Raw genomic sequence first — 358,990 nt, forward strand, 5'->3', positions numbered from 1 at the left:
CTCGGCACGGGGAAGGTCGTGACGCTGACCGTGAACCTGAGCGAGGCGGTGACGGTGGCGGGCGGCACGCCGACGCTGACGCTGAACAACGGTGGCACGGCGACCTATGCCGGCGGCTCGGGCAGCAATACACTGACGTTCAGCTACACGGTTGCGGCCGGCCAGAACACGTCCGACCTCGCGGTGACGGCCTTCAACCTGAACGCCGCGACGGTCAAGGATAGCGCAGGCAACGCTGCCAACCTGGGCGGCGCCGTGTCCAATCCGTCGGGCACGCTGCAGATCGAGACGACCGCGCCGACGGTGTCCTCCGTGGTGACGTCGGGCACCGGGATCACCTCGGGCAGCGGCACGCTCGGCTCCGGCAAGGTCGTGACGCTGACCGTGAACCTGAGCGAGGCGGTGACGGTGGCGGGCGGCACGCCGACGCTGACGCTGAACAACGGTGGCACGGCGACCTATGCCGGCGGCTCGGGCAGCAATGCACTGACCTTCAGCTACACGGTTGCGGCCGGCCAGAACACGTCCGACCTCGCGGTGACGGCCTTCAACCTGAACGCCGCGACGGTCAAGGATAGCGCAGGCAACGCTGCCAACCTGGGCGGCGCCGTGTCCAATCCGTCGGGCACGCTGCAGATCGAGACGAGGCCCGATCTGACCGAATACGTGGCGGTCAACAAGACGACGGTTACCGCTGGTAGCAGTCTGACGGTCGACGCCTACAACATGAACCTCGGCAACACCGTGGCGTCGACGCCAACCACGGCTGGAATCTATATCTCGACTGATGCGACCATCACCACGTTGGACACGCTGCTGACGACGATTTCGACGACGGGGACGCTGGCAACGGTGAGCCAGCCCGGCTACTACGACCGCCAGAAGGTCACGGTAACGCTGCCCGGCAATCTGGCGCCGGGCACCTATTACATCGGTGGCATTGCCGACTACAACAATCAACTCAGCGAGAGCAACGAGACCAACAACACCTACAACGTCGTGCAGGTCACGGTGGCTGCGCCGCCGCAGCCCGATCTGACCGAATACGTGGCGGTCAACAAGACGACGGTTGCCGCTGGTAGCAGCCTGACGGTCGACGCTTACAACATGAATCTCGGCAAGGGCGGCGCAGCGACGCCAACCACAGCCGGAATCTACATCTCGACGGATGCGACCATCACCACGTCGGACACGCTGCTGACGACGATCTCGACGACGGGGACGCTGGCAACGGTGAGCCAGCCCGGCTACTACGACCGCCAGACGGTCACGGTAACGCTGCCCGGCAATCTGGCGCCGGGCACCTATTACATCGGCGGCATTGCCGACTACAACAATCAGCTCGGCGAGAGCAACGAGACCAACAACACCTACAACGTCGTGCAGGTCACGGTGGCTGCGCCGCCGCAGCCCGATCTGACCGAATACGTGGCGGTGGACAAGACGACGGCTGCCGCTGGAAGCAGTTTGACGGTCGACGCCTACAACATGAATATCGGCAAGGGGGGCGCGGCGACGCCGACCACAGCCGGAATCTACATCTCGACGGATGCGACCATCACCACGTCGGACACGCTGCTGGCGACGATTTCGACGACAGGGACGCTGGCAACGGTGAGCCAGCCCGGCTACTACGACCGCCAGACGGTCACGGTAACGCTGCCCGGCAATCTGGCGCCGGGCGCCTATTACATCGGTGGCATTGCCGACTACAACAATCAGCTCGGCGAGAGCAACGAGACCAACAACACCTACAACGTCGTGCAGGTCACGGTGGCTGCGCCGACGCCTTCCAACTCCCTTGCGTCAAGCGACGGAGCATCCATTACTGTTGACCAGACTTTGTCGAGCCAGGCGGCCGATAGTGCTGCCATCGCGGCAGAGGAGCAATCAAGCACTTGGATGGCTGCGATAGATCAGCGGCTCGCACTGTGGGCGCAGCACGTGGCATCGGCATTCCCGACGTCGGCGACTGGTATTAGCGCGAACTCTACGCAGGAGTTCGGCGGGCAGTTGGCGAATTTGACTGCGTCACATCAGACGGCTCAATCCAGCCAACAATTGGGATAGAGTCCCGGTTCGTGTTCGGCCCAATATCTATGGGGGACAGTTATTAGGATAGCTTACGCCCTTCTTGCGCTTTTCATTTGCAACTTTCCGGCAAATGCTTCTTCGACCGAGAAGCGTTTAGCCCTCGTTGTCGGCAATGCATCGTACAGGGTTCAGCGGCTCGGAACCACAGCGGGCGATGCCGGGTACATCGCCGAAAAGTTGCACTCGGCAGGATTTGCAGTCACCCAGACCAGTGACCTGAATAGTGAAAACCTGAAAAGTTCATTCTCCGGCTTTGTAGAAAAGGTGACGGAGGCGAGTCCTGATGCGATCGCCGCCGTCTACTTTAGCGGCTATGCGCTGCAATTCGGCGGAGAGAACTATCTGCTGCCGACCGACCTCGCTGATGACGTTGTTGACGCTTCAGATCTTTCCCGACGCTCTCTGCGTCTCTCGGAAATGACGCGGACATTGTCGTCGCTTCATCCAAAGGCTGCATTCATTATCGTGGATGCGGCTCGCGAAACCCCATTCTTGATCTCCGGACAGCCGCCTGCCAGCGGGTTGGCGTGGCTGGAGACGTCTCCCGACATTCTGGTCGCATTCAATGCAGCGCCAGGCATGATTGCACAAAATTCCGAACAAGCTGACCGCTACGGGCCCTACGTCAGGGCGATTGCCGAAATGATGCCCACCGAGAGCTCCACGTTCGCTGACACATTTGTGCGTGTTCGCGTACGCGTCAATGAAATGACGAAAGGAGCACAAGTGCCGTGGCACAGTTCGGGCATTAGATCGCAGTTCGCTCTGCTCGCACCGGAGGCCGGTGCGATGGACCGATCGGCGTCACAGGAGATTGGCCGGCTGCGCTCGAGCCCGATGTCTGCCCTCTCCAAGGAAGATGCCTACTTCGCAGCAGTCTTGCGGGATACGCTAGACTCCTACTCGGATTATCTGGCGGGTCATTGGCGCGATCCGTTAGCGGAGCGCTTAAGTGTACTTCGCGCAATTCGGCGCGAAACGCTCATATGGCGGCGGACCTGCCGCGCTGATTTGCCGGAGGCGCTGTGGTCATATCTGGAGAGGTATCCAGAGGGGCCGCACGCTGCAGAAGCCCGTAGTCTACTACAGAAGCGCGACGCTCCCATCGATCCTCCGGCCGCTTTCAAGAGGATCGAGTACGATGTGCCCTACCCACTTCCTGGCGAGGCGGACTATCTAGCTGTTCCGTTGCGGCAAGGTGAAACCTCTCCGCCGGAACCATCGTTCCTGCCACGGCTCTTAGCAAAATCAACACAGACATTCCCTGCCTCGAAGGATGACTCAACACCTCGGTCCGAGACGCTGGCTAATTCCTCCAGAAACTCTGCTTCGATAGGGCGTGAAATGACGTCCGCCAGCCAGGTTGAACTGCGTGGGTCGACGGAATCGAAAATTCAGGAAAATGAGGCACTGAATTCGATGGGAAATGGCGGAAGAGAGCCATTTGACCGCCCGCCTATGGCTGCGATGCCCTATTGGGTTTATCCGGATATGGCGTCAGCTCCAGCCAATCTCGATTTGGTGAAGCTCGGTTCTTCTCGATTTCCGGAGTGGGCAACGTTGGATCCATCGTCATGCGCCGGGCATGTTCTGCCATCAGGCGGTCCCACGATTACCGGAGCATTGGTCGGTGCCGACTTGAGTCATACCAACATATCGGCGGGCTCGAAGCCGAATTTGCCACTTGCTTCCGAACGTTCAGGTTCTTCCATGCGCGAAACGCGTGTTGCGGCCCCGCCGCTTGTTCGCACGACGCAGCGGGGCGCGGCTTCAACGAGGCTTCTCTCGCCTCAAGCTGGAAGCAAGCGATCGTTGCTCTCGCCTCAAGCGGGCCCGAAGCAGAGCGTTCGAGCCGTTATCTCGCCGGTCAGATGACCGTATCAGCGTTCGCGCAGGCTCTCTTGCTTGTATTTCATCAGGGGCGACAGCAGGTAACTTATAAGCCTTCGGGACCCTGTCTTGATCTCGGCGGTGACGGCCATTCCCGGTGACAAGCTGACGAACTTGTCATCGATCTGAAGACGAGGGTCTGCGACCGAAATGCGAGCTACATAGGTCATTTCCTGGCCCTTAGGCTCGCTTGTCGTGCTAGTGGATCCTGGCGCCTGCTTATCTGCTGTCTTTTCGCCGGGAACCTCGCGCGTGACAGAATCTGACGAGATGCTCAAGACCTTTCCGTGAAGAAGGCCGTATCTCGTGAAATCGAAGGTGTCGACCTTGATCGCGACCTCGTCGCCCGTATGGATAAAGCCAATGTCTCGATTGTTTACGGAGGCCTCAATTTCCAGGTTGCTATCCAGAGGAACGATGACCATCAGCGCTTGCGCTGGAGTTACCACGCCGCCGACCGTATGAACGGCGAGTTGCTGAACCGTGCCGGATACGGGCGCAGTCAACGATTGCAGCTTGGCCCGCTGTTCAGCCTTCGAAAGATCGGCGGTGAAACCCGCAGCTTTTCTTTCAGCTTCCGCAAGCTCTGCCAGTAAAGTTCGACGGTACTCGGCCTTAGTCTGAGAGCGCGTTTCCAATATTGTTGTGATCGCGGCTTGCATTTCAGCGACGTGACTCTTTTGAACCAATCGTTCCTGCTGGCTCTCAGTCAATTGCTGAAGGACCTCGAAATACTGCAGTTTGGATCCGAACTCATTGAGGGTCTTGCGGATGTTTACGCGTTCCTCGATGGTAGGAATAACTGCATCGAGTTTGCTGATGGTCGCAGTAATGCTTGCCAGCGCAGCTTCCTTCTGCGCTTTCTGACCGTCCAGCGAAGCAATCTTGGCTCGGTGCTCTGAGACTTGCGCGATCAGAAACTGACGCTGCATTGCCACCCGATCCGGGTTGGCTGTCGCCGGAGGAAAGAAAGCATCCAGAGGCTCATCCGTATCTGCCAGCGCCGCCCTCAATCTCGCAGTATCGAGTTGCGCAGATTGGAGGTCGCTCTGAAGATGATTGATCTCGCCGTCGTTTATTGTCGGATCGAGTTCAATCAACGTTTGACCCGACTTGACGAATTCGCCCTCGGAGACGCGAATGGAGCGCACGACACCCGTTTCAAAGGGCTGGATGACCTTGCTGCGACCGGTCGGAATGACTTTTCCGGTCGCGGTTGCGACGATGTCAACGCGACCGAAAGCTGACCAGGCAAGGCCTAGGACGAGCATCGCGAGTATCGTTCCCCCTATCGCGCGTCCGAGCGGCGAGGGTGGAGTTTCAACAATCTCGAGGGCTGCCGGCAGAAATTCGAGTTCTTCGTTCTCCCGCGGCTTGGGAGCGATCGGAAATTGCAGCAATTTCGAAGTTGACTTCATTTTCATATCCCATGAATTTATTGCATATTTCCGAATAATCTGCAATGAATCCGTTCTCCTGCCTGACCGTGCTTTGAGAATAATGCCTAAACTTCCATTGTTCTCTCCCGAATGAGGATATTTTTGGAAAATCGCGTGCCAAATCGCCGCCCGATTATGGCTATAAGTTTACCAATAAGAAATATCATCTAAGGTTGGCGTCGGATGGTGACGTGGGCTGCCAACAGGGCAAATAATGACCGTACATCCGGATATGCCGGGCCAAAATGATTCTGGTCTCATAGCACTCGCGATGCTGTTACGCTTTCATGGCGTCAGTGCGGACCCTGTGCAAATACGACATCATTGCGGCATGGCGGACGTTGGTACCGCAGAGATGGTACGTTGTGCCAGAGTATTTGGTCTCAAGGCACGTGAACTGAAGACGGATTGGGGGCGGCTGCTTAAAACTCCTCTGCCTGCTATCGCCGCTCTCAAGGACGGTGGATTTCTCCTCCTTGGCAAGGTCGGCGACGACAAGGTCGTCGCTCAGTCGACCAGGACGCCCCGGCCTGAATTGCTGACGAGGGCCGATCTGGAAGCCGTATGGGACGGGCGTCTCGTTCTCATGACGAAGCGTGCGAGCCTTACAGAGCTGACGCGTCGTTTCGATTTGTCTTGGTTCCTCGGGGCAATTCATAAATACCGCGCTCAACTTTATGAGGTGCTGGTCGGATCCTTCTTCCTCCAACTCCTCGGTCTCGCGTCGCCGCTGTTTTTTCAAGCGGTTATCGACAAGGTGCTGGTGCAACGAAGTCTCAGCACGCTGGATGTGCTTGCGATCGGTCTCATTGGGATCGGTCTGTTCGAGACCATTCTTAGCATCCTGCGCACTTACCTCTTTTCTCATGCGACCAATCGCATCGACGTCGAACTCGGAGCAAGGCTGTTTCAGCATCTGCTTGCCCTGCCGACTGCATATTTCCAAGTCAGGCGGGTGGGCGATTCCGTTGCCCGTGTGCGTGAGCTCGAGAACATTCGAAATTTCCTTACGAGTTCGGCCCTGACGCTGGTCATCGATCTCTTCTTCACCTTTGTTTTTCTAGGCGTCATGCTTTGTTATTCGCCGCTGCTCACGGGAATCGTTGTCGCCGGATTCCCGCTCTACATATTGATCTCTGTCGGGGCAACGCCGCGATTTCGATACTTGCTCGACGAAAAATTCAAGCGTGGTGCTGAGAACCAGGCTTTTCTTGTCGAATGCGTCAATGGTGTCGATACGTTGAAGGCAATGGCGATCGAACCGCAGATGCAAAGACGCTGGGAGGAGCAGCTGGCGGGATACGTAGCCGCGAGTTTCAGGGTTCTCCGGCTCGGTAACTACGCAAGTAACAGCGTTCAATTCGTCAACAAGCTCGTGACAGCCGGCATCCTGTATTTTGGAGCTCGCCTTGTGATCGCGGGCGACCTGACGGTCGGCGAACTCGTTGCGTTCAACATACTTGCGGGCCGCGTGAGTCAGCCGATCTTGCGTCTCGTGCAAATCTGGCAGGACTTCCACCAGGCACAGATATCGGTGGACCGTCTCGGCGACATTCTCAATACTCCGCCCGAACCCAGATTCAATCCTGCTCGCTCGGCATTGCCCGCCATCAAGGGAGACGTCACTTTCGACCGCGTCGTTTTTCGTTATCGTCCCGACGGACCTGAGGTGCTGCACAAGGTTAGTTTCGACATTTCCGCGGGGCAGGTGATAGGCATCGTTGGGCCTTCCGGCTCAGGGAAGAGCACCGTCGCCAAGCTGGTTCAACGCTTGTTCATTCCAGAGAGCGGCCGAATACTGATCGACGGCGTCGACATATCCATGGTCGACACGTCTTGGTTGCGTCGGCAGATCGGTGCTGTGTTGCAGGAGAGCGTTCTTTTCAACCAGTCCATTCGCGACAATATCGCAATGTCAGATCCCAGCATGCCGATCGAAAGGGTCGTGGAGGCCGCAAAACTAGCAGGCGCTCACGAATTCATTCTCGAACTCCAGGAGGGGTACGATACGGTCGTGGGAGAACGTGGGACTAGTCTATCGGGTGGACAGCGACAGCGAATCGCCATCGCGCGCGCTCTTGTGACAAATCCGCGCATTCTCATTTTCGACGAAGCGACAAGTGCGCTCGACTATGAAAGCGAGCGCATCATCCAGGACAACATGCGCCGGATCGCGCAAGGGCGGACGGTATTCATTATCGCTCATCGCCTCTCAACTGTTCGGCGGGCAAATCGAATATTTACCATCGACCGGGGTCGCTTGGTCGAAGACGGAACTCACGACGAGCTGATCACGAGTGGGGGGCGCTATGCCGCGCTTCATCGAATGCAGTCAGACATTCAGGAAGTTCGGTAGCAATCGTTCGCGATCGTTAGCAATTGTTGCTGAAGATCGAAGCTTGGTTTTGTCGCACTATCTGAGAAGTCCTTGCAGCGTTGCTTGAAATGCGTCATGAGATCAATGCAATGTCTGCGCGTTGCTGCGATTCTAGACCGAGACGATCTTGATGGCCCAAAAGTTGAACTTCGATAGCATGTCAGTCGATGAGTTGTGGCATTTGCACGAAGAGATCGGGCGAATCTTATCTACGCGTCTTACAACCGAAAAGCGGGAGTTGGAGAAGCGTCTTGCGCAACTGCGCCGGGAGGATGACGCTCGGCATGCGAGTGCGCAGTCCTCCTCCGACTTGGAGCGAACCCGCCGTAAGTATCCGCAAGTACTGCCAAAATACCGTAATCCGAACTCCCCGACAGAAACCTGGTCCGGCCGGGGAAAGCAGCCGCGTTGGTTGGTGGCAGCTTTGAAGACAGGTCGCCAAATTGAAGAGTTCGCGATCTCTCAGTCTGGAGCCGCCAAGCGGAAGTCCGGCGACCGTCGGCCAAAGGGACATGCGTCCCGCGTTTGATATCGCTCGGCATCGGGTTACTAGGTCACTACCTCTGGTAGTGCGTTGTCGGGCCTAGTATCTGTATTTGCTTTAAGCAGTCCGTTCGGCACAGTGCTCCGGATTGCGGAAAACGATGGGCCGCGATAGCAGCCCGTATTATCCCCTGCCTCGGCATGATAGGTAAGCGCACGTCAATGCGTGAGAACTCGTCGCTGTACGGTGCCTTTGCCGCTCGTACAGGAATGCTTGAGCAGGAAGCACGGCTGACGCTCGTCGCGCCAAGGTGAGGCGCTATGCTAAGTGCAGCTCTGAGCCGAACAGCTCCAGATTAGATACGGCATCTCTCAGATCTCTCCAGTCCGACAATCGCTCCGGCGGAACGCCGGCAATTCCACCGAGGTCGACGATTGATCTCGATTGAAAACGGCTCACATAGACGTTGCCAAAGTCGCTGCTGAGGAATTCTTCAACCTGCGCTGTCCACGCTCGTGTGTGAGATCGGCAGGCGTCGGCATCCTTGTCTGCATCACGAAGTCTCGCCAGGAGCACTTGCCCTTCATCAATGAGATAGACAAGTCTTTCGCGTGTCCGTGCGACTTCCAAAGCGATTGTCCGGGCCTTCTGACGGCGCGCATATCGCGCTGCGGGCGCAACGCCAAAGTTCAGCAGGCTTCGCGTGATCTCCAGCGGGAAGTGGATCGCCGCCGATACCAAAGTCGCCGCCAAGAATTGGCCCACGTTGATGAGCGCGTCCATACGTTGTCCAGATGAGGGGGGCTTGGCACCGCACGTTTCGCGGTGCGCTTCTGCAGCTTGCGCAGGAGCATTACCTATCCTGCGAAATCCGAAAAATCCGAAGGTGTTTTCGCGGTTACAGGCTCCATCCCAATTTAATCTTTTATCATTTAACTAATTCTCTGGTTAATATATATTATTATATTTATTTTCTTTCGTGTCGGCGGCGCGAAAGGTCCCTCTGGGCAATGACCGAAGGCGCAGTCGGGCCTTTCGATATCAATAGGGGCGGTATTTAAGTAAGGCAAATGGGGTTGTTTTCATTAAACGAAATCTCGTCAGGAATGTCCTTGGTCGCTTTGACGCACATCGTTGTTTCGAAAATTCCAACAGAAGGTTAAAGATGCCGGAAATTGACCTGGTCGATTGGAACGTCGAAGAATTTCGACGCTTGCTCAACGAACCGCTCAGATTGACAAGTGACTTCGTAACGTATGACGCGACATCGTCGGACGTGGGTGAGTCAGCCACTACGGAGATCGAGTCCGTAAAAGAAGAGTCTGCTGAAGCGAGACATCCGAATTCAAACGATCACAGGCTTTACTCATTGCCGGAAGGCGATGCCCTTCTCCAGACGAAGGCTGGTGGCGACGAGCTACTTTCGCCCGTTGCTACGGGAGACGAAGCCGGTGGTGATTCGTCTACGATAATTCCTCATTCGCAAATAGAGCCAAGCGTCGAGCCTGAACTAGCTTCACCGCAAGCGAACGAAGGCCAGCCTATCGAGAATGCAAGACCCGTTCTCGTGGTCAACATCGAGATGGCGCTGGCGGCCAGAGTCGATGCCGTGAACGCATGGGTGCCGGCGGATCGCCCCGAGGAAATAACTGCTCAACCTTCGCTAATTGACATAGAATCGATAACGGTAGTTGAAGCGCCGCTTGAGGCCAACTCGCAGGAAGTGCACGCTCCGCTCGGGAATGATGGGCCAGATGTCTATCCTGACAACCAGCTCATGTTGGGCGATGTTCCTGGCGCTTGCTTGTCGGCGAGCGAGACAACTTATTTGCCTCCATCGGCGTCGGTTGCGTCGAGCACTGCTCCCGCTCGAAATGTAGTTGCTGACCAGTCATCCATGCCCTCAGACACGTTGTTGCAGAAAAGTTCTGAGGCTTACCAAGCCGATCTTGGAGGCCACATTGCTGGGGCAGGTGACGCTGAAGCAAATCTAGTTTTGCCGGAAGCGCGTGAGGCATTCCAGGTTCCGATGTCGGTGCTCAATTCGGAGACGAAACCGGCAATTGGGGTTATTCCGGCGTCTAATCATTTTGATCCACCAGAAATCTATCCGGCTGAATCGATTCTCGCCATATCTGCGCCGACCTATGCCGTTTCGTCGATATCGGCTCGGGAGGTCGGCGCGGACTCAATTGCCGGCGGTGATTTCCCATCGTCGCCAGAAGCGGGCGACGACGCTAGCGAATTGGTCTCTCCGGGCCCAGATGGCCTGGACTCGCGCGATCACCCTTTCGCGCGGTGGACTAATTGTTTAACGGGTGAGGAACTCACAGAGGTATTGACCGCGCCGCTCTCAACCGCTGCTGTTCTGCCATTAATTGAAACTAACATACCTGACAGATTGCGGGTGCTCTTCGATCAAGAGGTGGCCAAAGCAGTTGTTCAAGATCCGCCGATTATGGAAGCGATTGGTTCGCCAACCTCCAGGTCCAACCAAACTTCGGCGGCAATGGAATCCGTTGACGCTAAGCTGGCCCTAGCCCAGCCTGAACCCGTCGATACGATGAGCGGTGGTGGTATCAAGCACCCGCTTAAGGCCGATGAATCAAGCGAGCCTAAGGACCTCACGTGGCTCTCTCAGTCATCCCTGCACAAGGCAGTATTTAAAGAAGACGTTTGGGCGGCGCCGGCAGATCGAGAGCGTGCCATTGTCCTGCGCTGGGCGTTGAGGGATATACGAGCCAAGCGCGTAGGGTTATTCCCCCTTGACCAGCACGTTTTCCAGATGCTGCTCGACATGGGCTTGGTCGAACTCTCGGATGGACAGCTCATCCTAACGCAGGCAGGTTCTGCCGCCATCGCCTCGCCCCGATCTCGAGAGATTGTCGTTTCGCCCAACGACTTTTCGTGAGCTGGCAACGGTGCTTCCCAAAAGATTGACGGCAGCTCACAAATGCACGGTTGCGTTGACCCGATGCGTGGACATCAAGATTCATTTTCAATTTTATTTGTTTTGGACGATACTCGAGCACGAGAGCCACGATCCGAGTAGGAACCTGTGGTGCGGAAAGTTCGTACTCTTCTTCCCATAATGGTCGCTCGACAATTCGTCTGAAGCATCGTAAGCACTCGCATTGGGGATCTACACGCTGCAAAGGCCTTGAGATCTCGCGCAGCGGCCGAAGCCGATATGGAAGTAGCATATTTAGACGAGGCCCAAATCGTGTTTGCTGTTGGAGCAGGCTCACCAAGAGTCGATCTAAGTCGTTTCTCCTAGGACAGTTTGCGGGGTGGGCGAATTCTTATCTGATGTGAAGTTACGCGCACGCGGCTCAACATCGCCTCGCGATATAGATCCGTATAGCTATCGGCCACAATGCTGGCTGTAAATCGCGAGCGTGCCCTGGCGAACGCAGCTTCACTGGCTCGCGTGAGAAAGCCGATGTCGGTGATGAAGCGTTCGATTGCTTGTTCGAGTCCGCCTTCATCCCTTGGTTCAACTATGATGCCCGTTACACCGTCGTCGATAATGTCCGGAATACCAGACCATCGTGTACCAATGGCGGGCAAGCCAAGCGCCATCCCTTCGAGAAGACAAAGTGGGTACATCTCTCCAGGCTCATACGTGGGAAGCACTATAAGTTGAGAGCTGCGCATCAGCGCGGGCACCGCGCGGTGATCGACCTTGCCCTTGCATTCAACAATTTGCCGTAAACCGAGGTGGTCGATTGTCTCTTCAATCTGGCCTCGTGTCGGTCCATCGCCGATAAACATGACCCGGAGTTTGGGATAACGTGGTGCAAGGTTGGAGAGCGCACTCAACAGTTCGATATGACCCTTGCCGCTGACCATGCGGGCGACGAGGGCAAGTGTAAAATTGTCGTTGGTCGATGGTGCCGGAGCTCTAGCGAACAGCTGTTCGTCAACGCAGAACGGAATGACGCTGGATCGGGCGGCAGACACTCCCTCGGAGTTCAGCTCGGCAAGCGCGGCTTTATAAGGCATTACGATTGTTGATGCGATTTTCTTCTCGATCCAGAAGGTAACGTCTGCGAGCCGATCGCGCTGCGCGGCGAACCAGCTCAACGTGCCGTGATGAGTGACGATGACCGGTTTGCCCGCGAGGGCCGCTGCGACAAAACCGTCTAAGCAGGAAAGCCCAACTGCTTGGACATGCAATACGTCATTGTCTTTGAGCAGATTGTAAAGAAATCGAATTCGCCGTGTGCGCAACAGTGCAGTCACGGCTTTCCGCGGTAGAAAGCGAGCAAAGGCCCTGCCGGGCAGGTCGTAGACGGCTATGCCGCGCTCGCTGGCGATCTTCAAAACGTCCTGTCTATTGCTGAGTTCCATTGCAATGGCCGGAACAAGTCCGCGGCGCTTCTGAGCCGTCGTCAATTGCAGAATAAATGTCTCGACGCCGGTCATGCCGAAATTCGTGCCCATATAGTGCAGCACTCGGATTGCTGGGCGACGATCACTTCGCGCCGCACCTCTCAGGTGCAATGCAGGTAACACGACTGAGGCGAGCGGAGACGCGACATCGATTTCGACCAAACCAAGCACGTTCATTAAGGTCGCAAAGAGCTCTCCGCATGCGGCCAGGGGGAGCGGAAGCCATGCTGTGAACTCTGTTAATCGTACAATATTCAAATAAAAATCCTTTGAGATGTCGATAGCCGAGATTTAAATATTAAACCATTCTCCGCGCACACCGCTGCGGCCTTATGGCGCAAGGCAGCCATTGATCGCAAGGCTGCCACTCTCCGGGGCAACCAGCGTATTGGGGCGCGATCCTTGTGATCGCAATTGTGGATCTTGCCTTGGCGAAGTCATCCGGTTTGAGCTGCTGCCGGTTTGATGGACACCGAGATTGGGTGTTTCATGAAGTCGGAGGTAGGTGATGCAGAGACGGAAGTTCAGTCGAGAGTTCAAGGTCGAGGCGGTCAAGCTTGTCAAGGAACGCGGGGTCTCGGTGACGCAGGCGGGCCGCGACCTGGGCGTCCATGAGAACGTGCTGCGCAAATGGGTGAAGGAGTTCGGCTCCGCTCCGGTGCAGGCCTTCCCCGGCCACGGGCAGATGAAGCCTGAGCAGCAAGAGATCAAGCGGTTGCGGCGCGAGGTCAACACGCTGAAGGCAGAGCGGGACATCCTAAAAAAGGCCGCTGCCTACTTCGCGAAGGAAGCGGCATGAAGTTCGGCTTCATCGCCTATGCGAAGCAATGGGCGTATCGCGTCGGGCTTCCATGCCTGGCTGGACCCGATCGCCCAGGCGCCACATCCCGCAGCGACGAAGCGGTCGGCCTAAAGGTGAAGGCAAGCTTTCTTGCCAGCGACCGGACCTACGGGGCACGGCGTGTCTGGAGAGACCTTTTGGCAGATGGCGTCGAATGCGGTCTGCATCGGATCGAGCGGCTGATGCGCCTGCAGGCCTTGCGTGCGAGGCCACGGCGCCAGCGTCTGCCGAAGGATGAAGGCGATCGCCAGGTAGCGAACGTGCCGGCGAACCTTCTGGACCGGCAGTTTGCAGCCGAGCGGCCGAACCAGAAGTGGATTGCCGACTTCACCTATATCTGGACGGCCGAGGGCTGGCTCTACGTGTCGGCCGGGATCGACCTGTTCTCGCGACGAGTGGTCGGCTGGTCGATGAGCGCCAGCATGACGGCGCAGTTGGTCGCCGACGCCCTTCTGATGGCCATCTGGCGACGCGGCAAGCCGGATGCCCTGATGCATCACTCCGATCGTGGCAGCCAATACGCCAGCGAACAGTTCCAGCGCCTGATGGTTGACAACGGCGTTGTGTGCAGCATGAGCTGGTCCGGCAAGTCTGGGACAACGCAGCGATGGAGAGCTTCTTCTCTTCGCTGAAGACCTAGCGCACCGAGCGCAAACTCTATCGCACCAGGAACGAGGCCAGGGCAGATGTGTTCGACTACATCGAGAGGTTCTACAATCCAACCCGACGTCATTCCACGATCGGATGCATCAGCCCCGTTGAGTTCGAACGCAAGGTGGGATTAGCTTAACTCGGTGTCCATCAAACCGGCAGCAGCTCACCAAGCGCCTGCTTCTTCCATGACCGCGGGTGCACTTCGCAGGATGGCCGGTTATCGTCGAACCCTGCAGCATATAGCGAAGCTATTAATGGTCTCTCGCTGGTGGCCCAGGTCGACCTAGCTCTCCTAGGCTTATCCGTTCTCAAACCCGTCATCGAGGATTGGTACATGCTGCTTGCCGTATCACGCGTGTTCATTGCTCGGTCGTTCCTGCTCTGTTCTTGAAGCTCCCTGATACTTTTCGTGCGTGAGGATCGTGACAGCCAAGTTTTGCTGAACTTTTCAGGTCTTTTAGCTTGGTGACCGTCCCAACTGTCTGCCATGCTTTCACGTTCATTTTCCGTTTGCAGGGGAGCTGGACTGAGCGATGCGACACTTGGTGAAGGTTGAGCTTGATCGACCGCGATAGGACCATGACCATGAGGCTATGGGATGAGTGAGGATTTTCCCCCATCCGCAGCGGTGGGCTTGCTGCGATATGTCGCTGGCGGGTGATGCCGGCGTACCCGGGCCACTGAATCCTTGCCTCTACCGGTTCAGTCGGGCAATGCGGTATATGAGGACGAACAACGGAGTTTATTTTGGCCCCCGTGGTGGTTACCGGCGCTGCCGGCTTCATCGGCATGCATGTCTGTGAGCGCTTGCGCGCGCGCGGGGAACGAGTTGTCGGCATCGACGCAGTAACCCCTTACTATGATCCGGCGCTCAAGCGCGCTCGCCTCGAGACGCTCAAGCATGATGCCTTCACATTCCACGAGATCGATCTTGCCGACTTCGCTGCGGTGACGCGTGTGTTCGATGAGGTCTCGCCCGATCGCGTGGTGCACCTCGCGGCGCAGCCCGGCGTGCGCGCGTCGATCGACGATCCCATCACCAGCATCCGCGCCAATTGTGATGGCTTCGTCACCGTGCTCGAAGCCGGCCGGCGCCACGGCCTGGCGCATCTCGTCTACGCCTCGTCGAGTTCCGTGTATGGCGCCAATCGCACCTTGCCGTATTCGACCGAGCATTCGGTCAATCATCCGGTCAGCCTCTATGCCGCGAGCAAGAAGGCCAACGAGCTGATGGCGCACACGTTCGCACATGTTCACAAGCTGCCGGTGACCGGTCTTCGCTTCTTCACCGTCTATGGTCCATGGGGCCGGCCCGACATGGCCGCCTGGCTCTTCACGCGCGCGATCTTCGCGGGTGACCCGATCAAGCTTTTCAATCATGGAAATATGTGGCGCGATTTCACCTATGTCGACGACATCGTCGAGGGCGTGATCCGCACCCTCGATCGCCCCGCGACGCCGAATCCCGCGTGGAACGCCGAGCAGCCGGAAAACTCGTCGAGCTATGCGCCGTATCGCGTCTACAACATCGGCAACAATTGCTCGGTCAATTTGATCGAGTTCGTCGAGACACTGGAGAAGATCATCGGCAAGCCTGCGATCCGCACGCTTTTGCCGATGCAGGCTGGCGACGTCCTCGAGACGCGTGCCGACATTTCGGCCCTGCAACGCGACGTCGGCTTCACGCCCTCGACGCCGCTGGCGGATGGCTTGGGTCGCTTTGTCGAATGGTATCAAAATTATCACCGCGTATAACCCCCTCTCTTGAGTAGCTCACACGTGTCCCAAAGAATTATCCCCCTGATCATGTGCGGCGGTGCCGGAACGCGGCTGTGGCCGGCTTCGCGCGAGGTGCGCCCCAAGCAATTCCTGCCGCTGTTCGGCACCCGCTCGACCTTCCAGGACACGCTGTTGCGCGTCTCGGAGGCCTCGCTGTTCGATCGCCCGATCGTCATCACCAACGCCTCCTACCGCTTCATGGTGCTGGAGCAGCTCGCGGAAATCGGCATCGAGGCCGACGTGATCCTCGAGCCGATGCGGCGGGATTCCGGCCCGGCGATTGCAGCCGGCGCGGTGTTCGCGCAGAACCGCGCGAGTGAGGCGATCGTGCTCGCGCTCGCCGCCGACCACGTGGTGCAGGACAATGCGGCCTTCGTCGCGGCGTGTCGCCAGGGCCTCACCGCCGCGAGTACCGGGCGCATCGTCACCTTCGGCGTCAAGCCGGAGCGGCCGGCGACCGAATACGGCTATATCAGCCCGGGCGAGGTCATCTCCGGCGAGGTACACGCGGTCGCGCGCTTCGTCGAGAAGCCGGATGCGGTGAAGGCAGCCGACTACGTCAATTCCGGCTATCTCTGGAACAGCGGCAACTTCATGTTCCCGGCCGGCGTCCTGCTCGACGAATACCGCAAGATCGATGCGGCGAGTGTGGAGGCGATTTCCAATGCTGTTAGCAATGCCGGCCGCGATCTCGGCTTCGTGACGCTGGAGCCCGAGGCGTTCGGCGCGGCCAAGGCGATCTCCATCGACTATGCGGTGATGGAGAAGACCGCGCGCGCCGCTGTGGTGCCGGTGTCGTGCGGCTGGTCCGACGTCGGCTCCTGGCACGCGGTGTGGGAATTGTCGGACAAGGACGCGCAAGGCAATGCTTCGCATGGCGCCGCCGTGTTCGAGGATTCCCGCAACTGCAACGTCACCACAGACTCTGCGCTGGTCGCACTCGAAGGCGTCGACGATCTCATCGTGGTTGCGACTGCGGACGCGGTGCTGGTCTCGCGCCAGAAGGATGCCAACGGGCTCAAGCGGCTGGTTACAAAACTCAAGGCGGTCGCGCCGAAAGTCACCGAGGAGCATCTCAAGGTGCATCGGCCCTGGGGCAGCTACCAGTCGGTCGACAATGGCGAGCGCCACCAGGTCAAGCGCATCGTGGTCAAGCCCGGCGGGCGTCTGTCGCTGCAGAAGCACCATCATCGTGCCGAGCACTGGATCGTGGTCCGCGGCACCGCCCGCGTCACCGTCAACGAGACCGTCAAAAGCGTGCACGAGAACGAGTCGATCTACATTCCGATGGGCGCGGTGCACCGGATGGAGAACCCCGGTAAAATCATGCTGGAGCTGATCGAGGTCCAGACTGGAAGCTATCTCGGTGAAGACGACATCATCCGGATTGAAGACGATTATCAGCGCTCTTGAGCAGAGTGTCGCTCCAACATTCCTTGAACATTTGGAAACTGTCCTGTGAACTGCGATGACCGGAACAGGCTGTCATGACCGACGACACGCACACGATCCGCAGCGGCGGACTCACCGGGACCATCAAGGCGCAAGGCGCGGAGATGTGTTCGCTGGCGAGCGATGCCGGCATCGAGTTCGTCTGGCAGGCGGAGCCGGCCTGGCCGCGACATGCGCCGCTGCTGTTTCCGATCGTCGGGCGCCTCGCCAATGACGAATTGCGGCACCGGGGCAGGACCTACCGGATGACCCAGCACGGCTTCGCGCGTGACAGCCGCTTTGCGTGGGTGGAACGAGGCGAAAGACGCTGTGTCCTGGTGCTCGAAGACAGCGAGACGACGCGCGCGCTCTACCCCTTCGCGTTCCGCCTGACGGCAACCTATGCGCTCGACGAATCCGGTCTCGATCTTTCACTCGTGATCGCGAACACCGGCAAGGAGATATTGCCGGCCTCGCTCGGCGGCCATCCCGCTTTCAACTGGCCGCTCCAACCGGGGCTGGCGAAGGAGAGCTACGCGCTGAGCTTCGCAAACGCAGAGCCATCGCCCGTCCGCCGTCTCGATGGCGGCTTGCTGCGCCCGGCAACCGAGCCGAGCCCGGTCGAAGGCTCCGTGTTGCCTCTGTCCGAATCTCTGTTCGTCGACGACGCAATCATCTTCGGTCGGATCGCGAGCAATTCGGTCCGCTATGCCGTGGAGCAGGGCGCCTCCACCGGGCCGTGGTTGAAAATGTCATGGCGCGGCTTTCGCGAGCTTGGCGTCTGGTCGAAACCATCGGGCGCGCCGTTCCTCTGCATCGAGCCCTGGCGCGGCTATGCCAGTCCGGCCGGCTTCGACGGCGAATTCACTGACAAGCCGGGCCTGATGCACATCGCGCCCGGGACGGAAGAGCAATTGTCATTTCGGGTTGAGGTTGGATCGTCCTGAGGTGGGACGGTCTGCGCGCATCTGAAGTTCTCAGACCTCGATCCGCGTGAGGTCCTCGCCGAGCACGACAGGACCCGAATAGTCCCGCCTGACATCCGCAAGCAGCGCATTGAGCATGGAATCGTCGGTGCGAGGCCGGTGATGGGTCAGCGCGAGCTTCTTGACGCCGGCCTTGGCCGCGACCTTGCCGACTGTATCGCCGCAGGCGATCGTGAATTTCGCAAGCCGGCGCAGGTGCTCGTTGTCGATCTCCGGCGTGGCGAGGAAGCAGCACTGGACCAGCAGGTCGGCCCCCTCAGCCAGTCGCTCGAGACCGGGGCAGGGCACCGTGTCGCCCGAGATTGCGATGACCTTGCCTTCGGCCTCGAAGCGGTAGCCGAGACACATCCAGCGTGCGAGGAAGGCCGGCGACATGTCGAGGCCGTCGCCATGCGAGACGAGTTCGGCGCTGATCTTCCAGCGGCCAGTGTCGAGAACGGGGCCGGGTATAATGTCGGTCGCGACGACTGGTTTCCAGCCGCCGAAGCTCGGCTCACCCTGATCGCGCCAGGCGATGTCCTTGTCGTAGACCTGCGTGACCAGCGTATTGGCGAGCCGTTCGGTATCCGGCGGTCCATAGATGCGCAGATCGTCCTTGCGCCCATGCAACCATGAATTGAGCATCACGTCGTAGAGGTCGCCGATGTGGTCGAAATGGTGATGGGTGAGAAAGACCGTGTTGATGGAGCCGAGCGGCACGCCAGCCTTGCTGAGCTGCACCATGACGCCGCGGCCTGCGTCGATCAGGATGTTTTCCTCGCCGAGCCTGATCAGCGTGGTCGTCGCCACGCGGCGCGGGTCCGGGCGCGGGCCGCCGGTGCCGAGCAGGATGACTTCCATGGCGCCACCTCCTGGGGCAGACTTTTCGGGGCGCCACAGTAGATTTGAAGCTCCTGGCGTGGCAAGCGGCCGCGGGATGGACTTCAGCCCGCACAACAGGCGCTCGTACGGGGCTCCCGAACATGCTGCGCGAGATGAGAAGTGTGGGCCAATTCATACTTAATCCAGCTGGATCGTGACCAATGTTGTTTGGGCGCGCTGACGCGCCTAGTATTGCAGCAGGCAATTCGAGGGGGCTCGAATAAGTCGTGAATGTACGTTCACAGGGCGGCGCGCTCGGCGACCTGAGCTTCCAGGTCGGCTCACAAGCACACAGGACATCCAACATCGTGGCTGATTCCTCAGGTCAGGAATTGCGTGTCGCTGGCCGGGAGCGACTGATCGTCGTCGAGGACGATCCGGTGACGCGGACGATGCTGGTCGGTTATTTCAGCGAGAACAATTTCGACGTGGTCGGTGCCGGCTCCTGCGCGGAATGCCGCCAGGCGCTGCGGACGCGGACCGATCTCGTCTTCCTCGACCTGCAGCTGCCCGACGGCGATGGCTTCGATCTCGCCAAGGAGATCCAGGCGACCAGCAATGCGGGTATCATCTTCGTGACCCGCCGCGACACCGACGTCGATCACATCCTCGGCCTCGAGATCGCGGGCGACCACTACGTCACCAAGCCGATCAATTTGCGCGATCTGCTCGCGCGCGCGCGAAGCGTGCTGCGGCGGCGCTCGATCGACCGCAAGGCGGCGCGCACCCACAATTCGATCGCCTTTGGCGACTGGATCATCGACCTGACGCGGCGCGAGCTGCTCGGCAGCGACGGCAAGCCGGTGGCGCTGACGCGCGCCGAGTTCGACCTGCTTGCGGCGCTCGTCGGAGCCGACGGCAGGCCGCTCAGCCGCGACTATCTGATCGAGGTCGTCAGCAACCGCCAGGCCGAGGTCGATATACGGACTGTCGATGCCCTGGTGGCGAGGCTGCGGCGCAAGCTGGTCGGTAGCGGTACGCCCGTCATCACCACCGTCACCGGCGTCGGCTACAAGCTCGCGCTGAGCGAGCGGCTCTAGACCCGGGCGCAGCACGACATGGTGCCGGCGGCGCCATCGGGTTCAGCCACTGAAACCGACAAGGAACCGAATCGCGAGAAAGGCCGACAAGGCCACGGCGCCGGTCGCGACGATTGCAAATAAAACTCTCAAACTATTGTGCATGATCTCAATTCAGGTTCGGTTTCAAAGTTCGGTTCGAAAATGCCATTCATCCAACCGCTGCTCGTCTCAAGGCAGCAACTCTAATTCTATTGGCGTGATGCCACCCGTTTCCACTTGGCTTCGACGCGAGCCTTGATGAGGCGGACCCGGGCTTCCTGTGCTGCCCAATATGCCCTGCTCGCGACCGCCGTGCCTTGACGGTACCGCGCGTAAACGTCCTTCGGCTGTGCCGGTGTCTTTTGACTGTGTGCCGATTTCTGATTGTGCGCTGACTTCGAGACGGTGGGTGCAGGAGTTGGCGCCGGTGCTACATCTGGGACGGCCGCGGCTTGGCTTCCCACATTCGTCGAGTTCATGGAGACAAGACGATTGCGGGCACGATGACAATAGACCTGGGAGCGCGGAGTCATGGACTCCTCGTCATGACCTGCTCGATATTTCATCAGGGCGCGGCAAAGGTCCCCGCCTGCGAGGCGCCATGCGCGGCTCAGATAGAGAACGCCGTAGTGGATGTTGATGTCGGGCTCTGCGAGCTCTGCGTTATTTCCCCGAAATCCGAGCATCGCTGCCGTTTCGGGCCGAACCTGCATGAGGCCGATCTCGCCGACGGTGCCAATGGTGCCCGGATTGTAACCGCTTTCAACGAAGACGACGGCCTCCGCAATGTCCGCGGGCAGATTGGTCTTGGCCGTTTCTCTTTCGATAATTTTTCGAATCGCTGCCCGCGATGCCGGCGTCTCTCCGGCGCCGAGATCTGCATTGTGACCGCCGGCCGCCAACGCCGGTCCCACGTCGTTTAGAGCGCCGTCCTGAGCGCGCACGGAGGTGGATGCCAACCAAAGCACGGCTATCGCAACGTGTGTCCACGTCGCGCGGGCATTGATGTGTGTTCGATCCCGCAGCATCGACCACGTATTATATCTTTCGAGTTAACAACCGATTTTCTGGCGGCCCGGGGCGCGGTCCGGCTCGGGCGGCCAGCGGCGCATTGAAGCTATCGCGACCGCGAGCTCTGGTCGGTTGATGTGCTTGGCGCAGCCCCGGCCAATTTGTCATCGACCGCATAGAGCGTGCAGGTGGGCGACCATTTTGTGCAGGCGCCAAGTGAATCGCGCTGGGCGTCGTCGGCGGTCGCGCGCCCCGAACGCCAGCCGTAACCGCCGTTCGGCGACACCGCAAAAGCCTTGTGCGGCATCGTGCTGGCGAGATACCGCGCGAACTCGGCCCGCGCGGCCTCGCTGAGCTGGCCCGGCGGCGGCAGCGGATCGGGCAGACTCAGGACGTCGTGGCCGAGACCTCGCTCGCGCAGGAAGGCGTCGAGATATGGCGTCCATTGCGGACGGCTCACCACCGAATAGAGATAGTGGCCATCGTCGCCGTAAGGCGGCGCTGCGACGAATTTCGCGTTGCCGCCGCTGGCGCGAAATCCGTCATGGAGGCGCCGCGCGAGTTCGGGACCGAAGTAGGAATCGTTGCTGGCATAGACCCACAGCATCGGCGCGCGCGAGGTTTTGCCGAACGTGGCGAAGGCCTGCACCAGCCCGTTGGGATTGCAGACGTCGTCATCGTCGCGCGAGCCGCGCCCGCCGGCAAAGCTGATCGCGGCGACGAGACCCGCTGGCGCCTGCGCGGTCAACGCGACAGTGGCGAACCCGCCGGCGGAATGGCCGGCCGCGATCATGCCCGAGGTGGTGACGTCGGCCCTGCGCACCATCGCCTCGATCGCCGCGCGCAAATCCGCCACCGCGACCGCCGCGGCCGGCAGATAAGCGGCAGTCGCGCAGCCGCCGACGCTGTCGACGCGCCCGCCGGGGGAGGTGCCGTAGCCGCGCCGCATCACGATCAGCGCGGCGAAGCCGCGCCGGGCATATTCGAGAGCGATGCCGTAATATTTGTGCGCGGACATCGTCGCGCGATCGTCGAAACTGCGCGGTGAGCCGTGGCTGAGCAGCGCCAGCGGATAGCGCCTGGTCCCGGCCGGCCGGACCAGGAACGCCTCCAGCCCCTGCGGTCCGGCCTCGGCCATCGGGATACGCAAATCCTCGGTGTAGAACTCCGCGGCCGTCGCATCGGGCACGATGCCGGCCGTCGCAAGCCAGGCCATCAGAACAACCAGAAGCCTCTGAAACAGCGTCATGCCCCGACTCGAAAAGCCCCGATCGAAAGACCATAGCATGATCTCAGGAACGGCCGCCCCATTGCGGGTGTTGTGCTCTTGGCGGGGGCTTGGCCGATGCTATGGTATCGCGCAATTCTACGACAGGACGAGGTATATTCAGTGGCTGATGTTCATCCCGCGGCGGGCAAGCAGGCCTCGCCGGACGCGCTCACCAACGTTCCGCGGCTGGTGACGGCCTATTTCGCCGGCAAGCCCGATGTCGCCGATCCCGCGCAGCGGGTGGCGTTCGGCACCTCCGGCCATCGCGGCACCTCGTTCAAGATCAGCTTCAACGAGGGCCACATCCTCGCGACGACGCAGGCAATCTGTGATTACCGACGTGAAAAGGGGCTGACCGGTCCGCTCTTTATCGGCATCGACACTCATGCGCTGGCCGAGCCCGCGCTCGTCAGCGCCGTCGAGGTGTTCGCGGCCAACGGCGTCGACATCATGATCGACAAGGATGGCGGCTACACGCCGACGCCGGTGATCTCGCACGCGATCCTGACCTACAACAAGGGCCGCACCTCGGGCCTTGCCGACGGCGTCGTCGTCACGCCGTCGCACAATCCGCCCGAGGACGGCGGCTACAAATACAATCCGCCGCATGGCGGACCGGCCGACACCGATGCGACCTCCGTGATCGAGAAGCGCGCCAATGCCTATCTCGCCGACGGCCTCAAGGGCGTGAAGCGCATCGATTACGCCAGGGCACGCAAAGCCGCGAACGTCCACGCCTATGACTTTGTCACACCCTATGTCGCCGATCTCGGCAACGTGGTCGATCTCGACCTGGTCAAATCCGCCGGCGTCAATATCGGCATCGATCCGCTCGGCGGCGCCGCCGTGGACTACTGGCATCCGATCATCGAGCGCTACGGCCTGAAGGCGACCGTGGTGAACGAGGCGATCGACCCGACGTTCCGCTTCATGACGGTGGACTGGGACGGCAAGATCCGCATGGACTGTTCCTCGCCTTATGCGATGGCGAGCCTGATCGCGATGCGCGACCGCTTCGACGTCGCTTTTGCCAACGACACCGACGCGGACCGCCACGGCATCGTGACGCGCACCGGCGGCCTCATGAATCCGAACCATTATCTCGCGACCGCGATCTTCTATCTGTTCGCGCACCGCCCGAACTGGGGCAAGGACGCCGCGATCGGCAAGACCGTGGTGTCGAGCTCGATCATCGACCGCGTCGCGAAAAAACTCGGCCGCAAGCTGGTCGAGACCCCGGTCGGCTTCAAATGGTTTGTCGACGGTCTCCTCACGGGCGGCTTCGGTTTCGGCGGCGAGGAGAGTGCAGGCGCCTCGTTCCTGCGCCGCGACGGCACGGTATGGACGACCGACAAGGACGGCATCATCCTCGGCCTGCTCGCGGCCGAGATCATGGCGAAGACCGGCCGCGATCCGAGCCAGCTCTTCAACGACCTCACTGCCGAGTTCGGCATGCCCCATTACGCACGCATCGACGTCGCCGCCACCACGCCGCAGAAGAACATCCTGAAGTCCGTCACGCCGGAGCAGCTCGGCCTGAAGGATCTCGCCGGCGATCCCGTCCGCGCCACGCTGAGCAAGGCGCCGGGCAATGGCCAGCCGTTCGGCGGCATCAAGGTCGAAACCGATTTCGGCTGGTTCGCCGCCAGGCCGTCAGGCACCGAGGACGTCTACAAGATCTATGCAGAAAGCTTCCGCAGCCCCGAGCACCTGAAGGCGATTCAGCAGGAGGCTCAGGCAGGGTTGGCGAAGGTGTTCGGGGCGTAGTCGTCGAGCCAAAGCGCCGCTGCCACTGCTCCTCCTGGAGGGAGACTCGCCGCATCAACAGGTGTCATCACCCGCGAAAGCGGGTGATCCAGTACGCCGTGGCGCCAGTTGAGTGAACCAACGACCGCCGCGGAGTACTGGATTCCCCGCTTTCGCGGGGGATGACAACGGTTTGTATACACGATCCGAGAGAACGGTATTATAATACGACATATCGGCCCTTGAACGATTTCGCTCCTCCGCTATTGTATACATAACGTATCCACAAGCGTTGGGAGTGAGACCGGTGACAAAACCCTTCCCGATGAACGCCTGGTATGCCGCTGCCTGGGACGCCGACGTCAAGCCGGCACTGCTGCCGCGGACGATCTGCGGCAAGCACGTGGTGATGTACCGCAAGGCCGATGGCTCGGTGGCTGCGCTGGAGGACGCCTGCTGGCACCGCCTGGTGCCGCTGTCCAAGGGCCGGCTCGAAGGCGACACCGTCGTCTGCGGCTATCACGGCCTGAAGTACAATGCGCAGGGGCGCTGCACCTTCATGCCGTCGCAGGAGACCATCAACCCGTCGGCCTGCGTGCGCGCCTATCCCGTGGTCGAGCGTCACCGCTACATCTGGCTCTGGATGGGCGATCCCGCGCTGGCCGATCCCGCGCTGGTGCCCGACCTGCACTGGAATCACGACCCGGCCTGGGCCGGCGACGGCAAGACCATCCACGTCAATTGCGACTATCGCCTCGTGCTCGACAATCTCATGGACCTCACACACGAGACGTTCGTGCACGGCTCGTCCATCGGCAACGAGGCGGTCGCAGAGGCGCCGTTCGACGTCACCCATGGCGAGAAGACTGTCACGGTGACGCGCTGGATGCGCGGCATCGAGGCGCCGCCGTTCTGGGCCAAGCAGCTCGGCAAATCCGGTCTCGTCGACCGCTGGCAGATCATCCGCTTCGAGGCGCCGTGCACCATTGCCATCGACGTCGGCGTGGCGCCGACCGGCACCGGCGCGCCCGAAGGCGACCGCTCGCAGGGCGTCAACGGCTTCGTGCTCAACACCATCACGCCGGAGACCGAGAAGACCTGCCACTATTTCTGGGCCTTCGTGCGCAATTATCAGCTCGGCGAGCAGCGCATCACCTCCGAGATCCGCGAGGGCGTCTCCGGCATTTTCCACGAGGACGAGCTGATCCTCGAGGCGCAGCAGCGCGCGATGGACGAGAACCCCGATCGCATCTTCTACAATCTCAACATCGACGCCGGCGCGATGTGGACGCGCAAGCTGATCGACAAGATGATGGCGAAGGAAAACCCGCCGCAGCATCTTCAGGCCGCGGAGTAAGCCGACATGGCCGAGCGTGAGGTCGACCGCTCCGTCTCGCAGACCGTGAAGGCGCAGCTCGCGCTGCGCGACCAGCTCCTCTCGGGCTCGTTGCGCCCCGGCGAGCGCATCTCCGAGCTCCAGGCGGTCGAGACCACCGGCGCCTCGCGCACCCCGGTGCGCATGGCGCTGGTGCGGCTGGAGGAGGAGGGCCTGCTCGAGGCGATTCCCTCCGGCGGCTTCATGGTGAAGGCGTTCTCCGAGCGCGACATCTCCGATTCCATCGAGCTGCGCGGCACGCTGGAAGGCCTCGCCGCGCGTTTTGCAGCCGAGCGCGGTGTCTCCGCGCGCGAGCTCGAGCCGCTGAAGGAATGCCTTGCCGCGATCGACGACTTGTTGCGCCAGGTCCCGATCTCGGTCGACGCGTTCTCGTCCTATGTCACGCTGAACGCGCGCTTCCACGCACTGCTCACGGAATTGTCGCGCAGCCCGCCGCTGATCCGGCAGATCGACCGCGCCTCGGCGCTGCCGTTTGCATCCCCGAGCGGTTTCGTGATGGCGCAATCGGCGCTGCCCGAGGCGCAGCAGATCCTGATCATCGGGCAGGAGCACCACCGCGTCGTGATCGACGCGATCGAGAACCGCGAAGGCGCTCGCGCCGAAGCGGTCATGCGCGAGCATGCGCGGCTCGCGGTGCGCAATCTGCGGCTTGCACTGCGCAACCGGACCCATCTCGACCTGCTGCCGGCGCTCGCGCTGATCAAGTCCGCAACCGATTGAGAGGGGAGTGCCATGCGCTTCATCGAAACCTGGAGTCCGGCGACGCTTGTGTCGACGCGCGATCTCGCGCCGGGCATCCGCGAATTCCTGATCCGGCCGGACCAGTTCGACGGCGCCGCCTATCCGGTCGGCAGCCACATCAATATCAGCGTCACCATCGACGGGCAGCCGGAGACGCGGTCCTATTCGCTGGTCGGGGAAGCTTCGTCGCGGGGTTTAAGGATCGCGGTGCGCCGTGCCGAGGATTCGCGTGGCGGCTCGCGCTATATGTGGTCGTTGCAGCCGGGCGCGCGGCTCGACATCACGACGCCGGCGTCGCTGCTCGCGGTTGACTGGGCACGCCAGAACTACTGCCTGATCGCCGGCGGCATCGGCATCACCCCGATCCTCGGTGCCGCACAGGCGCTGTCGCGGCGCGGCGCCGATGTCACGCTGCATTACGCGGTGCGCTCGCGCACCGAGGCCGCCTATCTCGACGATCTCGCCGCAACGCTCGGTGATCGCCTGGTCGTTCACGCCAGCGATGAGGGCAAGCGGCTCGATCTCGACGCCCTGTTCGCATCGGTGCCCAAGGATGCGCTGGCGCTGTTCTGCGGCCCGATGCGGATGCTGGATGCTGCGCGCCATGCCTGGATCGGCGCCGGCCATCCACTCCCCGATCTCCGCTACGAGACGTTCGGTTCGAGCGGCACGTTGCCGACCGAGACTTTTCGCGTGCGCCTGAAAGGCTCCGATGTCGAGCTGGAGATCCCACGCGAGCGCTCGATGCTTGATGTCCTCAACGCCAGCGGCCACGACGTCATGTACGATTGCAAGCGCGGCGAATGCGGCCTGTGCGCCATCGACGTGGTCGCCGTCGACGGCGAGATCGACCATCGCGATGTCTTCTTCAGCGACCATCAGAAGCAAAGCAACCAGAAGATCTGCGCCTGCGTTTCGCGCGCCCGCGGCACCATCACCGTAGACACACTGCTCCGGGCGGATGCGATCTGACCGGTTCACTATCCGACAGGGACTGCAGGAACCCGTCTGCCTCATGAGTGTTGATCCGCCGCGGCTCTGTGCCGCGAGTGAAGCCAATGACCAGCCACGGGCAGCCAACTGTTTGCCGCGTTCTCATCGTCGAGGATGAGTACTTCCTCGGGGATGATCTGGCGCGGTCGCTACGGTCGCTCGGGTTCCAGGTAATCGGTCCCGTCTCCGAGCTGCCGGACGCGATGGCAATTCAGCATCCTGCTTTCGACGTCGCGGTGATTGACATCAATCTGCGAGGAGATTCGGCTTATCCGATGGCTGACAAGCTCACGCGCGCCGGCAAGCCTTTTGTTTTCGCGACGGGCTATGGGGCCGACGCCATTCCGCACCGCTTCGAGCACGTGCCCCGATGGGAGAAACCCTACGACGTCGCAAAACTTTCGGATCACGTCCGCGAGCTCTGCGCCGAACAATCGCCAAACGCTGCGGCCGAATAGGGTCGATGCGCGCTCATTCACACCGCTCGCTGTGCGCCTCGGCCCGGCACGGGTCGATTTCGGTTGGCGAGCAGCCAGCGAATTCTTCTCAGCAGCAGCTGCGGGTCAACGGCTCCACGTCCTGAGCTCTCTCTGCAAAGTCCGGCGGCTACATCGACGGATCGCTCGGGTGTGCCAGTAAGTAACACCGTCAGCTCCGGCCTGTGCTCTCGGACCCACTTCGCGATACCGAAGCCGTCGCCCGCCAATGCTAAATTGGTGATCACGGCATTGATCGCGAAATCCGCGTGATCGAGAACGTCGATCGCCTCATGGGCCGTCACGGCTTCAATCACCCGATACCCACATTCGCGCAAATGCTTCGCGATCGGCATTCGGATGAAAACTTCATCCTCAGCCAGCAGGATCGTACGGGTCGCCGGAGTGCTGCTTAAATCGGTCATGGAGCGGTAACGGGCTGGCACCCGACCCGTTCCTGGCGACGACAGATCGGATCGCCTCGACTATGGTGCGAGGATCGTAGGGCTTCGCAAAGAAGCCATCATGCAGCGTGCTGTCGTCCCGCGGCAGATCGCTGGATGCCAACAGGATCGGCAGGTCGGGAAATTCTTGCCTCACCGTTTTTGCCAAGCCAAGGCCGTTGATTGAGCCGGGAAGCCTGATATCGCTGAAAACAGTCGAAACCCGTGTTCCACCGCGCAACAGGTCAATGGCTTCGTCGGCACTGCCGCATTCGATCACCTCGAAACCTGCACCGCGCAGCTCGTCGGAGATCATCAGGCGTATCCAGATGTCGTCTTCGACAACCATCACGACGTGACGGGGGGTGTCGTTCGGGGCCACTCTCCCGTCCGGCGCTCTGTTCACTTTGGACCTCAATGGGTTAGGGGTGTCCCGTCAACTTCAAGGATGCCGCATCGTTCCTGATTCCGCATTGCGCGGATTATGTCGAGTGCTTCGTGCGGCGCTCTTTCACATAGGTTAAGGGCAGATCGCGCGCATTCGGTGTGCCGCACGGTGCAGCTCACGCGCTGCGAGAGCACCTGAGGCATCAAGCACACATGATGGTCTAGGCTATGCCGCGTAAGTCGCCCGAAGCTTCTTCGGATCCAGCAGCGGCAGAACCTGATCCGCCGACACCGGCCGGCTGATGAGATAACCCTGAACTTCGTCGCAACCGATCTGGCGCAGATATTCGAGCTGGTCGGCGGTCTCGACGCCTTCCGCGACCACGCCGATGCGCAGGTCGCGCGCGAGCCCGATCACCGATTTCACGATCGCGGCGCAGTCCGGCTGCACCAGCATGTCGCGGATGAAGGACTGGTCGATCTTGATGCGGCTGAACGGGAGCTTGCGCAGATAGGTCAGCGAGGAGAAGCCGGTGCCGAAATCGTCGAGCGCCACGGTGACGCCGAGCTCCAGCAGCGCGTTGAGGACCGACGCGGCGGAGGCGTATTTCGACAGCAGCATCGATTCCGTGATCTCGATCTCGAGCCGGTGCGGGGCGATCTTCGCGTCCGCAAGTGCCTGCACGATGATCTGGAGGAGGCCGTTGTTGTGAAACTGCGCGGCCGAGAAATTCACGGCGACCCTGATCTCTTCGGGCCACTCGGCAACCGTCGCGCAGGCGCGGCGGACGACCCATTCGCCGATCTCGTGGATCAGCCCGGTTTCCTCGGCGATCGGAATGAACTCGCTCGGCGGCACCAGTCCGCGCTGGGGATGCTGCCAACGCAGCAGCGCCTCGAACCCGGTGATGCGGTTGCCGTTGAGGTCGAGAAAGGGCTGGAACACCAGGAACAGCTCGTCCCTGGCGATGGCGCCTTCCAGATCCGATTGCAGCGCCTTGCGGTCGCGTGACGAGCGGTCGTCGGCTTCCTCGAAGAAACACACCGTGCCGGGTCCGGCGTTCTTGGCGCGGTAGAGTGCGGTGTCGGCGTTCTTCATGATGTCGAGTTGCGTGCTGCCGTCACGCGGCGCCAGCACGATGCCGACGCTGGTCGCGCCGACGATCTGGCGGCCCTCGGTCTGGAACGGTTCGTTGAAGGCCGCGACGAAGCGGTCGGCGATCTCGAGCGCATCCTCCGGCCGCGCCAGATTGGCCATCACCAGCGCGAACTCGTCGCCGCCGATGCGTGCGACATGCTCGGCCGCGCGGGTGCAGCGTTGCAGGCGGCTCGCGATCTGGACCAGAAACTCGTCGCCGGCGGGATGGCCGAACTTATCGTTGACCTCCTTGAAACGATCGAGATCGAGCAGAAGGACTGCGAATTCCTCGCCGGACAGAGCGAACCGCTTCAAGGCTGCATCGAGCGTTTCGTTGAAGGCGACGCGATTGGGCAGATGGGTCAGCGGATCCTGCCGCACCGTACGCTCAGCCTCGATCTGCCGCATCACGCGCCGTGCGAACGAGATCGAATTGACGAACACGCTGCGCAGCAGCACCGATCCGTAGACCACCACCAGGAAGGCGATCAGCAGAAACGCCGGATCGCCATTCCTGCCGAGGCAGATCGCGATGCCAGCGAAGATCGGGGCCGTGAATGCGATCGCCGCGATCGGGATTGTGGCGAAGGCCAGCGCGCCCCCTGCCAGCATCCCCGAACAAAGGCAGGTGATGACGAGCTGCCCGCCCGTTGAGGCATTGGCGAAGAATGCGACCGGAACGGCGCCCCAGGCGGCACCGAGGATGAAAGCATTGCGCACCAGCCGATGCATGGCCCGGCGCGAGACGAATTGCGGTTTGGTGATGCGGCGCGCGGCATGGGATTGCAGGCCGAACGCGATCGCGGCGCCCGCCACGATGGCGGCCCAGATCAAGGCCAGCTTCAAGTCCGGCGAATGCCACAGCGCGACGACGAGTACCCCGGCGTTGCAGGCATTGGCCAGCATGATGCCAACCGAATAGCCGAGCACCTGCGACATCTGTTCGGCGCGGATATGGCCGGCGACGGCTTCGTCGGTTACGGGACCGCCAAAGGCCGACAGATCGCCGGCGAACAGCCGCGCGAAATAGCTGGTCGTTTGAGTCCGCATTCCAGAGCCTAGCAGCATGGGCCGCTTGTCCGGCCCGGTCCGGAGACTTCGCTGCAAACCTTTGACGAACTATGAATTATCGCAAGCTTGCGATGATTGCTGTGACCACTTCTGCGTGTTCGTGGCGTCGTTCGATAACAAATCGATACAAATGCGGCGCCCCGCATTACGGTTGTGACGGCGGCTCGGTGTTCGCCACCAATTCACTGTCATGCCCCGCCACCGGGGGTTCGCCTTCGGCGAGCCCGATGACAGGGTCCGGCGGGGCACCCAGTACGCTGCGGTCTATCAGATCAATCACACCTGTCTCGGAATACTGGATCGCCCGGTCGAGCCGGGCGATGACAGCTTTGCTCTAGGCATCACCGCCCCATCTGCTTGGGGTCGTAATAAAAGCGTTCCTCGACGAGCTCATCGCCCCGCCACGTCTGCCATGCGATCTCATCCAACGTTCGGATGATGCCTTCGGCATTGGTGAAGCTGAATCTCCAGCGCGTAGCGACATGGTCGCCTTCGATCAGGCTTGGCCCGATGCGCACGGCCCTGACCTCCTTGAAGGCTGCCAGCACGCCGCGCTCCTTGGCCGCGAGCTTGTCGCGTCCGACCACGGGGTCGCCCTGGTTTTCATGGGTAGCGGCGTCTGGCGTGTAGTAGTCGAGGATCGCTCCGACGAAATCCCCGTCCTCCAATCGTTTGGCGAAAGCTTCGACGACATCACGGCTCGGCATGGCGCACCTCACGAGCAAACCGACTATTGGTCGGTAAATACCGACCGGCAGTCGAAAAGTCAACTGGCTGTCCTGGTCCATTTCGACTACAGCAGACCCATGGCAAAACAGGCGGAGCGGCGGGCTGCGACATCGGAGGCGATCCTGACGGCGGCGCGCCGCCTGTTCGGGACGCAAGGCTTTGCCGCGACGACGATGGACGAGATCGCCGAAGCCGCCCACGTCGCCAAGGGCGCGGTCTATCATCACTTCAAGACCAAGGAGGCGGTGTTCGAGGCGGTGTTCGACGAGGTCTCGCGCGACCTCGTCGTGGAGATCGACAGCACGGCCCGTGCCGAGAAGGACGTGCTTGCCGCGATGGTCGCAGGCACCCAGCATTATTTCGCCGCGACCGCCAAAGGCCCGACCGGTCAGATCATCCTGCGCGATGGCCCGGCCGTGCTCGGCTGGGAGCGCTGGCGCGAGATCGACGCCAAACATTTCGGGGGCAAGCTGCCGCGTGCGATCGCGGCGGCGATGGAGGCCGGCCTGATCGCGCGGCAGCCGGTCGAGCCGCTGGCCCGGCTGCTGCTCGGCGCGGTGACGGAGGCCGCCGTCGCCTGCGCCGGACGCGCCGATATCGCAAGGGCGGGTGCGGAATATGCCCGTGCGTTCAGGTCGCTGGTCGAGGCGCTGCGCGTCGCCGCATGATCGTGCTAAGTGATGATTGGAAACGCCCCCACCAACAAAAAAGAAAAGTAGCGCATGAACGCAACTTCCTCCCTGACGCCCTCCGATCCTGAATTCGACTACATCATCGTCGGTGCCGGCTCTGCGGGCTGCGTGCTCGCCAACCGGCTGTCGGCGAACGGCAAGCACAGCGTGCTGCTGCTCGAGGCAGGCCCGAAGGATTCCAACATCTGGATCCACGTGCCGCTCGGCTACGGCAAGCTGTTCAAGGAAAAGACCGTCAACTGGATGTACCAGACCGAGCCGGAGCCCGAGCTGAAGGGCCGCCAGGTGTTCCAGCCGCGCGGCAAGACGCTGGGCGGATCGAGCTCGATCAACGGTCTGCTCTATGTCCGCGGTCAGCACGAGGATTACGACAGATGGCGTCAGCGCGGCAACGCCGGCTGGGGCTATGACGACGTGCTGCCCTATTTCAAGAAAGCCGAGAACCAGTCGCGCGGCGCCGATCAATATCACGGCAGCGGCGGCCCGCTGCCGGTGTCCAACATGGTCGTGACCGATCCGCTGTCGAAGGCCTTCATCGACGCCGCGGTCGAGACCGGCCTGCCCTACAATCCTGATTTCAACGGCGCCACGCAGGAAGGTGTCGGCCTGTTCCAGACCACGACCCGCAATGGCCGCCGCGCCTCGACGGCTGTGGCCTATCTCGGCCCCGCCAAGGCCCGCGGCAATCTCAAGATCGAAACTGGCGCGCTCGGCCAGCGCGTGCTGTTCGAGGGCCGCCGCGCGGTCGGCGTTGAATACCGTCAGGGCGCCAATTTGCGCCGCGCCCGCGCGCGCAAGGAGGTCGTGCTGTCGAGCGGCGCCTACAACTCGCCGCAGCTGCTCCAGCTCTCCGGCGTCGGCCCCGGCGACCTCCTGCGCAGGCACGGCATCGATGTCGTGCTGGACGCGCCGGGCGTCGGGCACGATCTCCAGGACCACATGCAGGTGCGCATCGTGATGCGCTGCTCGCAGAAGATCACGCTGAACGACACCGTCAATCATCCGCTCCGCCGCACGATGGCCGGTGCGCGCTATGCGCTGTTCCGCAAAGGCTGGCTGACGATCGCGGCCGGCACGGCGGGCGCGTTCTTCAAGACCAGTCCGCGGCTGGCCTCGCCGGACATCCAGGTCCATTTCCTGCCGTTCTCGACCGACAAGATGGGTGAGAAGCTTCATGGTTTCTCCGGCTTCACGGCGTCGGTGTGCCAGCTCCGTCCCGAAAGCCGCGGGTCCTTGCGCATCAAAAGCGCCGACCCGACAGTGCCGCCGGAGATCCGCATCAACTATATGTCGACCGAGACCGACCGCACCACCAACGTGGAAGGCCTGAAGATCCTGCGCAACATATTGCATGCACCGGCGCTGAAGCCGTTCGTGGTCGACGAATACGATCCCGGAGCGAAGGTGTCCACGGATGCCGAGCTGCTGGATTATTGCCGTGAGCGGGGCAGCACCATCTACCATCCGACCTCGACCTGTCGTATGGGCAATGATGCGCTCGCGGTGGTCGATCAGCGGCTGAAGGTGAGGGGCCTCGAAGGCCTCCGAATCGTCGACGGCTCGATCATGCCCGATCTCGTGTCGGGGAACACCAACGCGCCGATCATCATGATCGCCGAAAAGGCCTCCGACATGATATTGGAGGATGCGCGGTAAACTCGCGTCTTGAGAGGATTTGGGCTTGGCTACGCGATTCAAGATCGGCACACGCAAGAGCGCGATGGCGCTGGCACAGACGGAAGAGATCGCGCGCCGCCTGACCGCTGCCATGCCCGATCTCGACGTCGAGATCGTCAAGTTCGACACCACGGGCGATCTCGACCAGACCAGCAAGCTGCTGCCCCATGGCGGCAAGGGCGGTGCCTTCGTGGCGCAGATCCGCGCCGCCGTGCTGTCGGGCGAGCTCCATGCGGCGATGCATTCGCTGAAGGACATGCCCGGCAACGAAGACACGCCCGGCCTCGTGATCGGCGCCACGCTCTCGCGCGATCCTCCCAATGACGCACTAGTCCTGCGCAACGGCGTGACGCTGGAGGCATTGCGCCAGTCGCGTGGCAAGGGTTTCAAGATCGGCACCAACGCGGTCCGCCGCGCCGCCTACGCGCGGCGATTGTTTCCCGACGTCGAGATCATCCACTTCCGCGGCGCCGCCGACACGCGCGTGCGGAAACTCGACAATGGCGAGAAGCAGCGCCTGCCGGATGGCGACGCGGTGGGGCCTGCGGACGCGCTGATCATGGCGCGGTCCGGCCTCGACCGCGTCGGCCTTTCCCATCGCGTCGGCTACGAATTCTCCGCGGCGGAAATGCTGCCGGCAGCGGGGCAGGGCATCGTCGCGGTCGAATGCGCGGCACAGGACTGGCAGACGCGTCGCATTCTCGCATCGATCGACGATCCCGCTGCTCACGCCTGCGCCGATGCCGAGCGCGAGGTGCTGTGGGTGCTGAACGGCCATTGCAATTCGCCGGTGGCGGGCTTTTCGACCATTGCGGGCGATCAGATGTCGCTCACCGCGTCCGTGCTCGATCTCTCCGGCAACTCCATCATCGAAGCCTTGCGTTCGGGTCCCGCCAATCGTCCCCGCGAACTAGGCCGTGCGGTGGGACTGGATCTGCTGGCCAGGGGCGCCGCCGAGATCATCGAGCGCAGCCGGCCGCGGTAAGTTTTCCCGCAGGTTCGCAATGACGAGGGGGACAGCGCTGCGATGATGGCATCATGCGCCTGTTTTGCCCGACGGGTCAAATGTTGGCGCGACCTGATGCGATGACGAAGCATCTGATTTCGGTCCGCCCTAAGTCATTGATCGGGCGTGATCTCTCTACTGTGCATGGGGTTGTTTTCGCACTTTTTTGTTTTCCCGCTCCCCAGGCGCAAAATAAATCAGCCCCGCACGCGCTTTAGCATCTGCTCGACATGGGCGATCGGTGTTTCCGGCTGGATGCCGTGGCCGAGATTGAAGATGAACCGCCCTTGCGCAAAATTCGCCAGCGTGTTGTCGACCGCGCGGTCGAGCGCCGCGCCGCCTGTGATCAGCACCAGCGGATCGAGATTGCCCTGAACCGCAACCTTGCTCTGCACGCGCTCGCGGATGAAGGCCGGCTCCGCGGTCCAGTCGATGCTGACCGCGTTGACGCCGGTCGCCTCGACGAACCCGGGCAGTTGCGCGCCGGCGCCGCGCGGAAAGCCGATGATCTTCGCGTCCGGCATCTTGGCGCGCACGCCTTCGACGATGCGCCGGGTCGGCTCGATCGACCAGCGCGCGAATTCGGCGGGTGGCAGCACGCCGGCCCAGGTGTCGAAGATCTGCAAGGCGTTGGCGCCGGCCGCAAGCTGCGCCAGCAGATATTCGATCGAGTTCTCGACCAGCACGTCGATGATAGCTGCGAACGCCTCCGGATGCCGGTAGGCCATCATCCGCGCCGGCGCCTGGTCGGGCGTGCCCTGGCCGGCGACCATGTAGGTCGCCACCGTCCACGGGGCGCCGCAGAAGCCGATCAGCGCGATCCTGGGATCGAGCGCCCCGCGCACGATCTTGAGGGCCTCGAACACCGGCGCGAGCTTGCCGAAATCGGCTTGCGTCGCCAGTGTCGCGACCTTGGCGGGATCATCCAGCGGTTCGAGCCGCGGACCCTCGCCGACCTCGAAGCGCACGGAACGACCGAGCGCATAGGGGATCACCAGGATGTCGGAGAAGATGATCGCCGCATCGAAGCCGAACCTCCGGATCGGTTGCAGCGTCACCTCCGCGGCAAGCTCCGGGTTGAAGCAGAGGTCGAGGAAGCCGCCGGCCCTGGCGCGCACCTCGCGATATTCCGGCAAGTAACGGCCGGCCTGCCGCATCATCCAGGCCGGCGGAACGACCTGCCGCTGGCCGGAGAGGACGTCGATGAAGGGTTTTGTCGCAGACTGGGGCACGAACGGTCCTGAAGATGGTTACGGCTCCTGATACACCGCCACGGCCCGAAGCGGAACAGGGGAACCAAGCGCAATTGGACCGCGTTGACCAGCCAACGGAGGACGAGACCATGGCTGAGACATTCAATCCCGCGCCGCATGACAAGCACGCCGACGATCTGCACGAAGCCCTCGCCGCCGACCGCCACGCCAAGCTCGACGCGGGGCTGAAGGATACCTTCCCGGCATCCGATCCCGTGAGCGCCGCCCAGCCGACGCCCTCGAAGGCCGATGCGGAGGCCGACAATCCCTCGCTCTGGGACAAGGTTAAGGCCATCTTCAGCTAGCGGCGGGTGCGCCGGATTCCGATAGGTTTGCTAATGCCTTGTTAGCGATGCGCTGAGTCCGGCGTCCGTACGACTACGGAAAACCGGGGACATCACTGCATATTTATCCCGACGTTTCAGAGTTCAATAACAGAAGCGGCAGAAGTTCCGGCGATCGGAGATTTCTGCTGCATGAGCGCTGTGACCCAAAGAGCCGGATGGAGCCGCCTGCCGCTGCGGGCGGCTGCGTTCGTGGCGCTGACCTGCGTGGCCATTCTCGGCGTCAGCGGCTGGCGGGAATGGGCGGCGCGCGACGCGGTGCTCAAGGGTGCCGAGACCGAGATGGCGAATGTTGCTCGCTCGCTGACGCAGCATGCCGAGGACAGCCTCGATCTGCTGGATTCAGGCGTCGTCGGTGTCGTCAGCCGGCTGGAGATGGACGGCGCCGAGCCGGCCACGATCGCCAAGCTCAGAACCCTGCTGGAGGCGCGCAAGAAGGCGATAGAGCGCATCCACAGCCTCGCCATCATCGACGACCGCGGCAACTGGTTGACCTCGCCCGGCACGATCGGCTCGACCCTCAACGACGACGCGTTCTTCCGGTATCACCAGCTCTCGCCGAAACGGGAGCCCCATGTCGGCCGGCCCGTGAAGAGCCTGCTCGACGGCGAATGGGTCGTCACCTTGTCGCGCCGTTTCAACAAGCCCGACGGCAGGTTCGGCGGCGTGGTGCTCGCGACCATCAGCTCGGGATATCTCTCGCATTTCTACGAACAGTTCGAGATCGGCCGCAACAGCTCGGTGGCGTTGACGCACGGCGACGGCCTGATCATCGCGCGCAACCCGAGCAACGACAGGTTCGTCGGTCGCAGCGTTGCCGATACGCCGCTGTTCCGCGACGCCAGCCTGCAGCGGCCGGGCGGCGCCTATCATTTCAAGTCGCCGCTCGACGGCGCCGACCGGGTCAGCTTCTTCAAGCGCTCTGGCCGCTATCCGCTGGTCCTGCTCGCCACCGTCGATAAGGCCGAACTGCTGGCGCCCTGGCGCTCTGCGGCGACCTCTCGCATGCTCTACGTGCTCGCGCTGGTCATGCTGATCGCGATCATCGGTGCGGTGCTGGTGCGGCAATTGCAACGGGGCCAGAGCATGGCGGCCGCGCTGGTTGAGAAGGAGGCGCATTTCCGACTTCTTGCCGAAGGCTCCAGCGACATGGTGACGCGTATCGGGCTCGACGAGCGGCTGCGCTATGTCTCGCCATCGTCGATTGGCGTCGTCGGCTGGCGCGCGAATCAGCTGATCGGGACCCTGGCGCTCGCCGGCATTCACGCGGACGACCGGCCGCAGGTGCAGGCTCTCGTCGACGCCATGAAACGCGGCGAGAAGGAGGAGGTGCGCGTCACCTACCGCAACGCGCACCGGCAGAACGCCGAAGTCTGGCTCGAATCGACCATGCGGGTGACCCGCAAGGAGAATGGCCGCGTGGACGGCGTGGTCGCGATCTCGCGCGACATCACCGAGCAGAAGAAGCTCGAGACCCGGCTGGAAACGCTCGCGATCGAGGACAGCCTCACCGGGCTTGCCAATCGCCGCCGCTTCGATGAACGATTGAAGGAGGAGTGGGCGCGTGCCTATCGCGAGCGCTCCAGCCTCTCTTTGCTGATGATCGACGTCGACCACTTCAAGTCTTACAACGACGAATACGGCCATCCCGCGGGCGATGCCTGCCTCCGGCAGGTAGCCCAGATCATCGCCGCCGAGATGCATCGTTCCGGCGATCTGGCGGCGCGCTACGGCGGCGAGGAGTTTGCCATGCTGCTGCCGAACACCGACGCTGCGGGCTGCGCCCTGATCGGCGACCGGATTCGACGGGCGATCCGTGATGCGGGCCTGGTCCACACCAGCAACCATGTGGCTGGCTGCGTCACCGCTTCGCTCGGCGGTGCTGCTTGCCGGCCGGCGCTGGAGCGCACGGCCGGCGTAGTCTCGCTGATCGAGGCCGCCGACCAGGCGCTCTATGCCTCCAAGGAGGCCGGGCGCAACCGGCTGATGATGTCGGGCGAGGTGAGCAACCTCCTGCTCAAGGCGTCCGGTCAGTAACCCGCTCAATAATGCGGCGGACGCTCATTGGCGGCTCCCGGCGCATTCGCCTCGGCCTCCTGCAGCCGCTCGCCGAGCTCTGCGATTCTCCGCGTCAGCGCGTCGATCTGCTTCCACTGCGCGGTGATGGTCTGGTTCAGCGTCTCGATCGCGTCGTCCTGATAGGCGAGGCGCGTCTCCAGCGTGTCGATGCGCTCGCCGAGCGTCTTGATCTCATTCGTCACGTGCCGCGTCCTTGTCCCGTTCGCGTAATCCACATTCCTGCAAATCAGGTTGTTGCAAACCAAGTTGCTGCAAACCATGGCCGAGCGCGACGCGCTCGTCGAACACGAAGCATTCGCCGCGCCAGCGGCTCTCGGCCTCCGGCACCTCTTCCAGATATTTGAGAATGCCGCCCTTGAGATGATAGACCTCGGCAAAGCCGCGCGCGAGCAGATGCGCGCTCGCCTTCTCGCAGCGGATGCCGCCGGTGCAGAACATCGCGATTTTGCGGTGTTTGGTGGGATCGAGCTGCTCAGCCGCAAAATCCTTGAACTGGCCAAAACTCCTGATGCCCGGGTCGAGCGCGCCGTCGAACGTCCCCATCGCCACCTCGAAGGCGTTCCTGGTGTCGAGCACCAGCGTGTCGGGCGCCTCGATGAGCGCGTTCCATTCGGCCGCATCGACATAGGTGCCGACCTGCCGCGTCGGATCGGCGGTTTCGTCCCCCAGCGTGACGATCTCCTTTTTCAGCCGCACCTTGAGCCGGCCGAACGGCATTGTCTCGGCGGTCGAGAACTTCAGTTCGAGATTGTTCAACCTGCCGCCGAACATGTCGCCGTGCGCGAGCTCATGGGTGAGCGCTTCGATCGCCTCGCCCGGGCCCGCGACGGTGCCGTTGATACCCTCCTGCGCGAGTAGCACGCTGCCCTTCAGCGCCAGGCCTGCGCAGAACGCGCGCAGCGGCTCCCGCAGCTCGCGGTAATCGGGCAGGGCAGCGAATTGGTAGAAGGCGGCGACCTTGCAAATCATGGCGCCCGTTTAGCAGGCGGAGCCAGCCCGGAAAACCCGCAACGAGCAGCTCTATTCCCAGCGGATGGCAGCCATTTCCCTGGCATGCCAGCATTGCCCCGGCCGGCCGGAATGTGTCATGTAGGCCCGGTTTTCCGAGCCGGCGCGCCATCCGCGCCATCCGCCCAATGAGAGCAAAGAATTCGATGAGAAACTTCCATTTCCCCGGCAGGTCCACGGTCCACGCCACCAACGCGATGGTGGCGACCTCGCATCCGCAGGCGTCGCTCGCCGCGATCGAGGTGCTGCGCGAGGGCGGCACGGCGGTGGACGCGGCCGTCGCGGGTTCGGCCATTCTCGGCGTGATCGAGCCGCAATCGACCGGCATCGGCGGCGACTGCTTTGCGCTGATCCAGCCGCGCGGCGAGGGCAAGATCATCGCCTATAACGGCTCGGGGCGCGCGCCGAAGGCGGCGAACGCCGACTGGTATCTCGAGCGCAAGATCAACTCCGTGCCGCTGACCTCGGCGCATGCGGTCTCGATCCCCGGCGTGATAGACGCCTTTGCGACCGTTTTGCGCGATCACGGCAAGTTCGGCTTCGACCGGCTGCTGCAGCCCGCGATCAAGGCGGCCGAGGAAGGCTACGTCGTCGCCCCTCGCATCGCCTTCGACTGGAAGAACCAGTTCGAGAAGTTGAAGGGTGGTACCAACACCGAGCGCTATCTGCTGCCGCACGGCAAGCCGCCGGTGGCCGGCGACGTCATCCGCCAGGCCGAGCTCGGCAAGACGCTGCGGGCGATCGCCAAGGACGGCCGCGACGCCTTCTACAAGGGCCCGATCGCGGAAGACATGGTGGAGACCCTGCGCGGAATCGGCGGCCTGCACACGCTCGACGATTTCGCCGCGCACACCACCGAGACGACGACGCCGATCGGCACCATGTACAAGGGCTACGACGTCTGGCAGTGCCCGCCGAACGGACCCGGCCTCACCATGCTGCTGATGTTGAACATCCTGTCGCGGTTCGACCTGACGAAATACGCGCCGCTCAGCATCGAGCGCTTCCACCTCGAAGCCGAGGCCGCGCGCATCGCCTACATGCACCGCGAGCTGCATGTCGCCGATCCCGAGCATATGCAGGTCGAGGTCGCCAAGATCCTCGCCAAGGAATACTGCAACGAGCACATCGACAAGATCCGCATGGACGGCATGCTCGACCTGCCGAACGTCGCGCCGCCGATGAATCCCTCGACCATCTACATCACCGTCGTGGACAAGGACCGCAACGTCTGCTCGTTCATCAACTCGGTCGCGCATTCCTTCGGCTCGGCGATCGTCTCGAACAAGACCGGGGTTCTGCTCCAGAACCGCGCGGGCGGCTTCCGCATCCAGCCCGGCCATCCGAATTGCATCGCCGGCGGCAAGCGCCCGCTGCACACGATCATGCCGAGCCTACTCACCAAGGGCGGCCGTTCCGTGATGCCGTTCGCGGTGATGGGCGGACAGTATCAGCCGGTTGGCCAGACCCATGTGGTGACCAACATCCTCGATTATGGCTGCGACGTGCAGGAGGCGATCGATATGCCGCGCGGCCTGCACTACGAAGGCCAATACCAGCTCGAGGACAGCGTGCCGGCCAATATCGGCGAAGGCCTGAAGAAGCTCGGCCACAAGACCACCAGCGTCGTCAGTCCGCTCGGCGGCGCGCAGGCGATCTGGATCGACTGGGACAAGGGCACGCTCACCGGCGGTTCCGATCCGCGCAAGGATGGTTGCGCGCTCGGATATTGACCCCGCGGGACGGAGTTCCCCGCGCAAGATCAGGAAAAGTTGACGCAGGGGCGACGCGGCATTTGCTGCGTCGCCCTTTCTCGTTCGGAACGGAGTTCATTGCTTCAGGTTAAGGGCCGATGAGCGGTGCAGGCGTGCGCTGCTTTTGCTCCAAGCGGCGGAGGCCCTCCCATGTCGGAAAAACCAGGTTCCGGACCGTCCGGATTCGATCGGCGCGCGTTCATGGCCGGCGCCGCCGGCACTGCGCTGGTCCCCATGACGGCGCGCGCGGCCGCGCAGGATGCGAGCGCGTCGACCGCCCAGGATTCGGTGCTTCCTGTCGATGTCACGCTGCGGGTCAATGGCAAGGACAAGCGCCTGCACATCGACGCGCGCACGACGGTGCTCGACGCGCTGCGGGAGCATCTCAAGCTCACCGGCAGCAAAAAGGGCTGCGACCACGGCCAGTGTGGTGCCTGCACGGTCCTGATCGACGATCGACGCGTGGTGTCGTGCCTGACGCTCGCCCTCGCCGCCGAGGGGCAGGAGATCACCACGATCGAAGGCCTTGCCACCGACGATCATCTGCATCCGATGCAGCAGGCCTTCGTCGACAACGACGCGTTTCAGTGCGGCTATTGTACGCCGGGCCAGATCATGTCCGCCGTGGCCTGCGTCAAGGAGGGGCATGCGGGCAGCGAGGCCGACATCCGCGAATACATGAGCGGCAACATCTGCCGCTGCGCCGCCTACCCCAATATCGTCGCCGCCGTGAAGCAGGCCGCGCCCGAGATCATGAAAGGCTAGGCGCATGCGACCGTTTTCGTATCAAAGGGCAACAGACCCCGACATGGCCGTGCAGGTGCTCAGCGCCGCCGCGGCCGCGAACAATCCGCTGACCAAGGCTACGGCGCAGCCGCTCGCGGGCGGGACCACGCTGATCGACCTGATGAAGCTGGACGTGATGCGGCCCGCGGCGATTGTCGATATCAGTCCGCTGGCGCGGGGCTGGTCGGCGATCGAGCCCGGCAGTGACGGCTTACGGCTGGGCGCGCTCGCCAAGATGTCCGACGTGGCCGCGCATGCCGAGATCCAGCGCCACTATCCGGTGATCGCGAATTCCCTGCAGCTCGCCGCCAGCGCCCAGCTGCGCAACATGGCGACCCTCGGCGGCAATGTGATGCAGCGAACGCGTTGCAGCTATTTCCGTGATGTCTCCTATGAGAATTGCAACAAGCGCAATCCTGGCTCGGGCTGTGCCGCCATGGATGGCGTTAATCGCATGCATGCGGTGCTGGGTACGTCCGATCAGTGCATCGCGACCTATCCCGGCGATTTCGCCCAGGCGTTGATCGCGCTCGATGCGATGGTCGAGATCACCGGCAGGTCCGGTGCGCGCAGCCTGCCGTTCGCAGATTTGCACAAGGCGCCCGGCAACACGCCCGACATCGAGACCACGCTTCGGCCCGGTGAGCTGATCTCTGCGTTCTCCATTCACGGCCGCTGGCCGCGCTCGGTATATCTCAAGGCGCGCGACCGGCAGTCCTACGAGTTCGCGCTGTCGTCGGCTGCGGTCGCGCTCGACGTGCAGGACGGCACGATCAGGGACGCGCGCGTCGCGCTCGGCGGCGTCGCCACCGTGCCGTGGCGGACCCGCGAGGCGGAGGCGCTGCTGAAGGGACAGAAATTCGACGACGGTCTGACGAAGCGTGTGGCCGATGCCGCGTTTGCGGACGCCAGGGGCCGCCGGCACAACAGCTTCAAGATCGCGCTCGGCAAGCGCGTGGTGGCGCGCGCGCTCCAGCAGGCCGTAACGATGGAGATCTGATCATGACCGCTGCAGCTCCCGAGCCGAAAGCAAACATGGGCCGGCCCGTGCCGCGCTATGATGCGGCCGCAAAGGTCACGGGCCGGGCGACATATGCGTCCGACATGCCGCTCGACAATCCTGCCTACGCATTCCTGGTCACCAGCGCCATCGCCAAGGGCCGCATCGACAGTTTCGATCTCAACGATGCCAGGCGGGTCCGCGGCGTGATCGACATCGTCACGCACGAGAACGCTCCGAAGCTGAAGGAATCGAAACTGTTCAGCAATGGCGGCTATGCCGGCACCACGATCCAGCCGCTGAAATCGGCCGACATCGCCCATGACGGCCAGATCATCGCCGTCGTCATCGCCGAGAGTTACGAGACGGCGCGCGAGGCCGCCAATCGCGTTAAGGTCAGCTACACGGCCGTGGCGCCGAGTGCGAGCTTCGACTCGCCGGGGACCACCACGGCAGCGGCAAAGGGACAGAATGCACAGTTCAAGGAAGACCCGGAGGTCGGCGATTTCGCCAAGGCGTTCGACGCGGCCGAGGTCAAGCTCACCGCCTCCTATGAAACGCCGACCCAGCACCACAATCCGATGGAGCTGTTTACGACGAGCTGCGCCTGGATGGGCGACGAGCTCGTCATCTACGAGGGCAGCCAGTATGTCTACGGCCTGAAGAACGGTGTCGCCGAGCAGCTCGGCATCGATGCCGACAAGGTCCGTGTCGTCAATCCCTATGTCGGCGGCGGCTTTGGTTCGCGCGGCTCGATGACGCCGCGGACCGCCATCATCGCCGGAATTGCCAAACGCCTGAACCGGCCGATCAAGCTGGTGCCGACCCGCGACCAGGGTTTCACCATCGCCACCCATCGCGCCGAGACGCGCCATGCGATCAAGCTTGGTGCGGGACGGGACGGCAAGATGGTGGCCTTGAGGCACGACGGCGCGGAGGTTTCGTCGCGTCCGGATGCCTATTGCGTCGGCGGCACCAAGACCACGACGCGGCTCTATGCCTGCCCGAACGTCGCCAGTCTGGTGTCGATCGTACGCGCCGACCGCAACACGCCGGGCTTCATGCGTTCACCGCCGGAGGTGCCGTATCTCTTCGCGCTGGAGAGCGCGATGGACGAGCTCGCGGTGAAGCTGAACATGGACCCCGTCGAGCTCCGCCGCATCAACGATACCACCGTCGAGCCGATCGGCGGCAAGCCCTATACGTCGCGGTCATTTATGGCGTGCTTCGACGAGGCCGCCAGGGCGTTCGGCTGGTCGCAGCGCTCGCCGCAGCCGAAATCGATGTCGGACGGCGACTGGCTGGTCGGCTATGGCTGTGCCGCCACCTGCTATCCGACGCAGATGGCGCCCTCTGCCGCGCGCGTTCGCCTCCAGCGTGACGGCCGTACCCGGGTCGAGATCGCCGGCCACGAGATCGGCACGGGTGCGTATACCGTCATCGCCCAGACCGCGGCCGAGCGGCTCGGCGTGCCCCTGGAGAAGGTCGCGGTCTTCCTGGGTGACAGCGATCTGCCGCCGGCGCCTGTTGCCGGCGGTTCGAACTCGACTGCCAGCACCTGCTCGGCGGTGATGATGGTGTGCGACCGGATTCGCCAAAGGCTGTTCAAGGCCGTGATGCCGAGCGACAGTCTCGCCGACAAGGCCAAGGAGACTGTCGGCATCAGCCAGGCGCCGAGCACGCAGGCGGCGCAGAGCGATCGTCCACTCGATCTCGAGAAGGCCTTCGACGCGCTCGGCGTCGGTATCGTCGAGGAATATGGCGAGTGGAAGCCCGAAGGCGCGCCGCTGGATTCCTTCACGGCCATGCACAGCGGGCACGCGCGGCTCGTCGGTGGCCATCAGATGAAGGACAAGATCGCCTATGCCTTCGGTGCCGAGTTCGTCGAAGTCCGCATCAACCGCTTTACCCATGAAATCCGCTGCCCCCGGCTGGTCGGAGCGTTCGCGGCGGGCCGCATCATGAATCCGCGCACGGCGCGCAGCCAGCTCATGGGCGGCCTGATCTGGGGCATGTCCTCGGCACTGCTGGAGGCCACCGAGATCGACGAGCGCAATGCACGCTACGTCAACGACAATCTTGCCGACTATCTGGTGCCCGTGAATGCCGACGTGCCCGGTGTCGAGGTGATTCTGCTCTCCGAGCAGGACGATCACATCAACCCGGCAGGCGTGAAGGGCCTCGGCGAGCTCGCCAATGTCGGCACCAATGCGGCGATCTGCAATGCGATCTATCACGCCACGGGCCAGCGCATTCGCAAGCTGCCCGTGCGGCTCGAAAATATCGAGGTGTGAGGGGTGGAAACGGCGTCGGCGTTGCGCTAGACACCTTGCGCCTCAAACGGAAGGTCTCTTATGCAGCGTTTACAGCGCGTGCTCCTCGCCATCATGTCGGCACTCGCGATCACCGTGATCGCCGGCGTGTCCGATTTCGTTTCCACCACGGCCTCGGCCCAGACCGCAGGGAAGACCATGACCACAGCTTCAGGTTTGCAGATCACCGACAGCGTCGCCGGCACCGGCGCTTCGCCCAAGCCCGGCCAGATCTGCGTGATGCACTACACCGGCTGGCTCTACGAGAACGGCCAGAAGGGCAAGAAATTCGACTCGTCAGTCGACCGCAACGAGCCGTTCGAATTTCCGATCGGCAAGGGGCGCGTCATCGCCGGCTGGGACGAGGGCGTTGCCTCCATGAAGGTCGGCGGCAAGCGCACGCTGATCATTCCGCCGCAGCTCGGCTATGGCGCCCGCGGCGCAGGCGGCGTGATCCCGCCGAACGCGACGCTGATGTTCGACGTGGAATTGCTCGGGGTGAAGTAAGCCCGCAAACAAAAAGACCGGCCTCTCGGCCGGTCTTTTCGCTTTCGTGTGACGCGTGTTATTCCGTCGCGCGCTTGGCCGCAGCGGCTGCGCGATCCACGGCGTCCTTCGCGGCGTCCTTGGCGTCGCCCATGGCCTGCTGGCCCTTGCCCTTCACTTCCTGGACCGCACCTTCACCTTTCAGGCGCTCGGACCCGGTGGCTTCACCGACGCCCTGCTTGGCCTTGCCCATTGCCTCGTTTGCGGTGCCCTTGATCTTGTCGGTCGTGCTACCCATGAAACTCTCCTCGCGTTTTGCTCGTTAGGACAACGTCCGACGGCTATGAGGGTTCCGATTTTGTTATGGCTCGATGTCGCGGCTTTGGGTTAGTTTGCCGCACACGGAACCAACAGAAAGCAAGTCTCATGACCGGCCATGACCATTCGCATTCCCACCATGACCACGATCACGACGATCGCTGGAAACATGACGGCGTGCGCGTCATTCCCGGCAACCAGCTCGATACCAATGTGCCGTCGACGGCGGGCATGGACCGCGCGGCCGCGATCAATTTCGCGCGCGTCGGTGCGCAGAAATTGTGGGCGGGCACGGTCAGCATCAAGCCCGACGCCAAGACCGGCGCGCATCACCATGGCCATCTCGAAAGCGTCATCTACGTGGTGAAGGGCAAGGCGCGGATGCGCTGGGGCGAGAGCCTGCAATTCACCGCGGAAGCCGGCCCCGGCGACTTCATTTTCGTCCCGCCCTATGTGCCGCATCAGGAGATCAACGCCAGCGCGGACGAGGTGCTGGAATGCGTCCTGGTGCGCAGCGATGGCGAGGCAGTCGCGGTCAACCTCGACATCGAGCCGGTCGAGAAGCCCGAGACCGTGCTGTGGGTCGATCCCATTCACCGCGACCCGAACGAGAAGAAGTGAGGAGCGCCTGAATGCCAGCGGGTTCTGTGCGACAGAACCTCGCAGGTAAGGGTCCAAAAAAAGATCCGGAAGCCGTGTCGGATCGCCGCTTGGCCGTCCGTCCTTGGGCAGAACCCCGCCCAAGGAGCTCCGATGCCCAGGATGATTTTCCTCAATCTGCCCGTGACCGACCTCAAGCGCGCCACTGCCTTTTACGAGGCGGTCGGTGCGACCAGGAACCCGCAATTCAGCGACGAAACAGCGAGCTGCATGGTCTTTTCCGAGACCATCTACGCGATGCTGACGACCCACGAGAAATTCCGTCAGTTCACGCCGAAGCCGATCTCGGATGCAAAGACCTCAAACCAGGCGCTGTTCTGCCTGTCCGCGGACAGCCGGACCGAGGTCGACGATATCGTCAGCAGGGCCGGGGCTGCAGGCGGGGTCGCCGATCCCAGCCCGAAGGACGAATACAGTTTCATGTACGGCCGCAGCTTCGAGGATCCGGACGGCCACATGTGGGGCGTGAACTGGATGGACATGGCAGCCTTCGCGGCACAGTCCGACATGGCGAACGCCTGATCTGAGCCCACGACAGCAAGAAACCGAAGAGGAGCATTCACGATGTCCAAGCTCGTGCCCTGCATGTGGTTCAACGGCGATGCCGAGGAAGCCGCGAAGTTCTACGTCTCGCTCGTGCCGAATTCGGCGATCACGCATGTTCAGCGCAACGTTTCAGATGGCCCGTCCGGCAAGGAAGGCTCCGTGCTCGTCGTCGAGTTCTCAGTGGCGGGACAGTCCCTGGTCGCGCTCAACGGCGGCATGAAAATGGAATACACCCACGCGATCTCGCTGATGATCCATTGCGACGATCAGGCCCAGGTCGACAGCGTCTGGAATGCGTTCCTGGCCCATGGCGGCAAGGAAGAGCAGTGCGGCTGGCTCAGGGATCGCTGGGGCGTGGCTTGGCAGGTCGTGCCGAAGGTGATGTTTGAATTCCTCTCCAGCCCCGACAAGGCGGCTGCCGCACGCGCGATGCAGGCCATGATGAAGATGGTCAAGCTGGACGTGGAAACCTTGCGCCGCGCGTTCGAGGGCAAGTCGGCGGCGTGAAGGGCGTGCCCTTGCCACATACTCACTGTCGTCGCCCGGCTTGACCGGGCGATCCAGTACGCCGAGACGGCCGTTGGTCAATCGATAGGTCGCGGCGTACTGGATGCCCCGGTCGAGCCGGGGCATGACAGCGGAATTTGAGGCGAAAGCCCGCCGCTAATAATTGATCCGCAGCCCCACGCCGCCATGGATGGTGTTGCCGACCGGCTGCGGGCCGAGCGTGCCGTTGGCGAACAGGTCGACGATCCAGCCCTTCTGCACGCGGAAGCCGAGCCGGCCGCCATATTCGAACCAGCCCTGGTTGCCCATGGTCGGCACCACCACACCGTCGCCGGTCACGGTGGCGACGATGCCGCTATGGGCAGCAAATGACTGCACCCAACCGCCATTGATGTTGGCCTCGATATTGCTGCCGTAGAGATGCGTCCACTGGCCCCCGATCTTGACCAGGCTGGTGCGGTCGGTGCCGGTCGCGATGCTGGCGTCGAACGGATTGAACGCCACTGCGCTGTCGGTGTAGCCCGAGACGCGCTGCCAGAGCTGCCAGACCTCGATCGAGGCGGCGACCTCGTCGCGGGGCGACACACGGCTTATCCAGCCGGCGCGGCCGTAGACGGCGTAGTTCGCGGCGTTGGTCGAACTCGTGACGCTCACCGGGCCGAGGCTGGTGTTGTAGCTGCGGGTGTAGCGCGCCTTCTCCCACGGCGTCAGGATCGTGCCGATGTCGAAGAACGGGCGCGACGAGCCCCAGTCGGTGAAATCATAGCGCAGCGCGAAGGCGCCGATCGGCGCGCTGGTGATGTTGTAGCCGCCCTCGCTGTATTGCGTGTAGGCGATGCCGGCGAGCAGCGACAGATTGTTGGTCAGCTCCTTGCGGCCGTGGATGCCCGCCGAGAACGAGCCGGCGGAGCCGAACGCGCTGACGCAGTTGCTGCAATTGACCTGTTCGTTGACGCCGAGCAGCACCGTGCCGAGCACCCGGTTGGTGATCATCTGGTTGAAGCGCTGGTTGGCGAGGCCGCCGATCGAGCCGCCGCTGGAATCCGCGCCGGTCGGCGTCGGCGTCGGGCTCGGCGAGGAGGACGGATAAGGGCTCGGCGACGATGACGGGTAGGGGCTGGGCGAGGGCGAGGGGCTGTAGGTCGGCGTCGGCGAGGGGGAATAGCTCGGCGCTGGTGTGGGCGTCGCTCCTCCGCACTCGGACTCGCAAGCCGTGGCGGCTGCCGCCGGACGGGCATCGACCGCGATCAACGCAACCGCGGCCACGGCGGTCAGCACGCTCGCGAGGACGACGCGCCTGACGGTGGTGGATTTCGCCATCGTCAGCGTCCGCACAGCATGCCGTCGTCATGGACGGCGGGCGTGATGGTCGGCGACGCGTCCGCATATTGGTTGACCGCGCACAGTCCCGCGCTCGCGGCGCAAGTCGCGGCAAAAGTCCAGGGCGGCGTATTGGTCTTACTGATAGAGACCTTGCCGCCGGTCGAGGTGATGATTGCGGTGTCGCCGGGCTGGGTGAGCTGCACACACTGTTGGCTCGTCGCGCAGACACTGGCGGCGCCGTCCTGCAGCACGACGACCGAGCGGCCGCGCTGGGACAGGATATCCAGCGTGGTGCCGCGCACGCCGATGGTCGCGAGCGGGGTCGTGATCTTGTAGGCGGTCTTCTCGGAATGCCCGGTGACGAAACGGAATGCGCCGGTCGTCATGCGGATCGCGACGTCACGATAGCTGTGCTCGTCGTTGAAGACCGTGCGGTCGAGCTTGAGCGTGGCGCTCGGACCGAGCGACAGATTGGTGCTGTCGGCCATCACGAAGCGCGCCGCGCTGCCGGCGCCGGTGCGCACGGTCTCGTCCCGCAGCATGCTGTCGCCGACGCTGATCGGCGTCGTGGTCGCGGCCACGCGAACGACTTCATTCTGGATCACGACGGCTTCACCGACGCGGGTCTGCGCCTGGGCGCAAGGGGCCACGCACAAGGCGGTCGACAACAGCGTGGAGAAAAGCCAGAAACGCAAATTCATTTCGCAACCGATCGATGTGTCCCTGATCGTACCGGATCACGCGCGCTTGCGATGTGGCGGAATTATCACAAGCAGCGCGAGACCTGCGCTATGCTTAGTGACAGTTGCGGCAGAATGCGTTCAATGAAAACCGCGATCTCGATTATTCTCCGCGGTGACGCAAATTTGCCACGCAAAACATCCCCACACACGTCGTTCGACTCGCCCGCGGTTCCGAAGGTGTCGCGGAGCGCAGTGATTGCTGTCGCGATTTTCCTGGTCGCGCACCTCGCACTGCTGATCGGCCTGACGACGCCGGAGAAGTTCGTCTTCGACGAGGTGCACTACGTGCCGGCGGCGCGGCAGATGCTGACGCCAGCGATGTCGCAACCGATGCTCAATCCGATGCATCCGCCATTGGCGAAGGAGCTGATTGCGCTATCGATCGCGGCCTTCGGCGACACCGCGCTGGGCTGGCGCTATCCCGCGACGTTGTTCGGCGCACTTGCGATCGTCGCGATCTATCTGTGCGGCCTCGCGCTGTTCGCCGCGCAAGGGCCTGCGATCGCCGCCGCCCTGATCGCCGGCTGCAACCAGATGCTGTACGTGCAGGCGCGCATCGCGATGCTCGACATTTCTGCATTCGGCTTCGGCCTGCTCGCGATTGCCGCCTTCATGCACGGTTTTCGAAAGGACCGACCCCATGCGTTGTTCGCGGCTGCAGGCAGCCTGTTCGGCTGCGCTGCAGCCTGCAAATGGAGCGGCCTGTTTCCGCTCGGAATCTGCATCGTCATCGTCGCGGTGATCCGCCTGATGCAGGGCTGGCACACCCTGTTTGCCGACGCGAAGCCGGGGGATTGGTACCGGCCCGATCTCTGGCCCGACTTCAGATTACATCACGTCGTGCTCTGCTTCACCGTCCTGCCCGCGGTGACATATCTTGCGGCCTTTGTCCCACTCTACGGCGTGTCGCTGCCGGATCTGGTCGAGGCGCAACGCCGGATCTTTGCCGACAACACCACCACTGCCATCGCCGGCCACACTTACATGAGCGCGTGGCCGTCATGGCCGCTGCTCGCGCGCCCGGTGTGGTTCCTGTTCGACAAGGGCGCGGACGACAATGTCTCCGCGATCGTCTTCCTCGGTAATCCCCTGGTGCTGTGGCCGGCGCTGCTTGCGCTCGCCGTCGTGCTGCGCGACTTCGTCGTCGCGCGTCGCCGGGATGCGTTCCTGATCGCGGTCTTCTATTTCGGATCCTGGCTCGCCTGGGCGTTGCTGCCGCGCACGCTCGCCTTCATCTATTACTATCTGCCGGCCGCGACCGTGGCGTCGCTCGCGCTGGTCTACGTGCTGCGCCGGGACGGTCTCCCACGCTGGCTGTTGTGGGCCTATGTCGCGGTCGCGGCAGCAGGCTTTGCCGCCATGCTGCCGATCTCGGCGGCCTTCGTCGGCACGTCGATGCAGACCTTCAACCGGCTGATGCTTTTCCAAAGCTGGATATGACATCGCCGCCTGCCGGGGGGAACGGCAGGCGGCGTTTTTATGGGCGATGACCTGGGAATTACTTCGACGCGGTCTTGGTGTCCATGTTCACGACCTGGACGCGGCGGTTGATCGGGTCGGCGCCGTTGGCGGTGTCCTTCAGCTTGGTCTTGCCGTAGCCGACGGTGACGAGATCGGTGCCGGTGAGGCCGTAGTTCTGCACCAAATATTTCTTGATGGTGTCGGCTCGCCGCTCGGAGAGCCCCTGATTGTATCCCTCCGTGCCGACCGCATCGGTGTGGCCGGCGACCACGAAGGTCGAGCCCTTCAGCGAGGGATCGGACAGCGCCTTGCCGAGCGCCTGCACCGACGGCACCGACGTCTTGGCGATGTCGGCCGAGTTGTAGTCGAACTGGATCTCCAGATCGATCTTCGGCTTGGTCGCGGCGAGCTCGGCAATCTGCTCGCGCTCGCCCGTCGACAACGACCGCGTCGAGCGGTTGCGCACGGTGTTCAGGAACGTCGATTCCTTGGCCTGCACCGCCGGATCGACCTGCGGACCTGCGGACAGGCCGCGGGTCGTCGACTTCGGCTTCAATGCATCCAGGATCTGGTTGGTCGAGACATTGCCGTCGCCGGCCATGGCCAAGCCGGCCGTCATCGACAGAAGTGCCGAGAGGGTAATCGCCTTCAGTGCAAAAGACTTATTGAAACGGGTCATGGTCGTATCCTCGTTGTGACGCCTGATGGCTATTTGATGCTGCAAGCATAGGGCAGGTTCAAAACCCCCGGTGTGATCTTGGTCACTGTGGAAACGGGGCCCTCCGGGGCCATGGTAGCGAATTTCGAGCGGTTTCGGGTTCGTGGAGGGCCGACCCGCGGTCCACTCCGAGGACGGACGCTAACGCGTGAAGAGAGTGGTCGCACGCTGCCCGGCGAGCGTTCGAGCCGTCGCAGTCCTGTCGTGATCCGCATCACTGAGGACGGCCGCGCCCCGGTGCCGCTCGGGGGCCGGGGCCCGGTTCACTCGGGGAAACCCGTGCTGACCGATTGTCGCAAAGCCGTCGCGCGATGGCCTGTCCGCGGACAATTTTTCGGCCAGATGGACGCCTAGGGTGGAGCCCCCCATAAGCGCAACGAAGGGAGCCGAGTTCCATCCAGTGCCGAGGCCGAGTGATTACCAGTTCTATCGCAGTGGCCCGCCGGATCGGACCGTGTCCCTGAGCTCCATGCCCATCTACGTCGGCGCGGCGATGATCGCGGTGGCGATCCTGCTGTCGACCCTGATCACGGGGCTGACCTCCCGCTATGTCGGGCTTCAAGCGCCGACCGACGAGAACATGTGGCTGCTCGATCGTCTCACCGGCAGTGTCTATCGCTGCCAGGCGGAGGAGCGCGGCAAGGCCTCGTGCGAACCCGATGTCGCAACAGGCAGCGTTGGCGACCGGTCCAAAGCCCCGAAAGCTGGCCGTTGAGCCCTCCGTCTTCGCACCGCAGCAAGAAAATTGTCTTCTCTACGAAACGTCTTCGCCGGAGAATACGTATTGCGAAGGCCGGCATGACGCCGGTTTCGTTTTACGGAGGAGACTTTTCGATGAAGATCTTGCTCACAGCCGCCGCTTTTGTCGCGCTTACCCTTTCCCTTTCGCCGGCATCCGCCGCCATGATGGCGTGCACCGGCGATAACATGATGAAATCGACAGCCATGATGATGGGCACGGCCGATACCCCGGCCAAGGTCGCGGCCAACAAGGAAATGGCTATGGCCAACACCGATATGAGCAATGGCAAGATGAAGGGCGGCTGCATGCATTACATGAAGGCGCAGAAGGCCATGATGATGAAATAGGGCCTCAGCCACGCCAAGCGGCCGCGCTGTCAGCAGATGACAGCGCGGCTTTTCTTTTGCTGCGTCCAGTCCGCTTCTTTCTCCCGGCGCGAATCCCGCTACATTCCCTCCTGCAATGTCCCGCGCGCCCAAACCGATTCCACTCACCACGACACAGGCCCGGCAAATCTGGCTTCATGCCCAGCGGCTGGACGAGCGCGCGCCGTTCGGTGACGGCGCGCAAGCCGTCTCGGACGCGGTCGCCCATCTCGGCTATGTGCAGATCGACACCATCAACGTGATCGAGCGCTGCCATCACCACATCCTGTTCAGCCGGATCCCGTCCTACCGCCGCGCCGACCTGCGCCACGCCCAGAGCGTCGACAAGAGCGTGTTTGAATATTGGACGCATGCGCTGTCCTATGTGCCGGCCGGCGATTTCCGCTGCTTCCTGCCGGCGATGCGCGAGCACCGCCGCGAGGGGCACAAATGGTTCGCCTCGGTGAAGCCTGCCGACATGCGCAAGGTGATGCGGCTGGTGCGCGCCGGTCCGCTGACGATCCGCGACATCGAGGACGACGTGCTCACCGAGAAGGAACATCTCTGGCAAAGCCGAAAACCCTCGAAGCGGGCGTTGCAGCTCGCCTTCTATACCGGTGTCGTGACCGTCAGCGAGCGCCAGGGCATGCTCAAGACCTATGAGCTGATGACGCGCCATTTCGGCTGGGACAAGCTGCCGAAGCCGGCGTCGGCAAAGGACATTACGGCCTATCTGCTCGATCGCGCGCTGCGATCGCAAGGTGTCGTGAGCCTCGATTCGGTCTGCCATCTCGACGCGCCGCGCAAGCCGGCGGTGGCTGCCCTGATCGCCTCGCGCGTCCGCCGTGGCGAGCTCGTGCCTGTCGCCATCGACGGTGCCGGCAAGCAGGAGTACTGGGCACTGCCGGCCGCGCTCGAGCCGGGCGAGCGCGCGCCGCCGGATCTCGTCCATATCCTCTCGCCGTTCGATCCGCTGATCATCCAGCGCAAGCGCACCAATCTCATTTTCGGCTACAACCATTTGTTCGAGGCCTATGTGCCGAAGGCCAAACGCAAGCTCGGCTATTTCGCGCTCCCCGTGCTGGTCGGCGACGAGATCGTCGCCGCGCTCGATCTGAAGACCGACCGGCAGGCAAAGAAGCTGCTGATGCAGAAATGGACCTGGGTCGGCGAGGGGAAGAAGACCGCGGGACGCAAGGAGCTGAAACGGAAGATCGAGGAGGAGCTCGATCGTTTTGAGCGGTTTCAACTGGCCGACTGATCGTAGGATGGATTACGCTTCGCTAATCCACCCTACGCATCCCCGCCAATCGATCGATTCAAACGCCGAACGCAATCCCGATCGCATAAGCCGCCAGATTCCACAGCGAGAAGATGCGCCCGAGCAGCAGCGCCCCGGCCGTGGTCAGCCGGAACGCGTCGAGCCAAGGCATATGCACCAGCCGGGAGAACTCGACCACGACCGCGATCGCCATCGCAATGGCCGCGATCCGCGCCCGTGACAGCCTTGGCAGCAAAACGCCGACCAGCAGAAACACCATCGTTGCCCATAGCAGCGAGCCGCCGTACTTCACCACGAAGGCGGGCAGGCCGAGCGGAAAGCCGTACCAGCGCAGTGAGAGTCCGCAGGCAATAACCGCCAGCGCCAGACCGGCGCGGATCAGCGATGTCCGTAACGGCGCAATGGGTTTGACCGGTTGCGCCTGATGCATTGCTTGCTCCATTGACTCTTTTGCGGCGATGCTCAAAACCCCGGATCAGCCCATAAAAGCAACAACCTCGGGGGAAGCCATGAGCCAGACCACGACCTATGCCGGTTCGACCGGCGCAGCCAAGTCGGAAATCGAGACCTCGACGATCCGCGCCATCTCATGGCGGTTGATCCCGTTCCTGGTGCTGGCCTACTTCTTCTCTTATCTCGACCGCGTCAATCTCGGTTTCGCTGCGCTGACCATGAATGCCGAGCTGAAATTCACCCCGCTGATCTTCTCCTGGGGCGCCGGCATCTTCTTCATCGGCTATTTCATCTTCGAGGTGCCGAGCAATCTGGCGCTGGAGAAGTTCGGCGCCAGCCGCTGGATCGCCCGCATCATGGTGACCTGGGGCATTATCTCGGCGCTGATGGCGCTCACGAGCGGCGTCATGAGCTTCTACGTGCTGCGGTTCCTGCTCGGCGTCGCCGAAGCCGGCTTCTTCCCCGGCATCATCCTCTATCTCACTTATTGGTATCCGGCCGAATATCGCGCCCGCTTCCTTGCGGCGTTCGCCATCGCCGTGCCGGTCTCCACCGTGATCGGCGCCCCGGTCTCGGGCCTGCTGCTCGGGCTCGACGGCGCGATGGGCCTGAAGGGTTGGCAGTGGCTGTTCATCATCGAGGGCATCCCCTCGGTGCTGCTCGGCATCGTCACCTGGTTCTATCTCACCGACAGGCCGGAGAAGGCGGATTGGCTCTCGGCCGAGCAGAAGGCCTGGCTCAAGACCAAGCTCGATGCCGAGATCGCGGCCAAGCAGGCGGTGAAGCATTTGTCGCTCGGCGAGGCGCTGACCTCACCGAAGGTGATCATGCTGAGCCTGGTCTATTTCGGCTTCGTCGGCGCGCTGTATGGCATGCAGTTCTGGCTGCCGCAGATCGTCAAGGCGTTCGGCCTCACCAACGCCCAGACCGGCTTCGTCACCGCGATCCCCTATTTGTTCGGCACCATCGCGATGATCCTGTGGGCACGGCATTCCGATGCCACGCGCGAGCGCGTGATGCATGTCGGCGCGCCGTTGCTGCTCACCGCCATCGCGCTCGGCGTCTCCAGCTATCTCACCGACCCCACCCTGACGATAATCGTGCTGACGGTCGCCGCGATCGGCGTGTTCTGCTGCTTCGGCGTGTTCTGGACCCTGCCGACCGCCTGGCTCTCCGGCACGGCGGCGGCCGGCGCCATCGCCCTGATCAACTCGATCGGCAATCTCGCCGGCTTCGGTGGTCCGTATCTGATCGGCTGGGTCAAGGAAGCCACCGGCCAGACCTCGAGCGGACTGCTCGTGCTCGCGGTGCTGCCGCTGATCGCCGGCATCCTGGTCTTCATCGGCGGCCACGACAGCAAGCACGAGTTCGTCGAACAGGCGCGGTAGCCTCGAAATATCGCCCTGGCGAAAGCCAGGGCCCATTTCCGCGCGGTCCCTCCGGAGGGCCCGCGGCGCGGCGCTTTCTTCTAACAGCCCAGACTTCCGCCAAGGGCAACCGCGGAGGTTACCACCTCTTAACGATCACGCTTTCCTGATGACTGACGAATATTGACTTTCATCAGTGATTAGTCGACATTCCTCTCATTGCAGCCGAGGGAGTGTCCTCCGATGTTCGTCCGATCCGTTTTGTCCAGCTATTCGAGGCTCTTGGCTGGTGTTTCGCTGGCGCTGATGGCTGCCACCCTCGCTGGGTGCAATGACACCGTCGCTGAAAAGGCCGAACCGCCGCGGCCGGTTCTCGTCGCCACCGCGCACTACGATGCCGAAAAGCCCGAGCGCAGCTTCGTCGGCACGATCAGGCCGCGGATCGAGAGCGATCTGGGCTTTCGGGTCGCCGGCAAGGTCGCCAAGCGTCTGGTCGAAGTCGGCCAGACCGTCGAAATCGGCCAGCCGCTCGCGGTCCTCGATGAGGTCGATCTGAAGCTCCAGGCCGAGCAAGCCGTCGCCGAACAGACCGCTGCGACCGGCGTCCTGGCCCAGGCCGCCGCGGCCGAGCAGCGCGCCAAGGATTTGAAGGCCAAGGGCTGGACCACCGATGCGCAGCTGGATTCGAGCCGCGCCGCCGCCGACGAGGCGCGTGCCCGCCTGAACCGGGCCGAGCGCTCGGTCGAGCTGACCAACAATTCCCTTTCCTACGCGACGCTCAACGCCGACGCCCGTGGCGTCGTCACCGCAACGCTGATCGAGCCTGGCCAGGTGGTTGCCGCAGGCCAGACCTCGATCCGTGTCGCCCGCTTTGCCGAAAAGGAAGCGGTCGTCGCGATCCCTGAGACGCTGGTCGGACGTGCCAAATCGGGCGCCGCCAGCGTCACTCTTTGGTCGGAGCCGGGCAAAAAATATACGGCCAGGCTGCGCGAGATCGCGCCCACCGCGGATCCCGCTACTCGCACCTATCTCGCCAAATTTTCGCTGCCCGAGGCCGACGACAAGGTTTCGCTCGGCATGACCGCGACGCTGACGCTGTCGGACGCCGCCACCGAGCGCGTCGCGCGGCTGCCGCTGTCGGCGCTGTTCAACGAAGGCGGCAAGCCGTCCTTCTACGTCGTCGACGACAACGGCGCGGTCACGCTGAAGCCGGTCGCGGTGAAGTCCTACGAGAGCAACGACGTCGTCATCATCGGCGGTGTCGAAGAGGGCGCCAAGATCGTCGCGCTCGGCGTTCAGAAGCTCGATCCGGGCCAGAGGGTGCGGATCGTCTCGTCACTGTCCTTTTAAGTCTCGCTTACGAGTTACGTCGTGTGAGGTGAGTTTCGGCCCGAGCGCAAATGCTTTGGCTGAAGCGGCGAAGCGATCCAGAACCTGCCCAGCCCCCTGGATTGCTTCGCTGCCTCGCGACGACGCGTTGAACAGGGTGGCTGTCATTTTTTTGCAACCGGATCATCTTTGGAGAGTGCGATGAAGCGCTTCAATCTTTCGGCCTGGGCCGTCAGCCATCCGACGCTGATCCTGTTCCTGATGCTCATTCTCGGCGTCGCTGGGTTCTTCTCCTATCAGAAGCTCGGCCGTGCCGAGGATCCGTTCTTCACGGTCAAGGTGGTCAACGTCTCCGTGCTCTGGCCGGGCGCGACCGCGCAGGAAATGCAGGCGCAGGTCGCCGATCCCATCGAGAAGAAGATCCAGGAGCTGCCTTACTTCGAGAAGGTGCAGACCTATTCCAAGCCCGGCTTTACCGCGCTCCAGGTCACCTTCCGCGACTCCACGCCGCCGAAGGACGTGCCGTATCTCTTTTATCTGCTGCGCAAGAAGCTGGCCGACGTACAGGGCCAGCTGCCCTCGGGGATTTTAGGACCCGTCGTCAACGACGAATTCTCCGACGTCGATTCCATCCTCTACATGATGACCGGCGACGGCGCCGACTACGCCCAGCTCAAGAAGGTCTCGGAGGGCTTCCGTCAGCGCCTCCTGAAGGTGCCGGGCGTGACCAAGGTCGACGTCTACGGCAACCAGGATGAGCGCATCTTCGTCGAGTTCAGCCATGCCAAGCTCGCCACTCTCGGCATCACGCCGCAGGCGCTGTTCGATTCGCTCGCCAAGCAGAACAACGTGACGCCGGCCGGCACGGTCGAGACCTCTTCTCAACGCGTGCCGCTGCGCGTCACCGGTGCGCTCGACGGCGCCAAGGCCGTCGCCGAAACCCCGGTCGAGAGCAACGGCCGCGTGTTCCGCCTCGGCGACATCGCCACCGTCACCCATGGTTACGTCGACCCGCCGAGCTTCATCGTGCGCCAGGAAGGCAAGGCCGCGATCGGCATCGGCGTCGTCACCGCCAAGGGCGCCAACATCCTCGATCTCGGCAAGGAGGTCGAGAAGGCGACGGCTGAATTCATGAAGGCGGTGCCGCAGGGCGTCGACATCAAGCTGATCGCCGACCAGCCCAAGGTGGTCGAGCACGCCGTCAGCGAATTCGTGCACTCCTTCATGGAAGCCCTCGTCATCGTGCTGTTCGTGTCGTTCCTGGCGCTCGGCTGGCGCACCGGCATCGTGGTCGCGCTGTCGGTGCCGCTGGTGCTCGGCATCGTCTTCGTCGTCATGAACACGATGTCGCTCGATCTGCACCGCATCACGCTGGGTGCGCTGATCATCGCGCTCGGCCTGCTGGTGGATGACGCCATCATCGCTGTCGAGATGATGGTGGTGAAGATGGAGCAGGGCTGGGACCGCATGCGTGCGGCGTCCTTTGCCTGGGAATCCACTGCGTTTCCGATGCTCACGGGAACGCTGGTCACGGCCGCTGGCTTCCTCCCCATCGGCTTTGCCAATTCCGCGGTCGGCGAATATGCCGGCAGCATCTTCTGGATCGTGGCGATCGCGCTGGTCGCGTCCTGGTTCGTGGCGGTGATCTTCACGCCCTATATCGGCGTCATGCTTCTGCCCAACATCAAGGTGCACCACAATCACGATCCGCACGCGGTCTACGAGACCCGCATGTATCGGGGCCTGCGCGCCATCGTGCAGTGGTGCGTCAATCACCGCATCACCGTGGTGGCCGCGACCGTCGGCGTCTTCATCGCCTCGATCGTCGGATTCGGCCACGTCCAGCAGCAGTTCTTCCCGCTGTCCGAGCGGCCCGAGCTGTTCCTCCAGCTTCGCCTGCCCGAGGGCACCGCCTTCAACGTCACGGAAAAGGCGGTGAAGAAGGCCGAGACCATGCTCAAGGACGACAAGGACATCGAGACCTACACGGCCTATGTCGGGCAGGGCTCGCCTCGCTTCTGGCTCGGCCTCAATCCGCAGCTTCCGAACGAGGCTTTTGCCGAAATCGTCATCGTCGCAAAGGGCGTCGAGGCACGCGAGCGCATCAAGGCCAAGCTTGAAAACGCCGTTGCCGACGGCGCGCTCAACGAGGCCCGCGTGCGCGTCGATCGTTTCAATTTCGGTCCCCCCGTTGGTTTTCCCGTGCAGTTTCGCGTCATCGGCCCCGACGCCAACAAGGTGCGCGAGATCGCCTACCAGGTCCGCGACGTCATGCGGCAGAACAAGAGCGTCAAGGACGTCCAGCTCGACTGGAACGAGCAGTCGCCTTACCTCAAGCTCGTCGTCGACCAGGATCGCGCCCGCGCCATGGGCCTGACCCCGCAGGACGTGTCGCAGGCGCTGTCGATGCTGATCTCGGGCTCACAGGTGACCACCGTGCGCGACGGCATCGAAAAGGTCGGCGTGGTCGCGCGTGCCGTCTCGTCCGAACGGCTCGACCTCGGCGCAGTCGGCGATCTCACCATTACCTCGCGCAACGGCGTGGCCGTGCCGCTGCAGCAGATCGCCAAGATCGAGTATGCCCACGAGGAGCCGATCATGTGGCGGCGTAACCGCGACATGGCGATTACCGTGCGTTCCGACGTCGTCGACGGCGTGCAGGCGCCCGACGTCACCGGCCAGATCGCGCCGAAGCTGAAGGCGATCAAGGACAATCTCGAGCCGGCCTACCGCATCGAGGCGGGCGGCGCGTTCGAGGAATCCGCCAAGGGCAACGCCTCGATCTTCATTCTCTTCCCGCTGATGGTCATGGTGATGCTGACGCTGCTGATGTTTCAGCTGCAGAGCTTCTCGCGCCTGATCCTGGTGTTCCTGACCGCGCCGCTCGGCATTGTCGGCGCCTCCTTCGGGCTCAACATCGCCAACGCCCCGTTCGGCTTCGTGGCCCTGCTCGGCCTGATCGCGCTCGCCGGCATGATCATGCGCAACGCGGTCATCCTGGTGGACCAGATCGAGACCGACGTCTCGCATGGCCTGACCCGCCGCGAGGCGATCGTGGAGGCCACCGTCCGCCGCGCCCGTCCGGTGGTGCTGACGGCGCTCGCCGCCATCCTTGCTATGATCCCGCTGTCGCGCTCGGCGTTCTGGGGGCCGATGGCGATCACCATCATGGGCGGATTGTTCGTCGCGACCTTCCTGACGCTGCTGTACCTGCCGGGCCTCTACGCCCTCTGGTTCCGCAATAGCCTGGATGAGGCGGGTACGCCCGAGCAGCCTGCCGCGCCGCAGCATGGGAGCGATGACCAGAACGCAATTCCGCTTGCTGAGGCGGCTGAATAAGTGAAGATGAACTGCTGATTGACGAGTCCTGACAGATGACACTGGTTTCGGAACATATCGAAGGGGACACCCGGGATCGTATTCTTGAGGTGGCCGAGCGGCTGTTCCGCCAGATCGGTTATCTCAAGACCACGGTCGGGGACATCGCCAAGGAGCTCAAGATGAGCCCCGCCAACGTCTATCGCTTCTTCGAATCGAAGAAGGCGATTCATCAGGCGGTGGCCCGCTCGCTGATGGGCGAGGTCGAGCTGGAAGCGCAGCGGATCGTGGCGAGGCCCGGTCCGGTACTGCCGCGCTTCCGCGAACTGCTCACCACCATCAATCGCATGAACACCGAGCGCTATGTCGGCGACAATAAGCTGCACGAGATGGTCGAGATCGCGATGCAGGAGGACTGGGACGTCTGCGTCAACCACATGGAGTGCATTGCCGGGGTCATCGGCCAGATGATCGCGCAAGGCGTGGCCTCCGGCGAGTTCGAGGCGCCGGACCTGCAACTGGCCGCGCTCTGCGCCTGCACCGCGATGATGCGCTTTTTCCACCCCCAGATGATCGCCCAGTGTGCCACCAAGCCGGGCCCGACCATCGACCAGATGATCGATTTCGTCATCGCGGGATTGTCCCCGCGGCACTGACAGGGCGGCGAATTTCCTCCTATAAGCAGGCCGACCGCCCCGGAATGACGGCTGGTGGCTGGCAAGGACGGATCAACAAACTCCGTCATTGCGAACGTAGCGAAGCAATCCAGACTGTCTCTGCGGAGGGATTCTGGATTGCTTCGCTGCGCTCGCAAAGACGAGAAGGAAAAAGCGCGTGACCGACAATGACCTGCACTTCTACGAGCCCGTCAAGGGCCACGGCCTCAAGCACGATCCCTTCAACGCCATCGTCGCGCCGCGGCCGATCGGCTGGATCTCGTCGCGCGACACCAAAGGCCATGTCAACCTCGCGCCGTATAGCTTCTTCAATGCGTTCTGCTATGTCCCCCCGATCATCGGTTTCTCCTCCACCAATTGGAAGGACACGGTGGAGAACATCCAGCAGACCGGCGAGTTTGTCTGGAATCTCGCCACCATGGACCTGGCCAGGCACATGAACGCGACCGCGGCCCACGTCGGCCCTGAGGTCGACGAGTTCGAGGTCGCCGGCCTCACCGCCGTGCCCGGCAGGCTCGTCAACGTGCCGCGCGTCGGCGAAAGTCCGGTCGCCTTCGAATGCAAGGTGTCCGACATCGTCCGGCTCAAGGGCGCCGACGGCAAGGAAGCCAATGCCTGGCTGACGCTCGGCGAGGTCGTCGCTGTCCACATCGACAAGGCCATGATCAAGGATGGCGTCTACCAGACCGCCGCCGCCCGCCCGATCGTCCGGGCCGGCCGCAGCGGGGATTATTTCGAGATCAAGCCGGAAAACATGTTCGAGATGGTCCGGCCGGACTGATCTGGTCGCTCTCATGGCCCGGATTGCGCTTCGCTCCATCCGGGTGACCGCTTTTCACAGCGCTCGCCTCCCGGAACTGCCACCACGCCTCGGCCGTTATGGCTCTGGGCGGCTGCCCGGCCGCGTCAATTCGCGTCTTTTCGCAGGCGAAGTGTTCACCGCCGCCGGCCACTTTCCGCTAAAATGCCCGATCACCGCGCCGATGCATGAGGTCCGCCATGAGCTTCCGCCGCGACACTTTGACAAAGCCGATTTTCTCCTGGGCGCGTGGCGTGCTGCCGGCGATGTCGGACACCGAGCGCGAGGCGCTGGAGGCCGGCGACGTCTGGTGGGACGCCGATCTCTTCACCGGCAACCCCGATTGGTCGAAGCTGCTCAAGGTCCCGCAGGCAACGCTGACCGACGAGGAGCGGGCCTTCCTCAACGGCCCCGTCGACGAGCTCTGCGCCATGCTCGACGAGTGGAAGATCTTTTGGGAATGGCGCGACCTGCCGCCCGATGTCTGGCACTTCATCAAGCGCGAAAAATTCTTCGGCATGATCATTCCTAAGGAGTTCGGCGGCCTCGGCTTCTCGCCCTATGCGCATTCGGAAGTGGTGCGCAAGATCTCGACCCGCTCGATCGCTGCCGCGGTGACGGTGATGGTGCCGAACTCGTTGGGCCCCGGCGAGCTCCTGATGCACTTCGGCACCAAGGAGCAGCAGCAGCGCTGGCTGCCGCGTCTTGCCGACGGCCGCGACATTCCCTGCTTCGGCCTCACCAGCCCTGAGGCCGGCTCCGACGCCGCCTCGATGGTCGACACCGGCGTCATCTGCAAAGGCGGCTTCGAGGGTCAGGAGGTGCTGGGTCTGAAGCTCAACTGGCACAAGCGTTACATCACGCTCGGTCCCGTCGCCACGCTGCTTGGCCTCGCCTTCAAGGCCTATGACCCGGATCATCTCGTGGGGAGCCAGGAGGAGCTCGGCATCAGCGTGGCGCTGATCCCGACCAACCTTCCCGGCGTCGAAATCGGCAAACGCCATTTGCCGTCGATGCAGGTGTTCCAGAACGGCCCGAATTGGGGCCGCGACGTTTTCATTCCGCTCGACTACGTCATCGGCGGCCAGGCGCGGCTGGGGCAGGGCTGGAAGATGCTGATGACGGCGCTCGCCGCCGGCCGCGGCATCTCGTTGCCCTCGCTCTCCGCCGCCGGCGCCGCTTATGCCGCCCGCACCACCGGCGCCTATGCCCGGATCCGCGAGCAGTTCGGCATCTCCATCTCCAAATTCGAGGGCGTCGAGGAGCCGCTCGCGCGCATCGTCGCGACCGCCTATCAGCTCGACGCGGCGCGACGGCTGACCTGCGCCGCGCTGAATGCCGGCATCCATCCCGCCGTCATCTCCGGCATCATGAAGCTGCACGCGACCGAGCGGATGCGCACCGCGGTCGACGACGCCATGGACATCCATGGTGGCAAGGCCGTGATTGACGGTCCGCAAAACTATCTCGGCAATCTCCACCGTGCCGTCCCCGTCGGCATCACCGTCGAGGGCGCCAATATCCTCACCCGCAATCTCATCGTGTTCGGGCAAGGCGCCATCCGCGCCCATCCCTATCTGCTCGACGAGATGAATGCGCTCGCGGACGCCGATCGCGAGCGCGGGCTCACCGCCTTCGACAAGGCGTTCTGGAAGCATGTCGGCCACAGCTTCGAGACACTGTTGCGCGCGTTCGGCCGGAGCTGGAGCTTTGGTGTCTTCGCGCTTGCACCCGACGCCGGTGACGCCAGGCCATTCTATCGTCAGCTCTCGCGCTACTCCGCGGCGTTTGCCCTCTGTGCCGATATGGCGTTGCTGACGCTCGGCGGCGCGCTCAAGCGCAAGGAGATGCTGTCGGCACGCTTCGGCGACATCCTGTCCGAGCTGTATCTGCTCTCTGCCGCGCTGAAACGCTGGCAGGACGAGGGCCGGCAGAAGGAGGACTTTGCCGCGCTCGAATGGTGCATGGCGACGGGCTTTCGGACCATCGAGAACCGGCTTGCCGAGATTCTCGCCAATCTGCCGAACCGTTTCGTCGCAAGCATTCTCAAATTCGTGGTCCAGCCGTTCGGCGCCCGCGTGCTGGGTCCCTCCGACCGAGTGGTGCATCAATGCGCAAGCCTCGTGCTGGAGCCGTCGGCCGCGCGCGACCGCCTCACGCCTGATCTGGCTTATGTCGATGACGATGGCGGCTTCGCTCGGCTGGAGCGCGCTTTCAACCTGGTCGCAGGCACGGACGCCATCGCCAGGCGCATGCGCGCGGCGCATATGAGCGACTGGAAGGATGCGGTGGCCAAGGGCGTGATCACGCAGGCCGAGGGCGAGCAGCTGGCTGCGGCCCGCGAAGCGGTCGCAAAGGTGATAGAGGTCGACGATTTTGCGCCGGAGGCGCTGTCGCCGATTTACAAGAAAACCGGCGACGTGCATCAGTTCTTCCAGGAACTCGGTGAACAGAGGGCGGCGAGCTGATGGCACGACCGGTTTTCATCGTCGACGGCAGCCGGACGCCGTTTCTCAAAGCGCGTTCGGGGCCCGGTCCGTTCACGCCGGTCGATCTCGCCGTGCAATGCGGCCGGCCGCTGCTGGCGCGCCAGCCGTTTTCGCCCGATACATTCGACCAGGTCATCCTCGGCTGCGTCAACGTGATCGCGGACGAAATGAACCCGGCCCGCGTCGCCGCGCTCCGACTCGGCATGGGTGAGGACATGGTCGCGTTCACTGTGCAGATCAATTGCGGATCCGGCATGCAGTCGATCGACACCGCTTACCGCTACATCCGCGAGGGCCATGCCGACATGATCCTCGCCGGCGGCACCGAGGCTTTGAGCCACGCGCCGCTGGTCTGGCCCAATTCCGGCGTGCGCTGGTTCGCCGGCCTCGCCACCGCCAAGGGCGTTGCCGCGAAGCTTGCCGCAGCCTTCAAGCTGCGGCCGCGCTATCTCAAGCCGATCATCGGCCTGGAACGCGGGCTGACCGATCCCATTACCGATTTGAACATGGGCCAGACGGCCGAAGTCGTCGGCCATCTCTTCGGCATCACCCGCGCGCAGTCCGATGCCTATGCCGCCGAGAGCCATCGCCGGCTCGCGCATGCGCAGGCGGAAGGTTTTCTCAAGGGCGAAGTCGAAACCGCGTTCTCCCGCGACGGAAAATTCCTCGACCATGATGATGGCGTGCGTCCGGACTCGACGGCCGAGAAGCTTGCCAAGCTGAGGCCGGTGTTCGAGCGTCCCTGGGGCCAGGTCACGGCCGGCAATTCCTCGCAGATCACCGACGGCGCGTCCTGGGTGATCCTGGCGTCCGACGAAGCAGTCGCCAAGCACAGGCTGACGCCGAAGGCGGTCATCGTCGACAGCAACTGGGCCGCACTTGATCCAAGCATCATGGGTCTCGGTCCCGTGATGTCGGCGACGCCGCTGCTGAAGCGCAACGATCTCACCATTCAGGACGTCCAGACCTGGGAGCTCAATGAGGCGTTTGCCACCCAAGTGCTCGGCTGCCTCGCCGCCTGGAATGACGACAAATTCTGCCGCGAGATTTTGGGACTCGATGGCGCTGCCGGCGAGATCGACCGCGAAAAAGTCAATGTCGATGGCGGCGCTATCTCGCTCGGGCATCCCGTCGGCACCTCCGGAAACCGCATCGTGCTGCATCTCGTCAACACCATGAAGCGGCTCGGCACGCGGCGCGGCGTTGCCACCGAATGCATCGGCGGCGGGCTCGGCGGCGCCATGCTGATCGAGGCGGTGTGATATGGATTCCAAGATCATGACCGCGCTCGGCGACCGCGTGATGGAGCTCGGGCCCAAGCCCGCTGCCGATAGTCCCTACAAGCACTTCAAGCTGACGCGCGACGCCGACGGCGTCGCCTGGCTGCTGTTCGATCGCACTGACTCTAGCACCAATACGCTGTCCCCGGACGTGATGGAGGAGTTCGACGCCGTGTTGGCGGCGATTGAGACCGAGCGTCCGGCCGGCCTCGTGATCCGCTCCGCAAAACCGTCCGGCTTCATCGCGGGCGCCGACGTCAACGAATTTCGCGGTGCCGATGATGCCGGGATGGTGGAGACGCGGATCCGCGCCGCCCACGCGGTGGTCGACCACCTGGAAGCGCTGAAGCTGCCGACAGTCGCGGTGATCCACGGCTTCTGCCTCGGCGGCGGGCTCGAAGTTGCGCTCGCTTGCCAATCGCGCATCGCGATCGATGGCGCGCGCTTCGGCTTCCCTGAGGTGATGCTGGGCCTGCATCCCGGCCTCGGCGGCACCGCGCGTTTCCCCGCGCTGGTCAATCCGACCCAGTCGATGGCCTTGATGCTGACCGGCCGCACCATCGATGCCCGCCGCGCCAAATCGCTCGGCCTCGTCGACACCGTGACGCAGGAGCGCCACGTTCGCAATGCCGTCAAGGATGCGCTGTTCGGCCGCCTCAAGCGGGTGCGGCCGGGCTTTCTGACGCGTGCGGCGAATTTCGGCCCGGTGCGCGGGCTGCTGGCCAGACGGATGCGATCGGAGGCGGCGAAGGCCGCGTCCCGCGAACATTATCCTGCGCCTTATGCACTAATCGATCTCTGGGAGACCCATGGCGGCAGCAAGGCCGCGATGCTCAGGGCAGAGCAGGCCTCGTTCGCCAAGCTGATGGTGACGCCGACCGCGCAGAATTTGATCCGCGTGTTCTTCCTGCGCGAGCAGATGAAGAAGGCGGCGGGCTCCGGCAACACGATCAAGCATGTCCACGTCATCGGCGCCGGAGCCATGGGCGGCGACATCGCGGCCTGGTGCGCGGGGCAGGGGCTGCGCGTCTCGCTCGCCGACATGAAGGCGGAGCCGATTGCGGGCGCCGTCAAGCGCGCCGCGGAGCTCTACGGCAAGATCATCCGCAAGCCGACCGATGTGCGCGACGCGCTCGATCGCCTGATCCCGGACATCGACGGGGAGGGCGTCCGCAACGCCGATCTCATCATCGAGGCGGTCCCGGAGAAGCTCGAGCTGAAGCAGAAGGTCTATGCCGGTATCGAGCCGCGGATGAAGCCGGGCGCAATTCTCGCGACCAACACGTCGAGCATTCCGCTCCAGGATTTGCGCACGACGCTGGCGCGTCCGGAGCGGCTGGTCGGCCTCCACTTCTTCAACCCGGTGTCGCGGTTGCAGCTGGTCGAAGTCGTCAGCCATGACGGTAACGACACGCAGGTGCTGAAGGAGGCACGCGCCTTCGTCGGCGCGATCGATCGGCTGCCATTGTCGGTGAAGAGCTCGCCGGGCTTCCTCGTCAACCGCGCGCTGACGCCCTACATGCTGGAAGCGATGGTGATGCTGGACGAGAAGATCGACCAGCGCCTGATCGACGCCGCCGCGGAGCAGTTCGGCATGCCGATGGGGCCGATCGAACTGGCAGACCAGGTCGGGCTCGACATTTGTCTCGACGTCGGCGACATGCTGCGCGGCAAGTTCGGCGATCTGCTGCCGCCGACGCCGGCGTGGCTGCGCGAGAAGGTCGCCAAGGGCGAGCTCGGCCGCAAGACCGGCAAGGGCTTTTACGTCTGGCGCGACGGCAAGGCCGAGAAGGCGCCGTTGCCCGAGACTAGTCCGCGCGTCACCGACCAGATGATCGACCGTCTGGTGCTGCCGATGTCCAACGTCTGCGTTGCGGCGCTTCGCGAGGGGATCGTCGATGATGCCGACCTGGTCGATGGCGCCATGATCTTCGGCACCGGTTATGCACCGTTCCGTGGCGGTCCGTTGAACTATGCGCGCACGCGTGGCGTGGATCATGTCGTATCCACCTTGCGCGCACTGGCCGGGAGATTCGGCGAGCGCTTTGCGCCGGATCCGGGCTGGGACAATTTCACGTGAGCAGTTTCAAGTGAGCAATCCTCAAGTGAGGAATCTTCAAGTGAGAGCGGCATGAACGAGCAAGCCAATGCCGGGCCGGGCGGCGATCTCTGCATCCGCACGCTGGCAATGCCTGCCGACACCAACGCAAACGGCGACATCTTCGGCGGCTGGCTGCTCAGCCAGATGGACGTCGGCGGCGGCGTGTTTGCGTCAAAGGTCGCAAAGTCGCGCACGGTGACCGTCGCCATCGAGGCGATGAATTTTCGCAAGGCCGTCTATGTCGGCGATCTCGTTTCGGTCCACGCCCACCTCGTTCGCGTCGGGCGCACGTCCATCACCGTGCATCTGGAAGCGTGGGCGCTACGCCGCGGCGAGCAGCAACCGTTCCTCGTCACCGACGGCAACTTCACCTACGTGTCGATCGACGAGCACGGCCGCCCGCAGCCGGTTCGCCCGGCCGACACCACCATCGCGACGTAATCGCACGCGGCGTTGCGCCTCATCTCAGTGCGGCGCCGCCAAACGCGGCGCGACTGAGTCCCGCCGCCGCGGCTTTGCCAAGAACCAGTCATAAAACGGATGAGGTCCCGGCTTACTCAATCGCGTGTCGATCCGGGGCGGAAACGGCGTCAAAATGCCCAGGAACCTTTGGGCGGAACTGCCGTTATTTGCCCGCACTGAGGAATCCACGGACCATGCCGGACAGCTACATCATCGAAGTCGATTCGCAGACCGCAGGTATCGTCGTTCGTTCCCAGGGAGGCTACTGCTTTTTCGCCTCATCCAACCGCTTCAATCGTCTCGAAGGCCAGCTCTTCCGCAACGCCCGCGAAGCCGAGCGCGCCGCGCGCAAGCTGGTTAACGGTGATGTGAAGGAAGCGGCATAATTCCCGCCTGTCATTTCGGGGCGCGCTAAGCGTGGTCGGAATCTTTTGCCGACAACTGTCCTTCCTTCTCCCCTTGTGGGAGGAGGTGGCGCGAAGCGCCGGATGAGGGGTTGTTTCGCCGAATTCAATTGTGAGAGGTGCGCTCGCGGAAGCATACCCCTCACCCGTCTCGCCGCTCTGCGGCGAGCCACCCTCTCCCACAAGGGGAGAGGGATAAGCCGCAATCACAACTTCGTTGCTTCCCGCGACAACAGCTTCCAGTCCTCGCCCTGCTTCTGCCAGTTCATCAGGATGTAAAGGCTGTTTGTTACTTTTTGTCCGCCGGTCATCATCTCGGCCAGCCAGTGGAAGCGAACGATCGCGGCGGGGCCGACGATCTTGATGGTCGGATCCTTGTACGTAATCGACAGGAATTCCGTTTTGCCGTCGGTGGCGTTGGCGACGAAGGCCGCCTTGTCCTCAAGGAAGCCGCTGGAATGGCTGTAGCTCAGATCGTCCGAGCACAGCGCGCTGAGCGCCTTCGGATCGGCCGCGATCTGGGCGAGGCGAAATGCCTCGACGTTCTTTGCCACCGCCTCGTGGTCTGTCGTGGCAGCATGATCGCGATTCAATGTCGTCATATCCTTCGTCCTTGATCTTGCGTCCACTGTTGCAGCCGCACTTGATTTTGTCGAGCATCAGGTCGCAATACGCTGCATTGCGCCAGGCGGAGCGATTTCTGACGCGCAAAGCGTGGTCGGAATTTTTTGCAGTCCCTGGTGCTCCTGCACTTTCCTTCCCTTGTTGGAGAAGGTGGCGTAGGCCGCCTCCAGCGGTCGTTCTTAAGAAGACGCCGAAGCGAGGCTTCGGCTCTGGCGCCGGATGAGGGGTTGTTTCGCCGAATTCAATTGTGAGAGGTGCGCTCGCGGAAGCATACCCCTCACCCGTCTCGCCGCTCTGCGGCGAGCCACCCTCTCCCACAAGGGGAGAGGGATAAGCCGCAATCACAACTTCGTCGCCGCCCGCGAGAGCAGCTTCCAGTCGTCGCCCTGCTTCTGCCAGTTCATCAGGATGTGAAGGTTGGTCGGCACTTTTTTCCCATCGGCCGCCATCTCCTGTTCCGCCACCCAGTGGAAACGCACGATCGCAGCGGGGCCGACGACCTTGATGGTCGGGTCCTTGTATTCGATCGACAGGAATTTGGATTTGCCGTCGGTGGCGTTGGCGACGAAGGTCGCCTTGTCCTCGACCTTGCCGCTGGAATGGCTGTAGCTCACCTCGTCGGCGCAGAGTGCGCCGAGCGCCTTGGGATCGGCCGCGATCTGGGCGAGACGGAACGCCTCGACCTTCTTCGCTACGGCTTCCTCGTCCGCCGAGGCCGCCAGCACCGGTGTCGTGAGCGCTGAAACTGCAAGCGTGGAGACGGCAAGAGCTGGGACGGCAAGAGTCGAGAGAGCCAGATCGCGTCGGTTGATCGTCATTGTTTCCTCCTTTTTGATCTTGCACGGAGTGTTGCAGCCGCGCGCGACTTTGTCGAGTGTCGCGTAGTGGTCATGCACGTGCGTCATTGCGCGATTGGCGCTGTATTGATACGGCTTTCGTATTGATGCGTCATCTATTCGGGAAAGTACGGACATGATCGAGGCTATCGGCAGGGCGTTGCTGTTCGACATCGACGGTACGCTCGCCAACACCGATCCGCTGCACCTGAAGGCCTTCAACCAGGTGCTCGGCCCTCGCGGCCATGTCTTCGATCACGCGCGCTTCTCCAGGGAGCTGCAAGGCTTCGCGAATATAGCGATCGGCGAGCGCTTTCTGCCCGACGAGGCGCCGGAACGGCGTGCCTTGATCCTCGATGAGAAGGAGGAAGTCTTCCGCGAACTCGTCGCCGGGCAGATCGAGCCGCTGCCGGGCCTGATGGCGCTGCTCGACAGGGCGGATGCGGCCGGTATTCCCATGGTTGCGGTAACCAACGCCCCGCGGCTGAATGCGGAGCTGCTGCTGTCCGGCCTCGGCATCACGGACCGCTTCAAGGCGCTCGTGATCGGCGCCGAGCTGTTGCACGGCAAGCCGCATCCGCTGCCTTATCAGGAAGGGTTGCGCTTTGCCGGCGCCAGCGCGATGGCCTCGATCGCGTTCGAGGACTCCCGCACCGGCGTGCAGTCGGCTGCGGCGGCCGGCATTCCGACCATCGGCATCCGGACCAGCCTCAGCCATGCTGATCTCGTCGCCGCCGGGGCTATCGCCTCCGCCAGCGCCTTCGACGATCCGGACCTGCTGACGCGTCTCGCCGCTGCGATGGCGTGGTGAAGACCTCGTCCGTTAACCGTGATCGGCGCGCGCATTGACCGAACGCGCGAACCGCCGCACCATGCAGCTTCCTGACTTGAGGCCATCGCCGTGACCGGACTGACCCATCGCCAAGCCGAAATCCTCAACATCGCGCGGGCCTCGGGCCGCGTCATGGTCGATGAGCTGGCGCGCCGGTTCGAGGTTTCGGCGCAGACCATCCGCAAGGATCTCAACGATCTGTGCGAGCGCCGCTCACTGACCCGTATCCATGGCGGCGCCATCATCGCCTCCGGCGTCGAAAACCTCGCCTATGAGGCGCGGCGCTTCGTCGCCGCGGACGAGAAGAAGGCGATCGGAGCTGCGGCCGCCTCCCTGATCCCGAACGGCTGCTCGCTCTTCATCAACATCGGCACCACGACCGAGGAGGTCGCGAGCGCGCTGACCTCGCACGAGGACCTCCTCGTCATCACCAACAATCTGAACGTCGCCATGCTGCTCTACCGCCATCCCCGCATCGAGGTGGTGGTCGCCGGCGGCACGGTACGACGCGCCGACGGTGCGGTGGTCGGCTCGACCGCAACGCAGCTGATCGGCCAGTTCAAGGTCGACTACGCCATCATCGGGGCGTCCGCGATCGACGAGGAGGGCGCGCTGCTCGACTTCGACTATCGCGAGGTGCAGGTTGCGCAGGCCATCATCGCCAACGCCCGCAGCGTCATGCTGGTCGCGGACTCGACCAAGCTCCGCCGCAGCGCGCCGGTGCGCATCGCACATATCAGCCAGATCCAGACCTTCGTCACCGACCAGGAATTGCCCGAGCGCCTCGCCACCATCTGCCACGGCAAGGGCATCGAGGTGATGGCGGCGATGCCGAAGGGGGCCGATGTCGATGAGGCCCAAGGCGAGATACAAGAAGCGCCCGAGGCCGCGCCGGTGGTGCGGCTGAGGTAGGACTATGGGTCGTCCCACGGGTTCAGCAGCGGCACGCCGAACACCGCGAAATCCTTCACATTGTGCGTGACGAGCATGAGGTTGTTCGCGAGAGCGGTCGCGGCAAAGAAGCCGTCCATGACAGACAATGCGACGCCGCTTCTGCGGCTCTGAGCCATCAGGTCACCCCAGCGTTCGGCCGCCGCGTGGTCGATCGACAGGGTACGCCCGGCAAAACGCTCCGGCAGATCGTGGGCAAGCCAGGCGGCCAGTGCTGCGCGCCGACGGCCGTCCTCCAGCAATGCGATGCCGCGGCGAAGCTCGGCGATCGATGCCACGCTGATGAACGCACGATCCTCGTCGATCGTATCAAGCCAGGACAGGACTTTCGGCGAAGGGGCCGGCCTCTGGACCTCCGACAACACGTTGGTGTCGAGCAATAGATTCACGGCAGCTCGTCGTGCGGCGCGTCGTGCACGCGTTCAAGCTCGAGGTCGGCGCTGCGCAGCGGCGAAGCCAGCAGGAATTCGGCCAAGGTACCTTTACGTGCCGTCTTGCGCGCCCATTCCTCGGCAGAAACGATCACCGCATTGGGCTTGCCGTGTCGGGTGATGATTTGCGGGCCGGCTTGAGCACGGTCGATCACCTCGGATAGCCGGGCCTTGGCGTTGGCAAGCGTCCACGAGTCAGTCGCGGGTGAGTCTGGTGCAGTGCTGTTTTCTGTCATGCCGATGATGACCAATATGACTATCGTAACTAATAATGACCATCGACGACTATTCAAGAGCAATAAAGCTGTTCGAATGCTCTCTTGAACTGCCCATTTCCACGCCCCTGTGCCCGCTTAGAAGTTCCGCTTTCATTTCCTTCCTCCTCTCTTTCATCTTGCTTTCGTTTTCCGGTGTGATCTAATCAAAAGCGAAAGTAGCCGCTCGATTGAACGGGCGGTCGCCGGGGGATGCGTCTGTTGGAGCGTATTTTCGACCTCGCCATTATCGGAGGCGGTGTTAACGGCTGCGGCATCGCGCGCGACGCGGTGGGCCGTGGCAACACGGTTTTCCTGTGCGAAATGAACGATCTGGCAAGCGGGACGTCGTCCTGGTCGACCAAGCTGGTGCATGGCGGCCTGCGCTATCTCGAATATTACGAGTTCCGGCTGGTCCGCGAGGCGCTGATCGAGCGCGAGATTCTCTGGGGCATCGCGCCCCATATCATTCGCCCCCTGCGTTTCGTTTTGCCGCACCATGCGGGCCTGCGGCCGGCCTGGCTGCTGCGCCTCGGCCTCTTCCTCTATGACCACATCGGCGGCCGTCATTTGTTGCCGGCGACGCGCTCGGTCGACCTTGGGCGTGACGAGGTCGGCCGCCCGCTGATCCCGAACCGCTACGGTCGCGCGTTCGAATATTCCGACTGCTTCGTCGACGACGCCCGCCTCGTCGTGCTCAACGCGCGCGATGCCGCCGATAAGGGCGCCGAGATCCGCACCCGTACGCGCGCAACGGATATCAAACAGTCCGACGGCACATGGACCGTCAGCATGGTCGACACGCTGACCGGCGCGCGTTCGTCGATCCAGGCCCGTGCGCTGGTCAATGCCGGCGGTCCCTGGGTCGAGGATGTGCTCGGCCGCGGCGCCGGCGTCAACGCCAAAGCCAAGGTGCGCCTGGTGCAAGGCTCGCACATCGTGGTCAAGAAGCTCTACGACCACGACCGCGCCTACATGTTCCAGAATGCCGACGGTCGCATCATCTTCGTCATTCCCTATCAGGACGATTTTACGCTGATCGGCACCACCGACCGCGACTATGACGGCGATCCCGCCAAGGTGAAGGCGACGGCCGAGGAGATCCAGTATCTCTGCACGGCGGCAAGCGAGTATCTGGCCAAGCCTGTCACGCCTGACGACGTGGTCTGGACCTATTCCGGTGTGCGTCCGCTCTACGACGACGGCGCCAGCGAAGCCAAGGCCGCGACGCGCGATTATGTGTTCGAGCTCGACACGCCCGGGGGCGTGCCGCTGCTGTCGATCTATGGCGGCAAGATCACGACCTACCGCCGTCTCGCCGAGGAGGCGCTGGAACGGCTCGCGCCCTATCTTCGCAGTGCGAAAGCGCGCGAAGGTTGGACCGGCAAATGGCCGCTGCCCGGCGGCGACATGGGCGTCTCCGATGTCGACGGCCTGATCGCCGAGCTTCAGCGCGGCTATCCTTTCCTCAGCCACGAGCACGCGCGGCGCCTTGCGCGCGCCTATGGCACGAGGGCGATCAAGTTGCTTGGGGATGCGAAATCGGCGGCCGATCTCGGCCAGGCCTTCGGCGCGACGCTGACCGAGCGCGAAGTCCGCTATCTCATGGCCAACGAATGGGCCGTTACCGCCGACGACGTCGTCTGGCGCCGTTCCAAGCTCGGCCTGCGACTAAGTGCCGACGAGATCGCGGCGCTGGACGACTGGATCAGGACCCACGCCGTACAGCAAAGTCCCCTGCTGGAAGCCGGAGGACGCTCATGACCGTCACACTCGATCACGTGACCCGGACTGTCGACGGTATCCCACATATCCGCGACGTCTCGCTGACGCTCGAGAGCGGCACGCTCAACGTGCTGCTCGGGCCGACGCTGTCGGGCAAGACCTCGATCATGCGGCTGCTCGCTGGCCTGGACAAGCCGACATCGGGCAAGCTGCTGGTCAATGGCAAGGACGTCACCGGTGTCGACGTGCGCCAGCGCTCGGTCGCGATGGTCTATCAGCAGTTCATCAATTATCCTTCGCTCACGGTCTACGAGAACATCGCCTCGCCTTTGCGCGTGCAGGGCAAGCCGCGCGCCGAGATCGAGGCGCGTGTCGCGGAAGCCGCCCGGCTGCTCAGGCTCGAGCCGTTCCTGAAGCGCACGCCGCTCCAGCTTTCCGGCGGCCAGCAGCAGCGAACTGCGATGGCGCGCGCGCTGGTGAAGGGCGCCGACCTCGTGCTGCTCGACGAGCCGCTCGCCAATCTCGACTACAAGCTGCGCGAGGAGCTGCGCACCGAGCTGCCGCGCATCTTCGAGGCATCCGGCGCGATCTTCGTCTATGCCACCACCGAGCCGACCGAGGCGCTGCTGCTCGGCGGCAACACTGTGTGCATGTGGCAGGGAGAGGCGCTCCAGATCGGCGAGACGCCGAAGGTCTACCGCCGCCCGCAGACCTTGCGCGTCGCGCAGGTGTTCTCCGATCCGCCGCTCAACCTCGTCGGCATCGAGAAGAAGAACGGTTCCGTGCAATATGCGGGCGGCATTGCCGCGCCGGCGTCCGGTCTCTATTCCTCGCTCGCGGACGGCGCCTATCGCGTCGGATTTCGCGCCCATCAGCTCGCGCTTGCCAATGGCGAGACTGACCGCCACGCCTTCCATGCCACGGTAACGGTGACCGAGATCACCGGTTCGGAGAGTTTCGTGCATCTGACCCGCGACGGATCGAATTGGGTGGCGGTGCTGCACGGCGTGCACGAGTTCGAGCCCGGCCAGACCATTGATGCCGTGCTCGATCCCAACGACGTTTTCGTGTTCGACGCTGGCGACCGCCTGGTCGCAGCGCCCGGTCCCATAGCGTTTTTAAGCGAAGTGCCGAGCGGTTCGCGTGAAGAAAACGCGTCAAAGAAAAAAGCCTGAGGGGGATGCGACATGGCCCGCATTGACCTCGTCGATCTCGCGCACTCCTACGGCGGCAATGATGCGCCGCAGGACAGTTTTGCGCTGAAGCCCGTCACCATGACTTGGCGGCAGGGCGGCGCCTATGCGCTGCTCGGGCCGTCCGGCTGCGGCAAGACCACGCTGCTCAACGTCATCTCCGGCATCATCACCCCGTCGCGGGGGAAAATCCTGTTCGACGGCGAGGACATCACACCGCTGTCAACCCAGAAGCGCAACATCGCCCAGGTGTTCCAGTTTCCGGTGATCTACGACACCATGACGGTGGGGCAGAATTTGGCGTTCCCTCTGAAGAACCGTGGCGTGCCGAAGGCCGAGATCGACAAGCGCGTCGCCGAGATCGGCCGCCTGCTCGACCTCGAGCCCTATCTGAACCGCAAGGCGACGCGGCTCACGGCCGATGCCAAGCAGAAGATCTCGCTCGGCCGTGGCCTCGTTCGCTCCGACGTCGCCGCCGTGCTGTTCGACGAGCCGCTCACCGTGATCGACCCCGAGCTGAAATGGCAGCTCCGCTCCAAGCTGAAGGCGCTGCATCGCGAGCTCGACCTGACGATGATCTACGTCACCCACGACCAGACCGAGGCGCTGACCTTCGCCGACACCGTGGTGGTCATGCATGACGGCCGCGTGGTGCAGAGCGGCACGCCGGCCGAGCTGTTCGACAAGCCGGCGCACACCTTCGTCGGCTATTTCATCGGCTCGCCCGGCATGAACATCCTGCCGGCCGAGGTGAGGGGCCGTGAGGCCAGGATCGGCGGTCATGTGATCGCGCTCAACCGCAGCTACGACAAGCTGCCTGATGGCGCGAAGATCGAGATCGGTGTCCGTCCGGAATTCGTTGAGGCCGTCGCGCCTGCGCCCGGCCTGCTCAGTGCGAAGATCGAACGCGTCGACGACCTCGGCCGCATTCGCTTCGCGCGTGCGCGGCTCGGTGACGCAAAACTCGCGGCCCGCGCACCGGCCGGCTTCACCAGCCCGGACGGCACGGCCGGCCTGAAATTCGATCCGTCGCACGTCCACGTCTATGCCGACAGCCTTCTGGTGGAGGGAGCCGCCTGATGGACAAGACCGTCAACCAAAAAGCCTGGTTCCTGGTGCTGCCGGTGTTCCTGGTCGTCGCCTTCTCGGCAGTGCTGCCGCTGATGACGGTGGTGAACTATTCGATGCAGGATACCTTCGGCAACAACCAGTTCTTCTGGAACGGTGTCGGCTGGTTCAAGGAGCTGCTCGATCCTTCGACCGACCTCGGCGGCCGCTTCCTCGCTTCGCTTGGCCGCAATCTGTTCTTCTCGCTGGTGATCCTCGCGATCGAGGTGCCGCTCGGCATCGTCGTCGCGCTGTCGATGCCGCGCCAGGGCTGGACGGTTGCAGCCTGCCTCGTCATCCTCGCGCTGCCGTTGCTGATCCCGTGGAACGTGGTCGGCACGATCTGGCAGATCTTCGGCCGGCCCGACATCGGCCTGCTCGGTTATGTCCTCAATGCCATCGGCATCGATTACAATTACGTCTCCAACGACATCGACGCCTGGGTCACCGTCATCGTGATGGACGTCTGGCACTGGACCAGCCTGGTCGCGCTGCTCTGCTACGCCGGCCTGAAGTCGATTCCGGAAGCGTATTACCAGGCGGCGCAGATCGACGGCGCCTCGCGCTGGGCGGTGTTCAAGGCGATCCAGCTGCCCAAGATGAACCGCGTGCTGCTGATCGCGGTGCTGCTGCGCTTCATGGACAGTTTCATGATCTACACCGAGCCGTTCGTGGTGACGGGCGGCGGGCCCGGCAACTCGACGACCTTCGTGTCGATCGAGCTGGTCAAGATCGCGCTCGGCCAGTTCGACCTCGGCAAGGCCGCCGCGCTGTCGCTGGTCTACAACCTCATCATCCTGATCGTCTGCTGGATCTTCTACACCGTCATGACCAATGCCGGCGCCGACCGGAAATCGCATGAAGGAGCCGTGTGATGCATTCGATCCCCGGCCGTCGTCTCATCATGGCGCTGTTTTTGATCTTCCTGCTGTTGCCGATCTACTGGCTCGTCAACATGAGCTTCAAGACCAACGCCGAGATCGTCTCGACGATGACGCTGTGGCCGCACGCCCCGACGCTCCAGCACTACAAGCGCATCTTCACCGACGAGAGCTGGTATTCCGGCTATATCAACTCGCTGGAATATGTCGTCCTCAACACCATCATCTCGATCTCGGTGGCGCTGCCGGCGGCCTACGCGTTCTCGCGCTACCGCTTCCTCGGCGACAAGCATCTGTTCTTCTGGCTGCTGTCGAACCGCATGGCGCCGGCCGCGGTTTATGCACTGCCGTTCTTCAACCTCTATTCGGCGATCGGGCTGTTCGATACGCCCTGGGCGGTCGCGCTCGCGCACTGCATCTTCAACGTCCCGCTGGCGGTGTGGATCCTGGAAGGCTTCGTCTCCGGCGTGCCGCGCGAGATCGACGAGACCGCTTTCCTCGACGGCTATTCCTTCCCGCGCTTCTTCATCAAGATCCTGGTGCCCTTGATTGCGAGCGGCATCGGCGTCGCCGCCTTCTTCTGCTTCATGTTCTCCTGGGTCGAGCTGCTGCTCGCGCGCACGCTGACCTCGGTCTCGGCCAAGCCGATCGCGGCGATCATGACGCGCACGGTGTCGGCCGCGGGCATGGACTGGGGCCTGCTGGCTGCGGCCGGCGTGCTGACGATCATCCCGGGCGCACTCGTGATCTGGTTCGTCCGCAATTACATCGCGAGCGGTTTCGCGCTCGGTCGGGTCTAGGAGATGCGCATGATCCCGAAAAGTGGAAACCGGTTTTCGGACCAGATCATGCGCAAGGAGTAAGAGCATGGAAGCTATTGCATGGATGGCCTGGACGCCGCCGACGGCAATCTTCTTTGTCGCGCTCGCCTGCACGCTCGCCGTGATGACCTGGCTCGGGGTGGCCTATCCCGAGGCCGAGCGCGTCGGCGTGCTGCGCATCCCGACCACGCGCGGCGACCGCCTGTTCATCTCCCTGATCACCGCTGCGGTCATCCATTTGCTCTGGATCGCCTTCGCCGGCACCGACGCCCTCGCCACGCTGCCGATCGGCGAGGACGGACTTGAAATTTCGCGCCTTTGGATCGCATCAGGAATTTCGCTGGCCACGGCCGTACTCATTTTCCGCACGGTCTAGCCCGCGAAGGAACGGCCAGATCCGGGACCAACCCGGGCCTGTAAAAAGTTTGTCGCTGCAACGGAGGACTAACATGCGGCAGTTTAGGAGAAGGGAACGTCCATTGACCAAGAATAGCTTTCTGACGATGTCCAGCGTCGCCGCCATCGTCGCGGTGTCGCTGGCCGTCTCGGCGCCGGTGCGCGCCGCCGACGACGCCGCCATCCAGAAGTGGATCGCGGAATTCCAGCCCTCGACGCTGTCGAAGGAAGACCAGAAGAAGGAGCTGGAGTGGTTCGCCAAGGCCGCCGAGCCCTTCAAGGGCATGGAGATCAACGTGGTCTCCGAAACCATCACGACCCACGAATACGAGTCGCAGACGCTGGCCAAGGCGTTCTCCGAGCTCACCGGCATCAAGCTCAAGCACGACATCATCCAGGAAGGTGACGTCGTCGAGAAGCTGCAGACCCAGATGCAGTCCGGCAAGAACGTGTACGACGGCTGGATCAACGATTCCGACCTGATCGGCACGCATTTCCGCTACGGCCAGACCATCGCGCTGTCGGACTACATGACCGGCGAGGGCAAGGACGTCACCGACCCCATGCTCGACGTCAACGACTTCATCGGCAAGTCATTCGGCACGGCGCCGGACGGCAAGCTCTATCAGCTGCCCGACCAGCAGTTCGCGAACCTCTACTGGTTCCGCTACGACTGGTTCACCAACGCCGACTACAAGGCCAAGTTCAAGGCCAAGTATGGCTACGAGCTCGGCGTTCCTGTGAACTGGTCAGCCTATGAAGACATCGCCGAGTTCTTCACCAACGACATCAAGGAGATCAACGGCGTCAAGGTCTACGGCCACATGGACTATGGCAAGAAGGACCCGTCGCTCGGCTGGCGTTTCACCGACGCCTGGCTGTCGATGGCCGGTAACGGCGACAAGGGCATCCCGAACGGTCTGCCGGTCGACGAATGGGGCATCCGCATGGAAGGCTGCCGTCCGGTCGGCTCATCGGTCGAGCGTGGCGGCGACACCAACGGTCCGGCCGCGGTCTACTCGATCACCAAGTACCTCGAGTGGATGAAGAAGTATGCTCCGCCGCAGGCGCAGGGCATGACCTTCTCCGAGTCGGGTCCGGTGCCGGCGCAGGGCAACATCGCTCAGCAGATGTTCTGGTACACCGCCTTCACCGCAGACATGGTGAAGCCGGGCATCGCCGTGATGAACGCGGACGGTACGCCGAAGTGGCGTATGGCTCCGTCGCCGCACGGTTCGTACTGGAAGGAAGGCATGAAGCTCGGCTACCAGGACGCCGGCTCCGTGACGCTGCTGAAGTCGACCCCGGCGGATCGCCGCAAGGCGGCATGGCTCTACCTCCAGTTCATCGTCTCCAAGACGGTTTCGCTGAAGAAGAGCCATGTCGGTCTCACGTTCATCCGTGAATCCGACATCTGGGACAAGTCGTTCACGGAGCGTGCGCCAAAGCTCGGCGGCCTGATCGAGTTCTACCGCTCGCCCGCGCGCGTGCAGTGGACCCCGACCGGCAACAACGTGCCCGACTATCCGAAGCTGGCGCAGCTGTGGTGGCAGAACATCGGCGATGCGTCGTCCGGTGCGAAGACGCCGCAAGCTGCGATGGACTCGCTCGCCGCTGCTCAGGACTCCGTGATGGAGCGTCTGGAGAAGTCCGGCGTGCAGGGCGCCTGCGGTCCGAAGCTGCACAAGAAGGAGACGGCCGAGTACTGGTTCGCCAAGGCCCAGAAGGACGGCACGATTGCTCCCCAGCGCAAGCTCGCCAACGAGAAGCCGAAGGGCGAGACGGTCGACTACGACACCCTGATCAAGTCGTGGCCGGCCCAGCCCCCGAAGCGCGCTTCGCTGCAGTAAGGCACATCAACATAACGACGAAAGGCCGGGAGCAATCCCGGCCTTTTTTCTTTTTATTGTCGTGGATTTTGCTTCCACCGTCATTGCGAGCGAAGCGAAGCAATCCAGAGTCTTTCCACGGACGTAGTCTGGATTGCTTCGTCGCTTCGCTCCTCGCAATGACGGAGGATGGAGCGACGACGACGCCTTACTCCGCCGGTTCGGCCGCCAGCGCGGGGTAGTCCGTGTATCCCTTCGCGCCGCCGCCGTAGAAGGTATTCTTGTCCCAATCGTTCAGCGTCGCGCCCGTCTTCAGCCGCTCGACGAGATCGGGGTTGGAGATGAACGGCTTGCCGAAGGCGATGAGATCGGCCGCGTTCGCGTCCAGCACCTTGCTGGCGAGATCGAAATCATAGCCGTTGTTGGCGATGTAGGCGCCGGGGAAGCGCTTGCGCAGGCCCGCATAGTCGAATGGCGCGATGTCGCGCGGACCGCCGGTGGCGCCTTCGACGACATGGAGATAGACGAGCTTCAGCGCGGCGAGACCGTCGACGATATGGTCGTAGAGGGCTTGCGGGTTCGATTCCGAGATATCGTTGGCCGGTGTCACCGGGGAGATGCGGATGCCGGTACGCTCGGCGCCGGCCTCGGCGACGACAGCCTTGGAGACTTCCAGCATCAGACGCGCGCGGTTCTCGAGCGAGCCGCCATAGGCGTCGGTCCGCTTGTTGGTGCCGTCCTTGGCGAACTGCTCGAGCAGATAGCCGTTGGCGCCGTGGATCTCGACGCCGTCGAAGCCGGCCTCGAGCGCGTTCTTCGTGGCGCGCTTGAAATCGTCGATGATCCCTGGAATTTCGGAGAGTTCGAGCGCACGGGGCTCGGAGACGTCGGCGAAGCCGCCGTTGACGAAAGTCTTGCCCTTGGCGCGGATTGCGCTCGGCGCCACCGGGGCTGCGCCATCGGCCTGAAGGTCGACATGCGAGATGCGGCCGACATGCCAGAGCTGGATGAAGATCTTGCCGCCGCGCTGGTGCACCTGATCGGTGACCTTGCGCCAGCCGGCAACCTGCTCCTTGGAGTAGATGCCGGGCGTGTCCTGGTAGCCCTGGCCCTGCTGCGAGACCTGGCTCGCTTCGGTGATCAGAAGGCCCGCGGAAGCGCGCTGGCCGTAATAATCCGCCGCAAGCGGGCTCGGTACGAACGTGCCGGGCGCGGCGCGGTTGCGCGTCAGCGGCGCCATCACCAAGCGGTTGGCCAGTGTGATCGGGCCGAGCTTGTAGGTCTCAAACAATTTGGTCGAACGGCTCATGAGAATGCTTCCAGGCGGTGAGAGATCCGGAACACTTGTGCATCGCGGCAATCAGCGCAAGGGAGGAGCCATACGGAAACTGCAGGCGAGATGCGCAGCGGAGCCTCGCAGCATAAAGCATGTGCAATTTCAGCCGCGGCAGCAGATTCGATCTCCCGCCGCGGCCGCCTGAATAATCGGGTACTAGTTCGCGCCGAGGAAATCGCGCTTGCCGACCTCGACGCCGGCGTGGCGCAGAAGGCCGTGGGCGGTCGCGGCGTGGAAATAGAAGTTCGGCAGCGAGAACGCGCTCAGGAATTGCTGGCCCTTCATGGTGATGGACTTGTCGGGGCCGGCCGGGAAGGTGACGTCCTTGGTGTCGGCGCCCTCGAACTGCTCGGGCTTGAACGATTTCACGTAGTCGATGGTCTTGGCGAGCCGCTGCTTCAGCTCCGCAAAGCTGGTCTCGGTGTCTGCTGTGGACGGCACGTCGCTATGGGTCAGCCGGGCGCAACCTTTGGCTGCGAAATCGGTGACCAGCTGGATCTGCTTCGAAAGCGGCAGCATGTCCGGAAATAGCCGGGAGCCGAGCAGGACGCTCGGATCGACCTTCTTGGCCGCACAATGCGCCTCGGCTTTCGTGAGCAGGCCGGTGAGGCTGTTCAGCATTTGCAAATAGGCGGGAACGACGGCGTCGTGGAAGGACATGTGATGCTCGCTCTGTGGTGGGAAATCTCAGGAGAAACCTGAGCCACTCACATGGGAACCTCATGGAAAAATACAATTGCAAAAGCGGCTTGTGCAGTGCGAAAATTCTACCGAGCGGGCTTGTGGTGCTGTCGGCGCCATACCTCGCTGTCATCGTCCGGCTTGACCGGACGATCCAGTACTCCGGGGCAGCTGTGATTGAATGGATAGGCCGCGGCGTACTGGATGCCCCGCTTTCGCGGGGCATGACAGCGATTCGAGTGCTTAGCGGATCGTCGCCGCAGGCTGCGCTTGCGCCGTGCCACCGCGCATCCGGGCCAAAAGCTCCGCGGTCGGCCAGGAATCGGCCGGCAGACCGTATTTGATCTGCATCGCCTTCACTGCGGCGCGGCTCTGCTGGCCCAGCACGCCGTCGACCTTGCCGACATTGAAGCCGGCCTGGACCAGAAGCTGCTGCAATTGCTTGAGCTCGTTGAACGGCAGCTGCGCGACGGGTGTGGACGGCTTTCGCATCGGAGCCGCGCCCGCGATGCGGGTGGCGAGATAACCTGCGGTGGTCGAATAGATCAGCGAGTTATTCCACTCGGTGTATGCCGCGAAATTCGGGTACGCCATGAAGGCCGGCCCGTTCCGACCCATCGGCAGCAGCACCGACGCGGCAAGATTGTCGGTCGGCAGCGGCCTCCCGTCGGGATAGGTCACCCCGAGCTGCGCCCATTTCGAGCGCGGCAGCTGCACCGTGAGGTCGGTCTGATCCCAGGGCAGGTTTTGCGGCACCTTGATCTCCTCCAGCCACGGCTCACCGCGCCGCCACTTCAATCCGTTGGCGATGTAGTTCGCGGTCGAGCCGATCACGTCGTCCTCGCTGCGGAGGAGATCGCGACGTCCGTCGCCGTCGTAGTCGACGGCATAGTTGACGTAATGCACGGGCAGGAACTGGGTCTGTCCGAGCTCGCCGGCCCAGGAGCCGACCATCTCGTCGGGATGCAAATCGCCGCGGTCGATGATCTTCAGCGCGGCAATGGTCTCGTTCACGAACATCTCCGAGCGGCGGCAATCATAGGCCAGCGACACCAGCGACTTCAGCGTCGGCAAATTTCCCATGTTGACGCCGAAATCGCTCTCCAGTCCCCAGAACGCTGCGATCACCGCCGGCGGCACGCCGTATTCTTTCTCCGCGCGCGCGAACGCGGCCGCATGTTGCTTGATGTGCTGCTGGCCGTTCTGCATGCGATAGGGCGCCGCCATGCGGCCGGCAAATTCGGTGAAGAGCTGGCCGAACACGCGCTGGCCGCGGTCGCGATTGACGATGCCCTGGTCGTAGACGAGGTAAGGCGAGGCCGCCGCGATCGTCCGCTGCGACACGCCGGCGGCGACGGCCTGCTGTTTCACGTCGGCCAGGAAGCGATCGAAGTTCGCCCCGTTGTGGCACGACGCCGCGCGCGGCGACGGCGCGGTGGCCCTGGGAGCCGCGGGCTTTGCGGGTGGCGGAGCGAACTGGGCAGAGGCGGGAAGGGCGAGCGTGAGCAGGGCGGCGGCCGCGATCGCAAATCGGGTCTGGAACATGAGGTTTCCGCAAGGGGAGGAGACGCTTGGATTCTTGGCCAAGCTTAATGGAACGATTGCCTTCAAACCAGTGCCGCGGCTCCGCGACGCACCCGGAAACCTTGCGAGCGGGCCGGGGTCATCCCTACCTCATGCTTGCCGGCCCGCAATCCCTCCAGCGGCCACGGCCGGCCTCGGGAGACGGCCATGAACTATCTTCGTACCGCAATGCTGCTCGCAGGCCTCACCGCTCTGTTCATGGGTGTTGGCTATCTGATCGGCGGTGCCGGCGGCGCCATGATTGCGCTCGTCGTTGCCGCGGCGACCAATCTCTTTACCTACTGGAACTCCGACCGGATGGTGCTGTCCATGTATGGCGCCCATGAGGTCGACCGCAGCAGCGCGCCGGAGCTGGTCGGGCTCGTGGCCGAGCTTGCGGGCCGCGCCCGCTTGCCGATGCCGCGCGTGTTCCTGATGGACGAGCCGCAGCCCAACGCATTTGCCACCGGGCGCAATCCGGAGAATGCCGCGGTTGCGGTCACCACCGGGTTGATGCGCCAGCTCAGCCGCGAGGAGCTCGCCGGCGTGATCGCGCACGAGCTTGCCCATATCAAACACCACGACACGCTGCTGATGACCGTGACCGCGACCATTGCGGGTGCGATCTCGATGCTGGCGCAGTTCGGCATGTTCTTCGGAGGCAACCGCGACAACAACGGCCCCGGCATCGTCGGTTCGATCCTGATGATGATCCTCGCCCCGATCGGCGCCATGCTGGTGCAGATGGCGATCAGTCGCACTCGCGAATACGCCGCGGACAATCTCGGCGCACGCATCGCCGGTCAGCCGATGTGGCTGGCATCGGCGCTGGTGAAGATCGAAGGCGCGGCGCATCAGGTCCCGAACGCCGAGGCGGAACGAAATCCCGCCACCGCGCACATGTTCATCATCAACCCGCTGTCGGGCCACGGCGTCGACAATTTGTTCGCCACCCATCCCTCGACGCAGAATCGCATCGCGGCGCTTCAGCAGCTCGCAGCCGAGCTTGGCGCGCAGGCGTCGCCGTCGGTCGGCGCCAATGAGAACTATCCGCCGCGGAGCCCGTGGGGTCGCTCGTCCTCGCGCGGGCCTTGGGGCTGACGCAGCAGCTGCTCTAATTTGCGCGCTTTGTGACCTGTCGCACACAGGACGGTCCCGGCCGGTGTTAACACCCTGCCGTGACAGTTCCTGCGAAAGGGGATGCGTGGCCGGTCCTCCGCCTGCCACCGTCGAAGATGACCAAAGCTGCAGTACCATTGTTGATTGTCGTGGGTGTGCTGATTGGCCTCTCCACGCACACCGTCGTCAATTGCGGAGACGAGGACGAGCCCGACATCTGTTCGGCGGTAATCGGCTTCTCGCCGCTGCGCGGCTCGCTGATCGCTTTCGCCTATGAGGGGCGCGGACGGATCGCGCTGCGCCACGGCGACTGGCGGCGGGCGATCGCGGATTTCGACGAGGCCATCCACCTCAATCCTAACCGCGCCTCGCTCTATCGCGATCGGGCACTGGCGCGCCGGCAGAATGGCGATCTCGAACTTGCCATCGAGGATTACGACGAGGCGATCGCGCATGATCCCAGGCACGCCGCGCCCTATCACCAGCGCGGTCTCGCGCTCGCGGCCGCCGGCGATCTCGATCGCGCGATTCTGAGCTACAACACCGCGGTCCGCCTCGACCCCTCGGATGCGCAGCCTCGGCTCGACCGCGGCCTCGCCTTCCTCGCCCGCGGCCAGGCAAATGAGGCGCGCGCCGATTTCGAGGCCGCGCTGGCGCTGCCCGCCGGCAAGGATGCCCGTACCCGCGATGCAGCGCGCGCAAAACTCGCCGAACTGGCGAGCGCCGAGCCGACCCGGCTCGCCGCGCCAGGGCGGTAGAGATATCTAGAGCTGCGTGCGCCGCTGCAACCCTCTCTCCTTGTGGGAGAGGGTGGCTCGCCGCGAAGCGGCGAGACGGGTGGGGGGTATCTCTCCGCGCGTGAGCCTGCTGCAGTTGAATTCGCGGAAACAACCCCTCATCCGGCGCTTCGCGCCACCTTCTCCCACAAGGGGAGAAGGAAGAAAGTGCGGGCCTACTTCTTGGCTTTGGCCTTCTTCGCCTTCTTCACCGGCTTCTCCTTGGCGGGCTTCTTCTCCACCTTCACCGCGACCGGTGTGCTGGCGGCAATCCGCATCGACCGCGCGTAGCTGTCGGCGACGTTGTCGGCGGACATCTGCAGGCGCTTGGCGGCGGCGATGGCCTGCTCCATGGTGGCCTTGGCCATCATCTTGAAGCGGTCGCCGGTCTCCTTGCTCTTGGCCTTGGCCGCAAGGCCGTTGAATCGATCCCGCCGCTCCTTGGCGCGGGACATCAGGCCCGTATGCAGCTGTCTGGCCAGTTGCCGGATCACGACATCCAGGTCGGCGTCCGCCATGTTGTTCTATCCTCTTCGAAAACAATATCGATGCGGGCGGACTATGCAGATCGGGCCCCGCCTTGGCAATTCCCGGCCGCGCGTCATCCGCAGCTTCCGGTGACCAAAACAAAAAAGCCGCGCTACGCGCGCGGCTCTCTGGCTTGGTTTGGCGTTTTTTGCCTTACTTCAGCGAGGCGACCGGGCCGCTTGTCGCTGCCGGATCGGGGTCGAAGCCGAACACGCCCACCAGATATTTGTAATAGTCCGGCAGCTTCTCCTTGAGCGCCTCGCGCGACTTGGGGTCGTGGAATTCGCTCTTCCCGGCCAGGAAGATGCTGGCGGTCACGGCAAAGAATTCCATGTGATTCTTCAGCGCGTAGGATTCCTTGGGCAGGAGATCCTTGGACTTGGCGTAGGCGTAATAGCCGATCACGCCCTTGTTGGCGTAGCCGTCCGGCAACAGCCGCGCGTGGTAGGCGTGCAGGAGCTCGTGCAGCAGCACGGCTTCCTTTTCGTACCGCATCATGTCCGGCCGCAGCATGATCACGCCGAGGCCGGAATCGACCGCGAGGTCGACGGCGTTCGGATTGCTCCAACGCTGCTTGTTGGGGTCCCAGACCGTCAGCGTGCGGGGAGCGGTGCGCTGGATGTCGGGCGTGACCCGGCCGTAGCATGCGGTCGCGGCGCCCTCGTCGAGGCAGGCGAGCTCGCTGGCGATGATCGGGACGGTGCGGAAGAAGCGCAGCACGCGCGGCGAGAGGCCGGCAGCCTCGACCACGTCGATCTGGCTCTTCACATTGTCGGTGAGCTTGTCGACATCCTTGCGGTCGGAATTCTCCGACAAGTCGAACATGTAGCCGCGGTAGCTCTGGAAGCCCGGCGGTAACGCCTGCGCTGCGCCGGCGGACGCATCCAGCGGTCCGGCATGGGACGGATTGGCAAAGAGCGCGCCGACAATGGTCGCGGTCAGCAGCAACGCAATGCGCATGATGAACCCCCTGATGTCACTTCACGCGGCAGGATAAGCCGCCGTTGTTTGCGAAAAGTGAGTGGGGCGAGACTAAGGCAGCGATGTTGAGGCGTGCTTAATCGATCGTTGCGGATCGCCGAACTGAATTAGCGCCGGGTTAACCAAGCGTGGATTGCTCGCGCGCTTCGGCGTAGCATGCGGTCCGGGCACCAAGCCCTCAAACCAGATAGCCGGAAGGGAGGATGCCATGTATGCCGCCATCCGTCAGGCCAAGGCGAAAAGCGGGAGCGCCGAAGAGCTGGCGCGCCGTATCAAGGAAGGCGCCGTTCCGATCATCAGCGACGTCGACGGCTTCCGCGCCTATTACGTCGTCTATGCCGGCGACGACACGGTCACGGCGATTTCGATCTTCGACAAGTTCGAGCAGGCGGAGGAGGCGAACAGGCGTGCGATCGCCTGGATCGAGAAGGATCTCGGCGCGTTGCTTGCAGGCGACGCCCGCGCCGCCGCCGGGCCGGTGATCGTGCATACGCTGGCGTAGGGATTGGGTGCAGCCGCGCATTCAACTGTCATCGCCCGGCTTGACCGGGCGATCCAGTACTCCGAGACGGCAGGGATTGAACCGATAAGCCGCGGCGTACTGGATGCCCCGCCTTCGCGGGGCATGACAGCGGTGTGCTTTACAACTCCCTTGCATTCGAAAACGCAAACGAGCTCACCCGCCGCGTCGTCTCGTCCAGGATCAGCGTGCGCGTGATCGGCGGCTCGGCGCGCTGAGCGCAGTTTTCGCGCTCGCAGAGACGGCAGTTGACGCCGATCGGCGTGCCCTCCGTTTTCTCCAGATCGATGCCGGCAGCGTAGACGAGGCGCGCGGCGTGACGGATCTCGCAGCCGAGGCCGATGGCGAAGCGCGGCTGCGGCAGCGGGTGCGGCGCGACGGGGCGGCGCACCATCTGCGCGATCGAGAAATAGCGCGTGCCGTCGGAGAGCTCGATCACCTGCTTCAGCAGGCGGTCAGGCGTGTCGAAGGTCGAGTGCACGTTCCACAACGGACAAGTGCCGCCGAATTTCGAGAACGGGAACGTGCCCGATGAAAATCGCTTCGAGACGTTGCCGGCATTGTCGACACGAAGCAGGAAGAACGGGATGCCGCGCGCGTTCGGCCGCTGCAGGGTGGTGAGCCGATGGCAGACCTGCTCGAAACCGGAATTGAAGCGCTGCGCGAGCAGATGGATGTCGTAATTCAACGCTTCCGCCGCAGCCAGGAAAGCCGGGTAGGGCATCATCACGGCGGCCGCGAAATAGTTGCCGAGCGTGATGCGGAACAGGCGGCGCGGTGTGTCGTCGAGCGGGCCGGCGCGGCCGATGATGGTCTCCAGATGCTGCGCGCATTCAATGAGGCCGAGCTGGAAGGCGAGCTGGAACGCGCGACCGGGCGGGTCGACCAGCTCGGAAATCAGGAGCTGGCGCCGGTGGCGGTCGAAGCGCCTCAGCGTCTCGCGCATCACATCCACCGGCATGATGCGGGTCTGGATCGAATGCTTTTCGCGCAGCCGTGTCGCCAGCGCCGCATAAAGCTCTTCGGCCGGCACATTCAGCTCGTCGCGCAAAGTCTCCGCGGCCTGCTCGAGTTCCGGAAAGTAGTTGCGGTTGGCCTCGATCAGCTCGCGGACGCGCTCGACCGGATTGGCCTCATAGCGGGTGCCGACGTCGCGGTCGGCCATTTGTGCCGCGGCCAGCGTCTCGCCCTGGCGGGCCTCGGTATAGGCGGCATAGAGCCGTTGCAGCGCATGGGTGACGCCGGGGCAAAGCTCGGCGAGATCGCGCAATTCCTGCTTGGGAACGTCGATCTGGCGGAACAGCGGATCGGAGAAGATCTCGTTGAGTTCGGCGAAAAAGCGGTCCTCGTCGGCGCTCGCGAGGTCGCGCAGGTCGAGGTCGTAGGTTTCGGCCAGCCGCAGCAGGATCTGGGCGGTCACCGGACGCTGGTTACGCTCGATCAGATTGACATAGCTCGGCGAGATCCCGAGCCCCTCGGCGATCTGGGTCTGCGACAGCCCCAGTTGCTGCCGGATCCGCCGGAAGCGCGGGCCGACGAAGAGCTTCTTGCTGGAACCGGCGGGCATTCTCGGGTCTCCGGAGAGGGCATCAATGGCAGGCTTACTGACCTAATTAATTTACAAGATTTACAAAGTGACATATAGTACAAGTACCGATGTTACATGACATCACCATTCAAATGCAAGCCTACTGTACGAGCTGAGCTTTCTCGCGTTTAGCTTCTGACACGCATCTCGCAATGCATTGTCAAGAATGTCGATGGCTGGTGGCCATCGTCAGCGAAAGGATCAGGCACATGAATTACCAGCCCCGTGGCATCAGCACCCTCCAGGCCCCCGCCTCGTACCAGAGTGAGGTCGAGGCGGCCCGGTCGCTCCTGGAGACCCAGCCGACCTGGAACGGGGTGTCGGCCGAGGCCGTCGCCCGCATGCGCCTGCAGAATCGCTTCAAGACCGGCTTGGATATTGCCCGCTACACCGCGGCGCTGATGCGAGCCGACATGGCCGCCTATGACGGCGATCCCACCAAGTACACGCAGTCGCTGGGCTGCTGGCACGGCTTCATCGCCCAGCAGAAGCTGATCTCGGTCAAGAAGCACTTTGGCAAGACCGATCGCACCTATTTGTACCTGTCTGGCTGGATGATCGCGGCGCTGCGCTCCGAGTTCGGCCCGCTGCCGGACCAGTCGATGCACGAGAAGACCTCGGTGCCGGCGCTGATCGAAGAGCTCTACACCTTCCTGCGTCAGGCCGACTCGCGCGAGCTGAACGATATCTTCCGCAACCTCGATAAGGCCCGCAAGGAAGGCGACAAGACCCGAGAGAAGGAGTTGATCGAGAAGATCGACAACTTCCAGACCCATGTCGTGCCTGTCATCGCCGACATCGACGCCGGCTTCGGCAATGCGGAGGCGACCTATCTACTCGCCAAGAAGATGATCGAGGCGGGTGCCTGCGCGCTCCAGATCGAGAACCAGGTTTCGGACGAGAAGCAGTGCGGCCACCAGGACGGCAAGGTCACTGTGCCGCACGAGGTGTTCCTGGCCAAGATCCGGGCCTGCCGCCACGCCTTCCTCGAACTCGGCGTCGAAGACGGCGTCGTCGTGACCCGCACCGACTCGCTCGGTGCCGGCCTGACCCAGCAGATCGCGGTCAGCCACAAGCCCGGCGACCTCGGCGACCAGTACAACAGCTTCCTGGATTGCGAGGAAGTGACGGCGGAGAACGCCCGCAACGGCGACGTCATCATCAACCGCAACGGCAAGATGATGCGTCCGAAGCGGCTGCCCTCCAATCTCTATCAGTTCCGCCCGGGCACCGGCGAAGACCGCTGCGTCCTCGACAGCATCACCTCGCTGCAGAACGGCGCCGACCTGCTCTGGATCGAAACCGAGAAGCCGCATATCGAGCAGATCGCCAAGATGGTCGACCGGATCCGCAAGGTGGTTCCGAACGCGAAGCTGGCCTATAACAACTCGCCCTCGTTCAACTGGACCCTCAACTTCCGTTGGCAGGTCTACGACGCGATGAAGGAAGCGGGCCAGGACGTCAGCAAGTATAATCGCGCCGAGCTGATGAAGGTGGAATACGACGATACGCCGCTGGCGAAGGAAGCCGACGAGCGCATCCGTACCTTCCAGGCGGATTCGGCCAAGCGTGCCGGCATCTTCCACCACCTGATCACGTTGCCGACCTATCACACGGCGGCGCTCTCGACCGACAATCTGGCGAAGGAATATTTCGGCGACCAGGGCATGCTCGGCTATGTCAAGAACGTCCAGCGCGCCGAGATCCGTCAGGGTATCGCCTGCGCCAAGCACCAGAACATGGCCGGCTCCGACATCGGCGACGACCACAAGGAATACTTCGCCGGCGAGGCTGCCCTGAAGGCGGGCGGTGCCCACAACACGATGAACCAGTTCGGCTAACGCATCACGCTAATCGACAGGAGACTGACAATGACCAACAGCAATTTCTGGGTGATCGGCGGCGAGTTCGGTTCGATGAACTTCCACAAGCTCGTGGAAGGCTCGGCCCAGGTGCAGGGTCCGTTCAAGACCCGCAAGGAGGCCGAGGACGCCTGGCGCTCGGTCTCGGAAGAGAACCGCCACAAGGCCGGCGTCCGCTTCTCGATCGTGGAAGAGCCGTCGCGGGTCTCGGCCTGACAATGTGAACTAACATGACAATCTGAATAAGAAGACGTCCAAGGACGGAGGGTCCCATCCGGCGCAAGCCGGGTGGGATCGTCTGTTTTTGGCACAGGTAGACGACCTGTGGGCACCGTAAGTAACTGGAATTGTAGGGCCTTTGCGGACACTTTGGTTGCTGATAGGTTAATCCGGCCAAGTGAGGACGAGGCCGCCAATGTCAGAGCCCGAGACCAGCGGGATCCATCCCAGCCAGCCGCGCCCGGTGCGGCTGCGCGATGCGCTGTTGCGCGCGCGGATCGAGGCCGCCGACCGGACCGGCGTCGTGGTCGATTTGCGCGATGCCGAGGTGGCGAGGCTCGAGATCCTCAACGATTCGCTCGATCCCCTGTTCGCGCAGGTGCCTGACAAGATCGACCTGTTCGACCGCGGCATCAGCCAGGGCGATACGCCCAGGCTCTGGATCGACGTCGTCGCGCACATCTCGATGGGGCGCGACAAGCGGATGTACCGCTTCGTGCAGGACACTCGCTTCGGCCGCATCGTGCTCGCCGAATCGCACGACACCGCTGTGATCGTCGAGGCCGTCACGGACTATGTCGCCCGCCGCATGATCGAGCGCGAGCATGCGATGGTGGTCCCGCCCGAACCGAAGCCCGAGGCCGCGCCGCCGCTGCGCCGCTCGCGCCTCTGGCCGTTCGTGCTGGGGTTCGTGCTCGGCGCCGCCGCGCTGTTCGGGGTTGCCGTGCTCGCGGCCCTGCGGAACTGGTGAGGCGTCGTCATTGCGAGGAGCCCGCGACGAAATTGCGAAGCAATTTTGCGCTGGCGACGAAGCAATCCACGCTGCCTCCGCGGAGGGACTCTGGATTGCTTCGCTTCGCTCGCAACGACGGCGAACTAGATTAATCTGACATGCTTGATCTGCCCGATCTGAAATCCAGTCCCCAGGCTCCGCACCGTCTGCTCGCAACGCCAGCCGGTGTTGTCCTTCTCGATCGCGAACAGATTGTAGGCCGCAGCCGGGGTGCGCCCGTGCGCGAGCGCGGAGGCCGAAGGCACGCCGATTGCGGGAATGTTGCCGTTGGGTCCCTCGAACCACATCGTCGAATGAATGTGGTCGTGCCCGTGCAGGATCAGCTCGACGCCGTGACGTTTCAAAAGCGTCAGCAGCCCGGCGGAGTCGGTCATCCGCTTGTGGCGCGCGCCGGACTTCAGTGGATGATGCACCAGCAGCACGCGAAAGACGTCATCAGCCGCAAGCCGTTCGAGCACCTCTTCGAGCGACGCGAGCTGATCGCGTCCGAGCGTGCCTGTCGCCATCAACGGCAAGGTGGGCACCGCCGTGGACAGGCTGATCAGCGCGAGCGGCCCGCGCCGGCGCAGGCTCGGAAAGCCGATACGGCCATCGTCGCCCGCGAGATAGGGCCCGAAGGTTTCGCCGAAGCGATGAGAGGTGGCGCGGACATAGGCGTCGTGATTGCCGGGAATCGTGGTGACGCGGTCGGGCGGACCGAGGCCGTCGAGCCAGGCGCGCGCCGGCGCGAACTCCGCCTCCAGCGCCAGATTGACGAGATCGCCGGTGACCGCGATGTGATCGGGACCTTGCGCCTTCAAATCGGCGATAAGTGCGTCGAGCACCTCGCGGCGCTGGTACTTGTGACGGTTGCGCGTCCAGTTGACATAGCCGAGCGCGCGCTTGCCGGCGAGCTCGATCAACCGCGGCTTCGGCAGCGGCGGCAGATGCGGGTCGGACAGATGGGCGAGCGTGAAGGGGGCCATGGGGGGCGATTGCCTCGCTATTCGCCCGCTGTAATGGCAAGGTCGCAGGCTACGTGCAAGCGGGGCATCAAGGGAGCCCGATGGGAGAACGTCTGAACGGCGTCCGACGGAGATTCGAGCCGCTGCTGCGGCGAATCTTCCACGCCTATTTTCTGCTGATCCGCGGCATGACGCTCGGTGTCCGCGCCGTGGTGCTGGATGCCGACACCAGGGTGTTCCTGGTCAGGCACAGCTACGTCACCGGCTGGTATCTGCCCGGCGGCGGCGTCGATCTCGGCGAGACCATGGAGCAGGCGATGCGGCGCGAGCTCAAGGAGGAGGGGGATATCGATCTCACCGGCGATGCTGTGCTGCACGGGATCTTCCTCAACAGCCACGTCTCCCGCCGCGACCACGTCGCGGTCTACGTCGTCAGGCAGTTCAAGCAGGATCGCCTGCCCGCGCCCAACCGCGAGATCGCCGAGTGCGGATTCTTCGCGGTCACCGCGCTGCCCGAGGGGACCACGCCCGGCACGCGGCTGCGGATCGCGGAAGTCCTACACGACAGGCCGCGGATTGCGACGTGGCGATGATGGCTCTGGCGTCGAACCCTCAACCTCTGGACTGACTGCTTTCCTTGCCCTTCAGCTCCAGCGCCAGCAGACTCTGCTCCTGGATCAACGCGCAGTTCTGCCGTTCCAGCCGGTGCAGCCGCGCCGTCATGTTGTGCATGAACGCGAACACCACCAGGAACAGGGCGCCGAACATCACGACGAACGGAAACACGACGCCAGTCAAATGGCTGACGAGATAGGCTAGCGTTGGAAACAGCGCGAAGCCCGCGGGTATGATCGCCACAGTGGAGAGCATCAGGAAATCGTACAAATCGAATTTCCCCTGCAGCGTCTTGCGCAGCAGCACCAGCATGTAGATCAGCGCAAACGCGGAGATGACGAGGACTGTCTCTGGGCTTGGAAGGGATTTTGTCACGGCTGCCTCCTCAAAATATTCGATTGATGATGCGACCGTAACTCGGCGTGTGGAGTCGGACTCATCGCGATCTCACGAGACGCGCGAGCAGGATGTAGCCGAGGACGCGGATCATATAGCTCGCCGATTTCAATCCGTCGATCGAGCTGACGCCAGTCTCTCGCGCCCGCATCTCGACCGGGGCCTCCCTGACCGTCAGGCCCGCGCGCATCGCCCAGGCCAGCGAGATCGGCTCCGGAAAATCCGTCGGATAGGCCTTAGCGAAGAAGGCAATGGCGGAGCGGTCCATCAGTCGCATGCCGCTAGTCGGATCGGTGATGCGGCCGCTGCCGCTGAAGAGGCCGTTGAGCGCAAGCACGATCAGCCTGATGCCGGCGCGCCGCATCCGCGTGGAGCAGAAGCCGGCATGGGCGATGAAGCGGCTTCCGATGGTGATGTTGGACGGTTGCTTCCGATAGGCGTTAAGCAACGTCTCGACGGCGCGCGGATCGTGCTGTCCGTCGCCGTCGATCTGGATGCAAAAATCGAAATCCTGTCGCGCCGCGTATTTGATGCCGGTCTGCACGGCACCGCCGATACCGAGATTCTGCGCGAGGCGGGCGACGGGCGAGCGGCAGCTTGCCACGGCGGCTGTCGCATCAGACGAGCCGTCGTCGATGACCAGGGTGTGATAGCCGCGGCCGGTTGCCGCGATCTCGCTCAACAGACCCCCGATCGATGCCTCCTCGTTGAAGCAGGGAATGATGAGCAGGATTCGCGACGCGCCGTCCTGCGGTGCGGCGGCGCCAGTACAGCGCATGTCGGTTGAACGTCTGCTCGCGTCGGTCACGTCTGCTCACCCCCAAAATCCCAACCATGCTATACTTGCCGGTGCTTTTCCTGTACAGGCGTCGGGCCATTTCAAGCTGCGCGGGGGCATCCGGCGAACGCCGATGAGAGCTGTTAAAGTCTTTTTTTCAATTGTGTTTCTGGCAATTCTGGCCAGCAACGTTCGGCTGATCTCGCAGTGGAGCGAGAGCCGCGGCGTCTATGACGACATCTGCTATCTTAGGCAGGCACATCTGTTCCAGCGTTTCGGCTGGCACGGGCTCGACACCAGCCTTGCCCGCGAAACCGACGGTTATCTCGCAGCCAAGCTGCGCAGTATCGATTATCCGGACTGGAACGATCGGACGCGGGCGCCCTGCCACACCCAAACTGCCGACGGCAGCAAGCAGGTCATGACGCCGCCGCCTGGCACGGGCTTCGTGCTGGCGCTGTTCCCGGAAGGGTTCCAGGTGGTCGCCCTCTATGTGGTGGCGAATGCAATCATCGCCGGCTTTGCACTGTACGGGCTCTGGCGGGCGCGGGAGAAGTTCGCGTTGACACTCGCCGGGTCGTTCGGCGCGCTCGCGATCTACTTCATGATCAATCCGACAAAGGCGAGCTACTCGATGGCGCCGACCATGGTGGTCTGTGCGCTGGTGGGGCTGCTCACCGCGAGACTGTTCGTAGATGAAGGTCGGCGTCGTTTGCTTATGGTCGCGGCTGTCGGCGTTCTGCTCGGTCTGTCCGCGAGCTTCAGAATCGCGAACGTCGTTCTCTCCGCCGGCTATTTCCTGTTCTTCGGATTGACTTTTTTGATCTGGCGGACACGTGAGACCTTCGCGGCTGGCCTCACGCTGGGCCTCGCATTTCTAGTCGGTCTGCTGCCGGTGTTCGCGGCGAACCTGGTTAATTCGGGCCATCCGCTGGTCTCCGCCTATGGCGGCCAGGATACCGCTGCGCCAAGTTTGGATCCTGCCGTCCTGCGCGCCTATCTTCGCGACACCCAGTTCCCGCTGGTTGTGATCGCCTGCGTCGGGACCGCGCTGCTGTGGCGTTTCGCGGACCATTCCGGCCCCAGGAGGCTTTCGCTGCTGGTTGCCGGCAATCTCGCGCTGAACCTTGCGTTCTTTGCCACGCATCCGGTTTTCACGCAGTATTACGTCATCCCGATCCTCATGCTGTCGCTCTGGACGCTGCTGTTCGCAGCGGCCTTGACCTGCGGCCCGGCAAAGCACTTGAGAGCCCACGAGGCCGATGGACCGCGGGCACCCGAGATGTTATCTCGCATCTCACATTGACGCGTTTTCCTGACGCGAACCGGGCCCATTCGCTGGAAGACGCATGCTGATATGACCGAACTCTCGCTCACCATCCTCCCCGAAGCGGCCGGCGATGCCCAGGCGATCGAGCGGCTGCACGAGCGCACCTTCGGCCCTGGCCGCTTCGTGCTCAGCGCCTACCGCATCCGCGAGCACGTCAGCCATCTGCTCGAACTCTCCTTCACCGCGCGTATCGGCACGCTGCTGGTCGGCTCTGTCAGGCAATTGCCGGTGCTGATCGGAGTGACGCCGGCGCTCTTGCTCGGGCCGCTCACCGTCGAGCCACCGTTCCGCGGCCGTGGTGTCGGTCGACTCTTGATAGATCGCGCCCTGAAGGACGCTAGGGACAAAGGCCATCGGCTGGTGCTGCTGGTCGGGGACGAGCCCTATTACAGCCGCGTCGGCTTCAAGCAGGTTCCCAAGGGCCGCGTCACCATGCCTGGCCCAGTCGATGCCGCGCGCATCCTAGTGTTCGAACTCGTCGACTGCGCCTTCGAAGGCGTGTCGGGGCAAGTCGGCCCGGACTGGAGCAAGGCTCGCGGTTAGTCGTAGCGCGCTTAGCCCGAGTCCCTGTTACGCTTGTCACGCATCCGGGGCTACGCGCTGTTAAGTGCCGCTGCCACGTCTCATGCCCCGCTATTGCGGGCGGCTTGTCCGCCGAAGCTCGAGAGCGAAGGCGGAAGCGAGCAATCCAGAATCTTGCCGCACAGGCAGTCTGGGTTGCTTCGTCGCAAGGGCTCCTCGCAATGACGGTGAGGAGGCAGCCTTTTCAGAACTTGAAGTTCGCGAACGCCCGCACCCCGATGCCGGGCATCAACACCTCGTCCTTGGTGTAGGACACCGAGTTGCGGATGTTTTCGTTCAACAGATTGTTGCCGACGAGGCCGAGCAGCATCTCGCGCGCGCCGAATGCATTTGGGTGGAGCTTGGTCTTGTAGCTGACCTCGGCCTTCAAGAGGTTGTAACCCGATGTCGGCGTTTCCGCGATCACGGCGACGTTGTTCTGAGCGAAGGCGTGCAACAGATTGACGCGCATCAGCCAATTGTCGTCGCGCCAGAACACGCCGCCGCCCAGTCTCAGCGGCGGAATGCGCGGCACGTTGGTGCCGTCGATGAAGGTGGCGCGGACCACGTCGAACTGGTTCTCGATGCCCCAAATGCCGCCCTGGAATGCACCTACGTCGAGCTGCGATTGGAATTCGCCGCCGCGGAAGTTCGCGTCCCGCTGCGAATAGACCGCCTGGTTCACCTCGGCGCCGGGTGCGCCGCACGAGGCAAAATCTTCGCCGCACATCACGCCGGTGAGACGGCGATAGATGAAGTTATTGAAGTGCGTGTAGTAGACGGTCGCCTCGAACCGGAACGGCCCCGTCGCCCTGCGCAGGCCGACCTCGACGGACTTCGCGGTCTCGATGCCGAGGTTGGGGTTGCCGATGTCGAAGGTCGCGGTCGCATCATGCGCACCGCGCGAGAACAGCTCCGCCGCCTTCGGCGCGCGCTCGACATATTGCGCGGTGATGCTGCCGACCAGGCCGCCCGGCAGGTCCTGCAACAGGCCGACGCTGCCGCTCTTCGGCGTGAACGCCGGATTGCGCGAAATCGCCGCCTGCGGTGTGCCGTCGGGCAGGAAGTCCGCGGGAAAATCCGGCGTCGTGCCGTGCAGCTCGACATGCTCGATGCGCCCGGCGATCTGCGCCCGCGTCGCGTCCGTGAACTTGAACTCGTTGAAGGCGTAACCGGCGACGCGCGTGCTGTTGTTCGGGTCCCACAGGCCGTTGAACAGCGTGCCCGGATTGTCCGGGCTCGGTGCGCTCAATTCCTGATGGCCGACCTGGAAGCCCAACGCCGTCGTCACCTCGACGAAGCGCGCGTTGAACGGCATCAGCTGCACCTCGGTGCGGATCTCCTGCTCCTTGTTGGTGAAGGTCTGCCGCACGCCGTCGCTATTGGGATTGGCAGGATCGGCAAGCCCGATCTCGTTGTGCCGGTAGTCGGTCGCGCCGGCCCAGAAGCGAACGACATCGATCGCCGCAGCGTCGGGATGGTACTCGCCCTTGACGTTGATCTTGGTCTGATGGCCGTCGATCCGCGTGTTGTGGTCGGCGCCGTCGATCCCGGGGATGTGGTAGAGCGCGTCGTTCTGCGTGATCGCCGCGCCGATATAGCCGCCCTGGAAAAAGTAGGAGCCGCCGATCGAGGCCCCGTCCGAGCGCGTCGCCGAGTTGGGCTGGCGTCCGTTGGCGACGGGCCGGGTCTGGTCGGTGAGGTACGGGTAGCTCGGGATGCTGTAGTCGGTGGTGTTGCGGCCGTAGACGTCGGCATGGAAGGCAAAATTGCCGCCGCCGGTGTCGAGCAGCACGCCGCTTTCGACGCCGCGGTCGACCGAACTGAACGCGCTGCGCGTCTCGGCGGTGATGCAAGGCGAAGTCGCGGCGCTCGCGAGCGGCGCCTTGACCGGCAGGCCGAAACTCTGGAACGGCTGGGCACCGCAGTTCGGCAGCGCATCCGGAATCCGGTTGTTGGTGGCGCTGACGACGCCGCCGATCGAGGTCGAGCCGTAGCGCAGCGCGGCCGGTCCGCGCACCACCTCGACCTGGTTGGTCGCGAGCGGATCGATCGGGACGAAGTGGTCCTCGCCGAGATCGGAGGCGCCGCCGGCATTGGTGCCGTTCTCGACGATGCCGACGCGGTTGACGTCGAGCCCCCGGATGATCGGCCGGCTGGAGGCACCGGGCGCGAAGCTCGAGCCGGTGATGCCGGGCTTGGAGAACAGGAGATCGCCGAGCTGGCCGCCGCCCTCGCGGCGGATCTCTTCGTTCGGCACCACCGTGACGGTCGCGAACTGGTTGGTCACGATGGGCAGCACGCCCTGCTGAGGTGCGGCCGGCGCCGCGGCTGCCGGCGTGGCGTCCGCCGCGCGTTCGTGGCTGCGTGCCCGCGCGGTTCGCGTAGGTCGGCCCGGGTTGCGGGTCGGCACCACCGCCCTGCGCACGATGGGACTCGGGGCCGTCACGGTGACGGCGGGGATCTCGGTCGATGATTTATCCTCGGCCAGCGCCGAGGTGGCGGCGCCGAGCAGGAGCAGGCTTGCTCCACCAAGACGCTGCGCGCGCCGCAATTTGAATGACATGGTCCTGATTCCAGTCAGGCGCCGTCCGCAATGTTCGTCTGCTGATCGGAGGCGGCCTGCCGTCGCTGGGCGACGGAATTCGACTTCAACTGCTCCCGGGCACGCGCCGATTTGCGGCGAGTCCAGGCGTGATCAAGCGTTGTTGGAAGTCAGGACGCGGGAGGGGCGCGGGGCTGGAATGCCGTGCCGGCCGATTTCAGGTGGACGAATTCGGCGTCGGTGGTGCGGTAGAGCAGGTCGATCGCCTGCGGCAGCAACAACACAGGCGGCGACGCGAACATGACGGTGCCGGCCATCGCGACCAATGCGCAGATCGCGCAATTGTCCTCGCCCGGCTGCTCCCGGTCGGGAGCCAACGGCGATTGCCTCTCGACCGCCGCGCGGTCGATCGAGGCCACGCCGTTGCTGCTGTCGGTCTGCTGAAGCGAGGCCTGGGCGAGGGGAGCCGCCTGGGCGAACCAATGGCTGTGGCCGAACGTCAGCGCGAACTGCACCAGCATCGCGAAAATCGCGAGCCGGGCGCCGTGCCTGATATTCGACCGGAACCACTTCATCTGGAAACGTCACCCCACATCGCCAGGTGCCAATCCCCTCGGCATCCTGCGATGTTATAATGTAACATCGCCTGATCGGTCAGCGGATGTCAACCGCTGTCGAGCCGACCCGAGCGGGCCGACTCCTCGCCGTGTCGTGCGGGCAACTGAAAGATCTGGGCTGAGGACCTTTCGAATGGCTACGGGGACGGCGATTGATTGACTCAGTGCCGGCGCGAGGAGGCGGCATCAGAGCTTTTTGCTCTGGAGCCAGGTGCGGATGGCCTCGATGTGTTCTGCCTTGCGCTCCAGCGGCAGCCAGTGCCCTGCGGGCATGCTCGTCACGGTCAGGTCCGGGCAGGCGACGCGCATCGGGTCACCTTGGCGATTTCCGATGATGCTGCAGATCTGATCAAAGTCGCCGTTGACGAACAGCACCGGCTGCGACAGGCGGCCGCCATTGGGTGCTTTGCGCGCATAGGCGATGTTGGCGTCGTCGTTCAGGTACCACGCGCAGGACGGGCGGAATCCATGAGCCTTGAACGACTGCACCAGCACGTCGAAGTCCGCGGGCGGCCAGAGAGCCGGATCGGGCTCAGTCGCCGGTGCGCGGTGCGCGGCGCCAAAGCGCCCTCCATTGCGCGTGACCATCGCATTCGGCGAAACCTTGCCGATGCCGGCGGGGTCGCCTGGCCGAAAGATCGACGCCAGCGATGCGGCCAAGTCTGCATCGAGGTCGGCGACTGCCGCCTCGAAGTGCGTGGTGTAGTAACGGTAGTAATCCCATTGGCCATCCGGATATTGGCCAACCGGATAAATCGTCCGGTCGACCAGCGGGACGACTGTGCGCAGGGCGTGCCCGTCGGGTTGATATGCCAGCGAGGTCAGCACGACTCCGCGGCTGCGCTTTGGCTGATGCGCGACCAACTCACCGACCACAACACAGCCCCAGTCGTGGCCAACCCAGATCGCAGGCTTGCCGCCCAGGTGATCATGGAGTTCGGCCATGTCGGTCACGATTTCCTCGATGGTATAGGCGTCGTTGGCTGCGGGCGTGGAAGAGCCGCCGTAGCCGCGCAGATCGGGAGCGACGCAGTGCCAACCATCGATGGCAAACGCGTCCATCTGCGCGCGCCACATCAAACTGATGCTCGGCCAGCCATGGACGAAGATCATCAACGGTCCGTCGGCCGGCCCGCACTCGATATAGCGCGTTGTCTGACGAGGCGAGCTGAACGTGCGCTGGTGAAGTGGGTCTGTCATGGTCGAGTAACTCCGCTTCTCATCGAACGCTCGCGCTGTTTGGGTGCTGCGAAGGCTGCGTTCAGAACTGCTCTTGTCCGCGGCGGGCGATGCCTGGACAGGGACACGCCTGCCCACGGTCGAGGAAGAACCGCTTCCAGATTTCCTAACGCGCTACATTCGACCGGGTTCGGGGGCGAAGGCGCTCTGGAGCTTCCGGCGAAGAAGGGACGATGGGGTTTATCCAACTAACGGAAGCGAAGGGAGGCGGGTAAGCTCGGCCATGCTGGCCCGTAAGCCGCCTACCGCCCTTCACGGACCCACGTCGCAGCAAACGCGCCGAGCAGCAGCAACAGGCCGATCAGGCCGGCAAAGATCGGCAGCACGCCGACGCCCTTCACGACGCTGGCGTCGCGCATCCGCACGCCCATCCAGCCGTCACCATGGAAGACGCTCGCCGAGCGGACCGGCAGGATGCGCGGCAGCTCGACGCTGGCGCCGTCGACCACGCGCACGGCGTCACCGCCGGTCGCCTGGGTCAGCGGCTTCAACGTCTCGGTGGTGGAGGTGACTTCCGAAAACTCCTTCGGATTGGTCGGGCCGACATTGATCAGCGCCTTCAGCGTGCCGTCGGTGGCCTGCCACAGGCCGAGCTCGCTCGCCGGCAGGCTGGCGCGCCATTCGCCGGGATCGCCGGCTGCAAGCGTCAGGTCACGGGACACGCCGGACGGCGAGGTCACGCTCACCGGCTGAACGCTGTCCGCCATGGTCTGGCGCACCACCACGAGATTCTTGCCCTGCACCTGCAGGCGCAACGCTTCCTCGTCCAGATCCGGCTGCTTCATCAGCCAGTGCGACATCCGCCGCAACAGATCGAGATGCGGGCCGCCGCCTTCATAGCCGCGCGCCCACAGCCAGATGTGGTCGGAGAGCAGCAGCGCGACGCGGCCCTCGCCGAAACGCGACAGGAACAGCAGCGGCTTGCCGTCGACGCCCGTCATGACGGGCGGGTTGACCGCATTGCGGGTATCGACGGTGCGGAAGAACCGGCTCCAGCGCGGCGGCTCGGAGGCCGAGCCCTCGAGGCCACGCGTGACGGGATGGCGTTTGCCGACGTCGGACAGATGCGCGTAGAACGGCTTTTCCGTCACCCCGACCGGTTCGGCCGGCAGCACCGAATCCAGCGGCGTGCGCCAGATGCTGGTGTTGGACGCGTAGTCGGGGCCGGCCGAGACCAGCACCGCGCCGCCGGAACGAACGTAGCGTGCGATGTTGTCGAAATAAGCGATCGGCAGCACGCCCTGGCGGGCATAGCGGTCGAAGATGATCAGCTGGAATTCGTTGATCTTCTGCTGGAACAGCTCGCGGGTCGGAAACGCGATCAGCGACAATTCGTTGATCGGCGTGCCGTCCTGCTTCTCCGGCGGCCGCAGAATGGTGAAGTGGACGAGGTCGACGCTGGCATCGGACTTGAGCAGGTTGCGCCAGGTGCGCTCGCCGGAATGCGGCTCGCCCGAGACCAGCAGCACGCGCAGCTTGTCGCGCACACCGTCGATGGCGACGACGGCGCGGTTGTTCACCGGAGTCAATTCCCGCTCGAGCGGCGAGGCCTCGATCTCGACGATGTTCGGCCCGGAATGCTTGATGTCGACGTCGACGCTTGCGGCCTGGCCGCTCGAAAGCGTGCGCTCGTTGATGACCTCGCCGTCTCTGCGGACGGTGACCTTGGCGCGCTCGCCGCTGACGCCCTGGTCGTCGAGGCGGTAGGTGATGGTCTGGGGCTGCCCGACGATGCCGAAGCGCGGCGCGGCGATGACCGCGACACGGCGGTCGCGCTCGTCCTTCTGTCCGGTGATCAGCGCGTGCACCGGCGCCTGGAAGCCGAGCCCGGCGGCGTTGGCCGGAATGTCGTGGACGCGGCCGTCGGTGATCAGGAACGCACCGGCGACGCGGTCGACCGGCACGTCCGACAAGGCCGAGGCCAGCGCCCCGAACAGCTTGGTGCCGTCGGTCTCGCCGTCGGCCTGTCCGGCATCGACGACGCGGACCTCGAGCCCCTTGATCTTCTTCAGGCTGTCGACCAGCGCTTCCTGCGCCTGAGCGGCCTCGCGATTGCGATTGCCGAAATTCTGGCTCGGGCTCTTGTCGACGACGATTGCGGCGACAGAGGTGAGGGGATCGCGGTCCTCGCGGGTGAAGGAGGGATTGGCGAGCGCCAGCAGGAACAGCGCCAGCGCGGCCACGCGCACGGCGGCGCCGCGCGCACGCGCCAGCAGCAGCACCAGCGCGATGACGACGATCGCGGCCAGCGCGAGCCACAGCACGATCGTGGGAACCAGCGGCGTGAATGCAATGCCGTAATTCATATCGATCCTATTGCCCCAGCCGTTCGATCAGGGCCGGTGCGTGCACCTGGTCGGCCTTGTAGTTGCCGGTCAGCGTGTACATCACGATGTTGGCGCCGGCGCGGTAGGCGAATTCGCGCTGGCGGGGGTCGCCGCCGGTCACCGGCAACATGGCCTGGCCGTCGGGCCGCACGGCCCAGGCGCCGGCAAGGTCGTTCGAGGTGATGATGATCGGCGAGACGCCGTCGCCGCCGCGCGCCGGCCGCTGCGCGCTGTCCTCGTCGTCTTCGCGCGGCAAGGTCTCGACCCAAGTCTGGCCGGTTGTGAAGCGGCCGGGGAAGTCGCGCAAGAGAAAGAATGTCTTGGTCAACACGTGCTCGCGCGGCACCGGCTCCAGCTCGGGGACATCGAGCGAGGACAGGATCTCGCGGAGCGTCTGCATGGCGGGGGTCTGTGCGGCGCCGTTCGCGCCGGGCGGGGCTTCGACCGCGTCGCGGGTGTCGAACAGCACGGTGCCGCCCTGCTTCATATAGGCGTCGATCTTGTTGATCGCGTCCCGCGACGGCTTGGGCGCGCCCGGCACGATCGGCCAGTAGATCAGCGGGAAGAAGGCGAGTTCGTCGCGCGCCGGATCGATACCGACGGGATCGCCGGCCTCGAGCGCGGTGCGCTGCGCCAGGAACAGCGTCAGTCCCGATAGCCCGGCTCGGACGATGGAATCAACGTCGGCATTGCCGGTCACGACATAGGCGAGGCGGGTCTGCGACACCGCCTTCATCGCGAACTCGTCGGACGCGCTGTCCGCGTGCGACGGCGTCGGCACGAACGCGGCGAGGCCTGCGAGCAACAGTCCGAAGACCATCATCGCGGGCGCGGCGCGGCGGCGCAGCAGCGCGGCAAGACCGCCGCCGAGCACCGCGACGATAACGGCGTCGATCAGGAACAGCGCGAGCGCCGTCGACAGCAGCCAGCCGCGCAAGTCCTGCGGCTCGGCATTGGTGTAGGTGGCGTGCCGGGCGCGCAGGCTCGCGGTGTTCAGGGCTGCGATACGGTCGGCGCTGGCAAGCGTGTTCACGGCGAGCGGTCCTTCTGCCGGACCATAGAAGCCCGGCGGATGATCGGGTGTGGCGCGGTCGCGATAATCCGCTGGCAGCGGCTTTGCGGCGGCCGGCGGCGGACCGAAAGCGCCGAAGCCGTCGAGGATGTGCAACGGCGCCACCGTCTCGGCGGTCCCTTCAGTGGCAACGCCTGCGCCCGGCTTGGCGGTATAGCCGGACATGTCGACGACGCGCCGCAGGATTTCGACGAAGGTGCCCGACATGGGCAGATCCGACCAGCGCATGTCGGCGCTGACGTGGAACAGGCTGACGACGCCCTTGCCGCGATGCTCGCCCGTCACCAGCGGCGTGCCGTCTTCCAGCGAGGCCCAGCTCTTGGTGGCGAGCACGGCGTCGGGCTCGGCCAGCACCTGGCGGCTGATGGTGACGTCCTTGGGGACCACGACGCCGGCAAACGGACCGTCAGCGGCAAAGGAGGCCAGATGTTGCGGCTTTTCCCAGGTCAGGCTGCCGCCGAGCGTCCGGCCGCCCTTGCGCAGCTTGACGGGAACGAGATCGTCCTCGGCCTGCGCCAGCCGCGGACCAGCGAACCGCACCAGCACGCCGCCCTGGTCGATCCAGGCGTTGAGACGCTCGCGGATTTCAGGGGCGATGGTGCCGACATCGGCAAGGATGATCATTGGCAGCTTCTGGTCGAGGAACTGCGTGATGCCCTGCTGCGGCGAGCCCTTATCGGCGAGCCGCACGTCGGCGAACGGCGCCAGCGCGCGGGTCAGATAGAAGGTCGGCGCCAGCAGCGGCTGCGCGGTCTCGCTGGTCGAGCCCGAGACGATGCCGATGGCGCGGCGGCGCCAGCGCTTGTCGAGCAGCTGCACTGCGCCTGCGGAGCGCTCACCGGCAATTTCAAGGCGCGTGATGTCGTTGCGCAGCTCGACCGGCAGGTCGAACGAAGCTTCGGTTTCCTTGTCCTGCGGGCCGAACGAGTAACGCGCTTCGCCGATCGGCGATGCCTTCTGGTCCAGCGCGCGCACGGTGCCGATGGCGATGCCGCTGTCGGTGCGCAGCACCTTCACCGTCATCCTGGCTGCGGCATTCTCTGCCGCGACCAGCGCCAGGGCTGAGGAGGTGCCGCCTTCGAACACGGTCAGGCTGCGATCGCCGACGGTCTTGCCGAGGCCAGCCACGAATTCCTCGCCGCGACCGGTGTCGACGCTGTCGGAGAGCCAGGCGATCTCGCAGTCGCCGGTCGCCTTCAGGAAGCGATCGATTGCGGTCAGGGTCTCGACGCGCTCGATCGAATACGGCTTGGGCGTGAGCTGCCGCAGCGCGACGCGCGCAGCGCCCGCCGGCATCAATGTGATATCGCGGTTCGGCTCGGACAGCGGCACCAGCGCAATCGCACGGCGGTCGTTCTCGGCACTGGCGATCAATTCGTCGGCGGCCCTGATCCGGATGTCCCAGTTCGAGGCCGCGCTCCAGCCGTCGTCGAACATGATCATCAGCGGCGCCTTGCTGGCGGCCGCGCCTGTTTGCGGATTCCAGATCGGACCGGCGGCGGCGAAAATGACCAGCGCGGCAGCCAGCAGCCGCAATGCGGTCAGCCACCACGGCGTCCGCGACGACGTCTCTTCGCGCGGTGCGATGTCGAACAACAGGCGCGTCGGCGGAAACTCGACGCGGCGCGGCCGCGGCGGCATCACGCGCAACAGCCACCACAGCACCGGCAGGCTGACGAGGCCGATCAGGAGCAGCGGTTCGGTGAACGCGAGCGGCAGTCCCATCATGCTGCCGGCCCCGCCTTGATGGTCGTGGTGCGGGCGCCCGACTTGCTCACCTGCATGCCGGCATGCAGGAACAGCAAGAGCTCAGCGGCCGAGCGGTCGGTGGCGTGCGTCGTGAACAGCCAGTCCAGCTTGTTGGTCTCGGCGCGGATCTGGTCGCGGTGCAGCGCGAGCCGCGCGGTGTAATCCTGCGCCCAGCTCTCGGCGCGGCCGGCGGTGATCACGCCGAACCCTTCCGGCTCGACGAACTCGACGCGGCCGGAATACGGGAATGATTCCTCGGCGGGATCGACGACCTGGACCAGCGTGCCATGCGCACCGGAGCCGGACAGGCCGGCGAGCGTGGTCCTGATCTCGGAGATCGGCGACCAGAAGTCCGACAGCACGATCGTCTCGGCTAGCGCCGCGGGCACGAAGGACGGCGGCAGGCTCAAGCGGTCGGCATCGTCATGCAGCATCGCCTGCGCCATCTTGTCGATGACGCTGCGGCTCGCGGTCGGTGCCATCAGCCCGGGAATGCCGACGCGTTCGCCGCCGGAGACAAGCAGCTCGGCCAGCGCGAAGGCGACGATCAGCGTCCGCTCGAGCTTGGATTCACGCGCCTGCTTTGAAGCGAACGCCATCGAGGGCGAGCGGTCGGGCCAGATCCAGACCGTGTGCGAGGCTTCCCATTCGAGCTCGCGGACGTAGAGGAGATCGTCGCGCGCCGAGCGCCGCCAGTCGACGTTCTGCGACGGCTCGCCGGAGACGAAGCGGCGGTATTGCCAGAAATTTTCGCCGGAGCCGGCGCGGCGGCGGCCGTGCAGGCCGTGGATGACGTTGGCGGCGATGCGGCGGGCCTCGAGCACCAGGCGCGGCAAGGAAGCTGCGAGCGTGCGGCTTTCGCCATCGGCACGTCGGATCGCGATGATCTCCTTCGCTGCGTGCCCGTTCTCCGCCGCCATCAACCGATCCGTGTTTTCAATTGCCGGATCACGTCCGGAATCGTGCGGCCTTCGGCGCGCGCCTGGAATGTCAGCGCCATGCGGTGCTTCAGCACGGGCTCGGCGAGGTCGAGCACGTCGTCGATCGAGGGCGCAAGGCGTCCGTCGATCAGCGCGCGTGCGCGCACCGCGAGCATCAGCGATTGGCTGGCGCGCGGGCCCGGTCCCCAGGCGATGAACTTGCTGGTGTCGCCGCCGTCCGGACCCGGACGGGCCGAGCGCACCAGCGACAGGATCGCCTCGACCACGGAATCGCCGACCGGCAGCCGCCGGATCAGTCGCTGCGCGGTGATGAGTGCATCAGGGGTCATCGCGCCCTTTGCCAGCGTCTCGTCGGCGCCGGTGGTCTCGAACAGGATGCGGCGCTCGGCGTCACGATCGGGATAGTCGACGTCGATCTCCATCAGGAAACGGTCGAGCTGGGCTTCAGGGAGCGGATAGGTGCCTTCCTGCTCCAGCGGGTTTTGCGTGGCGAGCACGTGGAACGGCTTCGGCAGATCGTGACGCGCGCCTGCAACGGTGATGTGCTGCTCCTGCATCGCCTGGAGCAGCGCCGATTGCGTGCGCGGGCTGGCGCGGTTGATCTCGTCGGCCATCAGCAGTTGCGCGAACACGGGGCCGGAGATGAAGCGGAAGGCACGCTTGCCGGAGGTGCTCTCGTCGAGCACTTCGGCGCCGAGAATGTCCGACGGCATCAGGTCGGGCGTGAACTGGATGCGCTTGGCATCGAGGCCGAGCGTGATGCCGAGCGTCTCGACCAGCTTGGTCTTGGCGAGACCGGGGACGCCGATCAACAACGCATGGCCGCCGGAGAGGATGGTGACCAGCGTGTTCTCGATCACGCGATCCTGACCGAAGATGACGGACGCGATCGCATCCTTTGCCGCACGAATCTGGCTCGACACCTGCTCGGCTGAACGGACTACTCCGTCTTCGAGCTTCTCGACACTCTCAGCCATCCGTTAGCTCCTTCAGCCTGCCATGCGGCTCGCTTGCGTCGTCATGTCATCACGTCCTCAACTCAAGACGTGGGCCCTATGCTAGACTTGCAGGAAGGCCATGTATTCGTTGAATTAACCTATCCCCACCTTATCGGCTTAGGGATATGTAGGGCATCACGAAGTGGCGACCTCCACACCGGACGAATGCGGGGTGGAACCGAGCACCCGGATACAACGTAAACCTGCACCAATCGTGCCAAATGACCGATCGTGCCAAATGACAAAGTCAGGGCAAACCATGGCGAACCAAGGGCAGAGCGCCGATCGCGGTCTTGAGGGGCTGACTGCCGCTGCCAAAACTGCTGCCGATGCCGAAGGCGCCAAAAAGGGCCTGCCTCCGGTGCATTTGTGGAATCCGCCGTTCTGCGGCGATCTCGACATGCGAATCGCGTCCGATGGTACTTGGTTCTATTTGGGGACGCCAATCGGCCGTCATGCTTTGGTCCGCCTGTTCTCGACCATCCTCAAGCGTGAAGGCGACAAGCATTTCCTCGTCACGCCGGTGGAGAAGGTCGGCATTCGCGTCGACGACGCGCCATTCATGGCGGTCGAGATGCAGATAGACGACGAGGACAACCACCGCGTGCTCCGCTTCCGCACCAATGTCGACGACTGGGTCACCTGCGATGCGGCGCACCGGCTGCGCTTCGAGCAGGCCAAGGACGGCGGGTTGACGCCCTATCTGCATGTCCGCGCCGAGCTCTGGGCCAAGGTCACCCGCGCGCTCTATTACGATCTGGTTGACATGGGTGAGGAGCGGATGGTCGATGGCCAGCCGATGTTCGGTGTCGAATCGGCCGGAGAATTCTTCGCCATGGCCGATGCGGAGCAGGTGAGGGCCGCGCTTTGAACAAGCCTATCTCCAGGAACGATCCCGCCGTAATCGGTGCGGCCGATTTCTTCGCCCGCTCCGCCGCGCGGCTCGGCTTCGACGTTCCGCCCGGTCTCTACGATCCCAACATCATTCCGGCCTCGGGCGATCCCGGCACCGACAAGATGCTCGAGATCATCGCGCGCGAGCAGCCGGTGCGGCCGGCGGCGGTCTTGATCGCGGTGGTCGATCATCCCGAGCCGACCATCCTGCTGACGCAGCGCTCGGCGCATCTGAACGACCATGCCGGCCAGATCGCCTTTCCCGGCGGCAAGATCGACGCGACCGACCGCTCGCCGCTCGATGCGGCGCTGCGCGAGGCCGAGGAGGAGGTCGGGCTGTCCAGAGACTTCGTCGAGCCGATCGGCTATCTCGATCTCTATGGCACCGGCTTCGGCTTCCGCATCCTGCCCACGGTTGCCAGGGTGCGCCCGGGTTTTGAGCTGACGATCAACCATTCCGAGGTTGATGACGCGTTCGAAGTGCCGCTATCCTTCCTGATGAACCCGGCCAACCACCAGGTGCACAGCAAGGAATTCCGCGGCATGGAGCGGTCCTACTACGCGATGCCGTTTGCCGAACGCTACATCTGGGGCGCGACGGCTGGCATGCTGCGCGTGCTCTACGAGCGGATCTATTCATCATGATCCGGCCGATCCTGACCGAGATCGGAATCTTCCTCGTTCCCTTTGCCGTCTATGCGCTGTTCCTGGCCGCCACGCGCTCCGGCCTGTTCGTGCAGTCGTCCTGGCCGATCACCATCGTCGCGCGCCTCATGCTGGCGGCGCTCGTGCTGGTGATCGCGGGGCTGATCGGCTTTGCGCATTTCTCCGGCGCTGCGCCGGATTCGACCTATGTCCCCGCCCATGTCGAGAACGGCAAGCTCGTGCCGGGCGTGGAAAGATAGGGCCGGCCGATGAGCGCGGTGCCCATGCTCGCCGATGCGCCCTGGCTGATTTCGGGCGGGACCGCACGCGTCCTGCAATTGCTCAACGCGGATGGCGAGGAGGCTCGGGTCGTCGGCGGCGCCGTGCGCAACGCGTTGCTCGGCCTCGTCCCCGGTGACATCGACATCGCGACCACGGCGCTCCCGCACGAGGTGATCCGGCGGGCCAAGAGCGCCGGCATCAAGGCCGTGCCGACCGGCATCGACCACGGCACCGTCACGCTCGTCATCGACAGCCAGCCGTACGAAGTCACGACGCTGCGCGAGGATACCGAGACCTTCGGCCGCAAGGCCAAGGTCGCGTTCGGCCGCGACTGGGTGAAGGACGCCGAGCGCCGCGACTTCACGATGAACGGGCTGTCGGTCGATGCCGACGGCGTCGTCCACGATTACGTCGGAGGCATCGCGGATGCGGCGGCGCGGCGCGTGCGCTTCATCGGTGATCCCGACCAGCGCATCGCCGAGGATTTCCTGCGCATCCTGCGCTTCTTCCGCATCCACGCCGCCTTTGGCGCCGGCGATCCCGATCGCGACGGCTATCTCGCCTGCATCCGGGGACGCGCCGGCCTTGCGAGCCTGTCGGCCGAGCGGCTGCGCATGGAGATGCTGAAGCTGCTGGCGGCTGGCGGCGCCTCTGCCGCCGCGCTCGCCATGGCGGATGGCGGATTGCTGCAGGCGCTGACCGGCGGCGTGGTCTACACCGGGCCGCTCTCGGCGATGATCGCGATCGAGCGCGAGCTTGGCCTCGCCGCGAGCAGCACGCGGCGGCTCGCCGCGCTGACGGTCGCGGTGACCGAAGACGCCAAGCGCGTCGCCACGCGTTTGAGGCTCTCCAATGCGGAAACCAAGGCGCTGGATTCGATGGGGCACCGCTGGTGGCGTTTGGCCACCAAGGGCGAAGCCGATGCGCGGCGATTGCTCTACCGTCTCGGTGCAGAGCGCTATCACGATCGCGTGTTGCTGGGGTGGGCGCGAGCCGGCGGCGACGTCGGCTCATCGCGATGGCGTGCGCTCGCCGAGCTGCCGCAGCGCTGGATTGCGCCGAAATTTCCGCTCCGCGCCGCCGACTTCATTGCGCGCGGCATGGCGGAAGGACCCGCGCTCGGACATGTCTTGACGCTCGCCGAGGACGCTTGGCTTGCGGCGGATTTTCCCCTAGAGGAAGCCGCACTCGCTTCCATCGCCGATCAAGCTGCGGCACGAATCAGCCGCGACGAGAGAACGTGACCATCGTCTCAGGCTTCGCCGACATCTCGATCTTTCAGCTCCTGCTGGTCGCGTTGATGGCGTTGTTTGCTTCGATCATCGGTGGTCTCGCCGGCTACGGCACCGGCGCCCTGATGCCGCTGGTGCTGGTGCCTCTCGTTGGCGCCGAGCCCGTGGTGCCGATCATCGCGATCTCCGCGATCTTCACCAATTCCAGCCGCGCGGTCGCCTTTCTCCGCTATGCCGATCGCCGCCGCGCGCTGATCGTGCTGGCCTGTGCGGCACTGACGACCGCGCTCGGCGCCTACGGCTATACGCGCCTCACCAATGCGGGGGCGGCGCTGGTGATCGGCTCCATGCTGATCCTGAGCGTGCCGCTGCGCCGTGTGCTCCGCCGCCGCCAGGTCAAGATCGGCGACACCGGTCTCGCGGCAGGCTCGGTCGGCTATGGCGTGCTGGTCGGCGGCACCTCCGGCTCCGGCGTGATCCTGCTGTCGCTGCTGATGGCCGCCGGCCTCGAAGGCGCCGCCGTCATCGCGACCGATGCAATGATCTCGCTCGGCACCGGCCTGATCAAGATCTCGGTGTTTGGACTGGCCGGTGCCGTCACCGCGCAGGTGCTCGCCTTTGCGCTTCTGATCGGCGCGATTGCCATTCCCGGCGCGTTCCTGGCCAAAGCCTTTGTCGAGCGGATGCCGGTACACATCCACACCGCGATCCTCGACGTCGCCGTCATCACGGGCGGTCTCGTGATGATCTCGGCTGCGGCGAGGCAGCTCATCTAATTAAGTCGGATGTGGCACGCGTCCCGCTGCGGGGTTTGGATCAGGCCGCAGGTCTAGTGTGAGGGACTACAATCCAGTTCCTTGATCCTGCCGGCGGCATCAAACGCCAAAAGTGCACTCATGACGCCAGCACTGGTGATGTACGAGATGATGGTGCCGTCGTTGCGCCAGGGATTGAGATCGTCCAACGTGCCCGCCGGATATTTTCGGAGGCGATCGACCCAATAGGCACGAAGTGCCTCGCGGCCGGTGATGGTTTGGCCGCCGGCGCAGCCGCAATGGACCACGGCGTCCTCGGCATAGAGTTCCAAAATCGCGTCGATGTCGCCCGCGCGATAGGCATCAAGCCAGTCGACTGCAACGGCCATGGGATCAAAGGACATATTTTTCACTCACATGCGTCCAAATCTGGTTCAGGCCGGGGAACCACCGAGCCTCCTATGATTTTAATATCCCACCCGGCCACGGCCATATGCCGAAGGACATAGAGGACCGGGCCGAGGGCAAGATCGATGTTGGACGCGTCTGCCAGGCAGGGGATACTCAAGCCCATTCGGCTTTTGCTCGTCGATCCACAGCCGATCGTTTTGCAGGGACTGAGGTCGGTCCTCGGGACGCAGCCGGATTTCGACGTTGTCGCAGCGTCCAGCGATCGGACAAGCTGCCTCCAAGCAATTCGGAAGCTGACGCCTGACGTCGCGCTTCTTGCCGACAAGGTGCCGGATCTCACGGTCTCCGAGATCCTCGCGATCGTGAAGGCTGAGAAGCTCTCCACCCGCCTGGTGTTCTTCACCGAGTCCGACACCGACCACGATCTGGCTTCCGCCATCGCAGCCGGCGCCTGCAGCGCAATTTCGAAATATGCCTCTCCCGCCACGATGCTGCGATCACTGCGTCTGATGACGAAGAGCGGCGTGGCACTGGAGAAGTCCGATCTCTCGGCAACCGGCAAGGAAGCGGACGGCGACGGCAAAGTCGAAAAGATGCTGGAGCTGTTGACGCAACGGGAACGTCAAATTGCACGACTCGTGGCGGAAGGACTATCGAATAAGGAGATCGCGCGCCAGCTCAACGTTTCCGACGGGACGGTCAAAGTCCACCTGTACAATATTTTCCAGAAGCTTGAGATCACCAACAGAACTGTGCTCGCGACCATCGCATTGCTGCAACGCCCCTCAGGCCTGGCCGCGCTCTCGCTGGCCTTTCTGGCGTTCGCTATTGCGGACGAACTCAAGGCGTCGGAAGCGAACGATATCTTGCCGGATGAGAACGGCGTCGGCCACGCGGACGAGCACGCGGGATACGAGCACGCGGCCTACGAGCCATGGAAAAAAGGGATTCTCCGGCACCTCGTCGTTTGGGAATCCGGCGAGACGCCCACGCAAGCCCAGAGAGACTTGTTCGCCAAGGCCGCCCAAATCACCAACCCGGCAGCGGCGATGGAAGCGCAGCGCACGGCCGAGCAATCCGGAGGCGCGAAACCGTGGACGCACCACGCTCCTGCTGGATCGAGCGCGCCCGATCTTCCTGCGCGCTTGCTGCGAGAAGCAATCGACATACAGACCGGTGACGACCCGGCCCCGGAACATCAATTCCCGCGGCTTCTTTCCAATGCGACCTCGATGCACGGAGGGTATGGCAACTTTGCTATTCTCACCGGTGCGTTGATCTACGCACTGCAGGACCCTCATCTCGCCGCGCACGCGCATGACCTCCGTGACGCCTCGATCGACAGCATCCTGGCCGCCACCGAAGAGAGTGCGACCACAAAGCTGGCCGCGATCACCCATGCTGCCGCCAATCCTGACGACCATTCAGCCCCAAGTTTTCTTTCGCAGGATGTCCGCCTGTCTTCCGCCGTTGTGACCGCTGGACACGACAATGCCGCTCAAGAAGGCGCTCTGGTTCAAAAAGGCGCAGGCGATGCGGGTAACAATATCCATACACCTGTTGGTGCGGACCCTGGTCACGGTGCCGGTAGCGGTGTAGGCGGCAACGTTGAAAAAGTTGTTTATCGCTCCCCGATCGACTCCGAGTCTGACCATTTCAACTCGACCTCACCCGACACTGTGTTCGATTTCGCGTCGGGGCCGGGCAGGATCAATCTTGCGGCTTTCGGAGCGCTTGCCTGGCTGCATATGACGGCGGCAACCAAGTCTATACCGCCACATACACTCGCCTGGGTCTACGACTCCGCAAGCAATGAAACGATCGTCTATGTGAATGCGACCGATCGTGTCCTTGATGTCGGCGATCGCGGCCTGCTGGAAATCCATCTCGAGGGGATTGTGGCCGTTGCGGAGGCGGATGTCGGCTCCGAGCCAGATGGTGCGGCTGTTGCGACCACCTTGGAGCAGCTCGAAGCAGTGCTGATATCGGCGACCGAAACCGATGCGACTGTTTCGAGCAAGGATCATGTCCAAACCACTATCGAGGGGAGCGAGAGCTCGCTCGGGACGTCTGGAGGCTGGGCGATTCTGGCCAACGGCGGCTCGGGGTTCCAGTTTGGGCAGGCTCGCTTGGGAACGTCGACGAGGCTCGGAAGCTCCACCGGCGCATCGGCGGATCCAACGGAAGAGAGCGATGGTGCGTCTGCCGCGTCGGCTCACGGATCATCCATGGAGCTTGCGCATAGCGGGACGGCCCCGGTAGCCGCAAATGTCGCATCGAACAGTGGTCCGGCCAATACGGGCAACGGCGTTTCGTCGACTGCACCCAACGAGATCGGCCAACCCAATATCGTAACCGCCGACAACGCGGAGCACGGCAACTCGCAGCACGCTTCAGACCCATCGACTGAAGCTGGCTCCAAACCGGGCAACGGCGTCGGCAATGGCGCCGAGCATCACGATAAGGGCCCGGAGGCACCGGGAGGATCAGCGAAGAAGGCAGAACCAGACGGCGCGGAACACGGCAAAGCCGGGCACTCAAACGCTGCAAAAGCACCGGACGCAGCTAAGACCGATCCGGACGTCGCAACGGACGCCAACGCGGGTCACGGCAACTCAAAGCACGCTTCGGAGCCGGGGTCTGCAAAAGCGGCAGCCGACGAATCGACTGAAGCTGGCTCCAAACCGGGCCATGGCGTCGGCAATGGCGCCGAGCATCACGATAAGGCCTCTGAGGCTCCGGGAGGGTTAACGAAGAAGGCAGAACCAGCGGGCGAGGATCATGGTAAATCCGGGCACTCAACCGCACCGGACGCAGCCGAGATCGATCCAGGCGCCGCAACGGCTGCCGGCGCAGTCCACGGCAACTCGCAGCACGCTTCGAAACCAGAGTCTGCAAAGGCGGCAGCCGGCGAACCGACTGAAGCCGGCTCCAAACCGGGCAACGGCGGCGAGCACCACGCTTCGGCTTCTGATGCGGCGCACGGACCAGCGAAGACGGCAGAACCAGGGGCTGCGGAACACGGCAAATCCGGGCACTCATCCGCTGCAAACGCATCGGACGCGGCCGATATCGATCCGGGCGCCGCAGCGGCCGCCAACGCTGGCCACGGCAACTCGCAACACGCTTCGAAGCCAGACTCTACGAAGGCGGCAGCCAGCGAAGCAAGTGAAGCTGGCTCCAAACCGGGCAATGATGGCGGCCATGGCGCCGATGATCATCACGCTTCGGCTTCTGAAGCCGCGCAAGCATCAGCAACGACGGCAGAAACAGGCGGCGCGGAACACGGCAAATCCGGGCACTCATCCGCTGCAAACGCATCGGACGCAGCTGAGACCGATCCGGGCGTCGCAACGGCCGCCAGCGCAGGCCACGGCAACTCGCAGCACGTTTCGGAGCCGGGATCTGCAAAGGGAGCAGCCGCGGAATCGACTGAAGCTGGCTCCAAGCCGGGCAACAGCGTCGGCCATGGCGCCGAGCATCAGGCTTCGGCTTTTGATGCGGGGCAGGGACCAGCGAAGACGGCAGAACCAGCCACCGTGGACCACGGCAACCCGGACAACGAGTTACACTCGGCCTCTGCGAACGCGTCGCAAGCAGCCGACATCACAGAGCCGAGCGTCGCAGCAGGCGGTAACGCCGGACGCGGTAACTCGCAGCACGCTCTGCAATCTGCTGCAATCGCATCAGAAGAGGCACACCCGACCAAAGCTGCGTTCGAAACCGGCGGCCTGGACCAAGGACCGGTGTTCCGCTTCGATAAAGGCGCAACCCCTGCTACTCCTGTCGCGGTGGGTGAGCTTAAAAAACTCGATGATCCGCTGGGTTCGCACGTTCCGTCCAGTCAGGAAGAAGGCCTCGGGTTTAACGTCAACATCGTCCCTCATGCACTGAACGGACACGCGGACGATCACGGCAATAGCGGTGCGCATCAAGCCATTGTGCCTGTGCATCATGATTTGCTGATTTGAACTGTGATCGCGACGGGGCGATGACTGGCGGGCTCCGACTTTGGTGAGAGACTTCCCGCGACCGAACGTATCGGCGAGCGCATCTGCCTGGTCTCGCGTCTCAGAAACGTAACGCTTCGGCGGATCAGCCTCTTTGCTGAATTGTTCAGGGTTGCAGCCGTGAGAGCAGACGTTGCCGATCCTGATCGCGACGTCGCTGCTCCATGCGCATCCGTTCGAGTTCGCCTTCGGCTTTGGCTGTGTCCTCGTTCTGGCGCTTCATTTCAATGATCAGCGCCTCTTGCTCGGCGAGCCGCCGTTCTCCTTCGACGACCTCGCGTTCGATCTGGCTCAGCTCATCGTATATCGCCGTCGTGTACATCGCGATCCTCGCGCGGCCGTGCTGCAGAAGGCACGCCGGAGAGCAGTTTTCGCCTCTTCCAGGAGCTTGATCGGGCCGCTTGGTGCGGCCTTGACCGAAGCGCAAGGCGCATGACTTTCAACTCAATCAGCTTCTCGAACGTTCCGGCTGTTTCCATTTTTTCCCGAGCTTGGATCGGTCGATCGAGCGGCCGTGTTGTAATCATTTTGGCGGAAGCGGCTCACCTAACACGCGACTGCCTGGAACGGACCTCCTCGCGGCGACAATGCACTCGGCTCAGGGCTGCGCCTCAGTCAAGTTGCAAACAAGCGGTCGGCACAATATCGTCGATCGTCCGCCCGCATGTCTGACGTCCGATCTTTCAGGAGCCAACACTATGAATGTGGTCTCAGTGCCCGGCGGGATCCATCGCCCTCCAGGGAAGGTCGATATCCCGTCTGCCTGGCGGGGCGCTGAGATGAAAGCCAATCCCAATCGATGGTTGATATCGCTTGCAGCCGGCGAGATCGCGGAACTTGAGGGCGCGGCTGAAACGTATCTGGGCAAAAACAAAAGAATTGCCGAGATCACGAAGGAAAGCTTTCCGCTTCCCCGCTTCGGCGCGCATCTGGAAGAGCTTAAGACAACGCTCCTGGCTGGCCTTGGCTTCGAAGTGATCCGCGGCCTGCCGGTGGCAAAATATAACCAGGAGCTCGCCGCGACGATATTTTGTGGGGTGGGCGCGCATCTTGGATCGGCGCGGTCTCAGAATGCAGCGGGTCACATTCTCGGTCACGTCCGTGACACCGGCGCCGATGCGAAGGATCCGAATACCCGCATTTATCAAACCTCGGAACGGCAGACATTCCACACGGATTCGTCCGACGTGGTTGGATTGTTATGCATTCGCGAGGCGATGGAGGGAGGGGATTCTCTCCTTGTCAGTACGACGACAATCTACAACGAGATGTTTGACAGGCGTCCCGACCTTGCCACCCTCTTGTTTGATCCGATCGCGACAGACCGGCGAGGCGAGGTGCCGGAGAACGAAAAGCCATATCTTGAAATCCCGGTGCTGAATTGGCATGCGGGGTTCCTGACCGGGTTCTATCAGCGCCAGTATATCGATAGTGCGCAGCGCTTCCCCGATGCGCCGAGACTGACTCCGGCTCACGTCGAGGCGCTCGATCTCTTCGACACGCTCGCAAATGATCCCGGGCTGCATTTCGGCATGCGGCTTCAGCCGGGTGACATGCAGTTCGTTTACAATCATGCCTTGTTGCATGACCGGACCGGATTCCGCGATTGGCCCGATGCAGGCCAGAAGCGTCATCTGTTGCGCCTTTGGCTCAGCATGGAAGGCGACCGGCCGCTGCCCGATTGTTTCAAACAGCGCTATGGCTCGATTGAGATTGGCAACCGCGGCGGCATCATCACCAAAGGTACCAGTTTGAACGTCCCGTTGGATTGACGTTCCGGATGGTTTGAACCGGAAGCCCAGACCCAACTTGGCCTCGCAAGCTCTAGCCGCAGGAGCAGGCCGGACAATCCCTTCGACAGCGCCAAGCTGAAACTCTCAACGTGGCTCGACGCGACCAGGGCGAGTATCCATAAATGCCGCTTCTCGGCGTAAAGCGGACTTACGCATCACCCGAGCTACTTGAATGCCGCGGTCTCCGCCGGGGCGGGTGTACTTGGCCGCACGAATACAATGGTGGAGTTCACTGGAATTTCCGCGTTCTCGCGGGTGCCCTGACCGATGAGAATGAGGCCTGCTCCACCATTGGCCACCGTCAGGATGACCGGTTCACCCGCCCATGTCCTGATCGGCTCCATCCCGATGATGAGAAACTCACCGATTGGCTGGTCCAAGTACTGAAGTCTCAGCTGCGGAGCGATTTCTGCGGGCGCAAGTCCGAAACCCAGCCGTTGCGCGCGCGCATAGATTTCGGTCAACGACGCTGTCTCGCCCTTGAAGCCGAGCTCCGCGGCCGAGACAGGGACGAGCTGCACGTCCGTTTTCTTGCCACTCAGAGTAAAAGCCGGCCGCGCAAGGACTTCAGCAGCGGCGCTTCCGACGTCGCAGCCCATTGCACTCATCGCCTTGCGAAGGGCGCGCATGTCCCTGAATGTCCCTATCGCAATCGTCTTCCACAGCCGAACATCGGCGGCCGAACTGACGGGAGTCTGCGATCGCTGCACCGGAGGAGCAGTCTTGAGGTCCAGGTGATTGCGCAGAACGTCCTGCGCGGTGCATTGAGCTTTGGCCTCGCTAGCGAAAGCGAGGATAAGCGCGCCACAGAGCAGCAGGGCAATAACGCCGACGTCGCGTTCTGTCGAACGATTCGGCCTCGCGATGTCTCGGTGCGAGGCGATGTAATCGATCTCGCCGCGCGTCGTGCCGATGTCCATGAGCTCCCTGTCGCTGAGGCCGCGCAGGGTCGCTTGTGCACGCCGGCGTCTACGGCGCTCCCGCCATGTGCTCAAGAATTGCTGGACGAGGCTGACAACGCGCTGCGTTGATCCGAAGGGCCGTCGCATCCATGCGGCGCCATAGATCGCGCTCATCGCAATCTCCTTTGGCTTGCTTCTCACCGAGGGCTAAGGTGCCAATGCTCGGTCCGGCACGCTTGACGAGGGGCTTACATTTTTCTTACCGGCGGCTTATTCTTTGTGTCCAGCCGGTGCGGGGGCGTTTCCGTGAGGCTGACGTCGGCCGATCCCGCGACGCTGGGCAAGGCACACTCGATATTCGGCTTACATTTTTCCGTTCGAAGGCCTATCCTCGCCGGACAATCGCTGCGGCGCTCTCGGAAGTAGAGGGCAAGCCTGGGGAATGGTGCCATGCGCTATTTCTTCGAGGACTGTGTGCTGGATACCGACCGGCGCGAGTTGCGGCGCGGGGCCGATGCCGTGCCTACGACGCCACAGGTACTTGATCTGCTCGGCTATTTGATCCGCAGCAGGGATCGGGTCGTCAGCAAGGATGATCTCATAAACGCGATTTGGAATGGTCGGATCGTGTCCGACGCGGCGCTGACGACCCGATTGAACGCGGTCCGACGCGCGATCGGCGACTCAGGCGTGCAACAACGTCTTATCAAGACATTTCCACGAAAGGGCTTTCGTTTCGTGGGCGCTGTCCACGATGACGAGCGATGTCCCGAAACTGCGGTGACATCAGGCGCCCTCGCAGAACCGGCGAATCTTGCGCGCGCAGCCGCGGAGGCAGCGGTTTTGGTCCCGGAGTTCTCCGAAAAAGTAGCTTTCAAATGGCGGTCCAAGAACTGGGTGCGTCGCATCAGAGGCCCTCTGAAGTTCGTCGGCGGTACGCTGGCGTCGGTTGCTGCCATCGGTGCAATTGCCGGCGGCCTTGTCGGTTATTGGAATGTCTGGAAGACGCTCCGTACCGACGCGGTTCAGGAAGCTCGAGAGCTTCACGGACAGCCGATAGTCAGGCCCGAGATCGCGCATCGTCTCTCTCTCATCGTGTTGCCCTTCGCCAACCTCAACAACGATCCAGAGCAGGATCACCTTGCCGATGCCATCACGACAGATTTGACGACCGATCTTGCGCGAGCGCCCGCCACTTTCGTCATCGGACGCGAGGCCGCCCGCACCTACAAGAATAAGTCGATCGATCTGAAGCAGCTTGGAACGGATATCGGCACCCGCTGGGCGGTGCGCGGCGCGGTGAAGCGCAGCGGAGATCTGGTGCGGATCAGCGTATCGCTGACTGATCTTCAGACTGCGCACGACGTATGGTCCGACCGGTTCGACGGCGATCGGACAAATCTAGCCATCTTGCAGAAGAATATCACGGTGCGGCTCCTCTGTGTTGCGCACCTGCAGCTCCGCCAATACGAAGAAGCCATCGAACCGTGTAGCCGATCGTTGAATATTGGCGCGGGCCTTCACGCTTACACAAGCTGATCTCGGCCTACGGCCGACGGGACAAATGGGAGTTGCCGTGACAGTGCTGGCTGCACCACTTAAGCGAGATACGATAATTACAGGCAGGGCGTTCCGAGGATGGCCTTCTGCTTCCAGGAATTCAGATGCTGAAAGTATCCCCGAGGGACTCGGCCAGCAAAGTGTAACGGCCGTCAGTCCCTTGGTGACCGACAGGCGGCTGTCCCATGATTGAATTCCCTGCCAGACGCCTGCGAGCCGTCGGTTGCGAGCGCGCTGCGTCTTTCGGAATGTCCTGCTCCATTGTCGCCTCCGCCTTTTCGGTTCTGACAAGAAGATGAATCCGGACAGCGCCTCGTCGGCCGTTCTGCGCCATGCAGCGATGTCCGCTATCGCGCCTTTTTGGCGGAGAAGCGGACATCACGCGCGCCGGAGCTGTGCGCTCCGATCAAACTAGGACGCGGCCTCAGCCGCGCTTACTCCTCGTCTTCGTCATCATCCTCGTCTTCGTCGTCGAGCTCTTCCAGTCGATCGAGCACCGCGAGCGGCAGCGTCTCGCGAAACAGATCGCCTTCTGCGCCCATCCAGAGACAGATCACGTCGTCGCCCTTCACGTCAGCGACGGTGAGCGGCTGCCCGCCTGATTTCAGCATGACGATATCGCCGGCTTTTAGTTCCATGGATGGTCCTTTCGGTTGATTGACGGAGAAGCTAGCAAACCGGCATGACATGCCGATCACGGGCTACTTGGTCAGTGGATGTGTTGCGGTAGCGCGCATGCGCCGGCCGGGCTGCTGAAATCGATCAGAGAGCTTTAGGCCGGAGCGATCCCATCACGAGAGGCAATGGCGCCTGTTCGATGGGTGGCGCAAGGGCTCTTCCGTCCCGTGCGTCGCGACCATGACACCATGCGCCTGTTTTGCCCGACGGAGCAAATGATTTTGTCAGATCCGCAGTTTGCGTTTACCGCAAGTCCTTGATTCTGCTGCGGCCGTCTACTGTGCATGGGGTTGTTTTCAATGTTTTTGTTTGCGCACCCTGATTGCAGTCAGCCCGGCACCAGTTCTGTCAGCGAGCGGATGATGCGGTCGGGCTTGACGATCGAGCGTTCGGGCAGGCCGTCGCCATGCACGTCGATCCAGATCGCGTAGATGCCGAGACGCTGCGGCGTCACGACTTCCCATTCCAGATTGTCGCCGATCATCCATGTGTCTCTTGCGGTGACGCCGAGCGCGTCCATCGCGTGCAGATAGGCGCGCTCCTCGGGCTTGCCGAAGCCGTGCTCGCCCTCGATCTGGATGTGGTGAAAGCGATGCGCCAGCTCGAAGCGCTCGACCTTGGCGCGCTGGGTGTCGGCGGCGCCGTTGGTCACCAGCGCGAGCTTGATGCCGAGCGCCTTGAGCCTGTCGATGGCGTCATGCGCGCCGGGGAAGACGAACATCTCCTCCTCGCGATAGCTGGTGAAGCGGTCGGCGAGGCGAATGGCGAGGTCGTCGGGCAGCGCGCGGTGACCGGCGGCCGCGAGCGCGGCGAAGCCGCCCTTGACGGTGAGATGCCGGGCCTCGGCGAGCTTCATCCGCCAGGAGGCGTCCGCATTGGCCCAGAAGTTTTTCGCGAACGCCAGGACGGTGCTTGCGACCAGTTGCGGCGGCAGCGGCGCGAGCTCCTCCGCGAACTCCGCTGTGATCGCGTTCCAGGCGATCTCGGGCCGCGCATAGGCCGACAGGATGGTGTCGTCCATGTCGATCAGCATGGCGCGCGGCAGCGGCCTCATTGCGGGATTCATCGTCGTCATGGCCATTTCACCTCCGGCGGCAGCGACGACAGGATCGAATCCACATTGCCGCCGGTCTTGAGACCGAAGATGGTGCCGCGGTCGTAGAGCAGGTTGAACTCGACATAGCGGCCGCGCCGGATCAATTGCTCCTCGCGATCCTCCGCGGTCCAGCTTGTCGCGAAATTGCGCCGCACGATGTCGGGATAGATCTTCAGGAAGGCGCGGCCGACATCTTGCGTGAAGGCGAGGTCGGCGTCCCAGTCGCCGCTGTCATGCCAGTCGTAGAAGATGCCGCCGATGCCGCGCGCCTCTTTGCGATGCGGCAGGTGGAAATACTCGTCGCACCACTTCTTGTACTTGTCGTAATCGGCGATGCCGTTCGGCTGCGTGCAGGCCTGTTTCATTGCGGCGTGGAAGGCGATGCTGTCGGCATCGTCCTGCATGCGCCGGCGGTCGAGCACCGGCGTCAGATCGGCGCCGCCGCCGAACCAGGCTTTGGTGGTGACGACGAAGCGCGTGTTCATGTGCACCGCCGGCACGTGCGGATTGCGCAGATGCGCGATCAGCGAGATGCCGGAGGCCCAGAATTTCGGGTCGTCCGCCGCACCGGGAATCTGCGCGCGAAACTCGGGCGCGAATTCGCCGTGCACGGTGGAGCAGTGCACGCCGACCTTCTCGAACAGGCGGCCTGACATCATCGACATCACGCCGCCGCCGCCGGCCGCGCCGGTATGATCGGTGCGCTGCCACGGCGTGCGTTTGAAGCGGCCGGGCTCGCCCGGATAGAGGCTTTGCGGGGCATCGTCGTCCAGCCGCTCGAAGCTCGCGCAGATGTCATCGCGCAGGGCTTCGAACCAGGCGCGTGCGCGCCTCTTGCGGTCTTCGATCAAGCTCGGGTCCATTGTGAATGTCATTCTCTCAACCCTGCGGACCGTAATAGGTGCAGCTCTCGTTGCAACTGTCGCGGTGGATGCTGACGCGGGTGAGCTTGCCGATAGGGGCGAGCCGCTCCCACACGAAGCGCGAGAGGTTTTCCAGCGTCGGCGTGCCCAGCGCTTCGATCTTGTTGAGGTACTTGTGGTCCAGCGTCATGCGCACGTCCTCGATGGCGCGCTGGACCAGGCCGAGATCGACCACCATGCCGGTTTTGGGATCGGGCGTGCCGCGCAGCGTCACCTCGGCGCGAAAGGAGTGGCCGTGGATCTCTTCGCTATCCGCGCCGAACGTCGTTCCCGACAATGAGTGCGCCGCCTCGAAGCGAAACGATTTCGTCAATTCCCACATCTGTTCGAAAACCAATCCTATCTGATACCAAGCGACTTATGCGTCTGCACGCTGAGCCGCCATTGCGGATGATTGAGGCAATAGTCGATTGCGCCCGCGGTGTTTTGGGCGACCTCGGGCCCGTCCATCGGCTGCAGCGAGAGCCGCTCGAAGGCGAGTTCCGCGAAGGCCTCCGGCATGGCGAGCGGCTGCGGATAGACCAGCTTCAGCTCGTGGCCGCGCCGGATCACAAGATCGCTGCCGCCCTTCGGGCTGACGCAGATCCAGTCGAGCCCCTCGGGCGGGGCGATCGTGCCGTTGGTCTCGACCCCGATCTCGAAGCCGCGGGCATGAAGCGCGTCGACCAGCGCGGCATCGACTTGGAGCAGCGGCTCGCCACCGGTGAGCACCACGTAACGGTTGTCGGTGGAGGCCGTCCATTGGGCCGCGATGGTGCCGGCGAGTTCCGCAGCCGAAGCATAGCGCCCGCCGAGCGTGCCGTCGGTGCCGACGAAATCGGTGTCGCAGAATTTGCAGGTGGCCTCGCTGCGGTCCGCCTCGCGCCCGCTCCAGAGATTGCAGCCGGCAAAACGGCAAAACACGGACGCGCGCCCGGCGTGGGCGCCTTCGCCTTGCAGTGTCAGGAAGATTTCCTTGACCGCGTAACTCAACCGTCTCTCCTCAACATCTCAAACTTGCGGGTTCCGAAGCTGGCGCAGTGCTTCGCCTGCGGCCATCGCCGCGGTCATGGCGACATTGAGCGACCGCAGCCCCGGAGCGATCGGGATCACCAGCCGCGCGTCCGCCGCCTCGACCACCGCCTCGGTGACGCCGGCGCTCTCGCGCCCGAATAGCAGGATGTCCGCCGTCTGGTAACGGAAATCGCGGTAGTCGGTCGCCCCCTTGGTGGTGAACAGCAGCAGGCGGGCGCCCTGCGCCGCGCGCCATTGCTCGAATTTCGACCAGGAGGCGTGCCTGACGATGCTGACCTGATCGAGGTAGTCCATTCCCGCCCGGCGGAAATGCCGGTCGGAGACCGGGAAGCCCGCCGGTTCAATGATATGGGCGGCCACGCCCAGACAGGCGCAGAGCCTGAGAATCGTGCCGGTGTTCTGGGGGATGTCGGGTTGGAAAAGCGCTATCTGCATGGGCTGTGCCGGGTTCGGTGCGGGCCGGAAATGTCTCAATAAAACATCGCTGGCCGCGGAATTCGTGCATTGCACGCTCCCGCGCCGATAGCGGGCTTGCGCTCGCCCGGCAAGGGTGCCAATAGAACGATTCTGGACTGCTGTTTTCGCCTTGTTTTGGTGGAGGCACGTGAAGTTCTGCCGCCGCGGGGGGCCGCGGGCGCCGGCAGGCTGTTCTGGGGACCTTGGGGGCTCCTGGAGCGGTTCCGCCGGCTGCATAAGAAGAAAGGGTTGGAATCGTGACGACAGCGTCTTCGGCGGACCATCCGACACGCCGTGATTTCTTATTCGTTGCAACGGGGGCAGCTGCAGCAGTAGGGGGCGCAGCCGCGCTCTGGCCCTTCATTTCCCAAATGAATCCTGATGCGTCGACCATCGCCGCCGGTGCGCCGATCGAGGTCGATCTCAGCCCGGTCGCCGAGGGGCAGGACATCAAGGTGTTCTGGCGCGGCAAGCCGATCTATATCAGCCACCGCACCAAGAAGCAGATCGACGAGGCGCGCGCCGTCAACGTCGCGAGCCTGCCCGATCCGCAGTCCGACGAGGCCCGGGTCAAGTCCGGCCACGAGCAGTGGCTGGTTGTGATCGGCATCTGCACCCATCTCGGCTGCATCCCGATCGCCCATGAAGGCAATTACGACGGGTTCTTCTGCCCCTGCCATGGTTCGCAGTACGATTCGTCCGGCCGCATCCGCCAGGGGCCCGCGCCCGCGAACCTGCCGGTGCCGCCGTACCAGTTCGTTTCCGACACCAAAATCCAGATCGGCTGAGCCTCGGGCCCTCGTCCGAAGCTTCGCGCCGTCTCGTCGTACTATTTCCTCAGGATCGCATCATGAGCGGACCATCCGACTACCAGCCGAGCAATCCGGCCCTGCAATGGATCGAGCGACGTCTGCCGATCCTCGGCCTCATGCACTCCTCTTTCGTGGTCTATCCCACCCCGCGCAACCTGAACTATTGGTGGACCTTCGGCGCCATCCTCTCGTTCATGCTGGGGATCCAGATCCTGACCGGCGTGATCCTGGCGATGCACTACACGCCGCATGCCGACCTCGCCTTCAAATCGGTCGAGCTGCTGGTCCGTGACGTCAATTACGGCTGGCTGCTGCGCAACATGCATGCCGTCGGCGCCTCGATGTTCTTCGTCGCCGTCTATGTCCACATGCTGCGCGGCCTCTATTACGGCTCCTACAAGGAGCCGCGCGAGGTGCTATGGATCCTCGGCGTCATCATCTACCTGCTGATGATGGCGACGGGCTTCATGGGCTACGTGCTCCCCTGGGGCCAGATGAGCTTCTGGGGCGCCACCGTCATCACCAATCTGTTCTCCGCCATTCCCTATGTCGGCGAGAGCATCGTGACGCTCTTGTGGGGCGGCTATTCGGTCGGCAACCCGACGCTGAACCGCTTCTTCTCGCTGCACTATCTGCTGCCGTTCCTGATCGCGGGCGTCGTCGTGCTCCACGTCTGGGCGCTGCATGTCTCCGGCCAGAACAACCCTGATGGCGTCGAGCCCAAGACGGAGAAGGACACGGTTCCGTTCACGCCGCATGCGACCATCAAGGACATGTTTGGCGTGTCCTGCTTCATGCTGCTCTACGCCTGGTTCATCTTCTACATGCCGAATTACCTCGGTGACGCCGACAATTACATTCCGGCGAATCCGGGCGTGACGCCGCCGCACATCGTGCCGGAATGGTATTACCTGCCGTTCTACGCAATCCTGCGTTCGATCCCGAACAAGCTCGCGGGCGTGATCGGGATGTTCTCGGCGATCATCATCCTGTGCTTCCTGCCCTGGCTCGATGCTGCCAAGACCAAATCGTCGAAGTACCGTCCGCTGGCCAAGCAGTTCTTCTGGATCTTCGTCGCGGTCTGCATCCTGCTCGGCTATCTCGGCGCGCAGCCGCCGGAAGGCATCTACGTGATCGCCGGCCGGGTCCTGACGTTCTGCTACTTCGCCTACTTCCTGATCGTGCTGCCGCTGCTCTCGCGCATCGAGAAGCCGCGGCCGGTGCCGAACTCGATCTCGGATGCCGTCCTGGCTAAAACCGGGAGCAGGTCGACGCCGATGGTGTCGAGTGCGATCGTGCTTGCGCTGGCGGGCGCGTTGTTTGCGGGCTCAGCCGACAGCGCGCGTGCCTCCGAAGGCAGCGACAAGCCGCCGGGCAACAAATGGTCGTTCGCCGGTCCGTTCGGCAAGTACGACCGCGGTGCGCTCCAGCGCGGCCTGAAGGTCTACAAGGAAGTCTGCGCCAACTGCCACGGCCTGTCCTACGTCGCCTTCCGCAACCTCGCGGAAGCTGGTGGTCCCGGCTATTCGGTCGCGCAGGCTGCAGCCTTCGCCTCCGACTACAAGGTCAAGGACGGCCCGAACGACGCGGGTGACATGTTCGAGCGCGCGGGCCGGCCGGCGGATTATTTCCCCTCGCCATTCCCGAACGAGCAGGCCGCGCGTGCGGCGAACGGCGGCGCGGCGCCGCCGGATCTGTCGCTGATCACCAAGGCGCGCTCCTACGGCCGCGGCTTCCCGATGTTCATCGTCGACTTCTTCACCCAGTATCAGGAGCAGGGCCCGGACTACGTCTCGGCGCTGCTCCAAGGCTTTGAGGACAAGGCGCCCGAAGGCGTGACCATCCCGGAGGGGTCCTACTACAACAAGTATTTCCCGGGCCACGCCATCAAGATGCCGAAGCCGCTCAGCGATGGCCAGGTCACCTACGACGACGGCTCGCCGACCACGATCGCGCAATATTCCAAGGACGTCACCACGTTCCTGATGTGGACCGCCGAACCGCACATGGAAGCGCGCAAGCGCCTCGGTTTCCAGGTGTTCATCTTCCTGATCATCTTCGCCGGCCTGATGTACTTCACCAAGAAGAAGGTCTGGGCCGACTCGCACTGAGCGGCCCGAGGCGAGAATGAAGAGGCCCCCGTAAGGGGGCTTTTTTGTTGGGCACGAGAGTGTGTTGTCAGGCGCGATTGCCTATCGCCCGCGCAGCCGCCAAAATACCAGCAATCGCTTCCCCAGAAACTCGTCGGAGGACACCATGGGAACCGCCATCACCTTCAAGCGCCCGGACGGCAAGGACGCATCGGGCTATCTCGCCAATGCCGCGCGCGGCAACGCGCCGGGCGTGGTGGTCATCCAGGAATGGTGGGGGCTGTCGGACCAAATCAAGGGCCTATGCGATCGCTTCGCGCTGGCCGGTTTCGATGCGCTGGCGCCCGATCTCTACAAGGGCAAGGTGGTGCCGTATCACGACACCGACGCCGCCGGCAAAGAAATGAACTCGCTCGATTTCATGGACGCCACCACGCAGACCGTGCGCGGCGCCACGCAATATCTGTCGCGCAACGGCGCCAAGGTCGGGCTGACAGGCTTCTGCCTCGGCGGTGCCGTCACCATCATCGGCGCGGTGCATGTGCCGGAGCTCGCGGCCGGCGTCGTGTTCTACGGCATTCCGCCGGAGCAGGCCGCCAAGCCCGCCGACGTCAAGATCCCGCTCCAGGCCCATTTCGCCAACAAGGACGATTGGTGCACGCCGGAACTGGTCAACGGCTTCGAAAACGCCATGAAGGCCGCCGGCAAGTCGCTGGAGCTGTTCCGCTATGACGCCGAGCACGCCTTCGTCAACGAGCAACGCCAGGCCGTCCACGACCGCGAAGCCGCCGAGCTCGCCTGGGGCAGGGCGACGGAGTTTTTTAGGAAGCATCTGGGGTAGGCTGGTCGCCGACGGACCGCGATCAGCACTACTGCCGCGCCACGATTGAAAATCAATCACCGCAATCATAGTGCAGTCGCAGGGGTTTCCACCATGCGACTGCTGGAGAGCAGGATGATTGTGGATGGCCGCTTGACCAAGATTGTGGTGCCGAGCAAAGCGCTGGAAGCGGCTCGGGACCCCGAGAAGGCCGGTTATCTAACCGGCGCTGTGGTCGACTATGTCAGCCAAATTCAGCACGTCGGCGTCTACACGAGAGGTGAGCTCCCGGCCGTGGCCATACAGGCCTATCATGCCGACTACTATCTCGCTCAGGTCTGCAACGGCGGTCACAGCCAGTTCATCGGCAACACAGGGCTCGCGATGCTCCCAACGACGTCCGGCGATGCACTCGCTGGATTGGAGGCGATGGGAGCGAGCTCGCAACACCAGATCTTGCAGGAGATGATCGCCTGGGTAGAGGCACATCCCGGCGAGGCTGCGCTGCAGACCGGATTCGAAAACCGCGCCGCGGCGCTCAGCGCGCTTGATAAGCGCTTCTATGCGGTAGAACGAGAGCAACCAATGACACCACTCGCGGCCCGATGGATCGCAAGCTGGCCCGAATTGCGCGCCATCGCGCAGGAGCAGTATTCTTCTGAGATCGAGCGGCTTGCGCAGCTTAACCCACATCGGTCCCACCGCCGGATCTGGCAAAGCGTTCGCCACATCAGCTTCCAGATGACTGACGATTTGCAGATCACGGTCGCGGCGGCCTGCGGGGCGGTAAGGCCTGACCCAGAGCTCAAGGTTATGGTGCTTCCAGGATTCGACACCGATGTGGAGGGGCAGCAATGCACGGCGTTCGGCGTAAGGACCAACAAGGGCTCGCGGCTATGCGTCTTTGATGAGGCGGGCGGACGACTTTATCAACTTGCGACGCCCCCTACGATAGTGGGCGCGCGGCTGTCGACTGTGGGGACTGACACGATCCAGAATTTCTTGAGAATTGCCGAGCAAAACTTTGCGGCCGAAGCGATCGACCTGCTGTTGCGGAAGTTAAGTCTGGGTCCCACCGCGGCGATCACGGCCTTGAGCGTGAGCGACGATCGAGCCATTTGGTGTGCGGTCACAGGAGAGACCAGCGTTTTGATCGAAACCTTGGGCGACTGCGCCCAGGTCATCGGATCTGGTGGCGAGCTCGTGCTCAGGGTCATGCGAGACGAAATCGAGCGTCATGCCGCAGACGCGGCCGTGGGGCGCAACAGCCTGCAAGACCGGCCATAACCCTCGTTGCGATTTGCGCCATTTTGCGGTCGAGCCGACCCCAGCCACCCTTGACGCCGTCCCCGCGCCATGGTGAGTATCCGCCCTATGAGCACCGCCGTCCGCCCATCCCGTCTTTGGTGGCGCACCTCCTAAGAGGTGGCCGGTGCGATTTATTCTCCCAAAATCGTCTGAGGTCGCCCACGCAGTGCGGCGGCCTGATCGTTTGTCCTGTGTGGCGTTCCCTCGACAAGTTTCGTAAGAGGACCCCATGAACAGGACCGTCTTTGCCCTTCCGGCTCGAAGCGACTACGTGACCCGCGCAGGGCTTGCGATCACGCGCGTGGCGGAACAGTTCTCCGGCGGCGCCAACCGGCTCGACGATCTCGTCAGCCTGCTCGACCGCCGCCGCGGCGTGGTGCTGTCGTCGGGCACGACCGTGCCCGGCCGCTACGAGAGTTTTGACCTCGGCTTCTCCGACCCGCCGCTCAAGCTTGAGACCACCGGCGTCAATTTCAACCTGGAAGCACTGAACGCGCGCGGGGAGGTGCTGATCGCCTTCTTCGCTGACGTCTTGCGCGAACCCTGCGTCGTGATCTCAGAGACGACGCCCACGCGCCTTGCCGGTCATATCATCCGCGGCGAAGCCCCGATCGACGAAGACCAGCGTACGCGGCGCGCCAGCGTGATGTCGCTGGTGCGCGATCTCGTCGGCGCGTTCTCCGCCAACGACGACGGCGTGCTCGGCCTGTTCGGCGCCTTCGCCTACGACCTCGTGTTCCAGATCGAGGACCTCGTGCAGAAGCGCGCGCGCGAGATCGACCAGCGCGACATCGTGCTCTACGTCCCCGACCGCCTGCTCGCCTATGACCGCGCCACCGGCCGCGGCGTCGTGCTCACTTACGATTTCGTGTGGAAGGGCAAGTCCACCGCGGGCTTGCCGCACGAGACCGCCGAGAGCCCCTACCTCAAGACACCGCGCCAGGGCTTTGCCGATCACGCGCCCGGCGAATATCAGGCCACAGTCGAGACCGCGCGCGCCGCCTTTGCGCGTGGCGATCTGTTCGAGGCGGTGCCGGGGCAGCTCTTCGCCGAGCCCTGCGACCGCTCGCCGGCGGAAGTGTTCCAGCGGCTCTGCGTCATCAACCCGTCGCCCTACGGCGCGCTGATGAATCTCGGCGAGGGCGAATTTCTCGTCTCGGCTTCTCCGGAAATGTTCGTGCGCTCGGACGGACGCCGGGTCGAGACCTGCCCGATCTCGGGGACGATCGCGCGCGGTACCGATGCGATCGGTGATGCCGAGCAGATCCGCCAGCTCCTGAACTCCGAAAAGGACGAGTTCGAGCTCAACATGTGCACCGACGTCGACCGTAACGACAAGGCGCGCGTCTGCGTTCCCGGCACGATCAAGGTGCTGGCGCGCCGGCAGATCGAGACCTATTCAAAACTCTTCCACACCGTCGACCATGTCGAAGGCATGCTGCGTCCAGGGTTCGATGCGCTTGATGCGTTCCTCACCCATGCCTGGGCCGTCACCGTCACCGGCGCACCAAAACTCTGGGCGATGCAGTTCGTCGAGGATCACGAGCGCTCGCCGCGCCGCTGGTATGCCGGCGCGATCGGAGCGGTGAATTTCGACGGCAGCATCAACACCGGCCTCACCATCCGCACCATCCGGATGAAGGAGGGCCTCGCGGAAGTGCGCGTCGGCGCCACCTGTTTGTTCGACTCCGATCCCGCCGCCGAGGACCGCGAATGCCAGGTCAAGGCCGCGGCCCTGTTCCAGGCGCTGCGCGGCGATCCGCCAAAGCCGCTGTCGGCCTTCGCGCCCGATGCCACCGGAAGCGGCAAGCGGGTACTGCTGATCGACCATGACGACAGCTTTGTGCATATGCTGGCCGATTATTTTCGCCAGGTCGGCGCCGATGTCACCGTAGTTCGCCATGTGCATGCGCTCGACATGCTCAAGCAGAAGCGGTGGGATTTGCTCGTGCTGTCGCCCGGGCCCGGCAGGCCTGAGGATTTCGGCATCAAGAAGACCATCGACGCGGCACTGGAGAACAAGCTGCCGGTGTTCGGCGTCTGCCTCGGCGTCCAGGCGATTGGCGAGTATTTCGGCGGCGAGCTCGGGCAGCTCACGCATCCCGCCCACGGCCGGCCCTCGCGGGTGCAGGTGCGCGGCGGGCGGCTGATGCGCAATCTGCCGAACGAGATCGTGATCGGCCGCTATCACTCGCTCTATGTCGAGCGCGACAGCATGCCGGAGGTGCTATCCGTCACCGCCAGCACCGAGGACGGCGTCGCGATGGCGCTCGAGCACAAGACCCTGCCGGTCGCCGGTGTGCAATTCCATCCGGAATCGCTGATGTCGCTCAGCGGCGAGGTGGGCTTACGAATTGTCGAGAACGCGTTCCGTTTGGATGCGCGCGCTGATTGAGAGGCACCATGACTTTTGACCACGATCTGAAGGCGAGCGTCCGCACCATCCCGGACTACCCCAAACCCGGGATCTTGTTCCGCGACATCACCACCCTGCTCGCGGATGCGCGTGCGTTCCGCCGCGCGGTCGACGAACTCGTCAATCCCTGGGCCGGCAACAAGATCGACAAGGTCGCCGGCATGGAAGCGCGCGGCTTCATCATCGGCGGCGCGGTGGCGCACCAGGTTTCGGCCGGCTTCGTGCCGATCCGGAAAAAGGGCAAGCTGCCGCACACCACCGTGCGGATCGCTTACTCTCTCGAATACGGCATCGACGAGATGGAGATGCATGTCGACGCCATCCAGCCCGGCGAGCGCGTGATCCTGGTCGACGACCTCATCGCCACCGGCGGCACCGCGGAAGGCGCGGTGAAATTGCTGCGCCAGATCGGCGCCAATGTGGTCGCCGCCTGCTTCATCATCGACCTGCCGGATCTCGGTGGCGCCGCCAAGCTCCGAGCGATGGACGTGCCGGTGCGCACGCTGATGACGTTCGAGGGGCACTGAGCGGCAACCGCGCCGCTGGTGACGTTCAGATCGGCTCGGCCTTTAGCTCCGACAGCCAATGCAGCATGCGCTCTTTGAGCAGCGCATTCCTGACATAGGCAGTCTCCTCATCCTCCAGACGCTCACATTCACCAAACGTCAGGCCTGTCTCGCCATGGGCGTTCCACGCAGCCTGGAGGCGACGACAGGTGTGGCTACCCTGGCGCAGCGAGAACCAGATGCGGTTCTGGATGGTCTCGAGGTTCGGGGCCTGACCGACCCAAGCCTCGCCCGAGGCCGCGCAGCGGACGACGTAGATGCCCGCGACGGTCTTCCGGTCCTTGTAGGCGGCGATCGCTGCTTTCCGGTCTATGGTCACGGTGAAAGGGCCTTGGTGAGGAACGCTGGTGCGTAAACTCCAGTAACCGAAGGGCCGCTCGACGTCAATATTATCCGGGTAAAATATTCAGGACCGTTGCAGGATCAGGCTGAGCTCGAGCTCGCGGAAGGCGAGATAATTGCGCCGGGTCCACTGGTGCAGCTCGGTCGAAGCATCCTTCTCATGGCGCAGGTAGCCGGTGAAGGAGAAGTTCAGGCGGCCGATATAGGTCTTCAGGAAGCCGGGCAGCGCCGGCAGGCGCAGCAGCCGGCCGCCGGCCATCGCTTCCGGCAGCTCGCCGCGCACGATGTGCTCGTTGTCCACCGTGATCAGATTGATCCGCGGAATCTGTTCGCGCAGCATCTCGTGGGCGCGGGCCGAGACGCGGTCGGTGTCGGCGACGAACAGGATCATCGGCGCGACGTGGCGGCGCGCCGCCTCTTTCAACAGGCCGATCTCCTCCGTCATCTTGAAGAACTCGTCAAAGGCGTGGAAGCCGAGGTCGATCACCTTGGCAACCCCGTCATCGACGATGACGCGATCCATCAGCTGCATCTTGCCATAGGTGTCGATCACGTCGGCGGTCTCCGTGATCTTCGGCAGATAGTCGAGCAGCGACGGCTCCTTCAGGTTGACGTCGAAGGCCACGACGTTGCCGTTCTTGAGCAGCAAAAATTCGCTCAAAAGCCGCGCCAGCAGGGTCTTGCCGACCTGCGGGCGGGGCGAACAAATGATGTAGAGGGGCGTCGCGGGCATCGATAGCTATATCAGTCGAACTTGGCGACCAATCCAGCCGTATCCGCCCGGCTTGCGCAACTATTTTTCGCTGTTGCGGCTCCCGGATTTCGTCGAGCCGACGATATCGGTCAGCCGGATCCGGTCGAATTCACTCCAGACGTTCGCAAGCCAATGCCGGACATAGCCGCGCAGCACGAACGAATAGTTCGCTGCCTCGTCGTTGATGCCCTTGTTGGCGACGAATTTCAGGAACGGGACGGAGGACACCTCGACCTGCTCATAGGCCATTTCGTTGAGCTTGGGGATGGTCAGCTCGGTCGCGTCCTTGATCCTGTTGAAATACGATTGGTAAGTCGCCTGGTCCCACTGGAAGAACTGGGTATCGTTGATGAAGTTCTTGACTAGGAAATATTTCGCGCCCCCCATGAAGCCTGCGGTCTCGGCGATTTCGTCCAGAGAGGCGATCGAGGGTCCGAGGATGTGGAACACGGCAAAGGTGATCTGGCCGGCCTTGGCGGCGTCGAGGAAACCGATGTCGCGCAAGGAGGCGAGCGCCGGCGAGAGCAGGCCGGCGCGGACGTCGATCACGGTGACCGACGGGCTCGTCGCGTTGAGCGTATCGAAGATCTTCATCTGGTCCGACGTCGTCGTCATGTCGACGATCTCGGTGATGTCAGGGTGGAAGCGCTTCAGGGTTCCGCGCGGCGACTCGGTGTCGAAGGCGCGCGTCGGCACGTTGTTGGCGGAAAAATAATCGAGCAGGGTGCGCGACACGGTGGTCTTGCCGACCCCGCCCTTGTCTGCGCCCACCACAACCACTGCCGGCTTTGCCATTGCTGTCCCCTAACGCGCCCCCCGATCGCGAAGTCGCAATCGGCCGGGCCCCAAATCGATGTCGCAAAGATGTCCCAAGTCTGCTGTTGGGCGCGAACATGGCAGAAACAAGGGAGAATTCAATTCCGCAGACCCCAGTTGCGGCAATTCCCGAGGTTTTTCCCAATCGCGACGAAACCCGCCGCGCATGGCGTCAAATCGCGCTCAATGGCGGCCCCAAGGACCCAAGGGATTACTCAAGGGATTGCGCACGGGATTGCCTCTTGGGTTGCTACTGGCGGTTCCGGCTGAGCTGGGTGCGGGCACCGGCGGCGGATTGGCCGCGCCGTCAGCGTCATTCCAGGGACCCTGCCGCAGCGCCGGTGGGGCGTCCGGCCGGTCGGCCTGCGTGTCTGGCTCCTCGGTCCCGTCGGCGGGAGGCGGCAGCGGGCCGGGATCATGGCCGCCGGCGAACTTGACCAGCGCATCGACCCGGGACTGCACCGAAGGGTGGGTCGCGAACAAATCGGCAAACCCCTCGCGCGGATTGTCGACGCAGAGCTCCATCACTGCCGAGGTTGCGCCCGGTAGTTCGCCGCGGTTCTCGATCTTGCGCAGTGCCGAGATCATGGCGTCCGGGTTTTTCGTCAGCTCGACGGAGCCCGCATCCGCGAGATATTCGCGCGAGCGCGACAGCGCGAGCTTCACCACCTGCGACAACAGCCAGGCCACCACGATCAGCACGACCGCGATGATGATGACGATCACCGCGCCGCCCCCCGAACTCTTGCTGTCGCTCGACGACGAGGACGATCGTGACGACGAGGAGGAGCCCGACGACCACGAGCCGCCGGAACCCCAGCTGAAATTCGTGAACAGGCGGAAGAACAGTTCGCCGAAGAACCCGACCACACCCGCGATGATGACGGCGACCACCATGAGCTGCACGTCGCCGTTCTTGATGTGGGTCAGCTCATGGCCCAGCACCGCCTCGATCTCCTTGTCATCGAGCGCATCGAGGAGACCGGTGGTGACGGTGACCGAATATTGCCGCGGGTTGAGGCCGGTCGCGAACGCGTTAAGCGCCGGGCTCTCCATGATCTTCAGCTTCGGCATCGTGATGCCGCGCGAGATGCAGAGGTTTTCGAGCAGATTATAGAGCCGAGGCTCTTGCTGCCGGGTGACGTCGTGGCCGCCGGTCACCGCATCGATCATCGACTGGTGGAAGAAATAGGCGATCACGATCCAGGCCGCTGCCACGACGGTCGCAACCGGTGCGGCGACTTTCAGATCATAGAAGGCGCGTCTCAGATAATGGACGACGGTCTCGTCGCCGTTGATGACGACTTCGGCGATCAGCGCGCCGGCATAGACCAGCACATAGACCAGCGCGAACAGGCCGGCGAGCAGCAGCATAGAACGAAACTTGTTCGAGGCGATGTGCGTGTAGAGACCATACGCGGCCATGACGCGATGCCCTGCCGGCCTATCGGCTCAACTCAGAACTTCACCTGCGGCGTGGCCTCGACCTCGGTGCGGCTGGCGCCGAGATCGAAGAAGTCCTTTTTGGTGAAGCCGAACATGCCGGCGAACAGAGCGGCGGGCATCTGCTGGATGCCGGTGTTGTATTCCTGGACCGCGTTGTTGAAGAAGCGGCGGCTGGCCGCGATCTTGTTCTCGAGGTCGGACAGCTCGCTGGCGAGCTGCTGGAAATTGGCATTGGCCTTGAGGTCGGGATAGGCCTCCGACAGCGCGATCAGCCGGCCGAGCGCGCCGGAGAGCTGGGTCTCGGCCGCGGACACCTGCGCCGGTCCCTGCGCCGACATCGCCGAATTGCGCGCCTTGATGACGTCGTCGAGCGTGCCGCGCTCATGCGAGGCATAGCCCTTCACCGTCTCGACCAGGTTCGGGATCAGATCGTGACGCTGCTTGAGCTGCACGTCGACGTCGGCAAAGGCCTGGCCGACGCGTTGGCCCAGCGCCACCAGCCGGTTGTAGGCGGCGAAGGCAAAGAAGACGAGGACGACGATAACGCCGAGGACGATCCAGCCGGTCGACATGGAGAACTCCTGAAGGGGGAAGAAGGCGGGCGCTAGGGTAGACCAAATTGGCGCGGAGCGAGAGCCCGGCGCAGAGGGAAGGTAGGATTTGGTCGGATGAGAGGCTATCCGAGTTCAAGGTGAAAGAGCTGGAGGAGGTTAACTTTCGGACAGGTCGCCATCGCCCCAGCGCCAGCGCCGAGCGCTCGCATAGGCGGCCTTGTCACGGCGCGGCGCCTTCGTGATCGCGAGGCCTTCCCCGGTGCAGAGCTTTGCCGTGATCTCGGCCTTGCTGACATCCGGCGGCGCCAGCACGCGTGCGGCGCGGGTTGCGGGCGGCGTGCGGGTCAGCGCCACGTAGATGAATCGCTCGTCCTCGAACGGCACCTCGGCGCCCTTGATCTGGCGGTGAGCCTGCGAGCGCGGCAAGCGCTGGGAGAAATGGCACCAGTCCGGCGCCGCCAGCGGACACGGCTTTTCATGCGGGCAGGGTGCGGCGACGTAGGCGCCCGCCGCGATCAGTTGCTGGCGCAAAGCGAGGATGCGCGCGTAGCCGGCGGGCGTGCCGGGCTCGATCACCACCAGCGCGTGGCGCGCTTTCGCCCACATCGCTTCCGCGAGCTTGCGTTGATCGCTCTCGCTGAGCTCGCCGATGACATAACTCGCGACGACGAGATCGGCTTGCGAGACCTCGGCGAGGTTCGCGCCGGCATCGCCCGGCAGATAGCGGCAATCCGCCAAACGCGTGCTGTCGCGCGCCAGTTCGAGCGCGAGACGGCTGAGCGTGGCGTTGGCGTCGAGCAGGGTGAAATCCTGCAGCGAGGAGAAAGCCTCCGCCGCGGCCCAGCTCGCGGTGCCCGGACCTGCGCCGACGTCGAGCAGTGTTTCCGGAGCGAGGTCCGGTACGATCTCGGTCAGCGCATTCAGACTGGCCGCCACCGCCGCGTAAGTCGCCGGCATGCGCGCGAGCGCATAGGCGAGCGCATCGGCCTCCGACTTGATCGTGCCGGAGCCACCGCCTGCGCGGTAGGTGGTGGAGATCTTCTGCGATCGCTGCGCAGCGTCGGTGCGGGAAAAGCCCTGCAGCTTGCCGTCGAGCGCCGCTTTCAGTTCGGCGGGGAGAGTCGGAGAGATCATGTTTGATCATCCGCTTTCGCGGATGACGACGTCAATGGGTGTGGAACGACCGGAAGCTCACGCCACGTTCTGGTCGAGAATATCCACCGCCTCTTGCAGGTTCACCGACACCAGCTGCGAGACGCCGCGTTCGGCCATGGTGACGCCGAACAGGCGGTTCATCCGCGCCATCGTGATCGGGTTGTGGGTGATGATGATGAAGCGCGTGTCGGTCGAGGCGGTCATCTCGTGCAACAGGTTGCAATAGCGCTCGACGTTGTGGTCGTCGAGCGGCGCGTCGACTTCGTCCAGCACGCAGATAGGCGAGGGATTGGTGAGGAACACCGCGAAGATCAGCGCCATCGCGGTCAACGCCTGCTCACCGCCGGAGAGCAGCGACAGCGTCTGCGGCTTCTTGCCCGGCGGCTTGGCGATGATTTCGAGACCGGCTTCGAGAGGGTCATCGCTCTCGATCAAATGCAGCGCGGCTTCGCCGCCGCCGAACAGCTCGACGAACAGGCGCTTGAAGTGGTTGTTGACGACCTCGAACGAGGTCAGGAGCCGCTCGCGCGCCTCCTTGTTGAGGCTCTGGATGCCCTGGCGCAACCGCTTGATGGCCTCGACGAGGTCGTCGCGCTCGGTGACCAGACCGTTGTGCTGGGTCTCGACCTCGCGCAGCTCTTCCTCGGCGCGCAAATTGACAGCCCCCAGGCGCTCGCGATCGCGGCGCATTTTTTCGAGGTCTTCCTCGATGTCGTGCAGCGGCGGCAGCTCGGCGCCGGGTTCGATCTCGGCGAGGCCGGCAACGGCCTGCGGCTCGACTTCCAGCATGTCGCGGATCTCGCGCTCGATGTCCTCGAGCCGGCGCCGTGCGCCTTCCATGCGCTCCTCGGCGCGGGCGGTGGCCTCGCGCGAGCTCGACAGCGCCTCCAGCGTCAGCTTGGCGACGCGATCGGTTTCGGCCATCGCGGTTTCCGCGCTGGCGAGCGCATCGGCAGCCATGCGGCGGTCGTTTTCGGCGTGTTCGATCTCGGTGATTAGCGCGCTGCGCTTCTCCGCGAACACGGCCGGCGCGTTCTCCAGATCGCTTCGCTCGATCGAGACTTCGGCGATGCGCGCCTGGATAGTGTCGATGTGGGAGGCGGCGCTCTCCTTGCGGTTCTGCCACTCGGTGCGTTCGGCGAGAATCGCCTGCACGCGGCGGTCGGCCAGCTCGGCTTCGCGCGCCAGCGCCTGTGCCTCGGCGCGGACCTGAGCGGCCATGCGGCGATGACCTTCGATGTCGCTGCGGACCGCGGCGAGACGTGTTTCGGTGTCCTCGCTCGACGGCAGCTCGGAGATCCCGGCTTCGGCGTATTCGTAGGCGGCTTCGGCCTCGGCACGGTCGGCGGCCAGGCGGCTGTGCGCTTCCGACAGCGTCGCCTTCCGCGCGGCGTGGCGGCTGATCTCGCGCTCGACCGTGGCATGGCGCTCGCGCGCGACGTTGAGCTCGCGCTGCGCGGCGCGCCAGGCTTCGCGGCTCGCACCTTCGGTGCTGGCGGCCATTTGCAGCTCGGCCTCGGCGTTCTCCAGCGCCTGACGCTTGATCTGCGCGTCGATGCGGGCCTGCTCCAGCTCGTTCTCGATGTCGATCAGGCGGGCGCGCTCGGCAAGCCGCCGTGCTGCGCCGGTCGGCGCGTGGGCGGCTGCGACAAAACCGTCCCAGCGCCAGACGTCACCTTCGGGCGAGACCAGCCGCTGGCCGGTCTTGAGCTGCGAGACCAGCTCGGCGCCGCGCTCGCGCGGCACCACGCCGATCTGCGCCAGGCGGCGGGTCAGCTCGGCCGGGGCCTGCACGTGGCTGGCGAGCGGCACCACGCCTTCGGGCAGTTCCGGATCGCCGTCGGTGACGCCGGCATTGGTCCAGCGCATCGGCGCGGACGGATCGACTGGCGCGTCGAGATCGTCGCCGAGGGCTGCGCCGATCGCCTTTTCAAATCCCTTGTCGACGGTGATGCCGTCGATGATCGGCGGCCACAGATTCTTGGTCTCGCCGTTGAGGATCTTGGAGATCGTGCGCGCCTCGGTATCGAGCCGTTGCACGCGCTTGTCGGCTTCGACGAGCGGCGAGCGCGAGGATTCCAGCGTCTGCCGCGCCGCGACGTGCGCGGCTTCGCTGGCTTGAGCCGCGGCTTCCGAGGCCGCCAGTGTCTGCTCGGCGTTCTCGACCGTCGCGGTCAGCTCGTCGAGATCGCCGAAGCCGCCGGTCGCCTCGGTGAGCTTCTGCTCTTCCGCCGCGACGTTCGAAATCTCCTGGTCGAGCCGGGCGAGCTTGTCGCGGTGGGTTCGAACGTTGGCTTCGAATTGATTGCGCTTGGCTGTGAGATCGGCGAGCGCGGTGGTGAGCTCGGCGAACTGCTGCTCGGTCTCGGTCAGCACCGCCTCGGCTTCGGCGACACGCTCGTCGACGCCGGAGCGCTTCTCGACGCGCGACTTGATCTCTTCCTTCAGCTCGGCATCTTCGGCGTCGAGGCGCTGCAGCGCGACATCGGCGTCCATGGTCTGCTGCTGGGCACGCGAGATGTCGCCTTCGAACTGTGCGAGGCGCCGCTCGAGCTCAGCGACGCGCTCCTTGGCGCGCTCTTCCTCGCGATCGAGCAGCTCGCGGGCGTTGGTCAGGCGCTGCAGCCCCGCTGCGGCGCGGGCTTCGGCATCGCGCAGCGCCGGCATTTCGGCAGCGCGAATCGCCTGGATGCGGGCGGCCTCGGCCTGGTGCTGGGTCCGCTCGGCCATCTCGCGGACCGCGAGATCGTGGGTGTGGCCGGACTCGTTGACGTCGGCATGGGCGCCGATCCAGCGCAGGTGGAACAGGGTGGCTTCCGCCTTGCGGACCTTGGCCGCGACCTCGCGATAGCGCACGGCCTGGCGGGCCTGCTTCTTGAGGCCTTCCATCTGCCCTGCGAGCTGGCCGATCACGTCCTCGACGCGGGTGAGATTGGTTTCGGCCGCCTTGAGCCGCAGCTCGGCTTCGTGGCGGCGGGCGTGCAGGCCGGCGACGCCGGCGGCGTCTTCCAGCACGCGGCGGCGCTGCTCGGGCTTGGCCTGAATGATCTCGCCGATCTTGCCCTGGTGGACCAGGGCCGGCGAGCGCGCGCCGGTGGCGGCGTCGGCGAACAGAATCTGCACGTCGCGGGCGCGCACGTCGCGGCCGTTGATGCGGTAGACCGAACCGGCCTCGCGCTCGATGCGGCGGGAAATTTCCAGCAGCTGGCTGTCGTTCATCGCCGCCGGCGCGGTGCGATCGGAATTGTCGATCGTCATCGTCACTTCGGCGTGGTTGCGTGCCGGACGATTGCCGGAGCCGGCGAAGATCACCGCGTCCATGTCGGCGGCGCGCAGCGACTTGTAGGAGGTCTCGCCCATCGCCCAGCGCAGCGCCTCGACGAGATTCGACTTGCCGCAGCCGTTAGGGCCGACCACGCCGGTCAGGCCGGGCTCGATGACGAAGTCGGTGGCCTCAACGAAGGACTTGAAGCCGTGAAGGCGCAGGCGGGTGATTTTCATAAGCACGCATCTCTGTTGGCAGGCGCGAATCCCCCTGCCGGGACAATACCATGGAAGGCAATGTCGCTATCCGGGCGAGTCGCGCGAGGCGCCTCATGCGGTCGGACAATGGCCGCGGTGCGCCGCGAGGGCAACCGGCGAAAGCCGCTTTTCCCAAGGGATTTATGCCGGGAAAGATACGGCCATTGAGATGCGAATCAGAATCTTGACGAGCGAATCAGCTCTTGAGCAGCGGATTGATCTTCTTGGCGAATTCCTCGAATGAGGTCTCGCCCTTGATCTTCTCGCCGTTGACGAAGAACGTTGGCGTCGAATCGACCTTCAGAACGTCGCTGGCATATTTCTGGTCGGCGGCGATCTTGTCGAGCAGCGCCTGGTCCTTCAGGCAGGCCTCGACCTGCTGCTGGGTCAGACCGGCCTGCTTGCCGATCCGGGTCAGGGTCTCCGTGGTGTTCTTCACCACCCAGTCGTTCTGCTGGCGGAACAGCATGTCGGTGACGGCAAAGTATTTCGGCGCATCGCCATTGGCGATGCAGCGTGACAGCATGGACCCAGCGGCGGCTTTGATGTCGAGCGGGAACTCGCGGAAGACGTAACGCACCTTGCCGGTGTCGATGTATTCCGACTTGATCTTGGGAAACACCTGCTCGTTGAAGGCCGCGCAATGCGGACAGGTCATCGAGGCGTATTCGGTGATGGTGACGGCGGCGTCCTTCGGGCCCAGCGCCATGTCGGGCAGCGACACCGGCTTGGCGACGTCGCCGGCCGCCGCCTGCGCCATGGCTTCAGGGATCATGGCATCGGAGATGAACCGCAGCGGCGAGAACCCAGCGAGCGCGGCAAGCCCGGTCAGCGACAGCATCGAGGTGAAGACGCGGCGGGTGATGATCAAGGTCGGCTCCCGGATTGGCGTGGTCTCGCCCGAAATTCCCATTCAGACGGCCTGTCGCTAGCTTGAAACGTCGCTTGAAGCAATGGCGAGCGGCAAGGAGAGGTCCAGTTTGGCCGCAGAATAAGGCTCAATTTCGCTTGATGGCGGCCCCGAGGCGCGCCAGCGCCGACTTCAATTGTTCATCTTCGATGTCGCCCAGGCGCTCAGCCACCTCGGCCACCGATTTGGCGTCCGGCGGGGCGGGCCGGGTCTGCCGGCGGGCGCGCGACAGCGGCGCCTGGCGGAAGGCCAGCTTGCCGACCGCGCTCCAGCCGAAGAAGCGGTTGACCCGCTGCAGGATCACATCGGCGGAGTGCTGGATCTCCAGCGCCATCGGCCCCTCGACCCGCAGCACCAGCGTGGCCGGCTCCTGCGGCTGACCCTCGACCGGCCGCGGCCACTGCATCTTGAGCGGCTCAGCATGGGCCGCGATCTCCGGTCCGGCAATCTGCGCCCACCGCGTCACCAACTCGCGCGCGGCAAAACCCTGCTTGGCATAGGCCTCGGCGAAGACGTCGTTGAGCAGGAGCGACAACGGCTTGGCGCTGATAGGACCGGGTTTCATGGGGCGAAGCTTGGACATGGGACCTTATAGCACTCCGGCGCGTCGGCCACAGGCTCTTCGCCGCGAAGAAAAACGTGGATGCCCGCGACAAGCGTGGGCACGACGTGGAGAGATCGGTGCATTGCCGCTACAGTGTGAACATGAGCCCCAAATCCGCCCTCAAGGCGAAATCGGAACCAGTTCCGCCGGAGACCTCGTCGCGCCCGCTCGCGCTGCTCCAATGGTACGACCGCCACCGCCGCCGCTTGCCCTGGCGCGCTGCGCCCGGCGAGGCATCCGACCCTTACCGCGTCTGGCTGTCCGAGATCATGCTGCAGCAGACCACGGTGAAGGCGGTCGGGCCCTATTTCGAAAAATTCGTCGCGCGCTGGCCTGATGTCACCGCGCTCGGACGGGCCTCGCAAGACGACGTGCTGCGGATGTGGGCCGGGCTCGGCTATTATTCTCGCGCCCGTAATCTCCATGCCTGCGCGGTCGCGGTGGCGCGCGAGCACGGCGGCGCCTTTCCCGACACCGAAGTGGGCCTGCGTGCGCTGCCGGGCATCGGGCCCTATACGGCGGCAGCGATCGCGGCGATCGCGTTCGACCGCCGCACCATGCCCGTCGACGGCAATATCGAACGCGTGGTCTCGCGGCTCTTTGCAGTTGAAGAAGAGCTCCCGCAGGCCAAGCCGCTGATTCAGGAGTTGGCTGCGACGCTGCTTGCCGATTCTCGCGCCGGTGATAGCGCCCAGGCGCTGATGGATCTGGGGGCCTCGATCTGCACGCCGAAAAGGCCGGCCTGCTCGTTATGCCCGCTGAACGAGGACTGCACGGCGCGCGCGCTCGGAACGCAAGACACGTTCCCGCGCAAGGCGCCGAAGAAGAGCGGCGCGCTACGGCGCGGCGCCGCCTTCGTTGTCACGCGCGGCGACGAGCTGCTCGTCCGCAGCCGTCCCGAGAAGGGTCTGCTCGGCGGCATGACCGAGGTACCGGGATCGCATTGGCTGGCCGGGCAAGAAGATGCCAAGGCAAAACAGCAGGCACCCGAGCTGAAGGGGCTCTCGCGCTGGCAGCGCAAGATCGGCGTGGTCACCCACGTCTTCACGCATTTCCCGCTGGAACTGGTGGTCTACACGGCGAAGGTGGTAATGCGCACGCGGGCACCGGCAGGCATGCGCTGGGTGCCCATCGCCACGCTCGCCGACGAAGCATTGCCCAACGTCATGCGTAAGGTGATTGCGCATGGATTGGACCCCTAGCAGCCCATCCTGCTGACAACATGCTGGCAGCAGGCCTGCGTTAGCTGTGGTCGGCAACGGAGGCTCGCATGATCAAGACCGCGCTCGACAACTTTCCCAGGCCGCCCTGTGCCGAGCTATTGGGGTGGCGCCTGCTCGATGCCCGTCCCGGGGAAGGCTGGATCAAGCTCGCCTTCGACGGCAAGCCGGAGTTCTGTAATCCGGCCGGCTTCATCCAGGGCGGCATGCTCTCGGCCATGCTCGACGACACGATGGGCCCCGCCGTGCTGGTGATGAGCGAGGGCCGGCTCTACACCACCACCATCAGCATGACCGTGAATTTCCTGGCGCCCGCAAAGCCCGGACCGATCATCGGTGAAGCCAAGGTGACGCAGCTCGGCAGGACGATTGCGTTCGTCGAGGCAAAGCTGATGGCGGAGGACGGCACGCTGCTGGCGACGGCAAGCGCGAGCGAGCGGCTGCTCGAAGCGGCGAGGGTGGTGAGCAAATAGCTGCCGCGCACTCTTTTTTTCCTTCTCCCCTTGCGGGAGAAGGTGGCGCGAAGCGCCGGATGAGGGGTTTGTCTCGGCGAGTTCAAATGAGAGTTAGACTCGCGGAGACAGACCCCTCACCTGAGTGAGTCCGCGTCTACCGGCGTCACTGCCCTCTCCCGCAAGGGACGAGGGCGCATCAACGTGCGTCTCGCTTCGTGCGAATACTCATTTCGTCGCGCGCGCACCCGCGCTCACGATCGGCGGCTTCGCATTCAGCGCTTCCACCTGAAAGCCGGCGACGCGCTTGTAGTTGGCGGCAACATCCTCGAGCTCCTGTTGCGACAGTACGTCAGTGACGACCTTGTAGCCATCCGGCGCGCGCTCCTCGACGAGCTGCATCACCTGCTCCGGGCCATTCTTGCGGTTGAGCAGGACGAGACTGGTGGTTGCAGGCCGCCGCTCCGCCTCATAGGCCAGCAGGGCCGCTTGCGTCGGGCCGTGCGCCAGGATCTCGCGGGTGATGGTGCGGGCATCGAGGATCGCCTGCGAGGCACCGTTGGAGCCGATCGGGTACATCGGATGTGCGGCGTCGCCCATCAGCGTGACGCGGCCGAAGGTCCATTGTGACACCGGATCGCGATCGACCAGCGGATATTCATAGGCGTGCGGGCAGTTCTTGATCAGGCCCGGCACGTCGAGCCAGTCGAACTGCCAGCTCTCGAACCAGGGCAAGAACTCTTCCAGGCGCGCGGTGCGGTTATAGTCCTCGCGCCGCCATTGATAGGTCGGCGGCATGTGGCGCTCGGCAACCCAGTTGATCAGATGGTTGCCCGCGGCGTCAGGTCCCTTCGAGATCGGATAGCAGACGAATTTCAGGATCTCGTGGCCGGCCATGATCATGGTGCGGCCGCTGAGGAAGGCCTTTGCAGGCGTGACGCCGCGCCAGAGGATGCGGCCGTTCCAGATCGGCGGGCCTTCGTCGGGATAGAGTTTTTCTCGCGCGGCGGAATGGATGCCGTCGGCGGCGATCAGGATCGTGCCGTCGTAAGTCCCCGCGGCCTTGCCGGTGGCCTTGTCGATGAAGTCGGCGCGCACGCCGTCAGCGGTTTCGCTCCAGCCCGTCAGATGGTGGCTGGTGAGGATGTTGTCGCGGCCGAGGCGCTCGACCGCGGTGTCGAGCAGCAATTGCTGGAGCGTGCCGCGATGGATCGAAAACTGCGGCCATTTATAGCCGGCCTCCAGCCCGCGCGGCTCGCTCCAGATCGGCTTGCCGTGCTTGGAGAAATAGGCAAGCTCGCGGGTGCGCACGCCGCTAGCATCGAGCTTGTCCATCAGGCCGAGCTCGATCAGCTCGCGCACCGCATGCGGCAGCACGTTGATGCCGACGCCGAGCGGCCGCAGCTCAGCGACGCTCTCGAACACTTTTACGGGAATGCCGATTCCGTGCAAGCTGAGCGCAAGCGTCAACCCGCCGATGCCGCCACCGGCGATGAGTACGGTCATGGGAAAGCCCCTCCAACTCGGGGCGTCTTGGCACAGCCGGGCGCCGGTGGGCAACTGCGAAGAGCGAGAGTACTAGAGAACGCCGTGCTATGGACCTCGGGGCCCGCAGCCGTTACCTTCCGGCTTTCCCATGAGGTCCGACATGCTCAAGCTCTACTACGCCACCGGCACCTGCGCGCTCGCCACCTACATCACCCTGGAAGAAGCCGGCGCCGACTACGCGGCCGAGCGGCTGAGCTTCAAGACCAACCAGCAGAACAGCGCGGAGTATCTCGCGATCAACCCGAAAGGCCGCGTGCCGGCGCTGGTGACCGATCGCGGCGTCCTGACCGAGACCCCGGCGATGCTGGCCTATCTCGCGCAGACCTTCCCCAAGGCGAAGCTCGCGCCGCTAGACGATCCCTTCGACTTCGCGCAGGTGCAGTCGTTCAACTCCTACCTCTGCTCGACCGTGCACATCAACCATGCCCACAAGATGCGCGGCGCACGCTGGGCGAGCGAAGAAAGCTCGTTCGCCGACATGAAGGCGATGATCCCGAAGACCATGGGGGCCTGCTTCGCCCTGATCGAGCAGAAGATGTACAAGGGGCCCTGGGTGATGGGCGAGCAGTTCACGATCTGCGATCCTTATCTCTACACCCTGTCGACCTGGCTCGAAGGCGATAGCGTCGACATCAACTCGACGCCGAAGATCGCCGATCATTTCAAGCGCATGTCCGACCGCCCTGCCGTGCGCAAGGTGATGGACGCGCAGAAGGCGTAGGGCTCTTGTAGGGTGGGCAATGGCGCGAAGCGCCGTGCCCACCATCTTTCCAAGCCATAAAGAAGTGGTGGGCACGCTTCCGCCTTCGCTCTTCGAGCTATGGAGGACAAGTCGCTTTGCCCAGCCTACGAAGCCTTCGGCTTTTCCAATTCGCGTCCCGTCTCCAACATCAGCCGCCTGAGCCAGATCGAGCCGGGATCCATCTGTGCGCGGGTCGGGTAGAACATGAACTGCTCGTCGATGCCGGGGTCGAGCGGCGGCGTCACCGTGACGAGGCCGAGCTTCTTGGACAGCGCCCCGATCAGCCGGTGCGGCACGAAGGCGACGAGGTCGGTGCGGGCAGCGACGTGCAGCGCTTCGAGATAGCCCGGGACGACCAATGAAATGTGCCGGTCGATGCCCTTGGTGCGCAGCCAGGTGTCGATCAGGTCCTCCGGCTGGCCGCGGATAATTACTCCGACATGGCGCGCGGCCAGGAACATCTCGTGCCGTTTCAGCTTCGCAGCCACGGGATGGCCGCGCCGCACCGCCAGCGCGTCGCTGTCGGTGTAGAGCAGCTGGCGGTGAAAGCCCTTGAAGGCGTTGCCGATCGAGATCACGAGATCGATGGTGCGGGCGAACTCGGCGTGGAAAATCGCCGGTCCCCGCCACGGCACCACGTCGATTCGGACATTGGGGGCGGCCTGCGTCACCTTTTCCATCAAGGGCGGCATCAACAGCTCTACCGCGAGATCCGGCATCATCAGTCGGAATTGCCGCTCGCTGCGCGCCGCGTCGAATTCGTCCGATAGGAACAGCCCGCGCACCTGATCGAGCGCCTGCGCCAGCGGCGCGCGCAAGGCTTGCGCCCGCGGCGTCAGCTCCATGCGCGCGCCTGTGCGGACCAGGAGCGGATCGCGAAAGATGTCGCGCAGACGCTGGAGCGCATGACTGGCCGCCGGCTGCGACAGCCCGATCCGCAAGGCGGCGCGGCTGACGTTGGCCTCGCGCAGCAGCGCGTCGAGCGCGGTCAGGAGATTGAGGTCGAGCGAATTCAAATTCATGAGGCGAATAGATATCATATCCACTATCGATTTGAAGAATTTAGAGGCGGCGGCGATGATCTCGATGTTCTCACAAAGGGAGATGCCGCCATGAGCGCGAGCGCCAACAAGAAGCTGATGCAGGATATCTTTGCCGCCGCCGCCAGCCGCGATCCGGCTGCGCGCGACCGCGCCTTGTTCACCGAAAGCCTTGCCGACGACGCCAAATGGATCGTGACCGGCCAGTACTCCTGGTCGCGCACGTTTTCGGGCAAACAAGCGATCCTCAACGACCTGCACGCCTATGTGCGGACCCGTCTTGTCGACCGGACGCGGACGGTCGCCCACCGCTTCACCGCCGACGGCGATGTCGTCGTCGTCGAAGCCAAGGGCGACAACGTCACGCCCGAAGGCGTGCGCTACGACAACGACTACTGTCTCGTGTTTCGTCTCGAGGACGGCAAGATCAACGAGATCCGGGAATATTGCGACTCGGTGCTGACCGAGAAGGCCCTCGGCCCGTTTCCGCAAACGGCCGTGAGGACCGCGAGCTGAGCGGATTGAGCAGCGTCGCGTCGCCGACCGGTGCCGTCGGCCGGGGGCGGCGATGGTCGTGTCGATGGCGCAGGCCGGACAGGCTGCAGCGGCCTGCATGGCGCTGCGGGCTTCGCGCCAAAACCTTGCTCACCTGCCGATAAAATCAGCAGATCTTGTGCCGTATGACGCATGCGCGCGCGAAAAATTTGAAGGTTCAATTAACGAGTGTCCCCCATTGTGTCGCGGTGCAGCGTGGGTCGCGAACAACGCGATCCGCGGCTGCCGGGGTGGCCCGATAAATCGCCGGAGTTGTTCGTCCGCCCGAATTGACATGCTTCTGAGTGGACAGTGGGAATGCCGAGTTTTCGTTTGCGGATCAGGGGACGCCTGTACGCAGGTTTCATGGCCTTGGTGGCGGTTGGTCTTGTGATGGCGGTGGTCGCCATCTGGAATTTGCGGTCCGTTCAGGATCAGGTCGAAAAACTCTCCAAATTGTCGGACAGCACGGCGCGCGTCCTGGAGATATCGACCCATTTTCAGGCCATCCAGCGGGCCAATCTGCGCTACATTTACGACGCCAACGAGCCTGCGATGCGGGAGGCTGCCGAGCGAGAGACCGCGGCGACGGGGCTATTACAGCTCGGAGCAAAGGGCACCCTCTCGGAGGAGCGGCGGAAGCTCTACAACGATCTGATCGCCGACATCGCCAAAATGAAAAGCCTGCGTGATAGTCTCGGCGACGCCGTCAACGAGGCGCGGACCGGCAAGGCGACGCTGTTGCCGAGCGGCGAAGAGCTGACGGTGAAGATGGCCAAGCTGGTCGATGTGGCCCGCGCCGCCGCCGACGACGACACGGTGTCGCTCGTCGCGGACCTCGAATCCCGGGTCCTGCTGGTTCGAATCGCGAACTGGCGCTTCCTCGCTCTGCGCGACACCAACGGCCCCACCGCCTTCAGAACCAATGTCGACAGGGCGGTGCAGCGGCTCGCGGCCGTCGAAAGGAGCCCGCAGGCGGCCGACCTTCGCTCGTCTCTGACGCCCGTGAAGACCGCCCTCGGTATCTACAAATCCGCGTTCGAAACGACCTCAGCCGCGATGCTGCGGTCCGACGAGATCTACCACAAGGATCTCGCACCGCTCATCTCCGCGAGCATCGCCAAGCTCAAGGTCACGGAAACGGCCTTGAAGACGGATTACAAGGATTCGCGCACCGCGTCCGATGCTGTGATCGACGGCACGACCTCGCTCCAGGCGATCGCGGGCGGCCTCGCCGTCCTGTTCGGACTGATCGTCGCCTTTCTGACCGCCCGCAGCATCGTGGGGCCGCTGACCTCGATGACGCGCGCAATGGGGCTGCTTGCCGGGGGCAATCTCGCCGTCGAGATCCCTTCGCGCGGCAAGGCCGACGAGATCGGTGACATGGCCAAGGCGATCGACGTCTTCAAGACCAACATGATCGAGACGGCAAGGCTGCGCCATGAGCAGACCGCAACCGAGGCCCGGCAGGCCGAAGGCCGCAAGGCCGACATGGCCCGGCTCGCCAGCCAGTTCGAGCAGGCGGTGGGCGAAATCGTCGATACCGTATCCTTGGCATCGCACGAGCTCGAGGGCTCGGCCGGCACCCTGACCGCAACCGCGAGGCGCGCTCAGGATCTCTCCACCGAAGTGCAATCCGCCTCCCAGGAAGCCTCGGCCAATGTGCAGGCGGTGGCCTCCGCGACCGAGGAGTTGTCCTCCTCGGTGACGGAGATCGCGCGCCAGGTGCAGGAATCGGCGCGCATTGCGGGCGAAGCCGTCGGTCAGGTGAGCAAGACCAACGCGCGCGTCAGCGAGCTCTCCAAGGCTGCAGCCCGCATCGGCGACGTGGTCGAGCTGATCAGCACCATCGCCGGCCAGACCAACCTCCTGGCGCTGAACGCCACCATCGAGGCGGCGCGCGCGGGTGAAGCCGGCCGTGGCTTTGCCGTGGTCGCCTCGGAGGTCAAGGCGCTCGCCGAGCAGACCGCGAGGGCCACCGGTGAGATCGCCCAGCAGGTTTCGGGCATCCAGGCCGCGACGGAGGAGTCGGTCGGCTCGATCAGGGAGATCAGCGGCACCATCGAGCGACTGTCGGAGATCTCGTCGACGGTTGCCGCCGCCGTGGAGGAGCAGGGTGCGGCGACGCAGGAGATCTCCCGCAACGTGCAGCAGGCGGCCCAGGGCACGCAGCTCGTGTCGTCCAACATCGGCGACGTGCAGCGCGGGGCTTCCGAGACCGGCTCGGCGTCTTCGCAGGTGCTCTCGGCGGCACGCTCGCTGTCGGCCGACAGCAACCGCCTGAAGCAGGAAGTCGCCAACTTCCTGAGCTCGGTCCACGCCGCCTGAGCCTCAAAAGCAAAAGGCCACGCGCATGCGCGTGGCCTCGCGTTGTGACCGGACGCGATCAGGCGACTTTCGTCGTCATGTGCTTGAACATGTTGCTGCGGGCCTCGTCGTCCATCTCCGCCTTGAAGGTGAACTTGTCCTTCAGAGCGATCGCGCGCGTCGCCGCAGGCCGCGCCGTGACCTCGTCCACCAGCCGCTTGACGTTCGGGTATCGCGCGAAGGCATCGTCGCCGAGCTTGAACGGCAACATCCGTGCCCAACCCCACAGCGCCATGTCGACGATCGAATAGCTGTCGCCGACCATGTAGCGGCGGCCTTCGAGGTGACCGTCGAGAATCTTGTAGTGACGATCGGTCTCGAACTGATAGCGGTTATGCGCGTAGTCGTGGTTCTGGTCCTTCGGCGCGAAATGCTTGAAGTGCACGGCCTGGCCCGAATACGGGCCGACGCCGGTGGCGACAAACATCAGCCATGACAGCATCTCGCCGCGAAAATTGGCGGCCGGCAGGAATTTTCCGGTCTTCTCGGCGAGATAGAGCAGGATGGCGTTGGAATCGAACACGATGGTGCCGTTGTCGTCGATCGCCGGCACCTTGCCGTTCGGATTGATCTTCAGATAGTCCGGCGTGAACTGCTCGCCCTTGCGGGTGTCGATCTTCACCGGCTCAAAGGCCAGGCCCGACTCTTCGAGATAAAGCGCGACCTTGGTCGGGTTCGGCGAGCCATTGAAATAGAATTTGAGCATCGGGCATCTCCCCTGTGTTTGTTGGCTGAGAGTGGAGGCAGCAACATGTCCGCAAGCGGCCTTGTCTTGCCTGAACCTTATCGGGGAGGGCAACCGGCGAGTTTGCCGGGCGGTATCTGCGCGCCACGCAGATCAGCCGGCGTAACAAAGGCCGATCGCCGCCGTAATGACCATGGCCGCGCCCACGACCTCCAGGCGCAGCCCGAGCCGGGTAGCGATATGCATGTCGGAAGCTCGCGCCTTGCGCTCCGATCCGCGCGCGTAGCCGTGAACGATGACGTCGTGATTGAAGCTGTCATGGGCCTCGTTGCTGCTGGCGAGCCCGACACAGACCACGAGCACGCCGAACAAGGCGAGGCCGAAAAATCCCAGCAGCGCGATCAGGAACATCGGAAACATGCCGAGCAGAAAGATCGGCAGCAGCGGCACCAGCAGCAATGTCTCGGACTGTCGTCGCATGGGAGGACCGGTCGGGACGGGGCGCAGGCGATTAATCTAGTCCCTGCGGCGGCCGTGTTCAACCAGTCTCGTCATTCCGGCTCTTGCCAAGAGGCGCGCTCCGGGATGACGAAAGGAAGGCTACCCCGCCGCCATGCCGGCGCGGATTTCGGCGCGGAGTTCGTCGATCAGCTTGAGACCCTTCTTGGTCTCGATGTGCCAGAAGGTCCAGCCGTTGCAGGCTTGCGCGCCTTGCGCCACTGCGCCCATGCGGTGGATGGAGCCGACCTTGTCGCCGAACATGATGGCCCCGTCGGCGCGGACCAGTGCGCCGAGCTTCTTTTTGGCGTCGAACAGCTTGGTGCCGGGCATGATCATGCCACGCTCGATCAGCTCGGAGAACGCAACCCGCGGCGCTTCGCGCGCCGTCATGAACGGGGCGAGGCTTGCCTCCGGCAGCGGCTCGACCGCGGCGATGCGCGCTTGTGCGGCTTTCGCATAAGTCTTGTCGCGCTCGAAGCCGATATAGGAGCGGCCGAGGCGCTTTGCGACCGCGCCGGTGGTGCCGGTGCCGTTGAAGGGATCGATCACGAGATCGCCGGGCTTGGAGGACGACAGCAGCACGCGCGCGAGCAGGCCTTCCGGCTTCTGCGTCGGGTGCACTTTCTTGCCGTCGGCGCCCTTGAGGCGCTCCTCGCCGGTGCAGAGCGGGATCAGCCAGTCGGACCGTGCCTGCACGTCCTCGTTGGCGGCTTTCAAGGCTTCGTAGTTGAAGGTGTAGCCCTTGGCCCTTTCGTCGCGCGCGGCCCAGATCATGGTCTCGTGCGCGTTGGTGAAGCGACGGCCGCGGAAATTCGGCATCGGGTTGGTCTTGCGCCAGACGATGTCGTTCAGGAGCCAGAAGCCGAGGTCCTGCATGATCGCGCCGACGCGGAAGATGTTGTGATAGGAGCCGATCACCCAGATCGTCGCCGACGGCTTCATCGCGCGGCGGGCGGCAAGCAGCCAGGCGCGAGTGAAATCGTCATAGGCGGAGAACGAATCGAACTTGTCCCAGTCGTCGTCGACCGCATCGACATGGGATTCGTCGGGGCGCTTGAGATCGCCCTTGAGCTGGAGATTGTAGGGTGGATCGGCGAACACCAGGTCGACCGAACCAGCCTGAAGCTTCGACATCTCTGCGACGCAATCGCCGAGGACGATGCTGTGCGAAGGAGACTCAAAATTTGTGCGGGGCGCCCTTGCAGACGCCCCGCGACGCGACTCTACCATGACTCAAGAACTCTGACTCAGGCGACGCTGTCGGCGACGCGGGACCAAACAACCGACTGACCGTTACATTGAAGCGGCAAAGTAAAAATCGACTTAACCCGCCGCTTTCGTGAATAGCTCTCACATCGCGCCTTGCACGCGGTTCGCTCCGCGCATTCGCCGTGTTTTGCAGTGTATTTCGTGTTTCTTCGCGTTGCGGCTGTGATCGGAGCGCAAAAAGACTCGAAATTCCTCTCGGAAAAAATTGCTCGATGCCCGGAAAAAATTGCTGGCATTGCCATGCTGTCGCACTAGGCAATAATTGCCGAGCGGGATATTGATTAACGCAATGGAAATTTTACCTGCATGGTGCGTTGAGCTTTGCCGCCTTTGCGCCCAATGATGCCAGCCAGGACCGAGGGAAGCCGCCATGCGCTACGATGATTTCCGCCGCAGCGACGACATCGAGGATCGTCGCGACGATGGTGGCGGCGGCGGTGGAGGAGGCGGGTTCGGCCTCCCCATGGGCGGCGGCGGGCTCGGCATCGGCACCATCATCGTGCTCGGCCTGGTCGGCTACGCCTTCGGCATCGATCCGCGCATCCTGATCGGCGGCGCCGAGATCCTCACCGGCGGCGGCCAGGCGCCGTCCTACCAGACCGATCGCCAGTCCACCTCGGCCAAGCGCGGCGCGCCGACCGACGAGATGGGCAGCATGATCTCCGGCATCCTCGGCGAGATCGACGACCGCTGGAGCGAGATATTCCAGGCCTCGGGCCAGTCCTTTACCGGTCCGAAGGTCGTGCTGTTCCGCAACGTCACCAATGGCGGGCGCTGCGGCCGGGCGGAGTCGGCGATGGGACCATTCTATTGTCCGCCCGACAGGACCATCTTCCTCGACACCGGTTTCTTCCGCGAGGTCGAGACGCGTTTTCGCGGGTGCTCCGGCAAGTCCGCCTGTAACTTCACCACCGCCTACATCATCGCCCATGAGGCCGGCCATCACATCCAGAACCTGCTCGGCATCATTCCGCGCGTGACGCGCCTGCAGCAGCAGGCCGGCAGCAAGGCGGAGTCGAATGCGCTCCAGGTGAAGGTCGAATTGCAGGCCGACTGCTTGTCCGGTGTCTGGGTCAATCGCGAGGCGAAGAAGCGGCCGAACTTCCTGGAGCCGGGCGACATCGACGCCGCACTCACCACGGCGAGCGCGATCGGCGACGACACGCTGCAGCGCCAGTCCACAGGCCGCGTCGTGCCCGATTCCTTCACCCACGGCTCGGCCGCGCAACGCAAACAGTGGTTCATGACCGGCTACCAGCAGGGCACCGTCCAGGCCTGCAACACGTTTGGTGGCGGACAGTAGGGGTTATCCGTCATCCTGAGGTGCTCGCCAATTGGCGAGCCTCGAAGTATGGCGAGCCCGTGGCCCATCCTTCGAGGCGCGCCAGAGCGCGTACCTCAGGATGACGTCAGTGGGCGGGGAAAGAAGGTGCGTTGCAATGACCTCCATCGACGAAACAAAACAGTTCGTCCCGCTCAACATCGCGGTGCTCACCGTCTCGGACACGCGCGCGCTCGCGGATGATAAATCCGGCCAGACCCTGGCCGACCGTCTCCTTGCGGCTGGCCATCATCTCGCCGCGCGCGAGATCGTCACCGACGACGTCGAGGCGATCCGCGCCGTCATCCGCCGCTGGACTGCGGACGCAGGTGTCGACGTCGTCATCACCACCGGCGGCACCGGCTTCACCGGGCGCGACGTCACGCCGGAGGCGGTCGAGCCCCTGTTCGAGAAACGCATGGACGGTTTCTCGATCGCGTTCCACATGCTGAGCCACGCCAAGATCGGCACGTCGACGATCCAGAGCCGCGCCACGGCCGGCGTCGCGGGCGCAACCTACATCTTCTGCCTCCCAGGTTCGCCCGGTGCCTGCCGCGACGGCTGGGACGGCATCCTCAAAGCCCAGCTCGACTACCGTACGCGTCCCTGCAATTTCGTCGAGATCATGCCGCGGCTGGACGAGCACCTGCGCCGGACGAAGGCGCAGGGCTCGACGGTGTAAGTGCTTGCTTCCCTTCCCCCCTTGTGGGGGAAGGTGGCGCGAAGCTCCGGATGAGGGGTATCTATCGGCACGGAGTGCTCGGAGACATACCCCTCACCCTAGTGAGTGTGTGTCTACCAGCGTCGCTGCCCTCTCCCGCAAGGGGCGAGGGCACATTTATGCGCATCTCGCCCGCTGTTGCAGCATCAGAGATCCCGCTCCCACGTTTCCCCAATCAGATCCTGCCCGAAGCTGTGATGCGGCTCGGTCTTCACGAGCCTGAAGCCTGCACTTTGATAGATGCCCCGCGCGGCGACCAGGATGCTTTGCGTCCACAGCGTCATCTTGCTGTAGCCCCTCTCGCGTGCGCCCTGGATGCATTGCTCGACCAGCGCGCGGCCGACACCGAGTCCCCGCGCTTTCTTTTCCACCTGCAACAGGCGCAGCTTGGCAATCTCGTCCGTGGCCTTGACCAGAAAGATCGAGCCGACCGGCTCGCCATCCACTTCCGCAATCCAGCAGTGCTCGCGCGCGGCGTCATAGTTCTTGATGAATTGTGCGCAGATCTCGGCGACCAGGGCCTCGTAGCTGATATCCCAGTTGTAGTCGGCCGCATAGGCGGCGGCCTGCCGGGAGATGACCCAGCCTATGTCGCCGATGCGATGGCTGCGCAGCATAAATGCCGCGGGCTGGATTCGGCGCTCCAGCACAGCCTCGATGGTCGCCATAGCCTGCGTGAGCCGCGTTGCATCGCTGGCCGAAAGCTGAGCCAGCATTGCGGCGACCTCGTTTTGCGAGCCCAGGTTCAGCTTGGCAAAGCTCTGGCGCCCCTTGGCGGTGAGGCTGAGCTGGTATTGCCTGCGATCCGCGGGCAGGGGCTTCCGGGTGATCAGCCCCTTTTCGTCGAAGCTCTGCACGATGCGGCTGAGATAGCCGGGGTCGAGGCCAAGCTCGTTGCCGATCTCCTTTGCGGCAAGGTCGTCCCGTTGTGCGAGCTCGTAGAGCACGCGGGCCTCGCTGAGCGAGAACGGGCTCTTGCCAAGGTGCTGGTCGAGCACGCCAAGCTTGCGGGTATAGAAGCGGTTGAAGGCGCGAACCGCTGCGACGTGGTTCTCGGTACCGTCAAATGACATGGCTCACCTCGATACTTGCCATTGTCAAATAATTATTTGACTTTGGCAAGTATTGAAGTGCTTCAGCCGACCATGACGATCCGGCTGCGCAGCATGATCCGCGACGAGCGGCCGAGCCGCCGGAGCAACCGCGCCTCGGAGCGGCGGGCTTGGGGCGGGTAGCCGCCGATGCGGTCGTAGTGATCACGCGCGATCAAAAGTCCCTGATCGCCGAAGGGACCGACGAGCTTGCGCATCAGGGCCCAGAGGATATCGCGGAAGCCGGCATCGGCGTAGGGTGAGCGGGCATAGCGGAAGACGGCCGCACGATCCCGGCCGCTGGTCGAGACGGACTGGATAAACTGGGCGGTTTCCTCGATCCAGCCGGTTTCCAAGACGGCGCCCGCGGGGAGGAACATCAGCCAGGACGAACGGGCCTGGAGTGCGCCGGCGGCGAGCGCGGCGCCCTGCGTGGATCCTTCGAAGCCGATGAAACGGCAGCCCGCGACGTCGGCAACGCGCTCGATGACCCCATTGCGGGTGCCATCGACGAGGAGCACTTCCCGGATGATGCCTGCGGCGGCACCGGGTACCAGCGCGGCCAGAGTTGCGACCGCCGTCTGCTCGACGCCTTCGGTCGGAATGATGACGCTCAGCATGATTGAGGCTTCAGTGTCCACACTTCGGGAGAAGCGTAGCTCATTATCAGGGCGTCATAAAACATGTGGCGCTGCCGAGTGCAACTTTCCGGCCGTGCTTCGGTATACGATGGTAAACCGCCGCGGCTGTCGCATCAAAATTTGTCCCGTACGGTCCACGATATCGCCAATGTGTCGGCCCCAGCCTATCCTCTCCGTATTAATCCGGAGGTGAGCCGTAATATTGCGCGGCGGGCCGGCCGTTCGCAATCCCGCACGAGGAAGGTCGCGATAGCGGACGAGCGCGAGAGCGGGAAAAACGTGCAATCACGCTGCTGACGAGGGCTTCGAATGAACGCCGGTCAACCTGCTGTTCGTAGCACCGCCGCACAATGTCGTGCGATCATCAGTTCCTCATTCGTTGGAATGACGAAGACATCGGCTGCGCTATCGTCACCGCTAATGCGCTCGCGCGCCGCATCATTCGCAGCCGCATCGATGCGTACACCGAGCCAGTCGAGACGCTCACCGATCGCTCTGCGGATTTCCCTGGCATGCTCGCCGATGCCGCCGGTGAAGACCAGGCAGTCCAGCCCGGCAAGCGTCGTCGCCATCGCCGCCACCTCCTGCGCGGCGCGGAAGGTGAAGAGCTCGACCGCCTCCCGTGCCGCAGCTTCGCTGCTCGCAAGCAGCGTCCGCATATCCGACGCGATGCAGGAGACGCCGAGCAGGCCCGATTCGTGGTAGAGCAGGTGCTGGACATCGTCGACCGACATCTTCTCGTGCTGTTGCAGATAGAGCAGCACGCCCGGGTCGATCCTGCCGCACCGCGTGCCCATCACCAGCCCGTCGAGCGGCGTCAGTCCCATCGTGGTGTCGATGCTGCGGCCGTCGCGCAAGCCGCACAGGCTCGCGCCATTGCCGAGATGCGCGATCACGGTGCGCTTGGCCACGAGCTGCGGCGCGATTCGGGCGAGCCGTCCCGCGACATATTCGAACGAGAGGCCATGAAATCCGTAGCGTCGGACTCCGCGCTCTTCATAACGTCGCGGAATGGCGAAGCGGCTGGCGGGCGGCGCAATGCCGTGGTGGAAAGCGGTGTCGAAGCAGGCGATCTGCGTCAGGTCGGGCCTGATCGCGCTGATGGCGCGGACCGGCGCCAGACACCGCGGCTGGTGCAGCGGCGCCAGCGGTGTCAACGCCTCCAGCTTTGCGGTGACATCGTCTGTCAGCTCGACCGGAGCGGAATAGTCCGGACCGCCATGGACGACGCGATGGCCGACGGCGCGCAAGCGATGGTCGCCGAAACGATCCTCGATGAAGCCGAGCATGTCGGCGAACAGATGATCGCTGTCCGCATCCGATGATTCCCTCCCTTGCTGGAACAGGTCTTCGCCCGCGGGGCTCTTCACGACGAGCCGCGGCTTCGTCTCGTGCTCGTCGAGCAGGCCCTTGCAGAGCGGGGTGGGCTCGGCCGCCGAGATCTCGAACAGGCCGAATTTGATGCTCGACGATCCCGAGTTGAGAACGAGAACGGTGTTCAACATGGCTGCTGTCAGTCGCCTGCCTCCGCCGGCGTGTTGCCGCCGGCGCTGTTCTGCCAGACCCATTCCTGGATTTCCGGCATGTCCTCGCCGTATTCGCGCACATAGCGCGAATGCTCGATCAGCTTGTCGCGGAATTGCTGCTTCACCTGCGCCGCCTTGGTCGCGAGCCCCGGCACGCGCTCGATCGCCTCGATCGCGAGGTGATAGCGGTCGAGCTCGTTGAGCACGACCATGTCGAACGGCGTCGTCGTGGTGCCTTCCTCGGCAAAGCCGCGGACGTGCATGCCGGCGTGGTTGGTCCGGTTATAGGTCAGCCGGTGGATCAGATAGGGATAGCCGTGATAGGCGAAGATCACCGGCTTGTCGCGCGTGAACAGGCCGTCGAAGTCGCGGTCGGACAAGCCGTGCGGGTGCTGCTCCCTGGGTTGCAGCGTCATGAGGTCGACGACGTTGACGACGCGGATCTTCAGCTCGGGCAGCGCCTTGCGCAGCAGGTCGACGGCGGCGAGCGTTTCCAGTGTCGGCACGTCGCCGGCGCAGGCCATCACGACATCGGGCTCGCCATTCGCGTCTTCCGTCCCGGCCCAGCTCCAGATGCCAATGCCGGCATCGCAGTGCGTGGCTGCCTCCGGCATCGACAGCCATTGCGGCGCCGGCTGCTTGCCGGCCACGATGACGTTGATGCGGTCATAGGTGCGCAGGCAGTGATCGGCGATCCACAGCAGCGTGTTGGCGTCCGGTGGGAAGTAAATGCGGACGATATCGGCCTTCTTGTTGGCGACGAGATCGACGAATCCGGGGTCCTGATGGCTGAAGCCGTTGTGGTCCTGGCGCCAGACATGCGATGTCAGCAGATAGTTGAGCGAGGCGATCGGGCGTCGCCACGGCAGATGCCGCGTCACTTTCAGCCATTTGGCATGCTGGTTGAACATGGAATCCACGATGTGGATGAACGCCTCGTAGCAGGAGAAGAAGCCGTGCCGGCCCGTGAGCAGGTAGCCCTCTAACCAGCCCTGGCAGAGATGTTCGCTCAGGACTTCCATCACGCGTCCGTCCTGGGCGAGATGCACGTCGTAAGGTTTTGTCGGCTCCATCCAGACGCGTTCGGTGGCCTCGAACACCGCATCGAGCCGGTTTGAGGCGGTTTCGTCCGGGCCCATGATGCGGAAGTTGCGGGCCTCGGCGTTGAGGCGGATGACGTCGCGCAGGAATTTGCCGAGCTCGCGGGTTGCCTCCGCCACGATGCCGCCCGGCTGAGGAACCTTGACGGCGAAGCTGCGGAAGTCCGGCAGCTTCAGCTCCTTCTTCAGAAGGCCGCCATTGGCGTGCGGATTGGCGCCCATGCGGCGATTGCCTTCGGGCGCGAGCGCCTGGAGCTCGGCAACGAGCGCGCCGTTCGCGTCGAATAGCTTTTCCGGCTCGTAGCTGCGCATCCAGTCTTCGAGAATCTTCAGATGCGCAGGGTTGTCGCGGCAGTTCGCGACCGGCACCTGATGTGCACGCCAAAAACCCTCGACCTTCTTGCCGTCAACTTCCTTGGGGCCGGTCCAGCCCTTCGGGCTGCGTAGCACGATCATCGGCCAGCGCGGGCGTTCGACGCTCTTGCGGCCGTCGCGGGCGTGCTGCTGGATCGACCGGATGCTGGCGAACGCGACGTCGAGCGCGTCCGCCATGGCCTGGTGCATCAATTTCGGATCGTCGCCCTCGACGAATAGCGGCTCGTGGCCGAGCCCGCGGAAGAGATCGCGGATCTCGTCGTCGCGCATCCGGCCGAGCACGGTTGGGTTGGCAATCTTGTAACCGTTGAGATGCAGGATCGGCAGCACCGCGCCGTCATGGGCAGGATTGAGGAACTTGTTGGAGTGCCAGGACGCCGCGAGCGGGCCAGTCTCGGCCTCGCCGTCTCCGACGACACAGGCGACGATCAGGTCGGGATTGTCGAATGCCGCGCCATAGGCATGCACCAGCGCGTAACCGAGCTCACCGCCTTCGTGAATCGAGCCCGGCGTCTCCGGCGCCGCGTGACTCGGGATGCCGCCGGGGAAGGAGAATTGCCTGAACAGTTTGCACAACCCGTCGGTATCGCGCGCGATATCGGGATAGATCTCGCTGTAGCTGCCTTCGAGATAGGTGTTGGCGACCATGCCGGGGCCGCCGTGGCCGGGACCGCACACATAGATCACGCTCAGGTCCAGCGCGCGGATGACGCGGTTGAGATGGGCATAAATGAAGTTCAAACCGGGCGTCGTGCCCCAATGGCCGAGCAAACGCGGCTTGATGTGCTCGGGCCGTAACGGCTCGCGCAGCAGCGGATTGTCGAGCAGGTAAATCTGCCCGACGGAGAGATAGTTCGCGGCGCGCCAATAGCGGTCGAGCAGATTGAGGTCGCTGCTCGCTGCGGCCAATTGTTGTTGATTTGTCATGTTCCTGCCGACCTTCACCCGGGATCGTCACCAACCGAGTTCCGGCGAGATCGATCCTTCGGCAGCATCAAACGAGATCGCCGTGACGCCACTGTTGCGTGAGGTCAAAAGCGGGCGCGCGAAGTTTGGGCAGCTCTACTGTGCATGAGGTTGTTTTCACGTTTTTGGTTTGTGTTCTTGATTTGTTCCTTCGACGTGCTATCTTGGCTTCATGAGTCCAGCATCCTCTCATGCTCTCAAGCACCCGCCGGTCACGGCGCCCTCCGAGCCGGCGGGTGCGCCTTCTGACTTCCCTGAGCTGGCGGTCGCCATCGACCGCCAGCGCAGGCGAGGCCGGGGCGCGCAGTCCAACGCCAGCGGCCGCTTTGAGGCCGAGGCGCGCGTCGCATTCGACGATGGCTGGCAGAGCCTTGAAGAACTGCCTCCGTTCAAGACCACGGTCGGGATCGACACCTCGCGCAAGGTGATCACCCGCAACGAATCTCCCGACATCGGCTTCGACCGTTCGATCAATCCCTACCGCGGCTGCGAGCACGGCTGCGTCTATTGCTTCGCGCGGCCGACGCATGCCTATCTCGGCCTGTCGCCGGGGCTCGACTTCGAGTCGAAGCTGTTCGTGAAGCCCGAGGCGCCGGCGCTGCTCGAGAAGGAGCTTGCGGCGCCGGGCTACGAGCCGCGGATGATCGCGATCGGCACTAACACCGATCCCTATCAGCCGATCGAGCGCGAGCGCAAAATCATGCGCGGCATTCTGGAGGTGCTGGAGCGCGCCGGCCATCCCGTCGGGATCGTCACCAAGTCGGCGCTGGTGACCCGCGACATCGACATTCTCGCGCGCATGGCCAAACGCAACCTCGCCAAGGTCGGCATCTCCGTGACCTCGCTCGATCCGAAGCTGGCGCGCACCATGGAGCCGCGGGCGTCCACGCCGCCGAAGCGGCTGGAGGCGCTGAAGCAGCTTTCCGAGGCCGGCATTCCGACCACCGTCATGGTCGCGCCCGTGATTCCCGCGCTGAACGATTCCGAGATCGAACGCATCCTGGATGCTGCCGCCCATGCCGGCGTCAAGGAAGCCTCCTACGTGCTGCTGCGGTTGCCACTCGAGGTGCGCGATCTCTTTCGTGAATGGCTGATGGCGAACTATCCGGACCGCTATCGCCACGTCTTCACGCTGATCCGCGACATGCGCGGCGGCCGCGACTACGACGCGAAATGGGGCGAGCGCATGAAGGGCACCGGCCCGATGGCCTGGACCATCGGTCGCCGCTTCGAGATCGCCTGCGACAGGCTGGGGCTGAACAAGCGGCGCTCCAAGCTGACGACGGATCATTTTGCCAAGCCGAAGCGGAACGGCGATCAGCTCAGCCTGTTCTGAGGGACGAAGTGGGAGAGGCGTCGCATGAGTAAGGAACTGCCAGCCCCGATCCCGCGGCTCACCGTCATCACGCTGGGCGTGAGCGACATCCGCGCCAGTATTGCCTTTTACGACGCGCTTGGTTTCTCGCGCCGGCTCAAGGTGACCGGCGAGGCCGTGGCGTTCTATGACACCGGCGGTCCGGTGCTGGCGCTATTTCCCTGGGATCAGCTCGCGGTCGACGCCAAATTGCCGGATCATCCGAGGCCATCGACGTTTCGCGGCATGACGCTCGCATGGAACTGCCGCGTGCCTGAGGAGGTGGACGCGGTGCTGGCCTTCGCCGTCAGCAAGGGCGCCGCGCTGCTGAAAGCCGCGCATGAGACCGACTACGGCGGCTATTCCGGCTATTTCGCCGATCCTGACGGCCATCCCTGGGAAGTCGTGGTCGCGCCCGGCATCGAAGTCGGCGAGGACCGGCGGGTGCATCTGGCGGAATAGGGCGGCTGCCTTGAATAACGGGAATTGTCCGAGGTTCCCGGTTGCGCAGGCCATGCCGCTTGCGCACGATCCCGGCCATGATTCGGGATCAATCCGCCAAGAAGCCGGCCAAAGGCGCGCCCAAGAAGGCTGCGCCTGAGAACAAGAAGGTTGCGCCTAAGAACGAGAAGGCTGCGCCCAAAAAAATCGCCAAGGCGCTGGCCGGCACCAAGAGTGCCATCATCGTCGCCCCAAGCTTCCGCCGCGAGCGCGCGCTGATCAAGCGCGGCGTCTGGCCGGTGGCGGGCTGCGATGAGGCCGGCCGCGGGCCGCTGGCCGGTCCGGTGGTGGCGGCTGCGGTGATTCTCGATCCCGACCGCATCCCGCGCGGCATCGACGATTCCAAGCGCCTGACCGCCGAGGAGCGCGAAAGGCTGTTCGACAAGATCTGCGCCACCGCCCAGGTCTCGGTGGCCGTCGCCTCCCGCGCCCGCATCGACCGCGACAACATCCTGCGCGCCTCGCTGTGGGCGCTGAAGCGCGCCGTGGTGGCGCTGCCCGAGCAGCCCCGGCACGTCTTCGTCGACGGCCGCGACCGGCTCGACACGGAATGCGATTGCGAGGCCGTGATCGGCGGCGACGGCATCGTCCTATCGATCGCAGCGGCCTCGATCGTCGCCAAGGTGACGCGGGACCGCCTGATGTGCGCGCTGGCTCAGGACTGCCCCGGGTACGGTTTCGAGCAGCATAAGGGCTACGCCGTGCCCGAGCACCTCGATGCGCTCAACCGCCTCGGCCCCACCGTCCACCACCGCAGCTTCTTCGCCCCCGTCGCCGCCGCACGCGCCAAGCACATGCCCTGGACGGTCGAGCCGGCGCAGAATCTGTTTGCGGTGACCGAGATCGAGCTGCAGGTGGACACGAGCTCGGAAATCGACGCGTCGGCAAATCTCTAGACGAGACTCGGTTGCCACGACGCGTCACGCCCTCTATCAAAATAGTCGTGAGCGAATAGGGCCGGCTTCACGGGTTGGCTGCATCTTTCGGACGTTGCATGCGGTTTACCTCCCTGGTCATCGAGCTCATTCGCGCGCGGCCGCGGCTGATCGTCTGGATCGCCGTGCTGCTCCAGGCCGCGATGTGGCTGTTCGTGGCGCTGGTGTTTTATCGCAGCCCGCCCGGCAGCCTCGCGACTCTGCTGGCCTTCGGCCGCGAATACCAGGTCGGCACTGATTTGGGCCCGCCCTTGCCGGTCTGGCTCGCCGACATCGCCTATCGCACTGCCGGCGGCCACGTGTTCGGCGTCTACGTCCTGGCGGAGCTCTGTGGGGTCGCGACCTTCATCGCGCTCTATCATCTGTCCCGCGCAGTGGTCGGCGCCCAGCAGGCAGTGCTGGCCGTGCTGCTGACCATGACGCTGCTGGCCTTCTCCTCGCCCGCACTCGACTTCGGCCCGCTGGTGCTGGCGCGGCCGCTCTGGGCGCTGCTGCTGCTGCATTCCTGGCAGATCATCGGACAGCGCCGCGGCAACGCCTGGTTTGCCTGGTCGATCGAGGCGGGCCTCCTGCTGCTGACGACGCCGGCTGCGATCTTCCTGCTGCTGCTGATCGTCGTCTTCGCGCTCGCAACCGCGGACGGCCGCCGCACGCTGCGCGCATTCGACCCGTTGTTTGCGCTTGTTGTGGTCGCCGTGCTGGCATTGCCTTATGCCGTCTGGCTGATGCGCGCCGAGGCGTTCGTCCTGCCGTCCCTGCCGCAGGTTGCCGAGCTCAATGCCCGCGCACTTCACGCGGCTTGGCTGCTCGGGGGGCTCCTGCTCGGTGCGGCGGCGATCCCGGCGCTGACCGTGCTCAACACCGGCCTGTTCGTTCCCAAGAGCGAGGAGGCGCCGATCATCTACCGCCCGCCGGTCGAGCCGCTCGCGCGCAATTTCGTCTATTTCTTCGCGCTGGCGCCGGCGCTCGGCGCGGTGCTGATCTCGGGCCCGCTGGGCCTCGACGCCGTCGTCGGCGGCGCCGGCGTCGTGCTGGTGTTGTCGGGGCTTGCCGTGGTCGTGGGGGCCGGCGATCTCATCGCGATGCGCCGCGCGAGGATGCTGCGGATGGTCTGGGCGGCCGCCGTCATCGCGCCCGCAATCGGCGTCGCGCTCGCCGTCCTGCTCCTGCCGTGGACCGGTGCCAACGAGATCGCGACGTCGATGCCGGCGCGCGCGATTTCGGACTTCTTCGACGAGAGCTTTGCCCGCCGCACCAATCATCGCCTGCGCGCGGTGGCCGGCGAGACCCAGCTTGCGAGCCTGATCACGCTGCATTCCGGCCGGCCGCATCTGTTCATCGATGCCCAGCCTTCACGCACGCCGTGGATCAATCAGGCCAAATTCAACGAGACCGGCGGCGTCGTGGTCTGGCGTGCCTCCGACACCGCGGGCACCCCGCCGCCGGACATTCTCGCGCGCTTCCCGGGTATCGTGCCGGAAGTGCCGCGCGCCTTCGAATGGCTGGTGACCGGCCGTCAGCAACTGCTGCGCATCGGCTGGGCCATCGTGCGGCCGAAGGGGACTTAGTCGCTCGCTCTTTCCGTCGTCATTGCGAGGAGCCCTTGCGACGAAGCAATCCAGAGTCCCTCCGCGGAAAGATTCTGGATTGCTTCGCTGCGCTCGCAATGACGGGGAGAGGTCGTACGCCTCCTCACGCGCCCGCCAGCACCTTCGCGATCGCGCGCAGATCCTGCCAGGCGAGCCGCTTGTACGACGGCGAGCGCAACAGATAGGCGGGGTGGAAGGTCGGCAGCGCGCGAATGGTGCGCCCGCCCGTCTCGTAATCGAACCAGCGGCCGCGGGTACGCATGATGCCTTCGCGGGTCGACAGCAGCGTCTGCGTCGAGGGATTGCCGAGCGTCACCAGCACATCCGGATTCACCAGCTCGATCTGGCGCTGGATGAAGGGCAGGCAGATTTGCGTCTCCTGCGGCGTCGGCGTGCGGTTGCCGGGCGGGCGCCAGGGAATCACGTTGGCGATGTATGCGGTGGTGCGGTTGAGGCCTATGGCTCCGATCATCAAGTCGAGCAGCTTGCCGCTGCGCCCGACGAAGGGCAGCCCCTCGATGTCCTCGTCGCGGCCCGGTGCCTCGCCGACGAACATGATGCGCGCCTGCGGATTACCGTCGGCGAAAACCAACCGTGTCGCCGTGTGCTTCAGCGCGCAGCCGTCAAAGTTTTGCATCAACTCGCGCAGCGCCTCCAAGGTTGGCGCGGTGCGTGCGGCCTCGCGCGCCGAGGCGATCGCGATGTCGGGCGCGGGGGCCGCCTCGCCGCGCAACACTGCCGGGGCGGCGGCCGGCCGTGGGGCCTCGACCGGAGGTGGCGCGCGCGGGGCCGGAGGTGGAACATCCAATTCCGCCAAGCGGTCGATCGGTTCCTCCGCGAGCGTGCAATCGACTCCGGCCTCCAGATAGAAGGCGAGAAGCTCTCGGACCGTGGGTGCGGGTTCTGGGATCATCGGAAAGCTGACTATTAGTCCAGTTTGGGGCGCCTTGCACCCCGGCGAAACGCATTTCCGAGGTTGTCCTACCCGGAAAAATCGGAAACAAGAGGGCGCAATCGACCAAGGACCGTCTCAAGGGCTGAGATCAGATGAGCACCGAAGAACTTCCCCCGCGCGAATCCATGGAATTCGACGTCGTCATCGTCGGCGCAGGCCCCTCGGGCCTGGCTGCGGCGATCCGGCTGAAGCAGATCAATGCCGATCTCAACGTCGTCGTGGTGGAGAAGGGCTCCGAGGTCGGTGCGCATATTCTCTCCGGCGCCGTGATCGACCCGGCCGGGCTCGACAAGCTGATGCCGGACTGGCGCGAGGATTCCGATTGTCCTCTGAAGACCCAGGTGAAGGACGACCGCTTCTACTGGATGACGGGCGGCGGCGCGATTAGGCTGCCTAACTTCATCATGCCGCCGCTGATGGACAATCATCACTGCTATATCGGCTCGCTTGGCAATTTCTGCCGGTGGCTGGCACGCAAAGCGGAAGCGCTAGGCGTCGAGATTTATCCGGGCTTTGCCGCGGCCGAGGTGCTCTATGACGAGCAGGGCGCGGTGAAGGGCATTGCCACGGGCGACATGGGCATCGGCCGGGACGGCAAACCGAAGGACTCCTTTACCCGTGGCATGGAATTGCTCGGCAAGTACACGCTGTTCGCGGAAGGCGCGCGCGGCAGCCTGACCAAACAGCTCATCGCGAAGTTCGCGCTGGATACCAAGAGCGAGCCGGCGAAATTCGGCATCGGGCTCAAGGAAGTCTGGCAGATCGATCCCGCCAAGCACCAGAAGGGCATGATCCAGCATTCGTTTGGCTGGCCGCTCGATCTGAAGACCGGCGGTGGCTCGTTCCTCTATCACTACGACGACAACCTCGTTGCCGTCGGCTTCGTCGTGCATCTCAACTACGATGACCCGTATCTGTCACCGTTCGACGAGTTCCAGCGTTTCAAGACCCATCCGTCAATCCGCTCCACCTTCGAAGGTGCCAAGCGGCTCGCCTATGGCGCGCGCGCCATCACCGAGGGCGGCTATCAGTCGGTCCCGAAACTTAGCTTCCCCGGCGGCGCCCTGATCGGCTGCGCGGCCGGCTTCGTCAACGTTCCCCGGATCAAGGGCGTGCACAACGCGATGGGCACGGGCATGCTCGCCGCCGAGCACGTTGCGTCCGCCATTGCCGCCGATCGCGCCAATGACGAGATCGTCGACTACGAGAACGCCTGGCGCTCCTCCTCGGTCGGCAAGGATTTGTTCCTGGTCCGCAACGTCAAGCCGTTGTGGTCGAAGTTCGGCACGGTCCTCGGCGTTGCGCTCGGCGGCTTCGACATGTGGTGCAACACGCTGTTCGGCGGTTCGCTGTTCGGCACCCAGTCGCACGCGAAGCCCGATCGCGCGACGCTCGATCCGGCCAAGACCCACGCGCCGAGGACCTACCCGAAGCCGGACGGCAAGATTTCCTTCGACAAGCTCTCGTCGGTGTTCCTGTCCAATACCAATCATGAGGAGGACCAGCCGGTCCATCTCAAGGTCACGGACATGAACCTCCAGAAGACCTCTGAGCATGACGTGTTTGCAGGTCCGTCGAATCGCTATTGCCCGGCCGGCGTCTATGAGTGGATCGAGGAAGGTTCGGGTCCGCGCTTCCAGATCAACGCCCAGAACTGCGTCCACTGCAAAACCTGCGACGTGAAGGACCCCAACGGCAATATCACCTGGGTTCCCCCGGAGGGCGGCGGCGGTCCGAACTACGAGGCGATGTAGGCGGGGTCAGCAAGCCACAATCCAGGTTACCAAGGCCCAAGATTGCGTGACCTTGGCCCTGCGACGCACGTTCGCGTGAGAACCCGGCCGCGGTCGCGGTCCGTGGTCACGATAAGGCCATACTGGCGGCGTCTTGGGGCGCTCTTGACCGGTCACTTGGCCGATTTGGGGCGTGCGGAGGGGATCGCCCGCCCGAATCCTTGCGGTGAAGCGCCAAAAGCGGCATTGTTGGCCCGACGGTTCCGGGTCCCCATGCCACCGGCCGCGTTCGCATGCGATACGGCCTTCTTCAGACCCAGGCACTACCAACTCAAGGCGAGCCCTGATGTTTTCAAATCGTTTCAACCGCTGGACTGTTGCCGCCATCGCCCTCATGGGCACAGCGATCGCGACCGTCCCCGGCAGGGTCCTGGCGCAGACGCCGGATCATCCGTCCGACACGGCGGCGCAGTTTCCGACCCGAAACGATCTGAAGGCGCTGACCACTTCCGGCAGCTATCTCGCCGCCCGCCACGCCAGCGTCGAGCGCGATGCGGCCTCCGCCGCCGCGTTCTATCGCTCGGCCCTGCGCACCGATCCCAAGAACAACGAGCTGCTCGACCGCGCCTTCATCTCCTCGGTTGCCGACGGTGACATCGACGAAGCCGTCAAGCTCGCCGAGCGCATCCTGACCATCGACAAGACCAACCGCGTTGCACGCCTCGTCGTCGGCGTGCACGATCTCAAGTTCAAGAAGTACGCGACGGCGCAGACCAACATCAACCAGTCGATCCGCGGTCCGATCACCGATCTCGTCGCCACGCTGCTGTCGGGCTGGGCCGCCTATGGCGCGGGCGATGCCAAGGGCGGCGTCGCCACCATCGACAAGCTGGCCGGTCCGGAATGGTATCCGCTGTTCAAGGATCTCCACGCCGGCATGATCCTCGAGCTCGCCGGCAAGGAGAAGGACGCGGGCACCCGGTTCGAGCGCGCCTACAAGCTGGACGATTCCATGTTGCGCGTCACCGAGGCCTATGCGCGCTGGCTGTCGCGTAACAAGGACTCGGCCGCCGCGACCACGGTCTACCAGGCTTTCGACAAGAAGCTCGCCCGCCATCCGCTCATCGTGGAAGGGTTGCGCGACACCAAGGCCGGCAAGAAGATGCCGCCGCTGGTTGATAGCGCGCAAGCCGGCGCCGCCGAAGCACTCTACGGCATCGGCGCCACACTGACCCGCCGCGGCGGCGAGGATCTGGCGCTGGTCTATCTCCAGCTCTCACTCTACCTCCAGCCCACCCATCCCCTGGCGCTGCTCTCGCTCGCCGATCTCTATGAATCGGTGAAGCGGCCGCAGATGGCGATCAAGGTCTACGAGCGCGTGCCGGCGTCCTCGCCGCTCAAGCGCAACGCCCAGATTCAGCTCGCCATCGATCTGGATTCCGCCGACCGCACCGACGAGGCGATCAAGATCCTCAAGGGCGTCACCACTGAGGATTCCAAGGATCTCGAAGCCATCATGGCGCTCGGCAACATCGAGCGCGGCCGCAAGAAGTTTGGCGAATGCGGCGCGACCTATTCGCAAGGCGTCGACGTGCTGCCGGCCGGCAACGACAAGGCCAACAGCGTCTGGTATTATTATCGCGGCATTTGCGAGGAGCGCTCCAAGCAGTGGGGCAAGGCCGAAGCCGACATGAAGAAGGCGCTCGAGCTGCAGCCCGACCAGCCCCACGTCCTCAACTATCTCGGCTATTCCTGGATCGACCAGGGCATCAATCTCGACGAAGGCATGAAGATGATCAAGCGGGCGGTCGAGCAGCGCCCGGATGACGGCTACATCGTCGACTCCCTTGGCTGGGCCTATTACCGCATCGGCAATTACGAGGACGCGGTGAAGAACCTCGAGCGCGCCATCGACCTCAAGCCCGAGGATCCCACCATCAACGATCACCTCGGCGACGCCTATTGGCGCGTCGGCCGCACGCTGGAAGCCAAGTTCCAGTGGGCGCACGCCCGCGATCTCAAGCCCGAAGCGGATGAGCTTCCGAAGATCGAGGCCAAGATTGCAAACGGAATGACCGACGACAATTCGAACTCCTCGGCTGCGCAGGCGGAGAAGGAGAAGAAGAAGGACGACGGCAAGGGCGGCTGAGCGAGTTGAAGTTGGGGGCGTGTCGTCTATGCCGGCGTTGATTGAAGAAGGGCGCGCGAAGGTCAATCTGAGCCTTCGCGTGGTCGGCCGTCGTGCCGACGGCTATCATGATCTCGAAAGCGTGGTCGCTTTCGCCGACTGCGCCGACCGGCTCACGCTGGAGCCCGGCGGCGAGCTGAAGCTCACCACGACGGGGCCGCTCGCGGCGGCCTGCGGCGATTTGGCCGACAATCTCGTGTTCAAGGCGGCCAAGCTCCTGGCCGAAGCCGTCCCGAACCTGAAGCTGGGCGCCTTCGCGCTCGACAAGGTGCTCCCGGTCGCCGCCGGCATCGGCGGCGGCTCGGCCGACGCCGCGGCGGCGCTGCGGTTGCTGGCGCGTCTCAACGATCTGTCGCTCGACGACGCCCGCCTCCAGAAGGTTGCGCTTGCGACCGGTGCCGACGTGCCGGTTTGTCTGTTCTCGCGCGCCTGTGACATGACCGGTGTCGGCGAACAGCTGCTGCCGCTGGCCTTGCCGAGCATGCCCTGCGTGATGGTCAATCCGCGCGTGCCGGTCGGGACCAAGGATGTGTTTCAGGCGCTGGGCCTGCGCAACGGCGAACTCCTGGTCGGCGCCACGTCCGTCTTCGACGGTCCGGCCTGGCCGGGCGAGGGCGCCTCCATTGCCGATTGGGTCGACACGCTCGAGACCGTCGCCAACGATCTCGAAGCCCCCGCGATGCGCATCGAGCCTGTCATCGGCGACGTGCTGGAAGCCTTGCGTGGCTCCGCCGGCGTCAAGCTCGCCCGCATGTCCGGCTCGGGTGCGACGTGTTTTGCGATCTATGGCGCATTTGCCGAGGCGCATGCCGCCGCCGAGAAGATCCGCAGGGATCATTCGGGTTGGTGGGTGCACGCGGGGACGCTGAGCTAGGCCAGCCCGAGAAACCGCCGGATCTCGCCCAACACCTCTTGCGGCTTGTCATGTTGCAGCCAGTGTCCGGCGCCGGCGATGGTCTCGACACGCGCCTGCGGAAAGTAGCGCTCCAGGCACGCGGCCCTCGGGCCAGCCAGAAAGCTTTCGCCGGCATTCAAGAGCAGCGTCGGACAGGTGATGCGCGACCACAGCGCGATGTGATCGTCAGGCCAGAGCCGGTGCGGCGCAGAGGCGCGCTGGTAGGGATCGAACTTCCAGCTATAGGTGCCGTCCTCGTTCTGCCGCGCGCCGTGGGTGGCGAGATGCAGCGCGAGGTCGCGAGACAGCCGCTTGTTGTGAAGGACCATCTGCGCCGCGGCGTCTTCGAGCGTCGAATAGCGGCGCGGTGCGCGGTCGTGCAGCTTGTCGAGCTGACCGACCCATTTGCCGATCCGCTCATGTACCGGCGGCTTTGGTGTATCCGGCAACATCGTCACGCCGTCGAGCACGACTAGCTTCGAGACCTGTTCGGGGAATGCCCCTGTAAAGATCAGGCTGACCATGCCGCCCATGGAATGGCCGATGAGAGTGACTTGAGGGGCCGCGACGGCACGGACGAGCTGGGCGAGATCGTACACATACTCCGTCAGCGCGTAGCTGCCGCCTTTGGTCCAGTCGGAATCGCCGTGCCCGCGCAGGTCGGGTGCGAGCACGTGAAAATGCGGCTGCAGCGACCGGGCGGTGACGTCCCAGCTCCGGCAGTGATCGCGCCCGCCATGGACCAAGATGGCGACGGGCGCGCCGTCGTTGCCCCAATCGGCATAGTGCAGCCGCAGGCCGTGAGACTCGTAGATGCGGCTTTGCGGGGCGAGCATGGTGGCGCTATCCATTCACCGGCCGCCGCGCCAGCGCCAGCGACAGCCCGAGCCCTGCGATGAAGACGCCGGAACCCTGGGTGAGACGCCGCATCAGCTGCGGCCTTCCGATCAACTGCGTGCGTGTCGCGGAGGCCATCAGCACCACCACGATGTCGGCGAGCGTGTTCAGCGTCACCGAAATCGCACCCAGCATGATGAATTGCAGCGTCGGGTTCGATCCCGCCGGGTCGAGGAACTGCGGAATGAAGGCGAGGAAGAAGGCGGCGGTCTTCGGGTTCAGCGCCTCGACCAGCACGCCGTCGCGAAAGGCGCGCTTGTCGCCGACGGGCTCGCTGTCGAATGACAGCGCGCGGCCGGCGTTGCGAAAAGTCCTGATGCCGAGCCAGACCAGATAGAGCGCGCCGACAAATTTCACGGCGGCAAACAGCTCGGCGCTGGCAAGGATGATCGCAGAGATGCCGAGGCTGCCTGCGATCACATGAACCAGCCCGCCGAGCGCGGTGCCCGCGGTCGATGCAAAACCGCTGGCGCGCCCTTCCGACAGGGTCCGTGCCGCCACGTAGAAAATGCCGGGGCCGGGAACGGCGGCGATGAGACAAGCTGCGGCCAGGAACAGCCAGAAATTCGTGTTGATCATCCTGCTTTGGTAGCGATGCTTGCCGCGATTGCAAGGCCCGTCGTTTGCAAGGACCGTCGTTCAGCCCATCCGGCGGAAGATCACGCTGGCGTTCACTCCGCCGAAGCCGAACCCGTTCGAGATCGCGTGCTGCATCGGCATCGGGCGCGCCACACCGGCGACGATGTCGATGCCGTCCGCGCCCGGATCAGGGTTCTCGAGGTTGAGGGTCGGCGGCGCGATCTGGTCGCGCAGGGCGAGCACGGTGAAGATGGCCTCGAGCCCTCCGGCGGCGCCGAGCAGATGGCCGGTGGCCGATTTGGTCGCGCTCACGGCGATGCCGCGGTGACGACCGAACAGCGCGGCAATCGCGCCAAGCTCGCTCTCGTCGCCCGCCGGCGTTGACGTTGCATGCGCGTTCAGATGCTGCAAATCGGCAGGCGCAAGCTTGGCCTGCCGGAGCGCGATCTCCATGGCGCGCCGGGCGCCGTCGCCGTCAGGCGGACCCGATGTCATGTGATAGGCGTCGGCAGTCGTGCCGTATCCGACGATCTCCGCGATCGGCGTGGCGCCGCGCGCCAATGCATGCTCCAGCTCCTCGATCACCAGGATGCCGGCGCCTTCGCCCATGACAAAACCGTCGCGGTCGCGATCGAACGGGCGCGAGGCGCGCGCGTCATTGAACCCGCTCGATAGTGCGCGGGCCGCGGCAAAGCCGCCGAGGCTGACGATGTCGATGCAGGCTTCCGCACCGCCGCAGATCGCCACATCAGCCTCGCCCGCGCGGATCATGCGCGCGGCATCGCCGATCGCCTGAACGCCGGCGGCGCACGCCGTGACCGGTGTGCCCAGCGCTCCCTTGTAGCCGTATTTGATCGAGACGTGGCCGGCCGCGAGATTGGCGAGGAAGGAGGGGATCGTGAACGGCGACAGCCGGCGCGGGCCGCGCTGTTCGGTGATGCGCACCGCTTCCGCCATCGCCGGAAAGCCGCCGACGCCGGAGGCGATGATCGTCGCAGTCCTCTCCAAAGCCGCAGCGTCCTGCGGCGTCCAGCCGGCCTGCGCAACCGCCTCTGCGGTGGCGAGCAGCGCGAACAGGATGAAGCGGTCCATCTTGCGCTGGTCTTTCGGCGCGGCGGCCTGCGCGGGATCGAAGCCGCCGTCCACGTCATCGGCCTTGTCGGGCACGAGGCCGGCAATGCGTGCGGGCAGCGCCTGCGACCATTCCGGCAGCGGGCGCAGCCCGCTTTGACCGGCCAGCAGCCGGCGCCAGGACAGCTCGACACCGCAGCCAAGCGGCGACACCGCGCCTATTCCCGTCACGACGATACGACGCATGTCAGTCTCCAGCCGGCGCGACGGCCGGGTTCATGGCTTTGAGCGAGGTCAGCCGTTTGCGCATGACACGGCTGGCGCGGGGACCGGCGATGATGACCGCATTGGTGAGCGTGATCGGCTGCATGCCGGCGGCATCGACCACGACCGGATTGAATGGACGACGATCGTGCCGGTTCGCGAGCAGGATCGCTTCGCCCTTCGGTGCGAGATGCTTGTTGCCCCAGGCGAGCAGGGTTGCGACCACGGGGAAGAAGTCCCGCGCCTTGTCCGTCAGCACATATTCATAGCGCGGCGGCCGTTCATTGTAGCGGCGGCGGACGAACATGCCGCTTTCGGTGAGATGGGCCAACCGTCGCGACAGGATGTTCGGCGCGATCCCGAGGCTTTGCGAAAAATCGTCGAACTTCGTTGCGCCTTGGAAGGCATCCCGCAGGATCAAAATGCTCCACCATTCGCCGACCGTCTCCACGGCGCGGCCGACGGGACATTCCTGGATGGAGGCGGATTTGGGCTGCATGGTTCGAAGGTAGGGATGTAACTTTCAAAATGCAAGTGACAAGGGGCAACTTCCCCGCACGGGAGGACGAGGTGCGCGACTGCAAAACTATCTCTGCGATCCGGATGCGAGTTGGCGAGCGAGGCCTGCGCTCCTTGCTCCGTCATTGCGAGCGGAGCGAAGCAATCTAGAGTCCCCCTGCGAAAAGATTCTAGATTGCTTCGCTGCGTTCGCAGTGACGCTGTTGATGCAGTGGTGGCGCTACCTCAACGATGTCGTCCCGGCGAAGGCCGGGACCCATAGCCACGACTGTTGTTGTGGTGCACGATGGTTGCCACAGGCGCTAAGACAACGCTGACCGGGGTAATGGGTCCGGCCTTCGCCGGGACGACACTGAGGGTGTGGCTACCAGCCAGCGCTAAGGATGCAAGTAGCTAATGCGACCGTGCCAGACAGAACGCCACGACCTGCTCCAGCGCGCTCTTCATCGGCGAGGACGGGAATAGCGCCAGCGCGTCCACCGCCATGGCGCCGTAGTGCTGGGCGCGGCTGCGCGTGTCTTCGAGCGCACGATGCTTGTTCATCAACCCGATGGCGTGGTCGAGGTCGGTGTCGCCGATCTCGCCGCGCTCGAGCGCGCGGATCCAGAAGGCGCGCTCGGTGTCGTTGCCGCGGCGGAAAGCGAGCACGACGGGCAGCGTGATCTTGCCCTCGCGGAAATCGTCGCCGGTGTTCTTGCCGAGCTTGGCGCTCTTGCCGCCATAGTCGAGCACGTCGTCGACGAGCTGGAAGGCGATGCCGAGATTCATACCGACCGAGCGGCAGGCGGTCTGCTCCGCCTTGGGGCGGTTGGCGATCACCGGTCCCACCTCGCAGGCAGCCGCGAACAGCTCGGCGGTCTTGCCGCGGATCACGGCGAGATATTCGTCCTCGGTGGTCGCGGTGTTCTTGGCGGCGGCAAGCTGCATCACCTCGCCCTCGGCGATGGTGGCGGCGGCCGCGGAGAGAATGTCGAGCGCGCGGAGCGAGCCGACCTCGACCATCATGCGGAAGGCCTGGCCGAGTAGGAAGTCGCCGACCAGCACGCTCGCCTCATTACCCCAGAGCATCCGTGCCGACAGCTTGCCGCGGCGCATCTCGCTTTCGTCGACGACGTCGTCATGGAGCAGGGTGGCGGTATGCATGAACTCGACGCTGGCGGCGAGCTTGATATGGCCGTCGCCGGTGTAGCCGGCGAGGTTGGCCATGGCCAGCGTCAGCATCGGCCGCAGGCGCTTGCCCCCGGAGGAGATCAAATGGTTGGCGACCTCCGGGATCATGGTCACGTCCGAACCGGTCCGCGACAGGATCGTGGCGTTGACGCGCTCCATGTCACCGGCGACAAGGGCAACCAGCTCTTCGATCGACGCGCCGGGAGTTTCGAAAGGTACGATGACGGCCACGCCGGTCTCCAATATTTGCCCCGGAAGGGCTATTCTGATGGAAAGACAATAGAAACTGGACGGGGATGCGGCAAGGGCCGTGGAACCATTGACATTTGGTGCTTAATCCCCGTCAGGCAGGAGGTCTGTGTTTTGCGAGAACTGGTTCGGACCAACGATATGGTGCTGGTGTCGGCGATCGGCGCGCTGCTCGACGGCGCCAACATCCATCATCTGGTGCTGGACCAGAACATGAGCATCATCGAGGGCTCGCTTGGCATTTTGCCGCGGCGGATCCTGGTCCATGAGGACGACGCCCTCGAAGCCCGGCAGCTTCTGACCGAGGCCGGCCTCAGCCACGAACTGCGCGGCGATGAGTGAAGCACTGGCAGACCTCACCGAGGACGCCTTTCTCGGCGGGCAATTGCGGCTGAAGCAGAAGCGGTCCGGCCATCGCGCCGGGCACGACGCCATTCTGCTCGCGGCGGCGACGGAGGCGAGCGCGGGCGACCGTGTCGTCGATCTCGGCGCCGGCATCGGCACGGCCGGGCTTGCGTTGGCGCGGCGCGTTGCCGGGATCAGGCTCGGCCTGGTCGAGATCGATCCCGAGCTGGCGGAGCTTGCGCGCGCCAATGCGACAGCGAATGCGATTGCCGCCGAGACGATCGTGCTCGACGTCACCGCGGACGCGCAGGCCTTCGCGGCCAGCGGGCTCGCGCCCGACAGCGTCGACGTGGTGCTGATGAACCCGCCCTTCAACGATCCCGCTCGCCATCGCGGCTCGCCCGATCAGGTGCGCCAGATCGCGCATGTGGCGACGGATGAGACGCTGAATGCCTGGGTGCACGCGGCGCGGCGCATCCTCCGATCGCACGGCGCGTTGACATTGATCTGGCGCGCAGATGGGATCGCGGAAGTTTTGGCGGGACTGTCTCGTGGCTTCGGCAGTCTCGCGATCCTGCCGGTTCACGGTGAAGCCGGGCGGCCCGCGATCCGCGTGCTGGTGCGCGCGGTCAAGGGCGGGAGGGCCCCGGCACGATTGTTGCCGGGCCTCGTGCTCACCGAGGAATCACGCGTGCCTAAAGAGGTGATGGATATTCTGGAGGGAAGGGCGGTTCTACCCCTGGTGGAACCGTGCTGAGCTATTGCGGAAGCGATTCCGACTGCTGCTCTTGCGGAGTCGTCAGGCGGATCGCCATGAACAGCGCACCGATCAGCAGCATCAGCAGATAGATTTTCATGGTGTTCTCCGCTGGCCCATTGCAGCCTCTCAACGGGGTTTCTGCAAAACACGTTCCGGGCCCTTCCAATGACAGTCGCGTGATAAGAAATAGTTAATCAGAGGTAACGGCATGGCCGAACAATTGAACGATCGTGAGAATTCCGGCCTGGCCGACAAGCTCATGCAATATCTGCCGGCGCGCTTCCGTCCCGGCACAGCCGTGGTACCGGTGGTGCGGCTGTCCGGAGTAATCGGCGCGGTGACGCCGCTGCGCCCGGGCATGACGCTCGCGACCGTTTCGCGAGTGCTGGAGCGGGCGTTTTCGACGCGTAACGCCAAGGCGGTGGCGCTGGTGATCAATTCGCCCGGCGGTTCGCCGGTGCAGTCGCGCCAGATCTACCTGCGCATCAAGCAGCTCGCGGCGGAGAAGAAGCTGCCGGTGCTGGTGTTCGTCGAGGACGTCGCGGCCTCCGGCGGCTACATGATCGCCTGCGCCGGCGACGAGATCATCTGCGATCCGTCCTCGATTCTCGGTTCGATCGGCGTGGTCGGCGGCAGCTTTGGTTTCCAGGAGGCGATCAAGCGGCTCGGCATCGAGCGGCGCCTCTACACCGCCGGCGCGCACAAGGCGATGCTCGACCCGTTTCTCCCTGAAAACCCCGACGACGTCGCCAAGCTGAAGGCGCTCCAGCGCGAGATCCACCAGATCTTCATCGCGCTGGTGAAGGAAAGCCGCGGCGCGCGGTTGAAGGGCTCCGACGACACCCTGTTCACGGGCGAATACTGGGCCGGCGAGAGTTCGATCGCGCTGGGGCTCGCCGACAGCATCGGCGATCTCCGCTCAACTCTTCGTGCCCGCTTTGGCGAGAAGGTTCTCACCCCCGTGATTGCCCAGCCGACCGGTCTGCTCTCCGGCCTTTTGGGTCGGAAATCGCCCGGCGCGGGGCAGCTTTCGGCCATGGAATCAATGGCCAGCCTGCCGGACGAGCTGATCTCCGCGGTCGAGACGCGGGCGATTTGGGCGAAATTCGGATTCTAGACGGAGCCCTGCCGCGCCATTTGGCCCCAAGGAGACTTGAAGCCGTGCCAATTGCGGCGCGGCCCGGTCTGCGCAAGAATGCGCGTGGGGGCTGAGCATTGTGAACAAGGAACGACCGATGCCGCCGTTCGTCGCATTCGCGGGCGTCCTGGGCGGGCTTGCCGTGGTCCGCTGGGCCTACAAGACCGCTGTCAGGATCAACCAGGAGCTGGAGGAGATGCGCCTCTCGCGCGTCGCCGAGGCCGCCCATCGGGGGGCCGTCCAGACCCTGAAACAGGATCCCGTGACCGGAGCCTATCGCCCGGGTTAGCTGCTGCGCTCGTCATGGCCGGGCTTGTCCCGGCCATCCACGCCTTGCCGACGCACGAAGAACGTGGATGCCCGGGCATGACGGGATTGGCCCCCTTTGCCTTGATTCCCACCCCTGCCGTCGATACGGTCCCGCGCGATTCAACCCCCCGCGAGAGCCCGATCTGACGATGGACGCCTCCTTGCCCGCCCATATGCGCCCGGAACGCTCGTTCCAGGGCTTCATCCTCGCGCTCCAGCGGTTCTGGGCCGAGCAGGGCTGCGTGATCCTGCAGCCCTACGACATGGAAATGGGTGCGGGTACCTTCCATCCGGCGACCACGCTGCGCACACTCGGGCCAAAGCCCTGGAATGCGGCCTATGTGCAGCCCTCGCGCCGGCCCAAGGACGGCCGCTACGGCGAGAATCCGAACCGGATGCAGCATTACTACCAGTTCCAGGTGATCATGAAGCCGTCGCCACCGAACCTTCAGGAGCTGTATCTGAAGTCGCTCGCCGCGATCGGCATCGATTCCGCCGTGCACGACATTCGCTTCGTCGAGGACGACTGGGAGAGCCCCACGCTGGGTGCCTGGGGCCTCGGCTGGGAGTGCTGGTGCGACGGCATGGAAGTCAGCCAGTTCACCTATTTCCAGCAGGTTGCGGGTGTCGAATGCGCGCCGGTCGCGGGCGAGCTCACCTACGGGCTCGAGCGCCTCGCGATGTACGTGCAGGGCGTCGATCGCGTCTACGACCTCAACTTCAACGGCCGCGACGGTGACGCCAAGGTCACCTATGGTGATGTCTTCCTCCAGGCCGAGCGGGAATATTCGAAGCACAATTTTGAGATCGCCGACACCGCGATGCTGTTCGAGCAGTTCAAGATGGCCGAAGCGGCTTGCAGGAAATATCTCGAGGCCGGCTGGAAAGATGGCAAGCGCGAGGCGCATTTGATGTCGCTGCCGGCCTATGACCAATGCATCAAGGCGAGCCACGTGTTCAACCTGCTCGACGCGCGCGGCGTGATCTCGGTGACGGAGCGGCAGAGCTACATTCTTCGCGTGCGCGAATTGGCAAAGGCTTGCGGCGAGGCCTGGATACATACTGAAGCGGGCGGAGCGGCCTGATGCCCGATCTTTTGCTTGAACTGTTCTCCGAAGAGATCCCCGCGCGCATGCAGGCCAAGGCGGCCGACGATCTGCGCCGCATGGTCACCGACAAGCTCGTCGCCGAAGGTCTCGTCTACGAGGGCGCGAAGGCGTTCGCGACGCCGCGCCGCCTTGCGCTTACCGTGCACGGCATCCCTGCGCGCCAGCCTGACCTGAAGACCGAACGCCGCGGACCGAAGATCGGCGCGGCCGATGCGGCCGTGCAGGGTTTTCTGAAAGCTACCGGTTTGACGTCTCTGGATGAGGCCAAGATCCAGCGCGATCCGAAGGGCGACTTCTACATCGCGCTGATCGAGAAGCCCGGCCGCGACGCGATCGACGTGCTCGCGGAAATCCTTCCCGTGATCATCCGCACCTTCCCCTGGCCGAAATCGATGCGCTGGGGTGCGCGCTCCGGCAAGCCGGGCTCGCTGAGCTGGGTGCGTCCGCTGCACGCGATCACCGCGACGTTCGGGCTCGAAACCGAAGAGCCCGACGTCGTGAAATTCGAGGTCGACGGCATCGAGGCCGGCCAGACCACCTACGGCCATCGTTTCATGGCACCTAGCGCGATTTCCGTGCGCCGCTTCGAGGATTACGAAGCGAAGCTGAAGGCTGCCAAGGTCATCCTCGATCCGCAGGCGCGCAAGGACATCATCTTTGCCGACGCCAAGGAGCTGACGTTCGCCCAAGGGTTCGAACTGGTCGAGGACCAGGTGCTGCTCGATGAGGTTTCGGGCCTCGTCGAATGGCCCGTCGTCATGATGGGATCGTTCGAAGCGGAATATCTCGCGATCCCCGAAGAGGTGATCCGCGCCACCATCCGCAACAACCAGAAGTGCTTCGTCGTCAGGGATTCCAAGACGGGCAAGCTGACCAACAAGTTCGTCCTCACGGCGAACATCGAGGCGGCCGACGGCGGCAAGACCATCGTCGCCGGCAACGAGCGCGTGATCCGTCCGCGCCTGTCGGATGCGAAGTTCTTCTATGAAACGGACATGAAGACGAAGCTCGAGGATCGCCTGCCGAAGTTCGAGCAGATCGTGTTTCACGAGAAGCTCGGCACCCAGGCTGAACGCATCAAGCGCATCGAGCGTCTCGCCGCCGAGATCGCGCCGCTGGTCGGCGCCGATGTCGCAAAGGCCACGCGGGCCGCGCATCTGGCGAAGGCGGATTTGCTGACCGAAGTCGTCGGCGAATTCCCCGAGGTGCAGGGCCTGATGGGCAAGTACTACGCGCTGGCCCAGGGCGAGGATGCCTCGGTGGCCGCCGCTTGCGAGGAGCACTACAAGCCGCAGGGGCCTGCGGATCGCGTGCCGACCGATCCGGTCAGCGTCGCAGTGGCGCTCGCGGACAAGCTCGATACGCTGGTGGGCTTCTGGGCAATCGACGAGAAGCCGACGGGAAGCAAGGACCCGTATGCGCTGCGTCGTGCGGCGCTGGGCGTGATCAGGCTGATCACCGAGAACGGACTACGTCTGTCGCTCATGAAGATGGCGGCATCCGCACTCGCCGCCTTGTCCTTGAAGCCTGCCGATGCGCAGAAGCTTCCGAGCGACCTGCTCGCCTTCTTCGCAGATCGCCTGAAAGTTCAGCTCCGCGAGCAGGGCGCGCGGCACGATCTCGTCGACGCCGTGTTCGCGCTCGGTGGCCAGGATGACCTTCTGATGATCGTCCGCCGCGTCGAGGCGCTCGGCAAATTCCTCGAGTCCGAGGACGGCAAGAATTTGCTCGCCGGCATCAAGCGCGCCAGCAATATCCTCGGCATCGAGGAGAAGAAGGACAAGCGCACGTTCGACGGGGCGCCGGATGCCGCGCTCTACGGTCTCGGCGAGGAGAAGGCGCTGGCCAAGGCCATCGGCGAGGTGACGGCGGAGGCAAGCGCTGCTGTCGCGAAGGAAGACTTCGCGGCCGCAATGAGTGCGATGGCCAAGCTACGTCCGCCGGTCGATGCATTCTTCGAAAAGGTTCGCGTCAACGACGAGGATGCGAAGGTGCGTGAGAATCGCCTGAAGCTGCTCAACGAGATCCGCAGCGCCACCCGTGCGGTGGCGGATTTCTCGAAGATCCAGGATTGAGCGCGGTTTGGGCGCAATGAACACCGTCATGCCGGGCTTGTCCCGGGCATTCACGTCCTTCTTCTCGTGGAGACGCGTGGATGGCCGGGACAAGCCCGGCCTTGACGACGGAGTTGGTGGCCGCATTACCGTGCGCGAAGAGTGTCCACACAAAAAAGCCCCGCCCGGCGGGGGGAGGACCGGGCGGGGCCTGATGTCCGACTATACTGCTCGCGTCAGCCTGATTGATGTGACGCGCCGGACACCTAGTTGATCCCGTGAAAGTGCTAGTCCATCACCTCGACGATGCGTCGCGAGCGCGGCTCGACCAGCACGGTCTCGCCGTTCACGACGGTGTAGCGATAGGTGGTGGCGCCGAAACGCTGCGGCACGTCATAATAGGTGACACCGCTTTCAGGTAACGTGGCACCGACCACCACGCGATCCGGGATGCGGAAAGCCGGTACGCGTTGTTCGACGACATAGTCGCGGAAAGCCGGCCGCTGCTCGACGGCAATGGTCGGGCCGCTGTCGACGACGACGGGCGCGCGTCCCACTGTGACGCCGCTTTGCGCCTGCGCCGCAAGGGGCGAGTCGATCGCGGCCGCGAGCACTGCAAGAGCAAGAATCCTGTTCCGCATGGGCAACTCCTTCGAGAAGGTTTCGGGAAGCGCCAATGGCGCGACCGGTTGCCAATGCATGCGTCTCGGCGATGTTCCGGAAAACGCCCGCCGCATTCGCGGCATTTTCGGGCTGTTTTCGCGGATCTGGGAACTCGCGCGCGCCCGATGCGTCTCTACCCGCGGAACCCAGTCCGCTATGATCCCGCCGCGATTCGCCCCTACCCACGGAAAGACAATTCATGCACATCACCGTCGCCCATATCTCGCCGATCCTGTCGCTGCTTGCGGGTGTGCTCATCCTGATCATGCCGCGCCTCCTGAACCTGATCGTCGCGATTTTTCTCATTATAAATGGTGCGATCGGGCTCGGATTGTTGAAGTGGCTCCATCTCTAGGCCTTCATTCTACGGAACTCTTCGACTTGCGCGGACCTGCCCAAAGTGGTGTAAGGCCCGCAATTACCCATTCCTCTCGCAGGTTGTGTGCAAGCTATGGCCAAAGCCGCCTCGAAAACTCCAGCGAAAATGCCAGCGAAATCAAAGTCCTCCGCCAAGGCGAAAGCCGCGCCGGCGGCCCGCAAGGCACTTGCCAAGCGCGCCCCGAAGCCCGTGGCCAAAGCCGCTGTTAAGCCGCTGGTCAAGCCGGCTGTGAAGCCTGCCGCCAAGTCGGTTTCCAAGGCTGTTGCAAAGGCACCGACGAAACCGGTTGCGCCGAAGATTGCCGTGAAGCCGGCACCGAGCAAGGCTGCTTCAAGCAAGGCCGCGCCTGTTGCGGCCAAGGCCGGCAAGTGGGTGTTCACGTTCGGCGACGGCAAGGCCGAGGGCAAAGCGGAGATGCGCGACCTGCTCGGCGGCAAGGGCGCCAACCTCGCCGAGATGGCCAATCTCGGCCTGCCGGTGCCTCCGGGCTTCACCATCCCGACCTCGGTCTGCACCTATTTCTACGCGCACGACAAATCCTACCCCAAGGAACTGCGGTCGCAGGTTGAGAAGGCGCTCGATCATGTCGGCAAGTTGACCGGCAAGATCTTCGGCGATTCCAGAAACCCGCTGCTCGTCTCCGTGCGTTCCGGCGGCCGCGCCTCGATGCCGGGCATGATGGACACCGTGCTCAATCTCGGCCTCAACGACGAAACCGTGGAAGCGCTCTCGGAACTGTCGGGCGATCGCCGCTTCGCCTATGACAGCTATCGCCGCTTCATCACCATGTATTCGGACGTGGTGCTCGGCTTCGAGCATCATCATTTCGAGGAAATCCTCGACACCTTCAAGGACAGCCAAGGCTACACGCTCGACACGGATCTCACCGCCGACGACTGGGTCGATCTGGTCGGCAAGTACAAGGACGCGGTCGCTCGCGAAACCGGCAAGGATTTTCCGCAGGATCCGCACGACCAGCTCTGGGGCGCGATTGGCGCCGTGTTTTCATCCTGGATGAATGCCCGAGCGGTGACCTACCGCAGGCTGCACGACATTCCGGAATCCTGGGGCACCGCGGTCAACGTGCAGGCCATGGTGTTCGGCAACATGGGCGAGACCTCGGCGACCGGCGTTGCCTTCACGCGCAATCCCTCGACCGGCGAGAGCAAGCTCTACGGCGAGTTCCTGATCAACGCGCAAGGCGAGGACGTGGTCGCCGGCATCCGCACGCCGCAGGACATCACCGAGGAAGCGCGGAAGGACTCGGGCTCCGACAAGGCGTCGATGGAATCGGCGATGCCGGAGGCCTTCAAGGAGCTGACGCGGATCTACACGCTGCTCGAGAAGCACTACCGCGACATGCAGGACATGGAGTTCACGGTCGAGCAGGGCAAGCTTTGGATGCTGCAGACCCGCGGCGGCAAGCGCACCGCGAAAGCGGCGCTCCGCATCGCGGTCGAGCTCGCCAATGAAGGCCTGATCACCAAGAAGGAAGCGGTGACGCGGATCGACCCGGCCTCGCTCGATCAGCTGCTGCATCCGACCATCGACCCCAACGCCAAGCGCGACGTGATCGCGACCGGCCTGCCGGCCTCGCCGGGTGCGGCCTCCGGCGAGATCGTGTTCTCCTCGGACGAAGCGGCCAAGCTTCAGGCCGACGGACGCAAGGTGATTCTGGTCCGGATCGAGACCAGCCCCGAAGACATCCACGGCATGCACGCCGCCGAAGGCATCTTGACCACCCGCGGCGGCATGACCTCGCATGCTGCGGTGGTCGCGCGCGGCATGGGCAAGCCCTGCGTCTCCGGTTGCGGCACCATCCGGGTCGATTACGGCCGCGGTACCATGAGCATCGGCTCGCGCACCTTCAAGACCGGCGACGTCATCACCATCGACGGCTCGCTCGGCCAGGTGCTCGCCGGCCGCATGCCGATGATCGAGCCCGAGCTGTCCGGCGAGTTCGGCACGCTGATGAAATGGGCCGACCAGGTCCGCAAGATCGGCGTGCGCGTCAACGCGGACACGCCGGAGGACGCGCACACCGCGATCAAGTTCGGCGCGGAAGGCATCGGCCTCTGCCGTACCGAGCACATGTTCTTCGAGGAGACGCGCATCCGCACGGTGCGGGAGATGATCCTCTCCGAGGACGAGCAGTCGCGCCGCGCTGCGCTGGCAAAGTTGCTGCCGATGCAGCGCGCCGACTTCGTCGAGCTGTTCGAGATCATGAAGGGCCTGCCCGTCACGATCCGTTTGCTTGATCCGCCGCTGCACGAGTTCCTTCCGCACACCCATGCCGAGGTCGAGGAAGTGGCCCGCGCCATGAACACCGACCCGCGGCGCCTGGCCGACCGCGCGCGCGAGCTTTCGGAGTTCAATCCGATGCTCGGCTTCCGCGGCTGCCGTATCGCGATCGCCTATCCCGAGATCGCCGAAATGCAGGCGCGTGCGATCTTCGAAGCAGCGGTCGAGGCCGAGAAGCGCACCGGCAAGGCCGTCGGCCTCGAGGTGATGGTGCCGCTGATCGCCACCAAGATGGAGCTCGACCTCGTCAAGGCGCGCATCGATTCCACCGCGAAGGCGGTGATGCGCGACACCAACACCAGGCTGACCTATCAGGTCGGCACAATGATCGAGCTGCCGCGCGCCTGCCTGCTCGCGGCCGAGATCGCGGAGAGCGCCGAGTTCTTCTCGTTCGGCACCAACGACCTCACGCAAACGACGTACGGCATCAGCCGTGACGATGCCGCGAGCTTCCTCGGCACCTACGTGTCCAAGGGCATCCTGCCGATCGATCCCTTCGTCGCGCTCGACCAGGAAGGCGTCGGCGAGCTCGTCAAGATCGGCGTCGCACGCGGTCGTAAGACGCGCCCCTCGCTCAAGGTCGGCATCTGCGGCGAGCACGGCGGCGATCCCGCCTCCGTCGCCTTCTGCCATGCGATCGGCCTCGACTACGTCTCCTGCTCGCCCTACCGCGTCCCGATCGCCCGCCTCGCCGCCGCGCAAGCCGCGCTCGGCAAGGCGGTGGCGAGCCAGGCATAATCGGAGCGGCGACTTGAAATCTTGAGAGCGAAAGAGGCGGGGCAAAACCCCGCCTCTTTTCATTTTGAGGCTCGACTGCTTCCACGCCGTCATTGCGAGCGCAGCGAAGCAATCCAGAATCTTCCTGCGGCAGCAGTCTGGATTGCTTCGTCGCAAGAGCTCCTCGCAATGACGAGCTTGAGCGCGTACGTGTGAGCACATCGCAGTAGCGGGAACTCAGCGCGCGTCCCGCAATGAGACGTGCGCGCAAGAGTTCCTTCACCATTCGCGTTGACCAATTGTTTACCCCCTCGCGTGAGGGCGCATTTACCAAGGCGCATCATCACCCCGTGAAAACACCTGCGATTGCTTGCGTGTGCCGCAAGCGCAACGCCGATTAACGCCCCGGCAACCTAAATTAGATACTCACGATAAAGATCGAATTGCACGGATGTACTGCGGCTCGATTTTTCTAGCGTAAGCGTAGCGTGAGCGTATCGATGTTTTTGTTGCGTACCCATCCGAAGGGCGCGCGGTTCGCGTCCTTCGGCATCGGTCTCTGCATCTTCGCATTGATGCCGAGAGAGACCGGCTATCAGGACATTGCCTCGCTGCTGGCGCGCCAACCCGGCGTCGCGGAGCGTTGGCAGAAGCAGGTGTTCTCTGCTGCGTCTTCCATCCAGCTCGCCACTTACAGTTTTTCCCGGCCGATCGGCACTTCGGCTCCGCAGAGCGCGATGGTTCGTCTCGCGAGCCTCGACGGCCGCGACGTCACCGGCGCGATCAGCCGCAATCCGGCGCTTCAGGCGCCGCCGCGCTACCAGGCCGCCGATTTTCCCAAGGTCGATCGCTCCATGAAGGGTGATCGCCTCGCAACGGTCACACCGACGCAGGCTCCCGAAGCGGGTGCGCCGACGGCAGCGCCGACGCAGGAAGATCCCGCAACGTCGAACAGCTCGGTGTTCGGCGCCAAAACCGTCGCGCTGCCACAGGCGATGTCGCCGGAGTCCGCGGCCGCGCTCGATCCCGAACTCGCGGAAGCGCTGCGCGCGCCGCCGCTGCCGCAATACACCAATGCACCACAAGCCAGTGATGCTGCGCGCTCGCTCGCGCTCCAGCCGCTCGAAGCGCTGAAGCAGGCCACCATACCGGCCGCACCGCCGCGCGATCCATTCCGCGTCAAGACCTCGAACCTGTTCTTCGGCAGCTCCTCGCTTGGTGGCAATGTCGAGAGCATCGAGAGCTGGCAGCCGGGTGCCGAGCCGCTGATCGTGATGCCCGACCCCGACATGAAGGTGACGGCCTCGCTGTCGCCGCCGTCGGAGGAAATTGCGAAGGATATCGAAAGCGGCGAGAGCGTCGCGCCGAAGGGTGAGGTCAACGTCGACAACCAGCGCGCCAGATCGCCGGCGGAGCGGCTCGCGCTCGACGCCAAGTCGCGCGCGAAGTCCGAAAAATGCCTTGCGGAAGCCGTCTATTTCGAGTCCCGCGGCGAGGCCGTGCGCGGCCAGATGGCGGTTGCGCAGGTGGTGATGAACCGCGTGTTCTCCGGCAAATATCCGGACACCGTGTGCGGCGCGGTCTATCAGAACAAGCACCGCCATCTCGCCTGCCAGTTCACCTTTGCCTGCGACAGCAATGCCGACGTGATCCGCGAGCCCGAGATGTGGGAGCGTGCGAAAAAGATCTCCAAGGCCATGCTCGACGGCCAGATCTGGCTACCCGAGGTCGGCAAGTCCACGCACTACCACGCCTACTGGGTTCGCCCGTCCTGGGTCGCCGAGATGAAGAAGATGTACAAGACCGGCGTCCACACCTTCTATCGCCCACGCGCCTGGGGCGACGGCAGCGAGGAACCGAGCTGGGGCACCCCAGCGCAGACCGCCGCGCTCTCCGCCGAGCTCACCCAGGAAGCCAAGAGCTCCGCCGAGATGGGCGCGACCGAGCGAAGGTAGCTGTTCACAAGAATTCGTCATGCCCTGGCTTGTCCCGCCTGCGCGGCCGAAGCCGCTTCGGCGAGGCGAAGGCCCGGGCATCCACGTTGTTTGCACCGAGTTGCAAGGCGTGGACGGCCGGGACAAGCCCGGCCATGACGGAGAGGGAACCCCGCATCACGCCTCGATATCCAGCGCGCAGTCGAAATTCGGCGCGGAATGCGTCAGCGCGCCGGATGAGGCGTAGTCGACGCCGGTCGCCGCGATGGCTGCGATCGAATCCAGGGTGACACCGCCGGATGCCTCCAGCTTGAGACGTCCCTCGTTGATCCCAACGGCTTCGCGCAGCGTCGCAATGTCCATGTTGTCGAGCAGCACAGCGTCGGCAAGGCCGGTGTCGAGCACCTCGCGCAACTGCGGCAGCGTGTCGACCTCGATCTCGATCTTGACGAGGTGGCCGGCATGGGCGCGGGCGCGCTCCAGCACGGGGCGGATGCCGCCGGCGACCGCGATGTGGTTGTCCTTGATCAGGATCGCGTCGTCGAGCCCGAAGCGGTGATTGAAGCCGCCGCCGCAACGTACCGCGTATTTCTCCAACGCGCGTAATCCCGGCGTGGTTTTTCGCGTGCAGCAGATCCGCATCCGGGTACCCTCGGTGCGCGCAACATAGTCCGCCGTGAGCGTCGCAACGCCTGACAGGCGGCCGACGAAATTCAGCGCGGTCCGCTCCGCCGTGAGGATGGCGCGTGCCGGCCCCGAGATCGTCAGCACCTGTTGCCCGCGGGCGACGCGCGCGGCGTCGCGAACATGTGCGCGTATCTCGATGTCGGGCGAGAGTTTTTGCAACGTGGCGAGGGCCAGCGGCAAGCCGGCGATCACGCCGGACTGCCGTGCGACCAGGATCGCTTGCGCCTTCGTTGCCTCGGGGATCGTCGCAAGCGCGGTGATGTCGCCGGCGCGGCCGAGATCCTCATCGAGCGCGCGGAGCACGGCCTCGTCGATCGCGAGCGGGGAGAGAAAGGCGTCGGGATAGAGCAGAGAGGTTGAGGTGATCATGGCAGACTCCGTCAGGCGATCATGGGTTGCGCGGTGCGCGGTGTCGGGCGTTCGGTCAGGCCATCTGCGATCTCGCGCACTGCTGCGAGCGTCGTCATTGTGCGTTGCGCGAGTGCGGGAACGTCCGCGGAATGGTCGGAGCGGAAATGCGCGCCGCGGCTCTCGCACCGGTTCCAGGCCGACGCCGCCACGAGCAGGGCTGCCGTTGCCATGTTGCGCACCGCGATGCTCGTGGCCTCGCGTTCGAGCGTGGTGAAGCTGCGAACCGCGTCCGCAAGCCCGTCACCATCGCGGATCACGCCGACATGCGCGCTCGTCAGCGTCCGCAGCCGCTTCACGGCCGCAGCATCCGGCGCGCCGCCCCGCGGCGTCGCCACGTCCGAAAGGTGGGCGGGCGAGGGAATCGCGCGGCCGGCGATGTCGTCGGCGATGCGCGCGGCGTAGACCACGGCCTCCAGCAGAGAATTCGAGGCGAGGCGATTGGCGCCATGCGCGCCGGTGGACGACACTTCGCCGCCGGCCCAGAGCCCTTCGATCGAGCTGCGTCCGCGATGGTCGACCGCGATGCCGCCCATGTGATAGTGCGCCGCCGGTGCGATCGGGATGACCTGCGTGGCGGGATCGATGCCGGCGGCGATGCAGCTTGCATGAACGGTCGGGAATCTGTCGGCAAAACGTGCGCCCAGCGCTTGCCGCGCATCGAGGAAGGCGCCGCGCCCGGCCGAGATCTCCGCGAACACGCCGCGGGCCACGATGTCGCGCGGTGCAAGCTCGGCGAGCGGATGAAGCGCCGCCATGAAACGCTCGCCACGGCCGTTGATTAGTGTCGCGCCTTCGCCGCGCAGCGCTTCCGTGGCGAGCGGCGCGGGATCGCGGTCGACCATGATGGCGGTCGGGTGAAACTGCACGAACTCGGAATCCGCGATGACCGCGCCTGCGCGTGCAGCAATCGCAAGGCCGGATCCGCTAGCCTCGCGCGGATTGGTGGTGACGGCATAGAGATGGCCGATGCCACCCGTGGCCAGCACCACCGTCCGCGCGGCGAGCAGGACCGGCCGTGCGGCGAAATTGTCGGCTTCGCGCAACTGAAGGCCGGTGACGGCGCCGTCCTCGGTCAACAGCGCCTCGGCAACGAAACCTTCGATCAGTCGGATCGACGGCGTGCGCCGCACGGCATCGCTCAGCGCCGCGATGATGGCGGCGCCCGCGCCATCGCCACGCACATGCACGATGCGGCGCGCCGAATGTGCGGCTTCGCGCCCGACTGCGAGCCTGCCTTCGAGATCGCGGTCGAACGGCACGCCATAGGCGAGAAGGTCGTGAATCCGCGGTGCGGCCTCGCGCGCGATCCCGAGAGCGACAGCTTCGTCGACGATGCCGCCGCCAACTGCAACCGTGTCCGCGGCGTGCGCTTCCGGCGTATCGCCTTCAGCCATTGCCGCGGCGATGCCGCCTTGCGCCCATGCGGACGACGCGCCCTGTCCGAGCGGCGCGGCCGAGATCAATGTCACGGGCCGCGGCGCGAGCTTGAGCGCGCAGAACAATCCGGCAAGGCCGCCGCCGACGATGATGACGTCGTCGGAGCGGGGAAGCGTGTTGATGTTGTTTGTCATGGCTTTATCTCAATTCTTTAAATTGATCATCCGCTCGACCGAGCGCCTTGCGCGGTCCGCAAGTGCGGGATCGATCGTCACTTCCTCGCGAAGCGTCAGCAGGCTCTCCAGAATGTTGGCGAGCGTGATGCGCTTCATGTGCGGGCAGATATTGCAGGGACGCAGCATCTCGACATCGGGCAGCTCGGCGCGGACATTGTCGGCCATCGAGCATTCCGTGATCATCACCAGCCGCCGCGGCCGCCGCTCACGCACCCAGTTGATCATGTGCGCGGTCGAGCCCGTGAAATCGGCCTCGGCCAGCACGTCCGGCGGGCATTCGGGATGAGCGATGATCTGCACGGAGGGATCGGCCTCGCGGTAGCTGCGCAGCTCGGCGCCAGTGAAACGCTCGTGCACCTCGCAGGCGCCCTTCCAGGCAATGATCTTCACGTCGGTCTTCGAGGCCACGTAGGTGGCGAGATAGCGGTCGGGCAGGAAGATCACGCTGGGCGCGCCGAGGCTCTCGACCACCTGGACCGCGTTCGACGAGGTGCAGCAGATATCGACCTCGGCCTTCACCTCCGCGGAGGTGTTGACATAGGCAACGACAGGCACGCCGGGAAATTTGTCACGGAGCAGGCGGACGTCGGCGCCGGTGATGCTGGCAGCGAGCGAGCAGCCGGCGCGCGTGTCAGGAATCAGCACCGTCTTGTCCGGATTGAGCAGTTTCGACGTCTCCGCCATGAAGTGCACGCCGCACTGGACGATGATGCCGGCCTTCACCCTGGTGGCTTCGACCGCGAGCTGGAGCGAATCACCGCCGATGTCGGCGACGCAGTGGAAGATCTCCGGCGCCTGGTAATTGTGAGCGAGGATCACCGCGCCCCGGGCCTGCTTCAGCTCGTTGATCGCCTTGATCGTCGGGGCCATCAGCGGCCATTCGATTGGCGGGATGACGTGTTTCACGCGCTCGTAAAGCGGCGCGGTGGCTCGCTCGACCTCCGGCGTCCATTCCAGCGAAGGCATCGGCAGCGGAGGTCCGGTTCGCGCCTGCTCGGCCCGTGCCGGGGTGATGACGTGGCCCTGCGGCCGGTTCGCAAAGTCGTCGGGGCCGTAAATTCCAGTTAGCGGCATCGAAGCCTCCGTGCATGTTATTTATACTCATCATGAGCATATATAGAGCCTGAGAAATCCGGCCGACGGGCCGGAGATCCATTCGATATGCTCGATCTGAGCAAATAGTAAATAGCACGTCATGTTGGGAGCCGCCAGATCTCACCGCACACATTTCCGTCAGGTCGGGCGCCCGGCGCGTCGGACGAGGCCGCGAGGAAATGCAATGCTCCCGCGCCAGCTCTTCTCGGAATGCAATCGTTTTTGACTTGGGGTTTTCATGCAGATGCATTAAACGAGCTCGCTCGCGGCTGCCATTTGCGAAACCGCGACGCACGAGGAACAGCATGTCGACACAGATGGGTGAGCTCGGTTCGGTCTCCCGTTCCTCCTCCTGGCGCACGCCGGCGATCATCATTCTCTGCGGCTGCGCGATCGGGATGCTCGGCTTCGGCCCGCGCTCGGCGCTGGGCTTCTTCGTGCAGCCGATGAGTCATGAATATGCCTGGGGCCGCGACGTGTTCGGCCTCGCGATTGCCTTTCAGAATTTGCTGTGGGGACTGGGCCAACCCGTCGCCGGTGCGGTCGCCGATCGCTTCGGCCTGTTCCGGGTGATGTGCGTCGGCGCTCTGCTCTATGCCGGCGGCTTGCTCCTGATGCGCTATTCCTCGACGCCGCTGTCCCTCAACATCGGTGCTGGCGTCATGGTCGGCTTCGGTCTCGCCGGCTGCTCGTTCAATCTGGTGCTGTCGGCCTTTACCAAGCTCTTGCCGGCCGAGAAGCGCGGCCTTGCGCTCGGCGCCGGCACTGCGGCGGGATCGTTCGGGCAATTCCTGTTCGCGCCGATCGGTGTGGCCCTGATCGACAATTTCGGCTGGCAGCAGGCGCTCACCGTGTTCGGCTTCCTGATGCTGCTGATCATCCCGCTGGCGCTGGCGCTCTCGACGCCGCCGGTCGCAAGCACCGCAAACGCGCCGCCTGCGGACCAGCAGACCTTCACCAAAGCGCTCGCGGAAGCTTTCGGCCATCGCTCCTACGTGCTGCTGGTGCTCGGCTTCTTCACCTGCGGCTTCCAGCTTGCCTTCATCACGGTGCATCTGCCGGCCTTTCTGGTCGACAGCGGCATCTCCACGCAAATCGGCGGCTGGGTGATCGCCGCGATCGGCCTGTTCAACATCATGGGATCGCTGAGCGTCGGCTATCTCCAGAACAGCCTGCCCAAGCGCTACATCCTCTCGACCATTTATTTAACGCGCGCGCTTGCGACGCTTGCCTTCATCTCGTTCCCGATCACGCCGTTCTCGGCGATTGCGTTCGGCGCGGTCTCCGGCCTGACCTGGCTGTCGACCGTCCCGCCGACCTCGGCGCTGGTCGCGATCATGTTCGGCACGCGCTGGTTCGCCACCCTCTATGGCTTCGCCTTCGTCAGCCATCAGGTCGGCGGCTTCCTCGGCGTCTGGCTCGGCGGCATCGTGTTCGAGCGGTTCGGTTCCTACACGCCGATCTGGTGGCTCTCGATCCTGTTCGGCGTGCTCTCGGCGCTGATCAATCTTCCGATCGTGGAGAAACCGGTCCAGCGGGCGGTTGCGCAGCCTGCCTGATCGGCTAAACATCCCCTGAAACAAGTCAGGGAGTTTTGCTGTGGCGACGTTCAAGGCGATCCGGATCGACAAGGCGGACAAGGGCACCACCGCGCAGCTCACGCAGTTCGACGAAGCCGAGCTGATGGAGGGCGACGTAACCGTCCGCGTGGAATGGTCGACCTTGAACTACAAGGACGGCCTTGCGCTCACCGGCAAGGCGCCGGTGGTGCGCCGCTTCCCGATGATTGCCGGCATCGATTTCGCCGGCACGGTCGAGCAGTCCTCGCATCCGCAATGGAAGGCGGGCGACAAGGTCGTCTGCACCGGCTGGGGCATGGGCGAGACGCATCTCGGGGCCTATGCCGAGAAGGCGCGGGTGAAAGGCGACTGGCTGGTCGCTCTTCCGCAGGGCCTGTCGGCGCGCGACGCCATGGCGATCGGCACCGCCGGCTTCACCGCGATGCTGTCCGTGCTTGCGCTGGAGAAGCACGGAGTATCGCCGAAGAGCGGTCCGGTCGTGGTGACGGGCGCGGCGGGCGGCGTCGGCTCGGTTGCGACCGCCGTGCTCTCAAAGCTCGGCTATCACGTCATCGCGTCCACCGGCCGTGCGTCCGAAGCGGACTATCTGAAAGAGATCGGCGCGACGGAGGTGATCGACCGCAACGAATTGTCGGCGGCTGCCAAGCCCATTGCGAGGGAGCGCTGGGCGGGTGGCGTCGACAGCGTCGGCTCGACTACGCTCGCAAACCTGCTGTCGATGACGAAGTACGGCGGCGCGATCGCGGCGTGCGGCTTGGCTGCCGGCATGGACCTGCCGTCTTCCGTCGCTCCCTTCATTTTGCGCGGGGTGTGCCTTCTCGGCATCGATTCCGTGATGTGTCCGATCGAGCCGCGGAAAGCCGCCTGGCAGCGCCTGGCGTCCGATCTGGATCGGACAAAACTAGCTGAAATTACTCACGAAATTTCGCTTTCCGACGTTCCGGAGTGGGGCGCGAAAATCCTGGCCGGCCAAGTCCGCGGTCGCACCGTTGTAAAAATTGTCTAACGGCGTTCAGACTTTACCAACCATGCTGCTTCAATGTCGCCATGGTTAGTATGGTAAGCAGCGGGTAAAGAGATAAGGCATAGCCCGCTGCGGGGTTGGTTCGGAGTTGAGCATGCTTGCGCGTATTGTGTTGGGGGCGGTCACGGCGGTAGCGACGCTTGCGCCGGCCATTGCTGGAAGCATGAACGCCGATGAGGCGCGCCGCTTCGTCGCCGGGAAGGTGTTTGCTTTCACCTGCTTTGACGGCACCCGCGGCGCTGGCCGCATCATGGACGACCTCGGCGCCGCCGGCGCCGTGCAGTTCTCGGGTGCAGGTCCGGTGAAACATCTCCGCCTGCCCGGCAACACGCTTCAGATCCGCGGCCAGAACGTCTGCGCCTCCATCAAGGGCATTCCGTTCGAGCCCTGTTTCAACCTTGAAAAGACCGACGATCGCAGTTTCCGCGGCTCGGTATCGGGGATGGGCTTCGCCTATTGCGACTTCCATCATCAGGGCGGCAACCAGATGCTGATGGCGCGCGCCGTGGCGCGGCCGCGCTCGCTGCGCACGTCGGAACACACGGGTTCGGTCGGCACGCCCAACACCGAAGTCGCCGCGCGTGTCGAGACCCCGCGCGTCGAGAGTAGCCGGCTCGAGCCGGTGAAGCCGCAAGTCAAATCGGAGCCCGCCGGGGACGATGCCCCGCTGGAGCTGCGCCGCTCCACCCAGTGAGTTGGTGCGCGGGACAGTCCGCGCACTTTGTCGTTGAGAGCTGCCATCAGACACGAAGCCGCCGCGCCGTAGTCATACGGACGGCGGCTTTCATGCGTTGGTAGCTGTTCGCGCCCCAGTTTGCGTACGGCCGGGGGCGCGGCCCGATAAAAGGGTTCAACGATGTCGCTGTACTTCTTCCGTATCAGCACGGGCCGCTATTCCGGTGCTGCCGACCAGCCATATGAGTTCGAGGACCGCGCCGCGGCCTGGACCGAGATGACCGAAGTCTGTGCCAATCTGCTCGGCGGCATCTCGCGCAGCCTGAAGCCGAACGCCGAATGGCGCATGGAGCTGCTCGACGAGAACAAGGAGCCGGTGTTCCGGATTAGCCTGATCGGCGAGGGCCAAAAGGCCCTTGGTCGCACTGGCTAGAAATCGGGCATCCTACCGCTGCGTGTGGTTAACCTGTTAAGCGCGCAGACCGTGCCGTTTTTCAAGGATTTTCCGGTAAGTCCGGTATTTGTCCGGGGGCGATCGTTAACCGGATCACCACACCTGAAGCTCAGTTTTTAGGCAAGGGCGATCAACGCCGAGGGCGGCCGACAATGACTTGGCCGCGCAACCCGGGAAACGCCCTCATGTCGAGACTCATTCAGAATCTGCAAATCGGTACCAAGCTCGCGCTCGCTTCGGCGTTCGGCGTTATTCTCGTCGGCGCCATGATCGCGAGCCAGGTCATGGGCAACAACACCGTGCGTCATTCCAACCAGGCAGCGATTGCGCAGCAGGAATTGGTGCGCGAGGCCACCGAAGCCAAGCTTGGGATACGCGGCTTGCAACTCGCCGTACGGGACATGCGTCTCGCCAACAATCAGGGTGACTTGCAAAAGGCGAGCGAGCTTCTGCTGGAGCGGTCGAAAGCACTGAACGGCGTTGTCGATTCCATGCTCAGGTTGTCGCACGCCCCGGAAAACCGCGCGCGGATGGAGAAGCTCAGGTCTACGTCGGCCGATTACCTGAAGGGCGCGCAGCAGAACGCCTCTGTTCGCAGCGAGGCCATTGCGGTTGCGGCCACGGACCCCGTCCGCGCCGCCAAGATTTCCGAGGAAGGCGCGCGCCAGATCCGCGAGGTGACGCTGCCGCTTGCCACACAGCTGGACAATTTGACCAGCGAGATTGCCGATTTCGCCAAGCACAAGAGCGATGAAGAAATCGCTGCCGCGAGCCAGGAGATGGCCGCGAGCGAGCGTCTCGGCATGGTGGTCGGTGCGTGCGCCGTGCTCGTCCTCATCGGTTCGTGGTTGATGTCCTTCCTGACCATCGCGCGGCCGATCCGCGCGCTCACGGTTGCCATGGACAAGCTCGCTGGTGGTGACTTCTCTGTTGTCCTGCCGGGTCTCGGCCGCAAGGACGAGGTCGGCGGCGTTGCCGGTGCCGTCGAGAAATTCAAGATCGTGTCGGAGCAGAAGGCGCGCGAGGAGGCGGAAGCCAAGATGCGACAGGACCAGGTGGCGGCCGAGCAGCGCAAGGCCGATATGCGCAGGCTTGCCGACGGTTTCGAAGGCGCCGTCGGCGAGATCGTCGATACGGTCTCCTCCGCCGCGACAGAGCTCGAGGCTTCGGCCTCGACGCTGACCTCGACGGCGGAGCGGGCACAGGAGCTGACGATAGTGGTTGCTGCGGCCTCCGAGGAGGCCTCGACCAACGTGCAGTCGGTTGCCTCTGCGACCGAAGAGCTGTCGTCCTCGATCACCGAGATCAGCCGCCAGGTGCAGGAATCGGCGCGGGTCGCGAGCGAGGCGGTAACCCAGGCCCGAACCACGACCGACCGTGTCGGCGAATTGTCCAAGGCGGCGGCGCGCATTGGCGACGTGGTCGAGCTGATCAACACCATCGCCGGCCAGACCAATCTGCTGGCGCTCAATGCCACCATCGAGGCGGCACGCGCCGGCGAGGCCGGTCGCGGCTTTGCCGTGGTGGCTTCCGAAGTGAAGGCGCTGGCGGAGCAGACCGCGAAGGCGACCGGCGAAATCGGCCAGCAGATTTCCGGCATTCAGGCGGCGACGCAGGACTCGGTCGCCGCCATCAGCGCCATCAGCAACACCATTGAAAAGCTGTCCGAGATATCGTCCACGATCGCTGCGGCCGTCGAGGAGCAGGGCGCGGCGACGCAGGAGATCTCGCGCAACGTGCAGCAGGCGGCCGAAGGCACTCATCAGGTCTCGTCCAACATCACCGACGTGCAGCGCGGTGCAGGCGAAACCGGCTCGGCATCGTCGCAGGTGCTGGCAGCCGCGCAGTCGCTGTCCGGCGACAGCAACCGCCTCAAGCTTGAGGTCGGCAAATTCCTCGATTCCGTGCGGGCTGCCTAAGAACCTCGTTCCAGACAGTTAGAGAGACGCCCTGCCTCTCTCAGGCGGGGCGTTTTTGCATCCGATCGCCGCCGCGAACGTCTCGCGCATGCCTTCGGCGAACATCGGCTGCAAAAGCAAACGGCGGCGACCTCCAGCTGAAATTTACAACTTACTCGCGAAATTATCTCTTCCATTTCAATTATTTGGGCTGAAATCTCAGTATTTCTCCGGGCCCTCCCGTTAACCAGAATGCGAAACTCGAGGACTAGATTCTCCGGCAAGGGCGATCAACGTCCATGCAGCCGGCAAGGACTTGGCTGCGTGTTTCCTTTGGGGGAAACTTAGCATGTTGAGCCCTGCTCATCATCAGCAGGTCCGAACTCAGGCCGCCAGCGCGTGGAGTCGGCTTGGAAATGTTCGGATCGGCACGATCTTGCCGATCATCATCTCTGCCCTGGTCTTGCTGGGGTTGGCCTCGGCTGGATTCATCGCCTATGAGGCCATCCTCAAGAGGCGAGAGTCCGAGGCATTCCTGAAGGTCAATGCAGTTGCCCATCTGCTGCTGCGCAGCGCAGGACATTGGGCGATTGAACGCGGGCTGACCAACGCCGTGCTGAAGTCTCCTGATGTCGTCAGCCCCGAGCGCCGTGCCGAAATCGCCAAGGCGCGCGCGACGGCCGACGAGGCCTTTCGCCAAGCCGCCCTCGATATCAGCGCGATTCCCGAAATGACGGCGGGGCAAAGACAGATTGCGGACGCCGCGTCGAATTTTGAGGCGCTGCGTCTCTTGCGTGAGAAGGCCGATGCGGGAATGTCGCGCCCGCGCGTCGAACGCGAGCCTGACCTCGTAGATGGCTTCGCGCCGACAATTACGGAGGTGATCGACGTCGCGAGCAACCGCTTGCGGCTGACGCTCGAAACGCTCACCAGCCCGCCCGTGGCAAGGCTGGCTCAGCTCATCGGCTTGCGACATCTGACAGCTCAGATGGCCGAGAATGCCGGAAGGGAGCGGGCCCTGCTGGCTGGGGTCGTCGGTGCGCGCGCGAAGCTCGGGATGGAGGGCTATGAGCGCCTTTCGGCGCTGCGAGCCAAGGTCGAACTCGCATGGGACACGGTATTGCCGGTGCGGCTGCGCTCCGACCTCGCCGTGCAGATCGGCGAGGCGATGACGGAGGTCGAGAAGTCCTATTTTGGAGCCTACGGCGAAACGCGGGCAATTGTGCTCGCCGGTGGCGAAGGCGGGGACTACAAGATCACCGGACCCGAATACTTCACGCGGGCCACTGCCGGCATCAATGCGGTGCTGAAGCTCGGTGAAGTCATTGGCGCGGCCGCTGACCGCGAAGCCACGATGCAGGCAGAAGGCAGCACTCGTAATTTCGCTTTCACGGCCGTGTTGCTCTGCGCCTCGGTGATGCTCGCTGGCCTCAGTTTCTGGATCACCTTTGGCCGGATCCTCAAGCCGCTATCAGCCATTTCGGTTGCGATGGGTGGGCTCGCCAATGGCGACTTCACGACAGTCGTGCCAGGCACCCGCCGAGGTGACGAGGTCGGCGAGATGGCGCGGACCGTCGAAGTCTTCAAGCAAAACGGCCTCGAAGTCGAACGCATGCGCGGCGATCACGCTGCGGCCGAGCGGCGGGCAGACGAGCAGCGCAAGGCGGATATGCGGAAGCTGGCCGACGGCTTCGAAGCCGCCATCGGGGAGATTGTCGATACCGTGTCCTCGGCAGCGACCGAACTCGAAGCCTCGGCGTCGACGCTCACATCGACCGCGGAGCGCGGGCAGCAGCTCACGACCATGGTTGCTGCGGCCTCCGAGGAGGCGTCGACCAACGTGCAGGCGGTGGCGTCGGCGACCGAGGAGCTATCGTCCTCTATCACCGAGATCAGCAGGCAGGTGCAGGAATCGGCCCGCGTGGCCAACGAAGCTGTCGGCCAGGCGCGTGTCACCACCGAGCGTGTCAGCGAATTGTCCAGGGCGGCGACGCGGATCGGCGACGTGGTCGAGCTGATCAACACCATCGCGGGTCAGACCAATCTCCTGGCGCTCAACGCGACCATCGAGGCCGCGCGCGCCGGCGAAGCCGGTCGCGGCTTTGCGGTCGTCGCCTCCGAGGTCAAGGCACTCGCCGAACAGACCGCGAAGGCCACCGGCGAGATCGGGCAGCAGATCGCCAGCATCCAGACCGCGACCGAGCATTCGGTCGACGCAATCAAGGACATCAGCGGCACTATCGAGAAGCTCTCGGAGATTTCCTCCACCATCGCGGCTGCCGTGGAAGAGCAGGGCGCGGCGACACAGGAAATCTCCCGCAACGTGCAGCAGGCGGCGGAAGGCACCCATCAGGTCTCGGCCAACATCACCGACGTGCAGCGCGGGGCGAGCGAGACCGGCTCGGCGTCGTCGCAGGTGCTGGCGGCGGCCCAGTCGCTCTCCGGAGACAGCAACCGCCTTAAGCTCGAGGTCGGCAACTTCCTCGATACCGTGCGCGCAGCGTGACGCGGCATCGCGCAGTCGCAACCGAATCCGAAATCGGTTGCGTCTGCGGAGCGACCTCGTAGGGGGTAGACGTTAACGCACGCGGACCTCGCAAATTCGCGAAGCATGTTCCGATTGCGCGGGATAGTTGCGGTAACCCGGCAATTCGAGCGGCGCATTCAGTATTTCTACCTAAGCGGCGCCGCTCTCGCGCTTAACGTTAATGGAGGGCTCGTCAGATATCCTTCCCAGCTGTTCACGCGCTTGGTCGCGACAATGCGTATCCCAAGGATATTTTTCGATGATGATCATTCAGAACCTGCGAATTGGCACCAAGCTCGCCATCACCTCGGCGCTGACCCTCGCGCTCGTCGCCGTGATGATCCTCCTCCAGATGAGCGGAGGCGCCGAGGTCCAGAAGTTCGGCGATGGCGCATCGAGACAGCAGGCGATCGCGCTCAATGCCGCGGAAGCGAAATCGTCGGTGCGGGGCATGCAGATCGGCATTCGCGACATCCTGATGTCGAGCTCACCGACCGAGATGCAGAAAGCCGCCAGCTATTTCAATGACCGGCAGACGTCGGCCCTGAAGTTCTCGGGTGAAATGGCAAGGCTTTCGCAATCGCCGGAGAACCACAAGCGTATCGACCGCCTGACCGTGTTGATCGGAAATTTCCAGAAGGGCGAGCAGCAAATCGAGGCGATCCGCAAGCAGGAGCTCGCACTCGAGTCGAAGAAGGACGGCGAAGCGGCGACGCAGTTGGCAAAGCTGACCGCCGAGATCGACCGCATCCGCAAGGAAACGTTGGCGCCGATCAACGCGGAAATATCGGAGCTCGCCGACGAAATCACGAACTTCGCCAAGCACAGGAGTGAGGAGGCGCGCACGGCGGCGGAAGCGCAGGCTGCGTCCGTTGCGCGGACGTCATTGATCGCAGGCGTGCTGGTCGCGCTCGTCCTGATCGGCGCCTGCGTCTTCTCGATCTTCAGCATTGCCCGTCCGATGCGCGCCCTGACTGCCGCAATGGAGAAGCTCGCCGGCGGCGACTTCGCCGTGGTGCTGCCGGGCCTCGGCCGCAAGGACGAGGTCGGCGGCGTTGCCGGTGCCGTCGAGAAATTCAAGACCGTATCCGAGCAGAAGGCGCGCGAAGAAGCGGAAGCCAAGATGCGACAGGACCAGGTGGCGGCCGAGCAGCGCAAGGCCGATATGCGCAGGCTTGCCGACAGTTTCGAAGGCGCCGTCGGCGAGATCGTCGATACGGTCTCCTCCGCCGCGACAGAGCTCGAGGCTTCGGCCTCGACGCTGACCTCGACGGCGGAGCGGGCACAGGAGCTGACGATAGTGGTTGCTGCGGCCTCCGAGGAGGCCTCGACCAACGTGCAGTCGGTTGCCTCTGCGACCGAAGAGCTGTCGTCCTCGATCACCGAGATCAGCCGCCAGGTGCAGGAATCGGCGCGGGTCGCGAGCGAGGCGGTAACCCAGGCCCGAACCACGACCGACCGTGTCGGCGAATTGTCCAAGGCGGCGGCGCGCATTGGCGACGTGGTCGAGCTGATCAACACCATCGCCGGCCAGACCAATCTGCTGGCGCTCAATGCCACCATCGAGGCGGCACGCGCCGGCGAGGCCGGTCGCGGCTTTGCCGTGGTGGCTTCCGAAGTGAAGGCGCTGGCGGAGCAGACCGCGAAGGCGACCGGCGAAATCGGCCAGCAGATTTCCGGCATTCAGGCGGCGACGCAGGACTCGGTCGCCGCCATCAGCGCCATCAGCAACACCATTGAAAAGCTGTCCGAGATATCGTCCACGATCGCTGCGGCCGTCGAGGAGCAGGGCGCGGCAACGCAGGAGATCTCGCGCAACGTGCAGCAGGCGGCCGAAGGCACTCATCAGGTCTCGTCCAACATCACCGACGTGCAGCGCGGTGCAGGCGAAACCGGCTCGGCATCGTCGCAGGTGCTGGCAGCCGCGCAGTCGCTGTCCGGCGACAGCAACCGCCTCAAGCTCGAGGTCGGCAAGTTCCTCGACACCGTGCGCGCCGCCTGACGGGCGCATATCATGAGAGAACTGCAACCGCCGCGCGTAGAAGCGCGGCGTTTGCGCGCGTGCATATTGCGGAGCCGCGACGAAGACCGCGCAGGGTTAACCTTCCGGAAAACCGATGCAGTCATGATGCCCGCAATATTCCGGGCGCTGAGTCGCCCTCCCGTATTGCGTATCGACGTATTGGAGCACACTCATGAGCGGCCTTTCCATCCGTCTCACCCACAAGGTCATGGCGATCGGACTTTTCGGTCTCGTCGGCCTCGTCGCTTTTGGCTCGATCTACCAGATCGGCAGCCTCTCCCAGGATGCCTCCCGTGCCGTCGCCAACCGCGCTCGCGCGATCGCTGACCTCGACAAGCAGCTCTCCATCGAGATGCTGGAGGCCCGCCGCAACGAGAAGAACTTTCAGCAGCGCCGCAACGAGAGCTACGCCAAGGCCCATGCCGAATTGATCGGGCCGATCAATCGCGATTTCGACGAGGTGGAGCGGCTGATGTCGGCCGGCGGCTTGGGCGCGCTGTCCGACCGGATGAAGCAGGCCCAGGACGGCTTCAAGCGATACGCGTCGGACTTCGGCGCATTGGTGGCCGCGGAGACCCGGCTCGGCCTAAACGAGACTCTGGGCCTCTCCGGCTCGCTCCGCGCCGCCGTGCACGACATCGAGGCCAAGCTCAAGGAGATCGACGATCCCAGGTCCACCAGCTGGATGCTGATGATGCGCCGGCACGAGAAGGACTTCATGCTGCGGCGCGACCCAAAATACATCGCCGAGATGAAGAAGGCCGCAGTCGAGTTCTCCAAGGCGATAGAGGTCGTCGCAATCCCTATGGTAGTGATGAACGACATCACAGCCAAGCTGCAGAAATACCAGTCCGAGTTCACGGCGTGGGTGGAGACGGCGCAGCAAACTGCGGCCCTCGACGCCAGCATGATGAAAACGTTCCGTGGGTTAGAACCGAGCATGATCGAGGTGCGCAACACAGTCGAAGACCTCTACAGGAAGGCCGACGTCGCGGAAGCTGCGACCCGCGATGCCGTGCGCATGTGGATGATGGTCGCCTTCGGCGTTACCGTCGTCGTGCTCGCCGCGGTCGGCTTCCTTCTGGGGCGTTCGATCTCGAAGTCGCTTGCCGGCATGGTCGGTGCGATGACGCGGCTTGCGCGCGGCGAGCTTTCGATTTCCGTCCCCGGCGTCGGGCGCAGGGACGAGATCGGCGAGATGGCCGGCGCCGTCGAGGTGTTCAGGACCAGCATGGCGGAGGCCGAGCGGCTGCGCATCGAGCAGATCGAGGCCGAGGCGCGCGGGCACCAGCAGCGCAAGGCCGACATGCACCGGCTCGCGGATAATTTCGAAGGCGCGGTTGGCGAGATCATCGATACTGTTTCGTCGGCTGCAACCGAGCTCGAAGCATCTTCGAACACGCTGACGCAGGCCGCCGAGCGCGGCAACGGGCTTGCCACCGTCGTGGCGGCCGCCTCCGAAGAGGCCTCCGCGAACGTGCAGTCGGTGTCTTCAGCGAGCGAGGAAATGACCTCCTCGATCTCCGAGATCAGCCGCCAGGTGCAGGAATCGGCGCGTGTCGCCGATGTCGCGGTCGAGCAGGCCCAGCGCACCAATGCGCGCGTCGCCGAGCTGACCAAGGCCGCCTCCCGCATCGGCGACGTGGTCGAGCTGATCAACACCATCGCCAGCCAGACCAATCTGCTGGCGCTGAATGCAACGATCGAGGCGGCGCGGGCGGGCGAAGCCGGCAAGGGCTTTGCCGTGGTCGCGACCGAAGTGAAGGCGCTCGCCGAGCAGACTGCGAAGGCGACCGGCGAGATCAGCCAGCACATCGGTGCGATCCAGACCGCGACGCAAGACTCGGTCGGTGCGATCAAGGAGATTGGCGACACCATCGCACGGATGTCGGAGATCTCGTCGACCATCGCCGCCGCGGTCGAGGAGCAGGGCGCCGCTACCCAGGAGATCTCCCGCAACATCCAGCACGCCGCGCACGGCACCTCGGAGGTCTCGGCAAATATCGGCGACGTTCAGCGCGGCGCAGGCGAAACCGGGGCCGCCTCGGCGCAGGTGCATTCGGCTGCGCAATCGCTGTCGCAGGAGAGCAACCGGCTGAAGAGCGAGGTCGCGCGCTTCCTTGAATCGGTACGGGCGGCGTGAGCCGCTGCCGCGTTGGTCGCATGTTGCGGCGCAAGCGGACCGGCTGCGCGTGGCAGCATGAGGTGGCTGCGAGCTGCAACAGATGGTTGCAAGAGAAATTGCGACTGTCGGAAGTGTCCCGTAATTTTACGTAGGTCTCTGTTAACGCCTACTTGCGACTATAGGTGCAATCTCACGGGATAAGAACCAGCCAGCATTGTTGAACTGACCTCCGTCTCGCCATCTTCGTGGCGATTTGCGGCGCAGGTGGTTTGCGTATTGCGAGGTAACATCGGGATTTGTCGTGATGTCGAAATTGTCCATCGTCTTCAAGCTTCTGGCCGTGCTGTCGGTCCTCGTCCTTTCGCTCGCCGGTGTCGGCGTGACGGCGATCGGCACCATGCAGAACATCAATTCCCATACGGTCGAGATCGCGGAGAGCTGGCTGCCCAGCGTGCGCGCGCTCGGCTCGCTTCGCGCCGACATCAACGAGCTGCGCGTCGCGCTGCGTCTGCATCTGATGCAGGACACCGTTGAGGGCAAGGACGCCGCCGAGAAGCGCCTCGCCTCGCTCCGGGCGCGTATCGACCAGACGCGCAAGGTCTACGAGCCGCTGATCACCTCCGCCGAAGAGCGCTCGCTCTATGGGCAATGGAGCACGGCGTGGGCCGAGTATCTGAACGGCGTGCAGGACGTGATGGCGCTGTCGCGCAAGAATGTCGGCCGCTTCCCGGCCGACGCCAACGAGCTACTGCAGACCAAGGTTGCGAAGATGGCCCAGGCCGCCGACCCCCTGCTTCAGAAGGGCATCGAGCTCAACAACCGCGGCGCCGAGCTTGAGACGAAGCAGGCCGCCGATAGCTACGCGATGATCTTCCGCGTGCTGGTCGGCATCATCGTGCTCTCGGTCGTGATCGCGATCGGCGCCGCCTATTATCTCGTGCGCGACGTTTCTCGTGGCATTGCCTCAATCATCCGCCCGATGCAGTCGCTCGGCGAGGGCGACCTTTCGGCCGAGGTGCCGCATCGCGGCGAGAAGACCGAGATCGGATCGATGGCGGATGCACTGCAGATCTTCAAGGAGGCGCTGATCGCCAAGAAGGCCGCCGACGAGGCCGCTGCGCGCGATGCCGAAGCCAAGATCGAACGCGGCCGCCGCGTCGACGCCATCACCCGCAAATTCGAAGCCATGATCGGCGAGGTGGTCGGGACCGTGTCCTCGGCCTCCACCGAGCTCGAGGCCTCCGCCTCGACGCTGACCAACACCGCGCAGCGCGGACAGGAACTCGCGACCGTCGTCGCGGCCGCCTCCGAGGAAGCCTCGACCAACGTCCAGGCGGTGGCATCCGCTTCGGAGGAGCTGTCGTCCTCCATCACCGAGATCAGCCGTCGCGTGCAGGACTCGGCGCGAATGGCCGCTGAGGCCGTCGAGCAGGCGACGCGGACCAACGACCGCGTCAATGCGCTGTCGCAGGCTGCCTCCCGCATCGGCGATGTCGTCGAGCTCATCAACACCATCGCGGGCCAGACCAATCTGCTGGCGCTGAATGCGACCATCGAGGCCGCACGTGCCGGCGAAGCGGGCCGCGGATTCGCCGTCGTCGCGTCCGAGGTCAAGGCATTGGCCGAGCAGACCGCGAAAGCGACCGGTGAGATCGGGGCGCAGGTCGCGGGCATCCAGGCGGCGACGCAGGAATCGGTCAGTGCCATCCAGGAGATCGGCGGCACCATCGAGCGGCTGTCCGAGGTCGCTGCAGCCATCGCTGCCGCAGTCGAGGAGCAGGGCGCGGCCACGCAGGAAATCTCGCGTAACGTGCAGCAGGCCTCGGTCGGCACGCAGGAGGTCTCGTCGAACATTACCAACGTGCAGCGCGGCGCGATCGAGACCGGCGAGGCTTCGACTGAGGTGCTGTCGGCGGCGAAATCGCTGGCGACGGACAGCACCCGTCTCAAGGTCGAGGTCGCGCAATTCCTGGAATCGGTTCGCGCGGCCTGATTCTCACATGCTCGTCTGCGGAGCCGGCGGCGGTGCGACCTGCCGCCGGAACAGGATGCGCTGGTAGAGCCAGCCGATCGCGACCAGCACGATGCCGAGGCACATGAACGACAGCGCGCGGTAGACGCCTGTCAGCGTCGACATGTCGATGACGAACGCCTTCAGGATCGTCAACGCGATCACGACGGCCGATGCCAGCCGCGCCCGCTCGGAATTGACGAGAATGCCGACGCCGAGCAGCACCACGCCGAAGCCGAGCCAGCCGATCGAATAGGTATATTGCTCGGCGCCCGTCGTCGCCCCGGCGGAGAGGATCGGGCCGTGATAGAAACGGCGGATCTCCAGCGTGACATAGGCAAGCGCAAACAGCAGCGCGCCGCCCGCAATCGTGTTGGCGTAGGCCTTGCCGCGTTCGCCAACCACGGCATAGGACAGCAGCAGCATCAACACCGCTGGCAGTGCGTAGCCGAGCAGCAGCAGGTTGAACACGGCGCCGCCAACGTCAGTGCGCCACAGCAGCGGGTTCTCCAGGATCAGGAGGCCGAACACACCGACGAGCCCGCCGATCACCGTGAGCACGACCGCGCCGACATTGTGCACGATGCTGCGGCTGCGCTGCCGCAGACGCTCCAGCCCGATCGCCATGGCGAGCGCGACGCAGGCCTGCAGCGCGCATTCGAGCAGCAACGGTGCCGACGTCACGTCGCCGCCGGTCGCAAAATGGCGGATCTCCATGAAGGCAAGCAGCGCGGTGAACAGGATCGCGGCGCTCTCGACCATGCGCAGCGGGGCGTCGTCGGCGCGTCGGCGCAGGAACAGGCTCGCCGCCCAGAACGATGCCGCCGGCAGTCCGTAGCCCCACAACAGCCAGTTGAAGATCGGCGTGGTTCCGACGGCGTCGCCGACGATGCGGGGGTCATAGCCGATCCGTGCGGTGACGAGGCCTGCGAAGATCGCGGCCAGCCAGCGCAGGAACGGGATCGGCCGCTGCATCGAGATCCAGGCGGTGCCGAGCGACATCAGCGCCAGTGAGATCGTGAGCCAGCCCTTCTCCAGCGCAAATGTCAGCGCCAGCGCCAACGCACCGAGCGTGCCGGTCGCGAACAAGGCCGTGGAAATCATGGCGCCCGGCCGGGTCTCGCGGCGCGCAAGGGCTTCGGTGGCAGCACCAAAGGCGGCGGCGAGCAGCACCGCGAGGATGGCGAACGGAATCGAGCGGTCGAGATGCGCGATGCGTGCGTAGAGCGCGACCAGGATCGCGATCGGCGTCGCGACAGCCGCGACCGACCACACCACTGGAATGATCGCCGAGTTCGAACGGCCCTGCGCGAGAAAGCCCGCGATGCCGAAGCCGGCAGCGAAGATCGCAGCCATCACCAGATGCAGCGTCACCGCGCTATCGGTCGCCGTCGGTGCGATGCCGGCGATGGGGCCGCCCGGCAGCACCAGCATGTCGGGATTGGCGCGCACCGCCCATTCGGCGAACACGACGAAGACGGTCGCGGCGGCTGAGCCGAGCGCGCCGGTGGCCGCCGGCGCGCGCCAGGCGACAAGCAGCGTCGCGCCGACCAGCAGCGCGAAGGCGATCAGCGCCAGGTCCACATGCGCGCTCGACAGCACGATCAGCATCGCGCCGAACAGATAGGCACCGAGCGAGCCGGACGAGACCGGTTCGATCTCGCCGTCCTCGATCGTCGGGCCGAACATGAAGCCGCAGACGACGAGAAGAGCGGCAAGAACGAAGCCTGCGATCACATGGAAAGCGTGCGGCGCGACCTGCAAGTCGCTGGTATCGAGCCCCGGGAAGATCCAGAGCACGGCGAAGGCGATGGTGGTGACTGCAAGCCAGCGCCAAAGCCGGATACGGGCGAGGCCGAAGCTCGCGGCGGTGACGATCGCGAGATAGATGTAGAGCGCCCAATAGTCCGGCTTGCCGCTGGAGACGAGGATCGGCGTCACGAACGCGCCGACCACACCGAGGCCCGCGAGCGCGGGCCCGTGCAACAGCGCCGCGGCCAGCGTGCCGAGCGCAACGAGGCCGAGCAGCACGAAGGCGGTCGCGGGGACGAGGAAGCCATAGAGCGCGTAAGCCGCGTAGATGGTCGCAAATGCCACCGCCGTACCGGCAGCGGTGAGGATCGCGGGAATGTTGGCGATCGGCAGCGCGGCGATATTGGAGATGCTCTCCTTGCGGCGTGACCATTCGCCGGCCCCCAGCAGCGCCAGCGCGAATACGCCGCCAAGGAACACGCGCACGCCGGGGCCGACGAGGCCGGCCTCGATCGAATAGCGCACCATGAAGAAGCCGCCGAGCGCGAGCGCAAGGCCGCCGATCCACACCACCCAGCGCGTGCCGAGCCGTTCCTCGAAGCCGGGCGCGGGTGCGGGCAGCGGCGGCGCGTCGGCCTCGGTGTTCGCTGCGAGCGGTGGCGGCGAAACATCCTCTGTGACGAGCGGGAGCGGCGCCTCGGCTCCCGGTTCGGCTTGGGGCACGAGCGGGGGCGGCGCTGCGGAACTCGTCGCGGACGCTTCAGCCCACACATCTGCCGGGATCCGCGGCGGCTGCACGGGCCGTTGCGCGTGGAACGTCTCTTCGAGCGAGCTCAGCCGTCGTCGCAGCTCAGCCGCTTGGCTGGAGGCCTTAATCGCGATGATGAAAGCGATGACCGCAATGATCAGCGCGAAGACGTCAAACGGGCCGTCAGACATAAAGCCTCCAGGCAATCGGCGGGCAGGGGCCGATCACGCATATCTCGGGTTAGCGCCGGGAGCGTACGCGCAAGCCCGGCGCAGGCCGCTCCTGGAGCACGTCGCGACGAAAGCGGTAGAGCGCCGCCGGACGTCCGCCCGTCTGTGTCGACATCACCCCGGTCGGTTCGACCAGGGCTTCCATTTCGACCAGGCGGCGGAAATTTTGTTTGTGCAGGTGTCGGCCGGAGATCGCCTCCACCGTATACTGCAATTCGGTGAGTGTGAACTCGGCGGGCAAAAGTTCAAAGACCACAGGACGATACTTCAGTTTGGCACGCAGTCGCGCGATCGCTGTCGCAAGAATCCGGCGGTGGTCGAAGCGCATGGATGTGCCGAGCGCGGACAGGGCCTTGCGCGCTAATGCCGCAGGGCGGCCGTCGCGCCGTGCTTCCTCGACCAGCCCGGCCTCATACAGGAGCTCGTAGCGGTCGAGCACGCGCTCCTCGTCCCAGGACGCGCCGTCCAGACCGAAATAGAACCGCACCCGATCCTTGCGCGGCAATGCGCGCGTCGTCTCCGGCGTCTCCTCTTCGGCCCACTCGGTCAATGCCGGGACGATGTCGTCCGCGATGATCGCGGGCGGGCCCTCTCGCCGGTCCTCCCAAGGCAGGAAGCGATACCATGGCGCGAAGCTCGCACTCGTGGCTGCCAGTTCGCCGCCGATGGCGCGCGTCAGTGCGAGATAGCCGATCGACACCATGTGCGCGCCGGTGTCGCCGGCCTCGGCATGCCGGCCGCGATCGCCAAACGTGTAGAGCTGTTCGACATAGCCGAGCCGCAGCCCCGTCTGTTCCTCGACCCAGGCCCGCAGGCCGATCTCGAACGTGCGATGGCTCGGCGCATCGAACGGGCCGAACGGCAGGCCCGCCAGTCCGTCACTGTCGCGCGCGGTGAGGATCAGCGGCTCGTGATCCTCGATCGCGACGATCGCGGCAGTCAGGCCGATCTCGATCGGCGTCAGCAGCTTTTCGCTCATGCGATGGCGATCGCAACTGTCATTCGAGCTCGATCACGAAGGGGCGGCCCTCGACCATCATCGCGCCCGGGCCCATCTCGTCGAGTGCGCGCAGCATGCGGCCGTTGCGGCCCAGCGCACGGTCGGCAAGGCCGACGATGCGGCGGTTCGGCGAGGCGATCGGGGAAGCTGCCCGGATCTTCTTCGCGATCTCGGTCTCGTCGCGATCCGGATTGAGTGCGCACACGGCGGCAAAGGCGCTCGCGGTGGAGCGGCTGATGCCGGCATAGCAATGCACCACCAGCGGCGCGTCGCGGTCCCAGCCGCGCACGAAGTTCAGCACCTGCTCGATATGCGTTTCCGATGGCGCGACGAAGCCGTCCATCTCCTCGGTGATGTCGTCCATCGACACCTTGAGATGGTTGGCCGGCAGCACCGACACCGGCCGGGCCACCTGCTCGACATTGGCCATCACGGTCAGCACGTGGCTGGCCTTGGTGAGGCGGACGGTTTCGGGGAGGGCGGCGAGAGAACAGACGTGGATCATGGCGGACCTTTTTCCGCAGATTATAGCGAGCGTTGGCGGGGTGGGCAAAGCGAAGCGTACCCACCACTTTCGTCTCATTGCGCAAAATCAGTGGGGGCGGCGCGAGGGCCCTATTGCCCGCCCTGCAGGACCTACGCAAATACGGCGCCAAACCGCTCCAGAAACTGCTTCTCGGCCCGGGCAGCCGTCCAGGGGGTGAGATAGTCGCGCCGGACGCTGTCGGACAGGCCGGGGTCCTTGCCGAACAGGCGCTTGGCCTCGCTTTCACTGAATCCGGCAAGCGCGGTCGCCTCCAGATAGGCCGCGCCATGATCCGCTGCCTTGATCGCCAGCGTGATCTCGTCCGGCAGCACCGGCGGCAGGCCAAAGCGGATGTGGATGGCGCCGAGCAGGCGTTTCTCGACCGCTTTGTAATGACCGTCGAGCACGGCCTTGAACGGTGAAATCATGTCGCCGATCACATATTCGGGCGCGTCATGCAGCAGCGCGGCAAGCCGCATGCGCTGATCGACGCGGGGGTTCTCGTGCCGCATCACGGTTTCGACCAGCAGCGTATGCTGCGCGACCGAGAATATGTGTGCGCCAATGGTCTGGCCGTTCCAGCGGGCGACACGCGCCAGCCCATGCGCGACGTCGGCAATCTCGATGTCGAGCGGGGAGGGATCGAGCAAATCGAGCCGCCGGCCCGACAGCATGCGCTGCCAGGCACGAGACGCCACATCGCGTGACGATTTCCTGGCCGTCATTTGGCCTTGAGGCGCGGCTTGCGCTGCGACTTGCCGCAGCTCGCGTGACAATGGCAGTCGACGAGATGATCGTTGACCATGCCGGTCGCCTCCATGAAGGCATAGACGATCGTCGGGCCGACGAATTTGAAGCCGCGCGCGGACAGCTCCTTGGAGATCTGCATGGAGAGCGGCGTCGAGGCCGGCACGCTCGCGGTGGTCTTGAAATGATTGACCTTGGGCTTTCCGTCCATGAAGTCCCACAGGAATTTCGAGAAGCCGGGGCCCTTCTCCATGATGTCGAGATAGGATTTCGCGCTCGATATCGCGCCGTCGATCTTGGCCTTGTTGCGCACGATGCCGGCATCGTTCATCAGCGCGTGAACTTTCTTCTCGTTGTAGCGTGCGATCTTTTCCGGCTGGAAATCGTCGAAGGCTTTGCGGAAATTGTCGCGCTTGCGCAGGATCGTGATCCAGGACAGGCCGGCCTGGAAACCGTCGAGGATCAGCTTCTCATAGAGCGCGCGGTCGTCGTATTCCGGCACGCCCCATTCGGTGTCGTGATAGGCGACGTAGAGCGGATCTTCGCCGGGCCAGGGGCAACGCGTCTTTCCGTCGGGATGCAGGCGGGGAGCACGGCTCATGCGATGGGTTGCTTCGTTGGAATGCGCACGACGTCTGGTTCGGCAAGCCTCACAGCGAGGCCGCCGGCAGTCAGCGCCTGTCCTGCATCGAGCGCATCAGCGACGCGGTCGATGCGCACCAGCGCGATACCCTTGCCCTGCGCCGACGAGCCCATCGTGCCGACCGGCTTGTCGCCGGCGAGAACGCTGACGCCGGGCTCGGGCGAGGAGTCCTCGAGCAGCACCTTGACGCTACGGGTGCGCGCGGTGCCGCGATGCTGCATGCGCGAGACGACCTCCTGGCCGACATAGCAGCCCTTGTCGAAATCGACGCCGGAAAGGCGGTCCATGTTGGTCTCGTGCGGGAACGCATCGCTGTACGTGAAATCGAGCCCGCCGCGCGGCACGCCGAGCGCGATGCGGTGGGCCTCGTAGGCGGCGGCGTCGACCATCTCGGCGCCGATCAGATCGGACAGCTTCTGTTTGAGATCTTCGGGAATCAGGATGCGGGTGCCGAGGTCCTCATTGCGCGGATCGGTGAAGGCGAGGTCGGGCTGGGCTGCAGGCTTGCCGTCCCAGGCCACGAGCACGCCGAGATCCTCGGACAGGTTTTCCACCGTGACCTTGGCGCGCAGCTTGTAGAATTTCAGCTTGGTGGCGAGGCCGTCGGCAAGCGGCTTCGGGCAATCGATCAGGAACCCACCGCCATGCCCGGCAGGCGCTTCCGTGATCAGGAAATCCACGATGATCTTGCCCTGCGGCGTCAGCAGCGCGCCGAATCGGCCCAGGCCCGGTTTCAGCTTGTCGACATCGGTCGTGACGAGGCCATTGAGGAAGTTGCGCGCATCCTCGCCCGCGACCTTGATCACGCCCCGGTCCGGAAGAAACGCTGATTTCATACGAAAATCTCTTGCGACATGTTGCTCCGGAACGTAAGCCCGCAAGGCAAAAACGACAAGACCTCAAGCCCTGCGCTTGGGGACGAGAGAGGCCTTCAGCCATGACCCAGCGTTTCGACGTGATCCTCAAGGGCGGCACTGTCGTCAACCAGGACGGCGAGGGAGCCCGCGATATCGGCGTCGTCAACGGCCGCATTGCCGAGATCGGCGCGCTGTCCCAGGCTTCCGCCGCGGAGGTGATCGACTGCAAGGGCCTGCACATCCTGCCCGGCGTGATGGACACGCAGGTGCATTTCCGTGAGCCCGGGCTGGAGCAGAAGGAAGACCTCGAGACCGGCTCGCGCAGCGCCGTGATGGGCGGCGTCACCGCCGTGTTCGAGATGCCGAACACCTCGCCATTGACCGTGACCGAGGCCACCTTCACCGACAAGGTGAAGCGGGCCCATCACCGCATGCATTGCGACTTCGCCTTCTTCATCGGCGGCACCCGCGAGAATGTGCAGGATCTGCCGGTGCTGGAGCGTGCGCCCGGTTGCGCCGGCGTCAAGGTGTTTATCGGCTCCTCGACCGGCGCGCTGCTGGTGGAGGACGACGAGAGCCTGCGCCGCATCTTCCAGGTGATCCGCCGCCGCGCCGCGTTCCACGCCGAGGACGAATACCGTCTTAATGAACGCAAGCCGCTGCGCATCGAGGGCGACACGCGTTCGCACCCGGTGTGGCGCGACGAGACCGCTGCGCTGATGGCGACGCAGCGGCTGGTCAAGCTCGCGCACGAGACCGGCAAGCGCATCCACGTGCTGCACATCTCGACCAAGGAAGAGATCGAATTTTTGCGCGACCACAAGGATGTCGCGTCCTGCGAGGCGACGCCGCATCATCTCACGCTGGTCGCGCCCGAATGCTACGAGCGGCTCGGCACGCTGGCGCAGATGAACCCGCCGGTGCGCGGCGCCGATCATCGCGCCGGGATCTGGCGCGGCATCGAGCAGGGCATCATCGACGTGCTCGGCTCGGACCACGCCCCGCATACGCTTGAAGAGAAGCAGAAGACCTATCCGGCCTCGCCCTCTGGCATGACCGGTGTGCAGACGCTGGTGCCGCTCATGCTCGACCACGTCAATGCCGGCCGGCTGTCGTTGGCAAGGTTCGTCGATCTCACCAGCACCGGCCCCGCGCGCCTCTACAATATGGCCTGCAAGGGCCGCATCGCCGCCGGCTACGATGCCGACTTCACTGTCGTCGATCTCAAGCGCAGCGAGACCATCACCAACAAATGGGTCGCGTCCAAGGCCGGCTGGACCCCCTATGACGGCGTCCGCGTCACCGGCTGGCCCGTCGGCACCTTCGTCCGCGGCCGCCGCGTGATGTGGCAGGGCGAGCTCGTGACGGCCTCGCAAGGTGAGCCGGTGCGGTTTCTGGAGACGTTGAAGCAGTAGGGATTGCAGGTAAGCGGCACAAACTTCCCACACATCCGGGTGTCGCCCTGGCGAAAGCCAGGACCCATTATCCCGACTGCATTTTGTTGCGAAGATGGGTGGCTACACGTGTGCGCCACAATTTGATCTTGTGGCAATGGGTTCTGGCTTTCGCCAGGACGACGCTGAGGGAGGAATGAATGACCCAACCAACACCCCTCATCACCACCGAGCAACTCGCAGCCCAGCTCGGCGATCCCAACCTGCGCCTCTACGACTGCACGACCTACAACGAGCCGGTGCCGCCGGGCAGCGACGTGCCCTATCGCGCGGTGCCCGGCGACAAGACGTTCGAGGCGGGCCATGTTCCGGGCGCCGATTTTCTCGACCTGCAGGGCGAGTTCTCTGACGCCTCCGCGCAGCAATTCTTCATGATGGCTGATGTGGCCCAGCTGGAGGCCGCCTTCGGCCGCCACGGCCTCGATGCATCGAAGTCGGTCGTCCTCTACAGCATCGGCACCATGATGTGGTCGACGCGGGTCTGGTGGATGCTGCGCTCGCTCGGCGTCGACGCGCGGGTGCTCGACGGCGGCCTCGACAAATGGAAGGACGAGGGACGGCCGGTCGTAACAGGCGCCCCGAAGGGCTATCCGGCGACGACCTTCAAGGCCACACCGCGCGCTGGCTTCTTCGTCGACAAGAATGCAGTGAAGGCACGGCTCGGCGATTCCGCGACTGTTATCGTCAACGCGCTCGGTCCACAATTTCATCGCGGCCTCGAGCCGAGTCGCTACGGGCGGCCCGGCCGCATTCCCGGCAGCGTCAACGTATCAGCGGCAACGCTCGTCAATGCCGACAAGACTCTGACCTCGCTCGCCGATGCCGAAGCCAAATTCGCCGCGGCAGGCGTCACCCGCGACAAGAATGTGATCTGCTATTGTGGCGGCGGCATCTCGGCGACGATCGACCTGCTGTTGCTGACGCAGCTCGGCTACGACAAGCTGACGCTCTACGACGCCTCGATGGGCGAGTGGGCGAGGGATCCGGCGCTCCCGATCGAGACAGATTAGGACATTCCCTGGTCCTCCCCCAGGGGAGGGACAGAAAGTTGGGAACCTTTCCCTTGGGGCGGCATCCAATGTCCGGGAACGAAGCCAATCGAGCAGGTGACCGCCATGCCACGGACCGCAGCCGGCCTATCCGCCGGCGCAAAAACATCGGAAATACGGACCTTGGAAGCCGAACTGGTCGAGCGGGCGCGGGGCCGTGACGAGGCCGCGTTGCGCGAGATCATGCAGGCCAACAACCGCAGGCTCTATCGTCTGGCGCGCGGAATTCTGCGCAGCGACAGCGAAGCCGAGGATGTCGTTCAGGAAACCTATGTCCGCGCCTTCACCCATCTCGACGGCTTCCGCGGCGAGTCCGGGCTATCGACCTGGCTGTCGCGCATCGCCATCAACGAGGCGCTTGGCCGGGCGCGAAGCGCCAGGCCGCATGTCGAACTCGGCTCGGTGCCCGAAGCGATGCTCGAGGCGCAGATCATCAAATTTCCCGCTTCTCCCGCAGGCGATCCGGAAAGGACCATGGCCCAACGTGAAATCCAGCGCGTCGTCGAGCGCGCCATCGATGAGTTGCCGGATGTCTTCCGGATGGTCTTCGTCGCACGCGTCATGGAAGGCATGAACATCGAGGAGACCGCCGAGCTGCTCGGCGTCAAGCCCGAGACCGTGAAGACGCGGCTGCACCGTGCGCGGACCATGCTGCGCGAGAACGTCGAGAAGGAGATCGGTCCGGTGGTGATGGATGCGTTCCCGTTCGCCGGGTGGCGCTGCGAGCGGCTGACCGTGTCGGTGCTGAAGCGGCTCGGCATCGGCGGCTGAAGTTTTTCGGGAACGTTCGCGCGAGAATTCCATCCAACGCCTGTGAAGCAACGCGCCGGCAAAGCGTCCGGCACCACAGGAGTGTCAAACCATGTTCGTTCGTTGGAGCGCGGCGATCGCCGCTGCAATTTTGTTGTCGAGCCCTGCGCTGCTGCAAGACGCCAGAGCAGCCGACAAGCCGACCGATCCGCAGATCGCCCACATCGCCTACACCGCGGGCGTGATCGACATCAACGCAGCCAAGCAGGCGCAGAAGAAGGCCAAGAACAAGGACGTGAAGGCATTTGCCGAGGACATGCTGCGCGACCATGAGGCCGTCAACAAGCAGGCGCTCGCGCTGGTCAAGAAGCTGAACGTCACGCCTGAAGACAACGACACCAGCAAGGCGCTGTCAAAGCAGGCGAGCGATAAGCTCGCCGAACTCGACAAGCTAAATGGTGCGGCCTTCGACAAGGCCTATGTCGCAAACGAGGTCGCCTACCACAAGACGGTCAACGGCGCGCTGGAAACCCAGCTCATTCCATCCGCCAGCAATGCCGAGCTGAAGAGCCTGCTGCAGACCGGCCTGAAAATCTTCCAGGGGCATCAGCAGCATGCCGAGCATGTCGCGGCGGAGCTGAAATAGGGAGGCAATGATGCCGGGACGATTGTCTGCGATCGTGTCAGCGGTCCTGCTCGTGGCGTTGGCCGTCCCGGCGCACGCTGCGACCATCGAGATCACGATGGAGAATCTCGAAGTGTCGCCGAAAGACGCTTCGGCCAAGGTCGGCGACACCATTGAATGGATCAACAAGGACGTCTTCGCCCACACCGCGACTGCTGGGAACGGCGATTTCGACGTCAACCTGCCTGCGAAAAAATCAGGGACGTTGGTTCTCAAGAAGGCAGGCACGGTCGATTATTACTGCCGCTATCATCCCAACATGAAAGCGACGCTCAAGATCGAGCCGTAACGGCTGGGGAGCGTATTCCTGACGGCAGCGGAAACTGGCCCCGCCCGCGTGGCGGCGGCATTTTCGGCAAGGCTTACTGCCTCGAGGAAGACTTACTGTCTGGAAATGTCGACCGAAAATTCGCCGTTGCGGATGCGGCCGGGAAAGCCTTCGACGAACTTCGCCACCGCGTCCTCGCCATAGGTGCCGACGAGCTCGGCAAGGGCCGCAAACAGGCTCGCCTGCGCCAGGCAGTCGCCGTCGACGCCATCATGGCGCGCTTCGGCCCAGGCCTCATTGAGATAGCTCAGTGCGGCCTGCTTCTGCTCGTGATCGGGCAGCGGCGCGCGTGCGGGGGCGTAGGACACTGGATGGCTCATGAAACTCGATCAGGGCTGGGGCGCGATCCACGGCGATGCGCTGTGCGAGAGGTGTAGCACGCGCGTTAACGCCCGCTAGGCCACATCTTTAGGAACGGTTAACGGGTGTGTACAAACTCGACGACGGGGTTCCCCGCCGCGCGTCCGACAGCCCAATCCTCATGGTGAGGAGCGCGTTATTCGCGCGCGTCTCGAACCATGCAGCCCCGCTAGAGCCGGGCCTCTCATCCTTCGAGACGCCCGCGTTGGCGGGCTCCTCAGGATGAGGAATTTGCGTTGCAGGATGAAGCCGACAGGAATCAGTTCGCGTAACGCGCCGTGAGATCGCGCGAGATCTTGGCGCCTTCCTCGATGTAGCGGCGGATCGCCACCGTCGCGGCCGGCGTGCAGCTCCGGTAGGTCTGCTGGAAACCGTTATAGCCGCGGTTGAAGCCGGCGATCATGCGGGTGCGGCGTTCGCCCGCGGGGGTTTCGGCATCGATCAGCGCCTGCATCTCGCTGCGCCATTTGTTGCCCTCGTTGGACCCGCAGATGCCGCGCAGATAGTGCAGCCCGCCGAGGATCTCCGCCAGCCGCTGCAAATCGCCGTCAAACGGCGCTGCCCCGTCCTGAGCCCTCGTGGGCACCGAGGCACAGGCGAGAATCAGGGCAAAAATGGCCAGAAATCGCGTCGACATCGGCCGGGTGTATGCCTCCTCGGGGCGGTGGACGCAAGGCGGGGGCGGTCAGGGGCCGATCAGCCGGTGGGCCGACTGGATGACCTCTTCCAGCCCGCCGGTCAGCTTGAGGTCGCCAAGGCCCGCTAGGGCCTCCGGGGCGATCCAGCGGTAGTCGTCGAGCTCGTCGTTGAGAACCGGCTCCCGGGCCACCCATCGGGCAGCAAAGGACATGATCAGGTAGTGGCCGGCGCCGGCCGCGGCCGGGAGCACTTCGCGCCAGCCCGCGAGGCCGATGATGTCGATATCGAGCCCGGTCTCCTCGTCGATCTCGCGCGCCAGCGCCTGGTGCAGCGATTCGCCGAACTCGACCCGACCGCCCGGCAGCGAATAGAACCCCTTTGCCGGCGAGCGTGCGCGACGGGTCAGAAGCACCTTGCCGTCACGAAAAATCGCGGCACTGACCGCGATTTGGGGACGGGTGGGCTGAACGATCGCAGCCATGACTTCACCTGCTCGGGCCTAGTTCGCCATGATGTTGTCGACGTCGGCTTCCGCGCCGCCATTGATGATGCCGCCGCAGGCCGCGATCAGCGGCTTGACCCAGTGGGCGGCCTGCTCGGCGAGGCGAACGCGGGTCGTGTCCTTCTCGACCTCGCGCATGGCCGAGCCGACCGCCGTCAGGATCGAGGTCATGGTGTCGGTGAGGTGGTCGAACTGGGCGCGCACGTTCGGGTCGGCTTTTTCATAGGCCTCGATCGCCAGATCCCGGGCCTTGAAATTCGACGCCGTGAAATGCTCGGCATAGGACAGCGGCGACCAGGTCAGAAAATCTTCCGCGCATTCCGGCATGTCGGGGACCATTTCCAGCAGCATCACGGCTTCATTGAAATGGTTGAGATAGTCGGTGGCAAGCCCGGTCCGCGGGTTGATGTTGGCCACGCGCAGCCGCTCGGCCCAGGCCGCGGCCTCGGGCGCCGTCTGTCCATGCATTCGCGCCGGCTGGGAGACCGTTGAGCTCATCTGCCGCAGTGTTAGCGTTCGGGGTTAAAAGGACCTGAACGGACCCTATATAGGCCCTCAAGGATGTGTGGACGCTTCGTCATAACGTCGGCCCCCGCGGCTTTGCGGCAACTGTTCGGCTACATTGAGCAGCCGAATTTCCCGCCCCGGTTCAACGTGGCCCCGACACAACCGATTCCGGTCGTGCTGGCCGAGAACGGCGCGCGCCATTTCCGACTGATGCGCTGGGGTCTGCTGCCGGGCTGGGTCAAGGATCCCAAGGGATTTACGCTCCTGATCAACGCCCGTTCCGAGACGGTGCTGGAGAAGCCCGCCTTCAAACGCGCGATTCGCCGGCGGCGCGGCCTGATTCCTGCCGACGGCTATTACGAATGGAAGACGGAGGATGGCCGCAAGCAGCCCTTCTTCATCCATCGCGCCGACGGCGCGCCGCTCGGCTTTGCCGCATTGTTCGAGACCTGGGTTGGGCCGAACGGCGAGGAGCTCGACACGGTCGCGATCATCACGGCGGCGGCAGGCGAGGACCTCGCCACGCTGCATGACCGCGTGCCCGTCACCATCAGCCCGCGCGATTTCGAGCGGTGGCTCGACAGCCGCAGCGATGACGTCGATGCCGTGCTGCCGCTGATGACCGCCCCGCGCATCGGCGAATTCGCCTGGCACCCGGTCTCCACCCGCGTCAACCGCGTCGCCAATGACGACGACCAGTTGCTGTTGCCAATCAGTGCGGAGGACATGGAAGCGGAGGTAGAGGCCGCGAAACCGAAGCGGGCGGTGCGGAAGGCCGCGGCCGGCTCGGCGGATGACGGGCAGGGGTCGTTGTTCTAGGCAAGCTGGCGCTATTCACTCCACTGTCGTCTCGGCGAAGGCCGACACCGAGGCTGCGCCTCACACGATCTCCCTCGCCCGCAACGCCGCGATCTCCGCCGCGTCGAACCCCAGTTCCCCCAGCACCACATCCGTATCCGCGCCGAGCTCCGGCGCCATCCGGTCGAGGCGTCCGCCGCCATGCGCGAGCTTGAACCCGCTGCCGGCGAAACGAAGGCGCCCATAGGGCGTATCCAGCTCCTGGATCGCGCCGCGCGCCTTGATCTGCGGATGGTCGATCACTTCCTCGACCTTCCAGATGCTGGCGCAGGGCGCGCCGGCATCTTCCAGAATGGTCTCCCATTCGCGCGCCGGCCTTGCCGCGAGCGCCTCTTCGATGATGGCGCGTAGCGCCGGCTCGTTCTCGTTGCGGGCAAACCAGTCGGCAAAGCGCGGGTCGCTGAACGTATCCTCGCGGCCCAGTGCAGACATCAGCGCGCGATATTGCTTCTCGTTGTTGACGGCGAGCAGGATGTGACCGTCGCCGCATCTAAACAAATTCGCCGTGGTCCTGCGGCTGACAGCCTGATTGCCTGACAGCTGCTGGCGATGGCCGGCGACCGACCAGTCCGCGATCTGCCCCGACAGAAACGCCATCGTCGCCTCCAGCATGGAGACGTCAATGAGCTGGCCCTTGCCGGTGCGATCGCGCTGGTACAGCGCGCTCGACACGCCGAACGCAGCCGTGGCGCCCGACAGCACGTCGCACACCGCAAAGCCCGCACGCGTGGGGCCGGTTTCGGGATGGCCCGTGATCGCCATGATGCCGGACAGCGCCTGCATCTTGCCGTCATAGCCGGGTCGCAGGCGATCCGGACCGGTCTGCCCGAAGCCTGATACCGCACAGTAGATCAGCTTCGGATTGATCGTCGACAGCGCCTCATAGCCGATGCCGAGCTTGTCCATCACGCCGGGGCGAAAATTCTCCATGACCACGTCGACCTGCGCGGCGAGCTTCTTCACGATCGCGATCGCGTCGGGCTTTTGCAGATCGAGCGTCAGGCTGCGCTTGTTGCCGTTGATGGCCTGGAACGCTGGCGCGAGACCGCGGTCGGCCCATTCGCGCGAGAGCGGCGTGCGGCGCATGTCCTCGCCCTCGCGCCGCTCGACCTTGATGACCTCGGCGCCCAGGAGCGCGAGCTGGTAGCTCGCATAGGGGCCAGCCAGCACTTGCGTGAAGTCCAGGATCTTCACGCCCTCGAACGGTCGCGTCACGTCGCTCTCCCTTTTTGTTTTGGTTGTCGGAAGACGTCAGGCGGCGCGATTGCCGCGCGCGATCTCCTTCTGCTTGTCGAATTCGGCACGGCGGCGCGCCAGCTCTTCGGCTGAGAGCTGCGCGACGTTGTTGTAGTCGAGCTTCCAGGAGGCGTCCTCGCTCCAGCGCAGCGGTGACTGCATGGTGGTCTGCGGGCCGCTCGCGGTCTCCAGCAATCTGAGCGCCAGCTCGAGCGTCTGCGCCTGCGAGGCGACGTCGTGCGGCTTGCCGGCGGAATTGCCGAGCGGAAAATCCGAGAACAGGAAGCGCGGCACCGCAGCGTGCTCGATGATGTCCTTGGCGCAGCCCATGATCACCGTCGGAATGCCGTTCGCCTCGAGATGCCGCGCCACCAGCGCCGTGGTCTGGTGACAGACCGGGCAGTTCGGCACCAGCACGGCGACATCAACCTTGTCGGCAAGGCAGCGCGCCAGAATCTCCGGCGCGTCGGTGTCGAGGGTAACGCGATGGCTGCGGTTGGTCGGCGCGCCGAAGAAGCGCGGGGCCACCTCGCCGATGCGCTCCGCAGCACTCGCCTTCAAAAGCTGCGGCAGCGGAAACCAGGTGCCGTTGTCGGTGGCCGTGGTGTGCTTGCGGTCGTAGCCGATATGCGAGATGCGAAGGTCGTGCGGCTTCGCCGTGTCGCCGTCATAGACCTGGTAGAATTTCGCGCCGCCATTATACGCCGCGCCGGGTCCCTGGTCGCCCTTGGTTGGATCGTACGGCGCGGCCGTCGTGATGATGGTGACGCGCGACTGCGACAGCGGCTTCTTCAGCGGCTGGAACGGCGCCTCGGTGTAGTGCGCCCAGCGATACGCGGTGGTGTAGCCAATTGCGGCATAATAGTCCCGCGTGCGCTGCATATAGGGCACGGGGGCGTCATAGTCGGGCGCAAAGCCGAATTCGTCGTCGCGCGAAGCGGACATGGGCGCGTCTCCTGGTTCTCGTTGGCGACAGACTAGAGATAGTCGGGGGTGAGCTCAACCGGGCGCGCGGCGATGCAGGTCAGAATTGCAGGGCTGATAGAGCGACCCGCTTCTTCCTCTTCTCCCGCAAGGGGAGAGAGAAAAAAGCAGCTCGGGAGCTATCTGAACACATGCAGCGCCACATGCTGCAGCAGCATGATCGCCTTGGCGTCGATGATGCGCCCGTCTGCGATCATCGCCAGCGCTTCGTCGATGCCAAGCTCCAGCACCTCGATGTCCTCGCCTTCATGTTCGAGGCCGCCGCCGTCGCTGACCCGCATCTCCGGCTCGTATTCGGCGACGAAGAAATGCAGCTTCTCGGTGATGGCGCCGGGGCTCATGAACGCCTCGAACACCTTGTGGACGTGGTGCAGGCGATAGCCGGTTTCTTCCTCCGCTTCGGCGCGGATGCGCATTTCGGGCGAGGCATCGTCGAGCACGCCGGCGGCCGCCTCGATCAGCAGATCGTCGTAACCGCGGATGAAGGCCGGCAGGCGGAATTGCTTCACCAGGATCACCGTACGGCGTGCCAGATTATACGGCAGCACGGCGGCGGCGTTGTCGCGCTCATAGGTCTCGCGATGCTGCGTCTGCCATTCGCCATTGGCGCGCCGGTACTCGAACGTGGTGTTCCTGAGAGTGGTCCAGCCGTCCGAGAGCACGCGGACGTCCTTGATGCGGACGCGGTCGGAAATGGTCATGGCTCGATCTCAATTGCTTAGCGTTGTGGTGCGGCCGTCGAGCCACTTCTGGAACATCACCGAGGTCGATTCCTCGAAACCCAGCGACTGGTAGAACGCATTGGCCTGCTCATTGCCGCGGCGGACCAGGAGCTGGAGTTTCAAAATTCCAGCCGCACGCAGCCAGTCTTCCGCCGCGGCCATGATGACGCGGCCGTGACCACGCTTCTGGCTGCCCGGATCGACGGCGACGTAATAGACCCAGCCGCGATGGCCGTCATGGCCGACCATGACGGTGGCGACGATGGCGCCGCCGTCGCGGCCGAGCAGGATCGTGGAATTGTCGCGCCGCCGCGCCAGCGCGATGTCGGCATGCGGATCGTTCCACGGCCGGGTCAGGCCGCAGCGCTGCCACAGCGCGACCACGGGCTCGACATCGGCCTCGGTGATCGCGTCGATCTTGAGCGCACTCACAGCACTTTGCCCGGGTTCATGATTCCAAGCGGATCGAGCATCGCCTTGAGTTGTCGCATCAGCTCGATGGCGGTCTTGTCCTTCACCTCGGGCAGCTCGTCGCGCTTGAGCACGCCGATGCCGTGCTCGGCCGAGATCGAGCCGCCCATGCGCAGCACGATGGCGAACACCACCGCGTTCATCTCGTGCCAGCGCGCCAGATAATCCGCGGTGTTGGCGCCGATGGGCTGGCTGACATTGTAGTGCAGATTGCCGTCCCCGAGATGGCCGAACGGCACCGGTCGCGCCCCGGGGATCAGTCTCACCACGGCTTCATTGGCCTCGGCGATGAAGGCGGGCACGGTGGCCACCGGCACGGAAATGTCGTGCTTGATCGAGCCGCCCTCCGGCTTCTGCGCCGACGACATCTCGTCGCGCAGCTTCCAGAAGCCGGCGCGCTGGGTGAGATTGGCCGCGATCACCGCGTCGTCGACGATCTCGTCCTCCATGGCGCGGCCGAGGATCGTTTCCAGTGGCGTGCGGGCGTCGTCGCCGGGTGACGACAATTCCATCAGCACGTACCAGGCATGCTTTTGCGCGAGCGGATCGCGCACGTCGATGCCGTGGCGAATCGAGAAATCGACCGCCGTCTCCGAGAGCAGCTCGAAGCTCGTCAGCGCATTGGCGGCCTCGCTTTGCGCGATCGCCAGCAGCTTCAGGGCGGCGTCCGGCGACTTCAGCCCGACGAAGGCGGTCTCGATCGACCGCGGCTTCGGAAACAGCTTCAGCGTCGCCGCCGTGATGATGCCGAGCGTGCCTTCGGCGCCGATGAACAGGTTGTGCAGATTGTAGCCGGTGTTGTCCTTCTTCAGCTTCGAGAGCACGTTGAGCACGCGCCCGTCCGCCAGCACCACCTCGAGCCCCAGCGCCATCTCGCGCGCGACGCCATAGGCGAGCGCGGCCGTGCCGCCTGCATTGGTCGAGAGATTGCCGCCGATGGTGCAGCTCCCTTCCGCGCCGAGCGAGAGCGGGAACAGCCGGTCCATTTCGGCGGCCTTTTGCTGTGCGATCTGCAGCACCACGCCGGCCTCGCAGGTCATGGTGTTCGACGCAGTATCGACCTCGCGGATCTTGTCGAGCCGCCGCAGCGACACCACCACCTCGCCATTGTGCGGGGTCTGGCCGCCGACCAGCCCGGTGTTGCCGCCCTGTGGCACCAGCGCGATTTTGTGCTCGGAGGCGAGCTTGCAGATTGCGGCGACCTCGGCGGTCGAGCCGGGGCGCAGCACCAGCGGCGAGCGGCCGTGGAACAGATTGCGCTCCTCGGTGACATAGGCCTCGATGTCGGCCGCATCGGTGATGGCGTGCCTCTCGCCGACGATTCTGCGGAATTGTTCGATCAGCTCGGGCGCAAGCGGTGGGGTTGCGGAATGATTAACGTTCATTGTCTTGTCTCTTGCTTCGCTCTTATCGCGCCACGGCCGCCCGGCGCAGCCGGTCGTTGATCGCTTCGCCCAGATCTTGTTCGGGGATCGCCATCACCGCGATCGCCCGCGGCCCGCTGGCATCGAGGGCGCGAAGATAGCCGAACAGATTGGCGGCGGCTTCATCGAGATCGCCGCTGGGCGACAAATTCATGACCGCCGTGGCGGCCTCCAGTCCGGGCAGGCGCGCGGGGCCGAACGCCAGCAGCGCTTCGCCCGGCGCGACGTCCCGCGCATTGAGCCGCACATTGGCGCGCGGCGCGTAATGCGAGGCCAGCATGCCCGGCGCCAGCGGCTGGCTGTCGTCGCTTTCGGCCTCCGCGGGCAGTCGCGCCAGCGGTGCACCGAGCACGGTCTCGATCCGTTCGCGTGACAGCCCGCCGGGCCGCAGCAGCATCGGCGCCGCAAAGCAGCCGACGATGGTCGATTCGACGCCGACCGTAACGGGTCCGCCGTCGACGATCAGGTCGATCCGCCCCGCAAGGTCGCCCTCGACATGGGCCGCCAGCGTCGGCGAGACGTGGCCGGAGAGGTTGGCGGACGGCGCCACCACCGCCCCGCCGAAGGCGCGCAGGATCGCCTGCGCCACCGGATGGGCCGGAATGCGGATCGCGACCGTATCGAGGCCCGCGGTGGCAAGCTCGGCCACCGGGCAGTTTTCCGTCTTCGGCACCACCAGCGTCAGCGGCCCCGGCCAGAACGCCTCGGCGAGGCGCAAGGCGCAGGCGTCGAATCGTCCGATCCTCCGCGCGGCCGCGAGGTCGGCGACATGCGCGATCAGCGGATTGAATGCCGGCCGCCCCTTGGCGGCGTAAAGATGGGCGATCGCGCCGGCATTTCCGGCGTCCGCCCCGAGCCCGTAGACCGTCTCGGTCGGGAACGCGACCAGCCCGCCGGCGGCCAATGTCCGGGCGGCAGCTTCCGCGCCGGCCTCGCCGGCCGGTAAAATCAGCGTTTCAAGACCCGTTTTCACAGGGATAAGATTCCTCAGCTCGGCCGCTTGCGGTGCGCCAAACCCGACGCTATAAGCCGGCCTCTTGTCGGAGTGTGGCTCAGCCCGGTAGAGCACTGCGTTCGGGACGCAGGGGTCGCAGGTTCGAATCCTGCCACTCCGACCATTCTTCCAAAAGTCGACGTTCTAGAGGCTCGGCGGACCGGTCGCCGGGGCCTCGGAAGCGCCTTATTGCAACGATTTAGGGCGCGGGTCCACGGCCGATTTGGCCGGGCAGAGGCGTGTGCCGCAGCGGCATGGCTTTCTTTTCGCCGGCATCCCTGATCCGGCGTTGCACGGTAGGTCGGAGAATTACCGTCTCGCCGCGAGCGAGCCAATCAAATCACCACCAGGCACGGCTCCCACGAGGCCTCCTCTGACGCTTCCGCAATTGCCTCGAAAACCGCCGTAACTCATCAAACGCTCGCGCTCGGGACGGTCGGTTGCCATCCGGTCAGACCGACGGTTAGATGAACCTGCAGTCGATCGCAGCTTCAAGCAGCGCAATCCGCCAATAACAAAAAACAGGGCAGGAATCATGAACAAGAAAATCGTCGCGCTTGTTGCAGCTTTTACCTTCGCTGCTTGCGGATCGGCATGGGCCGCGTGGCCGGAAGACAAGCCAATCGAAGTCGTCGTCGGCTTTGCGCCCGGCGGCGGTACCGATGTCATGGCTCGCAAACTTCTTCCCTTTGTTGAGCGCGCGCTAGGCGGTAAGGCGAAGTTTGTCGTCCTGAACAAGCCTGGCGCTGGTGGAGAGATCGCGTTTGCTGCGATCGCGCGCGCGGCGCCCGACGCCTATTCGATCGGCGTCGTCAACGTGCCGGGCTACAACTTTCTGCCGATGACGCGCAAAACCCAATACACTACGGATGAAATCCGGCTGGTCGCACGGATCGTTGAAGATCCGAACGTGATGGTGGTTCCCGCGGACAGCAGATTCAAGAATTTGCCGGATGTCATTGCCGCACTTCGCAGCAAGCCGGGCTCGGTGACGTTTGGTCACAACGGTGCCGGCACGAACGGTCATTTGGCCATTCGCATGCTGGCAGCAGTCGCGAAGGTCGAGCCCAACGAAATCTCTTACAGAGGAACGGCCGCGCAGCGGACCGATCTATTGGGCGGGCATCTGGAAGTCGGGATGGTCACTCTCAGCGAGATTCCCGAATTACATGGGACCAACAAGGGGCCACTTCGCGTCATCGCGATCCTGTCGAAGAAGCGCTTTCCATCGCTGCCCGAAGTTCCGACAGCAGAGGAAGTGGGCTTTCCGATCACGACGACGGCAGAACGCGGCTTCGCGGTGCCGAAGGGCGTTCCGGACGACATCGTCAAGAAGCTGGAAGCCGGGATTGCGGAAGGCCTGCGCAATCCCGAGTACCTGACGAATTCGCCTGGCGACGAGCCGGTGATCGCTTTCCTGACTGGCGCTGAGTGGCAGAAACGACTCGACGGCATGTCTGAGGCGTTGCGTCCTTATGCTGAAGACATGCGCGCGAACGAGCAGAAGTAATCAACCCAGCTGTCGCCGGCGGTTGTTGCAAGACTATCGCCGCGCCACCAGAACGCCGACCATAAACGCAATCATCAGTGCCGGCAGCGGCGTCTCGCGTACCATGCCGCGAACGACATGTGTCCAATTTTGCTCCGGGACGAGCTTCGGAGACCTGATCTCCGGTGTTGGCGTGATGCCCCATTCGGAGGCGAGTTCGGCAATCTCGCTTGAGGCGAGCCGCACGCCGTCGCGAACGCGGAAGATGGCGGCGTCCGCGCGCTCGCGCGGCGCAAGCAGCATCATCGTCGTGACGGCTGTACGCAGGGTCATCTCGCCGTAACCTTGCAGCCTGACCGATTCCTCGGGGTCGGACGTCATCGGAAATCCCTCACAGGGCCAAATGCCTTACAACGCGAAGTGGCGCGCGATGGTGAAGGCCATCGTCGCGCACAGGACCAGCGTGGATACCGCGCCGGCCACGCCGCGCGCGAGATCGGTCCGCGTCAGGTGCCTGGTCATGATTTTGCTCCATGCTCGGCATGGCAATGGCGGGGAGGCGGCGTTGGTTCCAGCCGCGACGGGCGAATCGCGAACGCGGGCTATTTCCGCAGCAACTCGCTCAGCGCCGCCGTCGCCTCGGCGCAGCGGATGTCGTCGATCTCGCGCGACAGGTTGAGTGCGCTCGATCTGAGCTCTTCGACTTTCCAGCTCTCGGGGTGCTGGGTCTCGAGTTGACCGAGCCGCTTGTTCAGATCGTCCAATCTGGTTTGCAATTGTTCGACGCTGGCGGCCCCATTCACCACCCAGACTCGTTGCGCACGCATCGTAGTTCCCCTGCTCGTCTCACGGCGTTGTGAGAGGGGTTCGTGGCCGCAATGGGAGTTTCTTTTGTCCGGCTTCAGACGGACGGGAACCGTTGCAGATCAGCAACGGGAGTTCCCTCGCGTTAGCGTGCGTCTGGAGCTCGGCCCGTCACCGCATCAGGCCGCGCGCGGCCACTCGGTCGATTGCTTTTCAAGCCGGCTTTCGAGAATGGCGATGCTCACCCGGATATTGTCGCGCCGGGCCCGCAGGTTCTGCGCGAGCATGGGGTAGGCGACGTTCTGGGGATCGGAGATGCCAGCCTTCCGCTCTTCCTCCAGAATGTCGGCGTCGATCATTTGCATGCGCCAGCGCAGATCGGAGATCAATGCGTGGAGTTGTGTCGGCATGGTCGCTTCGAAACGGGACGTCGGGTGCATGATCGCCTCACGATGAAACAGACCCACTGCGGGTCTGAGGGATTTGACTGCCGTCCAGCAAGCACAATGCCAGTGGGCGGCTGAGCGTCTCCCGCAATTGCTCCAGGGCGCACCGGAACGATTACCACTCTTTCCCGTTGCTGCAGGGGCCTCGATAACGAGGCGATCGAGGGACCCATGCCGCTCATCCGCTATTTCGTCTTCACCGGCGGCGCTCTGCTCGCCCTCCTGTACCTTGCTGATTACTACCTGGCCGGCCCCGTGAGTGCGGCCGCCGAAACCGGGCCGGACCTCTCGATCGCCCGAATTCATTCTGCACAGACCTGGCCGGAGAAGATCATCTTCGACACCAACGTGCGCCAGATTCCGTTGACCAAAACTGTGGCGTCAACGTCAGACGCGGCGGCGCCAGTCGCGCCGGACGGTACGCGCCAGGCATTTGCCATGGCGGCGCAGCCCGCCGCGGAGCCCAAGGTTTCGGACGGCAAGGCTTCGGACACCAAGGCCGCATCGCCCACGCAGGCCAAGGCGGCCGCTCCGAACAAGCGCGTCGCCGAGCGGCATCGTCGCCGCCAGCCGTCGCGCATGGCGGCGCGCAGTCAGTTCTTCAACGAGCCCGTCGCCGCAGAATGGTGAGTGCCGCTCTGCGAGGGTGTTTTCGCGCGACGTGGATGCGGTCGATCGCCATTCATCCTCGGCGCCCCCCGCGTGACGGTCGAACTGCCTCTCGGTTGGGCACCGTGCCGGACAGCGAGGCTGTGCGCGCGACGCATCGCACGATAGTCTCTGCCGCGACCTGACCCAGGAAGCGGACGAGGGAAAGATTCGTGACGAGATTTGTGACGATCGCGGCCGGCCAGCTTGGCCCTGTCGCGCGGACAGAGACGAGAACCGCGGTCGTGGCGCGCCTGATGGCCTTGATGCGCCAGGCGCACGCCAACGGTTGCGACCTGATCGTCTATCCCGAGCTCGCGCTGACCACGTTCTTTCCGCGCTGGTATTTCGAGGATCAGGCGGAGATAGACAGCTTCTTCGAGCGTGAGATGCCGGGGCTGGAGACGAGAGGCCTGTTCGATCTCGCGCGCGAGATCGGCATCGGATTTTATCTTGGCTATGCCGAGCTGACGGTCGAGGCCGGAATTGTCAGGCGCTACAACACCTCCATCCTGGTCGAGAAGAGTGGCGAGATTGTCGCGAGATATCGCAAGGTGCATTTGCCCGGGCATGCCGAGCACGAGCCTTGGCGCGAATTCCAGCATCTGGAAAAGCGCTATTTCGATCCTGGCAGTAGTTTCGGCGTGACCGAGGCCTTTGGCGGCGTGATGGGGATGGCGATCTGCAACGATCGCCGTTGGAGCGAGACCTATCGGGTGATGGGGCTGCAGGGCGTCGAGATGGTGATGATCGGCTACAACACGCCGGTGCACAATCCGCCCGCGCCCGAGCATGACGATCTCTCGCTGTTCCACAATCATCTGGTAATGCAGGCCGGCGCCTACCAGAACGGCACCTTCGTGGTCGGCGTCGCCAAGGCCGGTGTCGAGGAGGGCGTCGACCACATCGGCGGAAGCTGCGTCATCGCGCCCTCCGGCGAGGTCATCGCGCGATGCACGACCAAGGGCGACGAGATCGCGCTCGCTCGCTGCGATCTCGATCTCTGCAACTCCTACAAGCGCACCACCTTTAATTTCGACGTTCACCGTCAGCCGCAGGCCTACCGGATGATTGTCGAACGGAAGGGCGTGACCCTGATGGCGGACAGAACGCCGGTGCGAACGACAGGGTGAGCTCCTGTAGCCCGGGTGAGCGAAGCGATACCCGGGACCGCTGCGAGAGTCCCGGATGTCGCTTCGCTCATCCGGGCTACAAGACTTGCGGTCGGGCAAAACACCCGCACTCCGTCAACCCCTTCTTGCAAAAATATTCCACTTTACCGAAATTCGGTTTTGACGTATGTGTCGCCCATCCCGGCTCATCCTTGAGGGGCGATCTTGTGGTCGTCACGTTCGCGAGCCGGGCTTGCGGTGGACGCGGCAGCGTTCGGGTGCGAGAGGCGTGGGGCAGGGCGGATTGCTCTCCGTGAGCCCAACGCTTCGTTCCGACGAGCGGCGCTGCTAGGCTTCGTCTCGTCATCAGGTCGGCGGCAACGTGCACAACGCCGCCGAAACCGGTGGCGAAATGGCGGGCCGTGCGTACGGCAAAACCGTGTGGTCCTGGCCGTCGTTGCTACGGTCAAGCTCTTGCGGATGCGGCATCTGCGTCAACCGGCGCGGTGTCGGCGACTTCTGTGAAGGCGAGGGAGGCCAGCAGGAACTCGGCTCCCGGGAGAGCACGGCATAAGCCGTCCAACCATCGCGCAGGGAAGGCCGAGTGATTGGCTACACCTGTATGCTGCTGTGCGGTTTCCTTGCGCTATATTTTCGCGCAGCGGACCGCGGGTGCCAGCCGGCACCCGGCCTTCCCTGCGCCCTCTTGGACAAGAGGGTGGAGTGACGAAGCAAAGCTCGGGCGAAATCAGCCGCGAGAACGCGAAGGCGTGTCTGCAATTAAAGATGCGAGCCGGAAAATTGGCGCTGCCGCCTCATACTCCGTCATTGCGAGCGCAGCGAAGCAATCCAGTCTGCCGCCGCGGAGGGATTCTGGATTGCTTCGCTGCGCTCGCAATGACGATCTAGAGAGAATGTCCGCCAAACTCCTCCCTGGGGGTAATGGTCCTGGCCTTCGCCAGGACGACGCAGGAGTTGGTGGCGATCAGTGTGACCCACACCCCATCACAACCACGTGTCTTTATTCGGAAACAATCATTCCCTATTATCCCGCAATGCAAAAAGCCGCCCGCAAATCCCGCTCCGTCGCGCGTCCGCCCGGCCGTCCCCGGGAGTTCGACATGGACATTGCCCTCGACGGGGCCGTGCGCGTGTTTTCCGAGCGCGGTTATCATGCGACCTCGATTGGCGATCTCACCGCGGCGATGCGGCTGGCGACCGGCAGCGTCTACAAGGCGTTTCGCGACAAGCATGCGGTGTTTCTCGCCGCCTTCGAGCGCTATGTCGCTCTGCGCCAGGAGCAGACGCGTAGCGCCGCGGCGAAAGGCGCCAACGGCCGCGAGCGGCTGCGCAACATGCTATTGTCGTATGTAAAGCATTCCCAGGGCAGCGAGGGGCGGCGCGGCTGTCTCGTGGTCGGCAGCGCGGTCGAAATGTCCGCGGTCGATCCGGTGGTGGCCGCCCTCGTCAGCGCGCGGCTCGAGACCAACGAAGGCTTCATCGCTGGCCTCATTCGCGAGGGGCAGGCTGACGGCTCGATTCCCCGCCATGTCGCCGCCGACGACACCGCGCGGCTGATGATCTGCATCACGCAGGGTCTGCGCGTCGTCGGCAAGGCGCGCCTTTCGCTCGACGGCAAGCGCCTGGTCGCCGTCGCGATGAAGCTGCTCGCCTGAATTTTTTGTCATATTAGGAAACAAGCGTTTCCTATATCTGGAGACTATGTGAATGACGATGAATGCAACGATCGAGACAGCCCCCGAGCCGGATGCGGTGTCGCAGCGCCTGACCTTCGTGCTTGCCGCGGCCTGTGGCATGGTCGCCGCCAACATCTATTACGCCCAGCCGCTGATCGCCCCGATCAGCGCCGCGCTCGGCCTGTCGCATGAAGCGGCGGGACTGATCGTCACCATGACGCAGATCGGCTACGGCGTGGGGCTTCTCTTCATCGTGCCGCTCGGCGACCTCGTCGAGAACCGCACCCTGATCTGCTCCGTCATCACGCTCGGCGCGGCAGCCCTGCTCGCCGCGGGGGCCGCGTCCCATGCGCTACCGTTCCTGATGGCCGCGCTGTTCATCGGGCTCGGGTCGGTCGCGGTGCAGATCATCATTCCCTATGCGGCGCACCTTGCGCCGGCAGCCATTCGCGGCCGTGTCGTCGGCAACGTCTCGACCGGCTTGATGCTCGGCATCATGCTGGCGCGACCGGTGTCGAGCTTCGTCACGGCGATGCTGTCGTGGCACGCGGTGTTCTTCTGCTCGGCCGCACTGATGATCGTGCTCGCAGCGGTACTCTGGATGACGCTGCCGAAGCGCAAGCCGGTCGCGCGGATGCATTACGGCGAGTTGCTGCTGTCGATGCCGCATCTGGCGCGGACCACGCCGCTGCTGCGCAGCCGCGCGCTGTACCAGGCCAGCCTGTTCGGCGCCTTCAGCCTGTTCTGGACCGTGACGCCGCTGCTGCTCGCGAACGAGTTCGGCTTCACCCAGCGCGGCATTGCGCTGTTCGCGCTCGCCGGTGTCGCCGGCGTGTTCGCGGCGCCGATCGCGGGGCGGCTTGCCGATCGCGGCTACAGCCGCATGGCAACACTGGTCGCGCTGCTGCTCGCGGCCGTAGGCTTCCTGATCACGCATGTCGGCGCGCCTGGATCGGTGCTGAACCTCGCCTGCCTGGTTGTGGCCGCGATCGCGATCGACATCGGCGTGCAGGGCAACGTCGTGCTCGGCTTCCGCGCGATCTTCGCGCTGGGGCATGAGCACCGCAGCCGCCTCAACGGCCTCTACATGGCGACGTTCTTCACCGCGGGCGCGGCGGGCTCGGCGGTCGGCGCCTGGGCGTTTGCGCAAGGCGGCTGGACGCTGGCATCGGCCATTGGCCTCGCGCTGCCCGTCGCAGGCCTGGCCTATGCGACCACCGAGTAGGGCCGCGGTGGGTCCAGATTGTGCGATTCGGCCCGTTTACCAAGGCCGTCCGGCCGACAATTTCCACCTCGCAGTTTCCCTGCCGCTGTAGTACTTTGGTCGCAAGCGAGCCTGGTTAACGGGCGGCAGGGGGAGGCTGATGAGGCGTGCGGGGCTGGTTGGCGTACCGCGGGTACGACCATGGTCGTGGCAGGCGTTTCTGCTTGGATTCGTCGTTGTCGCAATGTCGGCTGCGCTCCAGGGCGTCTGTGTCGCGCTCGGCGCAAAACTCTATTTCGCAGCGTTCCTGCCCAGCCTGTTCGTGCTCGGCATTATCGCGGGCGTGCCAGTTGCGGCGTTCGCCGCACTGCTCACCATTCCGCTGGTGTGGTGGGCGTTCATTCCGCCCTTCTTCGAGTTCAATTCTCTGACCAGCGCGCATGCCGATTCCATCAAGCTGTTCTGCCTGTTCGCGGTGCTGGTGATCGGACTTGCCGATCTCTGCCGCGAGATCATCAGCCGCGGTGGATTGAAGCCGCGCAGCGAGAGCGCGGCAACGAATTCGCAATAGATCGGCCTTGTACGGCCGCGCACGTTGCGCGCGGGCAACAGTCCGGAAACCATTCGCGCGCTTGCCGCGCGGCGCTAACTTTTCAAAAAAGATTTGGCCGCAATTTCTCCCCCGGGAATGACGAGGGAGTTTTCGGACATGAACGGCCAAATAACCGGTCACGCCATCTTGGAGAACGTGCGCCGCTATCGCGGCATCGCATCGCTCTATCGCCAGACCGCTGCATTCCGCCCGGGCCAGAGCTGGTCGCTGCTCGAGCAGGCGAAGGATTGGGAAGCACGGGCGCTGCTGGAGCTGGAAGCCTATTTCGCCGCGCGGATGGATTACGCTGCTACGCGTGCGGCCTGATCGTTAACCATCGGCGGCGCGGCCTTGCGCAGGCCCGCGTCGGCCGTCGGGTCGCGCACGGAAAACACGGGGCGATTACGGAGTTATCTCGACGCCCGCCTGTGCTAGCAACGTCCCGACCGAGACATTCCAATTCGGCCGGGGCAAGCGATGACCACCTTCAACCGCATCTTCACGACCGAGCGCCTGCTCCAGATCATCGTCATTCTCGCAGCCACGGTCGCGATGAAGCTGATGGGCTGAATTTCGACGGGCTATCGCGCGCCGAATTCGGGCAATTCGGGAAGATAGTTCGACCCCTCCGATCCCAAGAAATCGAACATCGCCTGCGCCGGCGGCAACAGCACCTTGTCGCTGCGGCGGATCACGTACCATTGCCGCACGATCGGCAGGCCCGCGACGTCGAGCACGATCAGCCGGCCCTCGGTGAGCTCGTGCGCCACGGTGTGGGCCGAGATGAAGGCGATGCCGAGCCCGGCGATGACAGCCTGCTTGATGGTCTCGTTGCTGCTCATCTCCATGCCGATGATCGGCTCGAGATCCGACCTCTGGAACATGCCTTCCATCAGCGTCCGCGTGCCCGAGCCAGGCTCGCGGGTGAGGAAGGTCTCGTGCACGAGGTCGGTCAGGTTGAGGCCGGAATCTTTCTCCAGCCAGTGCCCCTTGCGTGCGACGATGATGTGCGGATTCCGCCCGAGCTGACGGACGTCGACGCTGACATCGGCCGGTGGCCGACCCATCACCGCGAAATCGAGGTCGTAGCCGTGCATGGCCTCGCGGATCTCCTCGCGATTGCCTACCGTGAGCTTGAGCTCGATCTTCGGATACCGCTTCGAGAATGCCGCGATCGCGTGCGGCACGAAATATTTTGCGGTCGAGACAGCGCCGAGATGCACCGTGCCGCCGGTTCGCCCGGCGAGCAGGTCGAGCGCGCCCTGGCAGTCGGTGATTGCGGCTTCGACGCGCTCGGCGAGGGTAAGCACCTCCTTGCCCGCCTCCGTCAGCAGCATGCCGTCGCCGGTCCGCTGCAGCAGCTGCAGGCCGGCGAGATCCTGAAGCTGGCGCAGTTGCTGGGTCACGGCCGGCTGCGTCAGGCCGAGCTGGGTCGAGGCTGCCGTGACGCTGCCCTTGGCCGCGAGCGCCGCGAGCGAGCGAAGCTGCCGGATCGTCAGATGCCGGAGCTGTGCCGCCGAATGGGCATTATAAGATAATTCTTTGGCGCTCATTATGAATAGAAATTTTCCTTATTAAGCCGGCCCTGTCAATCTCATCGTTGTTGGCACTGACCGCACCAGACCTCCAGCGAGGGGGGGAACTGGATACGGCACCAGCAAAGGGGACGGACGCAGATGACCGGGCAACTCAGGCTGGACGACCACCTTCAGCGGTATTCCGAGACGGCGCCGCATGCGCTGGCCGTGGCGTCCGCGGTCGATAGCATCGCGGCGGCCGCGATCGAAATCGCCGATCTCATCGCCACCGGAGACCTTGCGGACGCCTCCGGCCTGACCACCGGCCGCAATAGCGACGGTGACGTCCAGCGCGATCTCGACGTGCAGGCGGATGCGATCCTGCGCCGCTGTCTCGGCAAGCTGCCGATCGCGGCACTGGCGTCGGAGGAGATGCGCGAACCTCAGATCGGCGACCGCAAGGCCAAGATCTGCGTCGCGATCGATCCGCTCGACGGCTCCTCCAACATCGACATCAACATGACCGTAGGCACGATCTTTTCGATCCTGCCGGCGCCTGATGATCTCGCGCTCGCCTTCCATCAGCGCGGCTCGGCGCAGCTCGCGGCGGGGTTCGTCACCTACGGCCCGCAAACCTCGCTGGTGCTGACGCTTGGCGAGGGCGTCGATATCTTCACGCTGGATCGCAAGTCCGGTTGCTTCCGTCTCGCGCGTAGCGCCGTGCAGATCTCCGAGACCTGCGAGGAGTTCGCGATCAACGCCTCGAACCGCAGGCATTGGGAACAGCCCGTGCGCGCCTTCGTCGACGAATGCCTCGCCGGTGTGGAAGGGCAGGCCAACCACAATTTCAACATGCGCTGGGTCGGCTCGCTGGTTGCCGAGGCCTACCGTATCCTCACCCGCGGTGGCGTGTTCCTCTATCCCTCTGATGCACGGCCGGGCTATGGCGACGGCCGCCTGCGCCTCGTCTACGAGGCGCACCCGATGGCTTACATCGTCGAGCAGGCCGGCGGCTCCGCGTCGACCGGGCGCGAACGCATCCTTGAGCTTTCAGCGCAGAGCCTGCACCAGCGCGTGCCGCTGATCATGGGTTCGAACAACGAGGTGCAGCGCGTCGAGGACCTGCATTGCGATCCCTTGCTGGTCGCCAGCGTCTCCGCACCGCTGTTCGCGCGGCGCGGCTTCTTCCGGCTGTAAGCGAGGCATCCCATGTCCAGGAAGCATCCGATCATCTCCATCACCGGCTCTTCCGGCGCCGGCACCACGTCGGTCAAGAAGACTTTCGAACAGATCTTCTTCCGCGAGAAGGTCAACGCCGCCTACATCGAAGGCGACGCCTTCCATCGTTACGATCGCGTGGAAATGCGCACGCAGATGGCGAAGGAGGCCGATCGCGGCAACAGGCATTTCAGCCATTTCAGCCCCGAGACCAATCTGTTCGAGGAGCTGGAGCGGGCGTTCCGCGACTATGGCGAGACCGGTACGGCGACGACGCGGCACTATGTCCACGATGCCGAGGAATCCGCGCTGCATGGTGCCGCACCCGGCACCTTCACCGAATGGAAACGGCTGCCGGAGAGCTCCGACCTGCTGTTCTACGAGGGCCTGCATGGCGCGGTCGTCACCGACAAGGTCAACGTCGCGCGTTATGCCGACCTCAAGATCGGCGTCGTGCCCGTCATCAATCTCGAATGGATCCAGAAGCTGCACCGCGACCGCAGTGCGCGAGGCTATTCGACCGAGGCCGTCACCGACACCGTTCTGCGAAGGATGCCCGACTACATCCACTACATCTGTCCGCAATTTTCTGAGACCGACATCAACTTCCAGCGCGTGCCGACGGTGGACACCTCCAATCCATTCATCGCGCGCTGGATCCCGACGCCGGACGAATCGATGGTCGTGATCCGCTTCAAGAACCCGCGCGGCATCGACTTCCCCTACCTGCTCTCGATGCTGCCGCAAAGCTGGATGTCGCGCGCCAATTCGATCGTGTGCCCCGGCGCGAAGCTCGATCTTGCCATGCAGCTGATCCTGACGCCGCTGATCATGCAGCTCATCGAGCGCAAGCGAAACCTGAAGTGAACGAGGGGAGGATCCGATGAACATCTCCGTCCACGCCGACGCAGACCTTACCGCGGTCACACACAATGATCTCGCCAACGCCGTCCGCTTCCTCGCGGTCGACGCCATCGAGACCTCGCAGTCCGGCCACCCCGGACTGCCCATGGGCATGGCCGATGTCGCCACCGTGCTGTTCTCGCGATTTCTGAAATTCGACTCGGCTCACCCCCACTGGCCGGACCGTGATCGCTTCGTGCTGTCGGCAGGCCACGGCTCGATGCTGCTCTATGCATTGCTCCATCTCACCGGCGGCGACGTCAGCCTCGATGACATCAAGGCCTTCAGGCAATGGGGCTCGAAGACGCCGGGCCATCCGGAATATGGCCATACGCCGGGCGTCGAGACGACGACCGGTCCGCTGGGGCAGGGGATTGCGACCGCGGTGGGCATGGCGCTCGCCGAGCGGATGGGCAATGCGCGGCATGGCGATGGCCTCGTCGATCACTTTACATATGTGATCGCCGGCGACGGCTGCCTGATGGAAGGCATCAGCCAGGAAGCGATTTCGCTCGCCGGCCATCTCGGGCTCGGCCGCCTGATCGTGCTGTTCGACGACAACGGCATCTCCATTGACGGGCCGACCTCGCTTGCGACCTCCGACGACCAGCTCGCGCGCTTCGCCGCCTCAGGCTGGTCGGTGCGCCGTGTCGACGGGCACGATTCCGAAGCGGTTGCGCAGGCGATAGCCGAGGAGCGTGAGAGTCAAAGACCGTCGCTGATCGCCTGCCGCACCATCATCGGCTATGGCGCGCCGGATCGTCAGGGCACCGAGAAGGCGCACGGCGCGCCGCTCGGCACCGAGCAGACCGCGGCGGCGCGGCGAGCGCTCGGCTGGGACTATCAGCCCTTCGTGGTGCCTGTCACGGTCCTGAAAGCATGGCGGATGATCGGGCAGAGCGGGCAGGTCGAGCGTCTCGCCTGGCTCGATCGCTATGAATGCGCGACGCCTGAGCAGCGCGATCTGTTTGTCGAGGGTAAGTCGGTTGCCCTGCCGAACGCCTATGCCCTGGCCTCGGCGAAGTTGCGCGAGCGCTTTGCCACCGAGCGTCCGAAGCTCGCGACGCGGCAGGCGTCGCAACAGGTGCTCGACGGAATCGCAGGGACGATTCCCGGATTTGTCGGTGGCTCGGCGGACCTCACGCATTCGAACCTGACGCATGCCAAGGCGCAGACCCCGGTCAAGCGCGGCGCGTTCGCCGGCGATTACATCCATTACGGCATCCGCGAGCACGGCATGGCGGCCGCGATGAACGGCCTCGCGCTGCACGGCGGCTTCATTCCCTATGGCGGCACCTTCCTTGCGTTCTCCGATTACAGCCGGCCGGCGATCCGCCTTGCGGCCTTGATGCGGATCCGCGTCATTCATGTGATGACCCATGACTCCATCGGCCTCGGTGAGGACGGCCCGACGCATCAGCCGGTCGAGCATCTCGCAGCGCTTCGCGTCATTCCGAACCTGCTTGTTTTCCGGCCGGCCGACGCGGTTGAGACGCTGGAAGCATGGGACTGCGCGCTCCAAGCTGAAAATCGTCCGTCCGTGCTGTGCCTGTCCCGTCAGGCGCTGCCGACCTTCCGCAGCGACGTGCGCGGTAGAAACCGCGTCGCACGGGGCGCCTATCTGATCGTTTCGCCGGACGGCGGCCGCGACGTGACGCTCATCGCAACGGGTTCGGAAGTGTCTATTGCGCTGGAAGCGGCCCGCCTGCTCGCCACCGAGCACGTCCGCGCGGCCGTAGTCTCCGCGCCCTGCTTCGCGTTGTTCGAGGATCAGCCGGAGGACTACCGCGCTGCCGTGCTCGGCACGGCGCCACGGATCGGCATCGAGGCGGCAGTCGCCGGCGATTGGCATCGATGGATCGGCACTGACGGCGAATTCGTCGGCATGCGCGGCTTCGGTGCCTCGGCGCCCGCGCCAGTGCTCTACCGCGAATTCGGCATCACGCCGCAAAGCGTCGCGGAAGCCGCCCGGCGGGCGATTGCCCGCACAAGCAAGCAATAACAGGAGGAATTGTCGTGGCCCGTATCACCCTTCGTCAGCTGCTCGACCACGCCGCCAGTCACGGCTACGCGGTGCCGGCATTCAACATCAACAACATGGAGCAGGGCATCGCGATCATGCAGGCGGCGGCCGAGGTCGACGCGCCGGTGATCATCCAGGCTTCGCGCGGCGCGCGCAGCTATGCCGGCGACCTCATGCTCTCGCACATGATCGACGCGCTGGAGCGGACCTATCCGGACATCCCGCTCTGCATGCACCAGGACCATGGCAACGACGAAGCGACCTGCGCCTCCGCGATCGCCCACGGCTTCACCTCGGTGATGATGGACGGCTCGCTCAAGGCAGACGCCAAGACCGCGGCCGATTACGACTACAACGTTGCGATCACCAGCCGCGTCGTCGATCTCGCCCATTGGGTCGGTGCCTCCGTCGAAGGCGAGCTCGGCGTGCTCGGCTCGCTCGAGCATGGCGGCGGCGAACAGGAGGATGGTCACGGCGTCGAAGGCACGATCAGCCACGATCAGTTGCTGACGGATCCCGACCAGGCGGTCGACTTCGTCCGCGCCACCAAGGTCGATGCGCTCGCGATCGCGATGGGCACCTCGCACGGCGCCTACAAGTTCAGCCGCAAGCCGGATGGCGACATTCTGGCGATGCGGGTGGTCGAGGAGATTCATCGCCGTCTGCCGAACACGCATCTCGTGATGCACGGCTCTTCCTCGGTGCCGCAGCCGCTCCAGGACATGTTCAATCAGTTCGGCGGCGAGATGCCGCAGACCTGGGGCGTGCCGGTCGAGGAGATCGTCCGCGGCATCAAGAGCGGCGTGCGCAAGGTCAATATCGACACCGACTGCCGGCTGGCGATGACCGCGGTGTTCCGCAAGGTCGCCGCGCAAACGCGCTCCGAGTTCGATCCGCGCAAATTCCTCAAGCCCGCGATGGACGCGATGCGCGAGCTCTGCCGCGAGCGCTTCGAGCAGTTCGGGACTGCAGGCCACGCCAGCCGGATCAAGGTCGTTCCCTTGAGCGAGATGGCGCGGCGCTACCGCGCCGGAGAACTCGATCCCAGCATCGACGCCCGCGAGCCCGTCGCGGCCTAATCATTCAGAGAGAGAAGAGCAGGAGAGAGCCATGAATGCACATGCAGGAACCGTCCGCGGCAAGGAAAGATATCGATCGGGCGTGATGGAATACAAGCGCATGGGCTATTGGGAGCCTGATTACGTGCCAAAGGACACCGATGTCATCGCGCTGTTCCGCGTCACGCCGCAAGAGGGCGTCGACCCGATCGAGGCGTCGGCCGCAGTCGCCGGCGAATCTTCGACCGCGACCTGGACGGTGGTGTGGACCGATCGCCTGACCGCTGCCGAGAAGTATCGCGCAAAATGCTATCGCGTCGATCCGGTGCCGGGCACGCCGGGCTCGTATTTCGCCTACATCGCCTATGACCTCGACCTGTTCGAGCCAGGTTCGATCGCCAACCTGTCGGCCTCGATCATCGGCAACGTGTTCGGCTTCAAGCCGCTGAAAGCGCTGCGGCTGGAAGACATGCGCTTCCCGGTCGCTTATGTGAAGACGTTCCAGGGACCGGCAACCGGCATCGTGGTCGAGCGCGAGCGGCTCGACAAGTTCGGCAGGCCGCTGCTCGGCGCCACCGTCAAGCCCAAGCTCGGGCTTTCGGGCCGCAATTACGGCCGCGTGGTCTACGAGGCGCTGAAGGGCGGGCTCGACTTCACCAAGGATGACGAGAACATCAACTCGCAGCCCTTCATGCACTGGCGCGACCGCTTCCTCTATTGCATGGAGGCGGTGAACCGTGCACAGGCGGCCTCCGGCGAGGCGAAGGGCACCTACCTGAACATCACTGCGGGAACGATGGAGGACATGTACGAGCGCGCCGAGTTCGCGAAGGAGCTCGGATCGTGCATCGTCATGATCGACCTCGTGATCGGCTACACCGCGATCCAGTCGATGGCGAAATGGGCGCGGCGCAACGACATGATCCTGCATCTGCATCGCGCCGGTCACTCGACCTACACGCGGCAGAAGAGCCACGGCGTGTCGTTCCGCGTCATCGCCAAGTGGATGCGGCTTGCCGGCGTCGACCACATCCATGCCGGCACGGTGGTCGGCAAGCTCGAAGGTGATCCGAACACCACGCGCGGCTATTACGATGTCTGCCGCGAAGACTTCAACCCGACCAAGCTCGAACACGGACTGTTCTTCGACCAGTCCTGGGCGAGCCTGAACAAGATGATGCCGGTTGCCTCCGGCGGCATCCATGCCGGCCAGATGCACCAGCTGCTCGACCTGCTCGGCGAGGATGTCGTGCTGCAGTTCGGCGGCGGTACCATCGGCCATCCCATGGGCATCGCGGCCGGCGCGATCGCCAATCGTGTGGCGCTGGAAGCGATGATCCTCGCCCGCAACGAGGGCCGCGACTATGTCCACGAAGGTCCGGAGATCCTGGCCAGGGCGGCCGAGACCTGCACGCCGCTGAAAGCTGCACTCGAGGTCTGGAAGGACGTCTCCTTCAATTATGAATCCACCGACACGCCCGACTTCGTGCCGACCGCGCTCGAAACCGTTTGAGGAGATTTGACATGAAGCTGACCCAAGGCTGCTTCTCGTTCCTGCCCGATCTGACCGACGACCAGATCACCAAACAGGTGCAGTATTGCCTGACCAACGGCTGGGCGGTGAACATCGAGTTCACCGACGATCCGCATCCCCGCAACACCTATTGGGAGATGTGGGGCCTGCCGATGTTCGATCTCCAGGACGCCGCCGGCGTGATGATGGAGCTCGCCGAATGCCGCAGAGTGTATGGCGACCGCTACATCCGTCTCAGCGGCTTCGACTCCAGCCATGGCTGGGAATCGGTTCGGATCTCGTTCATCGTCAATCGCCCGCCGCAGGAAGCCGAGTTCGAGCTGGTGCGGCAGGAGGTGGGCGGACGCGCGATCCGCTACACCACCGTGCGTCGGCAGCCCGCGCACGCGCCAACCTAACTCATTCTCCTCCGCGCGGAGCACTCCCTGCTCCGTTTCCTTGGCGGACCACTGCTTCGCCGCTCTCCCGCGGCGAAGCCCTTTTCTTCGAGGTGCCGATGCTGGATGTTCCCCATGCAATGACCACTGAGCCCGGCAAGACCAGTTTCGATCTCCGCAAGGAGGCCGAAGAGGCTGGAATCACCGGCACGCTGCAACAGCTCGAGCAGGAGCTGATCGGATTGAAGCCGGTGAAGAACCGCGTGCGCCAGATCGCGTCGCTCTTGCTGATCGAACGTATCCGGCAGCGTGCGGGACTGGCTTCGTCGCCGCCGACGCTGCACATGTCGTTCACCGGCAATCCCGGCACCGGTAAGACGACCGTCGCGTTGCGCATGGCAAAGATCCTGCACGGCCTCGGCTTCGTGCGGCGCGGGCAGGTGATCTCGGTGACGCGCGACGATCTCGTCGGCCAGTATATCGGCCACACCGCGCCGAAGACCAAGGAGATCCTGAAGAAGGCGATGGGGGGCGTGCTGTTCATCGACGAGGCCTATTATCTGCACCGTCCCGACAACGAGCGCGACTACGGCCAGGAGGCGATCGAGATTCTGCTGCAGGTGATGGAAAACCAGCGCGAGGACCTCGTCGTGATCCTTGCCGGCTATGGCGAGCGGATGACGAGCTTCTTCGCCTCCAATCCCGGCTTCCGTTCGCGCATCGCCCACCACATCGACTTTCCGGACTATGCGGAAGCAGAGCTGCTCGTCATCGCCGAGCTGATGCTGAAGGAACGGGGTTATCGCCTCTCGGCGGCGGCGCGTGAGGCGTTCGAGAAATATATTGCGCTGCGTCGGACCCAACCGTTCTTCTCCAATGCGCGATCTATCCGCAACGCCGTCGACCGCATCCGCCTGCGGCAGGCCGATCGCCTGGTGTCCGATCTCGATCGCATGCTCGAGATCGCCGACCTCGAAACGATCGATCCCATGGACGTCCTGGCGAGCCGCGTCTTCAGCGGCGGTGCCGACGCTCAGGGGAGTGCGAAGCCATGACCAGAGAAATCCTCATCGCGCCGTCGATCCTGGCTGCGGATTTTGCCCGCCTCGGCGAGGAGATCGCGGCGATCGACGCGGCGGGCGCCGACTGGGTTCATTGCGACGTCATGGACGGGCATTTCGTCCCGAACATCAGTTATGGCGCGGACGTCATCAAGGCGATCCGGCCGCTGACGAAGAAAATATTCGATGCGCATCTCATGATCGCGCCGGCCGATCCCTATCTCGAGGCGTTCGCGAAGGCCGGCGCGGATCTCATTACGGTGCATGCCGAAGCGGGTCCGCACCTCGATCGCTCGCTCCAGGCCATCCGCGCGCTCGGCAAGAAAGCCGGCGTCAGCCTGTGTCCCGCCACTCCCGAAAGCGCGATCGAGTATGTGCTCGATCGTCTCGATCTCGTCCTGGTGATGACCGTCAATCCGGGTTTTGGCGGCCAGTCCTTTCTCGAGTCCCAACTCGAGAAGATCGCGCGCATCCGAAGCATGATCGGCGACCGACCGATCCGGCTCGAGGTTGACGGCGGCGTCACGCGCGACAATGCCGCAGCCGTGGCCGCTGCGGGCGCCGATACGCTTGTGGCGGGTTCCGCCGTGTTTCGCGGCAGGAGCAGCGCGGACTATGCCGGCAACATTGCGGCCATCCGCGCGGCTGCGGAAGCGGGCAGAGTTCCGAACCTGCAACATAGTTCGGAGCGGACGATGCGAGCCGGTGAGCCCGCGCTCATCCGGTAGACTGCCGCCGGGTACACATTGGCCCGCGGCAGGGTTCCGAGGCGTTGAGGCCGCGCTGATTGGAACTTTCGCCCGAACACGCGTTTGCCTAGAATCACGCGCGTCACGCGCGCGGCGGGCGCAGCAAATCTTTTGCACAACCGCCATCGCCCTGACGCACATAAGGGCAATAAGCTCTGTGAATGCGAGGGAGGGTCTCATGGATAACGTACGTCGCTACCGCGCGCTGGCGTCCCTCTATCGTCAGCAGGCCGCCTACCGGCCGCTCCAGAGCTGGGAACTGCTCGGCCAGGCCGAACATTTCGAATATCTCGCCGAAGTCGAACTCAAGGCGCATTTCGACGCGTGCAATGCGCCACACGACGAGGACGGCGTCGAGGCCACGGCGTGGGAGAGGCCCGCCGCGGCGTGACGGTCCAACTTGTTCGAATATGACCTGAACTTGCCGAGGCCGGCACCGCTCAAGGACGCGGTTATCAGCCCGAACGACGAGGCTTGCGACCGGCCCGTCCTGGATCAACCCTCGATTAATGCGACATCAGCGTCGGGACGGTCATGGCTTCCAACATGGCGCGGGTGACGCCGCCGAGGAACCGTTCCTGCAATCGCGAATGGCCGTAGCCGCCCATGACCAGAAGATCGAGGCGCTCATCGGCTGCAAGCGACAGCATGGTCGGCTGAATGTCAGAGCGCGCGGCCGACAGGTTGACGGTGCGGGTCGACAGTCCGCGCCGGCCGAGGTGCCTTGCCAGATTGCGCGTCGAGACTTCGTCGGGAACCATGTCTGTTTCGTTGATCGCAATGATCACGATTTCCTCGGCGCGGGCCAGGAATGGTGCGGCGTCGCGCATGGCGCGCGCGGCGAGGCGGCTGCCGTCCCAGCAGATGCCGATCCGTTTCGCCTTGAACGCTCCATGGAAAGTGTAGGGCAGGAAAAGCACCGGGCCGCCCGCCTGGAACAGGATCTCGCGGGGCACATCGTTGTCGAGTGAGGCTTGCGCCGGGTCCGGCTGGAGCACGATGCTGAGATCGTGCAGCCGCGCCATCTCGCCGAGCAAGCCGACCGCATCCCCCGGCATCGTCCCGAGCGGGTGGCATGTGTAGGAAATGCCGGCGTTCATCGCTTCGTTCTTGAATACCGCGAGCGCCGCCTCGGCCCGCTCCACTGCGCTCTCGCGCTCCATCTCGAACACCGCCGCCACCGCGGCGCCGCCCTCCATGATATAGGCCGCGCTGGTTGCCACATAGCCAACCGCGACTGCATCGAGATGGGCGTTGAGGCCGGCCGCGAGCGAGATCGAGCCATCGATCACCGGGCGCACCGGGCGCTCGGTCGGGATGTGGACGAGAATGTCTTTGTACATGACGCGCCTCCGACGGACATCATCCGGTGGCTGCAGTCTTTCACGGTGCGCAGGGGCCGCGTTGAGCTGCATCAAACGTGCAGCCTCGAGTTTTGGACCTTCGCCGGCCCCGGCTACTTTGCCAAGATTTAACCGCGCGGACGGGACGCCGTAAGGTGGCGACCGCCATGTTGGGTGCAAGGCGACTTACCCAACATGGACATATCGACATGAGCGATCACGTCAATTCCGACACCACAACGTCCCGCAAGGTCCTGAGGCCACGCCGGCTCGCGCTGCTCGGCACCGTGGCCGCGCTTGGCGTGGCCGTGCTGGCGACTGCACCCGGCTCTTCGCCGTTCAGCGCGAGCTCCTTCATCGCGCCCGCCCAGGCCGCGGAGACCGCCGCGACACCGCCGGGCTTCGGCGACCTCGTCAGCAAGGTCAAACCCGCCGTCATCTCGGTGCGGGTCAGGATCGACCAGGACAACGACAAGAGCGCGATGCTGCAACAGAACCGGATGGATTCGGACGAGCAGACGCCGTTCGACCAGTTCTCGCGGCAATTCGGCTTCCGCGGCCCGGGTGGCATGGACGGCATGCCGCGCCAGCACCGCCAGATGATCACCGGTGAGGGCTCCGGCTTCTTCATTTCCGCGGACGGCTATGCCGTGACCAACAACCACGTCGTCGATCACGCCGAGTCGGTGCAAGTGACGATGGACGACGGCACGATCTACAGCGCGAAAGTGGTCGGCACCGATCCGAAGACCGATCTCGCGCTGATCAAGGTCGAGGGTAAGAAGGATTTTCCGTTCGTCAAATTCTCGGACCAGAAGCCGCGTATCGGCGACTGGGTCGTCGCGGTCGGCAATCCCTTCGGCCTCGGCGGCACCGTGACCGCCGGCATCGTCTCGGCCAGCGGCCGCGACATCGGCAACGGTCCCTATGACGACTTCATCCAGATCGACGCGCCGATCAACAAGGGCAATTCCGGCGGCCCGGCCTTCGACATGAACGGCAACGTGATCGGCGTGAACACCGCGATCTTCTCGCCCTCCGGTGGCTCTGTCGGCATCGGCTTCGACATTCCGGCCTCGACTGCAAAGCTCGTCGTCGCACAGTTGAAGGACAAGGGCGCGGTCACTCGCGGCTGGCTCGGCGTGCAGGTGCAGCCGGTGACATCGGATATCGCCGACAGCCTCGGCCTCAAGGAGGCGCGCGGCGCGATCGTCGACAATCCGCAGGACGGCAGCCCGGCGGCGAAGGCGGGCATCGAGGCGGGCGACGTCATCACCGCCGTCAATGGCACCGCGATCAAGGATTCCCGCGATCTCGCCCGCACCATCGCCACCCTGGCGCCGGGCACGTCTGTGAAGCTCGACGTCGTCCACAGGGGCGACAGCAAGACGGTGACACTGGCGCTCGGCGAGTTGCCGAACGAGCGGCAGGCCAGAGCCGACGAGGGCAAGTCGCAGCCGGATGCCGGCATGCCGCCGCGTCTCGGGCTCAGCCTGGCTCCGGCCGGCGACGTGCAGGGCGCCGGCCAGAAGGGCGTCGTCGTCACTGAAGTCGATCCGCAAGGGCCGGCCGCGCAACGCGGCATCCAGCCCGGCGACGTCATCCTCAATGTGGGCGGCAAGGCTGTCGCCAATATCGGCGATGTCCGTTCGGAGCTGGCGCAGGCGAAATCGTCCGGCAAGCGCAGCGTGCTGCTGCAGGTCAGAAGCGCGCAGGCGACCCGTTTCGTCGCGGTGCCGCTCGCATAAGGCGAACGTCGATCGGCGCAACTCCAAAAAGGCGGCCCACGGGCCGCCTTTCCTGTTCGCCTTCAGGATTCCGGATGTCCGCCGATAACATTCTCGTTAACGGCAGTGAGGATGACCCGGTTCGTCCGAAAAAGCCGTGTTCGCTCATCACAATTCCGGGTCAGGTAGGGACTCGGCGGCAATGAAGCCGCCGGGACGATTGCAAGCGTGGAACTTCGAACTTGCCGCCGCTGAGCTGGACCGGTCGGCAATTCGTATTTGATCGGTGCCGACATGGATCGATTGAAGCTCTCGCTGAGGACTGCGCTGCTCGTGGCGCCATTCGTGCTGTGGGGCGGAATCGCTCTCGGGCGTGACGACGGCCGCTACGCGGACTCTCCCCTCAAGCCATGGTTCGACGGTCTACGCAGCCATCTCGGTCCGTGCTGCTCAGATGCGGATGGGTTTGCCGTCGCCGATCCCGATTGGGACTCGCACAATGGACATTATCGCGTGCGGCTCGACGGGGAGTGGGTCGACGTCCCGGACGAAGCCGTGATTACCGAGCCGAACCGGGCCGGCCGCACCATGGTGTGGCCGGTGAAGACCGCGTTCGGCGTTTCGATCCGCTGCTTCATGCCGGGCAGCATGATCTGACGGAGGTCAGCGCGACCGTTTGGAGGATTTGCGCTTCGACGTCTTCTTCGAAGTCTTTCTCGAAGTCTTCTTGGATGTTTTCCGAGATGTCTTCTTTGACGTCTTCTTTGACGTCTTCTTTGACGTCTTCTTGGACGTCTTTCGCTTCGCGGCTTTCTTCGGGACCTTCTTGCCCTTCTTGCGCGCTTTCGACAGGCCGATCGCGATTGCCTGCTTGCGGCTCTTCACGCGTCCGCCTCGACCGCCCGGTCCGCTTTTCGCGGTACCCTTCTTGTAGCGCTTCATCTCGCCTTCGACGTCGCTGCCGGAGCTGCGCGAGTAGCGGCGCTTCTTTGCCTTGCGTGCCATGCATGTTCTCCCTTGGCCTGGGAAAACAATCCGAGACAGGCATGGTTCCGAAAGCGCGCATGCACGTCCCGGATACGCGGCTTAGTCTAGAACGAATCCGCCAGTTCGATCTCGGCTTCCAGCACCTGAATGCGCCGCGCTGCCTCGCTGGAGGACAGATCCCGCGCATATTGCGCAGGTTGATACGCCTCTTCGCTCAGCCGCTTCAGCCGGAGGCCCTGCGCCCGCGTCATCTGTTCGGTGAGGAAAGTCTTGGCGGTTACGAAAGTCTTGGCGTCGTATTTACCCTGAACCTGCATGTCGCTTCTCCCTTCTGAAATCGTGACTTGACTATATGTTCTTATTTTGTTCTAACAAGTCATGGACAACAGAATTAATGAAATTCGACGTAAAATCAGCGCCTTGAGGCTTGAAATGGCCGATGTCGAGGCGTCCGTGCGCGAGCTCGTCGAGCGCGATCGCGACTGCACAGAGAAGGCCTTGGCGCAGATGGATCTGCGCCGGAAAATCAATCTGCTGATCGGCGAATGGAAGGCTGCAGGTGGCGGCGATGTCCTGCCGAATGTCCGCGACAGGATGAGCCTTCGTTCCGCGAAGGCATCAGGTAGTCCTCTGCGCGTGATCGCGCGCCGCTGAAAGCTTTGGGAGCGCACGGTGGAGGAAGACCCGGATGCGTACCGGATTCTAAAGCTGCGCGCCGAGATTCTCGAACTGGGCTCTGCCATCCGGCAGCTGCAACGGGAGGGGCTCGACGACGCCGCGGCCCAGCTCTTGATCGCGCGCAAGCGCGCACGACTCGATCATCTGGTGAGAGCTGATTCCGGCAGCGTCCATCCTGACATCCTGGGAAGCCATCGGAGCTGAAGCCTGCACGCAACGCGGCCCGAGAAAAGTTTGTTCGAACACCATAAGCAAAAAGGCCCCGCGATCGCGGGGCCTCTATGAGTTGGGCGAACAAAACCTACTTGGTGTTGCTCATGCCGCCCTTGTTGTTCGTCATGGTGCCGCCCTGATCGGAGCCGGGACCGGAGCCGCCCTGACCGGAGGGATCAGCACCCTTGGAGGACTTGGTGTTGGCGCCTGTGGTGGTTTGCGACGATGACATCGAGGATCCGTGTTTTGCCTTGTGCGACTTAGCCTGCACCGCGAACGGCGCGGCGGTGAGGCCGGTGGCCAACATCACGGCAAGAGCGAGCTTGGTGGTCTTCATGTGCGGGAACTCCCTGAGTTGAATTGACGCAGGCAGCCAACTGCTATTCGTCGCAGGAGTTCCGAACAAAGAAGTTCCGGTAAATCTCGCATCCTTCAAGATTGCTTGTCCTCTGCGAGGATGAATACGACGCCGGTGAGTGTCGCCCCGATCGCGAACGTCGTCACCAATGTGAGGGCGAAAACGACAACGGCCTGGCTTCCGCCGTGATTCAGCAAATTGGCGACGGCTGGATTGGACAGCACGAGCAAGAGGCTGAAAGCGAGCCCTAAGGCTGCGCCCATCATGGCGTGCGTCATCAGCTTGACGAGCCCGCTCGGAGAGATCAGGTCCGACGACTTTTTCGCGCGCATGGAACTCTATCCCGATCTCGCAAGCAACGCCTGCGACACGCGCTGGTTCCACCCGCATGAAGGAATCGTTATCGCCCGCTTCATCCGACGTTCATGCCGGTTGGACGAGAATGACTGCGCAACACGGGAACATTCGATATGGGTAAGGTGGTCTTTCTCTATCGCTCTCTGGCTTATCGCAACGCCGCCGCGGACATCCTCCGCAAAGCGCGCAAGCTGCCCCGCGGCGCGGAGCGAAGCGCGGCGTGCCGCTATGCCAAGGCGCTGCGCGATCTCGCCCAAACGGAAGCCTGGCTCGAAGGACGGGTCGCGCGCGAGCCGCAAACGACGCAGCGCAGGAAGAGTGCGGCCTCCGGTTAACCGGACGCGCGCTGCAATTCGGCGGAGCTGGCGGCTTCGAAGTTGCCGGGCGCGGTCGTCGCGGCAGTCTTGCGGACCAACGGCACCTCGAGCCGGCACAACAGACCCTCGGCGCGCCAATCGAATCGCGCCTGCCCGCCGAGCTGGGACTCGACGCTCGCAAGCAGGCTCCGCGTACCAAAGCCGCGGGATTTCGGCGTCATGACGAGCGGGCCGCCGGACTCCTCCCAGGTCAGCGTGAGCAGCTCATCCTCGACCTGCCAACCGATCGCGAGCCGTCCCGTTCGCGTCGAGAGCGCGCCATACTTCGCCGAGTTGGTGAAAAGCTCATGCAGCGCCAGCGCCAGCGTCTGGGCGGTTGCCGGCAGCAACTGAACTTCGGACCCCGCCAATTTGATCTGGCCGCCGAGGGAATAGGGCGCAAGCTCCTCGTCGATCAGCTTCGAGAGTTCGGCGCCCTGCCAGCTCGACAGCGACAAGATCGTATGCACGCGCGCCAGTGCATTGATGCGTCCCTCGACGGCGCTGACATAGGCTTTGACTTCGTCGGCGCGGGTGAGGCGCACGATCGATTGCGCCAGCGCAAGCGCATTCTTGGCGCGATGATCGACTTCCCGCGCCAGGAGAGTCTGCCGTTCCTCGGCGCGCTTGCGTTCGGTGATGTCCACCGTCACGCCGCTGACGCGCATCACCCGACCGCTCTCGTCAACCGTGGCGGCGGCCGTGCCGACACACCAGCGCACATCGCCGTCGGGCCGCACGATGCGGAACTCCGTTTCATAGGAGCGTGTGCCCTTGTTGAATTCGGCGATCGCCTTGCGCAACTGATCGACGTCGTCCGGATGCAACAGCGCCTGAACGTTGGCCGGATTCACCTCGAAGCTCTCCGGGCCAACACCAAAGATGCGGTATTGCCCCTCGTCCCACATCCAATCGCCGGTGATCCAGTCCCAGTCCCACGAACCCATCTTGCCGGCGGCGATCGCCATGCTGCGCCGCTCTTCGCTCTCGCGGAGCTTTGCGGTGGAATTCTCCAGCTCGGCGGTGCGTGCACGCACGCGGTCCTCGAGATCCTGGTTCAGCCGTTCGAGTTCGCGCGTCTTGCGATAGAGCTCTGCAAACACCTTGACCTTGGCGCGCAGCACCTCCGGCACGACCGGCACCGGGACGTAGTCGACAGCGCCCATCTCGTAGCCGCGCAGGCGGTCGATGTCGCTGACTTGAATGGCCGAGATGAAGATCATCGCGGTCTTCTGGAAGCGCGGGTGCTCGCGGATCATCGCGGCGAGCTCGAAGCCGTCGAGCTCGGGCATGCAGACGTCGACCAGGATCACCGCGATCTCGGTCTTGAGCAGCACCTCCAGAGCCTCGCGACCGGACGAGGCGATCACGAGGTTCTGGCCGAGATCCTTCAGGATCACCTCATAGGCGAGCAGCTTGGCCGGCTGGTCGTCGACGAGGAGGATGTTGACCTTTTCGTGGTCCATACGGGCATCCAACTCAGCGGTGCAGCCACATGCGGATTGCAAGCAGCAATTGATCGGTGTTGACGGGTTTGGCGAGGTAGTCGGACGCGCCGGCCTCGAGGCATTTCTCGCGGTCGCCTTTCATGGCCTTGGCCGTCAACGCAATGATCGGAAGACGGGCGAAGGTCGGATTTTCACGAATGACGCCGATGGTTTGATAGCCATCCATCTGCGGCATCATGATGTCCATCAGCACGATGGCGATCTCCGGATTGGATTCAACCAGGGCCACCGCCTCGTTGCCGGTCGTGGCCGTCAGCACCTTCATGCCGCGCCGCTCCAGCACGCTCGACAGCGCGAAGATGTTGCGGGCGTCGTCGTCGACGAGCAGGGCGGTTTTGCCGATCAGATCCTCGTCGGAACTGTTTAGCTTCTCGAGCATGCGCTGCTTCTCGACCGGCAACTCCGTGATGACGCGGTGCAGGAATAGCGCGGTCTCGTCAAGAAGGCGCTCCGGTGATTCCACACCCTTAACCACGATGCTTCGCGCCATGGTGTGGAGCTCCGCATCTTCCTCGGCCGACAACTCGCGGCCGGTGAAAACAACGACCGGGACATTCGACAGCGCCTCGTCGTTGCGGATCTGGTCCAGCACCTCGAAGCCGGTCATGTCGGGCAGGCGCAGGTCGAGCACGACGCAATCACAGGGGTTCTCACGCAGCATCGAGAGCGCGTCGGCACCGGTGCCGGTCGTCACGATCTCGATGTCGTCGTGGTGCAGGAGCTCGCGGATCGAGAGCTGCTCGGCCTCGTTGTCCTCGACGATCAGCAGCCGCTTGCGCCGCGGCCGCGCATATTCCTTGATCTGCGTCAGCGCGGCCGAGACGCCCTCGGTCGTCGTCGGCTTGTTGACGAAGGAGAAGGCGCCGCGCGCCAGCGCATGCTGGCGGTCCTCGTCGAGCGTGATGATCTGCACGGGGATGTGGCGGGTCAGCGGATTGTGCTTGAGCTGGCTCAGCACGGTCCAGCCGAGCATATCAGGCAGGAATACGTCGAGGGAGACGGCCCGCGGCTGGTATTGCTTTGCAAGCTCCAGCGCCTCCGCGCCGCGGGCGGCGACCAGCACCTTGAAGCCTTTGTCGCGCGCGAGGTCGACCAGCACGCGCGCGTAGTGCGGGTCGTCCTCGACGATCAGGAGGATGCTGTCGCCGGGTTCGAGGTTGAGCCGGTCGTCGGGAAGCTGCTCGATCACGCGCTGCGGTTCGGCTGTCGCGGGCTGCAGCGCGGGCGGCTGGCTCTGTTGAGGCGTCGCGCGGGGCGCGAGCGTCGGTCCGGAATATTTCAGCGGCAGGTAGAGCGTGAAGCACGAGCCCTTGCCCGGCAAGCTGCGCAGGTGGATCTCGCCGCCGAGCAGGCTTGCGAGCTCACGGCTGATCGCAAGGCCGAGGCCGGTGCCGCCATATTTGCGGCTCGTGCCGGCATCCGCTTGCTGGAACGCCTCGAAGATCAGCTTCTGCTTCTCCAGGGGAATGCCGATGCCGGTATCGGACACTTCGAATGCGATCACGGCCGGCGCCGAGTTCAGCACGGGATGATCCGTGCCCCAGCCGCCGACCGCGGCGGCGACCTTCAGGCGCACCTCGCCCTCGGCGGTGAACTTGAAGGCGTTGGAGAGCAGGTTCTTCAAAACCTGCTGCAGGCGCTTGGAGTCGGTGACGAGGCTGCGCGCGAGGTTCGGATCGACGTCGATCTTGAACGAAAGGTTGCGGTTCTCCGCCTCGTGACGGAACGGCCGCCCGACCGTTTCGAGCAGGTTCGCGGTCAGGATTTCCTCGGCGTCGACTGTCACCGTACCGGACTCGATCTTGGAGAGATCGAGAATGTCGCTGATGAGATTGAGCAGGTCGGTGCCGGCGCCGTGGATGGTGCGGGCGAATTCGACCTGCTTGCCGGTAAGATTGCCGTCCGGATTGTCGGTGAGCTGCTGGCCGAGGATCAGGATCGAGTTCAGCGGCGTGCGCAGCTCGTGGCTCATATTGGCCAGGAACTCGGACTTGTACTTCGAGGTCAGCGCGAGCTCGGTCGCCTTTTCCTCCAGTGCGCGGCGGGCCTGCTCGATCTCCTGGTTCTTGCGCTCGACTTCGACGTTGCGCTCGGCGAGCTGCTGCGCCTTCTGTTCGAGCTGATCGTTGGTCTGCTGCAATTCGCGCTGCTGGGTCTGGAGCTCGCCAGCGAGCTGCTGCGACTGCTTGAGCAGGCCTTCGGTCTGCATCGTCGCCTCGATCGAGTTGAGCACGATGCCGATCGAGTCCGTGAGCTGCTCCAGGAAGGTCATCTGTGAGGTCGTGAAGGAGGTCAGCGAGGCGAGCTCGATGACCGCCTTGACCTGGCCTTCGAACAGCACCGGCAGCACCACGAGGTTCTTCGGCGCGACGCGAAGCAATGCCGAATTGATCGGCACCACGTCGGGCGGAATGTCCGCAATCACGCGCGGGCGCCGGTCGAGCGCGCATTGGCCGATCAGGCCGTCGCCGAATGGCAGCACGCGCGGATACGGATAGACGCCGTCGCCGGCATAGGAGGCAAGCAGCAGGAGCCGCGGACTGTCTTCGTTCTCGACCTGATAGATCACGCCGGTATGCGCATTCACCAGCGGCGACAATTCGGTCAGCAGCAGGCGACCGACGGTGGTGAGGTCGCGCTGGCCCTGAAGCATGTTGGTGAATTTCGCCAGATTGGTCTTCAGCCAGTCCTGCTCGGTGTTCACGTCCGTCGTGAGACGGAGGTTCGTGATCATCGTGTTGATGTTGTCTTTCAGCTCCGCGACCTCGCCGCGGGCGTCGACCTGGATCGACCGCGTCAGGTCGCCCTTGGTCACGGCGGTCGCCACTTCCGCGATCGCGCGCACCTGCGAGGTGAGGTTGGCCGCCAGCAAATTGACGTTGCCGGTGAGATCCTTCCAGGTGCCCGCGGCGCCGGGCACGTCGGCCTGACCGCCGAGCCGGCCCTCGACGCCGACCTCGCGCGCCACCGACGTCACCTGGTCGGCGAACGTCGCGAGCGTCTCGGTCATGTTGTTGATGGTGTCGGCCAGCGCCGCGACCTCGCCCTTCGATTTCACGGTGAGGTTCTGCTTGAGATCGCCGTTGGCGACCGCGGTCACCACCTTGACGATGCCGCGGACCTGCTCGGTCAGGTTCGCCGCCATGAAGTTGACGGTGTCGGTGAGATCCTTCCAGGTGCCGGCGACGCCGGGCACCTGGGCCTGGCCGCCGAGTTCGCCTTCGGTGCCGACCTCGCGGGCAACGCGCGTCACTTCACCGGCGAACGCATTGAGCTGGTCCACCATGGTGTTGATGGTGTTTTTGAGCTCGAGAATTTCGCCCTTCACGTCGACGGTGATCTTGCGCGACAGGTCGCCGCGCGCGACGGCGGTGGTGACTTCGGCGATGTTGCGGACTTGGGTGGTGAGGTTCGCGGCCAGCAGGTTGACGTTGTCGGTGAGGTCCTTCCAGGTACCGCCGACGCCGGGCACGACGGCCTGGCCGCCGAGCCGGCCCTCGGTGCCGACCTCGCGCGCGACGCGCGTCACTTCCGCGGCGAAGGAGCGGAGCTGCTCGACCATGGTGTTCAAGGTATCCTTGAGCAGCAGAATTTCGCCGCGCACGTCCACCGTGATCTTCTTCGACAGGTCCCCGCCGGCGATCGCGGTCGCGACCTCGGCGATGTTGCGGACCTGCGCGGTGAGGTTCGAGGCCATGAAGTTGACATTGTCGGTGAGATCCTTCCAGGTGCCGGCAACGCCGGGCACTTCGGCCTGGCCGCCAAGCTTGCCTTCGGTGCCGACCTCGCGCGCGACGCGCGTGACTTCACCGGCAAAGCCGTTGAGCTGGTCCACCATGGTGTTGATGGTGTTCTTCAGCTCCAAAATCTCACCACGGACGTCGACGGTGATCTTGCGCGAGAGGTCGCCGCGCGCCACGGCAGTGGTCACTTCGGCGATGTTGCGGACCTGGGCGGTGAGGTTGCCCGCCATCGAGTTGACGCTGTCGGTGAGGTCTTTCCAGGTGCCGGCGACGCCGGGCACGTTGGCCTGGCCGCCGAGCCGGCCTTCGGTGCCGACCTCGCGCGCGACGCGCGTCACCTCGCCCGCGAAGCGGTTGAGCTGGTCGACCATCGTGTTCAGCGTGTCCTTGAGCTGAAGGATCTCGCCGCGCACGTCCACGGTGATCTTGCGCGACAAGTCGCCACCGGCGATCGCAGTCGCGACTTCGGCGATGTTGCGGACCTGGGCGGTGAGGTTGCCCGCCATCGAGTTGACGCTGTCGGTGAGGTCCTTCCAGGTGCCGGCGACGCCGGGGACTTCGGCCTGGCCGCCGAGCTTGCCTTCGGTGCCGACCTCGCGCGCGACGCGCGTGACTTCGCCGGCGAAGGCGTTGAGCTGGTCGACCATGGTGTTGAGCGTTTCCTTCAGCTGAAGGATTTCGCCGGACACGTTGACGGTGATCTTCTTCGACAAATCGCCCTTGGCGACCGCGGTCGCGACTTCGGCGATGTTGCGGACCTGGCCGGTCAGGTTCGAGGCCATCGAGTTGACGCTGTCGGTGAGATCCTTCCAGGTGCCGGCGACGCCGCGCACCTGGGCCTGGCCGCCGAGCTTGCCTTCTGTGCCGACCTCGCGGGCGACGCGCGTGACTTCGCCGGCAAAGGCGTTGAGCTGGTCCACCATGGTGTTGATGGTGTCTTTCAGCTCCAGGATCTCGCCGCGGACATCGACGGTGATCTTTTTCGACAAATCGCCACCCGCGACCGCGGTCGTCACCTCGGCGATGTTGCGGACCTGCGCGGTGAGGTTCGAGGCCATCGAGTTGACGCTCTCGGTCAAGTCCTTCCAGGTGCCGGCGACGCCGAGCACGTTGGCCTGACCGCCGAGCCGGCCCTCGGTGCCGACCTCGCGCGCGACGCGCGTGACTTCGCCGGCGAAGGCGTTGAGCTGGTCGACCATGGTGTTGAGCGTTTCCTTCAACTGAAGGATTTCGCCCGAGACGTTCACCGTGATCTTCTTCGACAGATCGCCGCTCGCGATGGCGGTGGCAACGTCGGCGATGTTGCGGACCTGCGCGGTGAGGTTCGACGCCATGAAGTTGACGTTGTCGGTGAGGTCCTTCCAGGTACCGGCCACGCCCGGCACCTGGGCCTGGCCGCCGAGCTTGCCTTCGGTACCGACCTCGCGCGCGACGCGCGTCACTTCCGAGGCGAACGAGTTGAGCTGGTCCACCATGGTGTTGATGGTGTCTTTCAGCTCCAGGATTTCGCCCCGTACGTCCACCGTGATCTTGCGCGACAGGTCGCCGCGCGCCACGGCGGTGGTGACGTTGGCGATGTTGCGCACCTGCGCGGTGAGGTTGCCGCACATGGCGTTGACGCTGTCGGTGAGATCCTTCCAGGTGCCGGCGACGCCGGGCACGATGGCCTGGCCGCCAAGCTTGCCGTCGGTGCCGACCTCGCGCGCCACGCGCGTCACTTCCGATGCAAAGGAACGGAGCTGGTCCACCATCGTGTTGATGGCTTCCTTGAGCTGAAGGATCTCGCCGCGGACGTCGACCGTGATCTTCTTCGAGAGGTCGCCGTTCGCAACTGCGATCGTCACCTCGGCGATGTTGCGAACCTGGTTGGTCAGGTTGTTCGCCATCGAGTTGACGCTCTCGGTCAGATCCTTCCAGACGCCGGTCACTTCCGGCACCTGGGCCTGGCCGCCGAGCTTGCCTTCGGTGCCGACCTCGCGCGCCACGCGCGTCACTTCGGAGGTGAACACGCCGAGCTGCTTGATCATGGTGTTGACGATGGTCGCCGACTGCAGGAATTCGCCGCGCAGGGGACGCCCATCGACGTCGAGCTTGACGGTCTGGAGCAGGTCTCCCTGTGCCACGGCTGCGACCGCGCGCGTCACCTCGCGGGTCGGCCACAGCAAATCGTCGATCAGCGTGTTGACGGAGCCTTCCATGTCGGCCCAGGAGCCGGAGGCCAGCCCGAACTTCACGCGCTGGCGCGTCTTGCCCTCGCGGCCCACCACCTGGCCGACCAGCTCGAGCTGCTGCGCCATGCGCTGATTGGCGGCGATGATGTCGTTGAAAGTGTCGGCGAGCTTGCCGTCGATGCCGAGATAGTCGCCGCTCATGCGCACGGAGAAATCGCCGTTGCGCATGGCCTGCAGGGCGAGCAGCAATTCTGCCCGGGAATCGGGCTCCGACATGCCGCTGGTTTTTGGCTTTGGAACGCGACGACCGGAACGTGATGCAGATCCGGGATCGAGGTCGCTCATAATTTGTCCCCCGCAGGCGTCGGCCGATTCCCAGGCAAGACGCGATTGTCAAAATAGAGCGTCAGCCAAATTCGAAATCAAGCGCCAACGTGACGGCGCTAGGAAGTGGAACCTGCTTTGCTCAGCCCGATTAACACAAGTGCGATCCCTCGGAATGGTTCCATCCGGTTCCCAATTTTTTCCGGGCGGAAGAGAAGATTCGAGGCCGCTTTCGGCCACCGTCATCTGCCTTCCGGAACGGAGCGCCGGGCGTGCCGTTAGCCCGCAGATACAGGGAGAGCGCACATGAAAGCAGGATTTGCCGTGATCGGCACCGTGATGTTGTTGGCTGGATCGGCGTTGGCGCAGGGCGGCGCGCCCAGCGGCCGTGGTGCCGTGACCGGCGATCCAGCCGCAAGCTCCGCCACCCCACGCGCGGACACACCAACCACGGGTACGTCGACCCGGTCCAATCCCAGCGGTAGCGGCACGTCGAGTTCGGGCGGCAAGGATGACAATGGGGATGCCGGCCGAGACAAGATGCTGGAGGGTAACCGCAGCGCGCAGCCGGAGAGCCGGCAAAAGTAAGGGGCTCCTTGGCAGTCCTACTTGTCTGCCATGGTGCGCTCGGCGTCCCTGACCTGTGAACGCAACATCGGGAGCTGCTCCCGCGCGAAGGCTGCAAGCGCGGCATTGTCGGGCGCCTTGAGATAGCGTTCGAGCAGCTCGATCACAGATTCATACTCGGGAATTTGCGCGGCATAGAAGCTTCTGACGAAAGTCGGTCCGTCCGAGGTTTCGGGCTCGACCAGGCTCGCGCTCGCCGGGGTTGTCTTTGTGACGCGCGGTTCGGTGCCGATCGCCTCCTGAATCTCCTTCAGGGCCTTGTCCCGCCGGGCCGCTTCTTCGGCGCGCAGGGCGGCGAGGTTCTTGACCTCGGCATTACCCTTGAGGTCGGTGCTCTCCAGCAGACCCTGCTGGAAGCGGCTGAAGCTGTAGAGGTCGCTGATGGTCTCGGTTGCGGTCGGCGTGCGGCCGGCCGGCCTTCGCTCCCCGGTGCTGTCGGCAAGCGCTGCAGTGCTGATGAACGCCAAAACTATCGCGAGAAGAATCCGCATGGATATCCAATGGCGGATGGCGGACGAAAGTTCCGCAGATGTTACGATCCGGTAAGGGCGGTTGCGACGCGACGGTTCCGTCCCCAATTCATGTTGATGAAACAGTCCGAGATCTTCAGAGATAACGCCGACAACTGCCTCCAGCTCGCTGAGCGCGCTGAAGGACAGCCGTCACACAATCGTTTTCTGCGCATGGCGAACGCGTGGACGGCACTCGCCAACGAGCAGGATTGGCTCGATGGCGAGGTGCCGCCCGTTCCAGCCCGCATCCGTCAAAAGCAGGATGCGTAACGCTCTCGTTTCGTGGATCTGCGTGTGAGACTGCTCACGGACGGCTGCAGGATCATTCGTAACAGTCGATCGCGTTGATTTCCTATTCCGGGAGGTTTTTGCAATGGCTCCACGTCTGGCTCTTCTTTCGCTCATCCTCGCCTTTGGCGTGTCGGTCGCGTTCGCCACGGTGACGACGGTGCGGCAGGTGCATCATGAAAATGCATCGGCCCCGGTGCACTCGGCGCACAGTTAGCAGTCTGATCTCGCGGGTCGGAACCTTCGACGCTCCGGCGCGTAAGCGCTTCGAGACAGCAAAGAGGCGAGAGCTATCATGGCCCATTCCGACCAAGGCATCATCAGAGATCAACGCGGTGAACAGCAGCCGCGGGACAAGCAGCGCGCGCAGACCGTACACAAGTCGGAGCCAAAGGGCTCGCCCTCTCGTGAGGCCACGCGCGATCCCAAGCTGAACGACAATAGCAAGACGCCCGGCTCCGGCATGGCGCCGGATGATTCCGGCGACGCGCCGAGCGGCTAATCCATCAGGAACGAAACCGCTCGCAAAGAGTCGAGAGATTGCTTCCGGTTGTCATGCCCCCGGTGATCCGGAAGTAATCTCCAAGGACGGCCCCGGCACCCCGTGCCGGGGCCGTTTGCTTGAGCATCAGGCGGGACTAATCCTCGGCATCGCGCTGCGAATGGGGTTGCGTATGGCCGTCCGGGCCGCGGCCGAAAACTCCGAACCTGCTCGATTTGACATTCGCCCCTGCATCGACCGCTGCGGTGGCGAGTCCGAGCTTCAGGAGTTCGCGCACGGCTGCGGCTCGCGTCGGCATGCGATGTTTGAACCGGAAGTCATCCACCGCGGCCAGTTCTTCCGGTGACAGCATGACCTGGAGCCGCTCGGCGCGAAGGTCGTTCATGATCAATCACCCAAAATGAGCAAGTTGAGTAGTTTACTCAACGAACTCATTCGGTTGCGGTTCCACAAGATGCGGCTACGGCGTCAAGTGAGTTAAAAAATATAACAAATTCAACAGCTTATAGGATGCGGAAGTCTGCGGGCGGGTGTATGCTTCCGGCAAATGGGAGAGACGTCATGACGAACGAAGTCAAATTGCCCCGCATACATATCGAAGACAGCGAGGCACCCAAGCCGGTGCGCCTCAGCCACCAGAAGGTCATCGAGCAGGTCGAGCGCTGGGCCAACAGCCCGGGCCTTCAACCGCCGAGACTGCAGCCGTCAACGCATGCCAAGGCGGGCTAGCGCTTCGCAAGGGAAGAGCCCTTGGCCGATAGCGAATGGGCTGACCGGTGCGGTTTGCGGGAGACGATGCGCAGCTTCCGCCTGAGCCACCAGGCCAACAGCGAAACGAAGGCCCAGGCTATCAACGCGGCAGCGAAGGCGCCCGGAACGCTCGCAGCCACGGTGAAGTGAAAGACGGCGGCGAATGCCAAGAGACCGATGCTTCCCCAGGCGGCGCCAGCTGCGTCGAGCGCGGCAGCCTCTTGCCCGCGGCGCGTGCCGCTGAGGCCGGCCTTCTCCTTGGTGCGGCGCTCATGGCTTTCGACCAGCGTCGCGCTCGCGCAGAAGATGGCGGGAAGCGCAAGGAACAGTCCGCCGACGGACACGCCGAAGCGCGCTCCCAGAACCCCCGTGAGCACGGTCGCCAGGCCACCGAGCAGGAAACGAATGCCGTATTCGTACCAGCGTGTCTGCTTGAGCGCTGCGAATGACAGCTTGACCGGCATCAGGCCGCACCTCCGAAGCCGGCGAGCAGGCCGAAGGCAACCGCCAACCACACGATCACAGCGAGGACGGTCGCGGGCAGCGCGGACACACGGTATCTGATCAGCAGATGGCAGACGACGACGCTGTAGCAGCCGAGCGCGACCGCGCCATAGATCATCGTCCAGCTTTCGGCCGCAGCATATTGCGGGCCGTGCTGGACGACGGCGATGCCGAGCGTCGCCAATGCGACCGACGGTGCCGCGCCGAGCAACCCCGCAAAGCTTTTGGGTTTGAGCATATCCCCCAAGATCGCAAAAGCCGAGACGATGATGCCACCGGCGATGAAGCGCACGATATATTCGGTCACGGCTTTTCTCGCCGATTGACTTGCTTGCGGAACGATTGCGTCAGTGTCCATGGCCGCACGAGTCTCTCTACGGCGGCGCCAAGCGCGAAGCCTGCGACCACGTCGCTTGCCCAGTGCGCGAGCACCGCAATCCGTGTCAGCGACAGCGCGATCGCTGCCGTGCGCAGCAATCGGCGCGGCGTCTTTGGCAGCAAGCCCGCCGCCGAGGCAAGTGCGCCCATATGAACCGCGTGACCGGACGGGAAGGCATCGCGCGCCTGTCCTGAGATGGGTACTCCATGTCGGTGTCCGCGTATGGTCAGCCGGTCTGGCCTGGTCTGATCGAATACGGATTTCAGGACATGCGGCAGGACGGCCGTCGCCAGCGACACGGCCAGAATGTGATTTGCCACGGGCCGCTGTTGCGGCTGCCGAATGTGAGTGTACAGCCACCCTATTGCGGCCAGCGCGAGCAGCACGTGCTCGTCGGCGGCCCAGGTCAATGTCTGCGCCGTGTGCTCGACGCCTGAATTGGTGTGATCAGCGATCGTATCCGCGATCGCGGTATCGATCCGGCTGGGTTTGACCTCTACCAATGCCATCGGTCTGCAAGCGTGATGTCCTTTGTGACAGTTTTGTAAAGCCGGGAGACAAAGAAGGTTCCTGGGCTTTGCCTCGTGGCATCAACCTGCAGCGCCGGACTACGGCTGTCCCGATCCACCCGCGGACCCATACACCTGGCCGGTCGCATAGCTCGCGTCGGCTGCGGCAAGCTGCACGTAAATCGAGGCCAGTTCGGCGGGCTGGCCGGGACGGCCAAGCGGCGTCATGCCGCCGAATTTTTCGAGCTTCTCCATGGTGGCGCCGCCGGAGACCTGGAGCGGCGTCCAGATCGGTCCCGGTGCGACGCCATTGACGCGGATGCCCTTCGGACCCAACTGCTTTGCCAGCGATTTGACATAGTTCATCGTCGCTGCCTTGGTCTGCGCGTAGTCGTAGAGCTCCGGTGACGGGTCGTACGCCTGCTCCGATGTCGTGCCGATGATGCACGAACCGGGCTTCAAATGCGGCAGCGCCGCCTTGATGATCCAGAACGGCGCGTAGATATTGGTCTTCATCGTCGCATCGAAATCTTCGGAGGAGACGTCGAGGATCGATTCGCGGCTCTGCTGGCGTGCGGCGTTGCAGACGATGATATCGAGGCCGCCTAGCCCCTGCGTGGCCTGCTCGACCAGCTTCTTGCAGAAAGCCTCATCCTTGAGGTCGCCGGGGATCGCGAGCCCGATACGCCCTTCCTTCTTGATCAGCGCGATAACGTCCTGCGCATCGGGCTCTTCCGCCGGCAGATAGTTGATGGCGACGTCGGCGCCTTCGCGCGCGTAGGCTATCGCAGCGGCGCGGCCCATACCGGAATCGCCGCCGGTGATCAGCGCTTTACGGCCGGCGAGCCGGCCGGAGCCCTTGTAGCTGGTCTCGCCGTGATCCGGAGGCGGCTCCATCTTGCCGGCGAGGCCAGGCCAGGGCTGCGACTGTTTTTTGAACGGCGGCTTTGGAAAGCGAGTGACGGGATCGACCAGTTTCTGCTCGGCCATTTTCTGCTCGGCCATGGAGGCGTCTCCTTTCGCTGTCGAAGAGGCCAGCGAAGCAGCAGCAAGCGTTGCGCTCGCCGCTTGGACGACGTGCCGGCGGGATACTGAAGTCTTGTCTGGATGCGTCATGACGGTCTCCGCGATATCGCGATCTCAATGCGCGGAGAGAGGCATCGTTGCAAACGGGAGGACGCCGACCAGGAGGCCGGCGTCCTCGGAAGATGTTTACTTGGTCTGGCCGACGCTCGGCGCCTTGCCGAGCTCCTTGGCCATGTCGAGATGGTGCTTGAGCGCGGGCAGCGTCTTGCCGGCCCAATCCTTCAGGTCGGAATTGTCGCCGCCCTTGGCGTAACGCTCGAACAGCGAGACCGCGTCCTCGTGGGCACTGACCTGGTACGAGTTGTAATCCGAGCTGAAGTCCTTGCCATTCGCGCTCTTGAGCTTGTCGAGCTTGCTCTGATGCGAGCTGTCGAGCGCTGTCGGCAGGGTCGCCTGCACCTTGCCGCCGCTGACCAGGCCCTTCAGTTCGCTGCTGGTCTTGGTGTGGTCAGTCACCATCTGCTGCGCAAAAGTCTTCTCCTGCGCGTTGCCCTTCTGCTCGGCAAGTTTGCTCGATTCGATCTCGAACATGTCGCTGATGGCGACTTCCTTGACGAAGTCGGCGGTGGCAGGCGCGACGCCGAGCGCCGAGTTGACGCCGGTTTTCTCGCCGAGCGACTGGGCGAGTGCGGGGCCTGCGAGCAGCACGCAGGCAGCTGCGATGATGGTACGTTTCATGGTCCGATCCCTTTGAATGGGCGCGCAGCCTCTGGCCGCGCGACGTTGCGCCCACCAACACGCTGCAGGGGCCGGGGTTCCTAACGGTTAATCCGTCGGTCTCCTCCCGGTCCGTGGATTGATCGGATCGGTCGGCTTGCGCCGAAGCCGTTCGGGCAGAAACGGCTCGGTCGGCGTGGCGGTCGCCTCGGCACGAACGTCTGCATGGCGTTGTGCCCGCTCATGCGGCGTCCGGTTGTCGTTGATCTGCCGCTTCACGTCGAGACCATCGACGGGATCGTTGACGCCGTGCTGGATATCGCGGAAATCGCTCATGCTTCACCTCATTCGCTTCCAGGCAGGATCTTTGCCAGCACCTGCCGCGCCGCGCCCTTGATCACTCCGCTCTCGTTGGGATCGCCCTTCATCAGCGCAAGAGAGAAGTTCTTGGCCTGCTGCAAGGTGATGTGCGGCGGCAGCGGCGGCACTTCGGGGTCGGTCTTCACCTCCAGCACCACCGGCATCTGGCTCGCGAGCGCTTGGTCCCAAGCCGAGCCTAGTAGCTGCGGGCTGTCGACGTAGATGCCGGAGAGGCCGATCAGCTCGGCAAACCGCGAGTAGGACACGTTCGGGATGCGCTGCGATGCCTCGAATTTCGGATCGCCGTTGATGATGCGTTGCTCCCAGGTCACCTGGTTGAGGTCTTCGTTGTTGAAGACGCAGACGATGAAGCGCGGATCCGTCCAGTCGCGCCAATACTTGGCGGCGGTAATCAGCTCCGCCATATTGTTCATCTGCATCGCGCCGTCGCCGACGAGGGCGATCACCGGCCGGTCGGAATGGGCGTATTTCGCGGCGAGCGCATAGGGCACCGCGGCACCCATCGAGGCGAGGCCGCCTGAGAGCGAGGCCGTCATGCCGCGGCGCATCTTCAGGTCGCGCGCGAACCAATTGGCGCAGGAGCCGGAATCGCTGGTGATAATGGCGCGGTCGGGCAGGCGCGGAGACAGCTCCCAGGCGACGAGCTGCGGATTGACCGGTGCCGCAGGCTGATGTGCCCGATCATCGAGCGTCTTCCACCATTTCGCGACGTCGTCTTGGATCCCTTGGCGCCAGGCGCCGTCGTTTTTCGGTTTCAGTCGCGGTAGCAAGGCGCGCAGCGTCTCGGCGGCATCGCCGACGAGGCCGACCTCCATGGGAAAGCGGATCGACATCATGCTGGCGTCGATATCGATCTGCACGCCGCGCGCCGCGCCTTCCTTCGGCAGGAATTCGGCATAGGGAAAGGCGGAGCCGACCATCAGCAGCGTGTCGCATTCCATCATCATGTTGTAGCTGGGCTCGGTGCCGAGCAGGCCGATCGAGCCGGTGACCCACGGCAGATCGTCGGGGAGCGCTGCCTTGCCGAGCAGCGCCTTGGCGCAGCCGGCGGACAAGCGGTCGGCGACCGCGATCACCTCCTCGGTGGCGTGGAGCGCGCCGGCGCCGATGAGCATCGCGACCTTCTTGCCGGCGTTGAGCACCTCGGCGGCGCGGTCGAGGTCAGCGTCACGAGGCTTGATGCTTGGCGCGCTATAGCCGATGCCGGAGTGCAGGGTGCCGTGAGCGCGCGGCGGATCCTCGTAGGGCTCCTCCTGGATATCGTTGGGCAAGATGATCACCGTTGGCGTCCGCCGAGCCAACGCGATCCGGATCGACCGATCGATCAGATGCCGGATCTGCGCCGGCGAGGATGCTTGCATGACGTAGGCGCCAGCCACGTCCTTGAACATCGAGACCAGATCGAGTTCCTGCTGATAATGTCCGCCCAGTGCACTGCGTGCCTGCTGACCGACGATCGCGAGCACCGGCTGGTGATCCAGCAGGGCATCATAGAGCCCGGTGATCAGATGCGAGGCGCCGGGGCCCGAAGTCGCGATGCAGACCCCGATCTGGCCCGAGAACTTCGCATAGGCCGTCGCCATGAAGGCGGCCATTTCCTCGTGCCGCGCCTGGACGAAACCGATCTTGCCCTCAGCGCGCTGGAGGGCGCCGAATACGCCGTTGATGCCGTCGCCGGGATAGCCAAAGAGGTGGCGCACGCCCCATTGATGCAGACGTTGAACGATGAAGTCGGAGACGGTCTGGGACATCGAGGGCGGCCCTTGGTTTTCCGGTATTTGGATTCCGGGATTGGAAGTTGAGAGAACCGCCCGTTTCCGGCGATGTTCCTCAAGTCTGACGGAACATGCCGGAACGATCGCGCACCTCTTCGGGTTGTCTCCACACTGGCTGAGTGGAGAATTGAGATGTTGAATCAGGGTGAACTGGACCAAGACGAGATGGGTCGGTTGATCGGTAGCGACAAGGTCGAGGGAACATCGGTCTACGGCGCCGATCGCAACAAAATCGGCTCGATCGAACGCGTGATGATCGACAAGGTCAGCGGCAAGGTGTCCTACGCCGTGCTCGGCTTCGGCGGATTTCTGGGCCTCGGCAACGACCATTATCCCTTGCCGTGGCAGTCGCTGAAATACGACACGGAGCTCGGCGGTTACGTCACGGGCATCACCACCAAGGAACTGGAAGGCGCGCCGAAATACGGCGAACGGAGTGATTGGAACTGGGGTGATGACGCCGCGGTCCGCGGCATCAACTCCTATTACGGCGTCCCCTTCGCGTAAGCGTTTCCACCGAAAGGAAGCTCGATGAGCAAGGAACGGCCTAACGACGATCCTCGGCAGCAGAGCGACTGGGGTTCGCACAAGCAGACGGACAAGCCCTGGAAGGGCACTCCGGAAAAGGAGCAGGGATCGGACGAGGTGAAGCCCGATCTCGAGAAGTGGCACGCGACGAAGACGCACTGACTCCTGGTGCATTTCCGGTGAGAGGCGTGCGCGGCACCCAGTGTGCCGCGCTCGCTTTTTGGGCAGGCGTTCACGAACGCGATGGTGCTCGCAACACAAGCGGAACCATGATCAGGAGTTGCAGTTGGGCTCGCGGCGCGTGTGCGGGCTTTGGCGGCTCTGCCGCCAGTTTGATCCCCAAGAAAGGTGTTCACCGTGGATGCTCAAACACGGGAGCGTGGACCGTCCGCGGAGCAGCCGCAGAGGGCAAAGCAAGCTCCGAAGACATCTCCTGATCAGGCCCCCGACGCCGAGGACGCGAAGCCGGCGCAGGCACCGTCGCTGCGAGACCGGATTCGCGAGCATTGGTTGCTGGCAAGCGTCGGCGCCATCGTCTTGCTGGCAGCTCTAATCGTCGGATTGCTCTACTGGCTCGAGGTGCGCCACTATGAATCCACCGACGATGCCTTCGTCGCTGCGCGCAGCTTTTCCGTGGCCTCCAAGGTCGGCGGCTACGTGACCGACATCCCGGTCACGGACAACCAGCATGTCAACGTCGGGGACCTTCTCGCCAAGATCGACGAGCGCGACTATCGCATCGCCATCGATCAGGCCAATGCGCAGGTCGCGGTCGCCAGGGCGAACATCGCCAATGTCGAGGCACAGATCGTCTCGCAGCAGGAGCAGATCAAGCAGGCGGAGGCGCAGCTCGAACAGGCCCAGGCCCAGCTCCAGTTCTCGCAGGAGGAATTCGCGCGCGCCCAGGATCTGGTCGAGAAGGGCGCCGGCACCGTGCAGCGCCAGCAGCAGACCCGCTCCGATCTTCAGGCGCAGCAGGCCAACACTGAACGCGCGAAGACCGCTGTGACGGCCGCGCAGGTCGGCATCAAGACGCTGCAGGCGCAGCTCGAGGGCGCCCGGGCGCAGCTCCAGCAGTCGCAAGCGCAGCTCGATCAGGCCAAGCTGAACCTGCAATACACCAGTGTCGTTGCGGCGCAGTCCGGCCGCGTCGTCAAACTCAGCGGCGCCAAGGGCACCTTCGTCAACGCGGGCCAGAGCCTGATGATGTTCGTGCCCGACGAGGTCTGGATCGTCGCCAACTACAAGGAGACGCAGCTCAACGACATGCGGCCGGGCCAGCCGGTCGAGATCCGCATCGACGCCTATCCCGCGCGCAAGCTCACCGGCCATGTGGAGTCCGTGCAGCCGGGCTCCGGCACCGCGTTCAGCCTGCTGCCGGCGGAGAACGCCACCGGCAATTACGTCAAGGTGGTACAGCGCGTGCCGGTGAAGATCGTGGTCGACAGCTGGCCGGCCGATTTGCCCGTTGGTCCCGGCATGTCGGTCGTACCCTGGACGAGGGTGCGATGACCGACACGGCGCAGGGCGGCGCGTCCGCGGGCGGCTGGTCGCCGGAGCGCTCGGCGGCGGGCGGTCATAATCCCTACCTCATCGCATTCGTCGTCTCGATCGCGACCTTCATGGAGGTGCTCGACACCACCATCGCCAACGTCGCCTTGCGCCACATCGCCGGTGGGCTCGCCGTCGGCATCGACGAGAGCACCTATGTCATCACCAGCTATCTCGTCGCCAACGCCATCGTGCTGTCGATCTCGGGCTGGCTGTCGACCGTGATCGGTCGCAAGCGCTTCTACATGATCTGCGTTGCGATCTTCACGGTCTCCTCGCTTTTGTGCGGCTTCGCCTGGAATTTGCAGGCGCTGGTGCTGTTCCGCATCCTTCAGGGCCTTGGCGGCGGCGGCATGGCGACCAGCGAGCAGGCGATCCTCGCCGACTCCTTCTCGCCGCACAAGCGCGGCCAGGCCTTCGCGATCTACGGCGTCGCGGTCGTGGTCGCGCCCGTGGTCGGTCCGACGCTCGGTGGCTGGATCACCGACACCTACACCTGGCACTGGGTGTTCCTGATCAACGTTCCCATGGGATTGCTGTCGCTGTTCCTGGTCGGCACGCTTGTCAAGGAGCCTTCGGGTGCGGAGGAAGAGAGGGAGAAGCTGCTGAGCAAGGGCCTGCGGGTCGACTATGTCGGCTTCCTGCTGGTCGCGATCGGGCTCGGCTCGCTCGAATACGTGCTCGACGAAGGCCAGCGCAGCGACTGGTTCGGCTCGAACATGATCGTGTTCTTCGCGGTGCTTTCGGTCATATCGCTGCTTGCGCTGATCCCGTGGGAGCTGACGCGCGAGGATCCCATCGTCGATCTCCGCTTGCTCGGCCGCCGCCAGTTCGCCGCCTGCTTCCTGGTCATGCTTGCGACCGGCGCGGTGCTGATCTCGACGACCCAGCTTTTGCCGCAACTGCTCCAGAGCGATTTGAACTACACCGCGATGCTGGCGGGTCTCGCACTGTCACCGGGCGGAATCGCGACCCTGGTGCTGATGCCGGTGGTGGGGCGTCTCGTCAGCAGCGTGCAGCCGAAATACCTCATCATGTTCGGTGCCGCCATCGTCGCGTTCTCGATGTGGCATCTCACGGGTCTCACCGGCGACATCACCTATGGCTACGCCGCGATGTCGCGCATCTTTCTCGCCCTCGGTCTGCCTTTCCTGTTCCTGCCGGTCACGACCGCGTCCTATGACGGCGTGCCGCCCGACAAGACCAACCAGGCCTCGGCGCTGATCAACGTCGCCCGCAATATCGGCGGCTCCATGGGCGTCGCGCTGGCGCAGACAATTCTGGCGCAGCGCCAGCAATTCCACCAGAGCCGCCTGATCGAGCACGCCGCGCCATCGGATCTCGGCTACCAACAGACCATCGAGACGATGACCCGCTTCTTCCAGGCTCAGGGCTCGAATGCCAGCGATGCGGCCTCGCAGGCGGTCGCCTGGGTCGGCCGCACTTTGCAGCACCAAGTCGATTTGCTCGCTTATATCGACGTGTTCTGGACGCTCGCGATCATCGCGGTGCTGATGATCCCGACCGCCGCGGTGCTGCGCCCGATCAAGCTGGGCGCTCCCGCGCGGGGGCATTAAGCCAACGGCCGTTCGGAGAGAAAGGGTGACCGCGGCGCAAAAGTCCGGCTAGACTGGTTCAAGCGTCAAGCAAAAGCCCGGGAGGTAATTTAAGTGAAGACCGCGATCACCGAACTGTTCGGCATCGAGCACCCCATCATCCAGGGCGGCATGCATTTCGTCGGCTTTGCCGAGCTGGCGGCTGCCGTCTCCAATGCCGGCGGGCTCGGCATCATCACCGGTCTCACGCAGAAGACGCCGGAGCTGCTGGCAAAAGAGATCGCACGCTGCCGCGACATGACCGACAAGCCGTTCGGCGTGAACCTCACTTTCCTGCCGACCTTCGCCGCGCCGCCTTATCCGGAATACATCGCGGCGATCGTCGAAGGCGGCATCAAGTCCGTGGAGACCGCCGGCCGCAGCCCGGAAGCCTACATGCCCGCGCTGAAGGCCGCCGGTATCAAGGTCATCCACAAATGCACCTCGGTGCGCCACTCCCTGAAAGCCGAGCGCATCGGATGCGACGCCGTCAGCGTCGACGGCTTTGAGTGTGGCGGCCATCCCGGCGAGGACGACATTCCCAACATGATTTTGCTGCCGCGCGCGGCGGAGGAATTGAAGATTCCGTTCGTCGCGTCCGGCGGCATGGCCGACGGCCGCAGCCTCGTCGCGGCGCTGTCGCTAGGGGCGGCCGGCATGAACATGGGCACGCGCTTCATCGCCACCAAGGAAGCCCCGGTGCATCAGAACGTCAAGAATGCGCTGGTCGCGGCGACCGAGCTCGACACCCGCCTGATCATGCGCAGCCTGCGCAACACCGAGCGCGTCCTGAAGAACGCCAATGTCGACCGCCTGCTCGAGATCGAACGCGAGAAGGGCGACAAGCTGAAGATCGACGACATCCACGACCAGGTCGCGGGCGTCTATCCCAGGATCATGCTGGACGGGCAGATGGACGCGGGCGCGTGGAGCTGCGGCATGGTCGCAGGCCTTATCCACGACATCCCCACCTGCAAGGAACTCGTCGACAGGATCATGGCTGAGGCGGAAACCATCATCCGCACCCGTCTGATGGGGTTTCTTGAAGAGACGGGTGCACCGCGAAAGGTCGCCTGACACCGCCAAACTTCTTAACCACGGCGGCAGTTGACCGCTGGAATTGCGCGCGACGCCTCCTAAATAGAGGTAAATTACCTCTTAACAATCAATTTCAGGAGGCGTCCGTGATTCCAAAGAGCGCTCCTTTTGCAATGGCCGTTGCCCTCGTGCTCGCATGGGGCGGCGTCGCGCGCGCTGACGACTACAAACCCAGTGAATATCTCGGCCTAGATCTTTCGAAGGCGGTGTTGTCGCCGAAGCGGCTCGGGCCCGAAACCCAGTTCGCGCCGGTCGCGCTGGAGGCGCGCGGCGGCAACGAGGCGCAGGCGCGCGCCGAGCCGGTCGACGTGCCGAAGAAGGTCGCTGCCGAACGCGTGCGCGTGTCGGAGCCGAAGGTTGCGCACGCCAAGCCCGCGCAGCCGCGCGGCGCGGCACGCACCAAGCTCGCGCATCGCCATGGCAATCCGCTCGACGCGCAGGCGATGGACACCCGTATCCAGACCTGGCCGTGCCGCAGCGGCGGCATCTGCAACTGGAAGCATTAGGTTCAGCTCCGAGCCGTCATCCGCACGTCGTAAAACCGTAGGCCCGCGGTCAAGAAACCGTAAGCCGGGGGTCAAACGACGCAGGCACCTTCCATCGCTAGTCGACGAAGGTTTCCTGAATGGTAGCGCTCCGCGCCTCGCGCGCCTGGACCCGACGGCAATTCCTGGTCCGGTCCACCTCGAGCCTCGCCGTTGCCGCGCTCGCAACGCCGCATCTCAGCCGCGCCGCGGATCGTCCGCAGATCGCAGGCGGCATCCAGTCCGGCGACGTCTCGGATGGCTCCGCCGTGATCTGGGCGCGCGCCGACAGGCCGGCGCGGATGCGGGTGGATTATTCATCCGTGGAAAGCTTCAAGACCGTCATCGCGTCGGCTTCGCGCGATGCGTCGCCCGATGCCGACTTCACCTCGAAACTGCTGCTGGAAGATCTGCCGCCCGGGCAGGACATCTTCTATCGTGTGCGCTTCGACGACATCGCGACCGGCATCGCCGGCGAAAGCCGCATCGGCCATTTCCGCACTGCGCCGGCTGCCGGCCGGTCGATCTCGTTCCTGTGGTCCGGTGATACCGCCGGGCAGGGCTGGGGCATCGACACATCGCGCGGCGGCTACCGCAGCTATCGCACCATGCTCGACAATCGCCCGGACTTCTTCATCCACTCCGGCGACCACATCTACGCCGACTGCACGATCCCCTCCGAGCAGAAGCTGCCGAACGGCGAGATCTGGCGCAATGTCGTGACCGAGGAGAAATCCGAGGTCGCGCACACCCTGGCGCAGTTCCGCGGCAATTACAAATACAACCATCTCGACGAGCACTTCCGCGCCTTCCATGCCGAGGTGCCGATGTTCGCGCAATGGGACGACCACGAGGTCACCAACGACTGGTCGCCGACCGGCAGCTATGACGCCGCCGGCCATGAGGATGACGGCACCCCGCGCCTGGTCGCGCGCGCCCGCCGCGCGTTCTTCGACTTCATGCCGATCCGCGACATCGGCGCGCGAAAGGGGCGGGTCTATCGCAAGATCGCCTATGGCCCGCTGCTCGACGTCTTCATGGTCGACATGCGCAGCTATCGCGACGATAGCTGGAACAAGGGCGACGATCACCGCGGCTGGATCCTGGGCGCCGAACAGCTCGCCTGGCTGAAGCGTGAGCTCGCGGCGTCGCGCGCGACCTGGAAGATGATCGCGGCCGACCTGCCGATCGGGCTGGTCAGTCTCGATGCGGTCGCGCTGGGTAGTGGGCCGCCCGACCGGCGCGAGCACGAGATCGCCGATCTTCTCGCGTCCATCAAGCACGCCGGACTCCGCAACATCGTCTGGCTCACCGCCGACATGCATTACACCGCCGCGCATTATTACGATCCGAACAGGGCGCAATTCCAGGAGTTCGAACCGTTCTGGGAGTTCGTCTCGGGGCCCTTGCATGCCGGCACCTGGGGGCCGGGCGAGCTCGACGATACCTTTGGTCCCGTCGCGATGTACCAGAACGGGTGCAGCGAGGCGCAGGGGGAAAACCTCGCGCCCTGTTTCGGACTGCAGTTCTTCGGCAAGGTCGACATCGATGGCCGGACCGGCGTCATGACCGTAACGCTGAAGGACGTCGACAACCGGGACCTCTGGTCGGTCGATATCGAGCCGCAGCCGCAGGCGCGTCCAGCCGTCGTGGCGCAGCATTCCTGAGGGACGCTAACCCGATCTTGATTGGCCGCATTGCGCCTGCCGCGCTATGCTGTCCATTCCCGCCACCTCTTTTCCATCCCCAAAGAGTCTGCTCACGCAGCATCGCTGCCTCCGGCGGGCTGAACGATGTCAGGAGCCTTTTCATGGATCATCTCAAGACACAGGGCATCAGCATGCCCAAGCTCGGCCTCGGGACCTTCCGCATGCAGGGCGATGCCTGCCGCGCGGCAGTCGAGAGCGCGCTGTCGATCGGCTATCGCCATATCGATACCGCCGAGATGTACGGCAACGAAGAATCGATCGGCGCCGCGCTCGCCGCGGCCCGGCTGCCCCGGGGCGAGCTGCACGTCACGACAAAGGTCTGGCACGAGAACCTCAGCCCCGACGCCATTCGCCGCGCTTTCGACGCCAGCCTGAAGAAGCTGCGGCTCGACCATGTCGATCTCTATCTCGTGCACTGGCCGTCCAACGCGGCGAGCTGGGGCGCGGTGTTCGAGACCTTGATGAAGCTGAAGGAGGAGAGGCGCACGCGCGCGATCGGCGTCGCCAATTTCACCACGGCGCTGCTGAAGATCGCGGTCGAGGACATCAAGGCGCCGATCGCCTGCAATCAGATCGAATATCACGCCATGCTCGATCAATCGAAGGTGCTGGCCTATCTTAAGGCCAAATCGATCCCGCTGGTCGCCTATTGCCCGCTGGCGCAGGGACGCATCGCGTCAGACGGGGTGCTGGCCGAGATCGGCGCGAGGCACAATGCAACCGCCGCGCAGGTCGCGCTGAAATGGCTGCTCGACCAGGACGGTGTCGCCGCGATCCCGAAAGCCGCACGCCGAGAGAGCCAGCAGGCCAATCTCGACGCGCTGAAGATCACCCTCGATGATGCCGACCGCAACAAGATCGCCGCGCTGCCGAAGGACAGGCGCTGCGTCAATCCCGGCTTCGCGCCGGCATGGGACTGACCTCGCCGAACGTTTCGTGCACGCAAAGAAATGGCCCCGCGAGGGGCCATTTCCATATTGCGTTGCGCATTAGTCCCAATGATGGCGGTGACCACGCTTGATCACGACGACGCGGTCGCGATGGCGCCAGCCGCGATGCCAGCCGTGATCGCGATGCATGCCGTATTCGGCGCGGGCGCCATACATGCCGTGATGATGACCTCCGCGCTTGATCACCACCGTCTCCGCGCTGGCGAGCGTCGGCAGTGCAACCGCGAGCGCGCCGACAGCGGCAAGCACATAACCAAACTTCTTCATGATGTCCTCCTCCAATGGAATGCAAATCTAAACGGCGCATTCGCGGGAACGTTCCGGAGGAATCGCAGGAGATTTCTGAACGCCTGTTCAGGTGGGTTAATCGCAGCGCTGTTGTGGAGGTGTTGACGCGCCGGTCGCGACGTATTTGCCGTCCCTGATCGTGTACTCGCCGCGCTCGCTGCGATTGTAGATTGCGCGCAAGCTGCCTTGCTTCGAAAGGAGCAGGCCAAACTCGCGCGTCTGCTGCAGCGATGGGAAGTACACCATCACATTGAGCATGCCGTCGGCGCTGACCGTCGCCGATACCACTTCGTTTTCGTCCTTGGTCTCGCCGAAATTGCGCCGGTACATCACCCTTCCGTCCGTGCGGATCTCGTAAATCAAGAGCGCGCCCTTGTCGCGGTCGGGCCGGACCGCGCAGTCGATCGCCCATGAGCCGAGCAGACCCCATTGCTCAACGGTCGCCGCGAGCGACTCGGCACCAGCCGCCGGCTCGAACGCAACCCACAGCACTGCTGCCGCGATCCAGCGGTTCAAACAACGCCTCATGTTCTGAAAAGCCCCACCTCCGAATGATTCCGAAGTGTAGCATTCCGCACGCGATCGTCCACGCTGACCGCCATTCGCGCGCGAATTTGATCCGCGTCAATGAGGCCGCCCGCTTCCGGGGTAGGATGGCGCTCCCGAAGGCGAAATTGGATAGACCGATGCTGAATCAAGTCAGGGATTTCGCAGGCGAGGTGCTGCCCGGGAGCTGCGCCGTGCCGCCTTATTCCGAGAGCGCGTTTCTGGCCGAGCTGGGCGACCGCTTGAAGTCCTCACGCATGCGCTGCGTCCTGTCGCGCCGGGAGCTGGCCCGCCGCTCCGGGATTTCCGAGCGCTACATCGCCCAGATCGAGGCCGGCAAGGGCAACGTCTCGATCGTCCTGCTGCTGCGGCTGGCCTCCGCGATCCACGGCAGCCAGCCCCAGATCGTCTGAAGGCTCAGGCTCGCTTCTCCACATTGGCGCTGCGGGCCGGCACGCCGAACTCCTTGCGGCAGATCTCGGCCAGCACGGCGACGCCCTCGCGGATCTGCTGATGCGAGGGGCTCGCAAAGCACAGCCGCAGTCGCGATCTGGAGTGGGTTTTGTCGGTCGACCATTCCGGCCCCGGATTGATCGAGACGCCGGCGGCAAGCGCGGCCTGATACAGCTTTAGCGTATCCACCTGATCGGGCAGCTTCACCCACAGGAAGATGCCGCCCTTGGGCTCCTCGAACTCGGCTGCCGTCCCGAACTGCTCGTTGACGGCCTCCATCAGCGTGTCGAGCTTGGTGCGTAGCGCCTTGGTCAGCGCCGGCACGTGGGTCGAGAAATACGGCTTGCAATAGGCAGCGAGCACCATCTGCTCCAACGCGCCGGAGCCGGCGTCCGTCTTCAGCGCCAGCATCCGCGACATCACATCCCAGGGCGCGACGATGAAGCCGACGCGCAGCGCGGGCGCGATCGACTTCGAGAACGAGCCGATATGGATCACGCCGCCGTTCGGGCTCATCGCATAAATCGCCGGCGGCCGCTGCCCTGACCAGACCAGATCGGCATAGCAATCGTCCTCGAAGATCGGCACGCCGTAGTCTGCCGACAGCCGCAACAGCTCGGTACGGCGGCCCTCCGGCATGATGCTGCCGGTCGGGTTCTGCACGGTCGGAATGGTGTAGATGTATTTCGGCCGGATGCCGCGGCCCTTGAGGTCGGCCAGCGTCGTGGCCAGCACGTCAATGCGCATGCCGTCCTTGTCGAGGGGAATGCCAATCACGTTGACCCCGAGCCGCGCCAGGCGGGTCAGCGAGCCCTGATAGCTATCCTGCTCGAAGATCACGGTATCGCCGCGCGTCAGCAGCGTGGCGTTGACGAGGTCCAGTGCCTGCAGCGAGCCGGACACGATCAGGAGGTCGTCGGCCGTGCAGTTGATGCCGGCATCGCGCTTGAGTTTTGTCACCAGGAATTCGCGCAAGGGCAGATAGCCCTGGGGACCATGTGCCAGCCCGTAAGTGGCGAGCGAGCGGCCTTCGCGTTGCAGAGCCAGGTTGGCCGCCTCGATCAGATGATCGAGCGGCACCTGCTCGGAGTCGTTATTGCCGCCGACAAAACTGTATTTGGCAAGGCCCGTCCAGCGCGCAGAGGGGGCCGGCAGCCCTGCGGGAAACAGGGGCGCAAAATCGAAGCTGGACGTCATTGGAGCGTTCCTCGTTCTATTCTTGTCAGGCTGCCGGCTTTGCGCCGGTCAGTCGTGCTTCTTGCTTATTTCTTGCCGACCGTCCGGGTCGGACGGCCCTGGCTGATGAAAGCGTAATGCGCATTGGCGACGCCGCCAACCATCAAGGCCTCGACGGCAGGCTCGGCGATCTCGCTTGTTGCGGCCCAATCGACGAGGAAATTGGCTCCGGTCCCGCCGCGTACGTCGTCGGTCGGAATGAAGATCGAGACGGTGGCGAGGGGCTTCAACGCGACGGGTGCCTTCAGATAGCTCTCGACCTGCTTGCCCGCGGTGTCGAAATAGGCGATGCGTTTGACCACCAGTGCTTGCGTCTCGGAGGCGTTGTGCACGCTCAGGGTCACCGAGAAGTCGACGCGCAGCTTGCCCTGGCTCATCGCGACGCTGGAATAGGCGGGCACGTAGAACCCGCCGGAGACGGCGAGTTCTTCTTTTGGCAGTGCGGTGAGGGAATCGGCAAAGCTTTGTTCGATATTGACCTTGGATTGAGCGGCCGCGGGGACGGAGTAGGCAAGGGGGCATAGCAGCATTGCGATGGCGAGCCCCATCCGCATGTGACGAATTGCTCGCTTGCCGCGCCGCACTCGATCACTAGGGTGCGGCAAAACGGACCAATCTGGCATGCACGAGCTCATTCGCGACATCACTCTCTGTATCCTGTTTGCCTGGATGCTGGGCCTGCTTGCCCACTTCTCCAGGCAACCGCTGATCCTGGCCTACCTTATCGCCGGCTTCTGCATTGGTCCATTTGGCGCCGGCTGGGTCAAGTCGCAGGAATCGATCAGCGTCATCTCCGAACTCGGCCTGATCTTCATGCTGTTCATGATCGGCCTGGAGATCGACCTGAAGAAGATCGTGCGGGCGGGAAAGGTTATCCTGTTCGCGGCGGGCGGCCAGCTCCTCGGCGGCTGCCTGCTCGGGGCGCTGTTCTTCGTCGGCATCGGCCTGTCGCTCGGTGGGGGCCAGTTCGACGCGGTTTATCTCTGCGTCGCCTGCGCGCTGTCGAGCACCGTCATCATCGTCAAGGTGCTCTACGAGAAGCGCGAGCTCGACACGCTGCCGGGCCGCATCACTCTCGGCGTGCTGGTGCTCCAGGACATCTTCGCGATCCTGTTCCTGGCGGTGCAGCCGAGCCTCGCCAATCTGGAAATCAGCGTCATCCTGCTCTCGATCGGCCGCGTCGCCGTGCTGGTCGCCGCGGCACTGCTGGTGAGCCGCTACGTGCTGCCGCGCCTGTTTCACCAGATCGCCCGCCGCCCCGAGCTGATCCTGCTCGGCGCGCTCGCCTGGTGCTTCCTGGTCGCCGAGACCGCCGAGCGGCTGTCGCTGTCGCGCGAGATGGGCGCCCTGATCGCCGGCGTCTCGCTCTCGACCTTTCCCTACGCGCTCGACGTCACGGCCAAGGTCACCACGCTGCGCGATTTCTTCATCACGCTGTTCTTCGTCGCGCTCGGCATGACCATTCCCGTGCCCGGCCTCTCCGTGATCGGGCTTGCCCTGATGATCGCGGCGTTCACGGTGGTGAGCCGCCTCGTCACCACCTTCGTCCCGCTCTATCTAATGAAGCAGGGCCTGCGGGCCAGCCTGTTGCCGGCCCTGAATCTCGCGCAGATCTCCGAGTTCTCGCTGGTGGTGATCCAGACCGGCGTCGCCGACCATCACATCGCAGCCCAGACGGCGAATGCGGCCTCCTTCGCCTTCGTGGTGCTGGCGGTGCTCTCGACCTTCGTGATGACCCGCAGCGATGAGATCACCCGCTGGGCAATCGGTCCCCTGAAGCGGATCGGCCTGCGCGATCTCGACCACGGCAATGGCCAAGGCGAGGAAGGGCACGAAGGCCATGGCGAGGCGCGCCGCATCGTCATCCTCGGCTTTTTCCGTGCGGCGAGCGCGCTGCTGGCCGAGATCGAACGGCAGGCACCGGTGCTGCTCGAGCAGATCACCGTGATCGACTTCAACCCCAATGTGTACCAGACGCTGCTTTCGCGCGGCCTGCATGTGATCTATGGCGATATCAGCAGCGCCGACACGCTGCTCCATGCCGGCGTCGGCAAGTCCGAGATGATCATCCTCAGCGTACCGGATGCGCTTCTGAAGGGGGCCAGCAACGAGAAGCTGGTCCGCCACGTCCGCACCCTCAACCCGACCGCCATGATCATTGCCACGGCCGATCTGTTGTCGGATGTGGACGAACTCTACGCGGCTGGCGCCAGCTATGTCACCGTGACCCGGCTCAGCGACGCCCACGAGTTGTTCACGGTGATCGAGGCCGCCCAAGCCGGCCTATTGGCCGACAAGCGTGCCGAACTCGATCAGCGGCTTGGCGAGCGGCGCGAGGTGCTGCCCTGACCGCGCCAGGCCCGCTTCTCACCGGAGCTTTTCCGCGCCCATATCCCTGATCTGCCCGGTGCAAGCCGCCCGTCGGGCAGGGCTGCGGTCCGGCATATGTGGTTGCGCCGGGGACACTAGCGCCCCGGCCCAAGTCCGGCTAAGCCTCCGGGCCATAACCGATAGAGATTGGGAAATGCCGGATAACGTCCAGGAAGTCTTGCAGGCCTTTGCCCGGGGTGAGCTCGTGGTCGTCACCGACGACGATGACCGCGAGGGCGAGGGCGATCTGATCGTCGCCGCCTCGTTCTGCACCGCGGAGAAGATGGCATTCATCATCCGCCACACCTCCGGCATCGTTTGCGCGCCGATCACCACCGAAGATGCGCGCCGCCTGCGGCTCGATCCGATGGTGGCCCACAACGATTCCGCGCACACCACCGCATTCACGGTCTCGATCGACTACAAGCCCGACGGCGGCACCGGCATCTCGGCCGAGGAGCGCGCCTCGTGCTGCCGCGCGCTGTCCAATCCCAACGCTGGTGCCAACGATTTCGCCCGTCCCGGCCACATCTTCCCGCTGATCGCCAAGGACGGCGGCGTGCTGCTGCGCTCCGGTCATACCGAGGCCGCGGTCGATCTGTGCAAGCTCTCCGGCCTGCCGCCGGTCGGCGTGATCAGCGAGTTGATGAACGACGACGGTAGCGTGATGAAGGGCGAGCAGGTCGCCCGCTTCGCCGCCCAGCACAAGCTCAAGCACGTCACCATCGCCGACATGATCGCCTACCGCCAGGTGCGCGAGAAGCTGATCGAGCGGGTCTCGACCTTCGTCACCGAAAGCCCGATCGGGCCGCTTCAGGGCTATGCCTACCGCTCGCCGTTCGATTCCATCGCCCACGTTGCCTTCGTCTATAACGGCGTCGGCGACGGCAAGAACGTCCTGACACGCTTCCACAAGCCGAACATCGTCAAGGACATCTTCACCGGCCACAAGCGCATGGCGGCGGTGCTCGAGCACTTCAAGAAATCGGGCCGTGGCGTTCTGGTCTATCTGCGCGACGGTGCTGCCGGTGTCCCCGTGGCGCCGCTGCCCGATGAGAGCGCGACCGAGGCTGACCGCAACCGCCAGTGGCGCGAAGTCGGCGTCGGTGCACAGATCCTGCGCGATCTCGGCGTCACCTCGATCCGGCATCTCACCTCCTCCGTGCACGACTACAAGGGCCTTTCGGGCTTCGGCATCGAGATCGTCGCCAACGAGCTGCTCGAAAGCTAGCGCTGTCTCCCGGGGTGCGCGAAGCGCATCCCCCGAGGCGCGCCTCGCAGGTCCCCGGGATTCACGCAGACCCGATCATCTGCAACGCAATTGCACTTGTTGCCGCGGCGCTTTACGTTGTCGGGCAAATTTTGACGGAACCAGACGAAAGGACGTTTCATGACCGCGCGCCCTCAGGCCAAGGACAAGCCGGCTTCGGCTTCTTTCCAGTGGGACGATCCGTTCCTGCTCGACGAGCAGCTCACCGAAGACGAGCGCATGGTGCGCGACACCGCGCGCGCCTACGCCCAGGACAAGCTGCTGCCGCGCGTCGCCAAGGCCTATCTCGAAGAGAAGACGGATCGCGAGATCTTCAACGAGATGGGCGAACTCGGCCTGATCGGCATCACGTTGCCGGAGGAATATGGCTGCGCCAACGCCGGCTATGTCGCCTATGGTCTCGTCGCACGCGAGATCGAACGGGTCGATTCCGGCTACCGCTCGATGAACTCGGTGCAGTCCTCGCTGGTGATGTATCCGATCTACGCCTATGGCGACGAGAACCAGCGCAAGAAGTACCTGCCGAAGCTCGCCAGTGGCGAGTGGGTCGGCTGCTTCGGGCTGACCGAGCCTGACGCCGGCTCCGATCCGGCCGGCATGAAGACCCGCGCCGAGAAGGTCTCGGACGGCTATCGCCTGACCGGCAGCAAGATGTGGATCTCGAACGCGCCGATCGCCGACGTGTTCGTGGTCTGGGCCAAGTCGGCCGCGCACGACAACCAGATCCGCGGCTTCGTGCTGGAGAAGGGCATGAAGGGCCTGTCGGCACCGAAGATCGGCGGCAAGCTGTCGCTTCGCGCCTCCATCACCGGCGAGGTCGTGATGGACGGCGTCGTGGTTCCGGAAGACGCGCTGCTGCCCAACGTCTCCGGCCTGAAGGGCCCGTTCGGCTGCCTCAACCGCGCCCGCTACGGCATCTCCTGGGGCGTGCTCGGCGCGGCCGAGGACTGCATGCACCGTGCCCGCCAGTATACGCTCGACCGCAAGCAGTTCGGCAAGCCGCTCGCTGCGACCCAGCTCGTGCAGAAGAAGCTCGCGGACATGCAGACCGAAATCGCGCTGGGCCTTCAGGGCTCGCTCCGCGTCGGCCGCCTGATGGACGAGGGCAAGTTCGCGCCCGAGATGATCTCGATCATGAAGCGCAACAATTGCGGCAAGGCGCTGGACATCGCCCGCGTCGCGCGCGACATGCACGGCGGCAACGGCATCTCGATCGAGTATCACGTGATGCGCCACGTCCATAACCTCGAGACCGTCAACACCTACGAGGGCACCCACGACGTCCACGCCCTGATCCTGGGCCGCGCGATCACGGGCATTCAGGCGTTTTTCTAGGCACGTATTCCGTGGCCGTCGTTTTGCTCAGCTGTCATCGTCCGCGAAAGCGGACGATCCAGTATCCCAGAGACCTCGCCTTCGCCACCGGCGCCACGGCGTACTGGATACCCCGCCTTCGCGGGGTATGACGGCGAGGGTTGGGGCTGCAGTGCACAGGAAGTCCCATGTCCGACAACGACGACGTCCCGTTCAACCGCGAGTTTCCGCTGAAGCCCGGCATCGTCGAGGAGGTCCGCCCCGGTGTGCGGCGCGTGCTCTGTAACAATCCGAGCCCGTTCACTTTCACCGGCACGGTCAGCTACATCGTGGGCCGAGGCAATGTCGCGATCATCGATCCCGGTCCGGACGACGAGGCGCATGCGGCGGCGCTGCTCGATGCTGTCAGCGGCGAGACGGTGAGCCATATCTTCGTCACCCACACCCACCGCGACCATTCGCCGAACACCGCGCGGATCAAGCGGGCGACCGGCGCGGCTGTTTACGCCGAAGGCCCGCACCGCGCCTCGCGCCCGCGTTTCGAGAGCGAGAAGCACAACCCGGAATCCGGCGCCGATCGCGACTTCGCGCCCGATATCAGGATCGCCCATGGCGACGTGGTCGAAGGCGACGGCTGGCGGCTCGAGGCCGTGGCGACACCTGGCCATACCGCCAATCACCTTGCGTTTGCCTGGCCCGAGCGGAAATTCAACTTCGTCGGCGATCACGTGATGGGGTGGTCGACCTCGATCGTAGCGCCGCCCGACGGCTCGATGATCGACTACATGGAATCGCTGGATCGTCTCGCCGCGCGCAAGGAGGATGTGTATTTCTCCGGCCACGGCCCCGAAATTCCGGACGGTCCGCGCTTCGTGCGCTTCCTGATCCGTCATCGCAAGGCGCGCGAGGCCTCCATCCTGCACCGCCTTGCCAAGGGCGAGACCGATATCCCGACCATGGTCCGGGCGATCTATATCGGCATCGATCCAAGGCTCACCACCGCGGCGGGCTACTCCGTGCTGGCGCATCTGGAGGATCTGGTCGCCCGCGGCGTGGTGGCGACGGATGGCGATCCTGTGATCGGCGGGACCTATCGGATGGCGAACGCCTAGCGTTCCGTCACTTCTTCACAGTTTTCGCCGGCGCCTTCGGCGGCGCCACCGGTGTCTTCTTCACCGGCTTGAGTGCGTCGGCATCGGCGGCGGTGTTGAGATCGTCGATGAATTTCTTCACGCGCGCGGCGTTGCTGCCGAGGTCGCTCTCGAAATAGCGCGAGGCGGAGCGGATATCGACGCGGGAATCCTCGCCGTCGGGCACGACGCGGATCGCGATGTCCTCGCGGAACCCCATGATCGGCGAGCGCGCCACCGCCTCGATGCGGCCGATGCGGCGCGGCGGCTGCGGCGCGCGCTCGTCGATGACAAGCCATTTGCGCTTGTTGACCAGCTGAAGCGCGATCGCATAGGCGCGGTCGACTGAAATCTCGAGCTCGATCGGCTCGATATCGGGATAGAATTGACGCTGCTGCTCCGCCGAATAGAGGCCGGCATACACAGCGGTATTGGCACCATCGCCGGTGCGCAGGCGGGCCAGCGCGTCGAAGCGCGGCGGGTCGATCGGGTCGGTGGTGATGTCGTGGATCGCCGGCAGCTTGCGGTATTGCAGGCCGAGATAGGCGGGATAGGCGAGGATCGCGCCGTCGATCAGGAAGGCAAGCAGGATACGCGCCATGCCGCGCGAGCCGTTCTGCCAGATCGCGGCAAAGCCGGCGAGCCCGAACAGGATCGAGAGCGCCGCAATCCCGAGCCCGCCGAAGAAGGTCGCGAGTGCCGGCTTCATCTCCAGGAAGCCGAACCGGACGATGATGATCGAGACCACCACCGCCACCACCGCGAACACGGCCAGATTGCGCGCCCAGCTCGCGAGACTGGACACGGGCTCCGACTGATAGGGAGCGGAAAACCTGCGGGCCATCGGGTGAGCTCTGCCGGGGTCTTGAGGGCGATGCCGGCCGATCGGGCACGACGATGGGCCGTTGAGACCACGGCCCCGAGGCAAATTCAAGGGTTCCCGGGATGTTACGGCCTGTCATTCCGGGTTCGATGCCGTTGGCATCGCCCGAAATGACGGTTTGGTTTGGCCGCCTACGCCGCCGCGTTCGGGAAGCGGTATTCTTTGAACTGGTCGCGCAGCGCGGTCTTCAGGATCTTGCCCGTCGCCGTGTGGGGGATGCCGTCGACGAAGGCAACGTCGTCAGGCATCCACCATTTGGCGATCTTGCCGTCCATGAACTTCAGGATGTCCTCGCGGCTGGCCTGCTGGCCCTGCTTGAGCTGCACGATCAGCAGCGGACGCTCGTCCCATTTGGGATGGAACACGCCGATCACGGCGGCTTCCGCCACGGCGGGATGGCCGACGGCGAGGTTTTCCAGCTCGATCGAGGAGATCCACTCGCCGCCGGACTTGATCACGTCCTTGGAGCGGTCGGTGATCCGCATGTAGCCGGCTTCGTCGATGGTCGCGACGTCTCCGGTGTCGAAGAAGCCGTCCTCGTCGAGAATATCAGTGTCGACCCGGTAATAAGCCTTGGCGACGGCCGGGCCGGCGACCTTGAGGCGGCCGAAGGTCGTGCCGTCCCACGGCAATTCCTTGCCGGCATCGTCGGTGATCTTCATCTCGACGGCGAACGGCGCATAGCCCTGCATCTGGAGCACGTCGAGCCGGGCCTCGCCGGTCGCGTTCTGGAACGGCGGCTTCAGCGCCGCGACGCTGCCGATCGGGCTCATCTCGGTCATGCCCCAGGCGTGGCGGACGTTCGAGCCCATGTCGAGGAAGGCCTTGATCATCGAGCGCGGCATCGCCGAGCCGCCGCAGATCACCATCTTCAGGTCCGGCAGCTTCAGATTGTTGGCGTTCATGTGCTGGAGCAGCATCAGCCACACCGTGGGCACGCCGGCGGTATGCGTCACCCTCTCGGTCGAGAGCAGCTCATAGACCGAGGCGCCGTCGAGCTTGGCGCCGGGCATGACGAGCTTGGTGCCCTGGGAGGGCGCGGAGAAGGCGATGCCCCAGCTGTTGGCGTGGAAGAGCGGCACCACGGGAAGCATGGTCTCGGAGGCGCTGGTACCGAGCGCGTCGACATTGTTAGCCATCAGCGCGTGCAGCACGTTGGAACGATGCGAATACAGCACGCCCTTGGGGTCGCCGGTGGTGCCTGATGTGTAGCACATCGCGGCCGCCGTGTTCTCGTCAAAGTCCTTCCATCTAAACTTGCCGTCGGCCTCCGCAATCCAGTCCTCGTAGGCGACCACGTTCTTCAGCGTCGTCTGCGGCATGTGCGCCTTGTCGGTGAGCACGACGTAGCGTTCCACGCTTGTCAGCTTGTCGGCGATCTTCTCCAGGACCGGAATGAACGTGATGTCGGTCATCACGATGCGGTCCTGCGCATGGTTGATGATCCAGGCAATCTGCTCGGGGAAAAGGCGGGGATTGACGGTATGGCAGGTGGCGCCGATCCCCATGATGCCGTACCAGACCTCGAGATGGCGCCAGGTGTTCCAGGCGATCGTTGCGACACGGTCGCCGAGCTTGATGCCGTCGCGCTCCAGCATCTGCGAGACCTTGAGCGCCCGCTTGTGGATATCGGCATAGGTGGTGCGATGGATCGGTCCCTCGACCGATCGCGTCACGACCTCCTGCTTGCCATGAATCTTGGCGGCGTGTTCGATGATCCGGTGGCAGAGCAGGGGCCAGTCTTGCATCAAACCAAGCATTCCGTCGTTCCTCCGAGAAGCCGCTGGGCGAATTGTCGCTCTCAGCGTTGGGCCAAAGAATTGTCATGAGTCTTAGCCTGCCCGCCTTTCGCCGCAAATGGTCTTGTCGCGGCTATATGTCCGTCGGCGCGGCAATGGTTACCGTCGTGCTCGGGTTCGCGGATGGGGCGGAGGCGCGCAAATATGGGTCCCCGCTGGACATCTTTGGTATTGCTGCACCAGGGCCGCGCGCGACGGTTCATTCCGCCAATGTCTCTGGCAAGATCCCGCTCCCGAGGCCTCGCCCCGAGGAGGCCCCCAAGGCATCGGCCAAGGCATCGGACGAGGCTCCTTCGGGGACTGACGACAAGCCTTCCGCGGACAAACCTGGCACCACCAAGCCCGCCGAGGCCGCGCCGCCACCCGAGAAGCAGGCCTCGGCGTGCCGCCTCGCGCTGACCGAGGAGATCGCGATCGCGCCCTCGATCCCGGATATCCGCGGCCCTGGCGCTTGCGGCGGCGAGGATCTCGTGCGGCTCGAAGCTATCGTGCTGCCGGACAAGCGCAAGGTGGCGGTCAAGCCGGCGGCGATCCTCCGCTGCACCATGGCGTCCGCAATCGCCGATTGGGTGCGCAAGGACGTGGTGCCGCTGGCCGCGAGCCTCGGCTCGACCATCAGCGATCTCGACAATTTCGACAGCTTCGAGTGCCGCGGCCGCAACCGCGTCGTTGGCGCCATGCTGTCCGAGCACGGCAAGGCCAATGCGATCGATGTGCGCGCCATCAAGCTCGCCAACGGGCAGTCGATCGGCCTGACCGACCGCACCATGCCGCGCGAGGTGCGCGAGCGCGTGTTGCATTCGGTCTGCTCGCGCTTTTCGACCGTGCTCGGCCCCGGCTCGGATTGGTACCACGAGGACCATATCCATCTCGACCTCGCGCAGCGGCGCAACGACTATCGGATCTGTCAGTGGAACGTCTGGGATCCCCTGCCGCAGGTTGCCCCGTTCCTGCCGGCGGAACGGCCCGAGGAGGCGCCGCCGCGTGAGGTCGCGGCCAAACCCGAAGCGAAGCCCGAGGCCAAACCCGAAGCCAAGCAGGGAGTTGATGACGAGGCGGCGGAGAAATCTCCTGCGCCCGCGGACAAGCCTGCGGCCGATGGCAATAAAACCCAGCCGCACAAGCCGGCAACAAAAAAGCGCCGGTGAAACCGGCGCTTTTGAATGTCTGAGATCAGGAACCTGATCAGTAGCTGCCCGCCTGGCCGGTTTGGCTGCCGCCGAGTGCGAGGCGCGAATTGTAGGGCGAGTCGCCGTGCTTGGGCTCGAGCACCACAACGAGGGTGCCGACCTTGACGCGATCATAGAGGTCGATCGCGTCCTCGTTGGTCAGGCGGATGCAGCCCGACGAGATCGAGGCGCCGATATATTCCGGCTGGTTGGTGCCGTGAATGCGGAACAACGTGTCCTTGCCGCCGGAGTAGAGATACATCGCGCGGGAGCCCATCGGATTGTCCGGACCGGGGGCGACGAAGGTGGGCACGCCCAGGCGCGAAATTTCGCCGGGGGTGGGGTGCCAGGCCGGCCACTCGGTCTTGCTGCCTACCTTGGCGATGCCCGACCAGGCCATAGCTTCTTCACCGACGGTGATGCCGTAGCGGATCGCCTTGCCGCCATCCATGACGTAGTAGAGGTAATGGTTGTCGGAATCGACCACGATCGAGCCCGGCGATTCCTTGCGGTGGTAATCGACGATAGCGCGGCGGAACGGCTCTGCGACCGCAGTTTTCTCATACCTGACCTTGGCGAGGAGTTCCTTGTCTTTCGGCTTGAACGCCTTGGTGTCGGTCGCCTCGTAATGTGTGGCCTGCATGCAGCCCGACAGCATCAGGCCAGCGGCCAAAATACCAAGCGTAACTTTCAGCGACGACATGATTTGGTTCCAATCAACAACAACAAGCTTTCGCAGGGCTTGAACAAGCCAATTCCACGATTCCGTTGGCTCCATTATCGTTGAAATCTGCCACAATTCCAGCCTTTCGAAGCTTCTCCCGCGCTGCAAGACCTTACCTGTGGCTTTTCTGCCGCAAGTTTTGCGGGCCAGAGTCGGTTTCTAGGCAAAACGGTCGTTAGTGTCGATTCCGTGCCACAGTTGGGCCACGGCGTCGCCACAAATGCAAACGCTCCGTTAATGTGCTTGTCATCATCAACTTGTCAGAATCGCGCTAAGGGCTGTCAGTCTGTCGCAGGCCCCTGCTGGAGTTGTGCATGTTTTCTGTGTTCGTTCCCTCCGACTCCTCCCTCAAGAAGGCCATCGTCGAGGATCTCGCGGCAGTCCCGGAGCATGCGGTCTGGATCGACCTCGTCAACCCGACCGCGGCCGAGGACAAAGCCGTCGAGAGGCTCTCGGGGATTGCGATCCCGACCCGGGAAGACATGCAGGAGATCGAGATCTCCAGCCGCCTCTATATGGAGAACGGCGCGCGCTACATGACCGCGACGCTGATGTGCCACTCCGATACCGATATGCCCCGGACCACGGCGGTGACCTTCATTCTCGGCGACCACCGCCTGGTAACGGTGCGCTATGACCAGCCCAAGCCCTTTGCGCTGGTCGAGGCCAAGCTGGCGCGTTCCTGCACGCCGGCCATCACCGGCGAGATGGTGCTGATGGAGCTGCTCGATGCCGTGATCGACCGCTGCGCCGACATCCTGGAGCGCTGCGGCGCCGAGATCGATCAGGTCTCGCATGACATCTTCGAGCCGGAGAGCGAGCGCCACGGTCACGCCAAGCAATATTCGCAAATCCTGATCTCGATCGGCCGCAAGGGCGATCTGACCTCCAAGGTTCGCGAGAGCCTGGTCTCGATCGGCCGCGTCGTCGCCTTCCTCTCGGCGGTGGTGGAGGGCGTGAAATGGTCGAAGGACATGCGTGAGCAGCTCAAGACCATGCAGCGCGACGTCGTCTCGCTGACCGACCACGCCTCCTACCTCTCCAGCAAGATCACCTTCGTGCTCGACGCCATGCTCGGCGTCGTCAATCTCGAGCAGAACAACATCATCAAGCTGTTTTCGGTCATGGCGGTCGTCCTGATGCCGCCGACGCTGATCGCCTCGATCTACGGCATGAACTTCAAGTCGATGCCGGAACTCGAATGGGCGCACGGCTATCCGTTCGCGCTGGTCTTGATGCTGATCGCGGCGATCGTTCCCTATTGGATCTTCAAGTGGAAGAAGTGGCTGTAATAGCTACCGAGACCTTACGCCGGACGCAGAGACACGGTGTCTGGTGTCGCAGAATAGAGCGGGATTGCGGCCGCACCGCGATGTATGCTCGCCGCCCCAATTCCTCCGGTAAAATTTGAGCGGTGGACTGAACGTTTGCGCGAAACTTGTCTGCGATAAGCAGAGTGTTAGCCGCGAGGAACAGCCATGGTTGAAAAACAAATAACGTCGCCCCGCAACGTCATCAATCTGGCGAACTATCGTCAGGTCCTGGCGAGCGGCAAGGCGTCGTCGATGTCGGCGCGCATGTGCCGGCACTGTGGTGCTCCGCTGCTCGACGGCGAGAACGACGACGATTGCTCGACTGCAATCAGCACGGCCGCTCCGCAGCCACGCGAGAGGTCACGTCGGATTCGACTCGATTGAGGAACGGAAGCTAAGGGCGATCCAGGTCTTGCGGCGGCGTTGTCTGGATCGCCTTGCTTCCCCGGCGTTGTTTCCAACATCATCATTGCGAGGAGCTCGCGACAAAGTTGCGAAGCAATTTTGCGCTGAAGCGACGAAGTAATGACGAGGTAGCCTACACGTGCTGGCCGCCGTTGATGTGGATCTCGGCGCCGTTGACGTAAGAACTGGTGTCCGTGCACAGCACGTAGATGATCTTGGCGACCTCGTCGGGCGTGCCGAGCCGGTGCATCGGGATCTGCTGGTCGACGATCTTCTCGGTGCCCGGCGACAGGATCGAGGTGTCGATCTCGCCCGGTGCGATTGCGTTGACGCGCACGCCGACGCGGCCGAAATCGGAGGCCATCTCGCGGGTCAGGGATGCGAGCGCAGCCTTCGAGGTGGCGTAGGCCGCGCCCGCGAAGGGATGCACGCGCGAGCCCGCGATCGAGGTGACGTTCACGACAGAGCCCTTGGCCGTCTTCAGTTCCTCGATCAGCCCGCGCGCCATCATGATCGGCGCGAAGAAGTTGACGTTGAACACGTGCGTCCAGGTGTCGAGGTCGGTGTCGATCGAGCCGAGCCTGGAGCCGCCGGCGCCCTTCGGTGAGATCGCGGCGTTGTTGACCAGCGCATGCAGCATTCCGCCTTCGAGCCGGTCGCGGATGTCGGAGATCGCGCGCGTGGTATCGGCGGGGGTGGCAAGATCGACCTGGATATGGTCCTCAGGGCCTGCGTCCCACGGACAATCCTCCGGGAACGGATGTCGCGAGCAGGTGATCACGCGCCAGCCGGCCGAGGAGAAACGGATCACAGTGGCATGGCCGATGCCGCGGCTAGCCCCGGTCAGGAGCAGCGTGCGGCGCGGCGCATTGGAAGGCTGCGGCATGAAGGTCTTTCAGGTTGGAGCATGATCCGGACCCGGACGGGCTTTCCGAAAGGATCATGCTCGAACAAAACACTAGGGATACATCCGCGTCTTGGACCATTTCTGGCCGGCCGCGTCACGGCGAAATTCGATGCGGTCGTGCAGGCGGAATGGGCGGTCGTGCCAGAACTCGATACGAGACGGCGTGATACGCCAGCCGCTCCAGCCCGGCGGACGCGGCACCTCGCCGATGATGTGCTTGGCGGCGACCTTGGCGATCGCCTGCTCGAAGGCGAAGCGGCTCTCGAGCTCCTGCGACTGCTTGCTCGCCCAGGCGCCGATCTGCGCCTGCTTCGGGCGGGTGGCGAAATAGGCGTCGGCCTCGGCCTCGGTCACCGGCGTCACGTTGCCGCGGATGCGGACCTGACGGCGCAGCGACTTCCAGTGAAAAAGTAACGCGGCCTTAGGATTTGCGGCGAGTTCGCGGCCCTTCTGGCTGGCGATGTGGCTGTAGAAGACGAAACCATCGGTATCGAAGCCCTTCATCAGCACCATTCGCACGTCCGGCAGGCCGTCGGCATCGACGGTGGCGAGCGCCATGGCGTTCGGATCGTTCGGCTCGCTCTTGATGGCTTCGTTCAGCCAGGCCTCGAACAGCGCAAAGGGCTCGTCGGCGGCGGTGAAATCACCGGATGTTAAGGGTGTCTGGTGTTTCATCGAGGTCGTGTCGGTCATGTCTGGGGTCCGAGTTGCGTCCTGCGGTCCAAAATGCGTCGTTGTCTGCTACCGCCCTATATAGGGTATGGGGACGCGTTGGCCTATCGGCGATCCGGCCGTCCGGCTTCGTCATGACGATCATTCTGATCGGGCTCGGCGCCGGCGGCTGCAGCTTTTCCCGCAACGACAAAAGTGCCTACGCCAAGGCCGACGACAGCGACCTCACCGGCTCGATCGCGATGCCGGCCAAGGCGCCGACCGACACCGATCTCGCCTTCGCCCGCAACGCTGCCTCCGACGTCCTCAGCAAGAACGACAAGGATTCCAGCCAGCATTGGGAGAATCCGGAAACCGGGGCGCGCGGTTCGGTCACGCCGATCGCGCAATCCTATGCCGCTGAAGACGGCCGCAAGTGCCGCGACTTCCTGGCGAGCTACGTCAACGGCAGCACCGAAAGCTGGCTCCAGGGTGCGGGCTGCCAAAGCAGCCGTGGCAGTTGGGAGATTCATACGCTAAAGCCGTGGCGGAGCTAGGAATCGCTTCACCAGGCTAGTTGCAAAAATACCACTCGCCCCCCACATGAGGCTCAAGTGGGGCGGGGAGCCCTTTGAACAATTCGATTTCTTGAAGGAGACGTGACGGATGCGCGACCCCTATGAGGTCTTGGGGGTGCCGCGGAGCGCCAACGCTGCCGCGATCAAGAGCGCCTATCGCAAGCTTGCCAAGAAGCACCATCCCGACAGCAACAAGAACGACCCGAAGGCGGCCGAGCGCTTCGCTGAGCTCAATACGGCCAACGAGATCCTCGGCGACGAGGACAAGCGCAAGCAATTTGACCGCGGCGAGATCGACGCCGACGGCAAGCCGCGCTTCCAGGGTTTTCCGGGCGGCGGCGGTGGGCCGCGCGGGCGCGCGGGTCCCGGCGGGTTCGAGAGCTATACGTTCCGCGGCGGCGGCGCGGGCCCTGGTCCGGGCGGCGGCGCGTTCGAGGACATCCTCAACAGCATGTTCGGCGGTGGGCCGCGTCCGCGGCCCGGGGCCGGCGGCGGTGCCCAGTTCGAATTCGACACCGGCGGGATCGGGCTCGATCTCGACGTTAATGTCGCCATGACCGTCTCGCTGGAGGAGGCGGTCAAGGGCGGCGAGAAGCGCGTTCGGCTGCCGAATGGCAAGGAACTCAACGTCAAGATTCCGGCCGGCGTCACCGAGGGCCAGCAGATCCGGTTGCGGGGACAGGGCGAGAGCGCTCAGGGCCATCCGCCGGGCGATCTCCTGATCACGATCGGCATCGCCCAGCATCCGTTCTTCAAGATCGAGGGTGCCGATCTCAGGATCGACCTGCCGGTCACGCTTTACGAGGCGGTGCTTGGCGGCAAGGTCCGCGTGCCCACCCTCGGCAATGCCGTGGAACTGTCGGTCCCGCAAAACACCTCCAGCGGCCGGACCTTCCGCCTTAAGGGCAAGGGACTGCCAAAAGCTAGCGGAACCGGGGATCTCTTCGTCACCATCAGGATTATGTTACCGGACGGGAACGACGCCGAGCTTGAAGCATTGATGGAGAAGTGGCGGGACCAGCACCCCTACAATCCGCGTAGCGGGCTTGGTTGAGCGTGATCCGGAAAGTGTGAAGGGGTTCTCCTAAAGACTGAGAGCGTCGTCCATCGAGATGATGCTCATCATATGCCAGAGGCGTGGTAGCCCTTCTTGGCTCACGTGCTCGACGTGTCGGCTATCCGGCGGGGCAGCCGATAAAAAGGTGCGGCCTCGAGAGGGGGACCAGCGCGGTACCAAAAACCCCAATCGAGGCCGCCCGCGTCGATCGGCGGATCGAACGCTGCTCATTTTCGCGTGATCATCCGGTGCGATAATGAGACGCGCCGATGTCTTCATTCCAAATTTTCAATGTCGGAATCGAGGCACCGCGTTTGCGTGGTTGTCTAGGTGCCGCTTTTCTCTGCCTGGTCGTAGACCGCCTGCGCCACTTTGGTCAGCCGATCCCGGTCGCCGCCACCGCTGACGACGTAGCCGACGCCGCGCTCCGACCAGAACAGCGCCCCGTCCTTGTCCGTTCTGGCGTAGCGCATCTGCGTCGCGCCATTCTCGGTCTTGGCGGTGTAGATCGTGTACCGCTCGCCCGAGGCGCCCTCATACATCAGGAACGACGCCGGCCCGTTCGGCCCCGGCAAAAGCCGGCCACCGACGAGCTTCAGTCCACTCGCCTCCAGGTTCGGTGCAAACACGGTCCAGCCGCAGCGTCTGGTCAGCCAGGCCTGGAGGTGGTCGCGCTCGTTGCCGCCGACCTCGACCGGATGGCGGACCTCGACGACATAGAGCCGGTGGGCGTCGAGCGCGTCAGTCGTAAAACTCTGGAAGGTCGACGGCGCGTTGGCGGCGCCATGCCCCAGCCAGCCGGCGGCGCCGCCGGCGACGAAGGCCACCAGCACGGCCGCGGCTGCGCCATAGAGCCAGTGCCGCGGGCGGCGCTCCAGCCGTTCCAACTCAAGCCGCGCCGGCACCGGCTCCTGGGCGACCGAATCGTAGCGGGCGTGCAGCATCTCGGCCATGGCGCGCCAGGACTGCACGCGCTCGCCATCCTCAGGCTGCGCGGCAAGCCAAGCCTCGACATCGGCGCGGCGCTCGGCCGGCAGCTCGCCGTCGACATAGGCGTGCAGTTCGTCCTCGGTCACTGGGATCTTGCGGTCGTTCATATCGATCGTCTCTGGCTCTGCGGCCCAAAATGTTCTTCGTGGTTCAACTGCGCCGTTTCCCATGCCATGCAGGAGGAACGACCGGCGCGATGCATCAATCCTGCCATCATTTCACCCGCCTGAGCGCCGGGCGCTCACCCTCCAGCGAGGCTTTGACGTGGGCGCGGGCGCGTGCCAGGCGCGACATCACGGTGCCGATCGGCACCCCCTGGATGTCGGCGACCTCGCGGTAGCTCAAGCCCTCCAGCATCACCAGGAGCAGCACCGAGCGTTGCTCCTCGACGAGCGTCGCCAGCGCCCTCTCGATATCGCGCCCTTCGGCTTCGGTCCCGCTGGCATCCGGATTGTTCTCCGTCAGCTGCATGAATTGCGGCCGCCGTGCCAGCGAGCGCCGCCGGTTCTTGTTGAGGTTGGTCAGGATCGTATAAAGCCAGCTCCTGACGTCGCCCCCGAGAAACAGGCGCTCCGAACGCAGCGCCCGCACCAGCGTATCCTGCACCAGATCGTCGGCCGCATCCGTCTCGCGCGTGAGCGCGCGGGCGTAGCGGCGCAATGCCGGGATCATGGCTTCAACGCTTTGGCGAAACGCACTCATTGCGGTCTTGACGTCCTGATGTTCGGCGCGAGCGCCACAACGATCATAACACCCGAGCGGAACGGCTATTCCGGCGCTTGAAACAGCGTTAACGCCGCGTATTAGGACTGTACCGCAACGGAGGGCTGGTGTACCTCCAAACCTCACCGGAGCTCGACGGGACGTTAGCAAAATGTCGCAGAATTCAGGTCTGATGCAGGGCAAGCGGGGCGTGGTCCTCGGCGTTGCCAACAACCGCTCGATCGCCTGGGGCATTGCCAAGGCATGCCACGCGGCCGGCGCCGAGCTTGCCTTCACCTACCAGGGCGATGCGCTGAAGAAGCGCGTCGAGCCGCTCGCCGCCGAGATCGGCGGGCTCGTGCTCGGCCATTGCGACGTCACCGATGCCGCGACCATCGATGCGGCCTTCGCGGTGCTGAAGGAGAAGTGGGGCAAGATCGACTTCCTGGTGCATGCGATCGCCTATGGCGAGCAACTCGACGGCCGCTACGTCGACACCACGCAGGAGAATTTTTCGAAGTCCCTGCTGATCTCCTGCTATTCGTTCACGGCCGTGGCGCAGCGCGCCGAGAAGCTGATGACCGACGGCGGCTCGCTCATCACGCTCAGCTATTACGGCGCCGAGAAGTGGATGCCGCATTACAACGTCATGGGCGTCGCGAAAGCGGCGCTCGAAGCAAGCGTGCGTTATCTCGCCGCCGATCTCGGCGAGAAGAACATCCGCGTCAACGCGATCTCGGCGGGGCCGATCAAGACCCTCGCGGCGTCCGGCATCGGCGATTTCAGATATATCCTGAAGTGGAACGAAGCCAACGCACCGCTGCGGCGCAACGTCTCCACGGAAGACGTCGGCGGCAGCGCGCTGTATTTCCTCTCCGACCTCTCGCGCGGCGTCACTGGCGAGGTGCACCACGTCGATTCCGGCTATCACGTGCTCGGCATGAAGCGCCCGGACGCGCCAGACATTTCGTTCGGCGGGAAGGACTAATTTTTCAGGCCAGCAATGCCCGTGCCCACGATCTATTATCTGCGCCACGGCGAGACCGAGTGGAACGCGCTCGGGAGGCTTCAGGGCATCAAGGACATTCCGCTGAACGCGCGCGGTCGCGGTCAGGCCGTGCAGGCCGGCGGCATTCTCGCCGATCTGTTCAAGCGCGAGGGCCGCGACAAGGCTGCATTACCCTACGTGTCGAGTCCGCTTGGCCGCGCGCGAGAGACCATGGAACTGGCGCGGAGCAAGCTCGAACTGCCGACTGCGGACTATACGCTCGACGATCGCCTGCGTGAGATCGGCTACGGCACCTGGGAGGGACTGACGCTGGCCGAGAGCGAGGCCTCCGATCCCGACATCTACGCCCGGCGCCTCGCCGACAAATGGACGGTGGGCCCCGCGGGCGGGGAGACCTACGCCGATGTCCAGGTCCGCGCGCGCGCCTGGTACGACCAGCTTCGGACCGACACCGTCGCGGTCGCCCATGGCGGGACCTGCCGGGCCCTGATGGTTTCACTCGGCCTGGAGACGCCGGCGAGCGCCGCCGAACTCTACATCGAGCAGGGCGCCGTCTACGTGTTCCGCGACGGGCGGCTGGAGAAGTTTAGTTAAGCCGGCTCGCCGTCTCCGTGGCGGCTGCGGGTTTGACCCCCGGCGCCCCGCGCGTTACCACACGCGGGAACCGAGCCTGCGAGCAGCGATGTCCTTCAACACCTTCGGCCACATGTTCCGCGTCACGACCTTCGGCGAGAGCCATGGGGTGGCGATTGGCTGCGTGGTCGACGGCTGCCCGCCCATGATCCCGCTCGTCGAAGCCGACATCCAGGGTGATCTTGATCGCCGCCGGCCCGGCCAGTCGCGCTTCACGACCCAGCGTCAGGAGCCGGACCAGGTCAAGATCCTCTCCGGCGTGATGGCGCATCCGGAGACCGGCGTGCAGGTGACGACGGGCACGCCGATCGGGCTCCTGATCGAGAACACCGACCAGCGCTCGAAGGACTATTCCGAGATCAAGGACAAGTTTCGCCCTGGTCATGCCGACTTCACCTATGAAGCGAAGTACGGCCTGCGCGACTATCGCGGCGGCGGCCGCTCGTCGGCGCGCGAGACCGCCACTCGCGTCGCCGCCGGCGCGATCGCGCGAAAGGTGCTGCCCGACGTGAAGGTGCGCGGCGCGCTGGTGCAGATGGGCCCGCACAAGATCGACCGCGCGAAGTGGGACTGGGACGAGATTGCGAAAAATCCGTTCTTCTGTCCCGACAAGGACAAGGCCGCGTTCTTCGAGACCTATCTCGACGGCATCCGCAAGAGCGGCTCCTCGATCGGCGCGGTGATCGAGGTCGTCGCCGAAGGTGTGCCGGCAGGCCTTGGCGCGCCGATCTACGCCAAGCTCGACGCCGAGCTCGCCGCCGCAATGATGAGCATCAATGCGGTGAAGGGCGTCGAGATCGGCGCCGGCTTTGCCGCGGCCGAACTCACCGGCGAAGAGAACGCCGATGAGATGCGCACCGGCAATGACGGCACGCGCTTTCTGTCCAACCACGCCGGCGGCGTGCTGGGCGGAATCTCCACGGGGCAGCCGGTGGTGGTGCGTTTCGCGGTCAAGCCGACCTCGTCGATCCTGCAGCCGCGTCTCACCGTCGATCGCAACGGTGCCGACACCGAGATCATGACCAAGGGCCGCCACGATCCCTGCGTCGGCATCCGCGCCGTCCCCGTCGGCGAAGCCATGATGGCCTGTGTGCTGGCGGATCATTTCCTGCGCGACCGCGGCCAAGTCGGGCGCTAGCGTTGCGCGAGGCGCTTGTACCGCGCTACTAGCCCACCGCGCAGCTTGACGATCCCACAACTTCGTCGGCAAATGCAGCCATGGAAAGCTCCGATCTCCAACGTATCACCAGCTGGCTGATCGACGGCGCCTGGTCGTCCAAGGCCCCGGCCGAGATGACGGCGGAAGCCTGCGAACGGATGGTCGCAGCCGGTCTGCCGCTATGGCGGTTCGGCATCTTCATCCGCACGCTGCATCCCGAAATTTTCGGTCGCAACTTCATCTGGCGGGAGGGCGAGGAGGTCGAGATCGGCACGGTCGATTTCGAGATACTGGAGACGCCGGAATTCGCCAGAAGTCCGCTGCGGGTCGTGTTCGAGCAGGGACTTGAGGTGCGGGGACGCATGGACGATCCCGGCAGCAAGCATTTTCCGTTTCTCGACGACATGCGTGCCGAAGGCGTAACCGACTACGTCGCGATGCCAATGCCGTTTCTCGACGGCTCGGTCCACGCGACGAGCTGGACCACGCGCCATCCAGGCGGCTTCACCGATGACCACATCGCGGCGATTCACGCTATCGTCAAGCCGCTCGCGCGCATCACCGAGATCATCAGCCTGCGCCGCACCGCCGAGATGCTGCTCGACACCTATGTCGGCAATCGTGCCGGCGCGCGCATCCTTGGCGGTCAGATCCGCCGCGGCCACAACGACACTATGCAGGCTGCGATCTGGCTCTCCGATCTGCGCGGCTTCACCGCACTGTCGGACCGGCTGCCGGCCGAGACTGTGGTCGAGATCCTCAACCATTATTTCGACTGCCAGGTCGCCGCGATCCGCGGCCATGGCGGCGAGGTGCTGAAATTCATGGGCGATGGCCTGCTCGCGGTGTTCCCGATCGACGAATATGTCGGCGATGCCGCGCATGTCTGCACGCGGGTGCTGGAGGCGGCGCGCGAATCCCGCGCCAGCGTCGAGGCGCTCGCGTATCCTGTCGGCGACGTCATCGAGCGCTTCCATTTCGGCGTGGCGCTCCACGTCGGGAATATCCTCTACGGTAATATCGGTGGCGGCAACCGCCTCGACTTCACCTGCATCGGCCCGGCCGTGAACCTTGCCGCCAGGCTCGAGAAGATAACGGGTCGCCTGGGGCGGACCGTCGTGGCCTCGGAAATGTTCGCCAATGTCTGCCGCCACGACTGGCACGAGCTCGGCGAATTCCCGATCGCGGGTTTTTCAAAGGCGCAGCGCGTGTACGGGCTGACGGAGGAGAGGCCGGTGGCGATGGCCTGAGGTCGTCCTCGGAGGTCCGCCGCCGCCAACCAGGTGAGCAGAATTCAGGCGTTCGACGCCATCACCGACTTCAGCGGTACATCCAGCTGATAAACAAATCCGGACGGTTCGTAGGCCAGCCGCACCTGTCCGTTCAGTTGCTGGCCGAGCGACTCGATCATCCGGGTGCCGTAGCTCCGTCGTGTCGGCGGCGCCACCGCAGGGCCGCCGCTTTCGCTCCACTTCAGGCGCAGCCTTTGCTCGATCTCGTCGACCGTCCATACGATCTCGACATGGCCGGAGGAACTGGACAGCGCGCCGAACTTCGTCGTGTTGGTGCAGAGCTCGTTGAATGTCATCGCGAGCGCTATCACGGCACCGGATGTGATCCTGAGGTCCGGCCCATTGAAATGGAATCGTCGGCCCCCCTGACTGTCATAGGGATCGGTGGCGCCGCTCAGGGTATGAGTGAGGCTCGCATTTGACCAGCTGACCTGTATCAACAGGTCGTGGGCACGCCCTAACGCCAGCAAGCGGCCATCCATGGCTTTTTGGCCTTGCTCCAGACTGATTGCGGTCCGGAAGCTCTGGGCTGCGATTGCGCTCACCGTCGCAAGCGTATTCTTGATGCGATGATGCAGCTCTCCGAGGATGAGCTTTTGCAACTTGTCGGCAGCCTCGCGTTCGTGGGCTTCGATGCCGGCTTGAGCGAGCAGGACCTTGGCGTCGGTGTCGGCCTGTTCCAGCAACAGGCGCAGATTGTCGTTTTCCGCTACCAGAACCGATTCCTGTGGCGATCGAGCAACCTCAAGGTTGTCCCCAGGATCCGTCGTTGTGGTCGGAAGGATTTTTAGCGCGCCCGCTCCGATCATGGTTTGCAACTGCGAGATCATTTCGTCGACGGCGAGCGGCTTGCGAAAGAAGCGGCTGTCGGCCGGCGTTTCGTTTTCAGACGGCTTTACCTGACCGGAAACCAGCACGATCTTGATGGCAGGCCAGCGATCGTGCACCGCGTGGGCCAGCTTCAAGCCGTCCATGGTCCCGGGCATCTGGATGTCGCTGAACAGAAGCGAGATGTCTGACCGCGACTCGAGGATCGCGATGGCTTCGTCGGCGTTGACGGCCTGCACAGGGCAGAAGCCTGCATCCTCGACGATATCGACCGCGCGCATGCGCAGGATCATCTCGTCTTCGACGACGAGAACATTCGGCAAGGAGGTTGGAGGTGTTGACATCTGTGCACGATACTTTCCTGGACATCCGACAAGCTCGGCCGGCGCTTTGCGATTGTTGGTTTAGCGGCGCGCCGTCACCAAGCGAGCTTCATGAACCCTGACATCGGATTCACCTCGGCGCAGACACGACGCTTCGAAGTCCGGCCAGACCTGGCCCAGGCAGTTCCGGGTCACCGGATGGCTCGCCAGCCGGTCCGCCTTCGCCAAAGCAACGGTTTCGCGCGCTTTCACTTGCGGAGCGAAGCCGGGCAACACCATTACGGACACTCCGAGGAGCGCGAACATCGCGAACGCGATAAAAGATTTCATCATGGGGGCTGCTTTGGCTGTTGACCGCCCCGTTTCGTTTGGGGACGCTGTTACAACAACCAAAAAGAAATATAGTTCATTTCATACAACTTATATTTGAGGTGTGATTTGCAGGCGGATGCCGCCCTCGGCCCGGATCGTCACTCGACGTGAACAGGCCGCCGACCAGGTTGGCTTGCCACTACCTCGGTGTTTTGGGACCAGGCAGGCTTATCCAGTCATGAATGTGCGAGGCCGTTTCGCTCAATCGCGCCGCTCTGAGCAGCGCTTCCCGCTGGACGCCGGGCGGGGCAATCTCTGCGCGACGACGAGCCTCGGCTGCCAATTGGGCAAGGCGATTGCTCAGCGGGATGGTTCTCTTGGTGGTGTCTTGCATAGGACGCTCCGCATTGGGCGGGAGCGCAAAGACTCTCTCAGTCACCGACGGATGCCGTGACGGGCCGGTGATGGCTTACCATGCGCCTGTTGACGGCCAATAGATACATTATTCGGCAGGGCAGATTCGGCGCCGAAATCGAAAGAGGGCGCCAAAGCACCAAAGCCGGACCGGTGCTACTATTCCTCCGGCTCCGTGGTGAACAGCAGGGGAAAGCCCTTCGTGCGGCCGGCATCCGTTGCGCGGGTAGCCTTGGTCTCGGCGACGTCCTTGGTGAAAACGGCGACCACGCAGGCGCCGAGCTTGTGGGCGGTGATCATCACCTTGTAGGCCTGATCCTCGGTCATGCGGAATTCGGCTTTGAGGATCATCGTGACGAATTCGCGGGGCGTAAAGTCGTCGTTGATCAGGATGACCTTGTGCAGCTTCGGTCGCTCGACCTTGGTCTTCGTCCTGGTTTTCGGTTTGGCAACAGTGTCGGCCATCGCTTCTGAAACGCCTTGGTGCAGTTGAGCTTCCAGCCAACCGATCATATTGCAGGACGCCGCCCTTCTCCAAGATGCTAGGCGCGCTTGTCATATGCGGCTCCAGATGAGCAGGAATGCGCCGCTGCGCTCGGCTCTTACGGAAGCGCGCGGACGAGTTGCATTGCGGCGATGAGGGCTGCAACGGACAACACCACCGATCCAATCATGTAGGCGGCCGAGGCCCATGTCTGTCCACGCTCGACCAGAGACCAGGCATCCAGCGAGAACGTCGAGAATGTGGTGTATCCGCCACAAATCCCCACCGTCAGAAATATCCGGACGGCTTGCGGCAGGTTCCACCTCGTCGCGAACATCGCGGTGAAAACCCCGATCAGGAACGATCCCGTCACGTTGATGATCAGGGTGCCCCAGGGGAAATCGGTGCCGAACGCTCGGCCTGAACCGATCGCAACGAGATAGCGCACGACTGCGCCAAGCGCTCCACCAGCGGCGACCGCCAGAATGAATTGGACGTTCAACGTCTCGTTCCCCCGTTTGCCATTTCCATCATGTATCCTCCGTTACCAGGCCGCCGCCGACGGCAAATAGTCCCATCAGCGCGATCAGCGCAAAGCCGAGCCCGGCCAGGAAGGTGCCGGCCGGACCATAGCTATCCCACAGCCCGCCGGCGATCACGCTTGCGGCCAGCAAGGCAAGGCCGGTGAACAGGTTGAAATAGCCGAACGCGGTGCCGCGCAGGCTCGGTGGCGCTGCGTCAGCGACGAGGGCCGAGAGCAGGCCTTGCGTCAATCCCATATGCAATCCCCACAGCGCGACGCCGAGGGCGAGGCCGCCAAGGGTTGGCAGCAGTGCGAGCGCGAGATCGGCGCCGGCGAGGAAGACGAGGCCGAGCGCGAGCAGGCCGGTGCGGTTGATCCGGTCCGAGAGCACGCCGGCCGGATAGGCCGACAACGCATAGACGATGTTCATCAGCACCAGCACGGCCGGCACCCACATCGCATTGAGCCCGATGTTCTGCGCGCGCAGAATCAGGAAGGCCTCGCTGAAACGCGCTAGCGTGAACACGACGCCAACCGCGACGACACGCCAGTACACGGATCCAAGCTGGCGCATCGCGGCCATGTTGAGCGGATTCTTTGACGGCTCCTGGCCTGGGTCAGGCTCCGGCTCGCTCACCGCGAACGCGATCAGTCCGAACGACAGGAAGGCCGGCAGCACCGCCACCCAGAACACCATCGTAAAATTGTCCGCCGTCCACCACATCAGGCCGATCGCGATGAGCGGCCCGACGAACGCACCGATGGTGTCGAGCGACTGCCGCAGGCCGAAGCTCGCGCCGCGCAGGCCGATGGGTGCGATATCGGCGATCAGTGCATCGCGCGGCGCGCCGCGAATGCCCTTGCCGACGCGGTCGATGAAGCGCGCGGCAACCAGCCATCCGACGCTGGGGGCAAGCGGGAACAGCGGTTTTGTCAGCGCGGCGAGCCCGTAGCCGAGCGCGGCGAGCAATTTGCGCCGGCCGAGCCAGTCGGACAACGCGCCGGAGAAGATTTTCGTGATCGAGGCGGTCGCCTCGGCAATGCCCTCGATGAAGCCGACGGTGAGCGTGGAGGCGCCGAGCACGGTGACGAGATAGACCGGCAGCAGCGCGTGGATCATCTCGGAAGAGACGTCCATCAGCATCGAGACGAAGCCGAGCACCCAGATCCCCCTGGGCAGGCCCGCACGTGCAGCATTCGGTGTTGTCGTCGTCACGTCCAGGACTTCTCCTCGGCCTCTGCTTGATCTCTGCTTGACCTCTCCTCGGCCTTCGCATCCAGGCAACAAAAAACCCGCCAGCGGCGGGTTTGTCCATGCTCCCGCCGAAGGCAGAGGCCTGAAAATTGCCCCTCCTCAAGCAGGAGTCATCAGCCCACTACGGTCACAGGCCGCCGGGCGGTTGTCGGGGGACTCCATCCCCATCTGTCCGGCCAGCCTAACATGGAAATCGCGCCGGACAAGTGGGCGAGGGTGCACTGTCCAGTGGCCCGTCGGTCCGGGAGCGCACCGCGCGTGACGGCGCCAGTCCAGCGGCGCGAGCGCGGCAACATCGCGGCAGCTTTGCGCAATGCTTCGCAATTCCCGCCCGCAAATGCCTAACTGGCAAATGCTTAACTGGAATGTGAAGCGCGAGCGATCTTCGGACTTTGCGGCAAGGCGATTGCATGTCACCATCACGTCATACGACGGGAGGCTGCGATGCGCTTGCTGTTCTCGATCGGGGCTGTGCTGGTGACCGGCATGTTCGCCGGAGGGGACGTCGCGGGCATCGCGGCACCAGGACCTAAGTTTGAGTCGCCCAGACTGGCGCTGCTCAAAAATCAGCCGCAGCGGCAAGCAGCCGACAGAGACGCGCAGACAGTCGATGTCGAGCTGATCCTCGCTGTCGATGTCTCCTACTCCATGGACATGGACGAGCTCGCGATCCAGCGCGAAGGCTATGCGCAGGCGATCCAGTCGAAGGAATTCCTGCAGGCGCTGAAGCTGGGTCCGAACGGCCGCATCGCGGTGACCTATTTCGAGTGGGCCGCCTCGACCGACCAGAAGATCATCATTCCCTGGCGCCTGATCGACGGACCGGAGACCGCCGATGCCGTCGCCGCCGAAATCATGAAGACGCCGATCCGGCGCGCCTCGCGCACCTCGATCTCCGGCGCGATCAGTTTCGCGATGCCGCTGTTCGATGAGGATCCCTATCGTGGGCTGCGCCGCGTGATCGACATTTCTGGCGACGGTCCCAACAACAATGGCACTCCGGTCACGATCGCGCGCGACGCGGCGATCGAGAAGGGCATCGTCATCAACGGCCTGCCGATCATGGTCAAGGAGCCCTCCTATTCGACCATGGATATCGACAATCTCGATTTCTACTATGAGGATTGCGTCATCGGCGGTCCCGGTTCCTTCGTCATCACGATCAAGGACCGCGACAAGTTCAAGGAAGCCATCCGCACCAAGCTCTTGATGGAGGTTGCGGGCCGTATGCCGGAGCGCCCCGTGATGCGGGTTGCGGAGAAGGACAAGGAGCCGCGTGTGAACTGCATGATCGGCGAGAAGATCTGGTCGGACCGCTGGGGTCGCTGAGCGCTGCACCCGAACGAGACCTTTTGCCCTATTTGCCCGCGATGGAATTTTAACCATGCGTTAACTGTTGCGTGGCCCTAATCGGCTGCTTCCAATTGTTTCCGGATACTGTTCTGACGTTCCTGTCGGGGCGCGAACCAAGCGGGCCCGTCAGACAAATCCGCCGAGCAATCCAATGGCCATCGTCTCATCGAGCACCAGCCAGATTTCTCCCGCTCTCGAGCGGGTGTATCACCAGAGCTCCCTGCTCGGTGAGTGGAAAGGCAATTGGGCTGGCAACAACCAGCCCGTCAGCTTCAAGGTCGTGAACATCCGCGGTGCCCGGGCGCAGGTCGAGTACACCCATAACGGGCGCACGGAGCGCGGTTTTGGCGAGGTCGCCGGTTCGCTTCTCACCTTCGGCACGGTCACGGTCGGCACCAAGGACGGCAAGAGTCTGGTGCTGTTGTCATCTGCGGGCGCGGGCAAGCAGACCGCGACTCTCGAGAAGCAGGCGCCGCCGGCCTCCGACAGCCGCCTGATGGGAAGCTGGGGCGGCTATTCCAGTGACAATGGCAAGAGCGCGAGCTTCAGGGTGCTCGCTGTCAACGGCAACGAAGCGCAGGTCAGCGTCACCACCGATGGCGTCACCCGTCAGGGCACCGGCACCGTCTACAAGAATGTCATCATGTTCGGGCAGGCCCAGATTGCGACCGACGACGGGCAGAACGGCAAGATCATCTACCAGGTCCGCAACAAGTCCTTCGTCGTGCCCGTGACGAAATATCCGCCGTCGGATACATCGTCCTCGGTGGACAGAACGGCGTAACGCCTCGCCGTGGTTTGCCGCGGCCTGATGTCGGCGCCGCCACAGTACCGCAATCGAACGCTTCGAGTTACCTGGCACGAGCGGTGGCGGCGGCGGAACGCTCTCGACCTTCTTGTCGCCGTGGGAACCGTGCAAGACCTCGGAAACGCGTGCGGGAGTTGATTGACACGACGCTCCGGGCCGGCTCCACTGGCCTTCGGGGCATCCGTCGCGTATAATTTCCGCACTTCCTTGACGGTCATCTCAATGTCCAGCCTCACAGATTCCCGCGCCTTCGCAATTCTCTTCGCCGTGCTTTGCCTCGGCGGAGCATCGGCTCATGCGCAAGTGGCGCCCGTGAGGTATTGGATACCGGGCGGTCCTTTCGGTTGGGGCGGCAGTGTCGGCCAGAGTGCCGACGCCTACGGCAACTTTCCAAGCTTGAAGGCCGGCGATGCCGACGGAAGCTACAGTTTTCGTCCCGGGTTCTTTGTCGGAAGCGAGCGCGGCAATCTCGGTTTGAACGGTTTCAGCCAGAGCGGGCCCGTCGGCAATTTCAGCGCGCTCTCCTACGATGGCACGCAATTTGGTTACAACACCAAGACCGCTGGCGGCATGCCCGTCACGTTCTTTGCCGGTTTCGACACGCTGAAATACGGCGGCGGCATCGGCAGCTCGCTTGCGCCGCTCACCTCCAACGCCTCGCCCGGCTATGGCGCATTTGCGGGTGTCGAGTTTAAGCCGACCTCCAATCTCAGCCTGTCGTTCGGCGCCGGCTTCACCCAGCAGCAATCCGGGCGCATGGACAGCGACATCAACTCGTCGATACTGCCCGGCGAGTCACCGGCGCTGGGCGGTCTTCGCCGTTAGCGCGTGAACTTCGCCACCAGTTCGACATGCGGCGTATGCCGGAACTGGTCGACCGGCACCACGGCATCCATCTTGTAGCCGCCGTCGATCAGCAGCCGCGCGTCGCGGGCAAAGGTCGCGACGTTGCAGGAGACCGCGACCACCACAGGCACCTTGCTCGCGGCGAGCTTCAAGGCCTGCGCCTGCGCGCCCTGGCGCGGCGGGTCGAACACGACGGCGTCGAAATCGCGCAGCTCCGGCGCCACCATGGGACGGCGAAACAGATCGCGCGGCTCGGCCTTGATCGGCTTGAGGCCCGGTGTGCGCGCGGCTTTTTCAAGCGCTGCAATGGCGCCGGCGTCATTGTCATGGGCGGTGACGCGGGCCTTTTCGGCGAGGCGCAACGCGAACGGACCGACGCCGCAGAAGAGGTCGAGAACGTTCTTCGCCATGCCGATGCGCTCGGCGACCAGCGACGCAAGGGTCTCTTCACCGGCGACGGTCGCCTGCAGGAACGAGCCCGGCGGCAGCGTCACCTCGGCGCGGCCCATCTGCAGGGTCGGTGGCAGGCGTTGCAGCACCAGTTCGCCGTGCCGTGTCAGCCGCGCCAGGCGGTGCTGCTCGGCGACGCGCGAGAGCGCCGTCACGAGCGGCGTTGGCAGCGGGCCGGAGCCGCGCACGTCGATGTCGAGACCGTTGGCGGTCGCGGTGACCTGGATGTCCAGCGGTTTCGTCACCGGCATTTTCGACGTCAGCAGCTCGGCGAGCGCCCAGCCGGCATCGAGTGCACCCGCGAGCCCGGGATCGAGGATCGGGCAGCGATCGATCGGGATGACGTCGTGCGAGCTGGCAGCCGAGAAGCCGACCTTGAGGATGTCATGGGTGCCGAACCGCCCGTGCAGCGTGATGCGCCTGCGTCCCGCACCGTGGGCATCGACCAGCGACGCCACCTCGCAGTCGATGCCAGCCTGGGCCAGGGTCTCGACCACGATGCCGCGCTTCCAGGCGCGATACGGTTCACTCGCCCAGTGCTGGATCGCGCAGCCGCCACAGACGCCGAAATGCGGACAGAACGGCGCGACGCGCTCGGGGCTGGCGACATCCACCGCGAGCAGCTTGCGGCGGTCAGGATGGTTGCCGACGACATGATCGACTTCGACGACCTCACCGCCGAGCGTGTAAGGCACATAGATGGCTTCCCCAGCGTCGAGCGAGACGCCGTCGCCGCGATGGCCGACGTGATCGATCGTCACGCGCTCAACCACGGCGCGCGCCCAGGAAGAATTCGATGTTGCCGTCGCCGCCGGTGATCGCCGACGGGAACACCTCGATATCGGTGCAGCCGAGCGAGGCCGCAAAGGCGGCGATGTCGTCGCAGATCTCACGGTGCACGGCGGCGTCGCGGACGATGCCCTTCTTGTTGTGCTTCCGGTCCGCCTCGAACTGCGGCTTGATCAGCGCCAGCAGGCTCATCGGCGCGGCCGCCAGCGACAGCGCCACGGGCAGCACCGTCTTGAGCGAGATGAAGCTGACGTCGATCACGACGACATCGGGCCGCGCCGGCAAACGCTTGCCGTCATAGGCGCGGATGTCGGTCTCTTCCATCGACACGATCTTGGAGTGACCGCGCAGCGAGGGATGCAGCTGACTGGTGCCGACATCGACGGCAAAGACGAGACTTGCGCCATTCGCCAGCAGCACCTCGGTGAATCCGCCGGTGGACGCGCCGACGTCGAGGCAGACATGGTCCTCGATCTCGATCGGGTAGCGCTCCAGCGCGCCGGCGAGCTTGACGCCGCCGCGAGAGACGTAAGGATGTACGGGCTCGGCCTGGATCACGGCGTCCTCGGCGATCGTCTCCGACGGCTTTGCGACCTGCTTGTCGTCGGCCGTGACGAGCCCGGCCTCGATCGCTGCGCGCGCCCGCGCCCGGCTCTCGAACAGGCCGCGCTCAACCAGCAGAACATCCGCGCGCTTGCGGGCAGGGGACATCATCTCTCCGAAGACGCCTGAGGCGCTTATGTAGCGATCAATCGCGCGGCCGCCATCCGGACGCAAGCCTCGAACGCGGCCAAATCGTGCCAGACGTCGATCGGCATCTGCGCCGGCGTCACCAGCGGGCAGCCATGCAGCTCCAGCGCATGGATCATCATGAGATTGTCGGCGAGGCCAAAATCCTCGACCGTCAGCCCCTGCGCATCGACCAACCGCCCGTTCTCGGACGTCACGTTCATGAAGCGACCGACACGGTCGGCATAGGCGGCGCCGTCATTGGAATAGGCGAGGCAAAACTTGCGGCGGCCGGCCATGTAGCCGAGCTCGTAGACGGTCCCGGGATCGGCGCCCGCGCCGCGGAACGGCGTGAGGTTGGCGATGATCGCATCGGCCGAGTCCATCATCGCCTCGTTGCCGCAAAAGATCTGCCGCGAGGCGTCGGGAGCGGCGAGGTCGATCTCGTTGTCGAGGGGATAGAGGCCGGTGAGGCCGTGCGCAGCACAGATCGCGGCCTTCTGCCGGCCGATTTCGACCGCATCTGGCAGGAACACGTCGGGGCCTGCCAGGTAGATTTTCATCGAGCTGCTTCGCGGAAGGTCGAAGCTCGCTGTCAGGCGAGCTTGACCGTCTCGGCCTTGACGTCCTTGCCGAGCGCCTCGAACACCTTGGCGACGATGCCCTTGGCGTCGAGACCGGCACGACCGTACATCGCCGCCGGGGTGTCGTGGTCCTGGAACACGTCGGGCAGCACCATGGTGCGGAACCGCACCAGGCCGCTGTCGAGCGCGCCCTGATCGCTCAGGTACTGCGCGACATGCGAGCCGAAACCGCCGACCGAGCCTTCCTCGATGGTGATGAGGATCTCGTGGTCGCGCGCGAGCTTGAGCACCAGCTCGGTGTCCAGCGGCTTCATGAAGCGCGCATCCGCGATCGTGGTCGAAAGGCCGTGGGCTGCGAGCTCGTCGGCGGCCTTCTCGCATTCGGCAAGGCGCGTGCCGAAGGAGAGCAGGGCAATCTTGCTGCCCTGGCGGACGATGCGGCCCTTGCCGATCTCGAGCGGAATGCCGACTTCGGGCATCTCGATGCCGCGGCCTTCGCCCCGCGGATAGCGCAGCGAGCTCGGACGATCGTTGATCGCGACCTGCGTTGCAACCATGTGCACCAGCTCGGCTTCGTCGGCCGCGGCCATGATCACCATGTTCGGCAGACAGCCGAGATAGGCGTTGTCGAACGAGCCGGCATGGGTGGCGCCGTCGGCGCCGACGAGGCCGGCGCGGTCGATGGCGAAGCGCACGGGCAGGCTCTGGATCGCGACGTCATGCACGATCTGGTCGTAGCCGCGCTGCAGGAAGGTCGAGTAGATCGCGCAGAACGGCTTGTAGCCTTCGGTGGCGAGGCCGGCGGCGAACGTCACTGCGTGCTGCTCGGCAATGCCGACGTCGAAGGTGCGGTCCGGGAACGCCTTGTTGAAGATGTCGACGCCGGTGCCGGAGGGCATCGCCGCGGTGATGGCGACGATCTTGTCGTCCTTCTCCGCTTCCTTGACGAGGCTCTGGCCGAACACGTTCTGATAGGCCGGTGCATTCGGCTTGGACTTGGCCTGGGTGCCGGTCGCAACGTCGAACTTGACCACGGCGTGGTACTTGTCGGCGGAGGCTTCCGCCGGGCCGTAGCCCTTGCCCTTCTGCGTCACGACGTGAACCAGGATCGGGCCGGTCTCCATGTCGCGCACGTTCTTCAGCACGGGCAGGAGATGGTCGAGGTTATGACCGTCGATCGGGCCGACATAGTAGAAGCCGAGCTCCTCGAACAGCGTGCCGCCGTCCATCATGAAGCCGCGGGAATATTCCTCGACGCGGTTGGCGCGGCTGGCGATGATCTTGGGCAAGCGCTTGTTGATCTGCTTGGCCGCATCGCGCAGCGTGCGGTAGGTCTTGCCCGAGTAGAGCCGCGACAGGTAGGCGCTCATCGCGCCGACCGGCGGTGCGATCGACATGTCGTTGTCGTTGAGGATGACGATCAGGCGCGAGTTCATCGCACCCGCATTGTTCATGGCCTCATAGGCCATGCCCGCCGACATCGCGCCGTCACCGATGACGGCGATAACGTTGTTCTTGCCGCCGGCGAGGTCGCGCGCGACCGCCATGCCGAGGCCGGCGGAGATCGAGGTCGAGGAATGCGCGGCGCCGAACGGATCGTAATCGCTCTCGCTGCGCTTGGTGAAGCCGGACAGGCCGCCGCCGGTGCGCAGCGTGCGGATGCGATCGCGCCGGCCGGTGAGGATCTTGTGCGGATAGGCCTGGTGGCCGACGTCCCAGATCAGCCGGTCGCGCGGGGTGTCGAAGACGTAATGGATCGCAGTGGTGAGCTCGACCACGCCGAGGCCTGCGCCGAAATGACCGCCGGTCACCGAGACGGCATCGATGGTCTCCTGACGCAGCTCGTCGGCGACCTGGCGAACCTGCTCGACCTTGAGCTTGCGCAGGTCGTCGGGCGTCCGGATGGTGTCGAGAAGCGGCGTTTTACTATATGCGTTCACGGCGATTTCCAATTTGTCAGCGCCGGAAGATCGTTCCGGTGCGCGATGGGTTTGCTCAATATCGGCGCAGCGCGAGTCCTTAAACCGTCGGAGCCACCTGCATGGGGCAAAGCCCCGTCTTCAAGCTTAGGTGAGCTTAAGTGCTCTCCGGTTCAGTCTCTGTGATCCCTGTCACTTAGATCGGCTTCGTCCATCCCAGCCAATTCATCAGCAGTTTGAAGCGCTTGTCGTCGGCAATCAGTGCCTACGCAAGGCTTACAAAAAGCCACACTCCGCGCAGCTTTACACCAAAGCTTGGGCCAAAGCCAACCCGCTGGGCCGATTACGGGCATGCACCTGCAACCCCCGGGCCAGAGTGGTTAATCCCGGCGCCAGCTCAAGAGTTCCAAGCTTGCTCGGTTCCTCGGCAGGTTTTTGGGGTGTGAGAAGCTGCTTTAGACGGGATTTCAGGAGACGATGGGCCCTTGTGAGGGAGTTCCATGATCTTCCTGGGCCCCGGTTCGCTGGATCAAAGCAGCCGCAGCGGCCCGACACGGGCGTGCGATCATGAAAAATTGCGGGTGGCCGATGCGTGGGATGGGCGGTTTTGAAGGCGGCCCTTACTGGACGTCGAGCGGCGCGGTGCCGGTGGCCTGGCCGCTGGCATCGGTGGTGATCTTGTCGACGCGCGCCTCAGCCTGGCGCAGCAACTCCTCGCAGCGGCGCTTCAGGGCCTCGCCGCGCTCGTAGATCGTCACGGATTCCTCGAGGGGCACCTTGCCGTCCTCGAGCCGCTTCACGATCGTTTCGAGCTCCTCGATGGCGCGTTCGAAGGTCAGCCTGGAGACGTCGATTTGGGTATTTTCGGCCATATAAGTTTCCGATTGCCCGATTCGCTTCACGTCGGAGAAAGCAAACTTTTGCGGGCGCAATGTGGCGGGTGCGTCAGGCGCCCATCAGGGCGCCGACATGCGCCGTAACAGATTCTTTCAGTCCTTGCAGGTCGTAGCCGCCTTCGAGCACAGAAACAACGCGCCCCCCGGCGGTCTTGTCGGCGAGGTCCATCAGCTTGCGCGTCACCCAGGCATAATCCTCCGCGCGCAAATTCAGCGACGCCAGCGGATCGCGATAATGCGCGTCGAAGCCGGCAGAGATGACGAGCAGCTCCGGGCTGAATTTTTCGAGCTGCGGCAGGATCAAATTCTCGAAGGCGATGCGGAATTCCGGCCCGCCGTCCTCGGAGGCGAGCGGCGCGTTGACGATGGTGTCGTGGTCGCCGCGCTCGCTCTTGGCACCGGTGCCCGGAAACAGCGGCATCTGGTGCGTCGAGCAGTACATCACGGTCGGGTCCGACCAGAAGATGTCCTGCGTGCCGTTACCGTGATGCACGTCGAAATCGACTATGGCCGCGCGCTTGATGCCGTATTTGCGCTGCGCGTGGCGCGCGGCGATGGCGACGTTGTCGAAGAAGCAGAAGCCCATCGGCTTGCCGATCTCGGCGTGGTGGCCGGGCGGGCGCACCGCGACGAAGGCATTGCGATGCTCGCCGGCCATCACCGCTTCGGTCGCCGCGACCGCGCCGCCGACGCCGCGCATTACCGCTTCCCACGTGCCCGGCGACATCGAGGTGTCGCCATCGATATAGACCTGTCCGCTGGTCGGCGCGATGTGGCGCAGCTCCGTGACGTAGTGCTCGTTGTGGCAGAGCGTGACGAGATCGAGATCGCCCTCCGGTGCCTGGTCGCGCACCAGGAACTGGAAGCGCTCGTGCGACAGCGCCTCCTCCACCGCGCGCAGGCGGTCCGGCCTTTCAGGGTGTCCCGGCGGCGTGACGTGGTCGAGGCAGGCCTTGTGGGAGAGGAGAAGCGTACTCATCAGTCGGCCTCATGGGATGCGGGCTCTCGACGTCGCTTGGCGCATCCGGCGCCAAAACGCAAATGCAAAACCCAATCTATGCGTTCCCCCGGGAATGGCAAAGGGTGGTCCCGGCCCGGCCCGTTTGATCCGGATCAATTCACGCGCAGGATGCGGCTCGGCGGCAGCGGCCCGATCGGTCCGTGCGCTCTGAAGAAAGCGAACAGCGCATCGGCGTCGTAGCCGCCATATTGCGGCCCCGTGCCTTGTTTGGCGACCGTAAAGCCGTCGCCACCGACGGCGAGGTAATCGTTGAGGGTGACGCGGTAGCCGCTTCCGGCTTCGATCGGTCTGCCATTGAGCGTCATCTTCTCGTTGATCACGCGCTCGCCGTACGGCTTCGCCGCATCCCAGGCGTAACTGAACCCGTTCGAGACCTGGAGAATCCGCGGCCGCTTCGGATCGAGCCATTGCTGCTCCAGCATGTCCTTGAGCTGGCTGCCCGTGAGCGTCATGGTGACGAGCCGATTGCGAAACGGCTGGCTGGCGAAAACGTCGCCGAAGGTGATCGCGCCGTTCTCCTTTGGAACGATGTCGGTGCGGATGCCGCCGGGATTGGTGAGCGCGATGACGGCACCGCCATCCCTGGAGTCCCGGGTCGCGGCGAGCTGCGCGTCCGCAATGACGTCGCCGAGCGCGCTTTCGCCGGCCTCGTTCGGCACCCGCGACAGCGTCTGCGTCACCGATCCAGCCGGGCGATTGGCGATCGGCGCCGAAAGTCTGTCGTAGGCATCGATCAGTGCGGTCTGCTCGGGATCCCTAGGCAGCGAGGCATTGGCGACGAGGACGTTCTCGGCCTTGGCGCTGACGACGTCGCGCGTTGCCGGATCGAGCTTGAGATCGATCGCGGTGACCAGCGTACCGTATTTGTCGCCGCTGGTGACGAGCCGCCCGTCAATATCGCAGACATAAGCACGATGGGTGTGGCCACTGACCACGACGTCGACGGCGCGATCGAATTTCTTCACGATGTCGACGATCGGCCCGGTGATGGCAGGGCATTCATTGTAGTCACCGGCCGGCTCGCCGCCCTGGTGGATCAGCACCAGGATCGCCTCGACCCCGCGCGCCTTCAGCTGCGGCACCAGCGCGTTCACCGTCTCGGCTTCGTCGCGGAATTCGAGGCCCGTGACGCCCGATGGCGAGACGATGCCCGCGGTCTCCTTCAAGGTGAGCCCGATGAAGGCGATGGGGATGCCCTCGAACTCCCTGATTTCGTAAGGCGGCAGCACGCTCCTGCCGGTCGTGGTCTCGATGGTGGACGCCGCGAGATAGTGGAATTTGGCGCCCGTAAAGGGATGCGGCCCCTGACAGCCGTCGACGGGATGACAGCCCCCGTTCTGCATCCGCAACAGCTCGGTCTTGCCCTCGTCGAATTCGTGATTGCCGACCGAACTGATCGCGAGCCCCATCATCGAGAGCGACTCGATCGAAGGCTCGTCGTGGAACATTGCCGACAGGAACGGGCTCGCGCCGATCAGGTCGCCGGCGGCGACGAAGATCGTGTTCTTGTGGCCCTCGCGCAGCTGCTTCACCAGCGTCGCCATGTATTCGGCACCGCCGGCGGCCACCATCACCTTCCTGGACTTGTCCTCGGGATCGCTGATCCGGATGCCGCCCGGCGGCGGGCGCAGATTGCCGTGGAAATCGTTGATCGCGAGGATGCGCAGCTCGACGGGTGCGGCGGTTTGGGCGGACGCGGGCAGGGCGGCGAGCGCGAGCGAGAAGACGGTCAGGCGGAGAACATGTCGCATGGAACCAGACTAGTCGGTCCGCACGAAGATTTCACGAAAGTTCTCGCCGTCATTCCGCGGCGATGCGCCGGACGGCAGCCTATTTTTTCTTCTTCCTGTTCGCGAACGCGTTGAATGCGGCGGTGGCTTCTTCCGACTTCAACCGCTCGCCGAACAAATGGGCCTCCTGGTCGATGCGGCGGGTGAGTTCCTCGGATGCGACGCGCAGCAGTTTGCGCGAGGTCGCGACCGCTTCGGCGGGGAGCCTGCAGATATCGCGCGCCACCTTGCGCGCCTCGACCTCGGTATGCCCCGGCGAGACCACGGTGTTGACGAAGCCGGCGGCATGCGCTTCCGCGGCCGTAAAAGTCCGTCCCATCACTAGCATGGCGAAGGCGCGCTGGTAGCCCATCGTGTTCGGCATCAAAAGGCTGGACGCGCCGACCGGCACCAGCCCGAGATGGATGTAGGGCGCGGAGAAGGTCGCCGCGTTCGAGGCCAGCACATAGTCGCAATGGAACAGCATCACGGTGCCCATGCCGATCGACGCGCCGTCCACGGCCGCGATCACTGGCTTGGCGTTGAGTGCGAGCGAATAGAGAAACTTGGCGCCGTCGGACAGCGTCTCGGGGCGGGACGTATCGGCGTGCATGAAATCGTCGATGTCGTCGCCGGCGGTGAACACGCCGGAGCCGCCGGTGATGATCATGCAGCGGATGTCGGGATTGTTCTGCGCGGTGTCGATCGCGCGGCTCATCTCCCGATACATGTCCTGCGTGATCGCGTTCTTCTTGCTCGGGCGACGCAGGGTGATCACGCGCGTTCCGCGCTCTTCGGTGACGATGATGTTGCCATTCGGCATGAAGGAGCCCCTGCGGTCGCCGCGACACTTACATTGGCTAGACTCGCGAAACGTCAGCCTACATCATCTTGGAGGCGTGCCAATGCGCTGGCTCGACCTTTTGGACACCGAATTCGCGTGAGACGGGCGCATCACGCTCCCCGCCGTGCTGCGCGTTGCAACAATCGGCTACCTTTTTCATTTGAAAAACTCCTGGTTGTGGTGCACGATCCTCTCGCGCCGTTCCATTTGGCCGATTGCCCGATTGATGATTGCCGCTACGCGTGTTGACGAATCCTCGCTGCACTATCGCGGCTGGCGCGTCGTGCTGGCCTGCTTCCTGATGGCTTTCTTCATGTTCGGCTTCGGTCTGTACGGCCAGGGCGTCTATCTCGCCGAGCTGCAGCGCGCCCATGGCTGGCCGGGCACGCTGGTCTCTGCGGCCAGCACCTTCTCCTTTCTCCTGACTGCCGTGCTCGTCATCTTCACCGACGATCTGCTCGCCCGCATCGGGCTGCGGTCGCTGATCCTGTGCGGACTGTCGGCGCTCGGCGCTTCGACGGTGCTGCTGGCGCTGCTGCAGACGCCCTGGCAGCTCTACCTCGCCTATGCGCTGATGTCGGTCGGCTGGACCGGCATGGGCACGGTGGTGATCGCGACCGTGCTGAACTCCTGGTTCAAACGGCGCCGCGGGCTCGCGCTCAGCCTCGCCTACAACGGCGCGACCTGCGGCGGCATCGTGCTCGTGCCGCTGCTGCTGACGCTGAGCGGCAGCATCGGCTTCCGTTCCGCAATGCTGGCAGCCACGCTGGCGATGGTGGTGCTGGTGCTGCCGGTGGTGGTCATCTTCACAGGCTGGCCGACGGAAATGCCGCCGACGCCGGGCGGGGATTCATTCGATGGCGGCACGGCCGTGCCTGCGGTTCACTCGCGCAAGACGCTGCTCGCCAACGCGGCGTTCTGGACCATGGTGCTGCCGATCGCGATCGCGCTGCTGGCGCAGATGGGATTCATCATCCACCAGGTGACGTTCCTCGAACCGCTGATCGGCCGCGCCAGTGCGGGCCTTGCCGTCACCATCATGGCGGCGATGGCGGTGGTCGGGCGCCTGTCGCTCGGCCTGTTCGTGGACCGGCTCGATCCGCGGCTCGCCTGCGCGGCATCGATGACGAGCCAGGCGGCGGCTCTGTTCGTGCTTCTGCAAACCACGAACCCGACCGTGCTGCTCGCGTGCTGCGCCGTCTACGGTTTCTCGATCGGCAACATGATCACGTTCCCGCCTTTGATCATCCAGCGCGAGATCGGCGCCAGCGCCTTCGCCGCCGCGATGGGACTGGGCACCTCGATCAGCGGCATCGTCAGTGCCTTCGGCCCCGGCATCGTCGGTCTTGTGCGCAGCGTAACCGGCGATTACACGAGCGCGTTTGCGATGTGCGTGGTGCTAGATCTGGTGGCGACGGCCGTTGTGCTGTGGCGGCCGGGGAGACGCACGAAGCTCGCGGCTTCGTAGCCCGGATGGAGCGCAGCGCAATCCGGGGCCGTCATCGCTCGTGGCACGAATCCTGGATTGCGCTGCGCTCAATCCAGGCTACGCATCGCAGCTATCCCAGCAGCACCGCGTCCGCCGCCGCGACCGACTCCGCGCTCTCCGTCACGGTGCGCTCGAGCGCGCCAGCCTGTACGGCGATGTTCTCGGCGAAGAAGCGCGCCAGCGAGACGTAGCGCGCGGCGTCCGTGATGCCATCGGATTTCGCGGCGAGCGCTTCGGATGCCAGCATGCAGCCGCCGAGCGTGGCGCCGAACTGCTGCAGATACGGCGTCGCGCCGGCCAGCGCCTCGTTCGGCGCGGACGCAACCCGCTCCAGCAGCCATTTGCTGGTGCGGGTCAGCGCCTCCAGTGCCTCGCGCAATTTCACGCCGGTGGTGCCGAAGGCGGGATCGTTGGAGGCTTCGACCTGCTTCACGATGGCCGAGAGCTCGTCGAGCAGCGCCCACACCGATGCGCCGCCGTTGGCCGCGAGCTTTCGCGTGACGAGGTCGATGGCCTGGATGCCATTGGTGCCCTCGTAGATCGCGGTGATGCGGGCATCGCGATAGTGCTGCGCCGCGCCGGTCTCCTCGATGAAGCCCATGCCGCCATGCACCTGCACGCCGAGATAGGCGACCTCGTTGCCGATGTCGGTGGAATAGCCCTTGGCCATCGGCGTCAGCAGCGCCGCGCGCGCGGCAGCGTCGGCGCGGACCTTCGGATCACTAGCGCGCGTCGAGACGTCGATCGCGACCGCGGTCGCATAGCAGATGGTGCGCGCCGCCGCGGTCTGCGCCCGCATCCGCATCAGCATGCGCTTGACGTCGGGATGCACGAAGATCGCATCGGAACCGTCACCCTTGTTGCCGAGGGCGCGGCCCTGTTTGCGCTCTTGTGCATACGATAATGCCTGCTGATAGGCGCGATCGGCGACACCGACGCCTTCGAGGCCGACGCCGAGGCGGGCTTGGTTCATCATCGTGAACATGCAGCGCATACCCTGGTTCTCTTCGCCGACCAGGAAGCCGATCGCGCCGCCATGGTCGCCCATGGTCATGGTGCAGGTGGGGGAGGCATGCATGCCGAGCTTGTGCTCGACCCCGCTTGCGAAAATGTCGTTGCGCGCTCCGAGCGAGCCGTCTTCGTTCACCATGAATTTGGGAACGAGGAACAGCGATATCCCCTTGGTCCCGGCGGGCGCGTCGGGCAGGCGCGCCAGCACGAAATGCACGATGTTGTCGGTCATGTCGTGCTCGCCATAGGTGATGAAGATCTTCGTCCCCTTGATGCGATAGGTGCCGTCGGCCTGCTTCTCGGCGCGGGTGCGCAGCGCGCCGACATCGGAGCCGGCCTGCGGCTCGGTCAGCTGCATCGTGCCGGTCCATTCGCCGGAGACGAGCTTTTCGAGATAGATTTTCTTCAGCTCGTCGCTGCCATGCGCGTCCAGCGCCTCCATCGCCGACGCCGTCAGCAGCGGGCAGAGGCCGAAGGCGACGTTGGCGGCACTCCAGATCTCGGTGCAGGCGGCGTTGATCGCGAGCGGCAGGCCCTGGCCGCCGAAATCTTCGGGGCCGGAGACCGCGTTCCAGCCGCCCTCGGTCCAGCGCTTGTAGGCATCCGGCCAGCCCGGCGCGGTCGTGACCTTGCCGTCGCTGAGCTTGATGCCGTGCTCGTCGCCGACCTTGTTGAGCGGCGCCAGCACGTCGGTTGCGAACTTGCCGGCTTCCTCCAGCACGGCGCTCACGATATCGCCGTCGAAATCGCCGTAATGGCCGGCCTCCATGGCAGCCTTCAGGCCGGCGCCGTGGTTGAGCGACAGCAGCATGTCAGAGATCGGCGCGCGGTAGGTCATGGCTCACTCCCGGAGAGACAGGTCTTGGCGTCGTATTCCCATGAAACGGCGGAGGTCTCAACTGTCGGGAGGGGTGGCGGAACGCCTGTCGGGAACGGGCTGGCGTAGCGCTCATATGAGGCATGGCGCGGCGCCACCGGCGCCTGTGGTATTTTGCCCCTCCGGGCGGTTGAAATGCCGCGCCGCTCCCTATAGACCGGCACCACTCGAAGGGAATCCGCGGACGCTCGTGTCGCCGCCGTTCCCAAAGGGCCTGATGGGGCGTAGCCAAGTGGTAAGGCAGCGGATTTTGATTCCGCCATTCGGAGGTTCGATCCCTCCCGCCCCAGCCAGCGGCTCCGCTTCCCCTGAAAAAGCTCACGAAACCGGCCTGGCTGGGGCGCTGCTGCACAGCGCTGCGACACATCACTGCTGCACAGGGTGTCGCTCGCAATGGCTTTCCACATCTTTCGCCGCCAAGCCGTCTACTATTGGCGCCGCCGTACCCCTCGGGCGCTTGCCAGCGTGCTCGGCCGCCCGCATCTTTCCATGAGCCTGAAAACGACGAACCGGGCGGCGGCTTGTCGGCTGGCTACCCAGGTCAACCTATTCTTGGATGATGTTGCCATGCTTGCTGATGGTGCCGATCGGCTGTCGCGGTCTCAAATTGAGACAATGCTTCATGCCGTCGTCGAGAAGCAGGTAGCCAAGCTCGATCGGGTGGCGCTCGCTGCCAAGAACGCGCCCGGCTTTGACGTCGACCAGGCGCGGTCGGATGACCGGCGAGCCTTTTCGACCTACACGCTGCTGGATGCCCAAGGACACGGCGCTGCCGTGCGTCCTGAGGATCGCGACCGAATGATCGCCGATGGTCTCTCGGAGGCGGACATCGAAGCTGTGAAGCGCCACCTGACCATGCTTCGGGCCAACGACATGGTGCCGACCAAGTATCACGTCCTCCGGCAAATGATCGAAGGCGTGCAGGCCGTGCCGACCGCCATGAACATGGACGTGGCGCAGGGAACGTACTTTCGTGGAATGAAGCTTGCGCTGGCAGAGTCCGAGCGCCGGTACGGAGGGGCGAGGGTCGAAGACGAGGGGCTGGTGGATCGCCTGCTGCTTGCGATGAACGATCCACCGAAGCCGATTGTCGCGGCAGCAGTCCTTGCGGTGGATCGTTCAAACGATCCACCGCAGACGGATGGTGTTGCTACGATCCTGCAATTCGTCCCCATGGCCGACTTTTTGCGATTTGCGGATGGCGTCATCCAGCAGAACGCTGCCGACGGTCATTGGGACGAGAAGACGCAGCGGCAGGCCAAGAGCATCTCGAACCTGTTCATCAAGTTCATGGTTCAGGACCGGCGCATTCACGACCTCAATCTCGTGGGCCAGGCAGAGGTCGGCAAGTTCGCCGATTTCCTCCGTCTCGAAATCTACAAGCACTACGGCAAATCGGTTAGGGACGAGAAACTCACGATCGAAGAGCTCCGCGAGAAAGGACGATCGGTCGAACGGAGCAAGCGCGGTATTGGGGGAGACACCCTCAATCGGCATTGGACCTTCATTGGCCAGATTTTCGATTACGCGATTGCTCGGGGTTCAAAGAGCTTGGAGGCGATCAACCTGACGAAATTGCGCGCAAAGAGCCGCGGCAAGAACAAGCGTGCCCGCGACGAGAGGGCGAAGTTGCCGATTGAGTGCGCCAAGGCGATTTTTCAAACCCCTCCGTTCATCAATTGCGCCGGTTGGTACGATCTCGGGAAGTGGGGCGAGGAGGGTGCCGCACGGATCTTCCACTGTGCACTCTATTTCGTACCGATTTTCATCTACTACACCGGAGCGAGGCGGGAGGAACTTTGCGGCGCGATGGTGGACGACATCATCTTCGATCGCGACGGCTGCAGGCCCTACATTCACATCGCGGCCAACGAGCAGCGGCGCATCAAAAACGCACAGTCCAAGCGCAACATCCCGCTCCATCCGGAGCTGATCAGGTTGGGCTTCCTCGACTACGTCGGCAAGATCAAGGCGCTCGGCTACAAGCTGCTCTTCCCCGACCTCTACTCTCCCAGCAGTCGTTCGCCGTTGGGCAATCGCTTCTACAAGCTGTTCAAGCCGATCCTCACGGCGGCCAAGATCACCGAAGAAGGGCTGGGCGCTCATGCCGTGCGTCACCTCTTCGGCGCGCAGTTGAAAAAGAAGCTGCTCTCGAAGGAGGACCGGGCGGATCTCCTTGGGCACGGCGGCGACAGCGAAACCAGCGAGCGCTACTGCGAACCGCATGAACTCGATACGTTGTTCGAATTCATCATGAAGCTCGAAGTGATCACCGGCCATCTCGTGCCGCACGCTATCAAACTTATCCCTTGGGTCGAGAACAAGGAGGTCGCACCGTTTTCGCAGCCGTCGCGCGCAAAGCGTTCGATCGGAACTGTCGGCGTCGGCGGCTGAGTTGGGGCTTGGGGATCGCGACGAAACACAAAGGTCTATCGTTCGTCCAGAGGAAGCAGACGCCAGACGGCCGTGAGGTGATGCGGAAGGTTTCCGGATGCGACGGATGGCGCCTGCAAGGACATGCATTGGCCGGCAGGGCCCTGCGCGAGCGGCGCCGAGCATTTCCTTTGAGGTGATCCACGCGATCGCGCGGGGCCGGAATCGGCGGGAAGGGAACGATGATGGCGTATGCTGTACCGCAAAATATCGACTATCGGACCAAGGCTCGCCGAGCGCTCGCGCGAGCTCGCGTAGAACTTGCTTCGGCGGACGACGAGCGGCTGCCTTACGCCATGTTGGAACTCCGCTTCGCAATGGAGGCGATCACCTATGATCGAGCGCAAGCGTTCAAGGAAGATCTCCCTTACGAGGAATATCGGACGTGGCAGCCCAGAAAGGTCGTTGCAGTGTTAGCGGGAATTGATCCCGCATCATGAGCAGTTCAACAACTCGCGTTGGTCGACAGGACCAGTCAGGCGTCCGATCAACGAATATGAGGGTAATGGGCACCGAGTACGTATTGAGCGCCGCGGATATCAAGGAGCACTACGATAGACTGGGGAGCGGCCTGCATATCCCCACGATGGCGCAATTTCAGGACAACAAACTGCCGGATCCCGACGGCAACCGGGCACGCTGCGAAGAGGTTGTGTTGGTAGTCGACCGCGTATTGAGTTCGAGCGTGTGGAACAACACCATGGGAAATTTCGGTCAAATCGACTGTTTCCGATGCAGAAATCCAATTCGACGCAGAATGCCGCTTGGAGTTACAACGCTCCATGTCGAATGCTTCGACTGCAAGGCAGCATACACAATTGAGCAGCAAGAAGGCGGCAAGCTCCTCTGGACGCCAGTGATGGAAGAAGCACCATGCGCTAACGTAGAATGCTCGGAGACGATAGCCTTGTGGCCGGATGAGTTGAGACCCGGCATTTGTTGGACATGCAAGAGGTGTGGCATTATGTCGGAGATTTCTCTGCGTGTGGGTGTAAAGGATGACGCAGGCTCCGATCAATTGAACGGTCAGCAAATGCCGTAGGCTGCTTTGGAGTTACCGGCCGCTGAGCGGATCGGAAAGGTCTTGGAGGACCTTTTGCCTCGTGGCTTGATTTCCAACGAGGGCGAAAGACTTCCGCCGCGCAATCGGGATTGTATGCACCGATTCGCTCGCCGTCCTCTCTGGAGAGGAGACTTTGAATGGCCCGCGTCGGTCTCGTTTTCGCTCCGCCGATCAACAACTCGCACGAAGAATGTCCGATGTCCTCCGAACGCGACGACCGGTCTAGCGGCCGGCAAAAGCTTGAAGCGACGGATTACGACTTCGTCGAAAAGCACTTCGAGGCGAACGGTCTCGGATGGGGTGCCGGAGACCTCGTCATGTTCCGAGGAGCGCTCGGCGTTCTGGGTGAAATCCTGGCTCATTCGCTCGCCTATGTCGGGCAGGACACGGGACGGAGGGCCGTTCATCGAATCCTGCTCATGCAACCCCCCGGGGTCGACGAAAAGGATGCCGTGGTCGGTGTGATCGAAGACGTCATCGCTCGAGGGCGAGGAGAGAAGGTCTCTGCCGAAGAATCAGAAATCCTGTCGAGAATGGTAAGCGTCGTGAACATCCCAAACTTCACGACCGAAAACCTGGTTGCGATGCTCGCCGCAGCCGAGCCTCGGTCGGTCGCCGTAATCCGCCACGCCGAATCCTATCGGACTTCGGATTCGTCGGTGGGCGCCCCGGCCGAGCGGCTCGGTCTCCCCGAAGACACGTGGGCGCCTCATCTAGGCGCGCTTTGCGCGCGAGCCATCGAGACGGTCCGCGATCGCGAAGTCTACGCGGTGATCGATGCCGATCAGGAATGGCCGATCCGAAAGGCTCATCAGGATCTTCTCAACGGCATCGAGGGCCTTGGCGTGCTGAGTGGGAGCGTCGGGGGCTCGGCATCCGAGGTTCTTGCGTCTCGGCTCGAAGGATGGACGACCGCGCTGCAGACCGGAGCAATCGGACAGATCCAGCGCGACATCGATGCTCTTCCTTCGCGCTTCGATGCGATGAAGCCACTCCTTCATCTGCAGATACTGAGGAAGGCCGGGCTCGACGGCATTGCGAGGCAGGCGATCGCGGCGATGCCGGCGGATTTCGCGAGCAGGCGCCCTGCGGACGCCGTCGTGGTGGCGGAGATCGCGCTCGAACTCGGGGACGCCCAAGCGGCCGGAGGCATCTTATCCGGGATCGATCTCGATTCGATCCCGCCGGAGCTCCTGGAAACGTCGCTGACGATATCGGACGGGCTGGGTCTGACGGAGACGGCTGACCGCGCCGAGCGGCTGCTCGAAGCGAGGTCTCCCGCCTCTCCCGGCCTGGCCAGGTATCGGATTCGCCGGGCGCTGACGGCGTTGGACTATCGCGCCGCCGCGGACATCGCATCGAAACGGGCCATACAGGATGGCGACGAGGAAGCGGCGCTCTACGAACTCCTCGCAGGAAGATTGGGCGGAGACGCTCCCGATCATGCGGGAGCCTTGAGAGCGATCGGCGACTTCGCACCCAAGCTTCGCCGTCGGGCCATCGGGTTGATCGCTCAAAACGCGCTTCGTCGCGGCTCTCCCGTCGCGGCGCTCGGTTCGCTGGCTTCGGTAGCGGCGGACGATATGGACGAATGGTTGGCGCGCCTGACGCTGCGCGCGGTCCGCGAATCCATCGTGTCCGGTTCCTCGGAAGAAGGTGCCTCCGGCGCCATGCTCAAAGGGGCGCTCTCGAACGTCGTTGCCGTCGTTGCCGGCAGGCCGTCCAAAGGCCGGCTTCGCAACGAATTGGCGCGCACGGTTTCGGTCGAGACGATGGGCCTTCGCGGCCTGGCGCTTCTCATGTCGATAGCGCTCGAGGGGGCCGAGAGGCCGCAGAAGCCCGAACCTGTTCCGGATTACGCTTCTTGGCCGAAGGCGGCTTCGTACGAAGCCGTCTTCGACTTTCTCGCGCCTACGCTGCAGTGGTTGGCCAAGGCAGGTCCGGCGATGATCGGACATATCGTGCTGCCGGAGAGTCTCGTTCCATCGAGCGCCGATGCGCTGGTGATGGGTTTATTGAGAGTTCTGGAAGGCCATTCGATCGCCCCCGATCGTATCGACCTGTACAAGCAGATCCTTGTCTGCGCGGTCGCCCTGGCGCCGCATGCGAGCATCAAGGACACCGATCTCTCGATGATCCGGATGGCGGCCGTGCGCATGGCGCTCTCCAATCGCCATCAGGAGGCGCGCGACTACGCGGAGACGGCGTTGCTTCTAGCCGGCGACACGCCTCGGAGGGCGCGCATCGCGTGGCTGTGTCACGGCGACGTCTACGCCCGCAACAACAACCTGCACGAGGCGCTGATCGCGGCGTGTTGTGGATACATGGCCAACGGAAGCGCGACGCCGGATCAGATCTGGTCCGAAAGCATGCTGTTGTTCCGCATCGCGCGCGATCTGGGAATGACGGACAACGCGCTGGCCTTCCTCGATGCGGCCAAGAAGGCTCTTTCGGGCTTCGGCGCGCTGGGAAGGTACGGTGTGCAGATCGACACATCCGCGCTGCAGTTGCGCATGCTGCATTTTCACGGGGAGGACGACGTAGATCGCGACGGACTTCCGGGACTATTGGAAGACGTGGTCGAGAACGCGCGCGCCGTGCTGGCGGGCGACCATCAGGTTGGCCCCGTCGCCGTGGTGCTCGGACAGATCGTCCGTGAAGCACGACTCGCGGGCCTCGACGTCGCACAGGAGGCCCTCGACGTTCTAGCCGAGCTCGCTGGACGGGCCGACGATTCTCAGAAGCCGCTGCTCGATGCGGCCTTGAAGGCGCGGCCATCCAGAGCCGACGTCGCCACCTTGCTCGGTACCTTAGGAGCGGCTCAGCACGCCGAGGACTTCGCTTTCGACCTCAGGCAGATCGTCGTGATAGCCCATCGCCTCCTGGCGTCGGAAGAGGCTCTCGCCGACCCCGCCGTGGCGGCATTCGCCGTCGAGTTGCTCAGCGATCTCGCAGTCGTGCCCCCCGGGGCGGCGCGGCCAGTTCTGCCTCAACAGGTCGAAGGCCCGCTGGCCCAGGCGACCGTCTTGTCAGCCGGGGCATCCCTCCCGGTGGTGTTTCTTGGATTGGACTCGGAAGGATTCCTGGTGCGGACGACCGTCGCTCCGGACGGTGCGGCCGCCGCGGTGCGCGAGGATAAATCGGTCTTCGACCGCGGCCGCTTCCGCAAATGGGCCGAGGAATTTCCTTTCAGATACGGCGTCGACGAAACGACTTTCAACCTCTTCCACCTCAGCACTGAGGGACTAGGCGTGAGCGACCTTCCGGAGCGCGCCGTCATCGTGGCCGGCGCCGCGTTGCAGCGGATTCCACCCAACGTCCTGCGGGTCGGCGAAGGGCTCGCGGGCGAGGATCGCCGGTTGTTCATGGTCCCGTCGATGGCATGGCTGAGTGCCGCCCGTGCGATGCCTCCGCGGTCCGGGAAATCGGCGGCGTGGATATCGACCGAGGCCACCCCGACCGCAGCCTGACCCTTCATTCCATGGCCGAGCGGCTTCGCGATACCTTCCAGGAGCACGGGTTCGAATTGGACGAAGGCCCTGCGGTGCCCGAAGGGCTCGCATCGTCCGAACTCGCCGTCGTCGCGGCCCATGGAGGGTTGCTCCCTGGAGGCTTCTACTTCCACGTCATAGCGAACGACGCCGAATTGAAGGCCGCCGCGAGGCGGTTCGCGGATGCCATCCGGGGCACTGAAGTCGTCGTGTTGTTCGTCTGCAGCGGTGGACGGGTCGATAGCCACCCCATGTCGAACAGCACCGTCGGCCTGGTGAAGTATGCGCTCGAGGCCGGCTGCAAGTGCGTCGTGGCTTCACCCTGGCCCTTGGATTCGAGGGTCCCTTCCCATTGGCTCCCCGCGTTTCTCGCGGCTTGGGAAAGCGGCAAGTCCGTCGTCGATGCGACCTTCGAGGCCAACCAAGCCGTCAAGACTCGATTCAGCAGCGAGCAGCGCGATTATCTGGCGATGGCGGTGTATGGCGACGGACTGCGTACTCGGGCCCCACGGTCCGGCGGGTGAATGCCGCGGGCGGTGTCCCGCCGCATCGCATTGGGTTCGCACGACATGAGATCATCGTCTGAGGCGCTATTGCGCCCGTTCGCGAGCGGTGCGCGCGGCGGATCGCCGGCTGAGTTGAAGGACAATTGCAGGTCCGTACGGATCGGTAGTCGATTTCGGCGCAACCGGAGACTCAATCAGAAGAAAGGCCGCACGGGCACGGACGCGCCGTGGGGGCGCAGCCAATGACCCAACGTCAAGGCCTCGTGGCGATTGAAGAAAGTCTCGAAGTCGAAGACGTGCCGGTCGCCGTTGAGATCCGCGAGCAGCACTTCGCTGCGGCCGAGGCTGCCGCCCCGCTGAGAGCCGCAATAGCCGACGATGGCCGTGAACAGATCGGTCTCCCGCGACGTTCCGAAATGCTGGCGGAAGGGAGGGGACTCCACGCAATATCGGCACGGATTCAAGGCCGGCCTGCCGTTCTCGCGCGGCGGCGCCCCGGAGCCTGGAATCTCGGGCTACCTGTCCAGCGACCGCACCTATTCGTCCGGGGGCAGGGCCCTCGATCGCGCCACTGTCAGGAGCTTCTGATGAACACTAGGCCAACGCTGGACGAGCTCTTCGAGCGCCGCATCACCTACCCCGACATCGAACCGCAGGCGCGGCTTGCCCGGCTCGTCGGTCTGGACGAGCAGAAGAACCGCCTCGCCAAGATCCTGGGCCTGCTCGTCAATCCGGGCGGCCTCGCCGACTGGGCCAAGAAGCACCACCCCAGCGCCCGGGCCTTGCTCGATACCGTGCTGCGGCGGCCCCCGCTGGTGGTCCTCGCCGGCGACGTCGGCTCGGGCAAGACCGAACTCGCCGAGACGATCGGCGACGCGGTGGCACGGCAGGAAAAGATCGACATCACGCTTTTCCCCCTCAGTCTGTCGACGCGCGGTCACGGCCGCGTCGGCGAGATGACGCAACTGCTGTCGGCGGCGTTCGATCACACCGTAAGCGTCGCCGGCGACCAAAGCCAAGCGGACTTACCGAGCGGCGCAGAAGGCAAAGAAAATCGGGCAATATGTTGTCGAGGTGCCCGCAGACGAGGATGCCAAGAACAGCGTCTATGCGGTGGCCAAGGCGATCCGTGACGATAAGGACAACACGGCGAATATTCGCTCAATCGTTCTGTCCGTCGTTTCGAGTCCAACGATGCTTGAGCTGGTCAAGCTGCTTTCTGCCTCGGAGGCAGATGCTCTGTCCGTCATCGCGCTGATAGAGCGTGGCGACCTGGACAAGGCCACGGCGATACATGCCGCGCTTCCCACGTTGCTTGGCAACATCGCGGGCTTGGTGGACGTCAAGCCTCAACTCGTCTCTGTCCTGGACTGCCTTCTCCAGCATGCAGCCGGGATCACGGAGAGCTCTGCCAATGGCCTGCTGGAAGCGGCTGTGGCTGCTTCCAGCTCTCCTGAAATTCTCAGGTTCATCGAGGTTCGCCGGCGTGGGGGTCTCCGTGCCCGGCTTCTGGGCTGGGCACTGGGAGGCCTGCACTAGCCGAAAGGAGTGGCCGACGGCGCCCGGTCAATTCGACAGGTGTCGCCCTTTCACTGCATACAGAACTTTTCGGGTTCGAGAGACTAGTCCTGAGACTAGTCGTCCTGCGGCGTGCGACTAGGCCTACGACTAGTCGCGAGACTAGTCTTGGCGTTTCCGTTCGTGGATGCACATCATGGAGGCCAATGACGTGAAGAGATTAATCTCGCTACACCCGGTTTGAAAACCGGTCGAGTGACGTGATTGCCCTGCATACAATGCCTATGTCGTCCTTCTGAAAAATTTGCCTTCGAAGGAAATCGAGCTCGACGCCGGTGTCGTCGACGTCCACATCCACATACCAGGACTTGGGCCGGCCGTCGGTACCGTCATTCCAGCGATACCCACGCTGCTTTAGCGTGTCCTTCAGTGCGAACGGTGCGCCGTCGGCCCAGATGTGGTGCTGCGGGCGCCGGGCGCGATCGAGCAGGGCAGTCATCCCAGATTGCTTGGTGCCGGGAAGATCAAGTGCCAAAATCTCAAGGACTGCGTGACAGTCATCCAGTGCACGATGCGCATCGTGAAACAGGCCACATTCCGCAAGCAGGTAGGCGAGGCGGGCGCCGCTGAGGCCATGAGCCTTCCAGTCGATCCCGGTCGCCGAGCAGGCCCAGTGACAGTTTGCAAAGAGCGGCCAGTGCCGTTCGGCGACTTTGCGGTCGAAGGCGGCATTGTGAGCAATCACGATGTGCGCGTCCGCCACGAATTGCTGGAGCGCTGCGCCGTCGATTTGGTGGCCTTCGACCATGTCGTCCGTGATGCCGGTCAGGGCGGTGATGGTGGGCCCGATCGGTGCTGACGGCTGTTGGAATGCCTGGAAGGTGTCAATGATGGAGGTGATCCGGTCGTCGGCGTAGCCGAACTTGATGGCGGCAATCTCGATGACCTCATTGCGCGTGGTGTCGAGGCCCGTCGTTTCGAGGTCGATGATCAATCCGATTCGGTCGGTCGCGGACCGAGGCGCAGGAGTCCGTGGAACCAGGCGGCGCAGGATCTTGTAGTTGCCGGTGGCCTCGAGTGTGCGCGCCATCGTCTCGGTCGTATTGGCATCCGTGGGCAGAGCAACCTCCTGCGAGTCCGGCAATGCGGGAATGGCCTTGACTGGAGGATTCGTTGGTTGCTTCCAAGGCAGGCCGAACGGTGTGTTTGATCGCTTGTACATGGCGCTGCCCTCAATCAGTTGCGGATCGCACTGGCGTCGCGATCGCGCAAGATGACCTCGACGAGCCGACGCAGATTGCGGACTGAGCCGCCGCCCCAGGCGGATGCAATGGCCGCGTACTCGTCGCCGTCGAGGGGGGCGATCCAGCTGGCGTTGAGACCGCGGTCGCGGGCGAGGTCAACGAGGACGGCCGGCAACAAGGCATCGAGATGGTCGCGAGATGGGAGGGCCAACTCGAGGACGCGGAAGCGGTCGAGCAAAGGGCGGGGCAGAGCCGCCACGCTATTGGCGGTGGCCAAGTAACTGATTTGGGATAGGTCGACATTTTTTTGGAAGAATGGATCAGGGTAGCGGAAGCTTGTCTCGGTCTCGAGCATCCCGAGCAAGCAATCCCAGAGCCGACCGATGCCGTCGATACGATTGCCTCCGCCCGTGCCGCCGGCCTTCTCCAGCTCATCCAGCAGCACCATCGGATTGGCGTGGCCGGCGCGAGCGATGGCGAGGAGAGGATGGCAAGGCTCGGCAGAACTCCAGCGGCGGTCGGTCCCCCCGAACGCCGCGTCAGATCGGGAAGAGTCCGTGCGCCAGCACGATACCGACAGACACTCAGCGAGACGGCGTGCGATCAGGGACTTGCCTCCGCCGGGCTGCCCCCAGATTATGGTTGGGCGTACAAGGACGGTCGGTCGGCCAATGAGATCAGAGAGCACGCTGTCGATCACGTTCCGAGCGTGAGGAAACTCGAACAGCAGAATCTTGCGGACCTCTTCGAGAGGCGGCGGCGCGACCAAGGGCAGGGCTTTGTTGACGATGCCCTCGAACTGAGGGAGCAACTCCTTGAGCCTGGCGTTCTTCATCTCCGTCTTGTTCAGCTGCACGATCAAGCGGTGATGCTGTCCAGACGCCGATGAGAGAGGGGCAGGCGCTTGTGGTGCTGACTGATCGTCGGCGTCTGCATCTTCGTCCCTTTGGTTGGCAGTTCGTGCTTCCAGCCTGGCCCGCATGGCCTCCTCGGCGGCTGCAACCCGGTGGGGCGCGGTGTGATCGCCAAGGGTGCTTGCATGGTTTGCGGCAACCAGACCGGATCGCTGGTAGCGACCCAGACGATGCCGCAGAGCAGGGATCATGGCCCAGCCGATGCAGAAGCTCTCGATTTCGGCGGCAAGCTTCACATCGATGTCGTCCGGCAACCGGCCGAGGGCGTTCATCAACGTCTGCGTGACGCGCCGGTAGTCACCAGAGCTGGCCAGATCCTTTTGCATCGGAAGGCTAAGCAAACGGACGCAGTCGGCGATATGCCTAAGTTCGGGAGCGTCGTCGGCGACGGCATACCGGTCGAGCTCCTTGGCCAAGGCCAGCGCAGTGGCTGGATCGTCAGTGGTGGCGAACACTGCTGTCAGGGGCAAGCCAGGATGCAGCGCCTCGACGTCGGCGACGAGACGATCATGCACGTCCCGGTTCCCATGGTTGATGAGGAGCGCAACCCGCAAGATGCGGGGCAGGTCCTTAAGCCTCTCGTCGAGGTCGGTAGCGTCGGCCGCGGCCCCGATCAGGATGATGCCGTCGTCGACGATCGGCAGATCGATGACGTCGTCCACGACACCATCGATGGAAGCGCTCTCGTTCGGCTCCGTCTTGGAGGGCGCCGCGGCGTCGGTAGTCTTGATCGATTTGGGCTTCTTGCTCATGCGTCGCCCTTGTTCAGGTACTGTTCGAACGCAGACAGCAAGATGACCCCTGCTTCACCGAACTTGTCCGGCTCGTCGGAGTGCCGCTCGCCGAAGGCGAGCCAGGCGGCTGCGAGGTCGCTCGTATGCTGGTGCCCGACGTCGGTGAGGCCGATGATTTGCGCCAACACCAACGCCGGCGCGGCGTTGCCCTCCAGCGCGATGCACATGAGCGCCGTCATCGTGATGTCGACGGGCGTCGTGATCTCCTCGACCGGCATCAACTCCAAGGCGGCGTCGATCGCCGCGGTGGCGTCGCCGCGCATTGCGGCCACGAGATCGTCGCCACCACGGAGCACGGCGATCCCCCTGATGGTGCTGACCAACAGCAGGCGCTCGGTGTCGCCGAACGCTTGCGGCGGCAACCGTTGCCACCACGCCAGCGGCGGGTAGTTGTCGGCCACGAAGGGCCAGCGGACCGACCTCCTTGACCTAGCCGGATTGCTGGCTGGGACAAGCTCGCCATGGCCGGTGTTCACGATGTTGGTGTTCTTGGGGGCCGTTTCGAGCCGGAGCTGGCACTCCGGCTGCTCTGTGACGTCTGCCATCTGACTGCTCCTACGCCACGCTCAGCATCGGTTGCGAGAGGCGGGGCGTGACCCACCGGTAGGCATCGCGCGAGCCGGTGACGACCTTGGCCGCCGACGACGCAGAGTCGAACTGCACGGCCACGCAGAGGCGTTCCCGGTCCGCACGACCCGGAATGGCCATCAGCGCTCCGGCGGCCCGCAGCTTGCTGCGGTCCTCGTCGATCCAATCCCAGGCGGTCGGATTGATGTCGGTACGGACCTCCGAGCCGGCCAGGACCACAAAGCCCCGCTGGCTTTCATATCCGCGCGCCCACAGGCCGGTGTAGGAGAGTTCGAGCTGCCCGCTGATGGGAGCGACGCCGATGACGTCGATCTCCATGGTACCGGCCGGGCCCGCCGTGTCGACGGTTGCGGAGCCAGAGCGACGCTGGCTCGCGAAGTTGGACTTGAACGCACGGCAACCGGCATCGAAGAGCAGCGACTGGCTCTGCTGGAGGAACACGTCGAGCGAGGCGCTCTCATGCTCATCAGCCTCCGGAAGCTGCGGGTTGGTGCCCTTAATCACGTCGACCAGATTTGCCTGCAAGGCGAGATGGGTCAGGTGATACTGGAAGTAGACGGCCGCGGTCGAATTGAACCGTCCCTTCCCCTCGCTGCCGACGCCCGTGACGACATAGGCCTCACGCGCGAAGTTCTTGTCGCTGTCGCGGATATGGGCAGCCAGCCTGCTATGGACGTCACTGGTCTCGCCAATGTAGACGGAGCCGTGATCGGCAAGGATGTAGCAGGCAGGCACCGGAGGCATCCGCACATCCCGCGCCGTCTTCCAGGGGAAGCAGGACACGGTGATGGACGAGGTCTTGTCGTGAACCTCGCGGTAGCCCTCGGTGCCGCCCGCCGGGCGGTAGATCGTAATGGTCCGAGCCAGCGGCGTCGGGTTGTCGGAAAGCACGGTCATGGGTGGTCTCTCTCCTGTTGGTGAGAGATCGCGACGCCGACGTTGCAGGGACTTGATCTCGGATGCGTTGCCTTCGCCCGCGCTGCGGGCGGTGAGCATCGCCGCCATGGCTTCGGTCGGCGCGAGGGCTGAGCACGCAGCATGCGTGCTCGCTTTCGCGCGAAACCGTTACCTCAGACCGTCCGCTGGGCCGCGCAAGGACGCGCCGCCTACGTCGGCTTCGAGATCCGGTCTAGTCGATGGAAGAGGGGGTAGTGGTGTCGGTGCCGCTGTGGCCGGCCTTTCGACGGACGGAGTTATGCTCCGGAATCCGGCGCCGGAGATCGACGTTCTCGCCGAAGTAGGAGATGCCCGCCAGCACGAAGGTCGTGGGCATGGACAAGGTGTCCTTGGGGTACGGAGCCGGAAAGTAGGCGATCTTGAAGGTGCCCACCTTGTTGTCGTGAGACGGCGAGGGGGAGTGGGGCGGGGACGCCGAATCGGCGCTATACTGGCTCTTAGCCATAGCTGACTCCTCAGAAGTCGGTTGTGGTCAGGCCGTCGTTTGGTGCTTCCAACACCGGCGGCGGCCGCCTTCGTACGTCTTGCGAAGGCCTCCCTCGCGACCAATTGCGAAGGTTGCTATAGATATGGGGTGGCGCCGTTCAGGATGCAACTTTCGCGAACGCTCCTGCCATAGTTATGGTTAAGACGACCTTATTCCTGTGAGCTGTCGGGGGGCCTTCACGAGGTAAACGTCGTTGCATGATGCAACGAAGGCGACCAGCAGCGAGGCCGGAGGCGTCCACAGAGGTGGTTCGATCGTAGTTTATGAGGGCTTGGGCCGATCTCGTGCGCAAGCTGAATGGGCTATTGCAGCCGGCCTTGCCAAGCCGCTCAAGGGCGACCTGCATGCGCTGCTCTGGTCTCTGGTGACCGAAGGTCCGACCAGGGCCGTCCGGAGTGTTTAGAAGCCAGAGCGGTGCAATTATTTTCATTTGTCGGCGAATATCGTGCGGCACACACACGCGCGCGACCTTAGTCAGTTGTCGGAACCGCCGGAATCGGCAGTGCCGTGATCGACTTGATCTTCTCCATCGCAAAGCGCGAGGTGACGTTCTTGAGCGGCACGGCGTGGATAAACTTCTTGTAGAACACGTCGTAGCTAAGCATGTCTGGAATGACGACACGCAGCATGTAGTCGACATCGCCGGCCATTCGGTAGAACTCCATCACCTCGGGCATGGCGCTCACTGCCGCAGCAAAACGCTTCAGCCAAGCGTCGGAAGTGATCGGAGCTTTCCACCGAGACGAACACGGAAAGGCCCAGGCCGATCTTGTTCTGGTCGACCAACGCGACCCGCTTCAGGATGACGCCGTCGGCCTCAAGCCGCTGAATGCGCTTCCAGCAGGGAGTGGATGACAGGCCGACCCGGTCGCCAATTTCGGCCACCGAGAGTGCGGCATCCTCCTGAAGCACCGTCAGGATCTTGCGGTCGATGGCGTCGAGACGGCGGCCGGTGTCGGCGAGCTGCAACGCAGCGTCGGTCATGTCAAAAACCTCAGTGTGATGGAAAGTTGGATGCGTTGTCTGGCGTCAGCCGTGAGGCCCGAACAGGAAGATCTCTTAGAGATCGTCCTGCTTGTTGTCCGGGCCGCCTGTCTGCGACCGCAGCGAGCGCTGGAACCATCCGCGTGCCTGGTCGATCAAACGAGCGAGGCCTGATTGCAGCGAGATGACGTAGCTCATGTTCACTCCGGACAAAGGTGTAGGGCGAGAACCCGCAAAGGCTATCATGGGAGGGACGGCGTTGAACATTGCTACACACTCGTCGGGATCAGTTTGGTTGAATCGTGCTGGCGGCGTCACAGGTGCGCGCGAAAAATTCCAGGGTGTCTGACGGGAATGGATGATTTTGGCGCCCTTCGCAGGCGAAAAGCATGGAATGCACTGCGCTAATCGACCACCAGCAGCGCGAGAACATCGGCCTGCCGTAGCTGCGGCACGGAACCGAGCCTCGACGGCCTGCGACAGGACTCAGAAGAGGGATAAAGCATGGGAATGCCCATCCCTCCGGACATGAGATAGGGCAGGGCGTGGTCAGCTGCGTCCGACAATTTGCCAACCCATCGACGCGCGCGTTTGATCGCGCGATGCGCAAACCTGCCCGCCGCGAGAACCGCAACCTACCTGATGGCCGCCCGGTGAAGATCACGCTGGGCGAGACGCGCGCGGCCGGCGTTCGTGGTCTCATCGTCTTCTGCCTGAACAACGCCAGCCACAACGTCGTCGTCGGTCGGCACGTCGTCGACCAGTGGGCAGATGAGGTCAGGCTCTCCGATCTCGAATCCCGCTTCGTCTGCAAGGCGTGTGGAAAGCGTGGTGCCGACGTCAGGCCGGGCAGCGAGCCAACCATAGCCGCTGTCGTTGTGCCCGCATGAGGATGCGGGGTGCCGTTCTCGCGGCGCATCGCAGGGTTGTTCCCTACGCCGGAACCGAAATGAACTTGTGTCGCTTGGTGGTCCAGCAGGAGGCCTCCCATGTGCGACAAGTGCGTTGAGCTGGACGGCAAGATCGAACACCTCCAGGCGCTCGCGAAATGGGTCACCGACCAGGCGACGATGGAGGCGATCACCCAATTGGTTCAGGAGCACCAAGCAAAAAAGCTCGAACTGCACCCGGAGGATCAATAGTAAGGCCAGCTCAATTGGTGCTGGTGCATCTGAGATATTTATTTCGTCTGGAGTCTCAAATGAGATTGCGGGGGCAGAAACGGTAAGGTGATAAGCGGCCCCGAGTGACACGTCGGACGCGGGGGCTATGGCTGAATATCGCCTTTATCGGCTGGATAAAGAGGGACACGTTCTGGGGCCACCCGAGATAATCACCGGCGATGATGATGCCACCGCAATTGCCAAGGCCCAGCAATACGTCGACGGCGTGGCGGTTGAATTGTGGGATCAGGCCCGCCGCGTGGTTTTCCTCCCGGCGGTGGAGTGAGGTTGCCCGGGGGTGTCGCTGTTTTCTCTCCACCAAGGTCAGCTGGGCCGTTTTTGTTGTTCAACTGCGGACCGGTCGTGCTTGCGATGATCCTGATCATGGCGGCTTTTGGCTCGACGATCGTTGGAACGATCGTCGCGCTGTTTGAAGCCCGCGCGGCATTGGATCGCAGGCGGCGCAAGAAGCAGGCTTCCACGCCTTAGCTACGTCGCTTCTGGGTCACCATCCGCAATGGAATGTTGTGCAGATGTGCGCGGCCTCGCACGGCCGCTTCTGTCCTGCCCAGTGCGCGGGCGATTTCGTCCGGTCGGCTCCCCGCTGCCGCCAGCTCCAGGAGGCGTGCGTGCTCTTCCGGCGTCCACCGTCTCACCAGCGGGTAACGCGACTGATCCATCGCCTCAGCAGCCTCCAACCGGTTGCCAGCCTGTTAACTCCGTCGAGTCGCACATTCACATATGAGGTCCGACGATCCTTGATCGCGATCCTGGACTGGTTGGTAGCCAAGAACTCGGAACGATAATGCGTGCCGCCGCTTGGGGCAAAGCGATGTCGGACAGCTCCATCCTTCTCTTTCCTGGCATGATCAAGCCGCTGCGTTTAGCACGAGTCTACGGCTACTTGGTCGAGCGCAGGGACGGCCTGTATCACCCAGGCGGCAGTCAGCCGGTATGCACGATGTCGCTGGCGCGGAAGATGGTCGAAGGCGGCTGGCTCGAACAGCATGGCCAGCGCTACGAGCCCACTCAGCAAGGTCTGCTATCCCTCCATATGGTCCAGGTGGGACCGTGCTCCGGGGGCGGTCTCAGGCAGCCTTCTCGGTTGAAGGTCCGCCAAGGCCGAGCAGCCGGACCCGGCCGAAAGAGCTGCAGCTGGTGCGGAGCCCGCTCAGATTTTTGCGGGGGAACAGTGAATGCGTGGCTGAAGACGCTGGACTCCAGCGGTCAACTGGCAAGAACTCAATTAGAGGCGTCCAGCGGCATCGAGAACGTGAACCGTGTCTCCTCCGGAGTCGACGTCACCGTCAGCGTTCCTTTGTGCGCTTCTGCGATCTGCGATGCGATGTAGAGACCCAGTCCCAGGCCTTGACGGCTGGCGCGGGCCTTTCCGCGAAAGAACGGCTCGAACAGCTTGTCCATCGCCTCTGGTGGAATGGCATCCCCTGCGTTGGAGACCCAAAGTTCGAACGTGGTCGGGGTGGTCTCGGCGTGGACCACGACTGGCTTGTTCGAGGATCCGTGCGTCAGCGCATTGCCCACCAGGTTGGATAGAAGCTGACCTATCCTGGTGCGATCGCAATTCACGGGTCGATCGATCTCGAATTCGGCTTCGATCACCCGGCTGGGCGTCGCCAATCTGAGCTCGTCGACGACTTGAGCGAGGGTGCGCTCCAGCGGTTCGGTCGTGTCGCGCTCGAGAGATATTCCGCCGCCGAGCCGGCCGCGCGCGAAGTCGAGCACGTCGTCGATCAGCGCGGACATCCTCATCACCGTCATCTGCATCATCGCAATGATCTGGCGCTCCTTCTCGCTCTGGACGGTTCGGTCCAGAATGCGTGCGCCGGCGCTGATGGAGGCGAGGGGATTGCGAAGGTCATGGCCGAGAACCGCGATGAACTGCTCGCGCAGCTCGGAGGCCTCGTTCTCGCGCTGAAGTCGCTCCTCGATCGCTTTCTCGGCCGCTTTGGCCAGCTCGCGCGCCGCAAGCAGCTCCTGCTCGTACCGCCGCCGATCGGTCGCCTTAATCAGTGCGAGCCGTATCAGCAGCAGCTTGCCGTCAGCATCTCGGCGCTCGTTCGCGTTCGCGATCATCTGCAACGGGGTATCGTCCGCGGCCAGCATGTCGATCGCGAACTCCTGAAAGGAGCCCTGCATGCGCAAAAGTGGCGCGATGTGGGTCTCGTAGTAGATGCGGCCCGGCATGGTCAGAAAGTCGCTGAAGCGGTTGCCGATCATCTGCTCCGCCGAACGTCCGCTCCAGTCCAGGAAGGTCCGGTTCACCTGATCGACGCGACCGTTCGCCTGCAGGGTGATGTAGCCGCACGGTGCGTTCTCGAGCAGGTCCTGGAAATCGGGGCGGGAGACGTCCACTAGACGAAGGTCCGCATCGCCTCGACCACTTCATCGGGCGCGCTGAGGTTGGGACAGTGGCCGGTCGCCTTCAGGACGATCATCCGGCATTTTGGGATGTTGCGGTTCACGTAATCGCCGACCTCCTGGGATGCGATGATGTCCTCGCTGCACTGCAGGACCAAGGTTGGCGCACTGACGCCCGGCAGATCCTTGCGATTGTCGGACGTGAAGGTCACCCTGGCGAACGCCTTTGCGATCTCGGGGTCGGTTCGGCAGAAGCTATTGGTCAGCTCCTCGCCCAGCTCCGGCCGATCCGGATTGCCCATGATGGCCGGCGCCATCTGCGCGGACCAGCCCATGTGGTTGGACTCCAGGAACTGCAGCAGTTCTTCGATCTGCTTGGCGCTGAAGCCGCCCACGTAGCCATCGTCATCTATGTAGCGGGCGGAAGGGCCGATCAGCACCAGCTTGCCGAACATGCCCCCCGATTCTTGTTCGGCGAGCACACCGATCATGCTGCTGACCGAGTGCCCGACGAAGATCGCATCCTTCAGCCCCAGTTCGCGGCCGATTTCGACGACGTCGTCAGCGTATCCCGCGAGGCTCGAATATTTGGTGCGATCGTACGCGGAAAGGTCCGAGCCGCCGGCGCCGACATGATCGAACAAAACCGTCGTGAACTCCTTCTCGAAGGCCGGCGCCACGAAACGCCACATGTTCTGGTCACAACCGAAGCCGTGGGTGAAGATCATCGCCCGATCCCCGGTACCACGGACGTGTACGTTGTTGCGATCGATCACGCCTGCCATCGGCACTCCTGACTTGTTTCGGGATGTAGTCGGACATTAGCCATGCTCGTTGTATAAACGCGAGTGCCAAGGGTGCAGAGGAGATGCCCAAATTGGCCGAGCTAGTGCCAGCTATCTCGGGGTTGCCCTTGCCATCTCTCTCACAGCGCTGATGATAGACTCGGGATGGTACGGCTTCTGCAAACATCGGCTCCCCGGTACGGGACGGGCCGCGACGGGCGAGTATCCCGTCGCGTAGATCACGGGCAGATCGGGATCGTGCTCGCGGCAACGCTCCGCGATTTCCCATCCATCGATGCGGCCCGGCAGCCTAATGTCCGTGACGAGAAAGTCCGGCTCGTGCCCTCCGCACCAGGCGAGCGCCTGTTCGCCGTTCTCCGCCTCGACAACCTCGAATCCTTCCTCGCGCAAAGCCTCGACGACGAATTCTCGAATTAGTTAATCGTCCTCGACGACAAGTATGCGCACAGCCGGTGCCTCAAACATTTGATTTACGTGCGAATCAGGACGGCCGGCGACTTGGGATGTTCCGCCCGATCTGTCCAGGCACTCAGGGGAAGCGTCGCCTCGGGCGTGGCACTGTGCTGCAGTTGCTCCATGCGGTCTGCAGGATGGAGATCCAGCCGCGGCGAGCCGGGGAGCTGCCGATCCAGGCAGACCGGGCGGCCCAGGCCACGGTGCTGATCGTCGATGACGATCCGGACGTGCGTGCCTTCCTGATAGATTCGCATGCCGCATCGCTGCTTCTTTATTTGAAGCAGCATTAACCAAATAATCGAGTCGCCTTAATCCGGGCCAAATGTCGTCTATGGCTTGATGCTCTGAGGTGGGCATCGCTGTGATCAAGGTCGTCGTACTTGGACTGGTTTGCGTCGGGGGGATCGGTGCGATTGCTGCCGCCGCCTCGAAGTCTGCTCCGGCGCCGACACTTGCGATCGCTTATCCTGCTGTAGCCGGCAACAAGGCTGATCGGCTATCGCTGGTCAGCACGCAAGACGTCCAGCCAAGTGTGGAGAAGGTTGCCCTCCCTTATACAACACCTTCCGAGCCCCCAGCTCCACCTCAGCATCGGCCGAAGGAAGTAGCTAACGCTAAGGCTCCAGAATTCATTCCGCGCCACTGGCACGATCCTGATGACATGCGAGAAACAGCCAGGAAGCCAAAGGCGGAGCCTTCGAGGAGTACCTCGCGAAACGCCTCCGCGACCAAGTTGGCTGATGCACAAGACTGCCGGGCAGATGGCGTAAGCTCGATGTTGCGCAAGCTCAACTTGCAGCCGGCCTGCTCCCGCTAATTCCTGCTGAAGGAATTTGTGCGCTGCGTCGAACCCTGGCATTCCGACCCCGTGACATCAACCGGCTCGCACCTTTCGTTGCTGCCGCGGACGTTTCCCATGCATACTCTCTGATGCGCGGCTGAACGGCTCACAAGAATGGCTGAAACAGTTTGCGCTTTAAGGGAGGACAACGATGCGTCGTTCTTACTTCAACTTCGTCTATTCGACCGCAATCGCGTTGGCACTTGCAGCCACGCTCTCCTCGACAACCTACGCCCAGAAAAAGTACGATCCAGGAGCAACCGACACTGAGATCAAGATCGGCAACATCATGCCGTACTCCGGTCCAGCATCGGCGTACGCTACGATCGGCAAAACTGAAGCCGCCTACTTCACCAAAATTAATTCTGAAGGCGGCATCAACGGTCGGAAGATCAACTTCATCTCCTATGACGATACGTACAGCCCGCCTAAGACGGTCGAGCAAGCTCGTAAGCTCGTTGAGAGCGATGAGGTATTGTTGATTTTCAATCCGCTAGGAACGCCGGGTAACACCGCTATTCAGAAGTACATGAATTCGAAGAAGGTCCCGCAACTGTTCGTATCGACAGGTGCTGCCAAGTGGAACGACCCGAAGAATTTCCCCTGGACGATGGGGTGGCAGCCCAGTTACCAGGTCGAAGCGCGCATCTACGGCAAGTACATCCTTCAGAACTACCCAGGCAAGACCGTCGGCGTGCTCTATCAGAATGATGACTTTGGAAAAGATTACGTCACCGGCCTAAAGGATGGCCTTGGTGACCAAGCCAGCAAGTTGATTGTAGTTGAAGCTCCTTATGAGACGAGCTCGCCGACAGTCGATTCTCAGGTCGTGCAAATCAAGGGCGCCAATCCGGACATCTTCGTGAACATAGCGACACCTAAATTTGCTGCCCAGGCGATAAAGAAGGTCGCTGAAATGGGATGGCATCCGGTGCAATTTCTTACAAACGTGTCGGGTTCAATAGGCGGCGTCATCAAACCTGCCGGTTACGAGGCCAGCCAGGGCATCTTGTCAACCGCATATCTGAAGGATCCGAAGGACGCTGAGTGGAAGAACGATGCATCGATGAACGAGTGGCGAGCGTTCATGACAAAATGGTACCCTGAGGGTGATCTTGATGACTCAGCGACGGTCTTTGGCTACGGTGTCGCTAAGGGCCTGGAGCAAGTCCTCCGTCAGTGTGGTGACACGCTGACCCGTGAGAATGTAATGAAGCAGGCAGCCAACCTCGATTTTGAGATTGGCATCTACATCACGGGCACACGTATAAAAACAGGCCCTGACGATTTCGCCCCGATCGAGCAGCTCCAGATGATGCGATTTAAGGGAGAAAGCTGGGAGAGGTTCGGGCCGATCATGAGCGGCGCCAAAGGATCCTGATCGACCATTAGCGGTCGTCCCTTGGCCCGCACCGCTTCCGGTTGAGCACGTGCGGGCCAGAGCGGCCGAGCGTCATTGTTCAAGAATTATCTGAGAAACGTTCAAAGCCCCAAATGCGCGAGCCAGAAATGACGCCGGCTGAAATGGAGACCGAGCTGCGCGCGCTGCGTTCGGAGCTGGATGCGCAGGTTGATGGCACCAAGGCTCGTCACATCGAATGGCGTCGGCTCGGATTGATTGCCAAACTCAGCGGCCTATTATCCTCTTTTGCTGGGCTAGGCTTCATCATCACGAACCTTGTGGTCCCAAGAGCACCAGCAAATTCTATTAGCGGCCAACAGCGGACGAGATCATCGCCATGACGATGAAATACAGGCCAGTTCCGATCTTGAAAGTCGTCGCCGACACGCCCCAATTGCCCCAGGGCGACACGACAGAGAAACCCGTGCCTGCGCCAAAGGATAGAAGCACGAGCGTAAGCGCGAGGGACGCGACGGCCCCAGCCAAAACGGCAGCCCAGGAAACCCCGGCTACTGACGGTTCAACCACCCCGACCTGTGCGTCTTCTCGAAATGCTTGCCAGCAGCCGATACAGCTGCCCAGAAAATGCCCAGATGGAACCAAGTTCCGTGCATTGATGCGCTGACACTGACGTTCTGGCGGCCAAACGCGGAGGAGCCTCACCCCTTGGACGATTTGTCATTCTAGCGACAGAGACTCGGCAGCCGACAACACTTAGGAACAGGCCGCGCCGAACCGGTGCGCCCCTCGGCACGTCGGTGATGTTGGTCGCGACCTTATGTGTGCCCTGCGCCGATTGCTGCGCGTTCCCGGAATCTTCTGCGTAGCGGCACCTTCTCCTCCACGGCCGCAGCAACGGCTGACGACATTGAAAAGCAGCTCGATCGTTCCGCTGATCTGCCGGACCGCGGCGACCGACCTCGTCTGTCGCTCCCTGGATAGAGGTGATTTGCTGACCGATTTCGCGGGTGCCCTCGCAGTCTGCTCCGCAAATGCTTTGACCTCCGATGCCAAGGTGGCGAAGTTGTTTCCGGCATCGCCTAGCAGTGCCCCCTCGATGGTCGCATTCCGCGCGAGCGGATTGGTTGCCGCGATGGCATTGATCAATTCGACGATATCGCCAAGCGGTCTAAGTGCCCACATCTGTGGTCGACCTGCCAATTGTAAATGTCGGATTGCATTGTCCAGGCCTGAGGCGCCCGGCGCGGCGATGACAATTGGTGGGTCGTCCAATCCAGACAGCTAAAGAGAGCGCGGCGGTGTGACCTGCTACACACTCTGTTAGGGACAATGGGAGCATGCTCGGAACGGAGCAATTTGCTTCAAATTATCTCGCCGGAGGGTGAGACCCATGACGAACGCCGAACACCTACTGCAGCAAGCAATTAAGGCCGAGAGGTTGGCGAAGGCCGTAAACGACACGCTGACCATCGAGCGACTTCGCGCTTACGCGGCCGACTGTCGAAAGAAAGCGGCAGGACAATTAGAGTTCGTAGCAGCCTAAGTCGCCGCCCTTAAGCGCTGCGCTAAGCTCCAGGGGAGCGAGCCCACGTTGTTCAGCAAGGTGATCGCAACGCGGGGTCATCGTCGATAAAGCAGTTCGCATGTTCGAGGGCCGTAAAATGATTGATCCGCACCAGGTGAATACAATCATCTCCACGACGATTTGCGGGTTTTTTGCACATCACCCGGACGCGAAAATTGGAATTGAAGAAGCCAAGCTGCTCGCGAAGCAGATTGCGGAGGCTCTCAACGAGGCAGGACTGCAGATTGCCGCCGCCGATTCGACGAGTGCAACTGACTAGTATGCTCGTGGCGATCGATCGTTCTGGCTGCTTGATATCCATGCTGAATGGTCATGACACGCGGCTCGTCAGTGGTGGCGCTTCTTCCCGCCTGCTTCTTCGATGATATGGCTCGCATCCGGCTCTTCAATTCCCGCGTTTATGTCCGGCGACCTGTTGCAGGCGCACGGCTCACCCGCGCCGCACTGGCAGCCAAGTTCTGCGCTCCAGGCTCGGTCCGGGTGGTTCTCGCAGACAAAGCCTAAGCCGAAGCAGATGGGGCAGGTGGGATTGATCATGGCATGAAAAAGCGCGCGGGCCTTGCTCCAAAGATCGCAAGCATACCGCGCGCTTCGGTTACGCCGCCAATTGTTTGCGAACGGCGGCGGCCGAACTGCCTACTACCTTGTCCACAGCCTTCTGCAGCTCGTCTCTGGAGACACCAAGTTGCTTGGTCCAATACTTGACCTCGAAGTCCTCATGCATGTTGATTTTGCTACGGTCGCGCTGATCCGCTTTGGCGACATTGTCGCTCATCTTGCTCCTCCATCGCCTGTACAAGCCGCTCATCTTCGAGAACGGCCAGCAGGTCATTGATCGTGCTCTGGCAATCCCGCGGGCCAGGCTCGACATAGCGGGCCAGGATGGCTTGGGCTTCTTTTACGGCTTGGGTTACGCGATCCGGCATGCCGGTACTCCACTCCCTGGTGGAGAAAACGCCGTCAGGAACGCCGCGTTCCTTTGCTGAGCCCCTTGAAAGAGCTGGCCCGCAGCAGGCCTTCAGAGGTGATGTCGCGGTATTCGATGTCGGCGTAGAACTTTGGCTCGACCCATGTCGCCTTCGGTTTCTTGACAGGCTTGGTGAGCTTTTGCTTCGGGCTAACGACGGTATCGAGAGCCTTGCGAATCTCTGCCGATTTCGTCCGGCTCCAGCCCCGATGCGCTTCCAGGTCACGGGCGCTGCGATGGGGAATCCCTCTCGGGCTCGCGGGGAATAGGTGCCGATCGCGGTAGTGCCACGGCCATTGCGCAGATAATCGAGGAAGATGCGATCGCGACGCTTTGCCTGCGCGGACAGGCAAGCCTCTAGCGCGGCGTCGGGCAGCACGCACATCAGTTCCTCACCACCATATCGGGCTGCGAGATCCCCCTCTCTCACTCCCTCTTGAACGCACTTCGCCAGGACGCGAAGGACCTGATCCCCAAGCTGATGGCCGTACTTGTCGTTGAATGCCTTGAAGTAGTCGATGTCGACGAGGAAGGTACCCAACGCACCTCCCTGCTCCATCGCCTTGATTTGAGCCGAGCGGACGTAGGGTTCCAAGGCTCGGTGATTTGCCAACCCGGTGAGCGGGTCCGTTCTGGACCATATCTCTGCTTTTTCAAGATCGGCCCGAAGCTTTTCGACCTCGCCGGACGCACTGGCCAGCCTCATTTGCAACGATGCCGCACGTTCCGTCGCCTTGGAGAGTTCGTCGCGGAGACACGCCAAGGCGATCGCACGGTCGGCCTGCAGCGCCTCGGCAACTGTCGCCAGTCCGTGGACCTGGGCCCCGCTGCCTTCAGCGGCATCCGAGAGCCCTTGTTTAACGTTCAGGAGGATGGTGCTGAGTTCTTCCGAGACTGTCTGGTCCGCCATACCCAGATTGTTCGACTGCAAGAACGTGCTGTAGAGTTCTCGGTTTACCGCTTTGTCGAACTTTCTATTGTTGGAGCGTAGGACGTCAATGGTCTTGCGCAGAGCTTCAGATCCGCCCAAGAGGTATGCGAAGAAGACGCTGAAGTTGGGGGGCAACAGGCGGAACGTTCAGCTCGTCCATCAGCCGCAAGGCTTCTCCTGAGACTGTGACGGCGTGCTCCGCCTTCAGATCGTCCAGCTTTGTCATCGCTTAAGCTTCTGTTCGTGTTTCGACTGCGCCAGGAACGTGTTTTCCTGACAACCATCGTGCGTTGAAATCCCAGATCAGGCGCTCGCGTGGGCGGGCGTCTGACGATGGCCTTTGTCCTCTTCCAGCGGCAGACGTTTAGGGCGTCCGATCAAATATCCCTGCATCTCGTCACACTTCATCGACGCGAGCATCGCGAACTGCTCCTCCGTCTCAACGCCTTCCGCGAGCACTGGAATGCCGAAGCTGTGGGTCAGGCCGATCACTGCGCGAACAATCCCTATCGACTTCTCGCTCGTCCCCAAAGTTGCTACGAAACTGCGATCGATCTTGATGCGGTCGAGCGGAAAGGCATCCAGATATGACAATGAGGAGTAACCCGTCCCAAAATCATCCAAGGCAATCATGACACCCAGTAATTTGAGCCTGTTTAGCGTATCTCTTGCGCGGCCGACGTCCTCGATGAGTACGCCTTCTGTTATCTCCAGTTCTAGTCGGGCCGGCGCGAGTCCGCTTTCCCTCAAAGCAGCTTTCACTTGCCTTTCGAGGTTCTCCCGACGAAATTGAGCGGCAGAGATGTTGACGGCGATCCTGAGCGGGCTGCTCCAAGAAGCCGCCGTCCGACAGGCTTCCCTGAGAACCCATTCGTCGATCTTGGCGATCAACCCGCTTTCTTCCGCAATCGGGATGAACTCGCCCGGTGCTATGACGCCACGGGTAGGATGCTGCCAGCGCACCAGAGCTTCGTGACCGACTATGCCACGCAGGCGATCCACCTGCGGCTGATAATGGAGGAATAGCTCGCCTTGTTCGACGGCGGAGCGCAGATCATGCTCGACGGCGCGTCGCTGCCGCAGCTGCTGATCCATTGCGCTGGTGAACAGGCGGACGGCGCCTCGGCCGTCATGCTTTGCACGGTAGAGTGCCGCGTCGGCATTGGCGAGCAGCGAAACGGGATCCTCGCCATCCCTTGGAAACACAGCGATGCCAACACAAAGATCGAGCTCGAGCGAATGACCGTTCGTCTCGATAGGGACGGCAAACGCCTCACGCATTTTTTTCGCCAGGAGCTCTGCAGCGCCGGGCAACGGCACTTGCTCCGTGATTGCGATGAACTCGTCGCCGCCAACGCGGGCGACGTACGCCCCATCGCTAGTTTGCTTCAGCCGCCGAGCAGTTTCTCGCAGGACGGCGTCTCCGACGGAATGCCCAAAGAGATCGTTGATGTCCTTGAAGCGGTCGAGGTCGATGCAGAGCACCCCCACACTGCTATCCAGTTCCTGCGCGCGGTTCATGGCGGCCATTAGAGCTCCATCGAGCGCGGTCCGGTTCGGCAGTTCGGTGAGGGCATCATGGGATGCCAGATGGGCAATTCTGCGTTGGCTTCGGTTTCGCTCTGTCACATCGAATGCCGCCACCACCTGCGCAGCTTTCCCTTCGTACATCAAAGAACGACGTTCAACGACCACTTCCAGTTGGTCGCCGGCCCGAGTGTTGTGAATCGCGACTTCTTGCTCTCCATCGGAGCTCCCAATCTTGCCACTCTTCAGATCAAGTTCGGTCATCCCGAGCAACTGGTCCTGCCGGTATCCGTAATGGCTGCACATCGCCGCGTTCGCGGCAAGAAGACGCTGCGAGCCGGCCTCTGCCACCCACATCGGAATCGGGTTCTCTTCGAAAAGCAGCCTAAAGGAAGCCTCTCGCCCCTTGAGCTCGGTGATATCGATGCGCACACCGATACTACCGCCGTCCGCTGTTCGTCTTTCCTCTACGCGCAGCCACCTATCGCCGGGGAGCCGCTGCTCATGCGAGGACTGCGGCAGGTTGTGCCAAGCAAGCCGCTCGGCAAGCCACTCGTCTTCTCTGCCCCGCGCCTCTGCGTATTGGTCGCGCTGCAGCCCCGCTCGGAGAATTTCCTCGAACCGAACACCCTCCGCCAGGGCATGATTGGTGGCCGAGTAGAAGTCGGCGTACTGTCGATTCCACAGAACCAACCGATCTTCTTTGTCGAAAACCGCGAGCCCTTCCGGCACGACGTCGAGGGCTTCCTTCAGGTGCGCGTGCGCGGCTCGCGCAGCGGCTTCTGCCCGCTCTGCGGCTCCCTTAGCAGCGGCGAGCGCTTCCTCGGTGCGATGGCGCTCCGTGACGTCTTCGTGGGTGGCGACCCAACCGTTGTCCTCCATCGGGCGGTGACGAATACGGACCATCTGGCCGTTGGCCAGCTCGACAGTCGTGTCGGAGGTTTCATCAATTACACTGGCACTGGTGCGCCAGCTTAGGTATTCTTCTCTGGACATTTTCGGCGCACTGCCGACGCCGTAGCGGAGTTGGACAATCTCTTCGAGACGCATGCCCGGCCGCACGCTTTCCGGACTGAGGGCATAGATCTCGAGATATTGCCGGTTGCACACGATGAGGCGCTGCTGCCCATCAAAAAAGCAAAGACCTTGCGACATGTTGTTCAACGCGGTGTTGAAACGGTCAGCGAATTCGTCGGCCTTGGACTTCTCCGCGATCGCGCTCTTTTCCGCGGCTCGCGCACGCTTGCCTTCTTCGGCCGAGTTGGCCTGCTCCTCGATAAGCCCAGCAAGGTTGCGGAAATTGATGTTGAGCATTCGCGCAAGCAAGACCAGGAGCAGCGCGAGATTCAGCCCCAAACAGAGCTGCAGTGGCTCACCCGAAAGCAGCAGTCGCCCTGAGATCGGCGCGCCCGCGATCAACATCGTCAGCCGCGAGGCCGCCGGGAAGCTGCCGAGACAATAGGATGAGCCGATGCAGCCCATGAACACCAGCAACGCTAAAGGCGCGCGCAAAGCCGGCTCCACCGTCTCCATCAGCGCCAATATCCAGCACACGTATCCCCCCGTGAGAACAGCGGCAAAAATTCGCATCCTCGAGAGACTTCTGAAGGCCTCCTCGGGGCTGACCTCGCGTGCCCGCATCCGCACCCACTGCGCCATTCGCACGATGCAGATGGCCATAAGAAATGCAGGTAACGCGAACCGCAGCCAGAGCGAGCAATTCTCCGGCAGCACCCAGGCCACGCTGAAGCTGTCGAGCAACAGGACCGCGTAAAGCACGGGGACCTGCTTCCGGAGAACCTTGAATTGCTCCACCAGCAACGCCCGATCGACCGCAGTCGTGAGACGTCCAACTGAAAACAAGTTGCAGACTTTGCTGAGGTCCATGTCGCTCTCCGCCCGCCAACACGCTACGAGAGAGTCCGGAAGATCGCGTAAATGTTGTTGGTGTTCCGTGCGTTAAAGCAGCAAGTGCCGGCCGTTTTGCCGGTACTAAGTCACCGTAGAGGTGAATGTTGGCTGACGTACGCAGCCTGTCTGGCGCGAGCAATCCCGGTTTGCATCGGCCAACTGTGGGCTCTGCCCGCGGGCCCGCTTCTGAGCCCCCAGCTTTTGAGGACTCGTTTCGCGCTGCAATGCGGCACCGGTCTTTAGGCGCAACAGGTGCGCTTCGAGACAACGACACGTCAACCGGGGTGATTGCGATTTAAATCCCCACCCGTGCCATTTGTTAAGGCGCGAATCGAGGTCCCCGAATCTGTAGTAGCGGCCAGAGGCGGAGCAGGATTCGGCGCCCATGGACCAGTCGCGCTACCGAATGGTGACGCGAAAGCGGAGCCGATAGGACAGGGAACTTTAGACCGCCTTCTATGTTGAAGGTGCTGGCACCCGCGCTAAAAATAGCGTGCCAGCAGACTGGACCCCGACCCGGTATCCCGGGCCTGGGTTTTTTCTTGGGCGACCTGTCGAACGACCTCCTCAAGGCCGTGGTTCCGAACCTGTCTCCAGCGGTCAAAAATCGAGGTGAAGGCCGCGTAATCTCAAGCGCTCCCGAGTGTCACCCGGTTGATGAAGCGCTTCGGCGCGAGCGGCTCCCAGATGAATCTCCGTGGCCTGCCGAGCGACTCGCCGAAGCCAGCAGCATCAGAAACAGCGCCCGACCAGCTTGGTACTTGGCAGCCGCCCGGGTGGCTTCCGAGCCTTGCATGATCGGGTGCCCATCGCTCGTGCAGAGACACCATCTGCATGCCCGGCCGCGGCGCCTGAGGTGGATTTCGAAGAGCGGCAATTGGTACGGCATTCCCGGCGTCCCACTTACTGCATTGTCTTTGCAGCAGGCTCCAGGTTCAAGTGTTCATGAAAAAGGGTTTGAAAGCTCGGATTGTTGGATATAGCTTCTCTCCGTCGGAGCTCACGTTCTTGCCCCACGACAGAATGCGAGTGAGCGGCGGGCCAAGGCCGCCCCGTACCCAAACTCCATCTTTGACAAACCATTCGGATGCGGGAGCGTTGCTTCCGCTGGGATCATTCGGGCTGCCCCATATGTCGTCTTCGCCCAATACGACTGCTTTGTTCATCGATGGCCCGAATCTCCACGCCACCTCCCGAAGCCTCGGCTTCGACATCGACTACAAGCGCCTTCTGAAGGAATTCGAGAGCCGGGGTACCTTGCTCCGCGCCTTCTACTACTCGGCCGTCATCGAGGATCAGGAATTCTCCTCGATCCGGCCGTTGCTCGATTGGCTTGACTACAACGGCTACACCGTCGTGACCAAACCGACCAAGGAATTCGTCGACTCGTTCGGACGTCGCAAGGTCAAGGGCAATATGGACGTCGAACTTGCGGTGCATGCCCTGGAGCTCGCCAGCGAACTCGATGAAATGGTTCTGTTTTCGGGGGATGGCGATTTCCGTTCGCTGGTGGAGGCGGTGCAGCGCCGAGGCGTGCGCGTGACCGTGGTCTCGACCATGGCGGCCCACCCGCCAATGGTCGCGGACGAACTCCGGCGGCAGGCGGACGTCTTCACTGACCTCCTGGACCTGCGAGCGGAGGTCGGCCGGGACCCTCCACCTCGGGAGCGCGGCGAGGTTCGTGGGCCGCCGCTGCGGCAGGCGCCCAAGACGGCTCCGCGTCCGGAGCCGGACGAACTCATTCCGTAGCTCACCGAGAGCACCCGCCCCGGTCGCGAATTCGGCTCGGCATTCAGGTTTGCGACCTCCATCATGAAGTCCGCCGAAGGGCCAGGCGCTCCCGTGGCAGAGATCGACTGCGCGACCGGGATGTCTGGTGCAGACATGGCACGACCGCCCGGTTTCGTCGGTCTAACCTTGCTCGACCTGCATTTCGCCCTGAACGCGGGCGTACCGGCTTGAAAGGGGGCGGAGGAGGCGCTGCGCCTTGCGCCGGTAACGCCGGGCTGCCGCATAGGCAACCCTTCGGCCCGTTGCGCTCGGCAGCCCCGCGTAGGCGACTCAATTCCGACCACGCGAGCGCGGCGGTGATCCATCTCTGCAGTTCTGCCCATCCGCTTCGCCCTGCGCGACCCGACCCGCGAGGAGGACCTCTGATGCAGGCCGAAGAGATCAAGCTGAAGCTCGTCGGAACACGCAGGCTGATCATGCACGCGGGCCGGCTGGCCGATCCGCTCGACCCGATCACGAAGAACCTGACGAAGCTCACCTTGAAGAAGCCGAAGACCGAGGCGGATCATCAGGCTATCAGTAAGGCCGAATGGTTCGGCGGGCTGTGGCTGCACCAAGGCAAGCCCTGCGTGCCGGCCGAAGCGTTGACGGCTGTTTTCGTCAACGCGGCGCGCACGCGAAGCCGCGGCCCCGAAGCGAGCGCCGGACTGATCGTCGGCTCCCACGCGCCGCTGCAGTACGAAGGTCCCACGGACCCCAAGGAATTGTGGGAGGACGAGCGCTTCCGTCTCCGCGTTCCCGTGCGGGTAAAAAGGGGCAACCGGACGATGCGGACGCGGCCTTGCTTCGACGACTGGAGCGTGGAGTTCACGGCGAGCTATCTGCCGACTCTCATCAATCGCGACGAGGTGCTCGACATCTACGCCGTCGGTGGCTTCATGAAGGCCCTCGGCGACTGGCGTCCGCAGAACGGGACGTTCTCGGTGGAGGAGGTCTCCTAGGTTACTGCGCAAGCATCAAGAAACGCGCGAACCGGTAGAAGGTAGGGTCCGGTACGGTGTGGTGGGGCGTGGTCCGGCGAGGCAGGGCACGGCCCGGCAAGCGCAGAAGGCGGGGACACCGATCGGTCGGTGTCCCCGATCAAATCGAAAATGAAAGAGCGACGCCGCGTGGCCAGAACCGTGCGATCGGCGAAGCTTTGCTCGGAAAGAGGGAAGAATGAATATCGGCTCGACATCGGTTCGCCGAGTGACATGCCTGATTCCCCAAACCGGCGGACCGGTATAGGATTTGGTTTTCCGTGGGGGGCACATCATGCTCCACACCACGATCAAGCGTTTTTGCGCCGCGGTACTCGAAGTGCGAAAGCGTCGCATCGCGAGATCGAAGTACGGAGTCATGGCCCTTCGGAGATCTTGGAAATTAGCTACGAGGCAAGGTTTCTCCCGATCGCCTTGGCGGGGTCGGTCTCGCCGCCCGTTTGTTGCACAGACGATGTGGTTGATTAATCCGGAGGGGACGTGAACTTCCAAGTGACGGTTCTCAAGATCTTGGTGAGCTATCCGGATGGCTTCGCCCTGATGGCGAACCTCAAACGGGACATGGCGATCCTGGCGACTAGTGGCCGCGATTGGGCAGACCGGACCAAGCGCCTCGCAGCGCGGGTGCCCGATCTGGACATCTTTTCCGACCGGCTGGTCGAACGTATCAGCGGCGGCTGGCAGATCACGGCCAAGGGACGGGAATTGCTTGAGTTCATGGAAGCCCGCTCCGCTGCGCCCGGCCCAATCCAGGCATCTATAGTCGAGGAGTCGACGGCCGCCACGACCGGGGTTTCGCCGCTGGGGCAGCCCGTAGATCGAGCCAAGAGGCGCCTCGAACGCCGCGAACGTCGGCGCGGAGCTCGCGAAAGAGCGAGGGCGAGCGCCTCTTGAAGGTGTTCTACATAGCCGGCAACGGTGAAAAGTAGGACATGATCCGTACCCAGCCCTATAGCAAGCCGCCGCCGCTCCGCCGGCCCTGACCACCTCCAGCACCCCACATTTGAACGGAGGGCCCGTTTCCGCCGACGAGAGCACTCGCCGTTCCTCGATTGGAAGGGGTCGAAGGATCCGCAACGATCGTGAGCTTGCCACACGCACTGCTCGTCAAGGTCATTCTGGCAAGGAAGAATGTCCGATCACAAGAAGCGAGCCGTCCAGAAGCACGGAAAAGTCTGTTCAGGGCGACACGCCGTCGGCGTGGTCTGTTGATTGAACTAGGCGCGGTCGCAAGAATTTGCGGCCTATTCGCAATGCACCAGCGCAAGGCGGCTCGCATCAAAAGAGTTGACGAGGTCAGCTTGTCGTCATACTGGTCTGACCAAGATCAGACCAAAAGAGATCGGGATGGAGCTTAAGCGCACGGCCGAAGGCGAAAAAGGGTTTGAGAAGGTGTTTGCCTTTCTGCGCGAACGCCTGCTCGCGGGCTCGCTCAGGCCCGGCGACCGGCTGGTCTCGGAACGCGAGCTCGCCAGCCTGCTCGCCGTTAGCCGGCCGATCGTTCGTGAGGCGCTGCGTGCCCTGACGGTGCTCGGCATCGTCGAGATCCGCGACCGCATCGGTACTGTGGTGACCCGGCCGGACGTCGCGGTGCTGAACGACTTCTTCACCTTCGCCCTCGCTCACCAGGCGGACATGCTTGACGATGTCATGCAGGCGCGCGTCGCGATCGAATGCCAGGCGATCCGCCTCGCTTGCGAGCGCGCCAACATTGCCGATTTCGAACGGCTGCAGCGTGCACTGGCGAAAATTGGGGAGACCATCGACGAGGCCGATGCGGGCGGCATGGCCGATTTCGAATTCCATCGCACCATCGTCGTGGCCGCGCATTCGGAGACGTTGACCGTCCTGCACGGGTCGCTGGCGGGTCTGCTGACGCATTCGCATCGCAGCCGCCGCAAGCAGGTGCAGGCCTTCCCGTCGATGAAGACGTACCTCATCGACGACCACCGGCGCATCTTCGACGCGATCATCGCGCGCGACCCTGAGCGAGCGGATGCGACTCTGCGCAAGCATTTTGCCATTGGCGACGAATACCGCAGGAGGGCCGTCGTCGGCGACATCGACAATACCACCGCCTCACGCTGATCGCGGACTAACCAAGAAACGGACGAATAACATGGGACGGAACGACAAGGGCAGCGTCGGCTTCATCGGCGTCGGCACGATGGGCGTGGAGATGGTGCGCAACCTTCTCAAGGCGGGGCACGCGGTGCACGCGTTCGATCTCAACGAGGCCGCCGTGGCTGATGTCGTCAAGGAAGGCGCGACCCGGGCCAAGAACCCGGCCGATGCTGCGCAGGGTGCCGACATCGTCGTCACCATGCTGCCGGACACGCCCCATGTCGAGGCGACCGTTTACGGCGAGCATGGGCTGCTGAAGTCGCCGCCGCCCGGCAAGCTGATCGTCGACATGAGCACGATCTCGCCGGTCGCGGTCCGCCGCATCCATGCCGAGCTGCAAAAAATTGGCGTCAGCTTCATCGATGCGCCGGTGTCGGGTGGGCCGTTGGGCGCCAAGAACGCCGCACTCTCGATCATGGCCGGTGGCGATGCGAAGGCCTTCGCGCAGGCCGAGCCGTTCTTCCGCGCGATGGGCACCACCATCACGCATGTAGGCGCGTCCGGCGCCGGGCAGACCGTCAAACTCTGCAATCAGCTGATCTGCGGCATAAACATCCAGGCCATCTGCGAGGCCCTCGCGCTCGGGCGCGCTTCGGGCCTCGATCTCAATTTGCTGCGGCGGGTGCTGCTCGGAGGCTCCGCCGCCTCCTGGATGCTCGACAAGCTCGGCGCCGCGATGATCGCCGGTGATGTCTCCGCCGGCTTCCGGATCGATCTCCAGCTGAAGGACCTCCGCCTCGTGCAGGAGCACGCGCAGGCGCTGAGTGTGCCGCTGCCGGGCACGGCGCTCGTCACCAGCCAATATGTGGACGCGCGTGCGCATGGCGAAGGCAACAATGGCAACCAGGCGCTATTCCGCGTCTATGACCGCATGACCAACCAGACCACCGGCTGAACCCGACACAATGAGCCTCCAACTCGACTTCCCCGCAGTGCTGGAGCGTTGGCCGAGCTTTCTCGCCGGCGCCGCGCTGACGCTGGAGTTGGCGGTTTTTGCGACCGTGCTCGGCGCCCTGTTCGGCACGCTTGCAGCCGTTGGCCGCGGCTCGCACAGCGCGCTGATCTCGGGCGCCTGCAAGGTCTACGTCGAATCAATCCGCAACACGCCTCTGCTGGTGCAGATCTTCCTGGTCTATTTCGGCCTCGCCAGCCTGGGACTGAAACTCTCGGCCTTCACCGTGGCGGTGGCCGCGTTGACCATCAATGTCGGCGCCTATACCGCCGAGATCATGCGCGCCGGCTTCGAGGCGATCCCACGCGGACAAATCGAGGCCGCCGAAGGGCTGGCGCTGTCACGCCTCCAGATCTACTGGCACATCATCCTGCTGCCGGCGATCGAGAAGGTCTATCCGGCGCTGACCAGCCAGTTCGTGCTGTTGATGCTGGCCTCCTCGGTCTGCTCGCAGATCTCGGCCGAAGAGCTCACCGCCGTCGCCAACTACATCCAGTCGGACACCTATCGCGCGTTCGAGACCTACATCATCGTCGCCGTGCTCTACATTATCCTGTCGCTGGTGATGCGAGCGGGCTTCTGGGGCCTCGGCCTGGTGCTGTTCCCGCGCCGTCGCCGGCTCGGCACACCGTTGTGAGATGACCATGGGCGGACATCTCAACATTAACCATTTGATGTTCCTCGGCCAGGGTGCGCTGTGGACCATTGGTCTGTCCGTGATCGCGCTGATCGGCGGCAGCATCGTGGGCTTCCTGATCGCGCTGGCACGCATCTCGCCGCTCAAATCGGTGCGCATCGCCAGCGCCGTCTATGTCCAGCTCATCCAGGGCACGCCGCTGCTGGTCATCCTCTTCCTCGGCTATTTCGGCCTCGCCGCAATCGGCCTCAAGGTCTCCTCGCTCACGGCCGCCGGCGCCTCGCTGACACTCTATGTCGCCGCTTATCTCGGCGAGATCTGGCGTGGCTGCATCCAATCCGTGCCGAAGCCGCAATGGGAGGCTGCCGAAGGCCTGGCGCTGAGCCGGACCCAGCGCATGATGAAGGTGATCCTGCCGCAGGCGATCCGCATCGCGACGCCGCCCACCGTCGGCTTCATGGTGCAGATCATCAAGAACACCTCGCTCGCTTCTGTCGTCGGCTTCGTCGAGCTGATGCGCTCGGGCCAGATCGTCAACAACTCGCTTTTCGAGCCGTTCGTCATCTACGCCATCATCGCCATCGCCTATTTTACCATGTGCTATCCCCTGTCGTTGTTCAGCCAGAAGCTGGAACGTCGCATGGGGCATGGCAAGTTTCACCTTGCACCGGCCTGAAGATGCAGCAGAACGCTTCCGCCTCCGAACCGATTGTGTCGCTCCGCGACGTGCAGAAGAGCTTTGGCTCGCTGCGGGTGCTCGATGGTGTCAGTTTTGCCGTCGAGCGCGGCGAGGTGCTGGCGCTGATTGGCCGCTCCGGCTCCGGCAAGAGCACGGCTCTGCGCTGCATCGACCGCTTCGAAAAGGTCGACCGGGGCGAGATCGTGGTCTGCGGCCATCGGGTCGACCGTCCCGACGTCGACCTGCGCGCGCTGCGCCAGGACGTCGGCATCGTGTTCCAGAGCTACAATTTGTTTCCGCATCTCACGATCGAGCAGAACATCACGCTGGCGCCCTGTGCCGTGAAGGGCATGACAGCGTCGCAGGCCAAGGACCTTGCGCGAAAAGTGCTGGCGCAGGTCGGGCTCGAGGAGAAGCTTCACGCCTACCCGGAGCAGCTTTCCGGGGGCCAGCAGCAGCGCGCCGCAATCGCCCGCTCGCTCGCCATGCAGCCGAAAGTGATGCTGTTCGACGAGGTCACCTCGGCGCTCGATCCGGAGCTCACCGGCGAAGTGCTCAAGGTGATCGAGCAGCTGGCGGCCGATGGCATGACCATGGTGATGGTCACCCACGAGATGGGCTTTGCCAAAGGCATCGCCGACCGGATCGTCTTCATGCATCGCGGCAAGGTTCACGAAACCGGACCTGCCTCGATCCTGACGTCGCCGACGACACCCGAACTCATGCAATTCGTGGGTACGGGAAACTTAAAATCATAAGAGGGAGGAACTAGGGATGACCAACAAGACATTGCTGGGAGCTGCCGCCGCATTGTGTGGCCTCGTCATGATGGCGGCGACGCCAGCATCGGCCGATTTGCTCGACGATATCACGCAGGCCAAGAAGATCCGCATCTCGACCGACCTCGCCATCCCGCCCTCGGGCATGATGGACTCGAGCATGAAGCCGACCGGCTCCGACGTCGAAGTCGCGCAGCTGCTCGCGAAGGACTGGGGACTCGAGCTCGAGTTCATCCAGACCACCGGCGCAACCCGTATCCCGAACGTCCTGACCGGCAAGGCCGACATTATCATTTCGACGCTCTCGGTGACGCCGGATCGCGCCAAGGTGATAGATTTCACCAAGCGTTATGCGACATTGCAATCCGATGTTGGCTGCCTCAAATCGTCGACGGTCAAGGACTGGCCCGACCTCAAGGACAAGTCCATCGGCGTCTCGCGCGGTACCACGCAGGACACGACCGTATCCAACATGAAGGACAAGGACCTCAAGATATCCCGTTACGATGATGACGCCACCATGGTGACGGCGGCCGTGTCCGGTCAGGTTGACTGCGTCGCCTCGTCCGCGACCATCATCAACCAGATCGGCGTGAAGAACCCCTCGCGCGTGTTCGAGTCACGGATACCGTTGGCGACCTTCGACCTCGCCATCGGACTGAAGAAGGGTGAGCAGCGCCTGATGGACAAGCTCAACACCTGGATCACCGAGAACATCAAGAACGGCAAGCTCAATGCGATATACAAGAAGTTCCACGGCGTCGAGCTGCCGCCGGATATGCGTAGCTAAGACCAGAAACAATCGTGGCAGCCGCGCGCGGCTGCCACGACCCATATGAAATCGAGAAGGGCATCACATGCGTCTTGTCATCGGATCCGACCACGCCGGCTGGCCGCTCAAGCAGACCGTCATCGACCACATCCGCAGCCTCGGCCATGACGTCGTCGACGTCGGCTCCTATGACGACAAGCCGGTGGATTTCCCCGACATCGCCCGCGCCGTGGCGCAGAAGGTGACCTCGGGCGAAGCCGCGCGCGGCATCATGGTCTGCGGCACCGGCGTCGGCGCTTCGATCGCCGCCAACAAGATGAAGGGCATCCGCGCCGCGGTCTGCCACGACATCCATTCAGCCCATCAGTGCGTCGAGCATGACGACGTCAACGTCATGTGCATCGGTGCGCAGATCGTCGGCGCGTGGCTTGCCATCGATCTCGTCTCGTCCTATCTCTCGGCCGAATTCTCTACCGACGAGGATTTCCGCCGCCGCGTCGAGAAACTGCGAGTCATGGATGAGCAAGGCTGACGGCTTCTCCACCATGATCCTAGTGTTCGGATCGCTTAACATCGATCTGGTCGCCCATGTCCCGGTCATTCCGGGCCCCGGCCGGACCGTGCTCGCGCCCTCCTATCGGACCCATTTCGGCGGCAAGGGCGCCAATCAAGCCGTGGCTGCCGCGCGCATTGCCGGGCCGGGACGCGTCCGAATGGCGGGCCGTATCGGACGCGACGGCTTCGGCGACAGCGCGATAGAGAATCTCCGAGCAAACCGCGTCGACACGGATCTCGTCGTCAGATCGGACCAGCCGACCGGCTGTGCCTTCATCACAGTCGATCAGACTGGTGAGAATGCAATCACGGTGGCAAGCGGCGCCAACATGACCGCGAGCGCCGATGACCTCCCCATCGCGCTATTCGGCCGTGACACAATCCTCGTCCTTCAGATGGAAGTGCCTTTCGCAGAAGCGCTGGAGGCCGCACGCAAGACGAAATCCGCCTCCGGTACCGTCATCTGGAATCTCGCACCCGTGCCGGAGTCCATGACCGGGGAGATGGTGGTCCAGCTTCTCTCCGTGACCGATTATCTGATGGTCAACGAGCATGAGGCTCTGGATGCGGCCAGGGCGATCGGCCTCGCCCCGCTGCCCGATTACGACGCCGCAGCCGCCGAACTTGCCAGGGCCGGTGACCTCAACTGCATCGTAACCGCTGGCGCGCGAGGCGCAATCGCCTTCACCGCCGATGGCAACTGTCTCCGGGCGCGTGCCCCCTGCATCACCCCCATCGACACGACCGGGGCCGGCGATGCCTTCGTCGGCGCGTTCACGTCCATGGTAAGTGAGATAGTGCCGTTGCAAAAGTCTTTGGAGATTGGATGCGAGGCTGCCGCATTAAAATGCCTTAAAGAGGGCGCGCAGGACGGAATGCCGGTCAGACGTGCGGTAAGCTCGATCGGCTGAATATCGGAGATCATTCAGGCATGATGGCTGGCAGGTATGTTTCCTGGCTTGCGGGTGATCGCCTTCGACCACGATTTCAAAGAACTCGAAGGCGCCGAGTGGTTTTGCTCGTCCTCTAACATCCGCTTACAGTTGCAAGGTAGTGGCAACAGAAGAATCCACTTTGCAGAGCCGTAGAGCTGACGATGGCTTCAGCTTATGACCCTATCGCACAAGTAGACCCTGCTCGAATCGAGGGTTTACGCGCGTTGAGGCATGCCAGCCGGAACGATCGTTTGCACGATCGTGGAATCCAGGGATTCGTAATCGTGCAGACCGATTGCGCTGTAAAGCTCCGCTCGCGTCTGCATCCGCTCGACGACCTTGTGCGTTCCGCCGTCACGAGCAATCGCGGCGTAAAGCTCGGCTTGTGCTTTGTTGGCCATTCGCAAGGAAGAGACAGGCCAAATCACCATCGAATAGCCCATCGCTTCGAACTCTGAAGCTGTGAAGAACGGCGTCCGGCCAAACTCTGTCATGTTGGCAAGTAAGGGTACGCCAGGCATGCGTTGGGCAAATGCACGGAACAACTCGGCGGTGTTGAGCGCTTCAGGGAAGATCGCGTCGGCGCCGGCGTCCATGTAGAGTTTTGCGCGGGCGACCGCGCCGTCGAGGCCTTCGCTGGCGGCGGCGTCGGTCCTCGCAATGATCACGAGATCGCGCCGTGCTTTCGCCGCGGCCGAGACCTTCGCCGCCATGTCATGCGCATCGGCAATCTTCTTGTCGTTGAGATGGCCGCACTTCTTCGGGAGTATCTGGTCCTCGAGGTGCAGCGCGCCCGCGCCGGCGTCCTCGAATACGCGCGTCGCATGCATCACGTTCAACGCCTCTCCATAGCCTGTGTCGGCGTCGACGAGCAGCGGAAGTCCCGACGCGCGGGTGATCTGGCGAATGAAGAAGGCGACCTCGTCGACGGTGATGATGCCGAGATCAGGAAGGCCCATCGATGCCGTCATCGCCGCGCCCGATAGATAGAGCGCCTCGAAGCCCGCCGCCCTGGCTTGCAGCGCCGCCATGCCGTTGTGGGCGCCCGGCAGTTGCAGAATGCCGGACCGCTTCAACAGCGCGCGAAAACGCTGGCCGGCGGATTCGCGAGAAAGTTCGGCGGCAACGAGATAAGTCATCGTTTAGAGCTCCGGATACAAATATGCGCTGCGCCGCGCCTGCGCGGCCGTCTTGGCGGTTCGATAGAACACGTTGCCCTCGAACAGTCGCCGCGCGGTGCGATAGACCGCGCCGTGAATGGCGCGGGCCTTCGCGGGGGCGTCGGCGTGTTCGACCGCGGCATCGACCACGGTCGTGCCGGAAGGATGCGCGATGACGATCGGGCCATCGCCGGCGCGGGCCATCCGGTTTGCCAGCGTGCCCTTGATGCGGACCGCGATGGCAAGACAAGTGGCGCCGGTGATCGGCACCGCGCGATGCGGCTGGCTGATCGAGATCATGCGGATTCCGAGCGACATCTCCGAAGGTTCCAGATGCCGTCCCGACAAGGTCGTCATCTGCCGGGGCGACACGATCATCGCGACCTTGGGCACGCTCGGGATCTTTGCGGCGACCGCGACGTCAGGCGCAAGGCCCATCGCGACCGAAGCCGCGCAGCGGATCGCCTCCATCCGCGCGAGGAACACCGGATCATTCTCGAGCGCGTCAGGCATTTCGTCACCCCCCTTACCGAGCGAATCGGCCGCGACGAAGACGCAGGGGTTGGCGGCATCGACCAGCGAGGCCTCTATCGTGCCAAGGCCCGGAACCTCGAAATGATCGCAGGCGCGTCCGGTCGGGAGCAACGGCCGCGCGGCAACGCCCGTATCACGCCCTCACCGCCGCCAGCAGCGGTTTCATCCCGACGATGTTCAGCACGCGTGTCAGATTGTAGCCGAGC

342 protein-coding genes, 2 tRNA genes, 4 pseudogenes and 1 riboswitch are annotated in these 358,990 nt (G+C 63.9%); of the genes and pseudogenes, 194 read left to right on the top strand and 154 right to left on the bottom strand.

Going from position 1 to position 358,990, the window contains the following annotated elements:
- On the top strand, nt 1-2,070 hold a 2,070-nt coding region (locus IVB41_RS32785; RefSeq protein WP_276576688.1), incomplete at its 5' end, for a CARDB domain-containing protein.
- 75 nt (nt 2,071-2,145) lie between these two features.
- Nucleotides 2,146-3,969 carry a caspase family protein gene (locus tag IVB41_RS32790; RefSeq protein ID WP_245287866.1) on the top strand — a complete coding sequence of 608 codons (1,824 nt, stop codon included), beginning with the start codon at nt 2,146-2,148 and terminating at the stop codon, nt 3,967-3,969.
- Between the two features lie 5 nt (nt 3,970-3,974).
- Here IVB41_RS32790 and IVB41_RS32795 read toward each other — a convergent pair whose 3' ends face one another.
- Nucleotides 3,975-5,402: an HlyD family type I secretion periplasmic adaptor subunit gene (locus IVB41_RS32795; RefSeq protein ID WP_027568484.1), complete on the bottom strand. Its 1,428-nt coding sequence runs from the start codon at nt 5,400-5,402 to the stop codon at nt 3,975-3,977.
- Between the two features lie 235 nt (nt 5,403-5,637).
- On the opposite strand from IVB41_RS32795, the gene IVB41_RS32800 reads away from it, so the two are divergent.
- Nucleotides 5,638-7,779: a type I secretion system permease/ATPase gene (locus IVB41_RS32800; RefSeq protein ID WP_247438675.1), complete on the top strand. Its 2,142-nt coding sequence runs from the start codon at nt 5,638-5,640 to the stop codon at nt 7,777-7,779.
- A 151-nt stretch (nt 7,780-7,930) separates the two neighbouring features.
- On the top strand, nt 7,931-8,329 hold the full coding sequence (locus tag IVB41_RS32805) for an H-NS family nucleoid-associated regulatory protein (protein ID WP_081747926.1): 399 nt from the start codon (nt 7,931-7,933) through the stop codon (nt 8,327-8,329).
- Nucleotides 8,330-8,602: 273 nt separating this feature from the next.
- Here IVB41_RS32805 and IVB41_RS32810 read toward each other — a convergent pair whose 3' ends face one another.
- Nucleotides 8,603-9,067 (bottom strand): hypothetical protein, encoded by a 465-nt coding sequence (locus IVB41_RS32810; protein ID WP_247438677.1) that lies wholly within the window; start codon nt 9,065-9,067, stop codon nt 8,603-8,605.
- A 382-nt stretch (nt 9,068-9,449) separates the two neighbouring features.
- Between IVB41_RS32810 and IVB41_RS32815 the strand changes: the two genes are divergently transcribed.
- Nucleotides 9,450-11,195 (top strand): hypothetical protein, encoded by a 1,746-nt coding sequence (locus IVB41_RS32815; RefSeq protein ID WP_247438679.1) that lies wholly within the window; start codon nt 9,450-9,452, stop codon nt 11,193-11,195.
- 362 nt (nt 11,196-11,557) lie between these two features.
- Here the strand turns inward: IVB41_RS32815 and IVB41_RS32820 are convergent, their stop codons facing one another.
- Complete coding sequence (locus IVB41_RS32820) at nt 11,558-12,856, bottom strand: glycosyltransferase (RefSeq protein WP_081747927.1); 1,299 nt, start codon at nt 12,854-12,856, stop codon at nt 11,558-11,560.
- A 331-nt stretch (nt 12,857-13,187) separates the two neighbouring features.
- Here IVB41_RS32820 and IVB41_RS32825 point away from each other — a divergent pair.
- The 4 genes and pseudogenes from IVB41_RS32825 (at nt 13,188) to IVB41_RS32840 (ending at nt 18,331) form a co-directional block, all read left to right on the top strand.
- Nucleotides 13,188-14,310, top strand: a pseudogene (locus IVB41_RS32825) (IS3 family transposase).
- Between the two features lie 611 nt (nt 14,311-14,921).
- Nucleotides 14,922-15,929 carry an NAD-dependent epimerase/dehydratase family protein gene (locus tag IVB41_RS32830; protein ID WP_027568488.1) on the top strand — a complete coding sequence of 336 codons (1,008 nt, stop codon included), beginning with the start codon at nt 14,922-14,924 and terminating at the stop codon, nt 15,927-15,929.
- 24 nt (nt 15,930-15,953) lie between these two features.
- Entirely contained in the window at nt 15,954-17,366 is a 1,413-nt protein-coding gene (locus IVB41_RS32835) for a mannose-1-phosphate guanylyltransferase/mannose-6-phosphate isomerase (protein ID WP_027568489.1), read from the top strand.
- Nucleotides 17,367-17,440: 74 nt separating this feature from the next.
- Nucleotides 17,441-18,331, top strand: coding sequence for an aldose 1-epimerase family protein (locus IVB41_RS32840; protein WP_027568490.1), 891 nt, complete (start codon nt 17,441-17,443; stop codon nt 18,329-18,331).
- 30 nt (nt 18,332-18,361) lie between these two features.
- On the opposite strand, the gene IVB41_RS32845 is transcribed toward IVB41_RS32840, so the two are convergent.
- The gene (locus tag IVB41_RS32845) at nt 18,362-19,210 is read right to left on the bottom strand and encodes an MBL fold metallo-hydrolase (RefSeq protein WP_247438681.1); all 849 of its coding nucleotides are present in this window, start codon (nt 19,208-19,210) and stop codon (nt 18,362-18,364) included.
- Between the two features lie 248 nt (nt 19,211-19,458).
- Here IVB41_RS32845 and IVB41_RS32850 point away from each other — a divergent pair, with 248 nt between their 5' ends.
- Nucleotides 19,459-20,271: a response regulator transcription factor gene (locus IVB41_RS32850; RefSeq protein ID WP_027568492.1), complete on the top strand. Its 813-nt coding sequence runs from the start codon at nt 19,459-19,461 to the stop codon at nt 20,269-20,271.
- A gap of 230 nt (nt 20,272-20,501) precedes the next feature.
- On the opposite strand, the gene IVB41_RS32855 is transcribed toward IVB41_RS32850, so the two are convergent.
- Nucleotides 20,502-21,320, bottom strand: a complete 819-nt coding sequence (locus IVB41_RS32855; RefSeq protein ID WP_247291413.1) for a transglycosylase SLT domain-containing protein — start codon at nt 21,318-21,320, stop codon at nt 20,502-20,504.
- Nucleotides 21,321-21,409: 89 nt separating this feature from the next.
- A complete protein-coding gene (locus IVB41_RS32860) occupies nt 21,410-22,552 on the bottom strand; it encodes a S9 family peptidase (RefSeq protein ID WP_247438683.1) in 1,143 nt (380 codons plus the stop codon).
- 141 nt (nt 22,553-22,693) lie between these two features.
- On the opposite strand from IVB41_RS32860, the gene pgm reads away from it, so the two are divergent.
- The 5 genes from pgm (at nt 22,694) to IVB41_RS32885 (ending at nt 27,907) form a co-directional block, all read left to right on the top strand.
- The gene (pgm, locus tag IVB41_RS32865) at nt 22,694-24,340 is read left to right on the top strand and encodes a phosphoglucomutase (alpha-D-glucose-1,6-bisphosphate-dependent) (protein ID WP_247438685.1); all 1,647 of its coding nucleotides are present in this window, start codon (nt 22,694-22,696) and stop codon (nt 24,338-24,340) included.
- A 286-nt stretch (nt 24,341-24,626) separates the two neighbouring features.
- Nucleotides 24,627-25,676 carry an aromatic ring-hydroxylating dioxygenase subunit alpha gene (locus tag IVB41_RS32870; RefSeq protein WP_027568496.1) on the top strand — a complete coding sequence of 350 codons (1,050 nt, stop codon included), beginning with the start codon at nt 24,627-24,629 and terminating at the stop codon, nt 25,674-25,676.
- 6 nt (nt 25,677-25,682) lie between these two features.
- A complete protein-coding gene (locus IVB41_RS32875) occupies nt 25,683-26,435 on the top strand; it encodes a GntR family transcriptional regulator (protein ID WP_247438688.1) in 753 nt (250 codons plus the stop codon).
- A gap of 12 nt (nt 26,436-26,447) precedes the next feature.
- A complete protein-coding gene (locus IVB41_RS32880; protein ID WP_247357091.1) occupies nt 26,448-27,428 on the top strand; it encodes a PDR/VanB family oxidoreductase in 981 nt (326 codons plus the stop codon).
- Nucleotides 27,429-27,514: 86 nt separating this feature from the next.
- Nucleotides 27,515-27,907: a response regulator gene (locus tag IVB41_RS32885; RefSeq protein ID WP_247438690.1), complete on the top strand. Its 393-nt coding sequence runs from the start codon at nt 27,515-27,517 to the stop codon at nt 27,905-27,907.
- A 17-nt stretch (nt 27,908-27,924) separates the two neighbouring features.
- Here IVB41_RS32885 and IVB41_RS32890 read toward each other — a convergent pair whose 3' ends face one another.
- From IVB41_RS32890 to IVB41_RS32905, 4 genes are all read right to left on the bottom strand, one after another.
- A complete protein-coding gene (locus tag IVB41_RS32890; RefSeq protein ID WP_247438692.1) occupies nt 27,925-28,350 on the bottom strand; it encodes a response regulator in 426 nt (141 codons plus the stop codon).
- Nucleotides 28,301-28,717 (bottom strand): response regulator, encoded by a 417-nt coding sequence (locus tag IVB41_RS32895; RefSeq protein WP_256464272.1) that lies wholly within the window; start codon nt 28,715-28,717, stop codon nt 28,301-28,303. Before IVB41_RS32895 ends, IVB41_RS32890 begins: the two co-directional genes overlap by 50 nt.
- 264 nt (nt 28,718-28,981) lie before the next feature.
- Nucleotides 28,982-30,943, bottom strand: coding sequence for a bifunctional diguanylate cyclase/phosphodiesterase (locus IVB41_RS32900; protein ID WP_247438696.1), 1,962 nt, complete (start codon nt 30,941-30,943; stop codon nt 28,982-28,984).
- Between the two features lie 362 nt (nt 30,944-31,305).
- Nucleotides 31,306-31,671, bottom strand: a complete 366-nt coding sequence (locus tag IVB41_RS32905; protein ID WP_247439121.1) for a nuclear transport factor 2 family protein — start codon at nt 31,669-31,671, stop codon at nt 31,306-31,308.
- Between the two features lie 99 nt (nt 31,672-31,770).
- Here IVB41_RS32905 and IVB41_RS32910 point away from each other — a divergent pair, with 99 nt between their 5' ends.
- From IVB41_RS32910 to hemC, 3 genes are read left to right on the top strand one after another with little or no spacing between them, the layout of a single operon-like run.
- Nucleotides 31,771-32,361, top strand: coding sequence for a TetR/AcrR family transcriptional regulator (locus IVB41_RS32910; RefSeq protein WP_247438698.1), 591 nt, complete (start codon nt 31,771-31,773; stop codon nt 32,359-32,361).
- Nucleotides 32,362-32,415: 54 nt separating this feature from the next.
- Nucleotides 32,416-34,041, top strand: coding sequence for a GMC family oxidoreductase (locus tag IVB41_RS32915; protein WP_247438699.1), 1,626 nt, complete (start codon nt 32,416-32,418; stop codon nt 34,039-34,041).
- Nucleotides 34,042-34,066: 25 nt separating this feature from the next.
- Nucleotides 34,067-35,047, top strand: coding sequence for a hydroxymethylbilane synthase (hemC, locus tag IVB41_RS32920; RefSeq protein WP_247438701.1), 981 nt, complete (start codon nt 34,067-34,069; stop codon nt 35,045-35,047).
- Nucleotides 35,048-35,265: 218 nt separating this feature from the next.
- Here the strand turns inward: hemC and hemE are convergent, their stop codons facing one another.
- The gene (gene hemE, locus IVB41_RS32925) at nt 35,266-36,300 is read right to left on the bottom strand and encodes a uroporphyrinogen decarboxylase (RefSeq protein ID WP_247438703.1); all 1,035 of its coding nucleotides are present in this window, start codon (nt 36,298-36,300) and stop codon (nt 35,266-35,268) included.
- A 110-nt stretch (nt 36,301-36,410) separates the two neighbouring features.
- On the opposite strand from hemE, the gene IVB41_RS32930 reads away from it, so the two are divergent.
- A complete protein-coding gene (locus tag IVB41_RS32930) occupies nt 36,411-36,626 on the top strand; it encodes a hypothetical protein (protein ID WP_007595236.1) in 216 nt (71 codons plus the stop codon).
- A 171-nt stretch (nt 36,627-36,797) separates the two neighbouring features.
- Entirely contained in the window at nt 36,798-38,702 is a 1,905-nt protein-coding gene (locus IVB41_RS32935) for a diguanylate cyclase (protein ID WP_247438705.1), read from the top strand.
- Nucleotides 38,703-38,707: 5 nt separating this feature from the next.
- On the opposite strand, the gene IVB41_RS32940 is transcribed toward IVB41_RS32935, so the two are convergent.
- Entirely contained in the window at nt 38,708-38,926 is a 219-nt protein-coding gene (locus IVB41_RS32940; protein WP_007606917.1) for a SlyX family protein, read from the bottom strand.
- The gene (locus IVB41_RS32945) at nt 38,916-39,713 is read right to left on the bottom strand and encodes a rhodanese-related sulfurtransferase (protein ID WP_247438707.1); all 798 of its coding nucleotides are present in this window, start codon (nt 39,711-39,713) and stop codon (nt 38,916-38,918) included. The genes IVB41_RS32940 and IVB41_RS32945 overlap by 11 nt, the downstream gene beginning before the upstream one ends.
- 185 nt (nt 39,714-39,898) lie before the next feature.
- Between IVB41_RS32945 and ggt the strand changes: the two genes are divergently transcribed.
- The 5 genes from ggt to IVB41_RS32970 all read left to right on the top strand — a co-directional run bounded on the left by ggt (nt 39,899) and on the right by IVB41_RS32970 (nt 46,111).
- Nucleotides 39,899-41,485 (top strand): gamma-glutamyltransferase, encoded by a 1,587-nt coding sequence (gene ggt / locus IVB41_RS32950; RefSeq protein ID WP_247438709.1) that lies wholly within the window; start codon nt 39,899-39,901, stop codon nt 41,483-41,485.
- A gap of 222 nt (nt 41,486-41,707) precedes the next feature.
- Nucleotides 41,708-42,271 (top strand): (2Fe-2S)-binding protein, encoded by a 564-nt coding sequence (locus IVB41_RS32955; protein ID WP_247438711.1) that lies wholly within the window; start codon nt 41,708-41,710, stop codon nt 42,269-42,271.
- A gap of 4 nt (nt 42,272-42,275) precedes the next feature.
- On the top strand, nt 42,276-43,292 hold the full coding sequence (locus tag IVB41_RS32960; RefSeq protein WP_247438713.1) for a xanthine dehydrogenase family protein subunit M: 1,017 nt from the start codon (nt 42,276-42,278) through the stop codon (nt 43,290-43,292).
- Nucleotides 43,293-43,294: 2 nt separating this feature from the next.
- The gene (locus IVB41_RS32965) at nt 43,295-45,586 is read left to right on the top strand and encodes a xanthine dehydrogenase family protein molybdopterin-binding subunit (protein WP_247438714.1); all 2,292 of its coding nucleotides are present in this window, start codon (nt 43,295-43,297) and stop codon (nt 45,584-45,586) included.
- Between the two features lie 60 nt (nt 45,587-45,646).
- Complete coding sequence (locus IVB41_RS32970; RefSeq protein WP_007606926.1) at nt 45,647-46,111, top strand: FKBP-type peptidyl-prolyl cis-trans isomerase; 465 nt, start codon at nt 45,647-45,649, stop codon at nt 46,109-46,111.
- Nucleotides 46,112-46,169: 58 nt separating this feature from the next.
- Here the strand turns inward: IVB41_RS32970 and IVB41_RS32975 are convergent, their stop codons facing one another.
- Nucleotides 46,170-46,388 (bottom strand): CsbD family protein, encoded by a 219-nt coding sequence (locus tag IVB41_RS32975; protein WP_007606928.1) that lies wholly within the window; start codon nt 46,386-46,388, stop codon nt 46,170-46,172.
- 128 nt (nt 46,389-46,516) lie between these two features.
- Here IVB41_RS32975 and IVB41_RS32980 point away from each other — a divergent pair, with 128 nt between their 5' ends.
- From IVB41_RS32980 to IVB41_RS32990, 3 genes are all read left to right on the top strand, one after another.
- Complete coding sequence (locus IVB41_RS32980) at nt 46,517-47,029, top strand: cupin domain-containing protein (RefSeq protein WP_247438716.1); 513 nt, start codon at nt 46,517-46,519, stop codon at nt 47,027-47,029.
- 132 nt (nt 47,030-47,161) lie between these two features.
- Nucleotides 47,162-47,590 (top strand): VOC family protein, encoded by a 429-nt coding sequence (locus IVB41_RS32985; RefSeq protein WP_247438718.1) that lies wholly within the window; start codon nt 47,162-47,164, stop codon nt 47,588-47,590.
- A 42-nt stretch (nt 47,591-47,632) separates the two neighbouring features.
- Nucleotides 47,633-48,121 (top strand): VOC family protein, encoded by a 489-nt coding sequence (locus IVB41_RS32990; protein ID WP_027568513.1) that lies wholly within the window; start codon nt 47,633-47,635, stop codon nt 48,119-48,121.
- A 156-nt stretch (nt 48,122-48,277) separates the two neighbouring features.
- Here IVB41_RS32990 and IVB41_RS32995 read toward each other — a convergent pair whose 3' ends face one another.
- Entirely contained in the window at nt 48,278-49,441 is a 1,164-nt protein-coding gene (locus IVB41_RS32995; RefSeq protein WP_247438720.1) for a hypothetical protein, read from the bottom strand.
- 2 nt (nt 49,442-49,443) lie between these two features.
- Nucleotides 49,444-50,145 (bottom strand): FecR domain-containing protein, encoded by a 702-nt coding sequence (locus IVB41_RS33000; protein ID WP_247438722.1) that lies wholly within the window; start codon nt 50,143-50,145, stop codon nt 49,444-49,446.
- A gap of 51 nt (nt 50,146-50,196) precedes the next feature.
- Here IVB41_RS33000 and IVB41_RS33005 point away from each other — a divergent pair, with 51 nt between their 5' ends.
- Nucleotides 50,197-51,627, top strand: coding sequence for a phospholipid carrier-dependent glycosyltransferase (locus tag IVB41_RS33005; RefSeq protein WP_247438731.1), 1,431 nt, complete (start codon nt 50,197-50,199; stop codon nt 51,625-51,627).
- Between the two features lie 58 nt (nt 51,628-51,685).
- Here the strand turns inward: IVB41_RS33005 and IVB41_RS33010 are convergent, their stop codons facing one another.
- Nucleotides 51,686-52,327: an OmpA family protein gene (locus IVB41_RS33010; protein ID WP_247438733.1), complete on the bottom strand. Its 642-nt coding sequence runs from the start codon at nt 52,325-52,327 to the stop codon at nt 51,686-51,688.
- 508 nt (nt 52,328-52,835) lie between these two features.
- On the opposite strand from IVB41_RS33010, the gene IVB41_RS33015 reads away from it, so the two are divergent.
- From IVB41_RS33015 to IVB41_RS33025, 3 genes are all read left to right on the top strand, one after another.
- Nucleotides 52,836-53,081: a hypothetical protein gene (locus IVB41_RS33015; protein ID WP_027568518.1), complete on the top strand. Its 246-nt coding sequence runs from the start codon at nt 52,836-52,838 to the stop codon at nt 53,079-53,081.
- Between the two features lie 119 nt (nt 53,082-53,200).
- A complete protein-coding gene (locus tag IVB41_RS33020) occupies nt 53,201-53,455 on the top strand; it encodes a hypothetical protein (protein WP_027568519.1) in 255 nt (84 codons plus the stop codon).
- A gap of 115 nt (nt 53,456-53,570) precedes the next feature.
- Nucleotides 53,571-54,734 carry a winged helix-turn-helix domain-containing protein gene (locus tag IVB41_RS33025; RefSeq protein ID WP_247438736.1) on the top strand — a complete coding sequence of 388 codons (1,164 nt, stop codon included), beginning with the start codon at nt 53,571-53,573 and terminating at the stop codon, nt 54,732-54,734.
- Nucleotides 54,735-54,792: 58 nt separating this feature from the next.
- Here the strand turns inward: IVB41_RS33025 and IVB41_RS33030 are convergent, their stop codons facing one another.
- Nucleotides 54,793-55,185 (bottom strand): DUF2809 domain-containing protein, encoded by a 393-nt coding sequence (locus tag IVB41_RS33030; RefSeq protein ID WP_247439123.1) that lies wholly within the window; start codon nt 55,183-55,185, stop codon nt 54,793-54,795.
- A 79-nt stretch (nt 55,186-55,264) separates the two neighbouring features.
- Here IVB41_RS33030 and IVB41_RS33035 point away from each other — a divergent pair, with 79 nt between their 5' ends.
- The 10 genes from IVB41_RS33035 to IVB41_RS33080 all read left to right on the top strand — a co-directional run bounded on the left by IVB41_RS33035 (nt 55,265) and on the right by IVB41_RS33080 (nt 69,416).
- Complete coding sequence (locus IVB41_RS33035; protein WP_247438738.1) at nt 55,265-56,596, top strand: MFS transporter; 1,332 nt, start codon at nt 55,265-55,267, stop codon at nt 56,594-56,596.
- Nucleotides 56,597-56,818: 222 nt separating this feature from the next.
- Nucleotides 56,819-57,925, top strand: a complete 1,107-nt coding sequence (locus IVB41_RS33040) for an efflux RND transporter periplasmic adaptor subunit (protein WP_247438740.1) — start codon at nt 56,819-56,821, stop codon at nt 57,923-57,925.
- 180 nt (nt 57,926-58,105) lie between these two features.
- Nucleotides 58,106-61,243 carry an efflux RND transporter permease subunit gene (locus IVB41_RS33045; RefSeq protein WP_247438742.1) on the top strand — a complete coding sequence of 1,046 codons (3,138 nt, stop codon included), beginning with the start codon at nt 58,106-58,108 and terminating at the stop codon, nt 61,241-61,243.
- A 35-nt stretch (nt 61,244-61,278) separates the two neighbouring features.
- Entirely contained in the window at nt 61,279-61,878 is a 600-nt protein-coding gene (locus tag IVB41_RS33050; RefSeq protein WP_247291342.1) for a TetR/AcrR family transcriptional regulator, read from the top strand.
- 178 nt (nt 61,879-62,056) lie between these two features.
- Nucleotides 62,057-62,680, top strand: a complete 624-nt coding sequence (locus tag IVB41_RS33055) for a flavin reductase family protein (protein WP_247438744.1) — start codon at nt 62,057-62,059, stop codon at nt 62,678-62,680.
- Nucleotides 62,681-62,898: 218 nt separating this feature from the next.
- A complete protein-coding gene (locus IVB41_RS33060; protein ID WP_247438746.1) occupies nt 62,899-65,166 on the top strand; it encodes an acyl-CoA dehydrogenase in 2,268 nt (755 codons plus the stop codon).
- Nucleotides 65,166-66,449 (top strand): acetyl-CoA C-acetyltransferase, encoded by a 1,284-nt coding sequence (locus tag IVB41_RS33065; RefSeq protein WP_247438747.1) that lies wholly within the window; start codon nt 65,166-65,168, stop codon nt 66,447-66,449. Before IVB41_RS33060 ends, IVB41_RS33065 begins: the two co-directional genes overlap by 1 nt.
- 1 nt (nt 66,450) lies before the next feature.
- A complete protein-coding gene (locus IVB41_RS33070) occupies nt 66,451-68,547 on the top strand; it encodes a 3-hydroxyacyl-CoA dehydrogenase NAD-binding domain-containing protein (RefSeq protein WP_247438749.1) in 2,097 nt (698 codons plus the stop codon).
- A 51-nt stretch (nt 68,548-68,598) separates the two neighbouring features.
- Nucleotides 68,599-69,009, top strand: coding sequence for an acyl-CoA thioesterase (locus IVB41_RS33075; RefSeq protein WP_027568529.1), 411 nt, complete (start codon nt 68,599-68,601; stop codon nt 69,007-69,009).
- A gap of 215 nt (nt 69,010-69,224) precedes the next feature.
- Nucleotides 69,225-69,416, top strand: coding sequence for a hypothetical protein (locus IVB41_RS33080; RefSeq protein WP_007595173.1), 192 nt, complete (start codon nt 69,225-69,227; stop codon nt 69,414-69,416).
- Between the two features lie 224 nt (nt 69,417-69,640).
- Here IVB41_RS33080 and IVB41_RS33085 read toward each other — a convergent pair whose 3' ends face one another.
- Both IVB41_RS33085 and IVB41_RS33090 read right to left on the bottom strand, forming a co-directional pair.
- Nucleotides 69,641-70,036: a nuclear transport factor 2 family protein gene (locus tag IVB41_RS33085; RefSeq protein WP_247438751.1), complete on the bottom strand. Its 396-nt coding sequence runs from the start codon at nt 70,034-70,036 to the stop codon at nt 69,641-69,643.
- 363 nt (nt 70,037-70,399) lie between these two features.
- The gene (locus IVB41_RS33090) at nt 70,400-70,876 is read right to left on the bottom strand and encodes a nuclear transport factor 2 family protein (RefSeq protein WP_027516360.1); all 477 of its coding nucleotides are present in this window, start codon (nt 70,874-70,876) and stop codon (nt 70,400-70,402) included.
- 154 nt (nt 70,877-71,030) lie between these two features.
- On the opposite strand from IVB41_RS33090, the gene IVB41_RS33095 reads away from it, so the two are divergent.
- Nucleotides 71,031-71,705 (top strand): HAD family phosphatase, encoded by a 675-nt coding sequence (locus tag IVB41_RS33095; protein ID WP_027568532.1) that lies wholly within the window; start codon nt 71,031-71,033, stop codon nt 71,703-71,705.
- A 90-nt stretch (nt 71,706-71,795) separates the two neighbouring features.
- Entirely contained in the window at nt 71,796-72,638 is an 843-nt protein-coding gene (locus tag IVB41_RS33100) for a DeoR/GlpR family DNA-binding transcription regulator (protein WP_247291332.1), read from the top strand.
- Between the two features lie 2 nt (nt 72,639-72,640).
- Here IVB41_RS33100 and IVB41_RS33105 read toward each other — a convergent pair whose 3' ends face one another.
- The gene (locus IVB41_RS33105) at nt 72,641-73,066 is read right to left on the bottom strand and encodes a type II toxin-antitoxin system VapC family toxin (RefSeq protein ID WP_247438753.1); all 426 of its coding nucleotides are present in this window, start codon (nt 73,064-73,066) and stop codon (nt 72,641-72,643) included.
- Nucleotides 73,063-73,344, bottom strand: coding sequence for a type II toxin-antitoxin system Phd/YefM family antitoxin (locus IVB41_RS33110; RefSeq protein WP_247439125.1), 282 nt, complete (start codon nt 73,342-73,344; stop codon nt 73,063-73,065). Before IVB41_RS33110 ends, IVB41_RS33105 begins: the two co-directional genes overlap by 4 nt.
- A gap of 231 nt (nt 73,345-73,575) precedes the next feature.
- Here IVB41_RS33110 and glpD point away from each other — a divergent pair, with 231 nt between their 5' ends.
- The 7 genes from glpD to IVB41_RS33145 all read left to right on the top strand — a co-directional run bounded on the left by glpD (nt 73,576) and on the right by IVB41_RS33145 (nt 81,335).
- A complete protein-coding gene (gene glpD, locus IVB41_RS33115; RefSeq protein WP_247438755.1) occupies nt 73,576-75,126 on the top strand; it encodes a glycerol-3-phosphate dehydrogenase in 1,551 nt (516 codons plus the stop codon).
- Complete coding sequence (locus IVB41_RS33120) at nt 75,123-76,262, top strand: ABC transporter ATP-binding protein (RefSeq protein ID WP_247438758.1); 1,140 nt, start codon at nt 75,123-75,125, stop codon at nt 76,260-76,262. The genes glpD and IVB41_RS33120 overlap by 4 nt, the downstream gene beginning before the upstream one ends.
- Nucleotides 76,263-76,274: 12 nt before the next feature.
- The gene (locus IVB41_RS33125; RefSeq protein WP_027568538.1) at nt 76,275-77,360 is read left to right on the top strand and encodes an ABC transporter ATP-binding protein; all 1,086 of its coding nucleotides are present in this window, start codon (nt 76,275-76,277) and stop codon (nt 77,358-77,360) included.
- Complete coding sequence (locus tag IVB41_RS33130; protein ID WP_007595151.1) at nt 77,360-78,262, top strand: carbohydrate ABC transporter permease; 903 nt, start codon at nt 77,360-77,362, stop codon at nt 78,260-78,262. The genes IVB41_RS33125 and IVB41_RS33130 overlap by 1 nt, the downstream gene beginning before the upstream one ends.
- A complete protein-coding gene (locus IVB41_RS33135) occupies nt 78,262-79,068 on the top strand; it encodes a carbohydrate ABC transporter permease (RefSeq protein ID WP_018454979.1) in 807 nt (268 codons plus the stop codon). The genes IVB41_RS33130 and IVB41_RS33135 overlap by 1 nt, the downstream gene beginning before the upstream one ends.
- Before the next feature lie 67 nt (nt 79,069-79,135).
- Complete coding sequence (locus IVB41_RS33140) at nt 79,136-79,465, top strand: DUF2160 domain-containing protein (protein WP_027568539.1); 330 nt, start codon at nt 79,136-79,138, stop codon at nt 79,463-79,465.
- A gap of 127 nt (nt 79,466-79,592) precedes the next feature.
- Nucleotides 79,593-81,335 carry an ABC transporter substrate-binding protein gene (locus IVB41_RS33145; protein WP_035962951.1) on the top strand — a complete coding sequence of 581 codons (1,743 nt, stop codon included), beginning with the start codon at nt 79,593-79,595 and terminating at the stop codon, nt 81,333-81,335.
- 187 nt (nt 81,336-81,522) lie between these two features.
- Here IVB41_RS33145 and IVB41_RS33150 read toward each other — a convergent pair whose 3' ends face one another.
- The 3 genes from IVB41_RS33150 to IVB41_RS33160 all read right to left on the bottom strand — a co-directional run bounded on the left by IVB41_RS33150 (nt 81,523) and on the right by IVB41_RS33160 (nt 84,876).
- A complete protein-coding gene (locus IVB41_RS33150) occupies nt 81,523-82,623 on the bottom strand; it encodes an alkene reductase (RefSeq protein ID WP_247438760.1) in 1,101 nt (366 codons plus the stop codon).
- Between the two features lie 183 nt (nt 82,624-82,806).
- On the bottom strand, nt 82,807-83,310 hold the full coding sequence (locus IVB41_RS33155; protein ID WP_247438762.1) for a DUF1993 family protein: 504 nt from the start codon (nt 83,308-83,310) through the stop codon (nt 82,807-82,809).
- Between the two features lie 264 nt (nt 83,311-83,574).
- Entirely contained in the window at nt 83,575-84,876 is a 1,302-nt protein-coding gene (locus IVB41_RS33160; RefSeq protein ID WP_247438764.1) for a lytic murein transglycosylase, read from the bottom strand.
- 186 nt (nt 84,877-85,062) lie between these two features.
- On the opposite strand from IVB41_RS33160, the gene htpX reads away from it, so the two are divergent.
- Nucleotides 85,063-85,995, top strand: coding sequence for a zinc metalloprotease HtpX (htpX, locus tag IVB41_RS33165; RefSeq protein WP_247438766.1), 933 nt, complete (start codon nt 85,063-85,065; stop codon nt 85,993-85,995).
- A gap of 134 nt (nt 85,996-86,129) precedes the next feature.
- Entirely contained in the window at nt 86,130-86,771 is a 642-nt protein-coding gene (locus tag IVB41_RS33170; RefSeq protein WP_026232851.1) for a tetratricopeptide repeat protein, read from the top strand.
- Nucleotides 86,772-86,965: 194 nt separating this feature from the next.
- Here IVB41_RS33170 and IVB41_RS33175 read toward each other — a convergent pair whose 3' ends face one another.
- Both IVB41_RS33175 and IVB41_RS33180 read right to left on the bottom strand, forming a co-directional pair.
- On the bottom strand, nt 86,966-87,307 hold the full coding sequence (locus tag IVB41_RS33175) for a hypothetical protein (RefSeq protein ID WP_027568547.1): 342 nt from the start codon (nt 87,305-87,307) through the stop codon (nt 86,966-86,968).
- A gap of 163 nt (nt 87,308-87,470) precedes the next feature.
- Nucleotides 87,471-88,277 carry a hypothetical protein gene (locus tag IVB41_RS33180; RefSeq protein WP_247291315.1) on the bottom strand — a complete coding sequence of 269 codons (807 nt, stop codon included), beginning with the start codon at nt 88,275-88,277 and terminating at the stop codon, nt 87,471-87,473.
- Between the two features lie 229 nt (nt 88,278-88,506).
- Here IVB41_RS33180 and IVB41_RS33185 point away from each other — a divergent pair, with 229 nt between their 5' ends.
- Nucleotides 88,507-88,800, top strand: a complete 294-nt coding sequence (locus IVB41_RS33185; protein WP_007607017.1) for an antibiotic biosynthesis monooxygenase — start codon at nt 88,507-88,509, stop codon at nt 88,798-88,800.
- A gap of 139 nt (nt 88,801-88,939) precedes the next feature.
- On the opposite strand, the gene IVB41_RS33190 is transcribed toward IVB41_RS33185, so the two are convergent.
- Complete coding sequence (locus tag IVB41_RS33190) at nt 88,940-90,385, bottom strand: short-chain fatty acyl-CoA regulator family protein (RefSeq protein ID WP_027568549.1); 1,446 nt, start codon at nt 90,383-90,385, stop codon at nt 88,940-88,942.
- A gap of 230 nt (nt 90,386-90,615) precedes the next feature.
- On the opposite strand from IVB41_RS33190, the gene IVB41_RS33195 reads away from it, so the two are divergent.
- From IVB41_RS33195 to IVB41_RS33205, 3 genes are all read left to right on the top strand, one after another.
- A complete protein-coding gene (locus IVB41_RS33195; RefSeq protein ID WP_247291313.1) occupies nt 90,616-92,247 on the top strand; it encodes an isocitrate lyase in 1,632 nt (543 codons plus the stop codon).
- 30 nt (nt 92,248-92,277) lie between these two features.
- Nucleotides 92,278-92,484, top strand: a complete 207-nt coding sequence (locus tag IVB41_RS33200) for a hypothetical protein (protein ID WP_007595122.1) — start codon at nt 92,278-92,280, stop codon at nt 92,482-92,484.
- Between the two features lie 199 nt (nt 92,485-92,683).
- Nucleotides 92,684-93,238: a hypothetical protein gene (locus IVB41_RS33205; RefSeq protein WP_247438768.1), complete on the top strand. Its 555-nt coding sequence runs from the start codon at nt 92,684-92,686 to the stop codon at nt 93,236-93,238.
- Nucleotides 93,239-93,363: 125 nt separating this feature from the next.
- Here the strand turns inward: IVB41_RS33205 and IVB41_RS33210 are convergent, their stop codons facing one another.
- A complete protein-coding gene (locus IVB41_RS33210) occupies nt 93,364-94,245 on the bottom strand; it encodes a metallophosphoesterase (protein WP_247438771.1) in 882 nt (293 codons plus the stop codon).
- An 80-nt stretch (nt 94,246-94,325) separates the two neighbouring features.
- Here IVB41_RS33210 and IVB41_RS33215 point away from each other — a divergent pair, with 80 nt between their 5' ends.
- On the top strand, nt 94,326-94,817 hold the full coding sequence (locus IVB41_RS33215) for an NUDIX domain-containing protein (protein ID WP_247291307.1): 492 nt from the start codon (nt 94,326-94,328) through the stop codon (nt 94,815-94,817).
- Nucleotides 94,818-94,836: 19 nt separating this feature from the next.
- Here IVB41_RS33215 and IVB41_RS33220 read toward each other — a convergent pair whose 3' ends face one another.
- Both IVB41_RS33220 and IVB41_RS33225 read right to left on the bottom strand, forming a co-directional pair.
- Nucleotides 94,837-95,214, bottom strand: a complete 378-nt coding sequence (locus tag IVB41_RS33220; RefSeq protein WP_247438773.1) for a DUF2304 domain-containing protein — start codon at nt 95,212-95,214, stop codon at nt 94,837-94,839.
- 61 nt (nt 95,215-95,275) lie between these two features.
- Nucleotides 95,276-96,013 (bottom strand): glycosyltransferase family 2 protein, encoded by a 738-nt coding sequence (locus tag IVB41_RS33225; protein WP_247438775.1) that lies wholly within the window; start codon nt 96,011-96,013, stop codon nt 95,276-95,278.
- On the opposite strand from IVB41_RS33225, the gene IVB41_RS33230 reads away from it, so the two are divergent.
- Together IVB41_RS33230 and IVB41_RS33235 are read left to right on the top strand one after the other, a co-directional pair.
- On the top strand, nt 96,012-97,319 hold the full coding sequence (locus IVB41_RS33230) for a hypothetical protein (protein WP_247438778.1): 1,308 nt from the start codon (nt 96,012-96,014) through the stop codon (nt 97,317-97,319). The two genes, IVB41_RS33225 and IVB41_RS33230, sit on opposite strands and share 2 nt — an antisense overlap.
- 51 nt (nt 97,320-97,370) lie before the next feature.
- Entirely contained in the window at nt 97,371-97,886 is a 516-nt protein-coding gene (locus IVB41_RS33235) for a GNAT family N-acetyltransferase (protein WP_247438779.1), read from the top strand.
- Between the two features lie 223 nt (nt 97,887-98,109).
- Here IVB41_RS33235 and IVB41_RS33240 read toward each other — a convergent pair whose 3' ends face one another.
- The 7 genes from IVB41_RS33240 to IVB41_RS33270 form a co-directional block, all read right to left on the bottom strand.
- On the bottom strand, nt 98,110-100,470 hold the full coding sequence (locus tag IVB41_RS33240) for a TonB-dependent receptor (RefSeq protein WP_247438781.1): 2,361 nt from the start codon (nt 100,468-100,470) through the stop codon (nt 98,110-98,112).
- Between the two features lie 149 nt (nt 100,471-100,619).
- Nucleotides 100,620-101,024, bottom strand: a complete 405-nt coding sequence (locus IVB41_RS33245; RefSeq protein ID WP_247438783.1) for a DUF2946 domain-containing protein — start codon at nt 101,022-101,024, stop codon at nt 100,620-100,622.
- 228 nt (nt 101,025-101,252) lie between these two features.
- Nucleotides 101,253-102,266, bottom strand: a complete 1,014-nt coding sequence (locus IVB41_RS33250; RefSeq protein ID WP_247438785.1) for an alpha/beta fold hydrolase — start codon at nt 102,264-102,266, stop codon at nt 101,253-101,255.
- Between the two features lie 281 nt (nt 102,267-102,547).
- Complete coding sequence (locus IVB41_RS33255; RefSeq protein ID WP_247438787.1) at nt 102,548-104,611, bottom strand: hypothetical protein; 2,064 nt, start codon at nt 104,609-104,611, stop codon at nt 102,548-102,550.
- 7 nt (nt 104,612-104,618) lie between these two features.
- Nucleotides 104,619-107,432 carry a DUF4159 domain-containing protein gene (locus IVB41_RS33260; protein ID WP_247438789.1) on the bottom strand — a complete coding sequence of 938 codons (2,814 nt, stop codon included), beginning with the start codon at nt 107,430-107,432 and terminating at the stop codon, nt 104,619-104,621.
- Nucleotides 107,429-108,373 carry a DUF58 domain-containing protein gene (locus tag IVB41_RS33265; protein WP_247438791.1) on the bottom strand — a complete coding sequence of 315 codons (945 nt, stop codon included), beginning with the start codon at nt 108,371-108,373 and terminating at the stop codon, nt 107,429-107,431. The genes IVB41_RS33260 and IVB41_RS33265 overlap by 4 nt, the downstream gene beginning before the upstream one ends.
- Nucleotides 108,373-109,371 carry a MoxR family ATPase gene (locus tag IVB41_RS33270; RefSeq protein WP_027516392.1) on the bottom strand — a complete coding sequence of 333 codons (999 nt, stop codon included), beginning with the start codon at nt 109,369-109,371 and terminating at the stop codon, nt 108,373-108,375. Before IVB41_RS33270 ends, IVB41_RS33265 begins: the two co-directional genes overlap by 1 nt.
- A gap of 280 nt (nt 109,372-109,651) precedes the next feature.
- On the opposite strand from IVB41_RS33270, the gene IVB41_RS33275 reads away from it, so the two are divergent.
- The 5 genes from IVB41_RS33275 to IVB41_RS33295 are packed head-to-tail and all read left to right on the top strand — an operon-like array spanning nt 109,652 to nt 113,221.
- Nucleotides 109,652-110,263: a DUF1285 domain-containing protein gene (locus IVB41_RS33275; RefSeq protein ID WP_247438793.1), complete on the top strand. Its 612-nt coding sequence runs from the start codon at nt 109,652-109,654 to the stop codon at nt 110,261-110,263.
- Nucleotides 110,260-110,931, top strand: coding sequence for a CoA pyrophosphatase (locus IVB41_RS33280; RefSeq protein WP_027568565.1), 672 nt, complete (start codon nt 110,260-110,262; stop codon nt 110,929-110,931). Before IVB41_RS33275 ends, IVB41_RS33280 begins: the two co-directional genes overlap by 4 nt.
- Entirely contained in the window at nt 110,928-111,191 is a 264-nt protein-coding gene (locus IVB41_RS33285; protein ID WP_018454951.1) for a DUF6111 family protein, read from the top strand. Before IVB41_RS33280 ends, IVB41_RS33285 begins: the two co-directional genes overlap by 4 nt.
- 9 nt (nt 111,192-111,200) lie before the next feature.
- Entirely contained in the window at nt 111,201-112,457 is a 1,257-nt protein-coding gene (locus IVB41_RS33290) for a CCA tRNA nucleotidyltransferase (protein WP_247438795.1), read from the top strand.
- The gene (locus IVB41_RS33295) at nt 112,454-113,221 is read left to right on the top strand and encodes a sulfite exporter TauE/SafE family protein (RefSeq protein WP_247438796.1); all 768 of its coding nucleotides are present in this window, start codon (nt 112,454-112,456) and stop codon (nt 113,219-113,221) included. The genes IVB41_RS33290 and IVB41_RS33295 overlap by 4 nt, the downstream gene beginning before the upstream one ends.
- Nucleotides 113,222-113,274: 53 nt before the next feature.
- Here IVB41_RS33295 and IVB41_RS33300 read toward each other — a convergent pair whose 3' ends face one another.
- A complete protein-coding gene (locus IVB41_RS33300; protein ID WP_247291269.1) occupies nt 113,275-113,604 on the bottom strand; it encodes a nuclear transport factor 2 family protein in 330 nt (109 codons plus the stop codon).
- Nucleotides 113,605-113,733: 129 nt separating this feature from the next.
- Between IVB41_RS33300 and IVB41_RS33305 the strand changes: the two genes are divergently transcribed.
- The 3 genes from IVB41_RS33305 (at nt 113,734) to IVB41_RS33315 (ending at nt 119,393) form a co-directional block, all read left to right on the top strand.
- Nucleotides 113,734-117,582 carry a LuxR C-terminal-related transcriptional regulator gene (locus tag IVB41_RS33305; protein ID WP_247438798.1) on the top strand — a complete coding sequence of 1,283 codons (3,849 nt, stop codon included), beginning with the start codon at nt 113,734-113,736 and terminating at the stop codon, nt 117,580-117,582.
- Between the two features lie 172 nt (nt 117,583-117,754).
- The gene (locus IVB41_RS33310; protein WP_247357033.1) at nt 117,755-118,057 is read left to right on the top strand and encodes a hypothetical protein; all 303 of its coding nucleotides are present in this window, start codon (nt 117,755-117,757) and stop codon (nt 118,055-118,057) included.
- Between the two features lie 262 nt (nt 118,058-118,319).
- Complete coding sequence (locus tag IVB41_RS33315; RefSeq protein WP_346283267.1) at nt 118,320-119,393, top strand: TauD/TfdA family dioxygenase; 1,074 nt, start codon at nt 118,320-118,322, stop codon at nt 119,391-119,393.
- 185 nt (nt 119,394-119,578) lie between these two features.
- On the opposite strand, the gene IVB41_RS33320 is transcribed toward IVB41_RS33315, so the two are convergent.
- Entirely contained in the window at nt 119,579-120,490 is a 912-nt protein-coding gene (locus IVB41_RS33320) for a DUF1127 domain-containing protein (protein WP_247438800.1), read from the bottom strand.
- 276 nt (nt 120,491-120,766) lie between these two features.
- Between IVB41_RS33320 and IVB41_RS33325 the strand changes: the two genes are divergently transcribed.
- Complete coding sequence (locus tag IVB41_RS33325) at nt 120,767-121,855, top strand: winged helix-turn-helix domain-containing protein (protein ID WP_247438802.1); 1,089 nt, start codon at nt 120,767-120,769, stop codon at nt 121,853-121,855.
- A gap of 455 nt (nt 121,856-122,310) precedes the next feature.
- Here IVB41_RS33325 and IVB41_RS33330 read toward each other — a convergent pair whose 3' ends face one another.
- The 6 genes from IVB41_RS33330 to IVB41_RS33355 all read right to left on the bottom strand — a co-directional run bounded on the left by IVB41_RS33330 (nt 122,311) and on the right by IVB41_RS33355 (nt 126,022).
- Nucleotides 122,311-122,514, bottom strand: coding sequence for a YodC family protein (locus IVB41_RS33330; RefSeq protein ID WP_027516401.1), 204 nt, complete (start codon nt 122,512-122,514; stop codon nt 122,311-122,313).
- Between the two features lie 368 nt (nt 122,515-122,882).
- Nucleotides 122,883-123,629 carry an HAD family hydrolase gene (locus tag IVB41_RS33335; protein ID WP_407062516.1) on the bottom strand — a complete coding sequence of 249 codons (747 nt, stop codon included), beginning with the start codon at nt 123,627-123,629 and terminating at the stop codon, nt 122,883-122,885.
- Nucleotides 123,626-124,513: an oxygen-dependent coproporphyrinogen oxidase gene (hemF, locus tag IVB41_RS33340; RefSeq protein ID WP_247439127.1), complete on the bottom strand. Its 888-nt coding sequence runs from the start codon at nt 124,511-124,513 to the stop codon at nt 123,626-123,628. The genes IVB41_RS33335 and hemF overlap by 4 nt, the downstream gene beginning before the upstream one ends.
- Before the next feature lie 16 nt (nt 124,514-124,529).
- Nucleotides 124,530-124,895, bottom strand: coding sequence for a 6-carboxytetrahydropterin synthase (locus IVB41_RS33345; RefSeq protein WP_247357255.1), 366 nt, complete (start codon nt 124,893-124,895; stop codon nt 124,530-124,532).
- A gap of 17 nt (nt 124,896-124,912) precedes the next feature.
- A complete protein-coding gene (gene queE / locus IVB41_RS33350; protein ID WP_247438806.1) occupies nt 124,913-125,545 on the bottom strand; it encodes a 7-carboxy-7-deazaguanine synthase in 633 nt (210 codons plus the stop codon).
- A gap of 18 nt (nt 125,546-125,563) precedes the next feature.
- Nucleotides 125,564-126,022 (bottom strand): tRNA (cytidine(34)-2'-O)-methyltransferase, encoded by a 459-nt coding sequence (locus IVB41_RS33355; protein WP_247438808.1) that lies wholly within the window; start codon nt 126,020-126,022, stop codon nt 125,564-125,566.
- Nucleotides 126,023-126,300: 278 nt separating this feature from the next.
- Between IVB41_RS33355 and petA the strand changes: the two genes are divergently transcribed.
- The 6 genes from petA (at nt 126,301) to IVB41_RS33385 (ending at nt 134,016) form a co-directional block, all read left to right on the top strand.
- Nucleotides 126,301-126,831, top strand: a complete 531-nt coding sequence (gene petA / locus IVB41_RS33360) for a ubiquinol-cytochrome c reductase iron-sulfur subunit (protein ID WP_026232845.1) — start codon at nt 126,301-126,303, stop codon at nt 126,829-126,831.
- Between the two features lie 62 nt (nt 126,832-126,893).
- Nucleotides 126,894-128,966 (top strand): cytochrome b/c1, encoded by a 2,073-nt coding sequence (gene fbcH / locus IVB41_RS33365; RefSeq protein WP_027568577.1) that lies wholly within the window; start codon nt 126,894-126,896, stop codon nt 128,964-128,966.
- Nucleotides 128,967-129,111: 145 nt separating this feature from the next.
- The gene (locus IVB41_RS33370; protein WP_027568578.1) at nt 129,112-129,786 is read left to right on the top strand and encodes a dienelactone hydrolase family protein; all 675 of its coding nucleotides are present in this window, start codon (nt 129,112-129,114) and stop codon (nt 129,784-129,786) included.
- Between the two features lie 93 nt (nt 129,787-129,879).
- Complete coding sequence (locus IVB41_RS33375; protein WP_247438810.1) at nt 129,880-131,052, top strand: DUF4375 domain-containing protein; 1,173 nt, start codon at nt 129,880-129,882, stop codon at nt 131,050-131,052.
- 250 nt (nt 131,053-131,302) lie between these two features.
- Nucleotides 131,303-133,468: an anthranilate synthase component I gene (locus IVB41_RS33380; RefSeq protein ID WP_247438812.1), complete on the top strand. Its 2,166-nt coding sequence runs from the start codon at nt 131,303-131,305 to the stop codon at nt 133,466-133,468.
- Between the two features lie 8 nt (nt 133,469-133,476).
- The gene (locus IVB41_RS33385) at nt 133,477-134,016 is read left to right on the top strand and encodes an adenine phosphoribosyltransferase (RefSeq protein WP_007595035.1); all 540 of its coding nucleotides are present in this window, start codon (nt 133,477-133,479) and stop codon (nt 134,014-134,016) included.
- Nucleotides 134,017-134,041: 25 nt separating this feature from the next.
- Here IVB41_RS33385 and IVB41_RS33390 read toward each other — a convergent pair whose 3' ends face one another.
- The 9 genes from IVB41_RS33390 to IVB41_RS33430 all read right to left on the bottom strand — a co-directional run bounded on the left by IVB41_RS33390 (nt 134,042) and on the right by IVB41_RS33430 (nt 144,137).
- Nucleotides 134,042-134,374, bottom strand: coding sequence for a GIY-YIG nuclease family protein (locus tag IVB41_RS33390; RefSeq protein WP_247399876.1), 333 nt, complete (start codon nt 134,372-134,374; stop codon nt 134,042-134,044).
- Between the two features lie 87 nt (nt 134,375-134,461).
- Entirely contained in the window at nt 134,462-135,130 is a 669-nt protein-coding gene (locus IVB41_RS33395; RefSeq protein ID WP_027568581.1) for a hypothetical protein, read from the bottom strand.
- A 60-nt stretch (nt 135,131-135,190) separates the two neighbouring features.
- Nucleotides 135,191-135,946 (bottom strand): hypothetical protein, encoded by a 756-nt coding sequence (locus IVB41_RS33400; RefSeq protein ID WP_027516412.1) that lies wholly within the window; start codon nt 135,944-135,946, stop codon nt 135,191-135,193.
- Between the two features lie 204 nt (nt 135,947-136,150).
- The gene (locus IVB41_RS33405) at nt 136,151-137,392 is read right to left on the bottom strand and encodes a M48 family metallopeptidase (protein WP_247438814.1); all 1,242 of its coding nucleotides are present in this window, start codon (nt 137,390-137,392) and stop codon (nt 136,151-136,153) included.
- 32 nt (nt 137,393-137,424) lie between these two features.
- Complete coding sequence (locus IVB41_RS33410) at nt 137,425-137,985, bottom strand: LemA family protein (protein ID WP_027516414.1); 561 nt, start codon at nt 137,983-137,985, stop codon at nt 137,425-137,427.
- Nucleotides 137,986-138,123: 138 nt separating this feature from the next.
- Nucleotides 138,124-139,101 (bottom strand): small ribosomal subunit Rsm22 family protein, encoded by a 978-nt coding sequence (locus tag IVB41_RS33415; RefSeq protein WP_247438816.1) that lies wholly within the window; start codon nt 139,099-139,101, stop codon nt 138,124-138,126.
- 57 nt (nt 139,102-139,158) lie between these two features.
- On the bottom strand, nt 139,159-142,623 hold the full coding sequence (smc, locus tag IVB41_RS33420) for a chromosome segregation protein SMC (protein ID WP_247438818.1): 3,465 nt from the start codon (nt 142,621-142,623) through the stop codon (nt 139,159-139,161).
- Nucleotides 142,624-142,840: 217 nt separating this feature from the next.
- Nucleotides 142,841-143,515 carry a DsbA family protein gene (locus IVB41_RS33425; RefSeq protein ID WP_247438820.1) on the bottom strand — a complete coding sequence of 225 codons (675 nt, stop codon included), beginning with the start codon at nt 143,513-143,515 and terminating at the stop codon, nt 142,841-142,843.
- Between the two features lie 127 nt (nt 143,516-143,642).
- The gene (locus IVB41_RS33430) at nt 143,643-144,137 is read right to left on the bottom strand and encodes a DUF721 domain-containing protein (RefSeq protein ID WP_247291241.1); all 495 of its coding nucleotides are present in this window, start codon (nt 144,135-144,137) and stop codon (nt 143,643-143,645) included.
- Nucleotides 144,138-144,259: 122 nt separating this feature from the next.
- Here IVB41_RS33430 and mutY point away from each other — a divergent pair, with 122 nt between their 5' ends.
- Both mutY and IVB41_RS33440 read left to right on the top strand, forming a co-directional pair.
- Nucleotides 144,260-145,360: an A/G-specific adenine glycosylase gene (mutY, locus tag IVB41_RS33435; protein WP_247438830.1), complete on the top strand. Its 1,101-nt coding sequence runs from the start codon at nt 144,260-144,262 to the stop codon at nt 145,358-145,360.
- A gap of 68 nt (nt 145,361-145,428) precedes the next feature.
- The gene (locus tag IVB41_RS33440; RefSeq protein ID WP_247438831.1) at nt 145,429-145,851 is read left to right on the top strand and encodes a PaaI family thioesterase; all 423 of its coding nucleotides are present in this window, start codon (nt 145,429-145,431) and stop codon (nt 145,849-145,851) included.
- A 207-nt stretch (nt 145,852-146,058) separates the two neighbouring features.
- Here the strand turns inward: IVB41_RS33440 and IVB41_RS33445 are convergent, their stop codons facing one another.
- Complete coding sequence (locus IVB41_RS33445) at nt 146,059-147,336, bottom strand: flavin-dependent oxidoreductase (protein WP_247438833.1); 1,278 nt, start codon at nt 147,334-147,336, stop codon at nt 146,059-146,061.
- 142 nt (nt 147,337-147,478) lie between these two features.
- On the opposite strand from IVB41_RS33445, the gene IVB41_RS33450 reads away from it, so the two are divergent.
- A complete protein-coding gene (locus IVB41_RS33450) occupies nt 147,479-148,099 on the top strand; it encodes a glutathione S-transferase family protein (protein ID WP_247438835.1) in 621 nt (206 codons plus the stop codon).
- Between the two features lie 125 nt (nt 148,100-148,224).
- Here the strand turns inward: IVB41_RS33450 and IVB41_RS33455 are convergent, their stop codons facing one another.
- Nucleotides 148,225-149,142 carry a LysR family transcriptional regulator gene (locus IVB41_RS33455; protein WP_247438837.1) on the bottom strand — a complete coding sequence of 306 codons (918 nt, stop codon included), beginning with the start codon at nt 149,140-149,142 and terminating at the stop codon, nt 148,225-148,227.
- A gap of 90 nt (nt 149,143-149,232) precedes the next feature.
- Between IVB41_RS33455 and IVB41_RS33460 the strand changes: the two genes are divergently transcribed.
- Together IVB41_RS33460 and IVB41_RS33465 are read left to right on the top strand one after the other, a co-directional pair.
- Complete coding sequence (locus tag IVB41_RS33460; protein ID WP_247438839.1) at nt 149,233-149,676, top strand: nuclear transport factor 2 family protein; 444 nt, start codon at nt 149,233-149,235, stop codon at nt 149,674-149,676.
- A gap of 336 nt (nt 149,677-150,012) precedes the next feature.
- Nucleotides 150,013-152,022, top strand: a complete 2,010-nt coding sequence (locus tag IVB41_RS33465; RefSeq protein ID WP_247438841.1) for a methyl-accepting chemotaxis protein — start codon at nt 150,013-150,015, stop codon at nt 152,020-152,022.
- 58 nt (nt 152,023-152,080) lie between these two features.
- Here IVB41_RS33465 and IVB41_RS33470 read toward each other — a convergent pair whose 3' ends face one another.
- The 3 genes from IVB41_RS33470 to IVB41_RS33480 all read right to left on the bottom strand — a co-directional run bounded on the left by IVB41_RS33470 (nt 152,081) and on the right by IVB41_RS33480 (nt 154,477).
- Nucleotides 152,081-152,767 carry a glutathione S-transferase family protein gene (locus IVB41_RS33470; RefSeq protein ID WP_247291226.1) on the bottom strand — a complete coding sequence of 229 codons (687 nt, stop codon included), beginning with the start codon at nt 152,765-152,767 and terminating at the stop codon, nt 152,081-152,083.
- Nucleotides 152,768-152,899: 132 nt separating this feature from the next.
- The gene (locus IVB41_RS33475) at nt 152,900-153,226 is read right to left on the bottom strand and encodes a hypothetical protein (protein ID WP_027568594.1); all 327 of its coding nucleotides are present in this window, start codon (nt 153,224-153,226) and stop codon (nt 152,900-152,902) included.
- Nucleotides 153,227-153,346: 120 nt separating this feature from the next.
- Nucleotides 153,347-154,477 (bottom strand): site-specific DNA-methyltransferase, encoded by a 1,131-nt coding sequence (locus IVB41_RS33480; protein WP_276576689.1) that lies wholly within the window; start codon nt 154,475-154,477, stop codon nt 153,347-153,349.
- A gap of 409 nt (nt 154,478-154,886) precedes the next feature.
- Between IVB41_RS33480 and IVB41_RS33485 the strand changes: the two genes are divergently transcribed.
- Nucleotides 154,887-155,819, top strand: coding sequence for a neutral zinc metallopeptidase (locus tag IVB41_RS33485; protein ID WP_027568595.1), 933 nt, complete (start codon nt 154,887-154,889; stop codon nt 155,817-155,819).
- A gap of 136 nt (nt 155,820-155,955) precedes the next feature.
- Nucleotides 155,956-156,519 (top strand): molybdenum cofactor biosynthesis protein B, encoded by a 564-nt coding sequence (gene moaB, locus IVB41_RS33490; RefSeq protein WP_247438845.1) that lies wholly within the window; start codon nt 155,956-155,958, stop codon nt 156,517-156,519.
- 185 nt (nt 156,520-156,704) lie between these two features.
- On the opposite strand, the gene IVB41_RS33495 is transcribed toward moaB, so the two are convergent.
- The 4 genes from IVB41_RS33495 to IVB41_RS33510 all read right to left on the bottom strand — a co-directional run bounded on the left by IVB41_RS33495 (nt 156,705) and on the right by IVB41_RS33510 (nt 162,218).
- Nucleotides 156,705-157,631 (bottom strand): helix-turn-helix domain-containing GNAT family N-acetyltransferase, encoded by a 927-nt coding sequence (locus tag IVB41_RS33495; protein WP_247438847.1) that lies wholly within the window; start codon nt 157,629-157,631, stop codon nt 156,705-156,707.
- Nucleotides 157,632-157,693: 62 nt separating this feature from the next.
- Nucleotides 157,694-158,269: a glycosyl transferase gene (locus tag IVB41_RS33500; RefSeq protein ID WP_247291212.1), complete on the bottom strand. Its 576-nt coding sequence runs from the start codon at nt 158,267-158,269 to the stop codon at nt 157,694-157,696.
- A gap of 341 nt (nt 158,270-158,610) precedes the next feature.
- Nucleotides 158,611-159,795 (bottom strand): acetate/propionate family kinase, encoded by a 1,185-nt coding sequence (locus IVB41_RS33505; RefSeq protein ID WP_247438849.1) that lies wholly within the window; start codon nt 159,793-159,795, stop codon nt 158,611-158,613.
- An 8-nt stretch (nt 159,796-159,803) separates the two neighbouring features.
- Nucleotides 159,804-162,218: a phosphoketolase gene (locus IVB41_RS33510; protein ID WP_247438851.1), complete on the bottom strand. Its 2,415-nt coding sequence runs from the start codon at nt 162,216-162,218 to the stop codon at nt 159,804-159,806.
- Here IVB41_RS33510 and IVB41_RS33515 point away from each other — a divergent pair.
- From IVB41_RS33515 to IVB41_RS33535, 5 genes are all read left to right on the top strand, one after another.
- Nucleotides 162,217-162,366 carry a hypothetical protein gene (locus tag IVB41_RS33515; RefSeq protein WP_247438853.1) on the top strand — a complete coding sequence of 50 codons (150 nt, stop codon included), beginning with the start codon at nt 162,217-162,219 and terminating at the stop codon, nt 162,364-162,366. The genes IVB41_RS33510 and IVB41_RS33515 overlap by 2 nt on opposite strands.
- 63 nt (nt 162,367-162,429) lie before the next feature.
- Entirely contained in the window at nt 162,430-163,593 is a 1,164-nt protein-coding gene (locus IVB41_RS33520) for a PA0069 family radical SAM protein (protein ID WP_247438855.1), read from the top strand.
- A 24-nt stretch (nt 163,594-163,617) separates the two neighbouring features.
- Nucleotides 163,618-164,073 (top strand): VOC family protein, encoded by a 456-nt coding sequence (locus IVB41_RS33525; RefSeq protein WP_247438857.1) that lies wholly within the window; start codon nt 163,618-163,620, stop codon nt 164,071-164,073.
- 77 nt (nt 164,074-164,150) lie between these two features.
- Nucleotides 164,151-165,008 (top strand): ribonuclease HII, encoded by an 858-nt coding sequence (locus IVB41_RS33530; protein WP_247438858.1) that lies wholly within the window; start codon nt 164,151-164,153, stop codon nt 165,006-165,008.
- A gap of 98 nt (nt 165,009-165,106) precedes the next feature.
- Entirely contained in the window at nt 165,107-166,615 is a 1,509-nt protein-coding gene (locus tag IVB41_RS33535) for a glycosyltransferase family 39 protein (protein WP_247438860.1), read from the top strand.
- Nucleotides 166,616-166,739: 124 nt separating this feature from the next.
- Here IVB41_RS33535 and IVB41_RS33540 read toward each other — a convergent pair whose 3' ends face one another.
- On the bottom strand, nt 166,740-167,549 hold the full coding sequence (locus IVB41_RS33540) for a uracil-DNA glycosylase family protein (protein WP_247438862.1): 810 nt from the start codon (nt 167,547-167,549) through the stop codon (nt 166,740-166,742).
- Between the two features lie 134 nt (nt 167,550-167,683).
- Between IVB41_RS33540 and IVB41_RS33545 the strand changes: the two genes are divergently transcribed.
- The 3 genes from IVB41_RS33545 to IVB41_RS33555 all read left to right on the top strand — a co-directional run bounded on the left by IVB41_RS33545 (nt 167,684) and on the right by IVB41_RS33555 (nt 172,386).
- Nucleotides 167,684-169,345, top strand: a complete 1,662-nt coding sequence (locus IVB41_RS33545; RefSeq protein WP_247438864.1) for an electron transfer flavoprotein-ubiquinone oxidoreductase — start codon at nt 167,684-167,686, stop codon at nt 169,343-169,345.
- Between the two features lie 325 nt (nt 169,346-169,670).
- A complete protein-coding gene (locus IVB41_RS33550) occupies nt 169,671-171,473 on the top strand; it encodes a tetratricopeptide repeat protein (RefSeq protein WP_027568607.1) in 1,803 nt (600 codons plus the stop codon).
- Between the two features lie 28 nt (nt 171,474-171,501).
- Nucleotides 171,502-172,386 (top strand): 4-(cytidine 5'-diphospho)-2-C-methyl-D-erythritol kinase, encoded by an 885-nt coding sequence (locus tag IVB41_RS33555; RefSeq protein WP_247438866.1) that lies wholly within the window; start codon nt 171,502-171,504, stop codon nt 172,384-172,386.
- Here IVB41_RS33555 and IVB41_RS33560 read toward each other — a convergent pair.
- The 5 genes from IVB41_RS33560 to IVB41_RS33580 all read right to left on the bottom strand — a co-directional run bounded on the left by IVB41_RS33560 (nt 172,383) and on the right by IVB41_RS33580 (nt 177,138).
- Nucleotides 172,383-173,243: an alpha/beta fold hydrolase gene (locus IVB41_RS33560; RefSeq protein WP_247439129.1), complete on the bottom strand. Its 861-nt coding sequence runs from the start codon at nt 173,241-173,243 to the stop codon at nt 172,383-172,385. The two genes, IVB41_RS33555 and IVB41_RS33560, sit on opposite strands and share 4 nt — an antisense overlap.
- A 7-nt stretch (nt 173,244-173,250) precedes the next feature.
- A complete protein-coding gene (locus IVB41_RS33565) occupies nt 173,251-173,883 on the bottom strand; it encodes a LysE family translocator (protein WP_247399846.1) in 633 nt (210 codons plus the stop codon).
- Nucleotides 173,884-173,943: 60 nt separating this feature from the next.
- Nucleotides 173,944-175,200 (bottom strand): beta-ketoacyl-ACP synthase II, encoded by a 1,257-nt coding sequence (fabF, locus tag IVB41_RS33570; RefSeq protein ID WP_247438876.1) that lies wholly within the window; start codon nt 175,198-175,200, stop codon nt 173,944-173,946.
- Between the two features lies 1 nt (nt 175,201).
- On the bottom strand, nt 175,202-175,717 hold the full coding sequence (locus IVB41_RS33575) for a helix-turn-helix domain-containing protein (RefSeq protein ID WP_247399842.1): 516 nt from the start codon (nt 175,715-175,717) through the stop codon (nt 175,202-175,204).
- A gap of 413 nt (nt 175,718-176,130) precedes the next feature.
- Nucleotides 176,131-177,138, bottom strand: coding sequence for a polyprenyl synthetase family protein (locus tag IVB41_RS33580; protein WP_007594965.1), 1,008 nt, complete (start codon nt 177,136-177,138; stop codon nt 176,131-176,133).
- A gap of 132 nt (nt 177,139-177,270) precedes the next feature.
- On the opposite strand from IVB41_RS33580, the gene IVB41_RS33585 reads away from it, so the two are divergent.
- From IVB41_RS33585 to glyS, 6 genes are all read left to right on the top strand, one after another.
- Nucleotides 177,271-177,498 (top strand): DUF2007 domain-containing protein, encoded by a 228-nt coding sequence (locus tag IVB41_RS33585; RefSeq protein WP_007594964.1) that lies wholly within the window; start codon nt 177,271-177,273, stop codon nt 177,496-177,498.
- Nucleotides 177,491-178,258, top strand: coding sequence for a tRNA1(Val) (adenine(37)-N6)-methyltransferase (locus tag IVB41_RS33590; RefSeq protein ID WP_247438878.1), 768 nt, complete (start codon nt 177,491-177,493; stop codon nt 178,256-178,258). Before IVB41_RS33585 ends, IVB41_RS33590 begins: the two co-directional genes overlap by 8 nt.
- A 211-nt stretch (nt 178,259-178,469) precedes the next feature.
- Nucleotides 178,470-179,378, top strand: a complete 909-nt coding sequence (locus tag IVB41_RS33595) for a S49 family peptidase (protein ID WP_247357001.1) — start codon at nt 178,470-178,472, stop codon at nt 179,376-179,378.
- Nucleotides 179,379-179,496: 118 nt separating this feature from the next.
- The gene (locus IVB41_RS33600) at nt 179,497-179,688 is read left to right on the top strand and encodes a hypothetical protein (protein ID WP_007607173.1); all 192 of its coding nucleotides are present in this window, start codon (nt 179,497-179,499) and stop codon (nt 179,686-179,688) included.
- Nucleotides 179,689-179,857: 169 nt separating this feature from the next.
- Nucleotides 179,858-180,793 (top strand): glycine--tRNA ligase subunit alpha, encoded by a 936-nt coding sequence (locus IVB41_RS33605; protein ID WP_247438879.1) that lies wholly within the window; start codon nt 179,858-179,860, stop codon nt 180,791-180,793.
- Complete coding sequence (glyS, locus tag IVB41_RS33610) at nt 180,793-182,892, top strand: glycine--tRNA ligase subunit beta (protein WP_247438881.1); 2,100 nt, start codon at nt 180,793-180,795, stop codon at nt 182,890-182,892. Before IVB41_RS33605 ends, glyS begins: the two co-directional genes overlap by 1 nt.
- Nucleotides 182,893-183,158: 266 nt before the next feature.
- Here the strand turns inward: glyS and IVB41_RS33615 are convergent, their stop codons facing one another.
- A complete protein-coding gene (locus IVB41_RS33615; RefSeq protein WP_247438883.1) occupies nt 183,159-183,512 on the bottom strand; it encodes a DUF1236 domain-containing protein in 354 nt (117 codons plus the stop codon).
- A 221-nt stretch (nt 183,513-183,733) separates the two neighbouring features.
- Between IVB41_RS33615 and IVB41_RS33620 the strand changes: the two genes are divergently transcribed.
- The 3 genes from IVB41_RS33620 to IVB41_RS33630 all read left to right on the top strand — a co-directional run bounded on the left by IVB41_RS33620 (nt 183,734) and on the right by IVB41_RS33630 (nt 188,886).
- Nucleotides 183,734-183,889 carry a DUF3096 domain-containing protein gene (locus tag IVB41_RS33620; RefSeq protein WP_007594951.1) on the top strand — a complete coding sequence of 52 codons (156 nt, stop codon included), beginning with the start codon at nt 183,734-183,736 and terminating at the stop codon, nt 183,887-183,889.
- Between the two features lie 96 nt (nt 183,890-183,985).
- On the top strand, nt 183,986-186,952 hold the full coding sequence (ppdK, locus tag IVB41_RS33625; RefSeq protein WP_247438885.1) for a pyruvate, phosphate dikinase: 2,967 nt from the start codon (nt 183,986-183,988) through the stop codon (nt 186,950-186,952).
- 479 nt (nt 186,953-187,431) lie between these two features.
- Complete coding sequence (locus IVB41_RS33630) at nt 187,432-188,886, top strand: cell wall hydrolase (protein ID WP_247438887.1); 1,455 nt, start codon at nt 187,432-187,434, stop codon at nt 188,884-188,886.
- 156 nt (nt 188,887-189,042) lie between these two features.
- Here IVB41_RS33630 and nadC read toward each other — a convergent pair whose 3' ends face one another.
- Genes nadC through nadA form a run of 3 tightly spaced genes read right to left on the bottom strand, consistent with a single transcriptional unit; the run spans nt 189,043 to nt 192,650 of the window.
- Nucleotides 189,043-189,921, bottom strand: coding sequence for a carboxylating nicotinate-nucleotide diphosphorylase (gene nadC, locus IVB41_RS33635; RefSeq protein ID WP_247438889.1), 879 nt, complete (start codon nt 189,919-189,921; stop codon nt 189,043-189,045).
- A gap of 11 nt (nt 189,922-189,932) precedes the next feature.
- Nucleotides 189,933-191,534 carry an L-aspartate oxidase gene (locus IVB41_RS33640; protein ID WP_247438891.1) on the bottom strand — a complete coding sequence of 534 codons (1,602 nt, stop codon included), beginning with the start codon at nt 191,532-191,534 and terminating at the stop codon, nt 189,933-189,935.
- 9 nt (nt 191,535-191,543) lie between these two features.
- The gene (gene nadA / locus IVB41_RS33645; protein WP_247291168.1) at nt 191,544-192,650 is read right to left on the bottom strand and encodes a quinolinate synthase NadA; all 1,107 of its coding nucleotides are present in this window, start codon (nt 192,648-192,650) and stop codon (nt 191,544-191,546) included.
- A 326-nt stretch (nt 192,651-192,976) separates the two neighbouring features.
- Here nadA and IVB41_RS33650 point away from each other — a divergent pair, with 326 nt between their 5' ends.
- The 9 genes from IVB41_RS33650 to IVB41_RS33690 all read left to right on the top strand — a co-directional run bounded on the left by IVB41_RS33650 (nt 192,977) and on the right by IVB41_RS33690 (nt 206,970).
- Entirely contained in the window at nt 192,977-194,230 is a 1,254-nt protein-coding gene (locus IVB41_RS33650) for an MFS transporter (protein ID WP_247291166.1), read from the top strand.
- 40 nt (nt 194,231-194,270) lie between these two features.
- On the top strand, nt 194,271-195,257 hold the full coding sequence (locus tag IVB41_RS33655; protein ID WP_027568624.1) for an MDR family oxidoreductase: 987 nt from the start codon (nt 194,271-194,273) through the stop codon (nt 195,255-195,257).
- 112 nt (nt 195,258-195,369) lie between these two features.
- Nucleotides 195,370-195,969, top strand: a complete 600-nt coding sequence (locus tag IVB41_RS33660) for a hypothetical protein (protein WP_247438893.1) — start codon at nt 195,370-195,372, stop codon at nt 195,967-195,969.
- 162 nt (nt 195,970-196,131) lie between these two features.
- Nucleotides 196,132-196,383 (top strand): DUF6894 family protein, encoded by a 252-nt coding sequence (locus IVB41_RS33665; RefSeq protein ID WP_247291160.1) that lies wholly within the window; start codon nt 196,132-196,134, stop codon nt 196,381-196,383.
- 206 nt (nt 196,384-196,589) lie between these two features.
- Nucleotides 196,590-198,323 carry a methyl-accepting chemotaxis protein gene (locus IVB41_RS33670; protein WP_247438895.1) on the top strand — a complete coding sequence of 578 codons (1,734 nt, stop codon included), beginning with the start codon at nt 196,590-196,592 and terminating at the stop codon, nt 198,321-198,323.
- A gap of 328 nt (nt 198,324-198,651) precedes the next feature.
- Nucleotides 198,652-200,808, top strand: coding sequence for a methyl-accepting chemotaxis protein (locus tag IVB41_RS33675; protein WP_247438897.1), 2,157 nt, complete (start codon nt 198,652-198,654; stop codon nt 200,806-200,808).
- Between the two features lie 280 nt (nt 200,809-201,088).
- Nucleotides 201,089-202,831 (top strand): methyl-accepting chemotaxis protein, encoded by a 1,743-nt coding sequence (locus IVB41_RS33680; protein WP_247438899.1) that lies wholly within the window; start codon nt 201,089-201,091, stop codon nt 202,829-202,831.
- Nucleotides 202,832-203,024: 193 nt separating this feature from the next.
- Nucleotides 203,025-204,995: a methyl-accepting chemotaxis protein gene (locus IVB41_RS33685; protein WP_247438902.1), complete on the top strand. Its 1,971-nt coding sequence runs from the start codon at nt 203,025-203,027 to the stop codon at nt 204,993-204,995.
- A gap of 286 nt (nt 204,996-205,281) precedes the next feature.
- Entirely contained in the window at nt 205,282-206,970 is a 1,689-nt protein-coding gene (locus IVB41_RS33690; RefSeq protein ID WP_247438904.1) for a methyl-accepting chemotaxis protein, read from the top strand.
- Nucleotides 206,971-206,973: 3 nt separating this feature from the next.
- Here IVB41_RS33690 and IVB41_RS33695 read toward each other — a convergent pair whose 3' ends face one another.
- The 6 genes from IVB41_RS33695 to IVB41_RS33720 all read right to left on the bottom strand — a co-directional run bounded on the left by IVB41_RS33695 (nt 206,974) and on the right by IVB41_RS33720 (nt 213,470).
- Complete coding sequence (locus tag IVB41_RS33695) at nt 206,974-209,679, bottom strand: DUF2339 domain-containing protein (protein WP_247438906.1); 2,706 nt, start codon at nt 209,677-209,679, stop codon at nt 206,974-206,976.
- A gap of 49 nt (nt 209,680-209,728) precedes the next feature.
- Nucleotides 209,729-210,697 (bottom strand): NrtR DNA-binding winged helix domain-containing protein, encoded by a 969-nt coding sequence (locus IVB41_RS33700; RefSeq protein ID WP_247438908.1) that lies wholly within the window; start codon nt 210,695-210,697, stop codon nt 209,729-209,731.
- Nucleotides 210,698-210,716: 19 nt separating this feature from the next.
- The gene (locus IVB41_RS33705; RefSeq protein WP_027568633.1) at nt 210,717-211,223 is read right to left on the bottom strand and encodes a tyrosine phosphatase family protein; all 507 of its coding nucleotides are present in this window, start codon (nt 211,221-211,223) and stop codon (nt 210,717-210,719) included.
- Nucleotides 211,224-211,354: 131 nt separating this feature from the next.
- Nucleotides 211,355-211,969 (bottom strand): YfbR-like 5'-deoxynucleotidase, encoded by a 615-nt coding sequence (locus IVB41_RS33710; protein ID WP_027568634.1) that lies wholly within the window; start codon nt 211,967-211,969, stop codon nt 211,355-211,357.
- Nucleotides 211,966-212,592, bottom strand: a complete 627-nt coding sequence (locus IVB41_RS33715; protein WP_247438910.1) for a DNA-3-methyladenine glycosylase I — start codon at nt 212,590-212,592, stop codon at nt 211,966-211,968. Before IVB41_RS33715 ends, IVB41_RS33710 begins: the two co-directional genes overlap by 4 nt.
- Nucleotides 212,589-213,470, bottom strand: a complete 882-nt coding sequence (locus IVB41_RS33720; RefSeq protein WP_247438912.1) for a folate-binding protein YgfZ — start codon at nt 213,468-213,470, stop codon at nt 212,589-212,591. Before IVB41_RS33720 ends, IVB41_RS33715 begins: the two co-directional genes overlap by 4 nt.
- Before the next feature lie 101 nt (nt 213,471-213,571).
- On the opposite strand from IVB41_RS33720, the gene IVB41_RS33725 reads away from it, so the two are divergent.
- The 5 genes from IVB41_RS33725 to IVB41_RS33745 all read left to right on the top strand — a co-directional run bounded on the left by IVB41_RS33725 (nt 213,572) and on the right by IVB41_RS33745 (nt 217,718).
- Nucleotides 213,572-214,906 carry a dihydroorotase gene (locus tag IVB41_RS33725; protein ID WP_247356977.1) on the top strand — a complete coding sequence of 445 codons (1,335 nt, stop codon included), beginning with the start codon at nt 213,572-213,574 and terminating at the stop codon, nt 214,904-214,906.
- A gap of 179 nt (nt 214,907-215,085) precedes the next feature.
- Complete coding sequence (locus IVB41_RS33730; RefSeq protein ID WP_247356976.1) at nt 215,086-215,955, top strand: sulfurtransferase; 870 nt, start codon at nt 215,086-215,088, stop codon at nt 215,953-215,955.
- Nucleotides 215,956-216,060: 105 nt separating this feature from the next.
- Nucleotides 216,061-216,765: an RNA polymerase sigma factor gene (locus IVB41_RS33735; protein ID WP_027568639.1), complete on the top strand. Its 705-nt coding sequence runs from the start codon at nt 216,061-216,063 to the stop codon at nt 216,763-216,765.
- A 91-nt stretch (nt 216,766-216,856) separates the two neighbouring features.
- Nucleotides 216,857-217,390 carry a DUF4142 domain-containing protein gene (locus IVB41_RS33740; RefSeq protein WP_247291137.1) on the top strand — a complete coding sequence of 178 codons (534 nt, stop codon included), beginning with the start codon at nt 216,857-216,859 and terminating at the stop codon, nt 217,388-217,390.
- Between the two features lie 10 nt (nt 217,391-217,400).
- Complete coding sequence (locus tag IVB41_RS33745) at nt 217,401-217,718, top strand: cupredoxin domain-containing protein (protein WP_027568641.1); 318 nt, start codon at nt 217,401-217,403, stop codon at nt 217,716-217,718.
- Nucleotides 217,719-217,810: 92 nt separating this feature from the next.
- Here IVB41_RS33745 and IVB41_RS33750 read toward each other — a convergent pair whose 3' ends face one another.
- The 4 genes from IVB41_RS33750 to IVB41_RS33765 all read right to left on the bottom strand — a co-directional run bounded on the left by IVB41_RS33750 (nt 217,811) and on the right by IVB41_RS33765 (nt 219,756).
- Nucleotides 217,811-218,077 (bottom strand): hypothetical protein, encoded by a 267-nt coding sequence (locus IVB41_RS33750; RefSeq protein WP_007594892.1) that lies wholly within the window; start codon nt 218,075-218,077, stop codon nt 217,811-217,813.
- A 299-nt stretch (nt 218,078-218,376) separates the two neighbouring features.
- Nucleotides 218,377-218,754, bottom strand: coding sequence for a TIGR02301 family protein (locus IVB41_RS33755; RefSeq protein ID WP_007607220.1), 378 nt, complete (start codon nt 218,752-218,754; stop codon nt 218,377-218,379).
- Between the two features lie 48 nt (nt 218,755-218,802).
- Nucleotides 218,803-219,237 (bottom strand): NUDIX hydrolase, encoded by a 435-nt coding sequence (locus tag IVB41_RS33760; RefSeq protein ID WP_247399817.1) that lies wholly within the window; start codon nt 219,235-219,237, stop codon nt 218,803-218,805.
- An 18-nt stretch (nt 219,238-219,255) separates the two neighbouring features.
- Complete coding sequence (locus IVB41_RS33765; RefSeq protein ID WP_027516476.1) at nt 219,256-219,756, bottom strand: hypothetical protein; 501 nt, start codon at nt 219,754-219,756, stop codon at nt 219,256-219,258.
- A 63-nt stretch (nt 219,757-219,819) separates the two neighbouring features.
- Between IVB41_RS33765 and IVB41_RS33770 the strand changes: the two genes are divergently transcribed.
- A complete protein-coding gene (locus IVB41_RS33770; protein ID WP_247438914.1) occupies nt 219,820-220,584 on the top strand; it encodes an SOS response-associated peptidase in 765 nt (254 codons plus the stop codon).
- A gap of 60 nt (nt 220,585-220,644) precedes the next feature.
- Here the strand turns inward: IVB41_RS33770 and IVB41_RS33775 are convergent, their stop codons facing one another.
- From IVB41_RS33775 to IVB41_RS33800, 6 genes are all read right to left on the bottom strand, one after another.
- Nucleotides 220,645-221,838, bottom strand: coding sequence for a CoA transferase (locus tag IVB41_RS33775; RefSeq protein WP_247438916.1), 1,194 nt, complete (start codon nt 221,836-221,838; stop codon nt 220,645-220,647).
- 36 nt (nt 221,839-221,874) lie between these two features.
- Nucleotides 221,875-222,804 (bottom strand): glycine reductase, encoded by a 930-nt coding sequence (locus tag IVB41_RS33780; protein ID WP_247438919.1) that lies wholly within the window; start codon nt 222,802-222,804, stop codon nt 221,875-221,877.
- Between the two features lie 158 nt (nt 222,805-222,962).
- Nucleotides 222,963-223,544, bottom strand: a complete 582-nt coding sequence (locus IVB41_RS33785; protein WP_247438921.1) for a GDP-mannose pyrophosphatase — start codon at nt 223,542-223,544, stop codon at nt 222,963-222,965.
- Between the two features lie 9 nt (nt 223,545-223,553).
- Nucleotides 223,554-223,997, bottom strand: a complete 444-nt coding sequence (locus tag IVB41_RS33790; protein WP_247438923.1) for a GNAT family acetyltransferase — start codon at nt 223,995-223,997, stop codon at nt 223,554-223,556.
- Nucleotides 223,994-225,421: an FAD-binding oxidoreductase gene (locus tag IVB41_RS33795; RefSeq protein WP_247438925.1), complete on the bottom strand. Its 1,428-nt coding sequence runs from the start codon at nt 225,419-225,421 to the stop codon at nt 223,994-223,996. Before IVB41_RS33795 ends, IVB41_RS33790 begins: the two co-directional genes overlap by 4 nt.
- A gap of 22 nt (nt 225,422-225,443) precedes the next feature.
- Nucleotides 225,444-226,433, bottom strand: a complete 990-nt coding sequence (locus tag IVB41_RS33800) for an L-threonylcarbamoyladenylate synthase (RefSeq protein WP_247438936.1) — start codon at nt 226,431-226,433, stop codon at nt 225,444-225,446.
- A 68-nt stretch (nt 226,434-226,501) separates the two neighbouring features.
- On the opposite strand from IVB41_RS33800, the gene IVB41_RS33805 reads away from it, so the two are divergent.
- A tRNA-Pro gene (locus tag IVB41_RS33805) sits at nt 226,502-226,578 on the top strand.
- Nucleotides 226,579-226,989: 411 nt separating this feature from the next.
- Entirely contained in the window at nt 226,990-227,964 is a 975-nt protein-coding gene (locus tag IVB41_RS33810; RefSeq protein ID WP_247438938.1) for a tripartite tricarboxylate transporter substrate binding protein, read from the top strand.
- Nucleotides 227,965-227,997: 33 nt separating this feature from the next.
- Here IVB41_RS33810 and IVB41_RS33815 read toward each other — a convergent pair whose 3' ends face one another.
- The 3 genes from IVB41_RS33815 to IVB41_RS33825 all read right to left on the bottom strand — a co-directional run bounded on the left by IVB41_RS33815 (nt 227,998) and on the right by IVB41_RS33825 (nt 229,106).
- Nucleotides 227,998-228,324, bottom strand: coding sequence for a hypothetical protein (locus IVB41_RS33815; protein WP_247438941.1), 327 nt, complete (start codon nt 228,322-228,324; stop codon nt 227,998-228,000).
- A 221-nt stretch (nt 228,325-228,545) separates the two neighbouring features.
- Nucleotides 228,546-228,770, bottom strand: a complete 225-nt coding sequence (locus IVB41_RS33820; RefSeq protein WP_027568652.1) for a hypothetical protein — start codon at nt 228,768-228,770, stop codon at nt 228,546-228,548.
- A gap of 156 nt (nt 228,771-228,926) precedes the next feature.
- Nucleotides 228,927-229,106, bottom strand: coding sequence for a hypothetical protein (locus tag IVB41_RS33825; protein WP_407062515.1), 180 nt, complete (start codon nt 229,104-229,106; stop codon nt 228,927-228,929).
- Between the two features lie 258 nt (nt 229,107-229,364).
- Between IVB41_RS33825 and IVB41_RS33830 the strand changes: the two genes are divergently transcribed.
- The 6 genes from IVB41_RS33830 to IVB41_RS33855 all read left to right on the top strand — a co-directional run bounded on the left by IVB41_RS33830 (nt 229,365) and on the right by IVB41_RS33855 (nt 234,773).
- Complete coding sequence (locus tag IVB41_RS33830) at nt 229,365-229,823, top strand: hypothetical protein (RefSeq protein WP_247399803.1); 459 nt, start codon at nt 229,365-229,367, stop codon at nt 229,821-229,823.
- A gap of 191 nt (nt 229,824-230,014) precedes the next feature.
- Entirely contained in the window at nt 230,015-230,974 is a 960-nt protein-coding gene (locus IVB41_RS33835) for an N-carbamoyl-D-amino-acid hydrolase (protein WP_247438943.1), read from the top strand.
- Between the two features lie 1,100 nt (nt 230,975-232,074).
- The gene (locus tag IVB41_RS33840; protein WP_247438945.1) at nt 232,075-232,629 is read left to right on the top strand and encodes a TetR/AcrR family transcriptional regulator; all 555 of its coding nucleotides are present in this window, start codon (nt 232,075-232,077) and stop codon (nt 232,627-232,629) included.
- A gap of 52 nt (nt 232,630-232,681) precedes the next feature.
- On the top strand, nt 232,682-233,875 hold the full coding sequence (locus IVB41_RS33845) for an MFS transporter (RefSeq protein WP_247438948.1): 1,194 nt from the start codon (nt 232,682-232,684) through the stop codon (nt 233,873-233,875).
- Nucleotides 233,876-234,014: 139 nt separating this feature from the next.
- Nucleotides 234,015-234,425: a DUF4118 domain-containing protein gene (locus IVB41_RS33850; protein WP_247356956.1), complete on the top strand. Its 411-nt coding sequence runs from the start codon at nt 234,015-234,017 to the stop codon at nt 234,423-234,425.
- Between the two features lie 138 nt (nt 234,426-234,563).
- Nucleotides 234,564-234,773 carry a hypothetical protein gene (locus IVB41_RS33855; RefSeq protein ID WP_007594851.1) on the top strand — a complete coding sequence of 70 codons (210 nt, stop codon included), beginning with the start codon at nt 234,564-234,566 and terminating at the stop codon, nt 234,771-234,773.
- Nucleotides 234,774-235,027: 254 nt separating this feature from the next.
- Here the strand turns inward: IVB41_RS33855 and IVB41_RS33860 are convergent, their stop codons facing one another.
- Entirely contained in the window at nt 235,028-235,999 is a 972-nt protein-coding gene (locus IVB41_RS33860; RefSeq protein ID WP_247438951.1) for a LysR family transcriptional regulator, read from the bottom strand.
- A 123-nt stretch (nt 236,000-236,122) separates the two neighbouring features.
- Here IVB41_RS33860 and IVB41_RS33865 point away from each other — a divergent pair, with 123 nt between their 5' ends.
- The 9 genes from IVB41_RS33865 to IVB41_RS33905 all read left to right on the top strand — a co-directional run bounded on the left by IVB41_RS33865 (nt 236,123) and on the right by IVB41_RS33905 (nt 245,277).
- Entirely contained in the window at nt 236,123-237,160 is a 1,038-nt protein-coding gene (locus tag IVB41_RS33865; RefSeq protein WP_247438953.1) for a class 1 fructose-bisphosphatase, read from the top strand.
- A 12-nt stretch (nt 237,161-237,172) separates the two neighbouring features.
- Nucleotides 237,173-238,048, top strand: a complete 876-nt coding sequence (locus IVB41_RS33870) for a phosphoribulokinase (protein WP_027516497.1) — start codon at nt 237,173-237,175, stop codon at nt 238,046-238,048.
- Nucleotides 238,049-238,064: 16 nt separating this feature from the next.
- Nucleotides 238,065-240,086 (top strand): transketolase, encoded by a 2,022-nt coding sequence (gene tkt / locus IVB41_RS33875; RefSeq protein WP_247438955.1) that lies wholly within the window; start codon nt 238,065-238,067, stop codon nt 240,084-240,086.
- A gap of 14 nt (nt 240,087-240,100) precedes the next feature.
- Nucleotides 240,101-241,186, top strand: a complete 1,086-nt coding sequence (fba, locus tag IVB41_RS33880; protein ID WP_247399790.1) for a class II fructose-bisphosphate aldolase — start codon at nt 240,101-240,103, stop codon at nt 241,184-241,186.
- 31 nt (nt 241,187-241,217) lie between these two features.
- On the top strand, nt 241,218-242,678 hold the full coding sequence (locus IVB41_RS33885; RefSeq protein ID WP_027516500.1) for a form I ribulose bisphosphate carboxylase large subunit: 1,461 nt from the start codon (nt 241,218-241,220) through the stop codon (nt 242,676-242,678).
- A gap of 11 nt (nt 242,679-242,689) precedes the next feature.
- Nucleotides 242,690-243,097: a ribulose bisphosphate carboxylase small subunit gene (locus IVB41_RS33890; RefSeq protein WP_007594833.1), complete on the top strand. Its 408-nt coding sequence runs from the start codon at nt 242,690-242,692 to the stop codon at nt 243,095-243,097.
- Nucleotides 243,098-243,195: 98 nt separating this feature from the next.
- Nucleotides 243,196-244,131, top strand: coding sequence for a CbbX protein (gene cbbX / locus IVB41_RS33895; RefSeq protein WP_247356945.1), 936 nt, complete (start codon nt 243,196-243,198; stop codon nt 244,129-244,131).
- Nucleotides 244,128-244,865 carry a ribulose-phosphate 3-epimerase gene (gene rpe / locus IVB41_RS33900; RefSeq protein ID WP_247438957.1) on the top strand — a complete coding sequence of 246 codons (738 nt, stop codon included), beginning with the start codon at nt 244,128-244,130 and terminating at the stop codon, nt 244,863-244,865. Before cbbX ends, rpe begins: the two co-directional genes overlap by 4 nt.
- A 199-nt stretch (nt 244,866-245,064) precedes the next feature.
- Nucleotides 245,065-245,277 carry a hypothetical protein gene (locus IVB41_RS33905; protein ID WP_247438959.1) on the top strand — a complete coding sequence of 71 codons (213 nt, stop codon included), beginning with the start codon at nt 245,065-245,067 and terminating at the stop codon, nt 245,275-245,277.
- Between the two features lie 115 nt (nt 245,278-245,392).
- Here IVB41_RS33905 and IVB41_RS33910 read toward each other — a convergent pair whose 3' ends face one another.
- Nucleotides 245,393-246,229: a universal stress protein gene (locus IVB41_RS33910; RefSeq protein ID WP_247438961.1), complete on the bottom strand. Its 837-nt coding sequence runs from the start codon at nt 246,227-246,229 to the stop codon at nt 245,393-245,395.
- Between the two features lie 209 nt (nt 246,230-246,438).
- Between IVB41_RS33910 and IVB41_RS33915 the strand changes: the two genes are divergently transcribed.
- On the top strand, nt 246,439-247,977 hold the full coding sequence (locus tag IVB41_RS33915; RefSeq protein WP_247438963.1) for a Do family serine endopeptidase: 1,539 nt from the start codon (nt 246,439-246,441) through the stop codon (nt 247,975-247,977).
- A 273-nt stretch (nt 247,978-248,250) separates the two neighbouring features.
- Complete coding sequence (locus IVB41_RS33920; protein ID WP_027568670.1) at nt 248,251-248,613, top strand: hypothetical protein; 363 nt, start codon at nt 248,251-248,253, stop codon at nt 248,611-248,613.
- A gap of 6 nt (nt 248,614-248,619) precedes the next feature.
- On the opposite strand, the gene IVB41_RS33925 is transcribed toward IVB41_RS33920, so the two are convergent.
- The gene (locus IVB41_RS33925) at nt 248,620-248,961 is read right to left on the bottom strand and encodes a DUF6496 domain-containing protein (RefSeq protein ID WP_247438965.1); all 342 of its coding nucleotides are present in this window, start codon (nt 248,959-248,961) and stop codon (nt 248,620-248,622) included.
- 86 nt (nt 248,962-249,047) lie between these two features.
- Nucleotides 249,048-249,260, bottom strand: coding sequence for a DUF3072 domain-containing protein (locus IVB41_RS33930; protein WP_247438967.1), 213 nt, complete (start codon nt 249,258-249,260; stop codon nt 249,048-249,050).
- 115 nt (nt 249,261-249,375) lie between these two features.
- On the opposite strand from IVB41_RS33930, the gene IVB41_RS33935 reads away from it, so the two are divergent.
- The gene (locus tag IVB41_RS33935) at nt 249,376-249,597 is read left to right on the top strand and encodes a hypothetical protein (protein WP_247439131.1); all 222 of its coding nucleotides are present in this window, start codon (nt 249,376-249,378) and stop codon (nt 249,595-249,597) included.
- A gap of 18 nt (nt 249,598-249,615) precedes the next feature.
- Nucleotides 249,616-249,825, top strand: a complete 210-nt coding sequence (locus IVB41_RS33940) for a hypothetical protein (protein WP_247438969.1) — start codon at nt 249,616-249,618, stop codon at nt 249,823-249,825.
- A gap of 97 nt (nt 249,826-249,922) precedes the next feature.
- Here IVB41_RS33940 and IVB41_RS33945 read toward each other — a convergent pair whose 3' ends face one another.
- Nucleotides 249,923-250,171 (bottom strand): hypothetical protein, encoded by a 249-nt coding sequence (locus IVB41_RS33945; protein ID WP_247438972.1) that lies wholly within the window; start codon nt 250,169-250,171, stop codon nt 249,923-249,925.
- 95 nt (nt 250,172-250,266) lie between these two features.
- Nucleotides 250,267-250,524 carry a hypothetical protein gene (locus tag IVB41_RS33950; RefSeq protein ID WP_247399782.1) on the bottom strand — a complete coding sequence of 86 codons (258 nt, stop codon included), beginning with the start codon at nt 250,522-250,524 and terminating at the stop codon, nt 250,267-250,269.
- Between the two features lie 138 nt (nt 250,525-250,662).
- Between IVB41_RS33950 and IVB41_RS33955 the strand changes: the two genes are divergently transcribed.
- Nucleotides 250,663-250,884, top strand: a complete 222-nt coding sequence (locus IVB41_RS33955; RefSeq protein WP_018456200.1) for a hypothetical protein — start codon at nt 250,663-250,665, stop codon at nt 250,882-250,884.
- On the opposite strand, the gene IVB41_RS33960 is transcribed toward IVB41_RS33955, so the two are convergent.
- Both IVB41_RS33960 and IVB41_RS33965 read right to left on the bottom strand, forming a co-directional pair.
- A complete protein-coding gene (locus tag IVB41_RS33960; RefSeq protein ID WP_247438975.1) occupies nt 250,881-252,371 on the bottom strand; it encodes an HWE histidine kinase domain-containing protein in 1,491 nt (496 codons plus the stop codon). The genes IVB41_RS33955 and IVB41_RS33960 overlap by 4 nt on opposite strands.
- Nucleotides 252,372-252,384: 13 nt before the next feature.
- Nucleotides 252,385-258,672, bottom strand: coding sequence for a HAMP domain-containing protein (locus tag IVB41_RS33965; RefSeq protein WP_247438976.1), 6,288 nt, complete (start codon nt 258,670-258,672; stop codon nt 252,385-252,387).
- Between the two features lie 285 nt (nt 258,673-258,957).
- Between IVB41_RS33965 and IVB41_RS33970 the strand changes: the two genes are divergently transcribed.
- On the top strand, nt 258,958-259,239 hold the full coding sequence (locus IVB41_RS33970; RefSeq protein WP_247438978.1) for a hypothetical protein: 282 nt from the start codon (nt 258,958-258,960) through the stop codon (nt 259,237-259,239).
- Between the two features lie 17 nt (nt 259,240-259,256).
- Here the strand turns inward: IVB41_RS33970 and IVB41_RS33975 are convergent, their stop codons facing one another.
- On the bottom strand, nt 259,257-259,769 hold the full coding sequence (locus IVB41_RS33975) for a DUF4142 domain-containing protein (protein ID WP_027568680.1): 513 nt from the start codon (nt 259,767-259,769) through the stop codon (nt 259,257-259,259).
- A 96-nt stretch (nt 259,770-259,865) separates the two neighbouring features.
- Here IVB41_RS33975 and IVB41_RS33980 point away from each other — a divergent pair, with 96 nt between their 5' ends.
- From IVB41_RS33980 to IVB41_RS33985, 3 genes are all read left to right on the top strand, one after another.
- The gene (locus IVB41_RS33980) at nt 259,866-260,060 is read left to right on the top strand and encodes a hypothetical protein (protein ID WP_027516515.1); all 195 of its coding nucleotides are present in this window, start codon (nt 259,866-259,868) and stop codon (nt 260,058-260,060) included.
- Nucleotides 260,061-260,163: 103 nt separating this feature from the next.
- Entirely contained in the window at nt 260,164-260,295 is a 132-nt protein-coding gene (locus IVB41_RS35715) for a hypothetical protein (RefSeq protein ID WP_256379041.1), read from the top strand.
- A 78-nt stretch (nt 260,296-260,373) separates the two neighbouring features.
- Nucleotides 260,374-260,580 carry a hypothetical protein gene (locus IVB41_RS33985; protein WP_007594775.1) on the top strand — a complete coding sequence of 69 codons (207 nt, stop codon included), beginning with the start codon at nt 260,374-260,376 and terminating at the stop codon, nt 260,578-260,580.
- A gap of 136 nt (nt 260,581-260,716) precedes the next feature.
- On the opposite strand, the gene IVB41_RS33990 is transcribed toward IVB41_RS33985, so the two are convergent.
- Nucleotides 260,717-260,965 (bottom strand): hypothetical protein, encoded by a 249-nt coding sequence (locus IVB41_RS33990; RefSeq protein WP_247356933.1) that lies wholly within the window; start codon nt 260,963-260,965, stop codon nt 260,717-260,719.
- A gap of 176 nt (nt 260,966-261,141) precedes the next feature.
- Here IVB41_RS33990 and IVB41_RS33995 point away from each other — a divergent pair, with 176 nt between their 5' ends.
- Nucleotides 261,142-261,309 carry a hypothetical protein gene (locus IVB41_RS33995; protein ID WP_247438980.1) on the top strand — a complete coding sequence of 56 codons (168 nt, stop codon included), beginning with the start codon at nt 261,142-261,144 and terminating at the stop codon, nt 261,307-261,309.
- On the opposite strand, the gene IVB41_RS34000 is transcribed toward IVB41_RS33995, so the two are convergent.
- The 7 genes from IVB41_RS34000 to IVB41_RS34030 all read right to left on the bottom strand — a co-directional run bounded on the left by IVB41_RS34000 (nt 261,306) and on the right by IVB41_RS34030 (nt 266,597).
- The gene (locus IVB41_RS34000; RefSeq protein WP_247438982.1) at nt 261,306-261,794 is read right to left on the bottom strand and encodes a DUF3147 family protein; all 489 of its coding nucleotides are present in this window, start codon (nt 261,792-261,794) and stop codon (nt 261,306-261,308) included. The genes IVB41_RS33995 and IVB41_RS34000 overlap by 4 nt on opposite strands.
- Entirely contained in the window at nt 261,794-262,141 is a 348-nt protein-coding gene (locus IVB41_RS34005; protein WP_027568683.1) for a DUF3147 family protein, read from the bottom strand. Before IVB41_RS34005 ends, IVB41_RS34000 begins: the two co-directional genes overlap by 1 nt.
- Nucleotides 262,138-262,722, bottom strand: coding sequence for a phosphatase PAP2 family protein (locus IVB41_RS34010; protein WP_247291037.1), 585 nt, complete (start codon nt 262,720-262,722; stop codon nt 262,138-262,140). Before IVB41_RS34010 ends, IVB41_RS34005 begins: the two co-directional genes overlap by 4 nt.
- 99 nt (nt 262,723-262,821) lie before the next feature.
- The gene (locus tag IVB41_RS34015) at nt 262,822-263,712 is read right to left on the bottom strand and encodes an SDR family oxidoreductase (RefSeq protein WP_247291424.1); all 891 of its coding nucleotides are present in this window, start codon (nt 263,710-263,712) and stop codon (nt 262,822-262,824) included.
- A gap of 222 nt (nt 263,713-263,934) precedes the next feature.
- The gene (locus tag IVB41_RS34020) at nt 263,935-264,486 is read right to left on the bottom strand and encodes a DUF4142 domain-containing protein (protein ID WP_027516522.1); all 552 of its coding nucleotides are present in this window, start codon (nt 264,484-264,486) and stop codon (nt 263,935-263,937) included.
- Nucleotides 264,487-264,573: 87 nt separating this feature from the next.
- On the bottom strand, nt 264,574-264,801 hold the full coding sequence (locus IVB41_RS34025; protein WP_007607330.1) for a hypothetical protein: 228 nt from the start codon (nt 264,799-264,801) through the stop codon (nt 264,574-264,576).
- Between the two features lie 8 nt (nt 264,802-264,809).
- Nucleotides 264,810-266,597: a thiamine pyrophosphate-requiring protein gene (locus tag IVB41_RS34030; protein WP_247438984.1), complete on the bottom strand. Its 1,788-nt coding sequence runs from the start codon at nt 266,595-266,597 to the stop codon at nt 264,810-264,812.
- Between the two features lie 156 nt (nt 266,598-266,753).
- Here IVB41_RS34030 and IVB41_RS34035 point away from each other — a divergent pair, with 156 nt between their 5' ends.
- From IVB41_RS34035 to IVB41_RS34070, 8 genes are all read left to right on the top strand, one after another.
- On the top strand, nt 266,754-267,128 hold the full coding sequence (locus IVB41_RS34035) for a PRC-barrel domain-containing protein (protein WP_247399776.1): 375 nt from the start codon (nt 266,754-266,756) through the stop codon (nt 267,126-267,128).
- 24 nt (nt 267,129-267,152) lie between these two features.
- The gene (locus IVB41_RS34040; RefSeq protein ID WP_007594751.1) at nt 267,153-267,311 is read left to right on the top strand and encodes a hypothetical protein; all 159 of its coding nucleotides are present in this window, start codon (nt 267,153-267,155) and stop codon (nt 267,309-267,311) included.
- A 195-nt stretch (nt 267,312-267,506) separates the two neighbouring features.
- A complete protein-coding gene (locus IVB41_RS34045; protein ID WP_247438987.1) occupies nt 267,507-268,661 on the top strand; it encodes an HlyD family secretion protein in 1,155 nt (384 codons plus the stop codon).
- Nucleotides 268,658-270,277 carry a DHA2 family efflux MFS transporter permease subunit gene (locus IVB41_RS34050; RefSeq protein WP_247438988.1) on the top strand — a complete coding sequence of 540 codons (1,620 nt, stop codon included), beginning with the start codon at nt 268,658-268,660 and terminating at the stop codon, nt 270,275-270,277. The genes IVB41_RS34045 and IVB41_RS34050 overlap by 4 nt, the downstream gene beginning before the upstream one ends.
- A gap of 93 nt (nt 270,278-270,370) precedes the next feature.
- The gene (locus IVB41_RS34055) at nt 270,371-271,372 is read left to right on the top strand and encodes a nitronate monooxygenase family protein (RefSeq protein ID WP_027568692.1); all 1,002 of its coding nucleotides are present in this window, start codon (nt 270,371-270,373) and stop codon (nt 271,370-271,372) included.
- A gap of 134 nt (nt 271,373-271,506) precedes the next feature.
- Nucleotides 271,507-271,899, top strand: coding sequence for a hypothetical protein (locus IVB41_RS34060; protein ID WP_249802878.1), 393 nt, complete (start codon nt 271,507-271,509; stop codon nt 271,897-271,899).
- Between the two features lie 119 nt (nt 271,900-272,018).
- Nucleotides 272,019-273,584 carry an alkaline phosphatase gene (locus IVB41_RS34065; protein WP_247438990.1) on the top strand — a complete coding sequence of 522 codons (1,566 nt, stop codon included), beginning with the start codon at nt 272,019-272,021 and terminating at the stop codon, nt 273,582-273,584.
- 143 nt (nt 273,585-273,727) lie between these two features.
- Entirely contained in the window at nt 273,728-274,546 is an 819-nt protein-coding gene (locus tag IVB41_RS34070) for an aldo/keto reductase (protein ID WP_247439001.1), read from the top strand.
- A 69-nt stretch (nt 274,547-274,615) separates the two neighbouring features.
- On the opposite strand, the gene IVB41_RS34075 is transcribed toward IVB41_RS34070, so the two are convergent.
- The gene (locus IVB41_RS34075) at nt 274,616-274,843 is read right to left on the bottom strand and encodes a hypothetical protein (protein ID WP_027516531.1); all 228 of its coding nucleotides are present in this window, start codon (nt 274,841-274,843) and stop codon (nt 274,616-274,618) included.
- A gap of 96 nt (nt 274,844-274,939) precedes the next feature.
- Nucleotides 274,940-275,392, bottom strand: coding sequence for a hypothetical protein (locus IVB41_RS34080; RefSeq protein ID WP_247439003.1), 453 nt, complete (start codon nt 275,390-275,392; stop codon nt 274,940-274,942).
- 158 nt (nt 275,393-275,550) lie between these two features.
- Here IVB41_RS34080 and IVB41_RS34085 point away from each other — a divergent pair, with 158 nt between their 5' ends.
- Nucleotides 275,551-275,823 carry a helix-turn-helix domain-containing protein gene (locus IVB41_RS34085; RefSeq protein ID WP_018456224.1) on the top strand — a complete coding sequence of 91 codons (273 nt, stop codon included), beginning with the start codon at nt 275,551-275,553 and terminating at the stop codon, nt 275,821-275,823.
- Between the two features lie 4 nt (nt 275,824-275,827).
- On the opposite strand, the gene IVB41_RS34090 is transcribed toward IVB41_RS34085, so the two are convergent.
- Nucleotides 275,828-277,060: a PLP-dependent aminotransferase family protein gene (locus tag IVB41_RS34090; RefSeq protein ID WP_247439005.1), complete on the bottom strand. Its 1,233-nt coding sequence runs from the start codon at nt 277,058-277,060 to the stop codon at nt 275,828-275,830.
- A 65-nt stretch (nt 277,061-277,125) separates the two neighbouring features.
- The gene (locus IVB41_RS34095) at nt 277,126-277,653 is read right to left on the bottom strand and encodes a DUF3124 domain-containing protein (RefSeq protein WP_247439007.1); all 528 of its coding nucleotides are present in this window, start codon (nt 277,651-277,653) and stop codon (nt 277,126-277,128) included.
- Between the two features lie 67 nt (nt 277,654-277,720).
- Here IVB41_RS34095 and IVB41_RS34100 point away from each other — a divergent pair, with 67 nt between their 5' ends.
- The 4 genes from IVB41_RS34100 (at nt 277,721) to IVB41_RS34115 (ending at nt 283,165) form a co-directional block, all read left to right on the top strand.
- Complete coding sequence (locus tag IVB41_RS34100; RefSeq protein ID WP_027568699.1) at nt 277,721-279,448, top strand: cation:proton antiporter; 1,728 nt, start codon at nt 277,721-277,723, stop codon at nt 279,446-279,448.
- 175 nt (nt 279,449-279,623) lie between these two features.
- Entirely contained in the window at nt 279,624-280,700 is a 1,077-nt protein-coding gene (ribB, locus tag IVB41_RS34105) for a 3,4-dihydroxy-2-butanone-4-phosphate synthase (RefSeq protein WP_007607359.1), read from the top strand.
- A gap of 159 nt (nt 280,701-280,859) precedes the next feature.
- Nucleotides 280,860-282,074, top strand: a complete 1,215-nt coding sequence (locus tag IVB41_RS34110) for an acyl-CoA dehydrogenase (RefSeq protein ID WP_007594720.1) — start codon at nt 280,860-280,862, stop codon at nt 282,072-282,074.
- A 167-nt stretch (nt 282,075-282,241) separates the two neighbouring features.
- Nucleotides 282,242-283,165 (top strand): MBL fold metallo-hydrolase, encoded by a 924-nt coding sequence (locus tag IVB41_RS34115; protein ID WP_027568701.1) that lies wholly within the window; start codon nt 282,242-282,244, stop codon nt 283,163-283,165.
- 7 nt (nt 283,166-283,172) lie between these two features.
- On the opposite strand, the gene IVB41_RS34120 is transcribed toward IVB41_RS34115, so the two are convergent.
- Together IVB41_RS34120 and IVB41_RS34125 are read right to left on the bottom strand one after the other, a co-directional pair.
- Nucleotides 283,173-284,027: a DUF1499 domain-containing protein gene (locus IVB41_RS34120; RefSeq protein WP_007594716.1), complete on the bottom strand. Its 855-nt coding sequence runs from the start codon at nt 284,025-284,027 to the stop codon at nt 283,173-283,175.
- A 170-nt stretch (nt 284,028-284,197) separates the two neighbouring features.
- Entirely contained in the window at nt 284,198-285,826 is a 1,629-nt protein-coding gene (locus IVB41_RS34125) for a fatty-acid--CoA ligase (RefSeq protein ID WP_247439009.1), read from the bottom strand.
- Nucleotides 285,827-285,891: 65 nt separating this feature from the next.
- On the opposite strand from IVB41_RS34125, the gene IVB41_RS34130 reads away from it, so the two are divergent.
- Nucleotides 285,892-287,013 (top strand): extensin family protein, encoded by a 1,122-nt coding sequence (locus tag IVB41_RS34130; protein ID WP_247439012.1) that lies wholly within the window; start codon nt 285,892-285,894, stop codon nt 287,011-287,013.
- A gap of 37 nt (nt 287,014-287,050) precedes the next feature.
- Here IVB41_RS34130 and IVB41_RS34135 read toward each other — a convergent pair whose 3' ends face one another.
- Nucleotides 287,051-287,737 (bottom strand): L,D-transpeptidase, encoded by a 687-nt coding sequence (locus IVB41_RS34135; protein ID WP_027568704.1) that lies wholly within the window; start codon nt 287,735-287,737, stop codon nt 287,051-287,053.
- 335 nt (nt 287,738-288,072) lie between these two features.
- On the opposite strand from IVB41_RS34135, the gene IVB41_RS34140 reads away from it, so the two are divergent.
- Together IVB41_RS34140 and IVB41_RS34145 are read left to right on the top strand one after the other, a co-directional pair.
- Complete coding sequence (locus IVB41_RS34140) at nt 288,073-289,050, top strand: magnesium transporter CorA family protein (protein WP_247356897.1); 978 nt, start codon at nt 288,073-288,075, stop codon at nt 289,048-289,050.
- Nucleotides 289,051-289,236: 186 nt separating this feature from the next.
- A complete protein-coding gene (locus tag IVB41_RS34145; protein WP_027568706.1) occupies nt 289,237-289,455 on the top strand; it encodes a hypothetical protein in 219 nt (72 codons plus the stop codon).
- Between the two features lie 154 nt (nt 289,456-289,609).
- Here IVB41_RS34145 and IVB41_RS34150 read toward each other — a convergent pair whose 3' ends face one another.
- Together IVB41_RS34150 and pdxH are read right to left on the bottom strand one after the other, a co-directional pair.
- Nucleotides 289,610-290,362 carry an SDR family NAD(P)-dependent oxidoreductase gene (locus IVB41_RS34150; RefSeq protein ID WP_007607375.1) on the bottom strand — a complete coding sequence of 251 codons (753 nt, stop codon included), beginning with the start codon at nt 290,360-290,362 and terminating at the stop codon, nt 289,610-289,612.
- Nucleotides 290,363-290,434: 72 nt separating this feature from the next.
- The gene (gene pdxH, locus IVB41_RS34155) at nt 290,435-291,076 is read right to left on the bottom strand and encodes a pyridoxamine 5'-phosphate oxidase (protein WP_247399758.1); all 642 of its coding nucleotides are present in this window, start codon (nt 291,074-291,076) and stop codon (nt 290,435-290,437) included.
- Nucleotides 291,077-291,189: 113 nt separating this feature from the next.
- On the opposite strand from pdxH, the gene IVB41_RS34160 reads away from it, so the two are divergent.
- Nucleotides 291,190-291,591 (top strand): RT0821/Lpp0805 family surface protein, encoded by a 402-nt coding sequence (locus IVB41_RS34160; protein ID WP_247290981.1) that lies wholly within the window; start codon nt 291,190-291,192, stop codon nt 291,589-291,591.
- 109 nt (nt 291,592-291,700) lie between these two features.
- Nucleotides 291,701-292,666, top strand: a complete 966-nt coding sequence (locus IVB41_RS34165; RefSeq protein WP_247439014.1) for a DnaJ C-terminal domain-containing protein — start codon at nt 291,701-291,703, stop codon at nt 292,664-292,666.
- A gap of 329 nt (nt 292,667-292,995) precedes the next feature.
- Here the strand turns inward: IVB41_RS34165 and IVB41_RS34170 are convergent, their stop codons facing one another.
- A complete protein-coding gene (locus tag IVB41_RS34170) occupies nt 292,996-293,766 on the bottom strand; it encodes an anti-sigma factor (protein ID WP_027568709.1) in 771 nt (256 codons plus the stop codon).
- Nucleotides 293,767-293,872: 106 nt separating this feature from the next.
- Nucleotides 293,873-294,361, bottom strand: a complete 489-nt coding sequence (locus IVB41_RS34175; protein ID WP_247439016.1) for a sigma-70 family RNA polymerase sigma factor — start codon at nt 294,359-294,361, stop codon at nt 293,873-293,875.
- 172 nt (nt 294,362-294,533) lie between these two features.
- On the opposite strand from IVB41_RS34175, the gene fabI reads away from it, so the two are divergent.
- The 4 genes from fabI to IVB41_RS34195 all read left to right on the top strand — a co-directional run bounded on the left by fabI (nt 294,534) and on the right by IVB41_RS34195 (nt 298,412).
- Nucleotides 294,534-295,349, top strand: coding sequence for an enoyl-ACP reductase FabI (gene fabI / locus IVB41_RS34180; RefSeq protein WP_247439019.1), 816 nt, complete (start codon nt 294,534-294,536; stop codon nt 295,347-295,349).
- Nucleotides 295,350-295,364: 15 nt separating this feature from the next.
- Complete coding sequence (locus tag IVB41_RS34185) at nt 295,365-295,964, top strand: histidine phosphatase family protein (protein ID WP_247439021.1); 600 nt, start codon at nt 295,365-295,367, stop codon at nt 295,962-295,964.
- An 88-nt stretch (nt 295,965-296,052) separates the two neighbouring features.
- A complete protein-coding gene (aroC, locus tag IVB41_RS34190) occupies nt 296,053-297,141 on the top strand; it encodes a chorismate synthase (RefSeq protein WP_247290978.1) in 1,089 nt (362 codons plus the stop codon).
- 80 nt (nt 297,142-297,221) lie between these two features.
- Nucleotides 297,222-298,412, top strand: coding sequence for an adenylate/guanylate cyclase domain-containing protein (locus IVB41_RS34195; protein WP_247439024.1), 1,191 nt, complete (start codon nt 297,222-297,224; stop codon nt 298,410-298,412).
- 44 nt (nt 298,413-298,456) lie between these two features.
- On the opposite strand, the gene IVB41_RS34200 is transcribed toward IVB41_RS34195, so the two are convergent.
- From IVB41_RS34200 to IVB41_RS34220, 5 genes are all read right to left on the bottom strand, one after another.
- Nucleotides 298,457-299,626, bottom strand: coding sequence for a sensor histidine kinase (locus IVB41_RS34200; protein ID WP_027568714.1), 1,170 nt, complete (start codon nt 299,624-299,626; stop codon nt 298,457-298,459).
- 60 nt (nt 299,627-299,686) lie between these two features.
- Nucleotides 299,687-299,938, bottom strand: a complete 252-nt coding sequence (locus IVB41_RS34205; protein ID WP_027568715.1) for a hypothetical protein — start codon at nt 299,936-299,938, stop codon at nt 299,687-299,689.
- 552 nt (nt 299,939-300,490) lie between these two features.
- Nucleotides 300,491-300,796: an ATP-dependent Clp protease adapter ClpS gene (clpS, locus tag IVB41_RS34210; RefSeq protein WP_247439026.1), complete on the bottom strand. Its 306-nt coding sequence runs from the start codon at nt 300,794-300,796 to the stop codon at nt 300,491-300,493.
- A 137-nt stretch (nt 300,797-300,933) separates the two neighbouring features.
- The gene (crcB, locus tag IVB41_RS34215) at nt 300,934-301,317 is read right to left on the bottom strand and encodes a fluoride efflux transporter CrcB (RefSeq protein WP_247439028.1); all 384 of its coding nucleotides are present in this window, start codon (nt 301,315-301,317) and stop codon (nt 300,934-300,936) included.
- 28 nt (nt 301,318-301,345) lie between these two features.
- A complete protein-coding gene (locus tag IVB41_RS34220; RefSeq protein ID WP_247439030.1) occupies nt 301,346-302,554 on the bottom strand; it encodes an MFS transporter in 1,209 nt (402 codons plus the stop codon).
- Between the two features lie 136 nt (nt 302,555-302,690).
- Nucleotides 302,691-302,768, bottom strand: a riboswitch (Fluoride riboswitch).
- A 269-nt stretch (nt 302,769-303,037) separates the two neighbouring features.
- Here IVB41_RS34220 and IVB41_RS34225 point away from each other — a divergent pair.
- The 3 genes from IVB41_RS34225 to IVB41_RS34235 all read left to right on the top strand — a co-directional run bounded on the left by IVB41_RS34225 (nt 303,038) and on the right by IVB41_RS34235 (nt 305,579).
- Nucleotides 303,038-303,922 carry a DUF1194 domain-containing protein gene (locus IVB41_RS34225; RefSeq protein ID WP_247290966.1) on the top strand — a complete coding sequence of 295 codons (885 nt, stop codon included), beginning with the start codon at nt 303,038-303,040 and terminating at the stop codon, nt 303,920-303,922.
- A 175-nt stretch (nt 303,923-304,097) separates the two neighbouring features.
- Nucleotides 304,098-304,730 (top strand): hypothetical protein, encoded by a 633-nt coding sequence (locus IVB41_RS34230; protein WP_027568720.1) that lies wholly within the window; start codon nt 304,098-304,100, stop codon nt 304,728-304,730.
- A 246-nt stretch (nt 304,731-304,976) separates the two neighbouring features.
- Nucleotides 304,977-305,579: a hypothetical protein gene (locus IVB41_RS34235; protein ID WP_247356883.1), complete on the top strand. Its 603-nt coding sequence runs from the start codon at nt 304,977-304,979 to the stop codon at nt 305,577-305,579.
- Here IVB41_RS34235 and IVB41_RS34240 read toward each other — a convergent pair.
- The 8 genes from IVB41_RS34240 to IVB41_RS34275 form a co-directional block, all read right to left on the bottom strand.
- Nucleotides 305,576-306,823 (bottom strand): methyltransferase, encoded by a 1,248-nt coding sequence (locus IVB41_RS34240; protein WP_247439032.1) that lies wholly within the window; start codon nt 306,821-306,823, stop codon nt 305,576-305,578. The two genes, IVB41_RS34235 and IVB41_RS34240, sit on opposite strands and share 4 nt — an antisense overlap.
- A complete protein-coding gene (locus IVB41_RS34245; RefSeq protein WP_247290961.1) occupies nt 306,816-307,550 on the bottom strand; it encodes a TlyA family RNA methyltransferase in 735 nt (244 codons plus the stop codon). The genes IVB41_RS34240 and IVB41_RS34245 overlap by 8 nt, the downstream gene beginning before the upstream one ends.
- Before the next feature lie 26 nt (nt 307,551-307,576).
- Nucleotides 307,577-308,131 carry a nucleoside 2-deoxyribosyltransferase gene (locus tag IVB41_RS34250; RefSeq protein ID WP_247439034.1) on the bottom strand — a complete coding sequence of 185 codons (555 nt, stop codon included), beginning with the start codon at nt 308,129-308,131 and terminating at the stop codon, nt 307,577-307,579.
- 32 nt (nt 308,132-308,163) lie between these two features.
- Entirely contained in the window at nt 308,164-310,092 is a 1,929-nt protein-coding gene (dxs, locus tag IVB41_RS34255) for a 1-deoxy-D-xylulose-5-phosphate synthase (RefSeq protein ID WP_027568725.1), read from the bottom strand.
- A gap of 599 nt (nt 310,093-310,691) precedes the next feature.
- On the bottom strand, nt 310,692-310,943 hold the full coding sequence (locus tag IVB41_RS34260) for an exodeoxyribonuclease VII small subunit (protein ID WP_027516568.1): 252 nt from the start codon (nt 310,941-310,943) through the stop codon (nt 310,692-310,694).
- A gap of 73 nt (nt 310,944-311,016) precedes the next feature.
- Nucleotides 311,017-311,946 carry a histone deacetylase family protein gene (locus tag IVB41_RS34265; RefSeq protein ID WP_018456262.1) on the bottom strand — a complete coding sequence of 310 codons (930 nt, stop codon included), beginning with the start codon at nt 311,944-311,946 and terminating at the stop codon, nt 311,017-311,019.
- A gap of 134 nt (nt 311,947-312,080) precedes the next feature.
- Nucleotides 312,081-313,739 (bottom strand): bifunctional UDP-sugar hydrolase/5'-nucleotidase, encoded by a 1,659-nt coding sequence (locus IVB41_RS34270; RefSeq protein WP_247439036.1) that lies wholly within the window; start codon nt 313,737-313,739, stop codon nt 312,081-312,083.
- Nucleotides 313,740-313,818: 79 nt separating this feature from the next.
- Complete coding sequence (locus IVB41_RS34275) at nt 313,819-314,580, bottom strand: enoyl-CoA hydratase-related protein (protein ID WP_027516571.1); 762 nt, start codon at nt 314,578-314,580, stop codon at nt 313,819-313,821.
- Nucleotides 314,581-314,827: 247 nt separating this feature from the next.
- Here IVB41_RS34275 and IVB41_RS34280 point away from each other — a divergent pair, with 247 nt between their 5' ends.
- Entirely contained in the window at nt 314,828-316,069 is a 1,242-nt protein-coding gene (locus IVB41_RS34280) for an MFS transporter (RefSeq protein WP_247439133.1), read from the top strand.
- A 91-nt stretch (nt 316,070-316,160) separates the two neighbouring features.
- Here IVB41_RS34280 and IVB41_RS34285 read toward each other — a convergent pair whose 3' ends face one another.
- Nucleotides 316,161-317,939: an acyl-CoA dehydrogenase gene (locus IVB41_RS34285; protein WP_027516573.1), complete on the bottom strand. Its 1,779-nt coding sequence runs from the start codon at nt 317,937-317,939 to the stop codon at nt 316,161-316,163.
- Nucleotides 317,940-318,196: 257 nt separating this feature from the next.
- Here IVB41_RS34285 and IVB41_RS34290 point away from each other — a divergent pair.
- The 6 genes from IVB41_RS34290 (at nt 318,197) to IVB41_RS34315 (ending at nt 325,489) form a co-directional block, all read left to right on the top strand.
- Nucleotides 318,197-318,271: transfer RNA gene (locus IVB41_RS34290), tRNA-Gln, on the top strand.
- A gap of 100 nt (nt 318,272-318,371) precedes the next feature.
- The gene (locus IVB41_RS34295) at nt 318,372-320,372 is read left to right on the top strand and encodes a DUF6538 domain-containing protein (protein WP_247439039.1); all 2,001 of its coding nucleotides are present in this window, start codon (nt 318,372-318,374) and stop codon (nt 320,370-320,372) included.
- A 221-nt stretch (nt 320,373-320,593) separates the two neighbouring features.
- Entirely contained in the window at nt 320,594-320,851 is a 258-nt protein-coding gene (locus tag IVB41_RS34300) for a hypothetical protein (RefSeq protein WP_247439041.1), read from the top strand.
- 65 nt (nt 320,852-320,916) lie between these two features.
- Nucleotides 320,917-321,453 (top strand): hypothetical protein, encoded by a 537-nt coding sequence (locus IVB41_RS34305; RefSeq protein WP_247439043.1) that lies wholly within the window; start codon nt 320,917-320,919, stop codon nt 321,451-321,453.
- 158 nt (nt 321,454-321,611) lie between these two features.
- Nucleotides 321,612-324,944 (top strand): hypothetical protein, encoded by a 3,333-nt coding sequence (locus IVB41_RS34310; RefSeq protein WP_247439045.1) that lies wholly within the window; start codon nt 321,612-321,614, stop codon nt 324,942-324,944.
- The gene (locus IVB41_RS34315) at nt 324,908-325,489 is read left to right on the top strand and encodes a CHAT domain-containing protein (RefSeq protein ID WP_247439046.1); all 582 of its coding nucleotides are present in this window, start codon (nt 324,908-324,910) and stop codon (nt 325,487-325,489) included. Before IVB41_RS34310 ends, IVB41_RS34315 begins: the two co-directional genes overlap by 37 nt.
- A 176-nt stretch (nt 325,490-325,665) precedes the next feature.
- Here the strand turns inward: IVB41_RS34315 and IVB41_RS34320 are convergent, their stop codons facing one another.
- Nucleotides 325,666-325,914 carry a hypothetical protein gene (locus IVB41_RS34320; RefSeq protein WP_247439138.1) on the bottom strand — a complete coding sequence of 83 codons (249 nt, stop codon included), beginning with the start codon at nt 325,912-325,914 and terminating at the stop codon, nt 325,666-325,668.
- Here IVB41_RS34320 and IVB41_RS34325 point away from each other — a divergent pair.
- The 3 genes from IVB41_RS34325 (at nt 325,850) to IVB41_RS34335 (ending at nt 327,010) form a co-directional block, all read left to right on the top strand.
- Entirely contained in the window at nt 325,850-326,059 is a 210-nt protein-coding gene (locus tag IVB41_RS34325) for a hypothetical protein (RefSeq protein WP_247439048.1), read from the top strand. The genes IVB41_RS34320 and IVB41_RS34325 overlap by 65 nt on opposite strands.
- Complete coding sequence (locus IVB41_RS34330; RefSeq protein ID WP_247439050.1) at nt 326,059-326,604, top strand: hypothetical protein; 546 nt, start codon at nt 326,059-326,061, stop codon at nt 326,602-326,604. Before IVB41_RS34325 ends, IVB41_RS34330 begins: the two co-directional genes overlap by 1 nt.
- Nucleotides 326,605-326,665: 61 nt before the next feature.
- Nucleotides 326,666-327,010 carry a hypothetical protein gene (locus IVB41_RS34335; RefSeq protein WP_247439052.1) on the top strand — a complete coding sequence of 115 codons (345 nt, stop codon included), beginning with the start codon at nt 326,666-326,668 and terminating at the stop codon, nt 327,008-327,010.
- 208 nt (nt 327,011-327,218) lie between these two features.
- Here IVB41_RS34335 and IVB41_RS34340 read toward each other — a convergent pair whose 3' ends face one another.
- The 7 genes and pseudogenes from IVB41_RS34340 to IVB41_RS35720 all read right to left on the bottom strand — a co-directional run bounded on the left by IVB41_RS34340 (nt 327,219) and on the right by IVB41_RS35720 (nt 333,155).
- The gene (locus tag IVB41_RS34340; protein WP_247439055.1) at nt 327,219-328,211 is read right to left on the bottom strand and encodes a 3'-5' exonuclease; all 993 of its coding nucleotides are present in this window, start codon (nt 328,209-328,211) and stop codon (nt 327,219-327,221) included.
- Nucleotides 328,212-328,225: 14 nt separating this feature from the next.
- Entirely contained in the window at nt 328,226-329,899 is a 1,674-nt protein-coding gene (locus IVB41_RS34345) for an AAA family ATPase (protein WP_247439059.1), read from the bottom strand.
- Complete coding sequence (locus tag IVB41_RS34350) at nt 329,896-330,486, bottom strand: hypothetical protein (RefSeq protein ID WP_247439060.1); 591 nt, start codon at nt 330,484-330,486, stop codon at nt 329,896-329,898. Before IVB41_RS34350 ends, IVB41_RS34345 begins: the two co-directional genes overlap by 4 nt.
- 10 nt (nt 330,487-330,496) lie before the next feature.
- Entirely contained in the window at nt 330,497-331,426 is a 930-nt protein-coding gene (locus IVB41_RS34355) for a hypothetical protein (protein ID WP_247439062.1), read from the bottom strand.
- 232 nt (nt 331,427-331,658) lie between these two features.
- A complete protein-coding gene (locus tag IVB41_RS34360) occupies nt 331,659-331,931 on the bottom strand; it encodes a hypothetical protein (protein ID WP_247439064.1) in 273 nt (90 codons plus the stop codon).
- A 512-nt stretch (nt 331,932-332,443) separates the two neighbouring features.
- Nucleotides 332,444-332,957 (bottom strand): annotated as a pseudogene (locus tag IVB41_RS34365) (Lrp/AsnC family transcriptional regulator).
- A 75-nt stretch (nt 332,958-333,032) separates the two neighbouring features.
- Complete coding sequence (locus IVB41_RS35720) at nt 333,033-333,155, bottom strand: hypothetical protein (protein ID WP_256464273.1); 123 nt, start codon at nt 333,153-333,155, stop codon at nt 333,033-333,035.
- A gap of 404 nt (nt 333,156-333,559) precedes the next feature.
- Here IVB41_RS35720 and IVB41_RS34370 point away from each other — a divergent pair, with 404 nt between their 5' ends.
- The 3 genes from IVB41_RS34370 (at nt 333,560) to IVB41_RS34380 (ending at nt 334,406) form a co-directional block, all read left to right on the top strand.
- On the top strand, nt 333,560-333,847 hold the full coding sequence (locus IVB41_RS34370) for a hypothetical protein (protein WP_247439065.1): 288 nt from the start codon (nt 333,560-333,562) through the stop codon (nt 333,845-333,847).
- 99 nt (nt 333,848-333,946) lie between these two features.
- Entirely contained in the window at nt 333,947-334,099 is a 153-nt protein-coding gene (locus IVB41_RS34375) for a hypothetical protein (RefSeq protein WP_247439067.1), read from the top strand.
- A gap of 127 nt (nt 334,100-334,226) precedes the next feature.
- Nucleotides 334,227-334,406, top strand: a complete 180-nt coding sequence (locus IVB41_RS34380) for a hypothetical protein (protein WP_247439069.1) — start codon at nt 334,227-334,229, stop codon at nt 334,404-334,406.
- A 199-nt stretch (nt 334,407-334,605) separates the two neighbouring features.
- On the opposite strand, the gene IVB41_RS34385 is transcribed toward IVB41_RS34380, so the two are convergent.
- From IVB41_RS34385 to IVB41_RS34400, 4 genes are all read right to left on the bottom strand, one after another.
- Nucleotides 334,606-334,800, bottom strand: coding sequence for an SANT/Myb-like DNA-binding domain-containing protein (locus IVB41_RS34385; RefSeq protein WP_247439071.1), 195 nt, complete (start codon nt 334,798-334,800; stop codon nt 334,606-334,608).
- 562 nt (nt 334,801-335,362) lie between these two features.
- Nucleotides 335,363-336,493: a PAS domain-containing sensor histidine kinase gene (locus IVB41_RS34390; protein WP_247439073.1), complete on the bottom strand. Its 1,131-nt coding sequence runs from the start codon at nt 336,491-336,493 to the stop codon at nt 335,363-335,365.
- Nucleotides 336,493-337,284: an alpha/beta fold hydrolase gene (locus IVB41_RS34395; protein ID WP_247439075.1), complete on the bottom strand. Its 792-nt coding sequence runs from the start codon at nt 337,282-337,284 to the stop codon at nt 336,493-336,495. Before IVB41_RS34395 ends, IVB41_RS34390 begins: the two co-directional genes overlap by 1 nt.
- A gap of 111 nt (nt 337,285-337,395) precedes the next feature.
- Nucleotides 337,396-337,695 carry a response regulator gene (locus tag IVB41_RS34400; RefSeq protein ID WP_247439077.1) on the bottom strand — a complete coding sequence of 100 codons (300 nt, stop codon included), beginning with the start codon at nt 337,693-337,695 and terminating at the stop codon, nt 337,396-337,398.
- A gap of 170 nt (nt 337,696-337,865) precedes the next feature.
- Between IVB41_RS34400 and IVB41_RS34405 the strand changes: the two genes are divergently transcribed.
- The 3 genes from IVB41_RS34405 to IVB41_RS34415 all read left to right on the top strand — a co-directional run bounded on the left by IVB41_RS34405 (nt 337,866) and on the right by IVB41_RS34415 (nt 340,345).
- Nucleotides 337,866-338,051, top strand: coding sequence for a hypothetical protein (locus tag IVB41_RS34405; protein WP_247439079.1), 186 nt, complete (start codon nt 337,866-337,868; stop codon nt 338,049-338,051).
- Nucleotides 338,052-338,753: 702 nt separating this feature from the next.
- Entirely contained in the window at nt 338,754-339,983 is a 1,230-nt protein-coding gene (locus tag IVB41_RS34410) for an ABC transporter substrate-binding protein (protein WP_247439081.1), read from the top strand.
- Nucleotides 339,984-340,111: 128 nt separating this feature from the next.
- Nucleotides 340,112-340,345 carry a hypothetical protein gene (locus IVB41_RS34415; protein WP_247439083.1) on the top strand — a complete coding sequence of 78 codons (234 nt, stop codon included), beginning with the start codon at nt 340,112-340,114 and terminating at the stop codon, nt 340,343-340,345.
- A 394-nt stretch (nt 340,346-340,739) separates the two neighbouring features.
- Here the strand turns inward: IVB41_RS34415 and IVB41_RS35745 are convergent.
- A pseudogene (locus tag IVB41_RS35745) lies at nt 340,740-341,129 on the bottom strand (methyl-accepting chemotaxis protein); the annotation flags it as partial.
- Between the two features lie 479 nt (nt 341,130-341,608).
- Between IVB41_RS35745 and IVB41_RS34425 the strand changes: the two are divergent.
- Nucleotides 341,609-341,809: a hypothetical protein gene (locus IVB41_RS34425; RefSeq protein WP_247439085.1), complete on the top strand. Its 201-nt coding sequence runs from the start codon at nt 341,609-341,611 to the stop codon at nt 341,807-341,809.
- A gap of 336 nt (nt 341,810-342,145) precedes the next feature.
- Here IVB41_RS34425 and IVB41_RS34430 read toward each other — a convergent pair whose 3' ends face one another.
- The 4 genes and pseudogenes from IVB41_RS34430 to IVB41_RS34445 all read right to left on the bottom strand — a co-directional run bounded on the left by IVB41_RS34430 (nt 342,146) and on the right by IVB41_RS34445 (nt 346,862).
- Nucleotides 342,146-342,325 carry a DUF3606 domain-containing protein gene (locus IVB41_RS34430; protein ID WP_247439087.1) on the bottom strand — a complete coding sequence of 60 codons (180 nt, stop codon included), beginning with the start codon at nt 342,323-342,325 and terminating at the stop codon, nt 342,146-342,148.
- A 185-nt stretch (nt 342,326-342,510) separates the two neighbouring features.
- Nucleotides 342,511-342,762, bottom strand: coding sequence for a hypothetical protein (locus IVB41_RS34435; protein ID WP_247439135.1), 252 nt, complete (start codon nt 342,760-342,762; stop codon nt 342,511-342,513).
- Nucleotides 342,717-343,427, bottom strand: a pseudogene (locus IVB41_RS35850) (diguanylate cyclase); the annotation flags it as partial. The gene IVB41_RS34435 and the pseudogene IVB41_RS35850, both read right to left, overlap by 46 nt.
- A gap of 324 nt (nt 343,428-343,751) precedes the next feature.
- The gene (locus IVB41_RS34445) at nt 343,752-346,862 is read right to left on the bottom strand and encodes an EAL domain-containing protein (RefSeq protein WP_247439089.1); all 3,111 of its coding nucleotides are present in this window, start codon (nt 346,860-346,862) and stop codon (nt 343,752-343,754) included.
- A gap of 1,155 nt (nt 346,863-348,017) precedes the next feature.
- On the opposite strand from IVB41_RS34445, the gene IVB41_RS34450 reads away from it, so the two are divergent.
- From IVB41_RS34450 to IVB41_RS34500, 11 genes are all read left to right on the top strand, one after another.
- Entirely contained in the window at nt 348,018-348,635 is a 618-nt protein-coding gene (locus tag IVB41_RS34450; protein WP_247439091.1) for an NYN domain-containing protein, read from the top strand.
- Nucleotides 348,636-349,042: 407 nt separating this feature from the next.
- Nucleotides 349,043-349,618, top strand: coding sequence for a hypothetical protein (locus tag IVB41_RS34455; RefSeq protein ID WP_247439092.1), 576 nt, complete (start codon nt 349,043-349,045; stop codon nt 349,616-349,618).
- A gap of 519 nt (nt 349,619-350,137) precedes the next feature.
- A complete protein-coding gene (locus IVB41_RS34460) occupies nt 350,138-350,551 on the top strand; it encodes a hypothetical protein (protein WP_247439094.1) in 414 nt (137 codons plus the stop codon).
- A 453-nt stretch (nt 350,552-351,004) separates the two neighbouring features.
- The gene (locus tag IVB41_RS34465; protein ID WP_247439096.1) at nt 351,005-351,745 is read left to right on the top strand and encodes a FadR/GntR family transcriptional regulator; all 741 of its coding nucleotides are present in this window, start codon (nt 351,005-351,007) and stop codon (nt 351,743-351,745) included.
- A 31-nt stretch (nt 351,746-351,776) separates the two neighbouring features.
- The gene (locus IVB41_RS34470; protein WP_247439098.1) at nt 351,777-352,676 is read left to right on the top strand and encodes an NAD(P)-dependent oxidoreductase; all 900 of its coding nucleotides are present in this window, start codon (nt 351,777-351,779) and stop codon (nt 352,674-352,676) included.
- A 10-nt stretch (nt 352,677-352,686) separates the two neighbouring features.
- Complete coding sequence (locus IVB41_RS34475; RefSeq protein WP_247439100.1) at nt 352,687-353,370, top strand: amino acid ABC transporter permease; 684 nt, start codon at nt 352,687-352,689, stop codon at nt 353,368-353,370.
- A 7-nt stretch (nt 353,371-353,377) separates the two neighbouring features.
- On the top strand, nt 353,378-354,046 hold the full coding sequence (locus IVB41_RS34480) for an amino acid ABC transporter permease (protein WP_247439102.1): 669 nt from the start codon (nt 353,378-353,380) through the stop codon (nt 354,044-354,046).
- Between the two features lie 2 nt (nt 354,047-354,048).
- Entirely contained in the window at nt 354,049-354,807 is a 759-nt protein-coding gene (locus IVB41_RS34485) for an amino acid ABC transporter ATP-binding protein (RefSeq protein WP_247439104.1), read from the top strand.
- 16 nt (nt 354,808-354,823) lie between these two features.
- Nucleotides 354,824-355,618 carry a transporter substrate-binding domain-containing protein gene (locus IVB41_RS34490; RefSeq protein WP_247439106.1) on the top strand — a complete coding sequence of 265 codons (795 nt, stop codon included), beginning with the start codon at nt 354,824-354,826 and terminating at the stop codon, nt 355,616-355,618.
- Between the two features lie 67 nt (nt 355,619-355,685).
- Entirely contained in the window at nt 355,686-356,132 is a 447-nt protein-coding gene (rpiB, locus tag IVB41_RS34495; protein ID WP_247439108.1) for a ribose 5-phosphate isomerase B, read from the top strand.
- The gene (locus IVB41_RS34500; protein ID WP_346770881.1) at nt 356,119-357,066 is read left to right on the top strand and encodes a ribokinase; all 948 of its coding nucleotides are present in this window, start codon (nt 356,119-356,121) and stop codon (nt 357,064-357,066) included. The genes rpiB and IVB41_RS34500 overlap by 14 nt, the downstream gene beginning before the upstream one ends.
- Before the next feature lie 239 nt (nt 357,067-357,305).
- Here the strand turns inward: IVB41_RS34500 and prpB are convergent, their stop codons facing one another.
- Together prpB and IVB41_RS34510 are read right to left on the bottom strand one after the other, a co-directional pair.
- Complete coding sequence (prpB, locus tag IVB41_RS34505; RefSeq protein ID WP_247439110.1) at nt 357,306-358,229, bottom strand: methylisocitrate lyase; 924 nt, start codon at nt 358,227-358,229, stop codon at nt 357,306-357,308.
- A 3-nt stretch (nt 358,230-358,232) separates the two neighbouring features.
- Nucleotides 358,233-358,895: a 2-methylaconitate cis-trans isomerase PrpF family protein gene (locus IVB41_RS34510; RefSeq protein ID WP_247439112.1), complete on the bottom strand. Its 663-nt coding sequence runs from the start codon at nt 358,893-358,895 to the stop codon at nt 358,233-358,235.
- Between the last annotated feature and the right edge of the window lie 95 nt (nt 358,896-358,990).

Source organism: Bradyrhizobium sp. 44, assembly GCF_023073095.1.
Taxonomy (GTDB): Bacteria; Pseudomonadota; Alphaproteobacteria; order Rhizobiales; family Xanthobacteraceae; genus Bradyrhizobium.

Coding starts and splice junctions, on each gene's coding strand:
- IVB41_RS32795 (WP_027568484.1), bottom strand. CDS start 5,402: ATGAAGTCAACTTCGAAATTGCTGCAATTTCCGATCGCTCCCAAGCCG.
- IVB41_RS32800 (WP_247438675.1), top strand. CDS start 5,638: ATGACCGTACATCCGGATATGCCGGGCCAAAATGATTCTGGTCTCATA.
- IVB41_RS32805 (WP_081747926.1), top strand. CDS start 7,931: ATGGCCCAAAAGTTGAACTTCGATAGCATGTCAGTCGATGAGTTGTGG.
- IVB41_RS32810 (WP_247438677.1), bottom strand. CDS start 9,067: ATGGACGCGCTCATCAACGTGGGCCAATTCTTGGCGGCGACTTTGGTA.
- IVB41_RS32815 (WP_247438679.1), top strand. CDS start 9,450: ATGCCGGAAATTGACCTGGTCGATTGGAACGTCGAAGAATTTCGACGC.
- IVB41_RS32820 (WP_081747927.1), bottom strand. CDS start 12,856: ATGAACGTGCTTGGTTTGGTCGAAATCGATGTCGCGTCTCCGCTCGCC.
- IVB41_RS32840 (WP_027568490.1), top strand. CDS start 17,441: ATGACCGACGACACGCACACGATCCGCAGCGGCGGACTCACCGGGACC.
- IVB41_RS32845 (WP_247438681.1), bottom strand. CDS start 19,210: ATGGAAGTCATCCTGCTCGGCACCGGCGGCCCGCGCCCGGACCCGCGC.
- IVB41_RS32855 (WP_247291413.1), bottom strand. CDS start 21,320: ATGCTGCGGGATCGAACACACATCAATGCCCGCGCGACGTGGACACAC.
- IVB41_RS32860 (WP_247438683.1), bottom strand. CDS start 22,552: ATGACGCTGTTTCAGAGGCTTCTGGTTGTTCTGATGGCCTGGCTTGCG.
- IVB41_RS32875 (WP_247438688.1), top strand. CDS start 25,683: ATGGCCGAGCGTGAGGTCGACCGCTCCGTCTCGCAGACCGTGAAGGCG.
- IVB41_RS32880 (WP_247357091.1), top strand. CDS start 26,448: ATGCGCTTCATCGAAACCTGGAGTCCGGCGACGCTTGTGTCGACGCGC.
- IVB41_RS32885 (WP_247438690.1), top strand. CDS start 27,515: ATGACCAGCCACGGGCAGCCAACTGTTTGCCGCGTTCTCATCGTCGAG.
- IVB41_RS32890 (WP_247438692.1), bottom strand. CDS start 28,350: ATGACCGATTTAAGCAGCACTCCGGCGACCCGTACGATCCTGCTGGCT.
- IVB41_RS32895 (WP_256464272.1), bottom strand. CDS start 28,717: ATGGTTGTCGAAGACGACATCTGGATACGCCTGATGATCTCCGACGAG.
- IVB41_RS32900 (WP_247438696.1), bottom strand. CDS start 30,943: ATGCGGACTCAAACGACCAGCTATTTCGCGCGGCTGTTCGCCGGCGAT.
- IVB41_RS32905 (WP_247439121.1), bottom strand. CDS start 31,671: ATGCCGAGCCGTGATGTCGTCGAAGCTTTCGCCAAACGATTGGAGGAC.
- IVB41_RS32910 (WP_247438698.1), top strand. CDS start 31,771: ATGGCAAAACAGGCGGAGCGGCGGGCTGCGACATCGGAGGCGATCCTG.
- IVB41_RS32915 (WP_247438699.1), top strand. CDS start 32,416: ATGAACGCAACTTCCTCCCTGACGCCCTCCGATCCTGAATTCGACTAC.
- IVB41_RS32930 (WP_007595236.1), top strand. CDS start 36,411: ATGGCTGAGACATTCAATCCCGCGCCGCATGACAAGCACGCCGACGAT.
- IVB41_RS32935 (WP_247438705.1), top strand. CDS start 36,798: ATGAGCGCTGTGACCCAAAGAGCCGGATGGAGCCGCCTGCCGCTGCGG.
- IVB41_RS32945 (WP_247438707.1), bottom strand. CDS start 39,713: ATGATTTGCAAGGTCGCCGCCTTCTACCAATTCGCTGCCCTGCCCGAT.
- ggt (WP_247438709.1), top strand. CDS start 39,899: ATGAGAAACTTCCATTTCCCCGGCAGGTCCACGGTCCACGCCACCAAC.
- IVB41_RS32955 (WP_247438711.1), top strand. CDS start 41,708: ATGGCCGGCGCCGCCGGCACTGCGCTGGTCCCCATGACGGCGCGCGCG.
- IVB41_RS32960 (WP_247438713.1), top strand. CDS start 42,276: ATGCGACCGTTTTCGTATCAAAGGGCAACAGACCCCGACATGGCCGTG.
- IVB41_RS32965 (WP_247438714.1), top strand. CDS start 43,295: ATGACCGCTGCAGCTCCCGAGCCGAAAGCAAACATGGGCCGGCCCGTG.
- IVB41_RS32970 (WP_007606926.1), top strand. CDS start 45,647: ATGCAGCGTTTACAGCGCGTGCTCCTCGCCATCATGTCGGCACTCGCG.
- IVB41_RS32975 (WP_007606928.1), bottom strand. CDS start 46,388: ATGGGTAGCACGACCGACAAGATCAAGGGCACCGCAAACGAGGCAATG.
- IVB41_RS32980 (WP_247438716.1), top strand. CDS start 46,517: ATGACCGGCCATGACCATTCGCATTCCCACCATGACCACGATCACGAC.
- IVB41_RS32985 (WP_247438718.1), top strand. CDS start 47,162: ATGCCCAGGATGATTTTCCTCAATCTGCCCGTGACCGACCTCAAGCGC.
- IVB41_RS32990 (WP_027568513.1), top strand. CDS start 47,633: ATGTCCAAGCTCGTGCCCTGCATGTGGTTCAACGGCGATGCCGAGGAA.
- IVB41_RS32995 (WP_247438720.1), bottom strand. CDS start 49,441: ATGGCGAAATCCACCACCGTCAGGCGCGTCGTCCTCGCGAGCGTGCTG.
- IVB41_RS33000 (WP_247438722.1), bottom strand. CDS start 50,145: ATGAATTTGCGTTTCTGGCTTTTCTCCACGCTGTTGTCGACCGCCTTG.
- IVB41_RS33005 (WP_247438731.1), top strand. CDS start 50,197: ATGTGGCGGAATTATCACAAGCAGCGCGAGACCTGCGCTATGCTTAGT.
- IVB41_RS33010 (WP_247438733.1), bottom strand. CDS start 52,327: ATGACCCGTTTCAATAAGTCTTTTGCACTGAAGGCGATTACCCTCTCG.
- IVB41_RS33015 (WP_027568518.1), top strand. CDS start 52,836: ATGCCCATCTACGTCGGCGCGGCGATGATCGCGGTGGCGATCCTGCTG.
- IVB41_RS33020 (WP_027568519.1), top strand. CDS start 53,201: ATGAAGATCTTGCTCACAGCCGCCGCTTTTGTCGCGCTTACCCTTTCC.
- IVB41_RS33025 (WP_247438736.1), top strand. CDS start 53,571: ATGTCCCGCGCGCCCAAACCGATTCCACTCACCACGACACAGGCCCGG.
- IVB41_RS33030 (WP_247439123.1), bottom strand. CDS start 55,185: ATGCATCAGGCGCAACCGGTCAAACCCATTGCGCCGTTACGGACATCG.
- IVB41_RS33035 (WP_247438738.1), top strand. CDS start 55,265: ATGAGCCAGACCACGACCTATGCCGGTTCGACCGGCGCAGCCAAGTCG.
- IVB41_RS33040 (WP_247438740.1), top strand. CDS start 56,819: ATGTTCGTCCGATCCGTTTTGTCCAGCTATTCGAGGCTCTTGGCTGGT.
- IVB41_RS33045 (WP_247438742.1), top strand. CDS start 58,106: ATGAAGCGCTTCAATCTTTCGGCCTGGGCCGTCAGCCATCCGACGCTG.
- IVB41_RS33050 (WP_247291342.1), top strand. CDS start 61,279: ATGACACTGGTTTCGGAACATATCGAAGGGGACACCCGGGATCGTATT.
- IVB41_RS33060 (WP_247438746.1), top strand. CDS start 62,899: ATGAGCTTCCGCCGCGACACTTTGACAAAGCCGATTTTCTCCTGGGCG.
- IVB41_RS33065 (WP_247438747.1), top strand. CDS start 65,166: ATGGCACGACCGGTTTTCATCGTCGACGGCAGCCGGACGCCGTTTCTC.
- IVB41_RS33070 (WP_247438749.1), top strand. CDS start 66,451: ATGGATTCCAAGATCATGACCGCGCTCGGCGACCGCGTGATGGAGCTC.
- IVB41_RS33075 (WP_027568529.1), top strand. CDS start 68,599: ATGAACGAGCAAGCCAATGCCGGGCCGGGCGGCGATCTCTGCATCCGC.
- IVB41_RS33080 (WP_007595173.1), top strand. CDS start 69,225: ATGCCGGACAGCTACATCATCGAAGTCGATTCGCAGACCGCAGGTATC.
- IVB41_RS33085 (WP_247438751.1), bottom strand. CDS start 70,036: ATGACGACATTGAATCGCGATCATGCTGCCACGACAGACCACGAGGCG.
- IVB41_RS33090 (WP_027516360.1), bottom strand. CDS start 70,876: ATGACGATCAACCGACGCGATCTGGCTCTCTCGACTCTTGCCGTCCCA.
- IVB41_RS33095 (WP_027568532.1), top strand. CDS start 71,031: ATGATCGAGGCTATCGGCAGGGCGTTGCTGTTCGACATCGACGGTACG.
- IVB41_RS33110 (WP_247439125.1), bottom strand. CDS start 73,344: ATGACAGAAAACAGCACTGCACCAGACTCACCCGCGACTGACTCGTGG.
- glpD (WP_247438755.1), top strand. CDS start 73,576: ATGCGTCTGTTGGAGCGTATTTTCGACCTCGCCATTATCGGAGGCGGT.
- IVB41_RS33120 (WP_247438758.1), top strand. CDS start 75,123: ATGACCGTCACACTCGATCACGTGACCCGGACTGTCGACGGTATCCCA.
- IVB41_RS33125 (WP_027568538.1), top strand. CDS start 76,275: ATGGCCCGCATTGACCTCGTCGATCTCGCGCACTCCTACGGCGGCAAT.
- IVB41_RS33130 (WP_007595151.1), top strand. CDS start 77,360: ATGGACAAGACCGTCAACCAAAAAGCCTGGTTCCTGGTGCTGCCGGTG.
- IVB41_RS33135 (WP_018454979.1), top strand. CDS start 78,262: ATGCATTCGATCCCCGGCCGTCGTCTCATCATGGCGCTGTTTTTGATC.
- IVB41_RS33140 (WP_027568539.1), top strand. CDS start 79,136: ATGGAAGCTATTGCATGGATGGCCTGGACGCCGCCGACGGCAATCTTC.
- IVB41_RS33145 (WP_035962951.1), top strand. CDS start 79,593: ATGTCCAGCGTCGCCGCCATCGTCGCGGTGTCGCTGGCCGTCTCGGCG.
- IVB41_RS33150 (WP_247438760.1), bottom strand. CDS start 82,623: ATGAGCCGTTCGACCAAATTGTTTGAGACCTACAAGCTCGGCCCGATC.
- IVB41_RS33155 (WP_247438762.1), bottom strand. CDS start 83,310: ATGTCCTTCCACGACGCCGTCGTTCCCGCCTATTTGCAAATGCTGAAC.
- IVB41_RS33160 (WP_247438764.1), bottom strand. CDS start 84,876: ATGTTCCAGACCCGATTTGCGATCGCGGCCGCCGCCCTGCTCACGCTC.
- htpX (WP_247438766.1), top strand. CDS start 85,063: ATGAACTATCTTCGTACCGCAATGCTGCTCGCAGGCCTCACCGCTCTG.
- IVB41_RS33170 (WP_026232851.1), top strand. CDS start 86,130: ATGACCAAAGCTGCAGTACCATTGTTGATTGTCGTGGGTGTGCTGATT.
- IVB41_RS33175 (WP_027568547.1), bottom strand. CDS start 87,307: ATGGCGGACGCCGACCTGGATGTCGTGATCCGGCAACTGGCCAGACAG.
- IVB41_RS33180 (WP_247291315.1), bottom strand. CDS start 88,277: ATGCGCATTGCGTTGCTGCTGACCGCGACCATTGTCGGCGCGCTCTTT.
- IVB41_RS33185 (WP_007607017.1), top strand. CDS start 88,507: ATGTATGCCGCCATCCGTCAGGCCAAGGCGAAAAGCGGGAGCGCCGAA.
- IVB41_RS33190 (WP_027568549.1), bottom strand. CDS start 90,385: ATGCCCGCCGGTTCCAGCAAGAAGCTCTTCGTCGGCCCGCGCTTCCGG.
- IVB41_RS33195 (WP_247291313.1), top strand. CDS start 90,616: ATGAATTACCAGCCCCGTGGCATCAGCACCCTCCAGGCCCCCGCCTCG.
- IVB41_RS33200 (WP_007595122.1), top strand. CDS start 92,278: ATGACCAACAGCAATTTCTGGGTGATCGGCGGCGAGTTCGGTTCGATG.
- IVB41_RS33205 (WP_247438768.1), top strand. CDS start 92,684: ATGTCAGAGCCCGAGACCAGCGGGATCCATCCCAGCCAGCCGCGCCCG.
- IVB41_RS33210 (WP_247438771.1), bottom strand. CDS start 94,245: ATGGCCCCCTTCACGCTCGCCCATCTGTCCGACCCGCATCTGCCGCCG.
- IVB41_RS33215 (WP_247291307.1), top strand. CDS start 94,326: ATGGGAGAACGTCTGAACGGCGTCCGACGGAGATTCGAGCCGCTGCTG.
- IVB41_RS33230 (WP_247438778.1), top strand. CDS start 96,012: ATGTCGGTTGAACGTCTGCTCGCGTCGGTCACGTCTGCTCACCCCCAA.
- IVB41_RS33225 (WP_247438775.1), bottom strand. CDS start 96,013: ATGCGCTGTACTGGCGCCGCCGCACCGCAGGACGGCGCGTCGCGAATC.
- IVB41_RS33235 (WP_247438779.1), top strand. CDS start 97,371: ATGACCGAACTCTCGCTCACCATCCTCCCCGAAGCGGCCGGCGATGCC.
- IVB41_RS33240 (WP_247438781.1), bottom strand. CDS start 100,470: ATGTCATTCAAATTGCGGCGCGCGCAGCGTCTTGGTGGAGCAAGCCTG.
- IVB41_RS33245 (WP_247438783.1), bottom strand. CDS start 101,024: ATGAAGTGGTTCCGGTCGAATATCAGGCACGGCGCCCGGCTCGCGATT.
- IVB41_RS33250 (WP_247438785.1), bottom strand. CDS start 102,266: ATGACAGACCCACTTCACCAGCGCACGTTCAGCTCGCCTCGTCAGACA.
- IVB41_RS33255 (WP_247438787.1), bottom strand. CDS start 104,611: ATGAATTACGGCATTGCATTCACGCCGCTGGTTCCCACGATCGTGCTG.
- IVB41_RS33260 (WP_247438789.1), bottom strand. CDS start 107,432: ATGATGGGACTGCCGCTCGCGTTCACCGAACCGCTGCTCCTGATCGGC.
- IVB41_RS33265 (WP_247438791.1), bottom strand. CDS start 108,373: ATGGCGGCGGAGAACGGGCACGCAGCGAAGGAGATCATCGCGATCCGA.
- IVB41_RS33270 (WP_027516392.1), bottom strand. CDS start 109,371: ATGGCTGAGAGTGTCGAGAAGCTCGAAGACGGAGTAGTCCGTTCAGCC.
- IVB41_RS33275 (WP_247438793.1), top strand. CDS start 109,652: ATGGCGAACCAAGGGCAGAGCGCCGATCGCGGTCTTGAGGGGCTGACT.
- IVB41_RS33285 (WP_018454951.1), top strand. CDS start 110,928: ATGATCCGGCCGATCCTGACCGAGATCGGAATCTTCCTCGTTCCCTTT.
- IVB41_RS33290 (WP_247438795.1), top strand. CDS start 111,201: ATGAGCGCGGTGCCCATGCTCGCCGATGCGCCCTGGCTGATTTCGGGC.
- IVB41_RS33300 (WP_247291269.1), bottom strand. CDS start 113,604: ATGTCCTTTGATCCCATGGCCGTTGCAGTCGACTGGCTTGATGCCTAT.
- IVB41_RS33305 (WP_247438798.1), top strand. CDS start 113,734: ATGTTGGACGCGTCTGCCAGGCAGGGGATACTCAAGCCCATTCGGCTT.
- IVB41_RS33315 (WP_346283267.1), top strand. CDS start 118,320: ATGAATGTGGTCTCAGTGCCCGGCGGGATCCATCGCCCTCCAGGGAAG.
- IVB41_RS33320 (WP_247438800.1), bottom strand. CDS start 120,490: ATGAGCGCGATCTATGGCGCCGCATGGATGCGACGGCCCTTCGGATCA.
- IVB41_RS33325 (WP_247438802.1), top strand. CDS start 120,767: ATGCGCTATTTCTTCGAGGACTGTGTGCTGGATACCGACCGGCGCGAG.
- IVB41_RS33330 (WP_027516401.1), bottom strand. CDS start 122,514: ATGGAACTAAAAGCCGGCGATATCGTCATGCTGAAATCAGGCGGGCAG.
- IVB41_RS33335 (WP_407062516.1), bottom strand. CDS start 123,629: ATGACGACGATGAATCCCGCAATGAGGCCGCTGCCGCGCGCCATGCTG.
- hemF (WP_247439127.1), bottom strand. CDS start 124,513: ATGGACCCGAGCTTGATCGAAGACCGCAAGAGGCGCGCACGCGCCTGG.
- IVB41_RS33345 (WP_247357255.1), bottom strand. CDS start 124,895: ATGTGGGAATTGACGAAATCGTTTCGCTTCGAGGCGGCGCACTCATTG.
- IVB41_RS33355 (WP_247438808.1), bottom strand. CDS start 126,022: ATGCAGATAGCGCTTTTCCAACCCGACATCCCCCAGAACACCGGCACG.
- fbcH (WP_027568577.1), top strand. CDS start 126,894: ATGAGCGGACCATCCGACTACCAGCCGAGCAATCCGGCCCTGCAATGG.
- IVB41_RS33370 (WP_027568578.1), top strand. CDS start 129,112: ATGGGAACCGCCATCACCTTCAAGCGCCCGGACGGCAAGGACGCATCG.
- IVB41_RS33375 (WP_247438810.1), top strand. CDS start 129,880: ATGCGACTGCTGGAGAGCAGGATGATTGTGGATGGCCGCTTGACCAAG.
- IVB41_RS33380 (WP_247438812.1), top strand. CDS start 131,303: ATGAACAGGACCGTCTTTGCCCTTCCGGCTCGAAGCGACTACGTGACC.
- IVB41_RS33385 (WP_007595035.1), top strand. CDS start 133,477: ATGACTTTTGACCACGATCTGAAGGCGAGCGTCCGCACCATCCCGGAC.
- IVB41_RS33395 (WP_027568581.1), bottom strand. CDS start 135,130: ATGCCCGCGACGCCCCTCTACATCATTTGTTCGCCCCGCCCGCAGGTC.
- IVB41_RS33400 (WP_027516412.1), bottom strand. CDS start 135,946: ATGGCAAAGCCGGCAGTGGTTGTGGTGGGCGCAGACAAGGGCGGGGTC.
- IVB41_RS33405 (WP_247438814.1), bottom strand. CDS start 137,392: ATGGCCGCGTATGGTCTCTACACGCACATCGCCTCGAACAAGTTTCGT.
- IVB41_RS33410 (WP_027516414.1), bottom strand. CDS start 137,985: ATGTCGACCGGCTGGATCGTCCTCGGCGTTATCGTCGTCCTCGTCTTC.
- IVB41_RS33415 (WP_247438816.1), bottom strand. CDS start 139,101: ATGATCTCTCCGACTCTCCCCGCCGAACTGAAAGCGGCGCTCGACGGC.
- smc (WP_247438818.1), bottom strand. CDS start 142,623: ATGAAAATCACCCGCCTGCGCCTTCACGGCTTCAAGTCCTTCGTTGAG.
- IVB41_RS33430 (WP_247291241.1), bottom strand. CDS start 144,137: ATGTCCAAGCTTCGCCCCATGAAACCCGGTCCTATCAGCGCCAAGCCG.
- mutY (WP_247438830.1), top strand. CDS start 144,260: ATGAGCCCCAAATCCGCCCTCAAGGCGAAATCGGAACCAGTTCCGCCG.
- IVB41_RS33440 (WP_247438831.1), top strand. CDS start 145,429: ATGATCAAGACCGCGCTCGACAACTTTCCCAGGCCGCCCTGTGCCGAG.
- IVB41_RS33445 (WP_247438833.1), bottom strand. CDS start 147,336: ATGACCGTACTCATCGCCGGTGGCGGCATCGGCGGGTTGACGCTTGCG.
- IVB41_RS33450 (WP_247438835.1), top strand. CDS start 147,479: ATGCTCAAGCTCTACTACGCCACCGGCACCTGCGCGCTCGCCACCTAC.
- IVB41_RS33455 (WP_247438837.1), bottom strand. CDS start 149,142: ATGAATTTGAATTCGCTCGACCTCAATCTCCTGACCGCGCTCGACGCG.
- IVB41_RS33460 (WP_247438839.1), top strand. CDS start 149,233: ATGAGCGCGAGCGCCAACAAGAAGCTGATGCAGGATATCTTTGCCGCC.
- IVB41_RS33465 (WP_247438841.1), top strand. CDS start 150,013: ATGCCGAGTTTTCGTTTGCGGATCAGGGGACGCCTGTACGCAGGTTTC.
- IVB41_RS33470 (WP_247291226.1), bottom strand. CDS start 152,767: ATGCTCAAATTCTATTTCAATGGCTCGCCGAACCCGACCAAGGTCGCG.
- IVB41_RS33475 (WP_027568594.1), bottom strand. CDS start 153,226: ATGCGACGACAGTCCGAGACATTGCTGCTGGTGCCGCTGCTGCCGATC.
- IVB41_RS33480 (WP_276576689.1), bottom strand. CDS start 154,477: ATGGTAGAGTCGCGTCGCGGGGCGTCTGCAAGGGCGCCCCGCACAAAT.
- IVB41_RS33485 (WP_027568595.1), top strand. CDS start 154,887: ATGCGCTACGATGATTTCCGCCGCAGCGACGACATCGAGGATCGTCGC.
- moaB (WP_247438845.1), top strand. CDS start 155,956: ATGACCTCCATCGACGAAACAAAACAGTTCGTCCCGCTCAACATCGCG.
- IVB41_RS33495 (WP_247438847.1), bottom strand. CDS start 157,631: ATGTCATTTGACGGTACCGAGAACCACGTCGCAGCGGTTCGCGCCTTC.
- IVB41_RS33500 (WP_247291212.1), bottom strand. CDS start 158,269: ATGCTGAGCGTCATCATTCCGACCGAAGGCGTCGAGCAGACGGCGGTC.
- IVB41_RS33505 (WP_247438849.1), bottom strand. CDS start 159,795: ATGTTGAACACCGTTCTCGTTCTCAACTCGGGATCGTCGAGCATCAAA.
- IVB41_RS33515 (WP_247438853.1), top strand. CDS start 162,217: ATGTTCCTGCCGACCTTCACCCGGGATCGTCACCAACCGAGTTCCGGC.
- IVB41_RS33510 (WP_247438851.1), bottom strand. CDS start 162,218: ATGACAAATCAACAACAATTGGCCGCAGCGAGCAGCGACCTCAATCTG.
- IVB41_RS33520 (WP_247438855.1), top strand. CDS start 162,430: ATGAGTCCAGCATCCTCTCATGCTCTCAAGCACCCGCCGGTCACGGCG.
- IVB41_RS33525 (WP_247438857.1), top strand. CDS start 163,618: ATGAGTAAGGAACTGCCAGCCCCGATCCCGCGGCTCACCGTCATCACG.
- IVB41_RS33530 (WP_247438858.1), top strand. CDS start 164,151: ATGATTCGGGATCAATCCGCCAAGAAGCCGGCCAAAGGCGCGCCCAAG.
- IVB41_RS33535 (WP_247438860.1), top strand. CDS start 165,107: ATGCGGTTTACCTCCCTGGTCATCGAGCTCATTCGCGCGCGGCCGCGG.
- IVB41_RS33540 (WP_247438862.1), bottom strand. CDS start 167,549: ATGATCCCAGAACCCGCACCCACGGTCCGAGAGCTTCTCGCCTTCTAT.
- IVB41_RS33545 (WP_247438864.1), top strand. CDS start 167,684: ATGAGCACCGAAGAACTTCCCCCGCGCGAATCCATGGAATTCGACGTC.
- IVB41_RS33550 (WP_027568607.1), top strand. CDS start 169,671: ATGTTTTCAAATCGTTTCAACCGCTGGACTGTTGCCGCCATCGCCCTC.
- IVB41_RS33555 (WP_247438866.1), top strand. CDS start 171,502: ATGCCGGCGTTGATTGAAGAAGGGCGCGCGAAGGTCAATCTGAGCCTT.
- IVB41_RS33560 (WP_247439129.1), bottom strand. CDS start 173,243: ATGCTCGCCCCGCAAAGCCGCATCTACGAGTCTCACGGCCTGCGGCTG.
- IVB41_RS33565 (WP_247399846.1), bottom strand. CDS start 173,883: ATGATCAACACGAATTTCTGGCTGTTCCTGGCCGCAGCTTGTCTCATC.
- fabF (WP_247438876.1), bottom strand. CDS start 175,200: ATGCGTCGTATCGTCGTGACGGGAATAGGCGCGGTGTCGCCGCTTGGC.
- IVB41_RS33575 (WP_247399842.1), bottom strand. CDS start 175,717: ATGCAGCCCAAATCCGCCTCCATCCAGGAATGTCCCGTCGGCCGCGCC.
- IVB41_RS33590 (WP_247438878.1), top strand. CDS start 177,491: ATGAGTGAAGCACTGGCAGACCTCACCGAGGACGCCTTTCTCGGCGGG.
- IVB41_RS33595 (WP_247357001.1), top strand. CDS start 178,470: ATGGCCGAACAATTGAACGATCGTGAGAATTCCGGCCTGGCCGACAAG.
- IVB41_RS33600 (WP_007607173.1), top strand. CDS start 179,497: ATGCCGCCGTTCGTCGCATTCGCGGGCGTCCTGGGCGGGCTTGCCGTG.
- IVB41_RS33605 (WP_247438879.1), top strand. CDS start 179,858: ATGGACGCCTCCTTGCCCGCCCATATGCGCCCGGAACGCTCGTTCCAG.
- glyS (WP_247438881.1), top strand. CDS start 180,793: ATGCCCGATCTTTTGCTTGAACTGTTCTCCGAAGAGATCCCCGCGCGC.
- IVB41_RS33615 (WP_247438883.1), bottom strand. CDS start 183,512: ATGCGGAACAGGATTCTTGCTCTTGCAGTGCTCGCGGCCGCGATCGAC.
- IVB41_RS33620 (WP_007594951.1), top strand. CDS start 183,734: ATGCACATCACCGTCGCCCATATCTCGCCGATCCTGTCGCTGCTTGCG.
- ppdK (WP_247438885.1), top strand. CDS start 183,986: ATGGCCAAAGCCGCCTCGAAAACTCCAGCGAAAATGCCAGCGAAATCA.
- IVB41_RS33630 (WP_247438887.1), top strand. CDS start 187,432: ATGTTTTTGTTGCGTACCCATCCGAAGGGCGCGCGGTTCGCGTCCTTC.
- nadC (WP_247438889.1), bottom strand. CDS start 189,921: ATGATCACCTCAACCTCTCTGCTCTATCCCGACGCCTTTCTCTCCCCG.
- IVB41_RS33640 (WP_247438891.1), bottom strand. CDS start 191,534: ATGACAAACAACATCAACACGCTTCCCCGCTCCGACGACGTCATCATC.
- nadA (WP_247291168.1), bottom strand. CDS start 192,650: ATGCCGCTAACTGGAATTTACGGCCCCGACGACTTTGCGAACCGGCCG.
- IVB41_RS33650 (WP_247291166.1), top strand. CDS start 192,977: ATGTCGACACAGATGGGTGAGCTCGGTTCGGTCTCCCGTTCCTCCTCC.
- IVB41_RS33660 (WP_247438893.1), top strand. CDS start 195,370: ATGCTTGCGCGTATTGTGTTGGGGGCGGTCACGGCGGTAGCGACGCTT.
- IVB41_RS33665 (WP_247291160.1), top strand. CDS start 196,132: ATGTCGCTGTACTTCTTCCGTATCAGCACGGGCCGCTATTCCGGTGCT.
- IVB41_RS33670 (WP_247438895.1), top strand. CDS start 196,590: ATGTCGAGACTCATTCAGAATCTGCAAATCGGTACCAAGCTCGCGCTC.
- IVB41_RS33675 (WP_247438897.1), top strand. CDS start 198,652: ATGTTGAGCCCTGCTCATCATCAGCAGGTCCGAACTCAGGCCGCCAGC.
- IVB41_RS33680 (WP_247438899.1), top strand. CDS start 201,089: ATGATGATCATTCAGAACCTGCGAATTGGCACCAAGCTCGCCATCACC.
- IVB41_RS33685 (WP_247438902.1), top strand. CDS start 203,025: ATGAGCGGCCTTTCCATCCGTCTCACCCACAAGGTCATGGCGATCGGA.
- IVB41_RS33690 (WP_247438904.1), top strand. CDS start 205,282: ATGTCGAAATTGTCCATCGTCTTCAAGCTTCTGGCCGTGCTGTCGGTC.
- IVB41_RS33695 (WP_247438906.1), bottom strand. CDS start 209,679: ATGTCTGACGGCCCGTTTGACGTCTTCGCGCTGATCATTGCGGTCATC.
- IVB41_RS33700 (WP_247438908.1), bottom strand. CDS start 210,697: ATGAGCGAAAAGCTGCTGACGCCGATCGAGATCGGCCTGACTGCCGCG.
- IVB41_RS33705 (WP_027568633.1), bottom strand. CDS start 211,223: ATGATCCACGTCTGTTCTCTCGCCGCCCTCCCCGAAACCGTCCGCCTC.
- IVB41_RS33710 (WP_027568634.1), bottom strand. CDS start 211,969: ATGACGGCCAGGAAATCGTCACGCGATGTGGCGTCTCGTGCCTGGCAG.
- IVB41_RS33715 (WP_247438910.1), bottom strand. CDS start 212,592: ATGAGCCGTGCTCCCCGCCTGCATCCCGACGGAAAGACGCGTTGCCCC.
- IVB41_RS33720 (WP_247438912.1), bottom strand. CDS start 213,470: ATGAAATCAGCGTTTCTTCCGGACCGGGGCGTGATCAAGGTCGCGGGC.
- IVB41_RS33725 (WP_247356977.1), top strand. CDS start 213,572: ATGACCCAGCGTTTCGACGTGATCCTCAAGGGCGGCACTGTCGTCAAC.
- IVB41_RS33730 (WP_247356976.1), top strand. CDS start 215,086: ATGACCCAACCAACACCCCTCATCACCACCGAGCAACTCGCAGCCCAG.
- IVB41_RS33735 (WP_027568639.1), top strand. CDS start 216,061: ATGCCACGGACCGCAGCCGGCCTATCCGCCGGCGCAAAAACATCGGAA.
- IVB41_RS33740 (WP_247291137.1), top strand. CDS start 216,857: ATGTTCGTTCGTTGGAGCGCGGCGATCGCCGCTGCAATTTTGTTGTCG.
- IVB41_RS33745 (WP_027568641.1), top strand. CDS start 217,401: ATGCCGGGACGATTGTCTGCGATCGTGTCAGCGGTCCTGCTCGTGGCG.
- IVB41_RS33750 (WP_007594892.1), bottom strand. CDS start 218,077: ATGAGCCATCCAGTGTCCTACGCCCCCGCACGCGCGCCGCTGCCCGAT.
- IVB41_RS33755 (WP_007607220.1), bottom strand. CDS start 218,754: ATGTCGACGCGATTTCTGGCCATTTTTGCCCTGATTCTCGCCTGTGCC.
- IVB41_RS33760 (WP_247399817.1), bottom strand. CDS start 219,237: ATGGCTGCGATCGTTCAGCCCACCCGTCCCCAAATCGCGGTCAGTGCC.
- IVB41_RS33765 (WP_027516476.1), bottom strand. CDS start 219,756: ATGAGCTCAACGGTCTCCCAGCCGGCGCGAATGCATGGACAGACGGCG.
- IVB41_RS33770 (WP_247438914.1), top strand. CDS start 219,820: ATGTGTGGACGCTTCGTCATAACGTCGGCCCCCGCGGCTTTGCGGCAA.
- IVB41_RS33780 (WP_247438919.1), bottom strand. CDS start 222,804: ATGTCCGCTTCGCGCGACGACGAATTCGGCTTTGCGCCCGACTATGAC.
- IVB41_RS33785 (WP_247438921.1), bottom strand. CDS start 223,544: ATGACCATTTCCGACCGCGTCCGCATCAAGGACGTCCGCGTGCTCTCG.
- IVB41_RS33795 (WP_247438925.1), bottom strand. CDS start 225,421: ATGAACGTTAATCATTCCGCAACCCCACCGCTTGCGCCCGAGCTGATC.
- IVB41_RS33810 (WP_247438938.1), top strand. CDS start 226,990: ATGAACAAGAAAATCGTCGCGCTTGTTGCAGCTTTTACCTTCGCTGCT.
- IVB41_RS33815 (WP_247438941.1), bottom strand. CDS start 228,324: ATGACGTCCGACCCCGAGGAATCGGTCAGGCTGCAAGGTTACGGCGAG.
- IVB41_RS33820 (WP_027568652.1), bottom strand. CDS start 228,770: ATGCGTGCGCAACGAGTCTGGGTGGTGAATGGGGCCGCCAGCGTCGAA.
- IVB41_RS33825 (WP_407062515.1), bottom strand. CDS start 229,106: ATGATCGACGCCGACATTCTGGAGGAAGAGCGGAAGGCTGGCATCTCC.
- IVB41_RS33830 (WP_247399803.1), top strand. CDS start 229,365: ATGCCGCTCATCCGCTATTTCGTCTTCACCGGCGGCGCTCTGCTCGCC.
- IVB41_RS33840 (WP_247438945.1), top strand. CDS start 232,075: ATGGACATTGCCCTCGACGGGGCCGTGCGCGTGTTTTCCGAGCGCGGT.
- IVB41_RS33845 (WP_247438948.1), top strand. CDS start 232,682: ATGACGATGAATGCAACGATCGAGACAGCCCCCGAGCCGGATGCGGTG.
- IVB41_RS33850 (WP_247356956.1), top strand. CDS start 234,015: ATGAGGCGTGCGGGGCTGGTTGGCGTACCGCGGGTACGACCATGGTCG.
- IVB41_RS33855 (WP_007594851.1), top strand. CDS start 234,564: ATGAACGGCCAAATAACCGGTCACGCCATCTTGGAGAACGTGCGCCGC.
- IVB41_RS33860 (WP_247438951.1), bottom strand. CDS start 235,999: ATGAGCGCCAAAGAATTATCTTATAATGCCCATTCGGCGGCACAGCTC.
- IVB41_RS33865 (WP_247438953.1), top strand. CDS start 236,123: ATGACCGGGCAACTCAGGCTGGACGACCACCTTCAGCGGTATTCCGAG.
- IVB41_RS33870 (WP_027516497.1), top strand. CDS start 237,173: ATGTCCAGGAAGCATCCGATCATCTCCATCACCGGCTCTTCCGGCGCC.
- tkt (WP_247438955.1), top strand. CDS start 238,065: ATGAACATCTCCGTCCACGCCGACGCAGACCTTACCGCGGTCACACAC.
- IVB41_RS33885 (WP_027516500.1), top strand. CDS start 241,218: ATGAATGCACATGCAGGAACCGTCCGCGGCAAGGAAAGATATCGATCG.
- IVB41_RS33890 (WP_007594833.1), top strand. CDS start 242,690: ATGAAGCTGACCCAAGGCTGCTTCTCGTTCCTGCCCGATCTGACCGAC.
- cbbX (WP_247356945.1), top strand. CDS start 243,196: ATGCTGGATGTTCCCCATGCAATGACCACTGAGCCCGGCAAGACCAGT.
- rpe (WP_247438957.1), top strand. CDS start 244,128: ATGACCAGAGAAATCCTCATCGCGCCGTCGATCCTGGCTGCGGATTTT.
- IVB41_RS33905 (WP_247438959.1), top strand. CDS start 245,065: ATGGATAACGTACGTCGCTACCGCGCGCTGGCGTCCCTCTATCGTCAG.
- IVB41_RS33910 (WP_247438961.1), bottom strand. CDS start 246,229: ATGTACAAAGACATTCTCGTCCACATCCCGACCGAGCGCCCGGTGCGC.
- IVB41_RS33915 (WP_247438963.1), top strand. CDS start 246,439: ATGAGCGATCACGTCAATTCCGACACCACAACGTCCCGCAAGGTCCTG.
- IVB41_RS33920 (WP_027568670.1), top strand. CDS start 248,251: ATGGATCGATTGAAGCTCTCGCTGAGGACTGCGCTGCTCGTGGCGCCA.
- IVB41_RS33925 (WP_247438965.1), bottom strand. CDS start 248,961: ATGGCACGCAAGGCAAAGAAGCGCCGCTACTCGCGCAGCTCCGGCAGC.
- IVB41_RS33930 (WP_247438967.1), bottom strand. CDS start 249,260: ATGCAGGTTCAGGGTAAATACGACGCCAAGACTTTCGTAACCGCCAAG.
- IVB41_RS33935 (WP_247439131.1), top strand. CDS start 249,376: ATGGCCGATGTCGAGGCGTCCGTGCGCGAGCTCGTCGAGCGCGATCGC.
- IVB41_RS33945 (WP_247438972.1), bottom strand. CDS start 250,171: ATGAAGACCACCAAGCTCGCTCTTGCCGTGATGTTGGCCACCGGCCTC.
- IVB41_RS33950 (WP_247399782.1), bottom strand. CDS start 250,524: ATGCGCGCGAAAAAGTCGTCGGACCTGATCTCTCCGAGCGGGCTCGTC.
- IVB41_RS33955 (WP_018456200.1), top strand. CDS start 250,663: ATGGGTAAGGTGGTCTTTCTCTATCGCTCTCTGGCTTATCGCAACGCC.
- IVB41_RS33960 (WP_247438975.1), bottom strand. CDS start 252,371: ATGGACCACGAAAAGGTCAACATCCTCCTCGTCGACGACCAGCCGGCC.
- IVB41_RS33965 (WP_247438976.1), bottom strand. CDS start 258,672: ATGAGCGACCTCGATCCCGGATCTGCATCACGTTCCGGTCGTCGCGTT.
- IVB41_RS33970 (WP_247438978.1), top strand. CDS start 258,958: ATGAAAGCAGGATTTGCCGTGATCGGCACCGTGATGTTGTTGGCTGGA.
- IVB41_RS33975 (WP_027568680.1), bottom strand. CDS start 259,769: ATGCGGATTCTTCTCGCGATAGTTTTGGCGTTCATCAGCACTGCAGCG.
- IVB41_RS33980 (WP_027516515.1), top strand. CDS start 259,866: ATGAAACAGTCCGAGATCTTCAGAGATAACGCCGACAACTGCCTCCAG.
- IVB41_RS35715 (WP_256379041.1), top strand. CDS start 260,164: ATGGCTCCACGTCTGGCTCTTCTTTCGCTCATCCTCGCCTTTGGCGTG.
- IVB41_RS33985 (WP_007594775.1), top strand. CDS start 260,374: ATGGCCCATTCCGACCAAGGCATCATCAGAGATCAACGCGGTGAACAG.
- IVB41_RS33990 (WP_247356933.1), bottom strand. CDS start 260,965: ATGAACGACCTTCGCGCCGAGCGGCTCCAGGTCATGCTGTCACCGGAA.
- IVB41_RS33995 (WP_247438980.1), top strand. CDS start 261,142: ATGACGAACGAAGTCAAATTGCCCCGCATACATATCGAAGACAGCGAG.
- IVB41_RS34000 (WP_247438982.1), bottom strand. CDS start 261,794: ATGCCGGTCAAGCTGTCATTCGCAGCGCTCAAGCAGACACGCTGGTAC.
- IVB41_RS34010 (WP_247291037.1), bottom strand. CDS start 262,722: ATGGCATTGGTAGAGGTCAAACCCAGCCGGATCGATACCGCGATCGCG.
- IVB41_RS34015 (WP_247291424.1), bottom strand. CDS start 263,712: ATGGCCGAGCAGAAACTGGTCGATCCCGTCACTCGCTTTCCAAAGCCG.
- IVB41_RS34020 (WP_027516522.1), bottom strand. CDS start 264,486: ATGAAACGTACCATCATCGCAGCTGCCTGCGTGCTGCTCGCAGGCCCC.
- IVB41_RS34025 (WP_007607330.1), bottom strand. CDS start 264,801: ATGAGCGATTTCCGCGATATCCAGCACGGCGTCAACGATCCCGTCGAT.
- IVB41_RS34030 (WP_247438984.1), bottom strand. CDS start 266,597: ATGTCCCAGACCGTCTCCGACTTCATCGTTCAACGTCTGCATCAATGG.
- IVB41_RS34035 (WP_247399776.1), top strand. CDS start 266,754: ATGTTGAATCAGGGTGAACTGGACCAAGACGAGATGGGTCGGTTGATC.
- IVB41_RS34040 (WP_007594751.1), top strand. CDS start 267,153: ATGAGCAAGGAACGGCCTAACGACGATCCTCGGCAGCAGAGCGACTGG.
- IVB41_RS34050 (WP_247438988.1), top strand. CDS start 268,658: ATGACCGACACGGCGCAGGGCGGCGCGTCCGCGGGCGGCTGGTCGCCG.
- IVB41_RS34060 (WP_249802878.1), top strand. CDS start 271,507: ATGGCCGTTGCCCTCGTGCTCGCATGGGGCGGCGTCGCGCGCGCTGAC.
- IVB41_RS34065 (WP_247438990.1), top strand. CDS start 272,019: ATGGTAGCGCTCCGCGCCTCGCGCGCCTGGACCCGACGGCAATTCCTG.
- IVB41_RS34070 (WP_247439001.1), top strand. CDS start 273,728: ATGGATCATCTCAAGACACAGGGCATCAGCATGCCCAAGCTCGGCCTC.
- IVB41_RS34075 (WP_027516531.1), bottom strand. CDS start 274,843: ATGAAGAAGTTTGGTTATGTGCTTGCCGCTGTCGGCGCGCTCGCGGTT.
- IVB41_RS34080 (WP_247439003.1), bottom strand. CDS start 275,392: ATGAGGCGTTGTTTGAACCGCTGGATCGCGGCAGCAGTGCTGTGGGTT.
- IVB41_RS34085 (WP_018456224.1), top strand. CDS start 275,551: ATGCTGAATCAAGTCAGGGATTTCGCAGGCGAGGTGCTGCCCGGGAGC.
- IVB41_RS34090 (WP_247439005.1), bottom strand. CDS start 277,060: ATGACGTCCAGCTTCGATTTTGCGCCCCTGTTTCCCGCAGGGCTGCCG.
- IVB41_RS34095 (WP_247439007.1), bottom strand. CDS start 277,653: ATGCGGATGGGGCTCGCCATCGCAATGCTGCTATGCCCCCTTGCCTAC.
- IVB41_RS34100 (WP_027568699.1), top strand. CDS start 277,721: ATGCACGAGCTCATTCGCGACATCACTCTCTGTATCCTGTTTGCCTGG.
- ribB (WP_007607359.1), top strand. CDS start 279,624: ATGCCGGATAACGTCCAGGAAGTCTTGCAGGCCTTTGCCCGGGGTGAG.
- IVB41_RS34110 (WP_007594720.1), top strand. CDS start 280,860: ATGACCGCGCGCCCTCAGGCCAAGGACAAGCCGGCTTCGGCTTCTTTC.
- IVB41_RS34115 (WP_027568701.1), top strand. CDS start 282,242: ATGTCCGACAACGACGACGTCCCGTTCAACCGCGAGTTTCCGCTGAAG.
- IVB41_RS34120 (WP_007594716.1), bottom strand. CDS start 284,027: ATGGCCCGCAGGTTTTCCGCTCCCTATCAGTCGGAGCCCGTGTCCAGT.
- IVB41_RS34125 (WP_247439009.1), bottom strand. CDS start 285,826: ATGCTTGGTTTGATGCAAGACTGGCCCCTGCTCTGCCACCGGATCATC.
- IVB41_RS34130 (WP_247439012.1), top strand. CDS start 285,892: ATGAGTCTTAGCCTGCCCGCCTTTCGCCGCAAATGGTCTTGTCGCGGC.
- IVB41_RS34135 (WP_027568704.1), bottom strand. CDS start 287,737: ATGTCGTCGCTGAAAGTTACGCTTGGTATTTTGGCCGCTGGCCTGATG.
- IVB41_RS34140 (WP_247356897.1), top strand. CDS start 288,073: ATGTTTTCTGTGTTCGTTCCCTCCGACTCCTCCCTCAAGAAGGCCATC.
- IVB41_RS34145 (WP_027568706.1), top strand. CDS start 289,237: ATGGTTGAAAAACAAATAACGTCGCCCCGCAACGTCATCAATCTGGCG.
- IVB41_RS34150 (WP_007607375.1), bottom strand. CDS start 290,362: ATGCCGCAGCCTTCCAATGCGCCGCGCCGCACGCTGCTCCTGACCGGG.
- pdxH (WP_247399758.1), bottom strand. CDS start 291,076: ATGACCGACACGACCTCGATGAAACACCAGACACCCTTAACATCCGGT.
- IVB41_RS34160 (WP_247290981.1), top strand. CDS start 291,190: ATGACGATCATTCTGATCGGGCTCGGCGCCGGCGGCTGCAGCTTTTCC.
- IVB41_RS34165 (WP_247439014.1), top strand. CDS start 291,701: ATGCGCGACCCCTATGAGGTCTTGGGGGTGCCGCGGAGCGCCAACGCT.
- IVB41_RS34170 (WP_027568709.1), bottom strand. CDS start 293,766: ATGAACGACCGCAAGATCCCAGTGACCGAGGACGAACTGCACGCCTAT.
- IVB41_RS34175 (WP_247439016.1), bottom strand. CDS start 294,361: ATGAGTGCGTTTCGCCAAAGCGTTGAAGCCATGATCCCGGCATTGCGC.
- fabI (WP_247439019.1), top strand. CDS start 294,534: ATGTCGCAGAATTCAGGTCTGATGCAGGGCAAGCGGGGCGTGGTCCTC.
- IVB41_RS34185 (WP_247439021.1), top strand. CDS start 295,365: ATGCCCGTGCCCACGATCTATTATCTGCGCCACGGCGAGACCGAGTGG.
- aroC (WP_247290978.1), top strand. CDS start 296,053: ATGTCCTTCAACACCTTCGGCCACATGTTCCGCGTCACGACCTTCGGC.
- IVB41_RS34195 (WP_247439024.1), top strand. CDS start 297,222: ATGGAAAGCTCCGATCTCCAACGTATCACCAGCTGGCTGATCGACGGC.
- IVB41_RS34200 (WP_027568714.1), bottom strand. CDS start 299,626: ATGTCAACACCTCCAACCTCCTTGCCGAATGTTCTCGTCGTCGAAGAC.
- IVB41_RS34205 (WP_027568715.1), bottom strand. CDS start 299,938: ATGATGAAATCTTTTATCGCGTTCGCGATGTTCGCGCTCCTCGGAGTG.
- clpS (WP_247439026.1), bottom strand. CDS start 300,796: ATGGCCGACACTGTTGCCAAACCGAAAACCAGGACGAAGACCAAGGTC.
- IVB41_RS34225 (WP_247290966.1), top strand. CDS start 303,038: ATGCGCTTGCTGTTCTCGATCGGGGCTGTGCTGGTGACCGGCATGTTC.
- IVB41_RS34230 (WP_027568720.1), top strand. CDS start 304,098: ATGGCCATCGTCTCATCGAGCACCAGCCAGATTTCTCCCGCTCTCGAG.
- IVB41_RS34235 (WP_247356883.1), top strand. CDS start 304,977: ATGTCCAGCCTCACAGATTCCCGCGCCTTCGCAATTCTCTTCGCCGTG.
- IVB41_RS34245 (WP_247290961.1), bottom strand. CDS start 307,550: ATGTCCCCTGCCCGCAAGCGCGCGGATGTTCTGCTGGTTGAGCGCGGC.
- IVB41_RS34250 (WP_247439034.1), bottom strand. CDS start 308,131: ATGAAAATCTACCTGGCAGGCCCCGACGTGTTCCTGCCAGATGCGGTC.
- IVB41_RS34260 (WP_027516568.1), bottom strand. CDS start 310,943: ATGGCCGAAAATACCCAAATCGACGTCTCCAGGCTGACCTTCGAACGC.
- IVB41_RS34265 (WP_018456262.1), bottom strand. CDS start 311,946: ATGAGTACGCTTCTCCTCTCCCACAAGGCCTGCCTCGACCACGTCACG.
- IVB41_RS34270 (WP_247439036.1), bottom strand. CDS start 313,739: ATGCGACATGTTCTCCGCCTGACCGTCTTCTCGCTCGCGCTCGCCGCC.
- IVB41_RS34275 (WP_027516571.1), bottom strand. CDS start 314,580: ATGCCGAATGGCAACATCATCGTCACCGAAGAGCGCGGAACGCGCGTG.
- IVB41_RS34280 (WP_247439133.1), top strand. CDS start 314,828: ATGATTGCCGCTACGCGTGTTGACGAATCCTCGCTGCACTATCGCGGC.
- IVB41_RS34285 (WP_027516573.1), bottom strand. CDS start 317,939: ATGACCTACCGCGCGCCGATCTCTGACATGCTGCTGTCGCTCAACCAC.
- IVB41_RS34295 (WP_247439039.1), top strand. CDS start 318,372: ATGGCTTTCCACATCTTTCGCCGCCAAGCCGTCTACTATTGGCGCCGC.
- IVB41_RS34300 (WP_247439041.1), top strand. CDS start 320,594: ATGATGGCGTATGCTGTACCGCAAAATATCGACTATCGGACCAAGGCT.
- IVB41_RS34305 (WP_247439043.1), top strand. CDS start 320,917: ATGGGCACCGAGTACGTATTGAGCGCCGCGGATATCAAGGAGCACTAC.
- IVB41_RS34310 (WP_247439045.1), top strand. CDS start 321,612: ATGGCCCGCGTCGGTCTCGTTTTCGCTCCGCCGATCAACAACTCGCAC.
- IVB41_RS34325 (WP_247439048.1), top strand. CDS start 325,850: ATGGCCGTGAACAGATCGGTCTCCCGCGACGTTCCGAAATGCTGGCGG.
- IVB41_RS34330 (WP_247439050.1), top strand. CDS start 326,059: ATGAACACTAGGCCAACGCTGGACGAGCTCTTCGAGCGCCGCATCACC.
- IVB41_RS34335 (WP_247439052.1), top strand. CDS start 326,666: ATGCTTGAGCTGGTCAAGCTGCTTTCTGCCTCGGAGGCAGATGCTCTG.
- IVB41_RS34340 (WP_247439055.1), bottom strand. CDS start 328,211: ATGTACAAGCGATCAAACACACCGTTCGGCCTGCCTTGGAAGCAACCA.
- IVB41_RS34345 (WP_247439059.1), bottom strand. CDS start 329,899: ATGAGCAAGAAGCCCAAATCGATCAAGACTACCGACGCCGCGGCGCCC.
- IVB41_RS34350 (WP_247439060.1), bottom strand. CDS start 330,486: ATGGCAGACGTCACAGAGCAGCCGGAGTGCCAGCTCCGGCTCGAAACG.
- IVB41_RS34355 (WP_247439062.1), bottom strand. CDS start 331,426: ATGACCGTGCTTTCCGACAACCCGACGCCGCTGGCTCGGACCATTACG.
- IVB41_RS34360 (WP_247439064.1), bottom strand. CDS start 331,931: ATGGCTAAGAGCCAGTATAGCGCCGATTCGGCGTCCCCGCCCCACTCC.
- IVB41_RS35720 (WP_256464273.1), bottom strand. CDS start 333,155: ATGAGCTACGTCATCTCGCTGCAATCAGGCCTCGCTCGTTTGATCGAC.
- IVB41_RS34370 (WP_247439065.1), top strand. CDS start 333,560: ATGCGCAAACCTGCCCGCCGCGAGAACCGCAACCTACCTGATGGCCGC.
- IVB41_RS34375 (WP_247439067.1), top strand. CDS start 333,947: ATGTGCGACAAGTGCGTTGAGCTGGACGGCAAGATCGAACACCTCCAG.
- IVB41_RS34380 (WP_247439069.1), top strand. CDS start 334,227: ATGGCTGAATATCGCCTTTATCGGCTGGATAAAGAGGGACACGTTCTG.
- IVB41_RS34385 (WP_247439071.1), bottom strand. CDS start 334,800: ATGGATCAGTCGCGTTACCCGCTGGTGAGACGGTGGACGCCGGAAGAG.
- IVB41_RS34395 (WP_247439075.1), bottom strand. CDS start 337,284: ATGGCAGGCGTGATCGATCGCAACAACGTACACGTCCGTGGTACCGGG.
- IVB41_RS34410 (WP_247439081.1), top strand. CDS start 338,754: ATGCGTCGTTCTTACTTCAACTTCGTCTATTCGACCGCAATCGCGTTG.
- IVB41_RS34415 (WP_247439083.1), top strand. CDS start 340,112: ATGACGCCGGCTGAAATGGAGACCGAGCTGCGCGCGCTGCGTTCGGAG.
- IVB41_RS34425 (WP_247439085.1), top strand. CDS start 341,609: ATGTTCGAGGGCCGTAAAATGATTGATCCGCACCAGGTGAATACAATC.
- IVB41_RS34430 (WP_247439087.1), bottom strand. CDS start 342,325: ATGAGCGACAATGTCGCCAAAGCGGATCAGCGCGACCGTAGCAAAATC.
- IVB41_RS34445 (WP_247439089.1), bottom strand. CDS start 346,862: ATGGACCTCAGCAAAGTCTGCAACTTGTTTTCAGTTGGACGTCTCACG.
- IVB41_RS34450 (WP_247439091.1), top strand. CDS start 348,018: ATGTCGTCTTCGCCCAATACGACTGCTTTGTTCATCGATGGCCCGAAT.
- IVB41_RS34455 (WP_247439092.1), top strand. CDS start 349,043: ATGCAGGCCGAAGAGATCAAGCTGAAGCTCGTCGGAACACGCAGGCTG.
- IVB41_RS34465 (WP_247439096.1), top strand. CDS start 351,005: ATGGAGCTTAAGCGCACGGCCGAAGGCGAAAAAGGGTTTGAGAAGGTG.
- IVB41_RS34470 (WP_247439098.1), top strand. CDS start 351,777: ATGGGACGGAACGACAAGGGCAGCGTCGGCTTCATCGGCGTCGGCACG.
- IVB41_RS34475 (WP_247439100.1), top strand. CDS start 352,687: ATGAGCCTCCAACTCGACTTCCCCGCAGTGCTGGAGCGTTGGCCGAGC.
- IVB41_RS34480 (WP_247439102.1), top strand. CDS start 353,378: ATGGGCGGACATCTCAACATTAACCATTTGATGTTCCTCGGCCAGGGT.
- IVB41_RS34485 (WP_247439104.1), top strand. CDS start 354,049: ATGCAGCAGAACGCTTCCGCCTCCGAACCGATTGTGTCGCTCCGCGAC.
- IVB41_RS34490 (WP_247439106.1), top strand. CDS start 354,824: ATGACCAACAAGACATTGCTGGGAGCTGCCGCCGCATTGTGTGGCCTC.
- rpiB (WP_247439108.1), top strand. CDS start 355,686: ATGCGTCTTGTCATCGGATCCGACCACGCCGGCTGGCCGCTCAAGCAG.
- IVB41_RS34500 (WP_346770881.1), top strand. CDS start 356,119: ATGAGCAAGGCTGACGGCTTCTCCACCATGATCCTAGTGTTCGGATCG.
- prpB (WP_247439110.1), bottom strand. CDS start 358,229: ATGACTTATCTCGTTGCCGCCGAACTTTCTCGCGAATCCGCCGGCCAG.